A 413,185-nucleotide genomic window follows, 5' to 3' on the forward strand; every position below is an offset into this window, starting at 1 on the left:
GGGAAAATATACAACCACTTTAAAAACGAGTATGACTACCGTGCTCGTGACTGCATTCGCCTTCACTTGTATCAGCGACTTCGCACACGCGCAAAAAATTGGTAGTGTCGATACGGTGTTCAAGTTTATTGGTCCTGATCACAAAATTGTTGTGGAAGCTTATGATGACCCTAAAGTAAAAGGGGTGACTTGTTATGTGTCGCGCGCCAAGACTGGCGGCATCAAAGGCGGTTTAGGCTTAGCCGAGGATAAAGCCGAGGCGTCAATATCGTGCCATCAAGTCGGACCGATTAGTTTTGACAAGCCTTTAAATCAACAAGAAGAAGTTTTTAATCAAAGCTTGTCGATCTTGTTTAAAAAATTACGCATCGTGCGTATGGTGGATATGCAGCGCAATAGCCTTGTGTATTTGACCTATTCCGACAAATTGATAGAAGGTTCTCCGCAAAATAGTGTGACTGCGGTGCCAGTGGATAGAAAAATTACCATACCAATTAAGTAATTTTTTATAATTTAGAACATGCTTAGAATTGATTTCCAAGTGGAAATAATGTTTAATACTGAGCACTTGCTATCCCTGCGATAATTTAAAAACTCTTATTAGAAAATGAATCAACAAATTCAACCGGTGGTTAACGACAAACAAGCGGTCGATAATTTATTAAAAACGATCCGCATTCCGCCACGCCCAAGCTTGCTGGTTGATTTGCAAAAAGAGTTAAACAAAGATGAGCCTAGCGCCAAAGGCATGGCAAAAATCATCGCTAACGATGTCGCCTTGGCCGCATCCCTTCTCAAATTAACAAACTCCCCATTCTTTGGCTTGCGTCTAAAAGCCCAATCAGTTGATCATGCGGTCAGTTTAATTGGTACCACACAAACTGGTATTTTGATGACTGGGATCATTGCTCGTCAGTCGATTAGTAGTGGTGCGAGTTCTATGGGGAAGTTTTGGGATTTCTCTAGTAAACGCGCCCAAGCATTAAGTGCAATGGTGCGACGTACTTCTGTTTGTTCAGCTGATGTAGCGCACACCTTTGGTTTATTTTGCGATATCGGTGTGCCTATTTTGATGGAACGTTTTCCTGAGTATGCAGAAACTTGGAAGAAAGCCAATAGCGAATTCGATTTGCCACTAACCGCAGTCGAAGATCAACACCACATCACGAATCATGCCTCAATTGGTTCTTTGATGGCGCGTACTTGGGGTTTGCCTGAGCAAGTCTCAACCGCGATTTTGCTGCATCATGATTACAAAACGTTAGAAGACACCGCTACCGATGATAGCGTGCGTGGCTTAATCGCCTTGTGTGCTTTGGCAGAGTATGCGATTCAAAAATATGAAGGACAAGAGCGTCCTGCCGAGTGGTATAAGGGTGGTGAAATGGTTTGTCAGTATCTTGGTATTAGTGCAGAAGATGCGGAAGATTGGAGCGAAGAGTTGCAAGAGTCCTTCAACTCCGCACATTAATAAAAGCAAGCGATTTACATCAGCGTTTACATCAATGTTGACATCAACGCTGATATTACACATCGTACCGCCGTCGGCGCCATACTTGATATGAACTCAGCAATCGACTAGTTGGGTTTGAATCCCAACAAGCGCGCAGGCAAAAGCAAAATGGCGCGCAATAACTCAAACACCGCATCGACTGTAATGCCGATCAAACGAAATGGCAGTAGGATTAGCCATACCAGTGGATACAGTACCAGTGCCAACAAGGCTAAGGGCCAGCACAAAATAAAAACCACAATCCAAATTAAAAATCCCAACATCGCGTTTCCTCAAAGATGGTTGTTAGACCAGACTGTACGATAGATTATTCGTCGCTAAAACCAAAATCAGATCAACTGCATTTTTTGAGGTATAAAAGCGCGAATAAGCTGATCAGTGGTGATCGCTTCAGGTGAGAATTTTGCTTTGAACGCAGTCTTACAATAACTGCGGCGCGTCATTGTAAGATTGCAAGACGCACTTTATTCTCTACCGCTCGCCAGCCAAGCGATAATTTCATCTAACACGGCTTTTGCTTTGCTAGTTGCGGTCTCTTCGGTATTCATGATGGCAACGACTATCCAGTCTTTCTGCTGTTTGTCACGAACATAGCCCGCAATGGCCATCACATTTTTAAGATAGCCGGTCTTGATTCTCGCTCTTGCCTCTGCGCTGCTATTTTTTAATCGATTACGCATACTGCCATCGACGCCGACGATTGGTAAGCTGCTGGCAAATTCTGGGTACCAATTACTGTTGGCAGCCACACGCAAAATTTGCGCGAGTTGAGCGCTGGAAATTCTGTCTATGCGCGATAAACCCGAACCGTTTTCTATCAGTAAGCCTTGATCTGGAATACGATGTTTGGCGAACCATTCGCGCACAACAGCATTTGCAGCCTGACTAGTATCTGCAAAATTTTTAGCCAGCGTTGATTCTGCACCCAGCGTTAAAAACGCAATGCGCGTCATCGCATTATCAGAAAATTTGTTAATGATACGTAAGGTGTCTGCCAATGTTTCAGAGTCTTTCTGCTGCAATAATTTGGCATTGGCAGGCACATTGCCATCGACGATTTTACCTTGCCATTCCCCACCTAATTCGCGCCAAAGAGCACGTATGACAGTGCCAATATAAAGATTACGTTCTAATAAGTTGAGGTAAACATTAGCTTGACAATTTTTTGGAAAGCTACCTTGAAAGTTAAGTTCAATTTGCTGGTTTTCTAAGAGCTTGATTTGTGGGGCGAGCCAGCCATTTTTCCATTGGTTGCAAGCTGCTTTGCTTGATTTCATTTGATTGATCAAGCGTACATTATCTTGCGGTGTCGTCAGTTTGATGTCGATAGTCGAATTGTCTGATGTGAGGCTAAAAGCACTGATATTGCTGTGGATGAGTAACGCGTCTGGTATCACATTGTAATAAGCGTCAGGATTTTCATCGAAGGCTGGGGCGTTTATTTCCGGACGACTTGGCTGGAAATAACTGCGATCCAAGACAATATCTCCCTGTATCTCGCGTAGGCCTTGCTGGCGCAAGTTTCTCAACATTTGGCTTAATTTGTCCCAAGTAAAATTGGGGTCACCGCCACCTTTCAAGTACAGGTTTCCTTTCAGTTGTGCGGCTTTAATCGGCACATCACTATAGATTTGCGTTTTCCAGCGAAAGTTTGGGCCTAGCTCATCTAAGGCAATGAACGAAGTCAGCACTTTTAAGGTTGATGCAGGACTTACCAATGTTTCTGCTTGATGACTCAACAACGCTTGTCCCTCGTGGGCGGGCAAGATTTGCAAGTGCAATTGACTAGCTTGAAGTCCTGTTTTTTTAATTAGCTGATCGACGTTCGTCGGCAGCGAGTCTTGTGCAAAACTGGGTAAATGACACGAAAGGCTCAAGAGCGATACAAGAAAGAATGCGCGGCTAAGACGTTTAGCCAAGGTTTGATGAAGAGAATGAGGTGACATGCTTGTTTCCTGAGAGATGGTTCTTGGTCAAGTCGTTTTCTTTTAATTATGACACGTTCAATTTGTAATTAAGTGAGCTGAAGTGAGCTTAAATGAACTTTATGGCGTAGGCTAACTCTATTTTCTTTTACTAAAATGCGTGAAATCGTAGTAACTTAGTTGTTGTATCAAATTCATCAAGAGAATGAGATTTGCAGTAAACACAATTGGCGGTATAAGTAGAATCAGGATGTAGAGTTAAAAAGCGGAGTCAAAAATAGAAGCAGCGCTTGATATAAGTTGTCTAGTGAACTGTAGCGAAACCAAATAGTTAATCTTAAGAGGAGACTGTAATGCCTGTATCCATTATTAAAAAAACGACCATCAGTTTGATGCTTGGCGCTTGTTTTGTTAGCGCTACTACATTTGCTGATACTCAATTATTACGCCAACCCAGCGTCTCACGCGATCATTTGGCTTTTGTCTACGGTGGTGACATTTGGTTAGCCGATCGTGATGGAAAAAATCCTACGCGCTTAACACAACATCCAGCAGCAGAGTTTGCGCCAACTTTTTCTCCCGACGGTAAATGGCTAGCGTTCTCAGCGTCCTATGATCGCAATACCGATGTGTATGTGATGCCAGCCAAAGGTGGCGAGGCGCGTCGTTTGAGTTGGCATCCAGGTGCTGATGTTGTGGTTGGTTGGAGCCCTGATAGCAAACGGATTTTATTCTCATCTGGTCGCGAGATTAGCGTTAGCAGAAGTACCCATCTATATGAAGTGAGTGTTGAAGGTGGGCATGAGCAAAAAGTGATGGATGCGATTGCTTTTGAAGGTAATTGGTCTGCTGATGGTAAGTGGCTCGCTTATCGTCCTTTTCCGCAAGCCTACGCTGGCAGTAGTGGCTGGCGTCAACATCGTGGTGGAACCACGCCACCAATTTGGTTGATTGATATTGCAGGTAAAAAGCTAGAAAAAATTCCGCATGAAAATGCGAGTGATAAATCACCAGTATGGATAGGTGATGATGTTTATTTTATTTCGGATAGAAATGACGGTGCTGCCAACTTATTTAGTTATAACCGCAAAAGCAAATCGGTCAAGCAGCTAAGCAAGGAGACGGTGTGGGACATTCGCAGTATGAGTGCGTATGACAAAACGATAGTGTACGAGGTTGGTGGCACTTTTAAAGAGTTCGATACAGTAAGCGGAAAGACTAAAACGCTATCCATCGATCTAAGTGCTCAGACAGCACAAGCGAATCAATTACGGCCGCAGTGGAAAGATGCGGCTGCCAATATGACTTCGGCGAGTTTGTCGCCGACTGGCAAACGTGTTGTGGTAACAGCACGTGGCGAAGTTTTTACTGTACCGGTGAAAGATGGCTCGGTGCGTAATCTGACCGAGACTGCCGGCGTGCGTGAGAAAGATGCGAGTTGGAGTCCGGATGGAAAAAGTATTGCCTATATTTCAGACGCGGGTATTGAGCATAAGATCGTGATTAAAGATCAAACCGGCGGCGACACCAGTAAGAGCTTTTCGCTTGGCAAAACCGGTTACTTCAGTTTGCTTGATTGGGCGCCAAATAGTCAGATGATCGTTTTTCAAGACAATCATTTGCAATTGTTTGTATTGAATATCGCGCAAGGGAAAATTACCAAACTGGATGAGAGTGCGCGTCGTTCTACTTTCAATATTTCGTTTTCGAGTGATAGCCGTTGGTTAGCCTACACCGTCGCTGGTGCCAATCATTTTTCACAAATCAAGCTCTATGATTTTAATTCAGGAAAAAGTACCACCATTACTGATGGTTTGAGCGATGCCGATTTCCCGGCGTTTGCACCGAAGGATTATCTCTACTTCACAGCTTCTACCAATGCTGGGCCTACTCATGTTGGACTTGATATGTCGAGCCAAGAGCGACCATTGCGAAACGGTATTTACGCTGTGGTATTGGCGGCAGATGGCAAGTCACCATTATTGCCGAAGTCGGGCGACGAAGACGTGAAGAAAGAAATGAAGTCGGATGGCGATTCAAATAAAGATAATGCGAAGAAAGACGACGCAAAGAAAGATGATGCCAAAAAAGATGACACCAAAAAAGATGAAGTTGCTAAATCAAACAAAGCCGTAAAAATCGATTTGGCAGGAATCCAACAACGCATCGTTGCCTTGCCGATTGCCGAAAGAAACAATTTATCGCTGCAAGTAGCTAGTGATGGAGGCCTATTTTTCTTAGAGCGTCCGCAACCTGGTGTGAGCAACGATCCTCCAGCCGAGCGTAACGGCAACACCGCTAACTTGATGCGTTTTAATGCGGAAGATAAAAAAGCAAAATTGGTGAAAGCCGGCATCGCGAATTACAGTTTAAGTGCTGATGGCAAAAAACTGTTATTGCAATCGACTGGCGCCAAATTAGAAATTGCGGATGCAGCAGAAAAAATTGATCCTAAACCAATCAACCTGAGTGGCTTAAGAATGCGAGTTGATCCACGCGCTGAGTGGGAGCAAATTTTTAATGAAACTTGGTGGATGCAGAAAGAATATTTCTATGACGCTAACTTGCATGGTATCGATTGGGATGCGATTTACAAACGTTACCATCCTATGCTAAAGCATGTGCAACGCCGTGAAGATTTGAATGACTTAATGGTGGAAATGATCGGTGAATTGCAGGTCGGTCATAACCGTGTCGGTGGTGGTGATATCCATCAAGAGACGCCTGTTGTGGTTGGTTTGTTAGGTGCTGATTTTAGTTTTGAGAATGGCTATGTCAGGATTAAATCGATTTTGAAAGGCGATCGTTGGAGCCCGTTTGCGCCTGCGCCTTTAGCGATTCCCGGTTTGGATGTGAAAGAGGGGGATTACCTCGTTGCGATTGATGGAAAAACGATAGACGCAAAAACTAATTTGTTCTCTTTGTTAGAGAATAAAGTCGGCAAGCAAGTTAACTTAAGCATCATGCGCGATCTGACGAGTAAGGCGACGCATCAAGTGGTGGTGCAACCCATTGCGAACGAAGCCGAGCTACGTCAATGGCATTGGATAGAGAAAAATCGTGAGTATGTGCAAAAGAAAACCGATGGCAAGGTCGCTTATGTGTATCTACCGAATACTGGAGGTGAGGGCTATCAGTACTTCAATCGCATGTTCTATGCACAAGCTGAAAAATCCGCATTGATCGTCGATGAACGTCGTAATGGTGGTGGGCAAGCTGCAAATTACATTACGGATGTATTGAGTCGACAATATCTAGCTGGTTGGAAAGATCGCGATGGCATGATCTACGAAACCCCAGGCGCAGCGATCTATGGCCCTAAAGCGATGTTGATTGATCAGGACGCAGGTTCGGGTGGTGATTTCTTGCCGTATGCATTTAAACGCATGAAGCTGGGTACATTGATCGGCAAGCGTACTTGGGGTGGTTTGATTGGTATCTCTGCTAATCCGAATTTGATTGATGGTGGGAATTTGGTGGTGCCATTCTTCCGCTTCTTTACACCAGATAATGAATGGCGTATCGAAAATGAAGGCGTTGCTCCAGATATTGATGTTGATCTTGACCCTATCGAAGTGAATCAAGGTAGAGATCCACAATTAGATGCTGCGATTAAAGACGTGACAGAAAGATTGAAAACTTATCGCGACATCAAATTGCGTGTGGCGCCGCCTATGCCTAAGAAACTAGGGCAGTAAACTAACTAGCGTTCTAGCTCGCTAGCGTTGTTGATAAGAAAGTGGTTGCATCATACGGTGCAGCCACTTTTTTTATAAGCAGTTGAATGAATTGAATGAATTGTTTAGACCCAATCACATCGTGTCATTTCTGTTGATGGCTGAAGGTCGGTAAATCAATTCTATTTTTACCGTGCAATCAAGTACGCTCTGCTTCTTAAAACGCATAAAATGCTGCCAGCGTAAAGCTAGCTCATCGATCTATTCGGATAGCGCCGATGTAGCTAGCAAGGCGGTTTGTGTTTATTTATGTCTAATATTAATGTCTAGTATTAAGGTCTAATTGATTCCATTTGTCTTTAGTCAGAAAGAGAGAGTTTGCGATGAAATGTCCAGTTTGTGAAAATACGAATTTATTGATGTCTGAACGTCAGGGGATAGAAATTGATTACTGCCCACAGTGTCGTGGCGTTTGGTTAGATCGCGGTGAATTGGATAAAATCATTGAGCGTTCTGGCGTAGCAAGCTCTGCAGCTACTGGTGATGTGGTGAATACGATGCCAGCAGCTACACCAGCCGTGACTAGCTATCCTACGCAAGCGGTGCCACAACCACAGCCGCAACATCAGCCTTATCCGCAGCCAACTCAGCATTATTCTTCACAGCATAGACATCAATCTAGCCACACTTATCCGCAGCATCATCATGGCGGTCATTACAAGAAGAAAAAAGAAGGCTTCTTGTCTGATTTGTTTGACTTTGATTGATCACGGCCGACTGCGTTCGATTGATTCTTAGGAAGAGGCGGATGGTATTGAAGTGCTGATGATAGAAATCGTCTGTCTTGTACTTGCATCATTCAATATGCTGGGACATTGTGAACCGAGGTAGTGTGGTGTTTACGATGTTTTCTCAGCACTTCTTTTTTGTCGCTTCGGTCGCGATCCCATTTTATGTTGAGCTGCGTTACACTGCGAATTCTCTTGCTCAAAATCATGTTTTTAAAGGTTAGACTATGCTCAAAGCGGTGCTCATTCCAACAGCTTTACTTTTCTCCCTCGCTACTTACGCCTCGGCACAAGAATTGAATGCGGCGCCAACCGAACAAATTCAGCAAGATACGCAATCAAGCAAGCCAGCCTTGGTGAAAGATGTTGAGCCATTGCCATTGTGGGAGTTTGGTGCCTCGGCATTTGCACTCAGTCAACAGGCTTATCCTGGTTCGGATACGTATGTGAATCGCTTTTTAGCGGTGCCGTATTTTTTATATCGCGGCGAGCATTTCCGCGTCGATCGTGGTAACACCGGTTATCGCGCAATCAAAACGCCGCGCTTTGAATTTGATGTTGGGTTTGCCGGTGCCTTGGGCTCTAGCTCTGACAAGGTGAGTGCGCGACGCGGTATGGAAAAACTCGGCAATATGATTGAGTTTGGGCCGCGTTTAAAATGGAACATCAGCGAGCCTGAGGCAAATGGTCGTTGGCGTTTTGAGTTGCCAGTGCGTGCCGTATTTGATTTAAGCAATAGCTTCAAGCGCAAAGGTATTACCGTTGAACCTGAGTTGACTTTCGAACGCCGTGCATTCGGTGGCTGGCGCTATAGCACTGGCATTTCGACAGTGTGGGGCAATCGGCAAATGGCTGAAACTTTTTACCAAGTTAGACCCGATCAAGTTTTAGCTGATCGTGCTGCCTATCAAGCCAAGCAAGGAATTATTTCTTGGCGCTTGTCGGCATTTTTATCGCATTCTTACACCAATAACTTCCGTGTTTTTGGTGGTGTTCGCGTAGATAGTGTCACTGGTGCGGCGAATGAAAATAGCCCGTTGGTGAAGCGTAAAACAGCGCCGTCTGTGTTGATAGGTTTGACCTATACTTGGATGCGTTCAGAGCGGCCAGAGATTGAGTGAGCGACGCCTAGCTAGTCAGGCATAACTTTGAGGAATACATGAACTTAAAACTAAAAAGCGTGATTTTGGGTTCCGGCTTGGCGTTGATTGTATTTCAAGTCGCGATACATCTACTTGGCTATTTGTCGGCAGTTGCGCTACCAATATCGATTGCAGAATGGGCGGTAGAAAACTCCGCGCAGATTTTTGTGCTGTTCGTTTGGGATTTGTTGGTGGTTCAATTGTTCGGTATAGGCCTTTTGGCTGCGTTCGCTATTTATCTTCTGTTGCGTTATACGTCACTCAGTTGGTTGTATGTGGGTGGCGCTTTCATCGTCACAGAAACCATAATTTCTAACTACGCGTCGTGGACCTCATTGTCTTGGCAGCTTTTCTCTACCACAAATTTGATCATGCTTGCTCCACATCTTATTGTGATTAGCGTATGTGCTTTAACCGCTGCTAGATGGAGCAACGAAAAACAAGTGGCTGTTTAATTTTTTAGGCGATTGGAAGTCATATTCAAATTTGAAGACGCACGTTTATCGATGTCTTCTGATTACAGCACCGTAGATTCCGAAGTTGATTCCATCGTAGATTTATTTTCGGTCTTCACAAGCAAGCATCAAACTAGCAATTTTCATCGAAGTCATTGGTAATCTTCCGCTGTCTTTTTCCCAAGAAAACAGAAAGCGATTGGCATTACCGCAGATACGTCCTTGGCAGGCGCCCATGCCGCAGCGCGTGTGTAATTTGGCATCGCGCCAATCGCTATGTTGTTCCAATTGCCCGTAAGTTACGTCTTCACAACGACACACGATGGTATCTGCTTGGCATAGATGTTTTAGTTCGGGGCGTAAACCAAATGCTTGATGCAGACGCTGTGCAAAGCCACGCCACTTATGGCGTTGTGCCTTGTGTGTAGATGAAATACTTTGTCCGCTAGCGGCGAGACCTGCGATTGTCCCCTCTGCTAGCGCCAAATCTACACCGCCGATACCCGTACCTTCACCGGCACAATACACGCCATGTAGGCTGGTTTCTTGTGCATCGTTCACCTGTACTTTTGGATAAGTCTTGTCGTCGGTAATGGAGCAGCCCAACGCTGCCGCGAGTTCAATATTCGGCATTAGGCCATAACCGCAGGCGAGCATGTCACACGGGATATCTTGTACCTCTCCTTGAATCGAGACGCGGACGCGGGCTAGTGTGTATTCCTTAATCGTATCGTTTGAGGCTTCTTTCGCGGTTTCTTTTTTTGCACTCTCGTTTGTTGAGGAGTGTGCTGACACTACATAGCTATTTGCGTGATAACGGGTCTCTAGGGTTTTGTGCATCGTCCGCATCAGTTGATAGGCTTGCGTGATTTTGCTTGGCGTTGCAATTAAGCCGAGCGCAAAACGACTCAGTTGTCCGAATTTTGCTTGCTCGATCACGTGAGTAACATGCGCGCCGCGCTCAATTAAACTCGCCGCAACAGCAAATAATAATGGACCACTACCCGCGACGACGATACGTTTTCCAGCGACTGGATAAGCTGCTTTCGCTAAAGCTTGCAAGCCTCCCGCGCCAGTCACACCATTTAAGGTCCAACCAGGGAAGGGCAGTAACAATTCACGCGCCCCGGTACACAAAATCATTTTATTCGCAGAAAAGATCTGCGTCTGATTGCTAGCTTGTTTCTCTACGACGACTTGGTAGGTATCGTCGCATTTTGTCGCATGTACGACTTTGGCGCCAAAGTGAAATTGCACTTGCGTGCTTTGACTTAATTGTTGCCACAGCGCTGTGGCGCGCGCATCTTTTTGGTGATCCGCACCGCCGCGCCAAATTTGCCCGCCCGAAGCATGATTGTCGTCAATGATATCGATGTGCGCACTCGATGCGAGGGCGGCGGCAGCGGCTGCTAAGCCTGCGGGGCCAGCACCGATAATGATGATTCTATTCATGCACATTCTCCCGTCAAAATCTGCATTTGATCAGCGCATATCGTTTGACAGGCGAGTTGATGTGCCGCGCCATTAATCGTTACACGACATTCATGGCACACACCCATGCCGCAGAATGCAGTGCGCGGCATTCCTGTAACAGATAATCTGGTTTGTGGCTTGTCGCACTTTGCCAGTGCGGCGGCGACGCTGATACCGCTTTCCACTTGATGCATCTGACCATTAATGCTGATGGAGATTGAATTAGATGATGTTGGTGCAGAATTCATATCACTGCTCATTTCTATGCTGATTTTGTAAGATACTTTTTTTAACTGTACTTAGCTCGTGCGCCGATTCAATGCGGGTGTAGATCGCGTGAGGGCCAATATGCTTCGACCGCGATCTTGCTCGGTTGACGACAAATCTGATCGCATAAAATTTGCGCAGTGGCGAGCGAGGTGGTGATACCCAAGCCTTCATGACCCGTTGCCATCCATACGTGTTGACGGCTCGGATGTGGGCCAATATAAGGCAAGCCATCTGGTGTCGCCGCTCGAAACCCAGTCCATGCGCGAATGCCCTTTAGCTGTGCGAGTGCAGGCACATAAGTACAAGCTTGCGCTAACATTTTTCCTAATATCGCATGATCGATTTCTTTATGCGTCACATCGAACTGGCGTGATGAACCGATAAAAACTTGTCCAGTGGGACGTGGTTGCAGATTGAACGCGACTGAATCACCATCTGATGCATGTGCGCTTTTGATATAGCCAAGTTCTACCAACTGATGGCGTATGAATTTGGGATAACGGTCGGTGATAAGTAGGTGGCCTTTTTTATAGCGTAGCGGCAGATCATCAATCAGTTTGGTTGATGCTAAACCGTTGGCGACAACGATATGATTTGCTTGAATTTCGCTACCATCTGCGAGCTTGACTGCTTGGTTCATGATGTTGACGACACTTGCTTTAATCCGCTCTGCGCCGTGTTGGAGTGCGATATTCAATAATAGCTGCGCGCTTTTGGGCGGATAGACAAGTGCATCTTGATGGACTAATAAACCACCTGCTAAACCTGCACGTAGCTGTGGTTCGCGTTCGGCTAGTTGACTGGCGCTGAGTAATTCGCAGCGCACATCATGTGCTTGTAAGACCTGTAATTTAGCGCGTGCTGCTTCAACTTCTTCTTCATCTGCTGCGACCCAAATCGTACCGCACTCGCTGTATTCATGTTTGGCGGCCTCGTTTGGATTACGATGTACCAATTGTCGCCACAATTCTAATGAATAACGGCTCAGTGCCAATTCAGCAGGGTTATCATCCATCACCACTAAATGCCCCATGCCAGCAGCAGTCGTACCGCCACCAATCGTACTTGGCTCGATAATGCCAACACGCAAGCCAGCCTGCGCTAAGCTAGCGGCACTGGCACAACCGATAATGCCGCCACCGATAATGAGTGCATCGTAGTTTGTCTTCGTTGTACGTTGTAAGTCAGTCATTGAGCTACTCTTCGCTTTTCGCAGTTTGGTTTCTAGCGGATGCCATACACAAATGGATCATTGTCTTGCAAGATCAAGCTTGATTCTGCATTCACAAATGCTGTCCCACGTATGGTTGGATGGATTTTTCCGCTTTCGCTGTGAGCTTGAAAGCTTGCTTCAAATACGCTGCCAATAATACTTTCTTGACGCCAGATTTCACCTGCCTTGAGTTTGCCATCGGCAGCTAAGCATGCGAGTTTGGCGCTCGTTCCTGTGCCACAAGGAGAGCGGTCATAAGCCTTGCCTGGGCAAAGCACGAAATTTTGACTGTCGTTTTCGGTCGTTGATGGTGCGCCGAATAGTTCAATGTGATCGATCTCTCCACCGTTATCACCTCGAATCCCTGCCGCGTTTAAAGCTTCTCTCACGCGCCAAGCAAAGCTAGTTAAGGCTTCGATGTTTGCCAAACGCATATCTTGACCATGATCGGCAATCAAGAAGAACCAGTTACCACCCCAAGCGATATCGCCAGTGACTGGTCCATGATCTTCCACCTCGATCGTGACCGCATGTTGTGCGCGATAGGCAGCGACGTTGTGAACACTCACACTGTGATCTGGATGTAATTCAACTTCGACCGCACCTACAGGCGTATCGACTTTGTGGCGACCGATTTGCAAAACACCTTGGTACGCTAAGGTGGCAACTAAACCTATCGTGCCATGACCACACATGCCAAGGTAGCCGACATTATTAAAAAAGATTACGCCAACCGAGCAGCTTGGATCGTGCGGTTTGCAAAGCAAGGCACCAACCAAGACATCAGAGCCACGAGGTTCACAAACAACCGCGCTGCGAATTTGATCAAATTTTTCTTTAAATACTTTGACGCGCTCTGATAGCGGACCATCGCCTAGATCTGGACCCCCATCAACGATTAGGCGCGTTGGCTCGCCTCCGGTATGAGAATCGATAATTTGAATTTTTGTCACTTGCTGATTGGCTTGGCTTAGCATGAATAAACTCCAGCTGAATATTGATTTAGATTTGATCTAGTGCGAAATTGAAAGTGTTATCGATAGCGAAATCGAGACCATATCGCAGTGTAGCGATCTTCTGCTCGACTTGTCTTGCTAATTTATGCTGGTTCAGATGCCGATTTCGGCACAGTGAAATTGTTGTACTTGTACCTGTTGTCGTCATCGATTTAGTTTGGTGTCGATGTTGCGGTATAGTCCATGCATACGCAAGTTACTTCGCCAACGAGAGCGGGAACCTATTTGCTAATTCACTTTCCAAGTTGACTTATGAGCTTGGAAAATAGGCTGAAAAATAAGCTGAAAAAGAAACGTGCTGCGCTTGATACATACGCTGTCTTATTACCTAATATTTACTTTTACAAAAGAAAAGCAATAGCCATGTCAAATTTGATTGATTTTAGAAGTGATACCGTAACGCGACCAACTGAAGCGATGCGTGCTGTGATGAGCCGTGCTGAGGTCGGGGATGATGTGTATGGCGACGATCCTAGTGTGAATGCCTTAGAAGCCAAGATGGCAGCGTTGACAGGAATGGAATCCGCGATGCTAGTCGCAAGTGGTACACAAAGCAATTTAGTCGCCTTGTTGACGCATTGTGGGCGAGGTGATGAATATATTGTTGGCCAAAATTATCACACTTATTTGTATGAATCTGGCGGCGCTGCATCCTTAGGAAGTATTGTTCCGCAGCCGGTGCCTGTCGAGGCAGATGGCAGTTTAGATTTGCAAAAAGTTGAGGCGGTAATTAAACCGAATGACGTGCATTATGCAGTATCAAGTTTGCTCAGTTTAGAAAATACGCATTCTGGCAAAGTGATTTCAAATAACTATTTGCAAGCCGCTATCGCGTTTGCGCATTCGCACGATATGGCCTGTCATTTGGATGGGGCGCGCGTCTTTAATGCAGCGGTGGCACAAGCTATTCCGGTGATCGAAATCACGCAAGCTTTTGATACGGTGTCGGTGTGTTGCTCCAAGGGTTTAGGCGCACCGATAGGGAGTGTCTTGTGTGGACCGCGCGATTTTATTCATGAGGCGCGCCGCTGGCGCAAGATGGTGGGTGGAGGGATGCGACAAGCGGGAATTATCGCAGCCGCTATTGATTATGCGTTGGATCACCATGTTGATCGTTTGGCAGATGATCATGCAAATGCGCTGCGATTGCAGCATGCCTTGAGTCAAATCGCTGAACTCAGCGTCGAGGCAGCGCACACAAATATGTTGTACATCGAATTTGCCAGCAAAGAAATTGGTGTGCGCGCAGGTGATTATTTGCGCAGCAAAGGCATCATTATCTCTGCTGGGAAAAGAGTACGTTTGGTCACGCACCTCGATATTAGTGCGGATGATGTTGAGCGCTTTGTGGCAGAACTTAAACAGTTCTTTCTACAATAAAATACCGTCAAAATTTTCTGCAAGTAGGCGGTACTCGGTGTTGATGCGGTGTCGATGATTAGGATGATTAAGCTAATCTGTGCATCAACACGAGGCGGCGATTAAACTGCCAGATCGACTTGCTGCAAGCTGCGCACTTGACCATCTTCTGTCAACCAAATACCAGACGAACGAATTTGTCCCTGAGTTTGATTATTGGCGTTGTTCAGCTCGAACGGGGTTGATGCATTACCTAAAAATAATGCCCCAACATTGGCTTGTTTGAGCTTTTGTAATTGGTCTTTGCCTGCGCCATCTTTGGTCCAAACTTGAAGTTTGTCGAAGATCGCATCATTCTCATCTATCCAATTATTACCGTCGCTATCATAGGCAGCGAGTTCTGCAAAGCCATTGCCGGTACCAGGGCCAAATAGTTCGCTACCGTCATTAATTTTGCCATCGCCATTTTTATCAAACGCTAAAAAGCCAGCTCCTTGGACAAATGAAATACTGTCCTTCTTGCCATCCGCATTCAGATCAAATTCAAACTTTTGCGAGGTAAGCTGCGCGCTAGTGCCTGAGAAATTTAAGGTTAAAGGGTCGATTTTTTTTGCATCACCTTGTCGAATTTGGGTACGACTTTCTTCTTGATAACTGCGGTTCAATTCAAAGCTAAGATTAAATTGAATTTGCTTATTGTCCGCAGTAGTAATGGTGCCGCTCGCTTGGAATCTGGTTTGTTCTGTCTCAGTGTAGCGATGCCGCACATCAATCTCCACACCCCAACCAGCATTCGGACGTGCGGGCGGTGTCTGCTGATTATTAGCAACGGCATTATTGGATTGGCTGACTGCTTTTGCCACATCGCCATTCGATGGCGATTCTAGGTTTGCGGTTTTTAGATGTTCAATTTTGCGTCCCGTCATTAGCTCGATTAAATACTTAATCACCATCATGCGTGGATCGTTTTCTAAGTCGTCTTCAATTTTATCGACGGCTTGACTTGCGTTGACTTCATTGGATTGTGCCTGCAATGCAGCGTCAGATAAACGCACGGTATCGGCTTGTAATCGAGAGAAGTTTTCTTGCAGGATATCGTTGCCGATGTTGGGTGTATCCGTTTCGCTTAATTTTTGTAGCTTTGCTTCCATCGCTTCGAAATCGGGGCGCTTATTTCCTATCCAAGCCCGTGTACGTTCTTGAGTTTCTGTCTTTTGCATAGATGCATAGCTTGATTGCATCAGTATCTCGGAGCTAGCGATTTTCATTTTGAATCCCACAGAAAATTGAATGCGCGGTGCTGTGCTTTGTGCGTGATAGTTGCGTGCCAGATATTTGAAGCGCACTGCAGTGGGTATCGGATGTTTTTTTCAAAGCTTGATTTCTTTGCTTATACAGAATCATCGTAAGACGATGGACTAAACCGCGTTTTTTGGTCTGATGACAGTGGCAGCAAGAAGAAAAAATCGTCGTTTGAAAAACTTAGGCGCAGATTAGATTATTGAAATGATTGGCATGTATAGCGATGCAAATGCTAGAGCAGAATAAAAAATGTATAGGCGAGTTCAGTTGATCGAGTAAAGTAAAAGCTTAAGAAAAAGACACTCAAGGCGACTCTATTTAGAAATTTCAGCTGAAATGAGTTGACACTAGACGACTGGTCTAATATTATTCGCCCATGCAAACATCTTCAATCCCATCATCTCATCAACAAAGCGCACAGCAAGATACCCGTGAACGTATTTTGTCTACTGGGCAAGCTTTGATTTTGGGTAAAGGCTTTTCTGCGCTGGGATTAAGTGAGATTTTGAGTGCTGCCGCAGTGCCAAAAGGTTCCTTTTATCATTACTTTCAGTCAAAAGAAGGTTTTGGGGTGGCGATGTTGGAGCGCTATTTTGCCGATTACCAAATTCGTACTAACCAGATTTTGTTGAATGAAGCGGTGCCAGCGCGTGAACGCTTGATCAGTTACTTTGCGGTTTGGCAGCAGCAAGCTGAATCATCGGCATGTCATAAGCTGTGTTTAGCGGTCAAACTCGCAGCCGAAGTTTCAGATTTATCCGAGGCGATGCGCCTCGCTTTAACCGCAGGCATGCAAGGGATTACGCAGAAAATCGCGGTGGTTTTGCAAGAAGTGCAGCGTGATGGGCATATCTCTGCGGAAGTGAATACGGCTGAATTGGCAGAGTTTTTGTATGCGACTTGGGTCGGCGCTTCGCTGCTGAGTAAGGTGCATTTGCAGATGCGACCAATGGAAGTGGCGATGCAGCAGACCAAAAAGATTTTGGGTGTTTGAAGAACTGATTGCAATTGGCATCAGTTTTGGTAAGCGGTTTAAGGCAGTTTGCGGTAAAGATGAAATAAAAGAATTGTTGTGGGCATTTGCCCATTTTTTTGAAATTGTTTATAGACGACCGGTCTAATTTATTAAGCTTGGTATGTGAGTAATGCAAAGCTTTGGTAAGTGTGATCGGGATTTTTAAGGAAAAAAGATGTTAACGAAATTATTAAGCCCAGTAAAAGTTGGATCAATTGAACTTGCGAATCGTGTGATGATGGCGCCATTAACGCGCTCTCGTGCAGGTCAGCCAGGCGATGTACCACGCGCTTTGAACGTTGAATATTATGCGCAACGTGCTAGTGCTGGTTTGATCGTGACAGAAGCGAGCCAAATTTCTCGTCAAGGCCAAGGTTATGCATGGACGCCAGGAATTTACACTGATGCGCAAGAAGCTGGCTGGAAGCAAGTTGTCGATGCGGTACATGCAAAAAATGGACGAATTTCTTTGCAGCTGTGGCATGTGGGTCGTATTTCTCATAATTTATTGCAAGAGAACGACGCAGCGCCAGTTTCTGCATCGGCGATCACCGCTGAAAATTCTCAATGCTTTGTGATCCAAAAAGATGGCACGCCTGCGAATGTGCAAACTGCACAACCGCGCGCACTGGAATGGGCTGAAATGCCATCCATCATTGCGCAATATCGACAAGCTGCGCAGAGAGCGAAGCGAGCAGGTTTCGACTTTGTTGAGGTGCATGCAGCTAATGGTTATTTGCTACAACAATTTTTGGCAACGAATAGCAATCAGCGTACCGATGCCTACGGTGGCAGTATCGAGAATCGCGCCCGTTTAACTTTGGAAGCGGTTGATGCAGCGATTGCTGAGATGGGACCGGATCGGGTTGGTGTGCGTTTATCGCCAAACTTTATCGCACATGGCATCGCGGATACCGAAGCAGAAGCAAGTGCTTTGTACCTGGCGGCTGAATTTACCAAACGTGGTATCGCCTACTTGCATATCGCTGAACCCGATTGGGCTGGCGGTGCTGAGTTGTCACAAGAATTCCGTCAACAATTACGTGCAGCGTTTCCTGCAACCTTGATTTGCTGCGGTGGCTATACTGCTGAAGAAGCGGATGCCTTGATTCAAAATGGTCTAGCGGACGCAGTCGCGTTTGGTCGTCCTTATATCGCGAATCCAGATTTGGTGGAGCGCTTTGCTGCTGGTGCCGCGTTGAACGAAGCTGATCGCAGCACATTCTATGGTGGTGAAGAAAAAGGATATACCGATTATCCACGTATGTCCGCAGCCTAAAATAGAAGTTTCGTCTAATGTTCTTTTAGTTCTTGTCGCGTGATTTGTGCCATGATCTTGCTTGATCAAGCATGATTTGATCATCTGAGCTCAAACAAATTTTGTTTGAAAATGTGCAAATTCTCTCGATAAGAACATCATGGCTGTATTACAAATTCTAGGTAAAGCAAGCTCAATTAATGTACGCAAAGTCTTATGGACTTGTGCAGAAATTGGGCTTGAATTTGAGCTCACTGAATATGGCAGTGGCACAACAAATTCTGTGACGACACCAGAATTTCTTGCTTTAAATCCGAACGCGATGGTGCCGGTGATTCAAGATGCGGGACAAGTGTTGTGGGAATCGAATACGATTTGTCGCTATTTAGCTGCGCGTCACGGCCGTACAGATTTGCTGCCACACGATCCTATGGGCAGAGCGCAGGTTGAAAAGTGGATGGATTGGCAGGCAACTGAATTAAACAATGCTTGGCGCTATGCTTTTATGGCTTTGGTTCGGCATAGTCCTGCGCACAAAGATATTGCTGCGATTGAAAATAGTGTGCGCGAATGGAATCGTCACATGGAAATTGCTGATCGACAGCTACAAACAACTGGTGCATATTTATCTGGCGAACAATTTAGCTTGGCAGATGTTGTGTTCGGCTTGTCGTTAAATCGCTGGCGGGCAACGCCGATTCCGCATGCAAATCTGCCTGCACTACAAACCTATTTTGATCGACTGTGTACACGTCCAGCTTTCTTAAGCTACGGCGCGAATGGTATCGCTTAAAAATCACATACAGATTGCATAAACATTACTTCAACTTCTGTTAGTCGTGCGGCTGACAAGTGCTGCGGTATTGACGATTATGCGGGATAATCACAGCTCTTTTTTGTTTTTATAAAGCGCTTACGATTATGACTTTCGCCACTTGGTTCTCGTTTTTCTGTGCAGCCTGTTTGATTGCAATTTCGCCTGGTTCTGGCGCGATCTTGTCGATGTCGCATGGTCTGACGTATGGGGTAAAGCGCGCTAGTGTGACGATCTTGGGTTTGCAGTTGGGCTTGTTGCTGGTATTGGTAATTGCGGGCGCTGGTGTTGGATCATTGCTGCTGGCTTCTGAGACCGCATTTGGCATCGTCAAAATTCTGGGCGCTTTGTACCTGATTTATTTAGGCGTGACGCAATTCTTTAGTAAACCTCCAATCGCTACTGAGCGTACAGATCAAGCTACCGACCGCACGCATGTGCCAGATTTTCATCGACGTGTGCTGACAGGTTTTTTGACGAACGCTAGCAATCCCAAAGGTATCGTATTCATGGTGGCGGTATTGCCAAATTTTATTAATAGTCAAGCAGCTTTGATTCCGCAGTTAGCAATTTTGGCGGTGACCATGGTGGTGGTTGATACGACCGTAATGCATAGTTATGCGCTGTTGGCTTCTTCATTACAAAACTTGATGCGCGACGCCAAAGCGCAAGTACTGCAAAATCGTATTTTTGGTGCGGTACTGGTTTTGGTCGGCGCGAGCTTGTTTTTTGTGAAACGTGACGCTGCGGTGGCGGTTTGATTAGCATCGTTAAAGTGCGTTTATAGCTCATCTACAACGCTAACTCGATCACATTTTGTTGCTGGTTTGTCGCAAGATTTCCACTATTGCGCAGGCATGCAATTCACTCTTAAGAAAAACAGAAAATCTGGGATAATGATTGTTCATTGTTTCTTATGAATATCAATTTGCATGCGTTTTGAATCGACCATCGAAGAACCCGACCATATTAGCGATGCTGCTGTAGCCAATCGCCGTTTGTTTGGTGGCATTGTGGTTTCTTTGTTGGTGCATGCCATCGTCTTATCTTTGCAATTTGGTATTCCTGGTTTGGACTTCCCTAGTTTAGAAGCACCATGGAAAGAAAAGCGTACCGCGATGGACGCTTTGCAAGTGCAAATCGCCAGTCCCGCGCCAAAGGCACTGCCAGTTCCACCGACACCTGCGGTTACCAAGCCAGAGTTATTTAAATTACCAACACCGATCTTGCCAGCGCCAGTACCTAAGACTGTAATCGAGCCAAAGCCTAAGGCATCAGCGAAGCAAGAAACAAAGGGAATACAATTAGTCGCACCATTGGCTCAAGCGCCAACTCCGGTAGCTGAAGCGAAGCCGCAGAAAAAAAGTAAGTCAAAACCAAGTTCATCACCCCCACCTAGCGTTAAACGGGTACCGCCACCAGCACAAGCACCGACTCGCATCATTGCGCAAGATCTAATTGTGCATGATGACTTTGTCGTGCCTTTGACGAGTGAAGAAGATTTGCTGCGACAAGCAGAAGACAAAAAAGAAGTGAAGCAAAAAATCGAGGCGATTCCAGAAGATGCAATCATCGATAAAAATGCGGATTTAGAATTGCTCGCCGAGGAAAAACGGCAAGAAGAAATCAAACAGAAAAAAATTCAGCAAGAGAAAATTGCACAAGAGTTGAGCGAGAAGGCGAGTGCTGAAAAAGCCAGAGCAGAACAAGACAGAGTTGAAAAAGCACGCTTACGCGCTGAACAAAAAATACAGGCAGAATTAACGCAAAAGAATTTAGCCCAAGCAGCAGAGGAAAAGCTCAAGGCACAGATGGAGCAGCAAATGCAGCAACAAGCTGCGGAAATCAAGCGCCAACAAGCAGCCCAACTTGCGCAGCAACGCTTGCAAGCACAACGTGAACAAGCGGCAGCAGAAGAAGCATTAAGAGAAGCAAAGCGACAAGAATTGTTGACGCAAGAGACCTTAAAGCAAGAAGAACAAAGACGACAAGCAGAGCAAAAACGTTTGCGTCAACTCGCCTTGGAGCAAGAACAGCAAAAGCAAGAAGCTTTGGCGCAAGCGCAATTAAGGCAAAAGCAATTAGAAGAACAAGCTGAGCAAAAACGCGCATTAGAAATCGCTGAACGACAACGCCAGCAAGCAGAGGCTCAGCGTATTGAAGCACAACGTATCGAAGCACAACGCCAAGCACAAATTGCAGAACAAAAACTGGCCGAACAAAAAGCCTTGGAGCAAAAAATACAAGAGCAACGCTTGGCAGAACAACGCGCCGCTGAGCAAAAGATATTGGAGCAGAAATTAGCTGAACAAAAATTAGCGGAACAACGCTTGGCTGAGCAGCGACTTGCAGAGCAACGTGCTGCCGAACAAAAAGTACAAGCAGAAGCAGCCGCTCGCGCCAATGCAGAACGTGAAGCCGCTATCGCTGCGCGTCAAAACGCAGTTGGTAATAATCGTGATTCGCAGGGGCAGGGTAGAGGCGGCAATGGTAGTGATCAAACCGGAAAAAGTCTCGCCTCTGGCAATGGGCAAGGCGATCTCGCATCACGTTTACGCGAGCAAGCTCGTAATTCAGATTTGTTTAAGTCGGCACCATCGAATGGCAAATTGCTTGACGAAAATCGTTCACGTCGTCGTAGTTTTTTGGGCGCGTATGACAAAGAAGTTCCTCTACGCATGTATGTCGATGGCTTAAAACAAAAACTGGAACGTAATGGTAATCTGATTCATGAAAGACGTACCCTAAGTGATGTCGAGCACAACGTGTTGGTGAACATGGTGGTGCGCAGTGACGGCAGTATTGAAGAAGTAGTGATCGTGCGTAGTAGTGGTTTGAGATCGATAGACGAAAAAGCACGTAACATCATTATGACCAATGCACCATTTGCGGCATTTCCTCCTGGTTTGGCTGCAAAATATGATGTGATAGAAATTCAACGTGTTTGGAGTTTTGGCGATAAATTGCGTATTTTGGAAAATCTCCCATCGGCGTTTTGATGTTTGAATAATTCATTAATAACGCCAGTATTTTTTGTTATCAGTAAATCGAATCGATGCTAGCTGAAACAGGCAAGCGATAATGAAGCTAGAGTAACCTAGACCATATTGAGTAGCTTATGCATATCTTAATTACAGGCGGAACTGGATTAATTGGTCGTCGCTTATGCGCGGCACTCTTAGCGCGTGGAGAACAAGTGACGGTGTTGAGTCGTCGTCCGCACTTGGTGGCACAAATTTGCAGTGCTGCGGTGCGCACGATGCGCAGTCTCGACGAATGGACGCCAAGCATGCATTTTGATGCCGTCATCAATTTGGCAGGTGAACCTATCATTGATGCGCGTTGGACCACCAAGCGACGTCAAATTTTGCTCGATAGTCGAGTTGGGCTTACCGAAAAATTAGTAGAGAAAATTCAGCAAGCCCAAGTTAAGCCGCGTGTTTTATTGAGTGGCTCGGCGATTGGTTTTTATGGCACTGATGAGACGCAAAACTTCACAGAAGAAGCGGGCGCTGGACACGATTTTTCAGCTGATTTATGTATGCAATGGGAATTAGCCGCACAAGTTGCACAGACATTCGGTGTACGCGTGGTGCAATTGCGCACGGGCTTGGTACTGGATGAAACGGGCGGTGTATTGAAGAAAATGCTGCTGCCATTTCAACTGGGTTTAGGTAGCCAGCTAGGCAATGGACGACAATGGATGAGTTGGATACATCGCCAAGATTACCTACGCGCGGTGCTTCATTTGCTTGACGATGCAAGTGCGCAAGGCGCATTTAATTTGACTGCGCCAAACGCAGTGACCAATGCTGAATTTACTAAAATCTTAGCCAAAACTTTGCATCGTCCAGCTTTATTTGTTGCGCCCGCATTCGTATTGCGATTGGCGATGGGCGAGCGTTCTGATTTGCTTTTGGGTGGGCAAAGAGTACTGCCACAGAGTTTGTTGAACCAACAATTCCAATTTGAGTTTGCGGATTTAGCACCGGCCTTAGCAAACTTGTTGAAAGCTTCAAAGTAAAAGATATTTACACTTGAATAAGCAAGAACCACATAAGACAGGCGTAGCGAAGGCTGTAGCTGACCTAGCGGAAGTCGACGTGAATAACATAGAAGCAAATAGCATCGAAACAAAGCGTCCAATTTGCTCAATCTGTTTGCGTCCTATGCGTGCCTGTATTTGCGCTTGTGTAGAAGTGATCGCCTGCGCGACTGAGGTTTTGATTTTGCAGCATCCCGCCGAGCTTAAACATATCAAAGGAAGCGCGCGACTATTGCATATGTGTTTGCCACGAAGCGCGATCTGGGTAGACGAGCAGTTCGATGAGGAGCAATTGCAGCAACGCCTAGCGCAAGACAATAAAACCAATATCTTGTTGTATCCAGATAATTCGATTGCGAGTGGAGTAATTGATTCGTTCAACACGAAAAGCAAAAAGGGAACTGGCTGTACTAAACCTATTCGCTTAATCGTGATCGACGCTAGTTGGCGGCAAAGTCGCCAGATACTCGCGCAAAATCCTTTGCTGCAAAGCTTGCCACGTTATGCCTTAAAGGATGTCCCTAACTCGCGTTATCAAATACGTCGCGCTCATGCGCCCGATCAATTATCTAGCTTAGAAGCCTGTGCCTACGCATTGATGCAGTTAGAAAGTACCAATGAAGAATTGCGGCGATTATTGACTGCGTTTGATCGATTGAATCAAATGCAGCTGGAATTTGGCGTACATAATTTAGTTCGTACAAAAAAATAGCGCCAGATGCATCTACTGAATCTGGCGCCGCGTTATTACTCGCTTGCTTGATGTACTAGTCGCTTATAGCGCCACGTTGATAAGCGCATTACCAATTCCGATTAAAGCAGAACCAGCTAATAATCCGGCTGCGACAGCTTGCATGCCATCAACCCAAACTTTATGGCCGAGACTTTCTTTGGGGCTGGTTTTATGTTTTCTTTCCATCAGCCAGAACACAAAAGCACCTACCCACATCGTGAATACCGCTTCAGGTGGAAGTACGACACCCAAGCCTATCGAAATGGCAGAAATTGGGAACTTGCCTTTACTGATGATGCTGGCGGTTTCAAATACCACCGCCGCGATTGCCGCCACGATAATCGAGATAATTGCGCTATGCGATAAATTGCTAAAACCATGTCCGATTAATTCGGCAACGCCTTTCCATTGCATTGCGGCAGGGAAGGCGAACTGGTCAGACACGATTTTTGCCGTATCTCTGACGCCATTCGCATCAGCAGGCAAGAACAATAAGAAGTAGACAGGGATACACGCCAAGGTGCCCGAGAAAATCCCTATCACATGACCTAGCACTTGGTGCCTTGGTTTACCGCCAAGCATGTAGCCAGGTTTTATGTCAGACAATAAGCTGGCTGCACTAGAAGCGACTTCTGCCGACATACCGGCTGGAATCAAGTTGGTAGCGGGATTACTACGGTCCAAAGCTCCCATGGAGAATTGCGTGATTTTTGATAAACCACTGGTTGGAATCCATGAGGTCAAGGCCATAGAATTAATGCAGATCACTGTTAGCAGATAAACCAAAGCGAGGGAAATAAATGCGAACATCCAAGGCACACCAAAGAAACTATGGGTAGCCCAAACACCCAGTAAACTAAAGATAGGCACACCAATATATGAAATCCATAAGGGGACTTCGATATGTGCCAACACATCTTGGGTAGTATCTGGCTTGGCTTCTTTCTTGAATAGGCGAGACCAGCCTTTAAAAATTTCTGGCTTGGCGAATAAGCTGATTAAAGCGGCGACCACCATGATCACGATGCCCCACCACAAAGACCATTGATTCAAAATTTCTACGCGTGATAGGGGCACGATTTGTCCATCTAAACCAACGCGCGGTGCGATCTCACCACGATTGATCATGATCGGGCCAAGAATTGCAAAATTGAGGATGGCGCCAATTAAGCAACTGGTCGCAACACGAATCCCCATTAGTGCCCCTACACCCAACATTGCCGCGTCGAGCGTCAATCGTAAACCTAAGGTGCGGAAATCGACGCCTAAGATTTTTGGTATCCACAATTCATATTTCACCGCCGCCAAATAGTAATAGGTGTCGAGGCGTTCTTTTAAATGCCAAGGTTCTGTTAAGCCTGCCCATTGATCCATGCGGAGGATTTTAAATTGGATCAACTTCATCCAACCGTCACTCAAGATGACTTGTAAGGCAGCAGTCCATAAACCGACTTTTGCTAATAATTTGGCTTTAAACAAACCGCTCTGTGCATCGCCGTTGTACAACGTGTCGAGTACCACACCACAAGCATTGCCTTCGGGGAAGGGGAGTTGATCTTCATTGATAAAGCGACGTTTGAGCGGGAAGGCGAGCAGAACACCCAAGATCGCAATAATCACCATCCAAATCAACATCTGCCACCAGCTTGGAATGATCTTAGTAATCATCATGTAAGCAGGCAAACAAGCGACCAAGGGCATCGTCATATAGCCAGCAGACGTAGCGATCGACTGGGTGCAATTGTTTTCAAGGATGGTGAAGTTATTGGCGAGTCCAATGTTTTCTAAGGCTTTGAATAAACCAAAAGCCAAAATCACCGAGATCAGATTCACCCCAATCGAGATGCCAGTTTTTGCGCCGATATACAAGGCGGTTGCTGATAGGATGCCGCCAAGTAAAAAGCCAGTCAAACCAGAGCGCCAACTTAACTGCGCCATATCACCGCGATAGACATTATTTAGCCACCATTGATCTTTTTGGTGACGCGACCAAGATTTAACTTGCTCTTCATTAAGCTGTTGAATCGCCACTGGTATCTCCACGTTTTTATTGTCCGAGAAGTATCTAGGGCTGTTATTGTGCTGTCAAGAAATTCAAGCAAGATTTTGGAAGATTCAAACAATTTTTGAAAAACTTTAAAGCATTTAAAAAGCAACTATAAAGCGAGTTGAGCGCAAACTTGAAAGCACACTTGTACGATTTAACTAGTAGATAGCAGCATCCTTACTTCACATCCGTGCACCGACCAGGTCACCAACATTCTCACCAATATACTCACCAACATTCTCATACAGAATCACTTATCGACGCGCCAATAAAAAAGCCTCGTTACCGAAGTAACGAGGCTTTGCACAACAGAACGTAGAACGCGGGGTTCTGGTTCGGTTACGGCAAATTACATCATGCCGCCCATACCACCCATGCCGCCCATATCGTGACCACCCATGCCGCCAGCAGCTGGTTTGTCTTCTGGTAATTCTGCAACCAATGCGTCGGTTGTCAAAATCAAGCCAGCAACAGAAGCCGCGTTTTGCAATGCAGAGCGTGTTACTTTAGCTGGATCGAGAATACCCATTTCGATCATGTCGCCGTAAGTGTCGTTCGCTGCATTGAAGCCGTAGTTACCAGAACCACCAACTACTGCATTGATCACAACACTTGCTTCGCCACCAGCATTAGCAACGATTTCACGCAATGGTGCTTCGATTGCTTTCAACACCAACTTGATACCTGCGTCTTGATCAGCATTGTCGCCTTTGATCACGCCAGCTGCTGCACGAGCACGCAACAGAGCAACGCCACCACCAGGAACTACACCTTCTTCAACCGCAGCACGTGTTGCATGCAATGCGTCTTCTACGCGTGCTTTTTTCTCTTTCATTTCAACTTCAGTAGCCGCACCCACTTTGATCACTGCAACACCGCCAGCCAATTTCGCTACGCGTTCTTGCAATTTTTCACGATCGTAGTCAGATGTCGCTTCTTCGATCTGTGCACGGATTTGTTTTACACGTGCTTCGATGTTGATCGCTTGGCCTGCGCCGTCGATTACTGTGGTGTTTTCTTTGCCGATTTCTACGCGTTTTGCTTGACCCAAATCTTGCAAAGTTGCTTTTTCCAAAGTCAAACCAACTTCTTCAGCGATCACGTTACCGCCTGTCAAAATCGCGATATCTTCCAACATCGCTTTACGACGATCACCGAAACCAGGTGCTTTAACAGCTGCTGTTTTCAAGATGCCACGGATGTTGTTCACAACCAAAGTTGCCAATGCTTCGCCATCTACGTCTTCTGCGATGATCAATAATGGACGACCTGCTTTTGCTACTTGTTCCAATACTGGGAGCAAGTCACGGATGTTGGAGATCTTCTTGTCGAACAACAAGATGAATGGGTTTTCCAAAATCACAGATTGTTTTTCTGGATTATTGATGAAGTATGGAGACAAGTAACCGCGGTCAAATTGCATACCTTCTACGATATCCAATTCGTTGTCCAAAGACTTACCGTCTTCAACTGTGATCACGCCTTCTTTGCCCACTTTGTCCATTGCTTTAGCAATGATGTCACCGATGTTTTGGTCAGAGTTTGCAGAGATAGAACCGACTTGTGCGATTTCTTTGTTTGTTGCTGTTGGGCGAGACAAAGTTTTGATTTCAGCGACCAATGCTGTCACTGCTTTGTCGATACCGCGTTTCAAATCTGTTGGGTTGAAACCCGCTGCAACATATTTGAAGCCTTCGCGAACGATTGCTTGTGCCAATACTGTCGCTGTTGTTGTGCCGTCACCAGCGTTGTCAGAAGTGCGAGAAGCAACTTCTTTCACCAATTGTGCACCCATGTTTTCGAGTTTGTCTTTCAACTCGATTTCTTTTGCAACAGACACACCGTCTTTAGTTACTGTAGGTGCGCCATAAGAGCGTTCCAACACAACGTTACGACCTTTAGGGCCCAAAGTTACTTTAACTGCATTCGCCAAAACGTTAACACCGTTAACCACTTTTGCACGTGCGTCATCGCCAAATACGACTTGTTTAGCTGCCATGTTTATATTCTCCGAATAAGGATGAAATTCTGAATTTGTTTTTGAATCCGCGCAAAAGGAAGCGCAAATTCGATAAATAAATACCGTGTAAAGAAGGTATGAGTAAGCGTAGCGAGCAGTTGAAGCTTGAGTCGAGAAGCGTAATCGTACAAGAGTACGATGAGCATCGCAGGCTCAAGATTCGGCTGCGCAGTAGCTTAGTCGTACCTTATTTTTGGACGATTGCGAAGATGTCTTCTTCGCGCATTACGAGCACTTCATTGCCATCAACTTTGACAGCTTGACCAGAATATTTACCGAACAATACGCGGTCACCCACTTTCACTTCCAAAGCGCGCACAGTACCGTTGTCTAATACTTTGCCGTTACCTACAGCCAGTACTTCACCTTGATCTGGTTTCTCAGCTGCCGCGTCAGGCAAAACGATACCGGATGCTGTTTTTGTTTCTTGATCCAAACGTTTAACGATAATGCGATCGTGCAGGGGACGAAGATTCATACTAACTCCTAAAAAAATTACAAAAGTAAAATTACCAAAGTAAATAAAATTGCAAAATAAATGACTTAAACCTATCCAGCTTTGCTCGACTAAGTACGTCCAGCGCACTAAGTAAGAACAGCGCAAGTCTTTTCAAGTCTTATTTCGCTAAAAAAATCTTGCTAGAGGAAACTACCAACAAGCTTACAAAGATCATTGTTAGCACTCTCTCTCGCTGAGTGCTAATTATATGGGCGGGGTGGGGCTTTTTCAAGGAAGAAAGTTGAAAATAGCGGTTTTATTTTAAAAATCAGAGGCTTAGCAAAGTTTTTTTAATATGACTTTTACGATTGTCTTCGCGAATAATGAGATTAGTGATCAGCACTCTAATTTCATAAGATGCATTTTTATGCTTACTTTGATTTGAATTGGCGATGTATCGTAGATCGATCATCGCTTGCAAAGATAGCGATATCAATTACCGTAAAATCACATTGAATGAGAGTAAATGAACTCTTCGAAACTAGCTCCACCAATAGAGCAGATTGAAAAGCACTTTCTTATCTAAAGTAGTTGGCGCTTTTGTTTGGTAATGTAGGCAAGTAGATTAAGACAAACCTAAATTGTCGAGCGGGCTGCGCACACCTCCAGCAATCTTCAGTACATGCGTATAGATCATGGTAGTGCTCACATCGCTGTGTCCGAGCAAATCTTGTACAGTGCGAATATCACAGCCGCTTTGTAGAAGATGTGTCGCAAAACTATGTCTTAATGTGTGTGGAGTAGCTGGTTTATGACACGCATTCTTCTTTAGTGCGAATTGAAACGCACGTCGAAAAGTCTGCGGATAAAGATGGTGTCGGCGTACTATGCCAGAGCGAGGATCTGTTGATAAAGTTTGCTGTGGGAACACCCAAAACCAAGCCCAACTCTGATCAGCACGAGGATACTTTTTGGCTAATGCGAACGGCATATCAACGCCAGGTAACTGATCGCGTCTGTCGATTTCCCAAATTACATGCACACGAGCTAATTGTTCGCGTAAAGCTGTTACAAGGCTTTGCGGCAACATCACGACGCGATCTTTCGCTCCTTTCGCATCGCGAATGAGTATCGCACCATGATCAAATTCCAAATCTTTTACCCGCAATCGTGCCGCTTCCATAATACGCATACCTGTTCCATACAATAGTTTGGCAAAAAGACCAAAGATGATATTACTGGAATCTAAAACTTGAATTGCTTGTTGCACTTCAAGTTTTGTCAGGATAACAGGTAGATGCCTTTTTTCCTTAGGGCGGCCAATTTCCGTCAGCCATGGCAATTCCACTTTCAAGACTTCCTTATACAAATACAGAATGGCGCTCAGCGCTTGTCGATGTGTCGAGGAAGAGATGTTGCGCTCGTTGACCAACATAGACAAAAATGCCTCCACCTCAGGTGCCCCCATCTCTTTCGGATGTTTTAAACCTGACCACCGTATAAAGAAGCGTATCCAATATACATACAGCTTTTCGGTAGCAAGGCTGTAATGTTTATAACGCAAGCTCTGACGAACTTGATCTAACAACCGAGGTGCTTTTGACTCCATTTTTGGCTCCCTTGTTATACTGTATATTTATACAGTATAACAAAAAAGAACTAATAAATATAAGCCTTTCGAGCAAGTTGAAACTTCGTTGCTAAATTTATATAAATATGTTAACTTCGGTTTTTTCACTTTAAAACAAGTTCCCTGGAAATAGAGAGCTAGTGTGTAAATTTGGGTAACCAAATATAGTACACAATAACTGTATGTTTATACAGCTCGAAAAAAATGCTATTTAGTGAAGCGATGAACACCAGCGCGAATAACGACAAGTCGTTGATTCGGACAGGCGATCATCGCTTCAGGTATAAAGCATTTGAACGGGCAAAATTTTGGAGAGTTCGNTGCAGTCTAAGAAATGGATCACGAATATATCATTCACTTAGTAAATCCTAGTTCGCGCCCGCCCTTCTACTTGGTTGCTGATCGTTTGTGGGGAATTGGTTGCAATATCGATTCCGATGGCGATAGCATCGTGCCTGAGGATACGGAATGGACCGAACTTTACTTGCGCCTCCGAGGCGGGTCTGAGTTTGACGAAGTCAACATAGGTCCAATTTCTGACAATCCGCTAATTCTTGCTGTTCGTTCTCCATCAAAATTTCTTTGCGAAAATACTGCAGCGTTTCTTCAAACTATTTCGGGAGGCTCAATTGAAAAGATCGCATAACATAGCGGTCGATCGGATCGCCGATGGCTCCCGCTCACCTCAACGTTAAGCGGCAGACCGACATGACATCGCAGGTTGAAAAATTCGCAACAGTGGCTGCACAGTTCTGCGAGTGGGCCGAGGGCGGTTCGCTTTCACCAGAAAGGGAGGCGCAAATTGCACATCAATTCTTATGCGACCTCTCTCAACTCGCCCTGCAACTCCCGCCCGAGTTTGGTGAGGAAGAGCCGGCCGAAATCACATACGAAACTTGGCACAGCATCTACCGTCGCTTCGGCTCACTACCGTTCAATTACTACTCGCACTGCTTTGACCCGCAGGAAGTGCCGAACGATGCGACAACAGCTGATTTGGCAGATGACCTCGCTGACATATGGCGCGATCTCAAGGGTGGCCTTTCGCTTTTCAGGTCTGGACATGTACAGGCAGCCGTCTGGGAGTGGAAGCAGAGCTATTGGCAACATTGGGGGCGTCATGCTGCGGGTGGAATTTATGCCTTGCACTGTTGGCTTGCAGAGCATCGCGATGTTGTCGCTTAACAAGACGGCCGATAGTGACGCCGTGCTATTGTTCACCTTTCGTGCAAGCTGCAACGTGCGGCGCACATCACTTTTGCGTTAAGCAATCATAGAGGAAAGAGCATGGGAGCATGGGCGGTAGGAAATTTTGAAAATGATGATGCGCTTGATTGGGTTTCTGACATTATCGAATCATCTGGAATAGAAAAGCTTTTATTCCCTATAAACTCAGTTCTATCAAATCAAGAATATTTAGAATCATCAATCTGTTCTGAGGCTTTAGTTTCAATTGAAATAATATCTGCATATAAGAACGCTGATTTCTCAAATGTTCCTGAAGAAGTAAAAATCTGGTTGTCTACGAAAAAAGGGTTTCTCTTCGGAAAGAAGCCCGAATTTACTTCAACTCATATAAAGCTCGCAAAGCAGGCGCTTGAGAAAATTACTTCGTCATCTGAGCTGAAAGAGCTCTGGAAAGATTCTGAGCACTTTGAAGAGTGGTGTGGTATTCAAAATAAACTCGGTCAGTCGCTAGAAAATGCTTAACAATGCGTTCCAGCGCCGTTCCGCTTCGCTCCACTGGACAGCTTTTAAGTCGCATTTTTGTGGTTTTGCTGCGCAAAAGTATTCCACAAAACCGCACCTTAAAAGCTGCCGCTGAACTTAACGTTACACGGAGTAAAAAAATGAAACCTCTCTGGCTGCTATTGACTCTAACTTGCCTTAATGGTTTTGCGAGTGCAGAAACGCCTTTAAATTTGACTCTCTACAAAAGTCCGTCTGCGGAAAAAGAATCCATTAGCGTACATCTTGAAAACATAACAAACAGTCCAGTGCAATTTAAGTCACTATCGCTCCAACAGTTTATTAATAACGAATGGGTTTTATTTATCTATGATATATCTTGTCCTTGTTTGGCAAAATGTAATGCAGTGACTACTGTTGTAGAGCCAAAAAATAGTTTAAGTTTGGATTTTAATTTTAGTAAATTGGGGTGCGGTAAGGTTGAAAAGGGAAGGAAATACAGAGCAATTGCCCAAGGCGCTTGGAATAACGAAAATAGTGCTAGAGTTTTTCTAGGAAAATCAGAACCATTTGTGGTAAATCAGTAAAGTGTAACAAGTCGCTGAAGCATCATTCGCTTCGCTCCTTGGACAGTTTTTAAGTCGCAGTTTTGTGGTTTTGCTGCGCAAAAATATTCCACAAAACTACAACTTAAAAACTGCCGCTTAGCTCGGCGTTAGAGTTCATATGCCCGCTTGTATTTTACGCATTTCAGGATCAACCATCAAAATCAAACGGTTACTTCGCGATTCTTCTTTGGAGCCATCGAAGGTGTATTTTCGCGGCGACCCTGGGTTTCCTAAAAGCCGCGGCCCAGTCGAAAATTCGGGGTTTAATATCGTACTCTCTGGATCACATGGAGGGGCTATCGAGAAGCAAGCACGTGAAGCACTTTCTTATATTCGGAAACATAAAAATGATCTGATGTTGATTAAGTCAATGAAGTTCAAATTTTCGGTTATTGATTTTGGCCTCTATGATTTGGCGACTGAAGATCGGCCATGGCCAAGTTATCGACTGCCCGCAGCTTTCATAGAAGCAGCAGGTGAATTGGGATTTGAAATTACTCTCTCTTTCTATGGTGCTCCGTAAAATGCACTCTAACTTGACGGCCGATAGTGACGTCGTGGTACTGTTTGCCCCTTGTGCAAGCCCTAGTTCGCGGCGTACATCACTTTTTCATTAGAGCTCAATATGTCAGACACACCAAAGACACAAGTAGAGATCCAAAATAAGCTAAATTTTTTGCGCACACTTAGGTTTGTTTGTCTTTTTCCATGGCTCGTCACCTTTCTCTTTGCCGCTAGCTTTTTGGTGCTTCCGTTGGAATTCAAACAAGCGGTTCTGCCAATTTTCCGTTTCTTTTTTTTCTGGGCTTTTGTTGGGTTCTTTCTCAGTTTCTTTATGCACTCATATCTTTGTCCAAGATGTGGCATGAAATTTCACGTCAAACGCTATGGCACTGGTTTTTTTTCGCCCCATGTGCATAACATTTTCTCAAAAAAATGCTTAAACTGCGGACTCAAACTCGACGGAAGCAATTTATGAGTTCTAGTTTCAGCTTCGTAAGGGAAGCGACAGTTCGTATAATTTTAATTTTTGTGGGTTTGTTTTCGCGTATTTCAATTCAACATTAAATCAGTATGCCAGCAGCACATTTTGCCAAGAATGGCTTCATCTTGCTTCAGGACGTCTTAACAGGGGAGCAGGTGGCAGAGCTTGTCGAGTTCTGTTCGGTCTCGCAAGAAGGTAGGGCGGGCGATCGTGAAGTGTTGGCTGAGGAGTGGCGTAGGAGTTTGGCTGCGCAATTGCGAAGCTTACTCGTGGCTCAGTCCCTTATGCCGGAAGACTATGTTGCTATCCAATGAATTTTGTTCGAGAAATCAGCCTCTAGAAACTGGCTGGTGGGCTTGCACCAGGACTTGAGTGTGCCGGTATTGCCTGAATGTGTGGATCTGAGTTGGTCGGGTTACTCTCTCAAGGCCGGTGGCACGTTCGTGCACGCTTCAGAATCCTTGCTCGCAAACCTTGTAGCCGTGCGAGTTCATCTTGATCGTTGTGAGGATGATGACGGGCCGCTTTGTGTTGTGCCTGGGTCGCATGGTTTGGGACGTTTGAACGTGGCACAGTCGTTGAGCATTCGTGAGCGTAATGGCTTGGTTCGATGTCTGGCGGATATTGGCGATGTGCTTGTGATGCGACCTACTCTACTGCATTCATCGTCGAAATCTCGAGGATCTAGCCGACGCAGAGTATTACACTTTTTATTTGCCCCCAAGTTTAATTCCGATGGTTTGATTTGGAATTTCGCGGTCTAACTTGCCTAAGTTAAACACGTAATAAATCTAAGAAGTTAATTGATGAGCGGTATGGATTCGTCTCGCAGTTAGATAACTTGAGCTTAATGCGAAATTGTTACGTATTGGTTTTCTTCGACGAATAACATTTTTACAGAAAGCTTGATTGTCACGTTATATGAAAAAATGAAATTTGTTGTACGGGATATTTCGAGACCTTGTTAGATAGTGATTGCAGCAAATTAGTGGACGTTTAAATTGTTGATTTGAGAGTTTCTAAATTTAGGATAGACGATGAATGTGTTAGTGGTAATTGATATGCAAAAAGCTTTGTTTGAAACACCTCGCTTTAAGCAGGACTTGGTCATTTCAAATATTAATCAGTTGATAGATGCTACGCGCTCGTCGGGTGGCAAGGTAATTCATGTTCAACACAATGGTGATGCGGCAGAAGGTCTTGAAGAAGGTAGTGAGGGTTGGCAAATTCATGTGGATATAGCACAACAAGTGACAGATACTTTTGTACACAAGACTTTGTGCGATGCATTTTATAAAACTAATTTGTTGAATCAAATACTCGCGCTTGATGCTCAGCGCGTTATTTTTTGTGGAGCAGCTACCGATTTTTGTGTTGATACGACAGTACGATCTGCGGTGAGCCATCAGTTGCCAGTGATAGTTGCCGCAGATGCGCATACAACTGGCGACAGACCGCATTTGAAAGCTGATGCGATTGTCGAGCACCATAATTGGGTTTGGACGAATCTAATTACTTCTGAATCAGAGATTGTCGTTGCCGATACCAAGACCATTATTGCGAACTATCTCAGTAATATCTAGTCTCATTCGTAGTAGATTAATATTGATTGATCTAGGTATTCATGATTTGCGTGACCATTAGGTATATTTATGACGAGATCTTGTTTTAGTTTGATCGCTTGAATTGAATCACTTGATTAAGGGAAAGCTCATATGCGCATGATTGTTTTGTGTACCGCTTGTTGTATCGCACTGTTTTCAAAAAATGTGGCGGCGCAAGTTGAAGGCATTCAGACCTCAGCAGCGTTGACTGAGGCGCATACGATTATTGGAATGCAATACTTTGTGGTTGGGACTTTAGCCAAAGAGTGTCAGACCTTGTTGAATAAGCCAGAGTCGTATGTCAAAGAAACCCAAACCGCTTGGTTAGGACGCAATGCGAAATTTGTTGATGCTCTAACTAAGTACCAAAATGCCTTGTTTGCCGAGATTGCATCTAAGCGTGGCAAGGATGGTTTGGAGAGTGAGAAAAAACAATATCGCGATATCGTGGTGGCGCAAGGGTCTGCGATTGTTCAACAATTTTTTTCAAAAGGCGACAAACTCGTTCAGTGCCAAAAAGCCGTTGATGGCTTGGCATCTGCTTATTTTGATATCACTCCGCAGTTCCCACTTTATGCCGAGGCAATGGCTTTGGTTCAAGCTACGTCGCGCTGACTTGTTCATGCTCTAAGGCGCTTCGCTGTGCGTTTTCTGATTTTTATACGACTGCACCTTGGTGCGTCGGCACTGCACTTAAATTAAATTGATTTATTGCTGTTTTAAATTAATGCTTTTGTAGCTTATTATATTTATTAATTTAAATTTGTTTTTAAATTTGGTTATTGATTTTTTCTTAGCTTAGTTGGTTTAAAAACGCAGTAGCCGTGATTGGGATCAGAGATGAAAGCAGCAATGTACGAAAGATATGGCGCGCCAGAGGTAGTTCAGATTAGAGAAATTCCGCGACCGCAACCAAAGGCAAATGAAGTGTTGATTAAAGTGTTGGCGAGCACGGTGACTTCTGCTGATTGGCGCGTTCGTAGTCTGACTGTGCCGGCTGGATTTGGATGGATTATGCGTTTGGTGTTTGGCATAACAAAACCAAAGCAGCCTATTCTCGGTTCTGAATTAGCGGGTGTGATTGAATTGGTTGGAAGTAATGTAAGCAATTTTAAAGTAGGTGACCATGTCTTTGCGTTTAGTGACGCGGCATTGGGTTGTCATGCCGAGTACAAGTGCATGCCACACACTGGATTGATTGCCTTGAAGCCAGTGAACTGTAGTTACGATGAGGCTGCTGCGCTCTCATTTGGCGGCACAACTGCTTTGGATTTCTTGCGACGTGCGAAGCTACAAGCTGGCGAAAAAGTTCTTGTGAATGGCGCGTCGGGCTGTGTTGGTAGCGCAGTCGTACAATTGGCTAAACATTTTGGTGCAAATGTCACTGCGGTATGTAGCGGCGCAAATGTGGAATTGCTCAAGTCGATAGGCGCAGATCATGTCATCGACTATACCCAACAAGATTTTACTAATCATGCGCAGACCTATGATGTGATTGTCGATACGGTAGGGACGGCGCCATACGCTCGCTGCAAGGATTCGCTGACTGATAATGGACGTTTGCTATTGGTGCTGGCTGGATTAACCGACATGCTCGGCGCTTCGCTCGTTTCGCTGCGTAGTCGAAAAAAAGTTATCGCCGGACCAGTGACTTCTCGCGTAGAAGACTTGCGATTTTTAGCCGAACTAGCAGAGGCAGGCAAATTCAAACCCGTGATTGATAAGCGTATTCCGTTTGAACAGATTGTCGAAGCACATCGTCATGTTGACTCTGGTCATAAGCGCGGCAATCTTGTGCTGACTTTTTCACATAATCGATGAAATATTAGCTGCTGTTGGATCGATTGTTAGTTAATCTTCTCGCTAATTTTGGTGAACTTGATTTTGCGATTTCTTGATTCGGCACATTCGTGCATCCTTGCGTTAATAAATTCGCTCATTCGCGTGTGTATATGAAAAGTCAAATTCGCTTTGTAATGCATCCAAATGACGAAGCTGATTTCTTCAGCAAATGTCTTGCAAGTTCAGATATTTTTTTAATTGATGGACCTCGTTGGCAAGCGCCTAATCCTAAGGTGCATCAATCATTAGCAGATATCAACGGAAACTATTGTATCGTGTGGTCAAATCAAGATGCGGATAGATTGCAATCGCGATACGTACATGAGTGTGGTGATTGGTATTGCGATTCAGAGTTTCTTACTATTCAGTTCTTACGTTCACAGTTAATCGATCAGGTGCTTACAGAAGGGCGCCTTGCCGTATCTACTTCTGGTGCAAATGAAGCCCAAACCAAAGCCTTGAGTCAACGATTTAAGTTATATTCAAGCTACCTTAAACGTGAATACAGCAATGCGATCATTGAATGGTTTAATCCAAATTTGCCGGAGAGTTCTCTCGGTTTGAATGTCTCTGCGAATCCAACTAAGCCAGATTTGCAAGTTTGGGTTGGTCCGCATGCACGTAATTGGATGCTTCGAGATGCACGACATCGTATAAAACAATTCCGTTCTTCCGTAGTCGAAGCGCGATTAGTCATGCAAAGCTAGTTTACCCTCATGTTGAGTTTGGGCTGTGAGTGCTCAGTGATTACTAAGTGGCTTTGAGCGGTTAGCCACGTCGATGTATTTGTCCATAGAATGAGGTGGCAAATTGGCGAAACAATTTTGCTAGATTGCGTTAAACTCTCTTCGACATCAGCAAGCCGGATTGATAGTCCAGCGCAATAAAGTCGCATGCAGATTATCTCTTTATCGATTTGAGGAAACGCATTATGAAAGCAAGTACATTATCATCAAACTTTATCGTGCTTGATTCGAAGTTGTGCGCGCATTCGGTGCCAGTATCGCCGAGCCTCTATCCTGATTTGGATGCGAATTTTCAGAATTTTCGGTCTTGTATTTTGGTGGCTGAATATCGCTTTGATGCAGATTGGCCGAGCTGGGAAATGCATCCTGCTGGTGATGAGATATTACTGCTGCTGGCTGGTGCTGCAGAAATCCAGCTGATGCAAAACGGTGAAGTTGTATCTATTCAGTTTGATCAAGTTGGAACAACATTGATCGTGCCAAGAGCAACTTGGCATACAGCTAAAGTTAAAGAGACATGCCGTATCGTGTTTATGACCCCTGGCGAAGGAACAGAACATGCTGAGCAGCCGCCAACAGCATAATCATTGAGTGATACTAAGCTTAAATCGTAATCAATGCTTTACTGGCATTCATGAAATTTCAGGAGATGGGCGTCAACAATGCAAGAAGCAGACCTTTTTTATTACGCACGTAGTCGACAGCAGCAAGCAAAGGTGGCGGCTATCAATGTGATTTTTTTGCCGATGGTGCTTGGTGCGTTTTTATATTTGGTTCGAAGTAGCGAGCAGTTCGAGCAAACACAAAACATTATTTTGATTGTACTCATTATCGCTGAAGTGTTCTTGCTGTTGTTGATTGTGTGGTTGCTTCGTAATCCTGCAAGCTTCTTTATTCGATTAAATCAGCATGAATTGACGACGTTTCATCCTATGTTTAAAGAATGGACTTTTTCGGTTAATCCCTCAGAGATCGTCGAAGTAAGACAATCGACTGATAGCGAAGCGATGCTAAGTTCGATTCGCATCATCATGCGGGATGGAAAGAGCTATGCATTGAGTCCCAACTTTTCTTATGACAGAAAACAGTTGTACCAAGCATTAGCACATCTCAATCCCGCAATTATTTTTCCGAAACATATCGCCTTATTTAGTGCCGATCGACATACAAATTAGTCTAATCGCTAAAGTGAATGGCAAGTCGGATTAGGCAGTCACCAAAAAGTCGATCACAATTTCACCCGGTTCGCGTGAGATATACGCCATTTTAATTTTGTCACCAAAGTGATCGCCAATTTGATGCAATAGCGGGATAGGATCATGGTCATTACAAAAGCGCATAGTTTCTCCCGGCATCAATGCAGAAAGTGCGCCAAAAATAGCGGCATGACGAAAGCGTTTAGCAACGCCGCGTGCATCAAAAGCATAAGTTCCCGCATCGGTCAGCGGGCGTGCGCAATCGTGTGGCATAAGTATCCTCTTTGCGTGTTTAAAATTGTTGTTGCGTTTCAAAATGAAGCTCAAGATCAAGCTCAGTTCGATAAGCCTACGTTGAAATTTTTTAATTGGCGAAAGGAATTAAAACGCGCGATCAGTTATCTTGATGACGATCAGTTTTGCGGATCACTCTCGTACTTGTAAGCTTGAGTCAGGTGGCTTTTTTTATTGATAGCTTGCCTTACTTAGATTGCGTAGAGCACACGTATAACCGACAGAAAAACAGCTTATCTGATCTAGATAAGCTGTCATTTATTTGCACTGTGTGCGTCGTTATTTCAGTTGGGCTCAATCCTCAAAAAATATCTTCTCAATCGGTTTACCAAATAATCGACTAATTGTGAACGCGAGTGGCAAGCTGGGATCATAGCGGCCTGTTTCAATGGCATTGACGGTTTGGCGCGATACTTCTAGATGATCGGCGAGCGTTGCTTGGCTCCATTCTTTCTCGGTGCGCAGTTCTTTTACGATGTTTCTCATTGTTCGCGCTCCAAGATAAATTTGCGCACGAGGGTGATTAAGCCCCAGCTGCCCATAAACACGACATAGATCACAAAGCCGCTTAGTTTGGGATAGCCCATTCCTTCTAGAAAACCATAGCTAAAACTGAACACGGCAGTTAAGCCACCAGCTAGAGCTAAGGCTTCGAGTAGCCAAACGCGCATGTATTCGTCCATGCGTCGAAAATGACGAATGATGGCCCAGAATGCGCCAAGTGCTGGGAAGATAGGTGTCAATACGATGGCGGTACGTAACCAGCCGTTTTCCATAGGCTTAGCGATATAAATGGATGCGAACAAGACAGCGGTGTAGAGGATGATGCTGATCCCTAGTTCGCTGCTATATTTTTTTGCGTCTTTTTTTTCTTTTTTAGAATATTCATTGTTGAACATAGATTTCCTTTGGCATTGAAAAATAAATGTAAAGTTGGCTTGACACAGCTTCGCATAAAAAAAGCAAGACGGTTTTTCGTCATGCCAGTTAATGTGTTGTGCCAATCTCGCTTTACATGTTCAAAAACATTGCTGTGTAAAGCTTAGTTGACATCATAAACGAATAAAAAAATATGTCAAGCATGCTTTACATGTTCTTGCGTGAATATCTTGTTTGTTGTTTCAAGGGACTATTCAGTCTTATGTGAAGCGATTTAGTGGATGTGATGCAGCACAAGAGATGCGTTAGTCATGGTTAATAATCTATGCAAGCAGGATGGCATCGGATTTGCTTGATGTTCGAGGAGCTTGTTTGTCGTGTTCATAAATACGACGAAACCAAGAAATAGTTTCTGTATGAATTGACTTTACTAAATTGAAATAGCAAACTTTTGCGCTATTCACAAGTAAAAATGTTACGGCTCACTTTGGATACTGATGCCCGAGGCGAGCTTGTCGATGCTAGAAGTTTTTTTAGGAAAGAGGGGAAAGCATGTCGAATATTGCGGGCAAAGCCTATGCCATGAATGTGATTACACCGATACGGTGGTACACAGTTTGGCTGAATAAACTGATTTTTTGGATAGCATTAAAGAAGCCTTCGACCCTGAAAGGCTTGATTACCTTATCTTTGATTCACTATGCGCGCTGGGTGATTATTGGTAGGAGGCAGTTTCCGCATCTCGACCCTAAGCAGCCCCGAGAGGAATTAAATTATTCCTACATGCTGTTCTTCAGTAACTTTAACGGTAGCTGGGATCAGTATGTGGATTCATTCACCTTCGCTATTCCAGGTGGATTGGATTTGTTTTGGAAGTGGAATATTCGTTATCCAAAGTCAGTTCCACTGACGCCATTTCATAACTATATTCGCTACAACCAAATTGAAACTATTCACTACTACAACGCCTATCCATTAGCAGCATCCAACGATATCAAGAGTGCGAAGGCGGTGAAAGACGCCTTGATCGCGTTTCAAAAGCAGCCCTTAGATGCAAGTGATGAAGCGTTTATGAAGCGCTATAACGCCTTGGTGCGCGGCTTGCAGCACGACTTAGGTGAAATGCACCCAACCCCGATTATTAGTATGTCGGCGTATCAGGTGCAGCGTCGCCAACGCTGGCATGATGGTCGTTTAAAACAAGAAATCGCAGAGCAAGCAATGCTAGATCGTGGCATGGAATTGGCGAACTCTACCAATAGCAAAGGAGAGCAACATGGCAGGTAATGTTAGCGGTAGAGCTTATGCTTTGACCATTTTGTCGCCGATCAAGGATGCCTACACAGCAGATGAAATTGCTTATGCCGATGTGATCCGTGATCAGTTGCAGCAATGGAATTTTGAGCACAATAGCCCGATGGCGAAGGTGCCTCAAACTTATCTATGCCGTTTCTTTGTGCTAGATGATGTGTACACCGAGTCTTTACCGACTGGTGGCGTATTGGATACGTTGACCGATTTTTTGCCTGCAGTGCCCGATTCAGTGCGACGTAATACCTTGCCTAAAGAGGACCATTTAAAAAATCGTTACTTGGTGTTTTCTTGTAATTTTCATGGCGGCGAAAATGCCGACCTTGATGGCTATTTGCGCGGCATGTGGCAAGCAATTGGCGTGCGTGTTCAAGAGATTTGGCAATACTGTTACGGCTTTGATTCAGTGCATGATGCAGAGTCATTTATTCGTTACATGAAAAAATGCCAGTTACCAGCTTCCTTGTTTTTTAATGGTTCCAATGATGAACCACTAGAAGAACAATTAAAGGCGCTTTATCTCAAGCAAGAATTTGCTAAGTTCACCATTGAAAATCAAGGCTTAGATGCGGCGACGATCAAAATGAATTTGCAAGCTTTTATGCAGCGCGTTGCTCCGACCAATCTCGCCGCGCCGACTTGGTCCGCCGGTAAATACAGACTATAAATAGGTGATGCTGTGACTAAACAATTAGATTTAACCGATATACAGGGCAATGTGATTCGCGCATATGGGCGTTTTGGTTATCCTGTCGCGCGCTATGTTTTTTTGAATATTCGAGATTCTGATCTTGGTCGTGCTTTTGTTGCTGCCGTAAGCAAGCGTGTGACAACCGCAGTCGAGTGGGGTGATGGCGCAGGGCAAATTAAACAACCGAATTGGACTGTGAATATCGCTTTTGCGTATCAAGGTTTAAAAGAGTTAGATTTACCACGTGCGTCCTTGATTGGTTTTTCGCGTGAATTTGTCGCCGGCATGAAAGATAGGCGTGATATTTTGGGAGACGATGGTGCTAGTTCTCCTGAACACTGGGACCCAATTTGGGTTGGCAATCGCGAAACACGTGAACGCGATGTGCATATTTTCATTTCTTTAAATGCGCGACTTCCCGCTTTGCTTGAGGAAAGCTATCAATGGTTGTTGTCGGTGGTGGAGCAGCATCAAGGTGGCGTTGTTATATTGGGCGGACATCGCGCTGATGATGGACAGCTACTCGATTACCAAGACGTTAAAGTGGTCATGGAAGATGGCAAGCCAACCTCGAAAGAACACTTTGGCTACACAGATGGCATTGGTGACCCAGTCTTTGAAGGAACACCAAACTACGATTTAAATGTAGAAGGCCGTGGCAAACAAATGGACGATGGTAGCTGGGCGCCATTGGCAACTGGTGAATTTTTGTTAGGGCATATTGATGAAGCACATGAATATCCACCAGCACCACAACCGATACTGTTATCACGCAATGGTACCTATATGGTTTATCGCAAATTGCATGAAAATGTCGCTACTTTTGATGCGTATTTAGAAGAACATGGGAAAAAATACCCAGGCGGTAAAGAGTTATTAGCTGCCAAATTTGTAGGACGTTGGCGTGATAACGGTGCTCCATTGGTGAAAGCCCCTGATGCAGAAAGTAAAGCAAAATTCGATATGGCATTGATGGGTGCAGATCAACAAGGTAAAGATAAATTGTTGAGTGACTTCACCTACGATGACGATATGAGTGGCGCGAAATGTCCATTCAGTGCGCACATACGTCGGATCAATCCTCGTGCATCATTAGAAATGGTCAAAGGCGAAAAGCCCGGCAGTATGATCTTCAATAAAGATGCTTTCGATACGCCTGGTGCCCTGACTAACCGTCGTCGACTCTTGCGTCGCGGTTTGCCATATGGACAGGTGAAAGATCGTAGTCGGGATGATGGTAATCATGGCATAGTGATTATGATGTTAAACGCAGATATCGCTCGCCAATTCGAATTTGTGCAACAGCAATGGATCAACTACGGTAATGATTTTCAAGCGGGTAGCGATAAAGAAATTTTGCTAGGAAATCATAGTGCAGATGAACAATTTCCGAGTAAAGCGGTGCTGCAAGTAGATCCTGATAGCGATCAAGCTCCGTATTTCTTGAGTAAGATCCCGCGTTTGGTGGAAACGCGCGGCGGTGAGTATTTCTTCGTGCCGAGTATGACGGCATTGAGAATGATTGCGATGGGAGTTATCGATCCTACCTAAGCGCAGTTTTTTTGCAAACTAAGAGCTTGAATAAAACAAGCGCAAGAAGCGGAATGCTTTTTGCGCTTGTTTTGTTTTGATGTAGGTAGGTTTATTGATTTCTTCGCTTATTTCTATTTACTTATTTTGGCTTTTGCCTAAGCAAGTTTATTCAAACTCTTCCGCTAAATTCTTCCAACCCTTGGTTTTTGCAAACTGGCAGAATTCTTCAGGTGCTTCTAATACGATCATTTTACGTTCTTGTAAGCTTGGATCGGTCGCTTCAAAGTCCGGTCCGACATAGCCAATCTTACGCAACTGGTTCAGAATTTGTTGTACCAACGTTTTGTCTCGGTAAGTTCCTGCTTCCATTGGCGCGGCGAAGTCGACGAACACATCGATAATCCCATAGCCTTCATCGTAAATGCGAATGCCTTTGATGCTATGTTCTTTGCCAGTGGAGTCGGTTGCTTTGAAACTGCCGCAGATTTCGATGTCGGTATTGTTGCTCATGATGTATTCCTATTCATTTCTATTGTAAGTATTTGGCATGATCGACTCTTTAGCCCAATTATAAATCGCTGACTCTCAATGCAAATGACTCAGTCTTTAGCAGATAGTGTAGAGGTTTTTTTGGCTGGGTGAGAACTCACGCAAGTTGTTGTATTGTGAGGCGATTTCTTGTTAACGTTGTTTGTCGATAGTTATGGTTGATTGTCGCGATATCAATCGCTTGTGTTGTTATTCTAAAACGAACAAAATTAGCATGGGAACTTTTTCTTATATTTTCCTTCCAATGCGCTGCTTGTTAAAAGCATTTTAGAGCTTTTATAAGTCGCAAATTAGTTAGTAGTAGGTGCAAAAAAGGGCGCAAGCTGTATTGCTGTGCGTGTTGTGAAAAGGGATCTTGCTCAATTGATGATTCAATAGTGTCGATCAACATATAACAAAGATAATGGAATACCGAGACGATGAAAACCACAAAATTCTTATTGGCTAGCATGGCCTTTTGCATTGCAAATGCATACGCGCAAGATAGCAATAGCGCTGCAAATCCGGCGAATGCTGCTACAGCAGTTTCAGCAGCATCAGTAGATAAGTCAAAAGCTGCAACGGTGAATGAGCGTTTATTGCCCGCTGAATCAGCGGTGCATTCTACTGGGCAAGTCACAATCAAGGGCAAGCTTGTTCCTTACAAAGCCACCGCTGGTACGCAACCAGTGTGGGACAAAGACGGCAAAGTGATTGCCTCTTTGTTTTATACCTACTATCAACGTAGCGATGTGACAAACAAAGATAAACGCCCATTGGTAATTTCGTTTAACGGTGGTCCAGGCTCTGCCTCAGTGTGGATGCATGTCGCCTACACCGGTCCGAAAATGTTGAATATCGATGACGAAGGTTATCCAGTACAACCGTATGGCGTGCGCGATAATCCGCATTCCATTCTTGATGTTGCAGACATCGTGTATATCGATCCGGTTAATACTGGTTTCTCACGTATCTTAGACCCTAAAGCCGATCGGTCGCAGTTTTTTGGCGTGAATGCTGATATCGCTTATTTGGCTGAATGGCTGAATACTTTTGTGTCACGCACGAGTCGTTGGAATTCACCAAAATATTTGATTGGTGAAAGCTATGGAACGACCCGCGTTTCTGGTTTGGCGAAAGAGCTGCAAAACAATCATTGGATGTATTTGAACGGAGTCATTTTGGTGTCACCAACTGGTTTGGGAATTAAGCGTGACGGTCCAGTGAAAGATGCTTTGAACTTGCCTTATTACACGGCGACTGCATGGCATCATAAAGTACTGCCAGCAGATTTACAAAAACGGGATTTGAACGAGGTATTGGCGGAATCCGAAAACTTCACCTTAAATGAATTTATTCCTGCATTGTCGAAAGGTGGTTTCATCGATCCAGTACAGCGCCAACACATCGCTGCCAAAGTCGCGCGTTATGCAGGCGTATCTGAAACAGTGATCATGCAGCACAATTTAGCGATGCCTCCAGCTTATTTCTGGAAAGAGTTATTGCGCACACGCGGTCAGACGGTTGGGCGTTTAGATTCACGCTACTTAGGGATTGATCGTATCGAAGCGGGTAGTGGGCCTGACTACAATGCTGAGTTGACTTCATGGTTGCATTCTTTCACGCCAGCGATTAATCATTACCTGCGTGACGTCTTAAAGTACAAGACTGACGTTAAGTACAATATGTTTGGCCCAGTGCGTCCGTGGGATAACAGTAACGACAATACAGGTGAGGATTTGCGTTTAGCGATGGCAGAAAATCCTTACATGCGTTTGTTGGTGCAATCCGGTTACTATGATGGCGCGACCAATTACTTCGACGCCAAATACACGATGTGGCAGATCGATCCTAGCGGCAAGATGAAAGATCGCATGGAGTTTAAAGGCTACCGTAGTGGTCACATGATGTATTTGCGTTCTGAAGACTTGGTGACATCGAATGAACACATCCGTGAGTTCATTAAGAAGGCGACACCAGCACCTGGACAAGCGGCTAAATACTGAAGTCCGTTAGTCATTTTCGCTTGCTTCGTCTGTGGTGAATCAGATGTGTGATTCATAGACATCAAGTCTGAATGATGTACTTATAAAAATAGGGAGTTCTGATATTCAGAACTCCCTATTTTTTTTATCAACTGCGATGCGGTTTTATTTACTGTTCGTGTACTTCACGTCTAGATTCTTTTTTATTCTCTGAGGTCTTTTCTCGCTCTGGGCGCTCAACTCGCATCACTGGCGCAGTTTCACGTCGTGGTTCAGCCATTCTAACTTCTTGTCTTGGCTGTGAAATCTCGCGTGGCATTTCTCGTTGGATTGTCGCCTGCGGACGCTCTTGAATACGTTCTTGCATGCGCTCAGGTACCCGATCTGCTCTATCAACGCGACGCTCTATGCGATCAGAGCGATCAGTGCGATCAAATCTATCCACTCGCTCAACATTGCGCTCATTACTGATATTGACTGGTCGATTGACGCTCATTTCTGCGTTTGATTGCGGCATTGGATTCACAGTGGGATTGCTGTTGACCTCATTACGATATTCGCGAATCGGATCGATACGATTAATCCGTATTCTTTGGTTATTTCGTTCAGCGGACATTTCTTCTACCGTCCGAATACCAGAGGAGGAATTATTCGGCGCTTGCGTCGCTATCGTCGCGTTTTGTTGTGGAATTGATTCTGCTGAATTAAATCCACGCGATTCGGTTTGTGTAGGGCGTTCAAATCGCTGTGCATTCGCGCTGCTACGATCCGTAGCATTCAAGCTGCGTGACTGCGGTATCGTGTTTGGCGTTGCTAGGCTACTCTCCGTACGAATTTCGGGGCGACGCACTTCTGTTCTGTCTGCGCGCCCAAATCGATCATTATCGATAGTGCGATTGTCTGAGCGATTGTCCGAACGATGATCGTCGTAACGATTGATTCTGCCTGCATCATTGATTTTGATTGGCTCACCTCGGCTTGATCCAGAGATAGTTGGCCGGCTACGGAGCTGATCATTTTCTTGCCAGTTGCGTGGACGCGCATCGCCAAACCGATTGTTTTTCTCGGGCACTAAGTTCGGGCCATCGAGATTGACGCGTATATTTTTGGTGTCAGATGTCCTAAGCGAAGAAGAAGCTGGAAACACATGATCGCCGCGTACAAAGGTTTGTGTCGGTACCGAGGTGATGGCGTTATGTACATGTTGATTGCGGTAGCGATCGTTTCGATAAGTGTCATAGCCACGAGTTGAGCGATTAATCACTGTAGCGTGATTGACGATCACTGTTTGATTCACGTGTTGGATATAGCGAGAACTGCGTGTGTAATGCGGATGATAAACTTCGCCAGGCCCAAGCGGGAACCACGATACTGATGGACCATGACTATGGCGAGAACTCAAATTGATTCCTGCACTTAAGCCTCCGCTACCGACCCCAACCCATGCGACTAGTGCAGGAGCGTAGACTGCGCGGTGATGGCGCTCATAGCGGCCTGGTACCCAGCCCCAGCGTTTGCCGACATAGGCCCAACGTCCATAGTGATAAGGTGCGAAACCCCAAGGTGCGCGATCTACCCAAGTCCAGCCCCAAGGTGCAACCCAAACCCATTTGCCATCACGGTAAGGTGCCCAGCCAACGGAAATGCCGCGTGGATACCAAATCGCACCATATTCAACATGCGTATCCCAAATGCCGTATTCATCTAATTGTTGGTAGCCAACCATATCGCGTGGCACGTAGCGGGCAGAAATCGAATTCTCCTCCGCACGATCACGATCGGCTGCCCATTGATCAAAGCTATCGAATGGAGGAACTCGTGCAATCTGTGTGTGATTTAAATTGGTGCCGGAGAAGCGGGTTTGTTCGCCTTCGCGTAAGGTGATGATATCGCGATCGCCTTGAGCGACACCAATGCCACGTCGAACCATCACGGTACTTGTATTGTCATCATTGACATTGATGCGGTACTCACCAGGTTCTTGAATAGAGAAATTGAGATTGGGCGTATTAATCTCAAAATTCTCGCGTTCTTGTAAGGCGCGCACACGCAATACTAAGCTACCTTGCGACAATTGAATTTGCGTGTTTTCATCATTTAATGTGATGAAACTAACCCGGGTTCGTTCGTGCAAACGTAATGCATTCGCGCCTACCTGCAATTCGGCACGACCGCCATCAGGAACCGAAACACTATCGCCGGTCGAAATAGGGCGATTGGCTAATAAAGGAACCCATTGGTTACTACCTGCATCGGCAAAGCTAATATTGCCGAATGCGTAGCCGACGCGTGCGACACGGCTGGGCGGTTCATAATTTTGATCCTCGGTACCATTTTGCACATTATTTGATGCGCTTGATTGCGGCGGCGGTGGCAGATTATTTTGCGCCTGCGCTGCACTGATTACAAACCAGGAACCGATGGCGAGGGCGGTGAGACTAGCGATTTTCTTGGGGTGTTGCAGTATATTCATGATGTTTCTTTCGCACATTTGAATAGTTGAAAGTGTCAGCGGTACTACCTGTGTGCTCATAACGCAGTCGATCTGATTTTGGATGTCACAAAAATTCACAAAATGCCAAAATTTCTTTGTTTCGCTGTATTTTCACTGTTCTTTCACTGTATTAGCTCAATTGTAGGTAGGTTCGTGCGCTGATTCGATCAACTTTACGCTTATTTACAATCACGATTGTGGAGGTCACTTTATTTTTTTTTTAGATCTCTCGTTTCATACGTTTTTAGAAATGCTTCCGTCTCCTGTACGTGATTTGTTAAGCAAATGAGTCCACCTGTCCAAAATTAGGTTTGATGTAATCAAGCTATGGATATGCTGAAAAGAGACATCTTGTATCGCTTGCTTAATTTGAGATGTACACTTTTTTAACTTATCTAACTAAATTGGTAATTAAAACCAATCAGTAAGTTTCACATCAGGCGAAATCCGGGGGGATGATATGCAAACAATAAAAGTAATTACATCAATCCTTTTGTTGGTGTATTGGCGAGTCAAACAGCGTATTCGTGCCCGCCATGTTTTGCTGCAAGTTATACTAATCTTGATGGGCACTTCTAGCCTAGTTCAAGCGCAAACGACTCTTAACAGTGGCGCGACAGTAAATTTATCGATGGCGCAAGGGCAGGCATTCTCAGGTAATTTTGCTGGCACCGGAACGCAAGATAATGTTTATACCGTGGTTGGGGCCTTACCTCCGGCCATCTCAAGTTCGACGATTCCGAAGCCCCCGCCAGCTACATCAAATCATGAACTGGTGATTTCAGGTACGCCAAGCGCAACTGGTACCTACACAGTAACCGTCAACGTAAGTGCAACATTTTTCTCTGCACCAATTGCTTACACCACCACGATCGTGATTACTGTAACGCCTCCCCCAGTTCCAGCACCAGTTGCAAGTGATTCAACTCATACAGTCAGCAAAAACAGCACGAGCAATAATCTGATGCCTACAATCTCTGGCGATTTTAGTTCGATTTCAATAGCTAGTACGCCCTCGCATGGGACGGCAGTTGTTAGCGGTTCAAGTATTTTTTATACGCCAAATACTTCATACCTCGGTAGCGATTCTTTGCGTTATCAAGCTATTGGTCCAGGTGGAAGCTCCGCGTTAGTGACGATGTCGATCAGTGTGACAGAAGCGACTCCCGTAATTGAAACAAGCAGCGCCCGAGTGACTGCTAACAGTACTACTGCCTTGATTACGCCGACCATCAGTGGCGGTGCAACCGCGATCGATATTGCGACACCTCCAAGTCGAGGCGTCGCGACGGTTGAGGGGCTCGCTATTCGGTATGTGCCAGAGCCCGGATTTTATGGTGCTGATCGTATCGCCATCAGAGCAATTGGACCAGGTGGAACATCTGCTCCGATGATGATTACGATCAATGTGGAAGCGCTTGCCCCAGTATTGAGTCCTGCAAGCTTTGAAGTTGCTGCCAATAGTAGCGCTAATCTGATTATTCCAAAAACTGTCGGTATCGCAACAGCTATTAATGTCATCACGCCTGCAAATCATGGAACAACAATAATTCGTGGCACCGATATCTTGTACACGCCCAATGCGGGTTATGTTGGCGATGATGCTGTGACGGTATCCGCAACTGGTCCAGGCGGAGTGTCGAATGCAGTAAGTTTGGCAATTGTGGTGAAGCCTATTGCTGGCGCATTAAACAACATCACAGTTCAAGCAAATAGTGCTAACAACGTTTTACCTGTTCCTTCGCTCGCAGGTGCGGTTCGGTTGAATTTGACTACGCCTGCGACTCAAGGAACTGCTGTGGTGCAAGGGCTGGGATTGAACTACACACCGAAGCCAAACTTTGTTGGTTCTGATAGCGTGACGTATGCAGTGGTTGGTGTGAATGGTAGTTTTGCTTCTGCGACGATACAGATTTCGGTGGTTGCTGCAGCGCCAGTGTTCAAGGATGCGAGCTTAACTGTCGAGACTGGCCGTAGCGCTAGTATTGATTTGGCGAGTTTAATCTCAGGCCCGATGTTTAATGGTGTAAGTATTCGTTTGAATAGTTCACCCACCCATGGCGTCGCAAGTATTAGTGGAACTGTGTTGACGTATAGTTCAACCGCTGGTTATGTTGGATTAGATAGCCTGCAACTAACCGCGACAGCGATTGGTGGTATTTCGAATCCTGCACAATTATTGATCACCGTTGTTCCTCGCCCCGACCCATCAAAAGATCCAGGTGTAATTGCGATGTTTGCCGCGAATACTGCGACGGTTCGCCATTTTGAACAAACGCAAATTGAACACTTTAATGGACGTATGTTGAGCTTAGCGTCGCAATCAGCGAACGGAAAAAGTACTGCGGGTCAGAATACTGTGACTGAATGCGGTCCAATTTCGTATTGGGTTTCTGGTTTAAATAGTGCGGGACGCTATCGCACTATGAATGGTTTGAAGTACTCGACTTTTGGATTGAGCGCGGGTGGTGATCGTTGTTTTGCAGGTGGACAAACGCATATTGGTTTTGGACTTGGTTATGCGCGCGACCATAGCGAATCTGAGCGAGATCTTTCGTTTATGAAGGCAAGTGCCAATACAGCAGCAAGCTATTTGACGACGCAATTATTTCCGTCCATGCGTTTTTCTTTCATGATAGGTGTGAATCAAATTCAAGACCGTTTCGCTCGGTTTGATGTTCACGACCAAGCGCTTGCTTATGGCGAATGGAATGGTACGCAAATGATTAGCTCTGGCGCGCTTAGTAGCGATGTGAGTATTGGCAAAGCTCTCTTGATTCCATATTTGCGCCTCGATTTAACGAAACTTCAATTAGATCCATTTTCGGAATCTGGCGGTGGTGCTTATCTATTGCACTACCATAAACAGACAATGCAAAGCCAACGCAGTACGTTAGGATTTAATAGCGAGATCAAGCTTGCGACTTCTTGGGGTGAGTTGGTTCCACGCTTAAAGCTTGAATTGCAACGAGATTTTGCTAGACGCGATAGCTTGAAGATCAATTACGTCGACATGCCCGATGCCGTGTATTTGGTGCCGAATAATGATTTAGATCGGCGCGTGGTATTGGTTTCGCTGGGTGCAGATATGATTTGGAAAAACGGCATCATGGCTATCTTTAATTTTAGTCATACCAATGCGAATGCGAAAAATAAATCGAATCGATTCAATGTAAGATTCTCTTATCAATATTAATTTTTCAAAGATGAAGATGCTGGCAGCGAGTAAGCAGAATGCTAGTTCTTGATGCAGTTGAATGATTTTGGTATTGGGTAACGACCGTGTGTGTTTAAATTTTGAACACACACGGAAGAATTCACATGAATGAAGATAACGTAGTTGTGTAACTAAAGCAGGAACAAATGTTCAATAGGTACATTAACTAGCAAGTCATCAAGTGCACAAACTAGTCGATCAAGTCGTGCTAAATGAATGCAGATTGAATTTAAACTCAATGTTTAATCGCATTCGGTGCAACGACACCATCGACTAAGGTATTAGTAGTAAATAATTGCGCACAATCGACTTGATCAAAACTGTAGTGCTTGCCGCAGAAATCACAATTGATATCGAGTTGATTCAACTCTGCAATGGCTGAATTCACTTCCTCTTCGCCTAACATCTTTAGCATGTCGCCCACTTTTTCACGCGTGCAATTGCAATGAAATTGTGGATGTACAGGGTCAAATACGCGTATCGTTTCTTCCCAAAACAAACGTGTCATCAAGGTGTTGACATCGGTACTGAGTAATTCCTCTTGTTTTAAGGTACTACCTAAAATGACTGCGCGATTCCATGCTTCGGTTTCATCTTCTACGCTGGATTCGGTACCACCAATTTTCGGTAATTTTTGCAGTAATAGCCCACGAGCCACTTGCGCATCTGCAGCTAACCACAGTTTGGTATCAAGCTGTTCTGAACGCATCATGTAGTTTTCTATAATGGTGGCAACCGAATCACCGTCTAGTGGAACTATCCCTTGATAAGCCTGTTGGCCCGGCAATTTGTCGTTCGGGTCTAAGGTAATAACGAAACGACCTTGTCCGTGGCTGTGTACTAACTCTGCCAGTGTAGCGTTGTCGGTAATCACTGCGTCCGCTGCAAGCTTGGCGGTGGCTCGCAAACGTTGTGCAGAATCACACTCCACTACCAGTAGTTTAATTGGCCCATCACCATGAATTTGCATGACCATCGTGCCGTTAAATTTGAGATTGGCACTGAGTAGGCTGGCTGCCGCCAGAAGTTCGCCCAAAATCACCTTTACGGGGTGCGGATAATTTTGATGTGACAAAATTTCTTGCCAAGTCTCAGAAAGTTCAACCAATTCGCCGCGTACACCGGCATGTTCAAACATAAATTTTTGCAGATTATCGTTCACAGTTATTCCTAGAGTTGATTCAATTACCGTTGCTTGTTTTTATCGACACTGAGTGGTCGTTTTTTTATTCGACATCAATGCGTTTTAATTGTGTTTTAAATTCTTGCGCACGACGTACATAGTTTTGCGTGTTGGTGTGCATTTTTGCGATTGCGGCTTCATCGAGTGTGCGGATTACTTTTGCTGGTGAGCCAACGATCAGCGAATTATCAGGAAACTCTTTTCCTTCCGTGACCAACGCGCCCGCACCGACCAAGCAATTTTTTCCGATTTTCGCACCATTTAAAATCACTGCTTGGATACCAATCAAGCTGCCTTCGCCAATTGTGCATCCATGTAACATCGCTTGGTGTCCAACTGTGACGTTGTTTGCAATCGTTAATGGAAAACCTGGGTCAGTATGTAATATGCAAGATTCTTGCAAATTGCTGTTGGCGCCAATGTGGATACGTTCATTGTCACCACGTATAACTGTGCCAAACCAGACACTCGCATTTGCCTCGATGGTGACTTTGCCTATGACTTGGGCGCTGTCGGTGATGTAGGCACTGGCATCAATTTCAGGGGAAATGTCAGCTAACTGATAAATGGCCATGATTATTCCGTAAAATAGAGGGATTCCAAATTTAACGCCATTTTACCGCCCAACGCATGAATTCGCCGACTCTCGCACCAAATTCCAATTCAACTTTAACAACTACACTTCCACTTGAACTACGTGAACAAGCCTTATTTTGGCTGGCCGAGCCTGATGCTCGCTTAAAGGCACAAGGTGTCACTGCAATGCGAGCGGCTTATTTGGATCGTCAACTCGCCTTAAATACCGAAGCAGACTTGTCTTGCGCTTATCAAATTCCGGGGAGACCAGCGCGACCAGAGTTAGTGGCGCCTTTAGATGTGAAACGACGGGCAATGAATACGCCCGAAGGTCGCGCTAGTTTGATTCATGCATTGGCGCATATTGAATTTAATGCAATCAATCTTGCACTTGATGCAGTCTGGCGTTTTCCGAATATGCCTGAAGCGTATTACCAAGATTGGCTACAAGTGGCACAAGAAGAGGCTTACCATTTTGGTCTACTCGCAGATCACTTAGTGACGATGGGCTATCAATATGGTGATTTTTCTGCGCATAATAGTTTGTGGGAGTTGGCGGAAAAAACGCAGGGCGATGTATTAGCGAGAATGGCCTTAGTACCGAGAACGATGGAAGCGCGAGGTTTAGATGCAACGCCAGCATTGCAAGCCAAATTGGCACAAGCGAAAGATCAAGCCGCAGCAGAAATACTCGATATTATCTTGCGTGATGAAATCGGCCACGTAGCAATTGGTAATCGTTGGTTTGGCTTTCTTTGCGAGCAACGGCAACTTGATCCCATTACTTGCTTTGCTGAGTTGGCGTTGCAATTTAGAGCACCAGTATTGCGTGCGCCGTTCAATGTAGAGGCGCGATTGGCCGCGGGTTTTACCCCGGCAGAGTTAAGTGCGATGAAGATCGCATAAAAAAGTCGCATAAGAAAATCGATAAATTAAAATTAAAAGGGATGTAAATGATGGGACATCGTATTCAATGCTTATTTGATCCTTTCGTTAGTTGTGATCGCGCCGATCGCGTCGATCGTCTAGGGCTTAGCGCAAATCCAAGAAAATCAAACAGCACAAAAAAAGCTTGGATGACAAGCATTGTTTTGATGTTGGTGCTTTCGCAAACTGCATGCAGTCTTTTCGTTAAGCCAAAGCCTGTGCCGGTTGTCGAACATCGCGTATTAAAAAAGAAAATTGTCATGACTGGTTTCGCCGTCAAAGTGCCATTGCAAGTGCAGGATTTAGATGATGTGGCACAAGGCATCCCGCGAGAGATGCTCAGTCGACTTGAACGTACCGGCAATTTTTTAACGCGTCAGTCGAAAGACTTGTTGTCGTTTGAACTGAAACAAGATCCGCCATCTGCTCAGTTGGTTAAACAAGTCGCTGCGGAAAATGATGCGCAATTTGTGATCGCTGGTGAAGTACGCAATGCCGGCATTCGTAGCGATAAAAAACTATTCGGTCTAATGGAAAATCGTAGCCGTCACATTGAAATTGAATTCGCTATTTATGATGGTTTGACAGGCGCATTTTTGAGTCGTCATCATTTATATCGCCCTGCTGAAGATGATGCAAAAGTGGGGCGCGATAAACCTTTCGGTAGCGTCGCCTTCTATGCAACGAGTTTTGGTAAAGCGATTGATTCGGTGATAGAAGAATCGGTTGCTTGGATTAGAAAAGATTTGGCGGTATTTCCAATGATGTCGCGCATTATTCAGGTCAATGGCAATCAAATCATGTTAGATGCCGGCGTGAATTCGAGTTTGATTGTTGGTGATGTTGGGCTGGTGGTTTCTGATTATGATCAGTTGCCGACCATAGGTCTCACCGCATTGCAGGCACGTCCTAGCTACTACGGTATGGCACAGGCCAGTATGGGTAATGTCAAACTGAATCAAACTCAATTGCAATTTGCGATAGGTGAATTACAAGATAGCGGCGAAGCAAAGGCGGTCAAAGTGAAGGTGGGTGATTTTGTTCGCTTTGATGGAGCCAAGCCTTGATCTGTTGATCTCTTATTTGTCGCCTTAATCAAAGCCTTGGAAGAGAAAATCTCCAAGGCTTTTTTTGTGTGATGCAGCATTTTCGTGATGATGGGTTATAATAATCGAACGGTCGTACTATTTTTGTTTAAAGGTTAATGATATGAAAGCCAGCCGCTCCGAATTTATCGCCCTGCGTGGATTGAATATGCACATTCGTCATTGGGGCAATCCCGACGCACCTAAATTATTTATGGTGCATGGATGGATGGATGTTGCCGCTTCGTTTCAATTTGTGGTGGATTGCTTGGCGCAAGACTGGCACGTGATAGCGCCAGATTGGCGAGGTTTCGGCTTGACCGAATATCCTAAAGTTGAAAGTTATTGGTTTCCTGATTATGTGGCCGATTTAGATGCGATTTTGCTGCATTACTCTCCAGATCAAGCTGTCAATTTATTAGGACATAGCATGGGCGGTAATATTGCCATGCTATATGCTGGTGTGCGCCCGGAGCGTATCGCTAAGTTAATTAATCTAGAGGGCTTTGGTATGCCGATGACGCAGGCCAAGCAAGCGCCTGGCCGCTATCGTAAGTGGCTAGATGAATTGCGTGAAGTACCAAGCTTGCGCCCGTACGCGAGTCTTGCCGAAGTTGCCGCAAGATTGCAAAAAACTAATCCACGCTTATCAGATGAGCGCGCAAATTTCTTAGCGCAGCATTGGTCCAAGGAGAATGCACAAGGTTTGTGGGAATTATTAGCAGATCCTGCACATAAAAATTCTAGCCCTTTGCTATATCACGTTGATGAAGTCTTAGAGTGCTGGCAGAATATTTCGGCGCCAGTGTTGTGGGTCGAGGCAAATGATACGGATATCTGGCGCATGATCGGTTCTAAGCAAGAAGCGCGCGTGGAAATTGATCGACGCATGCAATTCATTCCGCAATTGCAGGCCAAGATCGTGATGGATGCAGGACATATGTTGCATCATGACCAACCCGAAGTATTGGCGCAGATGATAGAGGAGTTTCTGGCGCGGTAAATTGGCACGATGGCGTAATGACGATTCGATTTCTGAAGCTGCCGAGATTGGTGAAGAGTCACTTTGGAAATTGTAAATCGATTATTAAAACCTGTAAGACATTAAAACCTTACAGGTTTTTTTTCGCCTAATGTTCTTGTCGAGTAAAAAAATATCGAGTACAGCAAATTACTTCGCGATAATTTGGGAACTTTTCTTTATCTCAAACGGAATAGTAGTATGAACGCAGCTTAACCAAGAATAAATCCATCACGAATGAGCGACTTGTTACCGGATATTGAATTAGTTCGACGAATGCGCAATGGCGATCAAGCGGCTTTTGTTGCCTTATATCGTCGTCATCAGGCGGCTTTGTATCGTTACGCTGTATTGCGTTGTGGATCAACGCAAGTAGCGGCTGATGTGGTGCAAGAAGTGTTTGTTGGCTTGATGAGCAATCAATATCACTACGATGGATTAAAAGGAAACCTGCTGTATTTTCTGTTTGGTGTCGCGCGCAATCTTGCAATGAAGTTCGATGAAGTTACTCAACATCGTTTTCAAAATCTTGAATCGGTATCGACATTGTCTGATTCTGAGTCGGATGATATGGATGAATCGATGGATGTGATGAGTGAAGAACCTAATCCCTTAGAGCGATTGCTGCAACATCAAATGGCAGAGGATTTACGTGTCGCGATCAATGATCTGTTACCACATTATCGTGATGTTTTGATTCTCTATGAAATGCAAGAAATGTCGTATTTGGATATTGCGGATATTTGTCAGATCAATGTAGGCACGGTGCGATCTCGTTTGTCACGCGCACGTCAAGCTTTGGCTGAGCGCTTGCAAGCATATCGACGTGAGGCGGCTTGAGACAGATTGTCTTCTATCAAGCCAGTACATAAGCAGAACAGATAAGCAGATCAGATTCACCAAAAGAAAGAAATGAAATGGTAGACCTCGATCAAGTGAATGCACAGTTAAAACCTGCATTTACGGTACTCAAACAAGAAATGCATCACTTGCAGACTAGTCCGCAAGTAGAAGAAAACTTATTGAAAGCGTTTCAGCAGCAGTATCTAAAGCCAAGCTGGTGGCGCAAATGCCTTTCTGAGCCATGGCAGTGGAGCGGTGTGTTGGCGATGAGTCTGTTGGTGTGTTTGCTAGTGCTGAATAAGCCGACTGTTTTTGAAGTCAGCCCGGGATTTGCAGCCGATGCAGATACGCTCTATGAAGATATCCCATTTATCGCGATTGAGAGTGGCGAGACGATTTTGCAGCAAGAAAGTATGCGCATTGTGCGTGCCGAGGTTCCGCATACAGTATTGGCTTCCCTAGGTGTGCCGGTCAATCCGCAAGCGGCAAGTGATACCACGAGAGCAGAGATGTTAGTAGGTGAGAACGATGAGTATTTGGCGGTTCGATTTATTCCTAGCGAATAATTCATTCGTAGAAGTGCAATAGAAATTAGAGCGCTGAGTTGTCATCAGTGCGCTTAAAAGTAGGTTTAGAGAGCGCTCGCAGAGTACTCGAACCAAATCGAAAATATAAAGAAGGAGAAAATATGTTGACCAGAACCAATTTTAAAAAGCCTATGTTGTTAGCGATGATGTCCGCCGCGATATTTGCGACACCCGTTTATGCGACTAAGCTCAATGTCACAGCAGATAAAATCGTCGCGTTTGAATTTCATTTGAGTGACACGGATAGTCCACAGAATGAAAAAGCAGCGACAAAAGAAACCGAAAAAAAGCAAGATAATCGACGTGAAATGATACGTAGCGAAGTATTGATCAAACAAGCGCCGCGTGCGGATTTGATATCGAACGTTCAGAGCATTCGTATCGGTGAAAAACTTGTAAAAAATGCGCCATATAGCGCGGAAGTGGTTACCGAAAACCAGCAGAAATTAGCAGATGGTAATCTGATTTCAAATAAGGTCACGATGCTTACTTACCGTGATTCGCAAGGACGCACGCGAGAAGAGATACGCGACCCTAAAGGCGAAGTGAGAAGCATCATTATTCACGACCCCGAAAATGGACGCCTAATTCTGAATCCAAAATCGAAAACAGCGCTCAAGATGCTGCCAGTCGGGCAGTGGAAAGAGGGCGGTAAACAGTCGCTCAACATCGTCACAGAAAACATCACCAAGGCTGCCGATGGAAAGGATGTGATTGAATTGAAGTTAGCAAGTGAAGGTGATAAACAAGGTGAGCGCCACGTGGTGATACGCCGCGCCGTCAAGTCAGCTGACGGTAAAGTAATTTCCGGTGATGTAGAGAAAAATATGACGATAGATGTACGCGGTCCTGAAATGGGACGAAATATCGAAGTGCATGCAGGAAGCGCGGTTTTTGACAGCAATTTCTCTCGTGTCTTTAGTGACGCAAAATGGTCGTCCAAGCGACAAACCAAAGCATTAGGAAGTCGCGACTTTGACGGCATCAAAGCCGACGGCAAGTTGGCAAGCTATGAAATCCCTGCAGGTGAAATTGGTAACGCCAATCCAATTGTAGTGAGTGATGAAAGTTGGGTTTCTCCTGAATTACAAATCACTGTGTATTCTAAGCACAGTGATCCACGATCGGGTGATCGCATCTATCGTCTTCAAAATGTAAAGCGCGACGAAGTTCCAGCATCCATGTTCACCGTACCTAGTGATTACAAGGTGACTGAATTCGGAAAACAGATGGGCAAGGCGATGAAATTTGATTGGAGTGATAAAGCAGACAAAGCGGACAAAGCTGAGAAAAGTCCAAAGATCGAACGAGAAATTCTGATCGAAAAGAAATAAGCAATTGAACTCGATTATGAAATCAAAGATTTGAATTTGATTTTAGATCACATCGGTTTTGCCTAGCCAAGGCATATAGCGAATCAATACCATCATTGATTCGCTATTTTTTTAAAGATTAATTGATTAAATACATAACTCTTAAAGAATAATGCTTTAATTCCTAAATTTCAGCTGAACGATATTGAACTGAAGTTGGAGTGGGCAGCTCGCTATTGAATTGTCTTACCCAAAAAAACATTGAGCTTTCAGTCTGTTGAAGAAGCGGAATAAGCGCAATTCCAAGCGAATCGATTTTGTGAATCGGTTCGCTTTTTTATTTTGACTTTGATCGCGATAGGCTCGCTTGCGCTTTATCTAATTTACTTGAAGTTTGTCTATGGAACTCGAGCAGAGCAAGCGCTGAAACTAGGTTAAACTCTTAACTTTGATAAACCATTTATCTATTTTTATCATGAGCACAGCGAAGCCTTACGGATTTACCACCACCATTTTGCACAATGACCGTCAAAAAGAAATCGAACATGGTTCGCCACATAAGCCAATTCATAGCTCGGTGACTTATGGCTACAAAAATGCAAGGGAATTAGCCGATGTATTTCAAGGCAAGCAAGCCGGTTATCGCTATGGACGTCAAGGCAATCCTACCGTCGCCGCATTGGAAGATAAGATTAGCAAAATGGAAGATGGCATCGCGAGTTTGTGTTTTGCTACGGGTATGGCGGCAATCGGCGCAGTTTTTCAGGGATTGTTGCGTCAGGGCGATCATATTATTTCTTCGCGGTTCTTGTTTGGGAACACTAATAGTGTTTGGCAAACTTGCGCGGAGCAAGGGATTCAGCTGTCCCTAGTCGATGCGACCAATGTTGCAGAAGTGGCAGCCGCGATTACGCCAGCAACCCGTATGGTGTTTGTCGAAACGATCGCGAATCCGCGTACGCAAATCGCCGACCTCAAACGTATCGGTGAGTTGTGTCAGCAACATGGCATTCTGTATGTGGTGGATAACACCATGACATCCCCTTATTTATTCCGCCCTAAAGCGGTCGGTGCTGGCTTGGTGGTGAATTCCTTAACTAAATCAATTGCGGGTCATGGCAACGTATTGGGTGGTGCATTGACCGATACGGGTCTGTTTGATTGGGCTAGTTATCCGCATATCGCTTCCAATTTCCGTAAGCTCGCTTCCGCCCAGCAAGGAATGGCGCAACTACGTGCAAAGGCTTTACGTGATTTTGGTGCATCCATTTCGCCCGATGCCGCGCACCAAATTGCCGTTGGTGCCGAGACACTGGCGCTGCGTATGCAACGTGAAAGCGAAAATGCCTTGGAATTAGCGCGCTTGCTTCAGGCTGATCCGCGGGTGGCGGTGGTGCACTACCCAGGCTTGGAGTCACATCCTCAACATGCGCTCGCGAGCGAGTTGTTTCGTGCCTATGGTGCTTTATTGAGTTTTGAGTTAAAGCCAGAAATTGATTGTTTTGATTATTTGAATCACTTGAAACTAGCGATTAACGCCACACATCTGGGGGATACGCGTACCTTGGTGATCCCAGTTGCGCATACGATTTTCTTTGAGATGGGGCCGGAACGTCGTGCTGAAATGGGTATCGTTGATTCCTTAATTCGTGTCTCAGTCGGAATTGAAGATACCGAAGATTTATTGCAAGACTTTGCAAATGCTTTAAATCAGTTTGATTAAGTTTTTGTCGCTGCGATTATGCCGCCATTTGCTTAGGTGAATTGCGGCACTTAGTAATATTGATTACAGACCTGCATTGAGCAAATTGACGTTTCAATTTGTGCTATTGAAGCTTGCCCCGATTTTAATTTGCAGCTTGGTCGATATCGCCATTAGCATCAGTAATTATTGTATGGTTTGTGCTTATTGTAGAAACCATACTATCCGTAACACTTGTACCAGCAAATTCCTTAGATAGGAGCACCATGTTTTCATTTATCTTGCCTATAGCAGTTCGCATGACGCAGCGCGATTGGCGTGCTGGTGAACTTCGATTTTTGTTAATTGCCTTGATGGTCGCGGTGGCTTCATTATCCTCAGTCGGATTTTTTGTCGATCGTATGCGCAGCGGCTTGGAGCGCGATGCACATCAAGTATTAGGTGCGGATTTGTTAGTGGTATCGACACAGGGGATACGTCCAGAATGGAAGCAGCTAGCGCAACAAAATGGATTGAAGACTGCCGAGACGGTGGTTTTTCCTAGCATGGCTTTGGCGGGCGAGGGTGATGCTGCGATGAGCAAATTGGTTACGCTAAAAGCAGTGACCGATGGCTATCCGCTACGTGGTAAGTTAAAACTGGTTCAAGGCGAAAAGGAAGTCGCCGTTGATCATATTCCCGCGGTCGGCACCGCTTGGGTTGATCCTGCATTATTAGGAAGCTTAAAGATCGCAATTGGTAGCAAGATTAGTGTCGGTGAACAGCAATTTACTGTTACGCAAAGTATTGCAGCTGAGCCAGATCGCGGCGCTGGTTTTCTTGGTTTTTCACCACGTGTCATGATTTCCGAGAAGGATTTGGCGGCGACAAAATTAATCCAAGATGGTTCGCGCATCACGTATCGCTTATTACTTGCGGGCGAAAAGCAAGCCGTAGAAAACTTTCGTGTGACCTTAGATAAAAGTCTGACCGAACAAAATGTCAAAGGTGTACGCATCGAGACGATTACGAATGGCAATGAGCAATTGCGTACGACTCTGGATCGTGCGGAACAATTCTTATCGATGGTGAGTATGCTATCCGCTATGTTGGCAGCGGTCGCCGTGGCGATGGCAGCGCGCCGTTTTATGCTGCGACACATCGATGCGTGTGCGATGTTGCGTTGTTTGGGTTTGACTCAAAATCAAGTGACTAGCATGTATCTGTTAGAGTTTTTGATGCTAGGTATCGTCGGTAGTATTGCGGGTGTCTTGATTGGGTTTGCAAGTCATTTCCTATTATTGGAGTGGCTTGGTGGTTTGGTGTCAGTTGATTTGCCTGCCGCCAGTATGCTCCCTGCATTGCAAGGGATTGCAGTCGGTATTTTGTTACTGGTGGGATTTGCGATGCCACCGATTTTGCAGTTACGCGACGTGCCACACAATCAAGTGATTCGTCGCGAGCAAGATGCGCCTAAGGCAATGAGTCTTGCGACTTATGCATTGGGTCTTGGTATTTTTATCGCTTTATTATTGTGGCAAACCGGCGATGTCAAAGTTGGGCTAATGGTGGCAGTCGGTTTTATCCTTGGTTTATTCCTGTTTTCTTTCATTGCTTGGTTGAGTATTTTTGTCTTGAAACGTTTGCGCACGAGCTTTAATTTTGCCGCTTGGCGTTTTGCGATCACAGCTTTGCAACGTCGACCTGGAGCGACTGTGGTGCAAGTGGTTTCTTTGTCTTTAGGGCTGATGGCGCTGCTGTTGTTGACCGTGGTACGTGGTGATTTAATCTCTGCGTGGAAGCAATCAACCCCAGCAGATGCGCCGAATCATTTTGTGATCAATATTCAACCTGATCAAAAAGAAGAAATTGCACAGCGTGTAGAGAAGTTTGCTAAACCCATGATTTATCCGATGATACGTGGGCGTTTAATTCAAATTAATGATCAAGTATTAAAACCGAATTCCTATCAAGATGAACGCGCTAACTCTTTGGTGGAGAGGGAATTTAATCTCTCGACTATGAGCGAATTGCCAGCTTTAAATAAAGTGGTAGCTGGAGAATGGTACAAAGATGTTAGCGCAACGGAGCCAGAAGCTTCGGTTGAAGAAGGTTTGGCGAAGACTTTGAAGTTGAAATTAGGCGACCAAATGGTGTTTGATATCGCTGGTCAAAAAGTATCTGCCAAAGTCACAAGCTTGCGTAAATTGGATTGGGGATCAATGCGCGTGAATTTCTTTGTTGTGATTAATCCCAAAGCAATGCAAGACATGCCGCAAACATTCATCACTGCATTTCGCGTACCTGACGAGCAAAAGCAATTTACCAATCAATTGACATTAGATTTCCCGAATTTAACTGTGATGGATGTGGGCGCGATTTTGAAGCAATTGCAAGACATCTTAGATCAAGTCGTTACCGCGGTTGAGTTTTTGTTCTTATTCACTTTAGTTTCAGGCATTTTAGTTTTATATGCTGCGTTGGCTGGATCGCAGGATATTCGTATGCGGGAAGCGGCGTTGCTACGCGCTTTGGGTGCAACGCGTAAGCAATTATCGCAGGCGCAGTGGGTCGAGTTTTTATTAGTTGGTAGTTTGGCTGGGGCGCTTGCAGCATGCGGCGCCTTAGCGATCGGTTGGGTACTCGCCACCTTCGCATTTAAATTTGCTTGGACTTTCTCGCCTGTGGTGATCGGCGCTGGTGTTGTCGTCGGTGCAGTTTGTGCACTGCTTGGCGGTTGGTTAGGTTTGCGCAATGTGTTGAGTCAACCGCCTCTGCTGTCTTTGAGAAATAGCTAGCTTGTCGCAAAGTGGGCAATGCGCAAATAGACAATAAAAAGACAGTAAAAAGACAGTCAAAAATATTTAAAGAAGTTGAGAAATAATGCAAGAACAAGAAGAGAAATCGAATCTATACGAATTGATAGGCGGTGCTGAAAAACTGCGCGAGATGGTCGATCGTTTCTATGATTTGATGCAACTAGAAGCGGAGTTTGCCGGTATCAATCAAATGCATCCGCAGCCAAATGATAGTTCGCGCGATAAGTTGTTTTGGTTTTTATCAGGCTGGATGGGAGGCCCGAACTTGTATATCGAACAGTTTGGTCATCCACGTTTGCGCGCAAGGCATTTGCCCTATGCAATTGGTGTTGCTGAGCGTGATCAATGGCTGCGTTGTATGGCGTGGGCGATGCAGGATGTAGGAATTGAGCAGGCTTTGCAAGAACATTTAATGAATTCGTTTTATCAGACCGCTGATTGGATGCGCAACACTCCAGGATAATGTCTTGAGCTATGGTTTGATTTTTCTTTACTCGACCGCCATACAAGCTCTCGGCCTTTTCATTGACACATAAGACAAAACTACATGAACACCATCGAAATCATCTTGAGCCTTGCAATTACCGTAGTCGTTGTTTTGCAGCTACTCATTTTAATGCGCAAGCAGGGCAGTACTCAGGATGCGCAATTGTTAGCTTTGCAAACGCAACTACAGCAAATGCAGAATCAACAGCAGCAAGCACAAGAACGTAGCGAACGGAGTTTGCGTGAACAAGTGCAATCGACAGCGCAAGCAACGCGACAAGAGCTAGGCACCAATTTTAGCCAATTCCAGCAGACCGTCAGCGCGCAACTAACCAGTGTCGCCACGCTGCAAAATAATCAGATTGATGCGTTTTCACAGCAGTTAGTCAAGCTCAATGAAAGTAACGCGCAACAATTAGAACAGATGCGTCAAGCGCTAACCTTACAAGGCCAAAGCGCCCGCGAAGAATTGGGTTTGAGCTTGAAACACTTTGCCGATACGCTCAATCAAAGCTTAAGCAGCATGACTGAATCGAATGCGCAACGAATGCTTGAGATTCGCGCCACCTTAGAACAAAAAATTCAGCAACTGCAAGCCGATAACGCCAGCAAGTTAGAAGAAATGCGTAAGACAGTTGATGAAAAATTGCATGCAACTTTAGAACAGCGTTTAGGCGAGTCATTTAAGCAAGTGTCGGAACGCCTTGAGAAGGTGCATCAAGGTTTGGGTGAGATGCAACAACTGGCGATCGGTGTCGGCGACTTAAAACGTGTACTCACCAACGTGAAAACACGCGGCACTTGGGGCGAAGTTCAGTTAGAGATGGTGTTAGAGCAAATGCTGACACCTGATCAATACGCCAAAAATGTTGAGACGATTCCGAATAGTGGTGAGCGAGTTGAATTTGCAATTAAGTTGCCAGGTAAGGATGATGATCGGGCACCAGTTTGGATGCCAATCGATGCGAAATTTCCGAAAGAACAGTATGAGCGCTTGTTAGATGCTGCAGAACGTGCTGATGCCGACGGTGTCGCGCAAGCAGGCAAAGAGTTGGAGCGCGTGATTCGCAATGAAGCAAAAACTATTGCAGAAAAATACTTGTCGCCGCCTTTAACGACCGATTTCGCTTTGCTGTTTTTGCCGACCGAAGGTTTGTATGCGGAAGTGATGCGTCGCCCAGGTTTGGCTGATGAATTACAGCGAACTTATCGCGTATCGATTTCTGGCCCATCAACCTTGTCGGCTTTGTTAAATAGCTTGCAAATGGGCTTTAGAACCTTGGTTTTGGAAAAACGTTCATCGGAAGTATGGCAAGTGTTGGGTGCTGTTAAAACGGAGTTCGGTAAGTTTGGCGATGTTTTAGCTGCGACAAAAAATGCCTTGGTCAAAGCTGCCGACAATATTGATAAAGCAGAAGTACGCACGCGCCAAATGACACGTAAATTAAAGTTAGTTGAGGCACTGCCTACCGATACCGCACAAAGTTTGTTAGGAATCGAAGACAGTGGCGAGGATGGTGAAGCCTAACATTGGCATAGATCAAGCCCACAATTGAGGCTTATTCACCATTAAATAAAATACGACGACCATTGCAATAAAGGCGGGATAACCTAAGTATTCCCAATAACGTGCGTATCGCCAATAACGCGCAGATAAGCTTGCTCCTTGTTGATAAGCAGCTTCAGCCATGCCCTTCATTTGAATTTGTAACCAGACCACTGGCAGCCAACACGCTCCCGCTAATAGATACAGCGCGATACTCAGCATAATCCATGGCGTATCTAATTGCCACCCAGCCAAATACATCATTGCGATACCGCTCAGCGGTTGAATGATGACGGCTGGTGTAGTGAAACACCAGTCTGCGATGACCACCAAGCGCGTTACTGTCGCAATTGCAGCGAGGTTGTTACTGCGATGTGTGAAGTATAGGTAAAAGGCGGAACCAAACCCTGTGCCCACCAAGAGAACCGATGAAATGATATGCAGTGTTTTTAGTAGTAGATAGGTGTTCATTTTCTTTCTCCTGCAAGCAGTACGAATAGGATGGCAAGTATGGGAAGGTTTTTCAAAATCGGTCCAAATGGGTGAACCAAAAACTCAGGCAAAGCAAGGCTGATGATCAGGGAGTACAGCAAGATCACGAGAATTTGGATTTGCCATAAACGTCGGCTAGGATGAGTGAGTGTGATGATGCCGATGGCAAAATCTAGTCCACTCGCTGCGTACAAAAGCGGCATGGTGTAGGCGTCGCTAATCCCCACTTGGGAAAGCAAAAGTGCGCTTTCTTGGTGTGGGTAAATCCACAATGAAATGATGCCGGTTGCGATCCACAACAAGGCGAGCACGAAGCGAAATAAGACTTTAGACCAAGTGGCGATTGCGGCTGCCGCCAAACGACTAGCTTCACTTTGGTGAAACCACGCGTTTGCTGCTTTCGGTGCATGCCCTAAATAGTCACTGAACTGTGCACAATCTGCCGTATTACCTTGTTCTAGCATGCGCAAGGTTTCGGGAGCGAATACTTTTTGTGGCAGGTATTGTGCAAGCACAGCACCGATACGCATGATCGCCATAGGAATTGGCAAGAAGCAGCTTGATCCTAATCCCATCGATTGCCGATAATGCGCCAGCATTTGGCGATAAGACATAGTCGTCGGGCCGACCGCATGCATAATTTGGTGCGGTTTTGCTGAGTTATTTTCTATTTGTGTCACCCATTTGCCTATGCAATGGCAAAGGTCATCGATATGTACGGGTTGTAGAGTTTGCTCACCTTTACCTGGCAAGCCAATCAAAGGCATGCTAGCTAGACTACGAAATAGTTGGCTACTGACGCCATCGACTCCAACGATGAGAGAGGGGCGCAAGATTAAATGCGGACAGGCGAGTTGACTTAGAAATTGATCTGCATCGCGTTTCGTTTGCAAGTAAGGACTAAGTGTTTCCGCGCTTGAGCTTGCATCATGTTGCGTGTGATCGTCTAGACCCAAGGCCGAAATTTGTACGATGCCTTTGACCCCTGCATTATTCGCTGCTTGAAATAGCGCGATTGGTGTATCGCGGTGGATCGCTTCAAAAGAGGCACTTTTATTGGAGTTAAGAATGCCTACCGCATTGATAACGATATCGATGTGGCCTGAGTTAGCATGGTGATCAATCGGTGTAGAAGGTGCTGCACTAGCCAAGGCCGCAAAGCGTTTTTCCCAGATACTGCTTGACGTGTCCTTACTATAGTCAATCAATAGTTGATTATTTTTGCTACTAGCCACATCACTAAATTGATGCACACCATCAATGATTTGATGTCCTGCTTCTATTAGATATTGGCGTATATGCCGACCGACAAAGCCATGGGTGCCGCAGATGAGGATCTTCATACGAATTTTCTTTCAGTCTGAATTCAAACGTCAATAAATTTAGGCATCACTTTTTTCTGCGCGGGTTCTTAGCTCACATCGACCATCTTTGCATACTTGGCTGTTTCTCAATGCACGCTTAGCAGCACGATCGGCAGCAATTTTGAATAACACGCCAGAAAAGCGGTTTGATAAACGATAACGATTGCGAGCAACGCGAATATATGCCCAATCAAACAAGGGTTTGAGTAGTGGAAAATTGGTCGGTGCCGTAATCCAGCCCAAGCCAACTGCACCATAGGCTAAACGAAATACTTCAACTCCTTTCACTATGCTGCCGTCGGCGCGCACTGCATGAATGATTTCCATCATTTCTTTCTTGTTGGCTTGATAGCTTGAGTCATCAAAATCGTCTGCGGAAACGTCGATGAAGCGCAGTAGATCTTGCGTATCGCGGGCACGTAGATTGTCGATTTCTAACTTACACAGTGGACATGATTCATCGTAGAGCAAGGTGAGTGGGTAGGTATTCGCTTGCATGATTTTCCTTGGTTTGTGATGCCTGTTTAAGTTTAAGTTTGAGTTGAAATTAGGCTAGAGGCTTCGATGTCCGCCAATGAGTTAAGCTTTTCATTCGAGTATTCCTTTAATTCAGTTATTTCTGTCTAGACAGAAATGGATTTCAAAAAAAAATGCGCATCGATGAGCTGTGACGCGCGTTTGTTTATGTGTGCATCTTCTCTATTACTTTTCTTCGCCACGTACAAATTGTTGTACCTTTGCGCCCATTTTTAATAGCTTCATCAAGGTGCTGGGTTCCAGCCGCAACATTTCATCAGTCCAACTTGTTAGCGTCTTCATTAAGGCTAGCGTCTCAGCAATACGTGCTTTGCTGGCGCGGTCTTCTTGATCGATCTCTGGGCTGTCTAAACATGCTTGCAGTGTTGTGATGGTCGGGCTTAATTCGCGCTCTTTGCGTTCGCGCACTACGGTACGAAACAGTTCCCATACATCGAGTGAGGTTTCAAAATGCGCACGGCGGTCTCCCATCACATGGGCTACTTTGACCAATTTCCAATTCTGTAATTCTTTAAGTGAATTCGACACATTCGAACGTGCGACACCTAGCGTATCGGCAATGTCTTCTGCAGTCAGCGGCGTACCAACAATATATAAAAGGGCGTGAATTTGGCTGACGGTGCGATTAACACCCCACATGGTGCCCATTTCGCCCCAGTGCAGAATAAATTTTTGTTTGACAGGTGTAAGTTCCATGTAGGTAGTGTAGGGATTTCCTTAATTTCTGTCAAGACAGAAATTAAGGAAATATTCAATTGTATAAAGTTATTTTTCGATAGGGCTATAAATCCACACTTCTATCGAAGAGTATTTGATCGTATAAACGAACTTCGCTTGCAATTATTTACAGTGATCTGTGGCGGCCTGATACGCGACCACGAACAAGGATAAGATACTTGCACCTTGGCGTAAGCAGTCTGGCTTTGCTGCTCGATTTGCCGCTTGTTGGAATTGATCGTGTTTAGACGGCTTTGAATTTTCTAGAGTCGTACCGTTTTTTTCAGCCATCTTTTGAATATCTGATTTACTCGCTTCATAAGCACCTCTTACCCCAGCGCTATCGAAACCATATTTGGCGATGTTACTTTTATTGACTTGATTAATTGGGCTCGCGATCGAAGAGCTATTACCATTCTGTTCTGGGAAAATGGTGATCAATTCACGTTCAGTTTCTTGTTCTTGCTTGATTTGAGGATCGCCGACCACTACTTGGGTTTGTGTACTTTGTGGCGCAGTTTGTTGGTTTTGCTTACTTTGTTTGGTGATAGATCGAGTATTTGGTTCCTGATTTAGTGCTGTAGCATTTGCCGAAATCAGAGGTTTTTTCTCAAGCGTTGCAGCAACTGGCCGAGTCAATGTAAACATCATCGTAGTCGGCATTGATGTGTTGGTGGGTACGATTTTTCGCAAGAAATCTTGATTTAGCTGACTAATGAAGAGTGTACAGACCATCAAGGCGACACTCGCAGAGAAAATTCGTTGGGTCAGCGAGTGCTGAAAGTAATTAACATCCGACTGATGGCGCTGCAATGACAACATGAGGATGATCCATAGGCAAGCTGAAAGTCGCTAGAATAATGTGCTTGACATGATTTAGGCAATTAAATTGACAAACCAGCGGAGAGGATCGTTGAGCAATACCTTGGGTATTAATAAGCGATGCTAGAGAGTGGTTGCTTGTATTTCGAATTGATAGAAGCAGCAGAAGCTAGTACCGCTACGAAAATTTGGTATCGATTAAGAAAAAACATGATATCGATTTTTACCGGATTTCTTCGCGTAATACATTGCCTCGTCGGCTCGCTGTAAAACTTTCGCCATATCAAAGTTGGCCTGATCGACCAAATTAATACCAATACTTGCGCCAATTTGAATCTGGATCGATTCGCCAAATTCAATCATTTGCGAAGCTTCATGAATAATCTTGCTTGCGATATGCTGAACTTTTTCAATCGCATCGACTTCTTTCAAGATGACGACAAACTCGTCGCCACCAGTGCGTGCGATAAAGTCTGATTTGCGAACAATCTTGCTCAGCAGTTGCGTGAAGTGTAGTAATACCTTGTCACCTATCTCGTGACCGTATTGATCATTGACCGCCTTAAAGCCATCAAGATCAATCATCAACACATAAAAGCTGCCGATTAAACCAGCATGCATTTCAAACTGAATTTTGGCGACATTTTTTTCTAAGCCTAAACGATTCGCGACGTTGGTAAGGTGATCCGTCATCGCCAGTTGATTTGCCGATTCTTCTAACATCTTGCGTTCGGTAATATCATTGACCAAACCTTGTAAGACTTTATTTTCCACTGAGCTCAGCACCAAATTGATCCATTTTTTTGCGGCGGGTTTCCCACTTCGAGCAAAAAATCTTCTGACGAAACTTGCTCATCATGTGTCGCATTTTCTAGCATGCCTTGTAATCGTAGTGCATAGTCATTTAGGTTTTGAATTAAGCTAAATTTAATGGATTCTGAAGAGACCTCGTCACTAATAGCGAATAAACGTCGATAAGCAGGATTCGAAGAGAGTACCTCACCATTCGGGTTCAGTAAAAAAATTCCGGTTTCCGAGTTTTCGAAAATGGCGCGAAATTTTTTCTCGCCAATTTGATGTTGTACGCGCAAATCACGTTCATCTTCCAAAAGATGGGATAGTTTAGAAAACAAAGTGTTGACATCGCGTACCAATTGTCCAATTTCATCAGCTTCATTGCCGGGTGGGAGCGGTAGCGTGGTCTTCGCATCGGCCGATAAATGATGTAGACGATCGGAGATGGTTTTGATCGGGCGTGTGATTAAATACATGACGATGATAACGACCGCGCCAGCCATGATGAGCGTCTGTAGGACCAGTAACAGCGCAATGAAGCGCGCCTTGGTGTTGATTTGTTCACGAATGAAACTGATGTTGGGTTTGATTTCTATTTGGCACACCGCCTCAGCAGGATTAAATGGCGAATAAACTTCTCTTTGTATGATCAAGTTCTCTTTTAGTTTATTGAGTAAGCGATTGCTTGATTGTGGCGATACATTTTTGAATAAATCTACCAAGGTTTGTTCGAATAAATCTTTACGCTGGCGACATCTTCATTTTTTAATAAACCTTGCGCGACTTCTTTTGCGAGATTGGTGTCCGATAAATAGCAGGCGATACTCACTGTGTTTTCGACGGTGCTTAACAAGGTGCCCATACGATTTTTGGTGAGTTCTTGTTCAGTATTTGATTCCCACAAATAGGTAAAAGCTGCAAACATACCACCAACACATAAAGCAATAGACAGTACTAGGGCGCTGCTACGATAAACGATGCTTGTACGTAGCAACTGTAGTAACTGTAGTAGTTTATGCATGAGTGACGATGTTTGTTTAGAAAATCATTAGTTACGGCTAGGGTCAAATACCACACGTACACGCTTATCAATTTTCTTTCTATCGACGTAGGCAATTGCGCCTTTGAGTCTACCAACTAATTCAACGGCTTCCTCTGCTGAGGCAACCTGGCGTGGTGGCGAACCTTGTCCTGAGAACATCAATCTTGCCCAGTAAGAGCTAATTTCAGATAACTCTTTATTCACCATGATGTTATAAAAGTTGGCTTTTTCTGTCAGTGGGTTTTCTAAGTCTAGTGGTTGCGCGGTGACTCCGGACGATAATTTTCGATTTCTACCCATGTACACATTAATCACTTCATCTTTGCTCATTTTTTCAATGCCAGAATGTGGATTGGCGATCACGACGAAATCATTGCTTGCATGGTTAGCGCTTGCATTAGTGCTAGCCACAATACTAGCCGCAGCAAGTATCAGCAAGATGATGCATAGAGATCGTTGTACTAACATAGTAGGACTATCGCTCTGCTAAAAAATGAAATTGTAGCTAACGCCAATGATCGTTGCTTTGCCATTCCAATCGGCACTGGTATTTCTCACGATGAACGGGCCACGGTTATGGATTTTATCTATTTGTAGCCTGACATCGCTTTGTTGACTGACACTGTATTTCCATCCAAGTGAAATGGACTGCTGTTCGTTTCTAGTTGATTTCAGATAGTTTTGTATGTGCGTTTCTAATTGTCCAACTATTGGATTTACGCTTGCTGATAGACCTGTTACAGGCGATGCTGAATGTAAGGGACGCACTTTGGCAAAGCTGATATACGGTATCCAAGACCGAATACGGTAAGCAATTGTCGCAAACGCCGCCATATTGGAGTTGAAGCCCCATGTTTGTGATTTCAATCGCCCTAACATGAACTGGGCTTGCATTGGCCCTTCGTCATAAACGATACCCGCCGATAAATACTGGATTTTCTTATCTTTAAAGGATAGATGGTTGGCCAAAGAGTTCGCCTCCGGACCAAATTGAGCAAATGCTGGTGACCTCAATGTAGTTAGTAAGTCCTGAAAGCTAGGAAACTCGCTATTAAATTTGAGCTCAGAATAGCCTATGCGCGCTAACCAAGATGAGGATTGATATTCGACATGCGTTCCCCATATGTGCGAGCCATCGATAGAGAAATATATATCAGGCGCGGCAGCCAACATGCGTTCACGTGCATTGCCTGCATAGACTTTGAACTTAACTTGATTATTCCCATGTGCATACTGAAACACGGCATCCGCACCATCAATATAGCTAACGATAAGTTCACCAAAGTATTCGACTGGTGGCCTAATCCAGATGTATGAATAAGCGACATTTCTTGAATCTGCTAGCGGGTAAACGTCAAATCCTAAACGACCGAATCGTAAGTCAATATCGTCTTGCGGACGATATTTGATGAATCCCCAGGTGATATCTGTTTGTAAATCTTTTTCACCGCGGTGTATGACCGCTTGTACGGCAGTCTCTAGTTGATCGCTCCAACGTCCTGTTACTTGCAATCCAACTAGCGAATCTAGACCAAAATCGAGTTGCTTGCGTTTACCCACACCATTCGATTGGAGTAGGTCACGCACATAATCGAATTGGCGACTACTGTTATAACTTGCACCTATCGTCCCAAAACCACTGAATTTGATTGAAGGATAGGCTTGCTCATTTGCCTCATCCTCTACAGGTTTCTCGGCATTTACTTCTTTCTTGTCTTGTTGAACGCTGGGAGCAGTATTTGGTGGAATGTTTTCTGAGATCACTTGCGCTGACCCAGTGGCGCTTAGCAATAGCCCGAATGCGTTGGTGATCGCCATCAATGCGAATAGGCTTGCGCGCGCAAAGTGGTTGGGACGTCGAATGAGGAATTGGCCAGAATGCGCTTTCATAGTACCCCGTGAAGAGTGAAATTGCTTCTTGATGCAAATACGCAATTTCATCTTACACAGTCACAAATCTGCTTGCAACGTCTTATTTTCTTGGGTGTATGAAAACGACAGTCTGCCAATATATGAACGAGGAATCGGACAAAAATACACTTCTATTTAGTGGGAAGCAAAGGCACTTTTACCGTCATCGCTAAATGGTAAGGAGCTTGATGGCGCTAGCATGTTCTAGATTGAATATGCTAGCCCAATTGGAGATTTACTTTACCGTAGCAACTTGAAGGATGAGCTTGCCAAAATTTCTACCGTCAAACAGCATCTGTAAAGCATTTGGAAACTCATCTAGACCTTGTACGATATCTTCGCGCGTATGAAATTGGCCTTGTGCCATCCATTGACTCATTTCTTTGATGGCTTCTGGATAGCGCTTGACGTAATCGAATACGACGATACCTTCCATTTTTGCGCGGTTCACGAGTAACGCGAGATAGTTGGATGGTCCTTTTATCGCTGTCGTGTTGTTGTACTGCGATATCGCGCCGCAAATAATAATGCGCGCTTTCATGTTGATGCGCGTGAGCACGGTATCAAGTATCTCGCCACCGACATTATCAAAATAGATGTCAACCCCATTGGGGCAATGTTCTTTCAAACCATCTTTAACTGAACTATTTTTGTAGTCAATACAGGCATCAAATCCGAGTTCATTCACAACAAAGTCGCATTTTTCTTTGCCACCTGCGATGCCGACTACGCGGCAGCCTTTGTGTTTGGCAACTTGACCTACAGTTTGACCTACCGCGCCAGCCGCACCCGATACCACGACGGTCTCTCCAGCCTTCGGCTGGCCAACATCAATGAGACCAAAATAGGCGGTCATGCCGGGCATGCCAAGCGCATTTAAATAAGCGGGTAGGGGGGCAAGTTGCGGATCTATTTTGTAGAACGCGCCATACTTGTCATCGGCTTTGCCTGTCCAGTATTCTTGAACACCAATACTGCCAGAGACATAGTCGCCAACTTGAAAGCGATCTGATTTAGATGCAATCACGATTCCAATCCCGCCAGCGCGCATCACTTCGTTGATTTCGACGGGGCGTATATACGACTTGCCGCCATTCATCCAACCACGCATGGCGGGATCAATCGAAAGGTATAAAGTTTTGATTTGGATTTCACCATCATTCACTGGTGGCAAGGCTTCTGATGTGTGTAGCCAATTGTCTGGCGTGGGAAAACCAAGCGGGCGAGCAGCGAGTCGAATTTGGTGATTCATGATAGTCATATTGCGATCTCCGAATGAAGTGATGGCGCGTGTAGTGAATTGATCTTGCACGCAGATTTTAAATGTCAAAAAATCAGAAGCGGAGACAGAATATACCCTAAATAGAACGACTGTGCTTTTATTTTGCAAAGCAATAAAAAGAAGCCGAACATGCGACAATGTGGGCTGTTTTTTTCTTTTCACTTTTTGCTTGTTAGGTTTTGTTTTTTCTATCTCAAGAAATCAATTATTTATGCGCCCAGAATATATCCTGACTTTATCTTGTCCCGATCAACGCGGTATCGTCCATAGCGTTTCTGGTTTTCTTACCAGTCACGGTTGCAATATTATTGATTCAGCGCAGTTTGGGGATGCACACTCGAAGTTGTTTTTCATGCGGGTTCATTTTTCGGTAGAGGAACTGGAAATTAACGAGCAAATCTTACGTCAAGAATTTAAAGAAGTGGCGCAAGCGTGGCAAATGGAATGGCAGTTACACGATGCGCATCACAAGCCGCGCTTGGTGTTGATGGTGTCGAAAATTGGTCATTGCTTGAATGATCTTTTGTTTCGCTACAAGAGCGGCTTACTGCCAGTAGAAATCAAGGCGATCATTTCTAATCACACCGATTTTTATCAATTGGCTGCAAGTTACAATATTCCTTTCCATCATTTGCCATTAGCGGCTGGTGCAAGTGCGGAAGAAAAACAGGCGCAGGAACAAAGAGTCTTAGAAGTCATCAACGCAAATCAAGCCGAGTTGGTGGTGTTGGCACGTTATATGCAAATACTTTCGAACTCCATGTGCCAAGCTTTAAACGGTCGTGCGATCAATATCCATCACTCATTTTTACCCAGCTTTAAAGGCGCTAAGCCCTATTATCAAGCTCATGATCGTGGTGTGAAATTGATTGGTGCGACCGCGCATTTTGTCACCGGTGATTTGGATGAGGGACCGATTATTGAACAAGACGTCGCGCGCGTCGATCATGCGATGGACCCAGAAAAATTGACGGCAATTGGTCGTGATGTGGAATGTGTGGTGTTGGCACGTGCAGTGAATTATTTTGTCGAGCATCGCATCTTATTGAATGGCCATAAGACGGTCGTGTTTAACTAAGCACGATTTTTTAAGACGTAATTGGAGCTTATGCACTTCATTCACATTCAAATTAGAAACTGGATTGAAGTCAAATAGCTAGCGCTAGTGATAGTGGAATTAATGAGTAAGCTTAATGAGCAAAATTGAACAGCAGGATTAAACAGCAGGATTAAACAGCAGGAATAAACAGCAGGAATAAGAATGGCATTGAAATCAACAATTTATAAAGCAGAACTGAATATTTCCGATATGGATCGTGGTTATTACGCGGATCATAGTTTAACCATCGCCCGTCATCCATCGGAAACGGATGAACGCATGATGGTACGCGTCGTCGCCTTCGCGTTGCATGCTTCTGAGCGCTTGAGTTTTGGTAAAGGCATTTCGGATACAGAAGAACCTGATTTTTGGGAAAAAGATTACACCGATGCCATCTTATTGTGGGGGGAAGTTGGACAACCCGACGACAGACGCTTGTTGAAAGCTTGTGGTCGTGCCGAAAAAGTGGTGGTCTATAGTTTTTCACATGCCAGCAATATCTGGTGGAAACAAATGAATAGCCGCCTTGATCGCGCAAAGAACTTATGCGTCAAAAATATGGCATCAGAAACGAGCCAAGAACTCGCCAAAATGGCTGCCCGCACAATGCAATTGCAGTGCACCATACAAGATGGTCAGATTTGGATGTCTGCGGGAGACCAATCGGTACAAATCGATCTGGAGACTTTTAAGGATTTTGAATAAGTAGGCGGATTGATTCTGTTGCCAACAATTAAGATAACAAGCTAAGACGGTGCTACCGTCCTAGCTTGTGAGCAAAATTGTTTATTGTGCAGATAAAGCGACGCCATTGGCATCGAAGTAGCCATCAAATAATATCGAGCTTAAATAACGCTCTCCAGAATCAGGCAATACTACAACAATCGTTTTACCTGCATTCTCAGGTAATTTGGCGAGGCGAACTGCTACTGCGGTGGCAGCGCCGCAAGAAATGCCAGCGAGTATGCCTTCTTCTTTTGCCAGTCTTTGTGCGTATTCAACTGCTTCTTCGTTGCTGACTTGCTCAATCAGATCAACTAAGGACAAGTCTAAAACGTCTGGCACAAATCCAGCACCAATACCTTGAATCTTGTGTGGCGCTGGTTTGATTTCTTGACCTGCGCGTTTTTGCGTTAATACTGGACTTGCGGTTGGCTCTACTGCCACCGTCTGAATTGCCTTCCCCTGTGTTTGTTTGATGTAGCGAGATACACCGGTAATGGTGCCGCCGGTGCCAACGCCAGAGACAAAGATGTCGACTTGACCTTCTGTATCGTTCCAGATTTCTGGACCAGTGGTTTTTTCGTGAATCGCTGGATTGGCAGGATTTTTGAATTGCTGGAGTAAGACGTAACGATCAGGATCGCTGGCACGAATTTCCTCTGCTTTGGCAATCGCACCATTCATGCCTTTTGCGCCTTCAGTCAGAATTAAGTTTGCACCGAATGCCACTAATAATTTACGACGTTCTATGCTCATCGTTTCTGGCATAGTCAACGTCAAGGGAGTGCCTCTTGCAGCGGCAACAAAAGCTAGTGCGATACCCGTATTGCCACTGGTTGGTTCGATTAATTCTTTTCCTGGGCCGAGCAAACCACGTGCTTCGGCATCCGCCACCATCGCTGCACCAATTCGGCATTTAACAGAATACGCAGGATTACGACCTTCGATTTTTGCCAAAATTGTCGCACCTGCACCATCGCTGATGCGTTGCAACTTGACTAGTGGGGTGCGACCAATAGAGTCCGCATTATTTTGATAGATAGGCATAATTTCCTCATCGCTAAGTTTGTTCAAGTGAGACACCGGCATTCGCCGTCAGCCACGTCGCAAGCAATTTGTGACTGCTGCGTAAGCGTCTCAAAGATAGACGATGAGAATAAGCCAGCTCAAATAAAACTCAAAAGAATATAAGGTCATATTCTTATATCGAATTGATGGCACAGCGTTTTACACGGCATGCCATCTTGAAAATCGTCGCATTTGTTGAACTCAATTGCCGAACTTGATTAACTAAGCTTGATTGACTCAATTATTTGATCGGTTGCAAAACAAATCGTTGGCGGGTGTTTACCTCAACTGCCTGTCGTGAATACAGTAAAGGAAAGTATTCACCTTTCGCCCATTTGTCTGCCAAATCGCGGTAATGTGGACTGCTTGGGTCGCCAGATTGTCCTGGCGCATTGATTGCGCGCGAGTTATCCCATTGCCCAACATCGACCACGACTCGAAATGAAGGACCATTGAGTTGTATGAAATCACTCAATCGATACGATGATTGATTGACGGTATTGGCACTACCACCACGAGGAAGTGGGCCGACATCAAATTGTGTTTTTGATGCGCTATCTAAAATCTTTGAGAATGGGTGTGCGAATACCGTTTTCTGTAGTTGTCCCCACTGCCAAGCGTGTTGATCTTTTCCTAGTGTTTGTTCAAGCGTTTTGTAAGCTTGCGTGAGACTATTGAGTAAGAGCTGATCACGGATTTTGTTTGCTTGTTCATCTTGATTTGTGCGTTCGAGATAGTTCAACATACCTGACATATCAGGCATGCTGGGTACCAAATTCGCTTGTGCGCCTAGCATTAATTCTTTATACGCTGGTGCCAAAGTTTGACTTAGCCAGAACTGAAATAGAGCTGCTGCTGCCGAATCTGCGGTTTCTTGATGATCCCATTGGAGTAACAGTTTCAGTGCTTTTTCGGTTGCTTTTGTATTGTCATCATCGGTTTGATGACGAGCTTGATTGTTGATTTTATTGTTGATCTGATTGTTGATTTGGATACGCTTCAAAATCTCTGTGATGCGTTTAGCAGGTAGCGACATCACATCATTTTGTAGACGCATGGAATCCTCGATTGAGAATTTTTTTGCTTGCGACAATACGGTAGCGATACGTTGGTAGCGTGCTGGGTGCGGCCATTCGAAGCCTAATTTGTGTTGTTGGTAGGGATAGCCCTTAGGTAAATTCATTTCATTTGCTGAAGCAAACCACCCTGATTTTGGCTGATAGCTAATTGGCAGCTTGTCGCCAGATAAAAAGCCCTCCCACTCATAACGTCCATCTCCAGGAACAGGTAATAAACCATCCCAATTTTTGTGTATTGGCGTCATGCCACCAGGAACCCAGCCAATATTTCCTTTGACATCCGCATAGACTTGGTTCTCTGTTGGTGCGCCCCAATGCAGCATGGCTTTCTTAAACTGGACAAAATTGGTGGCACGCATGTAATCAATACTGCCAAAATAAGGCGCCATTCCCGCCTGTAGCCAAGCCGTTCTCACCGCGTAGGCACGGTTTTTTTGATGGTCTTGAAAAATGATAGGGCCGTGACGTGTAAAGAGTAATTCTGCGGTTTGATCGGGACGGTCTTTGACTTTAAAACTTTCCGAAAGTGGCTTCATGTTTTCCCACTTGCCACGGTAGCGGTATTGCATGGGATTAGCGGGGTTTAACTCATAGACATATAAGTCTTCTTGATCAATCCCCATAATCGTCAAACCGAATGCGATGTTGCCATTATGTCCGATGGAAATTCCAGGTAATGCTGGTTCGCCCGCGCCAATCACATCTAAACCAGGCGCACTTAAATGCGTGATATAGCGTAAAGACGGCGCTGAGTAAGCGCGATGCGGGTCATTTGCCATGATCGCGCGACCAGTGCTGGTTTTGGACGGTGCGAGTACCCAGTTGTTACTGCCTTCCATTTGATCAGGGTTTGTTTCGTATAGCTTAGTGATGTTTGTATTAGGGGCTTCATTTGTTGCGGTTGTAGGCGTTTCAATTTGTGAGATACGCATATTCTGCTTATCAAAAACGACGTTCTGTGTCGCTAAACTGAATTGACGCAAGATGCCTTCGGGTAAACATGGGTCGAGGCCTGCGGGGAGTGTGGTTTTCCACTTAGGCGATAAATTTTGCCGTATTTCGTCTAATGCTAATTGACCGTTGCAAGCAAACTTTGCGCGATTCACTTCGGCGTTGAGGTTGCGAGTTAAGCCATGACTGCGGATACGCACCACGTCTTCAGCTTGCCATTTAGCCGGCAGATATTTCAGGATTTTAAATTCCGCGGGTAAGGCATGGTTGTTCTTACTGACATAATCGACATAGGCATTGATCCCAGCCACAAATTGTTTGGTGATGCGTTCGGCTTGTGCTCCGTAGGCATTCCATTCTTGTTTCATATCACCGCGGTAGAGGAATAAACGCGCGGCACGATCTTGTTCAAAGAAGCTGTAGCCAAATACTTCGGATAGTTGGCCGAGGCCACGTCTGCGCCATAGATCGAGCTGAAATAGGCGATCACGCGCAGCATTAAAGCCTTGTGCGAAAAACAAATCATCTTCATTCTTGGCATAAATATGCGGTACGCCCCATTGGTCGAGCAAAATCTCTGCGCTTTGGCTGATGCCATAGACTTGCCATTCTTGCGTGGTTTTAATCGGAGTTGATTTTTTCTGAGACGTATTTTGGGTGCTTGGTTTATTGGCATTGCTCGCATTTGCGCCCACTTGCGCATGGACTTGTGGCGAGCAGATGATGCCTAACAAGCCTAGCAGCATTAGTGCGTTGGTGAGTTTGAATTGATGTGGGGTGCGCAGGCTAAAATCTTCCACTAGGTTAATTTTGTTATTGATGATGGGTTTGTTGCCCTTGGGTAAGGCTAGCTTAAAGAGTCTCGACATATTTTTTCTAAAATGAGAATTTGAGTGCAATGTGAATTTGTATGGCTTGAGTATACGACCAATTAAAGTAATTTCATTCCCTTGATTTCGCATTTCATCGCAATGCTATCGATTCTTGTTGGCGATCTAACTAGTATGTCGATGACAAAATGCGATCATGTGTCTTCATTTGCGTGTTCATATCTGGCCCAGATTGGGAAGTCTGGGTTTAACCTAACCTGAAAACAATAAATCATGATGGAATCATCTACCAATACTGGAAGCTCGGGCAGTGCGGGCGGTGCCAGCAGCGTCAATAGCACTTTCCCTAATCCTTCTGCTGTTCTAAAACCTATTCTGAAGCCAATCTCGGCGAGTGAGCGTATTCAAGCTTTAGACGTGATACGTGGCTTTGCCTTAATTGGTATTTTCTTCATGAACATTGAATGGTTTAACCGCTCATTCTTGACGATGGGGACGGGAATCCCGAGTAATGTACACGGCATAGACTGGTTGGCCAGTTATTTTGTGAACTTCTTTGTGGCTGGTAAGTTCTGGACTATTTTTTCTTTGCTGTTTGGAATGGGTTTCGCGGTGATGCTGACGCGCTCAGAAGAAACAGGGCGAGCATTTATCAAGCCCTATATTCGCCGCATCATTGCATTAGCAATCTTTGGTATTTTGCATAATGTCTTATTGTGGCCTGGCGATATTTTGTATAGCTATGCGTTCACTGCGGCTGGCTTGTTGATTATTTTATTTGGTCAGTGGAAATGGATAGTAGCGAGTATAGTCGGTCTGATTGGCTTCTGTTTTATCCCCGGTATGGGATCATTTGCTGCGGTGGTTGGTGGTATCGCTTTTATGGGATTCATCGCAATTTTTATTCGTAATGAACGAATTGTTTCCTTCCTTGGTATGAAGATGCCATTGTTTTCTGCGATTTGCTTGGTCATCACGATACTTGTGAGTTTGGCTGCGTTAGCAAGTTGGTTTGTGCCTGCAATGCGCGAAGGACGAAATGGTTTGACTGGAATGTCAGCTGCGTTCTTGATCATCACATTTTTATCAGCAAAATATCATCAGCCAGCGGAAGCGCGATTTTGGCGTGCTGGTGTATTGATTTATAGCTTGCCTTTTGTGATTGGCATGGTGTTTGGAGTGATCGCCTATCAGCAACCTTTGACTAGCGTTTTTAATTCAGCAGAAGCAGTCAAATTAGCTGCAGAAAAGCAAGCGAAAAAAGAAGCCGACGAAGCTGCAGAAAAATTGGCAAAGCTTAATCCTACAAGCAGCACAAAAAAGGATGAAAGCAAAGAGGATAAAAAGCTTCCAAAATCCGAAGCGCAAAAGAAACTGGAACGCGATGCAGATACGATTAATCGTATCAATGAAAATCGTAAAGAAATCGAAAAAGATTTGAAGGCGATGACGCAGGCGAACTATCCTGATTTTGTGAAGCATCGCTTTGCGGATTTCATGGATGCTCCATTTGGTAGCGCGGGACAAGCATTTGCAGCGATTGCTTTATTTTTGATCGGTGTCTGGTTTGTTCGTGCCAAAGTAATTACCAAGGCTGCGGAAAATTTATCGCTATTCCGTCACATCGCTTTATTAGGATTGCCTGTGGGGTGGGGATTGAGTTTACTGGCAAGTAGTATCGCAGTGAGTCATGCGCCAGGTGTATCAGGCGATGGTTGGCAATTAACACAAATGATTTTGAATTTAGCGAATCTGCCGACTTGTCTTGCTTATGTCAGTATCATTGTGTTGATGTTATATAGCGGTTCCGCATTGGCTAAGATTCAGGTGTTGGCACCATTTGGTCGTATGGCATTGACGAATTATTTGATGCAATCGGTGATTCAAGCAAGTTTCTTTTACGGTTGGGGATTGGGGCAATTCGGCCTCGGTCGCGCGCAACAATTAGGCTTTGCGATTGCGGTAATTTGCTTGCAAGTTTTGTTCAGCCATTGGTGGTTAGGCCGTTTCCGCTATGGCCCTTTGGAATGGGTATGGCGTGCGGTCACTTATTGGGAATTGCCTGCGATGAGAGTCGAACATAAGGGTTTGACTCCTCACTTGGGTTAGTCAATATCAATGCTAGCGAGGATTGTTTAGTCATGATTAGATGATTTAAAAATGCCAATATGGTTTGCAATTAAGGCATAATTCATCTAAGGCTAGTCAAATAAACGCGGGTTAAAAAGCGTCACGATACAGGTCGTGGCGCTTTTTGATTTATGCGACTTGTGTCTGATCTAACAAGTTCATTTATATCGAGGAAGATATGCATAGAGATGTAGAAAATGAATCCAGCGTGATGCTGAATTTGACGGTTGAGCCAATGGTTGCGCCAGCAGTTGCTCCAGTAGATGCGCCAGTTGCGGCACCGGTTCAGGTTCAAGACAGAATCGCGATTCTCGATGTGATTCGAGGGTTTGCTTTGATTGGTATTTTCCTCATGAATATCGAGTTTTTTAACCGCTCTGTCGGTGAGCTTAGTGACGGTATGCCAGTCGGATTGAGTGGCGCCAACTGGCTGGCTTCTTACTTTGTCGCGTATTTTGTTGCGGGTAAATTTTGGACGATTTTCTCCTTATTGTTTGGTATGGGATTCGCGCTGATGTTGATGCGCGCAGAAGAAAAGGGACAAGATTTTTTTAAGACGTATTTTCGTCGTTTGCTTGCCTTGGCGACTTTCGGTGTATTGCATTACATCTTTATTTGGCCTGGTGATATTTTGTTTAGCTATGCGATAGCGGCATGTGGTTTATTAGTTGTCTTGTTCGGTAAAGCGCGTTGGATTGTTTTGGGTGTGATCGCTTTGGGTTTGGTCGCGGCGATCCCTGCGTTAAATAAAGTTGCTGCAATTGCGACCGCACTGGCATTGTTTGGCGTGATGGCATTTCTGCTTAGAAATGACAAGACCTTAATTGTATTTGCAAAACCACGTCCGATTATCGCGGTCATACTTTATGTGGTGGGTGCGCTGTTGTTTTTAATTGGTGTAACCAGTCTTGTAGTGACTACTATGAGTTCCGCTCGTCCTAGTTTGGTGTTTGGATTGTTTGTGTTATTGATCGCTTTTGTACTTGATCGTGCGCATCAGCCCAAACAAGCACGCAGTTGGAAAATTGGTAGCTTGTTGTATACCTCTTTATTTTTATCGATGGCGATAGGTGGCGCCGCGCAGTATTGGGGGGCTGGAAAAACTCAAGTACAAGCAGCTAACCAAACGCAGCAAGCTAGCTCAACAGTAGTTAGCGCATCGGCACAAGCAAACGAGGAAGTAAAAACAGACGCAGAAGCTAAAAATACGGCATCAGATAAAGCTCCAATCATCGCGAGTGCTTCAGAAAAGAACAAAGCGAGCGAGAAAGAAGAGAATAAAAAGAAAGAAGCTGAGCGCCTTCAAAAACAGTTAGAAGATAACCGTCGAGAAGTGGCGATTCTGTCTAAAGGAACTTATGCCGAAGCTTTAGCGTTTCGTGTTAGAGAGCTTTCTGAAAACTGGACAAATGTTGCGATTTTTAGTGTGCTGATTAACTGTATGTTCTTGATTGGATACTGGTTTGTGCAATCGGGCATTATGCGCGATACGAAAGCACATTTACCTAAATTTAAGAAAATGGCTTTACTCGGATTACCTTGCGGGATAGGTTTGGGAATCGCTGGGAGTTTTATTACAACCTCGGCGGTTCCTGGTTTAGAAAATGATCCGTATATGTTCGCAATGGCCTTGATTTATCTTGGTAACTTGCCCGCGTGTTTGGGCTATGTCGGTTTGCTTGTGTTGATGTTTCATAGCACTGGCGTGTTTTCGAAAGTGAAATTGCTTGCACCTTATGGACGTATGGCTTTGACCAATTACTTGTCGCAGTCTGTGATTTGTTCGGTGATTTTTTACAGCTACGGTTTAGGTTATTACGGAATGCAGCGCGCGCATCAAGTTGCTGTGGTGCTGATCGTCGTGGTGCTACAAATATTATTTAGCCACTGGTGGTTAAGTAAATTCCGTTATGGACCAATGGAGTGGTTGTGGCGTGCGATTACCTATTGGAAGCTTCCTGCACTCAAGAATTAATTCGTTGACTAAATACAGATTAGCTTTTCGCAAAAATAAAAAACGGGCAAACTAAAGTGGCCCGTTTTCTATTTCGCTTGTTATCCCGTTTATTTCTTCAAGACTTTGCGTAGCCAAAATCCAATATCCATAATTTCTTGTGGCGATACGGAATGCTGCATCCAATAATCATGCCACTCAACTGGATAACCCAAGCTTACCAGCAGATCGCGAGATTGCTGTGCACGTTGGATAGGAATTACTGGATCAACCGTGCCGTGTACCAAGAAAATCGAGGTGTTTTGATTGGCAGGGTGGCGTTCCTCTGCAATTTTGTCTGCTAAAGGAACATAGCCAGACAAGCCCATAATACCGGCCAATTTTTGAGGATGACGTAAGCCTGTTTGCAGACTCATTGCACAACCTTGTGAGAATCCTGCCAAGATGATGTTTTCTGTGGCAATGCCACGCGCATTTTCGCGTGTGATCAAAGCTTCGACTTGTTGTTGCGATTGGCGCAGCCCCGATTCGTCTTCGCGTTTATTGATGTCGGTACCAGCCGCTGCGATGTCATACCAAGCACGCATGATATAACCACCGTTTAAGGTAACCGGAATCTGCGGTGCGTTGGGGAATATAAAGCGAATGGCGGGGCAATCACGCAAATCTAATTCTTTGACGATAGGCACAAAGTCGTTTGCATCAGCACCTAAGCCGTGCATCCAAATAATCGCGGCACTGGGATTCGCACCGCTTTCAATTTCGACGGTTTCTAACAGAGTATTGGTCATGATGTGAGTGAAAATGTTTAGACGTCAGACTTCTTTACACGTATTGCAGATTTAGGGCGGAATGCTTTGCAAACCGCTTCGTGGGTCTCAACATAAGGACCACCGATGAGATCGATGCAATACGGGATCGCGGCAAAAATACCTGCGACAAGTTGCTTACCATCTGCGTCTTTTAAGCCTTCTAAGGTTTCCTTAATTGACTTTGGTTGGCCTGGTAAGTTTAAGATTAAAGCTGCATGATCAGCGGTCTCGCGAATCACCGCAACTTGACGCGACAAAATTGCAGTCGGCACAAAATGCAGACTGACCTGGCGCATCTGTTCACCAAAACCAGGCATCTCTTTGGTCGCTACTGCCAAGCTAGCTTCTGGGGTGACATCGCGGCGTGCCGGTCCAGTGCCACCCGTGGTAATAACCAGATCGCATCGGGCCTGATCAACTAAATCGATTAAGGCTTGCTCGATTGCAGGACGCTCATCTGGAATCAAACGCGTTTCCATCACCCAAGGCGTGCTGAGTGCGCTACTAAACCAAGCTTCCAAAGCTGGCAAACCTTGGTCTTGATAAACGCCACTAGAAGCGCGATCAGATACCGAAACGAGTCCAATACGCAGCGGGCGATCTAAATCAGTTGTCGTCATCGTCAGAGTCTTCGTCGTTTTCTGCATCTGCGTCAGATGCATGCGCGGCTTTATTCTTGTTTTGAATTTCTTTCAGAATCTGAAAGATTTCACGATAGGCTTTGGGTGGTTTGTTTTCCGCTTGCTCTTTACGTGCATTGCGAATTAAGGTGCGCAAATGTTGCACATCGAGCTCTGGGTTTTCTGCCATCAATTCCGTTAAGGCTTCGTCTTTTGCGAGTAGCTTTTCACGTTTGCGTTCCAAAGCATGCATGGCGGCTGTTTCGGATTTGGATGCACCTTTCCAGCTATCGATGGTTTTTTGAATCAGCGCAACTTCTTCTTCATCCAAAGTACGCATTTTTTTGCCGACGAATTGCATTTGACGGCGACGACCTTCGTGGTTGGTAATCGTTTGACATTCTAGAATGGCATCACGCACATCTTCAGGCATGGGAACACGTTTAACGCGATCGCGTGGAGCATCAACCAATTCTTGTCCAAGTTTCTGTAACGCCGTCATTTGGCGTTTGAGCTCGGATTTGGATGGACGGTCGTATTCTTGTTCAAACTCGTTGGACTGATAGCCGCAAGAGCCTCGATTCGGATTTGGCATTGGTAAATCTTCTATAAACTTATTGAAACGACTGCTATGATACTCTCTTTATCCTTTCAGCTAAAGAAACAGAAGCTATGTCTAAACCAGTTTTTACCCATACTCAGGATCAATTCAAGCAAATTACCCAAGATATGTTACGCATCGCACGTAACAAAGGGGCAACAGATGCGGCGGTAGAAGTGAGTGAAGGTGGTGGATTGTCGATTAGTGTGCGCAAAGGCAAGGTCGAAACGATAGAGCAAAATCGCGACAAAGGCATAGGAATCACGGTTTATGTAGGTAAGAAGCGTGGAAATGCTAGCACTTCTGATTTTTCTGCTAAGTCTTTAGAAGATACGGTTGAGGCAGCTTATAACATCGCGCGTTTCACCGCAGAAGATGATTGTGCGGGTTTGCCGGATGCAGAGATGCTAGAAATGCAGCCACAAGATTTGAAATTATTTCATCCTTGGCTGATCACGGCAGAACAAGCCATTGAGCTTGCTCGTCGTACGGAGGCCGCAGCTTATGCGGTCGATAAACGTATCAGCAATTGCGAAGGTGCTAGCGTCCATGCGCAGCAATCGCATTTTGTCGCAGCTAACTCGCGTGGTTTTGTTAGTGGATATCCTTTTTCACGCCACACGATTTCGGTCGCGCCGATTGCCGGTAGGGGATCGAAGATGCAGCGTGATGATTGGTATAGCTCGCACCGTAATCCAAAGAAAATCTCAAGCCCAGAAGCCATTGGTCGCTACGCCGCAGAACGTGCGCTAGCACGTTTGAACGCACGCACTATTGATACGCGTAAGTGTCCGGTATTATTCGAGGCACCCTTGGCCGCCGGATTATTAGGTGCTTTTGTACAAGCTGTTTCTGGTGGAGCTTTGTATCGTAAATCAACTTTCTTACTTGATACGCTAGGCAAGCAAGTTTTCCCGAATCACATTCAAATAGTTGAAGATCCGCATGTACTCGGCGCGGTAGGTTCCTCTCCCTTTGATGATGAAGGTGTGAAAACGATCAAGCGCGAGGTGGTGACAAATGGGGTGTTGAATGGCTACTTCCTTTCAACATATTCAGCGCGCAAATTGGGCATGCAAACTACGGGAAATGCTGGTGGTTCGCATAACTTAAGTTTGACTTCGGATCTGACCAAGCGTACCGATCATTTTGCACAAATGCTGAAAAAAATGGGCACAGGTTTGTTGGTGACCGAGTTGATGGGGCAGGGCGTGAATTATGTCACTGGCGACTATTCACGTGGGGCATCGGGATTTTGGGTAGAAAATGGTGTGATTCAGTACCCAGTGGAAGAAATCACGATTGCTGGCAATATGCGTGACATGTTTCAAAATATCATCGCGATTGGCAACGATACACTGACGCGCGGCACAAAAACGACGGGTTCGATCTTGATCGAAGGCATGACCGTCGCTGGAAATTAAACAAGTCACAATCAATCAAAGGCGAATTGAAAATCGCAATGCACAAAATAGAATGATTGCTTGTGTAATCAATAATTCATAAAATGCACTGGAAATGTAAGTCTGTGCCGACAGATCATGTTCTCGCAGACTTAGTTTGACTCACTCTTTACACCAATAAAAATGGAGATCGCATGGAACGTCGTTCGTTTTTGAAAAAAGCAGCTGTAGGCGCAACTGCCGCTAGTGTGGCAGCACCAAGTTTGGCTGCGGATGCATTGCCAACCTTAACTTGGCGTTTAGCTTCAAGTTTTCCGAAAAACTTAGACACGATCTATGGAGCTGCAGAAACATTTTGTAATCGCGTAAAGGAATTAACGGACGGTAAATTTACTATTCGTCCATATGCGGCGCCCGAACTGGTGCCTTTTAATGCGGTATTGGATGCTGTCAAAGATGGAACCGTAGAAATGGGGCATACAGCCTCCTACTATTATTACGGTAAAGATGCGACATTTGCTTTCGACTGTGCAGTGCCATTTGGCCTCAATTCACGTCAACAAACAGCATGGATGTTGCAGGGAAATGGCATGAAGTTGATGCGTGAGTTCTTTGCCGAGCATAACGTCGTTAATTTTTTGGGTGGAAATACCGGTACTCAAATGGGTGGTTGGTTTCGTAAAGAAGTGAAAAGCGTTGAAGATTTAAAGGGCTTAAAATTTCGTGTGGGTGGCTTCGCTGGTAAAGTATTAGCGAAGTTGGGCGTGGTGCCCGTGCAGGTGGCTGGTGGTGAGATTTACACCTCGCTAGAAAAAGGCACAATCGACGCCGCTGAGTGGGTAGGCCCCTACGACGATGAAAAACTCGGCTTTAACAAGGTAGCAAAGGTTTATCACTATCCGGGCTGGTGGGAAGGCGGTGCGCAATTGTCTTTCTATGTCGGTAAAAAAGAATGGGATAAATTACCCAAGCTGTATCAGGCGGCGATTGAAACCGCCAGCTTAGAAGCACATGTACAAATGCAGGCCAAGTATGATGCGCGGAATCCGTCTGCGTTGGCGCGGCTGATGCAAAATAAAACGATCTTAAAACCTTTCCCGCAGTCAGTGATGGAAGCCTGTTTTAATGCTGCGCAAGAGACTTTCACCGAAGAGGCGGCTAAAAATCCGAAGTTTAATAAAGTGTATGTGGATTGGATGGCTTTCCGTCACAATCAAAGTCAATGGTTTAATGTGGCGGAACAAACTTTTGCACGATTTAATATGATGCGTAAGTTGAAATAAAATAGTTTCAAATAAAAAAACGCTCGCTAAATTTTCTGTTTAGCGAGCGTTTTTTTATTGCAAAATTGGGTCAAACTTGGCGATTGTGCCAATCAATAATTCTGTGTAGGCGATTTGCGATAGCGCGTCCTACAGTATCTGGATGCAATGAGTGCCGTATATCTAACATTGCTTGCTGGCCTAATTGCTCACGTAATTCAGGTTTATCCAATAGTCGTTGAATACAACTAGCAGCGTGTTCTATGTCCGCCTCTGCCCATAAGGGGCCTGCGGGATACGCGCCAATAGTCTTTTCCAATGGTTTAAGTTGGAATTTGACTGGCATAGAATTTTTTTCAGTCATGAAGTCCATATTGGCAGACCAACCCGTGGCAACTACGGCTTTTCCTAAGTACATCATTTCTGCAGGAGCCAAGCCAAAGCCTTCTGCGCGATGTAAAGAAATCAGAATATCGCAGCAAGATTGTAGGTCCCAAGTTTGTTGACGCGTCAAAAAGTCGTCGATCATGACGGTATTAGGTAAATCGCTCAAATAATCGCTGAGTTCTTGCGATGCTTCAGGATGTTTATCGCGATTGATCGTTTTAACAACCAAGACTGCATCATCACGGCCTTGGGTAGCAAGACGGAAGGCTGCAATGGCTGCTTTCGGGTTTTTGCGGTGCTGATAAGAATGAAAATCATACATTACTAGAGCGAGTACTTTGTTCTCAGGCAGACCAAAACTGCTGCGCCGTACATCTGGCGACGGTTCAAATTGCAATGCATGTGGGAAGACCATGACCGGTACTGGAGATACTTCAGCCACAGCATCACGTACAAATTGTGATGGGACCCAAACTTCATTCAATCCGGCAAATGCGGCAATATGCGCGGCTGGGATTTGAGGTTGTTCCCAATGCCAGAAGCCAATTTTGTAGCTGCTCTTATGATCTAAACTTTGTAAGTGCTTGAACGTGTTCTCAGTTTGATCTGCGTTCACGTACAGTAAGTCGATTTCAAAATGCTCTTTAGATGCATTTTTCAAAGCCTGTGTGTCTCGCTGTAAATTAGAAGATTGAAAGCCAACATCAATCACCGAGTAGGGGACATTAACCGCTGAGCATGCGCGAGCTAAAGAACGAGCGGCTTCACCTACACCTAACTCAGCCGCGATATAGCCAATTAAATTGATGCCGCAAGTGGTAATCGGTTTGCGCTGGATTTCGGTTACTTGTTTTGTGGCAGTATTGAGATTACTGCTTACAGTTACTGGCGGTTTTTTTGCTATCGCTAGGGAATCTGTTCTCCCTAAGATATTTTGTAGCAGGCGCCAAAGTGGCCAGAATAAGACGCGACGTATCCAACGTGGTTGCTTTCTACTTTCAGGCGAAAGCGCAACACCCAACAATAAACGATAGTAGCCGCGTGTGGTTCCTACGATTTGGCGATAGCGTTTTAGCGCATCTGCCTCTGGTTTGCGCCATAAAAAGTAATCGTAAATTTTTTCTATACGAGCATTTGTTTCAGGATTGTCGGCAACAGTGGTATCGATTGTTTGTGCAAAGGGTCTTTGTTTTAAAGCGTTTCTGAAAGCTTCATTTTCGCGGAAGTAAGTACGTGTCTTCTCTGGAATAGGTCGTCCATCTTGAAAGAAGCCAAAGCCATAAGGTAGGTTGCGATATTTTTCTATGCCATTATTACGTACAGTTTCACTATATTCCATCGCCAAACGGGTGACTAATGGATTCATATTGTCCAGCGTGTAGCGATTCTGATGTTTGGAAAAAGCTTGTGGATTGGAAGGATTTAGACCACTAAAGTGGAAGAACACCAAACGCTCGCCATTGACCGACAGTGTTCCATCCGTATTTTTTGTCACATCTCTTTGTGCCAGATTCCAATAGGCGACGTTATAACCATGGTGACGCAAAATGTTCACTTGCTCAAATAGAGTTGGAACCAAGTCCATCCAACTTTGATCCACAAAAATGCCACGACTGAAATCAACGACACAGTCACGTTCTAATTTTCCTTGCCACCAATGCAGAAAATGACGCGTTATCGCTTGATTGCTGATCGCGCAGAATCCCAAATTGTAGGTGCCCGCATTGCGTATTTGTAGTTCAGTCGGATTTTTATCGTCCGTCATCGGTGCTAATAAATGCGGCGTCAGAATGATGCTAGTCCCGCAGGAAAGCAAGTCGCTAATTTCGGTCAAGGGACTGTAAAGATAGATATCGGGATCAATATACAAAACCTCTTCGTAACCAGCGTCGAGCAGGTGTTCTAAGGCCCAAGGTTTGACCGCTGTATTCAATTCCAAAATGGTGTATTGGAATGCAAATTCATCACCGAATGGCAAGTTTAATTGCGACATGGCCAGCGTAGTGAACTCTTCTTTTAACTCCGAGGCATATGATAAATCAGTATCGACAATGACGCAGTAGCGTTCCGCATGCGGATGATGTATTGCGACACTTTGCATTAGACTACGGGCAAAGTGTAGATAGTTATTTGAAACGATAGTGATGATGGCTTGCTTTTTCATTGGGTAGTTGAGTATGTACAGATAAATTCAGGTTTAAAAATACTAATTTTATTTTTTTGTATTTTTAAAATTAGTTATACGGTTTTTGACTGTCTCATCATTTTTTGTAGTCTACAAGCTATGTGCTGGAGATGTTTGGGTATCGCGCATTTCATCCATACCGCTTTCTTTAGGTAAATCAAACGAAGGTGCTGGCATGTCATCTACAGGGGGCGTTATATCTAGCTGAATTTCTTCCTTCTTCGCCTCTTGGCTATCGACGGAGACAAGGTTGGGAAACGCGATAATCAATCCGACCATGATGATCTGTGCAACCACAAATGGAATCGCACCCCAGTAAATATCACTGGTTTTAACGATTTTTGGTGCAACTGAGCGTAAGTAAAACAGGGCAAAGCCAAATGGTGGGTGCATGAAAGAGGTTTGCATATTCACGCCTAACAGCACGCCAAACCAAATGAGATTGATCCCCAATTTTTCGGCAACTGGTGCTACTAGCGGAACCAAAATAAAGGCGAGCTCAAAGAAATCGAGAAAGAAAGCCAATACGAAAAATAGAATGTTCACTGCAATTAAGAAACCGATTTGACCGCCGGGTAGACTAGTCAATAGATGTTCTACCCAAATGTCACCATTGATGCCGCGAAACACCAGTGCAAATACGGTTGATCCAATCAAAATAAACATCACGAAGCTGGATAAGCGTGAGGTGGAATCAAGCGCTTGTTTCGTCAGTTTCCAGTTTAAACGCCCATTCATTAATGCCAAAATGATTGCGCCTAGTGCGCCCATGCCGCCGCCTTCAGTAGGCGTTGCAATGCCTAAAAAAATCGTGCCTAGCACCAAGAATATCAATGCCAATGGCGGGATTAAAACAAAAGTGACTTGTTCTGCCATGCGAGATAGCAAGCCGATTTTGAGTTTTCGATTAATTAAAGCTAAGACAAAAGCGATGCCAATTCCTACACATCCGGCATAAATTCCCAAGGCATCTTTGGCGATTTCAGGGTACAGATTTTGATAGTAGCGGCTAAATGCATAGGCTGCGAGACCGCTGATGACGATCAGTACAAGTAAAGATGGCACACCACTATTTCCATTTGGCTGACGCAAGTTGCGTGCTTCAGCCGGTAAGGCTGGAACCCATTTGGGGCGGAATAGGGACAACATCAAAATATAGCCCGCATACATCATGGTGAGTAGTAGGCCAGGCAAGAAAGCAGCTTGATACATATCGCCAACCGATCTACCCAATTGATCTGCCATGACGATCAATACCAAGGATGGCGGAATAATTTGTGCCAAGGTACCCGAGGCAGCGATCACGCCAGAAGCGACTTTTGCGTCGTAGCCATATTTGAGCATGATTGGTAATGAAATTAAGCCCATTGATATGACAGAGGCGGCGACCACACCGGTGGTAGCTGCAAGCAGAGCACCGACAAAAATCACCGCATAGGCGACACCACCACGTAAGGGGCCGAATAATTGTCCTATGGTGTCGAGCAAATCTTCCGCCATGCCTGATCGTTCCAGAACCAGCCCCATAAAGGTGAAAAATGGGATCGCAAGCAAGGTGTCGTTCGACATGATGCCGTAGATACGATTGGGTAAAGCTTGTAAGAGTTCGGGTTTGAGTAGGCCTAGCTCAATCCCAACTAAACCAAAAAATAGGCCATTTGCCGCGAGTGCGAAAGCAACGGGGAAACCTGATAATAAAAAGATGACCAGCGCCGCAAACATAATTGGCGCCAGATTAGCGATCAAAAATGCTTCCATTATGATGGTTCTCCGGTTGCTGTATTTCGCAGTTTGTCGCGATTGGCTAATTTGATAGCATCAATTTCTTCTTGTGGTGTTTTTACTTGCTTGTCGAAGGCGCTTGCTTCGACTTCGCCACGTAGATAACCGATGCGTTTGATGATTTCAGATACGCCTTGCAGTACTAATAGCGCAAATCCTAGAGGAATGAGGATCTTCGCTGGCCATTCAATCAAACCACCAGCATTACTCGACATTTCTTGACGCGTATACGCATTGATCGCGTAGGGAATACCTAAATAGAGAATCAAGCCAGCCATAGGCATGAGAAAAAATACAAAGCCGAATAGATCGAGCCAGACTTGGGTACGTTTTGAGAACTTTCCTGCGATCACATCAATTCGCACATGTTCATTACGACGCAAAGTGTAGGGGGCCGCGAGCAGGAATACGGCAGAGTAGAGATACCATTGCAATTCCATCCAGCCGTTCGAACTGTGATTGAAGCTGTAACGGACGATAGCATTGCCTGCGCAAATGAGTACGGCTGCTAACAATGCCCAGCTAAGTAGGCTGCCTATTTTGTCGTTGGCAAGATCTATTTTGCGCGATAGTGCAAGTAAAAATCGCATGTTTGGTCTCCTCATTTTTATACTCTGATTTGTACTTTGATACGTTCAGATTCTGTATTTTTGTACTACAGTAAAACGTCATCAGATCTTGCTGCAACTATTGCAATCAAGATGTGATGACGTTTTATTATTTAAGCAATTATTTGCTATGATAAATGAATATGTGAGCGGCTAGTTATGGATTTGATTGTCCGTGGATTAAAAACACACAGTAAGCCGCTCTGATCTTATTTATTATCGATTTAATTAAATATAAATTTCTGTGTGATTTACTTTATTGGGTCAATTTGCATTCAACTGTTTACGTAGGCGCGCTATCGCCAATCTAACTTGATTCGGCGCAGTGCCACCAATATGATCACGTGCGGCGACCGAGCCATCTAAAGTCAGTACATCAAACACATCGGCTTCGATTAAATGACTAAAGCTTTGTAATTCCGCCAGTGGCATGTCGCTCAAATCACAGCCTTTATCAACGCAGGTGCGAACTGCCAGCGCAACCGCTTCGTGTGCATCACGGAAAGGCAGCCCTTTTTTCACTAAGTAGTCGGCCAAGTCGGTTGCTGTTGCGTATCCTTGTAAAGCGGCAGCGCGCATCGCTTCAGGTTTGACGGTAATGCCGCTTGCCATATCGGCAAAAATACGCAAAGTATCAACCAGGGTATCGACGGTATCAAATAAAGGTTCTTTATCTTCTTGATTATCTTTGTTATAGGCCAAAGGTTGGCCTTTCATCAAAGTGAGCAAAGCGATTAGATTGCCGTTCACACGTCCCGTTTTACCACGCGCGAGCTCAGGTACATCGGGGTTTTTCTTTTGCGGCATGATGGAGGAACCGGTACAGAAGCGATCAGCGATATCAATAAAGCCAACACGTGGACTCATCCAGATAATGAGTTCCTCAGACATGCGTGAAATGTGCGTCATCACTAGAGATGCTGCCGCACAAAACTCAATTGCGAAATCACGATCTGATACCGCATCTAAGGAGTTATGGCAAACATCGTCAAAACCTAAAGTACGTGCGACACGCAAACGATCAATCGGGAATGTGGTACCTGCCAATGCTGCAGCACCCAAAGGTAGACGATTGACACGTTTGCGGCAATCCGCCATCCGTTCAGCATCGCGCCCGAACATTTCGACATAAGCCAAAATATGATGACCAAAAGTAATTGGTTGCGCGACTTGCATGTGGGTGAATCCAGGCAAGATCGTATCGCTGTGTTTTTCAGCTAAATCCAATAATGCCAAACGCAAGGCCGCAATTAGCTCAATGATGTTATCAATCGCATTACGCATGTATAAACGAATATCGGTAGCAACTTGATCGTTGCGTGAGCGCCCTGTGTGCAAGCGCTTGCCAGCATCGCCCACCAATTCAGTTAAACGTTTTTCGATATTTAAATGTACATCTTCTAAATCGAGCAACCACGTGAATTGGCCAGATTCAATCTCAGCACTAATTTGCGCCATACCTCGTTGAATATCGGCATAGTCTTGGGCGCTGATGATTTGTTGCGCTTGTAACATCTCCGCATGGGCGAGCGAACCTTGAATATCAACAGTCGCCATACGATTATCAAAAAATACGGAAGCGGTGTAGCGTTTCACCAAATCGGAGACAGGTTCAGAGAAGCGTGCTGACCAAGCCTCGCTTTTTTTGGAAAATTGTGATGTCATAGTGGCTGTAAATTAAGATAAATAGTGAAGCGACAAAAAACGTATGGAAGTTGGCTGTGCGATCAGATTGGTGAAGCTAGTTCACATTAAAGGCGATTGTGTCGCTTTGAGTGACTTTGTTTGATCATCCCGAATAGAAGTGGGGCATTCGACCAACATTTGATGCAGCTCTGGGGCTTCTATCGTTTGTTCTGTAAAAACCAGTGAGGATTATACCGCGAGACAAGCTCGGCTTTTCGATTTTGCGGCATATTCTCTTAAGCGCGCTGAATTACATAGTAATCACACGCATCACATCTTATCTATTTGTGATTAAAGTCATCTTAAATAAGCCCCTACATCAATGAAAATAAAAAAAGAGGAACAAGCAACGGAGTTATTGATTCCCGATTGCTGCAATTTAGGCATTCTTGTTCGTGTTTTGGTATCCGCCAATTTGCTGGTGTTCGTAGTGCTATTAGCACGAGGGCAGGGATGGGCGCAGAGTTTTCAAGAATTTGTCGAAACCTCGATGTTGGTGGAGTCGATTTGTCTACTCTCTTTGCTGTTCTTGTGTGGCTTTCGGCGCGTGCTAGAGCGCGAACCTGCGTCAGCCTGGATGCAAAGAATCGTGTGCGGCACTGTGCCAGCTTTAGTTTGTTATGTGGTGATCTTTATTCTGGGCGATCTTGAGTGGTTTGCCTATAGTTTTCCGAATTTGGACATGCTGCTGTCGGTTATGTTTTGTTTTTTGATTGGACTGGGATATCAACATTATTTTGAATTGCGTACGAAGGCGTTTTCACCAGCGCTCGGTGAAGCACGTTTGCAAGCCTTGCAAGCGCGAATTCGCCCGCATTTTTTATTTAATAGTTTAAACGCGGTGTTATCCCTAATCCGTACCGAGCCTCGTCGCGCCGAGACCGCTTTAGAAGATTTGGCTGATCTGTTTCGCGCTTTGCTGCGTGACACCAGAAATATGTCGACGTTGGCAGATGAAATTACCCTGTGTCAGCAGTATTTGGCAATTGAAAAAATTCGACTGGGTGAACGACTTCAAGTCGATTGGCAACTTCAAGACCTTCAGCAGGATGCGCTTGGTACGACAAAGATACCGGCCTTGTTGTTACAACCACTGCTAGAGAATGCGATTCATTATGGTGTAGAGCCAGCCAAACAAATGTCACCTGTGTCTATTTCGATTCAAAAAAGCTTGGATAAAATTGAAGTCAAAGTGATAAACAATTATGATCCTCATGCGCTGCCTTCGAAAGGCAATCACATGGCATTGGACAATATACGACAGCGTTTGAAGCTGCTGTACGATATTGAGGCACAGTTACAAACCAGTCAAACTGAAGATCAGTTTGTGGTGCAATTGATTTTTCCCGATAAAACTTAATCTCGACTTAATTGAGTGACGATGACTTCTCTACGTATTTTGATTGTGGATGATGAAGCTCCCGCCAGAGCGCGCATGAAAACCTTGATTGGCGATATCCAAGAGCATTGCCAATGCGAATTGCTGGCCGAGGCTGAAGACGGGCAAGCTGCACTCGATTTGATTGTGGAACAACAACCCGACGTTGTCTTACTTGACGTTCAAATGCCCGGTATGACAGGCATTGAGTTAGCGCAGCACATCGCTGATGCAGAGCTAAGCGTGCGTCCTTCTATCGTATTTGTCACAGCCTATGATGAATATGCATTGCAGGCATTTGAAGTACATGCGATGGACTATTTGTTGAAACCGGTGAAAGCTGCAAGGCTACAGGATGCCTTGATTCGCATTCACGCATTTCGACAGCAAAATAGCGCACAGATGCAGCAAGAGAAGTTACGTGAATCGCTGAAAACTATCCCAAAGCGTCGACAAAATTTCTCTGTACTAGAAAAAAATCGGGTGCTACTGATCCCAGTTCGAGAGGTTTTGTTTTTGAAAGCGGAGCAGAAGTATGTGACGATACAAACTTCGTCTCGTGCTTACTTGACCGAGGAATCTTTGGTATCCATTGAAGCTGAATTGGGCGAGGTATTTGTACGTGCGCATAGAAATGCATTGGTCGCTAGAAACGCAATTCTTGGCGTTGAACGGGCGGTGCATATTAGCGAAACAGATGTAGATGGAGATAAAAACGAATCAGAAAAAGTCGTCGATAGTTGGCAGGTCATTGTACGTGGTTCCGATGAGCGTTTGCCGATTTCGCGTCGACAATGGCCTCTGATTAAAACCTTGGTGCGATGATTAGAAGTACCTTTGCTGATTCATTGGTGACCTGTCAGTGCGGTGACTCGATATAGAAGTTGACACATTGTCTGGGTTTAGCGGACGCAAGCTAAATCGCGTTGGGTAGTATCGTGAACGAGTTGTTTCTAGCGAGGCAAAACATGCAAGCGAATATCGATCCAGTGGATGTCGTGCACGTGCAAGAAGGTCGAGACCGAATTCAAATTAATGAAGTTGGCATTCAGCTTCTTTATGGCATCGCTATTACAGCGTTCTTTGCGTGTGTCGCTGCATTCTTTGCAAATCTGTATTTTGGTAAGGGGATCGGTAATTGGGGCGCGATTATCGGCGTCGTCATTTCTGCATTGGTAATACATTTATTGCGACGCCAGCGAGTGAAGTTTGCGCTGATCTTGATACTTTGGGGTTTTGCACTGATTCCTATCGTGTTTGGCTTCCGTACCTTTGGTTTTAATGCGCCTGGCATTGTCTGTGTGCCGATTTCAATTATGGCGGCGAGTTGGGCTTTATCAGTACGCCATGCGATATCGATGACGGCGAGCGCTTGTTTAGCTTGCGTTGCTTATTATTTATTGATTCAGAACGGTGTAATTGTTCCCCTTGAACCAAACTTGTTGGCACGATTATTAATTTTGATCGGCGTCTTGATTATCGCTTTACTACTCGGTTTGGTCGGCGTTTGGGCCTTGCGTCATGAATTCACACGAGTGCATGAATTGGCGGCATCCTTAGATCTGAAAGCGCAGGAATTAAGTCGCTCTGAAGCCTCGTTTTCTGCGCTATTTTTATCTAATCCTTTGCCCTCGATTTCTGGAAATATTGATGGTCAATTGATCGACGTGAATCATGCGTTCATAAGTGATTTTGGATATACTCGTGAGCGATTGTTGCACCAATCAATTGATAGCTTGCGTATTTTTGAAAGTGAGGATCAGCGTAAGATCATTGCGCGCCAAACACTAGGTAAAGGCGTGATTGGTTATCCAGTGATGATGCGATTAGCGAGCGGCGAATTACGAAATTTTCTGGTGAGCACAGCGACTTTTGAGTTGTCTGGCGGCTGGCGATTTGTGGCATCTTTCTTGGATCAAACAGATCGCTTAGCAGCCGAACAAGCACAGCATGTTTTGAACGTGGAGTTAGAGCAGCGTGTAGATACGAGAACGACAGAATTAAGTGAAGCACTGCAATCTTTAAAGCGTACTCAAAGTGAACTAGTACAGTCAGAGAAATTAGCCTCTTTGGGATCGATGGTGGCTGGTATCGCGCATGAACTCAATACTCCCGTTGGAAATGCCTTGATGGTGGCTAGCGCGTTGCAAGATCAACGTGCACAGTTTGAAGCTGGCTTAGATGGAGGGCTGTCGCGTTCGCATCTCAATCAATTTTTATTGCACCTACATGACTCCGCAGATATTTTGAATCGCAACCTAAGTAGAACTGCCGACTTAATTAATAGTTTTAAGCAAGTTGCAGTCGACCAAACCAGTGAGCAAAGACGACGTTTTAATTTGCACGATGTTGCACGAGAAGTGGTTGTGACCTTAAGTCCAACTTTGCGTAAGACCTCGCATCAGTTCATCAATCAAGTGCCTGAGGGTATCTTGCTTGATAGTTTTCCTGGCCCTTTAGAGCAAGTGTTGATGAATCTTACCAACAATGCTCTGCGTCACGGATTTGAGGGGCGACAGAACGGACGGATCTTGTTGCAAGCAGATTTGTTGCCGAAAAATTGGGTACGTATCCTTTTTCAAGATGATGGCGTGGGTATTAGTGAGCAGAACTTGCTGAAAATATTTGATCCGTTTTTCACGACGAAATTAGGGCAGGGCGGTTCTGGTTTGGGATTAAGCATTGCCTACAATATTGTCACCGCGATGTTGGGAGGGCGAATCGAGGTGACAAGTGAGCTTGGGAAGGGCACAACGTTTACGATAGAAATTCCGCTCACCGCCAGCGTGGAGCCGGCGGTTAATTTAGCAAATTAGGCCTTCTATCAAAATGGAAACACCGATAGCTTAGCAAGCCGCGTGATTGACGGTGACCACGTGAATCGCTAACCCGCCCAAGGATGTTTCTTTGTATTTAGCTTGCATATCATAGCCAGTAACGCGCATGGTTTCGATGACTTGATCGAGACTGACATGATGCGTGCCGTCACTCTTTAAGGCAAGTGATGCCGCTGTAATCGCTTTCACTGCGCCCATGCCATTGCGTTCGATGCAAGGAATTTGTACCAAGCCACCAATCGGGTCACAAGTCATGCCCAGATGATGCTCAATGCCGATTTCAGCAGCTGATTCGATTTGTTCATTGCTACCGCCTAGCGCCGCTGTCAAGCCTGCTGCTGCCATGGCGCAGGCTACACCGACTTCACCCTGACAGCCGATTTCAGCTCCAGAGATCGAGGCGTTTTTCTTACACAGCATACCGATTGCCGCGGCAACTAACATGAAATCACGTATGCCTTTGACGGGATCGCTGGGGTGACAATCTTGAGAATAGTATTTGATGATGGCAGGAATAATCCCTGCTGCACCATTGGTTGGTGCAGTGACGACACGACCGCCAGCGGCATTTTCTTCATTTACCGCCATCGCATACAAACTCACTTTATGCATGCCATCGTGCGGCAAACTATTGTGGGTTTCATTGGCGGTGAGCCAGAGTTTGGCGGCGCGACGTTGTACATGCAAGCCACCTGGTAACTCGCCAGTGATTTTTAAGCCGCGTTCTATGCAAGAGTTCATCACATCCCAGATTTTGTCTAGGCCTGCATCTAGCTCGGCTTCGCTGCAATGACTCAGTTCGTTTGCACGCAATAAAGCTGCCAACGATAATCCAGTTGCTTTACCATGCGCCAGTAATTCAGCCATGGTGCCAAATGGATAGGGAACACTCACCGATGGCGTGATCACTGCGTTCGCGTTGTTATTCAGTTCTTCTTCGGTGTAGATGAAGCCGCCGCCAGTTGAATAGAAAGTTTGACTATGGGTGGCACCATCTTGGCGGGTGAGAGTGAAGCTTAATCCGTTTGGGTGACCTGGCAATACTTCTTTTTTATGCCACAGTACATCGTCCAGAATATCGAAATCGACTTTGACTTGTCCCAATAAGTGCATGACGCCTGATTGGGCGAGTTCAGCTAGTTTGTCTTCGACGGTATCGGGAGCGACGTCTTGCGGTGTTTCTCCCATTAAACCAAGTAATACAGCTTTGTCAGTGGCATGCCCCAAGCCTGTTAATGCAAGTGAACCATATAAGGCCACTTGCACTTTGCGTGCCTGATCTAAATTTGGACATTCCAGCAAAAAACGACGCGCTGCAATCATCGGTCCAACAGTATGAGAACTCGATGGACCAACACCAATTTTAAACAGATCAAACACACGCATATCCATGCCAATATTCCTTATTTTGAGACCATAGTAGTCAAGCTTTTATCGATAAAACGATCTCTAATTAGAACAATACACATGACGCCGTTTACTCTAATTAATTGGCGACTTTCACGTTCTTTAACATGTCAGTGACCAATGCCGGGAGATCGATTTCTGCCTTCCAACCCCAATCTTGATAAGCGGCCTCATCATTCAAACTTTGTGGCCAACTTGCCGCGATTGCCTGGCGGCTATCCGGGGCGTAGTGTACCTGAAAGTTTGGTAGGTTTTTAGTGATTTCACTTGTGAGTTCTTGTGGGTTAAAGCTCATACCACTGACGTTATAAGACGAACGGATTTTGATGTTTTCGGCAGGCGCTTCCATCAAACTAATCGTCGCACGAATCGCATCAGGCATGTAGATCATTGGCAGTGATTGTTGCGCTTCGAGGAAGCATGAATAGACTTCGCCCTTCAAGGCAGAATGGAAAATTGCGATCGCATAATCGGTGGTGCCGCCACCTGGAGGCGATTTATAACTGATGATGCCAGGATAGCGAATACTACGTACATCGACGTTGTATTTCTGGAAGTAATATTCACATAGGCGTTCACCAGCTAACTTGCTGATGCCATAGATAGTGTTCGGGTCCATTACCGTATATTGTGGCGTGTTGACAGCTTCGGTGTTAGGGCCGAAAGCAGCAATGGAGGATGGCCAGAAAACTTTGAGAGGTTTGCCAGCTTCGCCACGAATACGTGCTAGTTCCAGAATATTCAACAAGCCATCCATGTTCAATGTCCAAGCTTTCAATGGCGCTTTTTCACCGGTAGCGGACAATAGCGCTGCTAGTTGATAGACTTGGGTGATGTCGTACTTGTCGTGAATTTCGGCAAGGCGATCGGCATTCAACACATCAACTACTTCGTAGATTTTTGCGCCGTACAAACTGGCAGGACTAATATCCGCAGCAATCACATTATCCGCGCCATGTTTAGCGGCTAAAGCATCGACTAATTCGCTACCGATTTGGCCGTTCGCACCGATGACTAAAATTCGTTCCATTTTCTTTCCTTACTAATTTTACTATTCTTACTATTCGATTGACTGTCTTATTGCCGCAGCGATGTAATGGTCGCAGAAGAGTTATTGAAAAACTTCTCCACGTACTAATTGTTCATGCACCTTAGCGGCTAGTTGTGTTTAGAGATTTACTTAATTAAACCCAACTCACGACCCGCTTGCGCAAATGCAGCGAGCGCAGTTTGCAATTGTTCTTTGGTGTGTGCCGCGGATAACTGCACACGGACGCGCGCTTGACCCATCGGTACAACTGGATAAAAGAAACCAGTAACAAAAACGCCGAGTTCGTACATGCGCGCGGCAAATTTTTGCGCGACTGGTGCGTCGAATAACATCACCGGAACCACTGGGTGTGTGCCAGGTTTGATGGTGAATCCTAGTGCTTGGATTTCTTGACGGAAGAAAGCGGTGTTTTCATGCAGACGATCACGCAATTCAGTCGATTTCGACAAGCGTTCTAATACCGTTAAGGACGCACCAGCAATGGATGGCGCCAGCGTATTCGAGAATAAATATGGACGTGATTTTTGACGTAAGGTATCGATGACTTCTTTACGCGCAGCGGTAAAACCACCCATCGCACCACCCAATGCTTTACCTAAGGTACCAGTAATAATATCGATGCGCCCCATGACGTTGTGATGTTCATGCGTACCACGGCCTGTTTTACCTAAAAATCCAGAAGCGTGGCATTCGTCAATCATGACCAAGGCATCATATTTGTCTGCCAAATCGCAAATCTTATCGAGTTGGGCAATCGTGCCATCCATGGAAAACGCGCCATCAGTGACGATGATGCGATGGCGTTTATCGGCTGCCGCTTGTAATTGTTTTTCCAGATCAGCCATGTCATTGTGGGTATAACGGAAACGTGCCGCTTTACATAAACGGATGCCATCGATAATGGAAGCGTGGTTCAAGGCATCAGAAATGATCGCATCGTTTTCATCGAACAGAGGTTCGAATACACCGCCATTCGCATCAAATGCGGCTGCATATAAAATCGTGTCTTCCATTCCCAGAAAATCTGCAATCGCACGTTCAAGTTGTTTGTGTACAGTTTGCGTACCGCAGATGAAACGGACTGACGATAAGCCATAACCGTATTGCTCGGTCGCTTTGATCGATGCCTGCACAGTCGCTTCATCACCCGATAAGCCCAGATAATTATTCGCACACAGATTGATGAGCTGACGACCATCATCACATTGCACCAAGGAGCCTTGGCGCGATGAAATCACACGCTCTGGTTTGTACAAGCCTTGTTCACGCAAGCTATCCAGATTGCTGGCTAAACCTGTAAAAAATGAATTCTTCTTGGCACTCATGTTTGTCTCCTGAAAGGAAAGGGGCTTCTGGTATGATGGAAAAAATTAGAATTTTCGTGGTATTTGTTACTTATATCGAAAATTCGATAAATCTACTGATCCATTTAAATATTCAATATATCGAACTAAAATTCAATATAGCGAATATTATCTAGGCTAATTTAATTTTGCAAGCGAAACTATGAAAAAAGTGATTGCACCTGTGACAACGCCTGCTGCGCCACCTGAGGTCGGAGCAACTTTACAGCGTTTACGGCTGGAAAGAGGACTGACTTTGGAAGACTTATCCCGCACTGCGGGAGTATCCAAGTCGATGTTGTCGCAAATCGAGAGAGAAAAAGCCAATCCAACCATCGCTGTGGCTTGGCGATTGGCGAATGCGCTTGGTATTGGAATGGCAGAATTACTCACCTCCGAAGCGCCCAAGGTCGATTTAATTCGTATGCTAGAACCGCATGAGACACCAACATTGCCAGGTGAACACTCAGGCTACGTCTTGAAAATACTAGGCCCCATGGAATTGGCAGGGCGATTTGAATGGTATGAGTTGATTCTCGCGCCCGGTGGCGCTCTAGTCTCCAACCCTCATGACCCTGGTACTTCAGAACATCTGACCTTGATCACTGGCAGTATTGAAGTTGAGGTAGATGGCGCGAAGAAAAAACTAAAAGTTGGTGGGACTGCCCGTTACGATGCAGACCGCACGCACGCGATCCGCAATATAGGCAAGACAGAGGCGAAAGCATTGATGGTGGTCACGCATCGCTAGTCTGTAGCAAAAAACAAATGAAAAAATTTTTGCTTGGCTAGTCGATGTTTAGACGTTTCCTTTTCATTTGTTGATTGTTTTTGTTCAGCCGCCATCAGTTCTCCATGGATTCCATGGAAAATTTGCCGTTTCTTTGCAGGAAATTCGCTTGCCGCCGAATTTCCTGCTGCAATGCAAGATATAATTAAGTCGAATCCCTTCTTTGCTTACTTTTATCTTTATTCTCAATCATGCAATACCTGTCTACTCGTGGTTACGCAACATCCTCTGATTCTTCCGTTTCGTTCTCTGAAATTTTACTTGGTGGCTTAGCGCCTGACGGTGGCTTATATTTGCCGAAGTCTTATCCGCAAGTGACAGCAGATGAATTGAATATATGGCGCACGCTCAGTTATGCCGATCTCGCGTTTGAAGTGTTGCGTAAATTTGCAACAGATATTCCTGAAAGCGATTTAAAAGCGATTACGACCAAAACCTATACCGCAGAGGTATACAAAAACGCGCGTCAAGATGAATCTGCACAAGCAATTACACCATTGCGTACCTTGCAAGAGAAAGACGGTACCAAATTGGTTTTGCAAGCCTTATCCAACGGCCCGACTTTGGCTTTTAAAGACATGGCAATGCAATTGCTGGGCAACTTGTTTGAATATGCATTAGCGAAGAATCATTCTGAATTGAATATTTTTGGTGCGACTTCTGGCGATACGGGAAGTGCTGCTGAATACGCAATGCGTGGGAAAAAAGGCATCCGCGTTTTCATGCTATCACCGCACAAAAAAATGAGTGCGTTTCAAACCGCGCAAATGTTTAGCTTGCAAGACCCGAATATTATTAATATCGCTGTGAATGGCGTGTTTGATGATTGTCAGGATATGGTAAAAGCGGTGTCGAACGATTTAGAGTTTAAACAACGCCAAAAGATTGGTACTGTAAATTCAATCAACTGGGCGCGTGTAGTTGCGCAAGTGGTTTACTATTTCCGTGGATATTTATCGGCGACCAGTAGTAATGATCAGAAAGTGTCGTTCACCGTGCCGTCCGGTAATTTTGGCAATATCTGTGCTGGTCATATCGCAAGGATGATGGGTTTGCCAATTGCACAGTTAGTCGTGGCGACAAATGAAAACGATGTACTAGATGAGTTCTTCCGCACTGGTGTTTATCGCGTACGTAAATCGGCAGAGACTTATCACACCACCAGTCCATCTATGGATATTTCCAAAGCCTCGAATTTTGAGCGTTTTGTTTATGATTTGCTGGGTGGCGACAGCGCTCGCGTTGCCGCTTTGTTCAAGAAAGTAGAGACCGAAGGTGGGTTTGATTTGTCCGGGCGTCCAGGCAGTGATGGCGATGAATTTAAGAAAATTGCTGAGTTTGGATTTGTCTCGGGTAAATCAATTCACGCAGATCGTCTGCAAACTATCCGTCAAGTAGAACAAGCGTATGGCGTTACCGTCGACACACATACTGCCGACGGCATTAAGGTAGCGCGTGAACACTTGCAAGCGGGAGTGACGATGATCGTATTGGAAACGGCATTGCCAGCAAAGTTTAATGAAACAATACGTGAAGCTTTAGGACGTGATGCCGAGCGCCCAGCAGGCTTCGAAAATATTGAAAGTTTGCCACAGCGATTTGAGGTGATGGATGCCGACGTGGCAAAAATGAAGGCTTTGATTACTTCACATACTGGTTTGTGAAAATACACATTAATTCAGCAAACAAGTAGTTGAGTAAGATAGTCGGTGAGCCTTTGCTACAAGCAAAGCTCACCGTTTTTTTTTGTATTGAATTATTGTATCGAAATTTTCTTTTGCGAAGTAAGTGTCTAGTTCGAAGACGTGGGTAGTTTATTGTTAGCATTGACGATAGGTAGAGTGAAGTAAAAGCTTGAACCTTGTCCTTCAATCGAATTGAATCCAATTTCTCCCTGCATTCTCTCTACCATCTCTTTGCAAATCGATAGACCAAGACCCGTGCCGCCTTTGCGACGCGTGCTGCTACCATCGACTTGCGAGAATTTCTTAAATAAGCGATCTTGATATTGTTGCGGTATCCCTTCACCGTAATCTCGCACCGTGAATTTAAGCTGATCTGCATGTCGCGTAATGCTGACTTCCACTTTGTTTCCTGCACGTGAGAATTTGGCAGCATTCGACAATAAATTCGACATCACTTGAAGTACGCGTTGCGCGTCTGCATTTACTATGAAGTCTTGTTCCGGCTGATCAAATTCAAAGTTGATTTGATATTGTCGGGCGTAGCTTTGATTATTTTCTATACTAGATCTCACTAGCGTGCTGGCACTCAATTCTTCGAGCTTAAAGTCCATTTTGCCTGCGACTAATTTATCCATGTCAAGAATGTCATTGATAATCAGGGCAAGCTGCTGGCCATTCTGCAAAGCGATATGGATCATGCGTGCTAAGGAATCCGGCAAATGCCCAAAAATGCCACCTTCAATCAACTTTAGTGAGCCAATAATCGACGTTAATGGCGTTCTTAGCTCATGACTGACGATGGAAACAAATTCACTTTGCATCAACTCTAAGTATTTGCGTTCGCTAATATCTCGTAATACAAATATCACATCGGTCTGGTTCTTTTGTCGTGTGAAGGAAATACTAAATTCAATGTGAATATCATTTCCTAAATAATCTTTGATGACATTTTCACGTTTGAAGTAAGCCGATTCGGTCTCACTTTCCTCCAGTTCAATTGCCGTCGATGCTTGAATAAATTGCGCCACTTCCGCCAGTAATTGGTGGTTTTCTTTGCCGCATATGAGTTGCAAGAAATCGATGTGCAGGAAACTCTCGTCAGGAAATTTTAAGATGCTGATTGCAGCGGGATTGATGCTGAGTACGACACCGCTAGCGCTTGTACAAACGATTCCCTCTGCAACATTATTTAAGATTGCTTGAGTATATTCCGCATTGGCTTGTATTTGCTTTTCCGCGGCGACCCGTCGACTGATATCGATAATTTGAAAAATCCAATACGCTTTCTCTAATTTTTCATAATCAATCAGAGCGAGGCTGAGCAGGCAAGTGACTTCGCTTCCATTGCGATGTTTTAAATTGAGTTCGTATTGCAAACTACTATTATTCTGTGATTTCCATTCGCGCTGTAGATTTTGAATCGCCAAATCGGGGGCGATGTCGGCGAGGGAAATTTTGCGTAAATCGGATTCTTTATAGCCAAGAATTTGGCACAGCATCGGGTTTGCACTAATCCATAAGCCATCTTCATCGACCAAAGCCATACCTTGCGGTGCCGTATTAAAGGCGCGCATAAATCGTTGTTGACTCTCATTTAGTGCAAAATACGAGCGTGATTGTCGGCGATAAAATTGAAATGATTTGGCGATCAAGACGCTCAGAATTATGGCGACTGACCAGCCGGCAAAGCGCTGAATGTGCGTAAAGAATTGATTTTGCTTGCTAGGAGGCACCGCATGGATTTCAATTTGACGGCCTGGCGCATTCACTTTTAAGCGGCTGACAATATCTTGCTGTGCGGTGATATTTCCATACAATGGCTTTGCATCTGGCGCTAAATCAAGATCGATAACGGCAAATTGCAATTGCAGTTCTTCACCCCGTCGCTTGGCTTTTGCAAAAACTAATTCAGCATCAAGTATCGTGCTGACTAAGCCCCAATATTGGCCATCTTGCAAAAACACCGGTACACGGTAGGCTAAACCGATGCCACCTTGTTTCAAGGCAAATGGTCCAGCTAAAGCAGGGCGCTTACTGAGGATGACTTTTTCCACCGCTGGCCATTGCTGGGCATTGTCGGGAAAATACATGCCGATTGCGGATTCGTTTCCTTGACGTGGGACGATGGTTTGAATGCGATTGGCGGGGGCAAGCGTAATATTGCGAATACTCGCTTCTTGCTTCTGTAGGCTAACTAGCCAAGGTTCAATTTCTTCTAACTTATAAGTACCCTTATTCGCTTGAATAAAGGCGACTAGGCCTGAGGCCAAGTGGATAGTGGCATTTAGTTCTGATTCAAGAATAGCTCTAACTTCGCCGGCGTTACTAATGACTTTTTGTTGATCGAGGCTTGCTTGTCTGCTGCGCTCTTCGAAAAGAATAAGTTCGGTAGCGATTCCCGTGCCTATCAAAACGATCAAAGGCAATAGTCGACCTAACAGTCGACGGCCAAAGGATTCGTGCTCTAAAAATCTGAATTGAGGAACGGACATGAGTCAGACAGACGGATGGCTTGTTAGCATCAAATATATTCACTAGGTGTGCTTTTGATTTTGCCTTATTTCCCTCGTCGAGTGTTGAAAAGCTGGATGTAAAAATTGAAAAGAAGCAATTTTTTGTGGATTTGATGTTTTTTTGAAATACCGATCGTTGGAATTGACTGAAAGCTAAGTGATCAGCAGCCCACAGCTAAGTTGGTTCGTCGTTCCAAATAACTTAGAGCTAACTTTATGCCAACTTAGAACTACGCTAACGCCAACCCACAATTCATCCAAAAAAAGCCGATTTGTTTTGAGTCTGTTGACGGCATGATTTTTAACCACTTAGTAATCTGATTGATGTAGAAAAAGTGCGCTCTATTCCTAGTTTTGTGCGTTTCGTCTGAAAGCGCCTATCCGTTTGAATCGCTTGCTTTATTGTGACTCTATCGATCTGTCTCATTAATTGTTTTTGCTTTCTTTTTTCTTGCGACAGAGTTCAATTTACAGGAGGTGTGTGATGCTAGAGATACGGAATGTCGTAAAAAAATATGGAACGAATGTGACTGCTGTGAATGATGTTAGTTTGCAGTTGCAACGTGGCGTTGTCGGTTTGATTGGACATAATGGCGCGGGCAAAACGAGCTTGATGCAAATGATCGCGACATTAACTAAACCAAGCAGTGGTCAGATAGTGTTTCAAGGTATTGATATTCTCAAACATCCCGATGCAATTCGTACACGCCTAGGTTTTTTGCCACAGGATTTCGGTGTTTATCCGAATTTGAGTGCACTCGAATTCATGCAGTATTTTGCTGCCTTAAAAGGTGTGCGTGATCCCGAGCGGATTCATTACTTACTTGAGTTGGTGAATTTAACGGAGCATGCGCAACGCTCTGCATCTGCATTTTCTGGTGGTATGCGACGTCGTTTAGGTATTGCACAAGCTTTACTCAATGATCCAGATATCTTGGTGGTGGATGAGCCAACTGCAGGTTTAGATCCAGAAGAGCGCTTACGTTTTCGCAATTTACTCAGTGAATTGGGTAACGAAAAACTGGTGATCATGTCGACCCATATTGTGTCTGATGTGGAGAGTGTTGCGAGTGAGTTAGCAATTATGCGCAATGGCAAATTAATTGGTTTCGATACACCAGACAATATGATAGAACAGGCACGCGGCAAGGTTTGGTCTTTGCAGTTACCGATTGCCGATGCCGAACATCTGCGCCAAAATTGGCAGGTATTACATGCGCAGCGTCAGCATAGTTTGATGACTTTGCGGATTGCCCATCCTACTCAACCGCATAGTGATGCCGTGATGGTCTTGCCTAATTTAGAGGATGCGCTGATGGCCCAACGTTATTCGTTGCAAGAGGTGGCATGATGCGCGAATCAATTGCTGCTGTTAAAACACCGAAAGCTGCGGTTCAAGCTGACAGCTACCAATCTCAATCAACTTTTCAGTTTAGACGGTCGTCAGGTATACGACAAACGATGGATTTATTGTTGGTATTGTCGCGCAATGAAGTGCGATTACGGATGCGCAGGCTTAGTACATTGTTTGCTGTGATGTTGATGGTAGCGCTAAGTTGGGCAATGATTGTTGATCCCAAAACAGGTTCTAGCCTGATGGCGATAAATCAAGCACGCGTGTTGTATACGAGTTCTGCATTGGCAATGGGAAGTGCGAGTTTGCTGAGTTTTTTAATGGCCTTGATAGGTTTTTATTTGGTACGTGGACGCATCGTCGAAGATATTCGGAGTGGTATAGGCGGTGTTATTGCCGCAACGCCAGTGAGTAATAGTTTGTTTCTAATTAGTCGCTGCTTAGGCGGTGTCGCATATATCTTGTCGTTGGCGATGGTCGCGATGTGTTCGATTATGGTATTGCACGCGATACGTGGTGATGGCCCAATACAAATTCTTGTTTATGTAAAAACTTACTTGCTTGTATTGGGGCCGATGGCTGTTTTTGCGGCGAGTGCGGCGATCTTGTTTGACAGCATTCCGCTGTTGATGGGGAAAGCCGGTGACTTTTTATATTTCATCGCATGGGTATTTCAAGTATCGATCGTCACCAAAATCGCCGATATGAACGCGGGTTTGATTTCAGCGTGGCTACTAGCAGATTTTAGTGGCTTGGTAAGCACCATCGTTGTTTTGAAAACGCATTTGTTGACCAATAATTTTTCACTTGGTGCTAGCACTTTTAATCCTTTGATTACACCGATTAGTCTGCCGGTGGATATGTGGACCAACCCTATGTTGTTTATGCGCTTGAGTTCGGCGGCTTTGGCGCTTTGCCTACTACTACCAGCATTTGTATTGTTTCATCGCTATTCTCCCGATAAAGTAAAACAGTCGCATGCGAGAAAACGCCGCACGCCATTGGAATTACTGAACGGATGGACGCGCCCTTTAGCGAAACAAGTACAACCCATTTTGATGTGGTCTGCCAAGTCGGCTAACTTTGCTGGTCAGATCGTTGCGGACGTCGCTCTGACTTTAGTGAACGCGCCATCTGCGATTGTTGCGATTGTGGTTTTTACCTTACTCAGCGCACTCCTTAGTGTCGATGCCTTGTCTGGTTTGGCGATTTTTTCGCTCGCATTTTGGGGCATATTAATCAGCGACATAAGCACGCGCGATTTTCAAGCCGCGATAGAAAGCATGACTGCCGCAGTGAAAGGTGGAGCAGTTCGTCGCTACTTTAGACAGTGGGTTGCGACGATGGTGCTGGGATTATTGTTGACCGGTGTGATTCTGTTTCGACTAAGTTTTGTGTCGCCTTTGCTGGCCTTGGCTTTGTTAGTTGGATTGTTCAGTATGTCGGCTGTTGCTTGTTGCTTGGGAAAGCTGACCAATACCGCAAAAACTTTTATGTCACTTTATTTGTTTGGATTATATGTAGCAACTCAAGCGCAGGGCGTAGCGGTCTTGGATGTGTTCGGATTTAATGGAGTGGCGACGCTTCAGACCATTTTGCTGCAGACGGTGATTGGCGTTGGCGCAGTGTGCATTGCTTATTTCTACACGATGTATAAACACAGGTAATTTTTATACCAGTCTTTAGGCAATTGAGCTTGGTGTTGTAGCAATTTGCTGAGTTTTTGCTGCGTCATAGTGCAGAGGGAATAAGGACCCTAAGTAGTTGATTTGGCTTAAGGAATTACTATGCGTCCTTGTCCTTCCCGCGTTTAAAGGCTAAAATGCGCGTGTTTTGGTGCCCGCCGACATAGTCTTGTCGGCAGTTAAACGGGAAACACAATGCAATTTGCATACGTGTGCTGCCCCCGCAACGGTGTACAAACGTCTAATCGTATCTACATACTTAACTGCTTTGGATAGTTAATTTTGTTGAGATTAGACCAGCCATCCTTCATCGCCACTGTGTTTCGGCATGGGAAGGTGTGATGGTGATGTTTGTCAGCCCGGATACCGGCCAAGATAAGTGAAGTATTGCGAACGGGGATGTTCGCTGATGTTTTTTCTGATTTTAGTTTTGCGAAAAACTAGTTCATAGAATTAATCATTTCAGCTGAAACCTGCGAACCAGCATTGTTTGGTTTGCTTGAACTCATTCAAATCATACTTTGTATTTAAGCACCCAACGGGGATCTCGGTGGCTTATGACCTGCTAATTTTCATCACAGGATGTGAGCGACTTTGCGCAATCACGTATTTATTATGACTCAATATTGCAAACCTATTTGTCTGGCATTGGCTGTAGCAGCCTGCTTTTCTCCATCTATTTCTGCACAAGCGCAAGACAGCCAAGCGCAAGTCTTAGTTACTGCAACGCGTCAACCGCAAGTTGCGAAAGACGTGTTGGCTGATAATGTCGTCATCACCGCAGAGCAAATTCATTTATCCGGTGCGACTAGCATCGTTGACTTATTGCAGCAACAACGTGGTATCGAGATTTCTCGGACCGGTGGCGCAGGCTCAGTGTCATCGGTTTTTATTCGTGGCGCAGCGAACTCACAAAGTGTCGTGTTTGTTGATGGTGTGCGCATCGGCTCATCAACTACGGGTGGCGCAACTTGGAGCAGTATTCCTTTGTCGCAAATTGAGCGTATTGAAATTGTTTATGGCCCTTTATCTAGCTTGTACGGTGCCGATGCAATGGGCGGTGTGATTCAATTATTTACAAAAAAATCGGGTCCACAATCACGTACTAGCTTGAATGTTGGCATGGGCAGCAATCATCTGCGTAAATACGAAGCTGGTATTTTCGGCTCGTCTGCGAGTGATTTTCAATATAGTTTGAATTCTGCTAAAGAGAGTAGCGACGGTTTTTCTGCATCGAAACCCGCATCAGGTGCCTTCACCTACAACGCCGATAAAGATGGTTATACACAAAAAAGCTTTAACGGTAATTTGGCATGGAAGCTCAACTCTGCGTTGACGCTAGGTGTGAATTTTGTACAAAGCACTTTAGATGTCGATTTTGATGCCGGACCAAGTTACAAAGATCGTGGTCAGCAAAAATTTGACAATGTTGCGAGCTATGCGAAAGCGAAATTAGCACCCAACTGGAACTCTAGCTTGCAGCTCTCTCGCAACACAGATCGCGTGTACACCGACGCTTCTTACGGCAAAGGCAATGCGGATACAAAGCAACGCGGTTGGACTTGGCAGAATGATGTTAGCTTCGGCAAAGACGTATTGCAATTTGTCTTTGAGGACAGAGAGGAAGACGTACGCACCAATACCGCAGGCATCAGTGGTAAGCGTGATACGCAGTCCTACGCATTGGCTTACACCATGAAACAAGATGCGCATTTGGCCAGTTTGAGTGGACGAGTCGATGACAGCTCTCAATACGGCAAACATAGCACGGGCAGCATTGCTTACGGCTATAAATTGTCCGATGTTTTGCGCGTCAATGCGAGCTATGGTACTAGCTTCCGAGCACCTACTTTCAATGAACTGTATTACCCTGGTTTTGGCGTAGCTTCGAATCGTCCTGAACTTGGTAAAAATGCTGAAGCAGGTTTGTTCTATGACGACAATGTGTGGCAATTGAGCGCGGTTTATTATCAGAATAAAATCACTGATTTATTGGTCAGTACAAATCCATGCCCAGTCGAAGTGGCAACGCATCGCTATGGTTGCGCGTATAACGTCAATAAGGCGACTTTATCTGGCTTTACCTTGGGCGCATCGGCGCGATTAGGCCAGTGGAATCTACGTGGCACGATGGATATTCAAGATCCGACTGATGACACCACTGGAAAACGTTTGGCACGTCGTGCCAAGCAGCACGGTAGTTTAGGCGTCGATTATCGTATGGGTGATTTGACCTTGGGTGCAGAAAGTGTGTTTTCTGGTGAGCGCTACGATGATCCAGCAAATCGCAATCGTCTAGCCGGTTATGGCATTGTGAACTTGATCGCAACGTATAAGTTGAGCACCTCATGGCAATTACTGGCGCGTTGGAATAATGTCGCTGATAAAGAGTATGAGTTGGCACGCAACTACCGCACGCCAGAATCTAACTTCTACCTTGGATTAAGCTACGGCTTTAAATAAATCAAGGTATTGATAGGATGTCTAACATCCGGTAGAACCTAGATAAGAGGACGCCACAGGTGAGAATTCAGACACAAAAACGCGCAACTAGTTTGATACTAGCGATGTGTCTGCTCGCCTTGGTGAGCATCGTGTTTGCATGTCTAATCGGCTCTGTTCCACTGTCTCTGCGCGAATTGTGGCAAGCCTTGTTTGACTTGTTGCAAGGGCAATCATCAAGCCTAGCAAGTAGTGTGTTGGATTTACGCTTGTCGCGTGCATTGTCGGGTTTTGTGACTGGTGCCACGCTTGCTTTGTCTGGGGTGTTGATGCAAGCACTATTACGGAATCCATTGGCTGATCCCTATGTATTAGGATTGTCGGGCGGCGCTTCGGTGGGCGCACTCGCGACAATCTTGTTCTTTGGTGTTGGCGCAATGGTGGATATTGCGGCGTTTGGCGGTGCGATTTCGGTTGCCGCTTTGCTGTTTATGCTCGCATACCGTGATTTGCGCGGCTCAGGTAGTTCCGAGGGAAGTGCTCCATTATTGTTATTGACTGGTGTGATCGTGGCGGCAGGTTGTGGTGCCGTGGTGACCTTGTTACTATCGATCGCGCCAGATAGCAGTTTGCGTGGCATGGTGTTTTGGATGATAGGCGATTTGTCGAATACCCAACCGCGATATCTATCGTGGCTAATCTTGTTATCGGTTGCAGCATTGATGATGAAAAATGCACGCGCAATCAACATTGCCGCCATGCACGCGGATAATGCCAGTGCTTTAGGTATCAATATTGGCCGTTTGAGAAAAACTTTATTTGTATGTGCAGCGTTATTAACTGCAAGTGCGGTTAGTTCGGCTGGCAGTATAGGTTTTGTCGGCTTGATTATTCCACATGCGTGTCGCTTTGCTCTTGGTCCCGATCATCGCTTATTGATCCCAGTAGCGAGTTTGGCAGGTGGTAGTTTTTTGGTTTGTGCTGATGCATTGGCACGTACAGTGGTCGCGCCCCAGCAATTACCTGTGGGAGTCATTACCGCCATCATCGGTGTTCCTGTATTTTTGATACAGCTACATCAGTTAAGGAGAAGATGATGCAGGCACAAAATCTGTTCAGTGCCGATCAATCGTGCGCAAACTTATTGAGCACGAAGCAATTATGCTTGTCTGTCGGTGCTAAAACTTTATTGCGCGATTTGGATTGGCAAGTGCAAGCAGGTCAGTGTTGGTGTGTGATCGGACGTAATGGAGCAGGGAAAAGTACCTTATTGCGTTCGCTCGCGCGCTTACGAGAAATTGAATCTGGCACCATTCAATTGCACGGCAAAGATATACGCGAATGGAGTTTGGAAGAGCTCGCCAAGGAGCGTGCGTATTTGTCGCAATCTCGCGTCGATGCATTTGCTTATCGCGTCATTGAAACCGTGCTGAGCGCGCGTCATCCATATCACGACACGCATTATTGGGAAACCGCCCAAGATCATGAAATCGCCTTGCAAGCTTTACGTCTACTGGACGTTGAAGAGCTGGCACAACGAGACGTGCGCAGCCTTTCGGGTGGCGAGCGCCAACGTGTAGCGATTGCCGCCTTGCTTGCCCAAGATGCGGGCTTGTTATTATTAGATGAGCCAGCCAATGCACTCGATTTAAGCCATCAAGTCAGTGTGATGCAAATTTTGGCGCGCGAATGTAAGAATGAGAATAAGGCGGTTGTGATGGTCAGTCACGACTTAAATTTATCGTATGGGGTCGCCACGCATGCCTTGTTGATGATGCCCGATGGCTCATATCTGTGCGGCGATAAAGCACAAGTGATGACTGTTGAAAACCTTAGTCTATGTCTGGCGCATCCGATTGAACGATTTGTGCACGGCGATCAGGTGTTATTTCTTCCAAGTATCCCGGTTTAAGTTAATTGCCCTAGATGGCAGAGAAGTGCTTGCGTTGCGCTAAAAGTACTCTTTTTTCTTGTTCCCAGTTTTTGAATAGGTTTATATGAATCCATCAGCCTCTCTGTCGTTGGCGCCAGTAGTCATGATTTCGGCGATTGCCTCAGGGCAGGGGAAAACGACGGTCACAGCAGCGCTAGCGCGCTACTTCACGCAGCAAGGAAAGCGCGTACGTGTGTTTAAGACGGGCGCGGATTTTATTGATCCTATGATGCTGCAACAAGCATGTGGTAGCCGAGTATTTTCTTTGGATTTATGGCTATTAGGTTTACCAGCCTGCCGAGCCATGTTGAAACAAGCTGCGCAAGAATCTGATTTGGTCTTGATCGAGGGCGTGATGGGTTTGTACGACGGTACCCCGTCTTCAGCCGATTTAGCGAATGCTTTTGGAGTACCTGTATTGGCAGTGATCGACGCTTCTTCAATGGCGCAGACTGTGGGTGCGGTGGCACTGGGTTTGCGTGACTTTGGACCAGTTCAATTAGCTGGTGTAGTAGCAAATCGGATTGCCTCTGATGGACACTTGTCGATGATAGAAAGTGCTTTGCGCGATATTCCCGTATTGGCAAGTCTGCGTCGACAAGAGCAAGCATTACCTGAGCGCCATCTCGGTTTGGTATTGCCTGATGAAGTGGGCGGTGTAGATCAAATCTTAAATCGTATGGCCGATAGTTTGACTGTCGACATGGCTGCATGGCAGGTCATTCCGAGAATGCAGTTGCTAGATGAGGATGCGCCTATCGCAGATGTTCCGCAAATGTTAGCTGGGAAACGTATCGCGATAGCACGCGACGCTTCTTTTGCGTTTATTTATCCAGCAAATTTACTGGCTTTAGAGCAGATGGGGGCGCAGCTTGATTACTTTTCTCCTTTAGCAGATCAAGCAATACCAGCAAATGCGGATGCCTTGTATTTGCCCGGAGGCTATCCAGAATTACATGCCGCAACCTTGAGTCAAGCGCATTGCTGGCTAAGCTCCCTAAATGCTTTTCAACAAGCTGGTAAGGTGATTTATGCAGAATGTGGTGGCATGATTAGTTTGGCTGAATCCTTGGTGGATTTGGAGGGGAAACAGTGGCCGATGGCGGGATTAATTCCAGGTCAAATTCGAATGCAGAAACGCTTAGCTGCGCTTGGTATGCAAAGTTGGGACACTCAGCATGGCGAATTGCGCGGTCACACCTTTCATTATTCGACTTTTGATTGCCCATTGAGCGCAAGTGCGCATACGATTAAACAGAAGACGCAGGAAAATGGCGAGGCGATTTATCAAATTGGGCAACTGCGAGCGACGTATTTTCATGCCTATTTTCCGTCGAATTATGCGGCGACCGCAGCTTTGTTTTCAGTCGCTGAGATTTAGAATTGTAGGATATGAAGTTGAACTTGCACCATGATCTAAAAGCGAAGCACGAACTAAACTAATTAAATAAATTTAACGCAGAACCAATCCCAACTCGAATCATGAATATACAAACTTTAATGGTGCAAGGCACGACTTCTGATGCAGGCAAGACTACCGTGGTTGCTGCGCTGTGTCGTTTATTGCATCGGCAAGGTGTCAAAGTGGTTCCGATGAAACCCCAAAATATGGCATTAAATAGTGCGGTGACTGCCGATGGCGGTGAGATTGGTCGAGCGCAAGCCTTGCAAGCGCAAGCGGCAGGATTGCCCGCGCATACCGATATGAATCCGGTTTTGATTAAACCCTCGTCGGATATGGGAGCGCAAATTGTGGTGCACGGCAAAGTGCGGGGCGATATGGATGCGCGTGACTATGATCAATATAAAACTGTCGCGATGTCGGCAGTGCTTGAATCGTATGCGCGCTTACAGCAGCAATACGACAGCATCATCGTTGAAGGCGCGGGTAGTCCAGCTGAAGTGAATTTACGCGCGCGCGATATTGCTAATATGGGTTTTGCCGAAGCAGTTGATTGCCCAGTGATCTTGGTGGCAGACATTGACCGAGGTGGTGTGTTTGCGCATTTTATTGGGACGCTTGAATGTTTATCTGAATCAGAACGAAATCGCATCATTGGTTTTGTAATTAATCGTTTTCGCGGTGATATTCGATTGTTGGAGCCGGGTTTGGAATGGCTAGAACAAAAGACGGGTAAGCCGGTTTTAGCGGTACTGCCTTATCTGCATGGTTTGATGCTTGATGCAGAAGATGCGATACAAATTAAGCAAAATCGAACTGGCAAATATAAGATCATCGTGCCAGCGATACCACGCATCTCCAACCACACCGATTTTGATGCACTACGTGCGCATCCCGAGGTTGATTTGCAGTTTATTGGCCCTGATCATCCTATTCCACCCGCTGATTTGATTATTCTTCCTGGCAGTAAAAATACCCGTGATGACTTAGAGTTTTTGAAACAACGAGGTTGGCAAGCCGTACTAGAAAAACATTTGCGCTATGGCGGCAAGCTCATTGGTATTTGCGGTGGTTATCAAATGTTGGGTCAAATCGTCAGTGACCCGCATGGCGTTGAAGGCAAAGTTGGCGATTCGATCGGATTAGGTTTGCTCGATATTACGACTGAGTTGACTAAAGAAAAGCGTTTGCAAGAGGTAAGCGGCTATTGTTTGTTTGGAAAAGATCAGACCGCCAAAGTAGAGGGTTATGAAATTCATATGGGCGTTACTTACGCCAGCAGCGAGACCCTGCCTGCATTTATGATTGATGCAGAAGATGGAGTGCAAGAAGAGGGCACTCGTTCGCCTGATGATCAAATATTAGGCACCTATTTACATGGATTGTTTGATCACCCACAGGCATGTCAGGCATTGCTAGCTTGGGCAGGTATGCAGTCGGATACCACGGTTGATTTGAATGCCTTACGCGAACAGAGCATTGATCGGGTTGCTGACGCTTGCCACCCTTTATTGGACGCATTGCAGCGCATCGCTTAACTTGATTCTTAGAGGCGGACTTGTTAAGTCTGTTTTTAATACTATTTCTAATCCTATTTCTATATTTCTGTTATACCTATCACTCCTATCCTCTCATCAATTACTGCCTTGTCGGTCAAGCCAATCAAGCCAAAGCAAAAGTCGCGCATCAAGGTATAATGCGCGACTTTCGATTTTTCGATGTATTTTGCCGCTAGCAAATAAGCAAGTGAGTTAGCAATTGAGGCTTGCATACATTGAGAATTGAGCGAAATTTAGCGAAATATTTGACGCTATGTTTCACTAGGTTTTTCTATGTTTCTATCTGCCCAGCTTTTGTATCAAAGTGTTTCCTTTTGGGTATGGTGCTGAACTTTCTGCACTGTCCACAAGTCGAAGCTTTATCTTTCATTAACTCTTGGTATTTATATGTTCTCTGTTCCTTCGCATTTTCGTTTGGCTTTGATTCCTTTGTCTGTATTGTTAGCTTATGGCTCGACAGCGCATGCTCAACAAGCACAAGAAGAAGCTGATAAAACGAAACAAAAGCAAACGGCACCTGCCAAGCCAGCGGCCACGCCAGCAGCACCAACTGGCGCTGTACAAAAAGTTCAAATCAGTGGTGCCAAAGGATATGACGAGCGTCGTCAAGATACGGCAAGTAAGATCGTGGTCACGCAAGAGGATATCGTTCGCTATGGTGATACCAACATCGGTGATGTATTGAAGCGTTTGCCTGGCGTTACTATCGGTGGTGTGCAAGGCCGTGGTGGTGCGATTCGTATGCGTGGTTTGGGTGCGGGTTATACACAAATTATGCTCAATGGCGAACCTAGTCCACCGGGTTTCTCTTTAGATTCGTTAGCGCCTGACAATATTGAACGTATCGAAGTGATTCGTGCCGCCACCGCTGAATTAAGTACGCAATCGATTGCTGGTGCAATTAATATCGTATTGAAAAAAGCGATCGTTACTGCTCAGCGCGAATTGAAGTTTGGATTCAGCGAAGAAAATGGCAAACCAGGTGTGAATGCCAGTTTGCAATTGTCTGACAAAGTCGGCAAGATGTCTTATTCGGTGTCGGGTAATGTGAATCATGGTGAATTTGGCCGTCCAGACTCGAGTACCGAAGTGTTTACTGACAACAAAGGTCAAGTCACTTTGTCGCGTAAATCGAATACCGAAAGTGAAGGAAAATTTCAATCTATCGGTATCTCACCACGTATTAACTGGGTGTTAGATAACGGTGATATGCTCACTTCGCAAAGCTTTGTGAATGCCAACCGCTTTACTAACCGCAATCAGCAAACGACAGATACTTTGATTGGTGAAAAGCCATTGTTCTTGGATGAATATTCAAACAATCGTTCCGACAGCACTTCTATCCGTACTAACTTAACCTATGTGCGCAAGTTAGCCGATAGCGCCAAACTCGATGTCCGTTTTGGTGCGAATTACAATCAACGTGAAGGTGATAATAATTCCAATGCAAAAGGGGTATCGCAAACTTTAGTGCGCACTTATAGTTCAGAAAATACCGATAATGGTTTCACCTATGGTGGCAAATACACTGCGCCATTTGTCGAAGATCATGCCTTAGCTGCAGGTTGGGATGGCGGTTACAGTAAGCGTAGCGATAGCAATACCCGTCGCGATGTGATCACTGGCACAGGCCCAATTACAGCGTTTAATGCAGATGAAGAATATTCTGCAAATGTCAATCGCTTGGCATTGTTCGTGCAAGATGAATGGAATTACACGAAGAACTTGTCGATTTATGCAGGTGTGCGTTGGGAAGGCATTGATACCAGCAGCAAAGGTAATACTTACGCAGAAATCAAAAATCGCTCCAGTGTCTTGAGTCCAATTTTGCAAACCTTGTACAAAATTCCTGGCAGTAAAAATGATCAAGTACGATTAGGTATTACACGTACTTACAAAGCACCAGACACAAGTCGTTTGGTACCACGTCGTTTCTTATCGACGAATAATAGTGCAACGAGCCCAGACAATATGGGTAATCCAAACTTGAAACCAGAATTGGCATGGGGCTTAGATGCGGGATTTGAGCACTATTTAACCGATGGCGGTATCTTGAGTGTGAATTTCTTCTTGCGTCGAATTGAAGACTTTACGCGCACATCGATTGTCAACGACGGCCGTTGGGTGGCAATGCCAACCAATGATGGTTTGGCGACGACACGCGGCGTTGAGTTTGATGCGAAGTTCCCATTGCGTAGCTTAATGGAAGACGCTCCAGCAATCGATTTCCGTGCCAATTTGGCGTTTAACTCTTCAACAGTTAATTCGGTGCCGGGTCCGAACAATCGTTTAGATTCACAAACACCAGTCAGTGCGAACTTTGGCGTTGATTATAAGCTCGATGATGTGCCCTTAACTTTGGGCGGTAATTTAAGTTTCCAAAATGCGGGTCCAGTACGTATCTCTGTTAATCAAAGTAGTTACGGCATTCCAAAGCGAGTATTAGACGTATACGCGTTGTGGAAGTTTGATAATAAGTCGAATGTACGCGTTGCCTTGGGTAATGCGCTGCATCAGGATAACTTCTCTTCTAGCACCTACACCGATGCTAGCGGTTCATTGGTTCGTACAAATACCTCAAAAACCAATATGGCGTTACGTGTGAACTTTGAACACAAGTTTTAATTGAGTAGTAGGTGAGGCAGTAACTTGTCTTACTGTCCCAATATGTTGGGGTAAATAATAAGGGGTAACAAATGAAAATTTGTTACCCCTTATATTTTGTACTTAGTCTGGATTATTGTTTAGCGAACTTAAGGCTTTGGTTTATCACGAGAACGGCAGATCAGTGGCAAATTTTGTGGATCAATCGTTGTTCTATCGGTGCCTTTTAATGTCATCTTGTCTGGCGCGCCAGCGTTTGCACAAATCCAAGTGATAGGCACAACTGGGGCATCAGTGACGACAGCAGGACGGAAAGTTAAAATTTTATTTTCTAAAGATTTGTTGGCGCGATTGCCAAACTTCATGTGAATTGCGCCATCTTCAACGGTCACGCTAGTCACATAGTTACTGACGATTTTTTCAGGTGGTGGTAAACCAGCGGCATTGTTATCGACTGGAAAAATTTGTTCGGTCTTCCATGCGGTTGCGATTGGTGTTTTTGCGATCTCGATTAAGGGAATCGAGGTTTCAATTTGTTCGCGAATGATTTTGAATAAGTAAGACGGCAAAGCCATCGCCGCCAAAATTGCAATAATTGCGACAGCAACCATAGCTTCTAACAGTGAAAAACCGAGAATTTTTTTCATAAGTATCGCGTAATTAGGTGAGTGTTTGAAATGCTAATGAATTTTAACAAGTTATTTGTGGCAGGCGTGGATTTACTTGATTTGATTCATTTAGATTGATTATTTTGATTTGCCTATTGCGTCGCTGATCCAGTTTGCCCAGTTTGCCCAGTTTGCAACAATAGCCAAGATCGAAATGCTTGCAGTGTTGGTAAATTGCTGTTTTCTTCGGGATAAACCAAGTAATAGCCAGTCTGTTCGGGGAGACTTAAATCAATAGGTATTTGTAATTTACCATTATCTAAGTGATTCTTGACCATGTAATGTGGAATCAAGGCCACACCTAAGCCGGCAATCGCTGCTTCGATTAACATCGTGAATAGTTCGTAGCGCGCGCCATTGACGGCACAGATATCATTTTCGTGCTGGTGTAGATCGAACCATCGACGCCAATCTTCTAATCGTGTGCTCAGATGAAGCAATGGCATCTGTGCAAGGTCTTGCAGGTTTGCTTGTTTTTTTCTGCCCAAGTACTTTCGTAATAATTGCGGACTACACACAGGAATCGCCTGATCCTCTGCCATCAAATAATCGCCTTTGGTGCCAGGCCACACCGCATTGCCAGAGTGAATCGCGGCATGAAATAACGAATCCGGAAAAAGAAATGCACTGGTTCTGGTGCTCAGATTGACGGTGATGTCAGGACGTAATTGTTGGAATTCGGCCAGCCGAGGAATCAGCCATTGTGTTGCGAAGGTTGGGATGACTGCGAGCTCTAACACGCCTGCACCTTCTTTGTGCGCCATCAACTCTAAGGTGTCGCGTTCAATTTTATCGAGATGTCGGCGTATTTTTTCTGCATAGTCACGCCCAGCACTACTGAGTTGCACACGTTTTTTTACCCGTGCAAACAAGGCAAGGCCCAGCCAGTCTTCTAAATTCGCGATTTGTTTGCAGACCGCGCTTTGGGTAAGTGCGAGTTCGTCGGCGGCTTGGGTAAAGCTCTGCAAGCGAGCAGCCGCCTCAAAAACAAGCAAGGCATTTAAGCTAGGAACTTTGCGACGCATAATATGTATTCCATTTTTTCACTAAGTATTGATTTTAACTCCTTTGAACTGCTGCGCCAATTTGTCTACAGTAATGTGAATATTGAATGAAGAAATCTATCACCATAGGCGACATACTCATGAATAGCAATTTGATGCATTTGCTGGAACAACAATTAGGTCAAACCCAAGCTTTAGCACTCGTAAATTTAATGCATATTCCAATACGATTTTCTCGCTGCGAGATTGATAAAGTATCTCGCGCAGAATTAGCGCAGGCTTTGAATATGTTGTTGTTTCATGGTGTATTACAACGTGTTCCTAGCGGTCAACAATACACGCAAGAGATCGCTTCGCGAGGTGAGCGCGTGATGCTAGATCACGGTGCTTTACGCACGGTACGTTGGTTTGATGCTGGGCGCTTACCTGCGGGTGAAGTCGCCATCACTAGAATTTTGCGGCCGCTTGGCTATGTATTAAATGGTGTTTATCCATTAGAAAAACTCAAAATGACTGGGCGCTCTTACGCGCATCTTGATGATCCTGAAAATATTTCTCAATTCTTTGTCAGTGAATTGCATCCAGAACGATTTTCCACGGCGTTTCAACAAGCTGTTAGCCGAGTGATAGGGACGTCGATAGATCCGCTCACATCCACTGCGATAACTTTGTTGCATGAACTTGAACGTGATGGCCATTTGCAGCTGGCGCAAGCGCTAGATTTAATGCCGGTCTTATTGGCTTGTTTTGCACGGCAACATGGCGCGCCAACTGTAGTGGACTATGAATTGCTGCTCACAGAATCAGCCGAAATGGCATGGATCGCAACCGAAGGGAACGTCTTTAATCATGCGACGGATCGTGTTGCAGACGTGATCGCGGTAAGTGAAGCGCAGAAGAAATTAGGGCGTCCGATTAAAGAGAAAGTCGAAATTTCTGCTTCTGGTCGCGTACGCCAAACGGCGTTTAAAGCGGACTTAGTTGAGCGTGAATTGATTGATGCGGATGGTCGAACAATTCTTAAAAAAGTGCCGGGATCGTTTTATGAATTGATTAGTCGTGACACGATTCCTGACACCAATCCAGCGCGTTTAGATCTTGGATTTGATACTAGCAATGCACAGGGTATTTTTAAAATGACAGCAAACTCGAATGTTGTAAGTCATACCGAGGCTTGATTGTGAATGATATGTCCTCATCAAATACGCTAGCCATGACGCTGCACGAAAACTCACTATTCGTTAAGTTAAAAAACCTCTTGGGCGAGATTGGATTTCTATCTGATCCCGTTGATTGTCGACCATATTGTCGAGGTGCTCGTTATGGTCAAGGCGATAGCTTGGCGGTATTGCGACCAGATAGCCACGAACAGGTCGTTGAGATTGTGCGTTTGTGTCGCGAACATCATCAAGCGCTAGTTTTGCAAGGCGCGAATACGGGCTTGGTTGCTGCGAGCACGCCAGATGGAAGCGGGCGATTTTTGGTGTTGAGTCTGGAGCGCTTGAAAAAATATATTGCGATCGATGTCGTCAATCGCTCTGTTGAGGTGGACGCAGGTTTGTGTTTGCATGAGTTAAATCAGGCATTAGAGGAACATGGATTATTTTTTCCTATTGACCTCGCTGCCAATCCTTCCGTTGGCGGCATGATTGCTGCAAATACCGGTGGTGCAAAGTTGATTAAGTATGGTGATGTTAGGCAAAATTTGCTTGGCTTACGCGCTGTACTGATGGAACCTGCGGGGCAAGTATTAGATTTGCGTCATGCTTTGCGCAAGAATAATACAGGCCCTGATTTGAAGCACTTGTTTGTTGGCAGTAGCGGCAGCTTTGGTGTGATAACGCGTGCTGTGTTACAGGTTCATTATTTGCCAAAACAAACTGCAGTGGCCTTAGTCGTGCCGCGTGATCAGTCTGCGGTGTTGGAATTATTGCAGGTGTTAGAACGCGATTGTGGTGAGTATTTATCTGCCTATGAAGGCATATCAGGTGCCGCTCTGGATGCGGTCTTGCGCCATGTGCCTGCTATTACCCAGCCATTTCATCCTGAACCCTGTCCGGAATATTGTGTATTGATCGAGCTCAGTAGCCGTGCTGATGCATCTACCGGTTTAGATCTCAATGCACTATTAAGCACTTGTTTGGAGAAGTTGTTTGGGACAGTAGTAGAAAATGCCGTCATTGGTCGAGCGAAAGATCTTTGGCGGATTCGCCATGCAATCAGCGAGGCGCTAAGACATGAAGGGCGCGTGATCGCTTTTGATATTTCTATGCCACGTTCGAATTTAGTTGATTATCGGGCGCAAGCTTTGCAACTGATCGATGCGCACTATCCATGGATACGTGTGATGGACTTTGGACATTGGGCTGATGGTGGCTGTCATTTCAATTTGGTGTGGCCAAGTGATGCCGCAGAAGGATTCTCGGATCGCATTGTTCAACAAATTCGTGATCAAATATATGACTTAGTGGTGTTGCGTCATCAAGGCAGTTTTAGTGCCGAGCATGGCGTCGGTCCATACAATCAAATGTATTATCAGCGTTATACATCGCCGATGCAAAAACATTTATCTGGGCAAATTCAGGGATTGCTTGATCCAGAAAATCTATTGGGGCTTTGTCGCTTCGGGGAATGATTTGGTGATTGATTAAGTTTTTGCACTTCCGTCTTGGATTGGTTTAAACAGTTTTCTATTTGCTTATCTATTCATTGTGCTTGCATAGGGTTATGATGCGCAGGGCGCAATTTGACTGTTCCGTATGTGATGCAGTTTGGGCGCTGAATTTCGTAGAATAAATAGAAAAGGACATCATGAAACTGAAACTGAACGCGGTCTTGAGCGCGCTTTCTTGTGCGCTGACTTGTACTCTGATTTGTGCGCCAACGACGCTACTGGCGCAGCAAGCGAATGCCACTAACCCAAGTGCTGGCAACAAAAAGACATTTACCATTACCCATGAAGCGCAACGCACTGCGGCCAAAGACCAAGCGCGTACTAACACTTGCTGGAATTTTGCAACCGCTTCTTTTATGGAAAGTGAAGTGGCGCGTCAGGGCGGCAAATTAATTGAGTTATCGGAGGTCTTTGGCGTTCGTCATGCTTATCCACTTAAGGCTGATGCGTATTTGCGCGTACAAGGTAAAGCGACGTTTTGGGAAGGCGGTAACAATCACGATGCGATGGAAATGTTGCGTCGTTATGGCGCTGTTCCGAAAGTGAATTACACCGGTTTAAAGGAAGGTGAAACACGCCTAGATCATGCCGAATTAGCATTGACCACGAAGGCATTTTTAGACGCGGTGATTAAGTCGGGCCGACCAAGCAAATCTTGGCGCGCTGCGTTTGAAGGAATTTTAGATGCCTACATCGGAAAGCCACCAGCGAATTTCGTCTACGAAGGAAAGCTACACACACCACAATCCTTCCGCGACCAAGTTTTGAAACTTAACCCAGATGATTATGTCGAAGTGACTAGTTTTAGTCATCATCCGTTTTATCAGCGTATGCGCTTAGAAATTCCTGATAATTGGTCACATGATAGCCGCTTCTTGAACGTACCTATCGACGATATGGAAAGAATCATGACTAATGCCTTGACCAATGGCTACACCATTTCTTGGGGTGGTGATATAAGTGAAAAAGGCTTTAATGTGAAAGAAGGCTTTGCTGTATTAGACGATGAAGCGAAAGACGTGACACAGAATGCAAGACAAGAAGCGTTTGACGATTGGCGCAGTACAGATGATCACAGTATGCATATCGTTGGCATGAGCAAAGATGATCAAGGTAAATCCTACTTCTTAACGAAAAATAGTTACGGTACCAGTAGCGGTCCGTTTGAAGGTCATTTGCACATGAGTAAAAACTATATCCGCATGAAGACCATATATTTTATGGTACACAAGCAAGCTATCCCTGAGGATATTCGTCGTAAAGCTGGATTGAAGTAATGTCGAATTGAAGTACATGTTCGCTTGACACGGTGATGTTAGATCATCGTGTCAAGCGAAGTATCGAGGTAACACTGAAACCCATAGTTCGACTAAAATGCTTTTAATCTTATGCGTTGAGTGTGATTGCTTAGTCGAATCATGCTTAGCGTCATCGATGAAAAAATCATCTCTCTTGAATAAGGAAAATAAAAATGAAAAAAGTAATTTCTGGCCTAGGCATCGTGTTCGCGACCATTAGTTTAAGCGCATGTATTTCGGTTAGCGAAAGCAATCTAGAAAGCGGCAAACAAATTTCTATCATGTCGCAACAAGCGATTGCCACTTGTGGACAAGGTAATGTCGACACGGTATCGACTTCTAGTTTTAAATGTAAATCACAAAGCACGCGCTAAGTAGGTTTGTAGGTGCGTAGGCACGTACGAGATTGTTCAATTTTAAATGGCTTGCCACTAGATCCTAGATTGCAAACCGATAGCAGCTTAAATGAGCGCCAAATTAAATGAGCACCAAATGCTTGAAGCAAGACTTGGTGCTTTTTTCTTTAGTAGGAAGAAATCATGTCTAAGAACTCGACGGTTGATGCAAATTATCGGTTTATCGCGGCCTATCAAGAAGTCAATGCACGGATATCTCAACGTCAACATGCCTTAGCATTGTATGTGACACTAGTCGTCAGTTTGTTGGCGGCTTTGGTTGCCTTGAAGTCGAATGAAAGTAAAGGCGAAGTGCCGGTGGAATGGCTGATGTTAGGCTTTCCAGTCGCGTCGCTAAGCTTAGCGTTTCTTAATTATAAAGCGGAACGCGCGATCACGAATTTACGTCGCTTTTTATCTGCGTTAGAACAATTGGGCGATGCGCATGAAACTTTGCCGAGTTATAACACGCATCAAAAATGGGCAAGTGGCGCAAACAAAGCGCGACGCTTTCATGATTATGCCTCTGCTGTGCTGGTTGCTGGTGGCAACTTAATCGGGCTTGGCGCGGTCATGCGTATTTATCCTTCGCGTATTGGTGATACCTCAATCGCATTTTGGGTATCGGTTTTCATTACGGTGATTTCAGTATTGACGATTCTATTGAGCCCACAATGGAGCTTTAAACCCGAGGAAACGGCATAAAACCGATTGTTGTTATAGAAGGCGACAATTTTTGCGTTTGGGTTGATCATGACGATAATAATACCAATGAAATCTCGACAAAAACGCCAATAACAGCCTTGTTCCCTTAGCGATGTTGTGAAAGGTGATACCGATGCAAAACGAGCAAGTATTAAACACTACTTCGACAGATCAAGCACGATTCTTAGTCGAACAATTTTGGCAGCTGATGGCCAGCAATGATTTCTATTCTGTGAGTGCTGTGTTAAGTGAAGATTTTGTATTGGAGTGGCCACAATCTGGCGAGCGTATTCGTGGCGCAGAGAATTTCGCAAAAATGAACGCTGAATATCCCGCGCATGGACCATGGATTTTTACGGTGCATCAAATTGTGGCTGAACATGAGAAGCTTGTTAGTGATGTGTCGATAACGGATGGTGTGCAGCGGGCGCGGGCACTTAGCTTTTTCACTGTTGCGAACGGTAAAATTCAAAAAATTGTTGAGTTTTGGCCCGATCCATTTGTCGCGCCAGAGAATCGTCGGCATCTTGTTGAGATCATGGCCTAAAGAGCAGCGATGTCACACGCAAATAGCGCCTTCATTTTTTGCGTAAAGCATCGATAAGCTTTTGACCAAATACATTAAATAATAGACCTGCCATTACAATCATCGCTCCAATCATTTGTGTTTGATTGAGTGATTCGTCCAGAATAAGCCATGCAGATGTAAGCCCAACGACAGGCACCAATAGACTCAATGGTGCCACTACGTGCGTAGGCAACGCGGCTAATAATTTGCCCCACAAAGTATAGCCAATCAAGCTAGCTGCGCCAGACAAATACAAGATTGCTAGTACGGCAGTCAAGCTAATGTGCGTCAGACTATGCCAGACTACCGTAACGCCATCCATCAAACACGATAGCAATAGGAAGGGAATGATAGGTAGTAAGGCGCTCCATGCAACCAAGCTGAGCATATTGACTGCGCCCATTTTTTTGCTCACGATGTTGCCGCACGCCCAAGAAAGTGCTGCACATAATGTCAATCCAAAGCCCGCCACACTCACTTGTGTAGCGCTGTTTGTGATGCTAGCGCTACCAAGTAAGAGTAATCCAAGACTCGCAATGAAGATGCCGATAACATTGCTCGGTTTTAAGCGATCACCGAAAATTAAAGCCGCTAAACCAACAGTGAAAAACGCTTGCGCTTGTAATACTAATGAGGCCAAGCCAGCCGGCATGCCGACCGCAATCGCAGAAAATAAAAACGCAAATTGGGCAAAACTAATTGTTGTCGCATAAATGACTAGCCATTTCAGTTCCACCTTGGGTTTGGCTAAAAAGAAAATGGCGGGGAAGGCGACGAAGGTAAAGCGTAATGCCGCTAACAATAATGGAGGTATCCCTTTCAAACCAATTTTAATCACGACAAAATTCATGCCCCATAAAACAATCACGATGAAAGGGGTGATTAAATGGATAGGTTTGAGATGGGTATGTGTCATCTGGATGTTCTATTCTGTAGTAGGCAATTTGTAGTGGGTTTATTTGCGGTAGGCTTTTCTGGAGCCATCTTCGAACACTTCGTCATCACTACGCAAAGCGCCTTGTTCATTCCACGATTTTTGTCGATAAATCTTGCCAGCAGCATCGTAATGATATTCATGGGCGAGATTGCCGTTTTCAAAAAAATGTTGATGTATGCCGATGGCACGGCGACGGTAAGTCGATTCAAGCACATAGCTAGCCGTTTCGATTAACTTACCTTTGTCAGAAAAACTCTTTGCCTCAAGAATCGGATACTTTTCTTCGTATCGGTATCGGTCTTGTACGCTAGTTTGACCATTCAGATAAAACTTTGTTTCTTCCATCAAGACATTGCGTCGACGTCCATCTTGTTCAAGCATCGTGAATTTTTGTTCTTTAATGAGAGAACCATTTTCATGAAATTCTGTTTTGCGAATGAACGCGCGTGATTTTTCTGCTGTGTTGAAAACAACTTGGTAGCGCTTATTGCCGTTGTCGCCGTAGCTGGTCTCGGTCAGTTCATTATTTTTTAATTCGCTGGTGCTGCGCACTTTGCCGCTGTTGTAGTCAAATTGGGTAGATTCTTGTACGACCCCAGCTAGCAGGGTTTCGGTAGCGCGTTTTTGTCCGTTGTCGTTGAAGTAGGTGAGCTTAGATGGCTTTGCTTTAAATCCACATAAGTTGGCATCATCGACATGTGGCGCCAAAATCGGTTTATTTGCACAGCGCAAACTATTAAGGCTGCCGTCTGCATTCCAACGTATGCTGGCAGATTCGGCTTCATTATTACCGATCATTTCTAACTTTTTGAGCTTTCCTTCCGTTGTCCATTCTCTTTGCAAGCCTTTGCGCTTGCCATGATCTTCGGTTTCTTCTTTGATCAACTTGCCATTGCTGGCGTATTCACGTCGCAGGCCGTGTCGCTGTCCATTCTCTTCATCATGAAACTCTAAAACTAAAACACCATCGCGGTACTGACGCGATAAACCATAGATTTTTCCCGCCTTAATTTCTCGTTCTCGACTTAGTTTTCCTGTTTCTCGGTCTTTGCACTGGATGATTCCAGTTTTGCCTGCGGTGGTCGCACCGTTATACATGCTGACAGATTCACCGTTCAAAGTGCAATCTTCAACAGCGAAACTGACTGGGCTGAATAGCGATCCAAATGCTAGGCTGCAACTGAGCATGACTGCTTTCGGTGAAAATGCATGGTGCATAGTGTGATTCTCTTATTCATGGGGAAATGCAAATGATTATATGTCAGCTTGTTCAAGGCATCGCGTTCAAATGCCGAGATCACAGAATTTCGTAGATGGCGCATCTTTGAACGTCCTCTGTTTAAAATTTTTTATCCGCCGATTTCACATATAAGAGTATTTTGGACGCTACTTAACAAAGTTTGATCGACGAAATTGGTTGTTCTCAAATCGATTGTGAAATGCGTTTTATAATCAGATCAGATTGCTTGAGAATGAACCATCTCGGCGAAAGACAAAATAGACACAGAATAGACAAAAATAGGTGAACTAATTATGTGGATAGACAGCCATTGCCATCTTGATGCGAGTGAGTTTTCTGGTAAATCATTAGCCTTAGCGGATGAGGCCGCGCGTATGGGCGTGTCTGCGATTGTTATACCGGCAGTGCATCGAAGCAATTTTTCGGTAGTTGCGGAACTAGCGCGGCAAAGAGCCGATTGTTTTTTTGCCCTAGGTATACATCCTATGTATGTAGCGACTTCGCATGAAGATGATTTGCAATTTCTACGTGCTGAAATTGCGCGCTTATTGAATGATCCTGACTTGGGGCAAGCATTAGTTGCAGTGGGAGAGATCGGCCTGGATTACTTCGTTCCGGCATTGTGTGAGTCACCATTAAAGGAAAAACAGGAATTCTTTTACAGCGAGCAATTGAAAATAGCGCGCGATTTTGATTTGCCTGCGTTGTTACATGTGCGAAAATCGCAAGATAAAATATTAAAATATTTGCGACGCATTCCGGTGCGGGGTGGAATTGCGCATGCTTTTAATGGCAGCACACAACAGGCGCGACATTTTATCGATTTGGGATTTAAATTGGGGTTCGGTGGTGCAATGACTTTTACGCGCGCATTACAGATACGTCGTTTGGCTAGCGACTTACCGCTCAGTAGCATAGTGCTTGAGACTGATGCGCCGGACATCGCGCCACGCTGGTGTCATCCAGGGGTTAATACTCCGGGGGAGCTGGTACAAATCGGATATGAACTTGCTAGTTTGCGTGGTCTAGATCAGCTTGAGACTGCACGACAAACGACTGTGAATGTGCTTGCTGCCTTGCCGCGCATGCAGGCAGGTTTTGTGTTGAGATAATTCTAGTGCGTAGCGCGATTCTGAGTTTTGTCCTTGGTGTCGCGTTATTGCAGCAACAAGCTGCTGTATTCGATCTTCTTCCTTTAAGTCTGGCATTTGCGATTTTGTGTTTGTTGGCGCGGCAGCTAAGTCGTCGTCAAGTCGGACAGGGCTCTCGATTGATGGCAGTGACCGTCAGGCTAATAATTTGCTTCCTCGCATTCGGAATTGGATTTTGTTGGGCTAGCTTTTTTGCGCATTATCAATTACGTCAAGAATTACCCAAAGAGTGGGAAGGACGGGATTTGCTAGTGCAGGGCGTAATCGATCAATTGCCGGTAAAGACAGATAACGGTACGCGCTTTAATTTTTCCGTTGAGCGTTACATTCTTCCTAGCGATTTAGTACCCCAATCGAGTCGGATAAATAGACAGACTCAATTAAATTCGGCAACACAGCAACAGACACAATCAACACGACAAATCTCGACAGAGTCATTTCCTAAGCGGCTGGCGCTGGGATGGTTTGATGATGCGGATGGAGTGATTGATACACCATCGCTACAACCAGGGCAGCGATGGCAATTGCTGGTTCGTTTGAAACGCCCTCATGGTAATGCTAACCCTTATGGCTTCGACTATGAGGCATGGCTGTTTGAGCAGGGCTTGCGGGCGACCGGCAGTGTAAGACTGCGCTTAGGTTCCCACGCTGATCATAATGCACAAAACGGTAGACCGAATTTACTATTAACTGATTTTGTTTGGAGCCTTTCCAATTTAATCGAACGAAGCCGATTTCACTTGCGTGAGCACATGCTGCGTGATCTCTCTGGCTCAGCTTACGCAGGCATATTAACTGCTTTAGTGATTGGTGATCAACGCGATATTTCTTCAGCAGATTGGGCAATGTTTAATCGCACTGGTGTCGGTCATTTGATGTCGATCTCAGGTTTGCACATTACAATGATTGCCGGTTTATTTGCTAGTTTGATGCACTTTTTGTGGCGGCATTCTTTCTTTACGCGGGCGCAATTGCCGCTGATAATTCCTGCTCCAAAAGTAGCCGTATTATCGGGTTTGATTGCTGCGATCATCTATGTCACTTTAGCTGGTTTTGGTGTTCCTGCGCAGCGCACTTTGTGGATGCTGGCAGTGCTAGCGATCGCGATATGGTGTGGTAGAGGTGCGAGTAGCACTCATGTATTAATTCTTGCCTTGGGGGTTGTTGTTGCACTTGATCCTTGGGCTGTATTGTGGCCGGGATTTTGGCTGTCGTTTGGTGCAGTTGGTGTTTTATTGTATTCGAGTGCGGGCAGAATTGAGGTGCGCGCAGCGGCGGCCGATAATCAGGGTTTTTTGCACCAATTTGGATTGCGCAAACTAATACCGCAGCTGCGCATTGCCGCACGTGCCCAATATGCGATTACCTTTGGCTTGGTGCCATTGACTTTACTCTTGTTTTCACAAATCTCTGTCCTTAGTCCAATTGCTAATGCTATCGCCATTCCCTTGGTAAGCTTTGTTGTCACTCCGCTGGCATTATTAGGAAGTGTGTTGCCCGCACCTTTATCGGCTTGGTGCTTATTCGTTGCGCATGAATGTGTCGCGCTTTTGGTGCAGTTTCTCGAATTATTAAGCGCTACTAGCATAGCGGTTTGGCATGCCCCAAAACCAAGTTGGTGGATGTTTGCTGCGGCTAGTTTAGGCTTATTGTATTTGCTTGCCCCGCGCGGTATTCCTATGCGTTGCTTGGGCGCGATGTGTTGTCTGCCTTTATTATTGCAACCTGTACAGGGTCCTGCAAAAGATCATTGGCAGGTGACCGTGTTCGATGTCGGGCAGGGATCGGCAGTGTTGGTGGAAACTGCACGCCATCGTCTCCTTTACGATACCGGACCAGGAACTTCTGATGATAGCAATAGTGGCACACGCGTGTTGCTCCCTTATCTGCAAGCACGTGGTATTACACATCTTGATCAATTAATTTTGTCACACAGCGATAATGATCATTCTGGTGGTGCGATTAGCATTTTGAAGAATTTGCAGGTTGGTCAATTGCTTTCGTCTTTACCTGAGCAGCATCCGATTACGCAGCATGCGAAACAGTCATTGCGTTGTGTCGCAGGACAAAGCTGGGAATGGGATGGCATTAGTTTTGAAATTTTGCATCCTGTGCCTGTGATTTATACCAGCGACAAATGGAAACCGAATGCGCTTAGTTGCACTTTAAAAATATCAAGTAAATCAAATGCGATGCTATTGACGGGCGATATCGAGGCAGTTCAAGAGGATCAGTTAATTCATAGGATTCCTGAAAAGCTCGCCGCCGATGTGTTGTTAGTGCCACATCATGGCAGTGGTACCTCGTCAAGTGCTGCCTTTCTTCGAGTGGTAAAGCCGAGTCTGGCTTTATTTCAGCTGGGTTATTTGAATCGCTACCATCATCCGAAAGATTCGGTATTGCAACGCTATCTTGATTTTGGAATAAAGCCTCTAAGGACGGACACAAGCGGTGCAATCACATTACAATTTGGCAGCGCCATACAAGTGAGTGAATACCGTAAAGACCATGCACGTTATTGGCATCAATAGTATTTTAGTTTGCTGATTGCATGCGTCGTAGAACTCAACATCGTGGTAAAACAAAGAACAAATCACTTTTCAAACAAATGTCTAAACCTATCGTTCATTTTTGTCACGGCAATAGCTTTCCAGCGGGAAGTTATCGTCAAATGTTTAATGAATTATCTCCACATTACGATATTCAGTATTTAGACATGCATGGACATAATCCGGCTTATCCAGTTACCACCAATTGGCCGTTTTTGGTGCAAGAGTTGATCGATACTTTAGAAGCACGTTACCAAGAGCCAGTGATTTTATTAGGACATTCTTTAGGTGGAATTTTATCTTTAATGGCCAGTAGTCAACGTCCTGATTTAGTGCGCTGTGTGGTAATGATTGACTCACCTGTGGTAACTGGTTGGCGTTCTATGTTCTTAAAGACTTTTCGTGTATTGGGTTTGCTAGAGAAATATTCCCCGGCTCAATTTGCTTTAAAACGACGCATGATATGGCGCGACAAGCAGGAAGCGTTTGAGCATTTCTCATCGAAGGAAAAGTTCGCTATCTGGCCGCCAGAAGTATTGCGCGATTATATTGACGCTGGAATGCAGGATCATCCCGAAGGCATTTGTCTCAAGTTTACCCGCGATATAGAAAGCCAGATCTATATGACCTTGCCAGGCAATCTCGGTGCTGTGGCCAAAAAATGTACACAATTGCCAATCGGCTTTGTTGGTGGTACGGAGTCGATAGAATGTCGGCAAGGTGGTTTATCAACCACGCGTCGCTTGTGTGGAGAGAACTTTGTGCAATTGCCAGCCGGGCATTTATTGCCGATGGAAATGCCAGAGAAAACCGCAGCGGCTTGTCATGCGATGATACAAAAATTGCTGAAGAATTAGTGTTGGTAAAATCCTCGCTACAAATGTTTCAATGCGGTATTGATCGCGTAAAATGGTATTCTCATCTCGCTACCATGAGTTCATTATGCGTTCATCTTTTTCCTTATTTTCATTTCCGACTACTTCAAGTACAAAATTCAGTGCAGGACAAATTACGCGTTCTAGCGCGCTTTCATGTGCGCTGATTTCCTTGTTCATCAACGGTGAAGCGCTGGCGCAGGATAAATTGACCAAGGAACTAGGTGGTTCGTGGTTACCATCGACTTCTGAGTATCAACAAGTGCAGGCACAAGGTCGTTCTCAGTTTGTTGTAGACGTAGAAAACGATAGTTTGCTAATGAACAAAGATGATGGCTTCTATACCAGTGGAATACACTTAATCCTAAACAAGACGCTGCGTATGCCAAGCCAATCAATTAGCTATGGTTGGCATTTTGGTCAAGATTTATACACTGCTTCTGATATTAAATTAAAGCCGGAGCAAATCAGCCCAGTTGATCATCCTTATGCGGGATGGATCTACATGGGTGTTTTTCGTGAACTACAAAACAGCGATGGAAGTGGCTTGCGTCTAGGTTTGGATGTGGGTTGCCTTGGTCCCTGTGCTGGTGGTGAATGGACCCAAACCAATTTACATCAGGCTTTAAATCAACCACTGCCGCAAGCATGGCGTACCCAGTTGCGACAAGAATGGGGTATGGTTTTAAATGCGGAACTAGCACCGGCTCGATGGAGTTGGATGCCAGAGATGGACCTCGGTAGCCGATTCAAATTACGTGCTGGGAATATCTTTACCGATGCTAAGGCTGAGTTAGTCTGGCGTTACGGTCGTTTAAATGCGCGACGCGAAGATCAAGCTAGTTTTGTATTTGCACGTACCGAATTGCGAGCGAGTGCGTATAACGCAACTTTGCAAGGTGGGTATTTCAATCAACAAAGTTTGTCTATGCATCCACGACGCGTGATACCTGAACTGGAAATTGGTTATCAATATCGAGGTGAAGTCTGGGGCTTTTATGCATCGGTGCTGCGTCGAGGTAGCGAGATCAAAGAGTTGTCGAATGCAAAAGCGGCACAGAATTTTGCCAAACTTCAATTTGTCTATGCATTGAAGTAAAGTGTTTTGTTGCTTTCTTTGTCAATGCAGTTCAGCGCTTGGGACATAAGATTGTAGGTTGGGTGATTTTCTTAATGCATGACGTGCTCGGTGAAGAACTACCATCATATGATTTTTGCTCATGTTAAGTTGCTCACAAATTTCGGCGCTATCAATGTCTAAACAGTCCGCAAGTTCGAAAGTGTGTGCATTTTTTCTAGGAAGTAATTTCAATGCTTGTTCCAGTTGGATAAAGAATTTCTTTTGTTCCAATGCGGTAGGAGGGTCAAATTCTTCGCATAAACTGCTGCGGCTTATACCGTAGCGGATATCTGCAACATGAATTGATGATTCATAGTCGCAAGTGGCGAGTGTATTAAGTTCGGAATAGGTGTTTTGTACGTGCTTTGCGCGTCGAAAGCTATCAATAATTTTGAACTTTAAGATTGCTAATACATAGGTTGCTAGCGTTGACCTCCCTTCGAATCGCTCTGGTGCTTCGAGCACAGCGAGTAGTGATTCTTGCACTACATCCTCGGCAATTGCGTCATCATAAATTCGCTGTTTTGTGAAGCGCAGCATTTGTGGCCGTAATGTGCTGAGTTGGTTTTGTAAATTCATGCTAATACTCATTATGTCATCTCTTCTTTCTTTTTTTGTATAGAAGTGGTTGTTTTGTTCGAATGAGTAGCGTCGCTGGTCAACGACGATATCAGTTGGCTGTGCCGATAGATCCGTTTTGATACCGTCGCTTCGATACTACAAACCGTCTTTTTGCAGATGATTATTTGCTGACGATAGGGCGTTGCATCGGTGCGAGTTTTGAAATTAATTTATTGGCAATAGATGACGGTATTTGGTTCATCTCCATCGCGATCTGCAAGTCTTCAGCGAGTGCATTAAAGTGAGCATTGCTGATGTTCATGCCTTGATGAGCTTCGTACATATCTTTCCCCTTGTATTGGCAAGGACCACCTGCAAGTTCGCAGAATTGCGCCACCAATAAAGCGCTAAATTCATCCTTCTTCATTTTCGCAAAGAAAGAGTTGATACGCGTGTCGGCTAAGATTAGCGGTACAAAATCATTGACGATTTTTGTGATCCCTTCTGTTTTACCCAAGCCTTGATAAAGAATGTCATCTTTTTTGGTTTCCTGCGCATGTGCTCCAAAGTTAGTAAAAATGACTATTAAAGTAATGCCGATAAATTGAAAAAAATTATGATTGAATGCGTTGTTCATAATCGATATCTTTCTAAATTAGATAAATTGATGTTTGATGAATTGGATTGGCGTCTCTTAAAAACCTGCTTGCATCGATAGATACCAACCCTGCTGTTTTTTAGGATTGAAAATCGTGATATCGCCAAGTTGGACAAAAGCTGCGGTGACAGAAAAGTTTTTGCTGGGAAAGTAAGCAACGAAGATGTCTGAGTAATCTTTTTCATTATCGACACCAAGATTACGTGGCTTCATTCGGTACTCTGCACCGATAACAAGCTTTCGATTAACTAAATATGCAATTGAACCTTCAAGTTGTGCTTGGTATCGATCTTTTTTATCGCCGCCGAAGCCAAGTAGACCCATTTGATTTGCTTTGGTCATCCTGACAGTTCCGTTGACTAAGAGGCTCTGCGCTAAATATATTTTGGTGGCCGAAAGATAATAATCAATACCATGATCGTCTTTTGCCCCTAATTGTTTAACATTGGTTATGCCAAGCGCACCGAGGCCACCAACTTTCGCATCACGTTTATATTGCATCCCACCAGAAATTTGAGGCATCCATCCAGCTTGATCGTACACGGCATCGCCAGCCAATTTGACTTTGATACCGAGAATGTCTTGCTTTAGATTGAGTGCATTGAGTGGTGCGAGGCGACCAGTAAATTCTTGTTGTGCGATTGAAAATTCAACTTGATCTGCAATGCCAATCGCGACACCGTGGGTCTTTAGACGATAATCTTGTGTGTTGACTTGGGTATAGTGTGCGTTTGCACCATAGCTATCCCGAGTTCCATAGCCAGTAATCAAAGCCCAAGGTGTCAAACCACCACCACCAGCACCCTCGACTTGACTCACACCACCGGTTGCTGTGAGCTTTCCCATGTCTGGTAGGCGTGAATCTTGTGCCTGCACTATACTGGTGAAAATGCTAATGCCAGTGACAGTGATGAGTTTGATTGATGGAATTAGTTTAAATCTAGTCATGTGAACTCCCTAAGTGTTTAGTCAATGAGTCTTTGTGAACGTGTTGTGTTTCAGTCGACTACTACAGACTTATACGAAAGGTAGTTGCAGCTGGATTCAGAATTTTTAAAATATTTTTGCGATTGTTTTTTTACCTCTTGCTATAAAAAAGCCATCCAAACTGTCATGTGTGGATGGCTCGCTTGCCCTTTTGCTGATTAGTACAATTTAATTGGTAAGTTAGTGCGGCGCTAAGTAGTCTTAAGCCAGCTACCTTTAAATAGAATTGGACCACTTGGCTTTTCTGGATTAGCTGATCCGCCTTTAGGCTCTAAGCTAATCGCGAGTAATTGTGGCGTGCCACTGTTAACTTCTTTTGGGAGGGTAATGCGCAATACATCTTTTTCTCCCGTATTGCTAATCAACCCGAGTGAGCGTATTTTGCCCTCCTTAGAAATCGACCAAAGTTCTAAGCTCTTGTCAGTTGCTACAGTAGGTTTTTCAATAAAGCGCACTAAGATTTGATGATGATTGACATCACTGGAAATCACCGCTATCGGGCGCGACTGCTCATCCGACAGTGTCGCTACGTACAAGTCGGGGACAACACCTGGGTCTGTAGGCTTGAGGATAAATACAGCCAATAGAATCAGTGCGCTACTTGCGGCCAAACTAATTCCCCTCCAAAAACTGAGTGAATCCAAAAAATTAAATAGCGTGTTTTTACTTTGTACTGCTCTCAATTTGAGTTGCTGTTCAATATTTTTCCAAACGTGGGTTTCGGGTATCTGCTTGCGGCTAAATTCCATCATCGGCATTAGATGCTGCTCCCACTCTCGGACGATTTGTTGTAGGTGTGGATCGTCGATTAACCAATCGCGGAATCGGCGACGTGCACCTCCTCGTAATGTGCCCAATACATATTCGGCTGCTAGTTTGTGTTGCAGGCGCTTGTTGTGTTTGATATTCATAGTTTTGCACCTACACCAATACTGCCAATCTGAGTAGTGTTATTTGTATTTAGACAGAGTCTTAATTTTTCTAAACCACGACGTATCCAAGTTTTGATCGTGCCGATAGGCAACTCCATTTGTTCTGCGACTTCGCTGTGAGATAAGTCATGAAAATATGCCAAACTCATCGCTTGTCGATGTAACCCCTCTAATTTCGTCATGCATCGTGCAAGAGATGCTGCGTCTTGGCTGAGTTCTAATGCTTCCACTGGAGTAGTATCTTGGCTCTCCATTGTTCTCCATACTTCTGTTTCGAATTGATCCGTATCGTAGCTGACGGTCAGATGTTGACCATTATTTAATTTTCGCAATAGATCGAAAGCTCGATTACGTACGATTGTTGTCATCCATGTCATTGGTGATGCGAGGCTGCTTTGATAACTATCTGCATTATTCCAAATGTTGACGAAGCTCTCCTGGAGGACCTCCTCAGCTAGCTCTCGGTTTTGCAGAATTCGCAAGACGAAACTAAACAATTTTGCTGAACTTGCCTCATACAATGCTTTGAAAGCTTTGGCATCTTGCTTGGCAACAGCGACTAAGCATAAATGGAGATGCGCAGGGTCTGAGGCTAAATTTTGAGTATGTAGGCTTGGCAAGGGATTTCCTTATAAAGAAAGTTAGTTGTATCTGTTGAAATTAATTAATTTCATTTTTAACGCTCACAATTTATACGTTTAAGATAACGAATCGGATGCAAAATTCTTCTGAACTTTTTAAGTTGATTACTTATGCAAAACGATAAAACACAATTTGCCAAGTGTGCTTACTTTGTCTGTTTGATGCGATTATTATTTTGGTTCAGATATGATTTAGGATGCTCGAATATGACTCAGTATCCAGTAATCCCGCGCTCTACCATGAATGTGTTTATAACGGCGAAGTAGTCCCTCACGCTCAAATTGGCATCGTTGCAATACATTCAGTGAACGAAAATTGCTGTCTAATACACATGCTTGGACCCGCACTAAACCAATTTCTTGGTGCGCCCAATTGGTTAGTGCTTGGCAGGCACTGCTAGCAATACCTTTGCCCCAATAAGCAGGCGATAAATCATACGCAATTTCCGCACTGAAATTCGCTTTAGCGTAGGTGTGAAAACCTATGGTGCCGATTAACTCATCTTGCTGATTGGTGACGGCAAATTTGATTTGAGCCAGCGGCTGTGACCAGTCTTGCACTTGAATGAATTGTTGTAAGTCTTCGGCCGATTTGAGCTGCCAACTACTTTGCTCTTTTACCTCAGGCAATCTCAGATAATTGAACCAAGTAGGCAAGTCTTTGGCGAGTATCGGTCTCAAGTAATATCCACTTAAATTAAGCGCTGGTAGTGGTGAGGAGCCAAACGGATTTTTGGCATTGTCTTTTGATCCTTGTGGCCCATTAGGAAAAGTTAATTTAGGTAATCCAAAGTTCACTTTGTTTTTTTGACCTTATTTTAAATAATTGGATGTTAAAAAAATTGACTAAATGCACTGATGTTGAGCCGCTTTTTGTCGTCATTCAGTCGATGAATTGATCGTTTAAATAAATGCAATTTAGCATCAATTTGAGTGTACTACCACTGCAAAAAAACTTCTTGCTGATGTGCGTCGCGGGGCATCATGCGGTATAATTCGAATTTCCCGCTTGTGCCGTTGGGCACCTTCTGCAATGACTAAGTTCGTATTCGTTACTGGGGGCGTCGTCTCCTCTCTAGGCAAAGGCATCGCTGCTGCCTCACTTGCTGCTATTCTTGAATCACGCGGCCTCAAAGTTACCATGCTCAAACTCGATCCCTACATCAATGTGGACCCGGGTACCATGAGTCCATTCCAACACGGTGAAGTGTTCGTTACAGATGACGGCGCTGAGACTGATCTGGATTTGGGTCACTATGAGCGTTTCATCTCTGCGAAGATGAAAAAAGTAAATAACTTCACGACTGGCCAAATTTATGAATCTGTGATTCGCAAAGAGCGTCGTGGTGAGTACTTGGGTAAAACAGTGCAAGTTATTCCGCACATCACGAATGAAATTCAAGAGTACATCCATCGCGGCGCGTCAGGTTTTGACGTTGCTTTGGTTGAAATCGGTGGCACGGTTGGTGATATTGAATCCCTACCTTTCTTGGAAGCAGCACGTCAATTGAGTTTGCGCGCTGGAAAAAATTCATCTGCTTTCGTGCATTTAACTTTGGTTCCTTTCTTGGCGTCGGCTGGTGAATTGAAAACCAAACCAACCCAGCACAGTGTACAAAAATTGCGTGAAATCGGTATCTTCCCTGATGCCTTATTGTGCCGTGCTGATCGTCGCATTCCGGATGATGAGCGTGCCAAAATTTCTTTATTCTCAAACGTCGCTGAAGAAGCAGTGATTTCTGTTTGGGATGCAGATACGATTTATAAGATTCCACAAATGTTGCATGATCAAGGCTTAGACAAGATCATCTGCGACAAATTAGGTCTGGCACCAAAACCAGCCGATTTGAGCATGTGGGATAAATTGATTTATGCATTAGAAAATCCAAAAGAAGAAGTCACGATCGGCATGGTGGGTAAGTATGTTGACTTGACTGAGTCCTACAAGTCTTTGACCGAAGCTTTGCGTCATGCCGGTATTCATACTGAAAGCCGCGTCAATATCGAGTATGTCGATTCGGAAGAAATTGAAGCGCATGGCACTAAAGCATTGGAAAAATATGATGCGATTCTGGTTCCAGGTGGCTTCGGTAAGCGCGGTGTCGAAGGCAAGATTTTGGCAGCACGTTATGCGCGCGAAAACAAGATTCCTTATCTCGGTATTTGCTTAGGTATGCAAGTCGCTTTGATTGAATACGCACGTAACAAAGCGGGCTTGGCGATGGCGAACTCGACTGAGTTTGATCTCGAAACAGAACAACCCGTGGTTGCTTTGATCAATGAATGGCAAAGCCACGATGGTAAAGTCGAATTGCGCGATGAAAATTCCGATCTCGGTGGCACCATGCGTTTAGGTGCACAGACCTGCGCGGTTCAACCAAATACTTTGGCATCCGATATTTACGGTAATGTCGTGACTGAACGTCACCGCCATCGTTATGAGGCAAATAACCATTACTTAAAACGCGTTGAAGATGCGGGCTTGGTTGTATCTGCACGTACGCCGACCGAAGATTTGTGCGAAATTATTGAATTACCGAAGAGCGTGCATCCATTCTATTTAGGTGTGCAATATCATCCTGAATTCAAGTCGACGCCACGTGATGGCCATCCATTATTCACTGCATTTGCAAAAGCGGCCTTGGCACATAAAGCAGCAACAAAAGCAGCTTTGGTGAACAATCAAGCGCAAGCATAAGGAGTTTGACAATGAAATTATGTGGATTTGACGTTGGTCTGGATCAGCCTTTCTTTTTGATCGCAGGTCCTTGTGTGATCGAGTCGCATCAAATGGCGATGGATACGGCAGGTGCTTTGAAAGAGATCACGAGTGAACTCGGTATTCCTTTCATTTATAAATCGTCCTTTGATAAAGCCAATCGTTCTTCCGGCACCTCGTTCCGTGGCTTAGGCATGGAAAAAGGTTTGGAGATTTTGGCGGATGTGAAGAAGCAATTGAATGTGCCAGTGCTGACGGATATTCATGAGATCGATGAGATTAAACCAGTGGCAGCGGTAGTCGATGTTCTGCAAACGCCCGCATTTTTGTGTCGTCAAACCAATTTCATCCAAGCTTGTGCGCAATCCGGCAAGCCGGTGAATATCAAAAAAGGCCAATTTTTAGCACCACACGACATGATCAATGTGATCGCAAAAGCGCGCTTGGCGGCAAAGCAAGCTGGCTTGCCCGAAGATAATTTCATGGCCTGCGAACGTGGCGTATCTTTTGGTTATAACAATCTGGTGTCCGATATGCGCTCACTAGCCATCATGCGCGAAACCAATTGCCCAGTCGTATTTGATGCAACGCATTCTGTACAACTGCCTGGTGGTCAAGGTACTTCGTCTGGCGGTCAACGTGAATTCGTGCCGGTATTGGCGCGTGCAGCAGTAGCGGTGGGTATCGCAGGCTTGTTCATGGAAACACATCCAAATCCTGCGCAAGCGATGTCTGATGGTCCGAATGCAGTTCCACTCGGACGTATGAAAGAATTGCTCGCAACCTTGTTAGATTTAGATCGCATCGTTAAGAAAAACGGATTTTTAGAATCTAGTTTTAATTAAGACTAAATGCCTCGCAAAGCCGAATGGTTTTGCGGGGCAAATTTTTATTGTGGCTTTGCTCCTTTTCCTTCATGGGGAGGGGATAAAAAACATACATAGTGGTGCTTTGATATTTTGAGCGAACGACGAGTTTTTATAGCCAATTTTTTGGTGAGTTGTGGAAAAAGATAATCGCTTCAAAACCACACGTGTGTATTGAAGCTAAGAGTAACCAGACCCTTGAAAACACCAAGGCGTTTGCCGCGATTTAACGAGTTTTTATCCGAATACTTGTGATTGTCTACACCATGAACTAGCTCTGTTTGAGCCGTTTTTTGTTGATTAATTTTTGAATGAATTTTGATTGTTTAGGAGAATTTGCATGAGTGCTATCGTTGATATTATCGGTCGTGAAGTAATTGATTCACGCGGCAATCCAACTGTGGAATGTGATGTGTTGTTGGAATCTGGCGTAATGGGTCGTGCTGCTGTGCCTTCTGGTGCATCAACAGGCTCTCGTGAAGCGATCGAATTGCGCGATGGTGACAAGTCTCGCTACATGGGTAAGGGTGTATTGAAAGCCTGTGAAAACATCAACACCGAAATCGCTGAAGCGATCATGGGTTTAGATGCGAATGAACAAGCGTTCTTGGATCGTACCTTGATCGATTTAGATGGCACAGAAAACAAAGCACGCTTGGGCGCAAATGCGATGTTGGCGGTATCAATGGCGGTCGCGAAAGCGGCAGCGGAAGAAGCTGGTTTGCCTTTGTACCGTTATTTCGGTGGCTCAGGTGCAATGCAATTGCCAGTGCCAATGATGAACGTGATCAACGGTGGCGCACATGCAGACAATAACTTGGATTTGCAAGAATTCATGATCATCCCAGTTGGCGCACCAACTTTCCGTGAAGCGATTCGTTACGGTGCCGAAGTATTCCATAGCTTGAAAAAAATCTTGCACGACAAAGGTTTGACGACCGCTGTTGGTGACGAAGGTGGTTTCGCACCTTCAGTAGAAAATCACGAAGAAGCGATCAAGTTGATCATTCAAGCGATTGAAGCTGCTGGTTACACACCAGGCACACAAATCGCCTTGGGCTTGGATTGCGCCGCAAGCGAATTCTACAAAGATGGTAAATACCATTTGGAAGGCGAAGGTTTGACTTTGTCTTCAACAGATTTCACTAACTTGTTGGCGACATGGTGCGATAAATATCCAATTATCTCTATCGAAGACGGCATGGCTGAAGGCGATTGGGAAGGTTGGGCGATTCTGACTGAAAAACTCGGTAAGAAAGTACAAATCGTCGGTGACGACTTGTTCGTCACGAATACCAAGATTTTGAAAGAAGGCATACAAAAAGGTATCGCTAATTCTATCCTGATCAAGATCAACCAAATCGGTACTTTGACAGAAACGTTTGCTGCGATCGAAATGGCAAAACGTGCTGGCTACACTGCAGTGATTTCACATCGTTCTGGTGAAACAGAAGACAGCACAATTGCTGACATCGCAGTCGGTACAAATGCATTGCAAATCAAAACAGGCTCGATGTCTCGTTCTGATCGTATGGCGAAATACAATCAGTTGTTGCGTATCGAAGAAGATCTGGGCGAAATCGCTAGCTACCCAGGTCGTGATGCGTTTTATAATTTGAAATAATCGCATCGAGTAGCTTAATCGTCATACCGGGCTTGACCCGGTATCCATGTAATTAACATATGAGTGAAAAAAATGGATGCCGGATCAAGTCCGGCATGACGCGAGAGCGTTAGTTGTTTGTTAGATAGAAGTTATCGATGTATTTTCTAAAAACTGGCCTAAATTTTCTTTGAATTATTTCTCTGATCTAAGATCGCATGCGCCTAATTACTATCGCTTTGTTGGCTTTGTTAGTCCTGATCCAGTATCCGCTGTGGTTAGGTAAGGGCGGTTGGCTGCGCGTATGGGAATTGGACAAGCAAGTGAATGCAGCCCATGCAAAAAATGAAGAATTGAAAGCGCGCAATGCGAAATTAGATTCTGAAGTACAAGATCTTAAAAATGGTACAGCCGCAGTTGAAGAACGTGCCCGTTTTGAACTTGGAATGATTAAAAAAGACGAAATCTTTGTGCAGATTTTGGATGCGGGAAGTAAGTTAGAAAGTAAGCCCCAAACCAGTGTTCACAAACCAGCGAGCGTGAAACCAAATTAAGTTAGCTTAAGCCTCTATAAGTTATATCAGAACTATTTGCTCATCAGTAAATTTGTGTGATCGAAGCAATTTAGTGTTTGACGCGAATATTGATTACTTGCGTTTCCCCAGTAATTTTTCAAACGCGATTTCAACTTCTGCAACGCTTGGTGGTTTTCCCTGATCACCTAAATTGATGATCTTGTCTGACCAGTTTCCCTCAGTCTTCCATTTTGGTGAATCGCAATAAAGTTCTATGGTCGGTGTCTCATAGGCGGCAGCGATGTGAACTAAGCCTGTATCGACACCTATGACCAAGGCAGCTTTTTGCGCTAATACCGTAGCTTCTTGCATCGATAACTTAGGTAATACAACTGCATTGCTCATGTGTTCTGTCATTGCTTCCGCTTCGCGTTTTTCCGCTTCGCTACCCCATGGCAGCAAGATAGGCCAGCCAGTTACCTGTAAATCGCGTGCCGTGCCTATCCAATTGTGGCGCGACCACTTTTTTGATTCTCCTGCGGTACCATGAAAGAAGACGATGTAGGGCGTTGCGGGCATCCATGCTGGTTGTAAATCGAGTTTTTGCAAACCAAAACTCGCAGGTGTATCGACTTTGTAATTCAGCGCTGCAGCTGCCACCAAGCGACCACGAAGAACAGCATGTGTTCGACGATCGACCGGTATGCTCACATCATGAAAAATTCTGGAGACACCTTCATAACCAGAGCCTTCGGTACCATTGGCTAAGCCTACTTTTTTACCATTGACTGACTTACGTGCCATCCCCATGATGACGCCGGTTTTCAGCAGACCTTGAGTATCAAAAATAAAGTCGTAAGCTTCTTCACGTAGGGTGCGATAAAAATGTTTGATCTCGGCACGCGTTTCTTTATTGCCCAAACTCTTACGCCAGCGTCTTTGCGCGTAGGCGATGACCTTATTCACTTTCGATTGAAGTTTGACCAAGTTCACATAAGCTTCTTCCACCACCCAATCAATTTGAGCGTCAGGATAGTGCGCTTTGATGTCATCCACCATGGGCATGTTGTGGAGCACATCGCCAAGAGAGGAAACGCGGATCAATAGAATTTTCACGTTATTGAATTGATTTGATTTAAAAAAATGACTGTCAGCTGTTTGAATTCTGCTTGTGTTTACTCCCTTCTCCCGCGAGCGGGAGAAGGGCAGGGGATGAGGGACGTCGTGTAGGTAAAATGAAGTTTCGTTTTAGCATCCAAATAGAACGACATTTAATATACCTTTAGCCAACCTGAACTACCCTCACCCCAACCCTCTCCCGCCTGCGGGAGAGGGGGTGTTCAACTGAATTTAATAGGGTAAAACCGCATCCGGTTTCACTGCCAAAATCGCAGCTTTCAAAGCTGCCTGAATTCGTGCCAAAGCTTCCGGCGTTTCTGCTTCAAAACGCATGACGATGACTGGCGTGGTGTTTGATGAGCGCGCTAATCCAAAGCCGTCGGGATATTCGACACGTAAACCATCGATATCAATGATTTCGGTCGCGCCAGGGAAATTTGCATTTTTTTGCATCTCAGCGATGATTGCAAAATTTTCGCCTTCACTTAGTTTGATTTGTAGCTCTGGCGTGCTGCTTGATTGCGGTAAGTCTTTCAGCGTGGTAGTCATATCCGCGACTTTACTCAGGATTTCCAATAAGCGTGCGCCTGCATACAAACCATCATCAAAGCCATACCAACGATCTTTAAAAAACACATGACCACTCATCTCGCCACCTAGAGGTGAGCCGGTTTCTTTGAGTTTGGCTTTGACCAAGGAGTGACCCGTTTTCCACATCAAGGGTTGGCCGCCATGTGACTTAATCCAGCTAGACAAATGACGCGTGCATTTCACGTCGTATAAAATTTGCGCACCTTTATTGCGACTTAATACATCGGCCGCGAATAACATTAGTTGGCGATCTGGATAAATGATGTGACCATCTTTGGTGACGACGCCAAGTCGATCACCATCACCGTCAAATGCGAGCCCAATTTCGGCATCAGAATTTTGTAAACAACGAATCAGATCTTGTAGGTTTTCTGGATGGGCAGGATCGGGATGGTGATTCGGGAAATTGCCATCAACCTCGCAAAATAATTCAGTCACTTCGCAACCCATCGCACGGTATAAGTCACCTGCGAATGCGCCTGCAACGCCATTGCCGCAGTCCACCGCAATCTTGATTTTGCGTGTGAGCTTGACGTCGCTGACGATGCGTTCCAAATATGCCGCTTTGATGTCATGGGTGCTGTATGTTCCTTCGCCAACCGCGAAATCTTTGGCGACGATGCGGTCGTACAAGGCGAGTATGGTATCGCCATAAATCGCTTCGCCTGCTAACACCATTTTGAAGCCGTTGTAGTCAGGCGGATTATGACTGCCCGTGACCATGATGCCGGATGTCGCGCCTAATACGTTGGTGCCGAAATACACCATCGGCGTGGCGACCACGCCGAGGTCAATCACATTGATGCCTGTCGCTTGCAAGCCCATAGCCAAGGCTGCCGCTAATGACGGACCCGATAAGCGTCCATCGCGACCGATGACGACGGTTTTTTCGCCTTTGGCAAGCGCAGCACTACCGAAGGCTTGTCCAATCGCGTAGGCAACATCGACATCTAATGTCTTATCAATGATGCCGCGGATGTCGTAGGCTTTAAAAATACTTTTGGAAAGTAGGGACATAAAATTTACCTGTAAATTAATTTTTTTAAAACCTCTCAATACCGAGGTTTTTATGTTTTGTTCTTCAACTGCCAAATAAAATCTTCAATACCGCACTGCGGTTGATATTCAATAACCAATCGCTGTATCAAACTGCGAATTTTTTCATAATCAAAATGCTGGCAAGCCTGCTCTAATTCTTCTAAAGCTGCTCGTAGTTCTTCCCAAGCTAATTCGGCTTCTTGCGCGCGCATGATTAATGGATGCGTGGTGCGTTCCACATTGTCGCCAATCAGCAATTCTTCGTACAGCTTTTCGCCAGGGCGTAAACCGACTTCACGGATTTCTATCGTACCTTCGGGATGTTCGGCTGATTTCACTTCCAAGCCGCACAAATGTACCATGCGACGCGCTAAATCGATGATACGGACAGGTTCACCCATATCGAGTACAAACACATCACCACCTTGTCCCATCGCGCCCGCTTGCAATACCAATTGTGCTGCTTCGGGAATCGTCATGAAATAGCGCGTGATTTCCGCATGCGTCAAAGTAATCGGGCCGCCTTGCATAATTTGCTTGCGGAATAGGGGAACCACAGAACCAGAGGAGCCTAGTACATTACCAAAGCGAACCATGCAAAAACGTGTGCCAGTTTGACGACGTGCGTTGGCTTGTAAAATAAGTTCGGCTAAGCGTTTGGTCGCACCCATCACATTGGTCGGACGTACCGCTTTGTCTGTTGAGATTAAGACGAATTGTTTAACGCCCGCATCGATTGCCGCTTGCGCTAATTTGTAGGTGCCAAATACATTATTGCGTATCCCTTCGATGGGGTTATGTTCGACAAGTGGCACATGTTTATAGGCGGCTGCGTGATATACCGTATCAATTTGAAAACCGCGAAAAATTTTGTCTAGCTTGGCGCTATCGTGTATCGATCCTAAGAAAGGTTTGATCTCGCATTTCAATTGCAATTGATCGAGCAAAGCACTCAATTCTTGCTCTATCGAATACAGTGAAAATTCTGACATTTCCAAGAGCATTAAGCTGTTGGGTTTTTGGCGCAAAATTTGGCGACATAATTCCGAACCGATAGAGCCGCCCGCGCCGCTGACTAAAACATTTTTATTCGTAATGCAAGTGGCTAGTAATGCTTCATCGGGTTCTACCTGATCGCGTCCTAGCAAGTCTTCAATTTCGACATCGCGAATATCTTGCACACGCAATTCACCATTGATCAAACTTTTGATCGATGGTGTGACTTTGACGCGCAACTTATAAGTTTCTAGATGATCGAGAATTTGTTTTTGTTTGGCTTTTGAAACACTAGGTAGAGCAAGCAAGACTTCTTTGATACCAAAGTTTCTCACTAGCTGAGGAATTTGTTCAACCGCATAGACTTTGATGCCCGCGATTGACGAGCCATGCATGGAACGATTGTCATCGATGAAGGCGATACAATCGAGTTCGTGCCCTGCGCGTAAAGCATTGGCGAGCTGCATGCCAGCGGTACCCGCACCATAGATGGCGATTTTGGTTGCGTTGGGATTGCGGCGTAAACCGCCGAGGTAAGCGCGTGCGGCTAAGCGACTGGCACCGACGTAAAGTATCGCGCCAGACCAGTAAATGACAAAGACCGCACGTGAGATTGCGGTTAGCTGCAACATAAAACTGAGAAAGGCAAGCGCCAATACAGATAGACTTACGCCGATGATAACGACACTGACCATTTTGTGATCAATGTAACGTATCACCGCGCGGTATAAACCAATTTTGATGAAGATCGGAATGGCGAATAGAGGTACTGCTGCGATTAACCAAGCATAGTGTTTGATTAATTCAATATTAATCGTCTCATAGCGAGTGAGGATCGCCAGCATAAACGCAAGCGGCAAAAAAATGGCGTCAACGGCACCCGCAATAATTTGTTTTTGTAAGCGTGGAAGATTAACTAATGCTTGCATCATGATTTAGGAGTTTGCCCAGTTTGATTTGTCTTAGTGGGTGACGCCATCACGTTTAATCACTTTAAAGAAAGTGCGAAACAAAATTTGAATATCTAGTAGCAATGATTGATGCTGTAAATAATAAGCATCCAATTCAACTTTTTGTGGAATTGGTAGTTCATCACGACCATTGATCTGCGCCCAACCAGTTAAACCAGGAACGATGGTGTGAACTTGCTTCTCGGTACGCAAAGCAATTAAATCAGCTTGATTGTACAGAGCGGGGCGTGGGCCAACAAAACTCATATCGCCTATGAGAATACTCCATAGTTGTGGCAATTCATCTAGACTTGATTTACGCAAAAACGAGCCAACTGGTGTCAGATACTGATCTGGATTACTTAATAAATGCGTCGCAACTGCTGGCGTATCAATTCGCATAGAACGAAACTTCGGCATCTTGAAAATACGATTGTAGCGACCAACACGATCAGACCAATAAATCACTGGTCCTTTCGATGTTAGTCTAACCATCAGCGCCACTATGACGAATGGAATCACTAAGATGATGGCCGCGATCAAAGCGAGTATTAAGTCAGCTAGTCTTTTCATAAATTCTACTTATTGATTTGAATGAGGCTTGTGATCTGAAATCAGGCTTGCAGCACTTTCTCGCAAACCTTGCTGTATGGTGTAAGGTGGCGACCACTCCATTTGCTTCTGCGCTTTTTGGCTATCGACACGTAATGATTGACACAAACGATCTGTAATATTTTTTTTGCCGATTAATTTTGCCGCAAAAGTCATTAAGCTAACCGGGAATGGAAGTAATCGCGAAGGCACTTCCAGCGCTTTTGCCGCTTCTTGTAGCAATTCTGTTGTGGATAAATCTCTGCCATCAGAAACCAAAAAGACTTGGTTAAATGCACGCGGGTCTTGCACACAATGCAGAATAAAGTCGCACAAATTTTTAACGAAGACAATGCTACGTTGGTTATGAATACTGCCAAGCGGCAGCGGGATTTGTTTTTTTACCCAAATTAATAGGCTAAGAAAGTTGGCCGCAACGCCCTTACCGTAGACTAAAGGAGGACGAATGATGGTGATTGCCATGCCTGAACGTTGTCCCAATTCCAGTAGTGCCGCTTCGGCTTCTTGTTTGGATATACCGTAGGGATCACTTGCCGATGGTGGATCGTTTTCAGAGAATGCTTGTCCATCGATCGTCATTTCGCCGTTGACTTTGACGGAACTCAAATAAATAAACTGACGCACTCCTGCTGCAGCAGCTTGTTCAGCTAAACGTAAGCTCCCGTATAAATTGACTTCACGAAATGCGGTCAAAGGGTCGGTCGCAGTATCGTTCATCACATGCACTCGCGCAGCACAATGAATCACCGTATGGACATTGTTTAAATGCGGCTGCCAATCAGTTTGACGATCAATGTTTTGAATTTGGCTGGCCCGTGAATGTGATGTCGCATTTTTGCTTGCACGGATAGGGCAAATGACTTCGCGATTTTGCGCCAAAGCCATTTGTAAAAGATGTGAGCCAACAAAACCAGTTGAACCCGTGATGAGGATTTTATTATTCATAGTGCCGCAACTAATTTCTAGTATCTGGTGTGCTTTTGCCGGAATAGGCAGGGCTTAGACGCAAGTAACGACGTAATAGAAATTTGGAGAAACTGTGAAAGAACCAGCGTGCATGCTGCGAAAAAATATTGCGATTCTTATGTGCCGCAGTATGAATAGCTTTTAAGTGCGGGTAATAGTAGACCGCTTGCTGATGATAGAGTCGTGCACGGTAGCAGATATCGACATCTTCAAAATACATAAAATAACTAGGATCGAATCCACCTAGAGCGCGATAAAGCGCTGGTTCAAACGCTAGAAATGCACCAGAAGCCCATTCAACCGCAATCGCATCTGTCGCTGCTGCGATTCTATCTTTATCATATGTTTCGCTGAAGGTGTTCACCAAAGGCATCTTCATAATCGATAGCATGCCGGGAAAATGCCGAATATTTTTATCAGGCACCTGCATCGCTTGATCTCGGTAGAGATTGAGCGTTGCGATCGCGTGGCCTGAAGTGCGCATTTTTTCTGTCAACGCAAACACGGTTTCAGGCGTAACGGTAATATCAGGATTCATCACCAGGAAGAAATCGTCAACCTCGAAACCTGATTGCGCTTCGATCAATTTGAACAGGTAATTATTATTTTCACCAAATCCTAGACCGGCGTCAGCATCGGTGTAAAACACTTGATGTTGCTCGCAAAAGGTTTTTAACGTGGCTGCAGGCTTATTATCTTTGATCCAAATTTTTAGATGCGTGCGTTCGTCCAACAGTCCGCCTAGCCGACTGTCGATTAAAAGTTGCTCGTGCCCATGACTAATAATAGCAACATGAATCATCTAGGCAATCCTACTAAATTCGTTGGTTGATGAGTCTCTTGCATCACGATGATAAAAGTGTTTGATTGGTCGAGTCAGATTTAAATAGACGTCGTGCCGCAAAGTGTAATAGTACCCAATCCACGCTTACTCGGCAGACCCAAGCGAAGGCTGCCCCCATTAAACCAAATTCTTTTGTGAGTAAAACCAGCAAAGCCATATAAAAGAATAATTCGAATAAATGGAATAACGCCGTTGTTTTGGTATTGCCCGTTGCGTGTAGCAGGGTATATGGTACTACAGCGATGCCGTTAATAAAGGTACCGAATACTAAAACCACAGTGATAGGGAAAGCTTTTTGTGCAAATTCGGGTGAAATCCACCATGAGAATCCAGGATAAGCGATCACTAAAGTCAGCACGCAAAGTCCCGCCATGATTTTTACCATGCGGCGTAAGTTACTAGAGTAGGAAAGATGTAGTTCTGTTCTTTGCGTGATTGTGGCAAAGACGGGCATTAATGCGCCGCAAATAGCTATAGGGATCATCAGTAAGCGCATCAAGCCTTCTTGTGGAATCGCATATTCTGATAATTTATCCGCACCCACCAAGGCGCTGACGAAAAAACGATCACCATAAACCATTAACGGACTCACTATCCCAGTCACTGTGACCCAAAATCCATACGAGACAAGCTGACGGATTTGCAGCTTCATGCTTCCCAAGTTCTGTTTAACTTCTGCTACTTGATGGCGAATAAATAAATAGTGTTTGAGTTGAAATGCGCCGTATAAAACGGTGATCAAGCGGGCCGCAACCAAGTAAACAGTGATTTTCCACAAGCTATTACCATGCAGCATGATCGATAGCGCAGGCAGAATAAACATGCTAAATCCAAGAAAAATCTTGTTAATGTTGGATTCTTTAAATTGACCGAGTCCTTCAAGTGCGCCACGCATGCCGCTGGTGAGCGTCGCAGGAATTACGCCTAGGGCGGTGATTTGTAAAGCAAGCTTGGTTTCGTGCTGCCATGTTGGTGTAATTTTTAACCAATCATGTGCCAGTGGATAGGCGAATCCCATAATTAGCAAGAAACCGAGTACACCAGTTACTGCCGTCAATAATAATCCAGCGTTCAGAATATGGTGGATTGCATAGCGACGTTGCTCAGCATTCGCTTCCTGCATTGAGCTTTGAAGACGACTGACCTCATAGGTTAAAGCACGTCCAGCGCCAAAATCAAAAAAATTGAAATACCCAATCAAGGCCCAAATCAACGTCAAGACGCCGAAACCCTCGGCGCCTAATTCTCTTAAGGTGTAAGGAATGCAGAACGCTGCTGCGAGCAAAGGAGAACCGCTGCCAATCAGATTCCAGATGGTATTTCTTTTTAGTGACATATCAGTTGTCAGCTTCGCGCTGTTTGGCTTCCGCCATCGCTTGTAGGCAAGCGTGTAAAGCCACATCCCAAGCTGGTAGCTTAATTCCAAATTGATGAACTAGCTTGGTTTTATCCAAACGTGAATTTTGCGGTCGCTGGGCTGGGGTAGGGTAGGCTGAGCTTGGGATGCCGTGTATTTGCGGCAGCGGTGCGCTTAATAAACCAAGTTGTGCCGCATAGGTCGCAATCTCTTGACTGAATTCGCACCAATTAGTCACGCCATCTGGCGTCAGATGATAAATGCCTTGGTGTGTTTGCCACCATGTCTTTGGAGATTCTGCTTGTTGTAATTGAGCCAGAATTTGTTTCGTGGCATCGCTCAGAAACATCGTTGAACTTGGTGTGCCCCATTGATCTGCGACGATATTGAGCTCAGGCTTTTCTTTTGCTAAGCGCAAAATCGTTAGTAGGAAATTTTTGCCGAAATCGGAATAGACCCAACTTGTGCGAAGAATCATATGCGCACATCCGCTATCGACGATGGCCTGTTCGCCTGCCAGTTTGCTAGCTCCGTAGACATTGAGTGGCGCGCATTGATCTTGTTCTGTGTAGGCGCTAGCCGTTCCATCCGAATTGATTTTACTACCATCGAAAACATAGTCGGTTGAAAAGTGGATTAAGCCAATACCCAAACGCTTTGCTTCCTGTGCTAAAACGGCCGGAGCTTCGGCATTGACCCGATAAGCTAGTTCGCTTTCTTTTTCTGCCAAATCAACTGCAGTGTAGGCAGCCGGATTGATGATCAAATCGGGTTTGCATTGTTGAATGTAGGGCGCAATCGATGCACTGTTTGATAGATCTAAATCGGCTCGGCGTGGGGTGATCAGTTCAGCGACATCAGCTAAATTTGTCGCTAAAGTACGACCAAGTTGACCGCTTGTTCCCGTCAACAAAATTCTCATGCAAAAACCTCAGCATCGGCCAATAATTTGCCCAATTGATCTTTGCCAGACAAAGCGGGTGCGCCATTCACAACACCATCAAGTGGCCAGTGAATCCCTAATGCAGGATCATTCCATAGCAAGCAGCGCTCATGTTCTGGTGCCCAATAGTCGGTGGTTTTATACAGAAATTCCGCATAGTCACTGGTAACAATAAATCCATGAGCGAAGCCAGGTGGAATCCACATTTGGCGCGAATTGCTGGCGGATAAAACCGCTGAGGTCCATTTGCCGAAGTTGGGCGAGCTACGACGTAGATCAACTGCGACGTCGAATACTTCACCTGCGATTACACGTACCAATTTACCTTGCGCTTGTTGAATTTGATAATGTAATCCACGTAATACACCTTTGGCAGAGCGAGAATGATTATCTTGTACAAATTCTGTCTGGATGCCTGTGCATGCGGCAAAGGTTTTGGCATTAAAGCTCTCGTAAAAAAAGCCACGTTCATCGCCAAATACTTTGGGTTCTAATATGAGGACTTCTGGTAAATCGGTTTGGATAATATTCATAAAATACTTTTAAAAACTTGTTTGATTCAGTAAGCGCAATAAATATTGACCGTATTCATTCTTTTTTAAGGGCTGTGCCAAATTCTCTAATTGAAGTGCATCGATGTATCCCTTGCGGAATGCAATTTCTTCCGGACAGGCGACTTTTAAGCCCTGACGTTTTTCTATCGTAGCGATAAATTGGCTCGCATCCAAAAGGGAGTCATGCGTGCCGGTATCCAACCACGCCATACCGCGGCCCATCAATTCAACTTTCAACTGACCCTGCTGTAAATAGACATTATTCACATCAGTAATTTCTAATTCGCCACGCGCCGAGGGTTTGATGTTGGCCGCAATATCGCAAATTTGTTGATCGTAAAAATACAGGCCAGTGACGGCGTAGTTTGATTTTGGTTTGAGTGGTTTTTCTTCTATGCTGATTGCATTGCGCTGTGCATCAAAATCCACCACGCCATAGCGTTCAGGATCATGCACGTGATAGGCAAAAACGGTTGCGCCTTCTTGATTGCTATTCGCACTACGCAGCATAGCTTCAAACTCGTGACCGTAATAAATATTGTCACCTAGAATTAAAGCTGATGGTGAATTGCCGACAAATTCTTTACCGATAATAAAGGCTTGTGCCAAGCCATCTGGCGACGGCTGAACCGCGTAACTAAGATTAATACCCCACTGTGCGCCATCACCAAGAAGCTCTTGAAAGCGAGGCGTATCTTGTGGCGTTGAGATGATGAGAATGTCTCGTATGCCCGCTAACATCAACGACGTTAGTGGGTAATAAATCATGGGTTTATCGTAGATCGGTAACAACTGCTTGGATACCGATTTCGTCACAGGATAAAGGCGGGTGCCTGAGCCGCCCGCCAATATGATGCCTTTACGTTGAGTTTGCGTCATGGAAGTCTCTTCTTTTTAGTTTTCTTCGTATCTTAGTTATTACGGATTTATTGCGGGTTTAGGCTTGATTTTGATATTGCAGATTGACCCAATTCTTGTATTCGCCAGAGAGAACTTGTTCGGTCCAAGCATCGTTTGCCAAGTACCAACTAACCGTTTTACGCAAACCAGTTTCAAATGACTCGGCTGGTTTCCAGCCAAGTTCGCGCTCAATTTTGCGTGCGTCTATCGCATAGCGTTTATCGTGACCGGGTCTATCTTTTACATGGCGAATTTGATCGCGATAGCTGCCACTCGCTTTTGGCTGCAATTCATCCAATAGGTCGCAGATGGTGTGCACTACATTTAAATTGGTTTTTTCATTCCAACCGCCGATGTTATAAGTTTCACCTGGGCGTCCCGCCTCTAAAACTCGGCGAATGGCTGTGCAATGATCACTCACGTATAACCAATCTCTGACTTGGCTACCGTCACCATAGATCGGTAAATCTTTTCCTGCACGAGCATTGGTAATCACCAGTGGAATCAGTTTTTCTGGAAAGTGCAGAGGGCCGTAGTTGTTCGAGCAATTGGTGGTTAAGGTCGGCAAACCATAAGTATGGTGGTAAGCGCGTACCAAATGATCGGACGCAGCTTTTGATGCTGAGTAAGGGCTATTCGGCGCATACGCTGTGGTTTCAGTGAATGGAGGATCGTTCGCTTCTAAGCTGCCATACACTTCATCGGTTGAAACATGCAAAAAGCGAAATGCAGTTTTTTCTGCATCTGGCAAAGCTTGCCAATAACTCCGAACGGATTCTAAAAGGCTAAACGTGCCGTTGACATTAGTTTCGATAAACGCGGCAGGGCCATGAATTGAACGGTCAACATGGCTTTCTGCTGCAAAATGCACAATCGCTCTGGGACGGTGTTCTTGTAATAGACGATCAACCGTTACTTTGTCATTGATGTCGGCATGCACAAACAAATGGCGTGCGTCATCTTTTAATGATCTGAGATTATTAAGATTGCCAGCGTAGGTGAGCTTATCCAGATTAATGACCGACTCATTATTTGTTGCGAGCCAATTCAGAACAAAATTTGCACCGATAAAACCTGCGCCGCCAGTCACTAAAATCATGCTGAAATCCGATCTTGATTGTTTTTTTATGAAAGTCCGCAATTTTACGCCACTTGGGTGTTATTTCGGTATCTGAGTAGTGCTTTTTATACCTCGCTGGATATGCAAGTTGCAATTAAGGTAATTTGACTTCAATATTTCTCACTTTTTGCTAAGTTATTTCTGTTTTTTACGCAAAAAAGCGCATTTTTCCTCTTGAATTGTTGAATACCCACCTCATTTATATGGGCAATGCTTGATTTTTATGGAGATTGTGAATGCAAGAGCAAGATAAGCCAGTAGAAAATACTGAAACAATAGCAACATCCGTTGATGTTGAAGCCTTCCAGGCAGCTGCTGCGCAAAATCAGGTTGAACCTGAGGCCGTCATCGAGCCAGGTGTTTCAGCGGAGACTTTGGCGCAGTTAGAAGCGAAAGTGCTGGAATTGCAAGATGCGTTTATGCGTGCCAAAGCGGAAGGTGAAAATATTCGCCGTCGTGCGCAAGAAGATATTTCAAAAGCACATAAATTTGCGATCGAAAGCTTTGCGGAATCTTTAGTCCCAGTAAAAGATAGTCTCGAGATGGGTTTGAGAGTTGAAACGCAAACGGTCGAATCAATTAAAGAAGGTGTTGAGATGACTTTAAAGCAACTCAATGCCGCTTTCGAGAAAAATCGCCTACTTGAAGTTAATCCACAACAGGGCGAGAAGCTTGACCCGACAAAGCATCAAGCGGTATCGATGGTGCCTGCAGAACAAGAAGCAAACACGATTGTGACAGTCTTGCAAAAAGGTTACATGATTGCAGATCGTTTGTTGCGCCCAGCATTGGTTACCGTTGCGCAAGGCAAGTAAATTCAGCAAGTAATATTGATTTAGAGAGCGTCTAAATGCGCTCGATATGCACTGTAAATCAGTCTGAAACTAGATAAAAGCAGTAAAAAGTAAGAGAAAACGCATAAAAATCTAAAGAAAATGCGAAAAGTATCTTGAAAAGCAGTTTATTTGCCATACATCAGAAACAGAAGAGCGCAGTTTGTTGATTTTTGCAAAATGTAGCTCGCCAAGTTCAAAAATATAATTTTTAAGGATAGGGAAATATCATGGGAAAAATGATCGGTATTGATTTGGGTACAACCAACTCTTGCGTCGCTGTAATGGAAGGCGGCCAGCCAAAAGTGATCGAAAATGCAGAAGGTGCGCGTACCACGCCATCCATTATTGCGTATCAGGAAGATGGCGAGATTTTGGTCGGTGCATCAGCAAAACGCCAAGCTGTTACTAATCCAAAAAACACTTTGTATGCGGTAAAACGTTTGATCGGCCGTAAGTTCGATGAAAAAGAAGTACAAAAAGACATCGGCTTGATGCCATATAGCATTTCTAAAGCAGACAACGGTGATGCATGGGTTTCCGTGCGTGACAAGAAGTTGGCGCCACCACAAATTTCTGCAGAAGTGTTGCGTAAGATGAAAAAGACCGCTGAGGACTACCTCGGTGAAGAAGTGACTGAAGCGGTTATCACTGTTCCAGCGTACTTTAACGATGCACAACGTCAAGCAACCAAAGATGCGGGTCGTATCGCTGGTTTGGACGTCAAACGCATCATTAACGAACCAACTGCTGCGGCATTGGCTTTCGGTCTCGATAAAAAAGAAAAAGGTGATCGTAAGATTGCAGTGTATGACTTGGGTGGTGGTACGTTCGACGTTTCTATCATTGAAATCGCTGACGTTGATGGTGAAATGCAATTCGAAGTATTGTCAACGAATGGCGATACTTTCTTGGGTGGTGAAGACTTCGACCAACGCGTGATCGACTACATCATTGACGAGTTCAAGAAAATCAATGGTTTGGATCTGTCCAAAGATCCTATCGCTTTGCAACGTATTAAAGCATCTGCAGAACGCGCGAAGATCGAATTGTCTAGCTCACAGCAAACTGAAATCAACGAGCCGTATATTGCGATGGCAAACGGCGCACCTGTGCATTTGAACTTGAAAATCACTCGCGCTAAGTTGGAAGCTTTGGTTGAAGAGTTGATTCAAAAAACGATCGAGCCATGCCGTTTGGCGATCAAAGATGCAGGCGTAAAAACCTCAGACATCGATGACGTGATCTTGGTCGGTGGTATGACTCGTATGCCAAAAGTGCAAGAACTGGTCAAAGAATACTTCGGTAAAGAACCACGTAAAGACGTGAATCCTGATGAAGCGGTTGCGGTTGGTGCGGCGATTCAAGGTTCTGTCTTGTCTGGTGATCGTAAAGACGTGTTGTTGTTGGACGTCACACCATTGTCTTTGGGTATCGAGACTTTGGGCGGCGTGATGACCAAGATGATTCAAAAGAACACGACGATTCCAACCAAGTTCAGCCAAGTGTTCTCGACTGCGGATGACAACCAACCTGCGGTGACGATTAAAGTGTTCCAAGGTGAGCGCGAAATCGCTGCACGTAACAAAGGCTTGGGCGAATTTAATTTGGAAGGTATTCCACCAGCAGCACGTGGTACACCACAAATTGAAGTGACTTTCGATATCGATGCGAACGGTATCTTGCATGTAGGCGCAAAAGATAAAGCAACCGGTAAAGAGAACAAGATCACCATTAAGGCAAACTCAGGTTTGACTGAAGAAGAAATTCAAAAAATGGTGAAAGATGCGGAATTGAATGCGGAAGAAGATAAAAAAGTCAAAGAATTGGCTGAGTCTCGCAATCAAGGTGATGCATTGGTTCACTCAACCAAGAAAGCCTTGGCTGAGCACGGCGACAAGTTAGAAGCTGGTGAAAAAGAGAAAATAGAAGCAGCAATTAAAGAGTTGGAAGACGTCTTGAAATCAGGCGATAAAGCAGAGATCGATACCAAGCTCGGTAATTTATCGACAGCATCGCAAAAGTTGGGTGAAAAAGTGTATGCAGATATGCAAGCACAACAAGCCGCAGCCGGCGGTGCGGCAGGTGCGGCACCTGGTGCAGATGCGAAACCACAAGATGACGACGTCGTCGATGCTGACTTTAAAGAAGTGAAAGACAGTAAGTAATCTAGCGGAAAGTAAGTCAAAACCTCTAAACACAGAGGCTCAGAGACACAGAGGTTCACAGAGAAAAACAGGTGCTTTAATTGTTTTTCTTTGTGCCTCTGTGTCTCTGTGTTGAGAGGTTTAGAAGCTTGATAAACGCAATACTCTAATGAAAACAAGGTGTAATCGAGATGGCGAAGCGTGATTTTTACGAAATTCTGGGCGTTGCAAAAAATGCCTCAGATGATGAAATCAAAAAGGCTTATCGCAAGCTGGCGATGAAATATCATCCGGATAGAAATCCGGACAGTAAAACTGCGGAAGACAAATTTAAAGAAGCAAAAGAAGCTTATGAAATGCTGTCTGATCCGCAAAAACGCGAAGCTTATGACCGCTATGGTCACGCTGGTGTCGATCCTAATATGGGCGGCGGTGGCGGCGGTCACGGCGCTGGATTTGCAGATGCATTCGGCGACATTTTTGGCGACATTTTTGGCGGTGGTCGTGGTCGTAGTTCTGGTCCACAGGTGTATCGTGGTGCCGATTTACGCTACAACTTAGAAATTACCTTGGAGCAGGCTGCCAACGGTTTTGATACGACGATACGCGTACCAAGCTATGACGAATGCGAAACCTGTCATGGTTCTGGCGCCAAGCCAGGTACTTCACCCGTCACTTGTACGACTTGTGCAGGTCATGGCCAAGTGCGTATGCAACAAGGTCTGTTCAGTATTCAACAAACCTGTCCTAAGTGTCATGGCACAGGTAAGATGATTACCGATCCATGTAATCCATGTAATGGAACTGGTCGTATTAAGCGCAACAAGACTTTGGAAGTGAAGATTCCTGCTGGTATCGACAATGGCATGCGGATTCGCTCTTCAGGTAATGGTGAGCCAGGTATTAATGGCGGTCCACCAGGTGATTTGTATGTTGAGATTCATATCAAACCACATCAGGTCTTCCAACGTGAAGGCGATGATTTGCATTGCGAAATTCCGATTTCCTTTGTCAAAGCTGCTTTAGGTGGCGACATCGAAGTACCAACTTTGAGTGGTAAAGCGACATTCACTATTCCTGAAGGTACGCAATCGGGTAAAACTTTCCGTTTGCGTAGTAAAGGCGTCAAAGGTGTTCGTTCTGGCTATGCTGGCGATTTGTTCTGCCACGTTGTGATTGAAACGCCAGTGAAGTTGACTGAGAAGCAGAAAGATTTGTTGCGTAGTTTTGAACAGTTGACGACTGAAGGTGGTTCTAAACACAGCCCGCAAAGTAAATCTTGGATGGATAAAGTCAAAAAGTTCTTTGAATAGAGAATTTATTGATGGTAAATCAAAGCGCAGATAATTTTTTATCTGCGCTTTTTTTATGCGCGGACGTTTAAGGCTTTGATTTTGTGGGGTTTAATTCGATTGATTCCTCTAAAAAAGGTAAAATGTCGTCGCTAAAAATAAATAGGGAAGAATATGAGAGAAGTTATACGCGGAAGCGTTACTCCGGATCAATTATTTGAAAACAATCGTGATTGGGCTGCAGAGATTCTGAGCCGCGATGCTAATTTTTTTAAAAAACTTGCAGAACAACAAAGCCCTGAATATCTGTGGATAGGTTGTGCAGATAGCCGTGTTCCCGCGAATGAATTGTTGGGCTTATTGCCGGGTGAATTATTCGTACATCGTAATATTGCTAATTTAGTTGTTCATTCTGATTTGAACTGCCTGTCGGTATTGCAATTTGCGGTAGATGTATTGAAGGTAAAACATATTATTGTGTGCGGCCATTATGGTTGCGGCGGTGTGCAAGCGGCTTTGACTGGTCGTCGAGTCGGTTTGGCGGATAACTGGTTACGCCATGTACAAGATGTGCACCAAAAACATGAAAAATATTTAGCTGAAGTGCTGCCTGAAAAAGTACGCGTCGATCGCTTGTGTGAGTTGAATGTGATCGAGCAAGTCGTGAACGTTTGCCAAACGACGATCATTCAAGATGCTTGGGAGCGTGGACAATCAGTTGAAGTGCACGGCTGGGTGTATGGTATTCAAGATGGCTTGTTAAATGAGCTTGGTATGTCGATCAATTCACCACAAATGTTGGCGCCACATTTGGAGCGTAGTTTGGCGAGATACGCGGAATAATTTGAAGTAGTGTCGTCTTGATTTAATGAGGAAGCGAAGTAATCCAGTTTGGATACTTCGCTTTTTTGTTGTGATCTTGTTGCCTCTTGTTTTTTAATAGCCCAGTTAAAAACAGCAGACTTAAGAGTAATGCTGTTCAGTTAAGCGAATAAGTTCAAAGACTGTCATTCCCGCGTAGGCGGGAATCTAGCGTCGTGGAAGTCTAAAGACACTAGGGCCCTGCCTCCGCAGGGATGACACATCAATTTTTTGGGCTTAACTGAACGGCATTACAGACTTAAGAGAATCTTATTTTAAGAATAGTGAGACAAATTGCCCTGATTTCATGAATAATGACCAGCTTTTTGGCTGGAGATCCAAGTCTTGTGCTGGATCTTAATTTTCTCCCTTCTTAAGCAATCTCAGAGCATGAAATCTCTTGCCCCACCTATCTCTCGAATCAATGGTTTAGATACCTTGCGCGCCTGCGCGATCCTGTTGGTTTTGATGTATCACTACATGGTATTTGTCAGCCATGAGCCTAGCTTTGGTTTTCTGAGTGAAATCGGTTGGGTTGGGGTTGATTTGTTTTTTGTCTTGAGTGGCTATTTGATCGGTAATCAAATATTTGCAGGTCTAAAAAGTGAGCAGGGGTTTTCGCTCAAGACCTTTTATATCCGCCGTGCATTGCGAACTTTGCCGAATTTCTATGTGGTGCTGTCGATCTATTTTTTGTTTCCGGTCGAAGCAGGTGGAAAGGCAGTGACGCCGCTGTGGAAGTTTCTTACCTTCACACAAAATTTTGATTTAAAACCCGGCTCGGCATTTTCGCATGCGTGGTCGTTGAGTATCGAAGAGCAGTTTTATGTCGTCTTGCCTTTAATAGCGATTGCCACGATTGCATATTTAAAATCGGTTCGCGCCATGTGGTCCGTCTTGTTGTTAGCAATGGCCGCGGCTGCAGGCATGCGTTATTGGATGTGGCAGCAAGTTGGTGATGACTATACCCAGTACTACATCCATATTTACTATTCAACTTGGTGTCGTTTTGATGAGTTGCTGCCCGGCGTGGCACTGGCTCTGTTGAAAAATTTTCATTCACCGATTTGGACCCGCTCACTCAAGTACGGTCACCATAGTTTCATCGCGGGCGTGGTAACGACTGCGCTTGCGATGGTGTTGTTCACTCACTTTAGTTTTGTTGAAGCGCAGGGCTTTTTGTGGTTCACCACGACCTTTGGCTATAGCATTTTAGCTTGTGGATTTGCGCTATTGACTTTGGCCGGATTAAGTCCGAATTCTTATCTATATCGTTGGCGCATTCCCGGCGCATCTGTTTTGGCGCTGTGGTCTTACGCACTTTATCTGGTGCATAAACCATTGATGAATGCCTTGCTACGTCCATTTCAAGTTTGGGATATTTCGGTGAAATCAGCGCTGGGAATTGCTGCGATGTTTGCACTGAGTTTGTTAGCAGCGTATGTATTGTATCGTTTGGTCGAGATGCCGTTCATGCGCTTACGAGATCGTTATTTTCCGTATAAGGGATAAAAAATTGTCCGGTATGAGTACGAGTGCAGTTTGACCCGCATTTCTTAAGGCCACGCTGATAGCGATCTGGAATACTAAGAGCTTCAATTTCTTTTCGCTTTAACTATGTCCTACAGCGTTGTTTGGTTTAAACGCGATTTGCGCTTGCATGATCATGCAGCTTTGTTCGAGGCGGCTTTACGCGGTCCTATCCTTTGCTTATATGTTGTCGAACCAGAGCTGTGGCAGCAAGCGGATGCAGCGCGCCAGCATTTTGAGTTCATCCTAGAGAGTTTGCGTGATCTCTATGTGGAATTGAAACAGCACGGCGGTCGTTTGCATGTCGTGACTGGCGATATGTTGGAAGTGTTACAGGCTTTGCATGAGCGAGCGCCTTTTCATAGTTTGTATGCGCATGAAGAAACGGGTAATGCTTGGACTTATCAACGTGATTTGGCGGTTGGACGATGGTGTCGTACTCAACAAATTAATTGGCTAGAGTTCCGACAATTTGGCGTGGTGCGGCGTTTGGCTGATCGTGATCTTTGGAAGGCGAGTTGGGACGCTCACGTTGAGCAAATTTGCTTGCCTGTACCTGCACAATTACAGTTTGTTGATATGCCGTGGCAAGATGCGTTGCCGCCTTCTGCCGATCGACTTCATTTGCACCAAGCTGATACGCCACGTCGGCAGCGCGGTGGGCGTCAAGTCGGTCTTGCTGTATTGTCGTCTTTCTTACTTGAACGCAGTGCCTATTATCGTGGTGGAATTTCTTCTCCCTTATCAGCGCCTGATGCTTGTTCTAGGCTTTCACCTTATTTGACGTTTGGCTGTTTAAGCTTGCGCGAGGTCGTGCATGCGACGGTACAGCGTATGGAGCAACTGCATGAGGATGCTGTGATGTCGCAGCATCCATCCGCGGGACGGATGAAGCAGGGCTTAAATGCTTTTATTAGCCGGCTTTACTGGCATTGCCACTTCATTCAAAAATTGGAATCGGAACCCGAGATTGAATATCAAAATATGCATCGCGGTTATGATGGTTTGCGCGAGCAAGATTGGAATGAAGCCCATTTTCAGGCATTCATACAAGGTCGTACAGGTTGGCCTATGGTCGATGCCTGTATCGCCATGTTGCGTGAGACTGGCTGGATTAATTTTCGTATGCGTGCCATGTTGGTCTCCGTTGCGTCCTATCCGCTGTGGTTAGATTGGCGGCGCGTTGGGACTTGGTTGGCGACGCAATTTATCGACTATGAGCCGGGGATACATTGGAGCCAAATGCAAATGCAAGCGGGTACTACAGGCATCAATGTGCCACGCGTCTACAACCCAATTAAACAAGCGCATGATCATGATCCGAAAGGCATCTTTGTGCGACGCTGGTTGCCGGCGATGCGTAAAGTACCTGATTTGTTTTTGTTTGAACCTTGGACCATGCCTGCAGATGTCCAAGCTGCATGTGGCATACAGCTTGGACGAGAAATTCCTATTCCCGTAGTTGATCTAGATGTCGCGACACGTGAAGCAAAAGCAAAACTATTTGCAGTGCGTGGACAAGCGGAAGTGAGGGCAGCGAAGTCAGCCGTAGTCAAGAAACACGGATCACGTAATACACGTAGTGCAGGAAGTACAAAGCGCGCAGGAAAATCGACTAAACGAGTAAAACAGCAAGACGCCAGTTCGACCAGCGATATCGAACAAGCGCCCCAACTGGGATTTGATTTCTAAATTCTCATGTTGAAAATCTAGTTCCAAGAAATCTGGTTCAAAAATCCCGATTCTTCTGATCACGCGATTTAAATCGCATCACATCTGTGCTGCGCAAAGCTTGATGTTTTGTTTTACGACCAGTCACCCGGCTACGCCACATTTTGAAGCTCGATGCTTTCATCGACTTACGCATTAGCCGAATCACTGCACTCTCGTTCAAGCCAAATTGGCGTTGGATGGCGTCGAAAGTGGTGCGATCTTCCCACGCCATTTGTATCACTCTATCGATGGTAGCTTGATCGACGCTTGCTTGATCCATGGCCGCTTGATCAATTGTTGGCGTCATGGTTTAGGCTTTCTTTGCCCAAGCCATGCACCATCCTTTTGCTGCGACTTGCTTGTTGCCCAGAGCAGCACAGTTTGCCCATGCGTCTGTTGCTTTTCCTTGATACAGCATGCAGTTAGCGCAGTTCTTTCCAGCGGCATATGCAGGGAATTTTTTCGTGTCCACTTTGCTTGCGTCATGTTTATAGCCAAGAGCAACTGAACCGGGCGCTGCTTCATCGACGCGATTTGCTTGAGCGTTGACCTTGAGTGCGGCTCCCAAGCCTAAGGCAGCGGGAACGGCTTGAATTAAAAATTGACGACGTGATTTCATCATGAATTCCTTTATAGATAATGTAATTAATTGATTTGATTCTCGGTACTGCTTAGTTGATCAAACTTAGCGATCAAATTTTTCGCCAATTGGCTTGCGCCAAAGCGGTCGAAACTTTAGAAAGACGTGGTATAAATTATCTAACAAAGCAATTACCCAGCGCCTTTCGAGTAAGGGCGTGATCCAGCCAAGGGTAGGTAATTGTCGCCACATCACAATAAATGCAGCCGCTCCTGATACGAGTTGTCCCGTTTCATCACGTGCGTGCAACTTGTTGAGTGCTTGTTGTCGATTGAGTTGTGTTCCTAGCTCGATTTCTTCGCAGCGGCTTGCATCTACCCATTCAATTTTGTCAGCGCCTCGCCATGTTTGGTAGGTGGCGATTTCTTTCGCACACAAGGGGCATGCACCATCGAAATAAACTGTGCAAATTGGCTTTGCTGCCTGTTTTTCGTGGTGCGTATTTATTTGTGTTGGTGCGTTTTTCATTGCTGTCATTGTTATCACTGCTACGTTGCGTGTAATTTTGATAATGAATTATTGGGTCATTCTATTTGATATAGAGTAGTCCAAAACGGAAATGATGTCCAATAAGTGAACCGTTAAAACTTGTGTTATGATGATTTTATTCGGTTCAATATCGGTTCTTTTCTGGTGTTTTGTCATTTTCTTGAAATGCTTCTTTTACGATCAATTTGCTAAAAAAGTGGGTGAACTATGAATAATCAAACAGTAAAGTCGGCCGCCAATGAGGCGAATGCCACTTACCGCAGTGGTGCTGCGGCACGTTTATCAGGTGTTCCTGTGGAGACTTTACGCGTGTGGGAGCGGCGCTATGGCGTGACAGATCCGAGTCGTTCAGAACGTGGGCAGCGGCAATATTCATTTGAGGATGTGCGGCGTTTAGGTCTGATCAAACAATTGGTTGATGCCGGCAATTCGATTGGTGCGGTGGCGCATCTTGATTTGCAACAGTTACTGGCGATGTTAAGCGCGGTGGCAAATTTGCCTGCGGCACAGTCGCAAGTTCAACTCAGTAATGGCATGTTGAGAATTGCGTTGGTCGGCGTGATGTTGCGCCAATCCTTGATTAATTTAAATCCAGATCAAAGCAAATTGAGCTTGGTGCAAACTGCCTTCAATCTGAAGCAAGCACCGATGCAGTTGAAAGATGTCAAAGTCGATGTGATGGTGGTTGAACAAGGCGAATTGACCGCACCAGAAGAACAAATTCCACTCTTAGGAATGGCTCAACAAGCTTGTCAGGCGACGGCGGTGCTAATTTTGTATCGATTCGCTTCAAGTGACGCGATTCGTCAATTGCGACTTGCGGGTTTTCATGTTGCCCGCATTCCTTCAGATATGCTGGAAATAGATCATCTATGCCGCGTTGCGATGGCACGCGCACTCACGCTTGTGGAGCAGCAAGGGCGTATGGGACGCCTGAAGAAAAATGGTGCTCGACCTGCCGATGCCGCGCGAAATAAGAAAAGCAATGTAATCCCAGCACGTTTGCTCGATGATGAACACTTAACGCACATCGCCAAATTCGCCACGAGTATTCATTGCGAATGTCCACGTCATTTAGTCGATTTGCTGCAAATGCTGACCAGCTTTGAACGCTACAGCGCGCAATGTGAGAACCGCAATGAAGACGACGCTAGTCTACACCGTGACTTGCATTACACCGCGGCGCATGCACGTTCTGCACTGGAGCAAGCCTTAGTGCGTGTAGCGCAGGCAGAAGGTATTCAGTATTGAAATTGAATATTCTCGAGAAAGCGCGCCATGAAAATGCGTAAAAAATCGGATTTGCCAAGCAAGCTATGTGAAGTCTGTGGTTTATCTTTTACTTGGCGTAAGAAGTGGGAAAAAGACTGGGCCTCAGTCAAGTATTGTTCTGAGCGTTGTCGTCGAGCACGGTCTAGCGCATCGGTGAAAAATTTAACTAGCAATTCCGTAATCGCCTCGGTAAAGCACATATGAAAAAGCTTGTTATTTATCGGTTTCGAAATGATCTTCGAGTTGAAGATAATCCGGCATTGAATGCTGCCTGTGCATACGCGCGGCGTACGGGAGCGCAATTACTTCCGCTGTTTTGTCACACCACCGCGCAAGGCGCTTTGCATGTTGAACACACGCAGTGGGGTTTTGCGCGTTTATCCGCTCATCGTCGATTTTTTTTGCGCGATAGTTTGTTAGATTTACGCGAGCAGTTGCAGCAGTTTGGATTTGAATTAATTGAATTGGATGGCGAGCTTAGTGCGCAATCAGCATTTTGGATAGCGCTAGCGCAAACCTATACGCTTCACACTATCTTTTGCGAAGATATCGCGGCACCAGAAGAGCGTGCGCAGGTAGATGCTGTGAGGGCATTGCAGATCGATGTGCAAGCGGTATGGCAATCGACAATGTACGATCCAACATCGTTCGATTTCGACATAGCGCAGATGCCAGATCAGTTCACGGCATTTCGACACAAGATAGAACACGCGGCATATCCGATACGACAAGTAGTGCCATGTGCGCTCTCTGCATCGTTCGCATTGCGTGACGCCACATTAGAAAAGTTTTCTGTGCATTTGAGTAAGCAAAGCCAGCCTCAGCTTGACGCCCTTGATGATGTTGATACTCAAGTCATGCATGATCTTCATGATGTGCGCAGTTCGTTCCCATATTTTTTGCCCGAGTTTCGCGGCGGCAGTCGTGCTGCACATGCGCATCTAAAAAACTACTTCTCTTCCGAGTTGCCACACTCTTATAAACAAACACGTAATCAATTACAGGGTACGCGCTTCTCGACCAAGTTCTCGCCATGGCTGGCGAGTGGTGCGCTTTCGGCACCGCAAGTGATAGCTGCATTGCGCGAGTTTGAAGCGGAAAAAGGGCAAAGCGACAGCACTTACTGGATTTGGTTTGAATTGCTGTGGCGTGATTATTTTCGTTTTTTGCATTGTAAGTACGGCGTGCGGCTGTATCGTGCCAGCGGTTTATCAAAATTGCCGGTCGATTTGCCTGCTTTTGATGAGCAAAAATTTCAAGCGTGGACGCAATCGATGACGGGTGAGCCTTTAATTGATGCAGCGATGCGTGAGCTGATCAGTACTGGGTATTTATCGAATCGCCTGCGTCAGCAAGTCATCAGTTATTGGCTACATGAGTTAGGTGGTGATTGGCGCGTTGCTGCTGCTTGGTTTGAATCGCAATTGCTTGATTATGATGTGTACAGCAACCAAGGAAATTGCTTGTACTTGGCGGGTTTAGGAACCGATCCTCGCGGCTATTTAGGAGGGCGTTGGTTTGATCCGCAGAAGCAAGCAAAACAGCATGATGCTGATCGAAGCTATCGCACACTTTGGAACACAAGGTAAACAAAATCATGAACAACTATCAGCAACCAGCGCATACCTTGCGCCTGATCTTAGGCGATCAGTTAAATTCACAACACAGTTGGTTTGCGCATCAGCACGACGATGTGTTGTACGTGATGATGGAGGTGCGTCAAGAGACGGATTATGTTCTGCATCATGCGCAAAAGATCATCGCGATCTTTGCTGGTATGCGCGAGTTTGCTCGCCGTTTGCAGTTGGCAGGACATCGTGTGCATTACTTGACTATAGATGATCCAGACAATCTACATGCGATTCCTGCCAATATTGAGAAACTGGCACAAATGGTGCAAGCGCAAGAATTTCAATATCAAGCACCGGATGAATATCGCTTGGATCGGCAATTACAAGCATTTGTGCAAACCACGGCGTTGCGTTGCTATATGTTTGATAGCGAACACTTTCTAACGCAGAGAGAAGAAGCAGGCACAATTTTTGAAGGCCGCAAGAAATGGTTGATGGAGCATTTCTATCGACAAATGCGCGTCAAATATCAAGTGTTGATGACGGGGCAAGATCCTACCGGTGGTGCATGGAATTTTGATCACGATAATCGTAAAGCATGGCCAGGATTGCCGTGGGAACCAGAAGATTTTCGGCCTCGCCACGATCACAGTGCCTTGTGGGCGACGATACAAAATGCAGGTGTGAAAAGTTTTGGTGAACCCAATGCCAGTGCGTTTGCTTGGCCTTTACACCGCGACGAAGCCTTGACGCAATTGCAGGCTTTCGTGCGTTTGGCATTGCCGCATTTTGGAGATTTTCAAGATGCGATGAGTAGCAAGGCATGGCGTTTATTTCACTCGCTGTTGTCGTTTGCATTAAACGTCAAGATGTTAAGCCCGCGCGAGGTGATCGCCGCGGTTGAGGCGGCGTACTCACGTGGAGAGGTATCGATTGCCGCCGCCGAGGGATACATTCGACAAATTCTCGGTTGGCGAGAATACGTGCGTGGCGTGTATTGGCATTTTATGCCCGATTATGCGCAAGAAAATGTGTTTGATCATCAAGCCGAATTGCCGACTTGGTTTTGGACTGGCAAGACCAAGATGCGCTGCCTATCGCATGCGATTGGACAATCTTTGCAACAAGCGCATGCACATCACATTCAACGCCTGATGGTGATCGGTAATTTTTCGCTACTTGCAGGTTTGCATCCGCAGCGTGTTCACGAATGGTATCTTGGCGTGTATATCGATGCATTTGAATGGGTAGAACTACCGAATACTTTGGGCATGAGTCAGTACGCTGATGGTGGTGTGTTAGCGACCAAGCCCTATGTATCGAGTGCCGCTTACATTGATCGCATGAGCAATTATTGCAAGGGCTGTCATTACGATAAGAAGCAACGTACCACCGAAAATGCTTGTCCATTCAATGCGTTGTATTGGGATTTTTTCTCGCGTAATGAAAAACAATTGGCGAGCAATCCACGCATAGGTATGGTGTATCCGCAGTTACGAAAAATGAGTGCAGAAGCACGGCAGGATTTGAACGAACGAGCGATTGTTTTGCGCCAGAATTTAGATGCGCTGTGACTATAAAAAGTGAGGTGAAAATGCATTCTCCAAATCAAACGCAATCACAAACAAGAGGTCGCCCAGTTCAACTCAATCCGAAAAAACTCTTGCTGACGAAATGGACGGCGGTAAAGGTCATCGCCAAGCAAAAACATTTTTTGGTCAGCCGTGTGCTGCAACCTGATGACCTAAGTTTGCCGATTACCGAAATTGAGATGGAAGCAGTTTATTCGGGTAATAAACAAATCATCGCTTGGCGAGAATTGCAAGATGCCGAACGATGGAAGCAAGGTTGGCTTTGATGTGCGCTCTACAAGCTTTGATGTTGGCATCTCTAGGTAGCAAAAAATCAAAATTGGAGGTAAGTGGTAGGAGCCGAAGATTCCCGCCCCTTCAAGGGGCGGGTTAGGGTGGGGATGGGTTTAATTTGCACAGGAAGTACGTCAATTAATCGATTGAAACCCATCCCCATCCCAACCTGTCACCGCGCCGCTTATAAGCGGCTTAGAAATTGATGGCGCAAAGCATGCTTTGCGAAACCCCACCAATTTCCCCTTGAAGGGGAAGGAGTAAACGGAGCGTTTTAGCCGTTTCAGGATCGTCCTTATTTTAGTTGACACCTACGCAGTTACATTCTCCATATTACATTTAACCACGCTTTATTTTGACAGAGATCCACCCAATGCAATGTCAATCCTTCCCAGAACAATTTCGCGCATGCGTGATCGGTGCGAGCGGTGCCATCGGTGCAGCATTTGTCAGCGCCTTGCAGCACAATCCACGCTGCGCCGAGGTCGTCGCACTGCATCGACACTCAGATCCAGCAATCGATTTGACTGATGAAGCCAGCATACAAAACGTGGCAGAACAGATCAAAGCAAAAGGACCGTTTCATTTGATTATTCACGCCGCTGGTATTTTGCATCAGCAAGAATTTATGCCCGAGAAAAAATTAGGTGACTTGAACATGGCGCAAATGCAAGCGACCTTTATGGTGAATACCTTTGGCCCCGCGATCGTGCTGCGACATTTTTCCAAGCTACTCGATAAACAGCGTGGTGTGTTCGCGCTGCTTTCGGCGAAGGTGGGTAGCATAGAAGACAATCGTCTTGGTGGTTGGTATAGCTATCGTGCATCAAAAGCGGCATTGAATATGATGATCAAAACTGCCGCCATAGAAATTAAACGAACCCAGCCCAATGCAATCGTGTTTGCGCTACATCCGGGTACAGTCAATTCGGCACTATCACAACCTTTTCGTGGTGCAGAGATTGGTCGACCCGCCGAGCAAGCAGCGCAAGAAATGTTAGAAGTGATTGATCGACTACAAGCAGACGATCACGCGAGTTTCTTGAGTTATAAAGGAGAGCGCTTGCCGTGGTAATAACTGGTTTGTAAAGTTAGAATGCGCTTACCCCCAATGTAACCTCTAGGTAATTCATTTAATCAAGAAAGCGAGTAGTGCATGCAAAAAATGACGATTCAACTGTGGTTGAAACGGAGCTTGTCTTTAGCGCTGATTCAGTTGCTGCTTGCCTGTGCTGCGATAGACCCGAATCACATACTCACGCGTGGGTTCGGAAATAATGCCCCTGCGGCTGGCGTCGCGTTAGATAGCGATACCAAGCAACGTGCTTATGATTTTGTATGGAACCGCGTCAATGAGGCTTATGTTGACCCTAACTTGAATGGCGTAGATTGGAAGAGAGTTGGTGAAGAATATCAACCACGTATTTTTAGTGCGCCAAGTGATGAAGCATTTTGGAAAAGTTTAGACAACATGGTGGGCGAACTGGGCGATGCGCACACCCGTGTGCTATCAGCAAAACAATATGCGTATTTTAAAGAGAAGGCGGCTTACACCATTGGTTTAGGTGTCGCGGAATTGCAAGGCGAATTGATTGTGACGGGTGTTGCGAAAGATTCGCCCGCTGAAAAAGCGGGTATCACCAAAGGTAATCGTCTATTAAAAATTGAAGGCGTCGATGCAAATGAATGGTGGCGTTTTCAGTTGAGTAAGGTACGCAAAAATTCCTCGGAGCGAGCGCAAGCCAAGTCGGTGAAGCGCATATTAAATAGCGGTGACTTGGATGCTCCGAGCGACAACATCGCTCTACAAGTAGAACGGAATGATCGCAGCACTATGGATGTCGTTTTACAACGCACCCAATTGCCAGTAAGCGATAGTCTGAACGGCAAAATGTTGGATGAGCAGATTGGCTATATCCGCATGAGTAGTTTTGATGCCAGCTTGGGCAAACAAATCGAAGCTAATTACGACAAAGTGCGCGCGGCCAAAGGTTTAATCATTGATCTGCGTGGTAACGGCGGCGGCTCACTCGGCGTTTCTCTAGCCATGATGAATCAATTAGTGCAAGGAACAGTGCCGATCGGTAAGCGCATTACGCGCAGCGGCAAACCACCGGCTCTGTTTTTTGGATTAATTAGCACCGGCAAATTAGAACTCGAACTACGCGGCGTGAAAAATCCTTATCTTGGCCCCGTGGTCGTTTTAGTCGATGGCGACAGTGCAAGCGCGAGTGAATTTCTCGCCAGCAGTTTGCAAGCCATAGGTCGCGCCAAAGTCTTAGGCGAAACAAGTTGCGGCTGCTTGCTCGGTTATATGGGCTACGCCAATGTACCCGGTGGTGGTGCCTTGGCGTATAGCGAAATCGACTTCGCCCCCGTCAATGGCAAACGCATAGAACGCGTCGGCGTGATTCCAGATCAGCAAGTGAGTTTGAACAAGATGGATTTGCGCGCAAACAAAGATGCAGGCTTAGAAGCGGCAATTCAAACTTTAAAAAACATGCAGCAAGACAGCATCGTGAAATTAGCCAGTGCAATTGAATAAATTGAGCTGAGTGCCTTAGTATAAGCTCTGTCGGAAACTCCCTACTCCCGCAAGCGGCGGGGTTGCAAATTCGGGGGCAGCGGATGAGGGCGCCTCAGCAAATGCAAACGCATTCAAGCAAGCAAACTCTAATTGCCAGTGCAATAAAACCAAATCAATCCTCAAAACTAGCCAACTGCTGACGCTGGCGATTCACCACTAAACGCGTGACATCCGGCCGAGAATAATGTCCAGCAACATCAAAATTCTGCCGTTCACGCCGAACGTGATTTCTATCCAAAGTCGCAATCAATAAACACTCTTGATCAATCACGGGTTCGACAACCCAGCTACCATCCGGTGCAGCAATACACGAACCACCATTCGCCAAGACGTCCGGGCAACGTGCCAAAATCAGATCCAAATGCGGAGTATCTACCGGAAAATCCTGTTTGCGCATCAAGCCAGATACGGCAATACTAAAACTACGGCCTTCCTTCGCAATAAAGCGCGTCAAGTCTTCGGTATTGCGCAAATTGCCAGGCCAAATCCCCACATGCAAATCTTCTCCTTGTGCATACAAAGCGGCACGCGATAAAGGCATCCAGTTTTCCCAACAATTCAAACCACCTACAGTAAAACCATCCAGCGCATGCGTACGCAAACCATGTCCATCACCCGCCGCCCACGTCAGGCGCTCTTCGTAAGTCGGCATCAATTTTCTATGCACTGATCCGATCACACCGTCAGCGCCGATATACACGCAAGAGCAATACACGCTATAACCCGTGCGATCTTTCGGACGCTCCAAACAACCGAGCATGATCGCGATCTGATACTGTTTCGCCGCCGCATAAAATGCATCAAGATCACCCGCTTCAATATCCACCCCTTGCGCCACATAATGCGAATGCAAATCCTTTTGCACCTCATCATTAAAACGCGCACCATCGGTCAGATCTAACCAAAACGGATAACCGGGTAATAAAGTCTCACCAAAACAAACCAAGCGCGCACCTTGCTGTGCGGCTTGCTGTACGTAATCAAGCATTTTCGCAGTGGTGGCGATGCGGTTCAGCCAGACGGGGGCGATTTGAGCTAGAGCGACGGTGATTTTGTCTTGGTGATTGGTGATCATGAGAATATTTGTGAGATAGAGTGGAAGAAGAATGTTGAATGGTGAAAGTATCAATCGAAATTTAGTCTTGATAGCCAGCTTCGCGGTGATGTCGAATCGCCAGAACAAGAATCACATCATCGATTTCTTCAAAACTGTATAACCCAACACAGCCAGTGTTGCCGCGTGAAATAATTAACTCGTGTAGATCATTTTTGATAGGGCGACCAATCAGCGGATGATGCTCCAGTAGCGAAATAGCTTCTTGAATTAAATCGACGGTTTGTAAGGCGATGTTAGGATCACTGTCGAACAAAAAATCGACGAGTCGTTCGAGATCATCAAGCGCCCGTTGTGAATAAATTATGCGCGCCATGGTTTGGCAGTGAGTTTTGTAGGCGCGACAGTTTTTTTCTTACTCGCCGCGTCCATTTTTTTCTGAATACGGTCACGCAAGTGTTGATGAACCTCATCAGCCGCATAGCCCAATCCTGATTCTAAAGTCGCAGCACGCGCGGTCCGTGCGTCATTGATCAATGCAGCTTGTTTTTCTGCAGCGAGCGTCGCTTTACGAATCGCTTCCACCATAAAGGCATGTGGCGTGACACCCAAATCCATCGCAGCAGCACTGGCTTTCTGCTTGAGTTCGTCGGGTAGTTTGAGTGATGTCGTGGACATGGCAAGCCTCGGTGCTTTGAAAAAATAATGGGTAACACTAAAGTAGCACCTTTTGTTTTTCTGTGCAATGTAAGAGGCTGTTAATGTGTATTGTTTTTTAAATTATTGGATGGGGGTATGGAGTTGTACCTATCTGAGCCCGATCACGACGGCACCGCTGATTTTTCCAATGATAAGCAGTTGCTTAATTGGATGCGCTAATCGAGTAGTATAAATAACTGAGGGATTTACGGTGGACTGTGAAGTGATAATTTTGTCGATTTAGTGATGCTATGTTTGCGTTCAGTATAAGCAAGTCATGCTAGATTTCATGCGCACTTCAAGTGGCTTCGAACAAATTATGTTTCTTTACTCGACAATTTAGTATTTATTTTTGTTAAATTAAATTAAAGTTAGACTCAACAAATAATATCGGAGTTTTTGATGGAAAATATCGCTGTACCCTTTTATATGGACTGGAAATTTTGGGCTGTCGTTGTCTCAATTACTTCCCTAGTTTTGTCTCAACTTCCCCCTATTCACGTAATGTTGAAAAGAGCTAAACTTGACTTAGAGCTTTATTCAAAAATTTCAATCACGCATAAATTAGGTAATCCAAACCTTCAATTGCATCTTATTCTTAATAACATTGGAGGTCGTAGAGTCAGAGTTAAAGATATTAAGGTATCTATCTCAAAAGATGGGAAGCATTTGGTAGAGTTGCCAGCGCAAAATTACTTGCAGAATCAGAATGATCAAAACACGGTTCTCTTTACGACCTTTTCTTTAAATCCAAGCGATGAGTGGGCACATATTACAAACTTTCTAAATTTTTTTAGCAGGGACGACGAAAGGGAGTATCAAGAAATTGAGGGACGCCTACTCGCTGACTTTAGGGCGCATAAAAAAGAAATAAAAGATGATGAAAGTCATAAGGAGGTCTATGAACATCCAAGTGAAATTGTTCTGCCTGCATTTACTTTTTTTGAAAAAAGGTTCTGTTGGAAGTCAGGTGAATATGGCATGTCTATAACTGTTACAACCGACTCGAAATCCTCAGATATTAGTAAAAACTATCGTTTTACATTATTTGAGTCGCATACGGAAACATTGAGTTCAATCAAAGAATATTTCAAATATGGTGGTGGTATTTACTGGAATCCGAACACTCAGATGAGTGTAATATTAGAAGTAGCAGAGGCCTAGCAAGCGGTTCAAGCATGACGGCTTGTACTACGCGTCTTTTGTGTCTCTCGCTGACGCTCGAACATTAGCACAAAATCGCTCCGTACCTGCCGAAGCTCAGCTGGGTGCTAAAAACAATGCTCAGCAGCAGGAAAACTCTTATCCTTCACAGCCGCCACATACTCCTTAATCGCCGCATCAATATTGGTTTGCCCCTCCATAAAATTCCTCACAAAACGTGCTTTGCGACCGGGGAACACGCCGAGTAAATCGTGCATGACTAAAACTTGGCCTGAGCAATCGGGGCCTGCGCCTATGCCTATGGTGGGGATGTGTAAGAGATCGGTGACTTCTTTTGCCAGGCCTGCGGGGATGGCTTCTAAGACTAATAAGCTTGCTCCAGCTTCTTGTAATAATTGCGCTTCGGCTTTGAGTAGATCTGCTGCTGCCGTGGTTTTGCCTTGGACTTTGTAGCCGCCTAATTGGTGCACTGACTGTGGCGTTAGGCCTAGGTGGGCGCAGACGGGGATGGCGCGTTCGGTCAGGAATTTGATGATGGGTGCGATCCATGTGCCGCCTTCGACTTTGACCATTTGCGCGCCAGCTTGTATCAACTGCACCGCGTTGTTAAATGCGGATTCGGGTGTGGCGTAGGTACCGAATGGCATGTCGGCGATGATGAAGGCTTTGTCGTTACCGCGTGCGACGGCGGCGGTGTGATAGGCGACGTCGTTGTTGGTGACGGGCAGGGTGGAGCTATGGCCTTGGCATACCATGCCGAGCGAATCGCCGATTAATAAAATCTCTACGCCGCATCGATCCATCATGGCGGCAAAGCTGGCGTCGTAGCAGGTCAACATGGTGATTTTTTCGCCTTGCTCGCGCAGGGTGTTGAGTGTCGTGATGGTGACCGCTTTGCGGTCTTGTAAGTATTCAGCCACGATGTTTCCTTTGGTTTGTGAAGTTCACATGTTACTTATAAAGCGACATGATTTGGCTAATTTGGGCTAATTTAGGATGCTTGAAAAACTGTCCCAGCTAGGCGTAGCTTCGCAGACAGTACCTTGAGTACGGCAAGACGCTACAACAAGGCTGCGGCAGTTTTTTTAACCCAGATTTCCCATTAGGATTTGTGATGATGACGGATGCACTTTTTGAGGCAGTTTTGTTGCGAATGAGGCGTCAATAGCGAGCTATTGACAACGAAGAGCAGCAAAAATGGCCAAAAATGCACCGTCAGCACACAAATAGCACTGCAGGTGCGCCTAATGGAAAATCTGGGTTCAAGCATCCTAACTTCTAAAAATAAAATACACAGCGCCCACTAAGCATAATCCCGCCCACACATAGTCTAACTTAAACGGCTGATTCATATAGATCATCGAAAAAGGGACAAAGACTAAGAGCGTTAAGACTTCTTGCAGAATTTTGAGTTGCGCCAAACTGTACTGAGTGTAACCGATACGATTCGCGGGGACTTGGAGTAAGTATTCAAAAAGGGCGATGCCCCAACTAACAAATGCTGCAATATACCAAGCCTTGCTATTGAGATTCTTAAGGTGACCATACCATGCAAACGTCATGAAGACATTCGACAGGATTAAGAGACCAGTAGTTTGAATGATGACAGGGATTTGCATGGGCTGAGTTCGCTTAGACTAATGAGCGCTAGAGTTTTCGTATGCCTTGATCCGCCACTGCTGGGGCAAATTGATGGGCGGCGCCTTTGCCTGGGATCTGAACGAAGGGATCGAGCTGAAGTAGCGGAATTAAGACGAAGGCGCGTTCCGTCATGCGTGGATGGGGCACGTTTAAGTGCGGCACGTCGATGATGTGTTGACCATAGAGCAGCAAATCGAGATCCAAGGTGCGCGGCGCGTTGCGATACGGACGTTCACGCCCGCATGATAATTCTAGAGCTTGTAAATGTTCAAGCAGGGCGAGCGCCTCTAATTCAGTGTTGACCGCAACCACGGCATTGATATAGTCATCGCCACTGGAGTCGATGGGGGCAGTGATAAACAGTGACGAGGCTTGCTCGAATTGTGTTTGCGGCAAACTACGGAGCTTTGTTATTGCATATTCAACCATCGCGCGTGCATCGCCGAGGTTGGCACCGATCCCGATGTAGGCAGTGATGGTCATACTGTTATTCTGTAATTTATTCTGTAGTTTATTCTGTCGGTGCTGCTTTAGGTTTGCCGCCGGATTGACGATGCGGGCTGCGACGTGGGCGGCGTTTTTTTGCAGGTGCGCTCTCGGCTGATTTTGCTTTTGGTTTGATACTTAAAAGACGCACACGTTCTTGCTCGTCACCGTTGATGAAGTCAGTCCACCATTCGCCAAGCTCGGCGTCGATTTCGCCAGATGCACAACGCAATAATAAAAAATCATAGCCAGCGCGTAGGCGGTTGTTTTCTAATAATTTGTAAGGCGCTTTGCCTACGCGTTTTTCAAAGCGCGGTTGCATCGCCCAGATGTCGCGCATGTCGGTACCGATTTTACGTTGCAGAGCGAGTGCGTCGGTTTGGGTGTTCAAGACATCGTCAGCCGCCAAGTGCAATGCGGGAATAGGGAGTTCGCCAGAGACTTTGTAGGCTTCCCATTTTTCTAAAACCTGATGCCAGAGTAATGAGGCGAATAAAAATCCAGGGGAAACGGTTTTGCCTTGTTGTACGCGTTCATCGGTATTCGCGAGCGCCAAGGTGACGAAGCGTTCGCCTAAAGGCTGTTCCAACACAACATCGAGCAATGGCATTAAGCCGTGGTGTAAGCCTTCTTTGCGTAATTGCTGCAGACAAGCCATCGCATGGCCGCTCATTAAGAGTTTGAGCATTTCGTCAAAGACGCGCGCGCTTGGCACGTTGTTGATGAGGGGTGCCATCACTTTGATCGGCGCACGTGTATCGTCGTCAATCGTGAATTTGAGTTTGGCAGCGAATCGCACCACGCGCAGCATACGCACTGGATCTTCGCGATAACGTAATTCTGGTACGCCGATGATGCGCAAAGTCTTTTTGCGAATATCGGCAATCCCGCCGTGGTAATCCAATACCGTTTGGCTGGCGGGGTCGTAATACATGGCGTTGATGGTGAAATCACGTCTTACCGCATCTTCGTGTTGTTCACCAAAGGTGTTGTCGCGCAATACGCGGCCGTGTTCGTCTTTGGGTGCTTCATGCTTGGCTGCGCCGCGGAAGGTGGTGACTTCAATCAGATCTTGTCCAAACATGACATGCACAATTTGAAAGCGACGACCAATGATGAACGCACGGCGGAATAATCGTTTAACTTGCTCGGGAGTGGCGTTGGTCGCGACGTCAAAATCTTTTGGTTTGACGCCAAGCAAGAGATCGCGCACCGCACCACCGACGATAAAGGCTTTGTATCCGTTGTCTTGCAAAGTTTGCGTGATGCGTATCGCGTTATTCGATACCAAGGCGGGATCAATCCCATGCTCTTTCGCACTCAAGACTTTTGGCTTGTTTTTCTTCGCGCTGGCTTTGCCTTGATCGAGGGTGTCGTCAGGGTTCTTAACGCCTAAGATTTTGCGGATAAATTTCTTAATCATGCTTCGTGCTTGTTGTCGTTACTGTTAATCATGTTGCGCAAATAATTGCAGCGTCGGCCAGCCATTTGCTTGCGCATGGGCCAGTAAGAGTTGATTCGGATTGGTCGCGATCGGGTGCGTCACGATGGAGAGCAATGGAATATCATTTTGAGAATCGCTGTAAAAATAACTCTTAGTAAAGTCGCTCAGTTGCTTGCCTTGTTGCGCCAGCCAAGCGTGTAAATGCGTGACTTTGCCGGGGCCAGAAGTCGGCACACCGCGCAGTTTACCAGTCAAATTGCCTTGTTCATCGAAATGTGGTTCTGCCGCCAATAAATGTTCAACGCCTAGCGCTTGTGCGATGGGTTGGGTAACAAAACGATTGGTCGCGGTGATGATGGCGATTAAGTCGTTTTGCTCTTGATGTTGTTTGAGCAAATCAAACGCCGCTGGCAGTAGGGCAGGGTTGATGACTTCTTGCATAAACTGCGTATGATAATCATTCAGTTGTTGACCTGAAAATTGCGCCAGAGTGCCTAGTGCGAATTCTAAATATTCCACCGGATCTAAAGTGCCAGCCTGATATTGTGCAAAGAATTCTGCATTGCGACGACCAAACTCGTCTGCATCGACTGCACCAATGCGGCATAAAAATTGACCCCATTCGTAATCCGAGTCTATCGGCAATAAGGTATGGTCAAGATCGAATAAGGCGATATTTTGCATCGATTGTTTAGTCATCATTGTTTATCTCAATACATACTCAGGGTGCTCGTTTTTCACCGCAGTCAACTTTATTCTGCGTGATCTCTTTGCAATAATTCGCGCAATAAGGGTAAGGTAATAGGGCGTTTGGTCTCTAGTGAATAATGATCGAGCTCACCCAGCATAGAACTTAGCGAACGCATGTCGCGGCGATAGTGGGTAATTAAATACGGCAACACGCCTTGTGCTAATCCGATTCCTTTGGCCTGCGCTGATCGCTCTAATGCGTCGATTTTATCTTCATCTGATAAACCAATAACTTGGTAAATCAAGCCCCATCCCAATCGGGTACGCAGATCCTCACGCACGTTTAAAATCATTGGCGGATGGTTCCCCGCTGCCACAAAAAAAGCACCGTTTGCACGCGCTTCATTAAATAAAGCAAATGCATCAATTTGAGCCGCTGGCGACAGTTGGTCGCAATCATCAAGCAAGTAAAGATTAATCTCGGGGCTGTACCAAAATTCCTCTTCCGCCGCGTTTGCGCTGATGTAACGAGTATTGGGCGTCTGTGCAATCGCGTTCAGCAGATGTGTCTTGCCTGCGCCGGCTTCTCCCCATAGATATACCGAGCGTTCGCCATATTGGCTCGCAATACGTTCTGAAAACAGGCACAAGATTTGTGCCAGTTCTGCATTTTGTCCAACTACAAAGGTGTCTAGCGACGGAGGGCTCTCCGCATCTAGATCAAGTAAAAGCTGTCTCATTGTCGTGTATATCGTCAAAAATCAGTTTCGGCACCACTCAAGACATTACAAATTGTCTTCATTGTGATTGACGATAAAAGGAACTATTTAAATAAGAAATACGTAGGTTTTTCGCCGCCACCGACAAGACTGCCGATGCAGGAAGTGCAACCAAGATTCCTATGAAACCAAATAACTGACCAAAAGCCATTAAGGCAAAGATGACCGTCAGCGGGTGCAAACCAATCCGTTCTCCGACTAATTTGGGTGTCAGGAAAAAGGATTCTAAGGCTTGGCCAGCGCCATAAATAATCGCTACTGCAATCAAACCATGCAGATCACTGAACTGCAGAACTGCACTGATCAAGGCTAAAAATAGGCCCAATCCAAAACCTAAGTAAGGAATGAATACTAATAATCCAGTCAAAATCCCGACTGGAAGAGCGAGATCAAATCCAGCAATTGCAAGACCAACGGAGTAGTAGCAAGCCAACACGACCATCACCAATATCTGACCACGTAAATATTGAGCGAGTAATTCATCGACTTCTTTAAACCATGATTGGGTTTGCGCTAACCAGCGGCGAGGAATGAAATTGCGCACTCGCGCGATTAAGGCATGCCAGTCAACCATTAAATAAAACAAAACTATAGGAATCAAAATAAAGTTAGCCAGCATACCTAATACAGCAGTTCCACCAACGCGAATCGAGGACAAGACTGCTTTGCCAATCACATCACCGCTACTGGACAGATGGCTGCTGATTAAGGCTTTGATACCCTCGCTATCAATATTGGCTTGGATGCCAAAGTCATGTAACAGCGGACCGATTGTGGTGTTGAGCTTGTCGAGAAATAATGGAATTTGATTATGTAGCAAGGGAATTTGCTTTTGTAAAATCGGTACCATAATGAGGACGATTGCCAAAATACACGCAACCACAAATAAAATCATCAAGGTTGCAGCGATCGGTCTGGGTAATTGCCTATTTCTAAAGCGTAGCTGGCATAAACGGTCTAACCAAGGATTAAGTACATAAGCCAAAATCGCTGCCACAATAAATGGCATCAAAATCGGTCCCAATAACGATAGCAAAAGAATAAACGCGAGGGCGACACCTAACCACGTTAAAGATTGTTTTTGCTTACTGGTCAAATTAAATGGCATAGACTTTAGTCAGTTAAACTTCGATATGAAACGCTGGATTTGCCTAAAAACTAGGTAAAACGCAGGTCAATTTGTTAAAATACCGCTTTTGGTTTTACTAAAGTTCGTATTCTCCCTGAATTTTTAAGGAAATTACGAATTTTTGTGAACTACGTTTCTGGCAATTCCGCTATTTTACCGCCTCAAGCCCCTACTGACGAATATCCTATGAGCACAAATACTCCTGTTTCTCTTTCTTATGCCGACGCTGGTGTCGATATGGTTGCTGGCGACGCGCTGGTCGATGCGATTAAACCGTTTGCAAAACGTACTATGCGTGAAGGCGTCATGGCTGGCATCGGTGGTTTTGGTGCGATGTTTGAAGTCAGCAAAAAGTACAAAGAGCCGGTATTGGTCTCTGGTACAGACGGTGTTGGTACTAAATTGAAATTGGCTTTCCATTTAAATCGTCACGATACTGTCGGTGTTGATTTGGTTGCGATGAGCGTCAACGACATTTTGGTACAAGGCGCAGAGCCACTGTTCTTCCTTGATTACTTTGCTTGCGGCAAATTGGATGTGGCGACAGCGACCGATGTGATCAAAGGCATCGCGTTTGGTTGCGAACAAGCGGGTTGCGCTTTGATTGGCGGAGAAACAGCAGAAATGCCTTCGATGTATCCAGAAGGTGAATATGATTTAGCTGGTTTTGCAGTCGGTGCGGTTGAAAAATCCAAGATCATTGACGGTAGCAAGATTGTTCCAGGTGACGTAATTTTAGGTTTGGCGTCTTCAGGTATTCATTCCAACGGTTTCTCTTTGGTCCGTAAGATCATCGAAGTCGCGAATCCAGATTTAAATGCAGATTTCCACGGTCGTAGTTTGGCAGATGCCTTGATCGCACCAACGCGCATTTACGTCAAACCTTTATTGGCTTTGATGGCGAGTATGGAAGTGAAGGGTATGGCGCATATTACTGGCGGTGGTTTGGTAGAAAACGTACCACGTGTCTTGGGCGATAAACTCACGGCGATCTTGGATAGTAAATCTTGGGAAATGCCACCATTGTTTAAATGGTTGCAACAACATGGTGGTGTGGCTGACGCAGAAATGCATCGCGTGTTTAACTGCGGTATTGGTATGGTTGTCATCGTGGCAGCCGATCAAGCAGATGCTGCAATGGCACAGCTCACAGCCGCAGGCGAAACGGTGTACAAGATTGGCGCGATTCGCGCACGCGAAGGGAATGAACATCAAACTATCGTTGTGTAACTCAAATTTCGACGTTGTTTGTCTTGATCGAATGTATGCGATGTAAGGCAGTTATAGAGAATTAATACTAAGTTCGCTGTAGTTCTTTATTTTTAGCTCGTCAGCCATGCTTATTCAGCAAGATAGTTTGTAGTTCGTTTTATGAATAAAAGAAAAGACCAGAATCTGTATTTCGCAGATTCTGGTCTTTTTGTTTGGGGAGTTCGTGATTATAGAATCAGAAATATTCGTTCAGCTTAATTTAATGGATTGCTTTGCGCACTGTTTTGAAATTGATTGATGTTGTAACCGAGCGTTGCAGCTTTCGCTAGAATTTTCTCTTGAATTGATCGATCGAGTTGAGTAGAGCGCGACAAAATCCAGCTATATTTCCGACTTGGTTCACCAACCAAAACCCACTGATAATTCGGATCTAAATCGAGTACCCAATAATTGCCGTAGAACGGCCTGAAGAAGCTAACGCGTAGCTTAGCGTTTCCACTGGCTTCAACAAGTTTGGCAACGCCATTTGCCTCTTCAATACTGCCGTCTTTGATTCGACAACGATTAATCACGCGAATTTGGTCGTCATCGCGTTGGTATTCAGCTTGTGTATCGGCCACACACTTCGATTGAAACTTGTTGGGGATAAAAGCAACTTGATACCATTTTCCAATGTAGCGATTTAAATCGACTTTTTCTACGGTCGCTAATGGCGCATATTCTTCATTGCAAGCGCTTAATAAGCTGGTACATGCGAGCGCTACGACTGTCAAAAGCTTCTTCATGATTTTAGGATGTGAAGTTGAAAGGACTTCATTCTAAAGTGTTTTTGCTTTGGAAGATGGCTGTACAGAATCTCTTTGAAGGAATCTTCAATCGCTTAATTAGCTTAAATAACTTAAAGAGTTGGAATATTTTGCGCTGGATATCTTTTAAATAAAAAAAAGGCCGGGTATGAGAACCGGCCCTAAGAGGGAGATTAAGACTTGAAAACTGGATTGATCACTGTGTTTGTATCATTGAGTTAATTAACACACTTGTGACCGGAACATTTTGTAACCCGCCACGGGTTGATGTTGGAACGACCTTAATTTTATCGACGGTCTCAATACCACTCACCACTTTGCCGAATACTGCATATCCACCAGCATTGGTATCGAGTGCTTGATTATCAACGACGTTAATGAAAAACTGTGCGGTAGCCGAATCTAAAACCTCAGTACGTGCCATCGCGATCGTGCCGCGTAAATTGCTCAGACCGTTACCAGCTTCTAACTTGATTGGCGCTTGTGTTGCTGGTTGTGTTAAATCTGCATTGAAACCACCACCTTGAATCATAAAATCTTGAATCACACGGTGAAAAATCTTATTCACATAAAAACCGGATTCAACATAGTTCAAGAAATTATCGACAGTGATAGGCGCTTTTGCTGGATTTAATTCAAGCACTACGCTGCCCAATGAAGTTGTCATCGTTACTTGCGGCTGTTTCGCAAGTGGGATGGTCACGTTATTGGCATACAGAGAATTTGAACTGCCATCACTAATAACAATAGGAACACTTCCAACACCGATAATTTTGCAACTGAATACTTTTTGCGTTGGAGTGCTACCTGTTAATTCGGTTATTTTTAGGCAACCTTGATGCGACATATTGATGCCTAAATCTAAGTTTTGCCCTTTCACAGTGATAACACTTGTTTTACGATATACCAATTGGTCACTGCTTACTTCAGAAATACTAACTTTTCTCGTTGCTGGGCTTGAACTGTCGCTACCACTGCCACCACAAGCGCTCAATAGCGCAACAGAACTCAATAAAAAAACAGGTAATTTCAAGAGGAACTCCAAAAAGCTTGATTAGATAAAACAGCAGTATAGGCTGCCGACTGAGGATCAGAAATTGTTTTCCTGTCCTAATTTTGTAGCAATATGTAGCAATTTGTATGTGTGAACAAAGGGCTGCAATCGCGAGCGATGATAGTGTGTTTATTGATCTCTTTTTCTCCCTTTTTGCTTTGCATTTAATTTGCTCAATTTACTTAATGTACGATCAATGTCGCTGATTAATTTGTCATTTTTCCCTTTTAATAAAGCAAATCGAATTCCGTCTTTGAGCACAGGAATAGGTAGTACAGAAAATCGCGTTACTTGATGTGCTGATAAGTCCGTTTCGTTTTCTTGCGGGATTTTGATTGTTTTAATGAGCGCTTCGACTTCTTTGTGGTTTGTTAAGGGGCTAGCAAAAATCATCGCGTCGATACGTCGATTTTGTAATTTTTTCAGGCGAGGTCCGTAGGCATCGATATCATCATCGGTTTTAAATAAGACATTTTTTAAACGATCAAATTCTCCACCATACTTGGAACCACGAACGACGCCGATGGTTTTTCCTTTTAAATCTTCTATCGTATTAAATGGAAATTGCTGATCTGCGCGCGTTACTAACCATAGATATTGATAAACAACAGGTTCCGAAAAGCGAAAAATCTCTGCACGCTCTGGTGTCAAACTTAAGCCAAAAATTAATCCGCCCTCTGTACTGGCGATTTTTACGGCACGATTCCAAGGATAAATTTGTAGACTAAATTGAATATTGTGATCTTTTTCGATTGCTGCAAATATGCTGGTAAAGCGCTCCGGGATAGGGTTGAGCTCGCCTTTTTCATTGCGATTTTCGCCAAAAAGTAGAGGAACTTTGGTTTGCGCAAAACTGGGAGTAACAATCAAATAGCAACAAACAAATAAAGTAAGAGCGAGTAAGCCGATTGTTTGTGATAGCCAATACTTCGTCACACCAATTTGCTTGCGCATTAGGTGAGGGGAATTGAATATAAGTTCTTTGGATTGTTGCATTAGGCCCACGTGGTCTTCATAATTTCTGTGCTGCAATTATAAGTGGGAATGGGGGCCCTGCGCAGGATGTATACCTGATTCGAATGAGCAAATATGATTTTTTACATTTTGTTTTGAATTGACTTTTGAAAACGGATAAGTTGACTTAAAAAAACAGAGGGATTTATACAAGCCCCTCTAGCAGTAAGATATCAACCAAAGTGCCAGCAACAACATCCGCTTGATCTTCGTTTAACACAATGATGCAGTTAGCCTCTGACATTGACCGCAGCATGCCAGAACCCTGTGCGCCAGTGATGTTCACTTCCAATGAGCCGTTGCCATTGCGTCTGACAATTCCACGTTGATATTCGGTCCGCCCTGGCCGTTTGGCGATAGCTTGCGTCGATGTCGCTGGCACCAAAATTGGAGACGTAATGATTGCGCCATTGAGCTGTTGTAGTGCTTGTTTCACAAAAAAATAAAAACTGATCATGGTTGCGACTGGATTGCCTGGTAAGCCAAACAAATAGGCCGAATTGCCGTTTGATTGAATTTCACCAAAAGCCAATGGGCGTCCTGGTCGCATTGCAATGTTCCAAAAATTAATTTGTCCTAATTTTGCCATGACTTGTTTGGTGTAATCGGCGGCACCAACTGAGACACCACCTGATGTAATAATCGCATCGGCTTGTTCGCACGCACAGCGCAGTGCTTGTTCTAAAGCTTCAGGTTGGTCTTCGACGACACCTATATCGATGACCTCGCAACCTAGGCGAGATAGCATGCCGAATACGGTATAGCGATTGCTGTCAAAGATACACCCAGCCTCTAGTGTTTCTCCCAGTGAGCGAACTTCATCGCCAGTTGAGAAGTAGGCGACTTTTAAGCGTCTTTGTACGCTGATTTTTGCAATGCCGAGTGAAGCGAGTAGGCCTAACTCCGCTGGCCCAATTAGCTTGCCTTTAGTGATGGCGCAGGAGCCATTTCGTAAGTCTTCACCACGCAGGCGACAATTGTTTCCTTGTTTTATCTTGTTGGCGGGAATCTGAATTTGGTTTGACGTCAAGCTGACGAATTCCTGAGGAACAACGGTGTCGCAAGAATCTGGCATGACGGCACCGGTCATGATTTTGATACAAGTTCCTAACCCGACTTGCTGTTGATACGGATGACCGGCAAGTGCCTCGCCAGCAATATTTAGATGTAATATTTGATCGGGGTGTAACTGTGTTCCGTTGAAGGCATAGCCATCCATGGCTGAATTATTATGCGCAGGGACATCGATTGGCGAGAGTACGTCTACTGCAATGACGCGGCCAAGTGCAGATTTGAGATCAAGCTCTTCGCTATCCGTTATGGGGCTTAAATTAGATAAGATCCAGTTTCGTGCTTGATCGACAGATAGTGGGGAACCATCTTGTTGTGAATTGCTGTGCTGCGTATTGGTTGGCTTCATAAGGGTGTTCTTTAATGAGATTAAAGAGGTGTGGGAGCGTAATTGCGCTTTGTCGAAGCGTTTTAATTGGCAAATAATATCAATTCTTCTTTGGTATTGATATTGCGAAAATCAGCACTCTGTTCAAACGCAACCTCAACCACGCTTAATTCACGATACCAATCACTGACTTTGCGACCACCATTTTTTAGGAACGCTTCCAAGTGCGATTTCAAATTGGTTTTGAGTAGACAAAATACAGGTTGCTGTTGCCATCGAAGGCTGTGCTCATGATGAGCATCGATGTCAGCGGTAATGACTACCGCTAGCTGAGTATTTGTTTGTTCTAAAGCAGTCGCAAGCTTCTGTACCAAATCGAGCGGGAGAAATGGCGAGTCGCAAGGTGCAGTCACCATGAAGTCACTTTTGCAATAATTTAATCCAGCATGTACACCAGCCAGTGGGCCGGCATAATTGGGAAGAATATCGGCGATTAAATGATCAGAGAATGGAGCGTATTGATCTCCATCTTGATTTACATTGATCATTAATTGCCCAACTTGTGGCGCTAATCGACGAACCACGTGCGAAACCATCGCTTCATTTTTAAATGTTTGTAGACCTTTGTTCACGTGCCCCATGCGCGAGCCCCGACCACCAGCTAATATCAACCCAGAGATTTGTTCAATCGGGATCATGCGAAAGATTTCTTTATTGTGAATGTGAATAAATGGCTTACTGTAAATTAGACAGTTAGTACGCGATCATCGCCCCATTTTCTCGATGCCTTGCGCGGCCTAACCACCAATATATGACATCTCAATTTTTTGCGATGCCACATCTTTAGCAATCATTGCGCTCCCACGTAATTCTGAGTAGCGATCTTGGCGATTCTGCCAGATTGAAGCGACTAAGTTAGAGATTTTTACGTCTATTTGATTGGAATCTTGATTTGGCTCATTGCTGCGTAAGTATTGTCGTAAATCGTAGCCAGCTGTGGCAAACAGACAGGTATAGAGCATTCCTTGGGTAGATAGTCGTGCACGACTGCAATCGCGACAGAAAGCCTTGCTCACACTAGAAATAAAGCCTATTTCTCCTTGCCCATCTCGATGCTGATAGCGTGTTGCTGTTTCACTTTTACTGTTAGCTTGAAGTGCTACTAATGGCATACCTGCATTTGCTAGCGTATCAATAATCTGCGCTGTTGACATCACTTCATCCATGCACCATGCATTCGATGATCCCACATCCATAAATTCAATGAATCGAAGGATGTGCGGTGTGTTTTTAAAATAGCGAGCCATCTCAATAACTTGGTTGGCGTTGACACTTTTTTTAACAACCATATTGATTTTGATTTGCCCAAAGCCAGCCGATTCTGCCGCTTGGATTCCTTCAAGCACTTGCGCTACCGGAAAATCAACATCGTTCATTTGTTTGAAAATATGGTCATCAAGCGCATCGAGCGAAACTGTCAGACGATTTAATCCAGCATCTTTTAGGCTTTGTGCTTTTTGCTTAAGCAATGCGGCATTTGTAGTTAAGGTGAGATCAATTTGTTGACCGCTAGTGGTGCGTATTCCGCTCAACATATGAATTAATTCTTCGAGATTTTTCCGTAGTAGGGGCTCGCCGCCAGTTAAACGAATTTTCGTGACGCCATGTGCAACAAAGAGTTTCGCTAATCGGGTAATTTCTTCAAAACTGAGTAAGTCACGTTGTGGAAGATACGCATAGTCTTTATTGAATATCTCTTTGGGCATGCAATACATACAGCGAAAGTTACAGCGGTCTGTCACTGAAATTCTTAGATCTTGCAATGGACGATGCAGTTGATCCTTTAGTGCTCCAGTTGAACTGTCGGAAGGCAAATTATTCCAAGATAAATCGACCAAATCGTTGTCGCTAGGGAGCATTGTTATTGGAATGAATTGTTTAGACATAAGTCAGAAAAATCGATAAGAAAATTTCACGAACAATATCACGAGTTGACATGTTTTGTTGAAGCTGCTGTGAAAGTAAGCACGCTTGATTGTTGAAACAATGCGCGCTGAAACGTCAATCAAATACCAATAAAAAATAGCCCAGTACCTGAGGTGACTGGGCTATTTTGTTATTGGCTAGTCTAGCTGATTAGCCAAACCAACGACAAGGTCGATTATTTTTTTGTTTCGACGAAAACTAAAGGTTCATCAGCGACGACTGCAGCTGGCTTGCGTTGACGTCCCAAGCGTGGCACGGCTGCTACTTGGCTTGATGTTTGTTGTGCAGCCTTTAATTTTTCTGGATCAGTTGCTGCCAATACCAGACCTGCTTGCGCCAAGACCGAATTGAGATCGACTGTTGGCGCAGGTTCTACGACAGGTGCTGGCGTAGAGATTTGTGCAACAGGCGCGACTTCGGCGGCAACAGCTTCGGCAAACATCGGTAGTGTTTCATTCATCGCTACTGGTGTGCTTGTCACAGTTGTTTCAAGCGGTTTTGCTGATGCTTGAACAGCAATGTCAGCTTCTGGTGCTGAAGTTGCAGCTGATTCTTCGCTTGAATTTGTGCTGGAATTAGTGCTTGAATCTGTAGCCTGAGTAGGGACTTCAACAGCCGCGTCTGCGGAGGTCGATACAGATGAATTGACAACTGCTTCTGTATTCAAAATAGTCGCAGCTTCAGCCGCAATGTTGACACTTGTTACCTCAGAATTGTTCGTTACAGGAGCATTTGCAGAGACGTTTGAGTCTTCAATGTGCGAAGCAACTACCTCGATGTTGGAAGCCGGCACGGTTGCAGAAACTGCTGCAGGAGCGAGATCCAAGCTGGTTTGAACTGGTGAATCAACGGCGACTTCTTGATTTGAAGATGCAGCCACCGGTTTTTCCTCAGTCTGGACAGTAGTAAGCTCTACAGCAGGGCTAGCACTGATCGTCTCATTTGCAACTGGTGTGTTAATCATTAAATCAGCAACAGGGATAAATGCTGGTGGATCCTCATGCTTTTGTTCAGCATTAGATTCGTTTGCATTTGTTGCCAAGTCCGCATTTTCTACACCATTGCGATCGCGACGATTGCGGTTGCGACCGCCACGACGACGACGACGACCTTCTTCTGCCTGAGGTTCTGCGCCATCTTGCTCAGGTCCGGTTACCAGGTTCTCACGTGGCTCGCGCAATTCCTGAGTTTTTGGCTTGTTCAGTGCTGGTGAAGTTAAGTTAGTTGCTGCTGTGCTTGCAACATCGTCTGCTTTTACTTCTGCACTATCTTTCTTCGCGTCGCGTTGGCGCTGTTGACGATCACGACGACCTTCTTGCGTCTCTTTTTCTTCGCGAGGAGGGCGTGCCGGTTTGTTTTGGCGCGCTTGAGTTTCGGAGCTAGACTTTGTTAAATCTTTATCTGCAGACTTGTTCGCATTGCCATTGTTGTTACTATTTTGGTTTGCATTGCTCGTTGCCGCGCGGTCATCTTCTGCTCCGTTGCGACCATTTCGACCATTGCGACCATTTTGACCACGATTACGTTGACGATTGCGATCATTTCTATCGCGACCATGTTTTGGCTTGTCTTCTGGTGCAGGTGCTTTTGCTTCTGAACCGCCAAAGATAGAGCTAAAGAACTTCGCAATACCGGCGAATAAGCCACCTTCTGAACCTGCTTTTGGACTTGCCGCTACCGGTGCTGGTTTACGCTCAACGATAGGTGCGGTCTCTGGTGTAATGCTCTTAACAACGGCTTCTTGACGCGGTTTTACTTCGTCTTTTTGACGCTTGTTGTAACCGATATCAGTATCCGCTTGTTCCGCCATAGCGTAGCTAACATGCGCTTCTTCCAAACGTGGATCATCGTGTTTCAAACGATCAAGTTTGTAATGGGGTGTTTCCAAATGTTTATTTGGAATCAAAATTGCCGTCACGCGATGGCGATTTTCAATTTTGAGGATTTCGCCGCGCTTTTCATTTAATAAGAAGGCAGCGACATCGACTGGAACTTGGACGTGGATCGCGGCTGAATTTTCCTTCATCGCTTCTTCTTGGATGATGCGCAAAACTTGCAATGCGGAGGATTCAGTATCGCGAATGTGACCTGTGCCATTGCAACGCGGGCAAGTCACGTGGCTGCCTTCGGACAGCGAAGGGCGCAGACGTTGACGCGATAATTCCATCAAACCAAAACGGGAAATCTTACCCATTTGGACACGCGCACGGTCATAACGCAATGCGTCTTTTAAGCGCGTTTCAACCTCGCGTTGGTTCTTGGCGTTTTCCATGTCGATAAAATCGATCACGATCAAACCACCCAAGTCACGCAAACGCAATTGACGTGCCACTTCTTCGGCTGCTTCGCAGTTGGTATTGAATGCCGTTGTTTCGATATCTCCGCCGCGAGTTGCACGCGCCGAGTTAACGTCGACAGAAACCAAAGCTTCTGTATGATCGATCACAATCGCGCCGCCAGATGGCAAAGGTACTGTGCGTGAGTACGCAGTTTCGATTTGATGTTCGATTTGGAAGCGAGAGAACAAAGGCACATCATCGCTATAGCGCTTAACACGGTGCACCATGTCGGGCATCACGTGGCTCATAAATTGCTGTGCTTGTTCGTAGATGTCGTCGGTGTCGATCAGAATTTCGCCGATGTCCGGTTGGAAATAATCACGGATAGCACGGATTACTAAGGAAGATTCTTGATAGATCAAGAATGCGCCTTGTGCAGATTTGCCAGCGCCATCAATTGCACGCCAGAGTTGCATTAAATAGTTTAAATCCCATTGCAATTCATCAACATTGCGACCGATGCCGGCGGTACGAGCAATCACGGACATGCCTTGTGGCAAATCCAATTTATCCATGGTTTCGCGCAATTCTTGACGATCTTCACCTTCAACACGGCGAGAAACACCACCACCACGCGGATTATTCGGCATCAAAACCAAGTAGCGGCCAGCCAAAGAAATGAAGGAAGTTAAAGCTGCACCTTTGTTGCCGCGTTCTTCTTTTTCTACTTGTACGATGATTTCTTGACCTTCGCGCAATGCATCTTTAATTGATGAATTGCGGACGTCGATACCTTCTTTGAAGTAGCTGCGAGCAACTTCTTTGAATGGTAAAAAGCCATGGCGTTCTTCGCCATAATTGACGAAACAGGCTTCTAATGATGGTTCGATGCGGGTGATAACCCCTTTGTAGATATTCGATTTACGGAGTTCGCGTCCAGTGGTCTCGATATCAATGTCAATCAGCTTTTGCCCATTAACAATGGCTACGCGCAACTCTTCTTGCTGCGTAGCATTAAACAGCATACGTTTCATATTTTTCTCCATGGCACTAAAGCCATATTTCACAATGATCAGCTTGGCTGAGTAATCGTGAGGTGCTTACATTGGATGTATGCGAGAACGGAGAGTTTGAGGGCGTGGGAAATGCCACTGGCATAAAGAAATACAAAAATCTCCTACGAGCGATCAGCCAAATGCTGGAATCATTCAAAGGAACTTTTTACTTCTGTTATGCGCTTGGCGCGGATAGTTCTCACCTAGGCGAGTGCACATGTCTCCGAGTATTCTTGCTTGTACTCTGTCATCTGGTGATGTACAGCAGCTTTAACCAAGCTAATATTATTCAGGCGATGCGCAACTTACTAAAATTAATAGTGTCAAAGCGTTTGTTAATCAAATTAAAGCAAAACGTATGACGGAATCGACCGGTACTTTTCAAACTATCAACCGGCAAGCCAACGAATTTATGTCAATTCGCGTCTCTTGCCAGACTTATCCTTATATTTCAAACCTTCTGATCCAAATCGCTTTGCATGAATCCGATTGCCACAATTGGTTGCAACCTTGACCTGTAAAACGATGTGCATACACATCTTTTCTATCGAATTTGCAAAATGGCGAGGCCGATAGACACGCCCCTGTGTAGAATAGTCGTCTTTCTTACACATGCTGAAGCTTGGTAAGCTTCAGCTGCAGCGATTATATATTCAAAATGAAGGACTTAGCGATAAAAATGGCGGCAAATTCTCAAAAACCATCTAAAAAAGTGGATGAACAGCCAGCCTCGCAAATTTTTGCACAAGTGCAACTGATTACGATTAATGAAGAAGATGCAGGTCAGCGTATTGATAATTTTTTGTTGCGCATTTGCAAGGGCGTACCCAAAAGTCACGTTTATCGCATACTTAGATCAGGTGAAGTGCGTGTCAATAAGGGACGTATCGATCAGTTATATCGCTTACAAGCGGGTGATATCGTACGTGTACCACCAACTCGAATTGCGGAAAATGAAACTACGCATGTCCCAGGTGCTGAGTTTGCTATCATTTTCGAAGATAATCATTTGTTAATTATCGATAAACCAGCTGGCGTTGCAGTGCACGGTGGTTCTGGCGTGAGTTTCGGCGTGATTGAGCAATTACGTGCTTCTCGCCCCGATGCCAAGTTTTTAGAATTAGTACATCGCTTGGATCGTGAAACCTCGGGCTTATTGTTGTTAGCAAAGAAACGATCAGCGTTAGTCAATTTGCATGAACAAATGCGTGATGGCCATACAGATAAACGGTATTTAACCTTGGTTGCTGGTGATTGGAAGAATCAACGTCAACATATTAAATTGCCATTGCACAAATATACGACGGCTGATGGTGAGCGACGTGTAAGGGTGCAAGCGGATGGGATGGAGTCACATACGGTATTTAGTTTGAAGAAAAAGTACACCGATTTTGCGTTATTAGAAGCAGAACTTAAGACTGGTCGAACACATCAAATTCGTGTGCATTTGTCATCCAGTGGGTTTGCGATTGCTGGGGATGATAAATACGGTGATTTTGCACTGAATCGTGCATTGTTGAAGGCAACTGAACATCGAGGCGCGCTAAAACGCATGTTTTTACATGCACATCAAATCACCTTCACTCATCCAGAAACTGGTAAACAAATGACTTTGAATGCACCTTTGCCGAAAGAATGTGAAAAGTTTCTACAGAGTTTGCATTGATTGTGTTAATTGCAATAATTTGTTGTTTGGAAAAAAGATGTTAATTTGCATTGTGAAAAAATAATAATATGGCAAAAAAGTTATTTGATTTTATTGTATTTGATTGGGATGGTACGCTGATGGATAGCACAGCGACCATCGTAAAATGTATTCAAGCTGCGGCCAGAGATTTGCAGCTTCCTGTACCTGATGATGCAGCGGCTGCCCATGTGATTGGTTTAGCCTTAGCAGACGCGATGCGTGCGGTTATGCCTGATGTTGATCCTAAGTATTATCCAAAAATGGTGGAGCGTTATCGTTACCATTATTTAGTGCGGGATCACGAGTTACCTTTATTTCCAGGTGTTCGAGAAATGCTAGCAGATCTGGCGCAACAAGGTTATTTTTTAGCCGTTGCAACTGGCAAGAGTCGTGTCGGTTTGAATCGCGCAATGAATAGCGCTAAAGTCTTGTCGATGTTTGATGCGACACGCTGCGCCGATGAAACTTTTTCTAAGCCGCATCCTGCCATGTTGCAGGAATTGACTCGTGAGTTGGGGCAAGATATGCAACGCACCTTGATGATTGGTGATACGACACATGATTTATTGATGGCGGCAAATGCAGGTGCTGCCGCGGTTGCGGTCGAATATGGCGCACATGAACCCGAGTTGTTGGCCACTGTGCCTAGTTTGTATTCAGCGAAGAAAGTGGCAGATTTGCATCAGTGGTTAACTGAAAACGCATGAAGCCTTATCGATCAATAATTTAGGATGGAGAAATGGCTGAGATTTTTATTTGTAATTCGCTAGAACTAGAAGAAGGTGGAAAAGGGATACGCTTTCCCTTGCTTGCAGGTAGTGACGAAGCAACTGGATTTGTTGTGCGCTACGATGGAGCAGCACATGCTTATTTAAATCGATGCGCGCATGTGCCCGTTGAATTGGATTGGTCTCCGGGCGAGTTCTTTGAAGGTAGTGGTCTGTATATCATGTGCGCAACACATGGTGCGATTTACGTTCCTGAAACAGGTCACTGCACCGGTGGCCCTTGCCGAGGTGGTCGATTACGAAAAATTCAAGTGATTGAAGTGGATGGCAAGATTTATTGGCACACAGATGATTATCTGACCGTTAAATCGTCTTCATCAGTATCTTAGTCTGCTGTGCAAAACGGCATGCTTGTCTGCTTGGAGCTGCTTTAATTTCTTTAATCTTGAAAATCATTTAGATAGTTAAAATTTTCTTCCTATCGCGTATTCTCTCGACTATATTGAAGTCGTAACTGGTTCAAGCGAGGAGGTCAATATACATAAATATTTTTGTATTTCAGACGAATGGCATTTGAGCTCCGGTGTGGATGTTTTGCCGGTTATGAATGAAGTAGAAGGTCTAGTTTGTACGATCAGTACTTTCAGTACTATTAATGCGAAGAAATCATCGAGTGAATTTTCCTCGGTTTAGAGGCTTCTAATAAGCCCCAATGTGATAAAAACGATGGCTAATGCCATCGTTTTTCATTTCTGAGTAGGTATTTTCAATTGTTGGTTTTGTAGAATTTGCTTGCGTCAAATCAAGAAAAAATGCACATACTCCGTTATCATGCGAGAAATCATATTGAAATTTTTGTTTTCTTATGCAATTAGCCCTGTCGCACATTTATGGCACTTATTTCTCGCGTTTGTTTAAGCGCGAGAAATGCTTGTGCTTTCACTGTGGTGAAAGCATGCGTAAAGATGGAGCATTAATGGCGACGTTTCAACAAATGCAGCAGCCCGTGTGCTGCCATGGATGTTTGGCTGTGCTCAACACCATACAAAGTAATGGTTTGATTGAACAATATTTGCAATCCAAACAAATCAATGAAAGTAGTTCGCCCAGATGAGCATCGCGAGTGAGCCCTCAACCACAGGTGAATTGCCAACTTCAGACCAGCAGATACAAACAGAATTACTCAGCGTAGCAGGTATTCGTTGTGCCGCTTGCGTGCAATTGATTGAGTTTCGAGTTTCTCAATTAACTGGAGTTGAATCGTTTCGAATCAATCCTATTTCGCAGAAGGCGCAATTGCGTTGGGATTCAGCTCGTTTGAGTTTAAAGGAAATCATTCAATCGATTGTCGATCTTGGTTACGCAGCTTTTCCTGCGAATCAATCTTTAAGCGAATACCAAGCCAAAGAAAAGAAAATCGCCCTATGGCGTTTGTTTGTCGCTGGATTTGCAATGATGCAGGTGATGATGTATGCGTTTCCTGCCTATCTTGTGCCCGTGCCGGAGATTGATGGTGATCTCACACCCGATTTGGATCGACTATTAAAAATCGCCAGCTTAGTTATTACAATTCCTGTCATTACTTTTTCTGCAGTACCATTCTTCCGCGGTGCGATACGTGATCTTAGACAGCGCTTTATTGGAATGGATGTGCCAGTTTCTCTCGGCATATTGTTAACTTTTTTCGCTAGTTCTTGGGCGACTTTTTTTGGTGGTGCAGTTTATTTTGACTCTGCCATTATGTTTGTATTCTTGTTGTTGGGCGCGCGTTTTATTGAAGACAATGTAAGACAGAAAACGTCAGCAGCGCTCTCTGTATTGACGCAGATTCATCCGACCATGGCACAAAAGCTGCCAAATTATCCTTCAAGAGATTTGCTGATTTCATGTCGTGCTGATGAAGTTCAGCGAGGTGATTATTTGCTGGTTCCCGCAGGTGAGCAGATTCCTTGCGATGGCGAATTAATCGAAGGTCGTAGTGAGTGCGATGAGGCACTGATGACTGGAGAAGCGCATCCAGTGAGCAAGAAAGCTGGTGATAAGCTAATTGCTGGGGCGGTAAATTTGCATAGTCCTCTAGTGATGCGTGCAACGCAAGTTGGTAACGATACACAGTTAGCCAATATGATCGCGATGATGGAATCGGCAAGTCTAGAGAAGCCACGCTTGGTTGCACTTGCAGATAAACATGCGAGCCGATTTCTGTTTGCAATTTTAGTTATCGCTATCTTGTCTGGCATTGTTTGGGCTTGGATTGATCCAGATCGTGCTCTTTGGATCGCGATTAGTGTGATCGTGGTGACTTGTCCGTGCGCATTATCTTTGGCGACTCCCGGAGTCATGTCCGCAGCGATTGGACAATTAGCGAAGTTTGGTATGCTAATGACCAAAGGTTCCGCGATCGAAAATTTGGCAAATTTGACCCATGTCGTGTTCGATAAAACAGGTACGCTAACTTATGGAAAGTTAAAGCTTGTTAATGCTGTTTATTTGAATTCAGTCGGCGATCGAGAGAGCAATTTAGAGCAGCAAAAAAAATTGATTGCAGCTATCGCTGGTATGTCCTTGCATCCGGCAGCAAAAGCGATTGCGGATAGTTTGCTTAGTCTGCAGTCGCAATCTCCCGTAATGAATGAGGTGGTGATTAAGCATAGTCAGGAATTGGCTGGTGCTGGAATTGAGGTAAGTATCGGTGAGCAAACCTATCGCTTAGGTCGTCTTGATTATGTGAGCGCATTGAGTCAAAGCGAATGGCAGATTCCATCTGAATTCTGCAATAAATCAGTATCTGTTTTCGGTGATCAGGAGCAGGTATTGGCTTTCTTTGTCATGGAAGACGGTTTGCGTGAAGAATCCGCAGCCGCGGTGCGAGAGCTACAAGAGCAAGGAAAGGTAGTCGTTCTCTTATCTGGCGATAGACAAGATGTGGTTGCTGAGGTTGCGCAGCAATGTGGCATTGTTGATTTTCAGGCAGATTTAAGTCCTGCGCAAAAGCATGCTTATATTTTACGGTTGCAGCAGCAAGGTGCAATTGTTGCCATGATTGGTGATGGAATGAATGATGGCCCCGCCTTGTCGTTGGCGAATGTTTCTGTCGCAATGGGGCAGGGTGCGCCAATATCGCAGACCCGTAGCGATTGTTTGCTGATGTCAAATCGATTGAGTGATTTCACATTTAGTGTAGAGTTAGCGAAGAAGGCGTATCGTTTGATACGTCAAAATTTAGCCTGGGCCTTGCTTTATAATGTCATTGCTGTTCCTGCTGCAGTATTGGGTTTCTTGGAACCTTGGCATGCAGCATTAGGTATGTCGCTGAGTTCATTACTTGTTGTCGTAAACGGACTGCGACTATTCAATTTAAAGCCAGCTGATTACGAGCTTCCTGTCAGTTGAAGACTGGTTGTTGACTGATCCTAAAGTGCAAAGTTAAACGCATGGATATTTTATATTTGCTAGTTCCGCTCAGCGTGATCTTAGTGTTTGCAATTGGTGTTGTATTTTGGTGGGCATTAAATCATCGCCAATTCGAAGAGCTCGATGAAATCGGGCAAAGTATTATTGACGACAAAGATGCCTAAGCAGTTTATCGTCTATCATCTTCCGCTAAAATTTGTTGCGCAAGTTGTTGATAAGCAGAATCTGAATTGTCGCTAATTTGGTAGACCTTAGCCTGCTGAATTAAAGCAAAATTGCGTGCGATGGCTTTTTGATAGGCTGGATCATAATGCTTCAGTAGTAGTTGCGCGATCAACTCTTCTGTCTGTTTTTGCTTGGCAAGTTCTGACCATAAATGAATTTGTTCTTTTCCATGTAGGTTGGTCAGGCAAGCAAGCTGTTCACTCAATAGTTGGTTGTCTTCGATGAAGTGGCGATAGTCTTCGCTCAGTAGTGCGATACGATTTGCTAATGATAATTGTAATTGTATGCAAGCTGATCGTCGCATGCTCTCCATCATCGCATCTGGCACACGTAAATCGCCAACTTTCTTGCTCTCTGCTTCAACATAAATCGGTTTGCTGAAGTCAAACTGTCGCAGCTGTTGCCAAATGGCGGTTTCAAAATATTTTTGTGATGGCTGCTGGTTGTCCGGTAGCTTGCCGAGTACCGAGCCACGATGTTGCGCTAGTTGTTCGAGGTCGATGACTTGTGCGCCCTGTATTCTTAATTGCTGAAGTAGTCGACTTTTGCCAGTACCAGTCTCGCCACACAAAACGACCCAATTCGCCTCAGCGGCTAATTCTGGCAATTGCTGATTGACGAAGCGCCGATAGGCTTTGTAGCCGCCATCAAGCTGCATCGCATGCCAACCAATCTTTGCCAAAATATGTGTCATCGAGCCACTACGATTACCGCCGCGCCAGCAGTAAATCAGTGGTTTCCATTCCTTAGGCTTATCGAGAAAAAGTTGTTCGATATGTTGACCGATGTTTTTCGCCACGAGTGCAGCACCGATTTTTTTTGCTTCAAATGGACTGACTTGTTTGTACGTGGTGCCGACTTTGATTCGCTCAGCATTATTTAAAACGGGGCAATTGATTGCACCGGGAATGTGATCTTCTGCAAATTCATCTGGGCTGCGAACATCGATAATGCAATCAAAAGTAGATAGCGATGGATAGGCCAGTTCGAAACTGATTAAACGCGAATTACTCAAAATGGACTCATTTCCTCAGTAATTTTTGTAATGGTCCCCATACATTTTCTAGCATGGTGGGGTGTGCTTCAGCCGTTAAATGAATGCGATCAGGCTGAAACATTTCTGGTTTGTCGGCGACCCCTTTAAGAAAGAAAGGAACTAACGCGGATTGTGTTTCTTTGGCTAATTTGGCGTACATAGAGAAGAACTTATCTGTATATGCTTTGCCGTAATTTGGTGGAATTTGCATCGCGACTAATAAGGGTTTTGCTTTGCTTGCTTTCGTCATATTCAACATATCTCGGAAATTTTGTTCAGAGACATTGAGGTCTAACCCGCGTAAAGCGTCATTGCCGCCTAGTTCAATAATAACGATATTCGGTTGATGGATTTTTAATAACGCACCTAAGCGAGTTTTTCCACCGCTACTAGTTTCACCGCTGATGCTGGCATTGATGACGCGCGCATTTATTTTTTTCTCTTGCAGCTTTTTTTCTAGCAAAGCGACCCAACCTGTACCACGTGTCAGCCCGTATTCTGCGGATAAACTATCGCCAAGCACAAGTATAGTTTTTGGTGCAGAATGCGCATGTCCTGTCATGAGTAAACCGAGAACGACAAAAAAAACTGCGCTGAAGATGTTCAGTGTTTTCTTAAAATTTAAACGCATAAATCTAACATGAGCCTTTCTAATCAAAGCAGTATTCCAGCTATTAATGTCAAGAATCTGAGCAAGCGCGTGGCTGATGCGACAGGTGAATTGACTATTCTACATAATATCGAGTTTTCTGTTGCAGCGGGTGAGACTGTCGCGATTGTTGGTGCATCAGGTTCTGGAAAGTCGACCTTGCTAGGCATTTTAGCTGGATTAGATACGCCAAGTGAGGGCACGGTTGAACTTGGTGGTGTCGATATTTTCGCCTTAGATGAAGACGGTCGAGCACTATTACGTAAAAGTCAGCTTGGTTTTGTGTTTCAGTCGTTTCAATTATTAATGCATTTGAATGCGCTTGAAAACGTTATGTTACCGATGGAATTGCGTGGCGATAAAGATGCGAGGTCAAAAGCAGAACAGATGTTGGCGAAAGTGGGACTGTCTAGTCGTCTTAAACACTATCCAAAATATTTGTCAGGTGGAGAACAGCAGCGTGTTGCCTTGGCGCGTGCTTTTGTGACAGAGCCACCTTTGTTGTTTGCAGATGAACCGACAGGTAGTTTAGATGCAGCGACGGGTGAAGCCGTGATTCAATTGATGTTTGAACTGAATCGTGAACGTGGTTCAAGTTTGGTGTTGGTGACTCATGACCTATCGATTGCGGCGCGTTGTGGACGCACAATTTCTATCGCAGCAGGACGATTAGCTTAGTGTGAGTGTCAACTTCTGAGTTGTTCGAAATGAAAAGCTCAAAGCGATTGCTTTGAGCTTTTGTTTTTAGAAGCGATAAGTCGCGACGGAAAATATAGTCACGGGTGTACGTTGTGTGACAAATGGATTTTTGCTCGGTGAGTTGAGGATATGACGAGCACTGATACCTGTAGATAAGGTCCAGTTGGTATCAATATTCCAATTCCAGCTACTGCCAATTCGTAATTCAGGTCGATTAAATTGATTGGAATTTAATGACAAGAAATTTTGCGATTGACGCCAGTCCTGCATGGCAAGACTATTTTTAGACAAATTCGCAGGGGTGTTCCAATTCACACTAAAAACTGCGGTTAGCTCATGTCTTTTATTGAATACACGATTCGCTTTTGCTGCCAAACTCAGACGTGCACCATTTTGTTTACCAATCCCATACGACACCGATGAGCCCAACGAGAAATTTGACGTAAGTTTGTAGTCGAGAAAAGCGCTAGTGGAGAAATTTGTTTGGGGTGCTGAGTTACTTGGTTTTTCAAATAGATCATCGAAAGAAGAACCAACTTGACGCTCTGTATCAAAGCTGATGCCATAATCTAACTTACCAGCTTTGGAAAAATGGACTGTGCTCTTATTTGTTTGACTCACAAATAGTCCGGCTTTGTTTTGCTTTACCGGCGTATAACTAGCATCAAAAGGCGAGCTCATCGCGATGGTTTGTGTGTAACGTACGCCTGCGAGCGGTACTTGCTGAGATGGATAGACTGCCGCTGCCGTAGAAAACTGCCCAGAGCGGAAATTTTGCGCATGCGCAGCAGAAGATGCGATTCCAAGCATGCCCAAAATTAATAGATAAGCCGTTTTATTCATGATCTAGACTCTCGTTAAATATGCATCCAAGCGAAAGCAGCGATACCTAATCCAGCTGCTGCAACACTATACGATGTGTATTCTAACCATTTTTTCTTTGTTAAAAGCGCAATTGCTGCCAAAGAAATAGCTATTTGTACTGCGGTCATTGCTTGTGCCCAGCGATGATGCTGATGCAATGCCGCATCAGAAGCTTTTTCTAATTCTACTACTCGTTGTTCAAAAGCTTCAGCTTCTTTTTTGATTTGATCTTTTTCGGCCTTATATCGTTCAATTTCTGTCTCATATTTTTTCACATCGCTTGCAGGCAAAAGCAGGGCCAATTCTGCTAAGTTTTGTTTACTTGATTTTGCTTGGTAGTGACTCCAACGATTCGATGCTTCAGTTTTGTTGATGGCAGCACTATTTTTTAGCATGGCTGCCGTATTTTGGGTCGCACCACCTTCGTAGCCAAGCAAGGCACCCACTGTTGCCATGATCGCTGTCATAACTGCAATCTTGCTTGAAAAAATATCATTGCTATGTGCTGCATGTTCTAATTCATGGTCATGTGGGCCATGCACATGAAAACCGTGTCCTGCCATTTTGATTCCTATTTTCTTGTATATGAAACAATCGCATAAGGCAAATTAGTGCTTTCTGCGACAAAATCTTGTCGTTGATCTTCTTGCCAGCTGTTGCGATCAATTTCAGGAAAGAAGGCATCGCAATCAAATTGTGCTTGAATTTCTGTCACGATGAGTTTTTGCGCTTGCGCTATCGCTTGTTGATAGATCTGCGCGCCACCAATCACAAACGCTTCTTCACCTTCACTGTGATCTATGGCTTCTTTGATTGAACCAACACAGGTTACGCCATCATGTCGCCAATCTGGGTTGCGGCTCACCACGATGTTTTTTCGATTTGGCAGCGGCCGACCAATTGATTCGAAGGTTTTTCTACCCATGATGATGGTGTGACCAGAAGTCGTACGTTTAAAGTGTGCTAAGTCTTCTGGTAAATGCCAAGGTAGTTGATTATTGATGCCGATCCCATTTTTTTTATCGGTAGCAACGATGAGAGTCAAAGTGGTCATAATTTTGCAAACTTAAACAGCAACTGGTGCTTTGATATGGGGATGGAATTGATAATTCTCAATCACGAAATCTTCAAATTTATAATCAAAAATACTTTCTGGCTTACGTGAAATTGTTAGTGTTGGTAAGGGATGGGGGGCGCGTGATAATTGTTCTTCGACTTGTTCCATGTGATTGCTGTACAGATGACAGTCACCTCCAGTCCAAATAAAGTCCCCAACTTGCAGATCAGTTTGTTGTGCGACCATATGTGTCAATAATGCATAGGAGGCGATATTGAATGGAACTCCAAGAAAAATATCCGCACTACGTTGATATAACTGGCATGACAGCTTGCCATCGGCAACATAAAACTGGAAAAAAGCATGACAAGGTGGGAGCTTCATATTTGGAATTTCTGCCACATTCCAAGCAGACACGATCAGGCGTCTTGAGTCAGGGTTCGATTTAATTTGTTCAATCAGTTGCGCAATTTGATCGACATGACCGCCATTGGGTAACGGCCAGCTACGCCATTGAGAACCATAGACTGGACCTAAATCACCATTCTCATCAGCCCAATCATCCCAAATAGATACGCCATTTTCTTTTAAATAAGCGATATTGGTTGACCCAGCTAAAAACCAGATAAGTTCATGAATAATAGAGCGTAAATGCAGTTTTTTTGTGGTCACCAATGGGAAGCCTTGGCTTAAATCAAATCGCATTTGGTAGCCGAAAACCGAGCGCGTACCAGTGCCAGTTCTATCTGTTTTTATGTGCCCATGCTGTTGTACATGACGCATCAAGTCGAGGTATTGTTGCATTCTATTTGGCTCTTCAAGTCATTAAAATTTGAGAGAATATGGAGTGTAGAACAACAATGCCTTGTGGTTGAAACCGACAAGGCATTGTTGGGTTGATTTGCGTTAGTATAACAGCCACGCTTAACTTAAGTGTCGATAATCTGTCCTACGTGTTCGGTGCTGCCTGGCGCCACCAATGGAATTGACATTTCAAAGCGGGCGCCATGATTTGGCTCGCTGGTGACTTTAATTTCTCCACCAAGCACATTGGTGATGATATTAAACGTAATACTTAATCCTAAGCCGCTTCCACCTTTGCCAAACTTCGTTGTGAAAAATGGTTCGAAAATGCGTTTAATAATATTCGGTGGAATGCCTTTACCAGAATCTTCAAAAACGATCAGAACGTGATCACCCTGACGCCTTGCCATACAACGCATATAGCCTTGGCTCATCCCATCAAGTCCATGTACTACCGCGTTATTGACTAGATTACTAAACACCTGACCCAAGGGACCGGGATAGCTATCGAGTTCAATATCATCTGGAATATCCAATTCCAAAGTATAGGGCGTTTTACGCAAACTTGAATGCAATAATGCAGCCAATTCTTGGAATACTACAACTAAGGTAAATTTCCGTCGCTGCGCGCTAGATTGATCGACGGCGACCTGCTTGAAATCACCAACCAATTGCGCTGCTTGTTGTAAGCCTCGCATTAACAATTTGCTCGATTCTGTTGCCGCTTCAACATAATGGCTTAAATCCGATCGGCGCATAGTGCCATCCGTCATTGCTTTGCCAATTTGACGCGTTTCATCACTTAAAGTGCTTGCCACTAATAGGCAATTACCTAGCGGTGTATTCAATTCATGCGCAACACCGGCAACCATAGAACCAAGTGCCGCCATGCGTTCAATCCTTGCTAACTCATTCTGTGCGCTATTAACACTAGCTAATGCGGCCTCTAAATGATGATTGGCGTTTTCCAGTTCTTGTGTGCGCTGGCGAACTTTCGATTCGAGTGTGCCTGAATACTCGAGCAATTGTTGATTCTTGATTTCCAACTCATTGAATGATCTCTGTAACGCCTGTCGGGTTGCTTCAAGACTGACCGCTAAATGTCCAATTTCATCTTTGCGATCAAATGAGATGACTTCGTTTAATTCACCGTTCGCTAACAGATCGGATTTTTCGATCAAATCTTTGATCGGTCTAACCAAGCGCCATTGCAATACGATGTAAATACAAATTACGGACAATAAAAAGGACGTTGCGGTAACGAAAATGGCGCGATAAAAGTTGTCGCGAATTTCAGTTCGCATAATTTCTTCAGTAAATGTGAGTTGCACTTCACCGATTACTTGCTCACCGTGCGAGATCGTGCGTGATTTTGTTCTATATGGACCTTGTTGCGTATCTTTTCGCGAATTGGTAATGAAGGTTTTTTTGTCCGGCAGGGTAATGACATGGATTTCCGAAACATTTGGATTCGAAAATACCACATCACTGGATTGCTTTGCGATCTCGGGCGTGATTTGCCACACCGGTTCACTCAAGATGACTGCGAGAATTGCTGCTGAACGTTGATGATCGTCTTCAAGTTTTTTGAGACTGTCTGCTTCAATCGTATCTAGTTGGAGGGGAATTAAAATCGAGGATGTGACTAAAAGACCGAAGAAAACTGCAAGAACAACCGCAAGCCGTAAAGTAATACGACTAAATATCGAAGAAATGAAAGACGGGGGATTCATTACTTACGCTCCTTCTTTCAATTGGCATTGGCTTAGCAGCATATGTCGTCTCTCGTGACACAGAATTCTTGGCCATGGCAGCTTATGAATCGTGCGTGGTTTACAGGAAAGAGGTTTTATTCGTGGTTTTTTATAAGAAACTGTTTCTGATGGTAAAAGGTTTTAGTCATTTGCACAAGTGAGAGAAGCTCACTTGTGCAGATTCATTTCTTGCATGATGCAAAAACAGACAAATTTGCTTGCCAGAGCCTAATTAAATAAAAAAATGATATAACTAGATTCAATGATTCTCACGTGCGTGATTGATCGTATATTTCGGAATTTCTATCGTGATGTCTTCGTTACCAAGTTTGACTTGGCAAGATAGGCGTGAGGTAGCTTCTAAGCCCCAAGCGGCATCCAACAAATCTTCTTCATCATCAGATGACTCATTCAGCGTGTTAAAACCTTGGCGAACTACCACGTGGCAGGTGGTGCATGCACAAGACATTTCACAAGCATGTTCAATTTCAACTGCATTCTCTACCATTGCTTCACACAGAGACTTGCCTTCTTCGACCTCAATGGTTTTGCCAGATGGGCAGAGTTGTGCGTGCGGTAATATCGTGATTTTTGGCATGATGGATTCTTCTATTGATTCTTAAATTGTCAACGTTGTCTTGTTTAAGCTTAGTTTATTCAAACTCTGTTAGATTTTTTCCAGCTAGCGCACTGCGTACACTTTGGTCCATACGACGTGCGGCGAACTCTTCGGTACCATCTGCCAACGCGGTGATACTTGCTTTAATCGCGTCGTGGTCATTGCTTGATTTTGTCTCGCGTAAGTTTTGGATGAGGGCTTCGATCTGTTGTAATTCTGTTGCGTTTAATAATTGCTTGTCGCTCGCTAATGCCGATTCGATAGCGAGCAATAAACGATCAGCCTCGACTTGTTCTTCGCGCAAAGCACGTGCTTGCATGTCTGTCTCGGAGGAGCTGAATGAATCTTGCAGCATGCGTGCAATATCATCGTCTGCTAAACCGTATGATGGTTTGACGACGATAGACGCTTCGACACCCGAGCGCATTTCGCGTGCGGAGACGGACAACAAACCATCGGCATCGACTTGATAGGTGATACGAATGCGTGCGGCACCTGCAGCCATTGGTGGAATTCCGCGCAATTCAAATTTCGCTAGGGAGCGACAATCGCTGACTAATTCGCGCTCACCTTGGACGATGTGAATTGCAAGCGCTGTTTGACCATCTTTAAATGTGGTGAATTCTTGCGCGCGCGCGCAAGGAATCGTGGAATTTCTAGGGATGACTTTTTCCGACAAACCACCCATGGTTTCGATACCGAGTGACAAAGGAATCACATCCAGCAATAACCAGTCATCGCCAGCAGCGCGATTTCCTGCCAATAAGTTAGCTTGAACCGCAGCACCAAGTGCGACCACTTTATCTGGATCGATATTGGCCAGTGGCGTCGTTTGGAAAAATTCACCGACCGCTTTACGTACATGTGGCATACGAGTCGCGCCACCAACTAACACCACACCATCGATATCATCGACAGTCAGCTTTGCATCGCGCAATACTTTGCGGCACGGTGTAATCGTTTTGATGACGAGATTTTCGGTAATCTCGGCAAAAATATTTTTCGTGATTTGAAGATGAACTACATCGCCCGTCGATAATTTGGCATCGATATAGGTAGATGTTTGAGTCGATAAAATTTCTTTGGCTTCACGTGCTTTGACCATCAATACGCGGGTGTCAGCATCGTTCAGTAAGGACAGGCCCGCTTCCTGCAAAATCCAGCAAAATAAACGATGATCAAAATCGTCGCCACCCAAGGCGGAATCGCCACCGGTGGATAAGACTTCGAACACACCTTTACTCATGCGCAAAATCGAAATGTCGAAGGTTCCACCACCTAAATCATAAACTGCGTAGATGCCTTCTGAACCATTGTCGAGACCATAGGCAATCGCCGCAGCGGTCGGTTCATTAAGCAATCGTAAGACATTTAAGCCAGCTAGCTTGGCAGCATCTTTAGTCGCTTGGCGCTGTGCATCATCGAAGTAAGCTGGGACGGTAATCACCGCGCCGACCAAATCATCTCCTAGAGCGTCTTCTGCTTGCTGGCGTAAAGTAGCAAGAATTTGTGCTGATACTTCGACCGGGCTCTTGATGCCAGCGACCGTTTTCAATTGCACCATACCAGGTTCATCATGAAAATCGTAAGGCAAATTTTCGGCATGCGCGATATCTTTTAAACCGCGCCCCATAAAACGTTTGACTGAGACGATGGTATTTTTAGGATCAGTCGTTTGTTCTGCCTGCGCTTTGTAACCGATGTGTGCATGACCGTTCGGTAAATAGCGAACCACCGAAGGAAGCAAGGAACGTCCTTCTTCATCGTTGAGAATCTCAGGGATACTGTTGCGCACCGTGGCAACTAAGGAGTTGGTGGTTCCTAGATCGATACCCACTGCCAAGCGATGTTGGTGTGGTGCTGTCGACATGCCGGGTTCTGAAATTTGCAGTAATGCCATAATCTTGTCGTGAAGAAGGCGCAAGGCGCCATCGGTTTGGGTTAATCTTAGTAAGGTGCTTGAATCACAAAGTCGATCTGACCTTAAAGTAGCTATCTAGCGGCTTATCAACTAATTGTTCTGCGCAATATTCAGTAAGGTTTTTGAGACTTATTTGGAGCTCATTCGTCAAAAGCGGCGATATCGGTCAAAAATTTTTCTAAAAACAAGCAAGTGCGAATTTCTTGGGCTGCGGTTTGAAAATCACCTTGTTTAATCGCTTTTCCCGCATTTTCGGTTTGTGCCTTTAAACCTGCTTGTACTTCTTTTTCTAGCCGCATCATCGCTGCCATATCATGACCGTGACGTGCATCGTCGAAAGCCTCACGCCATTCCATTTGCTGCATTAGAAAACTCGCAGGCATGCTGGTGTTCGACTCAGTTTGCAAATCCACGCCGTTTAAATTGCACAAATAGGTCGCGCGTTTCAACGGGTCTTTTAAAGTTTGATACGCCTCATTCGCTTGTGTCGCCCACTGCATTGCGACGCGCTTTTCCGCGTCACCGGCTTGCACAAATTTGTCGGGATGGACACGTGATTGCACTTCGCGATAAGCCGTATCGAGTTGTGTTCTATCGAGCTCAAATTGCATAGGCAAATTGAACAACGCGAAGTGATTTTGCATCGTCATTCTGAATTCGCCTTGGCTTAAATGCGGAAACTCTCGCCACAACCGCATTCGTCTTTGACGTTGGGGTTGTAGAATTTAAAGCCTTCATTTAAGCCTTCGCGGGCGAAATCTAATTCAGTACCATCGATGTAAGGCAGACTTTTTGGATCGACGAACACTTTCACGCCGTGCGACTCGAAGATTTGATCTTCGTTGCCCATCTCATCGACATATTCTAATTTATACGCCATGCCTGAGCATCCGGTGGTGCGAACGCCGAAGCGTAAGCCTATGCCTTTGCCACGACGCTCCATATAACGGATGACGTGCTTTGCTGCTTTTTCTGTCAGAGTAATCGCCATGATCTATCCACATTGCGCTAAAGCTGCGCGAAAAATAAGTTGAATAAAATTATTCAGCGCTATGTTTGTTTTTGTAATCGAGTACGGCTGCCTTGATTGCATCTTCTGCCAAAATAGAGCAGTGAATTTTGACTGGTGGCAGGGCTAATTCTTCCGCGATTTCGGTGTTCTTAATGCTCAATGCTTGGTCTAAAGTTTTGCCTTTGACCCATTCAGTCACCAAGGAAGAGGACGCAATCGCAGAACCACAGCCATAAGTTTTGAACTTGGCGTCTTGAATCACACCATCCGCACCAACTTTAATCTGTAATTTCATCACGTCGCCGCAAGCTGGCGCACCAACCATGCCCGTACCAACGGAGTCATCACCTTTTTCAAATGCGCCTACGTTGCGTGGATTCTCGTAGTGATCCAATACTTTTTCTGAATATGCCATGATAAAAATTCCTTTTATAAGCTGCTAAGTAATAGTTTTTGCTTCATTTACACAAAAATATGAACCTGCTAAAAATTCAATCATTGGGATGCAGAGCAAGCCGCGAACCGCAGCAATACGTCGGTATTGCGAGGATTCGTAACGCCGATATTCGCCCAATTATTGGATTTGAAGTGGTGTTCATTAATGGGCTGCCCATTGAATTGTCGAAATGTCGATGCCGTCTTTGTACATATCCCACAATGGTGACAGCTCGCGCAATTTGCCGACTTTGGATTTCAAGAGTTCTATCGTGAAGTCGATGTCTTCTTCAGTCGTAAAACGGCCAATAGTGAAACGAATCGAGCTGTGTGCTAATTCATCGCTGCGACCTAAAGCACGTAAAACATAGGATGGTTCCAAGCTTGCAGAAGTGCAAGCAGAGCCAGAAGAGACCGCAATGTCTTTAATCGCCATGATCAAGGATTCACCTTCGACATAATTGAAACTCACGTTCAAGTTATGCGGAACGCGATGATCCATATCACCGTTAATGTACGTTTCTTCGATCTCACTTAGACCTTTAGACAAACGATCGCGCATGGCACGAATGTGCGCCAATTCGCTAGTCATTTCTTCTTTTGCGATACGGAACGCTTCGCCCATACCAGCGATCTGGTGTGTCGCTAATGTGCCAGAACGCAAGCCGCGTTCGTGGCCGCCACCGTGCATTTGCGCTTCTAAACGGACGCGTGGCTTACGGCGCACATACAATGCACCAACGCCTTTTGGTCCATACGATTTATGAGCAGAGAAGGACACCAAATCGACTTTAACTTTTTCCAAATCGATCTCGACTTTGCCGGTTGCTTGTGCTGCGTCGGAATGGAAGATAATGCCTTTTTCGCGGCATAATTCGCCGATTTCAGCGATAGGTTGAATCACGCCGATTTCATTGTTAACCCACATTACTGAGACCAAGATCGTATCTGGGCGAATCGCTTCTTTAAGCTGTTCGATAGTGATTAAGCCATTGTCCTGAGGTTGCAAATAAGTCGCTTCGAAACCTTGACGTTCAAGTTCACGTACTGTATCTAACACTGCTTTGTGTTCAGTCTTAACGGTAATGATGTGCTTACCCTTACCTTTGTAAAACTGTGCCGCACCTTTCAACGCCAGGTTATTACTTTCAGTAGCGCCCGAGGTCCAAATGATTTCACGTGGGTCCGCATTGACTAAAGCCGCTACATGATTACGCGCTGTTTCTACCGCTGCTTCAGCATCCCAGCCATAAGCGTGGCTGCGTGAGGCAGGATTGCCAAATTGCGCACGCAAATACGGAATCATGACATCCGCGACACGTGGATCAACCGGCGTTGTCGCCGAGTAATCCATGTAGATAGGGAAGTGCGGTGCTTTGAGCGTATCGATCAAAGATTTTGTTAGCGGTACGGATGCTTGTGTGTTTGCAGCAGTCATTCAAAACTCCAAATTTTAGGAAATAGTGCGTTCGGCATGGCCGTGGCGAACGATAACAACAGGTTTATCTTGGACTTTTTGCTTTTGTTGATTGACCAAGTCTTGTAAAGAAACGGAGTCGAGATAATCGACCATTTTGGCATTCAGGTTTGCCCACAAATCATGAGTCATGCAGTGAATGCCGTTGTCATGATCGCTACCGTGGCAATTTCCTTTGCTGCCGCATTGCGTCGCATCTAGTGGTTCATCGACGGCGATAATGATGTCGGCAACCGTAACGTTTTGCGCTTTGCGTGCTAAATGATAGCCGCCACCTGGCCCACGTACCGATTCAACGATTTCATGACGACGTAGCTTGCCGAATAATTGTTCAAGATAGGATAAGGAAATATCTTGGCGCTGGCTGATGCCTGCCAACGTGACTGGTCCATTGTCTTGACGTAAGGCAAGATCGATCATGGCTGTTACAGCAAATCGGCCTTTAGTAGTGAGACGCATGAGTCAATACTCCAAACTTGTTGAAATTTGTCGGAATTGCGCTTTGAATAAACTTTAATCCCGAGCATTTGACTCAAGTATAGCAAACTTGAGTAATCTTGTCAGGTACTGCTTATTTTTGCGGGATTGGCGCATGGTCGAGGGAAGGGCGGGCGAATTGATCAATTCGCCCTGTGTCGAGATGGCTTTAGAAGTCAAACTGTCCCGAGATTTTATAGGTGCGCGGTGCGCCCGGGAATAAATAGCCACCCAAACTTTGCGTTACATCACGCCAATAGAATTTATTAAAAGCATTATTAATATCGAAGCGGAAGGTGCTGACTACACCTTGAATTTGGGTGGTGTAGCGCGCTCCTAGATTCACGACATTAAATCCAGGTACGGTAACTTTGTTATCTGGGCTAAATGACTTGCTGCCAGAGTATTGCCAAGAGGCGGTCAAGTGCGTACCAGGCCAAGCAGCTAGAGCGTAATCGGTGTAAATCGTCGATTTGAAATTGGGGACATTGGTCACGCGTTTGCCTTCTATGCTGGCGTCTCCCGTATTGTTTTGACGTGCATTTAAGGCGGTGGCGCTTAAACCTAACATCCAATTGCTGGCTAGATTGCCTTGTGCGGCGATTTCAAGGCCACGATGTTCTGCTTCGCCGGCGCTCACAAACATGTTCGTCGCATTCGTGTATTCGAGTGGTTTCGTGATGCGGAAAATGGCTGCGGAAACATTCAAATCGCGATCAATCGCCGATTTCACGCCGAATTCGATTTGCTTGGATTTGCCTGCGTCGAGCATTCTATTCTCGTTGCTGGTGCCGATAGGGGCTACACCGCCATGCTCTAATCCTTCACTCAGACTGAGGTAGGTGTTGGTTGAATGTGTTGCTTTCAATACGAGGGCAGCGTTTGGCAAATTGTAAGATTGTTCGAAGTTTGGGCTGCCTAATTGTGCTCGATCGACATTTAGATGTCGTAATCCTAAATGCAAATCGAGTGCGTCGCTAAGCTTGACGATATCCTGCACGAAAACAGAGCGCTCTTTGTCGGTGCGGCGTAACAATACAGGCCCAGTTTTGCCTGCTGTCTGAGGAACCATCACTGGATGAAAGACATTGCTGCTTCCAGCATAATCATATAAATAGTCGCCATAATAGTCACGTCGTTGTGAGCTCGATGCGCCAAATGCAATGCGATGCTGCACTTCGCCTGTGAAGAACTTGCCGCTAGCAATCACCTGAAGGCCGCGCAGTTTTTTTGTTTCTCCGGTGCTTTGATAGTCATAGACATCATAGTCACCGTTTGCACAATACCCAGGAAACAGTTCTTGCGCTCTACATCCGTAAGGGAAGGCAGTGAAGTCATCGCGTTTGAATTCGTGTGCATTGGCTGCGATTTCTGTGGTCCAATTTTGATTGATTTGATATTCGAATCGCAGACCGAGATTACTGCTTTTTGTGTCGACAGGCTTAACCCAGTTTTGGTTGTTTAGCATCATGTCGGCTTTGATGCCGCGCGGTAGATCTTTGCCATCAAATAATTGAAAGCCTGGAACCGAAATTTGCGATTTATGCTGATAGTCGGCGTCGATTTGAAAAAGCGCTTGTGGACTAATTTGCCAATTAAATGCGAATCCGGCAAATTGGCGTTCTCCATCGGCACCTTTGACATATGAGCGTAACTTTTCAATCGCAGCATTGATGCGATAACCAAACTGTTTATCATCCGTTTTGCCACCTAAATCAACGGCGCCATACAAAGTGCCGCGTTCGCTCGCTTCCAGTGTCGTTGAGCGCACTAATGAATTGGTGGGGCGTTTTGTGACGTAATGAATGATGCCGCCAGGAGTGGTGAAGCCGGACTGCAAACCACTGATGCCTTTGAGAATTTCGAGTCGCTCTTTATTTTCTAATGGGATTGAGGCGTCACCAGGAATGGCGAATCCGTCTTTGCGATAGCTGGACGAATTGTCTAGTGTAAAGCCACGAATTGAAAATTGTTCTGCATAGCCAACTGCATTATAGGCATCGCTGACGCTGGCATCGAATTTCATCGCGTCACTCGTTTGGCGCACGCGCAGATCTTGTAATTGGCTAGCGGAAAAAACATTTAGCGCTAATGGAGTGTCTTGAATATTGATTGCAATAAATCCACCGACTTTGCTGGAATCTACCTTGCTACTGCGACTAGCGCTGACAACAACTTCTTGTAATATTTGTTCTTGGCTTTGCGCGAACGCATTGCTACCAATTGCAAGCAATTGTGTAATGGCGATGGTGATGAGGCTAAAACGAAAACGTGGGTTTGGCATGATCAACTCTTCTACTTGGTTGTGTCTAGACGAGCCAAGCAAAAGAGGGCGGATGAGCAGAGTCATCTTGCGCTTCCCTTCGCTGGCATTATCCAGATCAGGTTCAAGGGACTATCTCACCCGTACACTGTCGTACAGGACCCCTAGCGAAGACGAGACTTTAACATAAAACTGCTTTGAGGGTTTTGTGGATGGGCAGTTATAGTGCTTGAGTGAAAATAAAAAAAGCCTTGTATTTCTACAAGGCTTTTTATTTGGCTCCCCGACCTGGACTCGAACCAGGGACCTGCGGATTAACAGTCCGTCGCTCTACCGACTGAGCTATCAGGGAATAGAAGAATAAACTTCTAAAACTTTACTGCAGCAACGATGAGGTTGCGATCTTGCGAATTCTGTGGCTCCCCGACCTGGACTCGAACCAGGGACCTGCGGATTAACAGTCCGTCGCTCTACCGACTGAGCTATCAGGGAACAGAGACAAACATTATAGGGAGCTTTCCTAATCTTGTCAAAAGTTTTTAGGCCGAGAGTTCATTTTTATGAGTGATAAAAGTTTTATTTCGTCTCGATCGATCTGCTCAGATTTTTTTTCGGTTCTTAATCAATGTTCTACACGTTAGCGAATTGTGCGGTGGAATGTGTAAGTGTAAACTTCGGATACAAGAATACTGATAATATATACAGCTTGCAATTACTTGCTTGAATCGTAGCCTGTGTTTTGCGACAAAAACGAATGTATTTCTATAGCAGAGATGTAAATCTGGGTCTTACCCCTGACGAGATAATAGAGAATTGGTTTAATTATGAGTGACTTGCAGTCAGTTCCTTCCAATGATAATGAGGCGAAATTTGTGACATTTCCAGATTCGCCGTATCAACTATGTCAAATATTTCCCCCTGCTGGTGATCAACCGACAGCGATCGCGCAGTTGGTAGAGGGAATAGAAGATGGTTTGTTTTTCCAGACTTTACTTGGCGTGACAGGCTCGGGTAAAACCTACACGATGGCAAATGTGATTGCACGCACAGGACGTCCTGCCATTATTTTTGCGCCAAACAAGACTTTAGCTGCTCAGCTCTACAGTGAGTTTAAAGAGTTCTTTCCGCGGAATGCGGTCGAGTATTTTGTCAGTTACTACGATTACTACCAGCCGGAAGCTTATGTGCCGCAGCGCGATTTATTTATTGAGAAAGATTCTGCGATTAATGAGCACATTGAGCAAATGCGCTTGTCCTGCACCAAATCATTGATGGAACGACGCGATGTGATAATCGTGGCGACCGTCTCTGCGATTTACGGTATTGGTAATCCCAACGAATATCACAAAATGATTTTGACTTTGCGCGCTAAGGACAAACTAAGTCAACGCGATGTAATTGCGCGTTTGATTCAGATGCAGTACACGCGAAATGAAGTGGATTTTGGTCGCGGAACTTTCCGCGTGCGCGGTGATACGATTGATATTTTCCCAGCAGAACATGCTGAACTTGCAGTGCGTTTAGAAATGTTTGACGATGAAGTGGAGAGTATTGCGTTGTTTGATCCTTTGACCGGGCGCATCAAACAAAAAATTCCACGTTTTACTGTGTATCCAGGTTCGCATTATGTAACGCCGCGTGAGACTGTTTTGCGGGCGATCGAAACGATTAAAGAAGAGTTGCGCGAACGCTTGGATTTCTACCGTCGTGAAAACAAATTGATTGAAGAGCAGCGCATAGAGCAGCGTACGCGTTTTGACTTAGAGATGATGGCGGAAATCGGCTTTACCAAAGGTATTGAAAATTATTCACGTCACTTGAGTGGCGCAAAACCAGGTGAGCCGCCGCCGACTTTGGTCGATTATTTGCCCGCCGATGCACTAATGTTTCTTGATGAATCACACGTACTCACAGGCCAATTAAGTGCGATGTATAACGGCGATCGTTCACGTAAAACCAATTTGGTCGATTACGGATTTCGCTTGCCGTCAGCCTTGGATAATCGCCCGCTCAAGTTTGAAGAATTTGAGAGTAAGATGCGTCAAACTGTGTTTGTGTCAGCGACGCCAGCAGAATACGAAAAGCAACATTCAGATCAAGTGGTGGAACAAGTGGTGCGCCCAACAGGCTTAGTTGATCCGCGCATTGAAGTTCGTCCTGCATTGACGCAGGTAGATGACTTAATGAATGAAATCACAGAACGTGTGAAGCAAAATGAACGCGTGTTGGTGACGACATTGACCAAGCGGATGTCTGAACAATTGACTGAATTTTTAGGTGATAACGGCGTCAAAGTGCGTTATCTGCACAGTGATATCGATACGGTGGAGCGCGTCGAAATTTTACGTGATCTCCGGCTCGGAGCTTTCGATGTGCTGGTCGGGATTAACTTATTGCGAGAAGGATTGGATTTGCCTGAGGTTTCTTTAGTCGCAATTTTAGATGCAGATAAAGAAGGCTTCCTACGTTCGGAGCGTAGCTTGATTCAAACGATAGGTCGTGCCGCGCGAAATCTCAATGGTACGGCGATTCTGTATGCAGATCGCGTCACTGATTCTATGCGTCGAGCGATCGATGAAACTGAGCGTCGCCGTGCCAAACAGATCGCATTTAATGCCGCGAACAATATTACGCCGGCAAGCATCAATAAAAAGATTAAAGATATTATTGATGGAGTATATAACCCGCAAGAAGCGCGCGATGATTTGATGGTTGCGCAAGAGCAGGCCAAGTACGAGGCGATGAGTGAGAAGCAAATTAGTAAAGAAATTAAGCGTCTTGAAAAACTGATGCTTGATCATGCGAAAAATTTAGAATTTGAGCAGGCAGCTAAAGTACGTGATCAATTGGCTATCTTGAAGGAGCAATTATTTGGTGCAGGTGGGCATGATAATGTGACCTCAATTTTGGGGCGTTAACCAGTCAATATTTTCATTAAATTGCGAAGAATAAAAAAGCCGGACTTATCCGGCTTTTTTACGTTTTAAATGCAGTTCGATAGCGATTTAGCCTTCCGCTATTCGCTTCGCAATATGCGCCAATGCTTCTTCCACCTGATCAATCAAAATGAGGCATAAGTCACCTTCACCTAAAGTGGATAGTGCAGTATCAATCGCGATAAATTCACCATTGATTTCTTTGATATCTGTCGTACGTTTTGCGTTTGCTAAACCTGAGCGCAGGAGGGCGACGACCTCACCATCGGCACGGCCGCGCTGACATTGATCTTGATACAAAATAACTTGATCAAAAGCGTTGCCGAGGATTTCGGTTTGCTGACGGATATCTTGATCACGGCGATCGCCGGCGCCACTAATTACCACTGAACGACGATTGCCCGGCATGCTTTCGACAGCTTGAACTAGTGCGGTAATTGCATCAGGATTGTGACCGTAGTCTGCAATCAAAGTTGCGCCGCGATAGTTGAAGACGTTAAAGCGTCCTGGTGCGTTATCGCTATCGTTCATAAAAGTTTTTAAGCCTTTGCGAATCGCGTCCCAGCTAATGTTGGTCGCCCACGCTGCAGCAACCGATGCCATCACATTTTCAACTTGGAAGCCTATTGTGCCGTTACGCGTGATTGGTACTTCTGACAGTGGAATACGTTGAGTCAGCTTGCCTTCGACAGCCACGATTTCATTGTTTTCAATGAACACAACGCGATGTCCTTTGACGCGATGTGCTGCCATGATAGGTAAATTACTATCAACAGCAAAGAAGGTAACAGCACCAGTACAATTATTCGCCATACCCGCAACAATTGGATCGGCCGCATTCAGAACTGCAACGCCATTGTCGGCCACGTTTTGTACGATGACACGTTTGAGTACGGCCAAATCTTCAACGGTTGTGATGTAATTTAAACCTAGATGATCGCCCGAACCAATATTGGTGACGACCGCCACTTGGCAACGATCATATGCCAGACCTTCGCGTAATACACCGCCGCGAGCAGTTTCGAATACTGCTGCATCGACATCGGGATGTGATAAGACATTGCGAGCACTGCGTGGACCGCTGCAATCGCCACTATCAATTTGACGGCCTTCGACATAAACACCATCGGTGTTGGTCATGCCGGTGCGTAAGCCGCTGGTGGTTAACAGATGAGCGATTAGACGTACTGTCGTTGTTTTGCCATTTGTACCCGTGACCGCGATAATAGGTATACGACCATCATCACCATCAGCAAACATTGCAGCAACGATGGCTTCGCCAACTGCTCGGCCTTTGCCGAACGAAGGCGATAAATGCATGCGTAAGCCTGGTGCAGCATTGACTTCAACAACGCCACCATTTTGTTCTTCGATCGGTTTTAAGACACTGTCGCAAACTACGTCGACACCACAAATATCTAAACCTACCATTTGCGCAGCTGCGACTGCGCGTGCGGCTACTTCTGGGTGAACATCATCGGTAACGTCTGTTGCCGAGCCACCAGTAGATAAGTTGGCATTATTGCGTAACACCACGCGCGTGCCTTTTGCTGGCACGGAGTCTGCGTTGTAGCCTTGCTTGGCGAGGCTCGCTAGTGCAATATCATCAAAGCGAATTTTGGTGAGCGATGTCGCGTGGCCACTGCCACGACGTGGATCTTTATTCACTTGCTCAACCAATTCGCGCACCGAGTGGGTGCCATCACCAACGACTTGTGGTGGGTCGCGACGTGCAGCGGCAACCAATTTGTTGCCAACTACTAGCAAGCGGAAGTCATTGCCTGGTAAATAGCGTTCTACCAGTATGTCATCACGGAATTCAGCCGCTGCGATGTAAGCAGCTTCTAATTGTTCACGCGTTGTGACGTTGACCGTAACACCTTTTCCTTGGTTGCCATCTTTTGGCTTCACTACTACAGGTAAGCCAATTTCTACGGCGATATTCCACGCATCCTCAACATTAAGTGCGGTTCGACCAAGTGGAACGGGTACGCCTGCAGCATCTAATAAGGTTTTGGTCAGTTCTTTGTCTTGTGCGATTGCTTCAGCGATGGCACTTGTGCCATCCATCTCAGCTGCTTGAATTTTTCTTTGTTTACTACCCCAGCCAAATGTCACCAAGCTGCCGCTAGTTAAACGGCGGTAGGGAATATTACGTGCAACCGCTGCATAAACGATTGATCCAGTTGATGGGCCTAAACGTAAGTCTTCATCAAGCTCACGTAATTCATTTAATGCCGAGGCTAAATCAAAATGGCTGTTGTTGAGTGCCGCATTGCATAATTTTTCTGCGAAATCAAAAGCCAAGCGACCAACGTCTTCTTCGGAGTATTCGACCACAACTTGAAAAATACCCGCTTCTAAAGTTGGTGTTGTTCTACTGAATGTCACAGGGCAGCCCGCTTGTGCTTGCAATGCCAGTGTAGCTAATTCAAATACGCGTGCTAGAGGAATTGCATCATCGTGGCCAGTCGCTTGTAATGGGCCAATCTCAGGAAATAAAGCGCGCAAGCGAGACTCGAAATCAGGAATCGCATTGATTGATAATTCCTCAGGTGTGCAACGAACGATTGCTTCCACCGCAGTGTGGTGACTCCAGAGGTTAGGGCCACGCAAGGCCCTGATTCGTGAAACTTCCATAAACCTTTATCCTATCTCTGGGCAGTTTGCCCAAAATGTCTGTGTGTGATTTCGCTTGTTGAGCAAAAATCTAATTTTGAGTCAGCGTTTTTTTAATAATGTTTTTTTGGCGGATTTGAATCAAAATTCCGGAGTGCTGCAGCGATGACATCTGGTGATATATCCAATGCCCACGCAGCGGCGACTGCGGCCATAATCGTTTCTGGCTGTTCTGCTTTGGATGGTTTTAAAGCAGAAAGCGCTAACAATTTTTGTTCGCTGTTGCCAGTGCCTAGAATAATTTCTTCATCACGTAAAAACACGGCGCGCTTGCCTAATTGCAGATGTTTGCAGATCGCAGCATTGTGTGTTGAAAGACCATAAAAAATCACTTCGCCATCCGACAACTCTGCTAACTCTTCTGCACTAGAAATGGCAGCATTAATGACAGCACATCCTTGTGGCAGTACCACATCAATTTGCGTGCGCATCACTTTAAACATTTGTTCTGCTTCGGTGATGTAATAGGCTGATAGATCGTTGTGTCCATCAATATCAGTAAGTACGCCTACCGTGCATTTGTCGTAAGCGAGACCGTCATTCAAAATACATTTTGCATTGGTTTCAAATACAGCCGCTTGTACATTGCGGTTTAATAACAAGCGTTGACCTGCGTTCCACGCGGTGCAATCGCTTTTTACTACTTGGCGTTGATCAAGGTATAAGCCGTCGGCGCAAGCAACACCTGTATATTTGCCTTCCATGCTCAGCATACTGCCAACCAAGCGAGAAATTAAACTAGTACCTTTGCTGCCAGCGATACCAATAATTGGCATGCGACCATTGTCTTCTGATCCAAATAGATGCTCGATGATGGCCGCACCAATATCACGAGCTTGGCCGACTGCGGGTTTGAGGTGAGAAAGTAAGCCTGGGCTGGCGTTGACTTCGATAATCGCGCCACCTTGTTCTTGTAATGGTTTGGAAATGTCTTGGCACACCAAATCGATGCCAGAAATATCTAAACCGACAATCCTCGTTGCTAGTGCAACTAAACGTTGGTTTTCAGGATGTACCTGATCGGTCACATCAATCGCCACATTGCCATTTGGTTGAATCAGAACACGTTGTTCAGCAGCGGGAATGGAATCAGCAGTCATGCCTTGACGTTTAAGGTCAAGAATAATTTCAGCGCTCTCGTCTGGCTTGACTAGACCGAGTGGGAATTCTTCAGTTTCACCTCGACGCGGATCGATATTGATTTGTTGTTCAACCAATTCTTTCACACTGGATTTACCATCGCCAATCACCCACAAGGATTCACCCTTGGCTGCTGCAACCATGCGATTGCCAACGACTAAGAGACGATGTTCGTCGCCGACGATATAGCGTTCAACAATCACGCTTGCGCTGTCACCTTCGGCAGATGCAATCTCATACGCTGCGGTGACATCTTCTTGGGTCATCAGATTTAGTGTAACGCCACGTCCATGATTGCCGTCATAAGGTTTAATTACCACTGGCAAACCAATGTCTTGTGCTTCTTCCCAAGCTTCTTCAGCGCTGCGTACTAAGCTTCCTTCTGGTACGGGAACGCCGCATGCTTTTAACAGCGACTTGGTCATATCCTTGTCGCTGGCGATGCTCTCAGCGATGGCGCTGGTTCGATCGGTTTCCGCCGTCCAAATGCGTCTTTGTCGAGCACCATGACCGAGTTGTACCAGATTACCTTCAGTTAGACGAATGAAAGGGATGTTGCGATCGGTTGCGGCGTCAACAATGTGTGCGGTACTTGGTCCCAGACAAAGTGAGTCAACCATATCTCGCAATTTTTCTAATTCGGTATCGAAGTCATACGCTTGATCCTCAATCATGGCCATGAGTAAATCACGTCCCATGTTGAGCGCAGCGCGTCCGACTTGTTCTTGACGCGTGCGAAACGCCATCTTATAAATGCCTTCGATATGCGTAGAGCGTGTTTGGCCGAAACCAGTACGCATTCCCGCCATATTTTGCAGTTCAAGAACAACGTGTTCAAGGATGTGGCCAACCCAAGTACCTTCTTTTAATCGTTCTAGAAAACCGCCTACTTCACCAACGCCACAACGATGTTGCATCAAGCCCGGCAAGCGTGCGGTTAATCTTTCGTATAAGCCGGGTAATTGATTTGAGGGAAGTTGTTCGAATTCGCCAATATCTAAGCAAACTTCGATGACAGGGCGATAAGTCCAAATATTAGGTCCGCGTAAATGCGAAATTCGGAGCGGCGTGATGTCTTTCTTTTTTGTAGTCATGAATGTCAATTTTAGTATTGAATAGTGAAATCACCATTCGCTTCAATTTTTAATTGGATTCCAATTTGTTTGGATTGCTTGGCATGATGAGTAACGTATCTTCGGCAAACTAGGCTGACACGCATTGTTAATTTCAGCAAAATTGAAAAAAACGCACCTATGCTTGCTGGTATACTTCTGCCAATTACCAAAACAAATAATCACCTTGATCTTGTTTTCCTGTCGACAGAATACCGTAATTTGTCGTTACAGTCATACAGCTTGATGCAATCTTCTACAGTTTTCATCAGCTTTGTTGATGAATAGCGCATTATCTCGTATGCATACGCAAAAATAAGTGCGGTTTTTTTAATATTTTGTTGGGGTTGCGCTTTTTTGGCGAACGCCCATCTATGGAGTTTTCTTTACGATGACAACAGCAACATTAGCGATCACTAGCGCAACTTCGAGTCTGCCTGAGGTATGGAAGGCAGAGTTGAGCTTGCAAATAGGGCAAGGAGAAACGCTTTTAAGTGCAGTGGAAACGGATCTTGATTCGAAATTGCGTTTTCAACGTGGATTGATCGTCGTCACTGATCAACGTCTGTTATCTAAATCGAGTGAGTCTTCTGAGTGGCAAAGCTGGTATTTCAAGCAAGGCCTACAAATGCGTCACCACGATCATGCTGGTGTCGGCCATTTGGAACTAGTTGATGCGAATAATTTGTTGGCGCATTGGCGTTTTACGCTAGGTCAAAACTTGCTGATTATGCGTTTGATGGATGCCTTCAATGAGCAATTACAAGTACGCTTGACTGGACGCCCAGTTGAGAAACCAGAACAGAATGTTTGTCCAAGTTGCAAAGCGATTTTGGAGGCGGATCAAGAAGAATGTCCAGTCTGTACCAAGGTTATTCATACGCCGCCATCGACATGGACTTTGTTCCGTCTGTGGCGTTTTGCTCGTCCATATAAGATTTCTTTGATCATCGGATTTACTTTGATGTTGTTAGGTACAGCGGCACATATGATTCCGCGTTACTTGACTAAGCCCTTGACGGATGAAGTGCTGATTCCTTATCAAAGCGGTAAGGTGGTGGAGACCTCCTTGGTCGCACTATATATAGGTGGTTTGCTCGGCGCAGCGATTCTGGCTTGGCTATTGAGTTGGGGTAAAACTTATATTTTGGCATTGGTGTCAGAGCGCATTGGTGCTGACTTACGCACCGCTACCTACGAGCATTTACTGAAATTATCTTTGGAATATTTTGGTAGCAAAAGAACGGGTGATTTGATGTCACGTATTGGTAGCGAGAGCGACCGAATCTGCGTGTATTTATCTTTACATCTGCTTGATTTTGCTACTGATGTCTTGATGTTTTTAATGACTGCAGCGTTTTTGTTGCAAATTAATGTGAAGCTGGCGCTGGTCACCTTGTTGCCATTGCCATTGATCGCATGGTCGATTCACATGGTTAGAGATCGCTTGAGAACTGGCTTTGAGAAAATCGATCGCGTCTGGGGTGAAGTAACGAATGTATTGGCGGACACAATTCCTGGGGTGCGCGTGGTAAAGGCGTTCGCACAGGAAAAACGTGAAGCGACGCGTTTCCGTGAAGCGAACAAACATAATTTAGCGGTCAATGATAAATTAAATAAAGTATGGTCTCTGTTCTCGCCTATCGTGTCATTTTTGACGGATATCGGAATTTTGGTGGTCTGGGCATTTGGTATTTGGCAAGTTGCTCATGCCGAAATCACTGTGGGTGAGTTAGTCGCTGCTATTGCCTTTATCAGCAATTTTTATGGCCGTATCGATTCCATGAGTCGTATCGTGTCAGTAACTCAGAAATCAGCATCTGCGGCAAAACGTATCTTTGATATTTTGGATCATGTCTCTAGTGTTCCAGAGCCAAAAAATCCGGTGAAAATTACCGAAGTCAAAGGACAGATTGAATTGCGTGAAGTGGGATTCCGTTATGGAAATCGCGCCGTCAATCGCAATGTGAGTTTAAACATTCAACCCGGAGAAATGATTGGACTTGTTGGACATAGTGGCTCAGGTAAAAGCACTTTAGTGAATTTGATATGTCGTTTCTATGATGTCGCCGAGGGTGCAATTTTGCTCGATGGTGTTGATATACGATCATTCGCGGTTGCTGACTATCGCAGTCATATTGGCTTGGTGTTACAAGAGCCATTCTTGTTCTTTGGTACGATTGCCGACAATATCGCTTATGGTAAGCCACATGCCACCAGAGAAGAGATTGTTGCGGCAGCCCGCGCTGCGCACGCGCATGAATTTATTTTGCGTCTGCCACAAGGCTATGACTCGATGGTTGGTGAGCGCGGTCAAGGATTGTCTGGCGGTGAACGTCAGCGTATTTCGATTGCACGGGCCTTATTGATCGATCCGCGCATTTTAATCATGGACGAGGCAACCGCGTCTGTCGACTCAGAAACAGAAAAAGAAATCCAAAAAGCACTTGATAATTTGGTCCAAGGTCGCACCACAATTGCGATTGCACACCGACTTTCAACTCTGCATAAAGCGGATCGACTGGTAGTGTTAGATCGAGGCGAGATCGTTGAAGTCGGTAATCATGATGACTTGATGGCAAAGCAGGGCGCTTATTTTAAATTGTATGAGGCGCAGGCGCGAAATGCTGCCGCGCTGGCAGTAGCGGGAGAATAAACATGACGACTTCATTTCAATTGGCACGAAATAGTTTTCGACAACTGGTACTGACTGATGCGAACGGTGTTGAACATGTCGATGTGCGACCAGTACGCGCTTTTCCAATTCAATCGCCAAATGACGGGATTTCTTTGGTTAAAGAAAATGGCGCAGAGCTTGCTTGGATTGATCATTTGGCTGATTTACCAGCAGCAATTCGCGACCTAATCACCGAAGAGCTTGAAGGTCGCGAATTCATGCCTGAAATCATAAAAATTGTGAGCGTTACTAGTTTTGCGACACCTTGCACTTGGCATGTTCAAACAGATCGTGGCGATACGAATTTTGTGCTTAAAGGCGATGAAGATATACGACGAATTGGAAAAGATTCTTTGTTAATCTCTGATAATCACGGCATTCTTTTTTTCGTCCGCAATATGTTTGAAATCGATAAGCACAGTCGAAAGATCCTAGATAGATTTTTGTAAGCGGGATGGGCGTTGGTTCGACTGCGCATCTAAAACAGAATATTTATTCACTGAATTGGTGCAGTCGTATTACTGGGGTAACGATGCACCAATATCACACGTTCACTACATTACTTTCGATATTGAAGCGCGATCTATACCAAATTTTATAGCAAACATCTATATAGTTTAACGGTGTCGCCAGCGGCTAGTTGAAAGTTGCTTTCAAACTGGAATCCCAGTTTTTCTAAAAGTTGACTGGATGCGAGATTATGGGGCGAGACAATCGCCAGTAATTCTTGCATCGACAGCACCTGTTTCGCGTATTTTAGTAATCCTTGATTCGCTTCATAGGCATAACCCTTGCGTCCAAATTCTGGTAAGTACGCATAGCCAATATCGATACCAGGTAATTCGTCGCGTTGAACCAGGCCGCATAGGCCAATTGCTTGTTGATCTTCTTGTCTTTCCACCAAATAGAGACTAAATCCCAACCGTTCTTGCACATCGCGATGCGCCGTTTGAATTGCATTTTCAGCGTCGGCGATCGTACGTATTCCTTTATCGCGAATATTGTTGATGAAACTAGGATCGTTGACCAAGCGCAGAAAAAAAACGGCATCGCCTGCATTTAAAGTTCGGAGGCGCAGCCGTTCTGTTTCAAAAATAGTTTTTGTTGGATGCAGTGCTTGTGTCATCTATCGCCATTTCTGATGTTATGTGGGAATCGCTATACGTTTTTGAACAGGTTTTGCGCCAGTATATTGCGCCGGATGTAGCTTAAACACGGCAACCGCTTGTGATAAAGCATGGGCTTGTTCTTGCATACTTTCTGCTGCTGCGGCAGCTTGTTCTACGAGAGCTGCATTTTGCTGCGTCATTTCGTCGATATGAGTAATCGCTAAATTGACTTCTTCAATGCCAGCACTTTGTTCTTGACTCGCCGCAGTGATTTCCGCCATCAGATCCGCTAGGTATTTCACTGATGAGACTATCTCATCCATCGTATTTCCGGCATCATAGACTAAGCGTGCGCCATCATCGACTTTGGTCACAGAATCGTTAATAAGTTCCTTAATTTCTTTCGCAGCTCCGGCGGAGCGTTGCGCTAAGCTTCTAACTTCAGAAGCAACCACGGCAAAGCCTCGACCTTGTTCGCCAGCGCGCGCCGCTTCCACCGCCGCATTCAAGGCAAGAATATTGGTTTGAAATGCGATGCCATCTATCACACCAATAATGTCGACAATTTTCTTTGAACTATCTTTGATTGAATTCATCGTGTGAACTACATTGCCGACGACTTCCCCGCCTTTTTTCGCGACATCAGAGGCTTTCAATGCCATCGCATTTGCTTGCCTAGCATTATCCGCATTTTGTTTGACGGTTGATGTTAGTTCTTCCATGGAAGAAGCAGTTTCCTCTAAAGACCCAGCTTGCGACTCGGTGCGAGAAGAGAGATCGGCATTACCTGCTGCGATTTCGCTCGAAGCAGTTGCAATCGTCTCCACACTTTGATTCACTGTTTGAATCGTTTGAACCAAGTTTTGATTCATATGTTCGAGTGCATCGAGTAAAACGCCGGTCTCATCTTCTGCGTTTTTCTCGAAGCTAGCGGTTAAATCGCCATTGCCGACGCGTGTTGCAATATCAATTGCTTCGTTGAGTGGAACCGTGATTGAGCGGGTGATCCAATATGCTAAGAAAGCGCAAACTGTCGTTGCTAAAATGCCGGTGATAATCATCATTTTGATTGACCAGCTCACATCAGCTTTTACTGCTGCTTCTTCTTTCTCTAATTGTTTGCGTTCATAATCGACGACCGCTTTCATGTCCATCGTTGCTTTGGAGAGCGCTGGAAACACGACATTATTCATTTGATTTTCTGCTGCTTCAATATCATCCAGCTCCAGTGCATCGGCGGCTTTGGTAAAAGATGCGACAAATGCCACCCGTGATTTGGTTGCTGTTTCAATCAAGGTTTTTCTTTCGGAATCATTGCCTTGTTTCGCTAATTTTTCGAGTAGCTGTCCTATGGTTTTCTTATTCGCGTCAATGATTTGGTATTGTTCTTTGCGTACATTTTGATCGCGCGTCAGAAATAAAGATGAAACACGGCGGCCATTTTCTTGCATCAGGCGGGCAACTTCGAGGGAGATCTCGACACCACTTACATTTTGATCCAGCATCGTCGAAGTTTGTTTTTCTATATCAGTTAGACGATTTGAATTAAATGCGCTCATCACTAACATTATGAATAACAACATACCAAAACCCAGCCATAGGCGCGTACGAATCTTGAATGAATTCAAATGCATTTGATGCCTCCTAAACTTAGATTGAAATAGAAGTGATTTGTAGAAATTACGGCACAATCAAATTTCTTTAAGGCTTTAGTGCATCATTTGGGCAAAATAGAGATGCCTGCACGTAATAAATCATACACAGACTTCAACCTTTCTAAAATTAATTTATTGTCGGGATCACTGAAAACCAACAAAGCTACACTGTAAAATGGCGAAATTGTCGTTGCTCTTGCATAGCGTACGCGACGCCCTCGTCAGATTTATTTTATTGAAATTAAAAGATATGAAATTAGCTACATTAAAAGATGGTACTCGCGACGGACAATTAATCGTTGTATCGCGAGATCTGAAAACCGCGCAAATCGCGGACGGAATTGCTGCGACCTTACAGCATGCTTTAGATGACTGGAATTTCATCGCCCCTCAATTAAATGAAGTATACGAACGCTTGAATGCTGGTCGCGGTATCAATAGTTTTGATTTTGATCCCCAAAATTGTATGGCGCCCTTGCCACGCGCATTTCAATGGGCAGATGGTTCTTCCTACGTCAACCATGTGGAATTGGTGAGAAAGGCGCGCAATGCTGAAATGCCTGAGAGTTTCTGGCACGATCCTTTGATGTACCAAGGCGGAAGCGATGATTTTATTGGTCCGATGGACGATATTGAATTAATTTCAGAAGAATGGGGCATCGATTTTGAAAGCGAAATCGCGGTGATTACCGGTGATGTTCCGATGGGGGTGAAGGTGCAACATGCAAGTGAGCATATTCGTTTGCTGATGTTGGTAAATGATGTTTCGCTACGCAATTTGATTCCGGCTGAACTGGCAAAAGGATTTGGATTTTTTCAATCGAAACCGGCATCGAGTTTTTCACCGGTTGCAGTGACACCAGATGAATTGGGCGAAGCTTGGAAAGATGGCAAAGTTCATTTGCCACTACGCTCAACTTGGAACGACAACTTGGTTGGTCAACCGAATGCGGGCGTTGATATGGTATTTTCTTTTCCGCAGTTAATTACGCATTTGTGTAAGACACGCAATGCACGTGCCGGTACGATTATTGGTTCAGGCACGGTATCTAACAAAGATCCGAAAAAAGGTTATAGCTGCATCGCTGAGAAGCGCGCCTTGGAAATGATCGCGAATGGCGAGGCTAGTACAGCGTTCATGAAATTTGGCGATAAGATTCGGATTGAAATGCTCGATAAAAACGGCAAGTCGATTTTTGGTGCGATCGAACAAAGCGTGGTTGAGTACACAAAAAACTGAAGAATCGCGGTTTTTTGAATAGGAAATGGATTTTTTCTAGAAAATCGATCCTTGAGTCTATATACTGTCTAAGTTATATAAACTGAATAAAGTTAATATTTATCGTATAAAGAATTAAGTCTTTTTATCCGATAAGCAGTGATTCAACAACGATCCAAAAGCGATCATTTACTTTATTCTGACTCAAGGATGCCTGCATGAACTTACATCAATTGCGCTTCGTACGCGAAGCGGTCAGACAGAATTTCAACTTAACTGAGGCTGCCAAGGCGCTGTTTACTTCGCAACCCGGTGTATCTAAGGCGATTATTGAGCTAGAAGAGGAGTTGGGCGTTGATATTTTTGCGCGACATGGCAAGCGTATCCGTGGCTTGACTGAGCCTGGTCGCGCGGTGTTGAAGTCGGTAGAAATGATCATGCAAGAAATTGATGGTTTAAAGCGCATCGGTAAAGAGTTTGCTGCGCAAGATAGCGGTAGTTTTACGATTGCGACGACGCATACACAAGCGCGTTATGCATTGCCTAAACTTGTGCAAGCATTCATGCAGAAATATCCGAAAGTACGTTTGTCGCTATTGCAAGGAAGTCCAAAACAAATTGCAGAAATGGTGATGCGTGATCAAGCTGATATTGCAATCGCCACAGAGGCAATTACGAGTGTCGATGGTTTGGTATCCATGCCTTGTTATCAATGGGAGCACGTGGTGGTGGTGACGCCCGATCATCCTTTGATGAAATTGAAATCGATCACGCTAGAAGATATTGCCAAGTATCCTTTGATTACTTACGACGCTGCATTTGCGGGGCGCAGCAAAATTGATCACGCGTTCGAAGTGCGTCATCTAAAGCCCGATGTCTTGTTAGAAGCGATTGATGCAGACGTGATTAAAACCTATGTCGAACTTGGTATGGGCGTTGGCATCATTGCTGGAATGGCGTTTGATCCGGAACGCGATCAAAATTTACGCACAATATCTGTCGGCCATTTGTTTGGAATGAATGTTTCGCGTGTCGCGGTTAGACAGGGCGCTTATTTGCGCACCTATATGTACACGTTTATAGAAATGCTGTCACCGACCATGAATCGCAAATTGATCGATCAAGTCATGCAAGGTGGTAAAGATAGTTACGATCTTTAAATAATGATGAGATCGACCCACATAAAAATTTTAATTTATTGTAATCCTGAAAGAATGAAATGAAGCGTGAAGCATTAGCTGAATATTATGCGCAATGCGCTGAAAGCTTTGATGAAAAATATCAAGAACCAGATCTAGAGGAAGACGCTTATGCTGCTGCGGAACATGTCGCTGAAGCACTCGCTGATCGCGATGTGTTGGAACTGGGATGTGGCTCTGGATTTTGGACGCAACATATTGCAGAAACGGCGAAGTCCGTATTTGCAACCGATATCAATGAAGTGATGTTGGAACTGGCGCAAGATCACGATTATCCAGAAGATAAAGTAAGGTTCGCGATCGCAGATTGGCATGACTTGCAATTGCCAGTTGAGCAGAAATTCAATGCTTGTTTTGCTGCTGGTATGTGGTCACACGTTCGTCGCGATGAATATGAATCTGTATTTAAAAATATCCGTAAAGCGATTGGAAACGGTGGTTTGGTGGTACTGATCGACGACAATATTGTCGAAGATTTTACCGCGCCAACAGCGCGCACTGATAGTGATGGTAATACCTATCAGATTCGTGAATTGCCTGATGGTACGCGCGTCGAAGTGATTAAGAATTTCCCTACCGATAGTTATTTGAAGAAAAAATTTGCAAGCATTGCACGCGATATTCGTGTTAGCCGTAATGAATTTTTTTGGATGCTGACTTGCGTGTTGAAATAAGGATTAATTAAAAATGACGCTGCAAATTTGTACTGAAAAAATTAGAGTAAAGCTTGGCGAAGAGAGTAGCTTAAATGCGCGACTTAAGTTTGATTGTGGTGCAGATGGCGTGATATTTGTTGATGCGATCGCCCGTCCGCATCAGGTTGATAACCAGGACCGTGATGCAGACTGCACAGTAAGTCTCGCGCTTGACGACTTAGTTGCGCTATTGGCTGGAGAGTTAAATCCAGTAAGTGGATTTATGAGTGGCAAGCTTAAATTAGCAGGCGATATGAGTATCGCGATGCGACTGCAAAAAGTCGTTTGAGATAGCTCTCATTATGGTGACGCAAGAGATTCCATCAACCAAGCAGTCAACCAAGCAGTTTCGAATTCAACTCGTTAAGCAAGGAATTGAGTTTAGCTGTGCAACGAACGAAACAATCTTGCAGGCAGCATTAAGACATGGAGTGATCATCGCGAATTCATGTCGCAACGGAAGTTGCCGAACTTGCTTGTGCCGACTGCAAACTGGAAAAGTGAATTATGTGGTGGAATGGCCAGGGTTGAGCTTTGACGAAAAACTAGATGGCTACATTTTGCCTTGTGTCGCAACGCCTTTAAGTTCCTTGATTATCGATGAACTTGTGCTGAGCTCTTTGTAAATCGAATGTGCATTAGCATGCGCCGATAGCTTTGTGATTGATGCTTGGGTAGGCTGATTAATCTGAACGAAAACTATCGGCGATGAAATGAAATCGAGATTGATTTTGGGTTTATTGTAACTGCGCGTTTTTACAAGTTCTGAGTTCCCCTGACTTTTTATCCCAACATGCGCTACTTGCTTCTGGGATTGGACTAGGAATACCTTCCTTGTTCAGCTTAGCCATTCTTGTATCCCAGGCCTTGACGCCATGTTGATCAATATGAAGCCGAATAGCCCAGCCTAAGGTTTGCGCCTCGTTATCAACGGCATCAATCATGAAATTGCCTATGCTATAAATAATTGGCTTGCCTTTGTAGGTTTCGGTATCTTGGATTACATGCGGATGGCCACCAATCACGGCATCAGCACCCGCATCAATCATGATTCGCGCTAATTCACGTTGACGTTTATTTGCTGTCATTTCGTTTTCCCAGCCCCAGTGCATAAAGGGGATTACAATGTCTGCACGATATTGTTGACGGGCTGCCTTAATGTCGGCGATCACTTGTTCATCCTCACTCCATGCCACACCGGCTTTGTTGACGTTCGCCTCAAAACTGCGCGGCATAAATTCATCGTAGCCTAACAAGGCGATGCGTAAACCATTCCGCTCAATAATGTGCGGACGATGTGCCTCGCTCAGATTATTCCCGCCACCAAAATAGGACATCTTTTGTGTATTTAGTAGTGTCAACATTTCGCTAAAAGCAGCTGGTCCATAATCACCCGAATGATTGTTCGCAATTGAAATCGCATCGAAGTATTTCTTTAAGAGAGGAATAACACGTGGATGGGCGCGAAATGTGAAGTTTTTCTCTGAGGCTTTTCCTATTGTGGCAATCACACATTCTAAATTGCCTACGCGAATATCCGCACTTTGAAATATTTTTTCAAATGCCGCGAACGGGTCTTGTCCTTGTTCGATGGCTTTACCGGGCAAATCGTCCAACACCATATCGCCAACAAACAAGATGCTCACTTGCTTGGTTGGCTTAGTTGTCGCCTTTGTTGTCGATGTATCGTTTTGTGCGAAGCATGGAATCGCCATACCGCAAATGACGGTGATGATTAGTTGTTGAATTAAGTTTTTCATTGTTGACGCAATCCTAGAAAGCACTGATATTGCAATTCTCGCTCGACTTCTCCCGCATATAGATAATTGATGGGAGTCAGCGCTCGCATCTTGCGTCCAATTTGAATGGGATCTTTATAAGTCGCTTGATGGATAGGTACATCTGCATCTCGCCCTTGTAAGTAGGCATACAGTTTGATGTAGTTCAGCTTTTTATGATCGCCTATCATTACAGCCTTAAAACTAAAGCGACCCCCGATATCGTGAATTGGCGCCACATAAGGATCCGTACTAACACTGGTCTCGACTATTTGTGTACTGCCAGCATATGTAACATTACAGCGCAATAAGGCTTGGTTTTTTGAAGCAGTGGCCTGAGCGACAGGTAAATTGGCGAGCAGCAAAATCGGTAAAAGCACAGCTAGCCTCAATTGGCGATACTTGGGTTGGCTTTTCATATTTTTTGGAAAGAGTCAAACGAGGCGCTAGTGTAGAGGTCTGCTATAAAAAAAACTAGTATCAAACTTTCGTTTGCTCAGAGCAGAGTGAAGCTCTTTTTGGAGAATGGTCGATTCGATCAGGAAATTGTCGAAATACGTTGAAAACACCTCGAAATTTGCTACTTTCAATTTAAAATTTACTTTCCAGAGAAATTGTGCGTATAATCGGGGCTATCGTTGAGATTCTAGGTAGTAGTGCAGTATCAGTCTGTCATTTCTTGCTTGGTTGAAACGATTTATCGGGCAACTGCCCACATTAACTGAAATAGGAAATTGTAATGGCAACAGGTATTGTAAAATGGTTTAATGATTCTAAAGGTTTTGGCTTCATTACTCCTGACGAAGGCGGCGAAGATTTGTTCGCACATTTCTCAGCAATCGTATCTCAAGGCTTCAAGTCTTTGAAAGAAAACCAACGTGTTTCTTTCGACGTGACTACAGGTCCTAAAGGCAAACAAGCTTCAAACATTCAAGCTATCTAATTTGATAACTTGTATGACTTGTTAAAGTCGCAAAATGAAAACCCGACCATTTGGTCGGGTTTTTTTTTGTTGCTTTCTTTTAATTTGCATTATTTTTCAATTGAATATAGGCAATATCTCTTTCGAATTGATCGAAAGCTATCTATACTGAGCTTATGCTAAATCAATATTGATTTTCAGCAACTACGTTATTCTGAAAGAATGCATGTCCATTCTTTCACATACATTTATTTGGAGACAAGCGTATGTTTAATGTCACGATTAGGTTTAGATTGATCGCCACGATGGCCGTCATGGGAATTATGCTGGTCGTCGGTGGTTTGATGGGTATTTGGGGCGTTAAAAATAGCAATGCAATCATTAGTGAATTGTTTGCGAATCAAATGCCGTCAATGCAACATTTGGCCGATTCACGGGTCACTTATTTGCGTGCTCGCGTCTTGCTTGATCGTGCGATTGCCCATCCAGAATTGCCAAATCATGCAGAAACCTTGAAACGTATCGATGGATACCTCGTTGACGCGAATGATGATTGGAATAAATACCTTAAATTGCCAATGACGGAAGAAGAGAAAATTGTTGTTGGAGAAGCCAAGGAATTGTTAGATAAATTTTTGAAAGAAGGATTTTTGCCAACCTTAGCGGCAGTGAAAGCAGGCAATTCTGAGGCTGCAGATAAGATTAATGCAGGTGCAATGGGTAAGTTGTATGAGAACTACTCCCAGAAGATTATCAAACTAGAGTCAATCCAATTTGCGATGGCAGAAGCGCAACTTAAGGCAAGCCAAAACGCATTTAAGGTTTTTATGTGGGTTGATATTGCTGGGGTGCTTGCTGGATTAGTTGCAGTTTCTATTTCTGCGTATTTCTTGCTAGCTGCGATTTCTCATCCTTTACATTTTGTATTAAATCAGTTTGAGGCAATTGGCAACGGTGATTTGTCTACGCAAATTAAAGCGAAATCAAATGACGAGATGGGGCAGTTGCTTACCGGTCTCGAAAATATGCGTCAAAACCTAGTGCAGACCGTAACAATTGTACGACAAGGTAGTTCTTCGATTGCTGTGTCATCGGGAGAAATCGCAACAGGTAACATGGATCTATCCGCCAGAACTGAGAACCAAGCAGCTAGCTTAGAGGAAACCGCATCTTCGATGGAGGAATTGACTTCTACGGTTCAACAAAATGCGGACAATGCACGTCAAGCAAATACGCTTGCTTTGAAGGCTTCTGGCGTTGCAAGCAAAGGAGGTCAAGTAGTTGGTGATGTTGTCCATACCATGAATTCGATCAAGGATAGCTCGAAGAAGATTGTCGATATTATTGGCGTTATCGATGGAATCGCGTTCCAAACCAATATTCTGGCGTTGAACGCTGCGGTTGAGGCTGCCCGTGCGGGTGAACAAGGTCGAGGCTTTGCGGTAGTCGCTTCTGAAGTACGTAGTTTGGCACAGCGCTCTGCAAGTGCCGCAAAAGAAATTAAAGAGTTAATCAATGATTCTGTAAGTAAAGTAGAAACTGGCTCACGCTTAGTTGACGATGCTGGACATACCATGGATGAGATTGTTGTCTCAATTAAAGGTGTGGCCGATATCATGGCGGAGATCACCGCCGCTAGTGCTGAACAGAGTGATGGTATCGCACAAGTAAATATCGCGATTACAAAGATGGATGAAGCGGTTCAACAAAATGCCGCGTTAGTGGAAGAGGCGGCGGCTGCAGCCGGAAGTATGCAAGAGCAGGCGAATAACTTGAATCAAGCGGTCAGCATTTTCAAGCTTAGTGAAAACGATAGAAGCCAGCACTATATGGCTGAATCCTCTGCACCGAAACCAGCAGCGAAGAAACCAGTTGTAAAGAAAGCGGCAGTTAAATCCTTACCAAATCAAAGTTCTTCATCCTCGTTTAAGAGTAAGCAAGAGAGTTCCGATCAAGATTGGGAAGAGTTTTAATTGTTAGTGGATGTGATTTAGTTTGAAAACAAAGGCGACTCATAGTCGCCTTTGTTTTTTTCGATAACGCATGTTGACTAATTCTAACTAATGCTAGCTAGCTCGAATCCCAGCATAGTACAGCACTGCACAGCAGCTTAGATCTTGTGCTGCCAATAATTCGGTTTGGCATACGCGGCTCGCAAAAAATCCACAAACGCGCGTATGCGTAAGGGTAAGTGACGACGCTGCGCAAAGATCGCGTATATATCGTTGCCTGGTGCATTGTATTCGTCTAAGACAGTGACCAATTTGCCGGTTTCGATCTCACTGCCAACTTCCCACATTGAGCGCCACGCGAGCCCTTTGCCAGACAAGGCCCAGTCATGCAACACCGCACCATCATTGCAAACCATATTGCCTTCTACTTTGCGCAACACATTTTTTCCATTTTCTCGAAAAGTCCAACCGCGTTGGCTACCATCGCTGCTAAATGTCAGGCAATTGTGGTGGTGCAAATCATCCAAGGTCTGCGGACGACCATGACGTTTGATGTAGTCAGGTGAGGCTACGACCACGCGCTTATTGTCTGCTAGCTTGACGCCGATGAGACTCGAATCCGTTAAAGTTGCAATACGAATCGCAACGTCCACACCTTCGCCAATCAGATCAACTACGCGGTCGTTGAGGTTCAAGGTCAGCTTCACTTCTTTGTGTTCTGCTAGGAAGCTAGGAATCAAAGGCGCCACATGTTGCCGTCCAAATCCTGCGGGAGCGGAGATCGTCAATTGACCACTCGCTTTTGCGCTGCGTTCAGAAACCGATGTTTCTGCTTCTTCTAGTTCTGCCAAAATACGTTGGCAGTCTTCGAGAAATGCTGCACCTTCGATCGTGAGTGCGATTTTGCGAGTAGTGCGTTGCAAAAGCTTCACATCGAGCCTTTCCTCTAAAGCATCGAGTCGTCGACCTATCATTGCAGGTGCGACTCCTTCGGCACGTGCGGCGGCAGATAAACTGCCACGGGTAGCAACTTCAGCAAAGGTCGAAATCTGTTTAAATTGGTCCATCTTTAAGTCTCCACCATACGCAATTCTTCTATGAGAAATTGACTAATCTGATTGAATTGAATTTCCGCACGCGTATTCGAATATCCGTTATTGGTGTATCGAAGTGCGTTTATTTTTGTAGTGAGTGCGTGCCAAATTAAGCTAGTCTTTTAACTAATAGTAACAATAAATTGTTGATATTGGATTATTTGTGATTAAAAGTTAAAAATACTGTGATAAAACGAGGCATTATGTACACATAGATGTTGAATATACTTTGATTTAACTATTCATTTGCATCTAAATCTGCCTTAAATTTTTTATTTTTTTAAGTTTTTTATGAATTTATGACTGTATCAATCATTTCTACTGCGAAAAATCGCTATTGAAGAATAAATTGTGCGCTGCAATGATTGAACCGTATTTCCACTGCTTATTTACTACTAATTTTGTTGATTATTTTTATAGGTGAGCCACTATGACACAACTGACATTACCTGCCGGTATGGAAATTACAGGCGCAATCAAGCCTGGTTTTGAGCAAATTTTGACGCTAGATGCCTTAGATTTGGTCGCCAAATTAAGCCGCCAATTTGAAACGCGTAGGCAAGAATTGTTAGGCACGCGCGCTGCTCGCGCTGCGCGTATGGACGCGGGTGAACGACCAGACTTTCTTCCTGAAACCGCGCATATTCGTAATGGTGATTGGACAATTGCGCCAATTCCCAAAGCCTTGGAATGCCGTCGTGTTGAAATCACCGGTCCTGTTGAGCGCAAGATGATTATCAATGCCTTAAATTCTGGCGCGGATAGTTATATGACCGATTTTGAGGATTCCAATACACCTAATTGGGATAATCAAATTACTGGTCAGATCAATTTGCGTGATGCCGTGCGTCGTACGATTAACCTAGAACAAAATGGCAAAAGTTATCAGCTCAATGACAAGATCGCGACTTTAGTTGTGCGTCCGCGCGGCTGGCATTTAGATGAAAAGCATGTACTAGTTGATGGTAAGCGAGTGTCTGGCGGCATCTTTGATTTTGCCTTGTTTATGTTTCATAATGCTAAGGAGCAAATCGCACGTGGCGCTGGTCCATTTTTCTATTTGCCTAAAATGGAATCACATTTAGAAGCGCGCTTGTGGAATGATATTTTCGTGATGACACAAAACGAACTTGGTTTGCCACAAGGGACGATTAAAGCGACCGTCTTGATTGAAACCATCGTCGCTGCATTTGAGATGGATGAAATTTTATATGAGCTGCGTGAACATAGTTCTGGTTTGAACGCAGGCCGTTGGGATTACATTTTCTCATGCATCAAAAAGTTTAAAAATGACGGCGATTTCTGTTTAGCAGATCGTGCAAAAGTAACGATGACGGCACCGTTCATGCGTTCTTATGCCTTGTTATTATTGAAGACTTGCCACCAACGTAATGCACCAGCAATTGGCGGAATGGCAGCTTTAATCCCGATTAAAAACGATCCTGAAAAAAATGAAGTTGCGATGGCAGGCGTACGTAACGACAAGGCACGTGATGCGACCGATGGTTACGATGGTGGCTGGGTGGCACATCCTGGTTTGGTTGATTTGGCGATGGCGGAGTTTAAGAAAGTTTTAGGCGATGCGCCCAATCAAATTACAAAAAAACGCCCCGACGTCGTCGTGAGTGCGCAAGATTTGCTCAATTTCCAACCAGAAACACCGATCACCGAAGCTGGTTTGCGTTACAACATTAATGTCGGTATTCATTATCTTGGCGCGTGGTTAGCGGGTAATGGTTGCGTACCAATTCATAACTTGATGGAAGATGCAGCAACTGCCGAAATTAGTCGCTCGCAAGTCTGGCAATGGATACGTTCCGCCAAAGGCGTGCTGGAAGATGGTCGTAAGATTACTGCTGCGATGGTGCGCGAAATGATAGTGGAGGAGTTGGTGAAGGTAAAGCAGTCAGTCGGTGAAGGTGCAACTTACGATAAAGCTGCGCAGATTTTCGAAGAAATGTCGACTTCGGCTGACTTTGCAGAATTTTTGACTTTGCCTTTGTACGAAGAAATTTAAGTTGTGATGTGAGGAGATTGCGCCGACAAGATTGATTAGATCGTAGTACGGTGCAGCAAGTTAGCAGAAACAATTGGACACCAGTGATAGTCGTAATTGCTCCGATTGATTCAGTTAACCAATAAAAAAGCGAGCTTAGTTTACGCGAAGCTCGCTTTTCATTTTTTGGGTGTGCTGTGTACTTTACTCGCTCGGTGGCACATAACCTTGCGCTGCATCTGCACCATCACCAAAGAAATGCTTTTCCATTTGTGTCGCCAAATACTTGCGAGCACGTGTGTCGGCGAGATTCAAACGATTTTCATTGACCAACATGGTTTGATGTTTCAACCACGCAGCCCACGCTTCTTTTGACACATTTTCAAAAATCTTTTTACCCAATTCACCTGGATAAGTTGGAAAGTCTAGGCCTTCAGCTTCTTTATCTAATTTAATGCAGTGGACCATGCGGGCCATAATCGGTACTCCTTTAATGATTCAAATTCTAGGGGATAAGCCTTGATTATACGTTTGATTTTTAAATCTAGTTGGCAAGCATGCTTATAGTTGCTTGATTAAGACCAAGGATTTGCGCTGCCAGTTGTACATTTTTTGTCGATCTTTTGGCAAATCATCGACAGTAGCTTGGACAAATCCACGCTTTAAGAACCAATGTGCTGTGCGAGTCGTTAACACAAACAAAGAGTGGAATCCAGCACGACGGGCGCGTTTTTCCATATGTTTCAAGATACGTTCGCCATCGCCTTGGCTCTGCACATCGGGATTCACCGTGAGACAAGCCATTTCGCCCATTTTGTCGAAGGGGAAGGGGTACAACGCCGCGCAGCCAAAGATCACGCCATCATGCTCGATGACGGAGAAGTAATTAATTTCGCGTTCAATTAATTCACGTCCACGTTTGACCAAGGTGCCATCGGCTTCAAGCGGTTCGATCAATTTAATAATGCCACCAACATCTTCAATTGTCGCTTCACGCAAGCTTTCGAGGTTTTCTGTGGAGACCATGGTGCCGACGCCATCATGCGTGAACAATTCAAGCAGGGCGGAGCCATCAATCTTATAAGGCACGATGTGAATACGTGGGACGCCGCCGCGTGAGGCTTTGACCGCATGTTCGAGATAAAAGCTAGCGTCAGAAGCTAGGTACTTCTTCTCAAGTTCTGCTTCCGCTTGTTTATACGATAATTCACGAATCTCGTCACCATCTTGATCGACCATCATTGGTGTTTCGGAGATAAAGATGAGTTTATCCGCACGCAAAGCGGTAGCAGCAGAAACCGCTACATCTTCCATCGTCAAATTAAAAGCTTCACCGGTCGGAGAGAATCCTAGTGGCGACAATAACACCAGACTACCCGCATCCAAGATACGGTCGATTGTGTCATACGCGACTTTGCGGGTGGTTCCCGTCAGTTGAAAATCAACCCCATCGACAATCCCGATCGGTTTTGCCGTAACAAAATTGCCAGAAATAATCCGTATCGCCGCGTGTGCCATCGGTGTATTTGGCAAACCTTGGCTGAACGCGGCCTCAATATCTAAGCGTAATTCGCCTGCGGCTTCTTTCGAACATTCCAGTGCAGCAGTATCGGTAATCCGTATACCGTTATGAAAACGGCCTTCGACATTCCGCAGTGCCAATTGCTCGGCGACTTGTGGACGTGAACCATGCACAATCACAATCTTGATTCCGAGCGCGTGCAGTAGCGACAAATCCTGCGCCAAAACGGGCAGGGCGCCAGCCACCACAAGTTCTCCCGGAAACGCGACCACGAAGGTCTTTCCACGGAAGGCATGAATATACGGTGCGACCGAGCGCAGCCAATGAACGAATTGAACAGAATTTTCCATGGACGGATTATAATCGCGTCCGCTATGTCTGATAATAAAACTCCCCAAAAATCACCAAAAAAAATGCCTGCAGACTTGAAGGCTTTGCGTGACAGCCTGCGTCAAGCGGCACAACAACAAGTCAAACCCGCTGGATTTCCTAAAAAGGATAAGCAAGCCAAGCCTGCTGCACCCCAAAGTCATTCAGGAAGTGGTGCTAAAAACACTAGTCAGCCAGGAAATTTGTCGCCGCGGCCAGCCACGCATAAGCATCAGCAAGCGAAGTCGCCACAAGCAAAAAAGACAGAGACTCGACCAGAGCCTAGTCTGCCATTTCGCAACCCACCGCCGGTAATTACTTATCCAGAAGAATTACCGGTCTCGGGCAGACGTGATGAAATCGCTGAAGCGCTCAAAAAACATCAAGTCATTATCGTCTGCGGTGAAACCGGTTCGGGTAAGACCACGCAGCTACCAAAGATTTGTTTGGAATTGGGGCGCGGCCAAAAGGGTTTGATCGGGCATACGCAACCGCGTCGTATAGCGGCATCATCGACTGCGAAACGCATCGCGCAGGAACTCAATTCGCCGTTAGGCGAGCATGTCGGCTTTAAAGTCCGATTCACCGATACTTTGAGCAAAGGCGCATCGGTCAAGCTGATGACCGACGGTATTTTGCTGGCAGAAACGCAGACTGATCCACTGTTACGTCAATACGACACAATCATCATCGATGAAGCGCATGAGCGCAGTTTGAATATCGACTTCTTGCTTGGCTATCTCAAACAGATCTTGCCTAAACGTCGTGATCTCAAAGTCATCATTACTTCAGCGACGATCGATGCGCAAAGATTCGCCAATCATTTTGGTGAACACGGCAAAGCAGCACCAGTGATTGAAGTATCAGGACGTTTGTATCCAGTAGAAGTGCGCTATCGTCCGATACAAGCGGATGAAAAAGACAAAGAACGCGATCTGATGGTAGCGATCACCGACGCAGTCGATGAATTATGTCGATTAGGTTCCGGCGATGTCTTGGTGTTTTTGCCGGGTGAACGCGAAATTCGCGATGCCGCCGAAGCGCTGCGCAAACATCATCCACCGCATGTAGAAATCTTGCCTTTGTTTGCCCGACTGTCGGCACAAGAACAAGAACGTGTGTTCAAAATTTCCAATGCTCGACGTATTGTGTTAGCGACCAACGTGGCAGAAACCTCGCTGACCGTGCCGGGCATACGCTATGTGGTCGATGCAGGTTTGGCACGCGTCAAGCGCTATAGCTATCGTAATAAAGTCGAGCAATTACAAGTCGAAGCGATCGCCCAATCGGCGGCCAATCAGCGTGCAGGTCGTTGCGGTCGTGTCGCTGCAGGTGTGTGTATTCGACTGTATGACGAGCAAGAATTTAAACAACGTGCCGCGTTCACCGAGCCAGAAATTTTGCGCTCATCTTTGGCGTCGGTCATTTTGCGAATGAAGTCTTTACGCTTGACGGATGTTGAAACTTTCCCATTCATCGAACCACCTTTGGGGCGTGCAATCGCCGATGGTTATCAACTCTTGCAAGAGCTGGGTGCGATGGACGACAGCAATCAGTTAACTGCAGTTGGTAAAGAGCTTGCAAAGCTGCCGCTAGATCCCCGCGTAGGCCGCATGATTTTGGCGGCACGAGATAATCAAGCTTTGAGTGAAGTCTTGATTATTGCAGCCGCTTTGTCGGTACAAGACCCACGCGATCGTCCGATGGATGCACAAAGCGCAGCCGACCTAGCGCACAAAAAATTTGCGGATGAAAAATCCGAATTCACGTCCTATCTCAAAATCTGGAAATGGTTTGAAGACGCGATTGAACACAAAAAAAACAATCGTCAATTACAAGACAATTGCCGCAGCAATTTTCTAAGCCAAATGCGTTTGCGTGAATGGCGCGAAGTGCATTCGCAATTGTTGACCATCGTCAAAGAGCAAGGCTGGCGTGTGAATGAAACGCCCGCCACTTATGAGCAATTACACCTTTCCTTGTTGACGGGTTTGCTAGGCAATATCGGTTTTAAGTCGGAAGAAGATACGCACTACTTAGGCGCGCGCGGCATCAAGTTTTATGTGTGGCCAGGTTCTTACTTGGCGAAAAAAGCTGGTAAATGGATCATGGCTGCTGAGTTAGTTGATACCACGCGTTTGTATGGTCGTTGCCTCGCACAGATACAACCTGAATGGTTAGAAAAAGTTGGGGGTCATTTACTCAAAAAATCTTACGGCGAACCACGCTGGGAAAAACGTACGGGACAAGTGTCCGGCTTTGAACGCGCGACCTTGTATGGCTTGGTTGTGTACAGCCAAAGACGCATACAGTATGGCCTGACGCACCCTAAAGAAGCGCGTGAAATTTTTATTCGTGATGCGCTAGTCGAAGGTGATTTCGATACGCGCGCGCCGTTTTTAGCTTTCAATCAAAAACTGATACGCGAGATTGAAAACATCGAACATAAATCACGTCGGCAAGACGTGTTAGTCGATGATCATTTAATCGCCGCGTTCTACGACAAACATTTACCGGCCGATGTCTACAATGCGGTCTTGTTTGAGCAATGGCATAAAGAAGCGACAAAAAATAATCCCAAGCTACTCTATTTAAACAAAGACGAGTTGATGCGGCATGAAGCAGCTGGCGTTACCACCGACTTTTTCCCTAAGCTCATGCAAGTCTCTGGCGTGGGTTTGCAACTGTCGTATCACTTCGAACCGGGTAGTCCGCGCGACGGCGTGACGTTATGGATTCCTTTGTTCTCCTTAAATCAAGTTTCCGCCGAACGTTGCGAATGGCTAGTGCCAGGCATGCTCAAAGAAAAAGTACAGCTATTACTCAAATCACTGCCGCAAAAAATCCGTCGTCATTGTGTTCCTTTACCGGATTACGCAGCCGGATTTTGTGAGCGCAATGAATTTGGTAAAGGCAATTTCTTAGAAACCTTGATCGCCGATATTCGTGAACAAAAAGGTTTGCAATGTCTGAGCACGGATTTTAAATTTGAGCAATTACCCGCGCATCTGACGATGAATTTTAAAATCATCGACGAACACGGACGTCAATTAGAGATGGGCCGTAACCTCGCCACGTTACGTGCCGAATTCGGCTCACAAGCGCGTGAGAGTTTTCAGAAGATTGCCAGTGCTGACAAATTAGCTTTGTTAGATAGCTCTAAATCAGCAGCAACCGAATCCTTAGTTAACCGTCATTCCCGCGAAAGCGGGAATCCAGTGTCGTCAAGTTCAGCAAACACTGCGAGCAAATCGGAAACAAAAGCCCCAGCAATCCAACAAGAAAACTTAACCGCATGGACCTTCGACGAACTACCAGAACTACTCGAAGTCCAACAAGGCAAACAAACCTTAATCGGATACCCAGCCTTAGTCGATAAACAAACGCATTGCCACATCGAAGTCTTTGATGATCCCGACGAAGCTGCACGCGTACATCACGTGGGCTTACGTCGTTTGTTCGCCTTGCAGATGAAAGAGCAAGTCAAGTTCTTAGAAAAGAATATTCCGAGCTTGCAGCAAATGGGCATGCAATTTATGTCGCTAGGTTCACAAGAAGAGTTGCGCGAACAAATCGTCACGGCTGCCTTAGATCGTGCCTTCATGCAATCGCCATTACCGAAAAATTCTGGCGAGTTTAATAAACGCCGCGATGAAGGCAAAGCTAGACTCAATCTACTAGCCAACGAAATAGCGCGTTTAGCAGGCTTAATTTTGGCGGAATATTACAGCCTACCGAAGAAGCTACAAGGCCTAAAAGCGCACGCGCAAGCGGCAGCTGATATGCAACAACAATTGCAAAACTTAGTCACCAAACGCTTCATCGCCGAAGTCGATTTCGCCCAGTTAGCCCATTATCCGCGTTACTTGAAAGCGATCACGGTACGCATGGACAAACTCCGCGCCGATCCTGCCCGTGATGCGAAGTTAATGGCAGAGTGGAACATCGTCGCGCAGCCATGGCAACGTACGCCGCGTCGATCCGGTGTGGATGCTGATCCTAAGTTGATTGAGTTTCGCTGGTTGTTAGAGGAGTTGCGTGTGTCTTTGTTTGCGCAGGAGTTGAAGACGCCTATGCCTGTGTCGGTTAAGAGGTTGCAGAAGGTTTGGGAGAGTTTGTTGCGGTAGGTTTTGGAGTATGTTTCGCGGAGAGATTTATTGGCATTAAATATTCTGGAATTTTAATGAACATGAAAATTGTTACTTGGAATTGTAATGGTGCGTTTAGAAAAAAGTTTCGAGAAGTCGAGAAACTTGATGCTGATCTATACATTATCCAAGAGTGTGAAAATCCAGAGTTCGTCATTGGAGAATTCAAAGACTGGGCAACAAATTATCGTTGGATTGGTACAAATAAAAATCGTGGTTTGGCGATTTTTGCTACTAAAGAAATTGACTTGATAAGCTTAGATTGGGCTAGTAATAACTTGGAGTTATTTCTTCCTGTTCGAATCAATAATTCATTTAATTTAATTGGTGTTTGGACAAAGCAGGCGAACTCTCCAACATTTGCTTATATTGGTCAGCTATGGAAATACCTGAGCTTGCATAAGTCAAAGTTTGCTGAGCCGACTATACTTTGCGGTGATTTTAATAGTAATAAAATTTGGGATGTTTGGGATAGATGGTGGAATCATAGTGATGTGGTTCGTGAGTTAGAGCAAGTCAATATGAGTAGTCTCTATCATCGTGCTACTGGAGAGTTGCAAGGTGAAGAGTCAAAACCAACCTTTTTTCTACAGAAAAAACTCGAAAAGCCATATCACATCGATTACGCATTTGCGACTGATGACCTGTTTGATTGTAATGAGAATGTGGTGGAGTTATTTTCGCCGCAAGAGTGGTTAAAATTTAGTGATCATATTCCGTTGGTTTTTACTATCAACGCTCGCAAAAATTAGACGAAAGTTTCGTAGGGTGGGCAGCTTTTTCTGTCCACGCGGAAATAGTCAATTTTATTCGCGCGCAAGTCACTGATTTTTATCTGAATATTTACTTGCAAACGTGCTCATCTTTCACAGGTCGGGTGTGGCCCGACAACCACTCACTTTCTTTGCTTCGCCAAAGAAAGTAAGCAAAGAAAGGCGACCACGCTGCCACTGGCCTTCGGCTTCCCAATTGTGCAAGACAAAAAATGGGAAAGCTTCGAAACTCGCCTACGGCTCAAACAACGAAGCTTTCTTTATCCATTTTCTGTCCTGCACAATTGGCAGTGTCAGAAGTGGAACGGCGTTAAAGTCAAAAGCAACAGCAACAGCAAAACATACATTATCAACCGTAAAGAATAGTAGGGTGGGCAGGTATTTTTGCCCACGCGAAAATAGCCATTTTTATTCGCTCCGAAGCCTTCGATTTTTATCCAAATATTTACCTGCAAACACGCTCGTCGTTCACAGGTCGGGAGTGGCCCGACAGCCACTCACTTTCTTTGCTTCGCCAAAGAAAGTAAGCAAAGAAAGGCGACCACGCTGCCACTGGCCTTCGGCTTCCCAATTGTGCAAGACAAAAAATGGGAAAGCTTCGAAACTCGCTACGCTCAAACAACGAAGCTTTCTTTATCCATTTTTTGTCCCGCACAATTGGCAGTGTCAGAAGTGGATGTAAGTCAAAAGCAAAGTCAAAAGCAACACCAAAACAATCAGCATCAACGGTCGAACATTCTTCTATTACCAGTTGTAGGTCGTTGCTTTTGTTTTTGATCTACCCCCGTTTGAGACGATGTAATTTGTGCCTCACAGAAAATGGATAAGAAAGTGTTGTTGTCTGAGGTGGAGCAGGGAATTCGAGGCGCATGCGCCTCGCCTGCGGAACGATGTTCGCTTGCAAGCGAACATTCCTGAGAACAGTTTCAACACTTTCCCATTTTTTTGTGACGCACAAATTATGCTGAAGCGCAGCGTAAGCACCCGAGGGGAGATTGATGGGGTTTCGCAAAGTATGCTTTGCGCCATCAATCTCTAAGCTGCTTGCAAGCAGCGCAGTGGAGACTCTACGGTCGCCTTTTTTGGATTACCTTTTTTGGCGAAGCAAAAAAGGTAATTGGCTGTCGGGCCACACCCGACCTGTGAACTTAATGAACTTGCGAACGCAATTCCAATGCCAAAAATCAAAACTATTGAATATTATCCCCAACAAATTATTCTCGTAGTAACTCAAGCGCCCTCATCCCCAACCCTTCTCCCGCCTGCGGGAGAAGGGAGCTTAGTTTTGACTCGACCTTGGACCTAATCCTGCTCGTGAGATGAACGCTCTCAATATTCCAGCAAAGTCGCCTTACCCCAAAATATCCGATAAGCCATCACCGTGTAAGCAATGATGACAGGAAGAACGATACATGCGCCAACGAAAATAATCATCAAAGATTCTGGTGCGCTTGCGGCCTGCCAGATCGTGATTTTGTCGATGATGAGGTAAGGGAATAAGCTGTATGCCAAGCCGTGAAATGCCAAGAAGAATATTCCTACGGTGCTGGCGAATGGTGTCCAAATCCAGCGTTGGTTCGCTTGTACTAACTGCGCGGGTAGGCGTTTTAAGATTCTATCGATCCACCAAAATAAAATGGCAGTGATCATTGGGATAGGGAATAGCAATATAAAGTTAGGAAAGCTAAACCACTTTTCCGCAATGCTGGGGCTGGCAAATGGCGTGACGATGGAGATGGTGGCGATGCCAACGCCTGCTAACCATAAACTGCGTCTTGCCCAAGTTGCTGCTTTGATTTGTAGTTGTCCTTCTGATTTCATCAATAGCCAGGTTGCACCTAATAGGCAATAAGCAGCCATTAAGCATAAGCCAATCAAACTAGCGAAGGCATAGCTCCAAAAACTGGTTTGAAATCCCAATACCAACATACCTAACATAAAGCCCTGTGAAAAGGCGGCGAGGATGGAGCCGATATGAAAGGCGCGGTTCCATGCTGGTTTATTTTGTGCGTGGGCTTTTACTCGAAAATCGAAAGCCACGCCGCGCAAAATTAACCCTAGCAACATGATCGCGACTGGAAAATACAGCGCGCCTAGTATTTGCCCGTGTGCAGTCGGAAATGCGACCAATAGAATGCCGACGCCTAATACCAACCAAGTTTCGTTCGCATCCCAGAAGGGACCGATAGAGGCGATCATGATGTCTTTTTCCGCATCATTCGCATGGCGCATCAGGATGCCGACACCGAGATCGTAGCCATCTAGAATCACGTAGGCCAACATCGCTAAGCCCATAACGACGAGAAAGGCGAGTGGTAGCCAACCTGCGGCTTGGGATAAATCTGGGTAGAGTGGGGTGATCATGATTTACGCTCTAAGTGTGGTGGTGAATGTTGGCGTTGTTGGTGTCGCTACTGCTGCTGAATTAGCTGTCGAATCCGTGCGATCTGCTTTGCGGGCTAAATAAAAGACGACAGAGATGTACGAAATAATCAAAAAAACATATAGCGCTAAATACATCGCTAGCGAACTCGCTAGCATAGGGACAGGCACTTTGGCTGCCGCTTCTGCAGTGGTGAGGACACCTTGTACCAAGTAAGGTTGACGACCAATTTCGGTGGTGTACCAACCTGCCAGCAAAGCAATCCAACCGGAAAAGCTCATTGCAATCAAAGAGCGTGAAACGAGCGTTGGTAAAGCTGGTTTGCGCCAAACAAACCAGCAGGCCAGCCAAGATATCGCCAACATCAGCAAGCCAACACCGACCATGACGCGAAACGCGAAAAAGACGGGTGCTACTGGTGGATGCTTGCCGACAAACTCATTGAGCCCTTTGAGTTCTCCATTGAGGTCGTGCGTGAGATAAAGCGAGGCTAGTTTTGGAATCGCAATTTCAGCTTTATTCACACGATTTGTTTGATCGGGAATCGCGAACAGGACTGCGGGTGCACCTTGCTGAGTTTCCCAAATTCCTTCCATCGCAGCGATTTTTGCTGGTTGATGTTGTAAGGTGTTCAGTCCATGTAAATCACCAACGAGGATTTGCAAAGGGACCAGTATCGCCGCTAATGTGACACCCGTTTTAATACCAATCTGAATGTCGTCACTGCGTCCGCCACGTACGTAGCGATAAGCGCTAATACCCGCAATTAAAAATGCAACGGTTAAACCTGATGCCAGCATCATATGCGTAAAACGATAGGGCATCGATGGATTGAAAATAATCTGTAACCAGCTGGTTGCATGCGCTTGGCCATTGATCATCTCAAAGCCGACTGGCGTATGCATCCAAGAATTTAATGCGATGATCCAAAACACCGAGAGCGTAGTTCCGCTGGCGACCAAGATCGTGGCGATGGTGTGGAGTCGATTTCCCACACGCTTTTGACCAAACAACATAATGCCAAGAAAAGTCGCCTCTAAGAAGAACGCCGTCAAAATTTCATAGGCGAGGAGTGGTCCGGCGATGTTGCCGACAGTTTCCATAAAGCCCGGCCAGTTGGTACCAAATTGAAAGCTCATGGTGATACCACTGACCACGCCTAACGCAAAACTGAGGGCGAAAATTTTCACCCAAAAATAGTAAGCGCGTTGCCAATGTTCTGCCTTGGTAATGTTGTAGCGCCATTTGAAAAACACCAGTACCCAGCCAAGTGCGATGCTGATGCTGGGGAATAAAATATGAAAGCTGATATTGGCGGCGAACTGAATGCGCGCTAACAGCATGGGGTCGAAAGTGCTTGCAAGTTCTGCTGACATGATGGGTTCTCTTCTTCTCTTGAAATAGCGAGCTAGCGACTAATTTTTTGACTTGTTGTCAAGGCGTAGTCGATCCGTAAACTCAATCAACTTGACGACCTTGGAGCCCATTTTCATCAAGGTTTGTAGCGTCTCCGGAGACAGCTTTTCAACGTCGTCAAACCACGCGCTGGTGAGTTCGATTAGGTCGTGCATTTGTTGAATGCGTTCCAGCGCATATTTTTCGTCATCCTTCGTATCCTCTTTCGCATCGTTTTTAAGTAAGGCTTCGCGCAGCATGGATAAGGTTGGCTCTACTTCGCGGCGGCGACGCTCTTCCACTAGATTGCGGAAAATTTCCCACACATCTTTGGGTGCTTCAAAAAACTCGCGGCGTTCACCGGGGATGTGCACCAACTTCACTAAGCGCCATGCTTGTAGTTCTTTCAGACTCATGCCGACGTTCGAACGAGAAAAGGTTAATTGCTCGGCGATTTCATCGGCACATAGTGGTTTTTCGCTGAGAAAAATGAGTGCATAAATTTGCCCAACGGTACGATTAATGCCCCAGCGGCTGCCCATTTCACCGAAATGCGAGATAAATTTTTCTTTGGTCGGACTGATGCTCATGGTTTATTCCTTATTTGTAGTTCCAGTAATCTTTGAATTTCCAGTATTTTCAGGAAATATAGCATGATTATTTTTTTCGCGTTTTTTTCGCCCGATTTTGCGATTTGTGCGGAGGTACTCTAAAAACTAGCTATTGAAGGATGGTGTGGTGATTCGCACTAAACTGCGCTAAGTAGTACAAAACGACTCACTCTTTTGGTGTGAGAGGAGCCGTGTTCTTTGCTTGTAATCTTGATCTGTGGCTTAACTTAGAGCTTGGTCATTTGTCTATGTTGTCGCCAGCGCCTTTGCCGCGCGCAACAAGCCTATCAGCTCGATCACTTTTGCTGGTTGATAAGACATTGCCGCGACTAGTGCATGCATTGCAATCAAATTTCGTTTGATGGAATTCGCTTGAAACTGCTGCAGATATTGCTTGGTTTTTGCGTAGCCGTGTTTTTCGTAGTGACCGAGAATATCAACAGAAATCTCTTCACTGGTTCTTTCACGTGGAAGAGTTTGAAATCCAAGTTCTCTTATGCTTGCTTCTGCCATTGCCCATACTGACCACGGATTTTGACCTGTAATGAGCTTGTCATGCTGGCTGATTTGTTGCAAATAGCGTGGTCCTTTTTCGATGATTGCACCTTGCGCTCGCAGTTTGTCCTCTAATAAAAAAGGGAATAGTTCTTTCGCATTGGGGATCAAAAATAATTCTTCTTCATTGGTAAACGCACTGATTCTTTTTTGATTAACAAAGGCGGTGCCGTCAGCTAATTTGACTAGACTGAGTGCAGCGGGGCCGTGACAGACTGCGATAATGAGTTTTTGCTGTTGATGAAAATGCTTCACCAATTGATGTATGTGTGGATTGTTCGGGAAATCAAGCATCGTGCCCTTGCCACCGACAAAATAGATGGCATCGTATTGCTCGCCGTCGACATTTGCTAAGGGTATCGTATTGTTGATTTTGTTGACCGCAACGGTATCGTTCAAGAAGGCATAATCAAACTCAGCCATGTCGTCATCGTCTAATATCGCTGGTGCTTTCCCACCTTGTGGGCTGGCGATATCGACTTGGTAGCCGTTGGCTTGAAACACGTAGTAAGCGCGTGCCAGTTCCGTTAATTCATAGCCTATTTTTTTCTTACCGATTTGCGAAGTGCTGGTAACGACCGCGAGAATCTTACCGCGAGTAGCGGGTAGTGAATCGCGCAGATAAGCTATGTCGCTAGGCTTGCTGGTTTTTAATAAATCGGTGTTGATGTCTGGGTCTAGCAAGCTACTTAACCAGATCGCCGAGATCACGAGCACGGCAACGATACTTGCGACTGCTGCGATCAATCCCAAACCTATTTTCTTCCACATCATCATTCCTCCATTGAATAAATTGGATGGTTAATGTAGTTGTAGATTGGTGAAAAAAAGGTGAAAAAATAAGAATTTTTGTGATTAGACTAAGTTTCTTTTTGATGCGATCTTGTTCTGAGTAGTTTAATGACCAGGCTACTAGATTCCGTCAATTCTCATTTGCGGAGGCGGCTTAAAGTAGACTGGATAAGTTGGCGGGTGGTGCATCACCCGCTAATACGCCAGAACCACCGGGCAGACCTTCGCCTTTGCGCACGAGATAATCCGTGTGCTCGTACACATTGCCGCAGCCTGTTTCTGCAATCAGGGTTTTGACGATGGCGACCTTCCATGCATCCACGCCGGCAGCTTGAAATTGACAGGCAAGAAAGCCTTGTTGAATTGCGTGATATTCAACCACCAGGCCCGGCAGTTGATCTTCCTCTGCATTGATGAGCAGCTGTGGCTTACCTAGTTTTACATCAGGCTTCGTAATGAGTGGTAGGCGTTTTGCCAGTGCGGCATGAATACGTCGTTTAAACATAGCATGGTCAACCGCTTCTGTTTCATCAAAAGTCCACACGCGGGCGCGAATTTGTGACTTGGGGCTCCATGCTGCGCGAGCTAAGAATTCGGACTTTGATGATCTTACTAAGCACGTGGCGCCAGACTTCATTTTTTCATGAAACTTGCCGTCGACGCGTTCAATTGTAGAGAGATAAATCCAAGGATCGCCGTCGAGCAAACTTTTTTCTTTGCCTTGTTTAATAGTGAGGATGAGCATAATTGTTTGAATGTGGCGAAAGAAAGGGAGGGCAGTTTTTGATTTGATCGTTTGATCAAGATTGTTATAACCAGAGATTTACCAACGAGGACGATGCCGTCCTTTGCTCCAAGCTGGCGATTTGTCTGATGATGCAGTGTTCATCGGACTTGTCGCGTCATTGATGTGGATTTCTTCGGTGGTCATAAAAATATAACGATTGCCAACGCGACCGCGATAAACGCTATGCGCTCCCGCAAGTTTTTGTGTCACGGCAGCAAACTTCCAAGCATCGTCCATACTACATACGATGTTGCTGGTGCTATACGCGCGATGACCTTGCGCTTGTCCCCAGTGTTTCGCCATCGTTGCATGATTGCGGAGTGAGGAAGGCAAAGATCGTTGCGCCCACGCCCAAGTAAAGGATTGGCTTGCCTCATCATAGATGCCAACAGTTTGAAAATGGCTGGTACCCGTTTTATCACCAGCAAATTGAAACACGATGATGCCGGCTTCTAAATCCGCAGACCAGCCTTTTTCTTTGCCATATTTCCAATTTGCCGCATGCTCTTGATGTTGATTGAGCATCTCCTCATGTGCATGATTAATAAAGGTTTGCGTTTGGGGAGAAACCTCGGCAGGTTTGAAGCCTGGTAAAAGATTGCGAAGAAAGTGAAGAATTCTGCTCATAATTGCTAATAAAAAACCTAGTCAAATCAAAAACTTATCGATGGATCTGACAAAAAATGGATCATTACACATTATAACAGCAGGATTTTCGTTGAATAGGATTCGTGTTTTTGCGGAATGGGGTAGAAGTATATGGTACAAATTGTTGGATTTTCCCGTTGTTTGCTAGCTGTTAGCCTTTAGAATTGCGGGTTCCTAGATGGTGCTATTTACGAGGATGTGTATGAAAGATCGTTTAGAAAAGCTGAGTCAATTGGCCGTGCAGTCAGCCGATAGTGCTGGTCGCGGATTACTGCAAGTGCAATCTAAAGCGCAAGATTTAACAAAAGATCTAACGCAAGGCATAGCGCAAGTCGTGAATGTCGATAACATCAATAAGACATCGGCCGCCGCCAGCTCAATCGCTATCGCCGCGAGCAAATCCGTACATCAATCGCTGAGTAATGTGATTGAGCACGAAACCACGCAAGCAATCGTCGAGCAAGTCAAGGAGCGCGGTTTGCAAATTGCAGATACAGCGACGCAGAGTGCAAAGGCGGTTAGTACGCATGTGATCGATGGCGTCAAAAAGATAGACGAAAAGCTGGAAGAAAATCACCTCGAAATCAAAGAGAAAACAGAAACCGTCTCGATGGGCTTGGGGATTGCCGCTGGCGTTGCTGCTGGTGCAGCGATTATTGGCCCGCCTATCGTGGTTGCCGCCGCCCCTGTTATCGGCGCGGCGGCGACGGTGACGGGTGCCGTTGCTGGCAGTGCGTATTTTTATTCAAAATGGAAATCGAAACAGGCTGCGCCGACACAGAATGAAGGCAGCGATGAATCGCCATCAGTTGGTGGATCGGGCGATGGATCAATCGATTGATTAATCGATGGATTAATTTAGGGGCATGCAAATGAGTAGGGCGCATGCTTTTGATCATTTGCTCAGCCTGATCTTGATTTGCATCTTAGGTTTTATCACGCCGACCAACTCAGAATTTGATTCGAAAATTAATTTTGTTTAACCCATGTACTGAGAACATAATTAGTAGCGAGTAAAACAAAGCTGCAAATATTCCCATCCCGGCCTCAAATCGACGCAAAGGTGATTGTATGCCGCCGAGTTGGAGTATGGCTTCGATTGCAAATGGCAATAAGTAGCAGACGAGCGGATTGATTGCTGCTGGTTTAATCGCAATCATCCAGTTTTGTATCTTGCGTAAATCAATCAGCCAAAATAAGAAACCAAATACAGCGATGCAAATTGCTGCGGAATAGAAGCACCATGAAGGTGTTGCATAGATTTTCGAGATCTTGAAATCTGGTCGTAAGGCAGTTGCGGCAAGTATGAGTATCATAAATAAAATCGCCGCATTGATGAATCGTCTTGGTTCGCTTTTTGACTCGCTTTTTGAATGGCTGATGGTTGAGTCTTCTTCAAAGAAAATTAAGGTGCAAATCACACCTAAGAGCACGATGCTACTGTGAGCGGCATGGCCATCTAATCTGGCAATGATCTTCAATAAAGAAGCGATGGCATGATTATTTTCAATGAAGTGAGCAAAGTAAGCGCTGTGTACTAGTACATAAAAGGCAGTACAAATAAAGACGGAAAAGAGTAAGAGTTTTTGTTGGCCGCGGCACAGTTGATAAATGCCACATGAAATCAAGTAGGCCCAACCGATCAAGCCTAAGATGCCCCACCACTGTGGTGTCATGTTCTGTGTACCGTTTTCTCCTCCTTGATAAATGAGCGCCAATACCACAAGCAACATGACGCCAGTCGCGGTCAGAATGCGATTGATCAGTACATGTTTAAACTGATACACGCCCCAAATCAACAAAAAAGCCAGATAAGACAAGAGCGACCAAGCTTGTATCGAGATCGGCATGGATGCTTGATGATAGCCACTCTCAGCATTCACCATAAACAAACCCATGATGATCAATGCGAGCGCACGTAAAAAAATATGTACATTTAATTGCCACCGGGTTTGAGCTTGTGCAATCCGATGATTAATACCAAATGGAATCGACATGCCAACGATAAATAGAAAGGCGGGGAATACGATATCGGGAAAACTCATCGCATCAGCGTCGGCAGGCATATGCTTGAGCCATACAGAAATACCACTGACGCTGGCTAGTTCATTGACGATAATCATGATCAAAAAAGTGATGCCGCGAAAAGCGTCAATGGAAATCACCCTTTGATTTTTTAGGGTGTTGATGGGTTTTAGCATGAAACGAAACTTTCAAAATACTGGAAGAGGAATGCGGCAATTTCTTGTGACGAAGCACAATGAAATAGTTCCAAGCAGAAATTTACCTTGAGCAAGTTAAAACGACAATGCATAGAACTACCTTCTGTTCTAGGTAAATGTACTTAGTTGATCAGGTGTTCGTTTTCATGAAATCGATTTTGGTGCAAACTACACATCTCTTTTGATCTATTTTAGACATATGAAATTAGCGCATTTCAATAAGTGGCGACAGATTCTAATGGCGGTGATTTTTGTTCTCGTATCGTTTTGCACAACGAATACATGGGCGAAATCATCTGAACTAAATATTTGGATTATGTCCACTACGGCACAGCCTCAGCAGGATATGCGTGAAATATTGCGTCCCTACTTAGTGCTCAATCCTCATCTAAGAGTTAATGTGACGGTGATAAATTGGGAGAATGCTTGGAGCAAAATTAGTGCCGCGGCAGATTCAGGACAAGGGCCCGATTTGGTGGAGTTAGGTAGCACTTGGATAGCTGCAATTGCCGCAAAAAACGCTTTAGAGCCTATCAGCTTGCAACAACAAAAAGAGGTAGGTGGTGACAAGGTTTTCTTTCCTGCCTTATGGGTTACTACGCATCAACATAATCAAGGTGAAGTATTTGCTATTCCTTGGTATGCCGGTGCACGGGTTGCTTATTATCGTAGCGATTTATTTAAAAAAGCGGGTGTGAAGCCAAATGAAGCGTTTGCGAATTGGGGTAGTTTTAAGCAAGCGATGCAAAAAATAAATGGTATTGACTTCGAAGGTAAAAAAGTTGCTGCGCTCGGTTATCCTGGTAAAAATGATTCCGATATTTTGCATAATATCGCGCCTTGGATTTGGAATGCAGGCGGAGATTTTCTGAGTGCGGACCGAAAGTCAGCCAGTATATTTTCACCGGAAACGATGCAGGCTATCAGCTTCTACACCAGCTTTGCGAACGAGGGATTAGTACCGCTATCTGCGCTGGAGAAAGATTCAGTACAAATTGAGTCTGGTTTTTTTACGAATCAATACGCGGTGATTTTTAGTGGGCCTTGGGTGTTAAAGATGTTCAATACACCAAAATCAAAGGGCGGTCAGATGGGCACGGTCGCGGCCAAAAACTTTGGTGTTGCGTCTTATCCAGCAGGAATTAAAGGCAATCAAACTTTCTTCTCCGGGTCGGATTTAGCGATGATGCGATCATCGAAAAACAAAGAGGAAGCATGGAATTTACTCAAGTATCTTGTGTCACAGAGAGCGCAAGTCAAATTCAGTCAACTATCTGGTATGTTGCCAGCACGACTCGATGCTTTATATGATCCCTCACTGATGCAAGATCCGCATTATGCAGAGTTTGTAAAACAGGTAAGCCTAGGGCGGCATTATCCAGTGGTTCCAGCTTGGGCTCAGTTAGAGAGCGTGTTTCGTACCAACATCGCCAAAATTGTGACAACGGTGAGTGGGCAACAAGGTGCGCAATCTCAAGCGCTTATAAAACGCAATCTTGAGCAAGCCTCGCGACAAGCCAATGTGATTTTGCTCGGTGAACGCCGATGAACGAAATGAGCCCCCGATTTGTTGATTACTTTGTTACTGACTTATTGCCACAGACTAGGAGGAATGTCGCGCAATTTAGCGACGAGTTCCATGCTTGTTCTGACATTTAATTTTTGGCAGATATGTAGTCGATGTGCTTCAACAGTTTTAGGGCTGATAGAAAGATGATCGGCGATTTGCTTACCCAAATAACCAGCCACGATCTCGGTTAACACCATACGCTCTCTTTGTGTTAATTCTGCGATTTCTTTCAGTAAACCGGCTTGTCCTTGATGTTCGGCTCTGGCTTTTTCATCGGTGGCAATAGCGCGGCTAATCGCATCAATAATGCTACGATGATCTGCCGGTTTTTCTAAGAAATCGACCGCTCCTTGTTTCAGTACGCGAACAACCAACGGAATATCACCATGACCACTAAGAAAAATAACCGGTGGTAGGTAAAGACGATGCAGTTTGCTACGTCGAATCAGTTCATCAAATAATTCCAATCCATTGGTTCCTGGAATTCTGATATCCACTAAGAGGCAGTTAAAATCAGTCGGAGTCGCTTGGTCAAGAAAATCTTGCGCACGCTCGAATTCGGTGGTTTTCCAATGACGTGTTTCGAGCAACATCACTAATGAACTGCGTACACTTGGATCATCATCGATGATCGCAATATTCGCTTGATGTTCTACTGGATTACTTTGTGACATTTCGGCTTCCCCTTTTGAATTGCTACTCAATTTTTTATATGTTTAACTTATCTGTGTTGGTGCAACTTATGGTGTTTGTTCGGTTTCTAGCGGTAATCTAAATCGAAAAGTGGCACCACCATTCGGATTATTTTCTGCCCAGATTTTTCCACCATGATTTTCTATGACGGTTCTACAGATCGCCAAGCCAAAGCCCATACCGTCGGATTTGGTGGTGTAAAAGGCTTGAAATAGTTTGTCCATGTTTTGTATTCCCTCACCTTGATCCACTACGCTAAATTCAATATGACGATCGTTTCTTTCGATAACTAGACAAAGCTTTTGCGGATGTTCGCCTAGTTTGTGATGTGGATGCTCGATTTTATTTTTTTCGTTTTTCATCGATTCTGTTTTCATCGAATCAAGCGCATTGCGCATTAAGTTAAATAGCACTTGCTTTAACATCACCGCATCGCATCGAATTTGTGTGTCGTCCATATTGAACATCAAATCGATTCGTATATGTAGATGCCTGGCCTGTACTTCAATTAGTTCGATTGCTTCATGCAGCAGTCGTGATAGTGAATACATTTCATGCGGTGCTGCACTCTTCTGAATGAGATTGCGCATGCTATGCATAATTTTTCCCGCACGTCTGGATTCTTCTCCCATTTTTTCTACTGCCTGCTTTATTTTGGGGGAATCAATTTCATTCGCTTCTATCAAGCATTCCGCAGCGGCTGCATAGTTGGCAATCGCTGCCAGTGGTTGGTTTAATTCATGCGCCATTCCAGACGCAAACTCAGCCAAGCTCGATAGATGTGCGGTGTGCTGTAACAAGACATCGCGCTCACGTAAGGCTTGTTGTGCCGCTTTACGTTCTTTAATCCAACGTTGTAATAGGCGTAATAGCCAGATAATCAATATCCCGAATAACAAGACTGCGACGGCTAAGCCAATGAGCAAATTGTCGAAGTTTTGTACTGTACGTACACTCGTTTTGAGTGACAAACCACTACCGGATGGGCCGAAGTCGATGCGATTGCTTTGCTGGTGGTGATTGACGATGCCGCCTTCGCTTGGCGATAACTGTTTGTCGTTTTCATCGACCAAACTGAGATCGTAACGCTGCACAAACCACCAAGGCACTTCTTGCGTGAGTAGTTTGTTTAAGTCATAGGTAACGATGATGCGGTGTAGTGGATGTTGTTCATTGCTATTCGGAAGGGCTAACACCCAAAGCGGCGCAAATTGTTCGATCACTCGGCTATAAATTGCAGAATTTTGGCTACGACTTTGATGAATGGCATCTTGCACCAAGGGATCGCTTAATGGCGGAAGTTGTTTGGGTCTTTCTTCAAATTGTGGTGCGCCAATTAAGCGCTGATTTTGTTCATCGACGATCTCTACTGCGAGAATCGCGTGATTTTCTTTAATCAGTTCATCTGCTCGTTGAATGAATTCGGCGCGAGATTGTTTAGAGTCAGGCCGCAAATCTAAGGCCCAATTCTGCAACATAACTTGTTGCGTGCCTAGCTTATTGCTAATGATCTGTTCCATCCAAAGTAGATCGAGTGAGGATTGTCTCGCCGCGGAAGCACGTTTGTCTGCATACCAAAGCCAACCTAAGGTACTCGATGCGAACAAGCCCACCGTTAGGAATAACATTATTCCTAATAGAGTCCAGCGATTTTGGAAAAAGCGATGTCGCAGCAATGCCATATTTGTTCCTGATCTATAGCGAGGTTTCCCTGACTTTTAGTTCTTGATAATTTTTATATTTCATAATCTAGCATTCAGTAATGAATTAGGCAAAGCACAAGAACTAGATTTGAATTTCTCGTATCACTTTGATGCCATGGATGTGTGGCCATGTTCATTTGCTCCAGAAATAAAAAAAGACGGCAAATCTCGTCGAGAAATTTGCCGTGTAAAGCCAGTTCGTCAACTTACTTAGTTCTTTTAAAACTGGTGCTGCTGTATCCAGTCCTTTTTGCTGGGGCAATGGGGGAGACTCAGCAAACGGAACTAATTGGTAGAACGCCCTGGGGGAAGCGCTGTGTGAACCTGATAATGGTTCGCTATTTGTTTCACCCTCCGTAATCTTTGTAATAAACTTAATGACGATGTTAGTAATTGATAGTGCCGCGGATACCAAACATTCTTGGTGGGTTATAGCTATTGAAGGTGTACCCCCCTGCATTGCCTTGTCCCATCCAATTCTTCACAATATTGTTGCTAAGATTGGTGCCCCATAACTCAATATTCCATTTGTCATCATGGGCGCTGAGTCTTACCGAAGCATTCCAATTGGTGTAAGGATCTTGATAATCGCCGAGCACACGATTGTCGAGATTGCGAACGGTAAAGTACATACGACTTTGATGGCGCATGCCTATGGATGGCGTCATTACCCAGCCGTTATCCAGTGCAAAGTCATGCGAGTAGTTGATGGCATAAGAATATTTAGGTGCCATTGGCAATTGATTGCCGGTCACATCACGTATCGCGCGACCGCGCTTGCTTGGATCGTTACCGAGATAGAGCGGAGCGCAGGCTTCCGCGCCGAACTCTTGGCGATGTCCACACATCCAATTGTCGTCATAAGTTGGATAGGATAAGACTTTCGAATTAAGCACTGATGCATAGCCGGATAAAGTGCCTCCTACCCATGGCCGCGCTTTATATTCGATTTCTAAACCTTGAATGCGTGAATTTCCGATATTCTCGGTTTTCCAGGAGGTCACCACATCACAAGCTGGATTCCAATCTGGGCAAGTTTCGTCAGCACGTAATTTCCTTTGACCAACTGCATTCATGCCAGTGACGTGCATATCATCATATTTGGTATGAAAATAAACCACGCTCAGGTCTAATTTATTATTGAAGTGGCGGCCTTTGTAACCGACTTCAAAATTAGTGGTGAGCTCTGGATTGTATTCAAGGTAGCTATACTTTTGTGTGCTGCCGTCGATACAAGTGCCACCACCGCAAGTATCAAATTTATCGCCAAAGCCACCTGGGCGATAACCCGTTGCAGCAGACGCAAACACCATGCTCGCTTTATCGATGTCATACTGTAGGCCAAGACGATAGGTGGGTTTTTCCCAACTTGCCTTGTGCGTATTGACTACTGGACTAGGGAATACACCGACGCCGGCAAATGGTCCCATCCCAAATGTGAAGTCAGTACCGTTATGTGGTGTGCCGGTACCCGCCGCTTTTGGAACATATTTGCCGTTGTAATACCAAGGTGTATCCGCGCTCCATAATCCAGCGCTAACGCCTCCAATATCTTCGCGACTATCTTTGCTCATACGGAAACCGACTGTCGCTGACAATTGATTTGCAAGCTTGATATCGGCTTGCGCGAATAGTGCTTTTGAATGGACTTGGCGATTTGGTTGCGCATAAAATTGTGCATGCGGCATACCCCAAGGGGCTTCAATTAATTTGTCTTGCGCGAAATTGATGGCGTTCTTTTCTGACATATTGAAGAGACCAGCAACATAGCGCCATTGATCGAAATTTTGTTTAATTTGAAGCTCATTGACCAAAGAGCGATAGTTGGAATCGAGCGTATAACTTGCCCAATCTAAAGCATGTTGCGCGCCCCAGTTGCCCCAAGGCTCCATAACGCCAACATCTTCAGCGAGAAACGATTGCCCACCATCATCGTCATGATGTTGTTCTCGCTTTTGTACCGCGTAAGCGACTTTGTAGCCCAATTCAGTTTGTGGTGATAGTTTCCACACTAAGTTGCTGCGGTACGTGGTGATACTCATATCGAGTTTGCCAGGCACATTAATTTTGGCATACCACTGACCTTGCGGACCGCAGGCAAAGCGTGTACCTGCCGCCATTTTGCAGTCTTTTAATCCAACTTCACCAGCACCAGAATTTTGATAATGTTCGAAGCCGCCAGTCCATTCGAGATCTTTATCAATTGCCCAGCGTGCAGTTAGACGCGTCGCCCATTGATTTGAGTTGGTGTAATAATCTTTAGGTGAAAGCTCGCGATTTAGTCGTTGATCAACGTCAGGTTTGCCGTCGGGCGTAAACTTAGCGCCACCATTACCATCTGACAAAAGTACACCGCGATCAATTAGATCACGTTCTTGTTTGATGTAGCCATCGCGTTTATCCACCATGACGGCGGCACGTAACGCAAAATTATCGCTAATCCCAAAGTTATACACGGAACGTACTTCTTTGCCATTGTAGTTGGCGAGATTTAAAGAGCTCCAACCATAATTGGTTTTAAATTCTGGCTTTGCGGGAAGGATGTTGACTACCCCTGCGGTGGAGTTACGGCCGAACAGTGTTCCTTGCGCGCCGCGCAAAACTTCGACTTGATCGAGGTCGAACATTAGTGCCAACGAGCCTTGCGGTCTGGGTGAGTAAATACCGTCAATATGGATACCAACGGCAGGATCGCCAATTTCCGTAAAGTTGGTAGAAGTCACGCCTCGAATCGAAACTAAAACACCAGAATCGGCGCTAGATAATCCGAATTGAACATTGGGAATCGCACCACTGAGATTTAGCAGTTCTTTGACATTGGAACGGATCAAATCTTCTGCTTTTAGTGCACTGACTGCGACCGGTGCTTTGAGTAATGAAGTTGCTTGTCGCGTTGCCGTGACGATCACCTCAGGAATTGTATCTCTACTTTTGTCATCGACTTTTGTGTTGCTGCTTTGCTGGTTTGAAGTCTCTTGCGCATCAGCTTGAGATGCGAATAATGTGAAAGCACTGGCGATCGCCAAGTACATTATCGATCGGGATCTACGAAATTGAATAAGACGGGGCATTTTAGCTCTCTCGAAAATAATGGATGTCATCAAATATCGAGCCGTTTGTACTCCCCAACACGCTCGATGCAAGACTCACGACAACAAATGTGCAGGCTAAATTGTTGTTAATGAGGCTTGTCGTAGTTTTATGGTTTCGACGATGTGCCGCAATTGAGAAATTTACTCTTGGATCTAAGTGATATTACTTAGATTCTTATTGGTCGAAATGGGAGAAAAGTCTTGCGACGCGAAGACGATTTGCGTCGCAAGTGAAGCAGGAAGGAGATGTCTAGTGGATGTGTAAGTAATTAATTGCTAGTAGCCGATGCCGAAGAATGAAATCTGCGGACAAAATCACAGTAGGCGGTTTGTACTTCCTTTTTACTTAATAAATTATTGTGTCCGGCATCTTTGACGAAAAGATGTTGCTTTTCTTGCGCTGGAATTGCATCAAAAACAGCGCGTCCCAATTCGGGTGGCGTGGTTTGATCATGTTCTGCCGAAATCACCAAACTCTTTCCATAAAATTTTTCCAGTGCTTTGGCATTGTCGATTTCCATTAAGCTAGGAACGATTTCAAAGCGGATAAATGGACGCACATACCAAGGTGTGCGTAGTTGAAGTATGTCGCTCACTTTGGTTGCCGTCGTCTCTAAAATGATGCCATCGACGGCGCGATTTTGTGCGACATAGGCGGTCATAAAGCTGCCTAGCGAATGCCCATGAACAAGAAGAGGGCCAGTCGTATTGGCTTTGACATAATCATAAATTCGTAAAGCATCTTCTTTTAGATTATTTGTGTTTGGCTGACCGGGAGTGCGGCCGTAACCGCGATAATCAAACATCGCAAAATTGATCGGGCAGCTTGCTACATGTTGACTAAGCATTTTGGCAGCATCATCGATGTGTGAGCGATTTCCACCGAAATATAAAACCGTCACCGTGGCTGGTGCGTGTTTTACACTCAAACCGTTTAATTGCACGCGTTCATCAACTGCAATTTGATCATCTTTCAGTGCTGCATTTGGCAATAGTGTTGCCAAGGCTTTGCTGTCAAACTTTCCTTTAGATTGATAAGGCACTACGCTATCAGGTCGAATAAATTGTGACTCTTCGATCACGACGCTTTTGCAAGCAGCTAACATCGCAAGCATCAAAATCGACATACCTAGACGCATCTTTTGCATTATTTCTCCTAATAGAAAATTGAATTCCAATAATAGAAGATAGGGCGCGTCATCGTCAAACGCAGTACTTTGTTCGACTACGCGTAATCGATATCTATTTGAATGCTTGTGCCGCGAGTACGCCGCTTCTGACTGCCGATTCTAAGGTGGCAGGGTAGTCACTGGCGGTGTAATCACCCGCCAACATAATATTTGCGATCTCAGTACGATTAGTCGGTCTTAGCAGATTAGGTGAACAGGCAAACGTCGCACGTTTTTCGGTAATGACTTGCGACCAGATCGGTTGCCTTAATTCTTCACTTTGCAATTGTTGTGCAAGTTGATCGCATACCGCTTTGATCAATTCTGAGCTTGGTTGCGCAATTGCCGCTGCAGAGGCACTAATGACAATTGCCATTAACCCTGATTGATGTGGATCTAATTGTCCGCGATCAAAAATAAATTGTGCCCATGCATGTTGATTCGGATTATCTGCTAAGGCGTAAAACGGTCGATCGAGTCGGCAGCTTGCTGCGTATTGCAAATAGCACGTAGTAATGGGTTCGTATTCAAACGTGGTATTGAGAATGGAGTGGGTTGAGGCAGCCTGCTCATCACTGCCAATTTGATCTGCTGAAGGCGTAGATGAAAACAATCGCTTAGCTTGCTCTGCACCAGTGGCGATAATCACGCCATCAAATCGCTGATTAGCGATTTGTGCTTGTCCGTCAGTTCCTTCGACACGTAAAGGTGCGAGACTGCACTGATTTGATGAATGTGTTGTGATCGATTGAATCGACACGCCAAGTACGACTTCTCCGCCAGATTCAAGCACCAAGTTGGCACATGCCTTAGGTAATAGACGACTGAGATCGAATCGTGGAATCAGCATGTCCGATGCAGCGCGCTTTGCACCTAAACTATCTCGCAGTACATTGAGAAACACTTGCGCCGATGCGCGTTCAGGTGGTGTATTTAATGCAGCTATACAAAGTGGATTCCAAATATAGCGACATAGGTTTTCGGTTTGCTCGTAACGCTGCAATAGCTCTGAGACGGTGCAGTCGTGATTTAATTTCCAATCAATCCAGCGCGCCGTGGTTGAGAATCTTGCTAGCGCCATTTTATCTGCGCGCGATAGCCCTTTTGACGTTAGCAATGCTGATAAGAGATGTAAAGGTGCCGGTAATTTTGCGGTAATAAATTCAATCCCCGTTTGCTTTGGGTACACCATTTGCAAGGGCAGGCGTAATAGGGCGCTTCGCAAGTCTATTTTTAAAAATCGCATTAACTCTAAGCAGGCGGAGTAGGCTCCTAATAAGATATGCTGACCGTTATCGATCTTTTTTTCTTGGATATCGACAGCGCGGGCACGTCCACCTAAGTGACGACTAGCTTCAATTAGAGTGACATGGTGGCCTTGCCGACACAAGGTCGCCGCAGCGGCGCAACCAGCCCAACCAGCACCAATTACCGCGATTCTTTTTGATTTGGATTGATTCTTCACAGACTTGGGCTAGGGGAGTTAACCACGCACATACGTTTTCCACGCCAACCATAGTTTGCGTATCGGTGTTAAAGAAATTCTCTGCTTTAAAACTTGGAACTGGTCTTGTTGAATCTCTACCAGCAGCGCTCGGTAAATTGCAGCCATGATCAAACCTGTGCGCTGGGCACGACGATCTTCATCGGGTAATAGTGCAAATGCTTCGTCATACAGTTTTTGCGTACGTTCATATTGGAATTGCATCAGTGCGACAAATTGTTCGCTATGACGTGCATTTAATATATCGCTCGCTGGCACATTAAATTGTTGTAACTCATTCACAGGCAAATAGATGCGACCTTTGCGCGCATCTTCACCAACATCGCGAATGATATTGGTCAATTGAAATGCTAACCCTAATTTTTCGGCAAATTGTTTTGTTTGCGGATTTTTGATGCCGAATATGCTCGCAGAGAGCACGCCAACGACACCAGCGACATGCCAGCAATAACGCTGCAATCCGATAAAGTCGAGATAGCGATTTTGATTTAAATCCATCTCCATGCCATCAATAATCGCTAAAAAATGTGCGCCGTCTAGTTGGTAAGTTTGCAGATGCGGCTGCAAAGCTTTGGTTACTGGATGGCTAGGATTATTTTTTAGCATAGCTTGGATTTCTTGACGCCACCAAATCAGCTTGTTTCTGGCGACCGATTCATCGGTGCAATCGTCGACAACGTCGTCAACTTCGCGACAAAATGCATACAGCGCGGTAATCGCGCGGCGCTTCTCTTGTGGCAGAAATAAAAAGCTGTAGTAAAAACTGGAGCCGCTCTGTGCGGCTTTTTCTTGGCAATATTCGTCTGGTGACATGCTTGATTAGGTAGGCTGGAATATGAATTAAGGCGTAATGCTAACCGACTGCGCGCCTAAGTACAAACTTCCATCGGTTTGCGTGGAAACGCATATTTGCATTCGTTCTTACAATATATAGACAAAAAAATGCGGCGAGCATGTTGTACAATGCCAGCTTATTGTGCAGTGAATTTGTGTTGCAAGCTGCGTTGAGTCGTTCATATATCGTAATAAGGTAGACTTATCTTGATTAAATTAAATAAAAAAGTAGCAGTTTTGAGTGCTTTGATCGCAGGTGTTTTGGTTGGGTGCGGTGGCTTTGTCTACACGACCGTTGGTGGCACCGTAAAAGGCTTGACGACGACAGGTAGTTATTTGGTTTTGGTCAATGAAGTTGGTTACACTCAGGCATTGTCTGTAGATGGTTCATTTTCGTTTCGTGTAGCCAGCAATGCTTCTTACGATATCACTGTTGGGCAACAGCCGAACCCGGTGAATTGCACAGTAGCGAACGGAAAAGGCAAGATGAGTGGCGAAGCGCCAGTGAATAATATTGCGGTCACTTGTGTACCAAATGTTCCTTTGGCAGGTTCATTAACTGGCCTTGGCGCTAGTAAATCGCTAACTTTATCGATGAATGGTGCGACACAAACTACCTTGACAGCAGATGGCGTGTTCTCGTTTCAGACCTATGCTGTGAACGGTAAAGAATATGCAGCAAAAGTATTTTTGCCACCAGTTGGTCAAGTTTGCAAAATCCAAAATGCCAGCGGCGTTGCGAATTTAAGCAGTCCTCCAAGCAATATCGCGGTAACTTGTGCGACTGGTGTGCCAATCGGTGGATCTTTGGCGGGTCTGAAATCAGGAACATTCTTAACGATCTCAAATACGTTAGCGGATGGCACTACTGATGCACGTAATTTATTAGCTGATGGTGCGTACACAATGTCGTTTAGTTTGTCTGATGGCGAGAATTATGATTTGCAAATTACCACGCAGCCAACTGGCCAAAAATGTACTGTCACGAATGGCAAGGGAAAAGCGTCTTTAGAGAATCCCGCTCCGGCAAGTGCAATTGGCATTACTTGTGTGGCCGCTTAGTTTGGCGTTTCAGCACCGCATCTTAATTTAGCGAAATAATTGATAAATTAAACAGTGGTGTCGAAATAAATGCAGTAGAAAAAGCCAAGTTCGTCTTGGCTTTTTTTATAGGCAACTATAGGGAACTACAGGCAATTTAAGCGCCCATCTTGGCCGAAGTAGTAAATGTCCTCATGCTTAAAGCCCCAGTGACCACCTTTTAAACGAACAAATGGCTCGAAGCTAAAGAAGTTGACGTTCGAAATTAACTGCTGGTTATGCGCTTGGATGTATTGGCGTCGCTCACGTTCGACTTCAATGCTATGTCCGACATTGGTTCGGAAATCAAGATTCACAAAACCGCTTTCACGTATTCGCACATTGCTCCATTGATAAAGTTTGTGAAAACTGGTTTCTGGATTCACCCAAGCACACATTTCTTCGTGTAGTCGTTTGAGAAAATCTATCCCATTCTGATATTCGCGGGTTTTGGGATGTTCAACGCAACAGCCAAATTCGAATGCAAATGTGCGTGAATAATCTGCCCAAATTGCGCCTTGGCATGGGCTTAAGTCGATACTAATCAAGTTCTTGCCGCCAAGCTTTTCTGTACTAGCTTGATATTCTCTGCCTGATACTGAGAGACAGCTACGAGTGCCTGCTAACACTAAGGCAGGGCAGTTGTAATACCAAGTTTCGTGTAAGCCTTGCTCGCATAAAAGTGCATAGGCTTTTGTTGCAATGCTATGTTCGCTATCCTCAGGCGTAATCAGGCGAGATAGTTCAGCCATTACCCGTTTTGCTTGGGTTTGGATTTGTTGGTACGACTGAACCAGCGATGCATCAGGCATGTTTTGACTCGTGGATGAAATAGTTGAACTTACATTTTTAGCGCGCGCCACAACAGCAATGGTGAGTCTGTGGCTTGAATCGTAGGGCGATGCTGAAAAATGTCCATATCTGCCGCTTCGATCTTTTCGAGGATGCGTAAACCACCTTGTACCACCAAGCGCAATTCAAAGCCAAATCGCCCTGGTAGTCTTTTGCATAACGGACTGCCGGTAATCATCATTTGTCGAGTTCGATTTATCTGAAATTGCATCAATGCGCGCCAAGCCTGATTGCAAACACCTTCGGCAATTTGAGACTCGCTAACATGAAAGCGCAGCAAGTCTTCTTGCGGAACATAGACGCGGGATTTTTGCCAATCAATTGCAATATCTTGCCAAAAATTAATAAGCTGTAAAGCGCTGCAAATCAAGTCTGACTTTACCAGATTGTCGCTAGCAGTTTCTTTATATAGATGCAGCATGATGCGCCCAACTGGATTGGCAGAATGATCGCAGTATTGTAAAAGGCTAGTAAAGTAATCATAGCGCTTACATGTGACATCTTGTTTAAATGCGCTTAGTAAATCAAAAAATGGTGAAATGGGTAGCTGATGTGTTGAGATAACTTCAGCTAAATCGTTAAACAAGGGATGCTGGCAAGCTTGCTTGTTACGTATTAGTTCCAAGTTATTTTCATATTCCGCTAAAGCGGATAAGCGCTCAAGGTCGCTGGCGCTGCCTTCGTCAGCAAGGTCATCGGCACTGCGAGCAAATGCATAAATCGTTTTTACTGCTGGCCGCAAATGTGCTGGCATTAGCCACGATGCGACTGGAAAATTTTCGTAGTGATTAACACTCATAGTGGGTGCTGTTCTTTGTTATTTGAATAACTGCAAAAATAAATGACTCGAAAGTCATTGGCAAGGAAAAGATTCGTGATTATAATTAATAACTCATAAGTCAGTAATTGTGTTTGTTTTTTAAATTTTAAAAAAGGCTAGTGTTTCAGAAATCTAGATTTGTTTAGACTTTATTTCTGATTCTAATCACTTGTGAATATCAAATAGCGTGCTATCCATTGGCGTAAGTTTGCAATTCAATTAGTGTAATCTGGATTGTTTTCAAATAGTCCTCGATTAATGTCTTTATCTATGTATTTAGAACCTATTTGCTGTAGCCTTCAGTCATCCGTAAGCGTCATTGACTATCGCATCATTGATGAAATCGTAAAGGAATAATTCTCGTGTTTAATTCACCATCTCATCCTCACCAGCTTTCTGCGCTTCCTAATTCGACACCAATGATTCGAAAAAAAATATTTTTAGCGATGAATTTGCTGGGTTTGGCGGCAATGTTGTCGCTGACTGCCTGCTCGAAAAAAGTGGAAAAGACGGAGGATATTCGTCCAGTACGCGCGATCCAAGCGCAGTTTCAAGGAACCGAGTCTGCGGTCGAATTGTCTGGTGAAGTGCGGGCAAAAATTGAGTCGCGTCTTGGTTTTCGTGTACCAGGAAAAATTGTCGCCCGTAAGGTTGAGTTGGGCACTGTAGTGACACGTGGTCAAGTATTGATGCAGCTTGATCCACAAGATTTATTGTTAGGCCAAGCACAGGCACGAGCAGGGTTAAGTGCGGCAGAAAGTAATCGCGATTTGGCGAAGGCAGAATTGAAGCGTTACCAAGAGTTACGTGAAAAGAATTTTGTTGCGCAAGCAGTTTTGGATGCCAAAGAAACTGCATACAAAGCAGCGCAAGCTAGCTATGAACAAGCAAAGGCTGCTTTATCGAATCAATCAAATCAAGCAGGATATGCGAGCTTGCTTGCTGATATTGATGGTGTTGTTACAGGAATTGAGGCAGAAGTGGGGCAGGTAGTTGCCGCTGGTACACCGGTTGTGCGCGTAGCGAAAGCAGGTGACATGGATGTTGTGGTCGGTGTTCCAGAAGATAAGATCAATTCGATCCGTCAATTGAATGATATCAAGGTTAAATTGTGGGCCAATAGTGGCGAGGTTTATGCCGCGAAGTTGCGCGAATTATCACCGATTGCAGATCCTGTGACGCGCACCTTTGTTGCGAAAATCGCCTTACCTAATAATGCAAAAGATGTTCAGTTGGGAATGACTGCCAATGTCATTTTTGGCATGAAAAGCGAGGTGCAGATGGTGCGTTTGCCTTTGACAGCATTATTCCAAGAAAAAAATGTGAGTTCAGTGTGGATTGTTGAGTCTGGGGCAGTGAAGTTAGTACCAGTTCAAATTGGTTCTACCAGTGGCGAAGATGTGTTGATTTCTAGTGGAATTCAAGCTGGCCAGACTGTGGTGACTGCTGGTGTTAATTTGTTGAAGGCGGGTCAAAAAGTGCATATTCTCGGCGTGGAATCCGCGCCGACACGGGCGGCAGCAAGTGCTGCACCTGCTTCAGTGTCTGCTTCTGCTGTAGGAGCATCTAAATGAGTCAGGATAATCACGATAAATCTGGATTCAATCTTTCGCGTTGGGCACTGGAACATATTCCGCTAACGCGTTATTTGATGGTTGCATTGCTATTGGGCGGGATTTTTAGTTTTGCAAAATTAGGCCAAGATGAGGACCCACCATTTACATTTAGAGCGATGGTGGTTCGTGCGGTTTGGCCAGGTGCAACTGCTTTGCAGATGGCTGAGCAAGTGACTGATAAGCTTGAGAAAAAATTACAAGAAGCGCCTTACGTTGACAAGATTCGTAGCTATTCAAAGCCAGGCGAGACCCTGATTATCTTGCAATTGCGAGAATCAACACCGCCAAAAGAAACCTCGCAAACTTGGTATCAAGTACGTAAGAAAATTGGTGACATCAAAGGCACTTTGCCTGCCGGTGTGGTTGGGCCGTTTTTTAATGATGAGTTTGGCGATACCTACGGCTCGATTTTTGCGATTTCAGCGGATGGGTTTAATTACGAAGAAATGCGTGAATACGCCGACTTCGTACGGCAGCAATTCTTGCGTATTCCAAAGGTCGCAAAAGTCGAAATGTTTGGTGTGCAGGAAGAGAAAATTAATATTGAGTTTTCACAAAAGAAATTTTCTCAATTAGGCGTACCGTTCGAAACGATCGTCTCGCAAATCAATTCGCAAAATACGATAGATCCAACTGGCGTGCTAACGACTTCCTCCAGCAATTTGCAAGTTCGCATTTCTGGTGCGTTGTTGACGGTGAAAGATTTAGAAAATTTGCGTTTGCGTGCAAATGGAACGACTTTCCGATTGGGCGATTTTGCGGTCGTGAAACGCGAGTATAAGAATCCACCAGTCGATAAAATGCGCTTCAATGGTAAAGAGGTAATTGGTCTTGGCATATCGATGGAAAAGGGCGGAAACATCATCGAGCTAGGCAAAAACTTAGAGAAGGAAGTTACGTCGATTAAATCGCAGCTGCCGGTTGGGATTCAATTGGATCGTGTTTCTGATCAACCAAAAATTGTGGCGTCATCGGTAGGGGAATTTGTTAATACCTTGATCGAGGCGGTTGTGATTGTGTTGGCGGTGAGTTTTTTATCACTCGGCTTGCACACTAAGCCTTGGCGACTGGATGTGTGGCCTGGGCTGGTCGTAGGCTTGACAATTCCATTGGTGTTGGCGGTTACCTTCTTATTTATGCGCATCTTCAATATTGATTTGCATAAAATTTCACTTGGTGCGCTGATCATTGCGCTCGGTCTGCTCGTAGACGATGCGATTATTGCAGTCGAGATGATGGTGCGTAAAATGGAAGAGGGCTTCTCGCGATTTGATGCGGCAACTTTCGCCTACAGCTCGACAGCGATGCCGATGCTGACCGGAACATTAATCACAGCGGCTGGATTTTTACCGATTGGATTGGCTGAGTCTGCCGCGGGTGAATATACCTTCTCGATGTTCTCAGTGAATGCTTTAGCGTTGTTGATATCATGGTTGGCAGCGGTTTTATTTACACCTTATCTTGGTTATTTATTGTTGCGCGTTAAGCCACATGCGGGCGCGGATGGTAATCATGAATTATTTGATACGCCGTTTTATTCACGCTTTAGAGTATTGGTGAATTGGTGTGTCACATGGCGTAAAACAACGATAGCTATTACTTTGGCCGTATTTGGCTTGGGTGTTTTTGGTTTCAAATTTATTGAACAGCAGTTCTTTCCAGATTCAAGTCGCCCAGAATTAATGGTTGAGTTATGGTTGCCTGAGGGCTCCTCTTTTACAGCAACTGAAGCACAGGCGAAAAAATTTGAGGCATTCATTCAGAAGCAGTCAGGCGTGGAGAGTATTACGAGCTATGTTGGCACGGGGAGTCCTCGTTTCTACTTGCCGTTAGATCAGATTTTCCCGCAGACCAATGTGACGCAGATCGTGGTATTGCCAAAAGATTTGAAGTCGCGTGAAGCTTTACGTTTGAAAATCAATCAGGCATTTAAAGAAGATTTTCCTGAGGTGCGTGGTCGAGTTAAGTTATTGCCAAACGGTCCGCCAGTACCATATCCAGTTCAGTTCCGCGTCACTGGCTTAGATGTCGCAAAAGTGCGTGAGGTTGCTGATCGCGTCAAAGCGGTGATGAATGCGAATCCAAATGCCATCGGCGTGAACGATAACTGGAACGAGTCTGTGAAGACAGTTCGTATCGATATGGATCAAGATAAGCTGCGCGCCTTGGGCGTAACTTCACAAAACGTGATGCGTGCCGCGAATACAATTTTGACTGGTACCACTGTCGGACAATTTAGAGAGTCGAATAAATTGATTGATATCGTTGTTCGTCAGCCAGTAGATGAACGTTCGACCGTGCAAGCACTGAGCAACGCGAATATTCCAACTGCTAGTGGAAAAACCGTTCCACTATCGCAAGTAGCAAAAATTTCTTTGGCTTGGGAACCTGGTGTTGTTTGGCGTGAAGGGCGTGAATGGGCGGTTACTGTGCAATCGGATGTGGTCGATGGTATTCAAGGCCCAACTGTGTCTGCTCAAATTGATCCCAAGCTAGATGCAATCCGAGCGACCTTATTGCCTGGCTATAAAATTGAATTGGCAGGTGCTGCTGCTGACAGTGGTAAAGCACAAGAATCAATTGCGGCTAACGTGCCATTGGTGATTTTTATTATTTTCACTCTATTGATGTTGCAGTTGCACAGTTTTTCTCGCTCTGTTTTAGTGTTCTTGACTGGACCACTCGGCGTAGCGGGTGCTGCGATGGCTTTATTGATTTTGCAAAGACCGTTTGGCTTCGTTGCGCAGCTTGGAGTGATTGCATTGTTCGGTATGATCATTCGAAATTCAGTGATTCTGATTGATCAAATTGAACAAGATAGAGCGGCGGGTGTTCCAGCTTGGGATGCAATTGTCGAGGCGGCTGTGCGTCGATTCCGTCCTATCATTCTGACAGCTGCTGCGGCTGTACTTGCGATGATTCCATTGTCCCGCTCCGTATTTTGGGGGCCGATGGCAGTTGCGATTATGGGCGGTTTGATTATCGCTACCGCTTTGACTTTGCTCTTTTTGCCAGCGCTGTATGCAGCGTGGTTTAGAATTAAAGAGCCGGCTAAATCGGCGTAGTGAGATCGTGCAATTTATTTCGGCCTTTCGTTTTTGATTAAAAAAAGACGAAAGGCAGAATAAAAATGACGCAGTTTCAATTTGAGTAGAAAAAAATCGAGACAAGTTTGCGTAAAATCTAGTAGAATAGTTGGTTGAAGTTGAAATGCCACAGCACAAGTTATGGGCGACAATGCAATCGAAGTCGCCCTTTGCTTTTGTGCCGGTCTTTCTACCGGAGGTGTTTTCATCCCGCGAGGATGGCGAAATTGGTAGACGCACCAGGTTTAGGTCCTGACGCCAGCAATGGTGTGGGGGTTCGAGTCCCCCTTCTCGCACCACAGATTTTTTATATTTGGACGATTTTCATGGCAACTGCAGTCGAAACTTTAGAAAAATTAGAACGCCGTATTACGATTACTTTCCCAATCGCAGAAATGCAACCGGAAATTGAAAAGCGTTTGAAAGTACGTGCTCGTACAGCAAAAGCGCCTGGCTTCCGTCCAGGTAAAGTACCGATGAAAATGGTTGCCGCGCAATATGGTTATCAAGTTGAGAACGAAGTTCTTAATGATAAAGTTGGCTTGGCTTTTGCTGAAGCAGTAAAAGAAAACAACTTGCGCGTTGCTGGCTTTCCACGTATTGAGCCGAAGAAAAGTTATTCAGATAATTATTTAACTTTCGATGCAACTTTTGAAGTGTATCCGGAAGTGGTTGTTGGTGATTTGTCTGGCGTTGAAGTAACACAGGTTAAGACTGATGTTACAGACGTTGAAATCGATAAGACGATTGATATTTTGCGTAAGCAACGTGTTCATTTCCATGTTAAGGGTGAACAAGGTCCTCACGGTGATGGTGGTGCTGATCAATCTGCACAATCTGGTGATCGTGCAACAGTCGATTTTACTGGCACTTTGGACGGCGTTGAATTTGCAGGTGGCAAGGCAGAGGGTTTCGCGTTTGTGTTGGGCGAAGGCCGTATGTTGCCAGAATTTGAAACAGCAACTTTGGGTCTGAACGTTGGTGAAACCAAAGTGTTCCCATTGTCTTTCCCTGAAGACTATCACAGCAAAGATGTGGCAGGTAAAACTGCAGAGTTCACTGTCACTTTGACCAAGTTAGAGTGGGCGCATTTGCCAGAAGTCGATGCAGAGTTTGCGAAAATGTTGGGCGTAGAAGATGGCGATTTGGCCAAGATGCGCAACGATATTAAAGAAAACTTAGAACGCGAAGTTAAAGGTCGCGTAAAAGCAAAAACTAAAGATAGCGTTATGGATGCCTTGGTGAAGGCAGTTGAATTTGATGCGCCAAAAGCATTGATTGATCAGGATGCAGAGCGTTTGGCTGAAATGACGCGTCAAGATATGGCACAACGCGGTATGAATGTGCAAGGCGTACCATTCCCAACTGAATTATTTACAGCACAAGCTGAACGTCGTGTTCGTTTAGGTTTGATTTTGGCTGAATTGGTTAAAGCGAATCAATTGCAAGCGACTGCTGATCAAATCAAAGCGCAAGTAGAAGATTTTGCGCAAAGTTACGAAGATCCTCAACAAGTTGTGAAGTACTACTATAGTGATCGTAATCGTTTAGCTGAAGTTGAAGCTCTTGTATTAGAAGAAAACGTCGTTAACTATGTGTTGGGTAAAGCAAAAGTGAACGAATCAGTTTTGCCATTCGACGAACTGATGGGTAATAACGCAGCAAAATAAGATAGGATAATTCATGACAGGCATCATTCATAACTCTGGTTTAGAAACAAATATGCTTGGCATGGTGCCGATGGTCGTTGAGCAAAGCGGGCGTGGAGAGCGTGCATACGATATTTACTCCCGTTTGCTCAAAGAACGTGTGATTTTTCTAGTTGGTCCTGTGAATGATCAGGCAGCAAATTTGATTGTTGCCCAGTTGTTGTTTTTAGAGAGTGAAAATCCTGATAAGGATATTTCGCTTTATATTAACTCTCCAGGTGGTTCTGTGTCTGCCGGCATGGCGATCTTTGATACGATGCAGTTTATCAAGCCAGATGTTTCTACGCTTTGTACTGGATTGGCTGCTTCGATGGGGGCTTTCTTGTTGGCAGCTGGTGCGAAAGGTAAACGTTTCTCTTTGCCAAATTCTCGCATCATGATTCATCAACCACTTGGTGGCGCGCAAGGTCAGGCATCGGATATCGAGATTCAGGCGCGTGAAATTTTGTATTTGCGTGAGCGTTTGAATGGTATTTTAGCTGAGAAAACTGGTCAAACGATTGAGCAAATCGCAAAAGACACAGACCGAGATAATTTCATGTCAGCCGATGCTGCTGCTGAATATGGTTTGATTGATCAAGTATTGACACATCGCGCTTAAAAAGCCGTATCTAGGGTTTAAAAGAAAACGCCCGCAACCTTTTGGTGCGGGCGTTTTTATTTTTGATCATTAGCAGATATCTGCGAAATAAAAACATTGGATTTGTGTAGGGTATTACTGCGAGCTAGCATTTTTTTGCAGTAATATAGCGTTCATAGATTACTTCGTAAAAATTATTAAAAAGTATTATGTCAGATAAAAAAAGTACTTCCAGCGAAAAATTACTTTATTGCTCATTTTGCGGAAAGAGTCAGCATGAAGTAAAAAAATTAATCGCGGGGCCATCTGTCTTTATTTGTGATGAATGTATCGATTTGTGTAACGATATTATTCGTGATGAAATGAGTGCGCTTGAGCCTATCTCTTCATCAAAAAGCGATTTGCCTACGCCGGTAGAAATTACGGAATTACTTGATCAGTATGTGATTGGTCAAGAAAAGGCCAAGCGAATTTTGGCGGTCGCCGTTTACAACCATTACAAGCGCCTCAAGCATCTGGGTAAGAAGGATGATGTTGAATTAGCTAAAAGTAATATTTTATTAGTTGGGCCAACAGGTTCTGGTAAAACTCTGTTAGCGCAAACTTTGGCGCGTATGTTGAATGTTCCCTTTGTAATCGCTGATGCGACTACATTGACTGAAGCTGGGTATGTTGGCGAAGACGTCGAGAATATCATCCAGAAGTTGCTGCAAAACTGTAATTATGAAGTCGAGCGCGCACAAAAAGGGATCGTGTATATCGATGAGATCGATAAAATCTCGCGTAAAGCAGAAAATCCATCGATTACACGCGACGTTTCTGGTGAGGGCGTGCAACAAGCTTTGCTGAAATTAATTGAAGGCACAATGGCATCTGTTCCTCCACAAGGCGGACGTAAGCATCCTAATCAAGACTTTATTCAAATTGACACGACTAATATCATGTTTATTTGTGGTGGTGCGTTTGATGGTTTGGCGAAAATTATTTCTGATCGCTCTGAAAAAGGTGGCATTGGATTCGGCGCAAGTGTTAAGAGCGAGAGTCAGAAAAGTGCTAGCGAAGTAATTTTGGATGCAGAGCCACAAGATTTAATTAAGTTCGGCATTATTCCAGAATTGGTTGGACGTTTGCCTGTAATTGCGACCTTGATGGAATTGGATGAAGCAGCCTTAATTCAAATTTTGGTTGAGCCGAAAAATGCTTTGATTAAGCAATATGCAAAACTGCTTGAGATGGAAGGCTGTGAGTTGGAAATTCGTCCATCAGCATTGCAAGCAATAGCGAAGAAGGCTATCGCCCGTAAAACTGGGGCGCGCGGTCTGCGTTCGATTCTGGAGCATGCATTGCTAGATATTATGTTTGAGCTACCAAGCGAGAAAAATGTATCTAAGGTGGTGATTGATGAAAATACTATCAATAATGGCGCAAAACCTTTATTGATTTATAACGAGCAACCTAAAGTCGCTGGTGCTTAAGTTGCGTCAGCACAAAAATATGAAAACATTGCGCGATTCTTGGGACTTTCTCTGTGAATCGCGCAATTAAGCGGTACAATTTATCGAAACAATAGAAAATTTTGGCTTCAACCGAAAAGCTACCCGGAGTTCTCTCTGTGTGGCTTTTTTTATTGTTTTTTAGGATGACGGGCTTGAGATTTAGCCTAGTGCGCCAATCTATTGAATGAAAGTTTTTTTAAAAAGGTGCGCCATGACAACTTCCACTATTACTGAACGTACAGAATTACCATTGTTGCCACTGCGCGATGTCGTGGTATTTCCTCACATGGTGATCCCATTATTTGTAGGTCGTCCCAAATCAATCAAGGCTTTAGAAGCTGCGATGGAGCAGGGCAAGTGCATCATGCTGGCTGCGCAGAAGGCAGCAGCAAAAGATGAGCCATCAGCAGAAGATATATACGAAATTGGCTGTATTGCGAATATTTTACAAATGTTGAAGCTTCCTGATGGCACCGTTAAGGTGCTAGTTGAAGGGGCGCAGCGTGCACGTATTCACCAGATTACGGATTCTGAGTCACATTTTATTGCCGATCTCACGCCAATCACGGCAGAAGATGGTGAAGATGCCGAAGTCGAAGCAATGCGTCGTGCTATCGTGCAGCAGTTTGACCAATATGTAAAATTGAATAAGAAGATTCCACCTGAGATTTTGGCGTCTTTATCCGGTATCGATGATGCTGGGCGTTTGGCAGACACTATTGCTGCCCACTTGCCATTAAAGTTAGAGCAAAAGCAGGTCATTTTAGAGATTGTTAGTGTCGCTAAACGTCTTGAGCATTTGCTTGGCCAACTTGAAGGTGAGCTAGATATTCTTCAAGTAGAAAAGCGTATTCGTGGTCGTGTAAAGCGCCAGATGGAAAAGTCGCAGCGTGAGTACTATTTGAATGAGCAAGTCAAAGCGATTCAAAAAGAGCTAGGCGAAGGCGAAGAAGGCGCAGATATCGACGAACTCGAAAAGAAAATTACCGGTGCAAAAATGCCGAAAGAAGCGCGCGACAAAGCGATGAATGAGTTGAAGAAACTCAAAATGATGTCGCCTATGTCCGCAGAAGCGACGGTTGTTCGAAACTACATCGATACCATCGTCAACTTACCTTGGAAGAAAAAATCCAAAGTGAACAATGATTTGACTAATGCTGAAAAAGTATTGAGCGATGATCACTATGGTTTGGATAAGGTGAAAGAGCGCATCTTGGAGTATCTCGCGGTTCAACAACGCGTTGATAAATTGAAGGCGCCAATTCTTTGCTTAGTTGGTCCCCCAGGTGTCGGTAAGACTTCGTTGGGGCAGTCGATTGCACGCGCAACCAATCGCAAGTTTGTACGCATGGCTTTGGGTGGCGTACGTGATGAAGCAGAGATTCGCGGTCACCGTCGTACTTACATCGGCTCAATGCCAGGAAAGATTTTGCAAAGCTTATCTAAAGTAGGCGTGCGGAATCCTTTATTTTTGTTAGATGAAGTTGATAAGATGGGCGCCGATTTCCGTGGTGATCCTTCTTCTGCGTTGTTAGAGGTGTTAGATCCAGAACAAAATCATACATTCTCAGATCACTATATTGAAGTTGATTTTGATCTCTCTGATGTGATGTTTGTTGCGACATCCAACTCTTATAATATTCCTGCTCCTTTGTTGGATAGGATGGAAGTGATTCGTCTTTCAGGCTACACAGAAGATGAGAAAGCAAGCATCGCACAACGCTATTTGCTGCCTAAGCAAATCAAGAATAACGGCTTGAAAGAGGATGAGATTTCGGTATCGGAGTCTGCGATTCGCGACATTATTCGTTATTACACGCGTGAGGCCGGCGTTCGTTCTTTAGAGCGTGAAGTTTCAAAGATCTGCCGTAAGGTAGTGAAGATGTTACTGTTGAAGAAGAGCGAGAAGAAAGCCACGATTACCTCGAAAAATTTGGATAAATTTTTGGGTGTTCGTCGATACGATTTTGGTGTTGCGACCAAAGAGAATCAAATTGGCCAAGTGGTTGGATTGGCTTGGACAGAAGTCGGTGGTGATTTGTTGACGATTGAAGCTGTATCCATGCCGGGTAAAGGCGCGACTATTCGCACCGGTACGCTTGGTGATGTGATGAAGGAGTCAATTGAGGCTGCTCGCACCGTCGTACGTAGCCGCGCCGCTCGTTTGGGTATTAAAGCAGATTTGTTTGAAAAGACCGATGTGCATATTCATGTGCCTGAGGGGGCGACACCGAAAGATGGTCCATCAGCAGGAATAGCGATGACGACTGCAATGGTTTCTATTTTTACTGGAATACCAGTGCGTGCTGATGTTGCTATGACGGGTGAGATTACGCTTCGCGGTGAGGTTCTGCCAATCGGTGGTTTGAAGGAGAAACTATTGGCTGCACATCGTGGCGGAATTAAGACCGTGTTGATTCCAGAAGAAAATGCAAAAGATCTGACAGAAATACCTGATAACGTCAAAAACAAATTGGAAATTATCCCAGTGCGTTGGATTGATAAAGTTTTGGAGATCGCGTTAGAACGTCAGCCCGTTGCATTGACTGAGGAAGAATTGGCGGTTCTGGCAGTTGCAAAAAATGACGCTGGTACGGATACTTCAACCATTAAGCATTAATTTGACACTGTCTTTTACCACACTTCATATAGATTTCTGTACTAACTTTTCGAAAAGCCAAATCTTGGTTTTCAAGATTTGGCTTTTTTGTTTTTAGAATTTGAAAGGGCTTAAGTCACTATTGTCTTGAGTAAATACGGATTTCTCTATTCGCTATAGTCTTGCTTGCGTAGCACGCCGGTCAAGATCACTTAGAGATGTAATGACTCCCATAAATTGTCCCAGTCTTCTGCTTTGAGTGTGCCTTCGCGTTTCAGGCTTAAATTGCCGTCGGCATGAATTAAAAAGTGAGTAGGATCGGTGCTAAGTGTGCCGAAGCCTTTTATGCTCTCTGCATTCCCACGCCACATCAAAGGAAATTGTTGGTTTTTCGGGATGCTTGCGGACACTATTTGTGTATATAAATCAAATTCGGGTTTGGTTTTGTCGAGATTAACGCCAATCAGAACAAAGTTTTTGTGATTGTTATCTCTGTAAAATTCACGCATGAGTTTGAGATCGCGAGCACAAACCGCACAGCCTGCGCTATAGAAGCTGATTAAGATTGTTTTTCCTTTCAGCTCTCTCAAATCGATTTTTTTACCACTGTAGCCAGAGCCTATTAATTCGAATTGAGCGGGGGTATGCAGTTGTTGTGCAATCGTGTTTGAGCTGAACACGATGGAAAGAAAAAACATTGATAAGAATATAGTTAATTTACGCATGATTTGATCGACAAAGTTGAACCTTCTATTTGTCGTGTCAGCATGCGAGAAACTTACATAGATAAGTAAAAAAGGCTCTCATCTGAGAGCCTTCAATTGTTTGTCTACTTACGAATGCGATTGTTTCGTAATGGGTGTGGCTCTATATCAAGTATCCGACCACTACTGATGCTAAATGCTGGTGCTGGGGCGTAGCCGCTTGGGCCACAAACGCCTGATTTACTGTAGCTTGCTGCATTTGCCAGCAGTCTTTCATTTAGAGAGCCTAGTTCGTTTTCTAAGTCATCAGAAGCAGGACAGGTTGCAGCAAAACCGTTGACGTAGCCTCCAGTTCCAGCATCATTGATGCCACTAAATTCAATCGCAAAGTATGCAGTGCCGCAATTATCTTTTTGGCTGAAGCCATATGGTTTACCGCAAGTGGTACCGCCAATCGTAATAACTTGCACGAAAGGAGCTAAACCATTAATGATGGATTCGCTGGCGGAGCAGGTGCGAGAACTAGTTAATACAAAGACCCTGGATAAGTTTAATTGTGGCAAATCTTGTCCGGAGCGAGCCTTGTTCGTGAAGAAAAATTTGCTTTCGGCTGTCCAGTCGGGATGCTTGTCATTGTATTGAAGTTGTTCAAAAACACGTCCTTGTGCTTTGCTGCCCGCAATCATAGAAGCGACTTCGTTTGCAATGTAAATATAGCCGCCACCGTTATATCTTAAATCTAAAACCAAGTCGTCAATACCTTGTTGTTTGAATTCGCGCATGCTTTCAACCAGAGGATCTGAGGCGGTCGCGATGTGGTCGGTGAAAACGATGTAACCAAGGCGTTTGTTATCTGGTGTGGCGATAATTTTGTTTTGAAGAACGGGCTTGGTTGTGACCTTGGTCGCTTTCATTTCGACTAGTCGAGTGCTGCTCGCCCCATTATCGCGGATCTCGAATTTCGTGACAGTCTGTGAGCTTGTTGGGTACAGGGCGGCAATTTGATTGTTGTAACTGACTTGTTCAATCGGTACCCCATTCAAGCCAACGATTTGAGCACCACGCTTTATTTGTTGTAAGTCGGCCGGTGAGTTTGGCTGTACAAAAGTGACGCGTAACTTATTATTCTGATTCACTAATTTGTAGCCAAAACTAACATCTTCACCCGCTTCAAAGTAGCCATCAATTTCATCTTTATCTGCGGTAAAACTGAAGCGATCATTTGGCTTGACAAGTAGTGCATCAAAGTACGACTGTGGTGTGCTGTAGTTGGCTACTGGTACTTCCACTATCTGTTTATACCAGAGGTACACATCATTCAAGTGTGCTCGAACCCAGGTCTTTTCCACGCTAGGCGTGCAAATATTCGCATAGGTGCTAGGCAGACCGATTTCCGTGCTGGTTCCATTGTTATTGCCGTTGTTGCTGTTATTGTTGCCAGTATTTCCTGAGTTGTTATTTGAGTTATTGTTACCCGTAACTGAGCAGGCACCTGCCCCGTTGTTGCAGAGGCTTAGTGTATCGCTTCCTCCGCCTGCACCACTACCACCACCGCATGCGCTTAAGCCTGTAATTAATAGAACTCCAAAGAGTTTGGATAATTGGATGGAGCTTGGTTTTGACATTATTAGACCTTTGTATTCTTCGTCGAATCTATGAGTTGTATGCGCATTGTTCTTATGTAACTGCTTTGGGAAGTATAATCGAAGTTGTTTGGTGTTGATTGTGAGCGTGTCTAAAAAACAAAAATAATAATAAATAGAACTAAGTTTAAGTAAATTTAGATTTTGATCGCAGGCATGGTTCTAAAAGTGAAGAGGCTAGGGCTGATGAATAAACCGCGCTGTGGATGGGCAAATATTGCAAATCCACTATATTTACAATATCACGATCATGAGTGGGGCATCCCTTGTCATGATGAGCTCACATTGTTTGAGATGCTTAATTTGGAAGGGGCTCAAGCCGGCCTAAGTTGGGAAACAGTTCTCAATAAACGGGAAAATTATCGTTTGGCTTTTGATTCTTGGGATGCAAAAAAAATCGCGAGATATGATGCGTCAAAAGTAGAGAGCCTGATGCAAAATGCGGGCATCATTCGTAATCGATTGAAAATTCAAGCAGTCATCTCAAACGCGAAAGCATATTTGCAGTTGTGTTCTGAATGCGGAAGTTTGGATGCCTATTTATGGTCCTACGTTAACGGTGAGCCAATTATTAATCGTGGTGAGCGGATTATCACGACGCCGTTGTCGGATCAAATTTCGAAAGATTTAAAAAAACGTGGATTCAAGTTTGTTGGATCGACGATTATTTACGCCTACATGCAAGCGATCGGCATAGTAAATGATCATGCGCGAAATTGCGCTTGGCGTCATTCATCTTTAAAAGAGTCATAAAGAGAAAAAATTGAATAGTAAAAGTGTAGATAAGCATCCCGAGGTTTTTATCTCTGAATTTAGAGGTGTTCGTTCTTTGCATCTTGCTAGTGATGTCAACAATGATACGAGTTGTGCTCCAATACAGGGCTCAATGCGTCTTGCAGTGCCAGATCAAATTGAGCTTGAATATGTACAGCAGATGAATCTGTGGATGTTATTCAATATGTTGCCTAAGCATATTGTGCAATTGGGATTGGGAGCTGCATCGTTAACTAAGTTTTGCTATCGCAATTTTCTTGATGCAAAAATCACCGCAGTAGAGCTAAATCCGAATGTGATTCGAATGTGTCGGGATCAGTTCAAGTTACCCGCTGATGATGCGCGATTAAACGTGCTTGAGATGGATGCATTCGATTTTGTGAGAAATGTAAAACGTCACGGCACGGTGGACGTCATTCAAGTCGATTTGTACGATGCAGAAGCGAATGGTCCGGTGTTGAGTAGCCTTGAATTTTACGAAGCGTGTGCAGCATCTTTAACTGCGGAAGGAATGATGACAGTGAATTTGTTTGCGGATGATGTACAACGCGAAAAGAACATTCACGCCATGCAGCAATGTTTCGACGTGGTGGTTTGGCTTCCCGAAGTACATGATGCTAATGTGGTGGCGATCGCATTTAAGACTGCACCAGTGATCGACTTTGAAACGCTTTATCAGCGCGCCGCAATTTTACGGGTGAACTACAAATTGCAAGCGCCAATCTGGGTGAACGGATTGAAGGAGTGGATGCTGGCGGGCGAGGATTAATCAATTTTAGGCATTTGCCTCAAATTCTTCGTCGCGCAACACCTCAGGCTGCAAAGTGATGTGATCGATGCCATGTTTTTCAAGCAGCATTTTTTTAATGCTCTCTAAAATCCTTGGCCACGCGCTCAAGTCATCGATCTCTAAATGGCCAATTAATGCGGGTTGGCCTGGGGACATATCCCAAACATGCAAGTCGTGTACTGATGCGACGCCAGGTGTTGTTTCCAGATCGGTGCCAATTTGTACGTAATCAATGTGATGAGGAACACCCTTCATCAAGAAGTGAAATGATTCTTTTAGAACTCCCATGGTTGACTTCAAGATGAGCAGCGAAACGAAGATCGATAGTATCGGATCAATTGGCATCCAAGCTGTAAAGTAAATAATCGCGCCCGATACGATCGCTGCTGCGGACCCCAATAAATCTCCCATGACATGAATTAATGCTGCACGTGTGTTCATACTATCTTTGTCGTGAGATAGAACCCATGCTACAACGATGTTAATTGCTAGGCCAATCGCGGCAACAATCATGACGACTTTACCTTGTACTGCCTCTGGCGATTGAAGGCGTTGGATTGCTTCAATGCTAATCCAAGCAACCACGCCCAACATCACCAAGCCGTTGACGAACGCGGCCAAGGCTTCGGATCGTCCAAATCCAAATGTATGTTTGGCTGTTGGTGGTCGTTTCGCAATTAATTGTGCTAGTAGGGCGAGTCCAAGCGCAGCAGAATCGGTGACCATATGGCCAGCATCTGAAATCAAGGCCAGAGAATTTGATAAGAAACCAAAGACAACTTCGACGCCTGCGAAAAATAATGTTAGACCCAATGCCCACGCTAAAATCGATTGGCTGCGATCCGCAAAGTAATGTTGATGTTCCGCATCGCCATGACGGTGAGCGTGTAAATGTGCGCTTTTGGTGTTTTGGGTGCCTACTTTGTTGGGCGTGTGTGCATCGTGTGGCATGGCGAGTTATTTCTATAGATTCGATTTGGTATTGTAAGGTATTTGTGTTTTTCAGCGCATGTATCTTCGATTGGGTTTGCTCTGATTGGCAGGAATTCAGTCATGTTACGGTATTTTTGTAAAATGAATTACATCAGGCTTTTTTGAAATCGAGAAAAAGCACTTTACGATTTAGAGGTTGTTTGCTATAGTCTTACCTCTTCGGGCGGTTAGTTCAGCTGGTTAGAATACTTGGTCGACATCCAAGGGGTCGGGGATTCGAATTCCTCACCGCCCACCAGAATTTTAGAAATAGTAGTACTTTGTAAGAGCGAGAAAGGCATCATGGTTATGACACCGCGAACTACGATCACATTCCTTTGTGAGCGACGCTAGTCGAGGTGTTTTTTCGTCTTTAAGTACGATAGATAAACGCGGCTAGTCCGCGTTTTTTTTCGTCTATTGGTTTCGTTTTTTTAATTTTTTTTGTTTTTTCTTTGGCTTAGGCCCGTATGGAGATGAATATGATTTCAATTCGCTTGCCCGATGGTTCGCAACGACAATTTGAGTCCGCTGTCACAGTGGCGCAAGTCGCCGCCAGTATCGGCACGGGCTTGGCAAAAGCAGCCTTGGCTGGCAAGGTCAACGGTAAGTTGGTCGATACATCGCACTTGATCGAAGCAGATGCTGATTTGGCGATTGTGACAGATAAAGATGCGGATGGCTTGGAAGTGATTCGTCACTCCACTGCGCATTTGTTGGCCTATGCTGTAAAAGAGTTGTTCCCAGAAGCGCAAGTGACGATTGGTCCTGTGATTGAGAATGGTTTTTACTATGATTTCTCATACAAGCGCCCATTTACACCAGACGATTTAGTTGCTATCGAAAAGAAAATGGCTGAATTGGCGAAAAAGGACGAGCAAGTTGTGCGTAAAGTTGTGCCGCGTGATGACGCCGTCGCTTACTTCAAATCGATTGGCGAAAACTATAAAGCAGAAATCATTGAGTCGATTCCAGCAGATCAAGACGTATCGCTCTACACAGAAGGTAACTTCACAGATTTGTGCCGTGGCCCTCACGTTCCATCAACAGGTAAATTGAAAGTATTCAAGTTGATGAAGTTGGCGGGTGCTTACTGGCGTGGTGACTCCAAAAACGAGATGCTGCAACGTGTCTACGGCACAGCGTTTGCGAAGAAAGAGGATCAAGAGCAATACTTGCATATGCTGGAAGAAGCGGAAAAGCGCGACCACCGTAAACTGGGTAAAGCTTTGGATTTGTTCCACTTCCAAGACGAAGCTCCAGGCTTGATCTTCTGGCATCCAAAAGGTTGGACTGTGTGGCAACAAGTTGAACAATACATGCGTAAAGTTTACCAAGATTGTGGCTACCAAGAAGTCAAAGCACCGCAAATTTTGGACCGTACGCTCTGGGAAAAAACGGGCCACTGGGAGAACTATCGCGAAAATATGTTCAGTACCGAGTCTGAAAATCGTAATTACGCATTGAAGCCGATGAACTGCCCAGGGCATGTGCAGATTTTTAATTCAAATATGCGCAGCTATCGCGAATTGCCATTGCGCTACGGTGAGTTCGGCCAATGTCATCGCAACGAACCTTCAGGTGCATTACACGGCATTATGCGCGTGCGCGGCTTTACGCAAGATGATGGCCATATTTTCTGTACCGAAGATCAAATTCAAGACGAGGTCATGGCTTTCCATCCGCAAGCGATGAAAGTATATGATGATTTTGGTTTCGAAAATATCCAAATCAAGATTGCCTTGCGTCCAGATAATCGTATTGGTTCCGATGAAATTTGGGATAAAGCGGAAGATACTTTGCGTGCGGCATTGCGCAACTGCGGAATGACATGGGAGGAGTTGCCAGGTGAGGGCGCATTCTACGGCCCTAAGATTGAATACCATTTGAAGGATAGCTTGGGTCGTCCATGGCAGGTTGGTACGATGCAAGTTGACTTTTCTATGCCTGGACGACTAGGGGCAGAGTACGTCTCTGACGACAATTCACGTAAAGTGCCTGTGATGTTACATCGTGCGATTGTTGGTTCAATGGAAAGATTTATTGGTATTTTGATTGAGAATCATGCGGGTGCTTTACCAACTTGGTTGGCTCCTGTACAAGTTGCGGTATTAAATATCTCTGAATCTCAGGCTGATTATGCGAAATCTGTGGCTGAAAACCTGAAAAAACAAGGGTTTAGAGTGCATACAGATTTGCGTAATGAGAAGATTACCTATAAAATACGCGAACATTCCATGCAAAAGTTGCCTTATATCATCGTAGTCGGTGATAAAGAACGGGATGCAAATACAGTGGCTGTGCGTACGCGCGGTAATCTGGATCTGGGTGTAATGACTCAGGAAGCCTTTTTGTATCGTCTTAAAAACGACTTGGAAACCAAGGCTTAACCAGCTTTTGCCCGCAGAAATGCATCGCTTGTTGATTTAATTTTTTGAAGGAAACTGCAATAGCTACCGAAAAGTCACATCGTATCAACGGTGAAATTACTGCGCCAGAAGTGCGCTTGTCAGGCGTTGATAATGAGCCGTTGGGCATCGTAAAACTGGGGGAAGCCTTTCGCTTAGCTGAAGAGGCTGAAGTGGATTTGGTGGAAATCGCGCCAACAGCGCAACCACCCGTTTGCCGATTGATGGATTACGGCAAGTTCAAATACCAAGAGCAGAAGAAGGCGCATGAAGCCAAGCTGAAGCAAAAGGTTATTTTGGTGAAGGAAGTAAAATTCCGTCCAGGTACGGATGACGGTGATTACAACATTAAGTTGCGTAATCTCGTGAAGTTCTTGGAAGACGGCGATAAAACCAAAATTACTTTGCGTTTCCGTGGTCGTGAAATGGCTCACCAAGAAATTGGTATGCGTATGTTAGAACGCTTGAAGGTCGATCTGGATCCGTACGGTCAAGTTGAACAGTTTCCGAAGATGGAAGGACGCCAGATGGTTATGATTCTGGCGCCGAAAAAGAAAAAATGATTTAGGGCGGGTTGTAACCCGCCTCGCAATCGTAAAGTATTTGTAGTGATTAAAGTTTGCAAGAATCGCGATCACAACAAAGGGCATTGAACTCGATTTCAAGCCCAAGCTAAGTGAGAAGTAGGCATCCAAGAGTGACGTCATTGTCACCACCTACCATCATATAAAAAGGAGCTGTCGTAAAAGACAGAGAAGTTATGCCTAAAATGAAAACAAAGAGCTCTGCAAAGAAGCGCTTTCGTGTACGCCCAGGTGGAACTGTTAAGAGTGGTCACGCTTTCAAGCGTCACATCTTGACGAAGAAAACCACTAAGAACAAACGCCAATTGCGCGGCACCCGTAACATCAACGCGTCTGACGTAACATCAGTCATGCGCATGATGCCAACAGCTTAACCTCTACTCACTATTTTAAGGAGTTATCATGCCTAGAGTAAAACGTGGGGTTACCGCTCGTGCCCGTCATAAGAAAGTTCTCGATTTAGCCAAAGGCTATCGTGGTCGTCGTAGTAAGGTATTCCGTATTGCTAAGCAAGCAGTTATGCGCGCTGGTCAATATGCGTACCGTGATCGTCGTAACAAAAAACGTGTATTCCGCGCATTGTGGATTACTCGTATCAATGCTGCATCCCGTCAACACGGTATGACATACAGCGTGTTCATGAATGGCTTGAAAAAAGCGAACATCGAACTCGACCGTAAAGTGTTGGCCGATATGGCTGTGATGGACAAACCAGCATTTGCTGCGATTGTTAATCAAGTAAAAACGACTTTGGCTGCTTAAGTAGTCATAGTCTGTAGTAGCGTTTTTTGCGTAGCTACAACATGAGCGGGGCAGAGGTTCAATCCTGTGCCCCGTTTGTTTTTGTAGGGCTCAAACAAAATGATTCGGCGATAGCTATCGAATTATTTTGTGTGAGTCTTTTGGAATTTAGCTTCTTCCTTTTCAATAGGAAGGTTGTGGTGGGTTGCAGTCGATTAATTAGAAGCATAATTCTTGACCTTGGCCCATCTCCACTCTAGTCGTCCTTCTGAAGAAGGGGGAGGGCAAGTGGTGCGGCTAAGCTATTCTCATCGTGTGCAACGAAGACTCGATATTTTCTATCATCCACATGAAGTGGGAAAAATCGCATGAACTCATTAGATCAAATCGTAACGCAAGCTATCGCTGATTTTGCAGCGGCACCAGATGCAGCTGCTTTGGAAAATGCCAAGGCTTTGTACCTTGGTAAATCCGGTCAAATTACTGAACAAATGAAAAGTCTGGGCAAACTTGCTCCAGACGAACGTAAAGTTCAAGGTGCAGTAATTAATGTCGCCAAAGAAAAAATTGAAAATGCTTTGACTGCACGTCGCGATGCATTAGCCAATGCGCAGATGGAAGCGCGTTTAAATGCAGAAGCTATTGACGTGACTTTGCCAGGTCGCGGTCGCGGCATTGGTGGTATTCATCCAGTGATGCGCACTTGGCAGCGAGTTGAAGAAATTTTCCGCTCGATAGGTTTTGATGTTGCGGATGGACCAGAAATTGAAAATGACTGGACTAACTTTACTGCGTTGAATAGTCCAGAAAATCATCCCGCACGTTCGATGCAGGATACATTCTATGTCGAGGGTAACGATACCTCAGGCAAGCCTTTGTTGCTGCGCACGCATACTAGCCCTATGCAAGTGCGCTATGCGCGCATGAATAAGCCACCGATTAAAGTGATTGCTCCAGGTCGTACCTATCGTGTCGATAGCGATGCTACGCACTCTCCTATGTTCCATCAAGTCGAGGGCTTGTGGATCGGTGAGGGCATTAGCTTTGCCGATTTGAAAGGCGTGTATCTGAATTTTGTGAAAGCCTTCTTCGAAACAGATGACTTGCAAGTGCGCTTCCGTCCATCGTATTTCCCATTTACCGAACCTTCCGCAGAGATCGATATTGCTTTTGGTAGCGGTCCTTTGAAAGGACGTTGGTTAGAAATCTCTGGTTCAGGTCAGGTGCATCCTTCCGTCATTAAAAACATGGGACTCGATCCAGAGCAATACATCGGTTTTGCATTCGGTTCAGGTTTGGAACGCTTGACGATGCTGCGCTACGGCGTTAGTGATTTGCGCTTGTTCTACGAAGGTGATCTACGATTCTTAAAGCAGTTTAACTAAAAATAATTAGCCGCAGGGACGCAGAGAACGCGGAGTTTGTTCTTTCGCTTCCTCTGCGAACTTTACACCTCTGCGGTTCAAAGCTTTTTATTATATTGATGCGCATTTGCGCCAAATATTAACCAACATCACGGTTGAATTATGCAATTTTCTGAAAACTGGTTACGTACCATGGTTGATCCGAACATGACTTCGGATGAGTTGTCTCACTTGCTGACGATGGCGGGTTTGGAAGTAGAAGAAGTGGAGCCAGTTGCTCCGCCATTTAGCAATGTGGTTGTCGCTGAGATTCGCGAGATCGCTAAACATCCAGATGCTGACCGTTTAAATGTGTGTCAAGTTGATGTGGGTACTGGCACGCTGCTTAACATTGTATGTGGTGCACCGAATGTCCGCGTTGGCATGAAGGTGCCATGTGCGATGGCTGGCGCAGTATTGCCACCGGGTGCAGACGGTAAACCCTTCTTAATTAAGGTTGGCAAGCTGCGCGGCGTTGAGTCGCAAGGTATGTTGTGCTCCGCTAAAGAGTTGAAATTGTCCGAAGAAGGTGGTGGTTTGATGGACTTGCCTGCAGATGCGCAAGTTGGTCAAAATTTCCGTGATTATTACCAGTTAAACGATCTCAAATTCACGATCAAATTGACGCCAAATAAAGCGGATTGTCTGTCCGTACTTGGTGTGGCGCGTGAAGTGTCGGCATTAACGGGTACGCCTATGCATTTGCCAGAGGCGCACATCATGCCTGTCAGTTTGACTGAAAAATTACCTGTCAAAATCAGCGCACCGGATTTATGCGGCCGTTTTGTTGGACGTGTGATTCGTGGTGTGAATGCGAAAGCGCCGACGCCAGATTGGATGAAGCAACGTTTGGAACGTAGCGGTCAGCGTCCAATATCCGCGCTCGTCGATATTTCCAATTATGTGATGTTGGAAATGGGGCGACCTAGCCACGTTTTCGATCTAGATAAAATTCATGGCGGCCTCGATGTTCGTTGGGGTAAAGCGGGCGAGTCCTTAAAACTTTTAAATGGCAATACCGTCGCAGTTGATGAGTGGGTCGGTGTGATCGCTGATCAGCAAGAAATTGAATCATTGGCTGGCATTATGGGCGGTGATTCAACTGCAGTTAGTCTGGAAACAGAGAATATTTATCTTGAGTCTGCATTCTGGTGGCCGCAAGCGATTCAAGGTCGCGCGCGTAAATATAATTTTTCTACTGACGCAGCACATCGTTACGAGCGTGGCGTGGATTTTGAATCTATCGTTGAACACGTCGAACGTATCACTGCCTTGATTGTTGAAATTTGCGGAGGTGCTGAGCACGTTAAGGTCGGTCCGGTGGATGATCTCGTCGTGAATCTGCCAAAACGTCTGCCGGTAAAATTGCGTACCGCACGTGCGAATAAAGTGATTGGTGTTGATTTTACCGACGCACAAATCGCTGATATTTTCACGCGCCTTGGTTTGCAGTTCACCCAAGAACCTGGTTTATTTTCGGTCACGCCACCATCCTATCGTTTTGATATAGAAATCGAAGAAGATTTGATTGAAGAAGTTGTACGTGTGTATGGCTTTGAAAATATTCCATCCTTGCCTCCGGTTGCAGCAAATGCGATGTTAATTGCGCCAGAGAACACACGCTCGACATTTACCTTGCGTCGTCAAATCGCTGATATGGATTACCAAGAGGTCGTCAATTACAGCTTTGTTGAGGAAGCTTGGGAGCGAGATTTCTGCGCAAACGACAACCCTATCAAGTTACAAAATCCAATTGCAAGTCAAATGAGTGTCATGCGTACCAGCTTGATTGCAAGTTTGGTCGCCAATGCGCGCTATAACTTAAATCGCAAGCTCAACCGCGTTCGTATCTTTGAAATCGCTGCAGTGTATCTGCGTGACGAATCTGTGCTTGATGGTGCTTTGAGTTTATCTGGCTACGATCAGCCTAAGCGTTTGGCGGCATTGGCCTATGGTCCTGTTGCTGCGGAGCAGTGGGGACAAGCGACGCGGAATGTGGATTTCTTTGATGTGAAATCGGACTTGGAAAACTTATTTGCGCCTAAGGTTTTGCGCTTTAATAAAGTAGATCATCCAGCGTTGCATCCTGGACGATCTGCGCAAATTGAATGTGATGGCCAAATCATCGGTTTGATTGGTGAGCTACACCCGCGCCTGCAACAAAAATATGATTTACCTTTAGCACCTATCGTTTTCGAAGTTGCGCTTACTGCTTTGCAGTCCGTGGAATTGCCTTGCCATCGTGATATTTCTAAGTTTCAAGCAGTGACACGTGATTTGGCATTGGTTGTTAAACAATCTGTTTCTGCGCAAGAATTAATCGATGTTTTCAAGGCAGAAATAAATAAAGCAGAATCTTGTAAAATCGTGCAAGACCTTGTTTTATTTGATGAATATCGTGGCAAAGGTCTGGAAAATGATGAGAAAAGTCTTGCTTTCCGCTTTAGCTTGCAAGATACTCAGAATACCTTACAAGATGAAAAGGTAGAACTTGCGATGAATGCGCTAGTAGCTGCTGCTAACATCGGTGTATCGGCAAGACTTCGCTAACTCAATCGTTTTTTAACGCTCTGATTGCCAAGAATTTGGCAATTTGGAGCGTTATCGCTTTTAATTAAATAGAAAAAATTGTGGCGAATTTGATTGTTGCTTCTTTTCGTTTGGAACAACAATTCTTGATTGAGACAGCGTGACTTAAATAGATAAATAAATTAGGTAAATCATGATGAACGATGTGACTTCTGCCGATCTTCAGACTTTATTAGATGAAGATTTAAAGCGTGCCGTGCGTGAAGCGCAGGCACGTTCAAAAGCGGAAAAAGATTTGCCCACCTTAACCAAGGCCGAATTAGCTGAACTGCTATTTGAACAAGTTGGTTTGAATAAGCGCGAAGCAAAAGATATGGTTGAAACTTTTTTTGGCGAAATTCGTGATGCGCTTGAACGTGGTGCAGAGGTGAAGTTGTCGGGTTTTGGTAACTTTCAATTACGTGATAAGCCACAACGTCCAGGACGCAATCCTAAAACTGGCGAAGAAATTCCAATTACTGCGCGTCGTGTCGTCACGTTTCACGCAAGTCAAAAATTAAAGGCGATGGTAGATGATTTGCATGCGCCTCATCAATTTAATAGCACTAATCCAGCGTAAATTCTCGAATGAGTGATACTTGTATGGAAAATTTTGTGTTACCTCCGATCCCAGCGAAGCGTTATTTCACTATTGGTGAAGTGAGTGATTTATGTGGTGTAAAGCCGCATGTATTGCGTTATTGGGAGCAAGAGTTTGCACAGCTCAAACCTGTAAAACGTCGTGGAAATCGTCGCTACTATCAGCATCATGAAGTGCTATTAATTCGACGCATTCGCGAACTGTTGTATGAGCAAGGGTTTACGATCAATGGTGCGCGTAATAAGTTGAATAATCAAGCATCGCATGAAGACGTTGTGACAGAAGTACGTGAACAAAGCCCGTTTAGTTTGCAGCAAATTCGTACTGAATTGCAGTCTGTATTGACTTTATTAAAGCTGTAATTTAACGCATCAATAAGGCGTTCAAACTGGATCGAATCGCTGGGATTAATTCACTTGCAGTTAATCCTACAGGTCCTACCCCATTTTCAACACAAAGATCTGCTGCTTTTCCATGCAGGTAGACAGCGAGACATGCTGCTTGTGCGGCGTTTAATCCTTGTGCAAGCAGTGCACCGCAAATTCCCGAGAGAACGTCGCCAGTGCCCGCGCTCGCTAAGCCTGCGTTGCCGCTGCTATTGATCCAAGTTTGCGTCGAGTCAACAATCACAGTTCCAGCACCTTTTAGCACAACACATACTTGTAATTCATGTGCCAATTTTTGTGCAGATTTGTAGCGATCGGATTGTATTTCGTTTGCGCTTGTTTGTAGTAAGCGCGCAGCTTCTAAGGGATGCGGGGTAATGAGCGTTTGCCAGTGTTTTTGTGCGCGTTGGCGAACTAGTTCCTTCAGCGTATCGTCGATCGCAATTATATTTAAGGCGTCCGCATCGATGATTAGACTTGGACTTTCCTCGAGTACTTTTTGCACGAAGTATTTTGCTTCTTCTGATGTACCTAATCCAGGGCCAATCACCACGACAGGTCGATTCAAATTCGATGATCGTGCACGCGCGATCATGAGTTCTGGGTGGACTATGTCGATGCTAGGAAATCGTTCGTCCATCATACCTAGGTGAACTTTACCTGCGCCGCACATTAGCGCAGCCCGTCCCGCCAAAATGGGTGCACCTAACATGCCTGAATTTCCACCTAAGATCAGAACTTCTCCATAACTACCTTTGTGGCTATCTTGTCGTCTTCTTGGTAGATATTGATCGAAGGACGACTCTGTCAACAGATGCGCATCAGCGGGAGGATAGTCAGTGTGATCGAGGTTTAATGTGTTTAGAAAGACCTGTCCAGCAAAGTCTTTCGCTTTCGCGGTATGTAATCCAATCTTGTTGCCGATGAATGTTAGGGTATGGGTCGCACGTAAAGCAATTGCATTGTCTCCAAATATCTGGCCTGTATCTACGTTTAATCCACTTGGGATATCTAAAGCAAGCGTCGGTATACTTTGTCGGGAATTTTGACGATTTAAGTATTCAATTAGTTCGGCGGTATCGCCCTCTATCGGGCGGTTTAATCCTATTCCAAATAGGCCATCGATGATTAAATCCCAAGCGTCTATACCGCATTTTTTACAATCTTCAATGCTGATCCATTTTGCTTTGCTAGCATGCGCTTGTTGTAGGCTTTGATTTGCTTCTACCGAGTAGCTTGCGGTATTCCCTAATAATAGGATGTGAACATCGACTTCATCTTTGCAGAGTAAATGTGCTGTTTCTAAGGCATCGCCACCGTTATCGCCAACTCCAGCTAGTATTAGTACTTTCCCTTTTTTTGCGCCTAATAATTCCAATGCGAGCTCTGCAGCAGCTTTTCCTGCTGCGCGCATTAAGGTGCCGGTCGCTAGTTGTTGCTTTGCTTCCGACTCGATAGAGCGAATTTGTTCACGTCGATAAAGTTCCGTGAATTGCGTTCGCGCATGCAGCTGATTATTTTGCATTGAGCAATGCATGTTCTGATGAACCCTTACGGTTGTTTGATCGGCACTGGATTTGGATAATTGCCAAGCGTATTAATGTTATCCAAGCTGTGTACAAAGATGTTTTCTAGCGGTGCCAATAGATACGGCAGTATCAACATTAGCATAAGGAATCCGACCATAATCGTAATTGGAAATCCGATACCAAAAATATTTAATTGTGGCGCGGCGCGAGTCAAGATGCCAAGAGCGATATTGGTAATCAGTAATGCTGCTACTAGGGGAATGGAAAGCAGCATGCCAATTTTAAATATTTCTTCACCCCAAATCGCGAGTCTTTGTACGCTAAAACCCATGTTTAATGAAGTGGATATAGGGATGTTTTTAAAGCTATTGATCAAGGCTTCAAACATCGCAAGATGCACGTTTAAACTAAGAAAGAGTAGGGTGGTGATAATTACCAAAAATTGCGCAATCGCTGAGGAACGGCCGCGTGTTTGTGGATCATAAAATGTGGCGAAGCCTAGGCCCATTGTTAGGCCAATCACTTCACCAGCCATTTCAACTCCAGCAAAAATAACGCGAACGATAAATCCCATCGCTAAGCCGATTACCAACTGTTGCATCAACACTGCAATCCCAGTAATCGAGAGCGGATCAACATTGTTAAGCGGTGCGATGGTTGGCGCAACGATCAGAGCAAGAAAGACACCAAGTGTAATCTTGACGCGAACTGGAACACCATTATTTCCAAATGGAGGTGCAATCGCAATGAAGCCGAGGATACGCGTTAAAGGCCACATGAATGAGGCTATTAGTGCGACTAGTTCATTGCTATTGACAGAGATCATACGATGGGCTTATGTAGCTTTTGCAGCTTAACCAGCTAACAGCGCAATACCAGTGAACACTTCACGCATATAGTCGCCAAGCACGCTAAGCATCCATGGGCCAGCAATGATTAGTGTCACAAAGATGCCAACCAGCTTGGGAATAAATGACAAGGTGGTTTCATTGATTTGTGTTGCAGCTTGAAAAATACTAACGATAAGACCGATGCCAAGCGCCACTAATAACAAAGGCGCTGAAATCAATAGCGTAATTTCCATTGCATGACGACCCATCGTCATAACACTATCGGGAGTCATAATTTACCTCTACTCAGTAAAAACTACGTGCCAATGAGCCAATCAGTAACTGCCAGCCATCAACCAAAACAAATAACATCAACTTAAACGGTAGCGAGACAATCGACGGTGAAACCATCATCATACCCATCGCCATCAACACACTCGCGACCACCATATCGATGATGAGAAAAGGTATGAAGATCGCAAAACTGATTTGAAAAGCCGTTTTAAGTTCGCTGGTAATAAATGCTGGAATCAGTACGCGTAATGGAATATCTTCAGGACCTTGTAAAGAAGGTGTGTTCGATAGTTTGACGTACAAGGCAATATCAGACTCGCGTGTTTGTTTTAGCATGAATCCCTTTAGAGGTTCTACGCCTTTTTCCATCGCCTGTTGCATCGTAATTTTGTTCTCGGAAAAGGGCAGGTAGGCATCTGCATAAATTTTGTCGAACACCGGCCCCATCACAAATAGTGTCAAAAACAGCGCTAATCCGACTAGAACTTGGTTAGGTGGAGACGATTGCGTACCGAGTGCTTGGCGTAATAGGGACAACACAATAATGATGCGCGTAAAGCTGGTCATCATTAGTAAAGCTGCAGGAATAAACGCGAGCGAGCTTAAGAAAATTAAGGTCTGTATACTCAGAGAATAATTTTGACCGCCACCAGATGCAGGTGAGCTTGTGATAGCAGGTAAGCCGCCGGATTGCGCAAATGCGGTCTGCGAAAATCCCAACAAAATGAGAGCGCTCAATAATGGTAAATATTGGAGCAAGAAGTGGCGCAAGTTTTTCATAAGCTACTTTTAATTTTGCGGCGGATTGCGCTTGTCCATCGTTTTTTTCAACCAATCGGCGAATGGTGCATTCAAGGTTGTGGCGCCGCCCTCAGCCTCTGGTAAGGCTTGCTTTGGCATACTTGAGAGCGTGTTGATTTGTTGTGCCGTGACTCCGAGTACTAACCATTGATCGGCAACCTCCACAACCATAACGCGTTCTCGATTGCCTAAGCTGATCCCACCAATAACTTTGACGGGAAGCTTGTGTCCATTTGCAATCGGTCCTACACGTTTCACCAGCCACGCAAACAGCAACATAATGGCGATAACAAATGCAAGTGCCAGAAAAATTTGCAGTAACCCGGTGCTGGTCGAAACTGTTGCACTCGATGATTGTGCGTACACCAAATTACTGACAAACAATGTCGGCAATAGCCAAAGCTTTGTATGGTGCTGTTTAGCGTCGTTGAATATCTTGGACATTATTTATTCAGCTTACGAATACGTTCGGCAGGAGTGACGATGTCGGTTAAACGAATACCAAACTTATCATTAACCACTACCACCTCACCTTGCGCGATTAAGCAACCATTCACCAACACGTCCATCGGTTCACCAGCCATACCGTCAAGTTCCACGACTGAGCCTTGCGCAAGTTGTAGCAAATTTTTGATCGCAATTTTCGTACGTCCAAGTTCGACTGTAAGCTGTACAGGAATGTCGAGAATAAAGTCGATGTCATTATGCGTTTGAGTTGCGGGCGCTTTCCCAAACTCTTGAAACATACTGGCGCCGGACTGTACTGCGGGCGCTGCTTGAGCAGCCGCAGCACGTGCAGCCGCTTCTGCATCCGCTTTTTCCTGTTCAGCAATCGCCGCACCCCAATCGTCTTCACTGATAGGGCTGTCGTTATTGTCATCCATTGTTTTCTCCGTTTAGCGACTCGTGCGCTATATCATTGACACTTGAGCCTAACATTTTATCTACCCGCAATGCATATTGCCCATTGAATAAACCGTATTTACATTCCATCACAGGTGTTCCATCTACCTTGGCAGAAACAATCTCTGGGACGGAAATTGGGATAACATCACCCACTTTCATATTCAAAATATCACCGAGTGTCATTCTGGTGGTGCCCAAGTCGGCAACAATCTCAACTTCTGCGATCTGAATTTGTTGTGTCATTAAGCGCACCCAGCGCTTATCGATTTCTAGCGTTTCACCTTGTAAGCTACTGGTGAGTAAATCACGAATGGGTTCTATCATTGAATACGGCATGCACATATGCATTTCGCCACTCACTGGACCCAGTTCAATCGTAAACGTCGTCGATACCACAACCTCGTTTGGTGTCGCGATATTGGCAAATTGGGTGTTCATTTCTGAACGAATATATTCAAATTGCACTGGATATACGGGCTCCCATGATTTTGCATAGGTTTCGTAAATAATCTCTAAAATGCGTTGAATAATTCTTTGTTCTGTTTGGGTAAAATCTCGTCCTTCTACACGCGTATGGAAGCGTCCATCACCACCAAATAAATTGTCGACTAATAGAAATACTAGTCCAGGATCGAGCACAATTAATGAAGTCCCGCGCAAGGGTTTCATGTGCGTTAAGTTGAGATTCGTCGGTACTACCAAGTTACGAATAAACTCGCTGTATTTCGATACCTTTACCGTGCCGACCGACACCTCTGCACTACGTCGAAGGAAGTTAAATAATCCTATCCGCAATAGTCGCGCAAATCTCTCATTGATAATTTCTAAGGTTGGCATGCGCCCACGAACAATACGTTCTTGGGTTGCCAAGTTATACGGCCTGACACCAGAGGTATCTTCGTTATCCTCTGATTCATCTTGATCGCCGGTGACGCCCTTGAGAAGGGCATCAACTTCTTCTTGTGATAGAAAATTATCAGACACGATTGTTATTGAACAACAAATGAAGTAAAGAACACGCCACTGACTTTTTGTGACTCACCTTTTGGAACAAATGGAAGATTAACTTGCTCGGTAATTTCTTTGATTAATTCATCTTTCCCTTCAGGGGTCAATAAACCTTCCGCATTTTTACTTGATAACAGCATAATCAAGCGACTTTTTACTTGAGGTAAATTTGCTTTAATTATATTTACTTGCGCCTCATCCTCTACTTGTAAAGTCATTTGTACTTGTAAGTATTTTTCTCCGAGTTCTGATTGGAGATTCACTACGAAAGGCTCTAAAGGTAAAAAAACTGGTGCCTTCGCAGGCTCGGCTTTCACTTCTTTTTCTGGTTTTTTCTTGGACAAAAACACTGCTGCACCACCACCAATTCCACCTAAAAGCAGCACGGCTGCAGCGATGATAATAATCAATTTTTTCTTAGATTTGCCTGCTGGGGCAGCATCTGCTGGTTTTGCTGGTGCTTTTGACATAAATAATTCTCACCGATTTCAATTGTGTGTTTGATTAATAAAAATTATCGCGCATCTGGACTTAATTTGATCTTCGAAATAGAGGCCAATTTCTTGCTCAACTCTAGTTTTTCTGATCGTTCCATTGCATGACTTATCACATGAATATTTGTGCACGCACTTGGTGATGAAAGTCGCTTAAGTAGGTGCCGTCTTCTCTGTGGAAAAACCAAATAAGGTATTTCTTAGTAGAAAGTATTCAGTACACAATTATAGTATCGTTTTCGCTTGGCTAGCCGTGAATGAAATAAGCGTGATGAAAATCAATGATTTTCATCACGCTTCGGCAACATTCATTCAAATATGCTAGTGCTTAGATGTACTGGATTAGACAAACGTATCGACTAAACCTAGATCTCTCCCGGTATTCCGATTGCTTAATGTGTTTAAAACTTGATCTGATTCGATGTCAGATCCTGAGGATAGTGTGGCTTGTGAACTAGTATTGCGAAATGACTTCTCCGCACTAAACTGATTATTTGACTGTGCCGATTCTGCACTCACCGAAAATCCGGATAAAGAAATACCAGCATTTTCCATCATTTCACGCAATTTTGGCGCGGCTGATTCTATCGCTTCTCTGACATCCAGATGTGATGAAACGAAGCTAGCATCAACAAAATTGTCGCTAATACTCAAGACCACTTGCACCGGTCCCAAATCAGGAGGATTTAAAGTAAGTTGCGCACTCTGTTCACCACCCGCTACCATCCAAACAATTTTTTGTCCTACTGCTTGGTCCCAACCTTTAGTGCCGACGCGAGGGGCGATATGGTCAGAGATCATTGGTGTAGCTAAATTCTGGGGTTTGATCGTTGCTACTTGTGTGGTGTTGATGACTTCCTGTTTAGCTTGTGTCTCGTTGACATGATCTTTCACTTCAAGTTTGCCAAATTTTTCTAAATTTTTCTCGTCAAGCTTATTCGAAGTCTGCGCTTCAAGTTCTTGTGCAAATGCATCAGAATTCACTGTAGAGGTATTCCAAGTTTTTGCTGTTGTTTGACTATCTTTATTATCTATCTTTATCGTTGAAATATTCAATTCGACCTGAGATGTTTGTGTCCCATTCTTGTTAGCCAGCTGCTGTGGGTTGGTATTGGCTACAAGGACTTGGGCTTGTTGTTGAGTTAGAGTTGACTCAACAGAAAGCTCTGAGGCATCGTTTGCAATTGGTGTCGATGATTTTGTGTTATTGAGCTGCGCCTGAGACGAAAATACTAGATCATCACTAGATTCTAATGCATCCTTCGAATTGATATCAGGTTCAATGATTTGCTTCTTGTCGGCCAAATCGTTAAGTGGCGTAGAGAACATTACGCGATCATTTTCTCCGATATTTCTATTGATAGTTGAGAGGTCAGGCATATCACTCGCGTCTATATCGGTGCTGATCAAGTCATCATTCACTAAGCTGTCAGTTGTCGCTATTTTCTGAATCTCTTCATTTATATCACCGACGGAACTAGTACTATCGGTTTGAGATAAGGCACTAATATTGTTGACAAACATCAGTAGGGTAGTTGGATCGTTGATTGCAACTGTCGTTTGTTCATCGTCTTGCAGTGGCTTGCTTGATTCAACTTCATTCAGTTCTTTTTGTTCCTCTGAAGTCATGGATTTACTGTTTTGAGTGACGACAGTTTTGTGCTCATTATTGTTTTTTGCTGATACTTCTGCGCTTGTTTTCTTTGACTTGTTCGCTACCTCGTTTTTTAAGACTTGGTTGAACGTATTGGTGCTTTTGGATTCCGTAGGCGCATTAGTCGCCTTGTTTGCGACGATTCCGGGCAAGACTGGATTGATAGTTGGCGCATTGGGCATGTTGTCACCTACGGTATAGATGTGATCGATTGGTTGATAAAACGCGTTTTGATACAGTGGTTGTTTGTTTTGTTGAAGCTAATTACTTGTTTGTTCAGGATTTACTTCTTATAAAACAGCGCTCGTGTCGCGCGTTCGTCCGTTTGTTTTTGATCGCGCTTGTTTTCTTTTTTTAATTCACTGGCGGCATTTCGATCAATTAAAGTCTTGTACGAAAGGCGTTTCTTTTCACATTCTTGCCAATTTTTTTTCGCGATTTCAATGCGATATTCGGCATCCTGTATTAGTTTTTTTTGTCCATCTACCGCTTGGTCAAGTTTCACAATAAATGCTTGAAAGTTGGTGAATTGTGTGACATTCAGTCCCTGTTTTGCATTGCTTTGAAATCTTAGTTCATAGTCGCTGCGATACTGATTTAATAAATTTAATTGTTCGTTCGCATCGTCTCTGGCCTTAATCATTCGGCCAAGATTTTTTGCTGCATTTTCTACTTCATTTTCAGCTAATTCGATTAATGTTGATAAGGCTGAATTTGCCATTTTCTTTGCTACCTATACCGATTGTACGGATGATTGTTTTTTTCTAAGCGTCGAATAGAGCGGAAAGTCCAGCTAAGCTCTCGTTTATGGATGACTTTTCCGTGATTTCTTGTTGTAAGAAGGATTGGATTTGCGGATATTTTTTGATCGCTTCATCTAATACCGGATCAGAGCCGGCAGAGTAGGCGCCGACATTAATCAAATCGCGACTTCGTTCGTATCTGGAATATAATTGTTTGAGCTTACGAGATAGTCGCTGATGCTCAGGTGATGTAATGCCGTGCATTGCTCGACTGATGGATTGCTCAATATCAATTGCAGGGTAGTGGCCACTTTCTGCTAATGTCCGATTTAAAACGATGTGCCCGTCCAAGATTGCGCGTGCTGCGTCGGCAATAGGATCTTGTTGATCATCGCCCTCCGTTAAGACGGTATAGAAGGCGGTAATTGATCCACCGCCTAATTTGCCATTCCCAGCGCGTTCTACCAATATCGGTAACTTAGCGAATACAGATGGGGGGTAACCTTTGGTTGCGGGTGGTTCACCGATCGCTAGTGCGATTTCACGTTGTGCCATGGCGTAGCGAGTTAGTGAATCCATAATCAACAAAACATTTTTGTCTTGATCTCGAAAATACTCTGCGATCGTGGTCGCGTAGGCAGCACCTTGCATCCGCATCAAAGGCGGTGCATCTGCGGGAGCAGCGACAACAACCGAGCGAGCCAATCCTTCTTCACCTAGAATTTCTTCAATAAATTCTTTTACCTCGCGTCCCCGTTCACCGATTAGTCCTACCACAATTACATCGGCAGTCGTATAGCGTGCCATCATCCCTAGCAATACGCTTTTACCAACACCGGAACCCGCAAATAGACCTAGACGTTGTCCGCGTCCAACGGTCAGCATGCTATTGATCGCTCGCACACCAACGTCGAGCTTTTCCTTGATTGGCGCACGTGATAGCGGGTTATAAATCCGTGCACCTAAAGGCGCGGTGGCACGACTGGTAAGTGGGCCTAATGAGTCTAATGGTCGTCCATTGGCATCCAGAACACGGCCAAGTAGCTCTTCACCAACAGGCAAATGTTTGGTTCGGTCTGCATTGCGTCTATGTTGCGTACTTTCGCCTGAGGCAAATGGCGGTGTGACGGGGAATACTGGCGCGCCTGGAATCACGCCATCTAAGTCGCTTTGTGGCATCAAAAAAAGCCGATCGCCATCGAAGCCAACTACCTCTGCCTCAATTTTTACGCCATTTTGCAAATGAATCAGGCAGGCACTGCCAACTGGTAATTTGATCCCGACTGCTTCCATCACTAGCCCTGTCACTTTGACGATACGACCCGACATATTTTCACTGTGGGCCGTTGCTAGGCTTTTTTTGCTTATCGCAAATTGGTCTTTCCAAGCCTGCGATGAAAATAGTTCACTCATGGTGCGACTGCTTGGATATTGTTACCGTTTTCGAGAGCATCTATCAGTCGAGCCCAGCGTGTCTCATAACTTGCATCAATTAGATTTTGGGCTGTTTCAATGCGGCAGCCACCTCGGCTTAGATGTTGATCGGGAATGAGTCGCCATCCATCTTTTTCGAGTTCATTTCCCATGAATTCCTTCAAAAGAAAGAGGTCGTCGGGGTGTAAATAAATCTGCGCAGGTTGATGAATCGCTGGAAGCATGTCTATCGATTCTTTGACGATTTCCACGATCGGGTCGGATTCGTAGGCAAACTTGTGTTTCGTCATCGCACTCGCGAGGCTGATAGCTAATGAGACAAAGTCATGCCCGATCTCGTTATGTGCTTTAGATAATTGCGCTTTAAAGCTAACTTTAAGCTCGTTTAAGTTGGCTAATACCTGAGTTGCTTGTTCTCTCAACTCTTGTTCACCGGCAGTTCGACCTTCTTGATAGCCAAGCGCATAAGCTTCTTTATAGGCTTCAGCGTAAGCTTCATTTTTTGCTTGTTCACGAATGGCGAGCAGTTCAGCTTGAGAAATTTTCTCAACCGCAGCTGCTTTTTCTATTTGTGATGGACGAAGATCGCCAAAGGAGGTCATTTCCCAACGTTGGAATGCAGTGAGTTTTTCTTTAGGGATTACGCTAGACATAAGCGTCTTCGCCTTTCGCACCTAACATGATTTGGCCTTCGTCGGCTAAGCGGCGAACGATGAGCAAAATTTGTTTTTGCTGTGCTTCGACTTCGGACAAACGGACAGGGCCTTTGGACTCCAAATCTTCGCGCATCATTTCGGCCGCACGTTGCGACATGTTTTTGAAAATCTTCTCACGCATGTCTGCGTTTGCGCCTTTTAAGGCAATGATTAAGGAGTCTGATTGAACTTCACGCAACAGCAATTGAATGCCGCGATCATCGATATCGAGAATATTGTCGAAGACGAACATTTCGTCCATGATTTTCTCTGCCATATCGCCATCGTATTTGCGTAGATTTTCCATGATCGATGACTCATTTTCACCGCTCATGAAGTTGAGAATTTCCGCCGCAGCGCGAACACCACCGATAGATTTTTTCTTCAAGCTTTCATTACCAGTTAACAGCTTAGTCAATACATCGTTCAATTCGCGCAATGCAGTTGGTTGAATGCCATCTAAGGTAGCGATGCGAAGTACTGCATCATTGCGTAATCGCTCACTAAAGTGATTAAGAATTTCACTAGCTTGATCGCTCTCTAAGTGCACCAAGATGGTGGCAATAATTTGCGGATGTTCGTTCTTAATGAGCTCGGCGACAGAGGCAGAGTCCATCCACTTTAAGCTTTCGATCCCGCTAGCATCTTTACCACCCAAGATACGATTTAGCAAGGAAGATGCCTTGTCGTCGCCAAGTGCTTTGGTTAACACATTGCGAATGTATTCGTCAGAATCAAGTCCGACCGTTGAACTTAAGTCAGCTTCTGACTTAAATTCTTCTAAGACTTTCGCAATCGTCTCATGCGGAATCGCACCAATTGCCGCCATCGCAGCACCGATTTTTTGAACTTCTCTTGGACCGAGATGTTTCATCACCTCGGCAGCCGCATCTTCACCAAGTGCGAGCATTAAGGTTGCTGCTTTTTGTACGCCGTCTTCACTCATTGCTGACCCATGATCTAATTACGTTGGCTACGATTTTTGGATCGCTTGAAGCTAGTTGCTTTGCCATTTCCATATTTGCTTCGTAGCTTGAATTGTATTGTTTGCTCTTTTCTTCCGCCTCGCCATTGATGCTGACGATCGCAGCTTCTTCCTCTTCTGCTTGGCGCGCTTTTTCTTCCTCTTCTTCTTGTCGTTGACGCTCTTTCTCTTTTTTCAGGGATTCTGGGTCTTTGCCAGTTAATTTATTGAGCGTTGGTTTCAAGTAACTGAAGAACAGGTATAACAACAATAAACCACCTATCAGATATTTTCCAATTTCTTTTGCAGTTTGCAATACATCTGGTTGCTTCCACAGCGGAATATCTTCGGCCGTGACTTTTTCAGGAGTTGCAAATGGGCTGTTTACCACGTTCAGTGTGTCACCGCGCTCTTTATTGAAGCCCATCGCTTCACGCGCCAAATCGATGATTTGATTTTTTTCAACTTCGGTCAAAGCACGCGTAATGGTTTTGCCAGATTTGTCGGTTTCTGTTTTGTAGTTTACGACAACGGCAACGGATAGGCGTTTCAGACCTCCCATCGCTTGTTGGGTGTAGCGTATGGTTTTATCTACTTCATAGTTAAATGTTGCGTCTTTTTGCGTCAAACCATTATTGGCCGCATTTGCTTGTGCATCATTTGCGTTTGCCGCTGCGGTGATCGGTGCCGTTGCTGGTACCGGAGGCTGATTGGTCAGAGCGCCTGGAATGCCAGAAGCGTTTGCTTGTTTTCCATAAGTTTCACTGGTTTGCTGGCTGCGAATAGTGCTTGCTTCTGGAGGTGAGTTCGGGCGATAGCTTTCGGCAGCTTGTTCGCTACGTGAGAAATCGATATCTGCCGTCGCTTCGGCACGAACATTCTGAGCTCCGACAATCGGGGAAATGATCGATTCAACTTTCTTGACGACGCTTTGTTGAAACTCCTGTACGTATTTCAGTTGAGATGGATCTAAATTATTGGTTGCTGTTTGCTTACTTGGATCGGAGAGTAAATTTCCATTTTGATCAATAATCGTGACATTCTTCGCAGGTAACTCAGGAATGCTGCTCGCTACCAAATGAATAATTGCACTCACTTGTTGTTGATCTAAGACTCGGCTTGGATAGAGATTTAATAGCACCGAGGCGGTTGGTTTTTGCTGTTCCCGTACAAATACCGATGCTTTAGGAATCGCCAAATGAACCCGCGCAGTTTGTACTGCGGATACGGCTTGAATGGAGCGAGCCAATTCACCTTCTAATGCACGTTGAAAATTTACTTGTTCTAAAAATTGTGAAATGCCGAGCTTTTGATTTTCCATCAACTCAAAACCGACATTGCCACCTTTAGGAAGACCTTGTGATGCGAGTTTAAGTCGTGCATCGTGTACCTGGTTGGCTGGAACCAAAATTGCGCTGCCGCCCTCGGAATATTTGTAGGGAATATTCAGCTGCTGCAGCGATGCGACAATCGCGCCGCCATCTCGGTCATTGAAGTTAGAGAACAATACACGATAGTCTGGTGCTTGGCTCCATAGCCAGACACCAACCATGATGGCAATCGTAATGGCCGCACCGACAGACAGAATGATCGTTCTTACCGCTGGCGTCTGAGGAATGCCAAACACCACTGGAACTGGTGGCGCATCTAAAGTCGCTTCATTTGCGGTTGCCATTAGTGCCCCCGTCAGTGTGTTGAGTTAATTCAAGTTCACGCATCTTATTTCCCTGTGAAGGTTTTTTCCTTGCTAGCAATTGTGCTACAGGTAAATAAAATCAAAGGCTAGAAAAACGCGGATTTCACCTCTCTAATCGTCTCTAAGCATTTTTGAACAACTGATAATCTAGCGCAAAGTGATGAGATGGAGGTATAACGTGAGTATAGGTGGAATTGATAAAAGTCGAATCGATGCGATGGTGGCACAGCTGCGCGCGGCGGCGGCAAAAATGGAAAATGTCACGCCCAATCCGATTGCCGGTAACGCCAGTCCTGCACCGAAATTGGATTTTGCCGATGCATTAAAATCGTCTTTAGAGCAGGTGAGTGCAGCGCAAAGTGCGTCACAAGCGCTCGGAAAACGATTTGCAATGGGCGATGATAGTGTCAATATGTCCGATATGATGATCTCGATGCAAAAGGCGAGCATCTCGTTTCAAGCAACTGTTCAAGTAAGGAACAAGTTGATTTCAGCCTATCAAGATATTATGAATATGCAAATTTGAGGTGTTTGTCGTATTTTTGCCATCACATGCCAGTCATCTTGGCATTTCGCTCGCGCTCTAGCTTCATGATGTATCTCTGAACCGAAGTTAAGGTGCGACTCGAAAGATTCACAAAGGCACAACCAATTCGACGCGTGGTTTTGCCATTCAGCAGTGTCAACTCTTGAGAATTTCGGATTTGTAGTGTTAAGTCGATCAACCCGATATTCGGTATATCTATTTGACAAAATTCATAGCAAGTACCGATAGTGATATCGATTAAATTGCGGTCATCTAGGATCGCGATACCACCACAACTAATGTCTACCAAAGAAAATTTCTGGTTTTGTTTGCCAGACTCCGTTTCGATAGGAATCACACATTTAATCGGCATCGATACCGGCGTGTTAATGCGATAATTTTCTCGGCGTTGTAATCGGATCACCGAGGTTGGCACTGGCATCTGTAGCGCAGGTCGGCCTTCAAATTGTGTGCGCTGCAATTTAGACGATGAGAACTGAATGCTGATGCGATCTAGCAGGCCATCAAAGAATACGCTCGATGCTTCAACAATTCTTTGGTTCGCTTCGTTTCCCGGGGCACTATCGATAATCACGGTGTTATTGGCATCGTCAATATCCAATACCGAGGTGATAAATGCCTCACTGCCATTGTTGATCATTAAACTAATCAACTGAGACTTATCTCTAAACCCTTTTAATAAAGCCAAGATTTCACGTCTGGACTCAACTTGATATGGACTTTGATTTTCTGTTCCTAAAGACGGGAGCGCTAATGACATATTGCTTTATTCTGTAGTAATTGGACGAGAGGTCGGCGAGATTTGTTGTTTTGTAGTTATCTCGGATTCAATATGGTAAAGCCAAGCGAGTAGTTCTGCAACAACTGTGTAAAGAGCAGGGGGAATGTTGTCGTCTAAATCCACTTTCATCAATAATTTGACTAGTTCTGTTGATTGATGAATGAAAATTCCGTGTTCATTGGCTCTAGCGATAATCTCTTCCGCAAGCAATCCTTTTCCTTTGGCGACGACTCGTGGAGCACCATTTTCTGGATTGTAACTGAGCGCAACCGCGCTTTGATTACGATTGTCAGCGTGGTTATCGGCGGAAGAAATGGGCTTTGAATTAGTCTCGTTCTTCATGTTTAACCGAGAATGATTGGATGTGCGCGCCACTTGTTTCTATCGAGCGTTCTAGGGAAGGGTAGGCTGCTTTTAAAAACTCGCTTGAATCTTGATGCTCGGCCTGAATTGCGAGTTGAACTTGGTTATCACGTAGTTGTAATTGAATATCGACTAAGCCAAGTTGAGGCAGATGAATGCGCAAATGGCTGAGCCAACTTTGGATTGTCTCTGAATTGTTTTCCGAAGATGTCTCTTGCTGAGGCTGTTCGTTCACTTCCCATTCTAAAGGCATATTTGGCGCTAATAGCCCCGACCAGGTTAATCTCTGCTGTTCAAGAATATCTAGCTGTTGATGAATGATTTGGGCTAAAGCGCTGTGATGGCTTTCTTCTTTATTGACGAGCACGGACTGTTCTAATTCAACAGCGATCTTTGCTTGTGGTTCTAATTCAATTTCAGTGCGGCTTTTTTGCCCTAGCAACCATTGCGTAACATGCGACTCGTAAAATAATCCACTACTACTTATACTCTGATGCAAATGGCTTTCAATATGTTTTGCGATTTGTTTTTCGGGGATGAAGTTTTTATCAGTCTCTAACAAGGGAGCTAATACTTTGATATTTGATTTTTCTTGAGGATTCTTAGTCTCTTGCAAGAGCGCGTTAATTAATTGTCCGGTAGGACTTAAATCAGTTTGCGAACTTTGGTCTATCGGTTCGCTTGCAAGATATTGATTCGCAAAGCGTTGATTTGCGGTCAGATGTTGTGGTGCTTGAAGTTGAGAAGTTGACAGCTGTTTTGGTGATTGTAGTGTTGTCTCTTGCACAGAAAATGTGGACAGATTAGCTTCGCCGGAGATCGATTTGGATAACTGCGTACTAGATTCATCAGCGAGGGCTGACTTTATCTGTAATGCTTCAATTGAATTTGATTTTCTGGGTGGATCAAGCAAGTTCACTTGGCTTTTTCCATCAAGTAAAAAGATAGTGCGAGGCACCAGCTGAAGTAGCGTTAGTGATAGTTTTTGCCCGATCTGCGTTGTCGTTGGTAGCGCAAGGCGCATGGCAATACCATCAATTTTTGCGATATAACTGCCATCATTTAACTTCGCTAGCACCTCGGCTTGGATATGTTTTCCAACCCCAATTTGACCTAGCCTTTGAACGATTTCATTCTTAATTGCTTCAATGGCTTTTAGTGCGGTTGGTCCTTCCACGCCAGTTGTGATGACCAGATTGGGATCTAAGCGTGGAAAGATGCTCGGCATGATTAAGTGACTCTAACCCATTTGATTCGCACCATAACTTTGAGATAGTTTGCGACTCGTGCTAGAACTCTTCATTAGGTTGGCGAGATTTTTCATCCAAGGTTCAGTAATGTCGCGAATCGCGCGATCATCAGCCAAAATTTGTTTGATAATGGTAATTTTTTTTGCCTTTAAATCGCTAGGCAATTCACTAGGACCTTCAAATTGACGTAAGGTGCTTACTTGATTGCTACAATCATTTTCTAACTTCGCCAACAATTCCCAATCGTTGGCACGTGCGGCTTCAAGCATTTCAGACGTGATATGAGCAACTTTTTCATACACAGTTAACAGTTCAAAACTATTCATAGTTATGCCTCGAAAAAAGTTGCACGGCGCGGAGCGAGCGGATCAACTTGTGGTAGTGGAGCGTCTTGCTTGATCGTATTTTTTTCTGGCGCAATGGCTTCCCAAGAGGACTTTAAATCGCGCAGCAAATTTTGAACCTCAATTAAGCCTTCTGGCTGATTGTTAATATTGGCTTGGAGTAAACGGCTGCTCATATATTCATATAAGGTATCGAGACTAGTTGCGATTTCGCCACCTGCTTTTTTGTCCAAACTAGCGCGCAGACCATTTTCTATGATCGCTATTGCTTTTGAAATGGAGTGACCCTTCGCCGCAATATCTTGATTCTTCATATGCATGATTGCATTGTTGAGCGCAACAATGGCACCGTCATATAACATGACAATCAACTTATGTGGACTTGCAGAAATGACGCCGGTTTCAATGCCTACTTTAGCGTAGGCGTTTGCCCCATGTGAATTAGATGTGCCAAACATAGAAATCCTCAATTATTTGGTGTTGGTGCCAGTTAATGCAGAAAGCTGCTGTGTAAGAAAGCTACTTGTATTGTTCAAACCGCTAATGATCGTATCAAGTGCAGTAAATTGTGCGCGGTAGCGCGCCTCGGTATCAATGAGACGACTATTTAGTGTATCTCGTTGTTTTCCAATATCTTTGATCGTGCGATTGACGCCATCCGTGGAACTAGAAATGCTGCCACCACTTCCAACAATTGAAGTGAACAGATTGCTCAGTTGGCTAGCATAACCTTTGGAAAAGTGGATGGTGCCGCGATCGCCGGTGGTACCACCGGTGACTAGGACTCTTAGCCCCTCAGCCGCTGATCCATTTGATCCAGTTAAAAATTGTCCAGAACCAACCGCGGCAACACCATTTAGTGAACCTGTGACGTTGGTCCCGACTGTGCCGCTGGAAATTGTCCCTGTCAGTGCAGAGACACTGGTTCCGGTACCGTTATTAAGCGAGACATTGGATGTGCTTCCATAGCTATTAGAAGTGAGTTTTAAAAATCCACTTCCAGTGATCGCCGCATTAACTTTGATACCTGCTGCACTGAAGGCGCTGGTACCGTTAATCGAGGTTTGTAATAAGGTAGTCAATTGGCTAGCGGTATAGTTGCCCGCGGCAAGAGAAACTGATGCTGAAGTGCCATCAATAGTGACATTGATGCTGGTGTTGGGATCTATCGTTGTACTAGCTGCATTCAGATCCAAATCACCCGTCAAACTTCCTTGCGTTGCTAGCGCGGTTACATTCAGCGCGTAATTGCCTTGTGCAGTCGCATTCGTTGAGCTGCTATAACTTACTAAGCTATCCGTCGCTTTACCGATCGTAGCAAATAGTCCGCTGATGTCTTTGAAATTGTTGTTGAGCGCAGTTTGTAGCTTAGTCGAGTCAACACTTAATGTTCCATCTTTTTGAAAGCTAATTCCAATCGAGGAGAGCGTTGTTATATTTCCACCCAAGCCATTTACTGCCGATGACAGCGCATTTCTCACTTGACTTTGCGCTCCGCGTGCAGCGGCATCACCAGTCAAAACACCGCCTTTTTTGGTCGAAGCGTCGAAACCTGTTAATGACTTAAATGTGGCTTGTAAATCATTGTACGCTTTGACAAAGCCATTGATCGAGTTCTGTACACCAGATGTGTTATTGCTCAATGCTAGTGTGGTACTACCAGTTTTTGATAGCGTGATTGCAGCGCCTTGAACTGCGTCGTTGACCGTATTTGAAGCGCTTGTAATGTCAATGCCGTTAATCGATAAAGTGGCGTTTTGCCCAGTTGTTGTTTCTTTTAAATTTTGTGTTCCTTCTGGGTCATAACTGAGAAGCGACTGCAATGTGGCGTCACCACTCACATCAATTTTTAGACTCGAGGTAGCACCTGTCTTATTGGAGCTGAGAACCAAGTGGTATGGAGTAGCAGAGCCATCACCAACAATGGAAGCTGTGACGCCTTTTCCTGCAGCATTAATCGCATCACGAATACCTTGTAATGAGTTATTGGTACTGTCAATCGTGACGGTACCAATTGCTTGATTCGCATCTTGAGTAAAATCTGCGCCACTATAAATACCATTTGTTAAGGTTCCACCGCTAATAGTTCCAAACTGAAAAGTAATTGTGGTGGTTGCCCCAGTTCCAATGGTGTCTGTGGTACTTACTTGTCCAGCACTGGAGATTGTTTGTGCTTTCGCTAATTGTGTAACATTAATGTTGTAGTTGCCAGCGGTAGCAACGCTGGTTGTTGTTGCATTTAATATGCTTGCATCACCGACGTTAGCACTTAGGTTCTGAAACGTTGATGTGCTGCTGAGTCCAACGAAGGCACTTTGAAATGTGCTTAGCGCACCATTTAATGAGCCATACGCAGTGAGTTTTGCGAGATAGCTAGCTTCTTTTTTTGCGAGGGAAGTTAACGGTTGGCTCTCTACCTGCATCAGCTTGCTGATCAGGCTGTTGACATCTAAATTAGAGCCTACCCCAGTTGATTGAATGGCCACAACGTTCCCCTTTTGTAAGTATCGTTACTGTACAAGTTTAACGGCAAAAGCAATTCAGACTTTAGAGGGGCATTTCCCTTTCTATTTTCATCTTGCAATAATTTTGACTTGTGAATTGCATAAAACAGAAAGTCGTCATATTAGTGCGCATCTAATAGAGTCACGTGCGTATAAAGACTAAGCCTCTTGCTTGATTAGTAGGCCTTGTAATTTGTCCAGTGATTTAGCGATTTCTAGCGCCTCAACGGACGGTATTTGGCGTAACACTTCTTTTGTTTGTTGATCAATGACTTTCACAACTACTTCCTCAGCGTCAGAATCGACACTAAATTCTAAGTTTTGTGATGAGCTTTGAACCATTTTATTGATTTCACTGACAGCTTTGTTTACTTCGCTTAAGGATGGGGATTTCGCCGCTTGAGTAACAGCAGTAGTCGTTTGCGCATTGGTCGCATTTTGAATATTCGCGACAGCGGGTGAGGAAGGAGGGAGTTTTTCTGCGATCAGTGATCCAGACGGCGAACTTCTGCCTATCGATTGAATGTCCATGATCTTTCCTTTAAGTAAAATTCCCCTGACCAAAAAATTTGGGCAGGGGACAATCTACATCAGAGAATAATGTGATGAACTACATTATTGTTTAACCTCTTAACAGAGCCAACACGCCTTGTGGTAACGCGTTTGCCTGTGCCAAGATCGCTGTACCTGCTTGTTGCAATACCTGACCACGTGTCAATGTTGCAGTTTCTTGCGCGAAGTCTGCGTCACGGATACGGCTACGTGATGCTGACAAGTTTTCAGAGTTCGTTTGCAAGCTAGCAACTGCGGATGAGAAGCGGTTTTGATACGCACCTAAAGACGCACGAGAGGTATTGATCGACTGCAGTGCGGCGTCAATGGTGGTTAAAGCCGCTGTCGCCCCTGCCGCTGTACCTAAATTCAGAGAGGATACGCCAGCGCCAACTGTAGTTGTTGCGGATGTGAAACCACCTGTCAAGTTCGCAGCTGTTAAACCTGTACCAGTACCGTTTGCTAATGTGATACCAGCGGAACTAGAAGAACTCAAGCTCAAGGTTGACGTCGAGATGTCTGTTGCGCCAGTTGCGGACACAGTGATACCTGTATTTGCCGCCGCAGCTGCAGCATTGGTGCTCGCTGTAACTGTAATATTGCGTCCGTCAGCCGCAGCCAAAGCCACAGCACCAGTTGTTGTATTGAATGTTGCTGTAACGCCAGTTTGAGTCGAAATTGCATTAACCGCTGCGGCAACTTGTGCGCCACGTTGTGCGCCAGATGTTGAAGCTGAGAGTGCGCCGAGATTTACGCCGTTAATGGTAATGTCGCCGGATGCAATCGCTGTAGCAGAGGTAGAAGCTGTACCAGCAACTGTGGTTGCACCAACTGTTGCAGTTACGCCAGTGCTTCCACTGATTGCGTTGATCGCAGCTGCTTTTGCGATACCACTGCCTGTTGCATTCGAGAATGAAACACCGTCAGAAGCTGAAGCACCAACTTGGAAGCCGTTGATTGACAAGTCGCCAGCAGCCAATGCAGTCGTTGTAACCGCGCCTGCACCGGCAACAGTTGTAGAGTAGCTAGAAGATGCACCAACACCCAATGCTGAAGATTTAGCGCTAGCGATCGAAGTAATGCTAATTTGATCGTTAGCAGTACCGTTTGCGCCAACTTGGAAAGTTTGAGCAGCAAAAGAGCCATCCAACAAATTAACACCGTTGAAGTTTGTGTTGCTTGCAACACGGTTGATTTCAGAAATCAACTGAGAAGCTTCGTTGTTCAAAGCAGCGCGGTCTGTTACGCTGTTTGATGCATTCGCAGATTGAACTGCCAAGTCACGAATACGTTGCAAGTTAGCACCGATTTGGCTTAATGCGCCCTCAGCTGTTTGTGCTAAAGAGATACCGTCATTAGCGTTACGTGCAGCTTGATTCAAGCCGCCGATTTGTGAAGTCATACGTTCAGAAATCGCCAAACCTGCAGCATCGTCTTTCGCGCTATTAATACGCAAGCCAGAAGACAAACGTTGCAAGGATGTGTTCAACGAACTTTGGGATGTCGATAAATTACGTTGTGCATTTAAAGACGCGATGTTGGTATTGATATATGAAGCCATGATGGTTCTCCTAACTTGGTTAATTCAACTCGACGTTTAGCTTGAACTTCGGTCTGTCTTATTGACCATTGCACCGTCGTTGAATCAGGTAACGGGCGGCATTTTAAAAAATTGAGGAAATTGCTCAAAATAAATATTATTTTTTGTGCTTAAGTTTTTTGGCTTTTTCCGCTAGACGGCAGCTTTTTAAAATACTTAAGGGCTAATTTGAAGAAGATTTACACTTCTTTTTAGGCAATTTGTTGTGAGAGCTAGTTTGTAAAATACTAAAAATTGCCAATTTTTCTGCTTCGTATTAAATTTTTTGTCATGATTTGTTGTTCATTAACGGTCATGAATTGTAGAACTTGGCATTAGCTGGTAAAACAGAACTGTCTTTACACGAAAGAGAATGCGATGAGTAAATCGGGGTTCGATATAAAAGCAACAATGCGTGAAGCGCAGGCATTAGTTAAGGCGGGAAAACTTGCCGAGGCAATTGCCTCCGCTTCAAGAGTAATTCAACGCTTTCCCTTACATGAAGAAGCGCATATATTATTAGCAAAAATTTATTTTCATCTAGATCAAGATGAAAATGCGATCGAACATTTGCAGAGAGCATTTTCGATTTCGCATAAAACAGTAATTGATTCAAAAGCCTATTACACCATTCTAAATCGCTTTGTATCACGTAAGTCGTACGCTTTATTGGAGCAAGCCAGTCGCTGGTTGGTTAATTTGCGCCCCAAGGACGGTATCGCTTGGGACTATTTATCGATCGCTTGTCTTGAGCAACAAAAGTATGAAGCCGCGCACGAGGCCGCATTGCGTGCATCAGAAATTTTGCCGAACAACCCGCATGTGCTCAACAATTTGGCTTGTGCATTGACTTCATTAGAGCGTTGCTCAGAATCATTAGAGGTATTAAAACGCACGGTAGAACTTGCGCCGGAGATGGCGACTGCTTATAACAATTTAGGCAATGCACATCGCTTCCTGGGAAATTATGAAGAGGCGATTGAGAGCTTTTCGAGAGCGATTCAGTTAGCACCTGAGATGGCGTATCTCTATAATAATTTAGGTTTAACTTATCGATCTCTTGATCGCTGCCAATCAGCAATCGAGGTCTATCATCAAGCACTACGAATTCAACCTGATTTATACCAAGTGTATCCAAATCTGATTGAAGCTTATCGTCATGGTGGTCAGATTCAGCAAGCGATTGATTGTAGTCGTAGCGCACTTCAGCTGACCGATCAAATTCCTGAAATTTGGGCAGCTTACGGTGATGCCCTGAGGGATGGTGGATATTTGGATGCAGCGATTGAGGCTTATATTCAAGCTGTCTCTTTCAGAAAAGACGATCATTCTAGTTTTAATCGAAAAGTTTACACAAATATCTTGTTCTGCTTGAATTACCATCCAGACTTGTCTGCAGAGGTGATTTTTAATGCTTATCGAGAATTTGATCAGCGATTCGCGGTGCAACTTCGGGATCGGTGGTTGCCGTTTGATAATGAAAAAGTGCCTGGACGACGCTTAAGAGTAGGTTATGTATGCCAATCCTTTTATAACCAGGTTTGTAAGTACTTCTTGATTCCATTACTAGAAAAACATGATCGGACGCAAGTCGAGATTTTTGCTTACGCACAAATCCCATTTGAAGACGAGGTGACAGAGCATTATAAGAAGATCGTCGATCACTGGATTCCTATTCGCGGAATGACAGATGATCAGGCAGTTGCGCAAATTCGTGCCGATAAAATTGATATTTTGATCGACGTTTCTGGACATACGAATTCGAATCGATTGATGATTTTTGCACAGAAACCGGCGCCAGTATCTTTACATTGGCTCGAATATGGTTATACGACAGGTTTAAGTACAGTGGATTATTTCATGACAGATAGTCCAAGCGTAACAGGTGATTGTGATCATTTGTTCTCAGAGAAGATTTGGCGATTAGACGGACCAGCTTATGTTTATCGACCCGACACACGATTGGCGATATTGAACGAATCGCCAGCGAGTCAGACAGGTATCGTAACTTTTGGTAGCCTGTCACGCACCACAAGGATTAATCATCGAGTAGTAAGAATTTGGGCTGCGATTCTCGACGCGATGCCAAATTCTCGACTGGTAATTAATAGCGGTGACTTTAAAGACCCTTTAGTTCAAGAAGAGATGGCAGGGCGATTTATGCGATACGGAATTGAACGCTCGCGCTTGGATATCGGATTTAGTTCCCCATCGTGGGAAGTCTTGAAGCGTATCGATATTGGTTTGGACTGCTTTCCGCATAACTCTGGAACCACTTTGCTGGAGACTTTGTATATGGGCATTCCTTTTGTAACATTGCAAGATAGACCTCCCGTGGGGCGCATTGGATCCAGTGTATTAATGGGAATGGGGCGTCCGGAATGGATAGCGACAAGCGAAGAAGAATATGCGCAAAAGGCGATTATTCTTGCCCACGATATCGACGGATTAGTGCATATGCGCAAAACGATGCGACAAGAAATGGAAGCATCGATGTTAATGAACGAAGATGCTTTTGCGAGATCCGTTGAAAAAGCATACCGTCAGATGTGGCAAATCTATTGTGAGAAGGGTTCAGCATGAAAGCAGTGATCTTGGCAGGTGGATTAGGCACGCGGATTTCTGAAGAGACGCATCTAAAGCCAAAACCAATGATTGATATTGGCGGGCATCCTATTCTTTGGCACATTATGAAAACCTACTCTGCTCATGGGGTGAATGATTTTGTGATTTGTTGTGGTTATAAGGGCTATCTAATTAAAGAGTATTTTGCGAATTATTTTTTGCATATGTCGGACGTTACTTTTGACATGAAAACTAATCAGGTCGAAGTACATGAACATCATGCAGAGCCTTGGCGCGTGACGTTGGTTGATACTGGTGAAGACACGATGACGGGCGGTCGATTAAAACGTGTTGCGCAGTATCTAAAAGACGAAGAGGCATTCTGTTTCACGTATGGCGATGGTTTGTCTGACGTCAACATTACAGAACAATTGGCTTTTCATCGGCAACATGGAAAATTGGCGACAGTGACTGCAGTATTGCCACCTGGTCGTTTTGGTGCGCTCGAGCGCGATGGCGATTTTGTTAAAGGCTTTGTCGAAAAGCCGCGCGGCGATGGCGGTTGGATTAACGGTGGTTTTTTCGTGTTATCGCCCAAGGTAATCGATTTGATTGCGGCAGATTCGACGAGTTGGGAATCTGAACCATTGACCAGTTTGGCGCAAAGTCAGGAATTAATGGCATTTGAACACTCAGGTTTTTGGCAGCCGATGGATACCTTGCGTGAAAAAAATATGTTGGAAGATCTATGGCAAAGCGGGAGAGCACCGTGGAAATGTTGGTGAGCTCTATTGGCGCGAATCCCGATCCAGCTTTCTGGCGCGGACGACGTGTGGCATTAACTGGGCATACCGGTTTTAAAGGAAGCTGGATGGCCTTGTTGCTCACGCGATTAGGTGCTCAAGTCTATGGTTATGCATTGGCTCCTAGCACGCAGCCAAATTTATTTACGAGTGCGCAAGTTGAAACGCATATCGATAGTCAAATCGGTGATATTCGCAATGCAGACACTTTAGGTGCGTGGTTAGCGAGGGCAAATCCAGAAATTGTTTTTCACTTCGCAGCACAAGCTTTAGTTAAGCAGAGTTATCTCGATCCTTTTGCCACCATGACCAGCAATTTTGTCGGTACTTTGAATTTGTTGGAGGCCGCTCGAACACAAGCCTCAATTCGCGCTATGGTAATCGTGACCACGGATAAAGTTTATAAAAATAATGAGAGTGGACAGGCATACCAAGAGCATGATGCTCTAGGCGGGCATGATCCATACAGCGCCAGTAAAGCAGCTTGTGAAATTTTAGTAAGTAGTTATAAACAGTGTTTTCTGCAGCATATCGGTGTCGCGACAGCAAGAGCTGGTAATGTTATCGGTGGTGGCGACTGGGCTGCTGATCGACTAATACCCGATGCGGTACGCGCTTGGTCGCAGCAGCAGGAATTAGATATCCGCCGTCCCGATGCGATTCGACCGTGGCAACATGTGTTAGAACCATTATGTGCGTATTTGATATTGGCACAAAATTTGGCGCGAAACTGTAGCGCTGGACCTGAATTGAGTAATGCCTACAACTTTGGTCCAGACATTATCGATGCGGTAACTGTACGTGAGGTTATAGAACAAGCGCAGCGAAGCTTTGGTTCAGGGACAGTCAAATTTGCAGAACAGATCGCAGGTCCACATGAGGCTGGGTTATTACACTTAGATAATGGTTTAGCGAAAAAGCAGTTAGGGGTTTATCCACGTTGGAATTTGAAAGAAGCTGTTCAACGTAGCATGGATTGGTACAAATCCTATTTGCACGGAGCTAGTGCAGCTAAATTATGTGCAGCTGATATGGATGCCTATTTGTTTGGCGAAAGTTGAGAAGAAACGCGCTGCAAGTTAAAGTGAACACGGATTTAAGGGCCTAATGTGAGCGGACAAAATGGGTTAGTTGCTAAGCCGACTGCGATTTCTGGGCTTTACGTTATTGAGCGCATCAAACGTGGCGATCAGCGTGGTTTTTTTGAGCGGATTTTCTGTGCAGATACGATGCAATCACTTGGATGGGAGGGGCAAATTGCTCAGATCAACCATAGCTTTACAGCGCAGCAAGGAACAGTGCGAGGTTTGCATTATCAGTTGACACCTTATGCGGAGAGCAAACTTGTGTCATGTTTCGCAGGTGCAGTTTGGGATGTGGTGGTTGATGTCCGACATGGATCGTCCAGCTTTCTTCAGCATGTCGCGATAGAGCTTTCTGCTCAAAATCAAACAAGCTTGTTAATTCCACCAGGCTGTGCACATGGTTTTCAAACTTTAACTGACAAGGTCGATATGTTTTACTGCCATAGTGCGAAATATGCCCCGGATTATGAAGCCGGATTGAACGCCTTTGATACTCGACTCGGCTTGACCTGGCCTTTGTCCGTGACGCAAAGGTCGGAGCGCGACAATGCGTTCGCTTTTCTGACAGAGAATTTTGAAGGAGTCAAACTGTGAAATGCCGTCATTGCTCGAGCCAGCTTGATTTCGTCTGTCTTGATCTAGCTACTGCGCCGCCATCAAATTCGTATTTAAGCAAAGCACAGTTGTCGCTTCCTGAGTCTTATTTTCCATTGAAATTGCTGTTGTGCCGATCCTGTTATTTGGTACAAACCGAGGATTTTTCTCAGCGTGAGTCTTTGTTCACCGAAGACTATGCTTATTTCAGTTCTTATTCGAGTTCTTGGTTAGCCCATGCAAAGCATTATGTGCAAACGATGCAGCAACGCTTTAGTTTGAATTCGAAAAGCAAAGTGGTGGAAGTCGCTGCCAATGATGGTTATCTTCTGCAATATGTACAAGCCCTAGGTATTCCTTGTTACGGTATTGAGCCGACGCGCAGTACCGCGGCGGCTGCTAAGCAACGAGGGATAGAAATCATTGAAGAATTTTTCGGAGAGTCGCTTGCTGCTCAATTAAGTTTAGAGGGCAAACAGGCGGATTTGATTGCGGCCAATAATGTGCTGGCGCATGTACCTGACATTAATGACTTTGTTCGTGGGTTTGCGACATTGCTGAAGTCTACTGGTGTAGCAACCTTTGAGTTTCCTCATCTGCTAAATATGGTCAATCTCAATCAATTTGATACGGCATACCATGAGCATTATTCTTATTTATCGTTAACAGCGGTCAAAAAAATATTTGAAGCAAATGGTTTGTATATATTTGATGTCGAATTCTTGCCTACTCACGGTGGTAGTCTACGCGTTTTTGCTCAAGCGGGTTCACATCATTTAGTCTCAGATCGTGTTAAGGAATGTCTACAGCAAGAAGAAGCTGCTGGAATGTTAGGTGATACATTTTATTTACGATTGCAGAATAATGCCGATCGCGCTAAATATGCTTTGCTGGAGCAGTTAATTCAATTTAAACGTGATGGATTACTGGTTGCGGCCTATGGGGCTGCCGCAAAGGGCAACACATTGTTAAATTTTGCGGGAATACGCAGTGATTTAATTGAATACGTAGTCGATAAAAACCCACAAAAACAAGGAAAGTATTTACCCGGTAGTCGGATACCGATTGTAGATATCGATTATTTACGGCAGCATCGTCCCGATCGAGTCATTATTTTTCCGTGGAATTTAGAGCAAGAAATCACGCAAGAATTATCATTTGTAAGAGAGTGGGGCGCACAATTTGTCATCGCGATTCCGCAATTGCGAATTTTTTGATTGTGATTAAGGAGTATCACTTTGATTGAGATTCATCCGCAAGCAAAAATTTCAAAATTCGCCGATATCGAAGATTCCATACGCGGTACGCGCATTGTGATTGGAGCGTATTCGAGTATCGACAGCTTTGTCAAAGTGAAACCCGCTGGTGGTACAGGCAATGTAGTCATCGGTGAAAGAACGGTGATTAACTCGGGTTGTGTCCTCTACACCGGAAATGGAATAAGCATCGGAAACGACGTTGCTATCGCAGCAAACTGTACTTTTGCGCCAGTCAATCATGCGTATAAAGATAAATCTCGCAAAATCAACCAGCAAGGATTTTTACCTAGCCGCGGTGGCATCGTGATTGAGGATGATGTGTGGATTGGCGCAAACGTCATCATTTTGGATGGTGCAATTTTGCGTACTGGCTGCGTGATTGGCGCTGGCTCGTTAGTGCGAGGAGAAATTCCTGCTTATTCGATACAAGCAGGGAATCCTCTGCGGCACTTAGGATGGCGTGAATGACGAAGGATTTACATGCAACGCTGATTGGTGCGCGTGGATTTGTTGGTAGCCACTTGCTTACACATCTGCGTAGTATTGGCTGGACTTGTGAAGTAATTGCGCGCGATGTACAACCGCAGGCTAATCGTGCTTACGGACATCTATTTTATTGCGCTGGATTAACCGCAGATTTTCGACAACGACCATTCGATACGGTTGAAGCGCACGTCAGTTATTTGGCGAAGTGGCTACAAATTGCGCAGTTTGATTCACTGACTTATTTGTCGAGTACACGTGTCTATGCGAATGCGTCTTCGACCTCTGAGACGGGGGCGCTTATAGTCAATCCTGAAATTGCGGGTGATCTGTATAACTTATCCAAATTGATGGGTGAAAGCTTGTGTTTGCAAAGTGGTCGTCCAGTGAAGATTGTGCGGCTTTCGAATGTCTATGGGGAGCAAATGCCGCCGCAGAATTTTTTGGCAGAGATTTTGAGCGCAGCGGCGCGTTTCAAATCTGTTCAGTTTGGTAGCTCACCAGAATCGGAGAAAGATTTTATCTCAGTGAAGGACGTCGTGTTGGCACTACCACAGATTGCATTGCACGATGCGACGGGTATTTTTAATTTAGCTTCCGGGCGAAATGTTTCGAATAGAATGATTGCCGATTTTTTGACAAGTGCTGGTGTAATTTGCGAGTTTCAAGCGAATGCGCCTGCAATAAAATTTCCGCGTATAGAGACAAAAAAAGTAGAATCCATAGTTGGTTTTAGAACGCATGATTTGGTGCAGGATTTGCCAAGTCTTCTTCAATATTACGGCGAGGCGATATGAATCCGATACAGCAGTTTGAGAAAGAGCGAGAAGCACGCATTGAAGCACTAGCAAGTGATGTTGAGTTTCAAAAACAATCGAGAGTTTGGCTAGAACAAAGCATGCGTCGCCAGTATGTTTATAATTTTTCTTGGTTAGGCCGTCCTATTATTCAAAATCCTATCGATATGATCGCGATGCAAGAATTGATTTGGACAGTACAACCTGATGTGATTATCGAAACTGGTATCGCGCATGGCGGCTCAATTATTTACTCAGCTTCGTTATTAGAATTAAATGCCGCTTGCGGTGGTAACCCGAATGCTTTTGTCATTGGCGTTGATATTGATATTCGAGAACATAACCGTGAAGCTATCTTGCAGCATCCGATGTCCAAGCGCATCAAGATGCTACAAGGTTCAAGCGTAGCGCCCGAGATTGTTCGTCAAGTTGAAGAGCTGGTCGCAGATAAAAAGAAAGTGTTGGTATTCTTGGATTCGAATCACACGCATGAGCATGTGTTGGCTGAGCTAAACGCTTATGCTAGATTGGTTAGCAAGGATAGCTATTGCGTGGTATTTGATACATTTGTGGAAGATGTTCCTGCAGATGTCTTTGATAATCGTCCTTGGAGTCCTGGTAATAGCCCTAAGACAGCAGTACATACTTATCTTGAATCCCACAATGAATTTGTGATCGATAAAAATATGCACCACAAGTTGCAGATCACTGTCGCCCCGGATGGTTTTTTGAAGCGCATTGCTTAAGTGGAGTAGAGCCGGCGTTACTTAACAACGTGTAAAAATGTCGTCATACTGACTACTGATTAGCGAGATTTTTCTGATGCTAGATTTCCATGAACTTGGGGATCTAGCATTTTGACTTTATCAGTTATAGAAAAAATCTTGGTAACTGGAAGGACTGCATGGCATTAGCATCATAGTTCAGTGTCCTACTGCGCAACAATAACCCGATTCTTGCCGGTTTTTTTTGCTTCATACATCGCCTTGTCCGCACGTTTCACTACAGAATCTTGTGCCTCGTGCGGTACTCGTAAAGCGACACCGGCGCTAAATGTAATAAATAGGCGTTGGTCGTTTGCGGTAAAGAAGTGTGTTGTGAGTTCTCTTTGCACTCTGGTCATAGCCTTTGCAGCTTCATCCAAATTTGTTTCTGGCATGACGATGAGAAATTCTTCGCCACCATAGCGCGCAATAACATCGATGGATCGCAATGTTTGTTTGACGATTCTTACTACATGAATCAAGGCTTCATCACCGGCAGCGTGGCCGTGCGTATCGTTTAGTTTTTTGAAGTTATCCAAATCAAGCATGGCGATACATAAACTTGTACCACGGCGGTCTGCGCGGTCTGCTTCACGCTCAAATATGTCATCCATGCCGCGACGATTTAAACTGCCGGTTAATTGATCTTCTCGGACCAATTCACTCATTTGGCTTAGTTTATCTTCTAATTCTTTGATACGAATTTCAGCTTCTTTGACCTCTTTTTGTGCAGCCAGCATAATTTGCTGGGAACGGCTTGCTTCAGATTGAATCGTTTCTGTTTCATTCAAGATTTCACGAATGATGTGTTCTACTTCTGCAGTATTACGTGTATTGCTAATTTCTTTCGAGAAGCCACTAATTTTTTGTTGATAATTGGTGGTGGTGCTCGTCATGACGTCGAGTCGATCGATAAATGTCGCCATCATATTTTTGACCGAGGTTTTTGACTCTGCCAAGCTATGCTTTAACGCACCTTGTTTGTAGATGACATCTTTTAGACTGCGAGTGGCTTCTTGTAGCGCCCGATGATCAATCGGTCCTGCAATCAGGTTTTGTACGACTTCGATCTGTCCGCGTAACCAGTTATCATCGTCGAGTAATTCTCGGACATTTTCTAATAGTAGTGAGAATAAGCGAAGTAAGAGTTCTTGCTGTTCTGCGGTATCGCCACTTTTTAGTTCAATTTGAAAACACAGTTGTTTTAACCGTGAATTGATACTATTGAATTCTGCTTCACTTGAGGCAGTTTTTACCGCATTAGCGAGTGATTCGGATTCTGCAGCAAGTGCAGGGTTGGGCTTGAGTAGAGAGCTCAGCGCCATTCCTAAGGTACGGAATAGCAAATCCTTTAGTAAGCTCTCTGTTTGATTTTCTTCTGACTCGTCATCGACTAGTGAAATTCGTTTAGGTAATGCATTCACTGTTGCTGGTGTGGGGGCTACAGTGTCAACTAAACTGATCGAAGGTTTGTTGCTAACTTTGTTTGCTAGTTCGTTTAAGCCCTTGCTAAAGTCATCCCAATCTTTTGCTTTTAATGCGCGACTAAATCGATGGCCAAAATTGGCGAGTTCCCCACTAGATTTTTGTAAGCTGTTTGCAAACTTGGAGAGCAGATTTTCCGCTTCGTTCGGATCAAGCGTGTTGATCGAATTGATCTTGGGAACTTCAACTTTCACAGGCTCGTCATCGTCGACACCCGATATTTCCACATACAGCTTTTTGTATGCTGCTGGTGTAGGGGCAATGCGCTCAATTGCCAGACGTTTAAATGTCTCGCGTGCGATATCGGTCGGCGTTTTTGGCACTGAATTATTGGGCTTGTCTGACATGACGTTCTTTCAGCAAAGTGCAGCTAAGCTCGCAGCTGAAATAGCTAGATCAAGGCTCAGTGCAAACGAAGTTTTTATTCTACCAGTTCATTCTTAATCGCATAGTGTGTCAACTCTGCGTTGTGGCGTAATTTCATCTTGATTAAAATTCTAGCCCTATATTCACTGATGGTTTTTACCGATAAGGATAATTCACGTGCGATATCGCTGACACTTTTTCCTGAGGCAATCATCATCATTGTTTGATATTCGCGATCGGATAGTAATTTGTGCGGCTCGTTCGCATGTTCGTTGTTCAGGTTATTCGCCATTTCTTGTGCAAGTTCCGGGCTGATAAATTTGAGTCCAGAAGCCACTTGGTTGATGGCCGACAAGAGCTCGTCGGGATCACATTGTTTGCTCAAAAATCCAGAGGCACCTGCCTTAAGTGCACGAATTGCATATTGATCTTCGCGGTGCGAAGAAAAAACGATGAGTGCGATATCAGGGAATTCACGTTTGATTTGTTTGATCACATCCATGCCATTACGGTCATTTAGCGCGATCTCAATCAACATAATGTTGATTTCAGTTTGACGTGCGATGCGAATCGCATCTTGTCCAGAGACTGCTTCCGCAACGATTGCGTAGTCGATATGGTCTTGAACAAAAAAACGAATGCCAGCACGTACTACAGGATGAGGGTCAACAATCATTAATTTAATGCGGGCATTTTTTGTCATGCATAAGTCTTTCTTGGTGAAGTGCCTATCGCTTTAAGCTTACTCTCAATGCTTGGTTTATTGTAGCGTCACTAGCGGAATATCCTCGATAAAATCAATAAGAATATTGGCGCATAGCGAATGCGAATCTGCTTTTTTGCCTTAAGTATGCAAACCAGTTTATCGATGATTTGGATATTTAAGGTAGCCGAGTTTCTGAGCATTATTGCATGATGCACCATGGAAATAAAGTACGCCAAAGGATTTGCTTCAACTTATCGAGTACGTAGCTTGTATCAAGGTAAAATTAGGCCCTAGTCATCATTATTTTTGATGCGTTGAAACAGACAATGAGAGACGTGAAGTGAGTAAAGCATTTGTGAAAGAAAATGATCAAGACGACGATGAAGAGTTCGGCGCGCCACCCATTCCTCCAGGGGTAAAAAATTATTTGACGCCAGAAGGGCATCAAAGAATGAAAACCGAATTATTAGATTTGATCGATAATCAGCGCCCTGAAGTGGTGAAAATCGTATCGTGGGCGGCTTCGAACGGAGATCGTTCTGAAAATGGCGACTATATTTATGGCAAGCGTCGTCTACGCGAGATTGATCGGCGAATTCGTTTTTTAACAAAGCGCCTTGATCTTGCCGAAATTGTTGATCCCAGTGTCCATTCCGGTTCCGATCAGGTTTTTTTTGGTGCAACGGTTGAATATGAAAATCAGCACGGCGACGTCACAGTTATTCGTATCGTCGGTGTAGATGAGTTTGATCCTTTAAACGGCAAAATTAGCTGGATCTCACCTGTAGCAAGGGCGCTGACAAAAGCACGGGTCGGCGATGCAGTTAGTTTGAAAACGCCGCAGGGGACGGAAGAGTTAGTGATTCTAGATGTGCAATATCCGCAGCGATCCAGCTAGTCTCTCTTACACATATTCGCGACGAATTTTGCTAACGCCATTCAGATGTTTGACGTTGCGTAAAATTCGCGCGAGATGTACGCGATCAACAATTTGAATCGTGAAGTAAATCTTAGTCATGTCTTTTGATTCGCCGTCTTCCATATTGACGTGAATAATATTTGCATCGGCTTCGCCAATTTCTGCCGCGATCCGCGCTAACGCGCCGCGCTCATTATTGACGATCACCGAAATACGACAATCAAATCGACGATTTAAATCTTCGCCCCATGTGACATCGATCCAGCGATCTGGTTCTTTCACTTGTAAGCGTTTCGCATTCTTACAGTCATTGCTATGAACGACCAGTCCTTGGCCACGCTTCAATTGACCAACGATGCTGTCGCCAGGAATTGGTAAACAACAGGGTGACAATTGCACTGAAACGCCTTCGCTACCATAGATAATCACCGGGTCGGGTTTGCTCAGTTTTTCATCGCCGATATGTTGGAATGGAATTGAAGGAGAATCATTCTCTACCAAATCCAAGATGTGACGCGCAACAAGTGCCGCCATCCGCTTGCCAATCCCGATATCGGTGTGCAACTCCTCTAAGGTATTTGCACTCGACTCGTTGAGTAATTTGTCGATTAAGGTATCAGGCAGATCAGGATTTAAATGGAGCGAGACCAAAGCTTGTGCTAAAAGTTGTTTGCCCAACTCGGTCGATTCATTCAGATTAATCGTTCTTAAATAGTGACGAATCGCAGAGCGTGCTTTTCCGGTGCGTACATAGGTTAGCCAATTCGGTGTTGGTCGAGAGTTTGGTGAAGTAATAATCTCGACGATATCACCATTTTTCAATTCTGTTCGAAGTGGAACTGGCTCGTTGTTAATTCTTGTAGCGATCGCTTGATCGCCAATGTCGGTATGAATGTTGTAAGCAAAATCCAGTGCCGTTGCGCCACGAGGTAAAGCAAAAATTTTCGATTTCGGTGTGAACACATAAACCGAATCAGGAAACAAATCGACTTTGACGTGCTCCAAAAATTCAGCGGAGTCACCAGTTTGTTTTTGGATGTCGAGTAAAGACTGTAACCACGCATGCGTGCGTTGTTGTAGGTCAGTCAGGCTCGCATCTTCGTTTTTGTATAGCCAATGCGCTGCAACACCAGACTCAGCAACGCGATGCATTTCCTTGGTTCGAATTTGAAATTCGACGGGTGTTCCGTAGGGGCCGATCAAGGTTGTGTGGAGTGACTGGTATCCATTTGACTTTGGAATAGCGATATAGTCTTTGAATTTGCCAGGCATTGGTTTATACAATGCATGCAAAGTACCGAGTGCGTAATAACTATTCTGAAAATTATCGACGACAATACGGAATCCGTAAATATCTAGCACTTGCGAGAAACTAAGTTGCTTATCGCGCATTTTGCAGTAGATCCCGTACAGGGTTTTTTCTCTGCCATCAATCTGTGCTTCTAGACCCGCATCGGCTAGTGTCGTTTTGACTGCGGCCAGAATTTTATTGACTACTTCGCGTCGATTTCCCCGTGCAGCTTTAATGGCTTTTGCTAAGGTGCGATAACGCATAGGGTAGATGTGTGCGAAGGATAAATCTTGCAGTTCGCGGTAAATATTGTTCAGCCCTAAGCGATGTGCAATCGGGACATAAACTTCCATCGTTTCACTTGCAATGCGGCGCTGTTTTTCGGGCGACATCACACCAAGGGTGCGCATGTTATGCAGCCGATCTGCTAACTTGACCAAGATAACACGTACATCACGTGCCATTGCCAATAGCATCTTGCGGAAATTTTCTGCTTGTGCTTCGATGTGGCTTTGAAATTCTATTTTTTCTAATTTTGATAAACCATCAACTAGTGCAGCTACTGGAGCACCAAAGCGCTCAATTAATTCTTCTTTTTTGACATCTTGATCTTCCATCACGTCGTGCAGCAAAGCCGCCATGATTGCTTGCACATCGAGCTTCCATTCTGCACAAATTTCGGCAACTGCAATTGGATGTGAGATATAAGGCTCGCCAGATTTTCTGACCTGGCCTAAGTGCATTTCATCGGAAAAGCGATAGGCTTCTTTGACTTGCTTTAAGTCTGCAGGTGAAAGGTATTCAGATAGACGGTTGGTTAAATCGGTGATGGATGCTACCCCAGTGTTTGGAGTCGGAGTGCTTGGAGCGTGGGTGTTGATGCGAGGTTTTTTGGTGTTTGCTGAGTTGGCAGAGCTGTTGGCAATGCTAGCCGTAACTGACGATGACTCAGCTTGGCTTGGAACGGCGATAGATAATTTGTCGTCTTGCAAATTCATAACTTGTTATCCATAGCCGTTTCACTTTAGTCGCGCAATTCGAAATTAGAATGGGACTTTTTTCAACATTTCAATGCCAATTTTGCCATCCGCGATTTCGCGTAAGGCAACTACTGTTGGCTTATTTTTTGCTTCGACTTTTGGTGTATGACCTTGCAACAATTGGCGTGCGCGGTAGGTAGCACATAAAGTCAATTGGAAGCGATTTGGGATTTGTTTGAGAGAGTCTTCAACGGTAATACGAGCCATGATATTTCCTTAAAACGAGGTAGTGATTTGTATGCCTAACTGAGAGAACACAGTGGCATTGCGCACGATTTGTTGCGAGGTTCGGCAGCGAGTGGCCTTAACGATAGCACTCAATTCTGATAACGCTAATTCAAAATCTTGGTTGATGATAACATATTCGAACTCTGGAGCGTGCGCCATTTCGCCTCCCGCCGCTAAAATTCTACGTGTTATCACCTCTTGCGAGTCTTGTCCGCGTTTATTTAAACGTTCTTCGAGTGCTTCGATCGACGGAGGCAAAATAAAAATACTCGCGACATATGGAAACTGTTTTTTAACTTGTTGGGCACCTTGCCAATCAATTTCTAGCAAAATATCGGTGCCTGCTTGCATCGCCTCTTGAATGAGAATTTTTGAGGTGCCGTAATAATTGCCATGCACTTCAGCAAATTCCAAAAATTCCCCACGATTTTTCCGTGTTAAGAAATCATCTGGTGTAATGAAATGATATTCACGTCCATTTTCCTCACCGGGTCGGGGTGGTCTGGTTGTAAACGATATAGATAATTTAAGTTTCGGCTCTAACTTCAAGAGGCCGTTAACGAGAGACGATTTTCCTGCACCGGACGGTGCAGAAACCATAAACAAGCTACCAGAGGTAAGTGGACTAGTTCGCATGGTGTTTTATGTATTTAATTGGTAAAAAGAGGGGCGATTATTCAAGGTTTTGGACTTGCTCGCGCATTTGTTCGATTAGTAGCTTTAATTCCATCGACGCGTCGGCTAGTTCTTTGAGTGCTGCCTTTGATCCTAAAGTGTTTGCTTCACGATTAAGCTCTTGCATCATAAAGTCGAGTCGTTTGCCAACTTGACCACCTTTTTTAATAATTTGACGGGTTTCAGCCAAATGTCCAGAGAGGCGAGCCAACTCTTCATTCACATCAATTCGAATGCCGTACATAGTGACTTCTTGTCGAATTCTATCCATCACTTCATCGCGAGAGATGCTTGGGGCAGCAGCGCAATCCGGCTTATCTAGTGCGAGTCCCAGTGCTTCTTCTAGTCGATTCACGGCTTTTTGTTGGAACTGTTGAAGAACTGTTGGTAGTAATGGTGTGATTCTTATAACGATCGCTTCCATTTCATCGACGCAGCGTAGTAGCACATTTGCTAGCGCGGCACCTTCACGCTCTCGACTTTGGATAAAGTCTTGTATGGTCTGCTCAATAACTTGGTTGATGTTTTCTTGTAAATTGTCAGAATTAATCTCCGCTTCTTCAATAACGCCAGGCCAACGGAGCAGATCATTCATACTTAATTCAGCAGAGCTTGGGAAGCTCGTCTTTAAGCTTTCTTGAAATTCTTTTAATTGAATCAAGAGCGCTTGATTCAGTGTTTTTTGTTTGCTATCTGCATTTTTCTTGCCGAAGCTAAAGCGACACTCCACTTTGCCACGAGCGATTTTTTTTGTCAGGGCATCACGAAACAAGGGTTCAATCGCACGAAATTCATCGTTAATGCGGAACTGTAAATCGAGAAAGCGTGAATTGACACTCTTCACTTCTATGGTTATTGTGCCGTTCTCAGTTTCTTTGGTACTGGTAGCATAACCAGTCATGCTAAAAATGCTCAATTGAATTCCTTTGTTTCGTGTTGCGATTATGCGAATTGCGAATGAATGATTGATTATTTATCTTGCAAATATCGATGCAGCAAAAGTGACGCTGTACAATGCGTAAAGTATTTCCTTAGCTAAATTGCTTCAGTCGTTGTTGTGATTCGGCTGGATCGCAAGGGATCACACAGAATCATATAGGACCACAATTATTATGGCTGCACAAAATAATGCACCTTTGCCGGATGGTTTAGAAATTGCCGGATACCGTATTGTAAAGAAAATTGCCTCTGGTGGCTTTAGTATTGTATATCTGGCGTCAGACGAAGATGGTAACGCGGTGGCAATTAAGGAGTATTTGCCAAGTTCTTTAGCCTTGCGTCAGGTTGGTGAGCTAGTCCCTGCAATTTCAGCTGAAAATTTTCCAGTCTATCGAATCGGATTGAAGTGTTTCTTCGAAGAAGGGCGCGCCTTAGCGCGTATTTCTCACCCAAATGTGGTCAGCGTTATCAATTTTTTTCGTGCCAATGAGACGGTTTACATGGTTATGGCTTACGAATCAGGACGCTCATTGCAAGAACATATTTTACGACGTCGCGATAAAGGCGAGAAACCGCTTGTATCGGAACGTTTCATTCGTAAAATGTTTAATTTGGTAATGAATGGCTTGCGTGAGGTGCATACCAACAAATTGCTGCATCTCGATCTTAAGCCTGCCAATATTTATTTGCGCATGGATGGTACGCCGATTCTGTTGGACTTTGGCGCTGCACGTCAAACTCTCAAAACTGATATGCCTAAGTTGTATCCAATGTATACACCGGGTTTTGCTGCTCCCGAGTTATATGTAAAAAATAGTAATCTTGGCCCGTGGACTGACATTTATAGTATCGGCGCCTCAATGTTTGCTTGTATGGTTGGTGCGCCACCGCAACCATCTGATCAGCGCAAAACAAACGACAAGATGGAAGCGCATTATAAAAAATTAGAAGGCACTTATTCAGCCGAGTTGATCGATGTGGTGCGTATGTGTTTAAAGCTCGATCCGATGGAACGACCACAAAGTGTCTTTGCGCTACAAAAAGCATTGTCTACCAAAGCGCCACCACAGCGTGAAATTGGATTCTTTGAAAGAGCGAAATTAAAGATTTCCTCTTTGATCGGGAAGAATGGAAAAAATTCTGACGACAGAGATTTTACGACGATCCAAGAGGACACGATTTCTTGATATTTACTTTCACAAACTGAATAAGCGTTCCACTTAGCGAGGCGTTTCTTACAGTGGATGGTGGCAATCGGTATTGGTGAAGTTCTAAGCTTTTATACTCATTAAAAACAGTAAATTTATGCGCTTTTCAGTCTATCAAGAAAGTCATATCGGCGGACGCAAGGTTAATCAGGATCGCATGGGCTACAGCTTTACCCGAGATGCGATTTTATTGCTGTTGGCGGATGGAATGGGTGGTCACATCATGGGTGAGATGGCGGCCACGATTGCGATGCAAACGATCGGTAGTTTGTTCCAGAAGCAAGCTCATCCAATGATCGATAAGCCAGAACGGTTTTTGGAAAAAGGCTTCTTATCCGCACACAATGAAATCCACCGATTTCGTCAATTAAAAAATCTACCTGAGACGCCAAGGACGACGATCGTCGCGTGTTTGATTCAAAATGGAAATGCGTATTGGGCGCATTGTGGTGATTCACGTTTATATTGGATGCGTGATGGCCAGATTTTATTGCGTACCAAAGATCACTCTCGTTTAGAAACACTGATTGAACAAGGCAAAGTTGATCCATCAGAGCGCAACACGCATCCAGATAGAAATAAATTGTTTAATTGCCTTGGTGCGCCAAATGCCCCAATAGTTGAATTGTCTCGCCGTGCTTCACTACAAGCTGGTGACTTGATTTTGTTGTGTTCTGATGGTCTATGGGGAGTGTTGCCGGATCATGTGTTAGCGCAACGACTACATGAGCAAACGATTGTTCGTGCCATTCCAGAATTGGTTCGTTCCGCGGTCGAAATTGCAGGGCGTCAAGGTGATAATGCGACCGCACTGGCAATGATGTGGGAAGGAAATGACATCCTCGAAAACTCGTCGATCATTTCTACCAATACCTTACCAATTGGTTCGATTGCGACTACGATTCAAGTCCCGATGGATGGCGACGATCCGGTTGAAGATGATATTTTTAATGACGAAGAAATCGAAAAAGCGATCAATGAAATACGCAATGCAATTCACAATTCTACGAAGCTAACAAACAAGAGTTAATAATATGTCTGATTTTTTACGCCCAAGTGGGCGCATAGCAAATGCGCTAAGAGAAATTCAATTTACACGGCAATTTACCAAGCATGCAGAAGGTTCTGTTCTGGTTGAATTTGGTGATACAAAGGTGATTTGTACCGCTTCGATTGAGGAGAAAGTGCCCGGCTTCTTAAAAGGTAAAGGGCAGGGATGGTTGACCGCAGAATATGGAATGCTGCCACGATCAACACATACGCGTATGGATCGAGAAGCTGCGAAAGGTAAGCAATCTGGGCGCACGCAAGAAATTCAGCGTTTGATCGGACGTTCATTGCGCGCAGCATTTGATCTAGAAAGTTTTGGCGAACGCACCTTGCACTTAGATTGTGATGTGATTCAAGCCGACGGTGGCACGCGCACAGCGGCGATATCGGGTGCCATGGTTGCAGCTTATGATGCTTTTACAAAATTACACGCGCAGGGTTCAATCACCGCTATTCCAGTAAAGCATTTCTTGGCTGCGATTTCTGTTGGTGTGTTTAATGGCACACCTGTGTTGGATTTGGATTATGCAGAAGATTCAAATTGCGACACAGATATGAACGTGGTGATGGATGAGAATGGTCATTTCATTGAGGTACAAGGTACTGCCGAAGGTCTAGCATTTGATCGTCAGGCTTTGAATCAATTATTAGATTTGGCGCAAGAGGGAATTCAACAAATCATCGTGAAGCAAAAGCAAGCGCTCTCAATTGCTTGATGGCGCAAGAAATGTGAAGTGCGTTTTGCGCATAATCTTTTGCTTAGAACGACTCTGTTCTGATTGAATTGCCAATTTGTGTCGATGCTTTTTTCGGCGTCTGACTTCATTGAATGAACGAAAAAATCCATGAATCAAAAAATTGTTTTAGCTTCTAACAACCAAGGTAAGCTAAGAGAGTTCCAACAAATTCTCGCACCGCTAGGTCTTGAGTTTCATGCGAAAGCTGAATTAGGTGTGCCGGATGCGCCCGAACCTTTTTTCACCTTTGTCGAAAATGCCTTGGCAAAAGCGCGCCATGCTTCGCAGCTCACCGGTTTGCCCGCGATTGCGGACGATTCTGGCATTTGTGTAAATGCGCTTGGCGGAGCGCCTGGGGTGTTTTCGGCTCGATATGCAGGCGAACCAAAATCAGATCAGCGCAATAATCTAAAATTGATAGAAGCTTTGGCTACACACACTGATCGTTCTGCTTATTACTATTGTGTGTTGGTTTATGTGCGTTCCGCGAATGATCCACAACCTGTTATCGCTGATGGAACTTGGCGTGGACAGATAATTGAAGTGGCGCGAGGTGAGGGTGGGTTTGGCTATGATCCTTATTTTTATCTGCCTTCACTTGATAAAACAGTTGCAGAGCTCGAAGCCACGCAAAAAAATCTTCTTTCACACCGCGCTCAAGCCTTACAAGAATTACTCAAAAAATTACAATGATCCCGATTAAGCCGATACCAATTTCTCCAGTCAACGCCGATGAAGTTGGAAAAGACAGGCAACAGAATTTGAGTGACATTCCAGCGCAAGTACAAAGCCATTATTTGTCAGCTGGCGCTTTGAATCTTAGTGCCTTGCCACCGCTTTCGCTATATGTCCATTTTCCTTGGTGTGTGAAGAAATGCCCGTATTGTGATTTCAATTCACACGAGGTCAAAAATCAATTTGATGAATCCGCTTACCTAAGTGCGGTAAGAGCCGATTTGGAAGCAGCACTGCCGTTAATTTGGGGACGCAAAATTTACACCGTGTTTATCGGTGGCGGCACCCCTAGTTTGATGTCGGCTGCGGGTTTAGATCGATTGCTGTCGGATATTCGCACCTTGCTACCGATTGATTCTGCCGCAGAAATTACGATGGAGGCCAATCCAGGGACTTTTGAGGCGGAGAAATTTAAGCAATATCGCGTGAGTGGAGTCAATCGCTTGTCGATAGGGATTCAAAGTTTTAACTCTAAACATTTGAGCGCATTAGGTCGAATTCACAATGGCGATGAAGCACGTCGTGCGATCGCGATTGCACAAGAGAACTTTGAAAATTTCAATTTAGATTTGATGTTTGCATTGCCTGGTCAAAGTTTGCAAGAGTCGATTGCGGATTTGCAGACAGCACTCAGTTTTGATCCAAATCATTTATCTCTTTATCATTTGACTTTGGAACCCAATACCTATTTCGCGAAATTTCCGCCAGCAATTCCTGACGATGATTTAAGTGCTGAAATGCAAGAGCAAATTCAGGTAAGCATGGCGGATGCTGGATACCAACACTACGAAGTTTCGGCATTTGCCAAACCAAATCACGCGTCGCGACATAATTTGAATTATTGGAATTTTGGTGATTATCTAGGCGTTGGTGCTGGAGCACATTCCAAACTGTCTTTTCCTAATCGAATCATCCGTCAAGTGAGGCATAAGCAGCCGAAAGCCTATATGGAAGCGGCTAGTCTAGGGAATGCGATTCAAGAAAGTCATGAGATAACAAAAGATGCGCTGCCATTTGAGTTCATGCTCAATGCTTTGCGATTGAATCTAGGATTTGATACCGGGCTTTTCTACGAGCGGACGGGTTTATTGATCAATTCAATTGAGGGTGTACTGAATCAAGCAGAGACACGCGGCTTGATTGAACGAGATCATCTTCGTATCCAACCAACTGAACTTGGTCGACGTTTTCTGAACGATTTGCAAGAATTATTTTTGTAATCGGCAATCTTAATTTTTATTAGATTCACTCATAAAAACCTCACTTTGGTGGGGAGGCAGAATAAAAATTAAGATTTTCTAATTTAGCTGAGAAATGCGCTTGCAATTGTGTAAATTTCAACTTACTATCAAGCTATAAATTGCTTTACAGCATTTGATCTTAAAAATTAGATATTAGGGAACGTGGATTTAATGATTCCAATTGCTACTCTACTGCCAATAGTCAGCAATCAACAAAAAATACTTGGTTTGTTACCGAGTTTTATTGAAAAAAATGACGCGCAATCCTTAGAATTTTTAGCGTATTTAAGTCAAATTGATTTTTTTGACAAACTTTCCTCGCTTTTAGTTTTTATCCACTTCGATCACCCTTCAAGCCTACCTCTCGATTTCGAAACGCGCGAATATAGTAAGCATGTGGTTCTGTGTTTTAAAGAAGCTAACTGTGATACCAAAGAAGCACAACAAATATTGAAGCATCTGCATCAATCTGGCGTCAGAGTCATGATGGATGAATTTAGCTCGAAATCGCAGTTGCTGTGGCCAGATACGCGCGGGATCGCAATCGATGGTGAAAAAGGAATTCCATCGCACATACAACCTTGGTTGATGAACTTGCAGCATAGCCAGCATTTGGCAAAGAATTTGCACTCGATACAGAATTTTGAACAAGCGCAAAGTGCTGGGTTTAGTTTTTTCTCGGGTGATTTTGCTTTTTCAAGTTCCAATCAAGCTCGCAGCGCAGATCCAAGCGCGCGCTCACGTCTATTAAAACTATTGGGACTTGTTTCCAAAGACGCTGATTCGAAAGAATTGGAAAATCTTTTCAAACAAGATCCAACTTTGTCCTTTATGTTGTTTAAGTTGGTTAGCTCGGCTGCATTTGCACAGACAGTCAAGGTGAATAGTTTTGTACAAGCGATTAATTTATTAGGGCGCCGACAATTGCAAAGATGGCTGCAGTTGTTACTTTATGCGCGCCAGAGCACACAAGGCACCAGTCTGAATCCTCTCATGCTCAGAGCAGCATATCGCGCGGCGATGATGGAAGCGATTTGTCGTGAACAAGGCGGCGACCGCGATGCGCAAGATGCCGCATTTATGGTCGGCATGTTTTCTCTATTGGATTTATTGTTTGCCTGTCCCCTGTGGGAAATTGTGAAACCATTGAGTTTATCTGATGAAGTACGCGACGCTTTATTGGAGAGAAGCGGCAAGCTTGGAGAAAGCTTGCGCTTGGTCGAATTAGCTGATCGTTCAATTTCGAATGAACATGAAACAAGAATGCAGGAGTGTCAGCTATCCATTGATACATACTACGAAAATTTGATTTATGCCTATTGCTGGGTAAATCAGGTTTGCCAGGATATGTGATGCGCCCAACGATTGACTTACAAAACGATTTCACTTTGGGCACAGAACTCTGTGAGGCGATTCTTTATCACACAGATGAGAATTTAGTTGAAGCGGTGAATCGTGCTGTGAATCGTTTAGTAAAGGTGATTTTCTTTGACTGTGAACTTGCCTTCACTAAGGACTTGCCGGATTCGAATCAAGTCGTGTACCGACAAATCTGCGCTGAAAATTATTATGTTTTATCCGGCAAACAAGGGCACATATCAGAAAGTGATTTGGAAAAACTCAACTTTCTTACTGCGCTAACCGCTAAATTGTTTCATTCACGTTTGGCTTTGCATGCGCGTTTTGATAGCGCCATACGGGCGCAATCCATTCATACGCAAATTTTGGATCAAATACATGAGTCCGTGATTACGATGGATTTGGCCGGGTTTATTTTGAGCTGGAACTTGGGTGCTGAGCGATTATTTGGCTATACCGCTAACGAAGCGATCGGTCAAAATATTTTATTTCTATACGATGCGGAAGAGAGCGATGATGCTTCGGTTCACGATGTTTTTCTCCAGCATGGTGGCCCTGAAATGGAAGTGCGTCGACGCAAAAAAACAGGTGAGATTTTTTGGGCTAGCCTTAGTCTGTCTACTTTGTTCGATGAGAAATCTCAACCAATCGGCATGATCGGCTATTTGAGCGATATTACCGAGAGAAAGCGCTCAGAAGAAAAAATTAATCATCTCGCGTATTACGATCCTCTAACTGATCTGCCAAATCGTACTTTGTTCAAGAAGTTGATCGATAACACGCTACAGCAGAGCCAACGCAATGAAGTTGCGATGTCGGTCATGTTTATCGATCTGAATCGATTTAAACCAATAAACGATACACTCGGGCACCGCATCGGTGATTTATTGTTGCAGCAAGTAGCCGAACGTTTTCGATCAATATTACGTGAAAATGATGTGATCGCACGTTTGGGTAGCGATGAATTTGCTGTGGCTTTGCTCGATATCAAGCAGCACTTTCATACTGGTTTAGTCGCACAGAAAATGCTGGCGACATTGGAAAGTGTTTTTCACGTCGATGGACATGAACTGCGTCTTGGGGCGAGTATTGGTATCAGCATCTATCCGCAAGATGGATCAGATGCAGAGGAACTATTGCAAAAAGCCGATATCGCGATGTTTAAGGCAAAGCGACAAAGCGAGAAGGCGAGCGGCAGCTACGCATTTTATGATGTTGAAATGAATCGCATGATTGCTGGTCGCTTGTATCTTGAGTCCGGTTTGCGACGCGCACTGCAACGTGATGAGTTTTTTCTTTTGTATCAGCCCAAGGTGGATATACATTCTGGGCAAGTGTTAGGCGCAGAAGCTTTAATTCGTTGGGCGCATCCCAAGGATGGGATTATTTCGCCGATTGAGTTTATCTCGATTGCAGAAGAAACTAATTTGATTTTGCAAATTGATGCTTGGGTTCTTGATACAGCCTGCGCGCAAGCAAGGATTTGGCAAGATGCTGGATTTGCGCCATTTAGAATAGCTGTGAATGTGTCTGCGAAGGAATTCACCGACTCATTAGCCGAACGAGTTCAACAAGCTTTGCATCGACACCAAATTTCACCACTGTGGTTGGAATTGGAAATTACTGAAAGTATGTTGATGCAGAATGCCGAAGGTGTTGTGAAAATTATGTCAGAGATCACTGCCTTAGGAGTTAAGTTAGCGCTGGACGATTTTGGTACAGGATATTCCAGTTTGTCTTATCTCAAGAAATTCCCGATTGATACCTTAAAAATTGATCGTTCATTCATACAAGGGATTCCCGATGATATTGATGATTGCGCGATCGCGAGTGCCATCATCAGTATGGCAAAACAAATGAAACATCGCGTCATCGCAGAAGGCGTGGAGAACCGTGAACAGTTCGCATTCTTGCAAAAGATGGGGTGTGATGAAATTCAGGGGTATTTATTTTCGCGTCCATTAAACGTCGATGTTTTTACTGATTTGATCGCAAAAAAGATCAGTTTGCCTACATTGATTGCTTAAGTCTGATCTGATTTTTTAAATATTCGAGATAAATAATAAAAAAACCTCCTCAAACTACAAATATCAGATATAATTTCGGGCTTAGAAGATAACTTGTGAAAACAAGGCGTTTCTTAGTTGTAAAGACGGAAGTGTGGCCGAGTGGTTGAAGGCACTAGTCTTGAAAACTAGCGAGGGTGAGAGCCCTTCGTGAGTTCGAATCTCACCGCTTCCGCCAAGATATTAAAAAGCCCTTGATTTTCAAGGGTTTTTTTTTGTGCTTCGTTCGGTATGCCATCTGGTATGCCATTTCCTATCGACTGTAATTGGTTTGCTTTGGCCTAGCTTCCGATTAATTATGCTCTCAATTCGCTGGCCTATTCAGTTTGCTCGACCATATCTAATCCTAAGCTTAATAGCGCATTCTCCCGTTATTTTTCGATGAGCTTGGATTCCTCTAGAAACAATCTGCGTTCATTTTGTGCAATATTTACAGAGTTTAACGATTGATTCATTAGTTTCGATATTTCATCTGGCACTTCCAGATTGATGTAAATTCGACTAGAGTACAAAGTAAACCTGCCAAGGCTTGAGTGAATATGAGAAAAATAAGAATGCTAGCGACAGTTTTGTTGTTGGTTAACATAACATCCTGCAAAGATCATTTGCCGATTGAAGGCACGCCAGAGCATTATGCTTTGCATGGCGTGGTGAATGACGGCAAGACGATTAATGAGATCCGTGTATTTCACCCGAGCGCAACAACTTCAGTGCATCTGAGATTTTCGGCTGGCGATTGGATCGGTGTCACTACACAAGGCTGGAATGATCACCCTCCTGTGAAGATTCGAAAGGGTTATGCGACACTCGTATTTAGAGATAAGGCATTTGACGAGAAAAATGGAGAATTAGTTGACCTTGAAAAGAGAGATGATATGGGCGTAGTCGGGATACATTATCAATCTTCTGTATATAAGTGGACACCAGGAATTTATGGGCCAGAGAGCCCGACAAAACTTTTTGAGCGCGATATTAAGGAGTGGGGTCTTCGTGAGTCCTTGCGAAAGCGGGGTGAAAGAATTGAAGGACGAATTAGATATTTTCCCATTGATAAAACGTTTCATGCGAAAAACGCTGAGCCAATTTGGATGGATTGTAATGTCGGAGGAACTATTGAAACAACGGGTGAGAGTCCTGCTGGATGTCATGGCTATTTTCAGCAGCGAGGTCTTTCAGTGGAACTTTATTTTGACTACCGATTAATGCCACGATGTCGCGAAATTTATGTCGCCGTCAGCAAAGATTTAGACAATATTTTGATTGAGGATTGAGGATTGAGGATTGAGGATTGAGGATTGAAGATTGAGGACATTCGAATACCTTTTTTGTTTGTAACAGTGAACTTAATGTGTATTAGTTCAGGAGTGATCTGACACATCCACTTGAAAAGATGTCTGTAAGTCTCTCATCGTATTGATGCCATCTTAGAATTGATACACAAGCACCTGCGTAAGTTTGGTGTAGTTAGAGGAGGACCTTCTGAATTTTGGACAGAAAACTACGTGCCACCATATAATTACTAGGTTAGTGATTTGTGCTTGTTAGTTGAAGATATCTAGCCGTACCAGTCCACCCCTTTTCTAAATTAAAATCTCTTTTTTTTGAATTTGCGATCGTTGATGTTGTCGTTGCGAAGCCAAATTGTATTGCTCTTACATTCATATATGCGCCAGTTGCTTACTACCTTTCCTTATTCTATTTTTTCTGTATTCGTTTTTGTGTTGACACTCGCTGGTTGCGCTAGTTCGCCGCCAGTTGCACCACCAGTGGCAAAGCTTGCCACGACGCCGGTGGTCGTTCCTGCGCCTAAAGTGTTAAAGCCTGTTCGCATTGGATTAGCTCTGGGTGGTGGTGCGGCGCGAGGTTTTGCGCATATTGGTGTGATTAAGGTGTTGGAAGCGCAGGGAATTTTTCCTGACGTGATCGTTGGTACGAGTGCGGGTAGTGTGGTTGGTGCCATGTATGCTGCAGGTAACAATGGCTACACCTTGCAGAAGATGGCTTTGGATATGGATGAGGCGACGATTTCTGATTGGTCGTTGCCATTTTTTTCTAAAAGTAGTGGTGTTTTAAAAGGTGAGGCCTTACAAAATTACGTGAATCGTATGGTGGGGCAGTCGTCGATTGAAAAGTTGAAGAAACCATTTGGTGCTGTTGCGACAGACTTAAATACTGGCATGCCGATTTTGTTTCAACGTGGGAATACGGGTCTAGCGGTACGCGCATCTTCTTCTGTTCCTGGTGTTTTTCAGCCAGTGAGAATCAATGACCGTTTTTATGTAGATGGTGGATTGGTGTCTCCTGTGCCAGTCCGATTTGCGCGTGATATGGGCGCTGATATTGTAATTGCCGTCAATATCTCATCGGCACCGGAAGGTCAGGCTGCGAGTAGTTCACTTGAGATTTTGATGCAGACGTTTACGATTATGGGGCAGAGCATCAATCAATTTGAATTGAAGAGTGCGGATATCGTGATTAAGCCTGATTTGCCGACGATGAAGGGCAATGATTTTAATGGTCGCAATCTTGCTATCTTGGCCGGTGAGCGCGCTGCAAATGCCGTAATGTCGGAAATTAAAGAAAAGATCCGTGCATTTCAAGAGCGATAATAATTAGTTTTTTGCGGCGTCTTCGTCATTGATTCGACGGGCGCCATTGAATCGTTTTTTCCAATATGCCACGTTCATACTTTCTATTCTGACTTTGCCGCCAGCTGAAGGCGCATGAATGAATTTGCTATCGCCTAAATAAATGCCGACGTGCGAAAAGCTCTTTTTAAGCGTATTAAAAAACACCAAATCACCGGGCCTAATATCTTTTTGGGCGATCTTGTCGCCTTTGTCGCTGATTTCTTTCGCGGTTCTTGGGAGCTCGGTTTCGCTGGAGTTTTTGAACACCAAGCGCACGAATCCACTGCAATCTAAGCCATTTTCAGGGCTATCGCCACCACGTTTGTATTTGATGCCGAGCAAGCTCATCGCATTGATGGTGAGATCAGAGGTTCGGTCACGCAGATCCTTCAGCGCACTCAATGTTTTGGAGCTTTCTGCTGGAGTCTCTGTTTGCGCGTTGACAGTTTGTGCGAGAACACAAAATGACAAGACTGTGAAAGTGATCGCCACCAAGGACTGAATTTTTTTCATAAGTTGGCAAAAAATGATTAGCTAGGCGAAGTGCCAAATAAGGCAATTTCGATCAAGCTGGTAATCAATCTTGTTTTACGGAAAGGTCTGAGTATAGCCTAGATTGTAGACTTCGGCTAATTGATAAATTTGAAATTAAGTTGAATGCGCTTATAACGAAGGCGATTGTGTTTCAAACTATCGACGTATTCATTGAATCGGTTTTTATGGCAAGTAAATCAAGACTCCAATGACTTTACGTTCTTAAGTGAGAGGAATCTTTTCTCGAAGATGAAGAAAATTAAGTCAGCGTTTTATTCAATGGGATCAAAAATAAAACGCTGATTTGGCTATTGGAAGATTTAAGCGTGCTTTTCCATAAAAGCAATGACTTTAGGGCAGACAATTTCACGCCATTTACGACCAGAGAAAATGCCGTAGTGACCACAACCTGGCGCGACGAAATCTTGTTTCATTGATGGTGGAATATTGCTACATAAATCATGCGCTGCCTGTGTTTGACCTGCACCAGAAATATCGTCTAGCTCACCTTCGACGGTGAATAATGCGACCGTTTTAATATCTTGCGGACGGACTAATTTTCCTTCTACTAGCCATGTGCCGCGTGGCAAACGAAATTCTTGAAAGACTGTTTTGATCGTTTCTAAATAGTATTCAGCAGGCAAATCGAGTACTGCATTATATTCATCGTAGAACTTACGATGTTGCTCAGCAGATTCATCATCGCCTTGTACTAGATGCTGGTAAAAGTCCCAATGACTTTGGGCGTGGCGATCTGGATTCATGGCGACAAATCCAGCATGTTGCAAAAAGCCTGGGTAAACCTTGCGACCAAAGCCTGGGTAATTTGCCGGTACGTTATAAATCACTGAGTTTTCAAACCAAGAGAATTTTTTTTCTGTAGCTAAGGTATTGACTTGCGTTGGTGACTTGCGCGGATCAATTGGTCCACCCATCATCGTCATGGTTTTTGGCAATGCTGGATCATTGTCGCTGGCCATTAATGAAATCGCTGCGAGTACCGGAACGGTTGGTTGGCAGACAGAAATCACGTGTAAATCTGGCGCTAAGTGACGAATAAACTCCTGAACGTAATAAATATAATCGTGCAAGTGAAAAGCACCGACCGAGAGCGGTACCATTCTGGCATCAATCCAATCGGTAATATACACATCATGAGTTGGCAACAGACTACGAACTGTGTCACGTAATAAGGTGGCGTGATGACCTGATAGCGGTGCGACAATTAGCACACGTGGTTGAACGAGTTTGCTTGTTTTGCGTTTGTTTTCAGGAAGATTTTTCTTGAAATTTATCAGCTTACAAAATGGCTTAGAAATCGTTACTTCTTCAATGATTTCTACTTTCTCTTCACCGATGTTGGTAAATTGAATGTTGAACTCTGGCTTCTCATATTCTTTACCAAGGCGAAAAACGAGTTCATATGCTGCTGCCATTCTTTGCGAGTAGGGCGTGTACGCAAGTGGAGAAATTGGATTGGCAAATAGTTTTGAAGATGCCTCAGCCCATTTCGTTAGCGGTGTTAAGAATGAACGGTTTAATTCGTGTAATTGATAAAGCATGTTCGCGTTTTCCCTGTTGTTGACGGAATTGCTTTCCTATTGCTGAAACTTTTTGAATGCCAGCGCAGGACAAGATAAGCCTAGTATAACGCTAAAATTATTGCGGTGCGTCATAAATATATCTTTGGCTTGAAGAGTTAATTTTTTGATTTTCTATATTGACTCTAAATCGTGTTTTTTGTTTTGTTTTGATTGCAATGCATCTTCCAAAATCGCATTTGCTTTATCAAAATCATATTCACGCATGGCGTTATCCAGATCTTTGAAAGCAATTGCTTCCATTTTTTCTTCAAATAATAAGCGGTAGGTCCGAAATAGCTCACTTGCATCGCTGTCTGCGCGCAGTAATAGCAATTGCAGCTCTTTTGTGATTTCTACGATGTTCGCTTGGATTAGTGAATTTGTAGTATGTGCTTGCGGATTGTTGTGTTTTCGATGTACTAAATAATTATTGATTTCACTGATGCATTGATCGAGCAATTGTGTGATTTGTTTGAATGCAGTTTCTATCAATATCACATTGTGTTTTACATCCACTTTCTTTAATTCTTGCTCAAATATTGCTAGTTTTTGAGCCAGCTGTGAGGCGCCAATCGTGCCACTCATTCCTTTTACGGTATGTATTAAGCGTTTGAATTCTTCTTGTGTATATTCGGCCTCGCAGGTTGCGCTAAAGTGCAGCAGCGTCGCTGGTTGCGAGCGCGTGAAACTTTGTAGCAGTTGAAGATACAGGGAGTGATTTCCACCGCAGAGTTCCAAACCAAGTTGCGTATCGATATTGATGAACTTGGGGAGAGCAGCAGGGTGCGTCTGCGGATTGTTATACAAATCTACTGGCGTTTCGACTGTATATTGGTTTGGCTTATAGGATAAAAATTTTTCTAACGTGGCAAATAGCACGGACGGCTCGAATGGTTTGCTGATGAAGTCTTGCATGCCATTTTTTTTGCATTCCTGTTTGCTCTCGTCCGAAGTGTGCGCTGTTAAAGCAAGGATAGGGATAGCATCAAATTCAACCTTCTGTCGAATCGCAATAGTGGCTTGATGTCCATCCATGATGGGCATTTCCAAATCCATCAAAATCAGATGAAAATGCTCAGCTGGATTGACTTCGAGTTCGTCGATTAATTGTTGGCCGTTTTCTGTTGCGACGACTTCATAGCCGTGTTGAGTCAAAACCTCAACCGTAATTTCTCGATTGAAGTCATTGTCCTCAGCTAACAGTATGCGAATGGTTTTTTGATCAGCGTTCAATTGAAGAAATCGGAATAAGCGGTTTGGTATTGTTTGATATTAACAGTTGTTAAGTCGAATCTTGTCACGTCATATTAAATTTTTTGCGTTATTACAATTTGAGATGTCGATTTTTGTCGAACTCATTCAGTAGGGATGCAAGTGCTACGAACAAAATAATGTGGAATGCGTAATTAAATATCAATTAAATGTTGTATTGTCGAATTACAATTTCTGAAATTCACTTGTCCTTGTCACGATCAATGCATTTCTGCGTTCTTTCAAGCTAGAATCGAAGCCGAGTTCATCATCTCCGATCCAAGTGACTATGCACGAAATTTCTACTAGCACAGAGAACAATTGGCTTCTACGCACCTTAGATGGGCTCGATATCCTGCGGGACTCTGTTTCGAACGGATGCGCTGTAGCAGAGCAAATGCGCCAAGAAAGTCTGATCAGTAATGATGTTTTGTTGCAGGCGGCGGCTGAAGTCTTGATAGCTTTTGCTGATTACTTTCAAAACAATTTGCAGCAAGCGGTTTCGTCTTTTAAACGCCTATCGGCGACGTTTCATCAATTAGATAGTCCCGAGGGAGTTTTTCTTGCCAATACTGGTTTAGTGATCGTGTATCGCAAACTTGGAGAAGTGAAACTGGCATCGGAATTTGCGGAGCAAAATTTAATTCCTAAATTAGACAGCGTTAGCTCGCGTGTATTAATTTTAGCCTTGAATATCGTTGCGATTCTGTGCCAAGAACGCGGCGAGACCTTGTCTGCAATCCGTTTCTTTTATCGTGCATTAGATGAAGCACGGAAGATTGATTCTGCAAGCAGAATTGCGCAGGTGGCCGCAAATCTTGGTGAAGTTATATATGTGACAGGTAATCCAAGTGATGCCGAAGAGTTTTTGCAGATCGCTTGTGATGTCGCACCATCGTCTTCCGAAAAATGGCTGTTACCGTTTAGTTCCACCATGCTTGCTTTATGCAAGATCGCCCTAGGGAAATTTGACGAAGCTTATAAGGCGATTGCCCAGTATATCGAGAATGAACATATACATGCGGTATACATTAATTCGTATCGATCATTTTATCTCTCGGTAGCAGCATTTACCTTGGCAATGCGAGGTCATTTAGCCGAGGCGATGAATTTTAGCGAGAGTGCTTTGGCCTCGATTGATGCCATCGAGGATGCGCATCTGAAGCCGTATATGTGGTGGGTTAGCGGATATTTACATCGTCGATTTGGTCATTATGAACTAGCCATCGTTCAGCTTAGAAATGCCATTGATGAACTTGGTGAGAGTGGCTACAACCATTTGCCATTATGCGCAATTAATGAGCTTTCCGAAATTTACGCCGAACTTGGGCGCTGGCAAGAGGCTTATTTAGAGCAGAAGCGTCATCAAGCTTTGTATCTGCGTATGCAGGAAAATGCGAGCAAGATTCAAGTTGAAAGTTTAAAAATTCGTAGCGAGTTTAAACAAGCGGAACAAGATAGACGTATCAATGAATTGATTACTATCGAGCGCAAATCCTTAGCCGATGAATTGCAGCGCATGCTGACTGAGCGAGAAACAATTCTAGAGAACTCGATAGTTGGGATGATTTTTTTGAATAGCCAAGGTCGCGTGCAATGGGTAAATACGCCTTTGTGCCAGATTTTTGGAGTCGAGCGCGATCAAGTTCTTGGTGCCTCATTAGAGCCATTTTATGAGTCGCGCGAAAGTTATTTAGAGAGTGGTGCCGCGGTCAGTCAGGCAGTGTTACGTGGTGAAGCTTTTGAGACCGAGCTACAAATGCGCCGCAGTGATGGAAGTTTATTTTGGGTGCAATTCTCTGGACGTGCGGTTAATAAGAATGATCTGTCCTACGGTACAGTTTGGGTCGTGATGGATATTTCAGCACGTCGACAGCTAGAAGACGATTTACATAAATCAGAATATAACTATCGTCTACTAATTGACAATGTCACTGAAGGGATTGTGGTGGTGCAAAATGCGAAGATCGCATTTGCAAATCGGATGATTCAGTCACTCACAGGGCATTCACATGAAGAGTTGATCGGTATGCCGTTCACATCTTCCATTTATATTGAAGACGTGCCTGTCGTTGCCGAGCGACATCAGCGACGTTTGCGTGGCGAGGCAGTCGAACAATATTATCAAATTCGATTACAGCATCGATACAGTCAGCAATTGATTTGGGTTGAGATTTCTTCGGTGTTGATCGAGTGGGAAGGGCAAGCGGCGACTTTATCTTTTGTCTCCGATTTGACGCAAAGGAAACTGCTGGAATCGCAACTCAAAGCAAGTATGGACGAACAAATGCGTTTGCAAACTTTGCAAATGCAAAATGAATTAAAAGTTTCTGAACTGGCGCGCCGCCATGCTGAAGAAACGACCGAGGCAAAGTCTTTGTTCTTGGCGAATATGAGTCACGAAATACGCACGCCAATGAATGCAATTATCGGCATGGCGCATTTGGCTTTAAAAACAGAATTGACGGTCAAACAAAAAGACTACGTAGAAAAGATTCACAAAGCTGGTTTGTCTTTGATGGGCATCATCAATGATATTTTGGATTTTTCTAAGATTGAAGCAGGTAAGCTCGATATCGAAGAATTAGAATTTGATTTGGATGAAGTCTTTAACAGCGTCGCTGTGGTGACCAGTGAGAAGGCTGAGCAAAAGGGCTTGGAGTATTTGTTTGATATCGCGCCAAATGTTCCTAAGCGATTGAAGGGGGACCCACTCAGACTAGGGCAGGTCTTGATTAACTTAGTGAATAACGCAATCAAGTTTACCGAAGAAGGTGAGGTTTGTGTCCACTGCAGTGTTACTGAGGTGTCGGAAAATGCCGATGATCGTGTTCGACTGCGCTTTGATGTCAAAGACACTGGGCTTGGGATGAGTCCGCAGCAATCGGCAAAATTATTTATGCCGTTTAGTCAAGGTGATGAATCGACGACGCGTAAATTTGGTGGCACTGGTTTGGGTTTATCCATTTCAAAAGGAATGGTGAATCTCATGTCGGGAGAAATTTGGTTAAGCAGTGAACAGGGGCAAGGGACCGTGGTTTCGTTTGAACTTCCTTTTGCCAAATTGAGCATTGACCACGTAGAGGTAAATCGTGATTTATTTGATCAATTGAATATGTTGATCGTTGATGATCACCCGCATGCTGCAAAATTACTGGGTGCGAAGTTGGCTTCTTTCGGTATTCGAACCATATTGACGCATTCAGGTGAAGAAGCGATGACGGTTCTTAACGAAGCAGAACAAGAGAATCGCCAGTTTGATGCGGTGTTTGTTGATTTGCATATGCCGTATATGGATGGTGCTGAATTGATTGCACATATTCGGCAGACCCCATTGCGCATTGCGCCAAAAATTGCTTTGGTCGGTGCAACAGCGCGTGAGAACTTAAATTATCGCGAGGAAGCGGCAATCGCTGATGCTTACTTAGACAAACCGTTTAACACATCGAATGTGTTTGATTGCTTGGTGAATATGTTTGCATTTCATCAGCACTTTAATGCCGTCAATACGATACATGGAAGTTTTAAGTGCAAAAATCTGCACGTCTTGTTGGTGGAAGATAATTTAGTCAATCAACAGATTGCCAAGGAATTGTTGGAGTCGGCCGATATTATGGTTGATGTCGCTATCAATGGACGCGCGGCGGTTGATCGCTTATTTTCGCAAGACCCACATTTTTATGGCTTGGTATTGATGGATGTCCAAATGCCCGAAATGGATGGGCATGAAGCGACCAAATTGATTCGGCAAAATTCACAATTCCAAGATCTACCGATTGTTGCGATGACCGCCCATGCATTATTGATCGAGCGAGAACGATGTTTTGATTCTGGCATGAATGCCCACATTGCTAAACCTGTTAATCCGAACGAGTTATATCAAACAGTCGCTGATTGGTGCAGTTCATTTGTGGTGACGAACAATGATCATCGTGCGATCTCCGCAAATGGAAATACAGACAGATCCTTGAGTATTAAAGGTGTTGATACCCGACTTGGACTTAGTCGAACGATGGGGGATCGGCAGCTTTACTTCAAGCTCTTGAAGCTATTTGTGATAGATCAGCGCATGGCCGTGAGTAAGATTAAAGAAGCATTAGCGCAGGCTGATTACAAAACAGCCGAAATGATTGCTCATACGCTCAAAGGCGTCGCTGGCTTAATCGGCGCGGATGTGCAATTACTCGCGGCTCGAATCGAAGCGCAATTAGAAGCTTTGACGCCAGTGGCGCAAATGGAGTCTTTGCTAGAAAGTGCCGAACGACAATTGCACTTTACGATTGAAGCAATTGAAGACTGTTTGAGCAACGAACAAGTTGTGATCGGAAGCCACGGCGAACGTGACAGCGCCAGCTTAAGTACAGAGGAAGTGCATGCGAAGTTACGCGCATGCTATAAATTGGTTGCCAGTTATGATGGCGATGCGTTGGAGTTGTTGCAAGACGCGACGGAGGAGCTAAACCTCGCGTTTGGTTCGGATGTGCAAAAACAAATCATGCGCGCTGCGTCACAGTATGACTTTGATGTCATTCAGTCGATTATGAAAGGTAACGCACATATGATTGGTATGAGCTTGGACTAAATGACCGTAAGTAGTTTGATAAAACGAGGCGAATTAGTTTTTAGGTGTTGACGACAATTGAAACGTTCAACTTATTCTAAGGTGAAATATGAATGATGCTCAGGACCAAGATGCGAAGCAAGTCATCTTAATCGTTGACGATACTCCCGATAATATAACTTTGCTCTCCGCACTGCTTAAAGACAAGTACAAGATTAAGATCGCGACCAATGGCTTGAAAGCCTTGCATATTGCTTCGATTGATCCTAGTCCCGATTTGATTCTGTTGGATGTGATGATGCCAGAGATGGATGGCTATGAAACCTGCCGTCGCTTGAAAGAGAATCCACAAACCAATCACATTCCGATAATCTTTTTGACGGCTAAAAGCCAAGTTTCAGACGAGGAAATGGGACTGAAATTGGGTGCCGTGGACTACATTAGTAAGCCAGTAAGTCCGCCTATCGTGTTGGCGCGGGTGGCTACCCAGTTGAACTTGGTGAGAGCCAGAAATCTCTTACAAGATCAGAACAAGAATTTAGAAGGCTTGGTCAAAGACCGCACTCGCAAGCTTGCTAAGATGCAGGATGCCATCATTATGGCGATGGCTTCATTGGCCGAAACACGTGATAACGAGACAGGTAATCACATTCGGCGCACGCAAAATTATGTCGCTGCGTTGGCACGGCAGCTTAAACATTTGCCTCGTTTTTCAGCTGAATTGACCGATGAAAATATAGAGCTTTTGTATAAATCTGCACCTTTGCATGATATTGGCAAGGTAGGTATTCCAGACAATATTCTTTTGAAGCCTGGCAAGCTGACTTCAGAAGAATTTGAAATTATGAAGCTGCATACCAATTACGGTCGCGAAACGATTTTATCCGTCGAGCGTTATCTCGGTGAAAGTAATGAATTTTTACGTTTCGCGCGTGAAATTACCTATTCGCATCAAGAAAAATGGGATGGATCTGGTTATCCAGAAAATTTATCCGGTGATGCAATTCCCATTTCGGCCCGATTAATGGCAGTTGCCGATGTTTACGATGCCTTGATTTCAAGACGAGTCTACAAGCCGGCATTCACGCATGAAGAAGCGATCGATATCATGCGCAAAGGGCGAGGCACGCACTTCGATCCTGATATCTTGGATGTGTTTTTAAAGATCACGGATGAATTTAAGGAAATCGCGATGCGCTACCAAGAAGGGGAAGGCGGCGAAACTGAAGTGTTTTAGTGACACAAAAAACGCTGATGTATTTTTTGATTTTTAAAATCAATTTATTCGTAAGAGTTTATTGATTAGATCACTAGATGTCGTGGCATTGAGTTTTTTCATCAATTTAGAGCGGTGCATTTCTATCGTGCGCGGACTTAGATGTAAGTTGCGCGCGATTAGTTTGCTGGTTTGTCCCTCGGCTAAGAGCGCAGCGATTTCGCGTTCTCTGGTTGACAATTCTTGTGATACTTTGCGTTTGGCACTCAAGTCGTCAAATGTCCAAATTCCTGAGGCATGTGCATTCGCAGGATCTAGTGAACGGCCTGTTACATGGCACCAAAATAACTCCTGGTTTGCGCGCTTCATGATTCTCTCGTCTGAATAAGTTCCGGTGGCATTGATAATCGGCTCGATGCGCGCGCCGGTTCGCTCAAATTCATCTGGACTCGGATATAAAATCAAGAAAGACTGTCCGATTAAATCCTCTTGCTGATAGCCAAACATGCTTGCCAAAGCTTGGTTGCACGCACTGATCCTGCGGTTTTGTGAGACGCACATGCCGATCGGTGCTAACTGAAAAATACTTTCAAAATCAATGGGTGTGGCAACGGGCATGGCGATAGAGAAGGGAATTAAGTGGGCTTATGAGTGTAATAAGTCCAGTAGAATACAACGAAGCTTATTTTCTGGCGAGTTATTCACCTATGGTGTGCAAAAACGAAGAGACTTTGTGCACACTTTCGCTAGTAGTTCTACGGTATTGCATTGTCAGTAAATGCGCTCTATCCTTAATTTTTTTTTGTACACCTAGAAAAGGGAGACATATGAATAAGCTTTATCCTGATGCCGCCACGGCACTGGCTGATATTGTTAAAGATGGTCAGACTATCGCAGTTGGTGGTTTTGGTTTGTGCGGTATTCCAGAAGCCTTGATCGCTGCATTGCGCGATAGTGGTAAAAAGTACTTAACTGCCATTTCAAATAATGCAGGAGTTGATGGTTTTGGCTTGGGTCAATTACTGACAACGCGTCAAATCACTAAGATGATTTCTTCTTATGTAGGCGAAAACAAGGAATTTGAACGCCAATATTTGGCTGGCGAATTGCAGTTGGAGTTCACGCCACAGGGCACTTTGGCAGAGAAATTGCGTGCTGGCGGCGCTGGCATTCCTGCGTTTTTTACTAAGACGGGTGTCGGTACTATCGTTGCAGAAGGTAAAGAAGTGCGTGAGTTTGACGGCGAACAGTACGTGATGGAGCGTTCATTAGTAGCGGACGTTTCATTGGTAAAAGCTTACAAAGCCGATAAAGCAGGAAATTTGGTATATCGCAAAACTGCACGTAATTTCAATCCTAATGTGGCGATGGCGGGCAAAATCACGGTCGTTGAGGTCGAACATTTGGTTGACATTGGTGAGATTGATCCTGATGAGGTTCATACACCGGGTATTTATGTGCATCGTATCGTTGTTAATGCGAATCCAGAAAAACGCATCGAGCAACGCACTGTATCCCCAAGTTAATTACCGAATAAGAAAAAGGACATCATCATGGCATGGAATCGTGACGAAATGGCTGCTCGCGCGGCGCAAGAATTACAAGATGGTTTTTACGTGAACTTGGGAATTGGTTTGCCAACTTTGGTGGCAAATCATGTGCCAAGTCATATGGAAGTGTGGTTGCAATCTGAAAACGGATTGCTAGGTATTGGCCCATTTCCAACAGAAGATCAAGTTGATCCAGATTTGATCAATGCAGGAAAGCAAACGGTAACGACCTTAGCAGGCTCATCGATTTTTAGTTCTGCTGATTCATTCGCAATGATCCGCGGTGGCAAAATTAATGTGGCAATCTTGGGCGCAATGCAAGTTTCAGAAAAGGGCGACCTTGCCAACTGGATGATTCCAGGAAAAATGGTAAAAGGCATGGGCGGCGCAATGGATTTGGTCGCCGGTGTTGGCCGCGTTGTGGTGTTAATGGAGCACGTTGCGAAAGGCGATGCACATAAGATTTTGAAGACGTGTAATTTGCCATTAACAGGTGTTGCTGTGGTAGATCGCATTATCACCGATTTGGGTGTAATCGATGTTACACCAAGCGGATTGAAGTTGGTTGAATTGGCGCCAGGGGTTAGCAAGGAAGAGATTCAGGCAAAAACGGAAGCAACAATTGATATGAGCGCGGTTTAAACAATGCGGATTGATCGACTTGGAAGTCGATCACGCATTGATTAAATTTGTCGTCCATAAAAAAAGAAAAAAGCCTGAGAAGAAATTTCTTCTCAGGCTTTTTTCTGCCAAGAATTCTACCAACAATTTATTCTATGAATGATTGATCGCGCGATTGATCAATTGAACTCATGCAATCCGCAAATCTTTATTGCGCGACCCAACCTCCATCCATATTCCAAGCAACACCACGAATCTGTGTTGCCGCATCACTGCAGAAAAATACCGCTAGTGCACCTAATTGTTCTGGTGTGACGAATTCGCCCGATGGCTGTTTTTCGGAGAGTAGTGATTTCTTCGCTTCTTCATTGCTGATGTTGTCGCGCTCGGCGCGTGCATCAACTTGTTTTTGAACCAGTGGTGTTAGCACAAAGCCTGGGCAGATCGCATTGCAGGTGATTGCGCTATCTGCAGTTTCTAAGGCTGTGGTTTTGGTGAAACCAACCAAGCCGTGTTTGGCTGCGACATAAGCCGATTTTTGCGCTGATGCGACTAAGCCATGTACCGAGGCGACGTTGATAATTCTGCCCCAATTCTTCGCACGCATTGACGGCAAGGCGAGTCGCGTCGTATGAAAAGCTGAGCTTAAGTTGACGGCGATGATGGCATCCCATTTTTCAACAGGAAAATCTTCAATTGCCGCCACATGCTGAATCCCCGCATTATTGACGAGAATGTCGACGCCACCAAATTCGTTTTGTGCTTGCGTCATCATCTCAGCGATTTGATTAGCTTGTGTCATGTCGGCATTTGAATAAATTGTTTTGACTTGAAACTCTTCTTCAATCGCAGCGCGTAGAGCAGCAATTTCTTGCAAATCGCCAAAGCCATTCAAACAGATATTCGCACCTTCTGTGGCTAGTGAACGGGCAATTCCCAAACCGATTCCTGAAGTTGAACCAGTGACTAAGGCAGTTTTTCCGACGAGTGATCGAGATTGCATGCTGTTTCCTATAGAAAAATCAAAAATAGTGTGAGAAAAAAGAAGTTCAAAAGGATTTTATGCTAAACCCTCGGTAAAATGGCAGCTTACTTTCTTAATCCAACAAAGATTTTTTATATGACCGTTCGTCGTCAATTTGTGCAGTGTTTTTCTCCCGCAGGTCTTCATCGGATGTCGTATAAAGAATGGGGCGACCAGCAGAATCCTAAAGTGCTGATTTGCGTGCACGGTATTACGCGGGTTGGCGATGATTTTGATGCATTAGCTTCGGCTTTGATCGATGAATATCGTGTGATTTGTCCTGATGTTGTGGGACGAGGCTATTCAGATCGCTTAGCAAATCCTCAGCTATATCAAATACCGCAGTACGTCAGTGATATGGTGACTTTAATCGCTCGCTTAAATTCGCAAACCATAGATTGGTTTGGTACTTCGATGGGCGGTTTGATTGGCTTGATCTTGGCGTCGATGAAAGACAATCCGATTCGTAAATTGATATTGAACGATGTCGGCCCCAGTCTGCGATTCGATGGGTTAAAACGGATTGGCGAATTGATCGGACAAGACGTACGTTTTGACACGTTTGAGCAAGGCGTGCAATTCATTCGCGAGGTCTCCAGCTCGTTCGGGCCACACACCGATGCGCAGTGGGAAAAACTCGCTCGTGATGTGCTGCGCCAGAATGCGGAAGGTAAGTGGATACGACATTATGATTTGGGTTTGGCACTTCCTGTTCAAGCGACCACCTTGGAATCCGCGGCGATCGGAGAAAAAATGCTTTGGGCTGCGTACGATGCCATTCGTTGTGAGACTTTATTAGTACGTGGTGCTGAATCGGATTTGTTGAGCGTTGAGACTGCGCAGCAAATGCAAAGCCGTGGGCCACGTGCGAAATTGATTGAGATTCCTGGCGTTGGTCATGCGCCTACTTTTATTAATGCGGATCAAATTGCGATTGCTAGAGATTTTCTGTTGAATTGAAATGAATTGAATTAAGTTTAGTTAAGTTAGATTAGGGAATAGGAGTTTGAGTGTGATGCAACGTTTTCATGTGGGACCACGGTTATCTGAGTTTGCGATTTTTAATAAGACGGTCTATTTAGCGGGACAGGTTCCCGAGGATACGAGTCAAGATATCGTTGGACAAACCAATAATGTTTTGGCGCAAATTGATCGGTTATTGGAAGAAGCTGGTAGTGATAAATCGCGAATCTTGATGTGTCAGATATTTATCACCGATATGGCAAATATGGCGGGCATGAATCAAGCATGGGATGCTTGGGTTGCACCAGGAAATGCGCCACCGCGCGCCACTGTGCAAGCAGCTTTGGCGAATTCAGATTGGTTGGTTGAAATTGTCGTGACTGCTGCGCAAAAGTAATGTGCATTTGAATGTAAAAATATATGGTCTCTCTATCTGCATCGCTTTCTGAGGCACAAATAGTCGAAGGGTTGTCGGCTGCCGATGCCGCACGCGTCTCGCAAGCATTGGAATTCGTTACGCCATTTTTTGAAGCTAGGAACATCGTCACAGAGCAAAATGCTTTGCAATTTGCAATCGGTGTGGCATCGACTTTGGCGATGTTGAAAACCGATGTGGATACGCGTATAGCCGGTTTACTGTTCGAGTTGACGGAAATTAATCCTTTAGCGTCAGAAAAAATTGAAGCACAGTTTGGCAAAGATATTGCTGAACTGGTGGCGGGGGTGCGGCGTTTGATGCGGCTGCGTGAAGCCACATTAACGCAGCATGATGTAGGACGAGGTAAAGACGAATCAGAACGTACCGCGTCGCAAATGGAAGTGCTACGCAAAATGGTATTGGCGATGGCCAATGACATGCGCGTTGTATTGGTACGTTTGGCTTCTCGCGTGACAACGTTACGTTATTTTGCCGAATGCAAGCGCGAGGATGGCGCTGCTCAGCAATACGCAAGTGAGACCATGGATTTATATGCTCCGTTGGCGAATCGTCTGGGTGTATGGCAATTGAAATGGGAGTTGGAAGATCTCTCGTTTCGCTTTTTAGAGCCGGATCAATATAAGCGCATTGCCAAAATGCTAGAAGAGAAGCGCGTCGAGCGCGAAAGCTTCGTGGTATCAGCGATTGCCCGTTTGGAGCACGAATTAAAGACGGTTGGTGTGAAGGCGGAAGTGAGTGGCCGCCCTAAGCATATCTACAGCATCTGGAAAAAGATGAAAGGCAAGCGAGTCGATTTTGATGAGCTATATGACGTTCGCGCATTTCGTGTGATTGTTGATGATATTAAAGATTGTTATGCAGTCTTAGGGATTTTAAATAATTTGTGGACGCCGATCCCACAAGAGTTTGACGACTATATTTCACGTCCTAAGCCAAATGGCTATAAATCATTGCACACGGTGGTGGTGGTCGAAGATGGGCGACCGCTAGAGGTGCAAATTCGTACTAAAGAAATGCACCAATTTTCTGAGTTCGGCGTAGCTGCGCATTGGCGTTACAAAGAAACTGGTGGTTCGAATTTTTCAGCGCAAGAATATGATGAAAAAATTGCTTGGTTAAGACAGTTATTGGCATGGAAAAATGAAGTGTCCGATGTGGTGGTCGATCAAGAGCAATTGCAGCGCGAATGGGTCGAGAAAGTCAAAGCCGCCACGCTCGATGACCGCATATATGTGCTCACCCCGCAAGCGCGCGTAATTGAATTGCCTACCGGCGCGACCCCTGTTGATTTTGCTTATCAGTTGCATACGGATGTTGGTCATCGTTGTCGCGGTGCGCGTGTTGATGGTGTGATGGTACCCTTGAACACGAAGTTGAAAAATGGTCAGACAGTTGAAATTATCACGCTCAAAATTGGTTCGATTCAAACTGGACCATCACGTGATTGGTTGACACCGGAATATTCTGTCGGTACTCGCACGCGCAGTAAAATTCGTGCTTGGTTCAATGCGATTGATCAAGAGATTACACTCTCCACTGGTCGCGGCATGATAGAAAAAACGCTGCAAAGAGAGGGTAAAACCTCGGTGAATTTAGAGGAACTGGCTCGCAAGTTGAGCTTTGCAAGTCTCGATGATTTATTTTTGGCAGTGGGCAAGGAAGAATTCAGTCTACGACAGGTTGAAGCCGCACTACGTGATGATCCCGTGGTGGAGGCTAGTCCTGAATTTATTATCTCGGGAAAAATTCGTTCTTCAAGCGTCGCGCATGGAGCGAAATCAGGAGTCTTGGTCGTTGGTACGGATGGTTTGATGACGCAATTAGCGCGTTGCTGTAAACCTGCGCCTCCAGATGATATTGTGGGTTTTGTGACGCGCGGAAAAGGTGTTTCTATCCATCGATTAAGTTGCAAAAACTTTGCCGAGATGCGCAATAAAGCACCAGAGCGCGTGATACAAACTACTTGGGGAGATGGCGGCAAAGATACAGTCTATCCGGTGGATATCTTTGTGATGGCACAAGATCGACAAGGCTTGCTGAGAGATATCTCCGAAGTGTTTTCGCGCGAAAAAATAAATGTAATCGGGGTTAACACGCAAAGTGCGAAAGGGCAGGCGAAAATGTCCTTCACTGCAGAGATCAATGGAACCAGCCAATTGCAGAGAGCATTGACGGTCATTCGTGAAGTCGGTGGTGTGCAAGAAGTACGCCGCGCTTGATGCATGTATGTAATTAGAAGCCCAATTACATGCGTGCATGGCGCTGCGGAATTCTTATTGCGTACGTATTCATGTTGTCGATGTAAAAGTTTTTCTGTTCATTGGAACTTATTCGCAGTTTCTTGCTCTGAATAGTCGTTTTATTGAACTAATAAAAAAATATTATCGCTAGTTTGTGTAAGAAGCAGAGTGTATCGTTACGTAGATTGATGCTTTGTAGACATGGCGAGATCTTCAAATTAAGGAGTGGGATGAAATGCAAAAGAAAATGAATCGGATGAAGTTGGCTTGTGTCGCGGCATTGGTGTCACAGTGCTTGATGGCTTCTAGTGTTAGTTTTGCGCAGGTAAAAGAGACCGCTGTATCGAAGACGGTACCTACAATCTCAGTCGCAATGCAAGCAACAGTCGACCGTATTTCTGCTGATTCTATGCGAGGCCATTTGACATTTTTGGCTTCTGATTTGCTAGAAGGTCGTGATACACCTTCACGCGGTTTGGACTTGGCTGCTGAATACATCGCAGCACAATTTCGTGCGATTGGTCTAGAAGCGGTTGGCAATGATGGCTACTTTCAAACTGCTGATTGGAATGTGTTGAAGAAAGAAATTCGTCGTCGTCCTGGTGCGCCAGTGCCTCCAGCAGAGGCAGAGCCTACAACACCGACGATAGTAAGAAATGTGATTGGCGTATTGCGCGGATCTGATCCTGTATTGCGCGATAGCTATGTGTTAGTCACAGCGCATTACGATCACGTTGGTATCAAGGCAAATGAAGTTGGCGATAAGATTTTTAACGGTGCAAACGATGATGCTAGTGGCACGGTTTCGGTGATCGAGTTGGCTAAAGTATTTGCCGGCATGAAAGAGCGTCCAAAGCGCAGTATTGTGTTCATGACTTTCTTCGGTGAAGAAAAAGGCTTGGTCGGCTCACGCTATTATGGAAAAAATCCGATCTTCCCTATCGAGAAAACGATTGCCGGGATTAACATTGAACAAGTTGGTCGTACTGATGATTCTGAAGGACCGCAAGTGGCTTCTTTAGGTGTCACAGGATTTGATTTCTCTGATGTTGGTGCAATTATCAAACAAGCCGGTGATAAAACAGGGATCAATGTGTGGAAACATCCCGTGAATAGCGATAAGTATTTTGGTGCAAGCGATAACCAAGCATTAGCAGATCAAGGGATTCCTGCGCATACGATTAGCGTTGCCTATGCTTTCCCCGACTACCATCGTCCAGGTGACGAAGCACATAAGATTGACTACGACAATATGGTAAAGGTGAATCGTGCTGTGGCGGTCGCGGTTGAACAAATTGCGAATAGTCCGGCGATTCCTAAATGGGATGAGAAAAATCCAAAGGCCACGAAATACTTAGAGGCCTGGAAACAACGCAATCCTAACAAGTAAACTTTGTTAGCAATAATTTGCAAGCATGATCGATAACGGCCTGGGTAAGCGTTTGCTCAGGTCGTTTTTTTACTTTTTGGCTTCTGAAATTGAAAATTAACTAGTATCACTAACCGCACTCACAAAAATGAAATCAATAAAGAACTCTGCCGTCGTTCTCACCACCTTATTTAGTTTCGTTGGATTTGCTCAGGCGAGTGATAAATCTAAAGACACTACATGGCCGCAAGCGCGTTTTGAATTAAATAATTATCAAACGACCAGCTCGGTTGCCGATGTTGCGCAGTTTATGTCGGCACTGCAAAAAAAAGATGCGGCTCTGAGACCCTATCAACCCAAAAATGCGCCACGTACGACGGAAACAGGGCAGCCGTTGAATGCTTGGCGTCTTGCCTCGACAGGTAAAGATCCTTTGCGTGTTTACATCAATGCGGGTATTCATGCAGGCGAGGTGGAGGGTAAAGATGCGATGCAAATTATTTTGCGTGAATTAATCCAAGGTAAATATCCAGAAATTCGTCAATCGATAGAAATTGTTACGCTACCGACCTACAACGCCGATGGTGCTGATGCACAAGATCCGCTAAACCGTCGTCATCAACCTAATCCAGCCGGCGGCGTTGGTCCGCGTGAAAATGTGTTTGGCATCGATTTAAATCGCGACATGATGAAGGCCGCTGCTGCAAACACGCGTTGGATGTTGGCGATGTATCAGGATTTTCAGCCTGCTGCGGTTTTTGATTTGCATACAACCAATGGTAGTTATCACGGCTTTCATATTACTTATGAACCAGCGTGGGCGACTGGAGGCGATGCACCATTACAAGGTTTGAATCGAAGAATGTTGACTGATGTAAGAGCGATGATGCTTAAACAGGGAATGCCAACCTACGACTATGGAAATTTTCGCTTTGATAAAGACAAAAAAATTGTTGGGTGGGAATCTGCATTTTCTTCGCCGAATTTAGTGAGTAATTATCCAACGCTGCAATATGCACTAGGTGTATTGGTGGAGTCGTATGTGTATCGTAGTTTTAAAGAGCGGATTGAAGATAATCGCTTATATGTGGTCGAGCTGTTGCGCTGGTTGGCGGCGAATAAAGAGCAAGTAAAGCGCGAACAAATGGCTGCGAAAACACGTTGGGCAGATCAATGGAAAATCAATGATGCGCGTTTGCCATTGCGCACCGAAATGACGCTTGCCGAGACGTATACTTTTGAAGTGGTTGATCCGATCAAAGATGCTAACGGCCAAATTATTGGAGAGAAGTCTCGCACGAAAATGGATTTACCCGCGTATGTCGCGTTCAAAGCCGTTGATGAAATTCGTGTGCCGCAAGGTTATCTAGTTGATCCTGCTTATGCCGAAAAGTTACGCCCAATTTTGCAAGCGCATGGCCTGAAGGTGTTGCCAGGTTCGGCGCGTCCTAAAGGAGAGGCCTTGATGTATTTCCACGAAACGGAGCGCAATATTGCAAAAGATACTTTCCAGGGCATTTTTACCGCACAAATTAAAGGCCAATGGAAAGAACAAGTGCCAGAAAAACGTGCAGGTTATGCTTGGTCCAATGAGGCGCTAGATAAAGCGATTTACGTGCCTTTGAATCAGCCTTTGGGGCGTTTAGGTTTTTATTTGCTAGACCCGCGCAGTGCTGATGGACTTGTCTATTGGGGCTATTTGCATGCTTATTATGCACGTGGCAAAGGTATGTGGGGCGAGCCACCACGTCAACCGATTTTGGCAATTGGTAGCGCAGCAGCGAATCATACAAGTGAGAGTGCTGCTGGAAAGCCAGAGCGCGTGCAGGAGTAGCCTTATTGATGATTCAGGTTGATTAGCTTCTAACAAAATAAGCGCGTTTTTACGCTAATTTGCATAAGACAATTGACACTTTATTACGCAATAAAATGTGAAAAAAAGTGCCGTGATAAGAAATGACCCTAAGGTTTCGGGTTATAATCGCGGCACTTGATCGGGAGAGAGCGTGGCTCAGAAAGCAAACAGAGCAAATCGCCGCCGAAGGGGCTAATACCCAACAAACTCTCAGGCAAAAGGACCGATCAGCGGGGTGGTGTGAAAACTCCCCTACTCTGGAGAGCGGTAGCAGTGCAAAGATAAATCGCGCTGAACTACCCACCGAAGGTGCGACGAGAATCGTTTAAATATGAATCTCGTAATCTCTCAGGTACCAGGACAGAGGGGTAAAACGAAGCAACAGCGATGCGAATGAATTATTCGTATGCGGTTTCGTCCCTTTTTTATGTCCAATCTTGGTACTGAGGCACTCACATGACGCAAGCAACTCTTAAAGTAACTCCCTTGAACGCAGCACACCGTGCAGCCGGCGCGAAGATGGTTGATTTCGGCGGTTGGGATATGCCGGTGAACTACGGCTCGCAAATCGAAGAACATCACGCAGTCCGCACTGACGTTGGCATGTTCGACGTATCCCATATGTGCGTGGTTGATCTCAAAGGCGAGAATGTTCGCAGTTTCTTGCGCGGCCTGGTTGCTAACAATGTCGACAAATTACAAGTTTCTGGCAAAGCGCTGTATTCAGCGATGTTAAAGCCAGAAGGCACAGTCATCGACGATTTGATCATCTACTTCATGAATGAAACTTGGTTCCGTTTGGTCGTCAATGCAGGCACAGCGGAAAAAGACGTCGCATGGATGAACGCGCACAATGCAGCAACTAATGCAGGCATTACGATTACACAACGTCGTGACGGCGCAAATTCTTATGGCTTGATCGCAGTGCAAGGTCCAAACGCACGTGCAAAAGCTTGGGAAGTTTTGCCAGAAACCAAAGCTGCCAGCGCAGAAATGAAACCATTTAATGCCGTGATCGTTGACAACACTTCTTTTGGCGAAGTGATGGTGGCACGCACTGGTTACACAGGTGAAGACGGTTTTGAAATCGCTGTTTCTGCAGAACGCATCACTGACTTATGGAATGCCTTGGCAGCCGCAGGCGTAAAACCAGCAGGTTTGGGCGCACGCGATACTTTGCGTTTGGAAGCAGGTATGAATTTATACGGCCAAGATATGGATGAAACAGTTAATCCATTGAACGCCGGCTTGGCTTGGACGATTGATCTGGTTGCAGAACGTGATTTCGTCGGTAAAAAAGCATTGCTAGAACAAGGTCAAACACAACAATTCTTAGGTTTGATTCTGCGTGAAAAAGGCGGCATATTGCGCGCGCATCAAAAAGTGGTAACACCACACGGCGATGGCGAAATTACGAGCGGCACTTTCAGCCCAACGATGCAAGAAGCGATTGCTTTGGCACGTTTGCCTATGGGCGTCGCGATCGGTGACACTGTGCATGTACAGATTCGAGATAAACAATTAGCAGCAACAGTAGTGAAACTGCCGTTTGTGCGTAACGGTAAAGTATTAGTAGCTTAATTATTTTTTGCCGCAGAGGCGCAGAGTACGCTGAGGTTTTTTGAAATATTTCTCCGCGATCTCTGCGCCTCTGCGGCGAAGGTTTTTGTTTTTAGTTTTTAAAGATAATCATTTTAAATTTTTTTGGAGAACAACATGACAATTCCAGCAGATCGTAAGTACACAGAATCCCATGAATGGGTACGCGTTGAAGCGGACGGTACAGTTTCCGTTGGTATTACTGATTTCGCGCAAGACGCATTGGGCGATATCGTTTTCGTGGACTTGCCAAAAGTCGGTGCAAGCTTAGCCGCTGGTAAAGATTGCTGCGTAATCGAATCTGTGAAAGCAGCTGGCGACGTGTACGCACCAGTGGCTGGTGAAGTTGTTGCAGTGAATGACGCAGTTGTGGACGAGCCTGCTTCTATCAATACTGGCGCATTTGACGCATGGTTATTCAAATTGAAGCCAGCGAATGCAGCTGATGTTGATGCATTGATGTCAGCAGAAGCTTACGCAAAAAATATCGGCTAATTTTTTTGTGCCCGTATAAATCCAATTTTCGGGCGCATTACTTCGTTGCAAATGCGCGCAATATCGACATATTGCTATGCTTTGCGCCTCGTACTGCATCCCGACAATTGAATTTCTACGGGCACAAAATGCTTCCGGATAGTTGATAGTTAGACTCATCCGAGACCTGCCAGAACCTGTTCTAACTAGTTTTTATTCCCAAATACCATGACACGTACTAGCCTTTCCCAACTTGAGGCACATGATGCCTTTATCGCCCGTCATATCGGCCCATCTGAAGCAGAACAAGCTGCTATGCTCAAAGTGTTGGGCTATGCGGATCGTACCGCTTTGATCGATGCGATTGTTCCAGCGAATATCCGTCGTAAAAATGTTTTGCCATTGGCGCAATTCACAGAAGCGAAATCTGAAACCGAAGCTTTGGCAACATTGAAGGCATTGGCGAGCAAAAATAAAGTGCTCAAGTCTTTCATCGGCCAAGGCTATTACAACACGCACACGCCTGGCGTGATTTTGCGTAATATTTTTGAAAATCCAGCGTGGTACACGGCTTACACGCCATACCAACCAGAAATTTCTCAAGGTCGCTTAGAAGCGATTTTGAACTTCCAACAAGTCATCATGGACATGACAGGCATGGACATCGCGAATGCGTCTATGCTCGACGAAGGTACAGCCGCTGCCGAAGCGATGACCTTGATCCAACGTGTTGGTAAATCTAACTCTAACGTGTTCTATGTAGCGCATGACGTCTTGCCGCAAACACGTGAAATCATCGAAACACGTGCTAAACCTTTGGGCATAGAAGTGCGCACCTTGACAGGTAATGAAGCGATCGAAAACGAATGCTTCGGCGTACTCTTGCAATACCCAAGTGTTGACGGTGAAATCCGCGACTACCGCGAATTCACAGCCGCTGTACATGCTAAAGGCGCGATGGTGATCGCTGCTGCAGATTTGTTGGCATTGACTTTGATCGAAGCGCCAGGTACTTGGGGTGCTGACGTCGTCGTCGGTAACAGCCAACGCTTCGGTGTGCCGCTCGGTTTTGGCGGCCCACACGCTGGTTACATGGGCACTAAAGATGCATTCAAACGTTCTATGCCAGGTCGCTTGGTCGGTGTGACTGTCGATGCGCAGGGTAAGCAAGCTTACCGTTTGGCCTTGCAAACACGCGAACAGCATATCCGCCGCGAAAAAGCGACATCCAACATCTGTACAGCACAAGTATTGTTGGCAGTGATCGCGTCGATGTACGCTGTGTATCACGGCCCAGCAGGCTTGAAACAAATCGCACAACGTACACACCGTTTGACTGGCACTTTGGCTGCTGGTTTGAAACAAATGGGCGTTGCGATCGCTAACAGCTCTTTCTTCGATACATTGACAATCAATGTTGCTGATGCCGCAGCGGTACACGCAGCAGCGCAAGCAGCAGGTTATAACTTGCGTCAGATCAGTGCGACACAAGTTGGCGTGTCTTTGGACGAAACCACAACACGTGCAGATGTTGAAGCTCTGTGGACTATCCTCGGTCAAGGCAAAGCTGCGCCAGCGTTTGACGCGACTGAAGCAAGTGTGGCAGATGCCTTCCCAGCAGCATTGGCACGTACAACGAGCTATTTGACACATCCAACCTTTAACCGTTACCACGCAGAACACGAAATGCTGCGTTACTTGCGTAGCTTGGCGGATAAAGATTTGGCTTTGGATCGCACTATGATCCCGCTCGGCTCATGCACGATGAAGTTGAATGCAACATCTGAAATGATCCCAGTGACGTGGCCAGAATTTTCCAACATTCACCCATTCGCACCAAACGATCAAACCGTCGGCTATCGCGAAATGATCGATCAGTTAGAAGCGATGTTGTGTGCAGCGACAGGTTACGATGCAGTATCTCTGCAACCTAACGCGGGTTCACAAGGTGAGTACGCAGGTTTGTTAGTGATTCAGGCTTATCATCAATCTCGCGGCGAAGGTCATCGTAATATTTGCTTGATCCCATCTTCTGCACACGGTACTAACCCAGCTTCCGCATCGATGGTAGGTATGGAAGTTGTCGTGGTAGCTTGCGATGACAACGGTAACGTTGATTTGGCTGATTTGAAAGCGAAAGCTGAAAAACACAGCGCCAACTTGGCAGCAGCGATGGTAACTTACCCATCCACGCACGGTGTGTTTGAAGAAGGCATTCAAACTTTGTGCGAAATCGTTCATGCGCACGGTGGTCAAGTGTATGTCGATGGCGCAAACATGAATGCATTGGTCGGCGTGGCGGCACCAGGTAAATTCGGCGGCGACGTTAGTCACTTGAACTTGCACAAAACATTCTGTATCCCTCACGGTGGTGGCGGCCCAGGTGTTGGTCCTGTTGCGGTTGGCGCACATTTGGCAAAATTCTTGCCGAATCAACGCTCTAACGGTTATGTCCGAAGCGAATCTGGTATCTCTGCGGTGAGTGCTGCACCATTCGGTTCCGCTTCCATTTTGCCGATCTCATGGATGTATATCGCCATGATGGGTGCAGAAGGCTTGAAAGCTGCGACAGAAACAGCGATCTTGGCAGCGAACTACATCGCGAAGCGTTTGGCGCCACATTACCCAGTGCTGTACACAGGCCACGATGGCCTGGTTGCGCATGAATGTATTTTGGATTTGCGTCCATTGACAGATGCAACAGGCATCTCCAATGAAGACGTGGCCAAACGTTTGATCGACTTCGGCTTCCACGCACCAACCATGAGCTTCCCAGTCCCTGGTACATTGATGATTGAGCCAACAGAAAGCGAATCACAAGCCGAGTTAGATCGTTTCATCGACGCGATGATCACGATTCGTGAAGAAATCGCTAAAGTAGCGAGTGGCGAATTCGATGCTAAAGACAATCCACTCAAAAATGCTCCACATACTGCTGAAGTATTGGTTGCTAATGAATGGAATCACGCCTATGGCCGCGAAGTGGCAGCTTATCCAGTCCAAGCTTTGCGTAAGCAAAAATACTGGGCACCAGTAGGTCGTGCTGATAACGTCTACGGTGATCGCAACTTGTTCTGCGCTTGTGTACCGATGAGCGATTACGAGTAAAAAAGGAAGTAGAAATTACGACTCGCTTATGTATTAAATACACATAAGAAGCTGGCAAAGAGGACATGTGAGGTTTGCATGTCCTTTTTTTATGGTGATTTAAGTTGTAAATGCCATGCCTTGGAAACCCCTGTCAAATAAGCTTTTCCACGATTCCTATCTGCGTAGCTTGATATATTCTGGCTTAGCCTAGGATGTGATTTCAAGTTACTTTAAACCGTAAATAGGCTAATCAGAATTGCTGCATGGAATAAATTCATTTTTTTACCACACCATGCAAAATTTAAATATATTTATATGTTTTAAATTTACTTAAAATTTGGATTTATTCCGTTCTGCAGATATTTTCTCTGTTTTTGTGAATGGCAAGATAAATTCGCAATTCAAATAAAATATATCATTGATATTTGTTAAATATATTTATAGGATGACTTTGTCTTTGGATCTTTGACTGATCTCTTCGGGAGGGGAGTTAGCCAGCACGATCTGACTTAGGACTCATGTTAGACACATGAATCCTAAAAAAGACAGACGGATGATTGCGTGTATGCGCAGCGCATACGTCAAAAGTTTGGTTTGATGATGTTGCTTGTGTAAACGTCAAACCACCCATAACTAAAATATATAGGAGTCAATGATGTCATATTTACGAGTATCCATTCTTGCTGCTGGTTTGCTTGCAGCGAGTAGTAGTTGTTTAAGTTCAGCGGCGATACAGGATCATGCCCACGATCATCAAAAGAGAAAGCAAGCGCCAAGGCCAATGCAGCGCGTTGAGTTACCGCCTAGTGTTGAACAAACGAAGTTCAATTTACCAATTAGTAAAAGTGATAAGCAAAAACTTTTCAACAAATCAAGCCGCCAGAGTAAAACGCTGATACAAGCAGATAGTGCCAGCATGGCAGTAGCTACGCCGGACTGTAAAGATATGAACAAGCTTGCAAGCTACAGAGGTGCAGCTTTGGCGGACTATCTAGTGAACTTGCCAGATTATGAGTGTACTTATGGCTTATTTTCGTTATCGCCGTCACAAGCTGCAACGGTCTATTCTGCTTCGAATTTGAACACGATTGTTAATCGTTTTAGCCAAGAGGCGAGTGCATATAACGCAAGCAATATTCGTTTGGTGAATTTAGCACTTTATTTGCGAGCAAGTTTTTACTTGGCAAGTGGAAACGTTATCCCTAAGCCGGCAAGTAGTGTGGTCACTAGCTTGCGTACGCCGATTCAGCAACTGGTTAATGGCAGCGCGCTCTATCAATCAAATACTGCAGGTTCGACTACTGCTGGTGAAGTAATGAAGTTAATTACTAACTTGAACGATGAAGTCTTCTATTTACCGAGTATGAAGACGGTGATCGAACGATTTACTAACACAGCGTCAAACCCGAATGCAGCGAGTGCCTTATTGCAAGATTCCGCCGCAGGTGCATTGACTGGTGCCTTGACTGTGTTTTTCTATGCACATTCACGTCCAGATGTGGGTACTACGATGTTAAACCCTGTCTATTCGAACGCATTGAATAGTTTTGTAGTCAATAATAAATCCGCGTTATTGAATTCCTCCGCAGCCTATCAACTAAAAGATACTGAGAATGAAGCATTTCGCTTTATGCAGTATCCGTCGCTGTTAGCAAACATTAAACCCATGGTCAAATATCAATTATCAACGTCTAGTATGACAGGCGTTGATAGCGATTTGTGGCTTAATGCGGCGGTGGCAGTTGATTATTACGATAGCGCCAATTGTGCTGAATATGGCACTTGCGGTTATAAGACTCAACTGGCGAATGCGGTATTAAAAACCAGTTATACCTGTAGCCCAACCATTAAGATTCGTGCGCAGGATATGACAAGTGCACAACTGCAAGACTCATGCAATATCTTAGCCGCTGAAGAAAATTATTTTCACAATATGTTGTTGACTAATCGTACGCCAGTAGCGAATGACAACAATAAGTCGCTGGAACTAGTTGTCTTTGATGATTACGCTAACTATAACAAGTATGCGGGTGCGATTTATGATATCGCAACCGACAATGGTGGCATGTATTTAGAAGGTGATCCAGCAGATATCAACAATCAAGCCCGATTTATCGCGCACGAGGCCTCATGGTTGCGTCCTACTTTTACCGTGTGGAATCTTGAACATGAGTATGTTCACTATCTTGATGGGCGATTCAATTTATATGGCGATTTTAGTCAGAGTATTGCTAAACCAACTGTGTGGTGGATAGAGGGATTGGGAGAATATCTTTCCTACAAAAATAACTACCAAGCAGCAATTGATGCGGCGAAAACGGGAACTTACAAGTTAAGCACCATATTAGGAAATACTTATTCAATGTCCGATTATGTCACGCGCGCATATCGTTGGGGCTATATGGCAGTGCGTTTTATGAATGAAAGGCACCGTAGTGATATCGATGCAATACTACCGAAATTACGCAGTGGCGATTATGCGGGATACCAGAATCATATCAACGCAATTGGTACGCGATATGACGCAGAATTTGCATCATGGGTACAAACGGCTACTGTCAATGGTGAACCGCCGATGCCAACGCCACCAGTCGTTACTTTACCTGCATGTTCATCAAATTCTCAATTGGGTAAAAATTGTTCCATTCGTAACTTGTCATCAAGTACGCAAGCATACGTTTACATCATGTTGCCGACTGGGGCAAAAAACTTAAAATTATTTACCAATGGTGGCACTGGAGACGTCGATCTCTATGTAAAAAAGGCGGCTTACCCAAGCACCAGCTCCTATGATGCAGCGTCATTGAAGGCGGGAAATAATGAGAGCGTATTTTTTGCCACCCCGAGTTCAGGAACTTGGTATTACATTGTGTTGAAAGCGAAGCAAGCTTTCACTGGAGTGAATATAAATGCCAGTTACGACTAGGTTTCAGCATTTACTCATCGCTACGCTTCCCTAGTGCGTGATGATTTTGCCGGATGAGTTTGATCGCTTGTCCGGTTTTTTTATGATTGATGTGATATCAAACAAGAGAATATATTTACTGTTGACATTAAAAACTGATGAAATTTTGTGCAAAGCTATTGCTCTGCGGGAAAACTTTCTTTAGAATGTCGCCTGTTTCCATGTGGCAATGATTGTTTAATTTCTTGATCAAGTCGTCATGGGTTTCTCTTAATTTATTTCCGGTGATTCGACTATGAAAAAAATCGTATTAGCAGTTGCTTTGTTCAGTTCCGTGTTGGCAGTCAATGCTGCAGAAGTTCCTATGGTAGAAAAACAGACTTGCGAAAAAGCTGTTTATCCTAAATCTTCTTTGATGAACGAAGAAACTGGTACGGTTATGTTGTCCGTTCTAGTTGGTGCAGATGGTAACGTAGTTGATTCAAAAGTTGATCAATCAAGTGGTTCAAAAGCACTTGATAAAGCTGCGGTGAAAATTTACGCTTCATGCAAATTTAAGCCAGCGACAAAAGACGGTAAGGCGCAACAAGCTTGGGCAAAATTAGAGCACGTTTGGAGCTTGTCATAATCTCCTTGGCTATAAACGAACCTAAGTAACTGAGTAGAACATTGCTTTCCTTAGTGTAGTTTATACTGTTGTTAATGATAAAGAGACCGCGTTAATAGACGCGGTTTTTTTTATGTTTAATATCAACTTAGTAGGGGAGCTTCCAGCGACGATAAAGAAAGCTGATTACAAATAAAGGGCCGATTAAGAGAAAGCGTAAGTCTTCAAAAAATGATGGTTTTTTTCCTTCAATTTTGTGGCCAATGAATTGAAAAATCCAAGCTATAACAAAAGCGATCAAGGCAACTTGTAAAATAATTTGTTGCGGCAGATACCATAAAATGACTAGCATAGCTGCAGCCATTACACTCATGCCTATCGCAAATCCAAGCGACAGGCTGAAATAATAAGTTAAGGCAATCACAGTCATCGCAAGCGCTAAAGCTGGATGTAAGCTCCAAAATAATGCAAGTACTGTCCACATAATCACGGGAACACAAATGAAGTGTATGACTTCATTTTTAGGATGCTGATGACTTTCCGCGTATCGACTAAGTAGTTGTTCTACTTTTCTTTGTGGTTGATTTATCAGAGTTGATTGTGCTGTCTCCATAGTATCCTCCTAATGAATAAGTCAATTAGGTTAGAATAAATTTGTCATGAACGGTATTTTGACTCACTTCAATTACATGGAAAACAACAGAGTGATTCTTCTAATTTTTGTCAGCGTTCAGCATTTTTTTTTGTGAGTCTAATCGGTGGTAAAGGGGTGTCGCCATTTGTACTGGTTGGATCTCTAAATCAAGATTGATTAAGGTAAAGGCTTCCGCTCCTGAGTTACTGGAGAAATAAGCGCGACTGTCGGTCTTTTTTCTTAAAACGAATTCAAAACCTAATTGCCCTTTGGCGTCGAGTGGATCGCCAAATGCTAATCCTTTGGCATGGCTTTGTTTGCTTTCCATCAGTTGTGACATTGATTCGACAATCACAGTGTTGGCTAAAATATTTGGTTGAAAATTTGGCGCTTGGTCTGTATCTTCAGACTGCGGTGTAGTGATTAATTGCTTATCGCTAGCTGGAGATATTTTCTTTGTTGCGATATTAAATTGATCTCCATGCGAAAGATAGGAAATTTGCGCATTTTGAAGATTGAATTCTGTGTTGCTCGAATCTGTTTTTGCGGAGCTTAAATCTAAAAGTATTGCTCCTTTGTAACCGATGATTTCTACTTCATTTTGTTGTTTTACCAGCAATGCGGTATTTTCGTCGATTCCCATCCCTAACAAGTAAGATTTTTTTAGCATGGCGGGTAGCATGCGGGCAAATCGCCCACGAATAATTAAATGTTGGTCGATAAAAACTTGCTCACCAATAAAGCCTAGTCCATCCGTAATTTCATCACCTTCAGTGACACCTTGTTTTAGTGTTGTGAGCACACTTTTTGCGTTATTGAACATGGTTGTACTCATGATCGCGGCACCAGCACTGGTTCCGGCGACAACACCACCTTGGCGATAAATCGACCAGATTGCTTTTAACATTAAGCTTGCGTGTCCATGTTGATCGAGCAAAGCGCGCGTGATTTTTGATTGATCACCGCCGCTAAAATAGACGGCTTGTGCTTGCTCAATTTGCGCTATCCAGTAGGGGTTTTTTTGAATTTGCTCGGTTGTTTTATTTGGATCTGTTTCCGCATAGCGTGCAGAGAGTGGCACTATGAAGCTATTGGCACCGTGTGCATTTAAGACCGACTCGGCAAATTCCGCTGCACGTTGTGGGTTACCGGACGCCGCTGGAATAATCGCAATTCGGCTGCCTTTGCCGCCGGCTTGCTTAACAATTGTTTCCCATACCACTGCATTATCTGCGCGTAAGGCACCGCCGATAATCACCAGCGAGCCTTTCACTTTTTGGGTTGAGATATCCGTATGAATTGTATTGTTCGCAAAGACTTGGTCGTTAAATAGAAATGCTTGGATCGCAAACATAAACTTGGTTAGCGCATTACGAGTGAAACGCATGGGAATAGACAATTTAAACATCATCATAAATTTGAATGAATTAATTTCGCTTGATACACAAGTTTGTATAAGAGGTAAAAAAAGGGATAGCGATTCTAAAATCGCTATCCCAAATGCGGGAGAATTTCCGCACAAGAAATCAGTGATTTTCCTGATTGAGAGACCGATGAAAATGGGTCTTTCAATTACTGGGAAAATTACTTAAACGCGTAATTCAAGCGAATGTAGAAAGCACGTCCACGTGGATCTACATAGGTTGAATCAAAGCCTGCAAAATAAGTCAAAGTCTGGTTTGAAAATGGTGGCTTCGTATTCAAAATATTCAAAATACCGCCAGTAATCTTCAAATCTTTGAAACCGTAGTATCCAGATTGAAGATCCCACAAGCTATAGGATGCAACCGTTGGGCGCTTACCATTCGGATCTAATTGTTGATCTTCATGATGCAACTGGAAGCTGTTGGCGATAGTGAAGCCCCAATTGCCGATATCCCAATCTGCGCTCAAACGATGACGCCATTTTGGTGTCACATATTCAAAGCCCCATTTACCCAAGTTATCGAATACTTTTGAGTTGGCAGAAAATTGTTGTTCGCTCTTTGTCATTAAGGTACCAGAGAGGCGAGTCGTCAATTTACCAAAATCGTTGAACTTGGTGCGATAAGCAAAATTTAAATCAATACCACTCTTTGTTTCTTTACCTTGATTTTGCGCTGTCAATGCCCAATTCGTAATGTAGCCATCGCTATCGCGAGTGATGGATTTTTCAACGAATTCCGGATCGGTATCAATTAAAGTTTCAGGGGCAAATTTGATAACATCTGTTTTACGCACACTCCAAAAATCAACCGCAGCAGAAAAGGCTGCTAATGGTTCCCAGACAAAACCCATCGAAAATTGCTTCGACTTCTCTGGTTTTAGGTTGGGATTGCCAGCTTCCGTCGTTGGAATTTGATCGCTAAAGCATTGTGAGTTGTACTTTGCACAGCCGATGCTATCGAAGTACAAACCGCCCGTCGAAGTTTCGACCGCGGATGGATCTAAATCCTTCATGGTAGGTGCTCGGAAACCAGTGCCGAAAGAAACACGGAATAAGAAATCTTTACTTGGTTGGTAACGCAATGCCAATTTGGGATTGGTTGAGCTACCGATATTTCCGCCGTAAGCATCATGACGTAAAGCCATCTGCGCATTCAATTCTTTCGTCAACGGAACATCGAATTCAGCGAAGATCGCTTTCACATCGCGTGATTCAGAAACGCGTCTTGATTTAGATGTGGAATAGATCGTTCCAGCCAAAATTTCGTCAGAAGAATTGTCTTCCAATTTTTCACGACGGAATTCTATACCGGTCGCCATTCCTACTGCACCAGCATCTAGCTGTGCGATTTCACGTGTGAAACGTGCATCAAACACATCGGTTGTGGATTTGCCTTTGCGTCCGTCGATATTGCGTTCGGCTGCATCTAGTAATGCTTGTCCCTCGGCATTTTGCGCACCAAACGGGTTGATCTTACCAGTTTTGAAAGCTGCCAATAGCAAGGCTTTATCGTAGTAGCCATTCGTGAGTGTTTGGGTATTCTCTGATACGGAATGTGCGTAGGCCGTGTTGTAATCCCAGCCAGCGATCACGCCTTCTGCTCCTAGCAACAGACGTTGCTGTTCGGATTCTTGTCCATTAGTACGCGCTCCACCCGGCGTCATTCGCATGCGCACATTGAAAGGTTTGCCATCTGTCGCTACCGTTTGACCAGCTGAATTAACATACGTTTTTGGATAGAACGGGCCACCTGCAGGATAAGTCCAAGCGCTACTGCTGGTCCCTTGGTTTCCATTCACGCCAGTTGGGGATAAACGGTATTTCGCATCATTTCTGGATGCGGTAAATTCTGCGATGAATGTGTGATCCGCGTTGATCGCAAAACTTCCGCGTGTGACCAAATTCGTTTTTTGCGATTCGGGATAGACGTCTGCTGCAGCTTGGTAGTCGAAGCGACAAGCTCCATTGATCAGAATACTTGACGGCGGGGCGCAATCAGGTGCGCTTGGATTGCCGAGATATCGTTTTCCTGAAACCGAGTAAATGCCAGCTGGGAAAGTGTTTGCTGAAGTGAAATTGTCCGGATAGCCGCGTGCTTCTAGTGGACGCCAAGCGCTGACCGCGAAGTCACGTTGTGCGGTACGTAATTGATCATTTTTTTTGTGCTGTAAACTAGCGAAGATGTTGTAACCTTCGCTGGCAAGATTGCCAAATCCAGCCAGCAAGCTAAGCGATTTGTCGCCACCACCACCTTCATGGGTCCACATACCGCTGACGCTGGTTTCGACACCGTTAAAATCTTTACGTGTGATGAAGTTAATTACACCACCCACTGCATCCGCCCCGTACACCGCAGAAGCACCGTCTTTTAAGACTTCAACGCGGTCTATCGCTGACAATGGAATCGAGTTCAGATCGGTACCTTCGCCACCAAAAGCAAATGCTGCCATGCGTCGCCCATTCAACAAAACTAAGGTTGACGAGACTCCAAGTCCGCGCAAATTGGCGCCAGACAGACCACTTGATCCTGGCTTATCGCTAATACTTGCGGATTCTTGGGTGTAGCCTGTATTGGCCGTCAAGGTGCTGAGTAATTGTTCTGCAGTCGTGGCGCCTGTTTTTGCGATTTCCACACGACTGATGACCTGTACTGGCAACGCGGTTTCGGCATTGATACGTTTGATAGATGAGCCTGTGATCTCTACTTTTTGTACGGCGACATCGACAGTTTGAGCTTGCGCCATCGCGTTGTCATTAGTCACACTCAGGACTGCCATGACCGCTAATGCTGACCAGGTTGCAGAGGTGAGTTTTTTCGGTACCACGTTCCATTCTGCTTGTTGACGCTTCATTTCTTTGTGCTCCTCAGTTTTAAAAAAATTGTGCCTAAAATTTGACAAAAAAGCGCTCCCTATCGAGCACTGTTTCAAGTGCTCGTTCTGAGTTTGAAATTCGGTGGGAGATGGACTACTTTTTCGTCTTGCGACTTTCCAGTTGCGTGGTTCTTGAGGTGTTATCGTTATTGTGTAAATAGCCTGAGAGCGCTTCAGTTAGCCTAATTGCTTTCTCGACGTTTTTCTTGTTCGATACCATCATGCTACTAACTAATGCTTCGATGACGGCGGTCGCGGCACTGGAACTACTTGCCAATACAGCGTGGTTGCTGGGTGCTAATAGTAAATAATCGCCAAGCTGGGCGATTGGTGATGCGGATGAATCTGTAATAGCGACGATGCAAGTCGAATGTTGACGTGCGAATTCCGTTAGGCGTATTACATCTAAGGCATAACGAGGAAATGAAATGACGATTAGAACATCTTTCTCTGTAATGTTTGCCAAATTGCCTGCGGCAACTTCGGTACCACCATAGGTAACGACCTCGACCACCCGATTGCAGTAAGGCTGTAGGTGCAGTGCCAGCATACCCGCTAAGTGCGAGCTGATCCCAAAGCCCATGATATACACTGTTCCGGCTTTTGCGAGGCGAGTAATGACTTGATCGATTTGCGCGTCATTTATGCCTTGACTTGCCGCATTAATATTCGCAAGCGCAGATTGCAAACTTGCGTCCATCGGAGAACTGACACTTTTGCGACCTTCAATTGTGTTACGCAACTTTTCAACTGGTGAAAAAATTTCTTGTACAGTTTCTGCAATCTTGTTCTTCAAGGCCGCATAGTTGGCGAAATTGAGATCGCGTGCGAATCGACTAATCGTTGCGGTGGAAACTTCGCATTGTTCCGCCATATCTTCAATTCCCAATGCGGTTACTTTCACCTGATTGCGTAGCAAATAATCCGCAATGCGCCTGTAAGATGAAGAGCCTTCTTTTAGCTGCGTCATCAGAGCTTCACCTAGGATCGATTTCGCAAAGATCAGATCGGGTGAACTTGATTCGGTTGGTGCAATGTTTTTTTTCATTTTCTTGATTCTGAAAAAATCTGAACAATCGGTATGGCTGCACTTTAGAACGAATCAAAAATTTTTTCAATACTTATTGTCAGATTTTTTTCATAAAGATAGAATGTGTAAAAAATCAGACATAAAATTCTTCTCGCCTTTGCTGTCGATATTTTTTAGTTGCCTTAAAAATAGACTATCAATGGCCTATGTTGAAAATGATCGCGTAATCGAAAGTAAAAGTCTGAGGTGAGCTTGTAGGAAGAAGGGCGCTGCGGTTGCTAGTTGCACGATGTATTGATTGTCGTACCTGCCTTATCCAAGCGTTTTGCGTTCATTGAATAAATAAGATTGACATTGAAAAAGAGAGAGTACAGAACCATGCGAATTGAACATCATCCTTTGCCAGCGATTAGTACAGGCACTAATCGGCAGGTCACTAGTATGCATTTTGGGCGAGATAAGCATCTCGATAACAAGGAGAAAACTGAAAACAAGAAAAAAGTATATATTCAATCTTCTCTGCACGCGGATGAAATTCCGGGCATGTTAGTCTGCCATTACCTGAGACAAAGTTTGCTTGAATTGGAGCGAGCGGGGGCAATTGACGGCGAAATTGTTTTGATTCCAGTCGCAAATCCGATTGGCTTGGCGCAGGATATTCAAGGAAGTGCTTTCGGTAGATTTGATCTTGCGACTGGCATTAACTTCAATCGATCGTATCAATACTTGACCCCTGAGCTAACGAAAAGACTGACGGGACGTTTGGGGCCAAATGTAAACACAAATACCGCCTTGATTCGTGAAGAAGCACTTGCCATACTGGCGCAGTGGCAACCAACAAATGAAGCATCTGCACTTAAAAAGATTTTGCAAAGTCTGGCGATTGACGCTGATATTGTGCTGGATCTGCATTGTGATAATCAAGCAGTCATGCATCTTTATACAGGAACTCCTTTTGCTGAAGCGACGATGCCTTTAGCATGCTATTTAGGCGCGCGCGCCTTGCTGTTGTCTGTACTATCTGGTGACGATCCATTCGATGAATCCTGCTCCCGTCATTGGTGGGAACTTGCGCAGCAATTTGGGGCAGCAACACCTATCGCTTTGGGTTGTCACGCAATCACCGTTGAATTGCGCGGTGAGAGTGATTTGGTACATGAGTCAGCAAAACACGATGCGAATGGCATCATACAATTTTTAATTCAAGCAGGTCATATTCAGGGGGGAAGTGATCCTCTGCCACAGGCGCTTTGTCAGGCAACACCGCTTGAAGGCTCTGAGCCTATCACTGCATCACATGCAGGAGCTTTGGTGTTTACGAAAAATATTGGAGACTTTGTTGCTGCGGGCGAATCAATTGGTGATGTGGTTGATCCAATTAGTGGCACTGTAACGCCATTGATTTCGAGCGTCGCAGGCGTCCTTTACGCGCGAGTCGCGCGACGTTATGCGCAACACGGCATGCGAGTCGCAAAAATAGCGGGTGCATTTGCCTATCGTAGCGGTAATTTGTTGTCGATGTAAATCATCGGGAGCGAAGCTTGAAAATGAAATTCGGAGACTTAGCATGTTAAAAAAAATCAGAATGCCCAATACCTTCGTGCTGCTGTTTGCACTGTTGGCGATACTCGCGATTTCAACTTGGTTTGTCCCAGGTGGAAAATATGAGACGCAAATGGTCAATGGCAAAACAGTGATTGATCCCAACTCGTTTCATTATGTTGCCAGTAATCCGCAGGGATTTGTCGATTTGATGATGTCACCGATTAAGGGCTTTGTGGAAGCTGCCTTGATTATCGGATTTGTGTTAATTGTTGGTGGAGCGTTTTCTGTTTTACAAAAAACGCAAGCGATCGATTCTATGATCAAATCAGTCGCGCAAGCACACACGCGCTCACACTTAGTGCGTGTGATGATTATTCCTGTATTTGTGACCCTGTTTTCATTAGGAGGAGCGACATTTGGGATGGCCGAGGAGGCAATTCCTTTCGTGATGATATTTATCCCTTTGGCCTTGGCTTTGGGGTATGACTCGATTGTCGGTGTATCGATTCCATTTGTCGGTTCACAAGTGGGATTTGCAGCGGCATTTTTAAATCCATTCAACGTTGGTATTGCGCAGGGCATTGCTGGTGTTCCCGTGTTTTCTGGTATTGGATTTCGTCTGATTGTATGGGCCTTGGCGACGGCATTGACGATCGCTTTCTTGACGTGGTACGCCGCGCGCATTAAGAAAAATCCTATGTTGTCACCGACTTATGCGATCGACCAAGAACGTCGCGTTCAGAAACAAGATGATGAATTGGCTAGCTTTAAGGGCGTGACTATGACGCACAAAGCGGTATTGCTGATGTTTGCGTTGACACTGGGTGTAATGGTGTTCGGTGTGGTGAAATACGCTTGGTTTATCAATGAAATTGCAGCTCTATTTTTGGTGATGGCGATCGTGGTCGGCATAGTTGGACGCTTGAGCACAGATGAGTTTGTAGAAGCGTTCATTCAAGGTGCCAAAGATTTAATCACGACCGCACTAGTAATCGCGCTAGCACGTGGTACCGTGATTTTGGCGCGTGATGCACATGTCATCGACACCATGTTGTTTCATTTGACACCGCTGGTGCAAGCGGAAAATTCAGTGTTTGCCGCGCATAAAATGTTTGTGATTCAGACTGTGATTAATTTCTTTATTCACTCAGGGAGCGGGCAGGCGGCCTTGACCATGCCTATCATGGCACCCCTTGCTGATTTAGTCGGGGTGTCGCGTCAAACTGCGGTGTTGGCCTTTCAATTTGGTGAATTTACTACGCCAATGATCCCGACATCGGGCATTACAGTTGGTGTGTTGGCTTTGGCGCGTATTCCTTGGATAAGCTGGGCAAAGTGGATGATCCCTTTGCAATTGATTTATTTTGTTTTGGCTTTAGTTATGTTAGCGATTGCCTGTCAAGTGAATTGGTAAGTTTTAACTTGAAACGCGCTACTTAAATTTGAAGGCGTCAACTCAATTTTCTCTAGCGAAAGGTAGTGTGTGAAAAAGCCTGTAGCGTGAAATCATGACTCCAATGGAATAGAAAAAATGCGACATACCAAGTTGTTTTGGTATGCCGCATTATTATTGATGGTGAAGAAATTAGTCGCAGGTTTAAAATTAATTCATTGAACAAACTTTTGATTAATTTTGATTTAACTTGGAGCGTCTACTAGTCTATTGTCATTCAGCATTGCTATTGAACTACGCAGCTTACCAACTGCGCATCAAACCTACGGCTAATCCTTCGAGTGCAAAATCTTGCTCAGTCTCATTGACAAAAATCGTTGAGAAGTCGGGGTTTTCCGGATGCAACTCGATACCTGTTGCAGTTTTTACATAGCGCTTCACTGTAACGTCATCGCCAATGCGTGCAACGACGATTTGCCCGTTGCGTGCGGTGTCAGTTTTCTTTACGGCGAGTAAGTCGCCATCCATGATGCCAATGTCGCGCATCGATAAACCACGAACACGTAACAAGAAATCAGGTTTCGCTGAGAACAGAGAAGGATCTACTTGATACGTTGACTCCACATGCTCCGTTGCTAAAATCGGAGATCCTGCGGCGACTCTACCAACCAGTGGTAAGCTCAATTGCATCAGTGCAGGGTGTGGTAGTGGCAACTGCTGATTGGGCATCGCTCCAGTTAGCTCTGAGTCCAACAAACGAATGCCGCGTGATGTGCCTGCAGCTATTTCAATCACACCTTTTCTGGCCAAGGCTTGGAGGTGCTCTTCCGCAGCATTGGTTGATCGGAACCCTAATTCATTTGCAATTTCGGCACGGGTCGGTGGAAACCCCGTATTTTGAATGGCATCTTTAATTAGATTAAGAATTTGTTCTTGGCGAGCGGTTAGCTTGAGCATATGAATTCCAATTAAGCTGTATATATAAGCAGACTGTATTTTTATACAGTACGTCATCGAATGCAAGTGATTTTGCATTTTTTCTGCATATGCAGCGCTTAGTTGAGTGAGAAATTGGCGGAATTCGTGATTTTCAACACAAATGCGTGCCGAATGTCGCGATTTTTATGTGAGTTGTGGGCAGTAATGTAAGCCGGACTTGATTGTGATGCAAAAGTGCGTTATTATCGTCGGCTGTCCTCTTCCTGCACTCGTCTTGACGCCGAGGCAGGCTATATTTTTTGTCCACAAGGAGAAATTATGCGTCATTATGAAATCGTATTTATCGTACATCCCGATCAAAGCGAGCAAGTGCCTGCAATGATCGAACGTTACAAAGCTACTGTAACAACACGTGGTGGCCAAGTTCACCGTGTTGAAGATTGGGGCCGTCGTCAATTGGCTTACATGATTCAAAAATTGGCTAAAGCTCACTATGTTTGCATGAACATTGAGTGCGACGCTGAAACTTTGCTCGAATTGGAAACAGCATTCAAATTTAATGATGCGGTTTTGCGTCACTTGACAGTGAAAATGAAAAAAGCAGAAACAGCTCCTTCTCCAATGATGAAGTCTGTGCAGAAAGAAGATTCTGCTAAGGCACAACGCGTAGAAGCGCCAGCAGCTTAATAATTTTGACCAAGAGCGTGTTAGGACTGTAAATATAAACTTGTGAATCAACTGAAAGTCGTTGCCACCGTAGTCGAGAAATCGGTGTTGCGTTATACCCCAGCGGGGATTCCTATCGCAACAGCTACTTTGGTACATGATTCTAAGCAAGAGCAAGCAGGCGGCCAGCGCCAAGTTGAGTTTGAAATCCCAGCGATTGCAGCAGGTGAAATTTCAAAACGATTCTTGGATATAGAGTTAGGTGCAGCAATGGTATTTACAGGATTCTTGGCGCGTAAGAACCGCAACAGCAAAAGTATCGTTTTTCATGTGACTGAATTTGAAGTCGCAAAAAACGAAACAAATTTACTAGATTAGGAGCCAAAAATGGCATTCGGTAAAAAATTTGATAAAAGCAAATTGAAACAAAAGCGTCAGCAACAAAATCCTTTGTTCAAGCGTAAAAAATTCTGCCGCTTCTCAGCAGGTCATGTAGCTGCAGTTGACTACAAAGACATCGATACATTGAAAGATTTCATCCAAGAAAACGGCAAAATTATGCCTGCACGTTTGACTGGTACTAAGGCTTTGTATCAACGTCAAGTTGACACAGCAGTGAAGCGCGCACGCTATTTAGCGTTGTTGCCATACACTGATTTGCACACAGCGTAATTCATCGAATAACGCAGATAGAAATTAGGAGAAAAAAATGCAAGTTATTTTGATGGATAAAGTCGTTAATCTCGGCAACTTGGGTGATGTAGTTCGTGTTAAAGATGGTTACGCTCGTAACTTCTTGATCCCACAACGTATCGCTCGTCGTGCAACTGCAGCAGCGATCGCTGAATTCGAAGCGAAACGCGCTGAGTTGGAAAAAGCAGCAGCTGCGAAATTGGCTGAAGCGCAAGCGCAAGGCGAAAAATTGAACGGTTTGACAGTTCAAATTTCTCAAAAAGCCGGTGTTGATGGTCGTTTGTTCGGTTCCGTAACAAACTTCGACATTGCTGAAGCGTTGACAAAACAAGGTTTCGCAGTTGAAAAAGCGCAAGTGCGTTTGCCAACTGGTCCTTTGAAAGCAACTGGCGACCATTCTGTTTCTGTGGCGTTGCACACAGACGTAGTAGTGGACGTAATCGTTGCAGTTTTGGGCGAGCAAGCGTAATTCGTTCTCTTTGAGAGCAAAAAAGAAGCCGGGTTTTCCCGGCTTTTTTTATGGGTAGATTGGCATTATTAAAAGAGCTTGTGTATCTAGTATCGGCTCGAAAGAATCACTATTTTGAATGCGATGAATGCCACACTTCTTCTATTTTTGCGTTCGAATAAAAAGGTATAATGCACACCATGAAACAAGCACCTGATCCTCAGCTAGACTCACTCCGTGTTCCACCTCATTCCATCGAAGCAGAGCAATCTGTCTTGGGTGGCTTGCTGCTGGATAATGCAGCATGGGACAGGATCGCGGACTTTATCGGTGAAGAGGATTTCTATCGATTCGACCATCGTTTAATTTTTCAAGCGATTGTTAAACTGATTAACTCTTCTCGACCAGCTGACGTTATTACCGTTTTTGATTTTCTCAATGCAGCAGGAAAAGCTGATGATGCAGGCGGATTAACTTACCTGAATGCCTTAGCCCAAAACACTCCATCTGCGGCAAATATTCGTCGTTATGCCGAGATTGTTCGAGATCGCGGTGTGTTGCGTAAGTTGATTACAGCCGCCGATGAAATTGCCGGACAAGCTTTGAATCCGCAAGGTAAAGAAGTCAAGCAAATGCTGGATGAAGCGGAAGCGAAGATTTTTGCGATTGCTGAAGAGGGCGCGCGTGGCGCTCAAGGCTTTCAGGCGATTCAACCTTTGCTCACGCAAGTTGTTGAACGTATTGATGAATTATACAACCGCGATCACACCAGTGATATTACGGGGGTACCGACTGGATTTGTCGATCTGGATCGTATGACTTCTGGTTTGCAGCCAGGGGATTTAATTATTGTTGCAGGTCGTCCATCGATGGGTAAGACCGCATTTTCGATCAATATTGGTGAGAATGTAGCGATTGATAGTGGCTTGCCAGTCGCCGTGTTTTCCATGGAGATGGGCGGCGCTCAGTTAGCTATGCGTATGTTGGGTTCGGTTGGTAAGTTGGATCAACATCGATTGCGTACCGGACGATTAATTGATGAAGACTGGCCACGTCTGACTTATGCCATTCAAAAAATGAATGAAGCGCAGTTTTACATCGATGAGACACCAGCATTAAGTTCGATTGAATTACGTGCTCGTTCGCGTCGTTTGTCACGCCAGTGTGGCAAGTTAGGTCTAATTATTATCGATTACTTGCAGTTGATGGCAGGTAATTCAGGCGGTGAGAATCGTGCGACCGAGATTTCCGAGATTTCTCGAAGTATGAAAGGTTTGGCGAAAGAATTGGGTTGTCCAGTCATTGCTTTGTCGCAGCTAAACCGCTCATTGGAACAACGCCCCAATAAGCGTCCTGTTATGTCAGATTTGCGTGAATCAGGTGCGATTGAGCAGGATGCTGACGTTATTTTGTTTATTTATCGCGATCAAGTTTATAACCCCGATTCTCCAGATAAAGGCACTGCTGAGATCATTATTGGTAAGCAACGTAATGGCCCGATTGGCAGTGTCCGTCTAAGCTTCTTGGGAGAATATACCAAGTTCGATAATTACATTGGTTCCTTATCGATTTATGGTGATAATGAGTAATTTGTTTTCATGTTTTCATGTTTTTATGTAGTAATTAGCAGTAACCACTAAGTCAGATGATCTCGGTAATCGGTAAAGCGGTATATCGAGACTTAATATAAAAATTTTCTATTTTCAGGGAAATAACATGTTCGGACGATTAATGCCCACAGAGGGTAAATTTTTTGATCTCTTCAATCAACACGCAGATTTATGTGTGAAAGGTTCGAAAGAGATGGTCGCGTTGATGACCAATTTTGACGATTTGGAAATTCGTGTACATGCGATTGAAGGTATCGAGAAACAAGCTGACACCGTTACCTACACTGCAATTGAATTGTTGCACAAGACGTTTATTACGCCGATCGATCGCGATGATATTCACAAATTGATCACCAAGATGGATGACATTTTGGATTTGTTGGAAGATGCGGCGCAGACAATTTCTCTTTACGATATTCGTGAAATCACACCAGAAGCACAACGTTTAGCAGAGCTGTGCTTGGCATGTTCACTAAAAGTGAAGGATGCGGTTGGTCTATTGCATAACATGGATAACTCACGTCAAATTTTGACAATTTGCGAAGAAATTGATCGTTTGGAGTCTGACGCAGATCACGTGATGCGTGCTGCGATGTCGAAGTTGTTCCGTGATGAACCAGATGTACGTAACTTGATCAAGCTTAAGGCGATCTATGAGATTTTAGAAACCGTCACGGATCGTTGCGAAGATGTGGCGAACATCATTGAAGGCATTATTGTTGAAAACGCATAAATACTTGCCCTTTAATCTGTTTGTCTTTTGCATTGTCTAATCGATGATGCGTAAAAAGAAAGTTCACATCTATGGAAACTTTAAATCCGACTTTGACGGTCATCATTATATTGGTGATCCTCGCATTGCTTTTTGATTTTATGAATGGTTTTCACGACGCCGCAAATGCGATTGCGACCGTCGTGTCTACTGGTGTATTAAAGCCAGGTCAAGCTGTGGCAATGGCAGCGCTATTCAACGTGTTAGCTTTTTTTGTGTTCAGTTTATCCGTCGCTAAAACGATAGGTAAGGGAACAATTGAGCCATCGGTAATCGATCACTATGTCATTTTTGGTGCTCTGATTGGTGCTTTGTTTTGGAACCTTGTCACTTGGTATTTTGGTATTCCATCCTCTTCTTCCCACGCTTTGATTGGTGGCTTGATTGGTGCTGCGGTCGCAAAAGGTGGTACTGACACTTTGATCGCGAGTGGTTTGTACAAAATCATCTCATTCATCGTATTGTCACCTCTTTTGGGGTTTGTACTTGGGTCACTAATGATGCTCATTGTGTCGTGGCTTTTTGTGAAATCAACGCCAAATAAGGTTGATAAGTGGTTCCGTCGTTTGCAATTGGTTTCCGCTTCCGTGTTTAGTCTTGGTCATGGCGGCAATGATGCGCAGAAAACCATGGCGATTATTTGGATGTTGTTAATTGCGACTGGTTATTCCAATGCGTCTGATGCAGCGCCTCCGGCATGGGTTGTTTACTCCTGCTATGCAGCGATTGGTTTCGGTACTTTGTTTGGTGGTTGGCGTATCGTCAAAACTATGGGACAGAAAATTACCAAATTAAAACCTGTTGGTGGTTTTTGTGCAGAAACTGGTGGTGCAGCAACCTTAATTTTTGCAACGATTTTTGGTATCCCTGTATCGACAACGCACACCATTACCGGCGCGATTGTTGGGGTTGGTTCGGCGCAAAAAATGTCCGCAGTTCGATGGGGTGTTGCGGGTAACATTGTTTGGGCTTGGATTTTGACGATTCCAGCTTCTGCCTTTGTGGCAGCGATTGCTTGGTGGGTGGGTACAAAAATTTTGTAATCTGTCAGCTTGAAAAAAAATCCCAGATATGTCTGGGATTTTTTATTTTTTTTGCCTTTGAATTGACGTTAATATCTTTGACTATGAGATCGACTACATTTGTTTAAACAAATGGACGAAACTACGACTCACTTCGAGTTTTTCAGTCAAACCTTTTATCTGCACTAAGTGTCTACCACGCATATCTCTAACTACGCCAGAAATCGCTTTTGAGTTGACAAGGGTTGACCGATGAATTTGCCAAAATAAATGTGGATCAAGTTCTTCCGCTAAATCGCGCACTGGTTTACGGATTAAGGCCTCATAACTTGCAGTTTGAACGCGCGTGTATTTTTCATCCGATTGAAAAAATAGAATATCTTCGACTGGAATGAGTCGTAATTCTTGGCCAATAGAAGCTTGTATCCATTGCAGATAATTCGGTTTGGGCGCAATCCCTAACTGTTTAGCAAGTTGCGCCAGCATATTGCTCATATCATTTGGCTCTGCTGCTGTATTTAAGCGTACTTTTAGGCGTTCCACTGTTTTGCTCAAGCGCTCGGTATCTGCGGGCTTTAAGACATAATCGACAGCACCTTGTTCAAACGCTTCAACTGCATATTGATCATAAGCGGTAATGAAAACGATGTGCGCTTTTGTGCCGATTTCTTTCGCTGCTTCTAAGCCTGTTTTTGCAGGCATGCGAATATCTAAAAATGCGAGATCGGGTTTGTGAGTCTCGATTAATTGGATGGCTTCCTCGCCATTTTTTGCCTCATCTAGAATTTCTAGTTCGGGCCATACTTGTTGCAAGCGCAGACGCAATTGGTCGCGCATCAATCTCTCATCATCAGCAATAATCGCAGTAGGCATGTTTTTCTCTTTCTTCGTCTATCTTATCAATGGTTATTTCGCAATTTCGTAAGGAAGCTCTATGGTAACGCAGACACCACTAGGCTTGTTAGGAGAAATAATCATTTGTGCTTTATCTTTATAAATTAATTTAAGTCGCTCACGAATATTTTGTAAGCCTAAGCCAGTACCGTTACTTGGTGCCGCGCCGAAACCTAAACCATCATCGGTCACGCTAACGCGCAATTTATCTTGAATTAATTCTGCACGGAATTGCAGAGTACCACCTTCAGCTTTGACTTCTAAACCATGTTTGATAGCGTTCTCGACGAGGGACTGCAACATCATAGGCGGGAAACTCGCTTTTCTCAATTCTTCAGGCATGATGAAGTCGATATTCAGGCGCTCTTCCATGCGCATTTTCAGTAATTCTAAGTAGGATTTGACCATGTCAGCTTCGCGGCCTAGATTTGTTTTTGCTGCGTTTTCGCGCATTTGTGGCAATACGGCTCTTAAATACGCGATCAAACTACGTTGCATTTTTGCGGCACGTGGCGGATCGGTTTCAATTAAGAACTCGACGGAAGCGAGCGTGTTAAATAAGAAATGCGGCTCAACTTGCGCTTGCATCATTTGCATCTGCGCTTCACTTACTTGACGTAGTAGGGATTCACGTTCAGCTGTGGCGTTTGCTTCTTTGGCCTTTTCTTCTGCACGTACTTTGCCGCCTAGTAAAGCCTTCATGCCGAATAAGCCAAATACGAGTAGCAGCACGAAATTTTGAAACCAGCGTGATGATTTAGTTTTCTCTTCATCGGTCGCTTCGGCAGCGGCGTCCGCAGCTGCGCGTTCCATTTCTGCGCGAATTTCTCTCGCTAATTCTTTCGGTAACTTGATGTGGACATCATCTTTGCCAAACGTAATTCCGGGTAGTTCTGAGTTTTGCTTGGTCTCTGGTAAATCACTAACCGCTGATTCAATTTTAGAAGCGACTTTTTCTTGGTTTTCATCGATGATTTGCCAACCAGATCCATCAATTTCCACACGTTTGTCACTACCAATCTTTTCTGGTGCTTTGATTCGGATACCCGTGTTGTCAATCTCAATTTTTTTGTCATCTATGGTGACGCTATTGTTTGATGCAGCATTCTTTGAAGCTGTTTTCTTTTGTACTTTTTTAACTTGTTTAGGTTCGTCGGGGGAGAAAAAAGTATTTTGAATAATATCTGCAGAAGCAAGCAATAACACTGCGAAGAGAAAAAACTTCCACCAAGAGAGTTTGCTTACCCAGGTCGCTGTTTTGTCGAAGGCAAAATTTAGCCAAGTCAAGGTATTACGTGTGACTAGTTTGATGGTTTCTATTGTTTTGGGATCCATGTTGGCTAACGATGATTGGTTGAAATTGGCGCTGCACGCATTCACTAGAACCGAAGTGGGCGATATCTATATTTGTACTTTATCGGAATGCTTAAGCGAAGGTGCGCAAAATGCGATGATCTGACAAATCACGGGTATAGAACGAGAATATCGATCAACTTTATTTGCCGAGGCATTAGATCGATTTTCTTGGATTGATCTATGTTGCTATGAATTGATAAATGCGTTTTAGTAACAGTCACATTCTCATGTATCTGTAATGTGAATCGACTCGTCTAATTTAAGCATTATTTACTGGCAAGCCAATTGCGTAGATCTTCTTTGGTCAGTGGTCGCGCATACAAATAACCTTGCGCTAAATGGCAGCCAAAAGACATTAGGGTATCAGCTTGATGTTCAGTTTCTACGCCCTCGGCAATGACTTTAATGTTTAAACTTTGACTAAGTTGTACGATCATCTTAGCAATATTGCCTTCGCCAGACTTGCTGCCGATTTCATTCACAAACGCACGATCAATTTTGAGTTTGTCGACATTCAGTTTCTGTAAGTGACTGAGCGAAGAAAAACCAGTACCAAAGTCATCAATAGAGACTTGTGCACCGAGTTGTTTAATTTGATGTAGCGTTTGAATCAGCAAGGCTGGATCTGTCATTGCCATTGACTCGGTGATTTCCAATTCAACGCAATGTGCCGGTGCTTTGGTGTCGGCCAGTGCGCGTTTTAAACTGTCGAGGAAAAGTGGATGAGAGAATTGTGCTTGTGATACATTCACCGCCATTTTGAATTCGGTGAAACCGAGCTTATGTAATTCCATTAACTCGAAACATGCACTACGCAAGACCCATTCACCGATATCGACAATTAATCCAGAATATTCTGCAATTGGAATAAATTGATCCGGTGGTACAAATTGACCATCTTCGGTTTTCCAGCGCAATAAAGCTTCAGCGCCAACTGCGCGCTCTGTGCGCATATCAATTTGTGGTTGGTACACGACGAACAGACGTTCATTTTCAAATGCAGCACGAAGCGCATGCATCATGCGTACACGTTCGCGAATCTCAACACCCATATCGACAGTGAAATAGCTGAACGATGATCGTTGATGCGATTTCGCGCGTTTCAGTGCAATATTCGTATCCTTTAACGCATCTGAGCTACCACCATCGTAATTGCCAAGACGTACCAAGCCGATTGTTGACGAGAGTTGAACTTCTTGTTGATCAACGTTGAATGGCAACTGAAAGACGTTTGAAATATTTTCTGGATAAACTAGGTTTTCATGGCCGAGCAGGGCAAAGGTGTCGCCGCCGACTCTGGCTAAATGGCAGGCTGCGCCAAAATGATCTAATAAGCGTTTCGCAACAGCGCACAGCAACATATCACCAAATTGATGACCTAAAGCATCGTTGGTTTCTGCGAAATGGTCGATGTCGATTAAACACAAGACACTCTTGTCTCGATTCGATGCAGTCAATGTATCGGTTAATGTTTGCAGTAATTTGAGGCGATTGGCTAAGCCAGTCAGCGGATCAAAATAGGCATATTTATGCAGACGAGATGTGAGCATGACATTGTTGAGTCCGACTGTCACATTGCTACAAAAAACGTCAAGTAGGCGCTTTTCTAAATCGTTAATCGGTGTTTGTAAGTAAACCGCGATATTTCTTTGTCCCACGTTTTCAAAAAACAATACGGTTGCATCTGCGCCAAAAATATTCTTTTTGTTGGTGATGCTTTCTTGAAGTGTTTGGTGCAATTCTTGCTGCTGAATTCGCCCGATTTTTTGCTCAATGCCATTGGCAAAACTGTGGCTGCCAGCGATGATTGTAAAGTCAAGCGCACCTGTTTCTGCATCGCTATCATCTGAACTGCAAATTAAGCCTTCAACTTTTCTACCGAATAAGATATTGAGTTGTTGCAACACGCTGGAGGCGAAATTTTGCAATCCTTTTTGCGACATCAGCTCAGTGCTGGCGTTAACAATGAGCTCTAATCCGCGCTGATTTGCGGTGATCGCACAAATTTGTTCGTAAGAGCGAATTGCTGAGGTGACCGTGGTGTAGAGTTTTGTTCTTGTGAGTTCAGATTTGGTTTTGTAGTCATTGATGTCGTAGTCGCGAATCGCATCGATTTCTGGCGCATAGCCAGGTTGACCAGTGCGTAAGATAATGCGGACATCATGCATGCCTAAAGTCTTTCGAACATAGTTGACTAAATTCAGACCTGCATCTTCTTTCTCCATCACGACATCAAGCAAAATAACGGCGATGTTCGATTCTTGCGCCAAAATTTGTCTTGCTTCTGATGCAGAGTAGGCGTGTAAAAAACTAAGAGAGCGGTTTTGGATTTCAAGATTGCCAAGCGCGAACATCGTGGCAGAGTGCACATCTGGATCGTCGTCGATAATCATGACACGCCAACTTGGCAAAGGAGTATTCATGTCGTTTAAGTGCTCGGCACTTAACTCGTCCATGAATATTAGCGCATCGTCATTCGCATGCATTTCGCTCATCTTTGTTTATGCTCCCTGGCGGTGACATCTCGTCTTTTAAATTATTTTATAACTGCATCATTTAGCCATGATGAGTGTTGCTCCAGTATAAAACAACTAGTGCAAAATAAAGTGTTGGTTTGGTGCAAATGTACTGTTTAAATTTAATTTTTCTATTAAACGATCATGCGGGCTTAGTCTTATCTCTGAAGAATTGGGTTAAGACTGATAAAATGTGTTTAATTTTTACACCTTTATAGCGAAAAAATATGTCTGGAAATACCTTTGGTAGCTTATTTACGGTGACCACTTTCGGAGAATCTCATGGTCCTGCGATTGGTTGTATTGTCGATGGTTGTCCTCCGGGATTGGCATTGTCTGTAGAAGATATTCAACCAGATTTGGATAGAAGGCGACCAGGCACTTCGCGCCACGTTACACAGAGGCAGGAGCCTGATACGGTCGAAATATTATCTGGTGTGTATGAAGGTAAAACCACAGGAACCCCGATAGCCTTGATGATTCGAAATCAAGATCAACGTAGTAAAGATTATGGCAATATTGTGGAGACCTTTCGGCCAGGGCATGCCGATTTTGCCTACTGGCATAAATATGGAATCCGCGATCCTCGCGGTGGTGGACGATCTTCTGCAAGGTTAACCGCGCCCGTTGTTGCAGCAGCAGCAATCGCAAAGAAGTGGCTATTTCAAAAATTTGGTACAACATTCAATGGTGCTATGACTCAGCTGGGTGAGATTGCTATTCCATTCGAATCTTGGGCTCACACTTCTGAAAATCCTTTCTTTGCTGCGACGTCAGATGCCGCCTTGATTACAAGTCTTGAAGATTTTATGGATCAACTACGTAGAGACGGCGATTCTATTGGTGCGCGTATCGATGTCGTTGCGAATAATGTGCCAGTTGGTCTTGGTGAGCCGATTTACGATAAGCTCGATGCAGAAATCGCCTATGCGATGATGGGTATCAATGCAGTCAAAGGCGTAGAAATCGGTGCAGGTTTTGCTTCTATATCTCAGCGCGGTTCTGAGCACGGTGATGAAATTACACCAACTGGATTCCTTAGTAATAATTCGGGCGGAATTTTGGGAGGGATTTCAACTGGTCAGGAGATCCGTGTTTCTATGGCGATCAAGCCAACTTCTTCAATTCGCGTTCCTAAGCAGTCAATTGATAAGCAAGGAAATTCAGTGATGGTCGAAACTTTTGGGCGTCACGATCCTTGCGTTGGTATTCGCGCCACTCCAATTGCTGAGGCAATGTTGGCACTGGTATTGATGGACCATGTTTTGCGCCATAGAGCACAGTGTGGTGATGTCAGTGTTGCGTAAGAATGGTATGGTCGGAACGAAGTATGACTTACATATTTCGTTCCGTTTTGAGAAAAATGTTTCAAAATAAATGATGGTGATTTGTCTGAATCTCGCAAATTTCTGTGTTTATATTCTGCATTTGTGATTTTTAGCAAATTTTATTTTGAGAAAAATGCTTTTAAAATGATCGTATAAGCGGTTTTGCGTTGCACAATTGTGGCATAATCAAAAGCTGTTTTTAGCTTTATGAATTCTTTAATTTCAGGCACCGATTATGGCCAAAACGCTTTACGATAAACTTTGGGAATCGCATGTAGTGCATACCGAAGATGATGGAACTGCAATTCTTTATATTGATCGTCATCTTTTACACGAAGTCACCAGTCCACAGGCCTTTGAAGGTCTCAAACTAGCAGGTCGTCAACCGTGGCGAACCTCCGCAAATCTGGTCGTGGCCGATCACAATGTTCCAACCACCAATCGGCAAGGTGGGATTATTGATCCTACTTCACGATTGCAGGTCGAGACGCTTGATGCGAACGCTAAACAATACGGATTAACCTACTTCGCAATGAATGATTTGCGTCAAGGCATCGTTCATGTCATCGGCCCAGAGCAGGGCGCAACTTTGCCTGGTATGACGGTGGTTTGTGGCGATTCACATACTTCAACCCATGGCGCATTTGCTTGTTTGGCGCATGGAATTGGCACTTCTGAAGTTGAGCATGTATTGGCAACGCAAACTTTACTCGCGAAGAAATCAAAGTCGATGTTGATTCGCGTCGATGGAGATACACCAGCGGGCGTAACGGCAAAAGATATCGTATTAGCCATCATCGGAAAAATTGGTACTGCTGGCGGCACAGGATATGCAATCGAATTTGCTGGCGATGCGATCGCGCGACTTTCTATGGAAGGACGCATGACGGTCTGCAATATGGCGATTGAGGCTGGCGCACGCGCTGGTATGATTGCGGTTGATCAAACGACCATCGATTATGTAAAAGGACGACCTTTCAGCCCTCAAAACGATGATTGGGACAAGGCAGTGGCGTATTGGAATACGTTGCATAGTGATGAAGGTGCCCAGTTTGATGCAGTAGTCACCTTGAGTGCGCAAGACATTCAGCCTCAAGTAACTTGGGGTACCTCACCGGAGATGGTGGTAGCGATTGATGGTCAAACGCCAGATCCAAAAAATGAATCAGATCCGGTTAAGCGCGATGCAATTGAAAAGGCGCTCGCTTACATGGATTTGCAGCCGAATATGCCAATGAGTGCGATTCAGATTGATAAAGTATTTATTGGATCTTGCACCAACTCTCGTATCGAGGATTTGCGTGCTGCAGCGCAGGTGGTTGCGGGTAAAACACGTGCATCCAACGTGAAATTAGCGATGGTCGTACCGGGCTCTGGATTGGTTAAGCAACAGGCCGAGCAAGAGGGCTTGGATAAGATCTTCACTGCGGCAGGATTCGAATGGCGCGAGCCTGGTTGTTCTATGTGTTTGGCAATGAATGCTGATCGTTTGGAGCCTGGCGAGCGATGTGCTTCGACCTCGAACCGGAATTTTGAAGGCCGCCAAGGACAGGGCGGGCGTACTCATTTAGTATCGCCAGAGATGGCAGCGGCCGCAGGTATTGCAGGCCATTTTGTCGATGTACGCAATTTTGCGTAATTTACTCATGAACGGAAATTGAAAATGAAAAAAATCACTACATTCATCACTATCTCGTTAATCATGGTTGGCTTAGCTGGTTGCAATACGATTCAAGGCATCGGTAAGGATGTTAAGAAAGCAGGCGAAGTGGTTGAGAGCGCTGGAAAAAAATAGTCATGAATAAATTTACTTTGCTGCATGGTTTGGTCGCTCCTTTGGATCGTGCGAATGTCGATACAGATGCGATCATTCCTAAACAGTTTCTGAAGTCGATTCAACGCACAGGATTTGGGCCTAATTTATTCGATGAGTGGCGCTATTTAGATCGAGGTGAGCCCGGTGTTGATAATAGCAAACGCCCTTTGAATCCCGAGTTTGTGCTGAATCAAGAGCGTTATCGTGGTGCTTCTATTCTCTTGACTCGCCAAAATTTTGGCTGCGGATCTTCGCGTGAGCACGCACCTTGGGCGCTTGAGCAGTATGGTTTTCGCGTGATTATTGCGCCGAGCTTTGCTGATATCTTTTTTAATAATTGCTTTAAAAATGGCTTGCTTCCTATCGTGCTAAACGAGGCTGTGATTGATCGTTTGTTTAGTCAGGTTAATGCGCAAGAAGGATTTGAGTTAACTGTTGATTTGGAAAAGCAGCAGGTGATTGTCCGCGCTACAGGGGAAGCCTTTGAGTTTGAGGTGGACGCTTTTCGAAAGTATTGCCTATTAAATGGTTTGGATGACATTGGCCTAACCTTGGTGCATGCCGACAAAATTCGCGCTTTTGAAAAGCTAAGGATGTCAGAGCAACCTTGGCTTGCAAATACCATTTAGTTTTATTGATCAAAATATTTTTTGTTGAAGACAAGCATGAAAATTGCAATTTTGCCGGGTGACGGCATTGGTCCTGAAATCGTCGATCAGGCCGTAAAAGTTTTAAAAGCCTTGGGCGAGCCCTTTGAGATGGAATTCGCTCCGGTTGGTGGTGCTGGTTACGAGGCAGCTGGTCATCCCTTGCCAGAATCGACTTTGAAATTGGCAAAAGAAGCTGATGCTGTTTTGTTTGGTGCGGTCGGTGATTGGAAGTACGATACTTTAGATCGGCCGTTACGTCCGGAGCAGGCGATTTTAGGCTTGCGTAAAAATTTGAATTTATTTGCGAATTTACGTCCAGCGATTTTGTATCCCGAATTAGCAGGTGCTTCGACCTTGAAGCCTGAAGTGGTTTCTGGTTTGGATATTTTGATTATTCGTGAGCTGACAGGCGATATTTATTTTGGACAACCGCGCGGTGTTCGTGAATGTCCAGATGGCCCATTTAAAGGTCAGCGAGAAGGCTTTGATACGATGCGTTATGCAGAAGGTGAAATTCGACGCATTGCACATGTCGCGTTTCAAGCAGCGCGCAAGCGTAATAAGCGACTCACTAGCGTTGATAAAGCAAATGTGTTGGAAACTTTCCAGTTCTGGAAAGACATCATGATTGATGTGCATAATGAGTATCCTGATGTGGCATTGGATCACATGTATGTTGATAACGCGGCGATGCAATTGGTGCGTGCGCCTAAGAAATTTGATGTCATGGTTACTGGTAATATGTTTGGCGATATTTTGTCAGATGCTGCCGCGATGTTGACTGGTTCAATCGGAATGTTACCTTCGGCATCGCTTGATGCAAACAATAAAGGCTTGTACGAACCATCGCATGGTTCCGCGCCCGATATTGCTGGCAAGGGTATCGCGAATCCGTTGGCAACAATTTTATCTGCCGCAATGATGTTGCGCTATTCTTTGGGTAAGGCAGAGCAAGCTGATCGTATCGAAGCTGCGGTGAAAAAAGTATTGACACAAGGTTTGCGTACGGCCGATATCTTTGAAGATGGATGCAGTAAAGTTGGTACCTCGGAAATGGGCGATGCAGTTGTGAATGCTTTAGGTTGATTTTTATGTGAAACAGGGAGACCTGTAATTTTTAGGGAAAGATGATGAAACTAGTTGGTTTGGTCGGTTGGCGTGGAATGGTTGGTTCAGTACTCATGCAGCGTATGCAGGAAGAGGGCGATTTTGCTCATATAGAACCAGTGTTTTTTTCAACTTCTAACACTGGTGGCGCAGCGCCAACGATGGCAAAGAATGAAAAAACATTGAAAGACGCAAATGATATTGAAGCGCTCAAAAAGTGCTACATTATTATTACCTGCCAAGGTGGTGACTACACCTCTGAAATTTTTCCTAAGTTACGTGGCGCTGGCTGGAATGGTTTTTGGATCGATGCAGCATCGACACTGCGTATGGAAGATGACGCTATTATCGTGTTAGATCCTGTCAATTTAGACGTGATTAAGAATGCGATGAGCCGTGGTGTGAAGAACTATGTCGGTGGTAATTGCACAGTTTCTTGTATGCTGATGGGCTTGGGTGGCTTGTTCCAGCACGGTTTGGTTGAGTGGATGTCTTCGATGACATACCAAGCGGCATCTGGTGGTGGTGCGCAACACATGCGCGAATTGTTGACCCAGTTTGGTTCTATCAATTCCGAAGTGAAAGCTTTGCTTGACGATCCAGCAGCAGCAATTTTAGAAATTGATCGCAAGGTTTTGGCGAAGCAACATAATTTTAGTGCGGATGAGACCAAGCAATTTGGCGTTCCTTTGGCTGGCAACTTAATCCCTTGGATCGATAAAGATTTGCACAACGGTGTTTCTAAAGAGGAATGGAAAGCTGGAGTTGAAACGAATAAAATTTTGGGTCTGGGAGAAGCATTTGGATCTAAAGCAATTCCCGTAGACGGTTTATGTGTTCGAATTGGTGCAATGCGCTGTCATTCTCAAGCATTGACAATCAAATTAACTAAAGACGTGCCGTTAGACGAAATTACCGATATGCTCGCGCAAAACAATCCTTGGGCGAAGGTGGTGCCGAACACACGTGAAGATTCAATGCGTGATTTAACGCCAGCGGCAGTGACAGGTGGTTTGACAATTCCTGTTGGTCGCTTGCGTAAAATGCAAATGGGTGGCGATTATTTGTCTGCTTTCACCGTCGGTGATCAATTGCTTTGGGGTGCGGCTGAGCCATTACGTCGTATGCTTAGAATTTTGATCGAAAAATAAAGTAACTTTATTTGTCATAGCTTGCAATAAAAAAGGAATGAATTTCATTCCTTTTTTTTATTTGTTTATTTTATTGTTGCTGAAAATTGTCTAGTGGTAACAACGAATTGGCTATGAAAGTGCTAATTCCGCTCTTAATGTATTTACCATATCTAGAATTCACGTTAAGCTTGCGCGACAAGTAGGGTAATGTTATCTTCAGCTAACATACCTTTCGTTTGAGCAATTTTGCTTGATTCAACAGCAATTTTGTGTTGACTAAATTTCCCAGGAAATGTTCTAAAAATGCATAATTACAAACACTTACCGATAAGTTTTTTGGGAAGTAAGATGCTTAAAGCAGCAGCCTTGACTTCATTACTTGTCTTCTCAAATGCATACGCCACTGGCTTGGGAAAGTTAACAGTACTATCCTCACTTGGTCAGCCGCTCAGAGCAGAAATTGAGTTAACTTCACCAAGTAAAGAAGAGATCAATTCTCTGGTGCCGAAACTGGCGTCGATTGAAGCTTTTAGGCAGGCAAATATTGAATTTAATCCAGCATTGTTGTCCTTGCGCTTCGCTGTTGAGCCGCGCGGCAATTCCTACATTATTCGCGTCACTTCGACACAAGCTATGAATGAGCCTTGGGTTGATTTTCTACTGGAACTGAATGCGAGTAATGGCAAGCTAGTTCGTGAATATACTTTTCTGCTAGATCCAGCTGATTTATCGACAGGACAGTCTGCGCAAGTGGTTAATCCAAGCGGTTCTAGTGCAAAAAACGTCGCTACTGGTCAGATTGCAGGCGCAGAGCCAAAGGCGAAAGTTTCAAGCGCCAATCAAGAGTCTGAAAGTATCAAAAAAACGCCAATCAAAAGTGCAGCAGCTAGCACATCAACTAATGCAGATGGCCGCCAATATCGCGTGAAACCAGGCGATACCTTGATGCGTATTGCTTCGTCAAATTTGAATGGTGTTTCCTTGGACCAAATGTTGGTCAGTATTTACCGCGCGAATCCACAAGCATTCGTTGGCGATAATATGAATCGTCTTAAAGCAGGACAGATTTTGACGATCCCTGATACTGAGGAAGCGAAAGCCAGTTCAAGTAGCGAAGCTCGCCAAGTGGTGCAAACACACTCAGCAAATTTTAACGAGTACAGAAATAAGCTTGCTGGCCGAGTTTTAACAGCTCCAGCAGAATCTATCGCACAGAAGAAACAAGCAGCTAGTGGTGCAATCACTGCAAAAGTGAAGGAAGTGCCAACTGCAGCAAATGAATCGCTTGATAAATTAAAGCTGTCAAAAGTAGCGGAAGCTGGGGCTAAAAGTGTACCTGCAAAAGGGTTTTCAGAGGAAGATCGTATTGCCAAAGATAAGGCACTTGCAGAGGCCAATGCAAGAGTTAAAGAGTTAGAAAAAAATGTTGGTGAGTTGAATAAGTTGCTGGCGATGCCATCCAAAACAGCTGCGCCAGCGGTTGCGAGTGCCGCAAGTGCCTCCAGCGTATCTAAAGCGAGTGATGTTGCTTCTGCATCGAAATCTGCTTCAATGAGTGCATCAGCATCTGCTGCTTCAGTTGCAGCAAGTGCAGCATCAAGTGTGGCCGCAAGTGCAAGCAAAGCTGAGAGCGCGTCTGCGTCAAGTACTCAAGTTGCGAGCGCTGCTAGTACTGCGGCAAGTGCAGCGAAGCCTAAGCGCACGCCACCGCCTCCGCCACCAGTAGTTGAGGAAGAATCTTCATGGTTTGATTCTAAATATTTAATCGCAGCTGGTTTGCTGGCTGCTCTGGGTGGTGCAATCGGCATTTATTCTTCGCGTAAGAAAAAGGTGTCTCATCAGTTTGAAGATAGTATATTGACGGGATCTAGCCTAAAGGCAAACTCCATGTTCGGTTCTACTGGCGGGCAAAGTGTTGATACCAATAATAGTGTATTCAATTCGAATTTTGCACCTTCAGCTAGTCAGCTAGATGCAAATGAAGTTGATCCGGTCGCTGAGGCAGATGTGTACATCGCTTATGGACGAGACTCTCAAGCAGAAGAAATTTTGAAGGAAGCATTGAAGACACAGCCAGATCGTCACGCGGTACGTCTAAAACTCTTAGAGATTTATTTTGGTCGCAAAGATTTGCGATCATTTGAGTTGTTTGCTGGTGAGTTGTACGGCATGACCCGTGGTGAAGGTGAGGATTGGGGGCAAGCTGCTTCAATGGGTATTTCCTTGGATCCAAATAATCCATTGTATGCTGGCGCAAGTGCGCAGCTCGAAGCTTATGCTGGTGCAGGCTTGGGTCAGCCAACTCAACCGCTGGAAGATCTCGATCCAGAAGCCTTGTTAGAAAACTCCTTGTCAGAGGATATGTTGGAGTCGATCAGTATTATTGACACTGCGTCTGCACTATCGGATGAGGCAGCAAATGAGAATGATAAAGCCGAATCAACTCAAGCATCTTTAGATGATGGTTTGGACTTTGATTTGGATATCGCAGAAAAGCAAGATGATCAGGGTGAATTGGAAGAATTCCCAGTTACTTTGCCTGAAATTGATGCGGTAAGTTCAATCAAGCCGCCAGTCGAGGAAGAAATGCCAGTGATCGACTTCGGGTCTATCGATTTCGACTTGGGTGGAGATGATCCAGTTGAAGCTGCACCTGCTGTTGTTCAGGAGCCAGTGGAGTTGTCATTATCAAACGAAAGTCCAGCGATTGAGGCGCAAGAGGAGTTTGATATTGGTTCCTTGGATTTTGTGTCAGTAGATGAAGTTCAAGAGCCAATTAAAGAAGCACCGCTGATGATGCAAGAAGAGGTCAAGTTAGATTTCGGTTTGGATGCGGCAGATGCGGCGCCAATTGAGTCAGCCGATTCTATTGAAGATGTTTCGCCTTATAATGCGGAGATGGCAACTAAGCTTGATTTGGCTGTCGCTTATCGTGAAATCGGCGATAAAGAAGGCGCTAGAGAATTGTTAGATGAAGTGATTAAGGGCGGATCTAGCGAGCAAGTTGATAAAGCCAAGAAAATGCTCGAAGAGTTGAGTTAAAAGTTTTATTTGCAAACTGAAAGGGCGCTGCATGTTGTCAGCGCCCATTTTTATTTTAAGCGCAGCGGATTGATGTCATTGAATAGAATTATTTTGGGTGTTGAATACCAAGGAACTGCTTATCAAGGCTGGCAGACGCAGCCCAATGGCAATACTGTGCAAGATATCTTGGAAGTGGCGCTGCAGAAATTTTCAAAGAGCCCAATTCAGACTATGTGCGCGGGACGTACTGATGCGGGTGTGCATGCGATTGAACAAGTTGTTCATCTTGATTCCCCGTTACAGCGTGAGATGTATTCTTGGGTGAATGGTGTGAATGCTTTCTTGCCGCCAGATATTGCAGTACGTTGGGCAAAGCAAATTCAAGTGGATGAACAGGATGAGAATGCTTTTCATGCGCGATTCAGTGCGTATTCACGCACGTATCATTATTTGTTGCATAACTCGAGTATTCGCTCTCCAACCTGGTCTGGAAGAGCTGGGTGGTTTTTTAGACCTCTGAACATAGAGCCTATGCGTGAAGCAGCCGAATATTTATTAGGAGAGCGCGACTTTACCGTGTTTCGTGCGGCTGCATGTCAAGCAAAATCGCCAGTGAAGCATATGTACGAGATAAAGATTCGTCAACAAGGTGAGCTAATTGTGTTCAGTTTGCGTGCGAATGCATTTTTGCATCACATGGTGAGAAATATTGTCGGTTCTTTGATTTTTGTCGGAATGGGGCGGAGAGACCCAGTATGGATTCGAGAATTGTTAGAGTCTCGAGACCGAAGTTTGTCTGCCCCAACATTTATGCCAGATGGTCTGTATCTCGCAAAGATTGATTACGAGGATAAATGGGGCTTGCCACCAGCACGATGTGAGAATCTCCCTTACGGACTGTCATTTTAGTTCCAGTTTAATTTGTCCTATTCACTGCTTTTAAGTTTAGCTAAGTTGTAAGCTTTTAGTCTTGCTTGAAGGAATTTGAGACAGGTGTAGGTGAAATCCGGTAAAATGTTGTTTTTGCATAACCCAATTTTTAGGCGCTAGCCTGGGGAAATTGCCCAGTATTGGCGCCTTTTTTGTAATCGGTTTTAGTCTATCTAATGAATAACATTCGTAATTTTTCAATTATTGCTCATATTGATCACGGTAAGTCGACTTTGGCGGACCGTATTATTCAGCTGTGCGGCGGTCTGTCCGACCGTGAGATGGAAGCACAGGTTCTCGATTCTATGGACATTGAGCGTGAGCGTGGAATTACGATTAAAGCGCAAACTGCGGCGTTGCAGTATAAGGCGCTCGATGGTCAAATGTATAATTTGAATTTGATCGATACACCTGGGCACGTCGACTTTAGTTACGAAGTGAGTCGTTCTCTATCCGCTTGTGAAGGTGCTTTACTCGTTGTAGATGCATCGCAAGGTGTTGAGGCACAAACTGTAGCGAATTGCTACACCGCAATTGAGCTAGGTGTGGAAGTTGTACCTGTTTTGAATAAAATTGATTTGCCCTCTGCCGACCCCGATAACGCTATTAATGAAATTGAAGAAGTAATCGGGATTGAAGCCAGTGACGCCGTGCATTGTTCTGCAAAAACAGGCTTTGGTGTTCGTGACATTTTGGAATCCTTAATTCAGAAAGTACCACCACCACAAGGTGATCCAGATGCGCCTTTACAAGCTCTGATTATTGATTCGTGGTTTGATAATTATGTCGGCGTTGTGATGTTGGTACGTATCGTAAACGGTACCTTGCGTCCAAAAGATAAAATTTTGTTCATGGCGACTGAAGCGCAGCATTTGGTTGAAAGTGTCGGTGTGTTTACACCAAAATCGCTCAGCCGTAGTGAATTGTCCGCGGGACAAGTGGGATTTATTATCGCTGGCATCAAAGAATTGAAAGCCGCGAAAGTCGGTGACACGATTACCACAGTGGGTCGCGTTGCTGCTGAGCCGCTGCCGGGCTTTAAAGAGGTTCAGCCACAAGTATTTGCTGGTTTGTTCCCAGTTGAAGCCAATCAGTATGATGCATTGCGAGACTCACTCGAAAAGTTAAAACTCAATGATGCTGCGCTGATGTACGAACCTGAAGTATCGCAGGCCTTGGGATTTGGATTCCGTTGCGGCTTCCTCGGCTTGTTGCACATGGAAATTGTGCAAGAGCGATTAGAACGTGAGTTTGATATGGATCTCATTACGACAGCGCCAACGGTCGTGTATGAGGTTGAGATGGGTGATGGCACTGTGTTGATGGTGGATAATCCATCAAAGATGCCAGATCCGTCGAAGATCGAAGAAATTCGGGAGCCAATAGTTACCGTCAATTTATACATGCCACAAGAGTATGTTGGATCGGTAATTACACTTTGTACTTCCAAGCGCGGTGTGCAAATGGATATGAGTTACCACGGGCGTCAAGTCAAGCTTACTTATGAAATGCCGATGGCAGAAATTGTGTTGGATTTCTTTGATCGTTTGAAATCCACGTCACGTGGTTACGCCTCTATGGACTATGAGTTCAAAGAGTATCGTGCGTCCGATGTCGTTAAAGTTGATATGTTGATCAATAGCGAAAAAGTTGATGCCTTAGCGATTATCGTTCATCGAGCCAATGCGCATTATCGAGGTCGCGCAGTTGCCGCTAAGATGCGCGAGTTGATCCCACGTCAAATGTTTGATGTGGCAATCCAAGCTGCGATTGGTGCCAATATTATTTCACGTGAAAATGTGAAAGCTTTACGTAAGAACGTGTTGGCGAAGTGTTACGGTGGTGATATCAGCCGTAAGCGCAAGTTACTTGAGAAACAAAAAGCAGGTAAGAAGCGTATGAAACAAGTGGGCTCTGTAGAGATTCCACAAGAAGCATTTTTGGCAATTTTGCAGGTGGAAGAGAAATGAGTTTTCAATCCTTAATCAGCAATTTTGCGTTGATTCTATTTGTTTTGATGGTGGTTACGGGTGTAATCTGGGCTTTCGATCGCTTTGTGTTATTGCCTAAGCGAAAAGCGAGTGTATCGGCCGCTTTACAAGAGCTGGAAAGAAACGGCAATTCGGATCAGACAAGTTGTGCCCAGTTGGAAGCGAATATGATGCGTCAACCAGTATGGGTTGAGTATTCGGGTAGTTTCTTCCCCGTGATTGCTTTGGTTTTTGTGTTGCGTTCGTTCTTGTTTGAACCATTTAAGATTCCATCAGGTTCAATGTTGCCAACGCTGTATGTTGGTGATTTTATTTTGGTGAATAAGTTTACTTACGGTATTCGTCTTCCTATCCTAGATAAAAAGATCATTTCGGTAAATGAGCCTCAGAGAGGTGATGTGATGGTGTTTAGGTTTCCAAAAGATCCTAGCCAAAACTATATTAAGCGCATCGTCGGATTACCTGGTGATACCATTGTTTATAAAAATAAAAAATTAATTGTGAATGGTGTCGAAAGTCAATACGAGTCTTTACCTGACTTTTTGCATGAGGGGCCACAACTGAGTTACTCAAAACAGTTGAATGAAAAGTCTGGCAGTTTGACGCATCGTGTTCTCAACGATGATGATCGTCCAGCCGGTATCGCTATGTTCGGAGAAGCAAATTTCCCTTATGCCGATCAATGTATTTATGAAATTGAGGGCGTTACTTGTAAAGTGCCCGCTGATCATTATTTTATGATGGGTGATAATCGAGACAACAGTCAAGATAGTCGTTATTGGGGATTCGTGCCTGATCAGAATATCGTCGGTAAGGCTTTTTTCATTTGGATGAATTTCAGTGATTTAAAGAGAGTTGGTAGTTTTCAATAAAATTGGAGAAATACTATGCGTACATATCAACAATTAGCTCGCCCCAAAAGTCGAGGAATGTCTTTAGTTGGATTGATATTTGTTCTTGGCATTTTGGCTGTATTAGTCGTTTTGGCATCAAAGATTGCGCCGACCGTGATTGAATACATGTCGATAAAGAAGGCAATTACCTCAGTTAAGTTATTGAATAGTAATTCTGCATCTGAAATTCAGTCAGCGTTTAACAAGCAGGCTGACGTTGGTTATATTACGTCGATTACCGGTCGAGATTTGATTATTGAGAAGAGTGAGACTGGCTTAGAAATTGGATTTTTTTATACTAAGAAAATCCCGTTGGTAGGCCCAGCAAGCTTGTTGCTGGAGTACCAAGGAAGTACTGCAAAAAATCCACAAGCTCAAAAGAAACAGGAATAAGTTGGCTTTATGAACGAACAGTTGCTGCAAAAGCGTTTGGGGCACCAATTTAATGATGTTGCACTTTTGCAGCAAGCATTGACACATCGTAGTCATAGTGTCTCTCACAATGAGCGTCTTGAGTTTCTCGGAGACTCTATTCTCAATTGTGTCGTTGCTTCAATTTTGTTTGACACATTTGACAGTATCGACGAGGGAGATTTGTCGCGAGTTCGTGCGAATTTGGTAAAGCAACAATCGTTGTTTGAGATTGCGCAAAAAATGGAACTGTCTCAATTTTTGCGACTTGGTGAAGGCGAATTAAAATCAGGCGGTTTCCGCCGACCATCGATATTGGCAGACACATTAGAAGCTGTATTTGGTGCGATTTATCTCGACGCCGGATTTGAAGCCGCACGTAAAGTGATTAAGTCTTTATATGAGCCGATTTTGGTTTCAGTCGATCCCACGACCTTGGGTAAAGATGCGAAAACTCTATTGCAAGAATTTTTGCAAAGTAAGAAGATCGCTCTGCCTCAGTACAATGTAGTTGCCACACATGGCGCTGCACATAATCAAGAATTTGAAATTGAGTGTCTGGTTCCGAAATTAGAGGTGCAAGTGTTTGGTACCGGCGGTAGTCGCCGCGCAGGCGAACAAGCTGCGGCTAAATTGGCTTTGGAAACAGTTGTTAAGTTGCTGTCAAAAACACCAACAAACAAAAAATCAAAACCACGCACTTCGCAATTGAAGTTAGCTGGTATAGCTACGATACAATCGACTACCGCTGCAAATGATCAAAAGCAAACCGCGCAATCGAGTGTGAATCAGCACGATGAGCAATTGTCTTTGGATGTTTCACTTCCGCAGACCATACAAAAGTAAATTGATGATAAATGAAATTTTAGAAAATCCTGAATATCGCTGTGGTTATATCGCGATAGTTGGACGTCCTAATGTCGGTAAATCGACTTTGATGAACGCCTTGATTGGGGCGAAGGTAAGTATTACTTCGCGTAAGGCGCAGACTACGCGTCATCGTATTACCGGGATTCAGACCAAAGATCAAACACAGTATGTGTATGTGGATACGCCAGGATTTCAGACGCGTCACTCAAATCCACTCAATCGCACCTTGAATCGCACAGTCACGAATACCTTGATGGCTTCGGACGTTATTTTGTTTATTATTGAAGCGGGTACGTTTGGACAGGCTGATCAGCAGGTCATTGATTTGTTACCAAAAAATGTGCCTTGTATTTTGGTGATTAATAAGTCTGACAGAGTAAAAGATAAAGCAATTTTGATGCCTTTCGCGCAGAAAGTGATGTCATTGTTTCCGTTTGCTGCGGTAGTGCCTGTTTCGGCGACACTTAAATTTCAGTTAGATAATTTGGAACGCGAAACGCGTAAGTATTTGCCATTAAATCCACCTATTTTTGGTGAAGATGACATTACTGATCGCAGTGAGAAGTTTTTAGCGACAGAGATTGTACGTGAAAAATTGTTCCGATTTGTTGGTGATGAATTACCCTATACAAGTACTGTATTGATCGAGAAATTTGAGCAAGAAGGAAATTTGCGTCGCGTATTCGTCGCCATTTTGGTCGATAGAGATGGACACAAATCGATGGTGATTGGTAACAAAGGTGCGCGCCTCAAAGATATTTCGACACAGTCGCGACAAGACATGGAAAAACTGTTCGGTGGTCCTGTGTATTTGGAAATCTGGGTGAAAGTGAAATCTGGATGGGCCGATAACGAAGCAGGTTTGCGTGCCTATGGCTACGAGTAAGCGCATTCCATCAGTGAGATATGATTGAATAAAGAAGTCAAAGTCGTGCTTACGAATCCTAAACGTAGGACACGCACCAGCGAACGTAATGCTACTAATCAAAGTGCGTTCGCAACTCCATCGCGAACCAACAAAGAGCTTCGCATTCTTCATCAGCCCGGTTTTGTGCTGCATTCTTATCCCTACAAGGAAACTAGTCTTATTGTTGATGTTTTTACTCGAGAATATGGACGGGTTTCGCTTGTTGCAAAAGGCGCAAAGCGTCCGACTTCAGCCTTGCGCAGCGTTTTACAGACTTTTCAGCCATTGAATATTTCTTGGACAGGAAAGTCCGAGGTTCGTACTTTGACTGCCGCAGAGTGGGTTGGGGGAATGTTGCCGCTAGAGAAATCTGCTCTGTTGTGTGGCTTTTATCTAAATGAGCTCTTGGTAAAGTTCTTGTTGCGTGATGAAATAAATGTGACGCTATTTGACTTGTATGTGTCGAGCTTGAACCAACTCGCGCATAATGAAGCGCCAGCTATTGTATTGCGTAAGTTTGAGCTTATACTTTTGCAGCAGGCTGGATTATTAGGTGATCTGACTTATTGTGTTAACACGCGTGGCAGTGTTATTGCAGACGAATCGTATGTGCTGGAACCGGGTGTGGGGGTTCGTCAAGTAGATGAAGTTGAGCAAATTCCCCATGTCAGAGGTAAGACTTTGCTAGATATGTCGATTGGCAATTATGCTGATCCGCAGACACAAGCGCAAAGCAAACAATTGATGCGATTTTTGCTGCACTATCATTTGCATGGCGTTCCACTGAATACACGTCAAATTTTAATTGATTTACATAAGCTATGAATATACTCGGACAAACCCAGACTATTGATCTGGGCATTAATATCGATCATGTGGCAACGCTTAGAAATGCGCGTGGCACTATTTATCCAGAGCCTTTGAAAGCAGCACTGTTAGCAGAAGAAGCCGGTGCAGACTGTATTACTTTGCATCTGCGTGAAGATCGACGTCATATTAAAGATCGCGATGTCGAGGAAATTCGCCCACGCTTATTAACTCGGATGAATTTAGAAGCCGCAGTGACGCCAGAGATGATTGATTTTGCTTGTCGAATCAAACCTCAAGATGTGTGCTTGGTGCCTGAGCGACGAGAAGAAGTCACAACTGAAGGTGGCTTAGATGTGATTCGTTACTACAAACAAGTTGAAGCAGCTTGTAAACAATTGACGCAAGAAGGGATACGCGTCAGCTTGTTTATCGATGCAGATAGTCAGCAGATTCAAGCAGCAAAAGACATTGGCGCGCCAGTGATTGAACTCCATACTGGACGTTATGCAGATGCGACCTTAGGTACTGAGCAAGAGCGAGAACTTGCTCGCATTGCGAAGGGCGTTGAGTTTGCATTGAGTTTAGGTTTGAAAGTAAATGCTGGTCATGGATTGCATTACACAAATACGCAAGCGATTGCAGCGATTCGCGGAATTTCTGAACTAAATATTGGTCATGCCATTGTTGCGCAAGCGGTTTTTGTCGGGTGGCAAAAAGCAATCTCTGATATGAAAGCCTTAATGGTAAAGGCGCGATTGGACGCGAAATGATATTCGGAATTGGTACCGATATCATTAAGATTTCGCGTATTCAAGCCGCGTTGGAGCGTCATCCACACCGATTTGTAAAAAGAATTCTCGGCACTGATGAGCAATTAGTTTATCAAGAACGCGCAGCGCAATCTTCGCGTCGCGCGATTTTGTACTTGGCGACGCGTTTTGCGGCGAAAGAGGCTTTCGCAAAAGCGATAGGATTGGGTGTGCGCCATCCGATGAATTGGTATTCAGTTCAGATTTGTAGTGATCAAATTGGCAGGCCGCACTTTCAATGTGAAGGTGAATTGCTAGCTTGGATGCAAGCTCGTTCACTCGTCGCACATTTATCCATGTCAGATGAAGACGAGTTTGCTATTGCCTATGTGATTGTCGAACAAGATGTGTCAAGAGGCTTCAATGAGTAAAGCAAGCGTATCTAATACCTCCGAATCGATGTTGGATAATGTGCTTGCATTAGTCGCTGCGCTGCCAAATTTGCCCGGTGTGTATCGCTACTTTGATGCGAATGATCAGGTTTTGTACGTAGGCAAAGCGCGTGATTTGAAAAAACGTGTTTCTAGTTATTTTCAAAAAAATCTGAGTAGCCCAAGAATTGCGATGATGGTGGCGAAGATTGCGCGTCTCGAAACTACCGTTACTCGAAGTGAAGCTGAGGCTTTAATCCTCGAAAATAATTTGATTAAAGCGCTCAAGCCTCGCTATAACATTTTATTTCGTGACGATAAATCTTATCCCTATCTAAAAATTACGCAGGAGAAGACGCCGCGTATGACTTATTTTCGCGGTGCAATCGATAAGAAACATCATTATTTTGGGCCGTTCCCGTCCGCCTGGGCGGTGAAAGAGTCGATGCAGTTGTTGCAGAAGATTTTTCTTTTGCGTAGTTGTGAAGATAGTGTGTTTTCGAATCGAACTCGCCCTTGTCTGCTGCACCAAATTCAGCGTTGTAGTGCACCTTGTGTCGATTTGATTTCTGCAGAGGATTATCAATCTGATGTTGAGGACGCATCGAATTTTTTACGTGGTCGTCAATCTATTGTCTTAGCGAAGCTAGAACAAAAGATGCTGGGATATGCGCAAAATCTGGCATTTGAAAAAGCTGCGGTGGTGCGTAATCAAATGTCTGCTTTATCAAAAATTCTGCATCAACAAAGTATGGAGCTAGCGGGCGACGCGGATATTGATATCGTCGCGGTAGTCGTAGAAGGCGGTCGTGCTTGTGTGAATTTGGCGATGGTCAGAGGTGGTCGTCATTTGGGTGACCGATCTTATTTTCCAAGTCATCTTGAGTTGCTTCAAACAACGCCGAACGATGGAATAGAAAAAGAAGTGATGATCGCCTTTATGGCACAGCATTACATCGATCAATTTATCCCTCATCAAATTATTTTGAATGTCGAAGTTGATGCGCCAGAATTGATGCTTGCATTGATGGAGCAGTGTGGGCATAAGATTCATCTGAGTTTTCAGCCACAAGAAACCAAGCGCGCGTGGTTAGATATGGCAGAAAAGGGCGCTCGACTTGCTTTGGCTCGCGCATTATCTGAACAAGGTGCTCAGCAGTTGCGCACAAAAGCATTGCTCGATGTGATGGATCTCGAGATCGCCGACATAGATTTATTTCGCATCGAATGTTTTGATATCAGTCACACTCAGGGTGAAGCGACGCAAGCATCTTGTGTCGTCTTTCATCATCATGCCATGCAAAACAGTGAGTACCGTCGCTTTAATATTCAAAATATTACACCTGGTGATGATTATGCGGCGATGCGTCAAGTCATTTATCGTCGTTTTGAAAAGTTTGCGAATGCTGCAGAAGAGTCATCTGATCTGCAGGCGATTATGCCGGATATCGTGTTGATTGATGGTGGCAAAGGGCAAGTTGAGGTAGCTCGTCAAGTGTTCGTTGAGCTCGGTCTTGATTCCAGCATTATTGTTGGTGTCGCAAAAGGTGAAGGGCGTAAGGTCGGCTTAGAAACTTTAGTATTTGTTGATGGACGAGAACCGAAAGAGCTGGGGAAAGAATCGGCAGCCTTAATGTTGATTGCTCAGATTCGAGACGAGGCTCACCGATTTGCGATTACTGGAATGCGAGCAAAGCGTGCGAAGGCGCGCCAAACTTCTAAGTTGGAAGATATCGATGGCATTGGACCAAAGCGTCGTCAAAAATTATTGGCGCGATTTGGCGGCATAAAAGGTGTTGAAGACGCAAGTGTAGAAGACCTAATGGCGGTGGATGGAATCTCTCGCGTTTTGGCGGAAGAAATTTATCAACGTCTGCGATAAATTTGGGCGGTTCATGCCCAAATTTTTGATTTGCTTAGTTGAAATTTGAAATTATTTGTGTGAGTCTGTCTCAGGCAAAATATAATGTGACGAAATCTCTATTGACCAATAAAAATGCCATTCAATTTCCCCATTCTATTAACATGGTTACGCGTTGCTCTTATCCCTCTGGTGGTAGGAGTTTTCTATTTGCCAGATTCGATTCTTTCTCCTTACGAAAAGAATCTCGCTGCGACATTGATTTTTATCGTTGCAGCGGTAACTGATTGGTTTGATGGATTTTTAGCTAGACGTTGGAATCAAACTTCAGCATTTGGTGCATTTTTAGATCCAGTCGCAGATAAATTGATGGTGGCTGGCGCACTATTGGTACTTGTCCAATGGAATCGTGTGAATGCAGTAATTGCCTTCATTATTATTGGGCGCGAAATCACAATCTCTGCTTTACGTGAATGGATGGCGCAAATTGGTGCGTCGAAATCGGTGGCGGTAAGTTCATTAGGTAAGATTAAAACAGCGGCTCAAATGATCGCTATTCCTATGCTGCTGTTTTACGGAGAATTGTTCGGTTTCATTGATACGATATTGTGGGGACGTATATTGTTATTGATCGCAGCAGTACTGACGGTGTGGTCGATGTTTTACTATTTACAAAAAGCATGGCCCCTCATTAAAGAAAAAGCAGGAAATCTTATAGATCATAATTCTTGACAACTTTTGCAGGTGCTATATAATGCACGGCTGTTGTCGCAGCGCGGGAATAGCTCAGTTGGTAGAGCGCAACCTTGCCAAGGTTGAGGTCGAGAGTTCGAGACTCTTTTCCCGCTCCAAGTTTTTTTGCGGCAATGAAGTTTGGTAGTGCAATGCGGGAATAGCTCAGTTGGTAGAGCGCAACCTTGCCAAGGTTGAGGTCGAGAGTTCGAGACTCTTTTCCCGCTCCAAGTTTTTTGCGGTAATGATGTTTAGGTAGTGCAATGCGGGAATAGCTCAGTTGGTAGAGCGCAACCTTGCCAAGGTTGAGGTCGAGAGTTCGAGACTCTTTTCCCGCTCCAGATTCCGAAGGGAAGCACCGCTTCCCTTTTTTGTTCGTAAGATGTTCCGCTTTTTGTTTGTGTTTGAGTTTGTTCGATGCGATCAAAATAGCAACCCTTGGCGGGGTAGCAAAGTGGTTATGCAGCGGCCTGCAAAGCCGTAGACGCCGGTTCGATCCCGACCCCCGCCTCCAAAAATTTTGATAGTTAAGTTTCGAACTATCATGAAGTAACAAGCTAGCAAATTGCTAGATGCAAGTTGAGTGCCCGAGTGGTGAAACTGGTAGACACATCGGACTTAAAATCCGCCGCTTTCCGTAAAAGGGGCGTGCCGGTTCAATTCCGGCCTCGGGCACCATTTTATATAGTAGTTTTCTAAACCCGCTCTTCGTTTGAAGGGCGGGTTTTTTTATTGCTGTTAAACTGATGTTTTTAATGTCGAGGTCAAGAAATGGAAGCGACAAAAGTAATTGAGTTTGAGCGCCCTCAGATGGATGTTGGGAGTAGTTGCGTAGCGTCAGCGTGGGCGCGTGTGCCGGATATGCCAACTGCGGATGAGAAAGTGCAATTAAAAAAGAAAATTGCGGATCTGCTGAAGGAAAAGCAGGCTGTGTTGGTGTCGCACTACTATGTTGATTCCGATTTGCAGGATCTTGCCGAGGAAACTGGTGGATGTGTTTCTGATTCCTTGGAAATGGCGCGTTTTGGGCGAGATCATGCAGCAAAAACTTTGGTTGTCGCTGGTGTGAAGTTTATGGGTGAGACAGCCAAAATTCTCAGTCCCGAAAAAACGATATTAATGCCAGATTTGGATGCTACTTGTTCATTGGATCTTGGTTGTGATCCTGTTGAATTTGCTGCGTTTTGTGATGCGCATCCTGATCGCACGGTCGTTGTGTATGCGAATACAAGTGCGGCTGTAAAGGCGCGAGCTGATTGGATGGTGACGTCGAGCGTCGGTTTGGATATCGTCGCGCATTTGCATGCGCAAGGAAAGAAAATTCTGTGGGCGCCTGATAAACATTTGGGGAGCTATATCCAAAAACAGACAGGCGCTGATATGTTGTTGTGGCAGGGCTCGTGCCTCGTTCATGATGAGTTTAAGGGTGTCGAGTTAGAAATTTTGAAGGAGTCTCACCCTGCTGCAAAGATTTTGGTGCATCCGGAATCCCCGGCGGCGGTAGTTGCTTTGGCGGATGTGGTCGGATCTACTTCGCAATTAATTAACGCGGCAAGAACTTTGGATGCGCAAGAGTTTATCGTTGCGACTGATAATGGGATTTTGCATAAGATGCAAATGGCTGCGCCAAACAAGAAATTTATTGTGGCGCCAACGGCGGGTAATAGTGCAACTTGTAAGAGCTGTGCGCATTGCCCTTGGATGGCGATGAACGGACTGCGTAATCTTTTGCATGTGTTAGAAACTGGTGAAAATCAAATTGACGTTGATCCTGTCATTGGCCGAAAAGCAAAGTTATCAATTGATCGTATGCTGGATTTTGCCGCTGCTCGAAAAACGAATGTGAAGGCGAGTGGTGATCTGGCTCAGGATGGAAAATTGTTTTCTGGTGTTGGTCCAGCATAAGGATTGTTATGGCTACTCAAAATACAAATTTACAAAACGCATTTGCTCCTTTTGATTTGGATTTGTCGAAAGCATTAAGTGCGAGTGTTGCGCTTGCTTTGCTTGAAGATGTTGGAAGCGGTGACTTGACGGGCGAGCTGGTGCCGGCCGACGCACAAGTTGTTGCGCATGTAGTGGTGCGTGAAGAGGCTGTGTTGTGTGGTGCGCCTTGGTTTGATGCGGTAATGTTTGCGCTTGATAGTTCGATTGTTATTGACTGGCAATATACTGAAGGTGATCTGATGAGTGCGAATACGATCGTTTGTAAAATTCAAGCCCCAGCGCGTAGTTTGTTAACTGCGGAGCGTAGTGCGCTCAATTTTATGCAATTGTTGTCGGGTGTTGCGACCGCTACTCGTCGTTATGTGAAATTAATTGAGGGAACATCTGCTGCTATTTTAGATACGCGTAAAACTTTGCCGGGTATGCGTCTCGCGCAAAAATATGCGGTGCGTGTTGGCGGCGGTAAGAATCAGCGATTGGCTTTGTATGACGGAATTTTGATTAAGGAAAATCATATTGCTGCAGCGGGCGGTATTGCGCCAGCATTGCTTAGTGCGAGTGAGGTTGCAGCCAAATATGATCGTCAAATTAGTGTGCAAATTGAGGTTGAGTCTCTAGATGAATTGCGTCAAGCATTGGATGCGGGGGCGACTTCGATCCTATTGGATAATTTTAATACGTCAATGATGCGCGAAGCTGTGACTGTAAATTCTGGTCGTGCCTTGTTGGAGGCATCGGGTGGAGTGGATTTGACGACAGTGCGTGCGATTGCAGAGACTGGTGTTGATCGTATTTCAATTGGTGCGCTGACTAAAGATATTCGCGCGGTTGATTTTTCATTGCGGGTCCAATCTTAATTTGTATTTGATCTTGATGTAAAAACGCTCCCATTGTGGAGCGTTTTTTTATGGGAAGTTTGAAACGATTTATTTGATTTATTCGGTATAGTGAAATAAGCCTTGCCAAGGAGGTGAAGGGTTTGCTATAGTTCGCCTCCCGCAGAAATGCTGGGTTTAAAATAAGAGTAATGCAAACAGTAAGACGTTGATATTCCTGAGGTTTGAATCGAGTAGCAAGAAACGATTTAAATCAAAACTAAAAACAGGGGGTTGACGAGAAGTTAGAAGTGCTGCATAATCTCGTTTCTCTGCTGCTGACGAACA

General features: G+C 44.7%; 359 protein-coding genes, 10 tRNA genes and 4 riboswitches. Of the genes, 200 read left to right on the forward strand and 169 right to left on the reverse strand.

What is annotated here, in order from left to right:
* Positions 1-31 precede the first annotated feature (31 nt).
* The gene (locus IE103_RS12275) at positions 32-502 is read left to right on the forward strand and encodes a CreA family protein (RefSeq protein WP_189346427.1); all 471 of its coding nucleotides are present in this window, start codon (positions 32-34) and stop codon (positions 500-502) included.
* 105 nt (positions 503-607) lie between these two features.
* Positions 608-1,471 (forward strand): HDOD domain-containing protein, encoded by an 864-nt coding sequence (locus IE103_RS12280; RefSeq protein WP_189346428.1) that lies wholly within the window; start codon positions 608-610, stop codon positions 1,469-1,471.
* Between the two features lie 107 nt (positions 1,472-1,578).
* Here IE103_RS12280 and IE103_RS12285 read toward each other — a convergent pair whose 3' ends face one another.
* Positions 1,579-1,776: a hypothetical protein gene (locus IE103_RS12285; RefSeq protein ID WP_189346429.1), complete on the reverse strand. Its 198-nt coding sequence runs from the start codon at positions 1,774-1,776 to the stop codon at positions 1,579-1,581.
* 201 nt (positions 1,777-1,977) lie between these two features.
* On the reverse strand, positions 1,978-3,459 hold the full coding sequence (gene dacB / locus IE103_RS12290) for a D-alanyl-D-alanine carboxypeptidase/D-alanyl-D-alanine endopeptidase (RefSeq protein WP_189346430.1): 1,482 nt from the start codon (positions 3,457-3,459) through the stop codon (positions 1,978-1,980).
* A 332-nt stretch (positions 3,460-3,791) separates the two neighbouring features.
* On the opposite strand from dacB, the gene IE103_RS12295 reads away from it, so the two are divergent.
* The 4 genes from IE103_RS12295 to IE103_RS12310 all read left to right on the forward strand — a co-directional run bounded on the left by IE103_RS12295 (position 3,792) and on the right by IE103_RS12310 (position 9,500).
* Positions 3,792-7,136 carry a S41 family peptidase gene (locus tag IE103_RS12295; protein ID WP_189346431.1) on the forward strand — a complete coding sequence of 1,115 codons (3,345 nt, stop codon included), beginning with the start codon at positions 3,792-3,794 and terminating at the stop codon, positions 7,134-7,136.
* A 362-nt stretch (positions 7,137-7,498) separates the two neighbouring features.
* Complete coding sequence (locus IE103_RS12300; protein WP_189346432.1) at positions 7,499-7,882, forward strand: TFIIB-type zinc ribbon-containing protein; 384 nt, start codon at positions 7,499-7,501, stop codon at positions 7,880-7,882.
* 248 nt (positions 7,883-8,130) lie between these two features.
* Positions 8,131-9,024 carry a MipA/OmpV family protein gene (locus IE103_RS12305; RefSeq protein ID WP_189346433.1) on the forward strand — a complete coding sequence of 298 codons (894 nt, stop codon included), beginning with the start codon at positions 8,131-8,133 and terminating at the stop codon, positions 9,022-9,024.
* Positions 9,025-9,062: 38 nt separating this feature from the next.
* Positions 9,063-9,500, forward strand: coding sequence for a hypothetical protein (locus IE103_RS12310; protein WP_189346434.1), 438 nt, complete (start codon positions 9,063-9,065; stop codon positions 9,498-9,500).
* Positions 9,501-9,602: 102 nt separating this feature from the next.
* Here the strand turns inward: IE103_RS12310 and IE103_RS12315 are convergent, their stop codons facing one another.
* From IE103_RS12315 to IE103_RS12330, 4 genes are all read right to left on the reverse strand, one after another.
* Positions 9,603-10,952: an NAD(P)/FAD-dependent oxidoreductase gene (locus tag IE103_RS12315; protein WP_229827265.1), complete on the reverse strand. Its 1,350-nt coding sequence runs from the start codon at positions 10,950-10,952 to the stop codon at positions 9,603-9,605.
* Positions 10,949-11,221: a 2Fe-2S iron-sulfur cluster-binding protein gene (locus IE103_RS12320; protein WP_189346436.1), complete on the reverse strand. Its 273-nt coding sequence runs from the start codon at positions 11,219-11,221 to the stop codon at positions 10,949-10,951. The genes IE103_RS12315 and IE103_RS12320 overlap by 4 nt, the downstream gene beginning before the upstream one ends.
* 68 nt (positions 11,222-11,289) lie before the next feature.
* Complete coding sequence (locus IE103_RS12325) at positions 11,290-12,435, reverse strand: NAD(P)/FAD-dependent oxidoreductase (protein WP_189346437.1); 1,146 nt, start codon at positions 12,433-12,435, stop codon at positions 11,290-11,292.
* A gap of 32 nt (positions 12,436-12,467) precedes the next feature.
* Positions 12,468-13,433, reverse strand: coding sequence for a 4-hydroxyproline epimerase (locus IE103_RS12330; RefSeq protein ID WP_229827266.1), 966 nt, complete (start codon positions 13,431-13,433; stop codon positions 12,468-12,470).
* A 402-nt stretch (positions 13,434-13,835) separates the two neighbouring features.
* On the opposite strand from IE103_RS12330, the gene ltaE reads away from it, so the two are divergent.
* On the forward strand, positions 13,836-14,852 hold the full coding sequence (gene ltaE, locus IE103_RS12335; protein WP_189346438.1) for a low-specificity L-threonine aldolase: 1,017 nt from the start codon (positions 13,836-13,838) through the stop codon (positions 14,850-14,852).
* Positions 14,853-14,953: 101 nt separating this feature from the next.
* On the opposite strand, the gene IE103_RS12340 is transcribed toward ltaE, so the two are convergent.
* Complete coding sequence (locus IE103_RS12340) at positions 14,954-16,099, reverse strand: VCBS repeat-containing protein (protein WP_189346439.1); 1,146 nt, start codon at positions 16,097-16,099, stop codon at positions 14,954-14,956.
* A 410-nt stretch (positions 16,100-16,509) separates the two neighbouring features.
* Between IE103_RS12340 and IE103_RS12345 the strand changes: the two genes are divergently transcribed.
* The 7 genes from IE103_RS12345 (at position 16,510) to IE103_RS12375 (ending at position 23,977) form a co-directional block, all read left to right on the forward strand.
* Positions 16,510-17,127, forward strand: a complete 618-nt coding sequence (locus tag IE103_RS12345) for a TetR/AcrR family transcriptional regulator (RefSeq protein WP_189346440.1) — start codon at positions 16,510-16,512, stop codon at positions 17,125-17,127.
* A 196-nt stretch (positions 17,128-17,323) separates the two neighbouring features.
* Positions 17,324-18,427 carry an alkene reductase gene (locus IE103_RS12350; protein ID WP_189346441.1) on the forward strand — a complete coding sequence of 368 codons (1,104 nt, stop codon included), beginning with the start codon at positions 17,324-17,326 and terminating at the stop codon, positions 18,425-18,427.
* Positions 18,428-18,566: 139 nt separating this feature from the next.
* Positions 18,567-19,199 carry a glutathione S-transferase family protein gene (locus tag IE103_RS12355; RefSeq protein WP_189346442.1) on the forward strand — a complete coding sequence of 211 codons (633 nt, stop codon included), beginning with the start codon at positions 18,567-18,569 and terminating at the stop codon, positions 19,197-19,199.
* Positions 19,200-19,327: 128 nt separating this feature from the next.
* Positions 19,328-19,981, forward strand: coding sequence for a LysE family translocator (locus tag IE103_RS12360; RefSeq protein ID WP_189346443.1), 654 nt, complete (start codon positions 19,328-19,330; stop codon positions 19,979-19,981).
* Positions 19,982-20,152: 171 nt separating this feature from the next.
* Positions 20,153-22,219, forward strand: coding sequence for an energy transducer TonB (locus tag IE103_RS12365; protein WP_189346444.1), 2,067 nt, complete (start codon positions 20,153-20,155; stop codon positions 22,217-22,219).
* Positions 22,220-22,338: 119 nt separating this feature from the next.
* Positions 22,339-23,244 carry a TIGR01777 family oxidoreductase gene (locus tag IE103_RS12370; protein ID WP_189346445.1) on the forward strand — a complete coding sequence of 302 codons (906 nt, stop codon included), beginning with the start codon at positions 22,339-22,341 and terminating at the stop codon, positions 23,242-23,244.
* A gap of 13 nt (positions 23,245-23,257) precedes the next feature.
* Complete coding sequence (locus IE103_RS12375) at positions 23,258-23,977, forward strand: tRNA-uridine aminocarboxypropyltransferase (protein ID WP_189346446.1); 720 nt, start codon at positions 23,258-23,260, stop codon at positions 23,975-23,977.
* Positions 23,978-24,040: 63 nt separating this feature from the next.
* Here the strand turns inward: IE103_RS12375 and IE103_RS12380 are convergent, their stop codons facing one another.
* The 4 genes from IE103_RS12380 to IE103_RS12395 all read right to left on the reverse strand — a co-directional run bounded on the left by IE103_RS12380 (position 24,041) and on the right by IE103_RS12395 (position 30,113).
* Positions 24,041-26,029: an OPT family oligopeptide transporter gene (locus IE103_RS12380; RefSeq protein ID WP_189346447.1), complete on the reverse strand. Its 1,989-nt coding sequence runs from the start codon at positions 26,027-26,029 to the stop codon at positions 24,041-24,043.
* A 365-nt stretch (positions 26,030-26,394) separates the two neighbouring features.
* Positions 26,395-28,044, reverse strand: coding sequence for a chaperonin GroEL (gene groL / locus IE103_RS12385; protein ID WP_189346448.1), 1,650 nt, complete (start codon positions 28,042-28,044; stop codon positions 26,395-26,397).
* Between the two features lie 208 nt (positions 28,045-28,252).
* On the reverse strand, positions 28,253-28,543 hold the full coding sequence (gene groES, locus IE103_RS12390) for a co-chaperone GroES (protein ID WP_189346449.1): 291 nt from the start codon (positions 28,541-28,543) through the stop codon (positions 28,253-28,255).
* Positions 28,544-29,129: 586 nt separating this feature from the next.
* Complete coding sequence (locus IE103_RS12395) at positions 29,130-30,113, reverse strand: integron integrase (RefSeq protein ID WP_189346450.1); 984 nt, start codon at positions 30,111-30,113, stop codon at positions 29,130-29,132.
* Positions 30,114-30,468: 355 nt separating this feature from the next.
* On the opposite strand from IE103_RS12395, the gene IE103_RS12400 reads away from it, so the two are divergent.
* The 5 genes from IE103_RS12400 (at position 30,469) to IE103_RS12420 (ending at position 32,954) form a co-directional block, all read left to right on the forward strand.
* Complete coding sequence (locus tag IE103_RS12400; RefSeq protein ID WP_189346451.1) at positions 30,469-30,780, forward strand: hypothetical protein; 312 nt, start codon at positions 30,469-30,471, stop codon at positions 30,778-30,780.
* Positions 30,781-30,803: 23 nt separating this feature from the next.
* The gene (locus tag IE103_RS12405) at positions 30,804-31,319 is read left to right on the forward strand and encodes a DUF5063 domain-containing protein (protein ID WP_189346452.1); all 516 of its coding nucleotides are present in this window, start codon (positions 30,804-30,806) and stop codon (positions 31,317-31,319) included.
* A 102-nt stretch (positions 31,320-31,421) separates the two neighbouring features.
* Positions 31,422-31,844, forward strand: a complete 423-nt coding sequence (locus IE103_RS12410) for a DUF4259 domain-containing protein (protein WP_189346453.1) — start codon at positions 31,422-31,424, stop codon at positions 31,842-31,844.
* 2 nt (positions 31,845-31,846) lie between these two features.
* Positions 31,847-32,410 (forward strand): hypothetical protein, encoded by a 564-nt coding sequence (locus IE103_RS12415; RefSeq protein ID WP_189346454.1) that lies wholly within the window; start codon positions 31,847-31,849, stop codon positions 32,408-32,410.
* A gap of 139 nt (positions 32,411-32,549) precedes the next feature.
* Positions 32,550-32,954 (forward strand): hypothetical protein, encoded by a 405-nt coding sequence (locus IE103_RS12420; RefSeq protein WP_189346455.1) that lies wholly within the window; start codon positions 32,550-32,552, stop codon positions 32,952-32,954.
* Positions 32,955-33,098: 144 nt separating this feature from the next.
* Here the strand turns inward: IE103_RS12420 and IE103_RS12425 are convergent, their stop codons facing one another.
* Complete coding sequence (locus IE103_RS12425) at positions 33,099-33,272, reverse strand: hypothetical protein (RefSeq protein ID WP_189346456.1); 174 nt, start codon at positions 33,270-33,272, stop codon at positions 33,099-33,101.
* Between the two features lie 299 nt (positions 33,273-33,571).
* On the opposite strand from IE103_RS12425, the gene IE103_RS12430 reads away from it, so the two are divergent.
* The 8 genes from IE103_RS12430 to IE103_RS12465 all read left to right on the forward strand — a co-directional run bounded on the left by IE103_RS12430 (position 33,572) and on the right by IE103_RS12465 (position 38,783).
* Positions 33,572-33,730 (forward strand): hypothetical protein, encoded by a 159-nt coding sequence (locus IE103_RS12430; protein WP_189346457.1) that lies wholly within the window; start codon positions 33,572-33,574, stop codon positions 33,728-33,730.
* Positions 33,731-33,766: 36 nt separating this feature from the next.
* A complete protein-coding gene (locus IE103_RS12435; RefSeq protein WP_189346458.1) occupies positions 33,767-34,180 on the forward strand; it encodes a phytanoyl-CoA dioxygenase family protein in 414 nt (137 codons plus the stop codon).
* Between the two features lie 273 nt (positions 34,181-34,453).
* Complete coding sequence (locus IE103_RS12440) at positions 34,454-34,999, forward strand: isochorismatase family protein (RefSeq protein WP_189346459.1); 546 nt, start codon at positions 34,454-34,456, stop codon at positions 34,997-34,999.
* 132 nt (positions 35,000-35,131) lie between these two features.
* Positions 35,132-35,635, forward strand: a complete 504-nt coding sequence (locus tag IE103_RS12445; protein WP_189346460.1) for a hypothetical protein — start codon at positions 35,132-35,134, stop codon at positions 35,633-35,635.
* 225 nt (positions 35,636-35,860) lie between these two features.
* Positions 35,861-36,841, forward strand: a complete 981-nt coding sequence (locus IE103_RS12450) for an NAD(P)-dependent alcohol dehydrogenase (RefSeq protein WP_189346461.1) — start codon at positions 35,861-35,863, stop codon at positions 36,839-36,841.
* A 131-nt stretch (positions 36,842-36,972) separates the two neighbouring features.
* Entirely contained in the window at positions 36,973-37,569 is a 597-nt protein-coding gene (locus tag IE103_RS12455; protein ID WP_189346462.1) for a hypothetical protein, read from the forward strand.
* Positions 37,570-37,793: 224 nt separating this feature from the next.
* Positions 37,794-38,192: a cupin domain-containing protein gene (locus IE103_RS12460; protein WP_189346463.1), complete on the forward strand. Its 399-nt coding sequence runs from the start codon at positions 37,794-37,796 to the stop codon at positions 38,190-38,192.
* 78 nt (positions 38,193-38,270) lie between these two features.
* The gene (locus tag IE103_RS12465) at positions 38,271-38,783 is read left to right on the forward strand and encodes a hypothetical protein (protein WP_189346464.1); all 513 of its coding nucleotides are present in this window, start codon (positions 38,271-38,273) and stop codon (positions 38,781-38,783) included.
* 30 nt (positions 38,784-38,813) lie between these two features.
* Here IE103_RS12465 and IE103_RS12470 read toward each other — a convergent pair whose 3' ends face one another.
* The 3 genes from IE103_RS12470 to IE103_RS12480 all read right to left on the reverse strand — a co-directional run bounded on the left by IE103_RS12470 (position 38,814) and on the right by IE103_RS12480 (position 39,997).
* Positions 38,814-39,077 carry a DUF2249 domain-containing protein gene (locus tag IE103_RS12470; protein WP_189346465.1) on the reverse strand — a complete coding sequence of 88 codons (264 nt, stop codon included), beginning with the start codon at positions 39,075-39,077 and terminating at the stop codon, positions 38,814-38,816.
* Between the two features lie 315 nt (positions 39,078-39,392).
* Positions 39,393-39,584 (reverse strand): helix-turn-helix transcriptional regulator, encoded by a 192-nt coding sequence (locus IE103_RS12475; RefSeq protein ID WP_189346466.1) that lies wholly within the window; start codon positions 39,582-39,584, stop codon positions 39,393-39,395.
* A complete protein-coding gene (locus IE103_RS12480; protein ID WP_189346467.1) occupies positions 39,581-39,997 on the reverse strand; it encodes a hypothetical protein in 417 nt (138 codons plus the stop codon). Before IE103_RS12480 ends, IE103_RS12475 begins: the two co-directional genes overlap by 4 nt.
* A 532-nt stretch (positions 39,998-40,529) precedes the next feature.
* Between IE103_RS12480 and IE103_RS12485 the strand changes: the two genes are divergently transcribed.
* The 3 genes from IE103_RS12485 to IE103_RS12495 are packed head-to-tail and all read left to right on the forward strand — an operon-like array spanning position 40,530 to position 43,530.
* A complete protein-coding gene (locus tag IE103_RS12485; RefSeq protein WP_229827267.1) occupies positions 40,530-41,264 on the forward strand; it encodes a hypothetical protein in 735 nt (244 codons plus the stop codon).
* Positions 41,254-41,955 (forward strand): hypothetical protein, encoded by a 702-nt coding sequence (locus tag IE103_RS12490; RefSeq protein ID WP_189346468.1) that lies wholly within the window; start codon positions 41,254-41,256, stop codon positions 41,953-41,955. The genes IE103_RS12485 and IE103_RS12490 overlap by 11 nt, the downstream gene beginning before the upstream one ends.
* Before the next feature lie 12 nt (positions 41,956-41,967).
* The gene (locus IE103_RS12495) at positions 41,968-43,530 is read left to right on the forward strand and encodes a Dyp-type peroxidase (protein WP_189346469.1); all 1,563 of its coding nucleotides are present in this window, start codon (positions 41,968-41,970) and stop codon (positions 43,528-43,530) included.
* Between the two features lie 147 nt (positions 43,531-43,677).
* Here IE103_RS12495 and IE103_RS12500 read toward each other — a convergent pair whose 3' ends face one another.
* Complete coding sequence (locus IE103_RS12500; protein WP_189346470.1) at positions 43,678-44,022, reverse strand: hypothetical protein; 345 nt, start codon at positions 44,020-44,022, stop codon at positions 43,678-43,680.
* Between the two features lie 458 nt (positions 44,023-44,480).
* Here IE103_RS12500 and IE103_RS12505 point away from each other — a divergent pair, with 458 nt between their 5' ends.
* On the forward strand, positions 44,481-46,046 hold the full coding sequence (locus tag IE103_RS12505) for a S10 family peptidase (protein WP_189346471.1): 1,566 nt from the start codon (positions 44,481-44,483) through the stop codon (positions 46,044-46,046).
* Positions 46,047-46,194: 148 nt separating this feature from the next.
* Here IE103_RS12505 and IE103_RS12510 read toward each other — a convergent pair whose 3' ends face one another.
* Complete coding sequence (locus IE103_RS12510; protein ID WP_189346472.1) at positions 46,195-48,498, reverse strand: DUF6600 domain-containing protein; 2,304 nt, start codon at positions 48,496-48,498, stop codon at positions 46,195-46,197.
* 481 nt (positions 48,499-48,979) lie between these two features.
* On the opposite strand from IE103_RS12510, the gene IE103_RS12515 reads away from it, so the two are divergent.
* Positions 48,980-51,715 (forward strand): autotransporter family protein, encoded by a 2,736-nt coding sequence (locus IE103_RS12515; RefSeq protein WP_189346473.1) that lies wholly within the window; start codon positions 48,980-48,982, stop codon positions 51,713-51,715.
* Between the two features lie 256 nt (positions 51,716-51,971).
* Here IE103_RS12515 and hslO read toward each other — a convergent pair whose 3' ends face one another.
* Both hslO and IE103_RS12525 read right to left on the reverse strand, forming a co-directional pair.
* Positions 51,972-52,898 (reverse strand): Hsp33 family molecular chaperone HslO, encoded by a 927-nt coding sequence (gene hslO, locus IE103_RS12520; protein WP_189346474.1) that lies wholly within the window; start codon positions 52,896-52,898, stop codon positions 51,972-51,974.
* 64 nt (positions 52,899-52,962) lie between these two features.
* Positions 52,963-53,493, reverse strand: coding sequence for a gamma carbonic anhydrase family protein (locus tag IE103_RS12525; protein WP_189346475.1), 531 nt, complete (start codon positions 53,491-53,493; stop codon positions 52,963-52,965).
* 56 nt (positions 53,494-53,549) lie between these two features.
* Here IE103_RS12525 and IE103_RS12530 point away from each other — a divergent pair, with 56 nt between their 5' ends.
* The 10 genes from IE103_RS12530 to IE103_RS12575 all read left to right on the forward strand — a co-directional run bounded on the left by IE103_RS12530 (position 53,550) and on the right by IE103_RS12575 (position 65,785).
* Entirely contained in the window at positions 53,550-54,401 is an 852-nt protein-coding gene (locus IE103_RS12530; protein WP_189346476.1) for a ferritin-like domain-containing protein, read from the forward strand.
* 47 nt (positions 54,402-54,448) lie between these two features.
* Positions 54,449-55,489, forward strand: a complete 1,041-nt coding sequence (locus IE103_RS12535; RefSeq protein WP_189346477.1) for a flagella assembly protein FlgT middle domain-containing protein — start codon at positions 54,449-54,451, stop codon at positions 55,487-55,489.
* A gap of 142 nt (positions 55,490-55,631) precedes the next feature.
* Positions 55,632-56,510, forward strand: a complete 879-nt coding sequence (locus tag IE103_RS12540) for an alpha/beta fold hydrolase (protein ID WP_189346478.1) — start codon at positions 55,632-55,634, stop codon at positions 56,508-56,510.
* Positions 56,511-56,765: 255 nt separating this feature from the next.
* Positions 56,766-57,368, forward strand: a complete 603-nt coding sequence (locus IE103_RS12545; RefSeq protein WP_189346479.1) for an RNA polymerase sigma factor — start codon at positions 56,766-56,768, stop codon at positions 57,366-57,368.
* Positions 57,369-57,445: 77 nt separating this feature from the next.
* Positions 57,446-57,937, forward strand: a complete 492-nt coding sequence (locus IE103_RS12550; RefSeq protein ID WP_189346480.1) for a hypothetical protein — start codon at positions 57,446-57,448, stop codon at positions 57,935-57,937.
* A gap of 122 nt (positions 57,938-58,059) precedes the next feature.
* Complete coding sequence (locus IE103_RS12555) at positions 58,060-59,292, forward strand: hypothetical protein (protein WP_189346481.1); 1,233 nt, start codon at positions 58,060-58,062, stop codon at positions 59,290-59,292.
* A gap of 454 nt (positions 59,293-59,746) precedes the next feature.
* Positions 59,747-60,994: a cystathionine gamma-synthase family protein gene (locus IE103_RS12560; RefSeq protein ID WP_189346482.1), complete on the forward strand. Its 1,248-nt coding sequence runs from the start codon at positions 59,747-59,749 to the stop codon at positions 60,992-60,994.
* A 245-nt stretch (positions 60,995-61,239) separates the two neighbouring features.
* Entirely contained in the window at positions 61,240-63,750 is a 2,511-nt protein-coding gene (locus IE103_RS12565) for an ABC transporter permease (RefSeq protein ID WP_229827268.1), read from the forward strand.
* 85 nt (positions 63,751-63,835) lie between these two features.
* Positions 63,836-64,234: a group II truncated hemoglobin gene (locus IE103_RS12570; RefSeq protein WP_189346483.1), complete on the forward strand. Its 399-nt coding sequence runs from the start codon at positions 63,836-63,838 to the stop codon at positions 64,232-64,234.
* Between the two features lie 84 nt (positions 64,235-64,318).
* Positions 64,319-65,785, forward strand: a complete 1,467-nt coding sequence (locus IE103_RS12575) for a DNA recombination protein RmuC (protein WP_189346484.1) — start codon at positions 64,319-64,321, stop codon at positions 65,783-65,785.
* Positions 65,786-65,797: 12 nt separating this feature from the next.
* Here IE103_RS12575 and IE103_RS12580 read toward each other — a convergent pair whose 3' ends face one another.
* The 11 genes from IE103_RS12580 to IE103_RS12630 form a co-directional block, all read right to left on the reverse strand.
* Complete coding sequence (locus IE103_RS12580; RefSeq protein WP_189346485.1) at positions 65,798-66,274, reverse strand: DUF2269 family protein; 477 nt, start codon at positions 66,272-66,274, stop codon at positions 65,798-65,800.
* A complete protein-coding gene (locus tag IE103_RS12585; RefSeq protein ID WP_189346486.1) occupies positions 66,271-67,638 on the reverse strand; it encodes an SDR family oxidoreductase in 1,368 nt (455 codons plus the stop codon). Before IE103_RS12585 ends, IE103_RS12580 begins: the two co-directional genes overlap by 4 nt.
* Before the next feature lie 39 nt (positions 67,639-67,677).
* Positions 67,678-68,157 (reverse strand): thiol-disulfide oxidoreductase DCC family protein, encoded by a 480-nt coding sequence (locus IE103_RS12590; RefSeq protein WP_189346487.1) that lies wholly within the window; start codon positions 68,155-68,157, stop codon positions 67,678-67,680.
* Positions 68,158-68,361: 204 nt separating this feature from the next.
* Entirely contained in the window at positions 68,362-68,892 is a 531-nt protein-coding gene (locus IE103_RS12595) for a GbsR/MarR family transcriptional regulator (RefSeq protein WP_189346488.1), read from the reverse strand.
* Positions 68,893-69,036: 144 nt separating this feature from the next.
* Positions 69,037-69,735 (reverse strand): hypothetical protein, encoded by a 699-nt coding sequence (locus IE103_RS12600; RefSeq protein ID WP_189346489.1) that lies wholly within the window; start codon positions 69,733-69,735, stop codon positions 69,037-69,039.
* Between the two features lie 198 nt (positions 69,736-69,933).
* The gene (locus IE103_RS12605; protein ID WP_189346490.1) at positions 69,934-70,521 is read right to left on the reverse strand and encodes a GGDEF domain-containing protein; all 588 of its coding nucleotides are present in this window, start codon (positions 70,519-70,521) and stop codon (positions 69,934-69,936) included.
* Positions 70,515-71,252 carry a PAS domain-containing protein gene (locus IE103_RS12610; protein ID WP_189346491.1) on the reverse strand — a complete coding sequence of 246 codons (738 nt, stop codon included), beginning with the start codon at positions 71,250-71,252 and terminating at the stop codon, positions 70,515-70,517. Before IE103_RS12610 ends, IE103_RS12605 begins: the two co-directional genes overlap by 7 nt.
* Positions 71,246-71,551, reverse strand: a complete 306-nt coding sequence (locus tag IE103_RS12615) for a hypothetical protein (RefSeq protein ID WP_189346492.1) — start codon at positions 71,549-71,551, stop codon at positions 71,246-71,248. Before IE103_RS12615 ends, IE103_RS12610 begins: the two co-directional genes overlap by 7 nt.
* A 27-nt stretch (positions 71,552-71,578) precedes the next feature.
* Positions 71,579-72,040 (reverse strand): hypothetical protein, encoded by a 462-nt coding sequence (locus tag IE103_RS12620; RefSeq protein ID WP_189346493.1) that lies wholly within the window; start codon positions 72,038-72,040, stop codon positions 71,579-71,581.
* An 18-nt stretch (positions 72,041-72,058) separates the two neighbouring features.
* Positions 72,059-73,462, reverse strand: a complete 1,404-nt coding sequence (locus IE103_RS12625) for a hypothetical protein (RefSeq protein WP_189346494.1) — start codon at positions 73,460-73,462, stop codon at positions 72,059-72,061.
* A 256-nt stretch (positions 73,463-73,718) separates the two neighbouring features.
* A complete protein-coding gene (locus IE103_RS12630; protein WP_189346495.1) occupies positions 73,719-74,744 on the reverse strand; it encodes an NADP-dependent oxidoreductase in 1,026 nt (341 codons plus the stop codon).
* A gap of 232 nt (positions 74,745-74,976) precedes the next feature.
* Here IE103_RS12630 and purU point away from each other — a divergent pair, with 232 nt between their 5' ends.
* On the forward strand, positions 74,977-75,843 hold the full coding sequence (purU, locus tag IE103_RS12635; protein ID WP_189346496.1) for a formyltetrahydrofolate deformylase: 867 nt from the start codon (positions 74,977-74,979) through the stop codon (positions 75,841-75,843).
* Positions 75,844-76,026: 183 nt separating this feature from the next.
* Complete coding sequence (locus IE103_RS12640; protein ID WP_189346497.1) at positions 76,027-76,569, forward strand: YaeQ family protein; 543 nt, start codon at positions 76,027-76,029, stop codon at positions 76,567-76,569.
* Between the two features lie 81 nt (positions 76,570-76,650).
* Here IE103_RS12640 and cysK read toward each other — a convergent pair whose 3' ends face one another.
* Entirely contained in the window at positions 76,651-77,634 is a 984-nt protein-coding gene (gene cysK, locus IE103_RS12645) for a cysteine synthase A (RefSeq protein ID WP_189346498.1), read from the reverse strand.
* 262 nt (positions 77,635-77,896) lie between these two features.
* Complete coding sequence (locus tag IE103_RS12650) at positions 77,897-80,554, reverse strand: penicillin acylase family protein (RefSeq protein ID WP_229827269.1); 2,658 nt, start codon at positions 80,552-80,554, stop codon at positions 77,897-77,899.
* A 234-nt stretch (positions 80,555-80,788) separates the two neighbouring features.
* On the opposite strand from IE103_RS12650, the gene IE103_RS12655 reads away from it, so the two are divergent.
* Positions 80,789-82,624, forward strand: a complete 1,836-nt coding sequence (locus IE103_RS12655; protein WP_189346499.1) for a DUF418 domain-containing protein — start codon at positions 80,789-80,791, stop codon at positions 82,622-82,624.
* A 199-nt stretch (positions 82,625-82,823) separates the two neighbouring features.
* Positions 82,824-84,620 (forward strand): DUF418 domain-containing protein, encoded by a 1,797-nt coding sequence (locus IE103_RS12660; protein WP_189346500.1) that lies wholly within the window; start codon positions 82,824-82,826, stop codon positions 84,618-84,620.
* Between the two features lie 89 nt (positions 84,621-84,709).
* Here the strand turns inward: IE103_RS12660 and IE103_RS12665 are convergent, their stop codons facing one another.
* The 3 genes from IE103_RS12665 to yjgA are packed head-to-tail and all read right to left on the reverse strand — an operon-like array spanning position 84,710 to position 86,626.
* The gene (locus IE103_RS12665) at positions 84,710-85,390 is read right to left on the reverse strand and encodes an alpha/beta hydrolase (protein WP_189346501.1); all 681 of its coding nucleotides are present in this window, start codon (positions 85,388-85,390) and stop codon (positions 84,710-84,712) included.
* A gap of 17 nt (positions 85,391-85,407) precedes the next feature.
* Positions 85,408-86,031: a molybdopterin adenylyltransferase gene (mog, locus tag IE103_RS12670; protein ID WP_189346502.1), complete on the reverse strand. Its 624-nt coding sequence runs from the start codon at positions 86,029-86,031 to the stop codon at positions 85,408-85,410.
* On the reverse strand, positions 86,018-86,626 hold the full coding sequence (yjgA, locus tag IE103_RS12675; protein ID WP_189346503.1) for a ribosome biogenesis factor YjgA: 609 nt from the start codon (positions 86,624-86,626) through the stop codon (positions 86,018-86,020). Before yjgA ends, mog begins: the two co-directional genes overlap by 14 nt.
* Before the next feature lie 77 nt (positions 86,627-86,703).
* On the opposite strand from yjgA, the gene pmbA reads away from it, so the two are divergent.
* A complete protein-coding gene (gene pmbA / locus IE103_RS12680; RefSeq protein ID WP_189346504.1) occupies positions 86,704-88,056 on the forward strand; it encodes a metalloprotease PmbA in 1,353 nt (450 codons plus the stop codon).
* A gap of 173 nt (positions 88,057-88,229) precedes the next feature.
* Entirely contained in the window at positions 88,230-89,318 is a 1,089-nt protein-coding gene (locus IE103_RS12685; protein ID WP_189346505.1) for a TRAP transporter substrate-binding protein, read from the forward strand.
* Positions 89,319-89,388: 70 nt separating this feature from the next.
* Here the strand turns inward: IE103_RS12685 and IE103_RS12690 are convergent, their stop codons facing one another.
* The 4 genes from IE103_RS12690 to argH form a co-directional block, all read right to left on the reverse strand.
* Positions 89,389-91,848, reverse strand: a complete 2,460-nt coding sequence (locus tag IE103_RS12690) for a glycosyltransferase (RefSeq protein ID WP_189346506.1) — start codon at positions 91,846-91,848, stop codon at positions 89,389-89,391.
* 111 nt (positions 91,849-91,959) lie between these two features.
* Entirely contained in the window at positions 91,960-93,627 is a 1,668-nt protein-coding gene (locus IE103_RS12695) for a TRAP transporter large permease (RefSeq protein ID WP_189346507.1), read from the reverse strand.
* On the reverse strand, positions 93,627-94,241 hold the full coding sequence (locus IE103_RS12700; protein WP_189346508.1) for a TRAP transporter small permease subunit: 615 nt from the start codon (positions 94,239-94,241) through the stop codon (positions 93,627-93,629). The genes IE103_RS12695 and IE103_RS12700 overlap by 1 nt, the downstream gene beginning before the upstream one ends.
* A gap of 282 nt (positions 94,242-94,523) precedes the next feature.
* On the reverse strand, positions 94,524-95,924 hold the full coding sequence (gene argH, locus IE103_RS12705; RefSeq protein WP_189346509.1) for an argininosuccinate lyase: 1,401 nt from the start codon (positions 95,922-95,924) through the stop codon (positions 94,524-94,526).
* Positions 95,925-96,267: 343 nt separating this feature from the next.
* Here argH and IE103_RS12710 point away from each other — a divergent pair, with 343 nt between their 5' ends.
* The 3 genes from IE103_RS12710 to IE103_RS12720 all read left to right on the forward strand — a co-directional run bounded on the left by IE103_RS12710 (position 96,268) and on the right by IE103_RS12720 (position 100,139).
* Entirely contained in the window at positions 96,268-97,305 is a 1,038-nt protein-coding gene (locus IE103_RS12710; RefSeq protein ID WP_189346510.1) for a sensor histidine kinase, read from the forward strand.
* Positions 97,306-97,326: 21 nt separating this feature from the next.
* Positions 97,327-98,148, forward strand: a complete 822-nt coding sequence (locus IE103_RS12715; RefSeq protein WP_189346511.1) for a LytR/AlgR family response regulator transcription factor — start codon at positions 97,327-97,329, stop codon at positions 98,146-98,148.
* A 143-nt stretch (positions 98,149-98,291) separates the two neighbouring features.
* A complete protein-coding gene (locus IE103_RS12720; RefSeq protein WP_189346512.1) occupies positions 98,292-100,139 on the forward strand; it encodes a sensor histidine kinase in 1,848 nt (615 codons plus the stop codon).
* A gap of 30 nt (positions 100,140-100,169) precedes the next feature.
* Here the strand turns inward: IE103_RS12720 and IE103_RS12725 are convergent, their stop codons facing one another.
* From IE103_RS12725 to kbl, 3 genes are all read right to left on the reverse strand, one after another.
* Positions 100,170-101,552 (reverse strand): L-serine ammonia-lyase, encoded by a 1,383-nt coding sequence (locus IE103_RS12725; RefSeq protein ID WP_189346513.1) that lies wholly within the window; start codon positions 101,550-101,552, stop codon positions 100,170-100,172.
* Between the two features lie 94 nt (positions 101,553-101,646).
* Positions 101,647-102,597 carry an NAD-dependent epimerase/dehydratase family protein gene (locus tag IE103_RS12730; RefSeq protein WP_189346514.1) on the reverse strand — a complete coding sequence of 317 codons (951 nt, stop codon included), beginning with the start codon at positions 102,595-102,597 and terminating at the stop codon, positions 101,647-101,649.
* Between the two features lie 146 nt (positions 102,598-102,743).
* Complete coding sequence (kbl, locus tag IE103_RS12735; protein ID WP_189346515.1) at positions 102,744-103,943, reverse strand: glycine C-acetyltransferase; 1,200 nt, start codon at positions 103,941-103,943, stop codon at positions 102,744-102,746.
* 181 nt (positions 103,944-104,124) lie between these two features.
* On the opposite strand from kbl, the gene IE103_RS12740 reads away from it, so the two are divergent.
* Both IE103_RS12740 and thrC read left to right on the forward strand, forming a co-directional pair.
* Entirely contained in the window at positions 104,125-104,712 is a 588-nt protein-coding gene (locus IE103_RS12740; protein WP_189346516.1) for a helix-turn-helix domain-containing protein, read from the forward strand.
* Positions 104,713-104,942: 230 nt separating this feature from the next.
* A complete protein-coding gene (thrC, locus tag IE103_RS12745) occupies positions 104,943-106,415 on the forward strand; it encodes a threonine synthase (RefSeq protein ID WP_189346517.1) in 1,473 nt (490 codons plus the stop codon).
* 128 nt (positions 106,416-106,543) lie between these two features.
* Here the strand turns inward: thrC and IE103_RS12750 are convergent, their stop codons facing one another.
* Positions 106,544-108,928 carry an ATP-binding protein gene (locus IE103_RS12750; protein ID WP_189346518.1) on the reverse strand — a complete coding sequence of 795 codons (2,385 nt, stop codon included), beginning with the start codon at positions 108,926-108,928 and terminating at the stop codon, positions 106,544-106,546.
* Between the two features lie 505 nt (positions 108,929-109,433).
* Between IE103_RS12750 and IE103_RS12755 the strand changes: the two genes are divergently transcribed.
* The 8 genes from IE103_RS12755 (at position 109,434) to IE103_RS12790 (ending at position 121,949) form a co-directional block, all read left to right on the forward strand.
* Positions 109,434-110,300 carry an ABC transporter ATP-binding protein gene (locus tag IE103_RS12755; protein WP_189346519.1) on the forward strand — a complete coding sequence of 289 codons (867 nt, stop codon included), beginning with the start codon at positions 109,434-109,436 and terminating at the stop codon, positions 110,298-110,300.
* Complete coding sequence (locus IE103_RS12760; RefSeq protein WP_189346520.1) at positions 110,297-111,970, forward strand: hypothetical protein; 1,674 nt, start codon at positions 110,297-110,299, stop codon at positions 111,968-111,970. The genes IE103_RS12755 and IE103_RS12760 overlap by 4 nt, the downstream gene beginning before the upstream one ends.
* A 150-nt stretch (positions 111,971-112,120) precedes the next feature.
* A riboswitch (cobalamin riboswitch) is annotated at positions 112,121-112,377 on the forward strand.
* A 226-nt stretch (positions 112,378-112,603) separates the two neighbouring features.
* Entirely contained in the window at positions 112,604-114,451 is a 1,848-nt protein-coding gene (locus IE103_RS12765; RefSeq protein ID WP_189346521.1) for a TonB-dependent receptor domain-containing protein, read from the forward strand.
* 104 nt (positions 114,452-114,555) lie between these two features.
* Positions 114,556-115,527, forward strand: a complete 972-nt coding sequence (locus tag IE103_RS12770; RefSeq protein ID WP_189346755.1) for a FecCD family ABC transporter permease — start codon at positions 114,556-114,558, stop codon at positions 115,525-115,527.
* The gene (locus IE103_RS12775) at positions 115,524-116,342 is read left to right on the forward strand and encodes an ABC transporter ATP-binding protein (protein WP_229827270.1); all 819 of its coding nucleotides are present in this window, start codon (positions 115,524-115,526) and stop codon (positions 116,340-116,342) included. Before IE103_RS12770 ends, IE103_RS12775 begins: the two co-directional genes overlap by 4 nt.
* Before the next feature lie 85 nt (positions 116,343-116,427).
* Positions 116,428-117,744: a cobyrinate a,c-diamide synthase gene (locus IE103_RS12780; RefSeq protein ID WP_189346522.1), complete on the forward strand. Its 1,317-nt coding sequence runs from the start codon at positions 116,428-116,430 to the stop codon at positions 117,742-117,744.
* A gap of 101 nt (positions 117,745-117,845) precedes the next feature.
* Complete coding sequence (locus IE103_RS12785) at positions 117,846-119,303, forward strand: cobyric acid synthase (RefSeq protein WP_229827271.1); 1,458 nt, start codon at positions 117,846-117,848, stop codon at positions 119,301-119,303.
* Positions 119,304-119,711: 408 nt separating this feature from the next.
* Positions 119,712-121,949, forward strand: coding sequence for a TonB-dependent receptor plug domain-containing protein (locus IE103_RS12790; protein ID WP_189346523.1), 2,238 nt, complete (start codon positions 119,712-119,714; stop codon positions 121,947-121,949).
* Between the two features lie 128 nt (positions 121,950-122,077).
* Here the strand turns inward: IE103_RS12790 and IE103_RS12795 are convergent, their stop codons facing one another.
* Positions 122,078-122,575, reverse strand: coding sequence for a pilin (locus IE103_RS12795; RefSeq protein WP_189346524.1), 498 nt, complete (start codon positions 122,573-122,575; stop codon positions 122,078-122,080).
* A gap of 113 nt (positions 122,576-122,688) precedes the next feature.
* Entirely contained in the window at positions 122,689-123,621 is a 933-nt protein-coding gene (locus IE103_RS12800; protein ID WP_189346525.1) for a LysR substrate-binding domain-containing protein, read from the reverse strand.
* Positions 123,622-123,740: 119 nt separating this feature from the next.
* Between IE103_RS12800 and IE103_RS12805 the strand changes: the two genes are divergently transcribed.
* The 6 genes from IE103_RS12805 (at position 123,741) to IE103_RS12830 (ending at position 129,219) form a co-directional block, all read left to right on the forward strand.
* Positions 123,741-124,778, forward strand: coding sequence for a DUF1338 domain-containing protein (locus tag IE103_RS12805; RefSeq protein WP_189346758.1), 1,038 nt, complete (start codon positions 123,741-123,743; stop codon positions 124,776-124,778).
* A gap of 11 nt (positions 124,779-124,789) precedes the next feature.
* Positions 124,790-126,235, forward strand: a complete 1,446-nt coding sequence (locus tag IE103_RS12810; protein ID WP_229827272.1) for an FAD-binding oxidoreductase — start codon at positions 124,790-124,792, stop codon at positions 126,233-126,235.
* Between the two features lie 176 nt (positions 126,236-126,411).
* On the forward strand, positions 126,412-127,551 hold the full coding sequence (locus IE103_RS12815) for a C1 family peptidase (protein ID WP_189346526.1): 1,140 nt from the start codon (positions 126,412-126,414) through the stop codon (positions 127,549-127,551).
* Between the two features lie 194 nt (positions 127,552-127,745).
* On the forward strand, positions 127,746-127,946 hold the full coding sequence (locus IE103_RS12820) for a hypothetical protein (protein ID WP_189346527.1): 201 nt from the start codon (positions 127,746-127,748) through the stop codon (positions 127,944-127,946).
* Between the two features lie 165 nt (positions 127,947-128,111).
* Complete coding sequence (locus IE103_RS12825; protein ID WP_189346528.1) at positions 128,112-128,672, forward strand: hypothetical protein; 561 nt, start codon at positions 128,112-128,114, stop codon at positions 128,670-128,672.
* A 133-nt stretch (positions 128,673-128,805) separates the two neighbouring features.
* Positions 128,806-129,219: a nuclear transport factor 2 family protein gene (locus IE103_RS12830; protein WP_189346529.1), complete on the forward strand. Its 414-nt coding sequence runs from the start codon at positions 128,806-128,808 to the stop codon at positions 129,217-129,219.
* 31 nt (positions 129,220-129,250) lie between these two features.
* Here IE103_RS12830 and IE103_RS12835 read toward each other — a convergent pair whose 3' ends face one another.
* Positions 129,251-130,156, reverse strand: coding sequence for an EamA family transporter (locus IE103_RS12835; protein ID WP_189346530.1), 906 nt, complete (start codon positions 130,154-130,156; stop codon positions 129,251-129,253).
* Positions 130,157-130,195: 39 nt separating this feature from the next.
* Positions 130,196-131,395, reverse strand: coding sequence for a toxin-antitoxin system YwqK family antitoxin (locus tag IE103_RS12840; protein WP_189346531.1), 1,200 nt, complete (start codon positions 131,393-131,395; stop codon positions 130,196-130,198).
* A gap of 315 nt (positions 131,396-131,710) precedes the next feature.
* Between IE103_RS12840 and IE103_RS12845 the strand changes: the two genes are divergently transcribed.
* The 4 genes from IE103_RS12845 to IE103_RS12860 all read left to right on the forward strand — a co-directional run bounded on the left by IE103_RS12845 (position 131,711) and on the right by IE103_RS12860 (position 137,091).
* Positions 131,711-132,529 carry a TatD family hydrolase gene (locus IE103_RS12845; RefSeq protein WP_189346532.1) on the forward strand — a complete coding sequence of 273 codons (819 nt, stop codon included), beginning with the start codon at positions 131,711-131,713 and terminating at the stop codon, positions 132,527-132,529.
* Positions 132,530-132,534: 5 nt separating this feature from the next.
* On the forward strand, positions 132,535-135,099 hold the full coding sequence (locus IE103_RS12850) for a DNA internalization-related competence protein ComEC/Rec2 (RefSeq protein WP_189346533.1): 2,565 nt from the start codon (positions 132,535-132,537) through the stop codon (positions 135,097-135,099).
* 20 nt (positions 135,100-135,119) lie between these two features.
* On the forward strand, positions 135,120-135,974 hold the full coding sequence (locus IE103_RS12855) for an alpha/beta fold hydrolase (RefSeq protein WP_229827273.1): 855 nt from the start codon (positions 135,120-135,122) through the stop codon (positions 135,972-135,974).
* An 85-nt stretch (positions 135,975-136,059) separates the two neighbouring features.
* Positions 136,060-137,091 (forward strand): lipid A-modifier LpxR family protein, encoded by a 1,032-nt coding sequence (locus IE103_RS12860; RefSeq protein ID WP_189346534.1) that lies wholly within the window; start codon positions 136,060-136,062, stop codon positions 137,089-137,091.
* Between the two features lie 21 nt (positions 137,092-137,112).
* On the opposite strand, the gene IE103_RS12865 is transcribed toward IE103_RS12860, so the two are convergent.
* From IE103_RS12865 to IE103_RS12890, 6 genes are all read right to left on the reverse strand, one after another.
* A complete protein-coding gene (locus tag IE103_RS12865) occupies positions 137,113-137,691 on the reverse strand; it encodes a sigma-70 family RNA polymerase sigma factor (RefSeq protein ID WP_189346535.1) in 579 nt (192 codons plus the stop codon).
* Between the two features lie 163 nt (positions 137,692-137,854).
* On the reverse strand, positions 137,855-138,310 hold the full coding sequence (locus tag IE103_RS12870) for a group I truncated hemoglobin (RefSeq protein ID WP_189346536.1): 456 nt from the start codon (positions 138,308-138,310) through the stop codon (positions 137,855-137,857).
* 57 nt (positions 138,311-138,367) lie between these two features.
* Positions 138,368-139,177, reverse strand: a complete 810-nt coding sequence (locus IE103_RS12875; RefSeq protein ID WP_229827295.1) for a DUF3034 family protein — start codon at positions 139,175-139,177, stop codon at positions 138,368-138,370.
* Positions 139,178-139,509: 332 nt separating this feature from the next.
* Positions 139,510-140,229 carry an anti-sigma factor gene (locus IE103_RS12880; RefSeq protein WP_189346538.1) on the reverse strand — a complete coding sequence of 240 codons (720 nt, stop codon included), beginning with the start codon at positions 140,227-140,229 and terminating at the stop codon, positions 139,510-139,512.
* Positions 140,226-140,870 carry an RNA polymerase sigma factor gene (locus IE103_RS12885; protein ID WP_189346539.1) on the reverse strand — a complete coding sequence of 215 codons (645 nt, stop codon included), beginning with the start codon at positions 140,868-140,870 and terminating at the stop codon, positions 140,226-140,228. The genes IE103_RS12880 and IE103_RS12885 overlap by 4 nt, the downstream gene beginning before the upstream one ends.
* A gap of 213 nt (positions 140,871-141,083) precedes the next feature.
* Positions 141,084-141,689 carry a GNAT family N-acetyltransferase gene (locus IE103_RS12890; protein ID WP_189346540.1) on the reverse strand — a complete coding sequence of 202 codons (606 nt, stop codon included), beginning with the start codon at positions 141,687-141,689 and terminating at the stop codon, positions 141,084-141,086.
* Positions 141,690-141,924: 235 nt separating this feature from the next.
* Between IE103_RS12890 and IE103_RS12895 the strand changes: the two genes are divergently transcribed.
* The 4 genes from IE103_RS12895 (at position 141,925) to ftsB (ending at position 146,633) form a co-directional block, all read left to right on the forward strand.
* Positions 141,925-143,589 carry a CTP synthase gene (locus IE103_RS12895; RefSeq protein ID WP_189346541.1) on the forward strand — a complete coding sequence of 555 codons (1,665 nt, stop codon included), beginning with the start codon at positions 141,925-141,927 and terminating at the stop codon, positions 143,587-143,589.
* An 11-nt stretch (positions 143,590-143,600) separates the two neighbouring features.
* Positions 143,601-144,455: a 3-deoxy-8-phosphooctulonate synthase gene (gene kdsA / locus IE103_RS12900; protein ID WP_189346542.1), complete on the forward strand. Its 855-nt coding sequence runs from the start codon at positions 143,601-143,603 to the stop codon at positions 144,453-144,455.
* 361 nt (positions 144,456-144,816) lie between these two features.
* Positions 144,817-146,100 (forward strand): phosphopyruvate hydratase, encoded by a 1,284-nt coding sequence (eno, locus tag IE103_RS12905; RefSeq protein ID WP_189346543.1) that lies wholly within the window; start codon positions 144,817-144,819, stop codon positions 146,098-146,100.
* A gap of 197 nt (positions 146,101-146,297) precedes the next feature.
* The gene (gene ftsB, locus IE103_RS12910; protein WP_189346544.1) at positions 146,298-146,633 is read left to right on the forward strand and encodes a cell division protein FtsB; all 336 of its coding nucleotides are present in this window, start codon (positions 146,298-146,300) and stop codon (positions 146,631-146,633) included.
* Positions 146,634-146,726: 93 nt separating this feature from the next.
* Here ftsB and waaC read toward each other — a convergent pair whose 3' ends face one another.
* The 11 genes from waaC to rfbB all read right to left on the reverse strand — a co-directional run bounded on the left by waaC (position 146,727) and on the right by rfbB (position 158,563).
* Positions 146,727-147,710: a lipopolysaccharide heptosyltransferase I gene (gene waaC, locus IE103_RS12915; RefSeq protein WP_189346545.1), complete on the reverse strand. Its 984-nt coding sequence runs from the start codon at positions 147,708-147,710 to the stop codon at positions 146,727-146,729.
* A 234-nt stretch (positions 147,711-147,944) separates the two neighbouring features.
* Complete coding sequence (locus IE103_RS12920) at positions 147,945-149,321, reverse strand: phosphomannomutase/phosphoglucomutase (RefSeq protein WP_189346546.1); 1,377 nt, start codon at positions 149,319-149,321, stop codon at positions 147,945-147,947.
* A 50-nt stretch (positions 149,322-149,371) separates the two neighbouring features.
* Positions 149,372-151,270: a polysaccharide biosynthesis protein gene (locus tag IE103_RS12925; RefSeq protein WP_308426994.1), complete on the reverse strand. Its 1,899-nt coding sequence runs from the start codon at positions 151,268-151,270 to the stop codon at positions 149,372-149,374.
* Between the two features lie 30 nt (positions 151,271-151,300).
* Positions 151,301-151,861, reverse strand: a complete 561-nt coding sequence (locus IE103_RS12930; protein WP_189346547.1) for a sugar transferase — start codon at positions 151,859-151,861, stop codon at positions 151,301-151,303.
* 9 nt (positions 151,862-151,870) lie between these two features.
* Entirely contained in the window at positions 151,871-152,845 is a 975-nt protein-coding gene (locus tag IE103_RS12935) for a UDP-glucose 4-epimerase family protein (RefSeq protein WP_189346548.1), read from the reverse strand.
* A gap of 10 nt (positions 152,846-152,855) precedes the next feature.
* Positions 152,856-153,668 carry a glycosyltransferase gene (locus tag IE103_RS12940; protein ID WP_189346549.1) on the reverse strand — a complete coding sequence of 271 codons (813 nt, stop codon included), beginning with the start codon at positions 153,666-153,668 and terminating at the stop codon, positions 152,856-152,858.
* A 43-nt stretch (positions 153,669-153,711) separates the two neighbouring features.
* On the reverse strand, positions 153,712-155,046 hold the full coding sequence (locus IE103_RS12945) for a flippase (protein ID WP_189346550.1): 1,335 nt from the start codon (positions 155,044-155,046) through the stop codon (positions 153,712-153,714).
* 1 nt (position 155,047) lies between these two features.
* On the reverse strand, positions 155,048-155,989 hold the full coding sequence (rfbD, locus tag IE103_RS12950) for a dTDP-4-dehydrorhamnose reductase (RefSeq protein ID WP_189346551.1): 942 nt from the start codon (positions 155,987-155,989) through the stop codon (positions 155,048-155,050).
* Positions 155,986-156,543 carry a dTDP-4-dehydrorhamnose 3,5-epimerase gene (gene rfbC / locus IE103_RS12955; protein WP_189346552.1) on the reverse strand — a complete coding sequence of 186 codons (558 nt, stop codon included), beginning with the start codon at positions 156,541-156,543 and terminating at the stop codon, positions 155,986-155,988. Before rfbC ends, rfbD begins: the two co-directional genes overlap by 4 nt.
* A gap of 9 nt (positions 156,544-156,552) precedes the next feature.
* Entirely contained in the window at positions 156,553-157,443 is an 891-nt protein-coding gene (gene rfbA, locus IE103_RS12960; RefSeq protein ID WP_189346553.1) for a glucose-1-phosphate thymidylyltransferase RfbA, read from the reverse strand.
* A gap of 58 nt (positions 157,444-157,501) precedes the next feature.
* Positions 157,502-158,563, reverse strand: coding sequence for a dTDP-glucose 4,6-dehydratase (gene rfbB / locus IE103_RS12965; RefSeq protein WP_189346554.1), 1,062 nt, complete (start codon positions 158,561-158,563; stop codon positions 157,502-157,504).
* A gap of 257 nt (positions 158,564-158,820) precedes the next feature.
* Here rfbB and grpE point away from each other — a divergent pair, with 257 nt between their 5' ends.
* The 6 genes from grpE (at position 158,821) to IE103_RS12995 (ending at position 166,939) form a co-directional block, all read left to right on the forward strand.
* On the forward strand, positions 158,821-159,399 hold the full coding sequence (gene grpE, locus IE103_RS12970; protein ID WP_189346555.1) for a nucleotide exchange factor GrpE: 579 nt from the start codon (positions 158,821-158,823) through the stop codon (positions 159,397-159,399).
* Positions 159,400-159,647: 248 nt separating this feature from the next.
* Entirely contained in the window at positions 159,648-161,585 is a 1,938-nt protein-coding gene (gene dnaK / locus IE103_RS12975) for a molecular chaperone DnaK (protein WP_189346556.1), read from the forward strand.
* A gap of 170 nt (positions 161,586-161,755) precedes the next feature.
* Positions 161,756-162,877, forward strand: coding sequence for a molecular chaperone DnaJ (gene dnaJ / locus IE103_RS12980; protein WP_189346557.1), 1,122 nt, complete (start codon positions 161,756-161,758; stop codon positions 162,875-162,877).
* Between the two features lie 153 nt (positions 162,878-163,030).
* The gene (gene can / locus IE103_RS12985) at positions 163,031-163,699 is read left to right on the forward strand and encodes a carbonate dehydratase (RefSeq protein ID WP_189346558.1); all 669 of its coding nucleotides are present in this window, start codon (positions 163,031-163,033) and stop codon (positions 163,697-163,699) included.
* A 408-nt stretch (positions 163,700-164,107) separates the two neighbouring features.
* On the forward strand, positions 164,108-165,229 hold the full coding sequence (locus IE103_RS12990; RefSeq protein WP_189346559.1) for an acyltransferase family protein: 1,122 nt from the start codon (positions 164,108-164,110) through the stop codon (positions 165,227-165,229).
* Between the two features lie 105 nt (positions 165,230-165,334).
* On the forward strand, positions 165,335-166,939 hold the full coding sequence (locus tag IE103_RS12995) for an FAD-binding domain-containing protein (protein ID WP_189346560.1): 1,605 nt from the start codon (positions 165,335-165,337) through the stop codon (positions 166,937-166,939).
* A gap of 37 nt (positions 166,940-166,976) precedes the next feature.
* Here the strand turns inward: IE103_RS12995 and IE103_RS13000 are convergent, their stop codons facing one another.
* The 3 genes from IE103_RS13000 to IE103_RS13010 form a co-directional block, all read right to left on the reverse strand.
* Positions 166,977-167,267 carry a TIGR03643 family protein gene (locus tag IE103_RS13000; RefSeq protein ID WP_268248971.1) on the reverse strand — a complete coding sequence of 97 codons (291 nt, stop codon included), beginning with the start codon at positions 167,265-167,267 and terminating at the stop codon, positions 166,977-166,979.
* Between the two features lie 3 nt (positions 167,268-167,270).
* On the reverse strand, positions 167,271-167,582 hold the full coding sequence (locus IE103_RS13005) for a high-potential iron-sulfur protein (RefSeq protein ID WP_189346561.1): 312 nt from the start codon (positions 167,580-167,582) through the stop codon (positions 167,271-167,273).
* Positions 167,583-167,645: 63 nt separating this feature from the next.
* Entirely contained in the window at positions 167,646-168,077 is a 432-nt protein-coding gene (locus tag IE103_RS13010; RefSeq protein ID WP_189346562.1) for a thiol-disulfide oxidoreductase DCC family protein, read from the reverse strand.
* 219 nt (positions 168,078-168,296) lie between these two features.
* Between IE103_RS13010 and IE103_RS13015 the strand changes: the two genes are divergently transcribed.
* From IE103_RS13015 to IE103_RS13045, 7 genes are all read left to right on the forward strand, one after another.
* Positions 168,297-169,340, forward strand: a complete 1,044-nt coding sequence (locus IE103_RS13015) for a MerR family transcriptional regulator (RefSeq protein ID WP_189346563.1) — start codon at positions 168,297-168,299, stop codon at positions 169,338-169,340.
* 33 nt (positions 169,341-169,373) lie between these two features.
* Positions 169,374-169,565 (forward strand): DUF2256 domain-containing protein, encoded by a 192-nt coding sequence (locus tag IE103_RS13020; RefSeq protein WP_189346763.1) that lies wholly within the window; start codon positions 169,374-169,376, stop codon positions 169,563-169,565.
* Positions 169,562-170,950 (forward strand): DASH family cryptochrome, encoded by a 1,389-nt coding sequence (locus IE103_RS13025; RefSeq protein WP_189346564.1) that lies wholly within the window; start codon positions 169,562-169,564, stop codon positions 170,948-170,950. Before IE103_RS13020 ends, IE103_RS13025 begins: the two co-directional genes overlap by 4 nt.
* Before the next feature lie 8 nt (positions 170,951-170,958).
* Entirely contained in the window at positions 170,959-172,506 is a 1,548-nt protein-coding gene (locus tag IE103_RS13030) for a cryptochrome/photolyase family protein (RefSeq protein ID WP_189346565.1), read from the forward strand.
* 20 nt (positions 172,507-172,526) lie between these two features.
* Entirely contained in the window at positions 172,527-172,790 is a 264-nt protein-coding gene (locus IE103_RS13035; protein WP_189346566.1) for a TIGR02450 family Trp-rich protein, read from the forward strand.
* A gap of 380 nt (positions 172,791-173,170) precedes the next feature.
* Positions 173,171-173,872 carry an SDR family NAD(P)-dependent oxidoreductase gene (locus IE103_RS13040; RefSeq protein ID WP_189346567.1) on the forward strand — a complete coding sequence of 234 codons (702 nt, stop codon included), beginning with the start codon at positions 173,171-173,173 and terminating at the stop codon, positions 173,870-173,872.
* An 81-nt stretch (positions 173,873-173,953) separates the two neighbouring features.
* The gene (locus tag IE103_RS13045; protein ID WP_189346568.1) at positions 173,954-175,342 is read left to right on the forward strand and encodes a S41 family peptidase; all 1,389 of its coding nucleotides are present in this window, start codon (positions 173,954-173,956) and stop codon (positions 175,340-175,342) included.
* Positions 175,343-175,496: 154 nt separating this feature from the next.
* Here IE103_RS13045 and IE103_RS13050 read toward each other — a convergent pair whose 3' ends face one another.
* The 3 genes from IE103_RS13050 to IE103_RS13060 form a co-directional block, all read right to left on the reverse strand.
* Entirely contained in the window at positions 175,497-176,459 is a 963-nt protein-coding gene (locus IE103_RS13050) for a carbon-nitrogen hydrolase family protein (RefSeq protein ID WP_189346569.1), read from the reverse strand.
* A 61-nt stretch (positions 176,460-176,520) separates the two neighbouring features.
* Positions 176,521-176,814, reverse strand: coding sequence for a type II toxin-antitoxin system RelE/ParE family toxin (locus IE103_RS13055; RefSeq protein WP_189346570.1), 294 nt, complete (start codon positions 176,812-176,814; stop codon positions 176,521-176,523).
* Entirely contained in the window at positions 176,802-177,116 is a 315-nt protein-coding gene (locus IE103_RS13060) for a hypothetical protein (protein WP_189346571.1), read from the reverse strand. Before IE103_RS13060 ends, IE103_RS13055 begins: the two co-directional genes overlap by 13 nt.
* 423 nt (positions 177,117-177,539) lie before the next feature.
* Between IE103_RS13060 and IE103_RS13065 the strand changes: the two genes are divergently transcribed.
* Positions 177,540-178,301 carry a hypothetical protein gene (locus IE103_RS13065; protein WP_189346572.1) on the forward strand — a complete coding sequence of 254 codons (762 nt, stop codon included), beginning with the start codon at positions 177,540-177,542 and terminating at the stop codon, positions 178,299-178,301.
* A gap of 107 nt (positions 178,302-178,408) precedes the next feature.
* Here IE103_RS13065 and panB read toward each other — a convergent pair whose 3' ends face one another.
* The 7 genes from panB to IE103_RS13100 all read right to left on the reverse strand — a co-directional run bounded on the left by panB (position 178,409) and on the right by IE103_RS13100 (position 184,449).
* Positions 178,409-179,221 (reverse strand): 3-methyl-2-oxobutanoate hydroxymethyltransferase, encoded by an 813-nt coding sequence (panB, locus tag IE103_RS13070; protein WP_189346573.1) that lies wholly within the window; start codon positions 179,219-179,221, stop codon positions 178,409-178,411.
* Between the two features lie 351 nt (positions 179,222-179,572).
* A complete protein-coding gene (locus IE103_RS13075) occupies positions 179,573-179,920 on the reverse strand; it encodes a DMT family protein (protein ID WP_189346574.1) in 348 nt (115 codons plus the stop codon).
* 28 nt (positions 179,921-179,948) lie between these two features.
* Entirely contained in the window at positions 179,949-180,425 is a 477-nt protein-coding gene (gene folK, locus IE103_RS13080; protein WP_189346575.1) for a 2-amino-4-hydroxy-6-hydroxymethyldihydropteridine diphosphokinase, read from the reverse strand.
* Positions 180,426-180,453: 28 nt separating this feature from the next.
* Positions 180,454-181,851, reverse strand: coding sequence for a polynucleotide adenylyltransferase PcnB (pcnB, locus tag IE103_RS13085; protein ID WP_189346576.1), 1,398 nt, complete (start codon positions 181,849-181,851; stop codon positions 180,454-180,456).
* A gap of 24 nt (positions 181,852-181,875) precedes the next feature.
* Positions 181,876-182,556, reverse strand: a complete 681-nt coding sequence (locus IE103_RS13090) for a histidinol-phosphatase (RefSeq protein WP_189346764.1) — start codon at positions 182,554-182,556, stop codon at positions 181,876-181,878.
* A gap of 68 nt (positions 182,557-182,624) precedes the next feature.
* Positions 182,625-183,302, reverse strand: a complete 678-nt coding sequence (gene hda / locus IE103_RS13095; protein WP_189346577.1) for a DnaA regulatory inactivator Hda — start codon at positions 183,300-183,302, stop codon at positions 182,625-182,627.
* Positions 183,303-183,360: 58 nt separating this feature from the next.
* Positions 183,361-184,449: an AI-2E family transporter gene (locus IE103_RS13100; protein WP_189346578.1), complete on the reverse strand. Its 1,089-nt coding sequence runs from the start codon at positions 184,447-184,449 to the stop codon at positions 183,361-183,363.
* Between the two features lie 207 nt (positions 184,450-184,656).
* Between IE103_RS13100 and purM the strand changes: the two genes are divergently transcribed.
* On the forward strand, positions 184,657-185,700 hold the full coding sequence (gene purM / locus IE103_RS13105; RefSeq protein WP_189346579.1) for a phosphoribosylformylglycinamidine cyclo-ligase: 1,044 nt from the start codon (positions 184,657-184,659) through the stop codon (positions 185,698-185,700).
* 236 nt (positions 185,701-185,936) lie between these two features.
* Here purM and IE103_RS13110 read toward each other — a convergent pair whose 3' ends face one another.
* The 7 genes from IE103_RS13110 to IE103_RS13140 all read right to left on the reverse strand — a co-directional run bounded on the left by IE103_RS13110 (position 185,937) and on the right by IE103_RS13140 (position 195,254).
* Positions 185,937-186,455 carry a lipocalin family protein gene (locus tag IE103_RS13110; protein WP_229827275.1) on the reverse strand — a complete coding sequence of 173 codons (519 nt, stop codon included), beginning with the start codon at positions 186,453-186,455 and terminating at the stop codon, positions 185,937-185,939.
* 229 nt (positions 186,456-186,684) lie between these two features.
* Positions 186,685-187,521: a peptidylprolyl isomerase gene (locus IE103_RS18450; RefSeq protein WP_229827276.1), complete on the reverse strand. Its 837-nt coding sequence runs from the start codon at positions 187,519-187,521 to the stop codon at positions 186,685-186,687.
* A gap of 150 nt (positions 187,522-187,671) precedes the next feature.
* Positions 187,672-188,538, reverse strand: coding sequence for a substrate-binding periplasmic protein (locus IE103_RS13120; protein ID WP_189346581.1), 867 nt, complete (start codon positions 188,536-188,538; stop codon positions 187,672-187,674).
* A 163-nt stretch (positions 188,539-188,701) separates the two neighbouring features.
* Positions 188,702-189,976: a molybdopterin molybdotransferase MoeA gene (gene moeA, locus IE103_RS13125; protein WP_189346582.1), complete on the reverse strand. Its 1,275-nt coding sequence runs from the start codon at positions 189,974-189,976 to the stop codon at positions 188,702-188,704.
* A 62-nt stretch (positions 189,977-190,038) separates the two neighbouring features.
* Positions 190,039-190,653 (reverse strand): molybdenum cofactor guanylyltransferase MobA, encoded by a 615-nt coding sequence (gene mobA, locus IE103_RS13130; RefSeq protein WP_189346583.1) that lies wholly within the window; start codon positions 190,651-190,653, stop codon positions 190,039-190,041.
* 99 nt (positions 190,654-190,752) lie between these two features.
* On the reverse strand, positions 190,753-191,901 hold the full coding sequence (gene moaA, locus IE103_RS13135; protein ID WP_189346584.1) for a GTP 3',8-cyclase MoaA: 1,149 nt from the start codon (positions 191,899-191,901) through the stop codon (positions 190,753-190,755).
* Between the two features lie 215 nt (positions 191,902-192,116).
* Positions 192,117-195,254, reverse strand: coding sequence for an Rne/Rng family ribonuclease (locus IE103_RS13140; protein ID WP_189346585.1), 3,138 nt, complete (start codon positions 195,252-195,254; stop codon positions 192,117-192,119).
* A 679-nt stretch (positions 195,255-195,933) separates the two neighbouring features.
* Here IE103_RS13140 and IE103_RS13145 point away from each other — a divergent pair.
* The 6 genes from IE103_RS13145 (at position 195,934) to ccoS (ending at position 201,268) form a co-directional block, all read left to right on the forward strand.
* Positions 195,934-196,941 carry an RluA family pseudouridine synthase gene (locus IE103_RS13145; protein WP_189346586.1) on the forward strand — a complete coding sequence of 336 codons (1,008 nt, stop codon included), beginning with the start codon at positions 195,934-195,936 and terminating at the stop codon, positions 196,939-196,941.
* Positions 196,942-197,009: 68 nt separating this feature from the next.
* Positions 197,010-197,669: an HAD-IIIA family hydrolase gene (locus IE103_RS13150; protein WP_189346587.1), complete on the forward strand. Its 660-nt coding sequence runs from the start codon at positions 197,010-197,012 to the stop codon at positions 197,667-197,669.
* A 32-nt stretch (positions 197,670-197,701) separates the two neighbouring features.
* A complete protein-coding gene (locus tag IE103_RS13155; RefSeq protein ID WP_189346588.1) occupies positions 197,702-198,079 on the forward strand; it encodes a Rieske (2Fe-2S) protein in 378 nt (125 codons plus the stop codon).
* Positions 198,080-198,555: 476 nt separating this feature from the next.
* Positions 198,556-198,804 carry a heavy metal translocating P-type ATPase metal-binding domain-containing protein gene (locus IE103_RS18555; protein WP_268248972.1) on the forward strand — a complete coding sequence of 83 codons (249 nt, stop codon included), beginning with the start codon at positions 198,556-198,558 and terminating at the stop codon, positions 198,802-198,804.
* Entirely contained in the window at positions 198,801-201,083 is a 2,283-nt protein-coding gene (locus IE103_RS13165; protein WP_189346590.1) for a heavy metal translocating P-type ATPase, read from the forward strand. The genes IE103_RS18555 and IE103_RS13165 overlap by 4 nt, the downstream gene beginning before the upstream one ends.
* A gap of 41 nt (positions 201,084-201,124) precedes the next feature.
* On the forward strand, positions 201,125-201,268 hold the full coding sequence (ccoS, locus tag IE103_RS13170; RefSeq protein WP_189346591.1) for a cbb3-type cytochrome oxidase assembly protein CcoS: 144 nt from the start codon (positions 201,125-201,127) through the stop codon (positions 201,266-201,268).
* Positions 201,269-201,273: 5 nt separating this feature from the next.
* On the opposite strand, the gene mnmH is transcribed toward ccoS, so the two are convergent.
* Together mnmH and IE103_RS13180 are read right to left on the reverse strand one after the other, a co-directional pair.
* A complete protein-coding gene (mnmH, locus tag IE103_RS13175; RefSeq protein ID WP_189346592.1) occupies positions 201,274-202,344 on the reverse strand; it encodes a tRNA 2-selenouridine(34) synthase MnmH in 1,071 nt (356 codons plus the stop codon).
* Between the two features lie 7 nt (positions 202,345-202,351).
* Complete coding sequence (locus tag IE103_RS13180) at positions 202,352-202,996, reverse strand: arylesterase (RefSeq protein ID WP_189346593.1); 645 nt, start codon at positions 202,994-202,996, stop codon at positions 202,352-202,354.
* A gap of 9 nt (positions 202,997-203,005) precedes the next feature.
* Between IE103_RS13180 and IE103_RS13185 the strand changes: the two genes are divergently transcribed.
* Entirely contained in the window at positions 203,006-203,692 is a 687-nt protein-coding gene (locus IE103_RS13185; protein ID WP_189346594.1) for an ABC transporter ATP-binding protein, read from the forward strand.
* Between the two features lie 66 nt (positions 203,693-203,758).
* Here IE103_RS13185 and IE103_RS13190 read toward each other — a convergent pair whose 3' ends face one another.
* The 15 genes from IE103_RS13190 to IE103_RS13260 form a co-directional block, all read right to left on the reverse strand.
* Positions 203,759-204,556 carry a hypothetical protein gene (locus IE103_RS13190; RefSeq protein ID WP_189346595.1) on the reverse strand — a complete coding sequence of 266 codons (798 nt, stop codon included), beginning with the start codon at positions 204,554-204,556 and terminating at the stop codon, positions 203,759-203,761.
* A gap of 14 nt (positions 204,557-204,570) precedes the next feature.
* On the reverse strand, positions 204,571-205,140 hold the full coding sequence (locus tag IE103_RS13195; RefSeq protein WP_189346596.1) for a DUF4337 domain-containing protein: 570 nt from the start codon (positions 205,138-205,140) through the stop codon (positions 204,571-204,573).
* Positions 205,141-205,148: 8 nt separating this feature from the next.
* Complete coding sequence (locus IE103_RS13200) at positions 205,149-205,631, reverse strand: dihydrofolate reductase (protein WP_189346597.1); 483 nt, start codon at positions 205,629-205,631, stop codon at positions 205,149-205,151.
* A gap of 12 nt (positions 205,632-205,643) precedes the next feature.
* The gene (locus tag IE103_RS13205; RefSeq protein WP_189346598.1) at positions 205,644-206,438 is read right to left on the reverse strand and encodes a thymidylate synthase; all 795 of its coding nucleotides are present in this window, start codon (positions 206,436-206,438) and stop codon (positions 205,644-205,646) included.
* 125 nt (positions 206,439-206,563) lie between these two features.
* Positions 206,564-208,171, reverse strand: coding sequence for a sensor histidine kinase (locus IE103_RS13210; RefSeq protein ID WP_189346599.1), 1,608 nt, complete (start codon positions 208,169-208,171; stop codon positions 206,564-206,566).
* 280 nt (positions 208,172-208,451) lie between these two features.
* Positions 208,452-208,790 (reverse strand): ISC system 2Fe-2S type ferredoxin, encoded by a 339-nt coding sequence (fdx, locus tag IE103_RS13215; RefSeq protein WP_189346600.1) that lies wholly within the window; start codon positions 208,788-208,790, stop codon positions 208,452-208,454.
* A 55-nt stretch (positions 208,791-208,845) separates the two neighbouring features.
* Positions 208,846-210,711 carry a Fe-S protein assembly chaperone HscA gene (hscA, locus tag IE103_RS13220; RefSeq protein ID WP_189346601.1) on the reverse strand — a complete coding sequence of 622 codons (1,866 nt, stop codon included), beginning with the start codon at positions 210,709-210,711 and terminating at the stop codon, positions 208,846-208,848.
* 161 nt (positions 210,712-210,872) lie between these two features.
* Positions 210,873-211,376, reverse strand: coding sequence for a Fe-S protein assembly co-chaperone HscB (gene hscB, locus IE103_RS13225; RefSeq protein ID WP_189346766.1), 504 nt, complete (start codon positions 211,374-211,376; stop codon positions 210,873-210,875).
* 23 nt (positions 211,377-211,399) lie between these two features.
* Positions 211,400-211,723, reverse strand: coding sequence for an iron-sulfur cluster assembly protein IscA (iscA, locus tag IE103_RS13230; protein WP_189346602.1), 324 nt, complete (start codon positions 211,721-211,723; stop codon positions 211,400-211,402).
* Between the two features lie 49 nt (positions 211,724-211,772).
* Positions 211,773-212,159, reverse strand: a complete 387-nt coding sequence (gene iscU, locus IE103_RS13235) for a Fe-S cluster assembly scaffold IscU (protein ID WP_189346603.1) — start codon at positions 212,157-212,159, stop codon at positions 211,773-211,775.
* Between the two features lie 183 nt (positions 212,160-212,342).
* Positions 212,343-213,617, reverse strand: coding sequence for an IscS subfamily cysteine desulfurase (locus tag IE103_RS13240; RefSeq protein ID WP_189346604.1), 1,275 nt, complete (start codon positions 213,615-213,617; stop codon positions 212,343-212,345).
* A 15-nt stretch (positions 213,618-213,632) separates the two neighbouring features.
* A complete protein-coding gene (iscR, locus tag IE103_RS13245) occupies positions 213,633-214,115 on the reverse strand; it encodes a Fe-S cluster assembly transcriptional regulator IscR (RefSeq protein WP_189346605.1) in 483 nt (160 codons plus the stop codon).
* 187 nt (positions 214,116-214,302) lie between these two features.
* The gene (locus IE103_RS13250; RefSeq protein ID WP_229827278.1) at positions 214,303-216,483 is read right to left on the reverse strand and encodes a TonB-dependent siderophore receptor; all 2,181 of its coding nucleotides are present in this window, start codon (positions 216,481-216,483) and stop codon (positions 214,303-214,305) included.
* A riboswitch (TPP riboswitch) is annotated at positions 216,475-216,572 on the reverse strand. (Overlaps the previous gene by 9 nt.)
* Positions 216,573-216,672: 100 nt before the next feature.
* Positions 216,673-216,748, reverse strand: a tRNA-Asn gene (locus IE103_RS13255).
* Positions 216,749-216,812: 64 nt separating this feature from the next.
* Positions 216,813-216,888: transfer RNA gene (locus tag IE103_RS13260), tRNA-Asn, on the reverse strand.
* Between the two features lie 332 nt (positions 216,889-217,220).
* Between IE103_RS13260 and uvrB the strand changes: the two genes are divergently transcribed.
* A complete protein-coding gene (gene uvrB, locus IE103_RS13265) occupies positions 217,221-219,314 on the forward strand; it encodes an excinuclease ABC subunit UvrB (RefSeq protein ID WP_189346606.1) in 2,094 nt (697 codons plus the stop codon).
* An 87-nt stretch (positions 219,315-219,401) separates the two neighbouring features.
* Here uvrB and cphA read toward each other — a convergent pair whose 3' ends face one another.
* Both cphA and IE103_RS13275 read right to left on the reverse strand, forming a co-directional pair.
* Entirely contained in the window at positions 219,402-221,972 is a 2,571-nt protein-coding gene (cphA, locus tag IE103_RS13270; protein ID WP_189346607.1) for a cyanophycin synthetase, read from the reverse strand.
* Positions 221,973-222,064: 92 nt separating this feature from the next.
* Positions 222,065-224,245: a cyanophycin synthetase gene (locus tag IE103_RS13275; protein ID WP_189346608.1), complete on the reverse strand. Its 2,181-nt coding sequence runs from the start codon at positions 224,243-224,245 to the stop codon at positions 222,065-222,067.
* 409 nt (positions 224,246-224,654) lie between these two features.
* Here IE103_RS13275 and IE103_RS13280 point away from each other — a divergent pair, with 409 nt between their 5' ends.
* Both IE103_RS13280 and IE103_RS13285 read left to right on the forward strand, forming a co-directional pair.
* Positions 224,655-226,919: a cyanophycin metabolism-associated ABC transporter gene (locus tag IE103_RS13280; protein ID WP_189346609.1), complete on the forward strand. Its 2,265-nt coding sequence runs from the start codon at positions 224,655-224,657 to the stop codon at positions 226,917-226,919.
* A 2-nt stretch (positions 226,920-226,921) separates the two neighbouring features.
* Positions 226,922-227,389: a cyanophycin metabolism-associated DUF1854 family protein gene (locus IE103_RS13285; RefSeq protein WP_189346610.1), complete on the forward strand. Its 468-nt coding sequence runs from the start codon at positions 226,922-226,924 to the stop codon at positions 227,387-227,389.
* Between the two features lie 146 nt (positions 227,390-227,535).
* On the opposite strand, the gene IE103_RS13290 is transcribed toward IE103_RS13285, so the two are convergent.
* On the reverse strand, positions 227,536-228,066 hold the full coding sequence (locus IE103_RS13290; protein WP_189346611.1) for a GNAT family N-acetyltransferase: 531 nt from the start codon (positions 228,064-228,066) through the stop codon (positions 227,536-227,538).
* An 18-nt stretch (positions 228,067-228,084) separates the two neighbouring features.
* Positions 228,085-229,683 carry a methyl-accepting chemotaxis protein gene (locus IE103_RS18605; protein ID WP_189346612.1) on the reverse strand — a complete coding sequence of 533 codons (1,599 nt, stop codon included), beginning with the start codon at positions 229,681-229,683 and terminating at the stop codon, positions 228,085-228,087.
* 271 nt (positions 229,684-229,954) lie between these two features.
* Between IE103_RS18605 and IE103_RS13300 the strand changes: the two genes are divergently transcribed.
* The 5 genes from IE103_RS13300 to IE103_RS13320 all read left to right on the forward strand — a co-directional run bounded on the left by IE103_RS13300 (position 229,955) and on the right by IE103_RS13320 (position 233,443).
* Entirely contained in the window at positions 229,955-230,944 is a 990-nt protein-coding gene (locus IE103_RS13300; RefSeq protein WP_189346613.1) for a fumarylacetoacetate hydrolase family protein, read from the forward strand.
* Between the two features lie 197 nt (positions 230,945-231,141).
* Positions 231,142-232,083 carry a CysB family HTH-type transcriptional regulator gene (locus IE103_RS13305; protein ID WP_189346614.1) on the forward strand — a complete coding sequence of 314 codons (942 nt, stop codon included), beginning with the start codon at positions 231,142-231,144 and terminating at the stop codon, positions 232,081-232,083.
* 59 nt (positions 232,084-232,142) lie between these two features.
* Positions 232,143-232,796 carry a class I SAM-dependent methyltransferase gene (locus IE103_RS13310; RefSeq protein WP_189346615.1) on the forward strand — a complete coding sequence of 218 codons (654 nt, stop codon included), beginning with the start codon at positions 232,143-232,145 and terminating at the stop codon, positions 232,794-232,796.
* Positions 232,797-232,809: 13 nt separating this feature from the next.
* On the forward strand, positions 232,810-233,106 hold the full coding sequence (locus tag IE103_RS13315; protein ID WP_189346616.1) for an SCP2 sterol-binding domain-containing protein: 297 nt from the start codon (positions 232,810-232,812) through the stop codon (positions 233,104-233,106).
* A gap of 13 nt (positions 233,107-233,119) precedes the next feature.
* Positions 233,120-233,443: a 2Fe-2S iron-sulfur cluster-binding protein gene (locus IE103_RS13320; RefSeq protein WP_189346617.1), complete on the forward strand. Its 324-nt coding sequence runs from the start codon at positions 233,120-233,122 to the stop codon at positions 233,441-233,443.
* Positions 233,444-233,554: 111 nt separating this feature from the next.
* On the opposite strand, the gene IE103_RS13325 is transcribed toward IE103_RS13320, so the two are convergent.
* Both IE103_RS13325 and IE103_RS13330 read right to left on the reverse strand, forming a co-directional pair.
* The gene (locus tag IE103_RS13325; protein WP_229827279.1) at positions 233,555-234,577 is read right to left on the reverse strand and encodes a CapA family protein; all 1,023 of its coding nucleotides are present in this window, start codon (positions 234,575-234,577) and stop codon (positions 233,555-233,557) included.
* Positions 234,574-235,014: a hypothetical protein gene (locus IE103_RS13330; protein ID WP_189346618.1), complete on the reverse strand. Its 441-nt coding sequence runs from the start codon at positions 235,012-235,014 to the stop codon at positions 234,574-234,576. The genes IE103_RS13325 and IE103_RS13330 overlap by 4 nt, the downstream gene beginning before the upstream one ends.
* A gap of 320 nt (positions 235,015-235,334) precedes the next feature.
* Between IE103_RS13330 and IE103_RS13335 the strand changes: the two genes are divergently transcribed.
* A complete protein-coding gene (locus tag IE103_RS13335) occupies positions 235,335-235,538 on the forward strand; it encodes a cold-shock protein (protein ID WP_186916917.1) in 204 nt (67 codons plus the stop codon).
* 245 nt (positions 235,539-235,783) lie between these two features.
* Positions 235,784-237,490 carry a methyl-accepting chemotaxis protein gene (locus IE103_RS18610; RefSeq protein ID WP_189346619.1) on the forward strand — a complete coding sequence of 569 codons (1,707 nt, stop codon included), beginning with the start codon at positions 235,784-235,786 and terminating at the stop codon, positions 237,488-237,490.
* Positions 237,491-237,627: 137 nt separating this feature from the next.
* On the opposite strand, the gene IE103_RS13345 is transcribed toward IE103_RS18610, so the two are convergent.
* The gene (locus tag IE103_RS13345) at positions 237,628-238,536 is read right to left on the reverse strand and encodes a LysR family transcriptional regulator (RefSeq protein WP_189346620.1); all 909 of its coding nucleotides are present in this window, start codon (positions 238,534-238,536) and stop codon (positions 237,628-237,630) included.
* 457 nt (positions 238,537-238,993) lie between these two features.
* On the opposite strand from IE103_RS13345, the gene aceB reads away from it, so the two are divergent.
* Positions 238,994-240,580 carry a malate synthase A gene (gene aceB / locus IE103_RS13350; protein WP_189346621.1) on the forward strand — a complete coding sequence of 529 codons (1,587 nt, stop codon included), beginning with the start codon at positions 238,994-238,996 and terminating at the stop codon, positions 240,578-240,580.
* Between the two features lie 183 nt (positions 240,581-240,763).
* Here the strand turns inward: aceB and IE103_RS13355 are convergent, their stop codons facing one another.
* The gene (locus IE103_RS13355) at positions 240,764-241,036 is read right to left on the reverse strand and encodes an oxidative damage protection protein (RefSeq protein WP_189346622.1); all 273 of its coding nucleotides are present in this window, start codon (positions 241,034-241,036) and stop codon (positions 240,764-240,766) included.
* Between the two features lie 84 nt (positions 241,037-241,120).
* Positions 241,121-242,431: an amino-acid N-acetyltransferase gene (gene argA, locus IE103_RS13360; protein WP_189346623.1), complete on the reverse strand. Its 1,311-nt coding sequence runs from the start codon at positions 242,429-242,431 to the stop codon at positions 241,121-241,123.
* A 24-nt stretch (positions 242,432-242,455) separates the two neighbouring features.
* On the opposite strand from argA, the gene hrpA reads away from it, so the two are divergent.
* Positions 242,456-246,577 (forward strand): ATP-dependent RNA helicase HrpA, encoded by a 4,122-nt coding sequence (hrpA, locus tag IE103_RS13365; RefSeq protein WP_373295243.1) that lies wholly within the window; start codon positions 242,456-242,458, stop codon positions 246,575-246,577.
* Positions 246,578-246,633: 56 nt separating this feature from the next.
* Positions 246,634-247,350 (forward strand): endonuclease/exonuclease/phosphatase family protein, encoded by a 717-nt coding sequence (locus IE103_RS13370; RefSeq protein ID WP_229827280.1) that lies wholly within the window; start codon positions 246,634-246,636, stop codon positions 247,348-247,350.
* Between the two features lie 1,350 nt (positions 247,351-248,700).
* Here IE103_RS13370 and IE103_RS13375 read toward each other — a convergent pair.
* The 6 genes from IE103_RS13375 to IE103_RS13400 all read right to left on the reverse strand — a co-directional run bounded on the left by IE103_RS13375 (position 248,701) and on the right by IE103_RS13400 (position 254,521).
* The gene (locus IE103_RS13375; protein ID WP_189346624.1) at positions 248,701-249,735 is read right to left on the reverse strand and encodes a cytochrome d ubiquinol oxidase subunit II; all 1,035 of its coding nucleotides are present in this window, start codon (positions 249,733-249,735) and stop codon (positions 248,701-248,703) included.
* 3 nt (positions 249,736-249,738) lie between these two features.
* Complete coding sequence (locus IE103_RS13380; RefSeq protein WP_189346625.1) at positions 249,739-251,130, reverse strand: cytochrome ubiquinol oxidase subunit I; 1,392 nt, start codon at positions 251,128-251,130, stop codon at positions 249,739-249,741.
* Positions 251,131-251,169: 39 nt separating this feature from the next.
* Positions 251,170-251,739, reverse strand: coding sequence for a GbsR/MarR family transcriptional regulator (locus IE103_RS13385; protein ID WP_189346626.1), 570 nt, complete (start codon positions 251,737-251,739; stop codon positions 251,170-251,172).
* 267 nt (positions 251,740-252,006) lie between these two features.
* Positions 252,007-253,092 (reverse strand): type 1 glutamine amidotransferase domain-containing protein, encoded by a 1,086-nt coding sequence (locus IE103_RS13390; protein WP_229827281.1) that lies wholly within the window; start codon positions 253,090-253,092, stop codon positions 252,007-252,009.
* 169 nt (positions 253,093-253,261) lie between these two features.
* Complete coding sequence (locus IE103_RS13395) at positions 253,262-253,852, reverse strand: SAM-dependent methyltransferase (protein ID WP_189346627.1); 591 nt, start codon at positions 253,850-253,852, stop codon at positions 253,262-253,264.
* Positions 253,853-253,930: 78 nt separating this feature from the next.
* Positions 253,931-254,521 (reverse strand): DUF6882 domain-containing protein, encoded by a 591-nt coding sequence (locus IE103_RS13400; protein ID WP_189346628.1) that lies wholly within the window; start codon positions 254,519-254,521, stop codon positions 253,931-253,933.
* 223 nt (positions 254,522-254,744) lie between these two features.
* On the opposite strand from IE103_RS13400, the gene IE103_RS13405 reads away from it, so the two are divergent.
* The gene (locus IE103_RS13405; protein ID WP_189346629.1) at positions 254,745-255,383 is read left to right on the forward strand and encodes a hypothetical protein; all 639 of its coding nucleotides are present in this window, start codon (positions 254,745-254,747) and stop codon (positions 255,381-255,383) included.
* 109 nt (positions 255,384-255,492) lie between these two features.
* Here IE103_RS13405 and IE103_RS13410 read toward each other — a convergent pair whose 3' ends face one another.
* Positions 255,493-256,743 (reverse strand): DUF5009 domain-containing protein, encoded by a 1,251-nt coding sequence (locus IE103_RS13410; protein WP_189346630.1) that lies wholly within the window; start codon positions 256,741-256,743, stop codon positions 255,493-255,495.
* A 337-nt stretch (positions 256,744-257,080) separates the two neighbouring features.
* On the opposite strand from IE103_RS13410, the gene IE103_RS13415 reads away from it, so the two are divergent.
* Positions 257,081-258,313, forward strand: coding sequence for an extracellular solute-binding protein (locus IE103_RS13415; protein ID WP_189346631.1), 1,233 nt, complete (start codon positions 257,081-257,083; stop codon positions 258,311-258,313).
* A 41-nt stretch (positions 258,314-258,354) separates the two neighbouring features.
* Here the strand turns inward: IE103_RS13415 and IE103_RS13420 are convergent, their stop codons facing one another.
* The 6 genes from IE103_RS13420 to hpnD all read right to left on the reverse strand — a co-directional run bounded on the left by IE103_RS13420 (position 258,355) and on the right by hpnD (position 267,308).
* Complete coding sequence (locus IE103_RS13420; RefSeq protein ID WP_189346632.1) at positions 258,355-259,008, reverse strand: response regulator transcription factor; 654 nt, start codon at positions 259,006-259,008, stop codon at positions 258,355-258,357.
* A 66-nt stretch (positions 259,009-259,074) separates the two neighbouring features.
* A complete protein-coding gene (locus IE103_RS13425; protein ID WP_189346633.1) occupies positions 259,075-260,655 on the reverse strand; it encodes a sensor histidine kinase in 1,581 nt (526 codons plus the stop codon).
* 461 nt (positions 260,656-261,116) lie between these two features.
* Complete coding sequence (locus tag IE103_RS13430) at positions 261,117-263,762, reverse strand: TonB-dependent receptor (RefSeq protein ID WP_189346634.1); 2,646 nt, start codon at positions 263,760-263,762, stop codon at positions 261,117-261,119.
* Between the two features lie 329 nt (positions 263,763-264,091).
* On the reverse strand, positions 264,092-264,970 hold the full coding sequence (locus IE103_RS13435; RefSeq protein WP_189346635.1) for an alpha/beta hydrolase: 879 nt from the start codon (positions 264,968-264,970) through the stop codon (positions 264,092-264,094).
* Positions 264,971-265,064: 94 nt separating this feature from the next.
* Positions 265,065-266,456: a hydroxysqualene dehydroxylase HpnE gene (hpnE, locus tag IE103_RS13440; RefSeq protein WP_229827282.1), complete on the reverse strand. Its 1,392-nt coding sequence runs from the start codon at positions 266,454-266,456 to the stop codon at positions 265,065-265,067.
* An 18-nt stretch (positions 266,457-266,474) separates the two neighbouring features.
* Positions 266,475-267,308 (reverse strand): presqualene diphosphate synthase HpnD, encoded by an 834-nt coding sequence (gene hpnD, locus IE103_RS13445; RefSeq protein ID WP_189346636.1) that lies wholly within the window; start codon positions 267,306-267,308, stop codon positions 266,475-266,477.
* 228 nt (positions 267,309-267,536) lie between these two features.
* On the opposite strand from hpnD, the gene IE103_RS13450 reads away from it, so the two are divergent.
* On the forward strand, positions 267,537-268,391 hold the full coding sequence (locus IE103_RS13450) for a hypothetical protein (protein ID WP_189346637.1): 855 nt from the start codon (positions 267,537-267,539) through the stop codon (positions 268,389-268,391).
* A 125-nt stretch (positions 268,392-268,516) separates the two neighbouring features.
* Here IE103_RS13450 and IE103_RS13455 read toward each other — a convergent pair whose 3' ends face one another.
* Both IE103_RS13455 and hpnC read right to left on the reverse strand, forming a co-directional pair.
* Entirely contained in the window at positions 268,517-269,221 is a 705-nt protein-coding gene (locus IE103_RS13455) for a M24 family metallopeptidase (protein WP_189346638.1), read from the reverse strand.
* Positions 269,222-269,250: 29 nt separating this feature from the next.
* Positions 269,251-270,060 (reverse strand): squalene synthase HpnC, encoded by an 810-nt coding sequence (hpnC, locus tag IE103_RS13460; protein WP_189346639.1) that lies wholly within the window; start codon positions 270,058-270,060, stop codon positions 269,251-269,253.
* 383 nt (positions 270,061-270,443) lie between these two features.
* On the opposite strand from hpnC, the gene IE103_RS13465 reads away from it, so the two are divergent.
* The 7 genes from IE103_RS13465 to lon all read left to right on the forward strand — a co-directional run bounded on the left by IE103_RS13465 (position 270,444) and on the right by lon (position 281,188).
* Positions 270,444-271,655: an efflux RND transporter periplasmic adaptor subunit gene (locus IE103_RS13465; RefSeq protein ID WP_229827283.1), complete on the forward strand. Its 1,212-nt coding sequence runs from the start codon at positions 270,444-270,446 to the stop codon at positions 271,653-271,655.
* The gene (locus tag IE103_RS13470; protein ID WP_189346640.1) at positions 271,652-274,762 is read left to right on the forward strand and encodes an efflux RND transporter permease subunit; all 3,111 of its coding nucleotides are present in this window, start codon (positions 271,652-271,654) and stop codon (positions 274,760-274,762) included. The genes IE103_RS13465 and IE103_RS13470 overlap by 4 nt, the downstream gene beginning before the upstream one ends.
* 233 nt (positions 274,763-274,995) lie before the next feature.
* Positions 274,996-275,082, forward strand: a tRNA-Leu gene (locus IE103_RS13475).
* 27 nt (positions 275,083-275,109) lie between these two features.
* Positions 275,110-276,453: a trigger factor gene (tig, locus tag IE103_RS13480; protein WP_189346641.1), complete on the forward strand. Its 1,344-nt coding sequence runs from the start codon at positions 275,110-275,112 to the stop codon at positions 276,451-276,453.
* A 13-nt stretch (positions 276,454-276,466) separates the two neighbouring features.
* A complete protein-coding gene (clpP, locus tag IE103_RS13485) occupies positions 276,467-277,093 on the forward strand; it encodes an ATP-dependent Clp endopeptidase proteolytic subunit ClpP (protein ID WP_308426995.1) in 627 nt (208 codons plus the stop codon).
* A 188-nt stretch (positions 277,094-277,281) separates the two neighbouring features.
* Entirely contained in the window at positions 277,282-278,547 is a 1,266-nt protein-coding gene (gene clpX / locus IE103_RS13490; RefSeq protein ID WP_189346642.1) for an ATP-dependent Clp protease ATP-binding subunit ClpX, read from the forward strand.
* A 232-nt stretch (positions 278,548-278,779) separates the two neighbouring features.
* Complete coding sequence (gene lon / locus IE103_RS13495) at positions 278,780-281,188, forward strand: endopeptidase La (RefSeq protein WP_189346643.1); 2,409 nt, start codon at positions 278,780-278,782, stop codon at positions 281,186-281,188.
* 191 nt (positions 281,189-281,379) lie between these two features.
* Here lon and IE103_RS13500 read toward each other — a convergent pair whose 3' ends face one another.
* Both IE103_RS13500 and IE103_RS13505 read right to left on the reverse strand, forming a co-directional pair.
* On the reverse strand, positions 281,380-281,892 hold the full coding sequence (locus IE103_RS13500) for a peroxiredoxin family protein (RefSeq protein WP_189346644.1): 513 nt from the start codon (positions 281,890-281,892) through the stop codon (positions 281,380-281,382).
* Positions 281,893-281,996: 104 nt separating this feature from the next.
* The gene (locus tag IE103_RS13505; RefSeq protein WP_189346645.1) at positions 281,997-283,496 is read right to left on the reverse strand and encodes a S41 family peptidase; all 1,500 of its coding nucleotides are present in this window, start codon (positions 283,494-283,496) and stop codon (positions 281,997-281,999) included.
* A 204-nt stretch (positions 283,497-283,700) separates the two neighbouring features.
* Between IE103_RS13505 and IE103_RS13510 the strand changes: the two genes are divergently transcribed.
* Together IE103_RS13510 and IE103_RS13515 are read left to right on the forward strand one after the other, a co-directional pair.
* Positions 283,701-284,267, forward strand: coding sequence for a DNA-3-methyladenine glycosylase I (locus tag IE103_RS13510; RefSeq protein ID WP_189346646.1), 567 nt, complete (start codon positions 283,701-283,703; stop codon positions 284,265-284,267).
* A 10-nt stretch (positions 284,268-284,277) separates the two neighbouring features.
* Entirely contained in the window at positions 284,278-285,057 is a 780-nt protein-coding gene (locus IE103_RS13515) for a spermine/spermidine synthase domain-containing protein (RefSeq protein WP_229827284.1), read from the forward strand.
* A gap of 6 nt (positions 285,058-285,063) precedes the next feature.
* On the opposite strand, the gene IE103_RS13520 is transcribed toward IE103_RS13515, so the two are convergent.
* Positions 285,064-286,029 (reverse strand): cation diffusion facilitator family transporter, encoded by a 966-nt coding sequence (locus IE103_RS13520; protein WP_189346647.1) that lies wholly within the window; start codon positions 286,027-286,029, stop codon positions 285,064-285,066.
* Between the two features lie 203 nt (positions 286,030-286,232).
* On the opposite strand from IE103_RS13520, the gene IE103_RS13525 reads away from it, so the two are divergent.
* From IE103_RS13525 to IE103_RS13565, 9 genes are all read left to right on the forward strand, one after another.
* Positions 286,233-286,309 (forward strand) — tRNA-Val (locus IE103_RS13525).
* 223 nt (positions 286,310-286,532) lie between these two features.
* Positions 286,533-288,440 (forward strand): threonine--tRNA ligase, encoded by a 1,908-nt coding sequence (gene thrS / locus IE103_RS13530; RefSeq protein ID WP_189346648.1) that lies wholly within the window; start codon positions 286,533-286,535, stop codon positions 288,438-288,440.
* Between the two features lie 44 nt (positions 288,441-288,484).
* On the forward strand, positions 288,485-289,021 hold the full coding sequence (gene infC, locus IE103_RS13535; protein ID WP_186915149.1) for a translation initiation factor IF-3: 537 nt from the start codon (positions 288,485-288,487) through the stop codon (positions 289,019-289,021).
* A gap of 197 nt (positions 289,022-289,218) precedes the next feature.
* Positions 289,219-289,416, forward strand: coding sequence for a 50S ribosomal protein L35 (gene rpmI, locus IE103_RS13540; RefSeq protein ID WP_038493025.1), 198 nt, complete (start codon positions 289,219-289,221; stop codon positions 289,414-289,416).
* Positions 289,417-289,444: 28 nt separating this feature from the next.
* Complete coding sequence (gene rplT / locus IE103_RS13545) at positions 289,445-289,804, forward strand: 50S ribosomal protein L20 (protein WP_189346649.1); 360 nt, start codon at positions 289,445-289,447, stop codon at positions 289,802-289,804.
* Between the two features lie 347 nt (positions 289,805-290,151).
* Positions 290,152-291,168 carry a phenylalanine--tRNA ligase subunit alpha gene (gene pheS, locus IE103_RS13550; protein ID WP_189346650.1) on the forward strand — a complete coding sequence of 339 codons (1,017 nt, stop codon included), beginning with the start codon at positions 290,152-290,154 and terminating at the stop codon, positions 291,166-291,168.
* A 141-nt stretch (positions 291,169-291,309) separates the two neighbouring features.
* Positions 291,310-293,736: a phenylalanine--tRNA ligase subunit beta gene (pheT, locus tag IE103_RS13555; RefSeq protein WP_189346651.1), complete on the forward strand. Its 2,427-nt coding sequence runs from the start codon at positions 291,310-291,312 to the stop codon at positions 293,734-293,736.
* Positions 293,737-293,911: 175 nt separating this feature from the next.
* Positions 293,912-294,334 carry an integration host factor subunit alpha gene (locus IE103_RS13560; protein WP_189346776.1) on the forward strand — a complete coding sequence of 141 codons (423 nt, stop codon included), beginning with the start codon at positions 293,912-293,914 and terminating at the stop codon, positions 294,332-294,334.
* 23 nt (positions 294,335-294,357) lie between these two features.
* Positions 294,358-294,717, forward strand: a complete 360-nt coding sequence (locus tag IE103_RS13565) for a MerR family transcriptional regulator (protein ID WP_189346652.1) — start codon at positions 294,358-294,360, stop codon at positions 294,715-294,717.
* A 1-nt stretch (position 294,718) separates the two neighbouring features.
* Here the strand turns inward: IE103_RS13565 and IE103_RS13570 are convergent, their stop codons facing one another.
* The 14 genes from IE103_RS13570 to fliF form a co-directional block, all read right to left on the reverse strand.
* Positions 294,719-296,266 carry an NAD(P)H-hydrate dehydratase gene (locus IE103_RS13570; RefSeq protein ID WP_189346653.1) on the reverse strand — a complete coding sequence of 516 codons (1,548 nt, stop codon included), beginning with the start codon at positions 296,264-296,266 and terminating at the stop codon, positions 294,719-294,721.
* Between the two features lie 26 nt (positions 296,267-296,292).
* Positions 296,293-297,048, reverse strand: coding sequence for a flagellar biosynthetic protein FliR (fliR, locus tag IE103_RS13575; protein WP_229827285.1), 756 nt, complete (start codon positions 297,046-297,048; stop codon positions 296,293-296,295).
* A 75-nt stretch (positions 297,049-297,123) separates the two neighbouring features.
* The gene (fliQ, locus tag IE103_RS13580; protein WP_189346655.1) at positions 297,124-297,393 is read right to left on the reverse strand and encodes a flagellar biosynthesis protein FliQ; all 270 of its coding nucleotides are present in this window, start codon (positions 297,391-297,393) and stop codon (positions 297,124-297,126) included.
* 13 nt (positions 297,394-297,406) lie between these two features.
* Positions 297,407-298,165 (reverse strand): flagellar type III secretion system pore protein FliP, encoded by a 759-nt coding sequence (gene fliP, locus IE103_RS13585; protein ID WP_373295246.1) that lies wholly within the window; start codon positions 298,163-298,165, stop codon positions 297,407-297,409.
* Positions 298,166-298,183: 18 nt separating this feature from the next.
* Positions 298,184-298,639, reverse strand: coding sequence for a flagellar biosynthetic protein FliO (gene fliO / locus IE103_RS13590; RefSeq protein ID WP_189346657.1), 456 nt, complete (start codon positions 298,637-298,639; stop codon positions 298,184-298,186).
* Complete coding sequence (gene fliN / locus IE103_RS13595; protein WP_189346658.1) at positions 298,639-299,079, reverse strand: flagellar motor switch protein FliN; 441 nt, start codon at positions 299,077-299,079, stop codon at positions 298,639-298,641. The genes fliO and fliN overlap by 1 nt, the downstream gene beginning before the upstream one ends.
* Positions 299,072-300,085 (reverse strand): flagellar motor switch protein FliM, encoded by a 1,014-nt coding sequence (fliM, locus tag IE103_RS13600; RefSeq protein WP_189346659.1) that lies wholly within the window; start codon positions 300,083-300,085, stop codon positions 299,072-299,074. Before fliM ends, fliN begins: the two co-directional genes overlap by 8 nt.
* Before the next feature lie 5 nt (positions 300,086-300,090).
* The gene (fliL, locus tag IE103_RS13605) at positions 300,091-300,579 is read right to left on the reverse strand and encodes a flagellar basal body-associated protein FliL (RefSeq protein ID WP_189346660.1); all 489 of its coding nucleotides are present in this window, start codon (positions 300,577-300,579) and stop codon (positions 300,091-300,093) included.
* 366 nt (positions 300,580-300,945) lie between these two features.
* Positions 300,946-302,439 (reverse strand): flagellar hook-length control protein FliK, encoded by a 1,494-nt coding sequence (locus tag IE103_RS13610; protein ID WP_189346661.1) that lies wholly within the window; start codon positions 302,437-302,439, stop codon positions 300,946-300,948.
* 101 nt (positions 302,440-302,540) lie between these two features.
* The gene (gene fliJ / locus IE103_RS13615; protein WP_189346662.1) at positions 302,541-302,978 is read right to left on the reverse strand and encodes a flagellar export protein FliJ; all 438 of its coding nucleotides are present in this window, start codon (positions 302,976-302,978) and stop codon (positions 302,541-302,543) included.
* A 43-nt stretch (positions 302,979-303,021) separates the two neighbouring features.
* Positions 303,022-304,413, reverse strand: coding sequence for a flagellar protein export ATPase FliI (fliI, locus tag IE103_RS13620; protein ID WP_189346663.1), 1,392 nt, complete (start codon positions 304,411-304,413; stop codon positions 303,022-303,024).
* Complete coding sequence (locus IE103_RS13625) at positions 304,410-305,087, reverse strand: flagellar assembly protein FliH (RefSeq protein WP_189346664.1); 678 nt, start codon at positions 305,085-305,087, stop codon at positions 304,410-304,412. Before IE103_RS13625 ends, fliI begins: the two co-directional genes overlap by 4 nt.
* Positions 305,080-306,075, reverse strand: coding sequence for a flagellar motor switch protein FliG (gene fliG, locus IE103_RS13630; protein WP_189346665.1), 996 nt, complete (start codon positions 306,073-306,075; stop codon positions 305,080-305,082). The genes IE103_RS13625 and fliG overlap by 8 nt, the downstream gene beginning before the upstream one ends.
* Positions 306,068-307,768, reverse strand: coding sequence for a flagellar basal-body MS-ring/collar protein FliF (gene fliF / locus IE103_RS13635; RefSeq protein WP_189346666.1), 1,701 nt, complete (start codon positions 307,766-307,768; stop codon positions 306,068-306,070). Before fliF ends, fliG begins: the two co-directional genes overlap by 8 nt.
* A 199-nt stretch (positions 307,769-307,967) precedes the next feature.
* Between fliF and fliE the strand changes: the two genes are divergently transcribed.
* Positions 307,968-308,315, forward strand: a complete 348-nt coding sequence (gene fliE, locus IE103_RS13640; RefSeq protein WP_189346667.1) for a flagellar hook-basal body complex protein FliE — start codon at positions 307,968-307,970, stop codon at positions 308,313-308,315.
* A gap of 22 nt (positions 308,316-308,337) precedes the next feature.
* On the opposite strand, the gene IE103_RS13645 is transcribed toward fliE, so the two are convergent.
* From IE103_RS13645 to IE103_RS13680, 8 genes are all read right to left on the reverse strand, one after another.
* Positions 308,338-309,096 (reverse strand): flagellar brake protein, encoded by a 759-nt coding sequence (locus IE103_RS13645; RefSeq protein ID WP_189346668.1) that lies wholly within the window; start codon positions 309,094-309,096, stop codon positions 308,338-308,340.
* Between the two features lie 6 nt (positions 309,097-309,102).
* Positions 309,103-309,459, reverse strand: coding sequence for an EscU/YscU/HrcU family type III secretion system export apparatus switch protein (locus tag IE103_RS13650; RefSeq protein ID WP_189346669.1), 357 nt, complete (start codon positions 309,457-309,459; stop codon positions 309,103-309,105).
* On the reverse strand, positions 309,443-310,708 hold the full coding sequence (gene fliK, locus IE103_RS13655) for a flagellar hook-length control protein FliK (protein WP_189346670.1): 1,266 nt from the start codon (positions 310,706-310,708) through the stop codon (positions 309,443-309,445). Before fliK ends, IE103_RS13650 begins: the two co-directional genes overlap by 17 nt.
* A gap of 12 nt (positions 310,709-310,720) precedes the next feature.
* Positions 310,721-311,056 (reverse strand): flagellar protein FliT, encoded by a 336-nt coding sequence (locus tag IE103_RS13660; RefSeq protein WP_189346671.1) that lies wholly within the window; start codon positions 311,054-311,056, stop codon positions 310,721-310,723.
* 2 nt (positions 311,057-311,058) lie between these two features.
* Positions 311,059-311,532, reverse strand: coding sequence for a flagellar export chaperone FliS (gene fliS, locus IE103_RS13665; RefSeq protein WP_189346672.1), 474 nt, complete (start codon positions 311,530-311,532; stop codon positions 311,059-311,061).
* 12 nt (positions 311,533-311,544) lie between these two features.
* Positions 311,545-313,560: a flagellar filament capping protein FliD gene (gene fliD, locus IE103_RS13670; protein WP_189346673.1), complete on the reverse strand. Its 2,016-nt coding sequence runs from the start codon at positions 313,558-313,560 to the stop codon at positions 311,545-311,547.
* Between the two features lie 177 nt (positions 313,561-313,737).
* Entirely contained in the window at positions 313,738-314,109 is a 372-nt protein-coding gene (locus IE103_RS13675; protein WP_189346674.1) for a flagellar protein FlaG, read from the reverse strand.
* A gap of 91 nt (positions 314,110-314,200) precedes the next feature.
* Entirely contained in the window at positions 314,201-315,691 is a 1,491-nt protein-coding gene (locus tag IE103_RS13680) for a flagellin N-terminal helical domain-containing protein (protein ID WP_189346675.1), read from the reverse strand.
* A 396-nt stretch (positions 315,692-316,087) separates the two neighbouring features.
* Between IE103_RS13680 and IE103_RS13685 the strand changes: the two genes are divergently transcribed.
* Genes IE103_RS13685 through IE103_RS13720 form a run of 8 tightly spaced genes read left to right on the forward strand, consistent with a single transcriptional unit; the run spans position 316,088 to position 324,041 of the window.
* Positions 316,088-318,292 carry a tetratricopeptide repeat protein gene (locus tag IE103_RS13685; protein ID WP_189346676.1) on the forward strand — a complete coding sequence of 735 codons (2,205 nt, stop codon included), beginning with the start codon at positions 316,088-316,090 and terminating at the stop codon, positions 318,290-318,292.
* Positions 318,289-319,059, forward strand: a complete 771-nt coding sequence (gene rfbF / locus IE103_RS13690) for a glucose-1-phosphate cytidylyltransferase (protein WP_189346677.1) — start codon at positions 318,289-318,291, stop codon at positions 319,057-319,059. Before IE103_RS13685 ends, rfbF begins: the two co-directional genes overlap by 4 nt.
* Positions 319,023-320,138, forward strand: a complete 1,116-nt coding sequence (gene rfbG, locus IE103_RS13695) for a CDP-glucose 4,6-dehydratase (RefSeq protein WP_229827286.1) — start codon at positions 319,023-319,025, stop codon at positions 320,136-320,138. The genes rfbF and rfbG overlap by 37 nt, the downstream gene beginning before the upstream one ends.
* 48 nt (positions 320,139-320,186) lie before the next feature.
* Positions 320,187-320,756 (forward strand): dTDP-4-dehydrorhamnose 3,5-epimerase family protein, encoded by a 570-nt coding sequence (locus IE103_RS13700; protein ID WP_189346678.1) that lies wholly within the window; start codon positions 320,187-320,189, stop codon positions 320,754-320,756.
* Positions 320,753-321,973, forward strand: coding sequence for a class I SAM-dependent methyltransferase (locus IE103_RS13705; RefSeq protein ID WP_189346679.1), 1,221 nt, complete (start codon positions 320,753-320,755; stop codon positions 321,971-321,973). The genes IE103_RS13700 and IE103_RS13705 overlap by 4 nt, the downstream gene beginning before the upstream one ends.
* A 21-nt stretch (positions 321,974-321,994) precedes the next feature.
* On the forward strand, positions 321,995-322,483 hold the full coding sequence (locus IE103_RS13710) for an acyltransferase (protein ID WP_189346680.1): 489 nt from the start codon (positions 321,995-321,997) through the stop codon (positions 322,481-322,483).
* Positions 322,480-323,295, forward strand: coding sequence for an NAD-dependent epimerase/dehydratase family protein (locus IE103_RS13715; RefSeq protein WP_189346681.1), 816 nt, complete (start codon positions 322,480-322,482; stop codon positions 323,293-323,295). The genes IE103_RS13710 and IE103_RS13715 overlap by 4 nt, the downstream gene beginning before the upstream one ends.
* Complete coding sequence (locus IE103_RS13720; RefSeq protein WP_189346682.1) at positions 323,292-324,041, forward strand: cephalosporin hydroxylase family protein; 750 nt, start codon at positions 323,292-323,294, stop codon at positions 324,039-324,041. Before IE103_RS13715 ends, IE103_RS13720 begins: the two co-directional genes overlap by 4 nt.
* 185 nt (positions 324,042-324,226) lie before the next feature.
* Here the strand turns inward: IE103_RS13720 and IE103_RS13725 are convergent, their stop codons facing one another.
* Both IE103_RS13725 and IE103_RS13730 read right to left on the reverse strand, forming a co-directional pair.
* Complete coding sequence (locus IE103_RS13725) at positions 324,227-325,891, reverse strand: GGDEF domain-containing protein (protein ID WP_189346683.1); 1,665 nt, start codon at positions 325,889-325,891, stop codon at positions 324,227-324,229.
* A gap of 74 nt (positions 325,892-325,965) precedes the next feature.
* Positions 325,966-326,613, reverse strand: a complete 648-nt coding sequence (locus IE103_RS13730) for a response regulator (protein ID WP_189346684.1) — start codon at positions 326,611-326,613, stop codon at positions 325,966-325,968.
* A gap of 343 nt (positions 326,614-326,956) precedes the next feature.
* On the opposite strand from IE103_RS13730, the gene greB reads away from it, so the two are divergent.
* Positions 326,957-327,514, forward strand: a complete 558-nt coding sequence (gene greB, locus IE103_RS13735; RefSeq protein WP_189346685.1) for a transcription elongation factor GreB — start codon at positions 326,957-326,959, stop codon at positions 327,512-327,514.
* A 6-nt stretch (positions 327,515-327,520) separates the two neighbouring features.
* On the opposite strand, the gene IE103_RS13740 is transcribed toward greB, so the two are convergent.
* Genes IE103_RS13740 through IE103_RS13755 form a run of 4 tightly spaced genes read right to left on the reverse strand, consistent with a single transcriptional unit; the run spans position 327,521 to position 331,685 of the window.
* A complete protein-coding gene (locus tag IE103_RS13740) occupies positions 327,521-329,824 on the reverse strand; it encodes a RelA/SpoT family protein (RefSeq protein ID WP_189346686.1) in 2,304 nt (767 codons plus the stop codon).
* 45 nt (positions 329,825-329,869) lie between these two features.
* Positions 329,870-330,073, reverse strand: a complete 204-nt coding sequence (rpoZ, locus tag IE103_RS13745; RefSeq protein WP_189346687.1) for a DNA-directed RNA polymerase subunit omega — start codon at positions 330,071-330,073, stop codon at positions 329,870-329,872.
* A 9-nt stretch (positions 330,074-330,082) separates the two neighbouring features.
* A complete protein-coding gene (gene gmk / locus IE103_RS13750; RefSeq protein ID WP_189346688.1) occupies positions 330,083-330,730 on the reverse strand; it encodes a guanylate kinase in 648 nt (215 codons plus the stop codon).
* A gap of 37 nt (positions 330,731-330,767) precedes the next feature.
* Positions 330,768-331,685 carry a YicC/YloC family endoribonuclease gene (locus IE103_RS13755; protein WP_229827287.1) on the reverse strand — a complete coding sequence of 306 codons (918 nt, stop codon included), beginning with the start codon at positions 331,683-331,685 and terminating at the stop codon, positions 330,768-330,770.
* A gap of 196 nt (positions 331,686-331,881) precedes the next feature.
* Here IE103_RS13755 and IE103_RS13760 point away from each other — a divergent pair, with 196 nt between their 5' ends.
* The 10 genes from IE103_RS13760 (at position 331,882) to IE103_RS13805 (ending at position 342,713) form a co-directional block, all read left to right on the forward strand.
* Complete coding sequence (locus IE103_RS13760) at positions 331,882-332,895, forward strand: serine/threonine protein kinase (protein WP_189346689.1); 1,014 nt, start codon at positions 331,882-331,884, stop codon at positions 332,893-332,895.
* 118 nt (positions 332,896-333,013) lie between these two features.
* On the forward strand, positions 333,014-333,946 hold the full coding sequence (locus IE103_RS13765; protein WP_189346690.1) for a PP2C family protein-serine/threonine phosphatase: 933 nt from the start codon (positions 333,014-333,016) through the stop codon (positions 333,944-333,946).
* Positions 333,947-333,950: 4 nt separating this feature from the next.
* Positions 333,951-334,682, forward strand: coding sequence for a ribonuclease PH (gene rph / locus IE103_RS13770; RefSeq protein WP_189346691.1), 732 nt, complete (start codon positions 333,951-333,953; stop codon positions 334,680-334,682).
* A 129-nt stretch (positions 334,683-334,811) separates the two neighbouring features.
* Positions 334,812-335,396, forward strand: a complete 585-nt coding sequence (rdgB, locus tag IE103_RS13775; RefSeq protein ID WP_189346692.1) for an RdgB/HAM1 family non-canonical purine NTP pyrophosphatase — start codon at positions 334,812-334,814, stop codon at positions 335,394-335,396.
* Positions 335,393-336,658 carry a radical SAM family heme chaperone HemW gene (hemW, locus tag IE103_RS13780; protein WP_189346693.1) on the forward strand — a complete coding sequence of 422 codons (1,266 nt, stop codon included), beginning with the start codon at positions 335,393-335,395 and terminating at the stop codon, positions 336,656-336,658. The genes rdgB and hemW overlap by 4 nt, the downstream gene beginning before the upstream one ends.
* Positions 336,659-336,850: 192 nt before the next feature.
* Entirely contained in the window at positions 336,851-338,032 is a 1,182-nt protein-coding gene (locus tag IE103_RS13785; protein ID WP_189346694.1) for an EAL and HDOD domain-containing protein, read from the forward strand.
* Positions 338,032-340,065, forward strand: coding sequence for a putative bifunctional diguanylate cyclase/phosphodiesterase (locus tag IE103_RS13790; protein WP_189346695.1), 2,034 nt, complete (start codon positions 338,032-338,034; stop codon positions 340,063-340,065). The genes IE103_RS13785 and IE103_RS13790 overlap by 1 nt, the downstream gene beginning before the upstream one ends.
* A gap of 127 nt (positions 340,066-340,192) precedes the next feature.
* A tRNA-Ser gene (locus tag IE103_RS13795) sits at positions 340,193-340,282 on the forward strand.
* 361 nt (positions 340,283-340,643) lie between these two features.
* Positions 340,644-341,375, forward strand: a complete 732-nt coding sequence (locus tag IE103_RS13800; protein ID WP_189346696.1) for a hypothetical protein — start codon at positions 340,644-340,646, stop codon at positions 341,373-341,375.
* A gap of 393 nt (positions 341,376-341,768) precedes the next feature.
* On the forward strand, positions 341,769-342,713 hold the full coding sequence (locus IE103_RS13805) for a patatin-like phospholipase family protein (protein WP_189346697.1): 945 nt from the start codon (positions 341,769-341,771) through the stop codon (positions 342,711-342,713).
* A 3-nt stretch (positions 342,714-342,716) separates the two neighbouring features.
* On the opposite strand, the gene IE103_RS13810 is transcribed toward IE103_RS13805, so the two are convergent.
* The 3 genes from IE103_RS13810 to IE103_RS13820 form a co-directional block, all read right to left on the reverse strand.
* Positions 342,717-343,247, reverse strand: coding sequence for a C40 family peptidase (locus IE103_RS13810; protein ID WP_189346698.1), 531 nt, complete (start codon positions 343,245-343,247; stop codon positions 342,717-342,719).
* Positions 343,248-343,588: 341 nt separating this feature from the next.
* Positions 343,589-344,830, reverse strand: a complete 1,242-nt coding sequence (locus IE103_RS13815; RefSeq protein WP_189346699.1) for a polyhydroxyalkanoate depolymerase — start codon at positions 344,828-344,830, stop codon at positions 343,589-343,591.
* A 153-nt stretch (positions 344,831-344,983) separates the two neighbouring features.
* Positions 344,984-346,084, reverse strand: a complete 1,101-nt coding sequence (locus tag IE103_RS13820; protein ID WP_189346700.1) for a response regulator — start codon at positions 346,082-346,084, stop codon at positions 344,984-344,986.
* 415 nt (positions 346,085-346,499) lie between these two features.
* Between IE103_RS13820 and IE103_RS13825 the strand changes: the two genes are divergently transcribed.
* Together IE103_RS13825 and IE103_RS13830 are read left to right on the forward strand one after the other, a co-directional pair.
* Complete coding sequence (locus IE103_RS13825; RefSeq protein ID WP_189346701.1) at positions 346,500-350,684, forward strand: response regulator; 4,185 nt, start codon at positions 346,500-346,502, stop codon at positions 350,682-350,684.
* 88 nt (positions 350,685-350,772) lie between these two features.
* Positions 350,773-351,900, forward strand: a complete 1,128-nt coding sequence (locus tag IE103_RS13830; protein ID WP_189346702.1) for a response regulator — start codon at positions 350,773-350,775, stop codon at positions 351,898-351,900.
* Positions 351,901-351,939: 39 nt separating this feature from the next.
* On the opposite strand, the gene IE103_RS13835 is transcribed toward IE103_RS13830, so the two are convergent.
* Complete coding sequence (locus tag IE103_RS13835; RefSeq protein ID WP_189346703.1) at positions 351,940-352,497, reverse strand: LuxR C-terminal-related transcriptional regulator; 558 nt, start codon at positions 352,495-352,497, stop codon at positions 351,940-351,942.
* A 209-nt stretch (positions 352,498-352,706) separates the two neighbouring features.
* Here IE103_RS13835 and IE103_RS13840 point away from each other — a divergent pair, with 209 nt between their 5' ends.
* Together IE103_RS13840 and IE103_RS13845 are read left to right on the forward strand one after the other, a co-directional pair.
* A complete protein-coding gene (locus IE103_RS13840) occupies positions 352,707-353,405 on the forward strand; it encodes a CoA transferase subunit A (RefSeq protein ID WP_189346704.1) in 699 nt (232 codons plus the stop codon).
* A gap of 27 nt (positions 353,406-353,432) precedes the next feature.
* On the forward strand, positions 353,433-354,071 hold the full coding sequence (locus IE103_RS13845; RefSeq protein ID WP_189346705.1) for a CoA transferase subunit B: 639 nt from the start codon (positions 353,433-353,435) through the stop codon (positions 354,069-354,071).
* 187 nt (positions 354,072-354,258) lie between these two features.
* On the opposite strand, the gene IE103_RS13850 is transcribed toward IE103_RS13845, so the two are convergent.
* A complete protein-coding gene (locus IE103_RS13850) occupies positions 354,259-355,053 on the reverse strand; it encodes a 3-hydroxybutyrate dehydrogenase (RefSeq protein ID WP_189346706.1) in 795 nt (264 codons plus the stop codon).
* 117 nt (positions 355,054-355,170) lie between these two features.
* On the opposite strand from IE103_RS13850, the gene IE103_RS13855 reads away from it, so the two are divergent.
* The 10 genes from IE103_RS13855 (at position 355,171) to IE103_RS13900 (ending at position 370,636) form a co-directional block, all read left to right on the forward strand.
* Positions 355,171-356,034 (forward strand): alpha/beta fold hydrolase, encoded by an 864-nt coding sequence (locus tag IE103_RS13855; RefSeq protein WP_189346707.1) that lies wholly within the window; start codon positions 355,171-355,173, stop codon positions 356,032-356,034.
* A 55-nt stretch (positions 356,035-356,089) separates the two neighbouring features.
* Positions 356,090-356,434 (forward strand): RidA family protein, encoded by a 345-nt coding sequence (locus IE103_RS13860; protein WP_189346708.1) that lies wholly within the window; start codon positions 356,090-356,092, stop codon positions 356,432-356,434.
* A 23-nt stretch (positions 356,435-356,457) separates the two neighbouring features.
* On the forward strand, positions 356,458-358,695 hold the full coding sequence (locus IE103_RS13865) for a RelA/SpoT family protein (RefSeq protein ID WP_189346709.1): 2,238 nt from the start codon (positions 356,458-356,460) through the stop codon (positions 358,693-358,695).
* A gap of 256 nt (positions 358,696-358,951) precedes the next feature.
* Positions 358,952-360,106, forward strand: coding sequence for a M28 family peptidase (locus tag IE103_RS13870; RefSeq protein WP_229827288.1), 1,155 nt, complete (start codon positions 358,952-358,954; stop codon positions 360,104-360,106).
* Positions 360,107-360,233: 127 nt separating this feature from the next.
* Positions 360,234-361,919, forward strand: coding sequence for a M14 family zinc carboxypeptidase (locus tag IE103_RS13875; RefSeq protein ID WP_189346710.1), 1,686 nt, complete (start codon positions 360,234-360,236; stop codon positions 361,917-361,919).
* A gap of 151 nt (positions 361,920-362,070) precedes the next feature.
* Positions 362,071-362,176, forward strand: a riboswitch (glycine riboswitch).
* An 11-nt stretch (positions 362,177-362,187) separates the two neighbouring features.
* Positions 362,188-362,314, forward strand: a riboswitch (glycine riboswitch).
* An 82-nt stretch (positions 362,315-362,396) separates the two neighbouring features.
* Entirely contained in the window at positions 362,397-363,521 is a 1,125-nt protein-coding gene (gcvT, locus tag IE103_RS13880; RefSeq protein WP_189346711.1) for a glycine cleavage system aminomethyltransferase GcvT, read from the forward strand.
* A gap of 135 nt (positions 363,522-363,656) precedes the next feature.
* Positions 363,657-364,034, forward strand: a complete 378-nt coding sequence (gene gcvH / locus IE103_RS13885; RefSeq protein WP_189346712.1) for a glycine cleavage system protein GcvH — start codon at positions 363,657-363,659, stop codon at positions 364,032-364,034.
* 207 nt (positions 364,035-364,241) lie between these two features.
* A complete protein-coding gene (gcvP, locus tag IE103_RS13890; protein WP_189346713.1) occupies positions 364,242-367,121 on the forward strand; it encodes an aminomethyl-transferring glycine dehydrogenase in 2,880 nt (959 codons plus the stop codon).
* Positions 367,122-367,758: 637 nt separating this feature from the next.
* Complete coding sequence (locus IE103_RS13895) at positions 367,759-370,029, forward strand: M9 family metallopeptidase (protein WP_189346780.1); 2,271 nt, start codon at positions 367,759-367,761, stop codon at positions 370,027-370,029.
* Positions 370,030-370,303: 274 nt separating this feature from the next.
* Positions 370,304-370,636 (forward strand): energy transducer TonB, encoded by a 333-nt coding sequence (locus IE103_RS13900; RefSeq protein WP_189346714.1) that lies wholly within the window; start codon positions 370,304-370,306, stop codon positions 370,634-370,636.
* Positions 370,637-370,763: 127 nt separating this feature from the next.
* On the opposite strand, the gene IE103_RS13905 is transcribed toward IE103_RS13900, so the two are convergent.
* From IE103_RS13905 to IE103_RS13920, 4 genes are all read right to left on the reverse strand, one after another.
* A complete protein-coding gene (locus IE103_RS13905) occupies positions 370,764-371,228 on the reverse strand; it encodes an Mpo1 family 2-hydroxy fatty acid dioxygenase (protein ID WP_189346715.1) in 465 nt (154 codons plus the stop codon).
* 100 nt (positions 371,229-371,328) lie between these two features.
* Complete coding sequence (locus IE103_RS13910; protein ID WP_189346716.1) at positions 371,329-372,663, reverse strand: cyanophycinase; 1,335 nt, start codon at positions 372,661-372,663, stop codon at positions 371,329-371,331.
* A gap of 170 nt (positions 372,664-372,833) precedes the next feature.
* Positions 372,834-375,527, reverse strand: coding sequence for a TonB-dependent receptor plug domain-containing protein (locus tag IE103_RS13915; RefSeq protein WP_189346717.1), 2,694 nt, complete (start codon positions 375,525-375,527; stop codon positions 372,834-372,836).
* A 115-nt stretch (positions 375,528-375,642) separates the two neighbouring features.
* Positions 375,643-376,596: a MurR/RpiR family transcriptional regulator gene (locus IE103_RS13920; RefSeq protein ID WP_189346718.1), complete on the reverse strand. Its 954-nt coding sequence runs from the start codon at positions 376,594-376,596 to the stop codon at positions 375,643-375,645.
* Between the two features lie 360 nt (positions 376,597-376,956).
* Between IE103_RS13920 and IE103_RS13925 the strand changes: the two genes are divergently transcribed.
* Together IE103_RS13925 and IE103_RS13930 are read left to right on the forward strand one after the other, a co-directional pair.
* Positions 376,957-378,102, forward strand: coding sequence for a succinylglutamate desuccinylase/aspartoacylase family protein (locus IE103_RS13925; RefSeq protein ID WP_189346719.1), 1,146 nt, complete (start codon positions 376,957-376,959; stop codon positions 378,100-378,102).
* 43 nt (positions 378,103-378,145) lie between these two features.
* Complete coding sequence (locus tag IE103_RS13930; RefSeq protein WP_189346720.1) at positions 378,146-379,537, forward strand: YfcC family protein; 1,392 nt, start codon at positions 378,146-378,148, stop codon at positions 379,535-379,537.
* A 282-nt stretch (positions 379,538-379,819) separates the two neighbouring features.
* On the opposite strand, the gene lexA is transcribed toward IE103_RS13930, so the two are convergent.
* Entirely contained in the window at positions 379,820-380,473 is a 654-nt protein-coding gene (gene lexA / locus IE103_RS13935; protein WP_189346721.1) for a transcriptional repressor LexA, read from the reverse strand.
* A 300-nt stretch (positions 380,474-380,773) separates the two neighbouring features.
* Between lexA and rpsF the strand changes: the two genes are divergently transcribed.
* From rpsF to IE103_RS13970, 7 genes are all read left to right on the forward strand, one after another.
* Complete coding sequence (gene rpsF / locus IE103_RS13940; RefSeq protein WP_186917837.1) at positions 380,774-381,142, forward strand: 30S ribosomal protein S6; 369 nt, start codon at positions 380,774-380,776, stop codon at positions 381,140-381,142.
* Positions 381,143-381,184: 42 nt separating this feature from the next.
* Positions 381,185-381,499, forward strand: a complete 315-nt coding sequence (gene priB / locus IE103_RS13945; protein WP_189346722.1) for a primosomal replication protein N — start codon at positions 381,185-381,187, stop codon at positions 381,497-381,499.
* Positions 381,500-381,508: 9 nt separating this feature from the next.
* On the forward strand, positions 381,509-381,793 hold the full coding sequence (gene rpsR / locus IE103_RS13950; protein ID WP_186889822.1) for a 30S ribosomal protein S18: 285 nt from the start codon (positions 381,509-381,511) through the stop codon (positions 381,791-381,793).
* 37 nt (positions 381,794-381,830) lie between these two features.
* Positions 381,831-382,283: a 50S ribosomal protein L9 gene (rplI, locus tag IE103_RS13955; protein WP_189346723.1), complete on the forward strand. Its 453-nt coding sequence runs from the start codon at positions 381,831-381,833 to the stop codon at positions 382,281-382,283.
* 179 nt (positions 382,284-382,462) lie between these two features.
* A complete protein-coding gene (locus IE103_RS13960; protein ID WP_373295247.1) occupies positions 382,463-383,851 on the forward strand; it encodes a replicative DNA helicase in 1,389 nt (462 codons plus the stop codon).
* Positions 383,852-383,978: 127 nt separating this feature from the next.
* Positions 383,979-384,605 carry a DUF47 domain-containing protein gene (locus IE103_RS13965; RefSeq protein ID WP_189346725.1) on the forward strand — a complete coding sequence of 209 codons (627 nt, stop codon included), beginning with the start codon at positions 383,979-383,981 and terminating at the stop codon, positions 384,603-384,605.
* Positions 384,606-384,676: 71 nt separating this feature from the next.
* Positions 384,677-385,687 carry an inorganic phosphate transporter gene (locus IE103_RS13970; protein WP_189346726.1) on the forward strand — a complete coding sequence of 337 codons (1,011 nt, stop codon included), beginning with the start codon at positions 384,677-384,679 and terminating at the stop codon, positions 385,685-385,687.
* Positions 385,688-385,780: 93 nt separating this feature from the next.
* Here IE103_RS13970 and IE103_RS13975 read toward each other — a convergent pair whose 3' ends face one another.
* Both IE103_RS13975 and IE103_RS13980 read right to left on the reverse strand, forming a co-directional pair.
* Positions 385,781-386,539 (reverse strand): LytR/AlgR family response regulator transcription factor, encoded by a 759-nt coding sequence (locus IE103_RS13975; protein WP_189346727.1) that lies wholly within the window; start codon positions 386,537-386,539, stop codon positions 385,781-385,783.
* 33 nt (positions 386,540-386,572) lie between these two features.
* On the reverse strand, positions 386,573-387,895 hold the full coding sequence (locus IE103_RS13980) for a sensor histidine kinase (protein ID WP_189346728.1): 1,323 nt from the start codon (positions 387,893-387,895) through the stop codon (positions 386,573-386,575).
* Between IE103_RS13980 and IE103_RS18560 the strand changes: the two genes are divergently transcribed.
* A complete protein-coding gene (locus IE103_RS18560) occupies positions 387,894-388,019 on the forward strand; it encodes a hypothetical protein (RefSeq protein WP_268248979.1) in 126 nt (41 codons plus the stop codon). The two genes, IE103_RS13980 and IE103_RS18560, sit on opposite strands and share 2 nt — an antisense overlap.
* 163 nt (positions 388,020-388,182) lie before the next feature.
* On the opposite strand, the gene IE103_RS13985 is transcribed toward IE103_RS18560, so the two are convergent.
* Positions 388,183-390,411 carry a bifunctional diguanylate cyclase/phosphodiesterase gene (locus IE103_RS13985; protein ID WP_229827290.1) on the reverse strand — a complete coding sequence of 743 codons (2,229 nt, stop codon included), beginning with the start codon at positions 390,409-390,411 and terminating at the stop codon, positions 388,183-388,185.
* 248 nt (positions 390,412-390,659) lie between these two features.
* On the opposite strand from IE103_RS13985, the gene aroC reads away from it, so the two are divergent.
* The 25 genes from aroC to nadC all read left to right on the forward strand — a co-directional run bounded on the left by aroC (position 390,660) and on the right by nadC (position 412,879).
* Positions 390,660-391,739 carry a chorismate synthase gene (gene aroC / locus IE103_RS13990; protein ID WP_189346729.1) on the forward strand — a complete coding sequence of 360 codons (1,080 nt, stop codon included), beginning with the start codon at positions 390,660-390,662 and terminating at the stop codon, positions 391,737-391,739.
* Positions 391,740-391,995: 256 nt separating this feature from the next.
* Complete coding sequence (leuC, locus tag IE103_RS13995) at positions 391,996-393,399, forward strand: 3-isopropylmalate dehydratase large subunit (RefSeq protein WP_189346730.1); 1,404 nt, start codon at positions 391,996-391,998, stop codon at positions 393,397-393,399.
* A 24-nt stretch (positions 393,400-393,423) separates the two neighbouring features.
* Positions 393,424-393,555 (forward strand): entericidin A/B family lipoprotein, encoded by a 132-nt coding sequence (locus tag IE103_RS14000; protein WP_189346731.1) that lies wholly within the window; start codon positions 393,424-393,426, stop codon positions 393,553-393,555.
* Positions 393,556-393,557: 2 nt separating this feature from the next.
* Entirely contained in the window at positions 393,558-394,205 is a 648-nt protein-coding gene (gene leuD / locus IE103_RS14005; RefSeq protein ID WP_189346732.1) for a 3-isopropylmalate dehydratase small subunit, read from the forward strand.
* Positions 394,206-394,241: 36 nt separating this feature from the next.
* A complete protein-coding gene (leuB, locus tag IE103_RS14010) occupies positions 394,242-395,312 on the forward strand; it encodes a 3-isopropylmalate dehydrogenase (RefSeq protein WP_189346733.1) in 1,071 nt (356 codons plus the stop codon).
* Positions 395,313-395,356: 44 nt separating this feature from the next.
* Positions 395,357-396,484, forward strand: a complete 1,128-nt coding sequence (gene asd, locus IE103_RS14015; RefSeq protein WP_189346782.1) for an aspartate-semialdehyde dehydrogenase — start codon at positions 395,357-395,359, stop codon at positions 396,482-396,484.
* Between the two features lie 330 nt (positions 396,485-396,814).
* Positions 396,815-399,508, forward strand: a complete 2,694-nt coding sequence (locus IE103_RS14020; protein WP_229827291.1) for a motility hub landmark protein FimV — start codon at positions 396,815-396,817, stop codon at positions 399,506-399,508.
* A 72-nt stretch (positions 399,509-399,580) separates the two neighbouring features.
* Positions 399,581-400,399, forward strand: a complete 819-nt coding sequence (truA, locus tag IE103_RS14025) for a tRNA pseudouridine(38-40) synthase TruA (protein WP_189346735.1) — start codon at positions 399,581-399,583, stop codon at positions 400,397-400,399.
* A gap of 197 nt (positions 400,400-400,596) precedes the next feature.
* Positions 400,597-402,390 carry a translation elongation factor 4 gene (gene lepA, locus IE103_RS14030; RefSeq protein ID WP_189346736.1) on the forward strand — a complete coding sequence of 598 codons (1,794 nt, stop codon included), beginning with the start codon at positions 400,597-400,599 and terminating at the stop codon, positions 402,388-402,390.
* Positions 402,387-403,283 (forward strand): signal peptidase I, encoded by an 897-nt coding sequence (lepB, locus tag IE103_RS14035; protein ID WP_189346737.1) that lies wholly within the window; start codon positions 402,387-402,389, stop codon positions 403,281-403,283. The genes lepA and lepB overlap by 4 nt, the downstream gene beginning before the upstream one ends.
* A 15-nt stretch (positions 403,284-403,298) precedes the next feature.
* Positions 403,299-403,697 (forward strand): DUF4845 domain-containing protein, encoded by a 399-nt coding sequence (locus tag IE103_RS14040; protein ID WP_189346738.1) that lies wholly within the window; start codon positions 403,299-403,301, stop codon positions 403,695-403,697.
* Between the two features lie 9 nt (positions 403,698-403,706).
* Positions 403,707-404,561, forward strand: a complete 855-nt coding sequence (gene rnc, locus IE103_RS14045) for a ribonuclease III (protein ID WP_189346739.1) — start codon at positions 403,707-403,709, stop codon at positions 404,559-404,561.
* A gap of 4 nt (positions 404,562-404,565) precedes the next feature.
* Positions 404,566-405,471: a GTPase Era gene (era, locus tag IE103_RS14050; RefSeq protein ID WP_189346740.1), complete on the forward strand. Its 906-nt coding sequence runs from the start codon at positions 404,566-404,568 to the stop codon at positions 405,469-405,471.
* 24 nt (positions 405,472-405,495) lie between these two features.
* Complete coding sequence (gene recO / locus IE103_RS14055) at positions 405,496-406,317, forward strand: DNA repair protein RecO (RefSeq protein ID WP_189346741.1); 822 nt, start codon at positions 405,496-405,498, stop codon at positions 406,315-406,317.
* Positions 406,314-407,072 (forward strand): pyridoxine 5'-phosphate synthase, encoded by a 759-nt coding sequence (pdxJ, locus tag IE103_RS14060; RefSeq protein ID WP_189346742.1) that lies wholly within the window; start codon positions 406,314-406,316, stop codon positions 407,070-407,072. Before recO ends, pdxJ begins: the two co-directional genes overlap by 4 nt.
* The gene (gene acpS, locus IE103_RS14065; RefSeq protein WP_189346743.1) at positions 407,069-407,482 is read left to right on the forward strand and encodes a holo-ACP synthase; all 414 of its coding nucleotides are present in this window, start codon (positions 407,069-407,071) and stop codon (positions 407,480-407,482) included. Before pdxJ ends, acpS begins: the two co-directional genes overlap by 4 nt.
* A gap of 28 nt (positions 407,483-407,510) precedes the next feature.
* The gene (gene uvrC, locus IE103_RS14070; RefSeq protein WP_229827298.1) at positions 407,511-409,364 is read left to right on the forward strand and encodes an excinuclease ABC subunit UvrC; all 1,854 of its coding nucleotides are present in this window, start codon (positions 407,511-407,513) and stop codon (positions 409,362-409,364) included.
* A gap of 114 nt (positions 409,365-409,478) precedes the next feature.
* Positions 409,479-410,075 (forward strand): CDP-diacylglycerol--glycerol-3-phosphate 3-phosphatidyltransferase, encoded by a 597-nt coding sequence (gene pgsA / locus IE103_RS14075; protein ID WP_189346745.1) that lies wholly within the window; start codon positions 409,479-409,481, stop codon positions 410,073-410,075.
* A gap of 43 nt (positions 410,076-410,118) precedes the next feature.
* Positions 410,119-410,194, forward strand: a tRNA-Gly gene (locus IE103_RS14080).
* A 35-nt stretch (positions 410,195-410,229) separates the two neighbouring features.
* Positions 410,230-410,305, forward strand: a tRNA-Gly gene (locus tag IE103_RS14085).
* Between the two features lie 35 nt (positions 410,306-410,340).
* A tRNA-Gly gene (locus IE103_RS14090) sits at positions 410,341-410,416 on the forward strand.
* Positions 410,417-410,515: 99 nt separating this feature from the next.
* Positions 410,516-410,589 (forward strand) — tRNA-Cys (locus IE103_RS14095).
* Between the two features lie 71 nt (positions 410,590-410,660).
* Positions 410,661-410,753: transfer RNA gene (locus IE103_RS14100), tRNA-Leu, on the forward strand.
* Positions 410,754-410,846: 93 nt separating this feature from the next.
* Positions 410,847-411,980 (forward strand): quinolinate synthase NadA, encoded by a 1,134-nt coding sequence (nadA, locus tag IE103_RS14105; protein WP_189346746.1) that lies wholly within the window; start codon positions 410,847-410,849, stop codon positions 411,978-411,980.
* An 8-nt stretch (positions 411,981-411,988) separates the two neighbouring features.
* Positions 411,989-412,879 (forward strand): carboxylating nicotinate-nucleotide diphosphorylase, encoded by an 891-nt coding sequence (nadC, locus tag IE103_RS14110; protein ID WP_189346747.1) that lies wholly within the window; start codon positions 411,989-411,991, stop codon positions 412,877-412,879.
* Positions 412,880-413,185 lie beyond the last annotated feature (306 nt).

The sequence above is a fragment of the Affinundibacterium macrobrachii genome (assembly GCF_014652415.1).
GTDB lineage: Bacteria > Pseudomonadota > Gammaproteobacteria > Burkholderiales > Burkholderiaceae_D > Undibacterium > Undibacterium macrobrachii.

Bases quoted from the DNA above. Each gene is read 5' to 3' on its own strand.
- IE103_RS13725 (WP_189346683.1), bottom strand. From the start codon at position 325,891: ATGTCAGACAAGCCCAATAATTCAGTGCCAAAAACGCCGACCGATATC.
- leuD (WP_189346732.1), top strand. From the start codon at position 393,558: ATGAATAAATTTACTTTGCTGCATGGTTTGGTCGCTCCTTTGGATCGT.
- IE103_RS12410 (WP_189346453.1), top strand. From the start codon at position 31,422: ATGGGAGCATGGGCGGTAGGAAATTTTGAAAATGATGATGCGCTTGAT.
- aceB (WP_189346621.1), top strand. From the start codon at position 238,994: ATGACACAACTGACATTACCTGCCGGTATGGAAATTACAGGCGCAATC.
- IE103_RS12470 (WP_189346465.1), bottom strand. From the start codon at position 39,077: ATGCCACACGATTGCGCACGCCCGCTGACCGATGCGGGAACTTATGCT.
- IE103_RS13040 (WP_189346567.1), top strand. From the start codon at position 173,171: ATGCAATGTCAATCCTTCCCAGAACAATTTCGCGCATGCGTGATCGGT.
- IE103_RS13355 (WP_189346622.1), bottom strand. From the start codon at position 241,036: ATGGCCCGCATGGTCCACTGCATTAAATTAGATAAAGAAGCTGAAGGC.
- IE103_RS14040 (WP_189346738.1), top strand. From the start codon at position 403,299: ATGCGTACATATCAACAATTAGCTCGCCCCAAAAGTCGAGGAATGTCT.
- folK (WP_189346575.1), bottom strand. From the start codon at position 180,425: ATGACCATCACTGCCTACATCGGGATCGGTGCCAACCTCGGCGATGCA.
- IE103_RS12855 (WP_229827273.1), top strand. From the start codon at position 135,120: ATGCGTCGTAGAACTCAACATCGTGGTAAAACAAAGAACAAATCACTT.
- IE103_RS12355 (WP_189346442.1), top strand. From the start codon at position 18,567: ATGGCTGTATTACAAATTCTAGGTAAAGCAAGCTCAATTAATGTACGC.
- IE103_RS13020 (WP_189346763.1), top strand. From the start codon at position 169,374: ATGCGTAAAAAATCGGATTTGCCAAGCAAGCTATGTGAAGTCTGTGGT.
- IE103_RS13870 (WP_229827288.1), top strand. From the start codon at position 358,952: ATGCAAAAGAAAATGAATCGGATGAAGTTGGCTTGTGTCGCGGCATTG.
- IE103_RS13970 (WP_189346726.1), top strand. From the start codon at position 384,677: ATGGAAACTTTAAATCCGACTTTGACGGTCATCATTATATTGGTGATC.
- IE103_RS13680 (WP_189346675.1), bottom strand. From the start codon at position 315,691: ATGGCTTCATATATCAATACCAACATCGCGTCTTTAAATGCACAACGT.
- IE103_RS13910 (WP_189346716.1), bottom strand. From the start codon at position 372,663: ATGATGATGTTTAAATTGTCTATTCCCATGCGTTTCACTCGTAATGCG.
- IE103_RS13815 (WP_189346699.1), bottom strand. From the start codon at position 344,830: ATGCTTTATCAATTACACGAATTAAACCGTTCATTCTTAACACCGCTA.
- IE103_RS13860 (WP_189346708.1), top strand. From the start codon at position 356,090: ATGCAACGTTTTCATGTGGGACCACGGTTATCTGAGTTTGCGATTTTT.
- IE103_RS13000 (WP_268248971.1), bottom strand. From the start codon at position 167,267: ATGACGCCAACAATTGATCAAGCGGCCATGGATCAAGCAAGCGTCGAT.
- IE103_RS12840 (WP_189346531.1), bottom strand. From the start codon at position 131,395: ATGCACCATGCATTTTCACCGAAAGCAGTCATGCTCAGTTGCAGCCTA.
- IE103_RS18605 (WP_189346612.1), bottom strand. From the start codon at position 229,683: ATGCATTTGAATTCATTCAAGATTCGTACGCGCCTATGGCTGGGTTTT.
- IE103_RS12400 (WP_189346451.1), top strand. From the start codon at position 30,469: ATGGATCACGAATATATCATTCACTTAGTAAATCCTAGTTCGCGCCCG.
- IE103_RS12830 (WP_189346529.1), top strand. From the start codon at position 128,806: ATGCAAAACGAGCAAGTATTAAACACTACTTCGACAGATCAAGCACGA.
- IE103_RS13190 (WP_189346595.1), bottom strand. From the start codon at position 204,556: ATGAATAAAACGGCTTATCTATTAATTTTGGGCATGCTTGGAATCGCA.
- IE103_RS12330 (WP_229827266.1), bottom strand. From the start codon at position 13,433: ATGCTAAGCCAAGCCAATCAGCAAGTGACAAAAATTCAAATTATCGAT.
- IE103_RS13810 (WP_189346698.1), bottom strand. From the start codon at position 343,247: ATGAAAAAAATTCAGTCCTTGGTGGCGATCACTTTCACAGTCTTGTCA.
- IE103_RS12725 (WP_189346513.1), bottom strand. From the start codon at position 101,552: ATGGATATGCGTGTGTTTGATCTGTTTAAAATTGGTGTTGGTCCATCG.
- IE103_RS12715 (WP_189346511.1), top strand. From the start codon at position 97,327: ATGACTTCTCTACGTATTTTGATTGTGGATGATGAAGCTCCCGCCAGA.
- IE103_RS12340 (WP_189346439.1), bottom strand. From the start codon at position 16,099: ATGAAAATCGCTAGCTCCGAGATACTGATGCAATCAAGCTATGCATCT.
- IE103_RS12465 (WP_189346464.1), top strand. From the start codon at position 38,271: ATGCAAGAAGCAGACCTTTTTTATTACGCACGTAGTCGACAGCAGCAA.
- IE103_RS13305 (WP_189346614.1), top strand. From the start codon at position 231,142: ATGAACTTACATCAATTGCGCTTCGTACGCGAAGCGGTCAGACAGAAT.
- IE103_RS13005 (WP_189346561.1), bottom strand. From the start codon at position 167,582: ATGATGAAATCACGTCGTCAATTTTTAATTCAAGCCGTTCCCGCTGCC.
- IE103_RS13925 (WP_189346719.1), top strand. From the start codon at position 376,957: ATGCGAATTGAACATCATCCTTTGCCAGCGATTAGTACAGGCACTAAT.
- IE103_RS13250 (WP_229827278.1), bottom strand. From the start codon at position 216,483: ATGACTCTGCTCATCCGCCCTCTTTTGCTTGGCTCGTCTAGACACAAC.
- IE103_RS13660 (WP_189346671.1), bottom strand. From the start codon at position 311,056: ATGAATAGTTTTGAACTGTTAACTGTGTATGAAAAAGTTGCTCATATC.
- IE103_RS12405 (WP_189346452.1), top strand. From the start codon at position 30,804: ATGGCTCCCGCTCACCTCAACGTTAAGCGGCAGACCGACATGACATCG.
- IE103_RS13470 (WP_189346640.1), top strand. From the start codon at position 271,652: ATGAGTCAGGATAATCACGATAAATCTGGATTCAATCTTTCGCGTTGG.
- IE103_RS12305 (WP_189346433.1), top strand. From the start codon at position 8,131: ATGCTCAAAGCGGTGCTCATTCCAACAGCTTTACTTTTCTCCCTCGCT.
- groL (WP_189346448.1), bottom strand. From the start codon at position 28,044: ATGGCAGCTAAACAAGTCGTATTTGGCGATGACGCACGTGCAAAAGTG.
- IE103_RS13850 (WP_189346706.1), bottom strand. From the start codon at position 355,053: ATGCAATCTCGATCACTCGTCGGAAAAACTGCCTTAGTCACTGGTTCA.
- IE103_RS12750 (WP_189346518.1), bottom strand. From the start codon at position 108,928: ATGTCCGTTCCTCAATTCAGATTTTTAGAGCACGAATCCTTTGGCCGT.
- IE103_RS12395 (WP_189346450.1), bottom strand. From the start codon at position 30,113: ATGGAGTCAAAAGCACCTCGGTTGTTAGATCAAGTTCGTCAGAGCTTG.
- hscA (WP_189346601.1), bottom strand. From the start codon at position 210,711: ATGGCATTACTGCAAATTTCAGAACCCGGCATGTCGACAGCACCACAC.
- lexA (WP_189346721.1), bottom strand. From the start codon at position 380,473: ATGCTCAAGCTAACCGCTCGCCAAGAACAAATTCTTAATCTAATTAAA.
- IE103_RS13855 (WP_189346707.1), top strand. From the start codon at position 355,171: ATGACCGTTCGTCGTCAATTTGTGCAGTGTTTTTCTCCCGCAGGTCTT.
- IE103_RS12625 (WP_189346494.1), bottom strand. From the start codon at position 73,462: ATGAAAGCGCATTCTGGCCAATTCCTCATTCGACGTCCCAACCACTTT.
- IE103_RS13015 (WP_189346563.1), top strand. From the start codon at position 168,297: ATGAATAATCAAACAGTAAAGTCGGCCGCCAATGAGGCGAATGCCACT.
- IE103_RS12785 (WP_229827271.1), top strand. From the start codon at position 117,846: ATGAATATACAAACTTTAATGGTGCAAGGCACGACTTCTGATGCAGGC.
- IE103_RS13560 (WP_189346776.1), top strand. From the start codon at position 293,912: ATGAACGATGTGACTTCTGCCGATCTTCAGACTTTATTAGATGAAGAT.
- rfbB (WP_189346554.1), bottom strand. From the start codon at position 158,563: ATGATTTTAGTGACTGGCGGCGCAGGTTTTATCGGTGCAAATTTTGTT.
- IE103_RS13075 (WP_189346574.1), bottom strand. From the start codon at position 179,920: ATGCAAATCCCTGTCATCATTCAAACTACTGGTCTCTTAATCCTGTCG.
- IE103_RS12510 (WP_189346472.1), bottom strand. From the start codon at position 48,498: ATGAATATACTGCAACACCCCAAGAAAATCGCTAGTCTCACCGCCCTC.
- IE103_RS12845 (WP_189346532.1), top strand. From the start codon at position 131,711: ATGTGGATAGACAGCCATTGCCATCTTGATGCGAGTGAGTTTTCTGGT.
- IE103_RS18555 (WP_268248972.1), top strand. From the start codon at position 198,556: ATGCAATTAGCCCTGTCGCACATTTATGGCACTTATTTCTCGCGTTTG.
- fliL (WP_189346660.1), bottom strand. From the start codon at position 300,579: ATGTCAAAAGCACCAGCAAAACCAGCAGATGCTGCCCCAGCAGGCAAA.
- gcvP (WP_189346713.1), top strand. From the start codon at position 364,242: ATGACACGTACTAGCCTTTCCCAACTTGAGGCACATGATGCCTTTATC.
- IE103_RS12550 (WP_189346480.1), top strand. From the start codon at position 57,446: ATGGTAGACCTCGATCAAGTGAATGCACAGTTAAAACCTGCATTTACG.
- IE103_RS12615 (WP_189346492.1), bottom strand. From the start codon at position 71,551: ATGCATAAACTACTACAGTTACTACAGTTGCTACGTACAAGCATCGTT.
- IE103_RS13930 (WP_189346720.1), top strand. From the start codon at position 378,146: ATGTTAAAAAAAATCAGAATGCCCAATACCTTCGTGCTGCTGTTTGCA.
- IE103_RS12280 (WP_189346428.1), top strand. From the start codon at position 608: ATGAATCAACAAATTCAACCGGTGGTTAACGACAAACAAGCGGTCGAT.
- rpsR (WP_186889822.1), top strand. From the start codon at position 381,509: ATGGCATTCGGTAAAAAATTTGATAAAAGCAAATTGAAACAAAAGCGT.
- IE103_RS13155 (WP_189346588.1), top strand. From the start codon at position 197,702: ATGGCTGAGATTTTTATTTGTAATTCGCTAGAACTAGAAGAAGGTGGA.
- IE103_RS13050 (WP_189346569.1), bottom strand. From the start codon at position 176,459: ATGATCACCAATCACCAAGACAAAATCACCGTCGCTCTAGCTCAAATC.
- IE103_RS13420 (WP_189346632.1), bottom strand. From the start codon at position 259,008: ATGTCACAAAGTAATCCAGTAGAACATCAAGCGAATATTGCGATCATC.
- IE103_RS12875 (WP_229827295.1), bottom strand. From the start codon at position 139,177: ATGGGAAAGCTCACAGCAACCGGTGGTGTGAGTCAAGTCGAGGGTGCT.
- dnaJ (WP_189346557.1), top strand. From the start codon at position 161,756: ATGGCGAAGCGTGATTTTTACGAAATTCTGGGCGTTGCAAAAAATGCC.
- IE103_RS12360 (WP_189346443.1), top strand. From the start codon at position 19,328: ATGACTTTCGCCACTTGGTTCTCGTTTTTCTGTGCAGCCTGTTTGATT.
- lepA (WP_189346736.1), top strand. From the start codon at position 400,597: ATGAATAACATTCGTAATTTTTCAATTATTGCTCATATTGATCACGGT.
- ltaE (WP_189346438.1), top strand. From the start codon at position 13,836: ATGTCAAATTTGATTGATTTTAGAAGTGATACCGTAACGCGACCAACT.
- era (WP_189346740.1), top strand. From the start codon at position 404,566: ATGATAAATGAAATTTTAGAAAATCCTGAATATCGCTGTGGTTATATC.
- IE103_RS13375 (WP_189346624.1), bottom strand. From the start codon at position 249,735: ATGATCACCCCACTCTACCCAGATTTATCCCAAGCCGCAGGTTGGCTA.
- IE103_RS12485 (WP_229827267.1), top strand. From the start codon at position 40,530: ATGTCGAATATTGCGGGCAAAGCCTATGCCATGAATGTGATTACACCG.
- IE103_RS12455 (WP_189346462.1), top strand. From the start codon at position 36,973: ATGAAAAGTCAAATTCGCTTTGTAATGCATCCAAATGACGAAGCTGAT.
- IE103_RS13425 (WP_189346633.1), bottom strand. From the start codon at position 260,655: ATGTTATTCCTAACGGTGGGCTTGTTCGCATCGAGTACCTTAGGTTGG.
- purM (WP_189346579.1), top strand. From the start codon at position 184,657: ATGAGCACAAATACTCCTGTTTCTCTTTCTTATGCCGACGCTGGTGTC.
- IE103_RS12535 (WP_189346477.1), top strand. From the start codon at position 54,449: ATGATGGGACATCGTATTCAATGCTTATTTGATCCTTTCGTTAGTTGT.
- argH (WP_189346509.1), bottom strand. From the start codon at position 95,924: ATGACATCACAATTTTCCAAAAAAAGCGAGGCTTGGTCAGCACGCTTC.
- IE103_RS13960 (WP_373295247.1), top strand. From the start codon at position 382,463: ATGAAACAAGCACCTGATCCTCAGCTAGACTCACTCCGTGTTCCACCT.
- IE103_RS12325 (WP_189346437.1), bottom strand. From the start codon at position 12,435: ATGACTGACTTACAACGTACAACGAAGACAAACTACGATGCACTCATT.
- fliO (WP_189346657.1), bottom strand. From the start codon at position 298,639: ATGTCCAAGATATTCAACGACGCTAAACAGCACCATACAAAGCTTTGG.
- IE103_RS13140 (WP_189346585.1), bottom strand. From the start codon at position 195,254: ATGAAACGTATGCTGTTTAATGCTACGCAGCAAGAAGAGTTGCGCGTA.
- IE103_RS13980 (WP_189346728.1), bottom strand. From the start codon at position 387,895: ATGGATCCCAAAACAATAGAAACCATCAAACTAGTCACACGTAATACC.
- IE103_RS12815 (WP_189346526.1), top strand. From the start codon at position 126,412: ATGAAACTGAAACTGAACGCGGTCTTGAGCGCGCTTTCTTGTGCGCTG.
- argA (WP_189346623.1), bottom strand. From the start codon at position 242,431: ATGGAAAATTCTGTTCAATTCGTTCATTGGCTGCGCTCGGTCGCACCG.
- IE103_RS12860 (WP_189346534.1), top strand. From the start codon at position 136,060: ATGCGTTCATCTTTTTCCTTATTTTCATTTCCGACTACTTCAAGTACA.
- IE103_RS13325 (WP_229827279.1), bottom strand. From the start codon at position 234,577: ATGAAAAACTTAATTCAACAACTAATCATCACCGTCATTTGCGGTATG.
- IE103_RS12530 (WP_189346476.1), top strand. From the start codon at position 53,550: ATGAATTCGCCGACTCTCGCACCAAATTCCAATTCAACTTTAACAACT.
- IE103_RS12295 (WP_189346431.1), top strand. From the start codon at position 3,792: ATGCCTGTATCCATTATTAAAAAAACGACCATCAGTTTGATGCTTGGC.
- IE103_RS13010 (WP_189346562.1), bottom strand. From the start codon at position 168,077: ATGACAGCAATGAAAAACGCACCAACACAAATAAATACGCACCACGAA.
- pheS (WP_189346650.1), top strand. From the start codon at position 290,152: ATGAACTCATTAGATCAAATCGTAACGCAAGCTATCGCTGATTTTGCA.
- IE103_RS13565 (WP_189346652.1), top strand. From the start codon at position 294,358: ATGGAAAATTTTGTGTTACCTCCGATCCCAGCGAAGCGTTATTTCACT.
- pgsA (WP_189346745.1), top strand. From the start codon at position 409,479: ATGCCATTCAATTTCCCCATTCTATTAACATGGTTACGCGTTGCTCTT.
- IE103_RS13100 (WP_189346578.1), bottom strand. From the start codon at position 184,449: ATGCCATTTAATTTGACCAGTAAGCAAAAACAATCTTTAACGTGGTTA.
- IE103_RS13185 (WP_189346594.1), top strand. From the start codon at position 203,006: ATGAGCCTTTCTAATCAAAGCAGTATTCCAGCTATTAATGTCAAGAAT.
- IE103_RS13060 (WP_189346571.1), bottom strand. From the start codon at position 177,116: ATGTCCACGACATCACTCAAACTACCCGACGAACTCAAGCAGAAAGCC.
- IE103_RS13035 (WP_189346566.1), top strand. From the start codon at position 172,527: ATGCATTCTCCAAATCAAACGCAATCACAAACAAGAGGTCGCCCAGTT.
- IE103_RS13435 (WP_189346635.1), bottom strand. From the start codon at position 264,970: ATGCAAAAGATGCGTCTAGGTATGTCGATTTTGATGCTTGCGATGTTA.
- IE103_RS12285 (WP_189346429.1), bottom strand. From the start codon at position 1,776: ATGTTGGGATTTTTAATTTGGATTGTGGTTTTTATTTTGTGCTGGCCC.
- IE103_RS12665 (WP_189346501.1), bottom strand. From the start codon at position 85,390: ATGACCAATACTCTGTTAGAAACCGTCGAAATTGAAAGCGGTGCGAAT.
- IE103_RS12730 (WP_189346514.1), bottom strand. From the start codon at position 102,597: ATGGAACGAATTTTAGTCATCGGTGCGAACGGCCAAATCGGTAGCGAA.
- hpnD (WP_189346636.1), bottom strand. From the start codon at position 267,308: ATGTCACCAGACGAATATTGCCAAGAAAAAGCCGCACAGAGCGGCTCC.
- IE103_RS12650 (WP_229827269.1), bottom strand. From the start codon at position 80,554: ATGTCGAGACTCTTTAAGCTAGCCTTACCCAAGGGCAACAAACCCATC.
- grpE (WP_189346555.1), top strand. From the start codon at position 158,821: ATGCAAGAGCAAGATAAGCCAGTAGAAAATACTGAAACAATAGCAACA.
- IE103_RS13405 (WP_189346629.1), top strand. From the start codon at position 254,745: ATGAAAGATCGTTTAGAAAAGCTGAGTCAATTGGCCGTGCAGTCAGCC.
- IE103_RS13200 (WP_189346597.1), bottom strand. From the start codon at position 205,631: ATGACCACTTTGACTCTCATCGTTGCTACCGATAAAAAAAATGGGATC.
- IE103_RS13905 (WP_189346715.1), bottom strand. From the start codon at position 371,228: ATGGAGACAGCACAATCAACTCTGATAAATCAACCACAAAGAAAAGTA.
- moeA (WP_189346582.1), bottom strand. From the start codon at position 189,976: ATGAAGCCAACCAATACGCAGCACAGCAATTCACAACAAGATGGTTCC.
- IE103_RS13730 (WP_189346684.1), bottom strand. From the start codon at position 326,613: ATGACAAAAAATGCCCGCATTAAATTAATGATTGTTGACCCTCATCCT.
- IE103_RS12630 (WP_189346495.1), bottom strand. From the start codon at position 74,744: ATGACTATCATGAATCACCAAATTCGACTCGCTGCTCGCCCGCTTGGT.
- IE103_RS12475 (WP_189346466.1), bottom strand. From the start codon at position 39,584: ATGAGAAACATCGTAAAAGAACTGCGCACCGAGAAAGAATGGAGCCAA.
- fliG (WP_189346665.1), bottom strand. From the start codon at position 306,075: ATGAGTGAAGACGGCGTACAAAAAGCAGCAACCTTAATGCTCGCACTT.
- yjgA (WP_189346503.1), bottom strand. From the start codon at position 86,626: ATGCCAAATCCGAATCGAGGCTCTTGCGGCTATCAGTCCAACGAGTTT.
- fliN (WP_189346658.1), bottom strand. From the start codon at position 299,079: ATGGATGACAATAACGACAGCCCTATCAGTGAAGACGATTGGGGTGCG.
- IE103_RS12865 (WP_189346535.1), bottom strand. From the start codon at position 137,691: ATGAATTTACAAAACCAACTCAGCACATTACGGCCACAAATGCTGCGC.
- uvrC (WP_229827298.1), top strand. From the start codon at position 407,511: ATGTTGGATAATGTGCTTGCATTAGTCGCTGCGCTGCCAAATTTGCCC.
- rpmI (WP_038493025.1), top strand. From the start codon at position 289,219: ATGCCTAAAATGAAAACAAAGAGCTCTGCAAAGAAGCGCTTTCGTGTA.
- hrpA (WP_373295243.1), top strand. From the start codon at position 242,456: ATGTCTGATAATAAAACTCCCCAAAAATCACCAAAAAAAATGCCTGCA.
- truA (WP_189346735.1), top strand. From the start codon at position 399,581: ATGTCATTGAATAGAATTATTTTGGGTGTTGAATACCAAGGAACTGCT.
- rdgB (WP_189346692.1), top strand. From the start codon at position 334,812: ATGAATCAAAAAATTGTTTTAGCTTCTAACAACCAAGGTAAGCTAAGA.
- IE103_RS12800 (WP_189346525.1), bottom strand. From the start codon at position 123,621: ATGCGTCGCAAAGTTCCTAGCTTAAATGCCTTGCTTGTTTTTGAGGCG.
- IE103_RS12990 (WP_189346559.1), top strand. From the start codon at position 164,108: ATGAAATCTCTTGCCCCACCTATCTCTCGAATCAATGGTTTAGATACC.
- iscA (WP_189346602.1), bottom strand. From the start codon at position 211,723: ATGGCGATTACTCTGACAGAAAAAGCAGCAAAGCACGTCATCCGTTAT.
- IE103_RS12720 (WP_189346512.1), top strand. From the start codon at position 98,292: ATGCAAGCGAATATCGATCCAGTGGATGTCGTGCACGTGCAAGAAGGT.
- clpX (WP_189346642.1), top strand. From the start codon at position 277,282: ATGTCAGATAAAAAAAGTACTTCCAGCGAAAAATTACTTTATTGCTCA.
- fliF (WP_189346666.1), bottom strand. From the start codon at position 307,768: ATGGCAACCGCAAATGAAGCGACTTTAGATGCGCCACCAGTTCCAGTG.
- lepB (WP_189346737.1), top strand. From the start codon at position 402,387: ATGAGTTTTCAATCCTTAATCAGCAATTTTGCGTTGATTCTATTTGTT.
- IE103_RS13165 (WP_189346590.1), top strand. From the start codon at position 198,801: ATGAGCATCGCGAGTGAGCCCTCAACCACAGGTGAATTGCCAACTTCA.
- IE103_RS13145 (WP_189346586.1), top strand. From the start codon at position 195,934: ATGAAGGACTTAGCGATAAAAATGGCGGCAAATTCTCAAAAACCATCT.
- purU (WP_189346496.1), top strand. From the start codon at position 74,977: ATGCGCCCAGAATATATCCTGACTTTATCTTGTCCCGATCAACGCGGT.
- pheT (WP_189346651.1), top strand. From the start codon at position 291,310: ATGCAATTTTCTGAAAACTGGTTACGTACCATGGTTGATCCGAACATG.
- IE103_RS13045 (WP_189346568.1), top strand. From the start codon at position 173,954: ATGCAAAAAATGACGATTCAACTGTGGTTGAAACGGAGCTTGTCTTTA.
- mobA (WP_189346583.1), bottom strand. From the start codon at position 190,653: ATGATCCCGATTGAACAAATCTCTGGGTTGATATTAGCTGGTGGTCGG.
- IE103_RS12440 (WP_189346459.1), top strand. From the start codon at position 34,454: ATGAATGTGTTAGTGGTAATTGATATGCAAAAAGCTTTGTTTGAAACA.
- IE103_RS12700 (WP_189346508.1), bottom strand. From the start codon at position 94,241: ATGCGATTTTTACTTGCACTATCGCGCAAAATAGATCTTGCCAACGAC.
- IE103_RS12835 (WP_189346530.1), bottom strand. From the start codon at position 130,156: ATGACACATACCCATCTCAAACCTATCCATTTAATCACCCCTTTCATC.
- fdx (WP_189346600.1), bottom strand. From the start codon at position 208,790: ATGCCAAAAATCACGATATTACCGCACGCACAACTCTGCCCATCTGGC.
- IE103_RS18560 (WP_268248979.1), top strand. From the start codon at position 387,894: ATGTTGGCTAACGATGATTGGTTGAAATTGGCGCTGCACGCATTCACT.
- gcvT (WP_189346711.1), top strand. From the start codon at position 362,397: ATGACGCAAGCAACTCTTAAAGTAACTCCCTTGAACGCAGCACACCGT.
- IE103_RS12760 (WP_189346520.1), top strand. From the start codon at position 110,297: ATGATGCGCGAATCAATTGCTGCTGTTAAAACACCGAAAGCTGCGGTT.
- IE103_RS12595 (WP_189346488.1), bottom strand. From the start codon at position 68,892: ATGGAACTTACACCTGTCAAACAAAAATTTATTCTGCACTGGGGCGAA.
- IE103_RS13625 (WP_189346664.1), bottom strand. From the start codon at position 305,087: ATGTCTAGCGTAATCCCTAAAGAAAAACTCACTGCATTCCAACGTTGG.
- IE103_RS12940 (WP_189346549.1), bottom strand. From the start codon at position 153,668: ATGATTCATGTTGCTATTATTAGTCATGGGCACGAGCAACTTTTAATC.
- aroC (WP_189346729.1), top strand. From the start codon at position 390,660: ATGTCTGGAAATACCTTTGGTAGCTTATTTACGGTGACCACTTTCGGA.
- IE103_RS12350 (WP_189346441.1), top strand. From the start codon at position 17,324: ATGTTAACGAAATTATTAAGCCCAGTAAAAGTTGGATCAATTGAACTT.
- IE103_RS12820 (WP_189346527.1), top strand. From the start codon at position 127,746: ATGAAAAAAGTAATTTCTGGCCTAGGCATCGTGTTCGCGACCATTAGT.
- IE103_RS13275 (WP_189346608.1), bottom strand. From the start codon at position 224,245: ATGACTACAAAAAAGAAAGACATCACGCCGCTCCGAATTTCGCATTTA.
- lon (WP_189346643.1), top strand. From the start codon at position 278,780: ATGACAACTTCCACTATTACTGAACGTACAGAATTACCATTGTTGCCA.
- IE103_RS13760 (WP_189346689.1), top strand. From the start codon at position 331,882: ATGGCTGCACAAAATAATGCACCTTTGCCGGATGGTTTAGAAATTGCC.
- IE103_RS12770 (WP_189346755.1), top strand. From the start codon at position 114,556: ATGTGTCTGCTCGCCTTGGTGAGCATCGTGTTTGCATGTCTAATCGGC.
- hscB (WP_189346766.1), bottom strand. From the start codon at position 211,376: ATGCAAAATCACTTCGCGTTGTTCAATTTGCCTATGCAATTTGAGCTC.
- IE103_RS12660 (WP_189346500.1), top strand. From the start codon at position 82,824: ATGCATAGAGATGTAGAAAATGAATCCAGCGTGATGCTGAATTTGACG.
- IE103_RS13505 (WP_189346645.1), bottom strand. From the start codon at position 283,496: ATGTCAAAACCAAGCTCCATCCAATTATCCAAACTCTTTGGAGTTCTA.
- IE103_RS12500 (WP_189346470.1), bottom strand. From the start codon at position 44,022: ATGAGCAACAATACCGACATCGAAATCTGCGGCAGTTTCAAAGCAACC.
- kbl (WP_189346515.1), bottom strand. From the start codon at position 103,943: ATGAGTGCCAAGAAGAATTCATTTTTTACAGGTTTAGCCAGCAATCTG.
- IE103_RS13415 (WP_189346631.1), top strand. From the start codon at position 257,081: ATGTCCACTACGGCACAGCCTCAGCAGGATATGCGTGAAATATTGCGT.
- IE103_RS13685 (WP_189346676.1), top strand. From the start codon at position 316,088: ATGAGTAAATCGGGGTTCGATATAAAAGCAACAATGCGTGAAGCGCAG.
- clpP (WP_308426995.1), top strand. From the start codon at position 276,467: ATGACAGGCATCATTCATAACTCTGGTTTAGAAACAAATATGCTTGGC.
- ftsB (WP_189346544.1), top strand. From the start codon at position 146,298: ATGCGCCTAATTACTATCGCTTTGTTGGCTTTGTTAGTCCTGATCCAG.
- IE103_RS12445 (WP_189346460.1), top strand. From the start codon at position 35,132: ATGCGCATGATTGTTTTGTGTACCGCTTGTTGTATCGCACTGTTTTCA.
- IE103_RS12780 (WP_189346522.1), top strand. From the start codon at position 116,428: ATGAATCCATCAGCCTCTCTGTCGTTGGCGCCAGTAGTCATGATTTCG.
- rpoZ (WP_189346687.1), bottom strand. From the start codon at position 330,073: ATGGCTCGTATTACCGTTGAAGACTCTCTCAAACAAATCCCAAATCGC.
- IE103_RS13500 (WP_189346644.1), bottom strand. From the start codon at position 281,892: ATGCGTAAATTAACTATATTCTTATCAATGTTTTTTCTTTCCATCGTG.
- cysK (WP_189346498.1), bottom strand. From the start codon at position 77,634: ATGCCTATCTATCAAAATAATGCGGACTCTATTGGTCGCACCCCACTA.
- IE103_RS13920 (WP_189346718.1), bottom strand. From the start codon at position 376,596: ATGAAAAAAAACATTGCACCAACCGAATCAAGTTCACCCGATCTGATC.
- IE103_RS13025 (WP_189346564.1), top strand. From the start codon at position 169,562: ATGAAAAAGCTTGTTATTTATCGGTTTCGAAATGATCTTCGAGTTGAA.
- groES (WP_189346449.1), bottom strand. From the start codon at position 28,543: ATGAATCTTCGTCCCCTGCACGATCGCATTATCGTTAAACGTTTGGAT.
- fliQ (WP_189346655.1), bottom strand. From the start codon at position 297,393: ATGACTCCCGATAGTGTTATGACGATGGGTCGTCATGCAATGGAAATT.
- rfbF (WP_189346677.1), top strand. From the start codon at position 318,289: ATGAAAGCAGTGATCTTGGCAGGTGGATTAGGCACGCGGATTTCTGAA.
- IE103_RS12740 (WP_189346516.1), top strand. From the start codon at position 104,125: ATGAAAAAAGTGATTGCACCTGTGACAACGCCTGCTGCGCCACCTGAG.
- IE103_RS13800 (WP_189346696.1), top strand. From the start codon at position 340,644: ATGAGAAAAATAAGAATGCTAGCGACAGTTTTGTTGTTGGTTAACATA.
- mog (WP_189346502.1), bottom strand. From the start codon at position 86,031: ATGACGACAACTGATTTAGATCGCCCGCTGCGTATTGGACTCGTTTCG.
- IE103_RS13975 (WP_189346727.1), bottom strand. From the start codon at position 386,539: ATGCCTACTGCGATTATTGCTGATGATGAGAGATTGATGCGCGACCAA.
- fliS (WP_189346672.1), bottom strand. From the start codon at position 311,532: ATGTTTGGCACATCTAATTCACATGGGGCAAACGCCTACGCTAAAGTA.
- IE103_RS13430 (WP_189346634.1), bottom strand. From the start codon at position 263,762: ATGTACTTGGCGATCGCCAGTGCTTTCACATTATTCGCATCTCAAGCT.
- IE103_RS13875 (WP_189346710.1), top strand. From the start codon at position 360,234: ATGAAATCAATAAAGAACTCTGCCGTCGTTCTCACCACCTTATTTAGT.
- nadC (WP_189346747.1), top strand. From the start codon at position 411,989: ATGGCTACTCAAAATACAAATTTACAAAACGCATTTGCTCCTTTTGAT.
- IE103_RS12690 (WP_189346506.1), bottom strand. From the start codon at position 91,848: ATGAAAAAGCAAGCCATCATCACTATCGTTTCAAATAACTATCTACAC.
- pmbA (WP_189346504.1), top strand. From the start codon at position 86,704: ATGTCTAAACCAGTTTTTACCCATACTCAGGATCAATTCAAGCAAATT.
- IE103_RS13570 (WP_189346653.1), bottom strand. From the start codon at position 296,266: ATGCAAAATAATCAGCTGCATGCGCGAACGCAATTCACGGAACTTTAT.
- IE103_RS13805 (WP_189346697.1), top strand. From the start codon at position 341,769: ATGCGCCAGTTGCTTACTACCTTTCCTTATTCTATTTTTTCTGTATTC.
- IE103_RS13400 (WP_189346628.1), bottom strand. From the start codon at position 254,521: ATGAGCAGAATTCTTCACTTTCTTCGCAATCTTTTACCAGGCTTCAAA.
- IE103_RS12585 (WP_189346486.1), bottom strand. From the start codon at position 67,638: ATGAAGATCCTCATCTGCGGCACCCATGGCTTTGTCGGTCGGCATATA.
- IE103_RS13280 (WP_189346609.1), top strand. From the start codon at position 224,655: ATGACAACAGCAACATTAGCGATCACTAGCGCAACTTCGAGTCTGCCT.
- IE103_RS13840 (WP_189346704.1), top strand. From the start codon at position 352,707: ATGAATAAGCTTTATCCTGATGCCGCCACGGCACTGGCTGATATTGTT.
- IE103_RS12525 (WP_189346475.1), bottom strand. From the start codon at position 53,493: ATGGCCATTTATCAGTTAGCTGACATTTCCCCTGAAATTGATGCCAGT.
- IE103_RS13240 (WP_189346604.1), bottom strand. From the start codon at position 213,617: ATGACTGCTGCAAACACACAAGCATCCGTACCGCTAACAAAATCTTTG.
- IE103_RS12825 (WP_189346528.1), top strand. From the start codon at position 128,112: ATGTCTAAGAACTCGACGGTTGATGCAAATTATCGGTTTATCGCGGCC.
- IE103_RS12365 (WP_189346444.1), top strand. From the start codon at position 20,153: ATGCGTTTTGAATCGACCATCGAAGAACCCGACCATATTAGCGATGCT.
- IE103_RS12415 (WP_189346454.1), top strand. From the start codon at position 31,847: ATGCGTTCCAGCGCCGTTCCGCTTCGCTCCACTGGACAGCTTTTAAGT.
- IE103_RS13965 (WP_189346725.1), top strand. From the start codon at position 383,979: ATGTTCGGACGATTAATGCCCACAGAGGGTAAATTTTTTGATCTCTTC.
- IE103_RS13150 (WP_189346587.1), top strand. From the start codon at position 197,010: ATGGCAAAAAAGTTATTTGATTTTATTGTATTTGATTGGGATGGTACG.
- IE103_RS13205 (WP_189346598.1), bottom strand. From the start codon at position 206,438: ATGCAACAATACCTCGACTTGATGCGTCATGTACAACAGCATGGGCAC.
- IE103_RS13315 (WP_189346616.1), top strand. From the start codon at position 232,810: ATGACGCTGCAAATTTGTACTGAAAAAATTAGAGTAAAGCTTGGCGAA.
- IE103_RS12560 (WP_189346482.1), top strand. From the start codon at position 59,747: ATGAGCACAGCGAAGCCTTACGGATTTACCACCACCATTTTGCACAAT.
- nadA (WP_189346746.1), top strand. From the start codon at position 410,847: ATGGAAGCGACAAAAGTAATTGAGTTTGAGCGCCCTCAGATGGATGTT.
- IE103_RS13915 (WP_189346717.1), bottom strand. From the start codon at position 375,527: ATGAAGCGTCAACAAGCAGAATGGAACGTGGTACCGAAAAAACTCACC.
- IE103_RS13675 (WP_189346674.1), bottom strand. From the start codon at position 314,109: ATGGACATTCAATCGATAGGCAGAAGTTCGCCGTCTGGATCACTGATC.
- dacB (WP_189346430.1), bottom strand. From the start codon at position 3,459: ATGTCACCTCATTCTCTTCATCAAACCTTGGCTAAACGTCTTAGCCGC.
- IE103_RS12515 (WP_189346473.1), top strand. From the start codon at position 48,980: ATGCAAACAATAAAAGTAATTACATCAATCCTTTTGTTGGTGTATTGG.
- IE103_RS13520 (WP_189346647.1), bottom strand. From the start codon at position 286,029: ATGCCACACGATGCACACACGCCCAACAAAGTAGGCACCCAAAACACC.
- IE103_RS13790 (WP_189346695.1), top strand. From the start codon at position 338,032: ATGCGCCCAACGATTGACTTACAAAACGATTTCACTTTGGGCACAGAA.
- fliJ (WP_189346662.1), bottom strand. From the start codon at position 302,978: ATGGCAAATTCAGCCTTATCAACATTAATCGAATTAGCTGAAAATGAA.
- gcvH (WP_189346712.1), top strand. From the start codon at position 363,657: ATGACAATTCCAGCAGATCGTAAGTACACAGAATCCCATGAATGGGTA.
- IE103_RS12505 (WP_189346471.1), top strand. From the start codon at position 44,481: ATGAAAACCACAAAATTCTTATTGGCTAGCATGGCCTTTTGCATTGCA.
- IE103_RS12795 (WP_189346524.1), bottom strand. From the start codon at position 122,575: ATGAAAAAAATTCTCGGTTTTTCACTGTTAGAAGCTATGGTTGCTGTC.
- IE103_RS12460 (WP_189346463.1), top strand. From the start codon at position 37,794: ATGAAAGCAAGTACATTATCATCAAACTTTATCGTGCTTGATTCGAAG.
- hemW (WP_189346693.1), top strand. From the start codon at position 335,393: ATGATCCCGATTAAGCCGATACCAATTTCTCCAGTCAACGCCGATGAA.
- IE103_RS12565 (WP_229827268.1), top strand. From the start codon at position 61,240: ATGTTTTCATTTATCTTGCCTATAGCAGTTCGCATGACGCAGCGCGAT.
- rnc (WP_189346739.1), top strand. From the start codon at position 403,707: ATGAACGAACAGTTGCTGCAAAAGCGTTTGGGGCACCAATTTAATGAT.
- thrC (WP_189346517.1), top strand. From the start codon at position 104,943: ATGCAATACCTGTCTACTCGTGGTTACGCAACATCCTCTGATTCTTCC.
- IE103_RS13830 (WP_189346702.1), top strand. From the start codon at position 350,773: ATGAATGATGCTCAGGACCAAGATGCGAAGCAAGTCATCTTAATCGTT.
- pcnB (WP_189346576.1), bottom strand. From the start codon at position 181,851: ATGATTAAGAAATTTATCCGCAAAATCTTAGGCGTTAAGAACCCTGAC.
- IE103_RS12810 (WP_229827272.1), top strand. From the start codon at position 124,790: ATGTCCTCATCAAATACGCTAGCCATGACGCTGCACGAAAACTCACTA.
- IE103_RS12765 (WP_189346521.1), top strand. From the start codon at position 112,604: ATGACTCAATATTGCAAACCTATTTGTCTGGCATTGGCTGTAGCAGCC.
- dnaK (WP_189346556.1), top strand. From the start codon at position 159,648: ATGGGAAAAATGATCGGTATTGATTTGGGTACAACCAACTCTTGCGTC.
- IE103_RS13335 (WP_186916917.1), top strand. From the start codon at position 235,335: ATGGCAACAGGTATTGTAAAATGGTTTAATGATTCTAAAGGTTTTGGC.
- IE103_RS12575 (WP_189346484.1), top strand. From the start codon at position 64,319: ATGAACACCATCGAAATCATCTTGAGCCTTGCAATTACCGTAGTCGTT.
- IE103_RS13900 (WP_189346714.1), top strand. From the start codon at position 370,304: ATGAAAAAAATCGTATTAGCAGTTGCTTTGTTCAGTTCCGTGTTGGCA.
- rfbC (WP_189346552.1), bottom strand. From the start codon at position 156,543: ATGAATATTATCCAAACCGATTTACCAGAAGTCCTCATATTAGAACCC.
- IE103_RS13300 (WP_189346613.1), top strand. From the start codon at position 229,955: ATGAAATTAGCTACATTAAAAGATGGTACTCGCGACGGACAATTAATC.
- IE103_RS12620 (WP_189346493.1), bottom strand. From the start codon at position 72,040: ATGTTAGTACAACGATCTCTATGCATCATCTTGCTGATACTTGCTGCG.
- fliI (WP_189346663.1), bottom strand. From the start codon at position 304,413: ATGAGTGAACTATTTTCATCGCAGGCTTGGAAAGACCAATTTGCGATA.
- IE103_RS12995 (WP_189346560.1), top strand. From the start codon at position 165,335: ATGTCCTACAGCGTTGTTTGGTTTAAACGCGATTTGCGCTTGCATGAT.
- IE103_RS12920 (WP_189346546.1), bottom strand. From the start codon at position 149,321: ATGTCCCTACTTTCCAAAAGTATTTTTAAAGCCTACGACATCCGCGGC.
- IE103_RS12590 (WP_189346487.1), bottom strand. From the start codon at position 68,157: ATGCAAGCGAATACCTACCCACTCACCTTGCTCTACGATGAATCATGT.
- IE103_RS12945 (WP_189346550.1), bottom strand. From the start codon at position 155,046: ATGTCACTAAAAAGAAATACCATCTGGAATCTGATTGGCAGCGGTTCT.
- IE103_RS12370 (WP_189346445.1), top strand. From the start codon at position 22,339: ATGCATATCTTAATTACAGGCGGAACTGGATTAATTGGTCGTCGCTTA.
- IE103_RS13285 (WP_189346610.1), top strand. From the start codon at position 226,922: ATGACGACTTCATTTCAATTGGCACGAAATAGTTTTCGACAACTGGTA.
- IE103_RS12880 (WP_189346538.1), bottom strand. From the start codon at position 140,229: ATGAATATCAAACACAACAAGCGCCTGCAACACAAACTAGCAGCCGAA.
- IE103_RS12695 (WP_189346507.1), bottom strand. From the start codon at position 93,627: ATGGAAGCATTTTTGATCGCTAATCTGGCGCCAATTATGTTTGCGGCG.
- IE103_RS13320 (WP_189346617.1), top strand. From the start codon at position 233,120: ATGGTGACGCAAGAGATTCCATCAACCAAGCAGTCAACCAAGCAGTTT.
- moaA (WP_189346584.1), bottom strand. From the start codon at position 191,901: ATGTCTAAACAATTCATTCCAATAACAATGCTCCCTAGCGACAACGAT.
- IE103_RS12570 (WP_189346483.1), top strand. From the start codon at position 63,836: ATGCAAGAACAAGAAGAGAAATCGAATCTATACGAATTGATAGGCGGT.
- IE103_RS12545 (WP_189346479.1), top strand. From the start codon at position 56,766: ATGAGCGACTTGTTACCGGATATTGAATTAGTTCGACGAATGCGCAAT.
- IE103_RS13720 (WP_189346682.1), top strand. From the start codon at position 323,292: ATGAATCCGATACAGCAGTTTGAGAAAGAGCGAGAAGCACGCATTGAA.
- gmk (WP_189346688.1), bottom strand. From the start codon at position 330,730: ATGCGAACTAGTCCACTTACCTCTGGTAGCTTGTTTATGGTTTCTGCA.
- IE103_RS12755 (WP_189346519.1), top strand. From the start codon at position 109,434: ATGCTAGAGATACGGAATGTCGTAAAAAAATATGGAACGAATGTGACT.
- uvrB (WP_189346606.1), top strand. From the start codon at position 217,221: ATGAGTGACTTGCAGTCAGTTCCTTCCAATGATAATGAGGCGAAATTT.
- rph (WP_189346691.1), top strand. From the start codon at position 333,951: ATGTCTGATTTTTTACGCCCAAGTGGGCGCATAGCAAATGCGCTAAGA.
- IE103_RS13410 (WP_189346630.1), bottom strand. From the start codon at position 256,743: ATGCTAAAACCCATCAACACCCTAAAAAATCAAAGGGTGATTTCCATT.
- IE103_RS13825 (WP_189346701.1), top strand. From the start codon at position 346,500: ATGCGCCAAGAAAGTCTGATCAGTAATGATGTTTTGTTGCAGGCGGCG.
- IE103_RS12930 (WP_189346547.1), bottom strand. From the start codon at position 151,861: ATGAAAAGACTAGCTGACTTAATACTCGCTTTGATCGCGGCCATCATC.
- IE103_RS13055 (WP_189346570.1), bottom strand. From the start codon at position 176,814: ATGGCGCGCATAATTTATTCACAACGGGCGCTTGATGATCTCGAACGA.
- IE103_RS12300 (WP_189346432.1), top strand. From the start codon at position 7,499: ATGAAATGTCCAGTTTGTGAAAATACGAATTTATTGATGTCTGAACGT.
- IE103_RS12925 (WP_308426994.1), bottom strand. From the start codon at position 151,270: ATGATGCAAGCATTAGTTAATCTTCCACGCTTACAAAAACAAATTATT.
- rplI (WP_189346723.1), top strand. From the start codon at position 381,831: ATGCAAGTTATTTTGATGGATAAAGTCGTTAATCTCGGCAACTTGGGT.
- IE103_RS12275 (WP_189346427.1), top strand. From the start codon at position 32: ATGACTACCGTGCTCGTGACTGCATTCGCCTTCACTTGTATCAGCGAC.
- IE103_RS12805 (WP_189346758.1), top strand. From the start codon at position 123,741: ATGAATAGCAATTTGATGCATTTGCTGGAACAACAATTAGGTCAAACC.
- IE103_RS14000 (WP_189346731.1), top strand. From the start codon at position 393,424: ATGAAAAAAATCACTACATTCATCACTATCTCGTTAATCATGGTTGGC.
- hda (WP_189346577.1), bottom strand. From the start codon at position 183,302: ATGAGACAGCTTTTACTTGATCTAGATGCGGAGAGCCCTCCGTCGCTA.
- rpsF (WP_186917837.1), top strand. From the start codon at position 380,774: ATGCGTCATTATGAAATCGTATTTATCGTACATCCCGATCAAAGCGAG.
- IE103_RS13845 (WP_189346705.1), top strand. From the start codon at position 353,433: ATGGCATGGAATCGTGACGAAATGGCTGCTCGCGCGGCGCAAGAATTA.
- IE103_RS13180 (WP_189346593.1), bottom strand. From the start codon at position 202,996: ATGCGTTTAAATTTTAAGAAAACACTGAACATCTTCAGCGCAGTTTTT.
- rplT (WP_189346649.1), top strand. From the start codon at position 289,445: ATGCCTAGAGTAAAACGTGGGGTTACCGCTCGTGCCCGTCATAAGAAA.
- fliK (WP_189346670.1), bottom strand. From the start codon at position 310,708: ATGCCGAGCATCTTTCCACGCTTAGATCCCAATCTGGTCATCACAACT.
- IE103_RS13195 (WP_189346596.1), bottom strand. From the start codon at position 205,140: ATGGCAGGACACGGTTTTCATGTGCATGGCCCACATGACCATGAATTA.
- IE103_RS12935 (WP_189346548.1), bottom strand. From the start codon at position 152,845: ATGAATAATAAAATCCTCATCACGGGTTCAACTGGTTTTGTTGGCTCA.
- IE103_RS13310 (WP_189346615.1), top strand. From the start codon at position 232,143: ATGAAGCGTGAAGCATTAGCTGAATATTATGCGCAATGCGCTGAAAGC.
- IE103_RS12775 (WP_229827270.1), top strand. From the start codon at position 115,524: ATGATGCAGGCACAAAATCTGTTCAGTGCCGATCAATCGTGCGCAAAC.
- IE103_RS12655 (WP_189346499.1), top strand. From the start codon at position 80,789: ATGATGGAATCATCTACCAATACTGGAAGCTCGGGCAGTGCGGGCGGT.
- pdxJ (WP_189346742.1), top strand. From the start codon at position 406,314: ATGAATATACTCGGACAAACCCAGACTATTGATCTGGGCATTAATATC.
- IE103_RS13895 (WP_189346780.1), top strand. From the start codon at position 367,759: ATGTCATATTTACGAGTATCCATTCTTGCTGCTGGTTTGCTTGCAGCG.
- IE103_RS18610 (WP_189346619.1), top strand. From the start codon at position 235,784: ATGTTTAATGTCACGATTAGGTTTAGATTGATCGCCACGATGGCCGTC.
- IE103_RS12600 (WP_189346489.1), bottom strand. From the start codon at position 69,735: ATGTTGTCATTGCAGCGCCATCAGTCGGATGTTAATTACTTTCAGCAC.
- leuC (WP_189346730.1), top strand. From the start codon at position 391,996: ATGGCCAAAACGCTTTACGATAAACTTTGGGAATCGCATGTAGTGCAT.
- IE103_RS12790 (WP_189346523.1), top strand. From the start codon at position 119,712: ATGTTCTCTGTTCCTTCGCATTTTCGTTTGGCTTTGATTCCTTTGTCT.
- acpS (WP_189346743.1), top strand. From the start codon at position 407,069: ATGATATTCGGAATTGGTACCGATATCATTAAGATTTCGCGTATTCAA.
- IE103_RS13065 (WP_189346572.1), top strand. From the start codon at position 177,540: ATGGAAAATATCGCTGTACCCTTTTATATGGACTGGAAATTTTGGGCT.
- IE103_RS13345 (WP_189346620.1), bottom strand. From the start codon at position 238,536: ATGGACCAATTTAAACAGATTTCGACCTTTGCTGAAGTTGCTACCCGT.
- IE103_RS13370 (WP_229827280.1), top strand. From the start codon at position 246,634: ATGAACATGAAAATTGTTACTTGGAATTGTAATGGTGCGTTTAGAAAA.
- IE103_RS12685 (WP_189346505.1), top strand. From the start codon at position 88,230: ATGGAACGTCGTTCGTTTTTGAAAAAAGCAGCTGTAGGCGCAACTGCC.
- IE103_RS13785 (WP_189346694.1), top strand. From the start codon at position 336,851: ATGATTCCAATTGCTACTCTACTGCCAATAGTCAGCAATCAACAAAAA.
- IE103_RS13740 (WP_189346686.1), bottom strand. From the start codon at position 329,824: ATGAATTTGCAAGACGACAAATTATCTATCGCCGTTCCAAGCCAAGCT.
- eno (WP_189346543.1), top strand. From the start codon at position 144,817: ATGAGTGCTATCGTTGATATTATCGGTCGTGAAGTAATTGATTCACGC.
- IE103_RS13390 (WP_229827281.1), bottom strand. From the start codon at position 253,092: ATGATGATGTGGAAGAAAATAGGTTTGGGATTGATCGCAGCAGTCGCA.
- leuB (WP_189346733.1), top strand. From the start codon at position 394,242: ATGAAAATTGCAATTTTGCCGGGTGACGGCATTGGTCCTGAAATCGTC.
- IE103_RS12640 (WP_189346497.1), top strand. From the start codon at position 76,027: ATGGCATTGAAATCAACAATTTATAAAGCAGAACTGAATATTTCCGAT.
- IE103_RS12315 (WP_229827265.1), bottom strand. From the start codon at position 10,952: ATGAATAGAATCATCATTATCGGTGCTGGCCCCGCAGGCTTAGCAGCC.
- tig (WP_189346641.1), top strand. From the start codon at position 275,110: ATGGCAACTGCAGTCGAAACTTTAGAAAAATTAGAACGCCGTATTACG.
- IE103_RS12895 (WP_189346541.1), top strand. From the start codon at position 141,925: ATGACTAAGTTCGTATTCGTTACTGGGGGCGTCGTCTCCTCTCTAGGC.
- IE103_RS12870 (WP_189346536.1), bottom strand. From the start codon at position 138,310: ATGAACAACGCATTCAATCATAATTTTTTTCAATTTATCGGCATTACT.
- rfbA (WP_189346553.1), bottom strand. From the start codon at position 157,443: ATGACGCAAACTCAACGTAAAGGCATCATATTGGCGGGCGGCTCAGGC.
- IE103_RS12320 (WP_189346436.1), bottom strand. From the start codon at position 11,221: ATGAATTCTGCACCAACATCATCTAATTCAATCTCCATCAGCATTAAT.
- IE103_RS13385 (WP_189346626.1), bottom strand. From the start codon at position 251,739: ATGAGCATCAGTCCGACCAAAGAAAAATTTATCTCGCATTTCGGTGAA.
- IE103_RS12450 (WP_189346461.1), top strand. From the start codon at position 35,861: ATGAAAGCAGCAATGTACGAAAGATATGGCGCGCCAGAGGTAGTTCAG.
- IE103_RS13835 (WP_189346703.1), bottom strand. From the start codon at position 352,497: ATGCCCGTTGCCACACCCATTGATTTTGAAAGTATTTTTCAGTTAGCA.
- rfbG (WP_229827286.1), top strand. From the start codon at position 319,023: ATGGCAAAGCGGGAGAGCACCGTGGAAATGTTGGTGAGCTCTATTGGC.
- IE103_RS12710 (WP_189346510.1), top strand. From the start codon at position 96,268: ATGAAAATAAAAAAAGAGGAACAAGCAACGGAGTTATTGATTCCCGAT.
- IE103_RS14020 (WP_229827291.1), top strand. From the start codon at position 396,815: ATGCTTAAAGCAGCAGCCTTGACTTCATTACTTGTCTTCTCAAATGCA.
- IE103_RS12480 (WP_189346467.1), bottom strand. From the start codon at position 39,997: ATGTTCAACAATGAATATTCTAAAAAAGAAAAAAAAGACGCAAAAAAA.
- IE103_RS13650 (WP_189346669.1), bottom strand. From the start codon at position 309,459: ATGAAGAACGAGACTAATTCAAAGCCCATTTCTTCCGCCGATAACCAC.
- IE103_RS12580 (WP_189346485.1), bottom strand. From the start codon at position 66,274: ATGAACACCTATCTACTACTAAAAACACTGCATATCATTTCATCGGTT.
- IE103_RS12540 (WP_189346478.1), top strand. From the start codon at position 55,632: ATGAAAGCCAGCCGCTCCGAATTTATCGCCCTGCGTGGATTGAATATG.
- ccoS (WP_189346591.1), top strand. From the start codon at position 201,125: ATGGATATTTTATATTTGCTAGTTCCGCTCAGCGTGATCTTAGTGTTT.
- IE103_RS13290 (WP_189346611.1), bottom strand. From the start codon at position 228,066: ATGACACAAGCACTGCATCCAACAAAAACTATTTTTGAAACAGAACGG.
- IE103_RS12490 (WP_189346468.1), top strand. From the start codon at position 41,254: ATGGCAGGTAATGTTAGCGGTAGAGCTTATGCTTTGACCATTTTGTCG.
- IE103_RS13380 (WP_189346625.1), bottom strand. From the start codon at position 251,130: ATGTCAGCAGAACTTGCAAGCACTTTCGACCCCATGCTGTTAGCGCGC.
- cphA (WP_189346607.1), bottom strand. From the start codon at position 221,972: ATGGAAGTTTCACGAATCAGGGCCTTGCGTGGCCCTAACCTCTGGAGT.
- IE103_RS13985 (WP_229827290.1), bottom strand. From the start codon at position 390,411: ATGAGCGAAATGCATGCGAATGACGATGCGCTAATATTCATGGACGAG.
- asd (WP_189346782.1), top strand. From the start codon at position 395,357: ATGAAACTAGTTGGTTTGGTCGGTTGGCGTGGAATGGTTGGTTCAGTA.
- IE103_RS13090 (WP_189346764.1), bottom strand. From the start codon at position 182,556: ATGCAAAATATCGCCTTATTCGATCTTGACCATACCTTATTGCCGATA.
- IE103_RS13330 (WP_189346618.1), bottom strand. From the start codon at position 235,014: ATGAAAAGCCAACCCAAGTATCGCCAATTGAGGCTAGCTGTGCTTTTA.
- IE103_RS13765 (WP_189346690.1), top strand. From the start codon at position 333,014: ATGCGCTTTTCAGTCTATCAAGAAAGTCATATCGGCGGACGCAAGGTT.
- IE103_RS13395 (WP_189346627.1), bottom strand. From the start codon at position 253,852: ATGCTCATCCTCACTATTAAACAAGGCAAAGAAAAAAGTTTGCTCGAC.
- IE103_RS13030 (WP_189346565.1), top strand. From the start codon at position 170,959: ATGAACAACTATCAGCAACCAGCGCATACCTTGCGCCTGATCTTAGGC.
- IE103_RS12310 (WP_189346434.1), top strand. From the start codon at position 9,063: ATGAACTTAAAACTAAAAAGCGTGATTTTGGGTTCCGGCTTGGCGTTG.
- iscR (WP_189346605.1), bottom strand. From the start codon at position 214,115: ATGCGTCTCACTACTAAAGGCCGATTTGCTGTAACAGCCATGATCGAT.
- IE103_RS13120 (WP_189346581.1), bottom strand. From the start codon at position 188,538: ATGCAACAATCCAAAGAACTTATATTCAATTCCCCTCACCTAATGCGC.
- IE103_RS13610 (WP_189346661.1), bottom strand. From the start codon at position 302,439: ATGCCCAATGCGCCAACTATCAATCCAGTCTTGCCCGGAATCGTCGCA.
- IE103_RS12420 (WP_189346455.1), top strand. From the start codon at position 32,550: ATGCCCGCTTGTATTTTACGCATTTCAGGATCAACCATCAAAATCAAA.
- thrS (WP_189346648.1), top strand. From the start codon at position 286,533: ATGATTTCAATTCGCTTGCCCGATGGTTCGCAACGACAATTTGAGTCC.
- IE103_RS13455 (WP_189346638.1), bottom strand. From the start codon at position 269,221: ATGCCTGATGCATCGCTGGTTCAGTCGTACCAACAAATCCAAACCCAA.
- IE103_RS13645 (WP_189346668.1), bottom strand. From the start codon at position 309,096: ATGTCATTAGCGCTCCCGTCTTTAGGAACAGAAAATCAAAGTCCATAT.
- iscU (WP_189346603.1), bottom strand. From the start codon at position 212,159: ATGGCATATTCAGAAAAAGTATTGGATCACTACGAGAATCCACGCAAC.
- kdsA (WP_189346542.1), top strand. From the start codon at position 143,601: ATGAAATTATGTGGATTTGACGTTGGTCTGGATCAGCCTTTCTTTTTG.
- IE103_RS13715 (WP_189346681.1), top strand. From the start codon at position 322,480: ATGACGAAGGATTTACATGCAACGCTGATTGGTGCGCGTGGATTTGTT.
- IE103_RS13510 (WP_189346646.1), top strand. From the start codon at position 283,701: ATGAATAAACCGCGCTGTGGATGGGCAAATATTGCAAATCCACTATAT.
- rfbD (WP_189346551.1), bottom strand. From the start codon at position 155,989: ATGAGAATTTTGTTGACGGGAACAAGCGGTCAACTTGGTCGTACTTTA.
- hpnC (WP_189346639.1), bottom strand. From the start codon at position 270,060: ATGAGTGTTAATCACTACGAAAATTTTCCAGTCGCATCGTGGCTAATG.
- IE103_RS12345 (WP_189346440.1), top strand. From the start codon at position 16,510: ATGCAAACATCTTCAATCCCATCATCTCATCAACAAAGCGCACAGCAA.
- IE103_RS12555 (WP_189346481.1), top strand. From the start codon at position 58,060: ATGTTGACCAGAACCAATTTTAAAAAGCCTATGTTGTTAGCGATGATG.
- IE103_RS13865 (WP_189346709.1), top strand. From the start codon at position 356,458: ATGGTCTCTCTATCTGCATCGCTTTCTGAGGCACAAATAGTCGAAGGG.
- can (WP_189346558.1), top strand. From the start codon at position 163,031: ATGAGAGAAGTTATACGCGGAAGCGTTACTCCGGATCAATTATTTGAA.
- fliR (WP_229827285.1), bottom strand. From the start codon at position 297,048: ATGTGGCCTTTAACGCGTATCCTCGGCTTCATTGCGATTGCACCTCCA.
- IE103_RS13210 (WP_189346599.1), bottom strand. From the start codon at position 208,171: ATGAATCCCCCGTCTTTCATTTCTTCGATATTTAGTCGTATTACTTTA.